The 365825-nt window shown below is 71.9% G+C and carries 321 protein-coding genes, 1 tRNA gene, 5 pseudogenes and 2 riboswitches; of the genes and pseudogenes, 146 read left to right on the forward strand and 181 right to left on the reverse strand.

The window, feature by feature from the left end:
- Nucleotides 1-147: 147 nt before the first annotated feature.
- The 8 genes from IE239_RS03470 to IE239_RS03505 are packed head-to-tail and all read right to left on the reverse strand — an operon-like array spanning nucleotide 148 to nucleotide 6777.
- Nucleotides 148-480, reverse strand: a complete 333-nt coding sequence (locus tag IE239_RS03470; RefSeq protein WP_190147747.1) for a metal-sulfur cluster assembly factor — start codon at nucleotides 478-480, stop codon at nucleotides 148-150.
- Nucleotides 477-944, reverse strand: a complete 468-nt coding sequence (gene sufU / locus IE239_RS03475; protein ID WP_190148032.1) for a Fe-S cluster assembly sulfur transfer protein SufU — start codon at nucleotides 942-944, stop codon at nucleotides 477-479. The genes IE239_RS03470 and sufU overlap by 4 nt, the downstream gene beginning before the upstream one ends.
- 19 nt (nucleotides 945-963) lie before the next feature.
- Entirely contained in the window at nucleotides 964-2220 is a 1257-nt protein-coding gene (locus IE239_RS03480) for a cysteine desulfurase (protein ID WP_190147748.1), read from the reverse strand.
- The gene (sufC, locus tag IE239_RS03485; protein ID WP_190147749.1) at nucleotides 2217-3002 is read right to left on the reverse strand and encodes a Fe-S cluster assembly ATPase SufC; all 786 of its coding nucleotides are present in this window, start codon (nucleotides 3000-3002) and stop codon (nucleotides 2217-2219) included. Before sufC ends, IE239_RS03480 begins: the two co-directional genes overlap by 4 nt.
- A gap of 7 nt (nucleotides 3003-3009) precedes the next feature.
- Complete coding sequence (locus IE239_RS03490; RefSeq protein ID WP_190147750.1) at nucleotides 3010-3342, reverse strand: non-heme iron oxygenase ferredoxin subunit; 333 nt, start codon at nucleotides 3340-3342, stop codon at nucleotides 3010-3012.
- Nucleotides 3342-4559 (reverse strand): Fe-S cluster assembly protein SufD, encoded by a 1218-nt coding sequence (gene sufD / locus IE239_RS03495; protein WP_190147751.1) that lies wholly within the window; start codon nucleotides 4557-4559, stop codon nucleotides 3342-3344. Before sufD ends, IE239_RS03490 begins: the two co-directional genes overlap by 1 nt.
- 56 nt (nucleotides 4560-4615) lie before the next feature.
- Nucleotides 4616-6037 carry a Fe-S cluster assembly protein SufB gene (gene sufB / locus IE239_RS03500; RefSeq protein WP_190147752.1) on the reverse strand — a complete coding sequence of 474 codons (1422 nt, stop codon included), beginning with the start codon at nucleotides 6035-6037 and terminating at the stop codon, nucleotides 4616-4618.
- Complete coding sequence (locus IE239_RS03505) at nucleotides 6034-6777, reverse strand: helix-turn-helix transcriptional regulator (RefSeq protein ID WP_190147753.1); 744 nt, start codon at nucleotides 6775-6777, stop codon at nucleotides 6034-6036. The genes sufB and IE239_RS03505 overlap by 4 nt, the downstream gene beginning before the upstream one ends.
- A gap of 654 nt (nucleotides 6778-7431) precedes the next feature.
- Here IE239_RS03505 and IE239_RS03510 point away from each other — a divergent pair.
- From IE239_RS03510 to IE239_RS03530, 5 genes are read left to right on the forward strand one after another with little or no spacing between them, the layout of a single operon-like run.
- Nucleotides 7432-7569: a hypothetical protein gene (locus tag IE239_RS03510; RefSeq protein ID WP_190147754.1), complete on the forward strand. Its 138-nt coding sequence runs from the start codon at nucleotides 7432-7434 to the stop codon at nucleotides 7567-7569.
- Nucleotides 7554-7928 carry a response regulator transcription factor gene (locus IE239_RS03515; protein WP_190147755.1) on the forward strand — a complete coding sequence of 125 codons (375 nt, stop codon included), beginning with the start codon at nucleotides 7554-7556 and terminating at the stop codon, nucleotides 7926-7928. Before IE239_RS03510 ends, IE239_RS03515 begins: the two co-directional genes overlap by 16 nt.
- Entirely contained in the window at nucleotides 7925-9031 is a 1107-nt protein-coding gene (locus IE239_RS03520; protein WP_190147756.1) for a HEAT repeat domain-containing protein, read from the forward strand. The genes IE239_RS03515 and IE239_RS03520 overlap by 4 nt, the downstream gene beginning before the upstream one ends.
- Complete coding sequence (locus IE239_RS03525) at nucleotides 9028-10521, forward strand: glycosyltransferase family 2 protein (protein WP_229877764.1); 1494 nt, start codon at nucleotides 9028-9030, stop codon at nucleotides 10519-10521. Before IE239_RS03520 ends, IE239_RS03525 begins: the two co-directional genes overlap by 4 nt.
- Complete coding sequence (locus IE239_RS03530) at nucleotides 10518-12614, forward strand: sensor histidine kinase (RefSeq protein WP_190147757.1); 2097 nt, start codon at nucleotides 10518-10520, stop codon at nucleotides 12612-12614. Before IE239_RS03525 ends, IE239_RS03530 begins: the two co-directional genes overlap by 4 nt.
- A 37-nt stretch (nucleotides 12615-12651) precedes the next feature.
- Here the strand turns inward: IE239_RS03530 and IE239_RS03535 are convergent, their stop codons facing one another.
- The gene (locus IE239_RS03535) at nucleotides 12652-13593 is read right to left on the reverse strand and encodes a glycoside hydrolase family 16 protein (RefSeq protein ID WP_229877766.1); all 942 of its coding nucleotides are present in this window, start codon (nucleotides 13591-13593) and stop codon (nucleotides 12652-12654) included.
- A gap of 232 nt (nucleotides 13594-13825) precedes the next feature.
- On the opposite strand from IE239_RS03535, the gene IE239_RS03540 reads away from it, so the two are divergent.
- The 3 genes from IE239_RS03540 to IE239_RS03550 all read left to right on the forward strand — a co-directional run bounded on the left by IE239_RS03540 (nucleotide 13826) and on the right by IE239_RS03550 (nucleotide 16581).
- On the forward strand, nucleotides 13826-14749 hold the full coding sequence (locus IE239_RS03540; protein ID WP_190147759.1) for an ABC transporter ATP-binding protein: 924 nt from the start codon (nucleotides 13826-13828) through the stop codon (nucleotides 14747-14749).
- A complete protein-coding gene (locus IE239_RS03545; protein ID WP_190147760.1) occupies nucleotides 14746-15516 on the forward strand; it encodes an ABC transporter permease in 771 nt (256 codons plus the stop codon). The genes IE239_RS03540 and IE239_RS03545 overlap by 4 nt, the downstream gene beginning before the upstream one ends.
- 72 nt (nucleotides 15517-15588) lie before the next feature.
- Entirely contained in the window at nucleotides 15589-16581 is a 993-nt protein-coding gene (locus IE239_RS03550) for a COX15/CtaA family protein (RefSeq protein WP_190148034.1), read from the forward strand.
- Between the two features lie 69 nt (nucleotides 16582-16650).
- Here IE239_RS03550 and IE239_RS03555 read toward each other — a convergent pair whose 3' ends face one another.
- The 4 genes from IE239_RS03555 to IE239_RS03570 form a co-directional block, all read right to left on the reverse strand.
- The gene (locus IE239_RS03555) at nucleotides 16651-17406 is read right to left on the reverse strand and encodes a nucleotidyltransferase domain-containing protein (RefSeq protein ID WP_190147761.1); all 756 of its coding nucleotides are present in this window, start codon (nucleotides 17404-17406) and stop codon (nucleotides 16651-16653) included.
- Nucleotides 17407-17424: 18 nt separating this feature from the next.
- Entirely contained in the window at nucleotides 17425-18531 is a 1107-nt protein-coding gene (locus IE239_RS03560) for an amidohydrolase family protein (protein WP_190147762.1), read from the reverse strand.
- Between the two features lie 82 nt (nucleotides 18532-18613).
- Complete coding sequence (locus IE239_RS03565; RefSeq protein WP_190147763.1) at nucleotides 18614-18970, reverse strand: hypothetical protein; 357 nt, start codon at nucleotides 18968-18970, stop codon at nucleotides 18614-18616.
- Nucleotides 18971-19063: 93 nt separating this feature from the next.
- A complete protein-coding gene (locus IE239_RS03570; RefSeq protein ID WP_190147764.1) occupies nucleotides 19064-20017 on the reverse strand; it encodes a heme o synthase in 954 nt (317 codons plus the stop codon).
- A gap of 355 nt (nucleotides 20018-20372) precedes the next feature.
- On the opposite strand from IE239_RS03570, the gene tkt reads away from it, so the two are divergent.
- The 5 genes from tkt to pgl are packed head-to-tail and all read left to right on the forward strand — an operon-like array spanning nucleotide 20373 to nucleotide 27070.
- Nucleotides 20373-22460, forward strand: coding sequence for a transketolase (gene tkt / locus IE239_RS03575; RefSeq protein WP_190147765.1), 2088 nt, complete (start codon nucleotides 20373-20375; stop codon nucleotides 22458-22460).
- A 33-nt stretch (nucleotides 22461-22493) separates the two neighbouring features.
- Nucleotides 22494-23612 (forward strand): transaldolase, encoded by a 1119-nt coding sequence (gene tal / locus IE239_RS03580; protein WP_190147766.1) that lies wholly within the window; start codon nucleotides 22494-22496, stop codon nucleotides 23610-23612.
- 4 nt (nucleotides 23613-23616) lie between these two features.
- Nucleotides 23617-25164 (forward strand): glucose-6-phosphate dehydrogenase, encoded by a 1548-nt coding sequence (gene zwf, locus IE239_RS03585; protein ID WP_190147767.1) that lies wholly within the window; start codon nucleotides 23617-23619, stop codon nucleotides 25162-25164.
- Entirely contained in the window at nucleotides 25161-26291 is a 1131-nt protein-coding gene (opcA, locus tag IE239_RS03590; protein WP_190147768.1) for a glucose-6-phosphate dehydrogenase assembly protein OpcA, read from the forward strand. The genes zwf and opcA overlap by 4 nt, the downstream gene beginning before the upstream one ends.
- Nucleotides 26288-27070, forward strand: a complete 783-nt coding sequence (pgl, locus tag IE239_RS03595) for a 6-phosphogluconolactonase (RefSeq protein WP_190147769.1) — start codon at nucleotides 26288-26290, stop codon at nucleotides 27068-27070. Before opcA ends, pgl begins: the two co-directional genes overlap by 4 nt.
- A 241-nt stretch (nucleotides 27071-27311) precedes the next feature.
- Here pgl and pgi read toward each other — a convergent pair whose 3' ends face one another.
- From pgi to uvrC, 12 genes are all read right to left on the reverse strand, one after another.
- Nucleotides 27312-28997: a glucose-6-phosphate isomerase gene (gene pgi / locus IE239_RS03600; RefSeq protein ID WP_190147770.1), complete on the reverse strand. Its 1686-nt coding sequence runs from the start codon at nucleotides 28995-28997 to the stop codon at nucleotides 27312-27314.
- Nucleotides 28998-29070: 73 nt separating this feature from the next.
- Nucleotides 29071-30264 carry an MFS transporter gene (locus IE239_RS03605; RefSeq protein WP_229877795.1) on the reverse strand — a complete coding sequence of 398 codons (1194 nt, stop codon included), beginning with the start codon at nucleotides 30262-30264 and terminating at the stop codon, nucleotides 29071-29073.
- Between the two features lie 230 nt (nucleotides 30265-30494).
- A complete protein-coding gene (locus tag IE239_RS03610; protein WP_003957010.1) occupies nucleotides 30495-30830 on the reverse strand; it encodes an RNA polymerase-binding protein RbpA in 336 nt (111 codons plus the stop codon).
- A gap of 211 nt (nucleotides 30831-31041) precedes the next feature.
- On the reverse strand, nucleotides 31042-31278 hold the full coding sequence (gene secG, locus IE239_RS03615) for a preprotein translocase subunit SecG (protein ID WP_174855593.1): 237 nt from the start codon (nucleotides 31276-31278) through the stop codon (nucleotides 31042-31044).
- A gap of 177 nt (nucleotides 31279-31455) precedes the next feature.
- Nucleotides 31456-32232, reverse strand: a complete 777-nt coding sequence (gene tpiA / locus IE239_RS41790; protein WP_229877769.1) for a triose-phosphate isomerase — start codon at nucleotides 32230-32232, stop codon at nucleotides 31456-31458.
- Between the two features lie 6 nt (nucleotides 32233-32238).
- A complete protein-coding gene (locus IE239_RS41795; RefSeq protein ID WP_229877771.1) occupies nucleotides 32239-33462 on the reverse strand; it encodes a phosphoglycerate kinase in 1224 nt (407 codons plus the stop codon).
- A gap of 134 nt (nucleotides 33463-33596) precedes the next feature.
- Nucleotides 33597-34607, reverse strand: a complete 1011-nt coding sequence (gene gap, locus IE239_RS03625) for a type I glyceraldehyde-3-phosphate dehydrogenase (protein WP_190147772.1) — start codon at nucleotides 34605-34607, stop codon at nucleotides 33597-33599.
- Nucleotides 34608-34838: 231 nt separating this feature from the next.
- Nucleotides 34839-37793 carry a M14 family metallopeptidase gene (locus IE239_RS03630; RefSeq protein WP_190147773.1) on the reverse strand — a complete coding sequence of 985 codons (2955 nt, stop codon included), beginning with the start codon at nucleotides 37791-37793 and terminating at the stop codon, nucleotides 34839-34841.
- Between the two features lie 145 nt (nucleotides 37794-37938).
- A complete protein-coding gene (gene whiA / locus IE239_RS03635; RefSeq protein WP_109000029.1) occupies nucleotides 37939-38928 on the reverse strand; it encodes a DNA-binding protein WhiA in 990 nt (329 codons plus the stop codon).
- On the reverse strand, nucleotides 38919-39986 hold the full coding sequence (locus tag IE239_RS03640) for a gluconeogenesis factor YvcK family protein (protein WP_190147774.1): 1068 nt from the start codon (nucleotides 39984-39986) through the stop codon (nucleotides 38919-38921). Before IE239_RS03640 ends, whiA begins: the two co-directional genes overlap by 10 nt.
- A complete protein-coding gene (gene rapZ / locus IE239_RS03645) occupies nucleotides 39983-41050 on the reverse strand; it encodes an RNase adapter RapZ (protein ID WP_190147775.1) in 1068 nt (355 codons plus the stop codon). The genes IE239_RS03640 and rapZ overlap by 4 nt, the downstream gene beginning before the upstream one ends.
- Nucleotides 41047-43209 carry an excinuclease ABC subunit UvrC gene (uvrC, locus tag IE239_RS03650; protein WP_190147776.1) on the reverse strand — a complete coding sequence of 721 codons (2163 nt, stop codon included), beginning with the start codon at nucleotides 43207-43209 and terminating at the stop codon, nucleotides 41047-41049. The genes rapZ and uvrC overlap by 4 nt, the downstream gene beginning before the upstream one ends.
- Nucleotides 43210-43518: 309 nt before the next feature.
- On the opposite strand from uvrC, the gene IE239_RS03655 reads away from it, so the two are divergent.
- Together IE239_RS03655 and IE239_RS03660 are read left to right on the forward strand one after the other, a co-directional pair.
- The gene (locus IE239_RS03655; protein WP_190147777.1) at nucleotides 43519-44538 is read left to right on the forward strand and encodes a hypothetical protein; all 1020 of its coding nucleotides are present in this window, start codon (nucleotides 43519-43521) and stop codon (nucleotides 44536-44538) included.
- Between the two features lie 452 nt (nucleotides 44539-44990).
- Nucleotides 44991-45911 carry a carbohydrate kinase family protein gene (locus IE239_RS03660; protein WP_190147778.1) on the forward strand — a complete coding sequence of 307 codons (921 nt, stop codon included), beginning with the start codon at nucleotides 44991-44993 and terminating at the stop codon, nucleotides 45909-45911.
- 98 nt (nucleotides 45912-46009) lie between these two features.
- Here IE239_RS03660 and uvrA read toward each other — a convergent pair whose 3' ends face one another.
- Complete coding sequence (gene uvrA, locus IE239_RS03665; protein ID WP_190147779.1) at nucleotides 46010-49093, reverse strand: excinuclease ABC subunit UvrA; 3084 nt, start codon at nucleotides 49091-49093, stop codon at nucleotides 46010-46012.
- Between the two features lie 234 nt (nucleotides 49094-49327).
- Between uvrA and IE239_RS03670 the strand changes: the two genes are divergently transcribed.
- Both IE239_RS03670 and IE239_RS03675 read left to right on the forward strand, forming a co-directional pair.
- Nucleotides 49328-50014, forward strand: a complete 687-nt coding sequence (locus IE239_RS03670; protein WP_190147780.1) for a maleylpyruvate isomerase family mycothiol-dependent enzyme — start codon at nucleotides 49328-49330, stop codon at nucleotides 50012-50014.
- Nucleotides 50015-50023: 9 nt separating this feature from the next.
- Complete coding sequence (locus IE239_RS03675) at nucleotides 50024-50680, forward strand: MBL fold metallo-hydrolase (RefSeq protein WP_190147781.1); 657 nt, start codon at nucleotides 50024-50026, stop codon at nucleotides 50678-50680.
- A gap of 224 nt (nucleotides 50681-50904) precedes the next feature.
- On the opposite strand, the gene IE239_RS03680 is transcribed toward IE239_RS03675, so the two are convergent.
- Nucleotides 50905-51045, reverse strand: a complete 141-nt coding sequence (locus tag IE239_RS03680; protein ID WP_190147782.1) for a hypothetical protein — start codon at nucleotides 51043-51045, stop codon at nucleotides 50905-50907.
- Nucleotides 51046-51248: 203 nt separating this feature from the next.
- On the opposite strand from IE239_RS03680, the gene IE239_RS03685 reads away from it, so the two are divergent.
- Nucleotides 51249-51770 (forward strand): putative universal stress family protein, encoded by a 522-nt coding sequence (locus IE239_RS03685; RefSeq protein ID WP_190147783.1) that lies wholly within the window; start codon nucleotides 51249-51251, stop codon nucleotides 51768-51770.
- Nucleotides 51771-51870: 100 nt separating this feature from the next.
- Here the strand turns inward: IE239_RS03685 and IE239_RS03690 are convergent, their stop codons facing one another.
- Nucleotides 51871-52209, reverse strand: coding sequence for a helix-turn-helix transcriptional regulator (locus tag IE239_RS03690; protein WP_229877773.1), 339 nt, complete (start codon nucleotides 52207-52209; stop codon nucleotides 51871-51873).
- A 158-nt stretch (nucleotides 52210-52367) separates the two neighbouring features.
- On the opposite strand from IE239_RS03690, the gene IE239_RS41800 reads away from it, so the two are divergent.
- The 5 genes and pseudogenes from IE239_RS41800 to IE239_RS03710 form a co-directional block, all read left to right on the forward strand.
- A complete protein-coding gene (locus IE239_RS41800) occupies nucleotides 52368-52988 on the forward strand; it encodes a universal stress protein (protein WP_229877775.1) in 621 nt (206 codons plus the stop codon).
- Nucleotides 52985-53113 (forward strand): hypothetical protein, encoded by a 129-nt coding sequence (locus IE239_RS42900; RefSeq protein ID WP_268254487.1) that lies wholly within the window; start codon nucleotides 52985-52987, stop codon nucleotides 53111-53113. Before IE239_RS41800 ends, IE239_RS42900 begins: the two co-directional genes overlap by 4 nt.
- A 141-nt stretch (nucleotides 53114-53254) precedes the next feature.
- Nucleotides 53255-54313, forward strand: coding sequence for a TerC family protein (locus IE239_RS03700; protein WP_190147784.1), 1059 nt, complete (start codon nucleotides 53255-53257; stop codon nucleotides 54311-54313).
- A gap of 616 nt (nucleotides 54314-54929) precedes the next feature.
- Nucleotides 54930-55712, forward strand: a complete 783-nt coding sequence (gene heR / locus IE239_RS03705; protein ID WP_229877777.1) for a heliorhodopsin HeR — start codon at nucleotides 54930-54932, stop codon at nucleotides 55710-55712.
- Nucleotides 55713-56013: 301 nt separating this feature from the next.
- Nucleotides 56014-56199: pseudogene (locus IE239_RS03710) on the forward strand (MBL fold metallo-hydrolase); the annotation flags it as partial.
- A gap of 327 nt (nucleotides 56200-56526) precedes the next feature.
- On the opposite strand, the gene IE239_RS03715 reads toward IE239_RS03710, so the two are convergent.
- Together IE239_RS03715 and IE239_RS03720 are read right to left on the reverse strand one after the other, a co-directional pair.
- On the reverse strand, nucleotides 56527-60672 hold the full coding sequence (locus IE239_RS03715) for an nSTAND1 domain-containing NTPase (protein WP_190147786.1): 4146 nt from the start codon (nucleotides 60670-60672) through the stop codon (nucleotides 56527-56529).
- Between the two features lie 22 nt (nucleotides 60673-60694).
- Nucleotides 60695-60988, reverse strand: coding sequence for a CU044_2847 family protein (locus IE239_RS03720; protein WP_268254488.1), 294 nt, complete (start codon nucleotides 60986-60988; stop codon nucleotides 60695-60697).
- A 769-nt stretch (nucleotides 60989-61757) separates the two neighbouring features.
- On the opposite strand from IE239_RS03720, the gene IE239_RS03725 reads away from it, so the two are divergent.
- The 3 genes from IE239_RS03725 to IE239_RS03735 are packed head-to-tail and all read left to right on the forward strand — an operon-like array spanning nucleotide 61758 to nucleotide 64308.
- On the forward strand, nucleotides 61758-62642 hold the full coding sequence (locus IE239_RS03725; RefSeq protein ID WP_190147787.1) for an ABC transporter substrate-binding protein: 885 nt from the start codon (nucleotides 61758-61760) through the stop codon (nucleotides 62640-62642).
- A complete protein-coding gene (locus IE239_RS03730) occupies nucleotides 62639-63559 on the forward strand; it encodes an amino acid ABC transporter permease (RefSeq protein ID WP_190147788.1) in 921 nt (306 codons plus the stop codon). The genes IE239_RS03725 and IE239_RS03730 overlap by 4 nt, the downstream gene beginning before the upstream one ends.
- Entirely contained in the window at nucleotides 63556-64308 is a 753-nt protein-coding gene (locus IE239_RS03735; protein WP_229877782.1) for an amino acid ABC transporter ATP-binding protein, read from the forward strand. The genes IE239_RS03730 and IE239_RS03735 overlap by 4 nt, the downstream gene beginning before the upstream one ends.
- A gap of 155 nt (nucleotides 64309-64463) precedes the next feature.
- On the opposite strand, the gene aroQ is transcribed toward IE239_RS03735, so the two are convergent.
- Nucleotides 64464-64937 (reverse strand): type II 3-dehydroquinate dehydratase, encoded by a 474-nt coding sequence (aroQ, locus tag IE239_RS03740; RefSeq protein WP_190147789.1) that lies wholly within the window; start codon nucleotides 64935-64937, stop codon nucleotides 64464-64466.
- Between the two features lie 98 nt (nucleotides 64938-65035).
- Between aroQ and IE239_RS03745 the strand changes: the two genes are divergently transcribed.
- On the forward strand, nucleotides 65036-66082 hold the full coding sequence (locus IE239_RS03745) for a S66 family peptidase (protein ID WP_190147790.1): 1047 nt from the start codon (nucleotides 65036-65038) through the stop codon (nucleotides 66080-66082).
- A 151-nt stretch (nucleotides 66083-66233) separates the two neighbouring features.
- Here the strand turns inward: IE239_RS03745 and IE239_RS03750 are convergent, their stop codons facing one another.
- From IE239_RS03750 to IE239_RS03770, 5 genes are all read right to left on the reverse strand, one after another.
- Nucleotides 66234-67235, reverse strand: a complete 1002-nt coding sequence (locus IE239_RS03750) for a TerC/Alx family metal homeostasis membrane protein (protein WP_190147791.1) — start codon at nucleotides 67233-67235, stop codon at nucleotides 66234-66236.
- A 233-nt stretch (nucleotides 67236-67468) separates the two neighbouring features.
- Nucleotides 67469-69475, reverse strand: coding sequence for a TerD family protein (locus tag IE239_RS03755; RefSeq protein ID WP_190147792.1), 2007 nt, complete (start codon nucleotides 69473-69475; stop codon nucleotides 67469-67471).
- Between the two features lie 58 nt (nucleotides 69476-69533).
- Complete coding sequence (locus IE239_RS03760; protein ID WP_190147793.1) at nucleotides 69534-70112, reverse strand: TerD family protein; 579 nt, start codon at nucleotides 70110-70112, stop codon at nucleotides 69534-69536.
- A 181-nt stretch (nucleotides 70113-70293) separates the two neighbouring features.
- Nucleotides 70294-72438 carry an excinuclease ABC subunit UvrB gene (gene uvrB / locus IE239_RS03765; protein WP_190147794.1) on the reverse strand — a complete coding sequence of 715 codons (2145 nt, stop codon included), beginning with the start codon at nucleotides 72436-72438 and terminating at the stop codon, nucleotides 70294-70296.
- A gap of 83 nt (nucleotides 72439-72521) precedes the next feature.
- Entirely contained in the window at nucleotides 72522-73388 is an 867-nt protein-coding gene (locus IE239_RS03770) for an MHYT domain-containing protein (RefSeq protein ID WP_190147795.1), read from the reverse strand.
- A 273-nt stretch (nucleotides 73389-73661) separates the two neighbouring features.
- Between IE239_RS03770 and IE239_RS03775 the strand changes: the two genes are divergently transcribed.
- The 4 genes from IE239_RS03775 (at nucleotide 73662) to IE239_RS03790 (ending at nucleotide 77346) form a co-directional block, all read left to right on the forward strand.
- On the forward strand, nucleotides 73662-74534 hold the full coding sequence (locus IE239_RS03775; RefSeq protein WP_190147796.1) for a glycerophosphodiester phosphodiesterase: 873 nt from the start codon (nucleotides 73662-73664) through the stop codon (nucleotides 74532-74534).
- A gap of 56 nt (nucleotides 74535-74590) precedes the next feature.
- The gene (locus tag IE239_RS03780) at nucleotides 74591-75145 is read left to right on the forward strand and encodes a methylated-DNA--[protein]-cysteine S-methyltransferase (protein ID WP_190147797.1); all 555 of its coding nucleotides are present in this window, start codon (nucleotides 74591-74593) and stop codon (nucleotides 75143-75145) included.
- Nucleotides 75146-75265: 120 nt separating this feature from the next.
- Nucleotides 75266-76174: a pseudouridine-5'-phosphate glycosidase gene (locus IE239_RS03785; RefSeq protein ID WP_190147798.1), complete on the forward strand. Its 909-nt coding sequence runs from the start codon at nucleotides 75266-75268 to the stop codon at nucleotides 76172-76174.
- Complete coding sequence (locus tag IE239_RS03790) at nucleotides 76171-77346, forward strand: carbohydrate kinase family protein (protein ID WP_229877784.1); 1176 nt, start codon at nucleotides 76171-76173, stop codon at nucleotides 77344-77346. The genes IE239_RS03785 and IE239_RS03790 overlap by 4 nt, the downstream gene beginning before the upstream one ends.
- Nucleotides 77347-77472: 126 nt before the next feature.
- Here IE239_RS03790 and IE239_RS03795 read toward each other — a convergent pair whose 3' ends face one another.
- Nucleotides 77473-78267 (reverse strand): class I SAM-dependent methyltransferase, encoded by a 795-nt coding sequence (locus IE239_RS03795; protein ID WP_190147799.1) that lies wholly within the window; start codon nucleotides 78265-78267, stop codon nucleotides 77473-77475.
- A 268-nt stretch (nucleotides 78268-78535) separates the two neighbouring features.
- Here IE239_RS03795 and IE239_RS03800 point away from each other — a divergent pair, with 268 nt between their 5' ends.
- Complete coding sequence (locus tag IE239_RS03800; protein ID WP_190147800.1) at nucleotides 78536-79663, forward strand: magnesium and cobalt transport protein CorA; 1128 nt, start codon at nucleotides 78536-78538, stop codon at nucleotides 79661-79663.
- A 151-nt stretch (nucleotides 79664-79814) separates the two neighbouring features.
- Here IE239_RS03800 and IE239_RS03805 read toward each other — a convergent pair whose 3' ends face one another.
- Nucleotides 79815-80456, reverse strand: a complete 642-nt coding sequence (locus tag IE239_RS03805) for a nucleoside/nucleotide kinase family protein (RefSeq protein ID WP_190147801.1) — start codon at nucleotides 80454-80456, stop codon at nucleotides 79815-79817.
- Nucleotides 80457-80613: 157 nt separating this feature from the next.
- Here IE239_RS03805 and IE239_RS03810 point away from each other — a divergent pair, with 157 nt between their 5' ends.
- The 4 genes from IE239_RS03810 to pdxR all read left to right on the forward strand — a co-directional run bounded on the left by IE239_RS03810 (nucleotide 80614) and on the right by pdxR (nucleotide 85485).
- The gene (locus IE239_RS03810; RefSeq protein ID WP_190147802.1) at nucleotides 80614-81333 is read left to right on the forward strand and encodes a DUF2293 domain-containing protein; all 720 of its coding nucleotides are present in this window, start codon (nucleotides 80614-80616) and stop codon (nucleotides 81331-81333) included.
- Nucleotides 81334-81508: 175 nt separating this feature from the next.
- Nucleotides 81509-81988: an anthrone oxygenase family protein gene (locus IE239_RS03815; protein WP_190147803.1), complete on the forward strand. Its 480-nt coding sequence runs from the start codon at nucleotides 81509-81511 to the stop codon at nucleotides 81986-81988.
- Nucleotides 81989-82367: 379 nt separating this feature from the next.
- Nucleotides 82368-83855 carry a glutamate synthase subunit beta gene (locus IE239_RS03820; RefSeq protein WP_190147804.1) on the forward strand — a complete coding sequence of 496 codons (1488 nt, stop codon included), beginning with the start codon at nucleotides 82368-82370 and terminating at the stop codon, nucleotides 83853-83855.
- A gap of 187 nt (nucleotides 83856-84042) precedes the next feature.
- The gene (gene pdxR, locus IE239_RS03825; protein WP_190147805.1) at nucleotides 84043-85485 is read left to right on the forward strand and encodes a MocR-like pyridoxine biosynthesis transcription factor PdxR; all 1443 of its coding nucleotides are present in this window, start codon (nucleotides 84043-84045) and stop codon (nucleotides 85483-85485) included.
- A 37-nt stretch (nucleotides 85486-85522) separates the two neighbouring features.
- Here pdxR and IE239_RS03830 read toward each other — a convergent pair whose 3' ends face one another.
- The 3 genes from IE239_RS03830 to IE239_RS03840 all read right to left on the reverse strand — a co-directional run bounded on the left by IE239_RS03830 (nucleotide 85523) and on the right by IE239_RS03840 (nucleotide 87631).
- Entirely contained in the window at nucleotides 85523-86335 is an 813-nt protein-coding gene (locus tag IE239_RS03830) for an SAM-dependent methyltransferase (RefSeq protein WP_190147806.1), read from the reverse strand.
- Between the two features lie 159 nt (nucleotides 86336-86494).
- The gene (locus IE239_RS03835) at nucleotides 86495-86770 is read right to left on the reverse strand and encodes a DUF397 domain-containing protein (RefSeq protein WP_190147807.1); all 276 of its coding nucleotides are present in this window, start codon (nucleotides 86768-86770) and stop codon (nucleotides 86495-86497) included.
- Nucleotides 86771-87631, reverse strand: a complete 861-nt coding sequence (locus IE239_RS03840) for a Sco1979 family transcriptional regulator (RefSeq protein WP_190147808.1) — start codon at nucleotides 87629-87631, stop codon at nucleotides 86771-86773.
- Between the two features lie 267 nt (nucleotides 87632-87898).
- On the opposite strand from IE239_RS03840, the pseudogene IE239_RS41805 reads away from it, so the two are divergent.
- The 3 genes and pseudogenes from IE239_RS41805 to IE239_RS03855 form a co-directional block, all read left to right on the forward strand.
- A pseudogene (locus IE239_RS41805) lies at nucleotides 87899-88402 on the forward strand (ATP-binding protein); the annotation flags it as partial.
- A 428-nt stretch (nucleotides 88403-88830) separates the two neighbouring features.
- Nucleotides 88831-89274: a hypothetical protein gene (locus IE239_RS03850; RefSeq protein WP_190147809.1), complete on the forward strand. Its 444-nt coding sequence runs from the start codon at nucleotides 88831-88833 to the stop codon at nucleotides 89272-89274.
- Between the two features lie 287 nt (nucleotides 89275-89561).
- Nucleotides 89562-91427, forward strand: coding sequence for an ABC transporter ATP-binding protein (locus IE239_RS03855; protein WP_229877797.1), 1866 nt, complete (start codon nucleotides 89562-89564; stop codon nucleotides 91425-91427).
- Nucleotides 91428-91432: 5 nt separating this feature from the next.
- Here the strand turns inward: IE239_RS03855 and IE239_RS03860 are convergent, their stop codons facing one another.
- From IE239_RS03860 to IE239_RS03885, 6 genes are all read right to left on the reverse strand, one after another.
- Nucleotides 91433-91606 (reverse strand): DUF8839 family protein, encoded by a 174-nt coding sequence (locus IE239_RS03860; protein ID WP_190147810.1) that lies wholly within the window; start codon nucleotides 91604-91606, stop codon nucleotides 91433-91435.
- Between the two features lie 243 nt (nucleotides 91607-91849).
- On the reverse strand, nucleotides 91850-93793 hold the full coding sequence (locus IE239_RS03865; protein ID WP_190147811.1) for an FUSC family protein: 1944 nt from the start codon (nucleotides 93791-93793) through the stop codon (nucleotides 91850-91852).
- A 541-nt stretch (nucleotides 93794-94334) separates the two neighbouring features.
- Nucleotides 94335-95066: a DUF7873 family protein gene (locus IE239_RS03870; RefSeq protein ID WP_190147812.1), complete on the reverse strand. Its 732-nt coding sequence runs from the start codon at nucleotides 95064-95066 to the stop codon at nucleotides 94335-94337.
- Between the two features lie 126 nt (nucleotides 95067-95192).
- On the reverse strand, nucleotides 95193-96149 hold the full coding sequence (gene pip / locus IE239_RS03875; RefSeq protein ID WP_190147813.1) for a prolyl aminopeptidase: 957 nt from the start codon (nucleotides 96147-96149) through the stop codon (nucleotides 95193-95195).
- A gap of 42 nt (nucleotides 96150-96191) precedes the next feature.
- Nucleotides 96192-96947 (reverse strand): uracil-DNA glycosylase, encoded by a 756-nt coding sequence (locus IE239_RS03880; RefSeq protein WP_190147814.1) that lies wholly within the window; start codon nucleotides 96945-96947, stop codon nucleotides 96192-96194.
- A 58-nt stretch (nucleotides 96948-97005) separates the two neighbouring features.
- Nucleotides 97006-97935, reverse strand: coding sequence for an acyltransferase domain-containing protein (locus tag IE239_RS03885; protein WP_190147815.1), 930 nt, complete (start codon nucleotides 97933-97935; stop codon nucleotides 97006-97008).
- 97 nt (nucleotides 97936-98032) lie between these two features.
- Here IE239_RS03885 and IE239_RS03890 point away from each other — a divergent pair, with 97 nt between their 5' ends.
- Nucleotides 98033-98299 carry a DUF6343 family protein gene (locus IE239_RS03890; RefSeq protein WP_190147816.1) on the forward strand — a complete coding sequence of 89 codons (267 nt, stop codon included), beginning with the start codon at nucleotides 98033-98035 and terminating at the stop codon, nucleotides 98297-98299.
- Nucleotides 98300-98417: 118 nt separating this feature from the next.
- Here the strand turns inward: IE239_RS03890 and IE239_RS03895 are convergent, their stop codons facing one another.
- The 4 genes from IE239_RS03895 to rpsA all read right to left on the reverse strand — a co-directional run bounded on the left by IE239_RS03895 (nucleotide 98418) and on the right by rpsA (nucleotide 102488).
- A complete protein-coding gene (locus tag IE239_RS03895; RefSeq protein WP_190147817.1) occupies nucleotides 98418-98798 on the reverse strand; it encodes a tetratricopeptide repeat protein in 381 nt (126 codons plus the stop codon).
- A 50-nt stretch (nucleotides 98799-98848) separates the two neighbouring features.
- On the reverse strand, nucleotides 98849-99469 hold the full coding sequence (gene coaE / locus IE239_RS03900; protein WP_190147818.1) for a dephospho-CoA kinase: 621 nt from the start codon (nucleotides 99467-99469) through the stop codon (nucleotides 98849-98851).
- 99 nt (nucleotides 99470-99568) lie between these two features.
- The gene (locus IE239_RS03905; RefSeq protein WP_190147819.1) at nucleotides 99569-100507 is read right to left on the reverse strand and encodes a PAC2 family protein; all 939 of its coding nucleotides are present in this window, start codon (nucleotides 100505-100507) and stop codon (nucleotides 99569-99571) included.
- A 478-nt stretch (nucleotides 100508-100985) separates the two neighbouring features.
- On the reverse strand, nucleotides 100986-102488 hold the full coding sequence (gene rpsA, locus IE239_RS03910; RefSeq protein ID WP_190147820.1) for a 30S ribosomal protein S1: 1503 nt from the start codon (nucleotides 102486-102488) through the stop codon (nucleotides 100986-100988).
- 378 nt (nucleotides 102489-102866) lie between these two features.
- On the opposite strand from rpsA, the gene IE239_RS03915 reads away from it, so the two are divergent.
- Both IE239_RS03915 and hrpB read left to right on the forward strand, forming a co-directional pair.
- Entirely contained in the window at nucleotides 102867-103691 is an 825-nt protein-coding gene (locus IE239_RS03915; protein ID WP_373308055.1) for a class I SAM-dependent methyltransferase, read from the forward strand.
- Nucleotides 103692-103784: 93 nt separating this feature from the next.
- Nucleotides 103785-106310 carry an ATP-dependent helicase HrpB gene (gene hrpB, locus IE239_RS03920; protein WP_190148043.1) on the forward strand — a complete coding sequence of 842 codons (2526 nt, stop codon included), beginning with the start codon at nucleotides 103785-103787 and terminating at the stop codon, nucleotides 106308-106310.
- Between the two features lie 100 nt (nucleotides 106311-106410).
- Here the strand turns inward: hrpB and pgfA are convergent, their stop codons facing one another.
- The 3 genes from pgfA to IE239_RS03935 all read right to left on the reverse strand — a co-directional run bounded on the left by pgfA (nucleotide 106411) and on the right by IE239_RS03935 (nucleotide 109574).
- Complete coding sequence (gene pgfA, locus IE239_RS03925; protein WP_190147821.1) at nucleotides 106411-107412, reverse strand: cell envelope lipid trafficking protein PgfA; 1002 nt, start codon at nucleotides 107410-107412, stop codon at nucleotides 106411-106413.
- A gap of 95 nt (nucleotides 107413-107507) precedes the next feature.
- Nucleotides 107508-107642, reverse strand: a complete 135-nt coding sequence (locus tag IE239_RS03930) for an SPW_0924 family protein (protein ID WP_107472664.1) — start codon at nucleotides 107640-107642, stop codon at nucleotides 107508-107510.
- Nucleotides 107643-107849: 207 nt separating this feature from the next.
- Nucleotides 107850-109574: a lytic transglycosylase domain-containing protein gene (locus IE239_RS03935; protein WP_190147822.1), complete on the reverse strand. Its 1725-nt coding sequence runs from the start codon at nucleotides 109572-109574 to the stop codon at nucleotides 107850-107852.
- A 384-nt stretch (nucleotides 109575-109958) separates the two neighbouring features.
- Here IE239_RS03935 and IE239_RS03940 point away from each other — a divergent pair, with 384 nt between their 5' ends.
- The gene (locus tag IE239_RS03940) at nucleotides 109959-110891 is read left to right on the forward strand and encodes a DUF4184 family protein (RefSeq protein ID WP_190147823.1); all 933 of its coding nucleotides are present in this window, start codon (nucleotides 109959-109961) and stop codon (nucleotides 110889-110891) included.
- On the opposite strand, the gene IE239_RS03945 is transcribed toward IE239_RS03940, so the two are convergent.
- On the reverse strand, nucleotides 110857-111345 hold the full coding sequence (locus IE239_RS03945; RefSeq protein WP_190147824.1) for a hypothetical protein: 489 nt from the start codon (nucleotides 111343-111345) through the stop codon (nucleotides 110857-110859). The two genes, IE239_RS03940 and IE239_RS03945, sit on opposite strands and share 35 nt — an antisense overlap.
- A gap of 341 nt (nucleotides 111346-111686) precedes the next feature.
- Entirely contained in the window at nucleotides 111687-114413 is a 2727-nt protein-coding gene (polA, locus tag IE239_RS03950; protein WP_190147825.1) for a DNA polymerase I, read from the reverse strand.
- Between the two features lie 392 nt (nucleotides 114414-114805).
- Between polA and IE239_RS03955 the strand changes: the two genes are divergently transcribed.
- The 9 genes from IE239_RS03955 (at nucleotide 114806) to IE239_RS03995 (ending at nucleotide 124747) form a co-directional block, all read left to right on the forward strand.
- Nucleotides 114806-117097 carry an FdhF/YdeP family oxidoreductase gene (locus tag IE239_RS03955; RefSeq protein WP_190147826.1) on the forward strand — a complete coding sequence of 764 codons (2292 nt, stop codon included), beginning with the start codon at nucleotides 114806-114808 and terminating at the stop codon, nucleotides 117095-117097.
- A gap of 49 nt (nucleotides 117098-117146) precedes the next feature.
- Nucleotides 117147-117614 (forward strand): PaaI family thioesterase, encoded by a 468-nt coding sequence (locus IE239_RS03960; protein WP_190147827.1) that lies wholly within the window; start codon nucleotides 117147-117149, stop codon nucleotides 117612-117614.
- 65 nt (nucleotides 117615-117679) lie between these two features.
- On the forward strand, nucleotides 117680-118108 hold the full coding sequence (locus IE239_RS03965; protein ID WP_229877785.1) for a hypothetical protein: 429 nt from the start codon (nucleotides 117680-117682) through the stop codon (nucleotides 118106-118108).
- On the forward strand, nucleotides 118105-118734 hold the full coding sequence (locus IE239_RS03970; protein ID WP_190147828.1) for a Tat pathway signal sequence domain protein: 630 nt from the start codon (nucleotides 118105-118107) through the stop codon (nucleotides 118732-118734). The genes IE239_RS03965 and IE239_RS03970 overlap by 4 nt, the downstream gene beginning before the upstream one ends.
- A 287-nt stretch (nucleotides 118735-119021) precedes the next feature.
- Complete coding sequence (locus IE239_RS03975; protein WP_190147829.1) at nucleotides 119022-120251, forward strand: branched-chain amino acid ABC transporter substrate-binding protein; 1230 nt, start codon at nucleotides 119022-119024, stop codon at nucleotides 120249-120251.
- A gap of 107 nt (nucleotides 120252-120358) precedes the next feature.
- Nucleotides 120359-121291 carry a branched-chain amino acid ABC transporter permease gene (locus IE239_RS03980; RefSeq protein ID WP_190147830.1) on the forward strand — a complete coding sequence of 311 codons (933 nt, stop codon included), beginning with the start codon at nucleotides 120359-120361 and terminating at the stop codon, nucleotides 121289-121291.
- 5 nt (nucleotides 121292-121296) lie between these two features.
- A complete protein-coding gene (locus IE239_RS03985; protein ID WP_190147831.1) occupies nucleotides 121297-123123 on the forward strand; it encodes a branched-chain amino acid ABC transporter permease in 1827 nt (608 codons plus the stop codon).
- A 5-nt stretch (nucleotides 123124-123128) separates the two neighbouring features.
- Entirely contained in the window at nucleotides 123129-124034 is a 906-nt protein-coding gene (locus IE239_RS03990; protein ID WP_190147832.1) for an ABC transporter ATP-binding protein, read from the forward strand.
- Nucleotides 124031-124747: an ABC transporter ATP-binding protein gene (locus IE239_RS03995; protein ID WP_190147833.1), complete on the forward strand. Its 717-nt coding sequence runs from the start codon at nucleotides 124031-124033 to the stop codon at nucleotides 124745-124747. Before IE239_RS03990 ends, IE239_RS03995 begins: the two co-directional genes overlap by 4 nt.
- 74 nt (nucleotides 124748-124821) lie before the next feature.
- Here IE239_RS03995 and IE239_RS04000 read toward each other — a convergent pair whose 3' ends face one another.
- Nucleotides 124822-125478 (reverse strand): ANTAR domain-containing response regulator, encoded by a 657-nt coding sequence (locus IE239_RS04000; RefSeq protein ID WP_108999975.1) that lies wholly within the window; start codon nucleotides 125476-125478, stop codon nucleotides 124822-124824.
- Between the two features lie 99 nt (nucleotides 125479-125577).
- Between IE239_RS04000 and IE239_RS04005 the strand changes: the two genes are divergently transcribed.
- Nucleotides 125578-125652 (forward strand) — tRNA-Leu (locus IE239_RS04005).
- Nucleotides 125653-125758: 106 nt separating this feature from the next.
- The gene (locus IE239_RS04010) at nucleotides 125759-126544 is read left to right on the forward strand and encodes a helix-turn-helix domain-containing protein (RefSeq protein WP_190147834.1); all 786 of its coding nucleotides are present in this window, start codon (nucleotides 125759-125761) and stop codon (nucleotides 126542-126544) included.
- A 3-nt stretch (nucleotides 126545-126547) separates the two neighbouring features.
- Here the strand turns inward: IE239_RS04010 and pyk are convergent, their stop codons facing one another.
- The gene (gene pyk, locus IE239_RS04015) at nucleotides 126548-127984 is read right to left on the reverse strand and encodes a pyruvate kinase (protein WP_190147835.1); all 1437 of its coding nucleotides are present in this window, start codon (nucleotides 127982-127984) and stop codon (nucleotides 126548-126550) included.
- Between the two features lie 473 nt (nucleotides 127985-128457).
- Between pyk and IE239_RS04020 the strand changes: the two genes are divergently transcribed.
- Nucleotides 128458-130269, forward strand: a complete 1812-nt coding sequence (locus tag IE239_RS04020) for a bifunctional metallophosphatase/5'-nucleotidase (protein ID WP_190147836.1) — start codon at nucleotides 128458-128460, stop codon at nucleotides 130267-130269.
- Between the two features lie 124 nt (nucleotides 130270-130393).
- On the opposite strand, the gene IE239_RS04025 is transcribed toward IE239_RS04020, so the two are convergent.
- The 4 genes from IE239_RS04025 to IE239_RS04040 form a co-directional block, all read right to left on the reverse strand.
- Nucleotides 130394-131815, reverse strand: coding sequence for a lysine N(6)-hydroxylase/L-ornithine N(5)-oxygenase family protein (locus tag IE239_RS04025; protein ID WP_190147837.1), 1422 nt, complete (start codon nucleotides 131813-131815; stop codon nucleotides 130394-130396).
- Nucleotides 131812-133179, reverse strand: coding sequence for a pyridoxal phosphate-dependent decarboxylase family protein (locus IE239_RS04030; RefSeq protein WP_190147838.1), 1368 nt, complete (start codon nucleotides 133177-133179; stop codon nucleotides 131812-131814). Before IE239_RS04030 ends, IE239_RS04025 begins: the two co-directional genes overlap by 4 nt.
- Before the next feature lie 388 nt (nucleotides 133180-133567).
- On the reverse strand, nucleotides 133568-136069 hold the full coding sequence (gene pepN, locus IE239_RS04035) for an aminopeptidase N (RefSeq protein ID WP_190147839.1): 2502 nt from the start codon (nucleotides 136067-136069) through the stop codon (nucleotides 133568-133570).
- A gap of 90 nt (nucleotides 136070-136159) precedes the next feature.
- Nucleotides 136160-136531: a chorismate mutase gene (locus IE239_RS04040; protein WP_190147840.1), complete on the reverse strand. Its 372-nt coding sequence runs from the start codon at nucleotides 136529-136531 to the stop codon at nucleotides 136160-136162.
- Between the two features lie 85 nt (nucleotides 136532-136616).
- On the opposite strand from IE239_RS04040, the gene IE239_RS04045 reads away from it, so the two are divergent.
- On the forward strand, nucleotides 136617-137543 hold the full coding sequence (locus IE239_RS04045; RefSeq protein ID WP_190147841.1) for a hypothetical protein: 927 nt from the start codon (nucleotides 136617-136619) through the stop codon (nucleotides 137541-137543).
- Nucleotides 137544-137663: 120 nt separating this feature from the next.
- On the opposite strand, the gene IE239_RS04050 is transcribed toward IE239_RS04045, so the two are convergent.
- Both IE239_RS04050 and IE239_RS04055 read right to left on the reverse strand, forming a co-directional pair.
- Complete coding sequence (locus IE239_RS04050) at nucleotides 137664-138632, reverse strand: SDR family oxidoreductase (protein ID WP_190147842.1); 969 nt, start codon at nucleotides 138630-138632, stop codon at nucleotides 137664-137666.
- A gap of 1 nt (nucleotide 138633) precedes the next feature.
- Entirely contained in the window at nucleotides 138634-139374 is a 741-nt protein-coding gene (locus tag IE239_RS04055; protein WP_190147843.1) for an SDR family oxidoreductase, read from the reverse strand.
- 54 nt (nucleotides 139375-139428) lie between these two features.
- On the opposite strand from IE239_RS04055, the gene IE239_RS04060 reads away from it, so the two are divergent.
- From IE239_RS04060 to IE239_RS04075, 4 genes are read left to right on the forward strand one after another with little or no spacing between them, the layout of a single operon-like run.
- Nucleotides 139429-140190: an enoyl-CoA hydratase family protein gene (locus tag IE239_RS04060; RefSeq protein WP_190147844.1), complete on the forward strand. Its 762-nt coding sequence runs from the start codon at nucleotides 139429-139431 to the stop codon at nucleotides 140188-140190.
- Nucleotides 140183-141019, forward strand: coding sequence for a CoA transferase subunit A (locus tag IE239_RS04065; RefSeq protein WP_190147845.1), 837 nt, complete (start codon nucleotides 140183-140185; stop codon nucleotides 141017-141019). Before IE239_RS04060 ends, IE239_RS04065 begins: the two co-directional genes overlap by 8 nt.
- Nucleotides 141016-141735: a CoA-transferase subunit beta gene (locus tag IE239_RS04070; protein WP_190147846.1), complete on the forward strand. Its 720-nt coding sequence runs from the start codon at nucleotides 141016-141018 to the stop codon at nucleotides 141733-141735. The genes IE239_RS04065 and IE239_RS04070 overlap by 4 nt, the downstream gene beginning before the upstream one ends.
- Nucleotides 141735-142793, forward strand: coding sequence for an NAD(P)H-dependent flavin oxidoreductase (locus IE239_RS04075; RefSeq protein WP_190147847.1), 1059 nt, complete (start codon nucleotides 141735-141737; stop codon nucleotides 142791-142793). The genes IE239_RS04070 and IE239_RS04075 overlap by 1 nt, the downstream gene beginning before the upstream one ends.
- Before the next feature lie 27 nt (nucleotides 142794-142820).
- On the opposite strand, the gene IE239_RS04080 is transcribed toward IE239_RS04075, so the two are convergent.
- The 3 genes from IE239_RS04080 to IE239_RS04090 form a co-directional block, all read right to left on the reverse strand.
- Nucleotides 142821-143978, reverse strand: coding sequence for an acetyl-CoA C-acetyltransferase (locus IE239_RS04080; protein WP_190147848.1), 1158 nt, complete (start codon nucleotides 143976-143978; stop codon nucleotides 142821-142823).
- A 154-nt stretch (nucleotides 143979-144132) separates the two neighbouring features.
- A complete protein-coding gene (locus IE239_RS04085; protein ID WP_190147849.1) occupies nucleotides 144133-144750 on the reverse strand; it encodes a TetR/AcrR family transcriptional regulator in 618 nt (205 codons plus the stop codon).
- A 26-nt stretch (nucleotides 144751-144776) separates the two neighbouring features.
- A complete protein-coding gene (locus tag IE239_RS04090) occupies nucleotides 144777-145565 on the reverse strand; it encodes an SDR family oxidoreductase (protein ID WP_190147850.1) in 789 nt (262 codons plus the stop codon).
- 60 nt (nucleotides 145566-145625) lie between these two features.
- Between IE239_RS04090 and IE239_RS04095 the strand changes: the two genes are divergently transcribed.
- Both IE239_RS04095 and IE239_RS04100 read left to right on the forward strand, forming a co-directional pair.
- The gene (locus tag IE239_RS04095) at nucleotides 145626-146768 is read left to right on the forward strand and encodes an acyl-CoA dehydrogenase family protein (RefSeq protein ID WP_190147851.1); all 1143 of its coding nucleotides are present in this window, start codon (nucleotides 145626-145628) and stop codon (nucleotides 146766-146768) included.
- A 23-nt stretch (nucleotides 146769-146791) separates the two neighbouring features.
- The gene (locus IE239_RS04100) at nucleotides 146792-147742 is read left to right on the forward strand and encodes an acyl-CoA dehydrogenase family protein (protein WP_190148045.1); all 951 of its coding nucleotides are present in this window, start codon (nucleotides 146792-146794) and stop codon (nucleotides 147740-147742) included.
- A gap of 2 nt (nucleotides 147743-147744) precedes the next feature.
- Here IE239_RS04100 and IE239_RS04105 read toward each other — a convergent pair whose 3' ends face one another.
- Nucleotides 147745-148236 (reverse strand): FBP domain-containing protein, encoded by a 492-nt coding sequence (locus IE239_RS04105; RefSeq protein ID WP_190147852.1) that lies wholly within the window; start codon nucleotides 148234-148236, stop codon nucleotides 147745-147747.
- A 121-nt stretch (nucleotides 148237-148357) separates the two neighbouring features.
- On the opposite strand from IE239_RS04105, the gene IE239_RS04110 reads away from it, so the two are divergent.
- Entirely contained in the window at nucleotides 148358-148930 is a 573-nt protein-coding gene (locus tag IE239_RS04110) for a TetR/AcrR family transcriptional regulator (protein WP_190147853.1), read from the forward strand.
- Between the two features lie 24 nt (nucleotides 148931-148954).
- Here the strand turns inward: IE239_RS04110 and IE239_RS04115 are convergent, their stop codons facing one another.
- Entirely contained in the window at nucleotides 148955-149677 is a 723-nt protein-coding gene (locus IE239_RS04115; protein ID WP_190147854.1) for a vWA domain-containing protein, read from the reverse strand.
- A gap of 106 nt (nucleotides 149678-149783) precedes the next feature.
- On the opposite strand from IE239_RS04115, the gene IE239_RS04120 reads away from it, so the two are divergent.
- Complete coding sequence (locus tag IE239_RS04120) at nucleotides 149784-150740, forward strand: chitosanase (protein WP_229877787.1); 957 nt, start codon at nucleotides 149784-149786, stop codon at nucleotides 150738-150740.
- Between the two features lie 165 nt (nucleotides 150741-150905).
- On the opposite strand, the gene IE239_RS04125 is transcribed toward IE239_RS04120, so the two are convergent.
- The 3 genes from IE239_RS04125 to IE239_RS04135 form a co-directional block, all read right to left on the reverse strand.
- Nucleotides 150906-152369: a glutamate synthase subunit beta gene (locus tag IE239_RS04125; protein WP_190147855.1), complete on the reverse strand. Its 1464-nt coding sequence runs from the start codon at nucleotides 152367-152369 to the stop codon at nucleotides 150906-150908.
- Nucleotides 152362-156984 carry a glutamate synthase large subunit gene (gene gltB, locus IE239_RS04130; RefSeq protein WP_190147856.1) on the reverse strand — a complete coding sequence of 1541 codons (4623 nt, stop codon included), beginning with the start codon at nucleotides 156982-156984 and terminating at the stop codon, nucleotides 152362-152364. Before gltB ends, IE239_RS04125 begins: the two co-directional genes overlap by 8 nt.
- Nucleotides 156985-157368: 384 nt before the next feature.
- On the reverse strand, nucleotides 157369-158100 hold the full coding sequence (locus IE239_RS04135) for a VIT1/CCC1 transporter family protein (RefSeq protein ID WP_190147857.1): 732 nt from the start codon (nucleotides 158098-158100) through the stop codon (nucleotides 157369-157371).
- 281 nt (nucleotides 158101-158381) lie between these two features.
- On the opposite strand from IE239_RS04135, the gene IE239_RS04140 reads away from it, so the two are divergent.
- Genes IE239_RS04140 through IE239_RS04170 form a run of 7 tightly spaced genes read left to right on the forward strand, consistent with a single transcriptional unit; the run spans nucleotide 158382 to nucleotide 166166 of the window.
- The gene (locus IE239_RS04140; RefSeq protein WP_190147858.1) at nucleotides 158382-159464 is read left to right on the forward strand and encodes an ADP-ribosylglycohydrolase family protein; all 1083 of its coding nucleotides are present in this window, start codon (nucleotides 158382-158384) and stop codon (nucleotides 159462-159464) included.
- Nucleotides 159461-160651: an ADP-ribosylglycohydrolase family protein gene (locus IE239_RS04145; protein ID WP_229877789.1), complete on the forward strand. Its 1191-nt coding sequence runs from the start codon at nucleotides 159461-159463 to the stop codon at nucleotides 160649-160651. Before IE239_RS04140 ends, IE239_RS04145 begins: the two co-directional genes overlap by 4 nt.
- An 8-nt stretch (nucleotides 160652-160659) precedes the next feature.
- A complete protein-coding gene (locus IE239_RS04150; RefSeq protein WP_190147859.1) occupies nucleotides 160660-161835 on the forward strand; it encodes an ADP-ribosylglycohydrolase family protein in 1176 nt (391 codons plus the stop codon).
- A complete protein-coding gene (locus IE239_RS04155) occupies nucleotides 161823-163253 on the forward strand; it encodes an ADP-ribosylglycohydrolase family protein (protein ID WP_190147860.1) in 1431 nt (476 codons plus the stop codon). Before IE239_RS04150 ends, IE239_RS04155 begins: the two co-directional genes overlap by 13 nt.
- On the forward strand, nucleotides 163250-164143 hold the full coding sequence (gene rbsK / locus IE239_RS04160; protein ID WP_190147861.1) for a ribokinase: 894 nt from the start codon (nucleotides 163250-163252) through the stop codon (nucleotides 164141-164143). The genes IE239_RS04155 and rbsK overlap by 4 nt, the downstream gene beginning before the upstream one ends.
- A complete protein-coding gene (locus tag IE239_RS04165; protein WP_190147862.1) occupies nucleotides 164140-165336 on the forward strand; it encodes a CaiB/BaiF CoA transferase family protein in 1197 nt (398 codons plus the stop codon). The genes rbsK and IE239_RS04165 overlap by 4 nt, the downstream gene beginning before the upstream one ends.
- Entirely contained in the window at nucleotides 165333-166166 is an 834-nt protein-coding gene (locus IE239_RS04170) for an HpcH/HpaI aldolase/citrate lyase family protein (protein ID WP_190147863.1), read from the forward strand. Before IE239_RS04165 ends, IE239_RS04170 begins: the two co-directional genes overlap by 4 nt.
- Before the next feature lie 67 nt (nucleotides 166167-166233).
- Here IE239_RS04170 and lgt read toward each other — a convergent pair whose 3' ends face one another.
- The 11 genes from lgt to hisI form a co-directional block, all read right to left on the reverse strand.
- Nucleotides 166234-167361, reverse strand: coding sequence for a prolipoprotein diacylglyceryl transferase (lgt, locus tag IE239_RS04175; RefSeq protein WP_190147864.1), 1128 nt, complete (start codon nucleotides 167359-167361; stop codon nucleotides 166234-166236).
- 96 nt (nucleotides 167362-167457) lie between these two features.
- Entirely contained in the window at nucleotides 167458-168234 is a 777-nt protein-coding gene (locus tag IE239_RS04180; RefSeq protein WP_190147865.1) for a thioredoxin domain-containing protein, read from the reverse strand.
- Between the two features lie 132 nt (nucleotides 168235-168366).
- Nucleotides 168367-169185: a tryptophan synthase subunit alpha gene (trpA, locus tag IE239_RS04185; protein WP_190147866.1), complete on the reverse strand. Its 819-nt coding sequence runs from the start codon at nucleotides 169183-169185 to the stop codon at nucleotides 168367-168369.
- On the reverse strand, nucleotides 169182-170465 hold the full coding sequence (trpB, locus tag IE239_RS04190) for a tryptophan synthase subunit beta (RefSeq protein ID WP_190147867.1): 1284 nt from the start codon (nucleotides 170463-170465) through the stop codon (nucleotides 169182-169184). The genes trpA and trpB overlap by 4 nt, the downstream gene beginning before the upstream one ends.
- Before the next feature lie 66 nt (nucleotides 170466-170531).
- A complete protein-coding gene (gene trpM, locus IE239_RS04195) occupies nucleotides 170532-170771 on the reverse strand; it encodes a tryptophan biosynthesis modulator TrpM (RefSeq protein WP_190147868.1) in 240 nt (79 codons plus the stop codon).
- Nucleotides 170772-170792: 21 nt separating this feature from the next.
- Entirely contained in the window at nucleotides 170793-171602 is an 810-nt protein-coding gene (trpC, locus tag IE239_RS04200) for an indole-3-glycerol phosphate synthase TrpC (RefSeq protein ID WP_190147869.1), read from the reverse strand.
- A gap of 198 nt (nucleotides 171603-171800) precedes the next feature.
- Entirely contained in the window at nucleotides 171801-172235 is a 435-nt protein-coding gene (locus IE239_RS04205; RefSeq protein ID WP_190147870.1) for a DUF2752 domain-containing protein, read from the reverse strand.
- A gap of 75 nt (nucleotides 172236-172310) precedes the next feature.
- Nucleotides 172311-172562 (reverse strand): HGxxPAAW family protein, encoded by a 252-nt coding sequence (locus IE239_RS04210; protein ID WP_190147871.1) that lies wholly within the window; start codon nucleotides 172560-172562, stop codon nucleotides 172311-172313.
- Between the two features lie 146 nt (nucleotides 172563-172708).
- Nucleotides 172709-173350, reverse strand: a complete 642-nt coding sequence (locus IE239_RS04215; protein ID WP_190147872.1) for a TIGR02234 family membrane protein — start codon at nucleotides 173348-173350, stop codon at nucleotides 172709-172711.
- A gap of 94 nt (nucleotides 173351-173444) precedes the next feature.
- Nucleotides 173445-174929 (reverse strand): anthranilate synthase component I, encoded by a 1485-nt coding sequence (locus IE239_RS04220; protein WP_190147873.1) that lies wholly within the window; start codon nucleotides 174927-174929, stop codon nucleotides 173445-173447.
- Nucleotides 174930-174940: 11 nt separating this feature from the next.
- On the reverse strand, nucleotides 174941-175384 hold the full coding sequence (hisI, locus tag IE239_RS04225) for a phosphoribosyl-AMP cyclohydrolase (protein ID WP_190147874.1): 444 nt from the start codon (nucleotides 175382-175384) through the stop codon (nucleotides 174941-174943).
- A gap of 126 nt (nucleotides 175385-175510) precedes the next feature.
- Between hisI and IE239_RS04230 the strand changes: the two genes are divergently transcribed.
- Nucleotides 175511-176146, forward strand: a complete 636-nt coding sequence (locus IE239_RS04230; RefSeq protein ID WP_190147875.1) for a TIGR03085 family metal-binding protein — start codon at nucleotides 175511-175513, stop codon at nucleotides 176144-176146.
- 16 nt (nucleotides 176147-176162) lie between these two features.
- Here IE239_RS04230 and IE239_RS04235 read toward each other — a convergent pair whose 3' ends face one another.
- From IE239_RS04235 to hisD, 10 genes are all read right to left on the reverse strand, one after another.
- On the reverse strand, nucleotides 176163-177419 hold the full coding sequence (locus IE239_RS04235; protein ID WP_190147876.1) for an MFS transporter: 1257 nt from the start codon (nucleotides 177417-177419) through the stop codon (nucleotides 176163-176165).
- An 11-nt stretch (nucleotides 177420-177430) separates the two neighbouring features.
- A complete protein-coding gene (locus IE239_RS04240; RefSeq protein WP_190147877.1) occupies nucleotides 177431-178018 on the reverse strand; it encodes an ArsR/SmtB family transcription factor in 588 nt (195 codons plus the stop codon).
- A gap of 134 nt (nucleotides 178019-178152) precedes the next feature.
- On the reverse strand, nucleotides 178153-178908 hold the full coding sequence (gene hisF / locus IE239_RS04245; RefSeq protein WP_190147878.1) for an imidazole glycerol phosphate synthase subunit HisF: 756 nt from the start codon (nucleotides 178906-178908) through the stop codon (nucleotides 178153-178155).
- Nucleotides 178905-179303, reverse strand: coding sequence for a RidA family protein (locus tag IE239_RS04250; RefSeq protein WP_190147879.1), 399 nt, complete (start codon nucleotides 179301-179303; stop codon nucleotides 178905-178907). The genes hisF and IE239_RS04250 overlap by 4 nt, the downstream gene beginning before the upstream one ends.
- Nucleotides 179300-180025, reverse strand: coding sequence for a bifunctional 1-(5-phosphoribosyl)-5-((5-phosphoribosylamino)methylideneamino)imidazole-4-carboxamide isomerase/phosphoribosylanthranilate isomerase PriA (priA, locus tag IE239_RS04255; protein ID WP_190147880.1), 726 nt, complete (start codon nucleotides 180023-180025; stop codon nucleotides 179300-179302). The genes IE239_RS04250 and priA overlap by 4 nt, the downstream gene beginning before the upstream one ends.
- Nucleotides 180022-180681 (reverse strand): imidazole glycerol phosphate synthase subunit HisH, encoded by a 660-nt coding sequence (gene hisH, locus IE239_RS04260; protein ID WP_190148048.1) that lies wholly within the window; start codon nucleotides 180679-180681, stop codon nucleotides 180022-180024. The genes priA and hisH overlap by 4 nt, the downstream gene beginning before the upstream one ends.
- A complete protein-coding gene (locus IE239_RS04265) occupies nucleotides 180672-180836 on the reverse strand; it encodes a CG2302 family histidine operon protein (RefSeq protein ID WP_190147881.1) in 165 nt (54 codons plus the stop codon). The genes hisH and IE239_RS04265 overlap by 10 nt, the downstream gene beginning before the upstream one ends.
- A gap of 4 nt (nucleotides 180837-180840) precedes the next feature.
- Entirely contained in the window at nucleotides 180841-181443 is a 603-nt protein-coding gene (gene hisB, locus IE239_RS04270; protein WP_190147882.1) for an imidazoleglycerol-phosphate dehydratase HisB, read from the reverse strand.
- Nucleotides 181440-182549 (reverse strand): histidinol-phosphate transaminase, encoded by a 1110-nt coding sequence (locus IE239_RS04275; protein WP_190147883.1) that lies wholly within the window; start codon nucleotides 182547-182549, stop codon nucleotides 181440-181442. Before IE239_RS04275 ends, hisB begins: the two co-directional genes overlap by 4 nt.
- Nucleotides 182546-183871 (reverse strand): histidinol dehydrogenase, encoded by a 1326-nt coding sequence (gene hisD, locus IE239_RS04280; protein WP_190147884.1) that lies wholly within the window; start codon nucleotides 183869-183871, stop codon nucleotides 182546-182548. The genes IE239_RS04275 and hisD overlap by 4 nt, the downstream gene beginning before the upstream one ends.
- A 176-nt stretch (nucleotides 183872-184047) precedes the next feature.
- On the opposite strand from hisD, the gene IE239_RS04285 reads away from it, so the two are divergent.
- The 4 genes from IE239_RS04285 (at nucleotide 184048) to ybaK (ending at nucleotide 188163) form a co-directional block, all read left to right on the forward strand.
- The gene (locus IE239_RS04285) at nucleotides 184048-185637 is read left to right on the forward strand and encodes an oxidoreductase (RefSeq protein ID WP_190147885.1); all 1590 of its coding nucleotides are present in this window, start codon (nucleotides 184048-184050) and stop codon (nucleotides 185635-185637) included.
- A gap of 204 nt (nucleotides 185638-185841) precedes the next feature.
- A complete protein-coding gene (locus IE239_RS04290) occupies nucleotides 185842-186885 on the forward strand; it encodes a hypothetical protein (RefSeq protein ID WP_190147886.1) in 1044 nt (347 codons plus the stop codon).
- An 11-nt stretch (nucleotides 186886-186896) separates the two neighbouring features.
- The gene (locus IE239_RS04295) at nucleotides 186897-187637 is read left to right on the forward strand and encodes an LON peptidase substrate-binding domain-containing protein (RefSeq protein ID WP_190147887.1); all 741 of its coding nucleotides are present in this window, start codon (nucleotides 186897-186899) and stop codon (nucleotides 187635-187637) included.
- A 19-nt stretch (nucleotides 187638-187656) separates the two neighbouring features.
- Nucleotides 187657-188163 carry a Cys-tRNA(Pro) deacylase gene (ybaK, locus tag IE239_RS04300; RefSeq protein ID WP_190147888.1) on the forward strand — a complete coding sequence of 169 codons (507 nt, stop codon included), beginning with the start codon at nucleotides 187657-187659 and terminating at the stop codon, nucleotides 188161-188163.
- A gap of 306 nt (nucleotides 188164-188469) precedes the next feature.
- Here ybaK and IE239_RS04305 read toward each other — a convergent pair whose 3' ends face one another.
- The 4 genes from IE239_RS04305 to IE239_RS04320 form a co-directional block, all read right to left on the reverse strand.
- Nucleotides 188470-189159, reverse strand: a complete 690-nt coding sequence (locus IE239_RS04305) for a DUF2567 domain-containing protein (RefSeq protein WP_190147889.1) — start codon at nucleotides 189157-189159, stop codon at nucleotides 188470-188472.
- A 34-nt stretch (nucleotides 189160-189193) separates the two neighbouring features.
- On the reverse strand, nucleotides 189194-190018 hold the full coding sequence (locus tag IE239_RS04310; RefSeq protein WP_190147890.1) for an ABC transporter permease: 825 nt from the start codon (nucleotides 190016-190018) through the stop codon (nucleotides 189194-189196).
- 103 nt (nucleotides 190019-190121) lie between these two features.
- Nucleotides 190122-191141: an ABC transporter ATP-binding protein gene (locus IE239_RS04315; protein WP_190147891.1), complete on the reverse strand. Its 1020-nt coding sequence runs from the start codon at nucleotides 191139-191141 to the stop codon at nucleotides 190122-190124.
- Nucleotides 191142-191204: 63 nt separating this feature from the next.
- Nucleotides 191205-192425, reverse strand: a complete 1221-nt coding sequence (locus tag IE239_RS04320) for an NYN domain-containing protein (RefSeq protein WP_190147892.1) — start codon at nucleotides 192423-192425, stop codon at nucleotides 191205-191207.
- 223 nt (nucleotides 192426-192648) lie between these two features.
- Here IE239_RS04320 and IE239_RS04325 point away from each other — a divergent pair, with 223 nt between their 5' ends.
- Nucleotides 192649-192813 carry a hypothetical protein gene (locus IE239_RS04325; RefSeq protein WP_190147893.1) on the forward strand — a complete coding sequence of 55 codons (165 nt, stop codon included), beginning with the start codon at nucleotides 192649-192651 and terminating at the stop codon, nucleotides 192811-192813.
- A gap of 86 nt (nucleotides 192814-192899) precedes the next feature.
- Here IE239_RS04325 and dnaE read toward each other — a convergent pair whose 3' ends face one another.
- Nucleotides 192900-196439 (reverse strand): DNA polymerase III subunit alpha, encoded by a 3540-nt coding sequence (dnaE, locus tag IE239_RS04330; protein WP_190147894.1) that lies wholly within the window; start codon nucleotides 196437-196439, stop codon nucleotides 192900-192902.
- 214 nt (nucleotides 196440-196653) lie between these two features.
- Between dnaE and IE239_RS04335 the strand changes: the two genes are divergently transcribed.
- The 4 genes from IE239_RS04335 to IE239_RS04350 all read left to right on the forward strand — a co-directional run bounded on the left by IE239_RS04335 (nucleotide 196654) and on the right by IE239_RS04350 (nucleotide 201446).
- The gene (locus IE239_RS04335) at nucleotides 196654-197994 is read left to right on the forward strand and encodes a DUF2252 domain-containing protein (protein WP_190147895.1); all 1341 of its coding nucleotides are present in this window, start codon (nucleotides 196654-196656) and stop codon (nucleotides 197992-197994) included.
- A gap of 67 nt (nucleotides 197995-198061) precedes the next feature.
- The gene (locus IE239_RS04340; protein WP_190147896.1) at nucleotides 198062-198754 is read left to right on the forward strand and encodes a hypothetical protein; all 693 of its coding nucleotides are present in this window, start codon (nucleotides 198062-198064) and stop codon (nucleotides 198752-198754) included.
- 97 nt (nucleotides 198755-198851) lie between these two features.
- Nucleotides 198852-199664 carry a thioredoxin domain-containing protein gene (locus tag IE239_RS04345; protein WP_190147897.1) on the forward strand — a complete coding sequence of 271 codons (813 nt, stop codon included), beginning with the start codon at nucleotides 198852-198854 and terminating at the stop codon, nucleotides 199662-199664.
- A gap of 102 nt (nucleotides 199665-199766) precedes the next feature.
- A complete protein-coding gene (locus IE239_RS04350) occupies nucleotides 199767-201446 on the forward strand; it encodes an alkaline phosphatase D family protein (protein ID WP_190147898.1) in 1680 nt (559 codons plus the stop codon).
- Nucleotides 201447-201563: 117 nt separating this feature from the next.
- On the opposite strand, the gene IE239_RS04355 is transcribed toward IE239_RS04350, so the two are convergent.
- Nucleotides 201564-202133, reverse strand: coding sequence for a dienelactone hydrolase family protein (locus IE239_RS04355; RefSeq protein WP_190147899.1), 570 nt, complete (start codon nucleotides 202131-202133; stop codon nucleotides 201564-201566).
- Between the two features lie 98 nt (nucleotides 202134-202231).
- On the opposite strand from IE239_RS04355, the gene IE239_RS04360 reads away from it, so the two are divergent.
- Nucleotides 202232-203344, forward strand: a complete 1113-nt coding sequence (locus IE239_RS04360; RefSeq protein ID WP_190147900.1) for a mechanosensitive ion channel family protein — start codon at nucleotides 202232-202234, stop codon at nucleotides 203342-203344.
- Nucleotides 203345-203508: 164 nt separating this feature from the next.
- Here the strand turns inward: IE239_RS04360 and IE239_RS04365 are convergent, their stop codons facing one another.
- From IE239_RS04365 to IE239_RS04385, 5 genes are all read right to left on the reverse strand, one after another.
- The gene (locus IE239_RS04365; protein ID WP_190147901.1) at nucleotides 203509-205095 is read right to left on the reverse strand and encodes a Na+/H+ antiporter; all 1587 of its coding nucleotides are present in this window, start codon (nucleotides 205093-205095) and stop codon (nucleotides 203509-203511) included.
- A 66-nt stretch (nucleotides 205096-205161) separates the two neighbouring features.
- A complete protein-coding gene (locus tag IE239_RS04370) occupies nucleotides 205162-205650 on the reverse strand; it encodes a GNAT family N-acetyltransferase (protein ID WP_190147902.1) in 489 nt (162 codons plus the stop codon).
- Nucleotides 205647-206591: an RluA family pseudouridine synthase gene (locus IE239_RS04375; RefSeq protein WP_190147903.1), complete on the reverse strand. Its 945-nt coding sequence runs from the start codon at nucleotides 206589-206591 to the stop codon at nucleotides 205647-205649. The genes IE239_RS04370 and IE239_RS04375 overlap by 4 nt, the downstream gene beginning before the upstream one ends.
- 75 nt (nucleotides 206592-206666) lie before the next feature.
- Complete coding sequence (lspA, locus tag IE239_RS04380; RefSeq protein WP_190147904.1) at nucleotides 206667-207263, reverse strand: signal peptidase II; 597 nt, start codon at nucleotides 207261-207263, stop codon at nucleotides 206667-206669.
- Between the two features lie 65 nt (nucleotides 207264-207328).
- Nucleotides 207329-208243, reverse strand: coding sequence for a TraR/DksA family transcriptional regulator (locus tag IE239_RS04385; RefSeq protein WP_190147905.1), 915 nt, complete (start codon nucleotides 208241-208243; stop codon nucleotides 207329-207331).
- Nucleotides 208244-208849: 606 nt separating this feature from the next.
- Between IE239_RS04385 and ileS the strand changes: the two genes are divergently transcribed.
- Nucleotides 208850-211993 carry an isoleucine--tRNA ligase gene (gene ileS / locus IE239_RS04390; protein WP_190147906.1) on the forward strand — a complete coding sequence of 1048 codons (3144 nt, stop codon included), beginning with the start codon at nucleotides 208850-208852 and terminating at the stop codon, nucleotides 211991-211993.
- A 190-nt stretch (nucleotides 211994-212183) separates the two neighbouring features.
- On the opposite strand, the gene IE239_RS04395 is transcribed toward ileS, so the two are convergent.
- The 16 genes from IE239_RS04395 to rsmH form a co-directional block, all read right to left on the reverse strand.
- Complete coding sequence (locus IE239_RS04395) at nucleotides 212184-213476, reverse strand: DivIVA domain-containing protein (protein ID WP_190147907.1); 1293 nt, start codon at nucleotides 213474-213476, stop codon at nucleotides 212184-212186.
- A 52-nt stretch (nucleotides 213477-213528) separates the two neighbouring features.
- Nucleotides 213529-213813: a YggT family protein gene (locus tag IE239_RS04400; protein ID WP_190147908.1), complete on the reverse strand. Its 285-nt coding sequence runs from the start codon at nucleotides 213811-213813 to the stop codon at nucleotides 213529-213531.
- Between the two features lie 61 nt (nucleotides 213814-213874).
- Nucleotides 213875-214516 carry a cell division protein SepF gene (locus IE239_RS04405; RefSeq protein WP_190147909.1) on the reverse strand — a complete coding sequence of 214 codons (642 nt, stop codon included), beginning with the start codon at nucleotides 214514-214516 and terminating at the stop codon, nucleotides 213875-213877.
- Between the two features lie 127 nt (nucleotides 214517-214643).
- Entirely contained in the window at nucleotides 214644-215363 is a 720-nt protein-coding gene (locus tag IE239_RS04410; RefSeq protein ID WP_190147910.1) for a YggS family pyridoxal phosphate-dependent enzyme, read from the reverse strand.
- Between the two features lie 5 nt (nucleotides 215364-215368).
- Entirely contained in the window at nucleotides 215369-216097 is a 729-nt protein-coding gene (gene pgeF, locus IE239_RS04415; RefSeq protein WP_190147911.1) for a peptidoglycan editing factor PgeF, read from the reverse strand.
- Nucleotides 216094-217296, reverse strand: a complete 1203-nt coding sequence (gene ftsZ, locus IE239_RS04420) for a cell division protein FtsZ (RefSeq protein ID WP_190147912.1) — start codon at nucleotides 217294-217296, stop codon at nucleotides 216094-216096. The genes pgeF and ftsZ overlap by 4 nt, the downstream gene beginning before the upstream one ends.
- A 277-nt stretch (nucleotides 217297-217573) precedes the next feature.
- Complete coding sequence (locus IE239_RS04425) at nucleotides 217574-218368, reverse strand: cell division protein FtsQ/DivIB (RefSeq protein ID WP_190147913.1); 795 nt, start codon at nucleotides 218366-218368, stop codon at nucleotides 217574-217576.
- A gap of 26 nt (nucleotides 218369-218394) precedes the next feature.
- On the reverse strand, nucleotides 218395-219492 hold the full coding sequence (gene murG, locus IE239_RS04430) for an undecaprenyldiphospho-muramoylpentapeptide beta-N-acetylglucosaminyltransferase (protein WP_190147914.1): 1098 nt from the start codon (nucleotides 219490-219492) through the stop codon (nucleotides 218395-218397).
- 6 nt (nucleotides 219493-219498) lie between these two features.
- A complete protein-coding gene (ftsW, locus tag IE239_RS04435; RefSeq protein ID WP_190147915.1) occupies nucleotides 219499-220863 on the reverse strand; it encodes a putative lipid II flippase FtsW in 1365 nt (454 codons plus the stop codon).
- Between the two features lie 87 nt (nucleotides 220864-220950).
- A complete protein-coding gene (murD, locus tag IE239_RS04440; protein WP_190147916.1) occupies nucleotides 220951-222369 on the reverse strand; it encodes a UDP-N-acetylmuramoyl-L-alanine--D-glutamate ligase in 1419 nt (472 codons plus the stop codon).
- On the reverse strand, nucleotides 222351-223424 hold the full coding sequence (mraY, locus tag IE239_RS04445; RefSeq protein ID WP_079662913.1) for a phospho-N-acetylmuramoyl-pentapeptide-transferase: 1074 nt from the start codon (nucleotides 223422-223424) through the stop codon (nucleotides 222351-222353). Before mraY ends, murD begins: the two co-directional genes overlap by 19 nt.
- A complete protein-coding gene (locus IE239_RS04450) occupies nucleotides 223421-224851 on the reverse strand; it encodes a UDP-N-acetylmuramoyl-tripeptide--D-alanyl-D-alanine ligase (RefSeq protein ID WP_190147917.1) in 1431 nt (476 codons plus the stop codon). Before IE239_RS04450 ends, mraY begins: the two co-directional genes overlap by 4 nt.
- A 4-nt stretch (nucleotides 224852-224855) precedes the next feature.
- The gene (locus IE239_RS04455) at nucleotides 224856-226526 is read right to left on the reverse strand and encodes a UDP-N-acetylmuramoyl-L-alanyl-D-glutamate--2,6-diaminopimelate ligase (RefSeq protein WP_373308051.1); all 1671 of its coding nucleotides are present in this window, start codon (nucleotides 226524-226526) and stop codon (nucleotides 224856-224858) included.
- Between the two features lie 111 nt (nucleotides 226527-226637).
- The gene (locus IE239_RS04460) at nucleotides 226638-228602 is read right to left on the reverse strand and encodes a peptidoglycan D,D-transpeptidase FtsI family protein (RefSeq protein ID WP_373308052.1); all 1965 of its coding nucleotides are present in this window, start codon (nucleotides 228600-228602) and stop codon (nucleotides 226638-226640) included.
- A 5-nt stretch (nucleotides 228603-228607) separates the two neighbouring features.
- On the reverse strand, nucleotides 228608-229138 hold the full coding sequence (gene ftsL / locus IE239_RS04465) for a cell division protein FtsL (RefSeq protein ID WP_190147920.1): 531 nt from the start codon (nucleotides 229136-229138) through the stop codon (nucleotides 228608-228610).
- Between the two features lie 44 nt (nucleotides 229139-229182).
- On the reverse strand, nucleotides 229183-230139 hold the full coding sequence (gene rsmH / locus IE239_RS04470; RefSeq protein WP_190147921.1) for a 16S rRNA (cytosine(1402)-N(4))-methyltransferase RsmH: 957 nt from the start codon (nucleotides 230137-230139) through the stop codon (nucleotides 229183-229185).
- Between the two features lie 325 nt (nucleotides 230140-230464).
- Here rsmH and IE239_RS04475 point away from each other — a divergent pair, with 325 nt between their 5' ends.
- The 4 genes from IE239_RS04475 (at nucleotide 230465) to IE239_RS04490 (ending at nucleotide 236232) form a co-directional block, all read left to right on the forward strand.
- Nucleotides 230465-231010, forward strand: coding sequence for a beta-class carbonic anhydrase (locus tag IE239_RS04475; protein ID WP_229877792.1), 546 nt, complete (start codon nucleotides 230465-230467; stop codon nucleotides 231008-231010).
- 316 nt (nucleotides 231011-231326) lie between these two features.
- Nucleotides 231327-232358 carry an AAA family ATPase gene (locus tag IE239_RS04480; RefSeq protein WP_190147923.1) on the forward strand — a complete coding sequence of 344 codons (1032 nt, stop codon included), beginning with the start codon at nucleotides 231327-231329 and terminating at the stop codon, nucleotides 232356-232358.
- Nucleotides 232358-233740 carry a DUF58 domain-containing protein gene (locus IE239_RS04485; RefSeq protein ID WP_190147924.1) on the forward strand — a complete coding sequence of 461 codons (1383 nt, stop codon included), beginning with the start codon at nucleotides 232358-232360 and terminating at the stop codon, nucleotides 233738-233740. Before IE239_RS04480 ends, IE239_RS04485 begins: the two co-directional genes overlap by 1 nt.
- Nucleotides 233737-236232, forward strand: a complete 2496-nt coding sequence (locus IE239_RS04490) for a transglutaminase TgpA family protein (protein ID WP_190147925.1) — start codon at nucleotides 233737-233739, stop codon at nucleotides 236230-236232. Before IE239_RS04485 ends, IE239_RS04490 begins: the two co-directional genes overlap by 4 nt.
- A 196-nt stretch (nucleotides 236233-236428) precedes the next feature.
- Here IE239_RS04490 and IE239_RS04495 read toward each other — a convergent pair whose 3' ends face one another.
- From IE239_RS04495 to IE239_RS04510, 4 genes and pseudogenes are all read right to left on the reverse strand, one after another.
- Nucleotides 236429-236833 carry an SCO2097 family morphological protein gene (locus tag IE239_RS04495; protein WP_190147926.1) on the reverse strand — a complete coding sequence of 135 codons (405 nt, stop codon included), beginning with the start codon at nucleotides 236831-236833 and terminating at the stop codon, nucleotides 236429-236431.
- 276 nt (nucleotides 236834-237109) lie between these two features.
- Entirely contained in the window at nucleotides 237110-237937 is an 828-nt protein-coding gene (locus IE239_RS04500) for a methyltransferase (protein ID WP_190147927.1), read from the reverse strand.
- Between the two features lie 364 nt (nucleotides 237938-238301).
- A complete protein-coding gene (locus tag IE239_RS04505; RefSeq protein WP_190147928.1) occupies nucleotides 238302-238865 on the reverse strand; it encodes an SAV_6107 family HEPN domain-containing protein in 564 nt (187 codons plus the stop codon).
- Between the two features lie 286 nt (nucleotides 238866-239151).
- Nucleotides 239152-239526 (reverse strand): annotated as a pseudogene (locus tag IE239_RS04510) (dihydrofolate reductase family protein); the annotation flags it as partial.
- Between the two features lie 335 nt (nucleotides 239527-239861).
- Here IE239_RS04510 and IE239_RS04515 point away from each other — a divergent pair.
- The 5 genes from IE239_RS04515 (at nucleotide 239862) to IE239_RS04535 (ending at nucleotide 246111) form a co-directional block, all read left to right on the forward strand.
- A complete protein-coding gene (locus tag IE239_RS04515; RefSeq protein ID WP_190147929.1) occupies nucleotides 239862-240791 on the forward strand; it encodes an ATP-binding cassette domain-containing protein in 930 nt (309 codons plus the stop codon).
- A complete protein-coding gene (locus IE239_RS04520) occupies nucleotides 240763-242847 on the forward strand; it encodes a YhgE/Pip domain-containing protein (RefSeq protein WP_190147930.1) in 2085 nt (694 codons plus the stop codon). Before IE239_RS04515 ends, IE239_RS04520 begins: the two co-directional genes overlap by 29 nt.
- 44 nt (nucleotides 242848-242891) lie before the next feature.
- Entirely contained in the window at nucleotides 242892-243518 is a 627-nt protein-coding gene (locus IE239_RS04525) for a TetR/AcrR family transcriptional regulator (protein WP_190147931.1), read from the forward strand.
- A 464-nt stretch (nucleotides 243519-243982) separates the two neighbouring features.
- A complete protein-coding gene (locus IE239_RS04530; RefSeq protein WP_190147932.1) occupies nucleotides 243983-244600 on the forward strand; it encodes a DUF4126 domain-containing protein in 618 nt (205 codons plus the stop codon).
- A gap of 38 nt (nucleotides 244601-244638) precedes the next feature.
- Nucleotides 244639-246111 carry a phytoene desaturase family protein gene (locus tag IE239_RS04535; protein ID WP_190147933.1) on the forward strand — a complete coding sequence of 491 codons (1473 nt, stop codon included), beginning with the start codon at nucleotides 244639-244641 and terminating at the stop codon, nucleotides 246109-246111.
- A gap of 57 nt (nucleotides 246112-246168) precedes the next feature.
- Here the strand turns inward: IE239_RS04535 and IE239_RS04540 are convergent, their stop codons facing one another.
- The 6 genes and pseudogenes from IE239_RS04540 to IE239_RS04565 all read right to left on the reverse strand — a co-directional run.
- Nucleotides 246169-247176: an SCO2102 family sporulation regulator gene (locus tag IE239_RS04540; RefSeq protein ID WP_190147934.1), complete on the reverse strand. Its 1008-nt coding sequence runs from the start codon at nucleotides 247174-247176 to the stop codon at nucleotides 246169-246171.
- Nucleotides 247177-247232: 56 nt separating this feature from the next.
- A complete protein-coding gene (metF, locus tag IE239_RS04545) occupies nucleotides 247233-248156 on the reverse strand; it encodes a methylenetetrahydrofolate reductase [NAD(P)H] (protein WP_190147935.1) in 924 nt (307 codons plus the stop codon).
- A 216-nt stretch (nucleotides 248157-248372) separates the two neighbouring features.
- Nucleotides 248373-249020 carry a thiamine phosphate synthase gene (thiE, locus tag IE239_RS04550; RefSeq protein WP_190147936.1) on the reverse strand — a complete coding sequence of 216 codons (648 nt, stop codon included), beginning with the start codon at nucleotides 249018-249020 and terminating at the stop codon, nucleotides 248373-248375.
- 73 nt (nucleotides 249021-249093) lie between these two features.
- The gene (locus IE239_RS04555) at nucleotides 249094-249459 is read right to left on the reverse strand and encodes an Rv2175c family DNA-binding protein (RefSeq protein WP_190147937.1); all 366 of its coding nucleotides are present in this window, start codon (nucleotides 249457-249459) and stop codon (nucleotides 249094-249096) included.
- A 66-nt stretch (nucleotides 249460-249525) separates the two neighbouring features.
- Nucleotides 249526-250767 (reverse strand): NAD(P)/FAD-dependent oxidoreductase, encoded by a 1242-nt coding sequence (locus IE239_RS04560; RefSeq protein ID WP_373308053.1) that lies wholly within the window; start codon nucleotides 250765-250767, stop codon nucleotides 249526-249528.
- Nucleotides 250768-250886: 119 nt separating this feature from the next.
- Nucleotides 250887-251225, reverse strand: a pseudogene (locus tag IE239_RS04565) (avidin-fold protein); the annotation flags it as partial.
- Between the two features lie 52 nt (nucleotides 251226-251277).
- A riboswitch (TPP riboswitch) is annotated at nucleotides 251278-251389 on the forward strand.
- On the opposite strand from IE239_RS04565, the gene thiO reads away from it, so the two are divergent.
- The 5 genes from thiO (at nucleotide 251387) to IE239_RS04590 (ending at nucleotide 256522) form a co-directional block, all read left to right on the forward strand.
- The gene (gene thiO / locus IE239_RS04570; RefSeq protein ID WP_190147938.1) at nucleotides 251387-252553 is read left to right on the forward strand and encodes a glycine oxidase ThiO; all 1167 of its coding nucleotides are present in this window, start codon (nucleotides 251387-251389) and stop codon (nucleotides 252551-252553) included. Its footprint overlaps the riboswitch before it by 3 nt.
- 17 nt (nucleotides 252554-252570) lie before the next feature.
- Complete coding sequence (gene thiS, locus IE239_RS04575) at nucleotides 252571-252771, forward strand: sulfur carrier protein ThiS (protein WP_190148050.1); 201 nt, start codon at nucleotides 252571-252573, stop codon at nucleotides 252769-252771.
- A 3-nt stretch (nucleotides 252772-252774) separates the two neighbouring features.
- Complete coding sequence (locus IE239_RS04580) at nucleotides 252775-253569, forward strand: thiazole synthase (protein ID WP_190147939.1); 795 nt, start codon at nucleotides 252775-252777, stop codon at nucleotides 253567-253569.
- 102 nt (nucleotides 253570-253671) lie between these two features.
- A complete protein-coding gene (gene pknB, locus IE239_RS04585; protein ID WP_190147940.1) occupies nucleotides 253672-255606 on the forward strand; it encodes a Stk1 family PASTA domain-containing Ser/Thr kinase in 1935 nt (644 codons plus the stop codon).
- A 34-nt stretch (nucleotides 255607-255640) separates the two neighbouring features.
- Nucleotides 255641-256522, forward strand: coding sequence for a deoxyribonuclease IV (locus IE239_RS04590; protein WP_190147941.1), 882 nt, complete (start codon nucleotides 255641-255643; stop codon nucleotides 256520-256522).
- A gap of 33 nt (nucleotides 256523-256555) precedes the next feature.
- Here IE239_RS04590 and IE239_RS04595 read toward each other — a convergent pair whose 3' ends face one another.
- Complete coding sequence (locus IE239_RS04595) at nucleotides 256556-257188, reverse strand: sulfite oxidase-like oxidoreductase (RefSeq protein ID WP_190147942.1); 633 nt, start codon at nucleotides 257186-257188, stop codon at nucleotides 256556-256558.
- A gap of 186 nt (nucleotides 257189-257374) precedes the next feature.
- Between IE239_RS04595 and bfr the strand changes: the two genes are divergently transcribed.
- The gene (gene bfr, locus IE239_RS04600; protein ID WP_190147943.1) at nucleotides 257375-257854 is read left to right on the forward strand and encodes a bacterioferritin; all 480 of its coding nucleotides are present in this window, start codon (nucleotides 257375-257377) and stop codon (nucleotides 257852-257854) included.
- 16 nt (nucleotides 257855-257870) lie between these two features.
- Here bfr and IE239_RS04605 read toward each other — a convergent pair whose 3' ends face one another.
- On the reverse strand, nucleotides 257871-258125 hold the full coding sequence (locus IE239_RS04605) for a (2Fe-2S)-binding protein (RefSeq protein WP_190147944.1): 255 nt from the start codon (nucleotides 258123-258125) through the stop codon (nucleotides 257871-257873).
- Nucleotides 258126-258280: 155 nt separating this feature from the next.
- The gene (locus tag IE239_RS04610; protein WP_190147945.1) at nucleotides 258281-259633 is read right to left on the reverse strand and encodes a class II 3-deoxy-7-phosphoheptulonate synthase; all 1353 of its coding nucleotides are present in this window, start codon (nucleotides 259631-259633) and stop codon (nucleotides 258281-258283) included.
- Between the two features lie 107 nt (nucleotides 259634-259740).
- Between IE239_RS04610 and IE239_RS43235 the strand changes: the two genes are divergently transcribed.
- Nucleotides 259741-259797 carry a trp operon leader peptide gene (locus tag IE239_RS43235; RefSeq protein WP_350818382.1) on the forward strand — a complete coding sequence of 19 codons (57 nt, stop codon included), beginning with the start codon at nucleotides 259741-259743 and terminating at the stop codon, nucleotides 259795-259797.
- 106 nt (nucleotides 259798-259903) lie between these two features.
- The gene (locus IE239_RS04620; RefSeq protein ID WP_190147947.1) at nucleotides 259904-261781 is read left to right on the forward strand and encodes an anthranilate synthase family protein; all 1878 of its coding nucleotides are present in this window, start codon (nucleotides 259904-259906) and stop codon (nucleotides 261779-261781) included.
- Between the two features lie 4 nt (nucleotides 261782-261785).
- On the opposite strand, the gene IE239_RS04625 is transcribed toward IE239_RS04620, so the two are convergent.
- The 4 genes from IE239_RS04625 to IE239_RS04640 are packed head-to-tail and all read right to left on the reverse strand — an operon-like array spanning nucleotide 261786 to nucleotide 265589.
- Nucleotides 261786-262814 carry a 6-phosphofructokinase gene (locus IE239_RS04625; protein WP_190147948.1) on the reverse strand — a complete coding sequence of 343 codons (1029 nt, stop codon included), beginning with the start codon at nucleotides 262812-262814 and terminating at the stop codon, nucleotides 261786-261788.
- Between the two features lie 53 nt (nucleotides 262815-262867).
- Nucleotides 262868-263548, reverse strand: coding sequence for a response regulator (locus IE239_RS04630; RefSeq protein WP_190147949.1), 681 nt, complete (start codon nucleotides 263546-263548; stop codon nucleotides 262868-262870).
- A 29-nt stretch (nucleotides 263549-263577) separates the two neighbouring features.
- Nucleotides 263578-264792, reverse strand: a complete 1215-nt coding sequence (gene macS / locus IE239_RS04635) for a MacS family sensor histidine kinase (protein ID WP_190147950.1) — start codon at nucleotides 264790-264792, stop codon at nucleotides 263578-263580.
- A gap of 23 nt (nucleotides 264793-264815) precedes the next feature.
- Nucleotides 264816-265589 (reverse strand): lysophospholipid acyltransferase family protein, encoded by a 774-nt coding sequence (locus tag IE239_RS04640; protein ID WP_190147951.1) that lies wholly within the window; start codon nucleotides 265587-265589, stop codon nucleotides 264816-264818.
- Between the two features lie 159 nt (nucleotides 265590-265748).
- Here IE239_RS04640 and IE239_RS04645 point away from each other — a divergent pair, with 159 nt between their 5' ends.
- Together IE239_RS04645 and IE239_RS04650 are read left to right on the forward strand one after the other, a co-directional pair.
- Nucleotides 265749-266528, forward strand: coding sequence for an alpha/beta hydrolase (locus tag IE239_RS04645; RefSeq protein ID WP_190148051.1), 780 nt, complete (start codon nucleotides 265749-265751; stop codon nucleotides 266526-266528).
- Nucleotides 266521-267165, forward strand: coding sequence for a hypothetical protein (locus IE239_RS04650; protein ID WP_190147952.1), 645 nt, complete (start codon nucleotides 266521-266523; stop codon nucleotides 267163-267165). Before IE239_RS04645 ends, IE239_RS04650 begins: the two co-directional genes overlap by 8 nt.
- Here the strand turns inward: IE239_RS04650 and IE239_RS04655 are convergent.
- The 6 genes from IE239_RS04655 to IE239_RS04680 all read right to left on the reverse strand — a co-directional run bounded on the left by IE239_RS04655 (nucleotide 267162) and on the right by IE239_RS04680 (nucleotide 272322).
- Complete coding sequence (locus IE239_RS04655) at nucleotides 267162-267974, reverse strand: endonuclease/exonuclease/phosphatase family protein (RefSeq protein WP_190147953.1); 813 nt, start codon at nucleotides 267972-267974, stop codon at nucleotides 267162-267164. The genes IE239_RS04650 and IE239_RS04655 overlap by 4 nt on opposite strands.
- Nucleotides 267975-268204: 230 nt before the next feature.
- The gene (locus tag IE239_RS04660) at nucleotides 268205-269158 is read right to left on the reverse strand and encodes an ROK family glucokinase (protein ID WP_190147954.1); all 954 of its coding nucleotides are present in this window, start codon (nucleotides 269156-269158) and stop codon (nucleotides 268205-268207) included.
- Nucleotides 269159-269225: 67 nt separating this feature from the next.
- Nucleotides 269226-269729 carry a DUF5304 domain-containing protein gene (locus tag IE239_RS04665; protein ID WP_190147955.1) on the reverse strand — a complete coding sequence of 168 codons (504 nt, stop codon included), beginning with the start codon at nucleotides 269727-269729 and terminating at the stop codon, nucleotides 269226-269228.
- Nucleotides 269730-269810: 81 nt separating this feature from the next.
- The gene (locus IE239_RS04670; protein ID WP_190147956.1) at nucleotides 269811-270986 is read right to left on the reverse strand and encodes an ArsA family ATPase; all 1176 of its coding nucleotides are present in this window, start codon (nucleotides 270984-270986) and stop codon (nucleotides 269811-269813) included.
- 56 nt (nucleotides 270987-271042) lie between these two features.
- Nucleotides 271043-271486 carry an SRPBCC family protein gene (locus tag IE239_RS04675; protein WP_190147957.1) on the reverse strand — a complete coding sequence of 148 codons (444 nt, stop codon included), beginning with the start codon at nucleotides 271484-271486 and terminating at the stop codon, nucleotides 271043-271045.
- An 80-nt stretch (nucleotides 271487-271566) separates the two neighbouring features.
- Nucleotides 271567-272322 carry a metallophosphoesterase family protein gene (locus IE239_RS04680; RefSeq protein WP_190148052.1) on the reverse strand — a complete coding sequence of 252 codons (756 nt, stop codon included), beginning with the start codon at nucleotides 272320-272322 and terminating at the stop codon, nucleotides 271567-271569.
- Nucleotides 272323-272687: 365 nt separating this feature from the next.
- Between IE239_RS04680 and IE239_RS04685 the strand changes: the two genes are divergently transcribed.
- Complete coding sequence (locus IE239_RS04685; protein WP_190147958.1) at nucleotides 272688-274484, forward strand: AMP-dependent synthetase/ligase; 1797 nt, start codon at nucleotides 272688-272690, stop codon at nucleotides 274482-274484.
- Between the two features lie 28 nt (nucleotides 274485-274512).
- Here IE239_RS04685 and IE239_RS04690 read toward each other — a convergent pair whose 3' ends face one another.
- The 7 genes from IE239_RS04690 to IE239_RS04720 form a co-directional block, all read right to left on the reverse strand.
- Nucleotides 274513-276135: a GMC oxidoreductase gene (locus IE239_RS04690; protein ID WP_450289917.1), complete on the reverse strand. Its 1623-nt coding sequence runs from the start codon at nucleotides 276133-276135 to the stop codon at nucleotides 274513-274515.
- Between the two features lie 170 nt (nucleotides 276136-276305).
- Nucleotides 276306-277448 carry a glycosyltransferase family 4 protein gene (locus tag IE239_RS04695; RefSeq protein WP_190147960.1) on the reverse strand — a complete coding sequence of 381 codons (1143 nt, stop codon included), beginning with the start codon at nucleotides 277446-277448 and terminating at the stop codon, nucleotides 276306-276308.
- 115 nt (nucleotides 277449-277563) lie between these two features.
- On the reverse strand, nucleotides 277564-278766 hold the full coding sequence (locus IE239_RS04700) for a hypothetical protein (protein ID WP_190147961.1): 1203 nt from the start codon (nucleotides 278764-278766) through the stop codon (nucleotides 277564-277566).
- A gap of 40 nt (nucleotides 278767-278806) precedes the next feature.
- Nucleotides 278807-279829: a C40 family peptidase gene (locus IE239_RS04705; RefSeq protein ID WP_190147962.1), complete on the reverse strand. Its 1023-nt coding sequence runs from the start codon at nucleotides 279827-279829 to the stop codon at nucleotides 278807-278809.
- Nucleotides 279830-280050: 221 nt separating this feature from the next.
- Complete coding sequence (locus IE239_RS04710; RefSeq protein ID WP_190147963.1) at nucleotides 280051-281091, reverse strand: C40 family peptidase; 1041 nt, start codon at nucleotides 281089-281091, stop codon at nucleotides 280051-280053.
- 211 nt (nucleotides 281092-281302) lie between these two features.
- Nucleotides 281303-282646, reverse strand: coding sequence for an NYN domain-containing protein (locus IE239_RS04715; protein WP_190147964.1), 1344 nt, complete (start codon nucleotides 282644-282646; stop codon nucleotides 281303-281305).
- 70 nt (nucleotides 282647-282716) lie between these two features.
- A complete protein-coding gene (locus tag IE239_RS04720) occupies nucleotides 282717-282956 on the reverse strand; it encodes a hypothetical protein (protein WP_095756136.1) in 240 nt (79 codons plus the stop codon).
- A 183-nt stretch (nucleotides 282957-283139) separates the two neighbouring features.
- Between IE239_RS04720 and IE239_RS04725 the strand changes: the two genes are divergently transcribed.
- Nucleotides 283140-283925 (forward strand): rhomboid family intramembrane serine protease, encoded by a 786-nt coding sequence (locus tag IE239_RS04725; protein WP_190147965.1) that lies wholly within the window; start codon nucleotides 283140-283142, stop codon nucleotides 283923-283925.
- The gene (locus IE239_RS04730) at nucleotides 283922-284203 is read left to right on the forward strand and encodes an Lrp/AsnC family transcriptional regulator (RefSeq protein ID WP_069771225.1); all 282 of its coding nucleotides are present in this window, start codon (nucleotides 283922-283924) and stop codon (nucleotides 284201-284203) included. Before IE239_RS04725 ends, IE239_RS04730 begins: the two co-directional genes overlap by 4 nt.
- Before the next feature lie 228 nt (nucleotides 284204-284431).
- Here the strand turns inward: IE239_RS04730 and IE239_RS04735 are convergent, their stop codons facing one another.
- The 6 genes from IE239_RS04735 to ctaE all read right to left on the reverse strand — a co-directional run bounded on the left by IE239_RS04735 (nucleotide 284432) and on the right by ctaE (nucleotide 291613).
- Nucleotides 284432-285796 (reverse strand): aminotransferase class V-fold PLP-dependent enzyme, encoded by a 1365-nt coding sequence (locus IE239_RS04735; protein WP_190147966.1) that lies wholly within the window; start codon nucleotides 285794-285796, stop codon nucleotides 284432-284434.
- A 165-nt stretch (nucleotides 285797-285961) separates the two neighbouring features.
- Nucleotides 285962-286078: riboswitch (SAM riboswitch) on the reverse strand.
- 76 nt (nucleotides 286079-286154) lie between these two features.
- The gene (gene trpD / locus IE239_RS04740; RefSeq protein WP_190147967.1) at nucleotides 286155-287219 is read right to left on the reverse strand and encodes an anthranilate phosphoribosyltransferase; all 1065 of its coding nucleotides are present in this window, start codon (nucleotides 287217-287219) and stop codon (nucleotides 286155-286157) included.
- A 199-nt stretch (nucleotides 287220-287418) separates the two neighbouring features.
- The gene (gene qcrB, locus IE239_RS04745; RefSeq protein WP_190147968.1) at nucleotides 287419-289065 is read right to left on the reverse strand and encodes a cytochrome bc1 complex cytochrome b subunit; all 1647 of its coding nucleotides are present in this window, start codon (nucleotides 289063-289065) and stop codon (nucleotides 287419-287421) included.
- Nucleotides 289062-290120 carry a cytochrome bc1 complex Rieske iron-sulfur subunit gene (qcrA, locus tag IE239_RS04750; RefSeq protein WP_190147969.1) on the reverse strand — a complete coding sequence of 353 codons (1059 nt, stop codon included), beginning with the start codon at nucleotides 290118-290120 and terminating at the stop codon, nucleotides 289062-289064. Before qcrA ends, qcrB begins: the two co-directional genes overlap by 4 nt.
- The gene (gene qcrC / locus IE239_RS04755; protein ID WP_190147970.1) at nucleotides 290117-290929 is read right to left on the reverse strand and encodes a cytochrome bc1 complex diheme cytochrome c subunit; all 813 of its coding nucleotides are present in this window, start codon (nucleotides 290927-290929) and stop codon (nucleotides 290117-290119) included. Before qcrC ends, qcrA begins: the two co-directional genes overlap by 4 nt.
- Nucleotides 290930-290992: 63 nt before the next feature.
- The gene (gene ctaE, locus IE239_RS04760) at nucleotides 290993-291613 is read right to left on the reverse strand and encodes an aa3-type cytochrome oxidase subunit III (RefSeq protein WP_190147971.1); all 621 of its coding nucleotides are present in this window, start codon (nucleotides 291611-291613) and stop codon (nucleotides 290993-290995) included.
- Between the two features lie 178 nt (nucleotides 291614-291791).
- Between ctaE and IE239_RS04765 the strand changes: the two genes are divergently transcribed.
- Nucleotides 291792-292196 (forward strand): response regulator, encoded by a 405-nt coding sequence (locus IE239_RS04765; protein ID WP_069771219.1) that lies wholly within the window; start codon nucleotides 291792-291794, stop codon nucleotides 292194-292196.
- 142 nt (nucleotides 292197-292338) lie between these two features.
- Here IE239_RS04765 and IE239_RS04770 read toward each other — a convergent pair whose 3' ends face one another.
- The 4 genes from IE239_RS04770 to ctaC form a co-directional block, all read right to left on the reverse strand.
- Complete coding sequence (locus IE239_RS04770) at nucleotides 292339-293592, reverse strand: L,D-transpeptidase (RefSeq protein WP_190147972.1); 1254 nt, start codon at nucleotides 293590-293592, stop codon at nucleotides 292339-292341.
- Between the two features lie 131 nt (nucleotides 293593-293723).
- Nucleotides 293724-294122: a cytochrome c oxidase subunit 4 gene (locus IE239_RS04775; protein ID WP_190147973.1), complete on the reverse strand. Its 399-nt coding sequence runs from the start codon at nucleotides 294120-294122 to the stop codon at nucleotides 293724-293726.
- Entirely contained in the window at nucleotides 294119-295855 is a 1737-nt protein-coding gene (gene ctaD / locus IE239_RS04780; RefSeq protein WP_190147974.1) for an aa3-type cytochrome oxidase subunit I, read from the reverse strand. Before ctaD ends, IE239_RS04775 begins: the two co-directional genes overlap by 4 nt.
- The gene (gene ctaC / locus IE239_RS04785) at nucleotides 295852-296811 is read right to left on the reverse strand and encodes an aa3-type cytochrome oxidase subunit II (protein ID WP_190147975.1); all 960 of its coding nucleotides are present in this window, start codon (nucleotides 296809-296811) and stop codon (nucleotides 295852-295854) included. The genes ctaD and ctaC overlap by 4 nt, the downstream gene beginning before the upstream one ends.
- 321 nt (nucleotides 296812-297132) lie before the next feature.
- Here ctaC and IE239_RS04790 point away from each other — a divergent pair, with 321 nt between their 5' ends.
- Nucleotides 297133-298524 (forward strand): cysteine desulfurase/sulfurtransferase TusA family protein, encoded by a 1392-nt coding sequence (locus tag IE239_RS04790; RefSeq protein ID WP_190147976.1) that lies wholly within the window; start codon nucleotides 297133-297135, stop codon nucleotides 298522-298524.
- A gap of 9 nt (nucleotides 298525-298533) precedes the next feature.
- Here the strand turns inward: IE239_RS04790 and IE239_RS04795 are convergent, their stop codons facing one another.
- Nucleotides 298534-299508, reverse strand: coding sequence for a carbohydrate kinase family protein (locus IE239_RS04795; protein ID WP_190147977.1), 975 nt, complete (start codon nucleotides 299506-299508; stop codon nucleotides 298534-298536).
- A 129-nt stretch (nucleotides 299509-299637) separates the two neighbouring features.
- On the opposite strand from IE239_RS04795, the gene IE239_RS04800 reads away from it, so the two are divergent.
- Both IE239_RS04800 and IE239_RS04805 read left to right on the forward strand, forming a co-directional pair.
- Nucleotides 299638-299847: a hypothetical protein gene (locus tag IE239_RS04800; RefSeq protein WP_190147978.1), complete on the forward strand. Its 210-nt coding sequence runs from the start codon at nucleotides 299638-299640 to the stop codon at nucleotides 299845-299847.
- 140 nt (nucleotides 299848-299987) lie between these two features.
- The gene (locus tag IE239_RS04805; protein ID WP_190147979.1) at nucleotides 299988-301967 is read left to right on the forward strand and encodes a hypothetical protein; all 1980 of its coding nucleotides are present in this window, start codon (nucleotides 299988-299990) and stop codon (nucleotides 301965-301967) included.
- Between the two features lie 106 nt (nucleotides 301968-302073).
- Here IE239_RS04805 and IE239_RS04810 read toward each other — a convergent pair whose 3' ends face one another.
- Nucleotides 302074-302430 carry a HesB/IscA family protein gene (locus IE239_RS04810; protein ID WP_190147980.1) on the reverse strand — a complete coding sequence of 119 codons (357 nt, stop codon included), beginning with the start codon at nucleotides 302428-302430 and terminating at the stop codon, nucleotides 302074-302076.
- Nucleotides 302431-302721: 291 nt separating this feature from the next.
- Between IE239_RS04810 and nadA the strand changes: the two genes are divergently transcribed.
- On the forward strand, nucleotides 302722-303906 hold the full coding sequence (gene nadA / locus IE239_RS04815; protein ID WP_190147981.1) for a quinolinate synthase NadA: 1185 nt from the start codon (nucleotides 302722-302724) through the stop codon (nucleotides 303904-303906).
- Nucleotides 303907-304036: 130 nt separating this feature from the next.
- Here nadA and IE239_RS04820 read toward each other — a convergent pair whose 3' ends face one another.
- From IE239_RS04820 to IE239_RS04835, 4 genes are all read right to left on the reverse strand, one after another.
- Entirely contained in the window at nucleotides 304037-304720 is a 684-nt protein-coding gene (locus IE239_RS04820; protein ID WP_190147982.1) for a response regulator, read from the reverse strand.
- On the reverse strand, nucleotides 304717-305955 hold the full coding sequence (locus tag IE239_RS04825) for a sensor histidine kinase (protein WP_190147983.1): 1239 nt from the start codon (nucleotides 305953-305955) through the stop codon (nucleotides 304717-304719). The genes IE239_RS04820 and IE239_RS04825 overlap by 4 nt, the downstream gene beginning before the upstream one ends.
- A 106-nt stretch (nucleotides 305956-306061) precedes the next feature.
- Nucleotides 306062-306340: a PspA-associated protein PspAA gene (pspAA, locus tag IE239_RS04830; protein WP_190147984.1), complete on the reverse strand. Its 279-nt coding sequence runs from the start codon at nucleotides 306338-306340 to the stop codon at nucleotides 306062-306064.
- A 34-nt stretch (nucleotides 306341-306374) separates the two neighbouring features.
- On the reverse strand, nucleotides 306375-307172 hold the full coding sequence (locus IE239_RS04835; RefSeq protein WP_190147985.1) for a PspA/IM30 family protein: 798 nt from the start codon (nucleotides 307170-307172) through the stop codon (nucleotides 306375-306377).
- Nucleotides 307173-307474: 302 nt separating this feature from the next.
- Between IE239_RS04835 and IE239_RS04840 the strand changes: the two genes are divergently transcribed.
- Both IE239_RS04840 and IE239_RS04845 read left to right on the forward strand, forming a co-directional pair.
- Nucleotides 307475-308068 carry a DUF3043 domain-containing protein gene (locus IE239_RS04840; RefSeq protein WP_190147986.1) on the forward strand — a complete coding sequence of 198 codons (594 nt, stop codon included), beginning with the start codon at nucleotides 307475-307477 and terminating at the stop codon, nucleotides 308066-308068.
- An 83-nt stretch (nucleotides 308069-308151) separates the two neighbouring features.
- Complete coding sequence (locus tag IE239_RS04845; RefSeq protein ID WP_190147987.1) at nucleotides 308152-308853, forward strand: methyltransferase domain-containing protein; 702 nt, start codon at nucleotides 308152-308154, stop codon at nucleotides 308851-308853.
- 194 nt (nucleotides 308854-309047) lie between these two features.
- Here the strand turns inward: IE239_RS04845 and IE239_RS04850 are convergent, their stop codons facing one another.
- Complete coding sequence (locus tag IE239_RS04850) at nucleotides 309048-309260, reverse strand: hypothetical protein (RefSeq protein ID WP_190147988.1); 213 nt, start codon at nucleotides 309258-309260, stop codon at nucleotides 309048-309050.
- A 114-nt stretch (nucleotides 309261-309374) separates the two neighbouring features.
- Between IE239_RS04850 and IE239_RS04855 the strand changes: the two genes are divergently transcribed.
- Nucleotides 309375-310592 (forward strand): bifunctional adenosylcobinamide kinase/adenosylcobinamide-phosphate guanylyltransferase, encoded by a 1218-nt coding sequence (locus IE239_RS04855; protein WP_190147989.1) that lies wholly within the window; start codon nucleotides 309375-309377, stop codon nucleotides 310590-310592.
- A gap of 18 nt (nucleotides 310593-310610) precedes the next feature.
- Here the strand turns inward: IE239_RS04855 and IE239_RS04860 are convergent, their stop codons facing one another.
- The gene (locus IE239_RS04860; protein ID WP_190147990.1) at nucleotides 310611-311510 is read right to left on the reverse strand and encodes a class I SAM-dependent methyltransferase; all 900 of its coding nucleotides are present in this window, start codon (nucleotides 311508-311510) and stop codon (nucleotides 310611-310613) included.
- Between the two features lie 204 nt (nucleotides 311511-311714).
- Here IE239_RS04860 and cobT point away from each other — a divergent pair, with 204 nt between their 5' ends.
- The 3 genes from cobT to IE239_RS04875 all read left to right on the forward strand — a co-directional run bounded on the left by cobT (nucleotide 311715) and on the right by IE239_RS04875 (nucleotide 315491).
- A complete protein-coding gene (cobT, locus tag IE239_RS04865) occupies nucleotides 311715-312866 on the forward strand; it encodes a nicotinate-nucleotide--dimethylbenzimidazole phosphoribosyltransferase (RefSeq protein WP_190147991.1) in 1152 nt (383 codons plus the stop codon).
- 82 nt (nucleotides 312867-312948) lie between these two features.
- Nucleotides 312949-314748 (forward strand): phosphatidylglycerol lysyltransferase domain-containing protein, encoded by a 1800-nt coding sequence (locus tag IE239_RS04870; protein WP_190147992.1) that lies wholly within the window; start codon nucleotides 312949-312951, stop codon nucleotides 314746-314748.
- The gene (locus IE239_RS04875; protein WP_373308054.1) at nucleotides 314712-315491 is read left to right on the forward strand and encodes a hypothetical protein; all 780 of its coding nucleotides are present in this window, start codon (nucleotides 314712-314714) and stop codon (nucleotides 315489-315491) included. Before IE239_RS04870 ends, IE239_RS04875 begins: the two co-directional genes overlap by 37 nt.
- Here the strand turns inward: IE239_RS04875 and IE239_RS04880 are convergent.
- Nucleotides 315389-316153 (reverse strand): hypothetical protein, encoded by a 765-nt coding sequence (locus IE239_RS04880; RefSeq protein WP_190147994.1) that lies wholly within the window; start codon nucleotides 316151-316153, stop codon nucleotides 315389-315391. The genes IE239_RS04875 and IE239_RS04880 overlap by 103 nt on opposite strands.
- Before the next feature lie 67 nt (nucleotides 316154-316220).
- Here IE239_RS04880 and IE239_RS04885 point away from each other — a divergent pair, with 67 nt between their 5' ends.
- The gene (locus IE239_RS04885; RefSeq protein ID WP_190147995.1) at nucleotides 316221-317081 is read left to right on the forward strand and encodes an adenosylcobinamide-GDP ribazoletransferase; all 861 of its coding nucleotides are present in this window, start codon (nucleotides 316221-316223) and stop codon (nucleotides 317079-317081) included.
- A gap of 39 nt (nucleotides 317082-317120) precedes the next feature.
- On the opposite strand, the gene IE239_RS04890 is transcribed toward IE239_RS04885, so the two are convergent.
- On the reverse strand, nucleotides 317121-317963 hold the full coding sequence (locus tag IE239_RS04890) for an endo alpha-1,4 polygalactosaminidase (protein WP_190147996.1): 843 nt from the start codon (nucleotides 317961-317963) through the stop codon (nucleotides 317121-317123).
- Nucleotides 317964-318347: 384 nt separating this feature from the next.
- On the opposite strand from IE239_RS04890, the gene IE239_RS04895 reads away from it, so the two are divergent.
- From IE239_RS04895 to IE239_RS04925, 7 genes are all read left to right on the forward strand, one after another.
- On the forward strand, nucleotides 318348-319892 hold the full coding sequence (locus IE239_RS04895) for a leucyl aminopeptidase (RefSeq protein WP_190147997.1): 1545 nt from the start codon (nucleotides 318348-318350) through the stop codon (nucleotides 319890-319892).
- A gap of 290 nt (nucleotides 319893-320182) precedes the next feature.
- Nucleotides 320183-321571 carry a dihydrolipoyl dehydrogenase gene (lpdA, locus tag IE239_RS04900; protein ID WP_190147998.1) on the forward strand — a complete coding sequence of 463 codons (1389 nt, stop codon included), beginning with the start codon at nucleotides 320183-320185 and terminating at the stop codon, nucleotides 321569-321571.
- Between the two features lie 66 nt (nucleotides 321572-321637).
- Nucleotides 321638-323446 carry a 2-oxoglutarate dehydrogenase, E2 component, dihydrolipoamide succinyltransferase gene (gene sucB, locus IE239_RS04905; protein WP_190147999.1) on the forward strand — a complete coding sequence of 603 codons (1809 nt, stop codon included), beginning with the start codon at nucleotides 321638-321640 and terminating at the stop codon, nucleotides 323444-323446.
- A gap of 435 nt (nucleotides 323447-323881) precedes the next feature.
- On the forward strand, nucleotides 323882-324505 hold the full coding sequence (locus tag IE239_RS04910) for a GntR family transcriptional regulator (RefSeq protein WP_190148000.1): 624 nt from the start codon (nucleotides 323882-323884) through the stop codon (nucleotides 324503-324505).
- A 292-nt stretch (nucleotides 324506-324797) separates the two neighbouring features.
- Entirely contained in the window at nucleotides 324798-327503 is a 2706-nt protein-coding gene (gene aceE, locus IE239_RS04915) for a pyruvate dehydrogenase (acetyl-transferring), homodimeric type (RefSeq protein ID WP_190148001.1), read from the forward strand.
- Nucleotides 327504-327706: 203 nt separating this feature from the next.
- Nucleotides 327707-328690 carry a helix-turn-helix transcriptional regulator gene (locus tag IE239_RS04920; RefSeq protein WP_190148002.1) on the forward strand — a complete coding sequence of 328 codons (984 nt, stop codon included), beginning with the start codon at nucleotides 327707-327709 and terminating at the stop codon, nucleotides 328688-328690.
- A gap of 56 nt (nucleotides 328691-328746) precedes the next feature.
- Entirely contained in the window at nucleotides 328747-329268 is a 522-nt protein-coding gene (locus IE239_RS04925) for a DUF4240 domain-containing protein (protein WP_190148053.1), read from the forward strand.
- Here IE239_RS04925 and IE239_RS04930 read toward each other — a convergent pair.
- Nucleotides 329258-330082: a peptidoglycan recognition protein family protein gene (locus IE239_RS04930; protein ID WP_229877803.1), complete on the reverse strand. Its 825-nt coding sequence runs from the start codon at nucleotides 330080-330082 to the stop codon at nucleotides 329258-329260. The two genes, IE239_RS04925 and IE239_RS04930, sit on opposite strands and share 11 nt — an antisense overlap.
- A gap of 277 nt (nucleotides 330083-330359) precedes the next feature.
- Between IE239_RS04930 and IE239_RS04935 the strand changes: the two genes are divergently transcribed.
- Nucleotides 330360-331544 (forward strand): MarP family serine protease, encoded by a 1185-nt coding sequence (locus IE239_RS04935; RefSeq protein WP_190148004.1) that lies wholly within the window; start codon nucleotides 330360-330362, stop codon nucleotides 331542-331544.
- An 18-nt stretch (nucleotides 331545-331562) separates the two neighbouring features.
- Here the strand turns inward: IE239_RS04935 and IE239_RS04940 are convergent, their stop codons facing one another.
- The gene (locus tag IE239_RS04940; protein WP_190148005.1) at nucleotides 331563-332132 is read right to left on the reverse strand and encodes a GNAT family N-acetyltransferase; all 570 of its coding nucleotides are present in this window, start codon (nucleotides 332130-332132) and stop codon (nucleotides 331563-331565) included.
- 71 nt (nucleotides 332133-332203) lie between these two features.
- Here IE239_RS04940 and IE239_RS04945 point away from each other — a divergent pair, with 71 nt between their 5' ends.
- Together IE239_RS04945 and IE239_RS04950 are read left to right on the forward strand one after the other, a co-directional pair.
- A complete protein-coding gene (locus IE239_RS04945) occupies nucleotides 332204-333097 on the forward strand; it encodes a TIGR01777 family oxidoreductase (RefSeq protein WP_190148006.1) in 894 nt (297 codons plus the stop codon).
- 161 nt (nucleotides 333098-333258) lie between these two features.
- Nucleotides 333259-334677, forward strand: coding sequence for an NAD(P)/FAD-dependent oxidoreductase (locus tag IE239_RS04950; protein WP_190148007.1), 1419 nt, complete (start codon nucleotides 333259-333261; stop codon nucleotides 334675-334677).
- Between the two features lie 64 nt (nucleotides 334678-334741).
- Here IE239_RS04950 and IE239_RS04955 read toward each other — a convergent pair whose 3' ends face one another.
- Nucleotides 334742-336262, reverse strand: coding sequence for an NsdA family TPR-like regulatory protein (locus tag IE239_RS04955; protein WP_190148008.1), 1521 nt, complete (start codon nucleotides 336260-336262; stop codon nucleotides 334742-334744).
- Nucleotides 336263-336506: 244 nt separating this feature from the next.
- On the opposite strand from IE239_RS04955, the gene lipB reads away from it, so the two are divergent.
- The 4 genes from lipB to IE239_RS04975 all read left to right on the forward strand — a co-directional run bounded on the left by lipB (nucleotide 336507) and on the right by IE239_RS04975 (nucleotide 339660).
- Complete coding sequence (gene lipB / locus IE239_RS04960) at nucleotides 336507-337304, forward strand: lipoyl(octanoyl) transferase LipB (protein ID WP_190148009.1); 798 nt, start codon at nucleotides 336507-336509, stop codon at nucleotides 337302-337304.
- Nucleotides 337305-337390: 86 nt separating this feature from the next.
- Complete coding sequence (gene lipA, locus IE239_RS04965; RefSeq protein WP_190148010.1) at nucleotides 337391-338356, forward strand: lipoyl synthase; 966 nt, start codon at nucleotides 337391-337393, stop codon at nucleotides 338354-338356.
- Between the two features lie 301 nt (nucleotides 338357-338657).
- Nucleotides 338658-338858, forward strand: coding sequence for an SCO2195 family GlnR-regulated protein (locus IE239_RS04970; protein ID WP_171396819.1), 201 nt, complete (start codon nucleotides 338658-338660; stop codon nucleotides 338856-338858).
- A 97-nt stretch (nucleotides 338859-338955) separates the two neighbouring features.
- A complete protein-coding gene (locus IE239_RS04975) occupies nucleotides 338956-339660 on the forward strand; it encodes a DUF4191 domain-containing protein (protein WP_190148011.1) in 705 nt (234 codons plus the stop codon).
- Nucleotides 339661-339766: 106 nt separating this feature from the next.
- Here the strand turns inward: IE239_RS04975 and IE239_RS04980 are convergent, their stop codons facing one another.
- Nucleotides 339767-340234 carry an RDD family protein gene (locus IE239_RS04980; RefSeq protein ID WP_190148012.1) on the reverse strand — a complete coding sequence of 156 codons (468 nt, stop codon included), beginning with the start codon at nucleotides 340232-340234 and terminating at the stop codon, nucleotides 339767-339769.
- 197 nt (nucleotides 340235-340431) lie between these two features.
- Here IE239_RS04980 and glnA point away from each other — a divergent pair, with 197 nt between their 5' ends.
- The 3 genes from glnA to pspAB all read left to right on the forward strand — a co-directional run bounded on the left by glnA (nucleotide 340432) and on the right by pspAB (nucleotide 343662).
- Nucleotides 340432-341841, forward strand: coding sequence for a type I glutamate--ammonia ligase (gene glnA / locus IE239_RS04985; RefSeq protein ID WP_190148013.1), 1410 nt, complete (start codon nucleotides 340432-340434; stop codon nucleotides 341839-341841).
- A gap of 235 nt (nucleotides 341842-342076) precedes the next feature.
- Entirely contained in the window at nucleotides 342077-342997 is a 921-nt protein-coding gene (htpX, locus tag IE239_RS04990; RefSeq protein ID WP_190148014.1) for a zinc metalloprotease HtpX, read from the forward strand.
- A gap of 5 nt (nucleotides 342998-343002) precedes the next feature.
- Complete coding sequence (gene pspAB / locus IE239_RS04995) at nucleotides 343003-343662, forward strand: PspA-associated protein PspAB (RefSeq protein WP_190148015.1); 660 nt, start codon at nucleotides 343003-343005, stop codon at nucleotides 343660-343662.
- A gap of 54 nt (nucleotides 343663-343716) precedes the next feature.
- Here pspAB and IE239_RS05000 read toward each other — a convergent pair whose 3' ends face one another.
- Nucleotides 343717-344004, reverse strand: a complete 288-nt coding sequence (locus IE239_RS05000; protein ID WP_190148016.1) for a hypothetical protein — start codon at nucleotides 344002-344004, stop codon at nucleotides 343717-343719.
- 363 nt (nucleotides 344005-344367) lie between these two features.
- A complete protein-coding gene (locus IE239_RS05005) occupies nucleotides 344368-344682 on the reverse strand; it encodes a hypothetical protein (RefSeq protein WP_190148017.1) in 315 nt (104 codons plus the stop codon).
- A gap of 141 nt (nucleotides 344683-344823) precedes the next feature.
- On the opposite strand from IE239_RS05005, the gene IE239_RS05010 reads away from it, so the two are divergent.
- The 9 genes from IE239_RS05010 (at nucleotide 344824) to IE239_RS05045 (ending at nucleotide 353432) form a co-directional block, all read left to right on the forward strand.
- On the forward strand, nucleotides 344824-345183 hold the full coding sequence (locus IE239_RS05010) for an ArsC/Spx/MgsR family protein (RefSeq protein WP_190148018.1): 360 nt from the start codon (nucleotides 344824-344826) through the stop codon (nucleotides 345181-345183).
- 240 nt (nucleotides 345184-345423) lie between these two features.
- Nucleotides 345424-346137, forward strand: coding sequence for an SCO2207 family protein (locus IE239_RS05015; RefSeq protein WP_190148019.1), 714 nt, complete (start codon nucleotides 345424-345426; stop codon nucleotides 346135-346137).
- A gap of 410 nt (nucleotides 346138-346547) precedes the next feature.
- Complete coding sequence (gene glnII, locus IE239_RS05020; protein WP_190148020.1) at nucleotides 346548-347579, forward strand: glutamine synthetase; 1032 nt, start codon at nucleotides 346548-346550, stop codon at nucleotides 347577-347579.
- Nucleotides 347580-347731: 152 nt separating this feature from the next.
- Nucleotides 347732-347854, forward strand: coding sequence for a hypothetical protein (locus tag IE239_RS42905; protein WP_268254489.1), 123 nt, complete (start codon nucleotides 347732-347734; stop codon nucleotides 347852-347854).
- A gap of 116 nt (nucleotides 347855-347970) precedes the next feature.
- Nucleotides 347971-348624 carry a winged helix-turn-helix domain-containing protein gene (locus tag IE239_RS05025; RefSeq protein WP_190148021.1) on the forward strand — a complete coding sequence of 218 codons (654 nt, stop codon included), beginning with the start codon at nucleotides 347971-347973 and terminating at the stop codon, nucleotides 348622-348624.
- Nucleotides 348625-348691: 67 nt separating this feature from the next.
- A complete protein-coding gene (locus IE239_RS05030) occupies nucleotides 348692-349729 on the forward strand; it encodes an NAD-dependent epimerase/dehydratase family protein (protein ID WP_190148022.1) in 1038 nt (345 codons plus the stop codon).
- Between the two features lie 53 nt (nucleotides 349730-349782).
- Entirely contained in the window at nucleotides 349783-351069 is a 1287-nt protein-coding gene (locus IE239_RS05035) for a sensor histidine kinase (RefSeq protein WP_190148023.1), read from the forward strand.
- Nucleotides 351054-351710, forward strand: a complete 657-nt coding sequence (locus IE239_RS05040; protein WP_190148024.1) for a LuxR C-terminal-related transcriptional regulator — start codon at nucleotides 351054-351056, stop codon at nucleotides 351708-351710. The genes IE239_RS05035 and IE239_RS05040 overlap by 16 nt, the downstream gene beginning before the upstream one ends.
- Nucleotides 351711-351887: 177 nt before the next feature.
- Entirely contained in the window at nucleotides 351888-353432 is a 1545-nt protein-coding gene (locus IE239_RS05045; protein WP_190148025.1) for a DUF1996 domain-containing protein, read from the forward strand.
- A 79-nt stretch (nucleotides 353433-353511) separates the two neighbouring features.
- Here the strand turns inward: IE239_RS05045 and IE239_RS05050 are convergent, their stop codons facing one another.
- Nucleotides 353512-353925, reverse strand: coding sequence for a hypothetical protein (locus IE239_RS05050; protein WP_190148026.1), 414 nt, complete (start codon nucleotides 353923-353925; stop codon nucleotides 353512-353514).
- A gap of 100 nt (nucleotides 353926-354025) precedes the next feature.
- On the opposite strand from IE239_RS05050, the gene IE239_RS05055 reads away from it, so the two are divergent.
- The 3 genes from IE239_RS05055 (at nucleotide 354026) to IE239_RS05065 (ending at nucleotide 357628) form a co-directional block, all read left to right on the forward strand.
- On the forward strand, nucleotides 354026-354529 hold the full coding sequence (locus IE239_RS05055; RefSeq protein ID WP_190148027.1) for a tetratricopeptide repeat protein: 504 nt from the start codon (nucleotides 354026-354028) through the stop codon (nucleotides 354527-354529).
- Nucleotides 354530-354704: 175 nt separating this feature from the next.
- Nucleotides 354705-356633: a hypothetical protein gene (locus tag IE239_RS05060; RefSeq protein WP_190148028.1), complete on the forward strand. Its 1929-nt coding sequence runs from the start codon at nucleotides 354705-354707 to the stop codon at nucleotides 356631-356633.
- Between the two features lie 305 nt (nucleotides 356634-356938).
- Nucleotides 356939-357628, forward strand: coding sequence for a TetR/AcrR family transcriptional regulator (locus IE239_RS05065; protein WP_190148029.1), 690 nt, complete (start codon nucleotides 356939-356941; stop codon nucleotides 357626-357628).
- A gap of 4 nt (nucleotides 357629-357632) precedes the next feature.
- Here IE239_RS05065 and IE239_RS05070 read toward each other — a convergent pair whose 3' ends face one another.
- The 4 genes and pseudogenes from IE239_RS05070 to IE239_RS41810 form a co-directional block, all read right to left on the reverse strand.
- Nucleotides 357633-357998, reverse strand: coding sequence for a 5-carboxymethyl-2-hydroxymuconate Delta-isomerase (locus IE239_RS05070; protein WP_190148030.1), 366 nt, complete (start codon nucleotides 357996-357998; stop codon nucleotides 357633-357635).
- A 41-nt stretch (nucleotides 357999-358039) separates the two neighbouring features.
- Nucleotides 358040-359683 (reverse strand): fused response regulator/phosphatase, encoded by a 1644-nt coding sequence (locus IE239_RS05075; protein ID WP_190148054.1) that lies wholly within the window; start codon nucleotides 359681-359683, stop codon nucleotides 358040-358042.
- Between the two features lie 85 nt (nucleotides 359684-359768).
- Entirely contained in the window at nucleotides 359769-365183 is a 5415-nt protein-coding gene (pulA, locus tag IE239_RS05080) for a pullulanase-type alpha-1,6-glucosidase (RefSeq protein ID WP_190148031.1), read from the reverse strand.
- A gap of 490 nt (nucleotides 365184-365673) precedes the next feature.
- Nucleotides 365674-365825, reverse strand: a pseudogene (locus IE239_RS41810) (RNA-guided endonuclease TnpB family protein); the annotation flags it as partial.

The following is a 365825-nucleotide window of genomic DNA, read 5'->3' on the forward strand; positions in this document are numbered from 1 at the left end:
GCGACCAACCTGCGGGGCCCCTGAGGCTTCCGCTCATCCCGAATCTCGAAGTCCATCGCATCCCCTGAGCTGGGGTGTTGCGACGACCACTAGAACGGAAGCTCTGCCGGGGGCCCACATCTGTCGGTCCGTCAGACCGTCAGGCCGTCAGACGTTGAACCCGAGCGCGCGCAGCTGATCGCGGCCGTCGTCCGTGATCTTGTCCGGGCCCCACGGCGGCATCCAGACCCAGTTGATGCGCAGCTCGTTGACCAGACCGTCCGTGGCGGACTTCGCCTGGTCCTCGATGACGTCCGTCAGCGGACAGGCCGCCGACGTCAGGGTCATGTCGATCGTCGCGATGTTCGCGTCGTCGATGTGGATGCCGTAGATCAGGCCGAGGTTGACCACGTCGATGCCCAGCTCGGGGTCGACGACGTCGTACAGCGCCTCGCGGACTTCCTCCTCCGAGGCGGGCTTCATCTCAAGGGTCTCGCTCATGCCGTGTTCCTTTCGGCGTCGGCTCCGCCCAGGGCCTGGGCCGTCGCGTCCTTCCACGCCATCCAGCTGAGGAGGGCGCACTTGACCCGTGCCGGGTACTTGGAGACGCCGGCGAACGCGACCGCGTCCTCCAGCACCTCCTCCATCGCGTCGTCGGGCTCGATCCGGCCCTTGGACTGCATCAGCTCCAGAAAGGTCTCCTGGATCCTCTGCGCGTCCGCCACGTCCTTGCCGACCAGCAGGTCGTTCAGGACGGAGGCGCTGGCCTGGCTGATGGAACAGCCCTGCCCCTCGTAACTGACGTCCTCGATCTTCGTGCCGTCGTACTTGACCCGCAGGGTGATCTCGTCGCCGCACGTCGGATTGACGTGGTGCACCTCGGCGTCGCCATCGCGCAGACCACGCCCGTGCGGGTGCTTGTAGTGGTCCAGGATGACTTCCTGGTACATCGAGTCCAGCTTCATCCGCTCGCTCGCCAACCCCTCAGCCGAAGAAGTTCCGTACGTGCTCCAGACCGTCGACCAGAGCGTCGATCTCGGCCGGCGTGGAGTACAGATAGAACGACGCTCGTGTGGTCGCGGGAATTCCGTAGCGCAGGCAGACGGGGCGGGCGCAGTGGTGGCCCACCCGGACCGCGATGCCCTCCTCGTCCAGCACCTGGCCCACGTCGTGCGGGTGGATGTCGCCGAGCGTGAAGGAGATCGCCGCGCCCCGGTCCTCGGCCGTGGTCGGGCCGATGATGCGCAGGTCGGGGACCTCGCCGAGCCTCTTCACCGCGTACTCGGTGAGTGCGTGCTCGTGGGCGAGGATCTTGTCCATGCCGATCGAGGAGAGGTAGTCGATCGCCGCGCCGAGTCCCACCGCCTGGGCGATCGGCGGGGTACCCGCCTCGAACTTGTGCGGGGCCGGAGCATACGTCGAGGAGTGCATCGACACGGTCTCGATCATCTCGCCGCCGCCCAGGAACGGCGGCAGGTCCTCGAGCAGCTCCTGGCGGCCCCACAGGACGCCGATGCCGGTCGGGCCGCACATCTTGTGGCCGGTGAAGGCCACGAAGTCGGCCTGCAGCGCCTGCACGTCCAGCGGCATGTGCGGCGCGGCCTGCGAGGCGTCGATGCAGACGAGCGCACCGACCTCCTGCGCGCGGCGCACTATCGCCTCGACCGGGTTCAGGGTGCCGAGGATGTTCGACACCAGCACGAAGGAGACGATCTTCGTCTTCTCCGTGATGATCTCGTCGATGTTCGACAGGTCGAGCCGGCCGTCGTCGGTGAGGCCGAACCACTTCAGCTTCGCACCCGTGCGCTGCGCGAGCAGCTGCCACGGCACGATGTTGGAGTGGTGCTCCATCTCCGTGATGACGATCTCGGTCTCGTGGTCCACGCGGTAGGGCTCGTCGGCCCAGCCCAGCATGTTCGCCACGAGGTTGAGCGACTCCGAGGCGTTCTTGGTGAAGATCACCTCGTCGCGGCTCGGCGCGTTGACGAACGCGGCGACCTTGTCGCGCGCGCCCTCGTACAGCGCCGTGGCCTCCTCGGCGAGCACATGCACACCGCGGTGGACGTTGGCGTTGTAGCGCTCGTAGTACTCGCTGAGGGCGTCCAGCACCTGGCGCGGCTTCTGCGACGTCGCCGCGTTGTCCAGGTACACGAGCTTCTTACCGTCGTGGACCTGACGGTCCAGGATGGGGAAGTCCTTGCGGATCGCCTCGACGTCGAGGAGGCCCGGCAGCTGTGTCACGCGGATACGCCACCCTTCGTGTCGGCTCCGTCGAGCTTCGCGTACGCCTCGTAGCCCTCGTTCTCCAGCTTGTCGGCGAGCTCGGCGCCGCCGGACTCGACGATGCGGCCGCCCGAGAAGACGTGGACGAAGTCGGGCTTGATGTAGCGCAGGATGCGCGTGTAGTGCGTGATCAGCAGGGTGCCGACCTCGCCGGTCTCCCGGACGCGGTTGACGCCCTCGGAGACGATGCGCAGGGCGTCGACGTCGAGGCCGGAGTCGGTCTCGTCGAGGATCGCGACCTTCGGCCGCAGCAGCTCCAACTGGAGGATCTCGTGGCGCTTCTTCTCGCCGCCGGAGAAGCCCTCGTTGACGTTGCGCTCGGCGAAGGAGGCGTCCATGTTGAGGCGCTCCATGGCCTCCTTGACCTCCTTCACCCAGGTGCGCAGCTTGGGGGCCTCGCCGCGGACGGCGGTGGCGGAGGTGCGCAGGAAGTTCGACACGGAGACGCCGGGGACCTCGACCGGGTACTGCATCGCGAGGAAGAGGCCGGCGCGGGCGCGCTCGTCGACGGACATCTCCAGGACGTCCTCGCCGTCGAGGGTGACGGTGCCGCCGGTGACCGTGTACTTCGGGTGACCCGCGAGCGAGTAGGCGAGCGTCGACTTGCCGGAGCCGTTGGGGCCCATGATGGCGTGCGTCTCGCCCTGCTTCACGGTGAGGTCGACGCCCTTGAGGATCTCCTTCGTGGCGTTGTCAGCCTCGACGGTGACGTGCAGGTCTCGGATTTCAAGCGTTGCCATGGGTGTCTCAGGACTCCTGGGAGAGGGAGACGAGCACATCGTCCCCTTCGATCTTTACGGGGTATACGGGGACGGGGCGCGTCGCGGGAAGGCCGGACGGCTTGCCGGTGCGCAGGTCGAACGAGGAGCCGTGCAGCCAGCACTCGATCTGGCAGTCCTCCACCTCGCCCTCCGAGAGCGAGACGTTCGCGTGCGAGCAGATGTCGTTGATGGCGAACACCTCCCCAACGGTGCGGACGAGCGAGACCGGCGTGCCGTCGAGCTCCACCCGCTTGGGGGTGTCCTCCTCCAGCTCGCTCAGCGCGCAGACCCGGACGAATCGAGCACGGTCGTCGGCCATCAGACGGTGGCCTTCAGCTCGGTCTCGATCCTGGCGAGCAGGCGCTCCTCGATGTCGTCGACGCCGATCTGCTGGACCAGCTCGGCGAAGAAGCCGCGGACCACCAGGCGACGGGCCTCGTCGGCCGGGATGCCGCGGGCCATGAGGTAGAAGAGCTGCTCGTCGTCGAAGCGGCCCGTGGCCGAGGCGTGGCCGGCGCCGACGATCTCGCCGGTCTCGATCTCCAGGTTCGGCACCGAGTCGACCCGCGCGCCGTCGGTGAGGACGAGGTTGCGGTTCATCTCGTAGGTGTCCGTGCCCTCGGCCTTGGCCTCGATGAGCACGTCGCCGATCCAGACGGCGTGGGCGGCCTCGCCCTGCAGTGCGCCCTTGTAGACGACGTTGGACTTGCAGTGCGGGACGTTGTGGTCGACCAGCAGGCGGTGCTCCTGGTGCTGACCGGCGTCCGTGAAGTACAGGCCGAACAGCTCGGCCTCGGCGCCGGGGCCGGCGTACGTGACGCGCGGGTGCAGACGGACGAGGTCGCCGCCGAAGGTCACCACGACCGACTTGAAGGTCGCGTCACGCCCGACGAGGGCGTTGTGCTGCGCCACGTGCACGGCCTTGTCGTCCCAGTCCTGGACGGAGACGACGGTCAGCTTCGCGCCGTCCCCGAGGACGTAGTCGACGTTGGCGGCGAGCACGGCGTCACCGGTGTGGTCGATGACGACGACGGCCTCGGCGAAGGCGCCCAGCTCGACGACCTGGTGGCCGTAGGAGACCCCGCCCTCGCCGTGCACCGTGATGCGGATCGGCTCGGTGAGCACCGTCTCCTTGGGGACGGTGACCACGCCGGCCTTCTCGAACGCGGAGTACGCCTGGGCGGCGACCCGGTCCACCGGGGCGCCCGCCCTGCCGAGGCGGGCGTCGTCGCGGTCCACGAGTTCGACGAGGACGCCCTCGGGGGCCTCGACGGCGACCTTGACGCCCTCGCCGGTGGCGACGGCCGTGCCGTCGTGCAGGCCGCGCAGCCGCTCCAGCGGCGTGAACCGCCACTCCTCCTCGCGGCCGTGCGGGACGGGGAAGTCCGCGACGTCGAAGGACGGGGGCGCGCTCATGCGCGTGGCGACGGTCGACTCGGCGGCCACCGCGATCTGGCCGGCGGTCGTGCTGCCCACCGGTGGGCGTCCACCCGCCGGAGCGATGCCGGAGGTGGGGGAGTTCTGAGCCTCAGCCATGGCTGTCGGTCTGCTCGCTTTCTTGCGTGAGTGGCTTGACGGGGGACGGCGGTCGCTTAGCCGACCGCGCCTTCCATCTGGAGCTCGATCAGCCGGTTGAGTTCGAGGGCGTACTCCATGGGCAGCTCCTTCGCGATGGGCTCGACGAAGCCGCGCACGATCATCGCCATCGCCTCGAACTCGGTCATGCCACGGCTCATGAGGTAGAAGAGCTGGTCGTCGCTGACCTTGGAGACGGTCGCCTCGTGGCCCATGGACACGTCGTCCTCGCGGACGTCCACGTAGGGGTACGTGTCGGAGCGGGAGATGGTGTCGACGAGCAGCGCGTCGCACAGCACGTTGGACTTCGAGCCGTGTGCGCCCTCGCCGATCTCGACGAGGCCGCGGTAGGACGTACGGCCGCCACCGCGCGCGACGGACTTCGACACGATGTTCGACGACGTGTTCGGCGCCATGTGGACCATCTTGGAGCCGGCGTCCTGGTGCTGGCCCTCGCCCGCGAAGGCGATGGAGAGCGTCTCGCCCTTGGCGTGCTCGCCCATCAGGTAGACGGCCGGGTACTTCATCGTCACCTTGGAGCCGATGTTGCCGTCGATCCACTCCATGGTCGCGCCCTCGTACGCCACGGCGCGCTTGGTGACCAGGTTGTAGACGTTGTTCGACCAGTTCTGGATGGTCGTGTAACGGCAGCGGGCGTTCTTCTTGACGATGATCTCGACCACGGCGCTGTGCAGCGAGTCCGACTTGTAGATCGGGGCCGTACAGCCTTCGACGTAGTGCACGTAGGCGCCCTCGTCGACGATGATCAGGGTCCGCTCGAACTGGCCCATGTTCTCCGTGTTGATGCGGAAGTAGGCCTGGAGCGGGATCTCGACGTGCACGCCCTTCGGCACGTAGATGAAGGAACCGCCGGACCACACCGCGGTGTTCAGCGACGCGAACTTGTTGTCGCCGACCGGGATGACCGTGCCGAAGTACTCCTTGAAGAGCTCCGGGTGCTCCTTCAGCGCGGTGTCGGTGTCGAGGAAGATGACGCCCTGCTCCTCCAGGTCCTCACGGATCTGGTGGTAGACGACCTCGGACTCGTACTGGGCCGCGACACCGGCCACGAGGCGCTGCTTCTCCGCCTCGGGGATGCCGAGCTTGTCGTACGTGTTCTTGATGTCCTCGGGCAGGTCCTCCCAGGACTCCGCCTGCTTCTCGGTGGAGCGCACGAAGTACTTGATGTTGTCGAAGTCGATGCCCGACAGGTCCGAGCCCCAGTTCGGCATGGGCTTCTTCTCGAAGAGCCGCAGGCCCTTGAGACGGAGCTTCGTCATCCACTCCGGCTCGGACTTCTTCTGGGAGATGTCCCGGACGACGTCCTCGTTGATACCGCGCTTCGCAGAGGCGCCGGCGGTGTCGGAGTCGGCCCAGCCGTATTCGTACTTACCCAGGCCCTCGAGTTCGGGGTGGGCAGTCTCCGTGGGGAGAGTCATGCGGGGTTCCTCCCGGCCGTGCTTGCGGATGCGTTGTGGGTGGCTGTGGAAACTCTGGGGATGAACGTCGTGCAGACGCCGTCGCCGTGCGCGATGGTCGCCAGCCGCTGGACGTGCGTTCCGAGCAGCTGGGAGAAGAACTCGGTCTCCGCCTCGCAGAGCTGCGGGAACTTCTCCGCGACATGGGCGACGGGACAGTGGTGCTGGCACAGCTGCTCGCCGACCGGTGCGCTGCGCGCCGTAGCAGCGTACCCGTCCGCGCTCAGGGCCCTGGCGAGGGCTTCGGTGCGCTCCTCGGGGGCGGCGGCCTCGACGGCCTCGCGGTACGCGGTGGCCTGCTCGGCGATCCTGGCGCGCGCGAAGGCGACGACCGCCTCGTCCCCGCCGAACCGCTCCTGGATGAAGCGCAGGGCGTCCGCGGCGAGCTTGTCGTAGGACTGGTCGAACGCGTCGCGGCCGCAGTCGGTGAGCGCGAAGACCTTGGCGGGGCGCCCGCGCGTGCGCGCGCCGTACACGCGCTGCTCGCGGGCCTGCACGACGTCGTCGGCGACCAGGGCGTCGAGGTGGCGGCGCACGGCGGCGGGGGTCAGCCCCAGCCGTCCGGCCAGCTGGGTGACGGTCGACGGCCCGTGGTCCAGGATGGACCGCGCGACCCGGTTGCGGGTGGACCGCTCACCGGTCGCGAGTTCCTCCTGGTGGGTCCCCGTGGGGGGCTCCCGAACCTCGCCGACGTTTTTCACAACGCCATTGTTGCGTAATTCCTCGGAAGCAGGCAAGCCGCGCCCGATCGGCGGCACGGTGCCCTGCGTCACTTAGGCATACCTAATCCGACCTGGGGAAACGACCTCCGCCCGACCGGAGCGAACCCGCCTGCCGGATGAACCCCTGCCCTGTGCAGCCCCCGTCCGGGACACCGCGGCACCTTGCCCGCACCTCCTCCCACCGGCCCACCTGCCATGGCGGCGCCCTCGCGGCGGACCGGACGCACCCGGCGCCGGATCCGGAGAGATCCCTCCTCGTCCGGTCACGCGAGAACGAGAGGTACGGGGGCTCCCGAGGAGCATGAGCCCCATGTGGCAGAAGACGACAAACACTCCTATTTTGTAAGAACTGCCGCACTCGGTCGGGAAGGCGATGATCGCTCGGCGCGCACTCGTACGCGTTCTGCTCATCGAGGACGAGCACGACGTCCGTGCCCGGCCGGAGCGGCGTCTCAGCGGTCCGGGCTGCCGGGTGACCGCGGACCCGGGCGGGAAGGGGCTGGACAGAGCGTTCGCCGACCCCCCGGACATGGCGATCGTCGACGTACTGCTGCCGGGATCGACGGACGCGAGGTCATCCGCAGACTGCGAGCGGACGAGCGGACCCCGCGATGCCACGTCGCCGGGCCGTCCGTGCTCGATCCCGAGGACCTGTCCGAGCCCGCCACGGACGAGCAGCCGGCCGAGCCGTTCCGGCACGCGGCGGCGGCACGGCTCATCGACTCCCACCGGGGCTCCGTATCGCAGGAGGAGCAATGGCTCGTGTCCTGATCGCCGACGACGACGCCGACATCCGGGACCTCGTGGCGTTCAAGCTGAACCAGGGCGGCCACCAGGTCACCGCCGTGGAGGACGGCGTGGCCGCACTGCGCGCGGTGCGCGAGCAGCCGCTGGATCTCGTACTCCTCGACATACGGATGCCGGGGCTGTCCGGGCTCGACGTGTGCCGCCGGCTCCGCTCGTGCGACGAGACAGCGTCGCTGCCCGTCATCCTCATCACCGCGCGGTCCCAGGAAGGAGACGTCGAACTCGGCTTCGCCGCGGGCGCCGACGACTACATCGTCAAGCCCTTCAGCCCGCGCGAGCTGTCCAGCCGGGTCACCGCGTTGCTCACCCGGGTCGAGCGGTGATACCCCTCCCCGTCGGCCTCGTCACCGGCGCGCTGCTGGACCTGCTGGCCGCCGGGCTGGCGCTGAGCCTGCTGATCGTGGGAATCAGGGTGGTCCGTACGCACCGCAGACGCAGACACGAGCGGATCGCGGCGCCGGTACGCGTGCTGCTGCTGGAACTGCTGTGCGCCCCGGACGACGAGCAGAGCGAACTGCTGGACCGCATCGCGCGGATCGACCGGCGGACCTGGGTCGCGCTCGAGCCGACGGTGACGTCGATGCTGGGCAAGGTCACCGGACGGGCGCGCACGGCACTGGTCCTGCTGTGCGAGCGGCGCGGGTCCGCCGCGGCCGCCCTCGCCGACCTCGGCAGCCGCACAGCGCCCCGGCGGGGCCGCGCCGCACAGCTGCTGGGGCAGCTCGGTCACCGCCCGGCGGTCCCGGCACTGTGCCGTCTGCTCGGCGACCGCGACCGGGAGGTGCGGCTCGCGGCGGCGCGCGCACTGGGCCGCATCGGTGACCCGGTGGCCGCACCGCGGCTGCTGAGGAGCCTGCACGGACCGCGCACCGTGCCGCCCAGGGTGGTCACCGCGGCGCTGACCTCGCTCGGCCCCGAGGCTCTGCCGGGTGTCGTGGCGGGGCTGCGGGACCCGTCTCCTCTCGTCAGGGCCGTGGCCGTCGAGGTGCTCGGGACGACCGGCGCCATCGCGCGGACCCCCGAGATCGTCCGGGCGCTGCGCGAGGATCCCGATACCGAGGTCCGCATCCGCGCGGCCCGCGCGCTGGGCAGGCTGGGCATGCCCGAGGGCCTCGCACCGCTCGTGGCGGCCCTCGGGCCCGACCGCCCGGCCGCTCTGCGCATGGTGGCCGCCGGGGCCCTGGGCGGTCTGGGCGCCGTCGCCGCGACGGTCCCGCTGACGCGGCTGCTCGGCGACGTCGACGCCCATGTGGCGGGCGCCGCGGCGCGGGCGCTGCTGCGGCTCGGCCCCCAGGGTGAGGCGGCGCTGCGCCAGGCCGCGGACGGCCGCCCCGGCACACGGGCCGCCGCCCAGGCCAGGGCCGCGCTGGCGGAGCGGGCCGTCGGAGGCACCCGCCACGACGTCCTCGTCGAGGTGACCCTGTGAGCGTGGCGGGAGCGCAGACGTGGGACGGACCGCTGGGCGCGCTGCACGACGTGATCACGGTGTGCGACGCCGCCGTCATCCTCTACTTCCTGGCTGTCAACACCGGCTATCTGGTGTTGATCCTTCTCGCCCTCGCGGAACTCGTCCGCAGGACACGCCGCGCCCCCTTCGCCGGTCACGAGGACGCGGCCGGCAGTGCGTTCACTCCGCCGATCTCCGTGATCATGCCCGCCTACAACGAAGCCGCGGGCATCACGGAGGCCGTACGGGCCATGCTCCTGCTGCACTACCCGGTCTTCGAGGTCGTCGTCGTCGACGACGGCTCCACCGACGGCACGCTGGACGCCCTCACCGACGCGTTCGACCTCGCCGAGGTGGAGCACGTCGTACCGGAGGACGTCCCCGTGCGGGGCGCTGTCAGCTCGCTGCACCTGCCCGCGGGAGGCCCGGTGCCGCTGGTGGTGGCCCGCAAGGCCAACGGGGGCAAGGCCGACGCGCTCAACGTCGGGATCAACCTGGCCCGCTACCCGCTGCTGTGCATGGTGGACGCCGACTCCATCCTCGACTCCCAGGCCCTGCTCGCCGTGGCCAAGCCGTTCAGCGACGACCCCCTGCGGGTGGTGGCCAGCGGTGGTGTGGTCGGCATCGCCAACGGCTGCACCGTCGAGGCCGGACGCGTCGTCGAGGCTCACGTCCCCACGGACCTGCTCGGACGTACGCAGGTCGTCGAGTATCTGCGTGGATTCTTCCTCGGCCGTACCGGATGGTCCAAGGCCGGCGGACTGCTCATCATCGCCGGCGCCTTCGGCCTGTTCCGGCGGGACGTCGTGGTGGCGGTGGGCGGCATGGACCCGGACTGCGTCGGCGAGGACGCCGAACTCGTCGTCCGCCTCCACCGGCACCTGCGTGCGCAGGGCCACCGTCACGGCGACTACCGCATCGTGTTCGTCACCGAGCCGATCTCCTGGAGCGAGGCGCCCTCGAGTCTGCGCGTCCTGGGGCGCCAGCGGCGGCGGTGGCAACGCGGCCTGACGGAGATCCTGCTCAAGCACCGCCGGATGATCGGCAACCCGCGCTACGGGCGTGTCGGCCTCATGGCCCTGCCGTTCTACCTGCTCTTCGAGCTGATGGCTCCGCTGGTGGAACTCGCCGGCCTCGTGCTGGTGCCCCTGGGCGTGCTGATCGGCGCGGTCGACACGGAGTTCCTGTGGCTCTTCCTGCTCGCCGCCTATGCCTACGCGATGGTCGTCAGCCTGGTGTCGGTCGCCGTCGAGGAGTACGCCTACCACCGTTTCTCACGGTGGCGGGACGTATGGGGCGCGTTCGTCGGCGCGGCCGTCGAGAACGTCGGCTACCGCCAGTTCACTGCGTGGTGGCGACTGCGTGGCATGTGGGACGCGCTGCACCGGGCGCCGCAGGTGTGGGGTGCGATGACACGCAGCGGATTCGGCCCGCGCGAGCGGGTCCGAGAGGGGGACCGCCGCCCATGAGGCTCACCGCAGGACGGCGCGGCGAAACCGTGGCAGGCAGGCTGACCATGGCCTTCGGCCTGTTGATCTCTCTGCTGGTGCTCCTGGGGGTCGGGTCTCTGACCGCGGCCCTCGTGGTGGACCGCATGCACAACAGGGTCATCACGCAACTGGACCCGGTCGCCCGGGAGAACCTGCGCGCGCGCGAGCAGGCCACCCGCATGCACCGTGCCGTGCGCACCTATCTGCTGACCGGCCACGAGGCGGAGCTGGCCGCCTACCGCCAGGCGCGCGACGAGCCTTTCACCACCCTCGCGGCGGCCGGCCGGCACGCCACCGCCGGGATCCGGCGGAACCTGGCGGCGCAGGACCGGCAGCTCCGCGCCTATGTGGCGGTCGCCGACCAGCAGGCGAGGGCCGCACCCGGCAGCAGTCGGGTGACCGAGCTGACAGAGGAGGCCGCCCGCCGGTTCGGGGTCTTCCACACCACCAACAGCCGCCTCGAGAAGCATCTCGCCGATGACATCGCGCGTGAGGAGAACCGGGCCGAGACGATCCTCGAGGGCGGCATCGTGGCCATCGGCCTCCTGCTGACCGCGGGCGGGACCGTGGGCGTCGTCGCGGCGGTGCGCACCACGCGTGCCCTGACCCGGCCGCTGCAGGGCACCGTCCGGGCCCTCGACCGGCTCGCCTCGGGCGACCACTCGGCGCGGGCGCAGGAGAAGGGACCGCAGGAGATCAGAGCCGTGGCACGGTCGGTGAACGCGCTCGCCGACGAGGGCGACCGGCTGCGGACGATCGAACACGAGCGCACCGCACTGGCGCGGACCGCACGGGCCGTCGGCGTCCGCATCCGGGAGCATCTGAGCGTCGAGCAGATCCTCGACACGGCCTGCGCAGGCATCGGCGAGGGACTGGACGCCGAACACGCCTTCGTCCTCCGCGCCGAGGACGACAGCCCGGTCGTGCGCACGGCACGGGCCTGGAGCGCCGAGGCGGGTCTGCTTCCCCCCGGGGAGCAGCCGATCCCGCCCGTTCCCCTCGAAGTGCTGCGCGACCACTACCGGCGCGGAACGGCCTGGTGCCACAACGATCTGCCTGCCGTGCTGGCCAGGGGCTCACCACTGCCTGGGGGGCCCGGTTCCTTCGGCGAGGGCGGCCTGCCGCAGGACGCACGGGCCGCGGCCGAGAGGCTGGGCCTGGTGGGCGTGCTCGTCGTCCCGATCGGCGTCGGTGACGAACTGTTCGGCGCCCTCTTCCTCGCACGCGGCCGGCGGCAGCGCCCGTGGCTCCCGGCAGAGATCGAGATCGCCGAGTCCATGACCGCCGGAGTCGGCCGCGCTTTGCACAACGCGCTGTTGTACGAGAGGGAAACACGCCTGGTCGAGAAGTTGCGCGCCCTGGACAAGGCCAAGAGCGACTTCCTGTCCGCCGTCTCTCATGAGCTGCGCACCCCGCTGACCAGCATCGTGGGCTACATCGAGCTGCTGAAGGAGGAGACCGGGCCGCTCTCCCCTGCTCAGCGGCACATGCTGGACGTCGTCGACCGCAACGCCAACCGCCTGCGGGCACTCATCGAGGACCTGCTGACCCTCTCGCGCATCGAGTCGGGGGCGTTCCGCTCCAGGAAGGAGCCGGTGGACCTGGTCCGGCTGATGGCGTCGGCGGCCGACGCCATCAGGCCGGCGGCCGACGCCGCCTCCGTCACCCTGGAGACACACAGCCCGCCCCGGCCCCTGGTACTGATGGCGGACGGCGACCAGTTGGACCGGGTCCTGATGAACCTGCTGTCCAATGCGGTGAAGTTCACCCCGAAGGGGGGCAAGGTCACCTTCACCGCCGACAGCCGGGACGGCGAGGCGGTCGTGACCGTCAGCGACACCGGTATCGGCATCCCCGCGGAGGAGCAGGAGAAGCTGTTCCGGCGGTTCTTCCGTGCCTCGAACGCCACAGAGGCGGCCATCCCGGGCACCGGTCTGGGGTTGACCATCGTGCGCAACATCATCGCGAACCACGGGGGCGAGGTGGAGGTGGAGTCCGAGGAGGGCCGCGGCACCACCTTCACCGCCCGGCTGCCGATCGCCGCCGCGGGCGGGACGCCCCTCTCGCCCTGAGCCTCCCGGCCCCGCCCCGCCTCGCCGCGCGGGCGGCTCAGACGGTGTCCTCGAAGGTCACCCCCCGCGACCGGTAGTCGGCGACGGCGGCCTGCACGGCGGCGGGGGTGAGCACCTGGTCCTGGACGAAGTACACGTAGTCCACCTTCTCCTCGTAGGCGCGCTTCTTACGGCCGGTGATCCCCCGCAGGTCGGTCAGCCAGTGGTTGAAGCGGATGCTCATGGCGGACTCGGGTACATAAGGCTCGCCGTGCGTGGCGAAGAGCCGGCCGTCGACGAAGTAGGTGATCGTGCCGCTGTCGACGGTGATCACCAGGTCGTGCCAGTCGTTGAAGCTCGCGCGTTCCTGGGTGGAGACGTTCTCCTCCTGGGGCGGGTCCTCCGCGTACGTCTCCCAGGAGGTGGCGAGCAGCGCGCTGGAGGGAATGCCCCATCCGCCGTTGGGCACGTACTCGAAGTCGAGTTCGCTGTAGGCGGGGTCCAGCGGACGGTCGAGCGGCGAGACGGTGAAGAACGCCTGCACCATGTGGTCCCCGTCCGGCCCGATGATCGGGACGTCGCCGAAGCGGACGCGCGCCGCGTAGGTGCCGTACAGGAACTTGCGCTGCTGCAGGATCTCGGTGTGCTCGGTGCCTGCCGCCGTGCCGTCGGTGCCGGAGCGCATCGTCATGACGGAGTTGCCGGAGGCGGTGGCGAAGGTGATGTTCTGCGGCTTCCACGTGGCGCCGGACACACCCGGGCCGCCCTGGCCCGAGCGCAGGGTCCAGCCGTGCTGGGCGAGCCGCTGGTCGACGGAGGAGAGGTAGTCGAAGTCGTCGAACAGCGCGGGACCGACGACAGCACGCGTCGACGGGATCCGCCGGTGGTCGGCGGCGGCACGCGCCGGGCCGGGGAGAGCCGCGAGGGCCGCACACGTCATCACGGAGGCGACGAGTGCGACGGCGGCCCTCGTCCGGGAGGGCAGGGCGGGTCCGACCATGACTCGACTTCCTTTCCGCGGAAGGGAGAGGCATCCGCTGCCCGCTTCGGACGGGCCGTCGCAAGTGAAGCACCGGCCACGGAGCGGTATGGGGCGAATGCGACCGGTTCGCCCGAACAGGGCACCCTGCGCGAGGGACGGCAGCCCGGGACCGCAGGAGCGGTGAGCCCCGCACACGGGGACGGCGCACCCGCCGGTCACCGGTGGCGCGCGCGTACCTAGACTCGGGGCCATGCGAAGTGAGCCCGTAGTCCAGGTCCAGGCCTTGGTGATGCGGTACGGCACGAAGACCGCGGTGGACGGCCTCGACCTGACGGCCCGGGCGGGCGTCACCGCCGTACTCGGTCCCAACGGGGCCGGGAAGACGACCACGATCGAGACCTGTGAGGGGTACCGCAGGCCGGACTCCGGCACGGTCCGCGTCCTCGGCCTGGACCCGGTCGCACAGGCCGCCGGGCTGCGCCCCCGGATCGGCGTCATGCTGCAGTCGGGCGGTGTGTACTCCGGAGCGCGGGCCGAGGAGATGCTCCGGCACGTCGCCGGACTGCACGCGCATCCGCTGGACGTCGACGCGCTCGTCGAGCGCCTCGGGCTCGGCTCCTGCGGCCGCACGCCCTACCGCCGGCTCTCCGGCGGCCAGCAGCAGCGCCTCGCGCTCGCGATGGCCGTCGTCGGCCGCCCCGAACTGGTGTTCCTGGACGAGCCGACGGCCGGCCTCGACCCGCAGGCCCGCCGCGCCGCCTGGGACCTCGTGCGCGATCTGCGCGCGGACGGCGTGTCGGTCATCCTCACCACCCATTACATGGACGAGGCCGAACAGCTCGCCGACGACGTCGCGATCATCGACGCGGGCGGGGTCATCGCCCAGGGCTCGCCCGAGGAGCTGTGCCGGGGCGGGGCCGAGAACACCCTGCGCTTCACCGGCCGTCCCGGCCTCGACGTCGGCTCGCTGCTCAAGGCGCTGCCCGCAGACAGCTCCGCCGCCGAGCTGACCCCGGGCTCCTACCGGGTGACGGGCAAAATCGACCCGCAACTGCTGGCGACGGTCACCTCCTGGTGCGCCCAGCACGGGGTGATGCCGGACCGCATCTCGGTCGAGAGGCACACCCTGGAGGACGTCTTCCTGGAACTGACCGGCAAGGAGCTGCGCTCATGACCGCCACCGGCACCTACACGCCGAACCCCGGGGCCGCCCCCCTCCCCCGCATGATCGGGGCCCAGGCCGCGCTGGAGACCAGGATGCTGCTGCGCAACGGCGAGCAGCTGCTGCTCACCGTCGTGATCCCGGCCCTCCTGCTGGTCCTGTTCAGCGGCGTGGACATCGTCGACACGGGCGCGGGGAAGGCGGTGGACTTCCTCGCCCCCGGCATCCTCGCGCTCGCCGTGATGTCGACGGCGTTCACGGGTCAGGCCATCGCGACCGGCTTCGAACGGCGCTACGGCGTGCTCAAGCGCCTGGCCTCCTCGCCGCTGCCGCGCTGGGGCCTGATGACGGCGAAGACGCTGTCGGTGCTGGTCACGGAGGTCCTCCAGGTGGCCTTGCTGACGGCGATCGCCTTCGCCCTGGGCTGGAGCCCGCACGGCAACCCCGCTGCCGTCCTGCTGCTGCTGGTCCTCGGCACGGCCGCCTTCTCCGGCCTCGGTCTGCTGATGGCGGGCACGCTGAAGGCGGAGGCGACGCTGGCCGCGGCCAACCTGGTCTTCCTGCTGCTGCTCGTGGGCGGCGGCGTGATCGTGCCGCTCGACAAGTTCCCGCCCGTCGCGCAGGACGTGCTCGCGCTGCTGCCCGTCACGGCGCTCTCCGACGGCCTGCGGGACGTGCTCCAGCACGGCGCCGGCCTGCCCTGGGGCGACCTGGGGATCCTCACGGTGTGGGCGGTCGTCGGGCTCGCCGCGGCCGGCCGGTTCTTCCGCTGGGAGTAGCGGGGACCCGGCTCGGGGGACCCTCGTGAAAGCGTGCACAAGCGGCGCGCTTACGATGGGTGCGTGTTGAACGTGACCCGTGCCGACGCCGTAGCCGCCGTGCGCAACCCCCTCGCCTTCGTCGCCGCACGCTGGACCCCGGCCCCCCGGACGGTGCGGCGGGCGGCCCTGTCCGCGCTCGTGATGTCGGTGGTCATCGTCGTCACCGGCGGAGCCGTCCGGCTCACGGGCTCCGGCCTGGGCTGCCCGACCTGGCCCAAGTGCACCGACGACTCGCTCACCGCGACCAGCGCGATGGGCTTCCACGGCGCCATCGAGTTCGGCAACCGCATGCTGACGTACGTGCTCTGCGCGGCCGTCGGCTGGGCGATCGTCGCCGCCCGCTCGGAGAAGCCCCGCCGCCGGAGCCTGACCCGGCTGGGCTGGGCGCAGTTCTGGCTGGTGATGAGCAACGCCGTGCTGGGCGGGATCGTCGTGCTCGTCGGCCTGAACCCCTACACGGTCGCGGCGCACTTCCTGGCCGCCTCGGCGTTGATCGCGGTCGCCGCGGTGATGTGGCAGCGCTCCCGGGAGGGCGACGGGGAGCCCCGTCCGCTGGTCGGCAAGCCCGTGCGCCAGCTGGTGTGGTTCCTGGTGCTCGCCTCCGGGCTGCTGATCGCCGTCGGCACGGTGGTCACCGGCGCGGGCCCGCACGCCGGCGACTCCAGCGAGGTCGACCGCATGCCGCTGGACTGGGAGACGGTCGCCAAGCTGCACGCCGTCCTCGCCTGGATCGTCGTGACCCTGACGTTCGCCCTGTGGTTCATCCTCAAGGCGGTCGACGCCCCGAAGAGCCCGCTGGACCGCACCCGGGACCTGTTCCTGGTGCTGCTCGCCCAGGGCGTCATCGGCTACGTCCAGTACTTCACCGACCTCCCCGAGCTCCTCGTCGGTCTGCACATGCTCGGCTCGGCCCTGGTGTGGATCGCGGTCCTGCGCGTGCCGCTGGCGCTGCGCGAACGGGCCGGGACGACGGTCGACCTGCCGGGCCCCGCCGCGGAGGCGACGGCCGGCACCCGCGCGTGAGTCACCGCGCGCGACCCACGCGCGTACCGCACCCGTACGAGCGACCCGTCGTGCGCCGGAGGCGGCGCGTCACGTGTACGCGGTGACCAGCGCGTCGATCGCGGGCGCCAGGTAGGCCCGGGTCAGCTCGGCACGACGGGCCGGCCAGTCCGCGTCGGCCGGGCGGTCCGCTTCTCCCCCGTACCGGCGCCGGGCGATGTCCGCCACGACCTCGGCCGGCGCGCCCAGCGCCGGCAGTTCGTCGAGGGCACCGCGCTTGGTGATCAGCCGGCCGTCCCGCACGGTCACCGTCGCCCGGGCGAAGGTCAGCAGCCCCAGGTCGACCCAGACGTCCCTGCGCCAGAGGCGGGCCATGTCGACCGCGGGCCGCCAGTTGTCGCGCTGGTCGCGGACGACGAAGGCGCGAAGCTCGCTGTCCGGCACCGGCGGCACCAGCGCGCGGGGCGGTTCCCCGTGCAGCACCCTGCCGAAGTCGAGCAGCTCGCGCCGGGTCACCGGGGTGACCGGCCGCCGGAACAGCTCACCGTGCGCCCAGGTGAGGTGCCGCCGCTCTGGACCGGCCGCGTTCTCGGGGGTGAGATAGCTGCAGTGCAGCTGCGGGGCGAGCGGCTCGCCCCGCAGCCGGGCGTGCAGCCGGGCCAGGGCCCACACCGTGCGCGGGGCGAGAGGGCCCGCGAGGACCGCGATGAGGTCCAGGTCGCTGCGGCCCTCCTGGTAGTCGCCCCCGGCGAGCGAGCCGTGGGCCCAGACGGCGACCGGCTCCGCCACCGTCGCCGCCAGTCCGGTGAGGAATCGGTCCAGTAAGGCGTCCGTGGGGTTGGTCATGCGCCCAGTCTCCCCGCCTCAGCCCAGCCGGTACACCCGGTGCGCGGTGCCCGCCGCGATCAGGCCCGCGACCCGTCGCGCGTCCCCCGGCGACCACGCGCCCTCCGCGACCCAGGCCCCCAGCACCCGGTCCAGGGCCTCGCGGAACAGCATCGCCCCCACCACGTGCAACTCGGGCAGGCCCTGGGCTCCGCTGGAGAAGAGGATCTTCCCGAAGGGGGCCAGTTCCAGGATCTCCGCGAGGACCGCCGCGGCGCGGGCGCCGGTCCGCACGAGCGCGGCGCCGGAGTCGGCGTACACGTGCGGGAAGACCCCGGCGAGATGGGCGGCGTGGCGGTGGTAGGGGTAGCCGTGCAGCAGGACGAGGTCGGTGCCCAGGCCCGCGGTCGCCCGGACGAAGTCGGTGAGCAGAGCGGGGTCGGTGCGGTCGATGCGCGCCCCGGGCGCCCCGGGTCCGGCGTGCAGCTGCAGGGGCAGCTCCGAGGCGACGGCGCTCCACAGCACGTGGCGCAGCAGCACCGGGTCGCTCAGTTCGCCGCCGGCCCCGCGGGCGGCCAGCCAGCGGCCGGCGGCGGCCCGCACCTCGCCCGGGCCGGGAGGCTCGGGCGCGAGGGCCAGTCCGTGCCGGACGCCCGCGACGGAGGTGAAGGCCACGGCGGTCGCGGCCGCCGCGCGGACCGCCTCGGCGAGGTTGGCGAGAAAGGACTCGACGGTGCCGGAGGTGTCGGCGACCTGCTCGGCGAGGAGCTCCAGCCGCACGATCTCGCGGGCCTCGGCCGCTGCCGCGCAGGCCAGCTCGCCGGGCCCGGTGAGGTCCCCCGGCAGGCCCGTGTCGACCAGGTAGGTGGTGATGCCGCTGCCCCGCAGCAGCCGGCGGCCCGCTTCCAGTACGCCGAGTTCACGACGCCGGGCGAGATAACGGGCGGGCGTGGCGTGCGGTTCCAGGCCGAGGAGCGGGGGGCACCAGCGGCGTACCGCGAACCCGGTCTGCGTGTCGAAGAGCGTCGTGCCCGGCGCGGGCGGCCCCTCGGTACACGCCAGCCGGGCCTCGAAGGTGCCGAGGCCCAGCTCCGTTCTCAGGACGCCGTGGCAGTACTGGTCCACCAAGGACGGCGTTTCGAACATCCGGACTCCCGGGAGATGGACCACGTCGCTTCCACGGGTCCTAACGGGTGAACCGGGCGTCAGGTGTTGCGTGTGCGAGGGATCAGCGGTTCTTCGGTCCGCCGACCTGGATGCCCGCCATCCGCGTCCACTCGTACGGCCCCGTGCGCACCTTCGCCGCGAACTCTCCGTCGAAGGACTCATGGGCGGTGACCCCGGCCTTGCGCACGGCCTGCTCGGCCACCGCGACGGAGGGCGCCACCAGGTCGCCCCAGCCGCCGTCCTCGCCGACGAGCACGATGCGGGCGCCGCGCTCGCCGATGTAGGCGATCTGACTCTCGGCGCCGCCGTGCGCCTTGGAGAAAGCGCTGATCCGCTTGGCGAGCCGCGCCGCCCTGCGCTCGGCCCTGGCGGCCCGCTTGGCGTCGGCCGCCTCGTCAACCTGCTTGGTGTCTGCCATGGTCAGGATGCTACCGACGGGTAGTGGCAACGGCGACGGCCGGGGTGCGTGGCCTTGACCACGCACCCCGCCCGTCGGGCCGTACGGGAGACGTCAGCGCAGGAAGGGGTCCACCGCGACCGCCACGAACAGCAGCGACACATAGGTGATGGACCAGTGGAACAGCCGCATCTCCTTGAGCTTGCCGCCCGTGACCTCGGCCTTCGCCCGGTTCTGCAGCCCGTGCGCCTCCCACAGCCACCAGCCGCCCGCCGCCAGCGCCACCGCGGTGTAGAACCAGCCGGTGTAGCCGAGAGGCTGCAGGAGCAGCGAGACGCCGACCATCACCCAGCTGTAGAGGACGATCTGCCGGGCGACGGTCTTGTTGGAGGCGACGACCGGCAGCATCGGCACGCCCACGCGCGCGTAGTCGTCCTTGACCTTCATCGACAGCGGCCAGTAGTGCGGCGGCGTCCAGAAGAACATCACCAGGAACAGGACGACCGGGGCCCAGGAGAGGGAGTCCGTGACCGAGGACCAGCCGATCAGCACGGGCATGCAGCCGGCGATGCCGCCCCACACGATGTTCTGCGAGGTGCGGCGCTTGAGGATCATCGTGTAGACGACGACGTAGAAGAGGAGCGCGCCGAGGGCGAGCCAGGCCGACAGCCAGTTCACGGTCAGCCCGAACAGCAGTGTCGAGCCCACCGCGAGGGTGATGCCGAAGGCGAGGCATTCACGCGGGCTGACCATCCCGGTGACCAGCGGCCGCTGCGAGGTGCGGTCCATCAGCGCGTCGATGTCGCGGTCGATGTACATGTTCAGGGCGTTCGCGCCGCCCGCGGAGAGGTAGCCGCCGAGGCAGGTCAGGAGCACGAGCCCGAGGTCCGGGACGCCCTGCTGCGCCAGGAACATCACCGGGACGGTGGTGATCAGCAGCAGTTCGATGATCCGCGGCTTGGTCAGCGCCACGAACGCCTTGACCCGGGCCCCGGCCGGCCGCCGGCTCGGGCTCTGGCTCGCCCCGACGATCCCTACTGGACGGGATTCAACGGCCGTCACGCACACCCCTGACAGAGACTCCCAGCAAGCCCGCGGGTGTGAACTCACCGTAAAGGCTCGCGCGTACCACGCCACTGTAGACGTTGCCCATACCCCGGTATTCGCGGGGGTGGGGTCGTGTTGGACGACGCCCGCGGAAGAGCCGGTGGGCACTCCGTTGAGCACTCGTACGAGCGGCTCCGTATTCACTTGCCGAACAGGGAACACACCGGTCGGGAGGCGAGTCACGAAGCTACCCGGCAGTCTGTGATGACTCGAAAAAATGCACGTTCTCACGGGGGTAGGCTCGACAAAGGCCGGTGGGCGCCGCGTGCACCGGCATTCGACATGCGTGACATGTGGAGAGGAGCCCTGACCCAGGGTGAGCACCAAGCCGACCACCACAGACCTCGAGTGGACCGAACTGGACCAGCGGGCCGTGGACACCGCCCGCGTCCTGGCCGCCGACGCCGTACAGAAGGTCGGCAACGGCCATCCCGGTACGGCGATGAGCCTCGCGCCTGCCGCGTACACCCTCTTCCAGAAGGTGATGCGGCACGACCCGGCGGACGCCGACTGGGTCGGCCGCGACCGCTTCGTGCTGTCCGCGGGACACTCGTCGCTGACCCTCTACACCCAGCTGTACCTGGCCGGCTTCGGCCTGGAGCTGGACGACCTGAAGGCGTTCCGCACCTGGGGCTCGAAGACCCCGGGGCACCCGGAGTACGGCCACACCACGGGCGTCGAGACGACCACCGGCCCGCTGGGCCAGGGCGTCGCCAACGCCGTGGGCATGGCCATGGCCGCCCGCTACGAGCGCGGTCTGTTCGACCCCGAGGCCCCGCAGGGCGAGTCGCCCTTCGACCACTTCGTCTTCGCGATCGCCGGCGACGGCTGCCTTCAGGAGGGCATCTCCGCGGAGGCGTCCTCGATGGCCGGCCACCAGAAGCTCGGCAACCTGGTCCTGCTGTGGGACGACAACCACATCTCGATCGAGGGCGACACCGAGACGGCCGTCTCCGAGGACACCGTCAAGCGCTACGAGGCGTACGGCTGGCATGTGCAGCGCGTCGCCCCGAAGCCGGACGGGGACCTGGACCCGCACGCCCTCTACGACGCCATCGAGGCGGCGAAGGCGGTGACGGACAAGCCGTCCTTCATCGCGATGCGCTCGATCATCGCCTGGCCCGCGCCGAACGCGCAGAACACCGAGGCCGCCCACGGCTCGGCTCTCGGCGACGACGAGGTCGCGGCCACCAAGCGCGTCCTGGGCTTCGACCCGGACAAGTCGTTCGACGTCGGGGGCGACGTCATCGCCCACACCCGGGGCGCCCTGGAGCGCGGCCAGGCGGCCCGCGCCGTGTGGGAGAAGTCCTTCCAGCAGTGGCGGGACAACAACCCCGACCGCGCCGCCGAGTACGACCGCATCGCCGCGGGCGAGCTGCCGGCCGGCTGGGAGGAGAAGCTCCCGGTCTTCGAGCCCGGCAAGGGCGTCGCCACGCGTGCCGCGTCCGGCAAGGTGCTCCAGGCGCTCGGCGCGGTCATCCCCGAGCTGTGGGGCGGCTCCGCCGACCTCGCCGGCTCCAACAACACGACGATCGACAAGACGTCGTCGTTCCTCCCCGAGGGCAACCCGCTGCCGGAGGCGAGCCCGTACGGCCGCACCGTGCACTTCGGCATCCGCGAGCACTCCATGGCCGCGGAGATGAACGGCATCGCCCTGCACGGCAACACCCGTATCTACGGCGGCACCTTCCTGGTGTTCTCCGACTACATGCGCAACGCCGTCCGGCTGTCCGCCCTCATGCACGTGCCGGTCACCTACGTGTGGACGCACGACTCCATCGGCCTCGGCGAGGACGGCCCCACCCACCAGCCCGTCGAGCACCTCGCCTCGCTGCGCGCCATCCCGGGCCTGAACGTGGTCCGCCCGGCCGACGCCAACGAGACCGCGATCGCCTGGCGCGAGATCCTCAAGCGCTGGACGAAGGTCTTCGGCAAGGGCGCCCCGCACGGCCTGGTCCTCACCCGCCAGGGCGTGCCGACCTACGAGCCGAACGAGGACGCCGCCAAGGGCGGGTACGTGCTGCTCGAGGCCTCCACGGGGACGCCCGAGGCGATCCTCCTCGCGACGGGCTCCGAGGTGCACGTCGCCGTCGAGGCGCGCGAGCGGCTGGAGGCCGACGGCGTGCCCACGCGCGTCGTGTCCATGCCGTCCGTGGAGTGGTTCGAGGAGCAGGACCAGGGGTACCGGGACAGCGTCCTGCCCCCGTCCGTCAGGGCCCGCGTCGCGGTGGAGGCAGGCATCGGTCTGACCTGGCACAAGTACGTCGGTGACGCCGGTCGCATCGTTTCCCTGGAGCACTTCGGTGCTTCCGCCGACGGCAAGGTCCTTTTCCAGGAGTACGGCTTCACTGCCGAGAACGTGGCCGCGAAGGCCCGGGAATCCCTCGCCGCCGTCCAGCGCTGACGCTCACATACGACCCGTAGGAGATGTAATTCCATGACAGACGCACTCAAGCGCCTCTCCGAAGAAGGCGTCGCGATCTGGCTGGACGACCTGTCGCGCAAGCGGATCACGTCCGGCAACCTCGCCGAGCTGATCGACCAGCAGCACGTCGTGGGCGTCACCACCAACCCGTCCATCTTCCAGAAGGCGATCTCGCAGGGCGACGGCTACGACCAGCAGCTCTCGGACCTCGCCTCCCGCAAGGTGACCGTCGAAGAGGCCATCCGCATGATCACGACGGCGGACGTCCGTGACGCCGCCGACATCCTGCGCCCGGTCTTCGACGCCACCGGCGGCCAGGACGGCCGGGTGTCCATCGAGGTCGACCCGCGCCTGGCGCACCACACCAAGCCGACCGTCGCCGAGGCCAAGCAGCTCGCCTGGCTGGTCGACCGCCCCAACACGCTCATCAAGATCCCGGCCACGATGGGCGGCCTGCCGGCCATCACCGAGGTCATCGGCCTGGGCATCAGCGTCAACGTCACGCTGATCTTCTCGCTGGAGCGCTACCGCCAGGTCATGGACGCCTACCTCTCCGGCCTGGAGCAGGCCAAGGAGCGCGGCCTGGACCTGTCGAAGATCCACTCCGTGGCGTCCTTCTTCGTGTCCCGGGTGGACACCGAGATCGACAAGCGGCTCGACGCGCTCGGCACCGACGAGGCCAAGGCCGCCCGCGGCAAGGCCGGTCTCGCCAACGCCCGGCTCGCCTACCAGGCGTACGAGGAGGTCTTCGCCGGCGAGCGCTGGGCCGCGCTGGAGAAGGCGGGCGCCAACAAGCAGCGTCCGCTGTGGGCCTCCACCGGGGTGAAGGACCCCGCGTACAAGGACACCCTGTACGTGGACGACCTGGTGGCGCCGAACACGGTGAACACCATGCCGGAGGCCACCCTGTTCGCCGCCGAGTCCCACGGGCAGATCACCGGCAACACCGTCGCGGGCACCTACGAGCAGGCGCGCGCCGAGATCGACGCCCTCGAGAAGCTCGGCATCTCCTACGACGAGGTGGTCCAGCTCCTCGAGGACGAGGGCGTCGAGAAGTTCGAGGCGTCCTGGAACGACCTGCTCAAGTCCACCGAGGCGGAGCTGGAACGCCTCGCCCCGTCGGAGGGCTGAGAACTTGTCCCCCCTTTCCGGCCTTTCCGGTTCCGGAGCGAACCCGCTTCGTGACCCCGCCGACCGACGGCTCCCGCGTATCGCGGGGCCGTCGGGGCTGGTCATCTTCGGCGTCACGGGCGATTTGTCCCGGAAGAAGCTCATGCCCGCCGTGTACGACCTCGCCAACCGGGGTCTGCTGCCGCCGGGCTTCTCGCTGGTGGGCTTCGCCCGCCGCGAGTGGGAACACGAGGACTTCGCGCAGGAGGTCCACGACGCCGTCAAGGAGCACGCCCGCACGCCCTTCCGCGAGGAGGTCTGGCAACAGCTCGTCCAGGGCATGCGCTTCGTCCAGGGCACCTTCGACGACGACGACGCCTTCGAGCGGCTGCGCGCCACCATCGACGAACTCGACAAGGCGCAGGGAACCGGCGGCAACTTCGCCTTCTACCTCTCCGTGCCGCCGCGCTCCTTCCCCGTGGTCATCCAGCAGCTGAAGAAGCACGGGCTGGCCGACCAGAAGAGCGGCTCCTGGCGACGGGCGGTCATCGAGAAGCCCTTCGGCCACGACCTCGCCTCGGCCGAGGAGCTCAACAAGGTCGTCCACGAGGTCTTCGGCTCGGACCAGGTCTTCCGCATCGACCACTACCTCGGCAAGGAGACCGTCCAGAACATCCTGGCGCTCCGCTTCGCCAACACCATGTTCGAGCCGATCTGGAACCGGTCCTTCGTGGACCATGTGCAGATCACCATGGCCGAGGACATCGGCATCGGCGGCCGGGCCGGCTACTACGACGGCATCGGCGCCGCCCGGGACGTCATCCAGAACCACCTGCTCCAGCTCATGGCCCTGACGGCCATGGAGGAGCCGGCCTCCTTCGACGCGGACGCGCTGGCCGCCGAGAAGACCAAGGTGCTCGGCGCCGTCCGGCTGCCGAAGGACCTGGGCCGCGACACCGTGCGCGGTCAGTACGCGGCCGGCTGGCAGGGCGGCGAGAAGGCCGTCGGCTACCTCGAAGAGGACGGCATCGACCCCAAGTCGAAGACCGACACCTACGCGGCGATCAAGGTGGGCGTGGACAACCGCCGCTGGGCGGGCGTCCCCTTCTATCTGCGCACCGGCAAGCGGCTCGGCCGCCGGGTCACCGAGATCGCCGTGGTCTTCCAGCGGGCCCCGCACTCCCCCTTCGACTCCACCGCCACCGAGGAGCTCGGGGCGAACGCGATCGTCATCCGCGTCCAGCCTGACGAGGGCATCACGGTCCGCTTCGGCTCCAAGGTCCCCGGCACCTCCATGGAGATCAGGGACGTGTCGATGGACTTCGCCTACGGCGAGTCCTTCACGGAGTCCTCGCCCGAGGCCTACGAGCGGCTGATCCTCGACGTGCTGCTGGGCGACTCGAACCTCTTCCCCCGCACGGAAGAGGTGGAGCTGTCCTGGAAGATCCTCGACCCGATCGAGCAGTACTGGGACAAGAACGGCAAGCCCGCGCAGTACCCGTCGGGCACCTGGGGTCCCGTCGAGGCCGACCAGATGCTCGAGCGAGACGGACGGAGCTGGCGCCGGCCATGAAGACAGATCTCACGGACACCACTGCCAGCAAGATCAACAAGGCGCTGGTGCAGGGCCGCCGCGCAATCGGCACCCCTGCCGTCGGCATGGTGCTCACCCTCGTCGTCGTCACGGACGAGGAGAACGCCTACGACGCTCTGAAGGCGGCCAACGACGCCTCGCACGAGCACCCCTCGCGCACTCTCGTGGTCATCAAGCGCGTCTCGCGCTCCCCCCGCGGCCGCACCCGGTCCCGCCTCGACGCCGAGGTACGGCTGGGCGCGGACGCCGGCAGCGGCGAGACGGTCATCCTCCGGCTGTACGGCGAGGTGTCCGACCACGCGCAGTCGGTCGTCCTCCCGCTGCTGCTGCCGGACGCGCCGGTGGTGGTCTGGTGGTCGGTGGACGCCCCCCAGGACCCGGCGGGCGACCCGCTGGGCGCCCTGGGCCAGCGCCGGGTCACCGACAGCTACGCGGCCGAGAAGCCCATCGGGGAACTGCGGGCCCGTGCCGAGAGCTACGAGCCGGGAGACACCGACCTGGCGTGGGCCCGGATCACCCCGTGGCGCTCGATGCTGGCCGCGGCCCTGGACCAGGTCAGCTGCGAGATCGTGTCCGCCGAAGTGGCGGGCGAGGAGTCCAACCCGAGCGTCGAGCTGCTCGCCATGTGGCTCGCCGACCGGCTCCACGTCCACGTGCGGCGCGCGGTCTCGGCCGGTCCCGGTCTGACCCAGGTCCGGATGGAGACCACCGGCGGCCCGATCACGCTGCACCGGTCGGACGGAGCGATGGCCACCCTGGCACTGCCGGGCCAGCCGGACCGCGCGGTGGCGCTCAAGCGCCGCGAGACGTCCGAGCTGCTCGCCGAGGAGCTGCGCAGGCTCGACCCCGACGACACCTACGCGTCCGCGCTGCGGTTCGGCGTGGACCGGCTCGGCGGCCAGTCGGCCGCGGAGCGCGAGGCGGAGCGGGCCGCGGCCGCCGCCCAGCCCACGCCGGCTCTCCCGGTGCGCGCGGTGCCGGACCCGGCGGCCGCACGCCCCGGCTCCGAACCGGCCCGCCCGGCCGCCGTCACCCCGGTCCAGGGCGACGCGGACCGGCCCACGCCGGCGCAGATGCCTGCGGTCAGGAAAGCGGATCCGCAGTGAGCACCCCCCAGCTGGTCGTGCATCACGACAAGGAGTTGATGGCGCAGGCCGCGGCGGCCCGTCTGATCACCAGGATCGTGGACGCCCAGGCCTCCCGGGGCCTGGCGTCCGTGGTCCTGACGGGCGGCCGCAACGGCAACGGCCTGCTCGCCGCGCTGGCGGCCGCGCCGGCCCGTGACGCCGTCGACTGGAGCCGTCTCGACCTGTGGTGGGGCGACGAGCGGTTCCTGCCCGAGGGCGACCCGGAGCGCAACGTCACGCAGGCCCGCGAGGCCCTGCTGGACTCCGTCCCCGTGGATCCGGAGCGCGTGCACGCCATGCCCGCGTCGGACGGTCCGTACGGCGCCGACGTGGAGGCGGCCGCGGCCGCCTACGCCGAGGAGCTGGCTCGCGCGGCAGGACCCGAGAACCACGGCGCCGTGCCCACGTTCGACGTCCTGATGCTGGGCGTCGGCCCGGACACCCATGTGGCCTCGCTCTTCCCTGAGCTGCCGGCCGTGCGGGAGACCGAGCGCACGGTGGTCGGCGTCCGGGGCGCGCCCAAGCCGCCGCCGACCCGGGTCACCCTCACCCTCCCGGCGATCCGGGCGGCCCGTGAGGTGTGGCTGCTCGCGGCCGGCGAGGACAAGGCACAGGCAGCGGCGATCGCCCTGTCCGGCGCGGGCGAGATCCAGGCCCCGGCGGCGGGCGCCCGCGGCAGATCCCGCACCCTGTGGCTGCTGGACTCGGCGGCGGCCTCGCAGCTCCCGAGGTCGCTGTACCCCCCGGCGTTGTCGTAACCGCCCGCAGGCGAGAAGGCAGTCGACGCCGGGCCCTTCCAGGGCCCGGCGTCGGCGCTTTCACCGCACCGTCGGGGGAAGACGTTCCCGTCCCGGGCGTCGGGCGCCTCGCGGATCTCCTTCACCGCCATGGGCGGGCCGGGCCCCTGTGTGCCTCTCGTCTCCAGGTCCGGCGTGACCTCGGAGGACGGGCGCCCGGAGGCGCACAGCGGTTCCGGGCCGGGGCCCCGGAGACCCTTTTCTACCTGCCGCGCAGCTCGCGGTACTTGGCGACGAGGGCCTTGGTGGACGCGTCCAGGCCTGGGACCTCGGCGCCCTCGGTGAGGGCGGGTTCGACACGCTTGGCGAGGACCTTGCCGAGCTCCACGCCCCACTGGTCGAAGGAGTCGATGTTCCACACCGCGCCCTGCACGAACACCTTGTGCTCGTAGAGCGCGACGAGCTGGCCGAGGACCGAGGGGGTCAGCCGGCGGGCGAGGATCGTGGTCGTGGGGTGGTCGCCCTTGAACGTCTTGTGGGCCACCAGTTCCTCCGGCACGCCTTCCGCGCGCACCTCCTGCGGCGTCTTGCCGAAGGCCAGCGCCTGCGTCTGGGCGAAGAAGTTGGCCATCAGCAGGTCGTGCTGCGCCTGGAGTTCGCCGCCCAGCTCGGGGAGCGGCTCGGCGAAGCCGATGAAGTCGGCCGGGATGAGCTTCGTGCCCTGGTGGATCAACTGGTAGTAGGCGTGCTGCCCGTTGGTGCCCGGCGTGCCCCAGACGACGGGGCCGGTCTGCCACCGCACCTCCTCGCCGTCACGGCCGACGGACTTGCCGTTGGACTCCATGTCCAGCTGCTGAAGGTAGGCGGCGAACTTGGACAGGTAGTGGCTGTAGGGCAGCACGGCGTGGGACTGGGCGTCGTGGAAGTTGCCGTACCAGATGCCGAGCAGGCCCAGCAGCAGCGGGACGTTGGACTCGGGGGGCGCGGTCCTGAAGTGCTCGTCGACCAGGTGGAAGCCGTCGAGCATCTCGCGGAAGCGGTCCGGCCCGACGGCGATCATCAGGGAGAGGCCGATCGCCGAGTCGAAGGAGTAGCGGCCGCCGACCCAGTCCCAGAACTCGAACATGTTGGCCGTGTCGATGCCGAACTCGGCGACCTTCCCGGCGTTGGTCGACAGGGCGACGAAGTGCCGTGCGACGGCCGCCTGTCCCGCGCTCTCGGCTTCGCCCGAGCGGGAGGCGCCCCCGTTCAGCCCGTCCAACAGCCAGGAGCGGGCCGAGGTGGCGTTGGTGATCGTCTCGATGGTGGTGAACGTCTTGGAGGCGATGATGAACAGCGTCTCGGCCGGGTCCAGATCCCGGGTGGCCTCGTGCAGGTCGGCGCCGTCCACATTGGACACGAAGCGGACCGTGAGGTCGCGGTCGGTGTAGCCGCGCAGTGCCTCGTAGGCCATGGCCGGCCCCAGGTCGGAGCCGCCGATGCCGATGTTGACGACATTGCGGATGCGCCGCCCGGTGTGGCCGGTCCACGCGCCGGAGCGGACGCGCTCGGCGAAGTCGGCCATCTTGTCCAGGACGGCGTGCACCGCGGGGACGACGTTCTCCCCGTCGACCTCGATCACCGCGTCACGCGGCGCGCGCAGGGCGGTGTGCAGGACCGCGCGGTCCTCGGTGGTGTTGATCTTGTCGCCCCGGAACATGGCGTCCCTGAGGCCGAAGACGTCGGCGGCGGCGGCCAGTTCCCGCAGGAGCCGGAGCGTCTCGCCGGTGACGAGGTGTTTGGAGTAGTCGATGTGCAGGTCGCCGACCCGCATCGTGTGTCCGGCGGCTCGCCCGGGGTCGGCGTCGAACAGCTCGCGCAGCCGCACCTCTCCGAGTTTCGCGCGGTGTTCGGCCAGAGCGGTCCACTCGGGCGTCTGGTCGAGCCTCGTACGGCCGTCTGCGTTCATGTCGGACTTCAACCCTTCCTCACCTGTCCGTGCTGCCTCGCACGGCTTGCCCCGCCGGTCCCAACCTAGTTGATCAGGGGGCGGCGCGAACGGTCGCGGCGCCGTCCCGCGGCACACCGACAGGTACGTCCGCGCGGCCCGCGGGTATCAACGCGGCGACAGCGAGCGCGAAGAGCACGGCGGCGAGCAGCGCGGGCGCGTTCAGGCCGAAGGCCTGGGCCGCCGCTCCGCCGAGCAGGGCTCCCGCCGGGGCGCCGGAGACGGAGGCCGTCCGGAACGCTGAGGAGATGCGGCCCACCATGGGAGCCGGGCTGCGCTGCTGCCTCAGCGTGATCTGGTTGACGTTCCACACCATGTTCATGGAGCCGAGCAGCAGCATGCCCGCGAACAGGGCGGCCAGGTTCTGGACCGCGCCCATGAGCAGCAGGGACGCCGCCTGGACCGTCCCGCCGAGCAGCAGGGCCCGTACCCGGCCGACGCGGCGTGCGATCCGCTGGGCGAGGAAGCCGCCGGCGAGGCTGCCCAGCGCGTACACCGTCATGGCGGCGGCGAAGGCGGTGTCGCCCGCGTGCAGCCAGCGCGTCACGTGCAGCACCAGTGTGGCGATCAGGATGCCCATCCCGATGTTGCACATGAGGGTGGCAAGACAGATCGGCCGCAGGGCGCGGTCGCGCCACAGATGCCGCAGGCCTTCGCCGATCTCGGCGCGCAGCGTGCTGCCCGCCGGACGCGACTCCCGCTCGGGCGGCCCCACCCGCAGGGACGCCACCAGTGCCGCGGCCAGCAGATACGTGCCCGCGTCGGCCGCGAACGGCACGGACGCGCCGACGCCCAGCAGCAGCGGCACTACGGGGCCGGCCAGCAGTCCGCCCGCGAGCTGCTGGCCGGTCATCAGACGGGCGTTGGCCCCGCCGAGGGCCTCCGTGTCCACCAGGGAGGGCAGCAGCGCCGTGGACGCGTTGTCGAAGAGGGTCTGCAGAGCGGTCAGCAGGAAGGCGAGGGCGAGCAGCAGGGGAACGGAGGCGTGGCCCAGGCCCACCGCGAGCGCGAAGGCGGCGACGAGCACACCGCGCGCGGTGTCCACGGCCCACATCGCGCGGCGTTGGTCGACCCGGTCGGCGACGGCTCCGCCGAGCAGCCCGAACAGCAGCCAGGGGAGATAGCCGCAGGCGGTGACGGAGGCGATGACCACGGGGTCGTCCGTGAGCCGGACGGCGAGCAGGGGCAACGCGGTCGTGCGCAGCGCGTCCCCGAAACGGGAGATCACCGCGGCGCTCCACAGTCGCCCGAACCCCCCGCGCCACGCGGGCGCGCTCACTCCCGCGGTGCCGACCGCCACCACAACTCCCCCTCACGGCTGACCGGTTCACCGCAGACACGGGAACCGCTACGAAAACCGTAGAGGGTGCCACTGACAATCGGCCCGCGGGCGAACAGCCGTCCGCCCCGGAACGCGTACGGCCAGGCTCCTCGAAGGCGCCCGGCCGGTCCCGATTTCTAGATCTCGCCCCGCAGTTTGGCGAGCGCCTCGGCGAGGATCGCCTCGCCGTCGGCGTCGCTGCGCCGCTCCCGCACGTAGGCGAGGTGCGTCTTGTAGGGCTCGGTGCGCGGCGGGTCCGGGGGGTTGTCCCGGTCCTGTCCGGCCGGGAACCCGCAGCGGGGGCAGTCCCAGGTGTCGGGGACCTGCGCGTCGCTGGCGAAGCTGGGCTGCGTCTCGTGTCCGTTGGAGCACCAGAAGGAGATGCGCAGACGGGGCGCGGACTCGCCCCGCTCGGCCTCGCCCATCGGCCCCGCCCCGACCCGGCTTCCTCGGATCGCGTTGCCACTTGCCACGGTCGTAACTCCCTGCGTGATGGTGCCGCGAAGCGAGTCGGCGTTTCGCTTCGCTGCGAGCGCCTCAGTCTACGTAAGGCCCAACGCGCGTCCAGTGATTGGAGTTACAGCTCCCACACCTGGACGCAAGCCCCATGATAGGCCGCGCTCAGCTGCGCGTACCGAACATGGGGCCTTACGTACCGGAATGTGTGTGCCTGGGAAAAGCTGATCAGTTGTTCGTCTTCATCACGATGCAGAGGACGATGATGCAGGTGAACCACAGCAGGCCGATGACCACGGTGATGCGGTCGAGGTTGCGCTCGGCGACCGAGGAGCCGCCGACGGAGGACTGCATGCCGCCACCGAACATGTCGGAGAGGCCGCCGCCCTTCCCCTTGTGCATCAGCACCAGCAGCATCAGCAGCAGGCTGAAGACGATCAGGGCGATCGAGAACCCCAAAACCACGGCTGGACCAACTTCCTCGGATTCGGATGACGACTCGGACGGACGGTGCGGACAACGGGGGCACAGTGTCGTTGTCCGGGTGCGGCTCCGCCGCATGGCGCTGTGCCCCCGCAAGGGTACGACGGATCGCCGCTACCGCATACTCACAGCTCGGATCAGCGCGGGATCACCGCCGGATCACTGATCGCGGAAACGCACGATCTTGACGAACTCGTCGGCGTCCAGCGACGCGCCGCCGACCAGGGCGCCGTCGATGTCGGGCTGCGCCATGATCTCGGCGACGTTGCCGGACTTCACGGACCCGCCGTACTGGATGCGGACCCCGTCGGCGAGCTCCTGGGTGTACAGCTCGGCGATCTTGGCGCGGATGCCGGCGCAGACCTCCTGCGCGTCCTCGGCGCCGCAGACCTTGCCGGTCCCGATGGCCCACACGGGCTCATAGGCGATCACGACGGACTCGGCCTGCTCGGCCGGCAGGTCCTTCAGACCGCCTTCGACCTGGGCGAGGGTGTGGGAGACGTGGTTGCCCGCCTCGCGCACGTCCAGCTCCTCGCCCACACACAGGATCGGGGTCAGACCGTGCTTGTAGGCGGCCTTGACCTTGGCGTTCACCAGCTCGTCGGTCTCGTTGTGGTACTGACGGCGCTCGGAGTGGCCGACGGCCACGAACGTGCACTTCAGCTTGGCGAGCATGGCGCCGGAGATCTCGCCGGTGTAGGCGCCGGAGTCCTGCGCCGAGATGTCCTGGGCACCGTACTTGATCTTGAGCTTGTCGCCGTCGACCAGGGTCTGCACGGAGCGCAGGTCGGTGAACGGGGGAAGGACGGCGACCTCGACGGCCTCATAGTCCTTGTCGGCCAGGGCGAAGGCGAGCTTCTGGACGTGGGCGATGGCCTCGAGGTGGTTGAGGTTCATCTTCCAGTTGCCCGCCATCAGCGGCGTGCGAGTGGTCATGCGGGGTCAGCCCTCCAGTGCGGCGAGGCCGGGGAGCGTCTTGCCCTCGAGGTATTCGAGGGAGGCGCCGCCACCGGTCGAGATGTGTCCGAACGCGTTCTCGTCGAAGCCCAGGAGGCGGACGGCCGCGGCGGAGTCGCCGCCGCCGACGACCGTGAAGGCCGGGGAGTCGACGAGGGCCTGGGCGACCGCCTTGGTGCCCTCGGCGTAGTCGGGGTGCTCGAAGACGCCCATGGGGCCGTTCCAGAAGACGGTGGCGGCGTCGGCGAGCTTCGAGGCGTACAGCTTGCGGGTCTCGGGACCGATGTCCAGGCCCAGCTCGTCGCCGGGGATGGCGTCGGCCGCGACGGTGTTCGGGTGGGCCGGCGCCTTGGTCTTCAGATCCGGGAACCCGGTGGAGGTCAGCACGTCGACGGGCAGGACCAGCTCGACGCCGGTCTTCTCCGCGCGCTCGATGTACTCCTGGACGACCGGGATCTGGTCCTCCTGGAGGAGCGAGGCGCCCACCTCGTATCCCTTGGCCTTGAGGAAGGTGAACACCATGCCGCCGCCGATGAGGAGGCGGTCGGCCTTGCCCAGCAGCTGGTCGATGACGGCGAGCTTGTCGGAGACCTTGGAACCGCCGAGGGCGACCACGTAGGGCCGCTCGACGTCCTCGGTGAGCTTCTTCAGGACGCCGACCTCGGTGGCGATGAGGTAGCCGGCGGCGTGCGGCAGACGGGCCGGGAGGTCGAAGACGGACGCGTGCTTGCGGTGCACCGCGCCGAAGCCGTCGCCGACGTAGACGTCCGCGAGTTCGGCGAGCCGGTCGGCGAACTCGCCGCGCTCGGCGTCGTCCTTGCTGGTCTCGCCCGCGTTGAAGCGCAGGTTCTCGACGACGGCGACCCCGCCGTCGGCCAGACCCGCCACCGCCGACTTCGCGGACTCGCCGACCGTGTCGGTCGCGAAGGCCACGGGGGCGCCGAGCAGCTCGCCCAGCCGGGAGGCGGCGGGGGCGAGGGAGAAGGCCGGGTCCGGGGCGCCCTTGGGGCGGCCCAGGTGCGAGGCGACGACCACCTTGGCGCCCGCGTCCGCGAGGGCCTTGACGGTCGGCAGGACGGCGCGGATACGGCCGTCGTCGGCGATTTTCACGGTGTCGCCGCCGTTTTCGAGCGGAACGTTGAGGTCGGCGCGGACGAAGACCCGCTTGCCTGCGACGCCTTCGGCGAGAAGTTCGTCGATCGTCTTCATTACGGGGGCTCCTGAGGAGGGCTCGTGGTGCTCGTGATCGTGAGAGGGCTGGTCGGCACGTGCCGCAGGGCTCGGGCGGCGCGTCCCTGCGCCGCCCGAGCCCTGCGCTCACATCGAGGTGCCTGATCCGTGGATCAGAGCCGGCCGCCGACGAAGACCGTCAGGTCCACGAGGCGGTTGGAGTAGCCCCACTCGTTGTCGTACCAGCCGAGGATCTTCACCGAGTTGCCCTCCTGGACCATGGTCAGGGAGGAGTCGAAGGTGCAGGAGGCCGGGTCGCTCACGATGTCCGAGGACACGATCGGGTCCTCGGTGTAGGCCAGGTAACCCTTGAGGTCACCGTCCTCGGAGGCCTTCTTGAACGCGGCGTTGACCTCGTCCTTGGTGACCTCGCGCTGGAGGGTCACGACCAGGTCGGTGGCCGAGCCGGTGGGAACCGGGACGCGCATCGCGATGCCGTCGAGCTTGCCCTTGAGCTGCGGCAGGACCAGCGCGGTGGCCTTCGCGGCGCCCGTCGTGGTCGGGATGATGTTCTCGGCGGCGGCGCGGGCGCGGCGCAGGTCGGAGTGCGGGAAGTCAAGGATGCGCTGGTCGTTGGTGTACGCGTGGACCGTCGTCATCAGACCCTTGACGATGCCGAAGTTCTCGTCGAGGACCTTGGCCATCGGCGCCACACAGTTGGTGGTGCAGGAGGCGTTGGAGATGACGTGGTGGTTCGCCGGGTCGTACTTGTCCTGGTTGACGCCCATCACGATGGTGATGTCCTCGTCCTTGGCCGGAGCCGAGATCAGGACCTTCTTGGCGCCGCCCGCGAGGTGCTTCTCGGCGTCGGCCTTCTTGGTGAAGATGCCGGTCGACTCGATCACGATGTCGACGCCGAGGTCGCCCCACGGGATGTCGGCGGGGTTGCGCTCGGACAGCACCTTGATGGTGTGGCCGTCCACGGTGATCGTGTCCGCCGTGTGCGACACCTCGGCCTTGAGACGGCCCAGGATGGTGTCGTACTTCAGCAGGTGGGCGGTGGTCGCGGTGTCACCAAGGTCGTTGACAGCCACGATCTCGATGTCAGCACCCTGCTCCAGCAGCGCGCGGAAGTAGTTACGACCGATGCGGCCAAAGCCGTTGATGCCTACGCGGATCGTCACGAACCGATCTCCTCGTTGGTACGCCGGCCCATGCAGTGCCGGCGAGCTGTATTTGGGATGTCCCCGACCACCACCGACCCTACCTCTCCGAGGCCGCCGGAGTGACATCGAGTCGGCCCATACACGGCACGGCGGTCCGTACCCGCCAGTAGGGGTACGGACCGCCCGGGCCGGACGGGGCCGGTCACTCGATTCGGTCACGAACCTTCACACCGGGTTGACTTCGGCGTGTCAGCTCTCAAGTGAGTCGAGCGCCTTGCCGATGAGCGCCTTGCGGTCGGCCGCCGAGGTGAGGTGCTCCAGGCCGAAGCCCAGCAGCACCGTGTCGTCGGTGGTGACCGCGCCGTAGGTCTGGAAGAGCACGCCCGTGCGCGTCCAGTCCTTCAGCACGGCCGGGCTGCCCGCCGGCGGGCCGCTCGCCTTCCACGCCCCCAGGGACGTCTCGAAGCCCTCGGTCTCGGCGGCGCTGCCGCCGACGACCAGCGAGGCGTCGTCCGCGAGGACGCCGTGGCCGCCGCTGCCGGGGTCGGTGACGTAGGCGATCGAGACCTCGACCTTCTTGCCCGCGTACGCGCTCAGGTCGAAGTTCACCTGCTGCCAGCCGCTGGACGCGCCGGTGAGCGCGTTCCAGGAACCGGTGGAGCCGGTCGCGGTGCAGTCGCCGGAGGCGAGGGTGAGGTAGTGCCGCAGCCACGGGTGCTCGCCGACGTAGAAGCCGCCCCCGCACTCCGCGGGCACAGCGGTGCCGGTGGCGCCCCCCGCCTCGGGAAGCGTGGTCCAGTCGTCGCCCCCGACCGTGTGGATCTCGACGATCGCGTTGTCGTAGCCGGGCTCGGTGTCCCAGAACAGCCGGGTGCGCAGCGCCGGCTTGCTCGCCGCGCCGACGGCGCTGAGGTCGATGGTGCGGGTGAGGCGCTTGTAGGCGTCGTCGGTGTGCACGGCAGCGGCCATGTACGAGCCGGCGTAAGGCCCGTACGGGTTGACCGCCCCGGCGAACCGGCCGGCCCCGGAGCTCGCGAACTGCGGGTACGCGGCGGCCGGCAGCTCGTCCGAGGTGACCCCGTAGGTGCCGGCCTTGTCCAGCGGGTTGCCGACGGCGGCCCCGAGGGCCCCGCCGAACCCGCCGAGCTCACCCGAGCCGGTGAAGCCGGTGGCGCCAGGGGTCGACGTACGGGAGTAGGCGCCCAGGTAGTACTGGCTGAAGTCGTTCGACGGGGTGCCGTCGGCGAGGGAGACGCTGCCGCCGGCCAGCTCGCCCGCCTCGATCAGCTTGCCGCCCTCGTTGAGGAAGGCGCGCAGTTCGAGCTGGGTGGGATTGCCGGGGGCGCTCGCGCCCGTGTAGTGGACGACCGTGCCGAAGTGGCTCAGCACGCCGAGCGCGTCGGGCGCGCCCTGGGAGGCGACGTCCCAGACGACCGCCTTGCGGCCGTTGGCCTTCAGCGCGTCGACGTAGGTCTGCGCCTGCGTGGCGGCCGCGCCCTCCTCGGCCACGACGAGCGTGTCGGCCCGGTTCCGCTGGGCGATCGTGTAGGTGAAGTGCGAGCTGGAGACCTTCTTGCCGGCCCCGGTCTCGCCGGTGAACCACACCTCGACCTTGTCGCCCGGCCTGCCGTCCCGCACGGTGGCCCGGTATTCGTCGTAGAAGAGGTTGTCGTCCCCGCCGTAGGTCTCGCCGCCCTTCCACGCCTTGAGCGCCCGGTCCCGCGTACGGCCGCCGTTGACGCGGTACTTGAGTTCCTTGTGCCGGATCGCCTTACGTACGACGACGGAGACCTCCTGGCCCGTGCCGCGCGCGTACGAGGTGGTGAACGGCGCCGGGGTGAAGTCGGCCGCGGACAGTCCGACCGAGGACTTCGGCCGGTCGGGGCGGGCGACGGACTCGGCGACGGAGAGCGCGAACGGGACGTTCTTGGCGAACTCGCTCCCGATCAGTTTCTCGTCGTCCGGGAAGTTGAAGACCGACTGGCAGTCGGCCGCGTTCCACCGGTCGTTCGGGTCGACGTCCGACGCGGTCTGGCAGGTGGACATCTCGGGGGTGAACATCCCCATGCCGTTGACGTTCGCCGCGTGGCCGTCGGCCTCGCCGTTGGTGGTGTACAGCTCCGAGGAGACCTGCGGGTGGTAGCCCGGGACCGCGGAGTGGTCGGGGGTGCCGGCGAGCGCCTTGTAGGCGACGTCGTCCGGGGTGTCGGTGGCGACCTGCCAGCCGACGCCGTAGAGCAGCAGCTCGGCCGCGGAGTGGTAGTTGATGCCGTACGTGAAGCCGATCCGCTTCTCGAAGGCGTCGAGCGCCTTGGTCTCGGGCTCGGAGGCGGGGCTCGCGCCGCGGTAGGTCTCGCTGGTGGGGTTGGGCGACGAACCCTCGTTGTCGTAGCCCCACTTGTAGGCGAAGTTGCGGTTCAGGTCGACGCCGTCGCCGGTGGAGATCGCGCCGTCGCCGTTGACGTCCCGCAGGTTCTTGCGCCAGAGCCGGTGGGCGGGGTCCTGGAAGGTGTAGTCGTAGCCGTCGGGGTTGGCCGACAGGACGAACCACAGCTCGCTGGAGTCGACGATCTTCCGGACCCGCCGGTCGGTCCGGTAGTTGTCCAGGTAGTAGTGCATCAGCCGGCGGGTCATCTCCGGGGTGATCCACTCGCGCGCGTGCTGGTTGGACATGTACAGCACCGACGGCTTCGAGCCGTCCTTCGACTTCTTCGCGTTCGTGGTCAGCTTGAGCGCGAGGATGTCCTGGCCGCGGACGGTCCTGCCGATGGAGACGACCTTGGTGAGGCCCGGGTTCTCCCGGGCGGTGCGGAGGATCTCCTCCTTGAGGCCGCCGCTGCCGCTGTAGGGGCGGAACACCCCGTCGGCGGCCGCGCCGAGGCGCTTCTCCGCCTTGTCCGAAAGGGTGTGCTCGGTCAGCTCGACGCCCTGCTTGCCGAGCTTCTCCGCCTGCTTGCCGGTGAGGTAGACCTCGACCGTCGCGGTGCCCTTGCGGGGCACCTGCTCGCTGAGTTCCCGGCCGTCCTGGCCGGCCGCCAGCAGCAGGGGTACCTGCTGCTGGGTGACGTCGGCGCGGAAGACCCTGACCTCGTCGGCGTCGGGCTTCGGTGTGGCGCCGGGCTGTGCCTGGGCGACGGGTGCGAGTGCCGCTCCACCGAGCAGCAGCGCGCCGACAGCGAGGATCGATCTCGCTCTTCGTCTCATGAACCCCCCTAGCCTGAGTCCGCCCCAGCAGCGAACCCTGCCAGGCTCATGACAGTTCATGATCGAGTCAAGAGCGCCTCGACGTCACGGAAAACGCCGGTGGTGTCGCCCGATCGGACGACACCACCGGCGTTCTGAAGGAGTGTCAGCCGACCAGGTTGTCGGCGAGTTCGTCGCTGAGATTGGCGTCCGTGCCCGGGATGCCGAGGTCGGAGGCGCGCTTGTCGGCCATCGCCAGCAGCCGGCGGATCCGGCCGGCGACGGCGTCCTTCGTCAGCGGCGGGTCGGCGAGCGCGCCCAGCTCCTCCAGGGATGCCTGCTTGTGGTCCATGCGCAGCCGGCCGGCAGCCGCGAGGTGCTCGGGCACCTCGTCCGCGAGGATCTCCAGGGCGCGCTGGACACGGGCCCCGGCGGCGACGGCCGCCCGGGCCGAGCGGCGCAGGTTGGCGTCGTCGAAGTTCGCGAGCCGGTTCGCCGTGGCACGCACCTCGCGGCGCATCCGGCGCTCCTCCCACGCCAGCACCGACTCGTGCGCGCCCAGCCGGGTGAGCAGCGCGCCGATCGCGTCGCCGTCGCGGACCACGACCCGGTCGACCCCGCGCACCTCGCGGGCCTTCGCCGCGATGGACAGCCGACGGGCGGCGCCGACCAGCGCGAGCGCGGCCTCCGGGCCCGGGCAGGTCACCTCCAGGGAGGACGAGCGGCCGGGCTCGGTGAGCGAGCCGTGCGCCAGGAAGGCGCCGCGCCAGGCGGCCTCCGCGTCACAGGTCGCACCGGAGACCACCTGCGGGGGCAGGCCCCGGATCGGGCGGCCCCGGCCGTCCACGAGTCCCGTCTGCCGGGCCAACTGGTCGCCGCCCGCGACCACGCGCACGACGTAGCGCGAGCCTCGGCGGATGCCGCTGGGGGCCATCACGATCAGCTCCGAGCCGTGGCCGAAGATCTCCAGGATGTCCCGCTTGAGCCGACGGGCCGCCATCGCGGTGTCCAGCTCCGCCTCGATCACGATGCGCCCGCTCACCAGGTGGAGGCCGCCGGCGAACCGCAGAAGGGCGGAGACCTCCGCCTTTCTGCAGCAGGTCCGGGTGACGGGGAGCCGGGAGATCTCGTCCTTCACCGCTGCCGTCATCGCCATGGGCCGATCCTTCCATGCATCCGAAAAATACGGTCGTACGCGGCGGCCAACAGCTCCGGGTCGTGCCTCGGGGTTCCGTCGGGCCGGGCCACCGGCGCCAGTTCGACCGCCGCCCCGAACCGTTCGGCGGCTTCGGCCAGCGAGTCGCGGTCGGGCACGGCGGCCTCGTCGGCCAGCACCACGTCCAGGGCGAGTTTAGGGGCGTGTCGTCCCAAAACCTCCAAATGACGCTGCGGGGAGAAGCCATCGGTTTCTCCCGGCTGCGGCGCGAGGTTCAGCGAGAGCACCCGGCGCGCCTTCGTCGCCATGAGGGCGTCCAGCAGCTCGGGCACCAGCAGATGCGGCATGACCGAGGAGAACCAGGAGCCTGGCCCGAGCACCACCCAGTCGGCGTCCAGCACGGCGTCGACGGCCTCCGGGACGGCCGGCGGGTCGTGCGGGACCAGGTGCACGGACTGCACCTCGCCGCGCGTCAGCGCCACGGTCGCCTGCCCGCGGACGGTCTCCACGTCGTCCGGCCGCAGCGGATCATGGCCCTTGACCAGTGCCTGGAGCTCCAGCGGCACGGCGGACATGGGCAGCACCCGTCCCTGCGCGCCGAGCAGCTTGCCGACCAGGTCCAGCGCCTGCACGTGGTCCCCGAGCTGCTCCCACAGGGCGACGATCAGCAGGTTGCCGACGGCGTGCCCGTTGATCTCGCCCTGCGACTGGAAACGGTGCTGGATGACCCGGGCCCAGGTCTGGCCCCAGTCGTCGTCGCCGCACAGCGCGGCCAGGGCCTTGCGCAGGTCGCCCGGCGGCAGCACGCCCAGCTCGGCGCGCAGGCGGCCGCTGGAGCCGCCGTCGTCGGCCACCGTGACGACTCCGGTGAGGTCGCCGGTGATCCGGCGCAGCGCGGTGAGCGAGGCGGACAGCCCCATGCCGCCGCCGAGGGCCACGACCTTGGGCTGGGTGCCGCGGCGGCGCGGTTTGCCGCCGCGGGCCTCGATCGGCCGGCTCACGCGCCCGTCGGACGCGGTCCTGCGCAGACGGCCGAGCCGTGGAGAGCGTCCTGTCATTCCCGTCCCATGTCCCGGTGCACGACCACCGTCTCCACGCCCTCGGCGGCGAGGCGCGCGGCGAGCTTCTCCGACATGGCCACCGAGCGGTGCTTGCCGCCGGTGCAGCCCACCGCGATGGTCACGTAGCGCTTGCCCTCGCGGCGGTAGCCCGCGGCGACCAGCTGGAGGAGCTCCGCGTACCGGTCGAGGAACTCCTTCGCGCCGGGCTGGTTGAGGACGTACGCGGAGACCTCCTCGTTGAGGCCGGTGTAGGGGCGCAGCTCCGGGACCCAGTGCGGGTTGGGCAGGAAGCGCATGTCCACCACGAGGTCGGCGTCGACCGGCAGGCCGTACTTGAAGCCGAAGGACATGACGGTGGCCCTCAGCTCGGGCTCCTCCTCGCCGGCGAACCGGGCGTCCATCTTGGCCCGCAGCTCGTGCACGTTGAGGCTGGAGGTGTCGATCACCAGGTCCGCGTCGCCGCGCAGCTCGCGCAGGAGTTCGCGCTCGGCGGCGATGCCGTCGACGATGCGGCCGTCGCCCTGGAGGGGGTGCGGCCGGCGCACGGACTCGAAGCGACGCACCAGCGCGTCGTCGGAGGACTCCAGGAAGACGATGCGCCGGGTGACGTTCCTCGACTCCAGGTCGGCGAGGGACTCGCGGAGGTTGTCGAAGAAGCGCCGGCCGCGGACGTCGACGACGACCGCGATGCGGGCCACGTTGCCCTGGGATCGGGCGCCCAGCTCCACCATGGTGGGGATCAGGGCGGGCGGGAGGTTGTCGACCACGAACCAGCCGAGGTCCTCCAGACACTTGGCCGCCGTCGAGCGGCCGGCTCCGGACATGCCGGAGATGATCACCAGCTCGGGGATGGCCGCGTCGGGGATCCCCGGCGGCGTGACGTCCGTACTCACCTGTGCTCCGTCTTCGTGGCGTGCTTCCTGCCCCGGGCTGCCGGCGACCGCGGGAGGCGGAGCGGCAGCCTCGCCGGACCCTTGGGGGCCGGGCCGGGGATCGGCTGTGGGCACAGTAGTGGGCGTCTGTTCCGGCTGGGCCGTGGGGTGTGCGTCGTGCTCGTTCATGTCTCCTGCCCCCGTCGTTCCTCCGGGGCCCCCGACGTCACGGGCGCTCCGGGGGAACCCGTCGTGGTGTCGGGTTCCTCATCATCAATGATCTCTCCGGTCGCCGTGTTCACGGCGGGGGCGGGCGGCGCCGCCTCGGCGAGGGCCGCGGCGATGGTCTCCGCCGTCTTGCGGCCTATGCCCGGGACCTCGCAGATCTGGTCGAGGGTCGCGGCGCGCAGCCTCTTCACCGAGCCGAAATGCTTGATCAGCGCCTGCTTGCGCGTCTCGCCGAGGCCGGGCACCTCGTCCAGCGGGCCGGCGCGGAAGCGCTTGGCCCGCTTGGTGCGCTGGTAGGTGATCGCGAAACGGTGGGCCTCGTCGCGCACGCGCTGGAGCAGATAGAGGCCCTCGCTGCTGCGGGGCAGGACGACCGGATCGTCGTCGTCCGGCAGCCAGACCTCCTCCAGGCGCTTGGCCAGACCGCACACGGCGATGTCGTCGATGCCCAGCTCGTCCAGCGCTCTCCTGGCCGCCGCGACCTGTGGCAGTCCGCCGTCGACGACGACGAGCTGGGGCGGGTAGGCGAAGCGCCTGGGACGGCCGTCGTCGCCCTTGAGGCCGCTGGTGAGGGGCGCTTCGCCGGCCACGGCCGCCGCGGCCGCGCCGTCGAGGACGGCCGGCGTGCCGTCGGCGAGGGCCGTACCGGTCCCGGCGGCGAAGGCCGTCCCGGTCCCGTCGGCCGACGGCTCGGCGCCGTCGGTCCACTCGCCCGTCCGCTCCTTCTCGGCGAGGTAGCGCCGGAAGCGGCGGGTGATCACCTCGTGCATGGAGCGGACGTCGTCCTGGCCCTCGAAGCCCTTGATCTGGAAGCGGCGGTACTCGCTCTTGCGCTGCAGACCGTCCTCGAAGACGACCATGGAGGCCACGACGTCGTCGCCCTGGAGGTGGGAGATGTCGTAGCACTCGATCCGCAGCGGGGCGCTCTCCAGGTCGAGGGCCTCCGCGATCTCCTCCAGGGCGCGCGAGCGCGTGGTCAGGTCGGAGGCGCGCTTGGTCTTGTGCAGGACGAGCGCCTGCTGCGCGTTGCGTGCGACGGTCGCCATCAGGTCCTTCTTGTCGCCCCGCTGCGGGATGCGCAGCGACACGTTGGACCCGCGGCGTTCGGTGAGCCACTCCTGCACGGGCTCGACCGGGTCGGGCAGGGCGGGGACCAGGACCTCCTTGGGGACGGAGTCGCCGCGCTCCTCGCCGTAGAGCTGCTGCAGAGCGTGTTCGACGAGAGCGCCGGTCGTGACGTCCTCGACCTTGTCGGTCACCCAGCCGCGCTGACCGCGCACGCGTCCGCCGCGGACGTGGAAGATCTGGACCGCCGCCTCCAGTTCGTCCTCGGCGACCGCGATCAGGTCGGCGTCGGTCGCGTCGGCGAGCACGACCGCGTTCTTCTCCATGGCCTTCTTCAGCGCCTCGATGTCGTCGCGCAGGCGGGCGGCCCGCTCGTACTCCATCTCCTCGGCCGCCTCCGTCATCCGCTTCTCCAGGCGGCGGAGGTAGGTGCCGGTGCGGCCGGCCATGAAGTCACAGAACTCGTCGGCCAGTTCCCGGTGGTCGTCCGGTGAGATCCGGCTCACGCAGGGCGCTGAGCACTTGCCGATGTAGCCGAGCAGACAGGGCCGGCCGGTGCGGGCGGCGTTCTTGAACACGCCGGCGGAGCAGGTGCGCACGGGGAAGACGCGCAGGAGCAGGTCGACGGTGTCCCGGATCGCCCACGCGTGCGCGTACGGACCGAAATACCTGACGCCCTTCTTCTTGTGGCCGCGCATCACCTGCACACGCGGGTACTCCTCGTTCATCGTCACCGCGAGGTAGGGGTAGCTCTTGTCGTCGCGGTACTTGACGTTGAACCGGGGGTCGTACTCCTTGATCCAGGAGTACTCCAGCTGCAGCGCCTCGACCTCCGTGGACACCACCGTCCACTCCACCGACGCGGCCGTGGTGACCATCGTGCGGGTGCGCGGGTGCAGGCCCGCCAGGTCCTGGAAGTAGTTCGCCAGGCGCTGGCGCAGGCTCTTCGCCTTTCCGACGTAGATCACCCTGCGGTGCTCGTCGCGGAACCGGTACACCCCGGGAGAGTCCGGGATCTGTCCCGGCTTGGGGCGGTAGCTGGAGGGGTCGGCCATGTCTCACACCCTACTGGCGCGGGGTGACACTCCGGCGGGGCTGTGGACAACGTCCGGCGTCCGCGACGGGACGTGGTACCTGCGGAATCCGGAAGGCCGTGGTCCGCAGGAGTGGACTCGGCCACCCGCATGTGCCACTCGGGCATCAGGTGTTGTCGGGACCAGGTCAACACGCTTCAATGCGGGGGAACTCGGGGCCCTGAAGGCCGCATCACGGATGTGAAGGAGTTCCGGCGGCGCGGTCAAGGCCCCGACCACCCCACGCACGGTCCGACCAGCCGTCGTGAGCATTCACAGAGAGGCTCCTGCATGCCGCACGCCACACAGCACGCGGACGCCGCCGGCGCCGTCACCGCGGAACTGGACACGGCCCTGCGAGGAGGGCCCTTCCACGTGGCGCTGCGGGCCGCGATCGCGGCCCGCGGACTGCCGTTGCAGCGTGTCCAGCACCACCTGTCGCGCCACGGGGTGAAGGTCGGCGTGACCAGCCTGAGCTACTGGCAGCAGGGCGCCCGGCGCCCGCAGCGGCCCGAGTCGCTGCGGGCCGTACGCGCGCTGGAGGAGATCCTGCGGCTGCCGGACGAGTCCCTGATCCGGCTGCTCGCCGCGTCGCACGACGAACCGGGCGGACCGGGCGGGCCGGGCGGACCGGGCGGGCAGGGCGGACCGGGCGGGCAGGGCGGCGGGACGGGCGGGCGGTCCGCGGGACGTTCCTACCGCTCGCTGCTGCAGGCCTCCGGCATCCTCGAACAGCTTCTCGGTGAACTCGCGTGCCCGCTGGACGGCGGACTGCACACGCTGGGCCACCACGAGCGGGTCCGCATCGGGGCCCGCCGCGAGCTGCTGGGACGGGAGTCGCAGCACATCGTGCGCGCCCATCGCGACGGCGTCGACCGGTTCGTGGCCGTCCACCACGGCGACCCGGGGTGCGCACCGGAGGGGATGACGGTGCACGCCCTGGAGAACTGCCGGGCCGGGCGCATCCGGCGCCACCACGGCACCGGCGTGCTCGTCGCCGAGCTCCTCTTCGACACCCGCCTGCGGGCCGGCGACACCTTCCTCTTCCGTTACGGCGTGGAGGACGGCACCGGCGAAGCGTCCACCGAGTACGTCCGCGGCTTCGGCGCGGCAGGAGGCCAGTACGCCCTGCAGGTCCGCTTCGACGAGCTCGCCGTGCCCGTGCGCTGCCACCGGTTCACCCAGCACTCGGCCGCGGCGCCGCGCGGCGGTCGCCAGGAACTGCCGCTGAGCGGCCGGCACCGTTCGGTGCACCTGGTCGAGCCGAGGGTGCGGTCGGGCATGGTGGGCATCGGGTGGGACTGGGAGTGACCGACGGCCACGGGTGGGTCAGGCCGCACCACGCAGACCGACCACGCGTCCCGGCCGCACTTCCTGGGCCGGCCAAGCGTCTCGGCCGCACTTCCTGGGCCGACGACGCGTCTGGGCCGCACCTCGCAGACCGACGACGTGTCTGGGCCGCAGACGGGCGAGACGTCTGGGCCGCACCCGCAGAGCGTCCACTCGCCGGTCGACGTTCAACCGCCTCGGCCGCATTTTGCAGACCCTCCGCAGGCCCTCCGCAGACCGTCTGCGCCGCGCGGCCCGACTCGACGACCGTACGCGCCCCTCGGGAGCGCTCGGCGCCGGTTTTGGGGCGCGACTGTGAAATGCGGTAGCTTCCCGGCCGGCGGCTCACCTGCTCCTTCGTCCGCCGTACCTCGTGCGGCCGCCCCGCGAGCAGCGGTCCGAGCGGTCGCAGACAGCCAGAGAGGAACCGCCCCGTGATCGTCGTCGCCGGTGAGGCCCTGATCGACCTGGTGCCGCAGGGGACGGGCGCCCTCGCGGGTCTGCAGCCGGCGCTCGGCGGCGGCCCGTACAACACGGCGGTCGCTCTGGCCCGCCTAGGCTCCCCCACCGCCTTCGCCTCCCGCGTGTCACGGGACGCCTTCGGCGAGGCGCTGCTGGACAGACTGCGGGACACGGGCGTGGACCTGTCCGCTGTGCAGCGCGGCGCGGAGCCGACCACGCTCGCGGTCGCCTCCCTCGACGCGAACGGTTCGGCCGCCTATTCCTTCTACGTCGACGGCACCGCGGACCGGCTGTTCACGGCCCCCGACGCGCTGCCCGCGGGTACCCGCGCGGTGTCCTTCGGCACCTGCTCGCTCGTGCTGGAGCCTGGTGCGAGCGCGTACGAGGAGCTGATGCGCGCCGCCGCGTCGCGGGGCCTGTTCACCGCACTCGACCCGAACATCCGATCAGGGCTGATACCGGACGCCGACGCGTACCGTGCCCGCTTCAAGGGCTGGCTGCCCTCGGTGTCGCTGCTGAAACTCTCCGAGGAGGACGCCGCGTGGCTGGGCGGCACCCCGCACGAGTGGCTGTCCGCGGGCCCCTCGGCCGTCGTGATCACCCAGGGCGGCGCCGGACTGACCGCGTTCACCCGGGACGGGTCCGTCTACTCGGTGCCGGGTGAGCGGGTGGACGTCGTGGACACCATCGGCGCCGGGGACACGGTGAACGCGGCTCTGTTGCACGGGCTTTCGGTGCGGGACGCGCTGTCCCCGGCCGCGTCGGCGGCTCTGGGCGCCGCCGGATGGCAGGAACTGCTGCGGTTCGCCGCGCGCGCGGCGGCGATCACCTGCTCCCGGGCGGGCGCGGAACCGCCGTACGCCGCCGAGCTGGGGGCGCTCGGGGACTTCTAGCGGCCTCGCGGGAAGCGGCTGCCGGACGAACGGGCGGCGCTCCACGGTGAGTTCCGTGGAGCGCCGCCCGTCGCGACCGTTGCCCGTCGCCACCGCTCTCAGGCGTTGCGGGCCCGCGTCGTCTTCTTCGCGGGAGCCGCCTTGGCCGGCCCGGCGGCCTTCTCGGCCGTCGTGTCCTTCGCCGCGCCCGCCTTCCTGGCGCTCGCGGTCTTGGCGGTCGCGGTCTTGGCGGTGGCCGGCTTGCGCGCGGTCGTCTTCGCCGCGACGGTCTTCCCGGCGGCAGCCGTCTTCTTCGCCGCCGCCCGGCGCGGGGCCTGTGCGGGCGCCGCGTCGCTGATCCGGTCGGCGTCGAGGATCTCGCGCAGGAACTTGCCGGTGTGGCTGGTCGACACCCCGGCGACCTCCTCCGGCGTTCCCTCGGCGATGACGAGACCGCCGCCGGCGCCGCCCTCGGGACCCATGTCGACGACCCAGTCGGCCGTCTTGATCACGTCGAGGTTGTGCTCGATGACGATGACCGTGTTGCCCTTGTCGACGAGGCCGGAGAGGACCTTGAGGAGCTTGCTGATGTCCTCGAAGTGCAGGCCCGTGGTCGGCTCGTCCAGGACGTAGACCGTGCGGCCGGTGGAGCGCTTCTGCAGCTCGCTGGCGAGCTTCACACGCTGGGCCTCGCCGCCGGACAGGGTGGTCGCGGCCTGGCCGAGCCGGACGTAGCCGAGGCCGACGTCCTTCAAGGTGTTGAGGTGCCGGGCGATCGACGGTACGGCCTCGAAGAAGCCCGTCGCCTCCTCGATCGGCATGTTCAGGACTTCGGCGATGGACTTGCCCTTGTAGTGGACCTCCAGGGTCTCCCGGTTGTAGCGGGCGCCGTGGCAGACCTCGCACGGGACGTAGACGTCCGGGAGGAAGTTCATCTCGATCTTGATCGTGCCGTCGCCCGCGCAGTTCTCGCAGCGGCCGCCCTTGACGTTGAAGGAGAAGCGGCCGGGCAGATAGCCGCGGACCTTCGCCTCGGTCGTCTCCGCGAACAGCTTGCGGACGTGGTCGAAGACGCCGGTGTACGTGGCCGGATTGGAGCGCGGGGTGCGGCCGATGGGCGACTGGTCGACGTGGACGACCTTGTCGACGAGGTCGTCGCCCTCCACGCGCGTGTGCCGCCCCGGGACGTTCCTCGCGCCGTTCAGCTCGCGGGCCAGGTGTGTGTACAGGATGTCGTTGACCAGCGTGGACTTGCCGGAGCCGGACACGCCGGTGACCGCCGTGAACACGCCCAGCGGGAACGACACGTCGATGTCCTGCAGGTTGTTCTCGCGTGCGCCGTGGACGGTGAGCCGGCGGGTGGGGTCCTGCGGGCGCCGGACGTCGGGCAGCGGGATCGCCTTCTTGCCGGACAGGTACTGCCCGGTCTGCGACTCCTCGTTGGTGAGCAGCTCCTTCAGGGAGCCGCTGTGCACGACCTTGCCCCCGTGCTCGCCCGCGCCGGGGCCGATGTCGACGATCCAGTCGGCGACCTTGATGGTGTCCTCGTCGTGCTCGACGACGATGAGCGTGTTGCCCATGTCGCGCAGCCGGACGAGGGTCTCGATCAGCCGGTGGTTGTCGCGCTGGTGCAGGCCGATGGACGGCTCGTCGAGGACGTACAGGACGCCGACCAGGCCGGAGCCGATCTGGGTGGCCAGCCGGATGCGCTGGGCCTCGCCGCCGGAGAGCGTGCCGGCCGCGCGGTTGAGCGAGAGGTAGTCCAGACCTACGTCGACCAGGAACCGCAGCCGCTCGTTGACCTCCTTCAGGACCCGCTCGGCGATCTTCTTGTCGCGGGCGCTGAGCTTGAGCTCGCCCAGGAAGTCCGCGCAGTCGCTGATGGACATGCCGGAGACCTCGGCGATGGACCTGCCCATGACGGTGACCGCGAGGACGAGCGGCTTCAGCCGGGTGCCCTCACAGGTGGGACACGGCACCTCGCGCATGTAGCCCTCGAAGCGCTCCCGGCCGGCATCGCTCTCGGCCTCGCCGTGCCGGCGCTTCACGAACGGGACGGCGCCCTCGAAGGGGGTCGTGTAGACCCGCTCGCGGCCGTACCGGTTGCGGTAGCGGACTTCGATCTGCGTCTTGTGGCCGTACAGCAGCGCCTTGCGGGCGCGCTGCGGCAGGCCCGCGAAGGGAATGTCCGTGCGGAACCCGAGGGCGTCGGCGAGCGCGCCGGTCAGACGGCCGAAGTACTCCTTGGTGTGGCCGTGCGACCAGGGGTGGATGGCGCCCTCGTCCAGGGACTTGTCCTCGTCCGGGACGATCAGCTCGGGATCGACCTCCATGCGCGTGCCGATGCCGGTGCATTCGGGGCAGGCGCCGAAGGGCGAGTTGAAGGAGAAGGAGCGGGGCTCCAGCTCCTCGAAGGACAGGTCGTCGTACGGGCAGTACAGGTGCTCCGAGTACATGCGTTCGCGCTCGGGGTCGTCCTCGGGGAGGTCGACGAAGTCGAGGACGACCATGCCGCCGGAGAGCCCGAGGGCGGTCTCCACGGAGTCGGTGAGACGACGCTTGGCGGTGTCCTTCACGGTGAGGCGGTCGATGACCACCTCGATGGTGTGCTTCTCCTGCTTCTTCAGGGCGGGCGCGCTGGACAGCTGCACTGTCTCGCCGTCCACCCGCGCGCGGCTGTAGCCCTTGGTCTGGAGGTCGGCGAACAGGTCGACGAACTCCCCCTTGCGCTCGCGCACCAGCGGCGACAGCACCTGGAAGCGGCTGCCCTCGGGCAGTTCCAGCACCTTGTCCACGATGGCCTGCGGCGACTGGCGGGAGATCGGCCGGCCGCACTCGGGGCAGTGCGGCTTGCCGATGCGCGCGAAGAGCAGACGCAGGTAGTCGTAGACCTCGGTGATGGTGCCGACCGTGGAGCGCGGGTTGCGCGAGGTCGACTTCTGGTCGATCGAGACGGCCGGCGAGAGGCCCTCGATGAAGTCGACGTCCGGCTTGTCCATCTGTCCGAGGAACTGGCGGGCGTACGAGGAGAGCGACTCGACGTAGCGCCGCTGGCCCTCGGCGAAGATGGTGTCGAAGGCCAGCGAGGACTTGCCCGACCCCGACAGGCCCGTGAAGACGATGAGCGAGTCGCGTGGCAGGTCGAGCGAGACATTCTTGAGGTTGTGCTCGCGCGCGCCACGGACGATGAGACGGTCGGCCACGCCGGTCCGCACCTTTCTTGAGAGGAGTGACAGGGGCGAGGCCCCCGTCTTTCCCAGACTAGGGGGAGCCACTGACAACGCCGGTCGGGACGGATCCCGGATTCACCGGTTGACAACAATCCCCGGCCTTCCAGCATGCCCGACGCCGCAACCGACCATATAGCACGTGCATTCGATTTACGTGCTCCGTCGGCCACCTTCACCCGAAGGGGTGGCGGGGCTAGGGTCATGACCATGATTGATCACGCTCATGACCTGGAGTCTGTACGTGAGGCGACGGAGCGGCTCCTCAGCGCAGTCGCCGCGCTGGACGACGCGTCCGTGACCGAGCCGTCCCGCCTGCCCGGCTGGAGCCGTGGCCATGTCCTGGCTCATATCGCCCGCAACGCCGACGCGCTCGTGAACGTCCTCGAAGGGCGGCCCATGTACGCCGACGCACACGTCCGCGACGCGGACATCGAGCGCGACGCCCCACGCCCCCTGGACGTCCAGCTCGCGGACGTGCGGGAGAGCGCGGCCCGCTTCCGGGCGGCGGGCGCGGCGCCCGCGGACTGGTCGCGCACCGTGGAGCTGCGCAACGGGGTCGTCGACGCGGCGGCCCGGGTGCCCTTCCGCCGGTGGGTGGAGGTCGAGCTGCACCACGTGGACCTCGGCATCGGCCAGGAGCTGGAAGACCTGCCCGAGGAGTTCACCGCGCGGGAGATCGCGTTCCTCGCGGAGCGGTTCACGGGGCATCCCGAGGTACCGCCGACCCGTTTGACGGACGGCACGCGCGCGTGGCACACCGGCCTGGAGGCCGAGGCGCCCGAGGTGACCGTCACGGGCGCTCCCGCCGAACTTCTGGGCTGGCTCTCGGGGCGCCGCGACGGATCCGGGCTGACGGTCGACGGCGGGCCCCTGCCGGCGCTCCCCCCGCTATAGGCTGCCGTCATGACGTACAGCGGACAGGTGACGGTCGGCGGCCCGGCGGACGTGCACGAGCTCAAGGACCTGATGATCACCAAGATCGCGGTCGGCCCGATGAACAACAACGCCTATCTGCTGCGCTGCCGGGCCACGGACGAGCAGCTGTTGATCGACGCGGCGAACGACGCGCCCGCCCTGCTCGGCACGATCGGCGACGACGGCATCGCGTCCGTCGTCACCACCCATCGGCACGGCGACCACTGGCAGGCGCTCGCCGAGGTCGTGGCGGCCACGCACGCGCGTACCCACGCCGGACGCGAGGACGTCGAGGGCATCCCGGTGCCGACCGACGTTCCGGTCGACGACGGCGACGTGATCCGGGTGGGGAACGTCGAGCTCACCGCGCGCCATCTGGTCGGGCACACGCCCGGCTCGATCGCCCTGGTCTACGACGATCCGCACGGCCACCCCCACGTCTTCACCGGCGACTGCCTCTTCCCCGGCGGCGTGGGCAACACCCGTAAGGACCCTGAGGCGTTCGCCCGTCTGATCCACGATGTCGAGACGAAGATCTTCTACGTCCTGCCGGACGAGACCTGGGTCTACCCGGGACACGGCGACGACACCACGCTGGGCACCGAGCGCCCGCACCTTCCGGAGTGGCGCGCACGAGGCTGGTAACCGTCCGACGACGACCGCCCCTGTTGCGAAACCGAAGAGGGGCGGTCGCGCGTTCAGGCCCGTAGCCGGGTGCTCTGATCGCCGGTTGCCGGCCGGATGTTTCCTCGTCGGGCTCGTCCACCTCCTCCCCCCGCGGCCGAGCCAGCGGCCGAACGGCCCGGCCCGGCCCGGACCTTCAACTCCAAGCACACCGGGCCCTTTCGTACGGTGCGGCGGCAGCGGGATCACGCACCCTCCCCTTCCTGTCGGGCCTGCGCCAGCAGCGCCGCCACGACGTCGTCCGCCTGGTCCTCGGGCTGCACGACGCGCGTGTCCGCCATGTCGGTGGTGGCGGAGCCGAGTACCTGCCCTTGACGGCGTTCCATCAACTCGGGATCGGCGGTGCCGCCGGGCCCGGTGAGGTCGACCCGGGTCGGCCGGCGCGGGACGGCGATCTCCGGCCCGGCCGGAGCCTCGGACAGACGTCAATAGTTACGCGAAAAATATTTCGCGTAACTGTTGACGTACTTTCGGGATGGAGGGGACGCTGGAAGTGCCCCCTTCGGTTCTCCCGGAAAGCGCGACCGCCATGAACACCACTCGCCCGAGCTTCCCACCCGCGTCGGATGCCACCGCCCCGGTCGCCCGCCGGCGGTTCCCGGTGGCCGCGGTGCTGGCCGACCGTCTCGATGACACCGCCGTGGTGGACGCGGCCGCCCGGCTCGCCGCCTCGCGCGGTGCACCGCTGCTGCTGATCGCGGTGCTGCCTCCACCGCCACCCAGGACCAAGACCGTCCGCCCGGACTCGATGGCGGTCCGTGCGGTGGTCGGGCGGGCCCTGCCGCGGCTGGCCCGCGCGGGGATCGCACATCGGTCGGCCGTCTATCACCGTCCCGCTGCGCGCGGCGGCGGGCGGCTGCATGCGGCGAAGGCGCTGCTGGACACGGCGGCCCTTCACGGCTGCTCGCTGCTGGTGGCATCGCGCAGCGGGCCGGCGGGGCTGGACGCGTGCACGGTCATGGAGGCCGCCGCCATCCGTGGCGGCCCGTTCGTGCACGCGGCCTCGCCGGCGCCGTGGGCGCCGCCGGCCACGCCCCGCACGCCCCGCTGAGCCCCGGGCAGAAAGGAATCGGTCCCGGCCGCCCCGCGGGGAGAGGAGCGGCCGGGACCGGCTGCCGCACACCCTCATGCCGCCTACCGCTGAGCGCCGGTTACAAGGCGGTGCGTTCGGGGCCGACGACGGGGGCGTCCTCACGGTGCAGGAAGGTGACCAGGAGGTCACCGACGGGGTGGTCGGCCTCGCTGGGGTGGCGCAGGGCGACGGTGGGATCGATGGTGTAGCGGTTTCGGCGGCCGACGCGCTCGCGGGTGAGGTATCCGGCCGCTTCGAGGTCGGAGACGATCAGTTGGACGGCGCGTTCGGTGATGCCGATGGCGTCGGCGACGTCGCGTCCGCGCGCCCCGGGGTCGCGGGCGAGGGCGATCAGGACCCGGGCGTGGTTGGTCAGGAAGGTCCACTGGTCGCCGCGCGGGCTGGAGGGATGGCTCATGGCCTTCATCATACGAAGCCGGCTTCGCATGATCAACATCATTTCGCGAAAAATAATTGACGAAAAAGTTTTCGCGTAACCGGGGACGGGAATCAGAGGGACAGGTGACGCCGGACGCACCCCACCACCCTCTTCGACCCTGCTGAAAGGGGGTCCCGATGTCCTGCAAGACCTCCGTCCCGACCCCGACCCGCCCGGCGGACACCGGCTCCCCGGTGCTGCCGCTGTCCCTGCCGCACCCGGTCACCGCGCTGGTGACCGACCGTCCCGACGACCTGGCCGTGGTGGACGCGGCCGTGCGGCTGGCCGCTCCCCGCAAGGCTCCGGTGCTGCTGGTCGCCGTCCTGCCCGCGCCGTCACAGATCCCGGACCACGCCCGTGTGGACGCGCAGGCGGCGCGGGTGTGCCTGGCCCGGGTGCTGCCCCGGCTGCGGGTGGCCGGGGTCGGCTACATCCCGGTCGCTCACCGCGTCCCGGCCGAGAGCGGCGGGCAGCCCAGGCTGCGGGCCGCGGGCGGTGTGCTGGCGCTGGCCGGACGCCACCATTCACCGCTGGTGGTGGCCTCCAGCCGGGGACCGGCCGGCCTGGACGCGCACAGCCTGATCGAAGCCTCGGCCGTACGCGGCGGCCCCTTCGTCCACGCCGTCGCACCCACCCGCGAGGCCGTGCCTGTCGCCGACGTGGGACTGGATCCGGCGGACCTGTCGCCCGCGGAGGTGCGCGATGTGTGGACGCTCGCCCAGCGCCGCCTGCCCACGGCCCGACGGATCGAGGCGTGATGAACGGCCTGTACGCGCTCGCACCCTGGTGGCTGCCGGCGCTCGTGGACCTGGTCGTCGGCGGCCTGTGCCTCGCCCTCGCCAAGCGGCCGCGCCGCCGCACCGCTGTCCGCCGGCCCGCCTGAACCGGGGAGGTGAACGCCTGGACGAACTGAATCAGCGCCCGGGCCCGGCAGCCCTCCGAAGCCCCCCGGGCCCGGGGCACCACTCCCCACCTTCTTGTCCGCCCTTGCCACTACGGCCCGCACGAGGAAGCCCGATCCACCATGAATGAACTGTCGTTCGCCGTCCCGCTGTGGGTATGGGCCGCTGTCACGCTCGGCATCGGCGTGATGCTCGCCGTCGATCTGATCGCCCATCGCGACAACCACGTCATCGGCTTCCGCGAGGCCGCGCTGTGGAGCGGCCTGTGGATCGCCATCGGCCTCGGCTTCGGCCTGATCCTGTGGGCGTGGCAGGGCGGCGAGGCATCGTCCACGTACTACGCCGGCTACCTGATCGAAAAGGCCCTGTCGATCGACAACGTCTTCGTCTTCGCGCTGGTCTTCTCGTTCTTCGCCGTGCCCGACGCCTACCAGCACAAGGTCCTGTTCTGGGGCGTCATCGGCGCGCTCGCGGCCCGGCTGGTGTTCATCTTCATCGGCGCCGAACTGCTCCAGGTCTTCTTCTGGACCGCCTACCTCTTCGGGGCATTCCTGATCTGGACCGGCTACAAGATGGCCGTCTCCAAGGACGAGGAGGTCCACCCCGACCGCAACCCCGTCGTCCGACTCGTCAAGAAGATCATCCCCACCGATCCGCGATTCCACGGCGACAAGTTCTTCATCCGCGTCAGCGGCAAGCGCATCGCCACGCTGCTGTTCGTGGTCCTGGTCGCGGTCGAGGCCACCGACCTCGTCTTCGCGGTCGACTCCGTCGCCGCCGTCCTGGCCATCACCACCAACACCTTCATCGTCTGGACCGCCAACGCCTTCGCCGTCCTCGGCCTGCGCAGCCTGTACTTCTGCCTCGCCGGGCTGCTGCGCCGCTTCCAATACCTGCACTACGGACTCGCGGTGCTGCTCGCGTTCGCCGGCGTCAAGCTCATCCTCTCGGAGACGCCCGTCGGCAAGCTGCCCATTCCCCTCACCCTCGGCGTCATCGCCGTCACCATCACCGTCTCCATCGCCTGGTCCCTTATCGCCACCCGCGGCGAGGACAGCGACAGCGGCGAAACCGCATCTCAGACGGACCCCATGGCCGACACGCAGCCACACCCGGCCACCGGCGCCCACGCCTCGACCCCCTCCGCCGGCCCGCACCATCCGGAAGGACGGCCGTCATGACCACCCTCAGCCCCCACCGCCGCAGCACACCCGCCCCGCCCCGCACCTCCCCCGTCCACCCCCACACCGTCGCCGGCGCTCCGGAAGGCGATGGCGTCCTGGCCATCCTGACCGGCGCCCGCGCCGATGCAGACGTGGCCGCCCGCGCGGGCCGGCCCCAGAGCGCAGCCGCCCTGCCCAGTTCAGCCGGGCCGGTGGCTGCGCGCCGTTGTACGCGGCTCGCGCACCCAACCGTCATGCCGGCAGCCGGACACGGTGCGGCACGAAGGGCTCGTCGTCCCCGGCACCCGCACTCGACATCGGGGCCCGCCGCCGGCCTGTGCTCCGGTCACCGTCCAAGAACAGACGCCGGGTGCCGGAAGCCTCCGGATCAGCGCCCTGGGAGGACTGTTCGGCGGGCGGTACCCCAGCACAGCGAGCTGCTGTGGTCGTTGCGCAGCCCCAGCCATACCGTCCCGGGGAGAGATCTCCGGGGGCCCGGAGACCAGCGGGTACGGCGGATTCCCGGGAGCCACTCGGGCGACTTTCCGACGGGGCGGTGACGTGACTGCCGTGATTCCCGGCCGACCGGTACGACCATGCTGACGTACCGCGGCACCAGCCACTGGGAGGACCTGTGGAGCGAGAGGACGGCACATCGGTGGCCACCGGTGTCACCACCGAGCGTCTCACCGGGCTCCGCAGGTGGAACCTGGGGCTCACGCTGCTGCACCTGATCCAAGCCGTGGCCATCGTCCTGCTCGCCGGAAGCTTCTCGATCACCGTGACCTCCTCCGTCCCCGAGGGGCCACCGGGAACGGCAGCGCCCGCCCCGGAAGCGTTGTTCGACGTGCCGATCGGCTGGGCGGTCGCCGTCTTCCTCGCCCTCGCGGCAGCAGACCACCTGCTGACGGCGACAGTGTGCCGCGGCACCTACGAACGCGACCTCAGACGCGGCATCAACCGTTTCCGGTGGCTGGAGTACGCGCTGAGCGCAACCCTGATGGTGCTCCTCATCGGCTTCTACGCGGGCATTACCGGCCTCAATGCCGTCATCGCCGTCGTCGGCGCCAACGTCGGGATGATCCTCTTCGGCTGGCTCGAGGAGGTGATGAACCCGCCGGGACGGGCGAGGAGCAGGATGCTGCCGTTCTGGTTCGGGACGCTGGTCGGCGTCACGCCGTGGGTCTCGATCGCGTACAACACCGTCGCGGCCGAGACCGTCCCCGGCTTCGTGTACGGAATCGTTCTCGTCCAGGCCGCCCTCTTCTTCAGCTTCGGTCTCAACCAGTGGCTCCAGTACCGCGGAGTCGGCCGGTGGTCCGACTACGCATATGGCGAAAAGGCCTACCTGGTCCTCAGCCTCGTGGCGAAGTCACTCCTGGCGTGGCAGATCTTCGCCGGCTCGCTGGCTGACTGAACCTCTTCTGTCCGAAACCCCCATCGGCAAGACCCGAACACCCGGTTCGCGGGCGGCCTCGATGGCATCGGCCGTCAGCCGGTCATGAGCGGGGGCGTTCCTCACCCGAGTGCGCGCTCACACCGTTCTCGACGTACTCACCGCCGACCTCCCGGCCGTTCTCCTCGGAGAACGGCCGGGAGGTCGATCATCTGCCGGTTGACGCCCCGTCGACGGTACGCGCGGGTCCCCGGAGATCCGCGCGTAGAGGAAGACGAGGGTACGGCGCGGGAGCATCCTGGCGTTCAGAGGAACCTAGGACTACTCCGGGGGCGTGGGCAACACCCGTAAGGACCCTGAGGCGTTCGCCCGTCTGATCCACGATGTCGAGACGAAGATCTTCGACGTCCTGCCCGACGAGACCTGGGTCTACCCGGGACACGGCGACGACACCACCGTCGGCACGGAGCGGCCCCACCTCGCGGAGTGGCGCGCACGAGGCTGGTAACCGTCCGACGGCGACCGCCCCGCTTCGAACCGTAAACGGGGGCGGTCGCGAGTTCAGGCCCGCAAGTGGCACCAGTGCCTCGTGCGGCGGTGAGCGCGGCCACGGTGATGAGCCGGGATGGCGCGGCGCCCGTCAGAGCCACGTCGGACGGGGAGCGGCCGCCGACTTCCTCCGCCTGCCGGGCGAGCGCGGCGCCCTTCCCGGGCCGAAGATCTGAAACCGGCTCCGCAGCCGGACGGGCCACAGACGGAACCGCGTCCACCACTTGGGGTCAGGGCCCCGATCCCGCAAGCGCCCACCCACTGCCACCCCACCGCCCGATCACAGTCAGGCACACGCTGGGCTGAGTTCCCGGCCTGGCAGATACAGCGACCACTCTTCAGCGGTGAAGTCTCGGTGAACGGCCCGGCAGATGTGGCGGATGGTTTCGGATGGCGTAGAGAGGTTCACGTCCCACAGTCGCACCGTTTTGTCCCAGCCGGCGGTGGCGAGGGTGCGGCCGTCCGGGCTGAACGCCACCGTGAACACATACCCGGTATGGCCGGTCAGGGTCCGGCGAACTTCACCGGTGGCCACGTCCCACAACCGCGCCGTCTGATCACGACCGCCTGTGGCGAGGGTACGGCCGTCCGGGCTGAACGCCACCGCGTACACGGGGCCGGTGTGGCCGGTGAAAGTGCGGCGAACTTCACCGGTGGCGGCATCCCACAACCGCACCGGATCGTCGTCACTGCCGGTGGCGAAGGCGCGGCCGTCGGGACTGAACGCCATCGCTTCCGCGAAGTCGGTGTGGCCGGTGAAGGTGCGACGGGGTTCGCCGGTGGCCACGTCCCACAACTGCACCGTTTGGTCTGCGCCCCCGATGGCGAGAGTGCGGCCGTCGGGACTGAACGCCACCGCATCCACGGAACCGGTGTGGCCGGTGAAGGTGCGACGGGGTTCGCCGGTGGCCACGTCCCACAACCGCGCCGAGTGGTCGCCGCCGCTGGCAAGAGTGCGCCCGTCCGGGCTGAACACCACCGCGCCCACACCCTCAGTGTGGCCAGTGAGGGTGTGGCGGGTTCTGCCGGTGGCCACATCCCACAACCGCACCGTTCCATCGCCGCTGCCGGTGGCGAGAGTGCGGCCGTCCGGGCTGAACGCCACCGCAGCCACGTCCTTGGTGTGGCCGGTAAGGGTGCGGCGAACCTCACCAATGGCCACATCCCACAACCGCACCGTATGGTCTGCGCCCCCGATGGCGAGAGTGCGGCCGTCGGGACTGAACGCCACCGCATCCACGGAACCGGTGTGGCCGGTGAAGGTGCGGCGGGCTCCGCTCCTCGTCACGTCCCACAACCGCGCCGTATCGTCAAAGCTGCCGGTGGCGAGAGTGCGGCCGTCAGGGCTGAAGGCCACCGCAGCCACATCCTGAGTGTGGCCGGTGAGGGTGCGGCGAACCTCACCGGTAGCCACATCCCACAACCGCACCGTCTTGTCGCGACCGCCGGTGGCGACGGTATGGCCGTCGGGACTGAACGCCACCGCAGCCACGGAGCCGGTGTGGCCGGTGAGGGTACGGCGGGTTCTGCCGGTGGTCACGTCCCACAACCGCGCCGTATCGTCGCCACCGCCGGTGGCAAGGGTGCGGCCGTCCGGGCTGAACGCCACCGCATCCACGAAGTCGGTGTGGCCGGTGAGGATGCGGCGGGTTTCGCCACTGGCTACGTCCCACAACCGCACGGTCTTGTCGCGACCGCCGGTGGCGAGGATGCGGCCGTCGGGGCTGAACGCCACCGCAGCCACGTCCTGAGTGTGGCCGGTAAGGGTGCGGCGAACCTCACCGGTGGCCACGTCCCGCAACCGCACGGTCTCGTCGCTGCCGCCGGTGGCGAGGATACGGCCGTCGGGACTGAACGCCACCGCATCCACGGAACCGGTGTGGCCGGTGAGGATGCGGCGGGTTTCGCCACTTGCTACGTCCCACAGCCGCACCGTCCCGGCTTGGCTGCCGGCGGCAAGGGTACGGCCGTCGGGACTGAACGCCACCGTGTAGACGAGGCCGGTGGTACTGATGAGGGTGCGGCGGGTTCTGCCGGTGGTCACATCCCACAACCGCGCCGAATGGTCGCCGCTGCCGGTGGCAAGGGTGCGGCCGTCGGGACTGAACGCCACCGCGTCCACCAAGCCGGCATGGCCGGTGAGTGTGGTCTGCAAGGGGCGGGAGGCGGCTGTGTCGAGGCTGGTGACGGCTTCGGTCGTGGGACTGGTGCGGTAGGCCTGGACGGCCAGCAGTGACGCCAGATCCGGGTTGGTATCCATCAGAGTGGCGGACTGCGCGGCCAACTGCCGGGACTGAGCCGTCTTTTGTGCGGTGATGGCGGTTTGGCGTTGCAGGAAGGCCAGGCCGGCGGCAATGAGGGCTAGAGCGAGCAGGCCGGTCAGGGCGATGTTGATGCGGCGGGTGCGGCGGAGCGCGGCGTGCTGTCGTTGCCGGCTGTCGTTGAGGAAATCGGTGATGTGTGGGGGCAGGCCGCGCTGCTGGGCCAAGGTGGTGCCTTCGGCTAGATCGGTGCCGTCCAGCAGGTCGCCGGGATGACCGGTCTCGGCGTGGCGGGCCTGCTGTTCGCCGACGCGTTGGAGCCAAGTGTGGAAGTGGTGATCGGCGGCGACCCAGTCGCGTAGGTCGGTCCAGTCGCGGACGAGTGCGTCGTGGATGAGTTCGGCGGTCGCGGCATCGGGGGTGCCGTCAGGGCGGGGCATGGTGCGGGTGGCGATGATCCTGTGGCCGGTCAAGGCGGCCATGACTGTCTCGAAGGTCTGGTCGTCCTGCGGGGTGGCGGTGTAGGGGTCGATGGCCAGGGCGCGCAGGTCGGTCAGGGGCACTTGGCGGCGGGTGGCCGGGATGGCGTGGGCGTCGTCGGCCGGCCGTACCAGGGCGGTCAGGATCCGCCGTGCGGTGGAGCGGTGGTCGGCGGGCATGTCGGCGAGGACTGTGTTGCACCAGGTGGTCAGCGCTCCGCTGACCTCGCCGATCCGGTCGTAGGCGCGATGGGTAAGCCTGCCGTCCTCACGGCGCTCCCACAGCTGGCTCAAGGCCAGTTGGAGGGGCGGCAGCAGGGTGACCGGTGCCTGCCGGGTGGACAAGGCGGTGGGATCGGCGGCCAGGACATCGGTGATGATGCGTTCTGCCAGGCCGCTTTCCGCGCTGGCGCCCGCGGTGTGGGCGGGCCTGGTGATGATGGCGTGCAGATCCTGGATGCTCAAGGTGGCAGGAATGTTGAGCAGTCCAGGGGACGCGGCGTCCAGCAGATCTGGGGCCCATGCGGCCAGGCGCGAGTAGAAGTCGTCGCGCATGACCAGGATCATGGTAACCGCCACCGATGAGCGGAGCAGCGCCACGAGTTGTTCGGCCGCGGCGTGCTGCCGGGCCGGCTGCCGGCCGGCGGCGGGCTCGGTGAGCAGTTCCTCGAACTGGTCGATGACCAGCACCAGGCGCCGGTCGCCCGGCTCCGCCGCGAGTCTGCGTTCGGCCGCTGTGACGATCCCGTCGCTCGTGGCGTCGGGCAGGCCGGCACGCTCCAGTTCGGCTAGCAGGTCCTGCCCGGGGCGGGCGATCACGTGCAGCCAACGGTCGCTGCCGGGCAGTATGCCCTCGGCCAGCGCCGGCAGCACTCCCGCCTGCACCAGCGACGACTTGCCCGCGCCGGAGGGGCCGAGGAGCAGCAGTCCCCGACGCTGCCTGGTGAGAGCCGCCACGACGCGTTCGACCGCGGTCTTCCGGCCGTGGAACCATCCTGCGTGCTCGGCGGTGAACGGTTCAAGGCCACGGTAGGGGTGCACCTGCTGCTCGGCCAGGCCGGGCCATACCTCACGCAGTACCTGGGTGGGGGTGGCGTAGGCGACTGCGACGCCGCGGGCGTGGGAGTCGGGGGCGGTGATAGCGGTGACCATGCCGATCACCAGGCCGGTGACCTCATCGAGCACCGGTCCCCCGCTGAATCCCGTGGTCAGGTCGTTGGCGTCGGCCAGTTGCAGAAGGGGGCCCGCACTGCCGGGGAGCAGGTCACCGGCTGTGCCGTAGCCGAAGTGGCCGCCGGCAGGTGCCTGGGAGGGGAATCCGTAGGACCGGATGCGGTGTCCGCGGCAGCCTGCCGCGGACCCCATCCGCACCGGTCGGGCACCCGTCGGGGCGCTGTCCAGGCGCAGGACCGCGAGGTCCTCGGCCTGCGGTCCGCGCCACGACTCGGACAGCACATGCCCGGTCAGGCATGGGCTGCCGGGCAGGTGCGGGAAAGTCAGTCGCACACGCCCGCCGGGTTCCTCGCCGGCAGTCTGTACTACGTGTGCGCAGGTGACGACGGTCTCCTCGGCAACGAGGAATCCCGTCCCGGCGGTCCGGCCGTCCTCGGCGAGGACTCGGACAATCGCGCCGAGCACCGCTGGCCGGTCCTGCCCGGCCGCCTCCCCGTCCGTGTCGTCGGTGGCAGTCATGCCTCCTGCCTCCCGGCTGCCGTCATAGCGCGCCGTCAGGGGATTCCTGGCGGTTCCACACCACTCTGACTTGCAGATGCACCGCCGATTCACTCTTGGCGATCACTGCTCCGGCCTGAGCCGACAGGTCCACCCCGAACTCCACCTCGATCTCATCGGGACCGGCCTGCCGTAACTGCTCCAGTACAGCCCGCGCGGTCTCCCGCACGGGGACCAGCGCCTGCTGCACAGTGTGCGGCAGCTCCCGCATCGCATCCGCGACGCGCCCGGCCTTCACCGGCCCATCCACCTCCGGCGCGGCCTCGACCAGCACCACACCCCCGCCCTCCAATGGAAGTCGCGCAAAACTCTGCACCTGCACCCCCGTACGTCGTATCCGAACCCCCCGCGCCGGACGCGGACGGACGAAGACACTACCCCGCCCAACCCCCGCGCAGACCAGGCAGACGGCAACTTGGCCGTTACAGCCAGATCAAGGGCGAAGGGCTGGTCGCGGTGCTCCGGGCAGGCTGGGGAGTGACCTCGACCAGGTGCTGTGCAGTGGCCTCGTTGACGATGCGCTGCACGAAGTGCCGGCCAAGTCGATGACCGAGTAGGCCCGGTCGCCTGTCTGGTCTGGCGGCGGTGGCCAGGTGAGGCCGGCGGTGGCGTTGTCCTCCCAATCGTCCACCCGCTGGAAGCAGCCGTTCATGGGACGGGAATGCCGGGCCCGTCCGCCTTGGCCGACGATCGCCGGTTCCCCGGAGGCGTGGGCAACACCCGTAAGGACCTGAGGGGTTCGCCCGTCTCATCCACGTTCACGGGGCACATGTGGCCCGACGTGCGCGCCCCGTGTGAAACGCGCGCACACGCCGGCCCCTTCCGCGCGCTCCCCGCGCACGTGGTGGCGCGGTCGACTGGTGGCAGCCCCGCGCGGGATGACGGCTCCGGCGCGGAACGGGCCGCCGGTCTACGTTCCCCGCCCTCGGCCGGCGGCCCAGGCCCTCTCCCCCGCGTGTTCACGAGAACGCAACACCCGTTCCCAGAATGCGGACAGATGATGGTGTGACCTCGACAAACAGGCGTTTCGCTGCCAGTCTCCCGCCATGTATCTCGCCCCTCGTGTCCTGCGCCGCACCGTCGCCGGCGCCACCGTGGCCCTCCTCGCGACCGCCGTGGGCTGCGCTCCGCAGCCGGAGGAGAAGGCGGCCTCCACGCCTTCGGGTTCGAGCGCGAGCGCCTGCGCCAAGGGCGAACTGGCCACCCGGACCTCGGGAAAGCTGACGATAGCCACCGACGAGCCCGCGTACGAGCCGTGGTTCAAGGACGGCAAGCCGTCCAACGGCAAGGGCTTCGAGTCCGCGGTGGCGTACGCGGTCGCACAGCAACTCGGTTACGAAAAGAGCGCGGTGGTCTGGCAGAGCGTTCCGTTCAACAAGGCTTTCGCGCCCGGCGCGAAGACCTTCGACTTCGACGTCAACCAGGTCTCGATCAGCGACGAACGCAGGAAGGCCGTGGACTTCTCCTCCGGCTACTACGACGTGCGTCAGGCTGTCATCGCCCTGAAGGGCTCCAAGGCCGCCGAGGCGACGACCGTCGCCGACCTCAAGGGGCTGAAGCTCGGCGCCCAGGTCGGCACGACAAGCCTCGACTACATCGACGACGTGGTGAAGCCGACCCGGGACGCCGCCGTGTACGCCAAGAACGACCAGGCCAAGTCGGCCCTGAAGAACGGGCAGGTCGACGCCATCGTGGTCGACCTGCCGACCGCCTTCTACATCACCGCCGCCGAGGTCACCGACGCCGAGATCGTCGGCCAGTTCGAGAACCAGGGGGCCGCGCCCGAGCAGTTCGGGCTGGTCCTCGACAAGGGCAGCGCCCTCACCCCCTGTGTGACCGCCGCCGTGGACACGCTCCGCCGGAACGGCGCCCTGGCGAGGATCGAACAGCAGTGGCTCTCCGAGGCCGTCGACGCCCCGGTGCTCAAGTGACGGTCACGAAGCAGGAGTCCGGACCGGAGGGCTCGGACGACGAGGACGACATGCCGGGTGCCGGCGCTGCGGCCTACACCCCGTCGCCGCGGCGGCTGGAGCGCGAGCGCCACCGGCGCGCGCGGGCCCGCCGCGCCACGGCGATCGCCGCGCTGTCGACCCTGGTCACGGGCGTGGTCCTCTACTTCGTCGTCGTCAGCGCGCCCGGCTGGCCGCGCACCAAGGAGACCTTCTTCAACGGGGAGTACGCGCGCGAGGCTCTCCCGAAGGTCCTCGAGGGGCTGTGGCTGAACGTCCGGCTCCTGCTGGTGTGCGGCGTCGCCGTGCTGGTGCTCGGCATGCTCATCGCCGTGGCCCGCACGCTGCGCGGCCCCGTGTTCTTCCCGCTGCGGGCGCTGGCGGCGGCGTACACGGACTTCTTCCGCGGTCTGCCGCTGATCATCAACCTGATGATCGTGGTGCTGGGCGTCCCGGCGCTGCGTCTGCAGGGCGTGACGGTCGACCCGGTGTGGCTCGGCGGCACCGCGCTGACGCTGACGTACTCGGCGTACGTCGCCGAGGTGTTCCGCGCCGGCATCGAGTCCGTGCACCCCTCGCAGCGCGCGGCGGCGCGCTCGCTGGGCCTGTCCAACCGGCAGGCGCTGCGATACGTGGTGCTCCCCCAGGCGGTGCGCCGCCAGGTGCCGCCGCTGCTCAACGACCTGGTGTCGCTGCAGAAGGACACCGGTCTCGTCTCGATCGGCGGCGCGGTCGACGCCGTCCGCGCGGCGGACATCATCGTCGGCCGCAGTCTCAACTACACGCCCTACATCGTGGCGGGGCTGGTCTTCGTCGCCCTCACCATTCCGATGACCCGCTTCACGGACTGGGTGACGGCGCGGATGGACCGCCGGCGGGCACAGGGAGGAACGACATGAGCGACGCCCCGCTGCTGCGGATGGAGTCCGTCCGCAAGACCTTCGGCGACTCCGTCGTCCTGCGCGACGTCGATCTGGACGTCGCCCCGCACACGGTGACCGCGCTGATCGGCGCCTCCGGATCCGGCAAGTCCACCCTGCTGCGCTGCGCCAACCTGCTGGAGGACGTCGATGACGGCGCGATCTGGCTGGACGGCGAGGAGATCACCGACCCGCGCGTGGACCAGGATGCGGTCCGGCGGAGGATCGGCGTCGTCTTCCAGGCGTACAACCTGTTCCCGCACATGACCGTGCTGGAGAACGTCACGCTCGCCCCGCGTCGGGTGCACGGCCTCCCGCGCGCGGAGGCCGAGGAACACGCCAGGGAGCTTCTGGAGCGGCTCGGGCTGGGCGGCAGGGCGGGCGAGTACCCCGACCGGCTCAGCGGCGGCCAGCAGCAGCGCGTGGCCATCGTGCGGGCTCTCGCCGTGCGCCCCAGGCTGCTGCTGCTCGACGAGATCACCGCGGCCCTCGACCCGGAGCTGGTGGGCGAGGTCCTCGACGTCGTCCGCGATCTGAAGGGCGACGGCATGACCATGGTGCTGGCCACCCACGAGATGGGCTTCGCGCGCGAGGTGGCCGACCAGGTGTGCTTCCTGGACGCGGGCGTCGTGCTGGAGCGCGGCACCGCCGAGCAGGTCTTCGCCGACCCGCAGCAGGAGCGCACACAGCGGTTCCTGCGGCGGATCGTGAAGGCCGGACGTCTGTGACCAGGGGTGGCGTCCGGCGGGGCGGCCACGGATGGCCGGGGACAGAGACCATGGACAGAGGCCAGGAACAGGGCCCAGGGGTGGGGGCCCGGGGGTGAGAGCCCAGAGGTGGGGGCCCAGGGGTGGGTAAGGCCCGTCGGCCTGGACGCCGGTCCTTACGCGTCGGCCTCAGCCGCGCCGGCCAGCGCGGCGACGCGCTCCACGCCGAACACGTAGCCCTGCACCCCGCAGCCGGCGATGACGCCGTCGGCGCGCAGCGACACGTACGAGTGGTGCCGGAACGACTCGCGCTGATGGATGTTGGAGATGTGGACCTCCAGCACCGGGAGGCCGTCGCAGGCGTTGAGCGCGTCCAGGATCGCCACCGAGGTGTGCGAGTACGCGCCCGGGTTGATCACGACGCCGCAGTGGTTCAGCCGTGCCTCGTGGATCCAGTCGACCAGTTCGCCCTCGTGGTTGGACTGGCGGAAGTCCACCGTGCCGCCGTGCGCGGCCGCCGCCTTGACGCACTTCGCCTCGACGTCGGCGAGCGTGTCGTTGCCGTAGATCTCCGGCTGGCGCCGGCCCAGAAGGTTCAGGTTGGGGCCGTTGAGGATCATGATCGGGGCGTTGGCCAGGGTGCGGGGCACGGTTTCTCCGGTCCGTTCGGGAGCGGCCCGCCGAGGACCGCCGCTCGGACCGGTTTATCACGGTGAATCCGCCCGGCAGCAGCCCGTATCCTCCCGGCATGCCGACGCCGTCGTACCCTCCCAAACCCTCGCCCGGCGACCGCATAGCCGTCGTCTCGCCCTCCTCGGGTCTGCCCGGGCTCTTCCCCCGCCCCTACGAGCTCGGCCTGGCAAGACTGCGCGAGGAGTTCGGGCTGGAGCCGGTCGAGTACCCGGCGACGCGCAGGATGGGCGCGACGCCGCAGGAGCGCGCGGACGACCTTCACGCCGCGTTCGCCGACCCCGAGGTGAAGGCGGTCGTCGCGTCGATCGGAGGCGACGACCAGATCACCGTGCTTCCGTTGCTGGACCGGGAGTTGCTGCGCTCCTGTCCCAAGCCGTTCTTCGGATGGAGCGACAACACCAACCTGCTGGCCTTCCTGTACGACTGCGGCGTGGTCGGCTACCACGGCGGAAGCGTGATGTGCGAGTTAGGGCGGCCCGGCGCCATGCATCCGATGACCGCCGAGTCGCTGCGGGCCGCGCTGTTCACCTCGGGCCCTTACGAGCTGCGGCCCGCCGAGCGCTGGAACGACGTCGACCGTGACTGGGCCGACCCGGCGACCTTCGAGTCGGAGCCGCGGTCCCGGCCCGGCGGCGGGTGGAGCTGGATCAACGCCGACCGCGTGGTGGAGGGCCGCAGTTGGGGCGGGAACCTGGAGATCCTCTCCTGGCTGCTGATGGCCGACCGTGCGATCGCGCGCGACGAGTCGGCGTACGACGGCGGCGTGCTGATCCTGGAGACCTCGGAGGAGTTGCCCGGCGCCACCGAGGTCTTCCGCATCCTGCGCTGTATGGGCGAGCGCGGTCTGCTGCGGCGCTTTCCCGCGCTGTTGACGGCCCGCGCCAAGAGCTGGTCCTTCGAGCGCCCCAACAACCCGCAGCAAGCGGCGCGTTACGCCGCCGACCAGCGCGCGGCGGTGGAGCGCGCACTGCGGGCGTACGCACCCGACACCATGGCCGTCTTCGACGTGGACTTCGGCCACACCGACCCGCAACTCGTCATCCCCTACGGCGGAACGGTCCGGGTCGACGGCCCCGCGCGGCGGATCACCGTGACCTACTGAGTCCGCGGGCCGCGGCGGGCTGTGTGCCGGCGTACGACACGATCGTCAGCCGAACCCGGCTGCGCCCACCACGGCGCAGCCGGTGGAGGACAGGGAATTCACGCGCATCGCTCCCGGGGGGCGGTCGGCTGCGTTCCCATGTCGTCCGTGGTCAGGCTTCGATGCTGTCCTTCGGAGCACCTTCGTCCGCGGTCCGCGCCGCCTCCTCCGCCGCCTTCTTCTTCGAGGCTCGCAGGCTGGTCAGCGTGGTGACGATCAGGACGGAGCAGATCACGCCGAGCGACACCGGGATGCTGATCTCCGGCACGTGCACGCCGGACTCGTGGAGTGCGTGCAGCACCAGTTTCACGCCGATGAAGCCGAGGATCACCGACAGGCCGTAGCTGAGGTGGACGAGCTTCTTCAGCAGGCCGCCGATCAGGAAGTACAGCTGCCTCAGACCCATCAGCGCGAACGCGTTGGCCGTGAAGACGATGTACGGGTCCTGCGTCAGGCCGAAGATCGCGGGGATCGAGTCGAGGGCGAAGAGCACGTCGGTCGTGCCGATCGCGAGCATGACGACCAGCATCGGGGTCATGACCCGCTTGCCGTTCTGCTCGATCCACAGCTTCGTGCCGTGATAGCGGTCGGCCACGCCGAAGCGCTTCTCCACAGCCTTCAGCAGCTTGTTCTCCTCGAACTCCTCGTCCTCCTCGTCGGCCCGGGCCTCCTGGATGAGTTTCCAGGCCGTCCAGATCAGGAAGGCGCCGAAAAGGTAGAACACCCAGGCGAAGCTGGCGAGGATCGCGGCGCCCGCGGCGATGAAGATCGCCCGCAGGACCAGCGCTATGAGGACGCCGACGAGCAGGACCCGCTGCTGATACTGCGACGGGACGGCGAACTTCGCCATGATCAGGACGAAGACGAAGAGGTTGTCGACGCTGAGCGACTTCTCGGTGATGAAGCCGGCGAAGAACTCCCCGGCGGGCTGACCGCCGCCGAAGAGGAGCAGCCCCACACCGAAGAGCCCGGCCAGGGCGATCCAGACGACGGTCCAGATCCCGGCTTCCTTGATGGACACGTCGTGCGGCTTGCGACCGATGAAGAAGTCGACCGCGATGAGGGCGGCAAGGCCCACGATGGTGAGGACCCATAGGGCCACGGAAACATCCACTGCGCCTCCGGCAGTACGTAACGGCAGGTAATCAGCGTCGTTGCGCTGCCGGAGGTCTCCTCCACCCGTCCGCTCGGGAACGGGCCGACGCCCCGGGATCATCGGTGATCCGTATTGACGGGTGCGCCGCAGCGGGAGTACTCCCCTCCGTGAGGAAAACAGTACCCCAACCACCAAGAAAAGGTAAAGCGATTGGCAAAAGAAAGGCCAAGTTACCTGCTCAGAGGCCTTTACTAGTACTTGGTGCGTGCGTTCGCCACCTGCGCGAGAACCTGCTGAAGCACCTGACTGCCGGACGGCACGAGTGCCGGTTCGTACGTCCAGGCATGACCGACCCAGGGGTCGGCGAGATGATCCTCGGCCACCGGCGTCAGCCGCAGCAGCCCACGCCACAACGGATCCAGCAACGGACCGTAACCATCGGCGTCCTCCCGGTCGGCGACGAGCATCAGGTGCACACCGACGGCGGGGCCCTCGTCCGCGAGGTAGCGCAGCTGGGTCACGGCCCGGTCGTCGAACCCGTGCGGGAAGTCGTTGACGACCAGGAGCTGCTGGGAGATGTCGAAGCCGGGCGGCAACGAGTCGGCCGCGCCCCCGCGCATCGCCATCTGCACCAGATCGACCCGCTCGGTGAGCCGCCCGAGGACCGCCGCGACGCCTGCCGCGCCCTGTGCGGGCGGGGCCGCCAGCACCCCGCTCTGCACCAGCGGTGCCAGCTCCCCGGCTCCCGAACCGGCAGGATCGACGACGTGCACGGTGAACTCGTCCGCCGGATGCACCGCCAGCAGACGCGCGACGTGCGCCACCGCGGACTCCATCGCGAGGCGGCGCAACTCGTGCGAGTCGATGAACGCACCGTCGAACGAGCCCGGCCGGCCGCTGTCGATCCACAGGCCGCGTTCGAGCGGGAGCCGAACCAGCATCGGGATGCGCAGCGGATCGCTCTCGGGCAGGTGGAGATCGCCCAGTCGCAGGGCCATGGGCATCTCCATGGGCACCCGGTAGGCATGCCACACGGGGTTGTCCCAGCGCGCGAAGGACACCGGCAATGCCGGTTCGACCACGTCGGCCTCGGCGCCGAGCTGGACGAGATCGCGCTCCAGTGCCTCGCGGGCCTGGTCGACGAGCTGGACGCGCCTGGTCTGCGCCGCCTCCCGGGCCGCGTCGCCCTGCCCGCCGATCCTGCTGCGTGGATCGGACAGGACCTGGTCGAGCTCCCGCTCCATGCGTGTGTCGGCGAAGTCGACGGCGCTGCGATACGCGGCCGTTGTGCGGGCCAGGTCCTCGAACATGCCCCAGACCTGGTTGTACAGCCGCTCCTCCATCGACCAGCCGGTCGCGTCGCCCGCGACGGGCGGTGCGGGCCGGCCGGGCTGCGCCGGGGGCGCGGCCGGCGGGGGCGGGGGCGGAGCCCCGTTCCGCCGACGCGGGTGGCTGTAGTCGATCGGTCCCCCGGGGGACGCCGTCGGCGGCGGCTGGGTGGCGTCCGGGTCCGCCGGGACGCCCTGTGGGTTCTGCACCGCCCCGTAAGGGCCGCCCGCGCTGTGACCGCCCTGGTGCGGCTGTGCGCCGCCCTGCTGGGCGCCGTACGGTGAGCCGCTCTGGTCCGCGCCGAGCGCGGACGCGGCCGCCTGACGGGAGCGGTCCCCGTCGGCCGTGCGCGACGGCGGTGCCGGAACCGAGCGTGCCACGCCGTGGGCGACGGCCTCGTCGACGGCGGCCGCGACTTGGTGCGCCTGCGGCAGCCCCTGGTCGGTGAGGAGTTCGGCCAGGCCGCCCGCGTAGCCCTGGCCGACGGCGCGCACCTTCCAGGCGCCCTGCCGCCGGTACAGCTCCAGTGCGACGACCGCCGACTCCGCGTCCAGGCCGGTGATGGTGTACGAGGCGACCTCGGAACCGTCGAGCCCGGTGACCGCGACGAAGGGGGCCGAGAGCGACCCGAAGCTGACCGGCCCGCCGGTGCCGGGGGGCAGCGCGAGCAGGACGTCGACCCGGTGCACGGCCGCCGGCATGGCGTCCAGGTCCACCGCGAGACGGTGGTCGGCGGCCGCCTGACGGGAGACCTCCAGGCCGGGCAGTGTGGGCGCCCCCGGGTGGGCCACCCACTCGACGCCGTGGATCCTGCCGCTCTCGTCCCCGAGCGTGGCAGCCGCCACGACAGGCCGGCCGGCCGAGACCCGGATCTCGAGCCGGACCTGGGAGAGCGGGTGGTTCTGCCCCCGCACCAGCTCGGCCACCATCGCCTGTCGTCCCCCCTGCGTCGCGTGTGGTGTCGTCCTCTGCCGCTTGCCGAGGCTGCTACAGCGCCGGCACGATCGCGGGCATCAGGTCCTGGAAGGTGCGGCCGTTGGCGGGCGTGCCGAGGGCCGTCATGTTCCAGCCGCCGCCCACGCGGTGCACCTTCGCCATGATCTGGGCCGTGTAGGCGCCGCCGCCCGCGAGCGTGTAGCGCGCGAGTTCCTGGCCGTTGGTCTCGTCGACCAGACGGCAGAAGGCGTTCTGCACTTCCTGGAACGTCTGGCCGGTGAAGGAGTTCACGGTGAAGACGATCTGGTCGATGTGGACCGGCACCCGCGCGAGGTCCACGAGGATCGCCTCGTCGTCGCCGCCCTGACCGACACCGCCGACGAGGTTGTCGCCGGTGTGACGGACGGAGCCGTCGTCGCTCACCAGGTGGCGGAAGAAGACGACGTCGACCGGCTGCTTGTCCGCGAACAGAACGGCGGAGGCGTCGAGGTCGATCTCCCGGGTCCGGGAGCCGAACAGGCCGCGCCGCGGGGCCGCCTGCCAGCCGAGACCCATGCGTACCGCGGTCAGGCTGCCCCCGTCGTTCTTCTGCAGACTGATGGCCTGACCCTTGGTCATGTTGACGGTCACGCGCTGATTCCCCTCTCGGACTGTCCCCTGTTGCCGCGGCCCCCGCGGTTGACCGAAACACTACGCAAAGGCACTGACACCGCCGTAGCCAGGCCCACGGTTTGTGTCGGTCTTGCAACACAGCGCGTGCCCGGCCCGGCCTGACGGCCGCACCCGCCCCGTCAGGCCGGTCCGGCCTCCGTCAGGCCAGTCCCGCCTCTCTCATCTGGCGCAGTTCCTTCTTCATCTCGGAGACCTCGTCGCGGATCCGGGCGGCGACCTCGAAGTGGAGGTCCGCCGCGGCTGCCCGCATCCGCTCGGTCATCTCCTCGATCTGCCCGGCGAGTTCGGCCGCGGGCCGGGCGGTCGGGACCGTCTCCTTGGCCTTGCCCCGGGCCGCCTTGGACTTCGCGCCCCTGACCGCTTTGTCGCCGAGGGAGGGAACCGGGGCCTTCGTGCCGCCGCCGTCCTTCTTCGCCCGGTAGCCGGAGCCCAGCAGCTGCTCGGTGTCGACCTCCTCGCGGGCGATCTGGGCGACGATGTCATTGATCTTCTTGCGGAGCGGCTGCGGGTCGATGCCGCGCGCCGTGTTGTAGGCGACCTGCTTCTCCCGGCGGCGGTTGGTCTCCTCGATGGCCCGTTCCATACCCGGGGTGATCTTGTCGGCGTACATGTGGACCTGACCGGAGACGTTGCGCGCCGCGCGGCCGATGGTCTGGATCAGCGAGGTGCCCGAGCGCAGGAAGCCCTCCTTGTCCGCGTCGAGGATCGCCACCAGGGACACCTCGGGCAGGTCCAGGCCCTCACGCAGCAGGTTGATGCCGACCAGGACGTCGAACTCGCCCGCGCGCAGCTCGCGCAGCAGCTCGATACGGCGCAGCGTGTCGACGTCACTGTGCAGGTAGCGCACCTGGATGCCGAGTTCCAGGAAGTAGTCCGTGAGGTCCTCGGCCATCTTCTTGGTGAGCGTGGTGACCAGGATGCGTTCGTCCTTCTCCACGCGCATGCGGATCTCGTGCACCAGGTCGTCGATCTGGCCCTCGGTCGGCTTGACGACGACTTCCGGGTCGATGAGGCCGGTGGGACGGATGATCTGCTCCACGACGCCGTCCCCGCGGGAGAGCTCGTACTTGCCGGGTGTCGCCGACAGGTAGACGGTCTGCCCGATGCGCTCCTGGAACTCCTCCCATTTCAGGGGACGGTTGTCGAGAGCGGAGGGCAGCCGGAAGCCGTGGTCGACGAGGGTGCGCTTACGGGAGGCGTCGCCCTCGTACATGGCGCCGATCTGGGGGACGGTGACATGGGACTCGTCGATGACGAGCAGGAAGTCGTCCGGGAAGTAGTCGAGCAGGGTGTTCGGCGGAGAGCCCGGCAGACGGCCGTCGAAGTGCATCGAGTAGTTCTCGACTCCGGAACAGGAGCCGATCTGGCGGAGCATCTCCAGGTCGTACGTGGTGCGCATCCGCAGCCGCTGGGCTTCCAGCAGTTTGCCCTGCTTCTCCAGTTCGGCCAGACGCTCGCCCAGTTCCTTCTCGATGTCGTTCGCGGCCCGCTCCAGGCGCTCGGGGCCCGCGACGTAGTGGGTGGCCGGGAAGATGTACAGCTGCCGGTCGTCGCTGATGATCTCGCCGGTGAGCGGGTGAAGGGTGGACAGGGCCTCGATCTCGTCGCCGAACATCTCGATGCGGACGGCGAGCTCCTCGTAGACCGGGAAGATCTCGATGGTGTCGCCGCGTACCCGGAAGGTGCCGCGGGTGAAAGCCAGGTCGTTGCGCGTGTACTGGATGTCGACGAAGCGTCGCAGCAGCTCGTCGCGGTCGAGCTCGTCGCCCACCCTGAGGGGGACCATCCGGTCCACGTACTCCTGCGGGGTGCCCAGGCCGTAGATGCAGGAGACCGAGGCGACCACCACGACGTCGCGCCGGGTGAGAAGCGAGTTGGTCGCGGAGTGCCGCAGGCGTTCGACCTCCTCGTTGATCGAGGAGTCCTTCTCGATGTAGGTGTCCGACTGCGGTACGTACGCCTCGGGCTGGTAGTAGTCGTAGTACGAGACGAAGTATTCGACCGCGTTGTTCGGGAGCAGTTCGCGGAACTCGTTCGCCAGCTGGGCGGCCAGGGTCTTGTTCGGCGCCATCACCAGGGTGGGGCGCTGAAGCTTCTCGATCATCCACGCGGTGGTCGCGGACTTTCCGGTGCCGGTCGCGCCGAGCAGGACGACGTCCTTCTCACCTGCTTCGATGCGCTTGGCCAGCTCGGCGATGGCCGCCGGCTGGTCGCCGCTGGGCTGATAGGGACTGACGACCTCGAAAGGCGCCACCGTGCGTTCGATCTGGGAAACGGGCCGCATGCCATCCACCGTACGACTCCCCACTGACAACGGGGCCGGATCAGGGCTTCCGCGGACTTGGACCGATCCGGGCGGGTCCGGGCTCAGCGGTTCTGCGGCGCGCGGGAGTCGACGTACGCCACCCTGCGGCGGCCGCGGAGCCGGGAGCGGCGCGAGCGAAGCGGGGCCGCCGGGTGCGCGGGCACGCCGGGCTTGTGCTCGGCGGGGGTCCAGTCGGGCCTGCCCATGACCATCAGCGGGTCGAACATCACGACGGCCCCGGCGAGGCAGAGGAACGCCAGGGGGCCGATCAGCATCGGCGCGAGGAGGGCCGCCGGCGAATCGCCCGCGGTCGGGGTGTCGGTGGTGTGCAGGTGGACGCTGAGGGCGGCCATGCCGGTGTAGTGCATGCCGGTGACGGCCAGCCCCATGACCAGGCCGGCGCCCACGCTCCACATGGAGCCCCTGACCTGCCCCGCGGCCCACAGTGCGGCGGTGGCGGCGGCCATCGCTATGGCGACGGAGACGCCCACGGTGAACGTGTCGTATTCGAGCTCGCCGTCGAAACGTATCCCTGCCATGCCCAGGTAGTGCATCGAGGCGATGCCCAGGCCGGTGATCGTGCCGCCGGTGAAGAGCGCGGTCCCCGTCGCTCCCTTGTAGCCGACGATGAAGATCCCGACGCCCACCATGAGGATGGCGACGCCCAGGCTGGCGTAGGTCGTCGGTTTGTCGTAATGGATCGGGGCGTCTTCGACCGTGAAGCCGATCATCGCGATGAAGTGCATGGTCCATATGCCGGAGCCGATGGCCGCAGAGCCGAGGGCGAGCCACCCCGGACGCCAGGAGTGGGCGACGAGCATGGCTCTGGTGGTGCAGCGCAGACCGAGAGCACCGCCGAGGCAGGCCATGACGTAGGCCACCAGCGGTGTGACGAGTCCGTAGCTGAAACCGTCGACCGTGCCTTGCATGCGCGGTTGCCCTTCGCCCTGTTGCTGGATCTTCGAAAACGCGCCCGCCCCCGACCGCTGTACGCGGTCAAGGCTGAGAGAGAGTATGACTCCCACCTGAATGGTCGAACGATTTTGCGGCAAAGAAACACGGCCTTGCCGCACATGTGCGGCAGCGGTGAGGGGCCTGGAACGTCCCCCCCTTGCCTCCTGTGGCCGTCCTGCGCTCCCCCGCCGTCGGCCCTGTGCTGTCACAGTGTTGCTGTAGGTGATCGCTCGACGCGAGGAGCACGGATGCACGCGCAGGCAGTTGTCGCCACGACCGCCGCGGTCCTGGGCTGCGTCGCCCTGCTGCCTCCCGTTCACGAGGCCAGGGCGGGCATAGCCGTCCGGCCCTCGGTGATCGCCCACCGGGGCGCGTCCGCCTACGCCCCGGAGAACACCCTCGACGCCGTCGACAAGGCCGCCTCGATGGACGTCCTCTGGGTGGAGAACGACGTCCAGCGCACCAAGGACGGCGAACTCGTGGTGATCCACGACGACACGCTCCGCCGCACGACCGACGCCGAAACGGTCTATCCCGGCCGTGCTCCGTGGAAGGTGAAGGACTTCACCGCGGCCGAGACAGCGCGGCTCGACGCGGGCAGCTGGTTCGGTCCCGCGTACGCGGGCGCGCGCGTGCCGACGCTCAAGGCGTATCTCGACCGGGTCGAGCACCACCACCAGAAGCTGCTCCTGGAGGTCAAGAACCCCGAGCTGTATCCGGGCATCGAGCAGCAGATCCTCAAAGTGCTGAGCAACGAGGGCTGGCTGGACCGGCGGCATCTCGACGGCCGGCTCGTCGTGCAGAGCTTCAGCGCCGCCAGCCTGCAGACCGTGCACCGGCTGAAGCCGGGAGTGCGTACCGGGCTGCTCGGCGCGCCGGCCGTGGGGGATCTGCGCCGGTACGCCGGCTACACCGATCTGATCAACCCGTCGCACACCGCTCTGTCCTCGGCGTACGTCGACGCCGTGCACGCGCTGACCGGGCCGCACGGCACGCCGATGAGGGTCTTCGCCTGGACCGTCGACGACGCCGTGACCGCCCGGACCGTCGCCGGGTACGGCGTCGACGGCGTCATCACCGACAAGGCGGACGTGGTGCGCCGCGCCCTGTACCGGTATTAGCGGGGCGCCCGCAGCGACGTCCGGGCGTTGTCAGTGGCGGGTCGTACGGTGGGCGCATGAACAGCCATGGGCAGGACGGACAGCAGGTGGTGTGGACCGTCGTCGGCACCGACATCGGTCCGCTGTTGCTGGCCGCGACCGGCGAGGGCCTGCTCACCGTGGTGTTCCACGCCACCGACGCGGTGCGCGACAGGGTGCTCGACCGGCTGGCGGGCCGCATGGGCGCGGAGCCCGTCGAGGCGCCCGGCTCCCCGCTGCTGGCCGAGGCGGTTCGGCAGGTCGAGGCGTACTTCGCCGGCGAGCGGCGCGATTTCGAGCTGCCGTTGGACTGGTCGCTTGTCTCGGGCTTCAACCGGCAGGTGCTGCGCGAACTCGCCTCCGGCGTTCCGTACGGGGCGGTCGTCGGCTACGGCGACCTGGCCGGACGGGTGGGGCAGCCGGGCGCGGCGCAGGCGGTGGGGGCGGCGATGGGCTCCAATCCCCTGCCGGTCTTCGTGCCCTGCCACCGGGTGGTCGAGAGCGACGGCGGCATAGGCGGGTTCGGCGGAGGCCTCGAGACCAAGCGGAAGCTGCTCGCTCTGGAGGGGGTCCTGCCCGAGCCGTTGTTCTGAGACGGGCCAGAGGGATCTCGGACGCGGCAGGGGGTGTTCTCGCCCACAGGTCCGAGGGGTTTGACCGGTCGTGCCGCTCGCCAGGGATGAGGAGGAGACCGACAGACAGGAGGCGGGCGCGTGGTGCTGGTGGTGTCGGAAGAGGTGCGGGATGCGGTCGACGCGCGTCGACCAGTGGTGGCCCTGGAGTCCACGATCATTTCGCACGGGCTGCCCCGCCCGCGCAACCTTCAGGTGGCGCTGGAGCTGGAGGCGGCCGTACGCGCGGAGGGCGCCGTGCCCGCGACGATCGCGGTGCTGGACGGGCGACCCTGTGTGGGCCTGGAAAAAGGGCAGTTGGAGCGGGTCGCCAACGAGGACGGATTCCGCAAGCTGGGCCATCGCGACCTGCCGCTCGCGGTGGCCTCCGGGGCGAGCGGAGCGACCACGGTGTCGGCGACGGCCCTGCTGGCCGCGTCGGCGGGGGTGCGGGTGTTCGCGACGGGCGGTCTCGGCGGGGTGCACCGGGAATGGACGCTCACCCAGGACGAGTCAGCCGACCTGGGGCTGCTGGCGAGGACCCGGATCACGGTGGTGTGCGCGGGCGTCAAGTCGATCCTGGACGTGCCGGCGACCCTGCAGCGGCTGGAGACCCTGGGCATCGCCGTGGCCGGGTACGGCACCGACCGATTTCCGGGGTTCTATCTCTCCGACTCGGGTCATCCCGTCGACTGGACGCTGGAGACCCCGCAGCAGGCGGCCGAGGTCATGCGCGCTCAGGATGCCCTGGGGGCACCGGAGTCGGCGCTGATCGTCGCCAACCCGGTGCCCGAGGCGGAGCAGCTCGATCCCGAGCTGCACACGCGTGTGCTCGCCGACGCGCTGCACGCGTGCGAGAAGGCGGGCGTGACCGGTCAGGGCGTCACGCCGTTCCTGCTCGACTATCTGGTCCGGCACACCGACGGCGCGTCGCTGAGCGCCAACCTGGCGGCGGTGCGCGGCAATGTGCGGCTGGCCGCACGGATCGCGACGGCGTGGACCGAGGCATGACCACCGTGCCCGGCTGGTCGGACGGGCCGGACGGGCCGGACGTCGGTCACGCCCGGCGGGCGGCGGCGAGGCTTTCGGGCGAGCCGTCGAGGCCCACGGGAGGCGGCTCGGTCCGGGACACGGGTGGGGGCACGGGAAACCGGCCGGAAGAGGGCCGAGGGCGGGCCCCGGGAGAGGGCACGGGGACGAGGTCCGTCACCGGGACGGGTTCCGCTTCGGGGGCGGGAGGCGGCGAGGCGCTGCTGGTCGTCGGGGACGTCGTGACAGACGTGGTCGCACGGCACCGGGGGCCGCTGGCCCCGGGCACGGACACGGCCTCGGTGATCAGGACGCTGCCGGGCGGCGCGGGCGCCAACGTGGCGTGCTGGGCGGCACACCGGGGCTGTCCGGACGTACGGCTGCTCGGACGGGTGGGCGCGGAGTCCGCCGGCTGGCACGAGCGGGAACTGATCGCCTGCGGTGTGCGGCCCCACCTCGTCGTCGATCCGCACGCGGCCACCGGGACGGTGATCTGCCTGGTCGACGCTGACGCCGCCGCCGAGCGGACGTTCCTCACCGACAGCGGGGCATCCCTGCGGCTCGACCCCGACGACTGGTCGGAGGCCCTTCTCGACGGTGTGGGCCGGCTGCACCTGTCGGGCTATCTGCTGTTCTCGCGGACCGGGCGGGCGCTGGTGCGCACGGCGGCGGCTTCGGCACGCGCGCGCGGAGTGCCGGTGAGCCTCGATCCCGCGTCGGCGGGCTTCCTGACGGAACTGGGCGTCGACCGCTTCCTGACCCTCGTCGAGGGGACGGACGTGCTGCTGCCCAGCCGGGACGAGGCCTGCCTTCTGACCGGGCTGCCCGATCCGGCGGAGGCCGCGGCCCAGCTGAGCCGCCATGTCCCGTTGGTCGTGGCCAAGCAAGGCTCCGACGGTGCGCTGGTGGCCCGCGACGGTGCCGTCCTGGCCCGCGTCCCCGCCGTCGCGGCGGCCCCGAAGGACACCACGGGCGCCGGCGACGCGTTCACCGGAGCGTTCCTCGCCGCGCTGCTCACAGGCGCCGACGCGGCGGCGGCCGCGGCGGAGGGCTGCCGGGCCGGTGCCGTGGCGGTGGAACGCGTCGGCGGCAGACCGCCCGCCCCGGGCGGGACAACAGGGCAGACGACGACTCGGACGGCACACGCCCGCTGAAGGGGTGAGCGACCGGCGACCGAAGGAGCGGCCGAGCCGATCCGTCCGCGCCGATCCCACGAGCGCAGCCAGCCGCGAGGCGGCCAGGCGAACGCCGGACGGCTACCGGGCCGGCGGGGCCGAACGCTATCCCTTCCGGCCCCACGCCGAGATCATCGGTGCGGTCGTCAGGTCCATGCTGCCGGACGCGACGCTCGCCAGGTGCCGGTCGATCTCCTCGTCGGTCGCGAGGCCCGCCTTGACGAGCTCGTCGCGGATCTGGCGGACCGTCGCGGACTCCAGGGCGGTGCAGGCCTCAGAGGTGAGGGGGAAGTAGGCGTCGGCCTCGACCCGCACCATTCCGGCCTCGCGAAGCAGACGCGGGAGCTTGCGGCCGTAGGAGAGGTCGGCTCCGCGGCCGGCGAGGAGCTGACGGAAGCCCTGTCGCAGACGGTTCGCCAACTGCTGTTCGGGGCCGTGCTCGTCGGGGCAGAGCAAGGGCTGCAGGGCGGGGTCGGCGTCCTCGATCAGGAGCCGTCCGCCGGGGCGAAGGGCCCTGACCATCGACCGCAGAGCGCGGTCCCGGTCGGGCACATGGACCAGGACGAGCCGGGCGTGCACCAGGTCGAGCCCTTCCATCGGCGGCTCGTCGAGGCCGAGGTCGTGGACGCGGACCTCCACCGGCGGGCGCGCGACGGACCGCAGCCGGGAGGTGTCGATGTCCGTAGCGAGGACCTTGCCCGTCGGACCGACCTTCTTCGCCAGCCAGGACACCACGGAGGCGCCGCCGGCGCCCGCCTCCCAGCAGCGCCAGCCAGGGCCGATCCCGAGTCCCTCGAGATGGCGGAACGTCGTGGGATCGAAGATCGTGGCGAAGGCGTCGAAGCGTTCCCCCGCCTCCGGCTGCTGGTTGTCGAGGAGGTATCCGTCGGATCGCGTCATGCGACGATCATCCCAGTTGTCCGGCGTGCTGAACCTGGTCGACGCGGCCGTGCGCCCTGCCCCGGAAGGCCCTCCGCGGCCTGGGGGAGGCGTCCGAAATCTCGTCGCCGGGCGGGTCCCGGCTGTCCCGAAGTCCCCTCGTCCACAGGCGGGAACAAAGCGGAACCTCCCCTTTCCACAGGCTTACGCACGACCTGCCCGGGCCTGGCAGACTGGCGCGCCAGGGCGCAGGAATGCGGCACAGGGAGTTTCACGCGAGGAGACCCGGATGACCATGGCGGGGAATCTGCGGAAGGTCGCCGACTTCGGGAAGGTCGGCGGCCTGCGCAGGGTGGCACGGCTGGCCCGACGGCGCCCGCTGGTCGACCTGAGTCACCATGCCCGCTCGCCGTTGGGGTCGTCCGTGGTGAACTGCGTGACGTATCGGGACGGCGTCCGGGCTCCGCACGGCGGAGATCTGGTGGACACGGTGGAGCGTGTGCGCAAGAGCGGTCATGGTTTCGTGTGGCTCGGCCTGCACGAGCCGACCAACGACGAGTTCGCGGGCATCGCCGAGCTCTTCGACCTGCACCCGCTGGCGGTCGAGGACGCCGTCGAGGCCCATCAGCGGCCGAAGGTCGAGCGCTATGGCGAGACCTTGTTCGCGGTGTTCAAGACGGTCTGCTACGTCGAGCACGAGGAGCTCACCGCGACGAGCGAGGTGGTCGACACCGGGGAGATCATGGTGTTCGTCGGCCAGGACTTCGTGATCACGGTGCGCCACGGCCGGCACGGCTCGCTGGGCCCGCTGCGCGAGGCGCTCGAGTCCGACACGGCCCAGTTGACGAAAGGCCCGTCGGCGGTGCTGCACGCCATCGCGGACCATGTGGTGGACGACTACCTCAACGTCACCGACGCGGTGCAGGCGGACATCGACCAGGTCGAGACGGATGTGTTCGCGGAGAACGGCGCACGGGCTGATCCCGGGCGCATCTACCAGCTCAAGCGTGAACTTCTGCAGCTGAAGCGGGCGGTGGTGCCGCTCGGCCGGCCCCTGCTGGACCTGGCGGACCGGCCGGTCCAGGTGGTCGATCCGGAGATACAGGCGTACTTCCGGGACGTCTCCGACCACCTGTTGCGGGCCACGGAACAGATCGCCGCCTTCGACGAACTGCTGAACTCGATCCTTCAGGCGCACCTGGCGCAGGTCACGGTCGCGCAGAACGAGGACATGCGCAAGATCACGGCATGGGCGGCGGTCATCGCGGTGCCGACGATGGTCTGCGGGGTGTATGGCATGAACTTCGACCACATGCCGGAACTGCACTGGAGGTTCGGTTACCCCCTGGTCATCGGCGTGATATCCCTCGCCTGCTGGGTCCTGCACCGCGGCTTCCGGCGCAACGGCTGGCTCTGAGCGGCCCTCCCGTCGTCGCTCGCGTCAGCCGTCGTTCCACAGCCTCCGACGCTCGGCCCTCAGCTCGTGGGCTCTCCGACGTCAGCTCTCAGCCACCACGCGGACCTCGTCGTCCTTCTCCGCCTGTGACAGCGGTCGGACGGTGCGGGCATCAGCCACTCCAGGCCGGATGACGAGGGTCGTCCGCGCGGACGAGGACGTCGGCCGTCGCCGCCGGATCGGTCTCCTGGTCGTAGCGCTCGAAGGCGGGCAGCGTCCAGTGATCGGTTTCGGCGGTGCGCCGGCGCAGAGCGCCCGGGGACAGCAGCACATGGACGCTCAGGTCGAGGGGGAACCAGTGTCTCAACAGGAACGGTCCGTGCAGCAGCAGGAAGCCGCCGGGCGGCAGCGGGATGTAGGAGCTACGGGTGGCACGATCGGTGACCGGGTCCCGGAGGTCGGGCAGGATGCGTCCGTCGCCGTCCGCTTGGAGGGGATCGAAGACCTCGCGCCACAGTGCGCCGGTGTCGAACCAGCCGTCGTAGTAGGCCTCGACGTCTTGACGGCCGTACTCCAGCCGGAGGGAGGCGGGGCGCAGAAAGCCGTGCGTGTCCACCACCTGGGAGGGACGGCCGCGGGTGCGCAGTGCCTCGGCGACGCGCGACGCGAGATCTCCGGGACGGGCCGCCGGCGCGCCGTCGAAGGCGATGCGCGGCCAGGGACTCCCGTCGTCCGGTTTCAGGTCGAGCAGCCGGTCGGCGAGAAGGTCGCCGAGCCGTTCCCAGGTGATCGCTTCGAGTCGCACACGACCCATGATGCGTCAGGCGTCGGCGAGCGTGCGTCGCAGCCGGACGTCATCGGGTTCGGGGCCGGCGTGCCCGGTCGGTGTGCGGCGGGCAGGCGGCGGCAGCCGGACGGGGCGAGGTCGCCGACCGGGTGCCGGCACGTCCATCAGCGGGAAGAAAGTCCTTATGGCACCCGCAGCCCTCCCTGTCTCCGCGGCGCCGCACAGCCGGTTCGTCGTCGTCCAACCGATCCGGCCGAAACTCTGCGCCGGGTGTCGTCGCGGGCCGCTGGCGATGCTGATCCTGGAGGACGCCGCACCCCGCTGCCTCGACTGCGCGGATCTCGGCCACCTGGTGTTCCTGGCGCGCGGTGACACGGCGCTGACCCGCAGAGCGCGTGAGGAGAGCGGACTGTCGGCGGTGGTGGTCCGGTTCAACCGCCGCAAGGGGCGCTACGAGCGGCAGGGCGTCCTCGTCGAGGAGCCGGCGCTCGCGCAGGCGGAGGAGCGGTGTCTGGCGGACGCCGAGTCACGACGGCGTCGTCGGATCCGGGACGCCCGACGACGGGCCGCACAGGACGCGCGGTTCGCGGAGGCGTTCGCGGCGGAGATCCTGCGGTTGTTCCCCGGTTGCCCGCAGGACCGGGCGCAGGAGATCTCCGCGCACGCCTCGCTGCGGGGCAGCGGCCGGGTCGGGCGCAGTGCCGCCGGCCGGGCACTGTCCGAGGGTGCCGTCGTCTGCGCGGTCGTGGCGTCGGTGCGTCATCTCGACACGCCGTACGACCGGCTGCTGATGAACGGACTGCCGCGGTACGCGGCACGTCGGCAGATCGCGGCTGCCGTGGAGGCACGGTTACGGGCGTGGCGGGACACCGGCGTGGGGGAAGAGGACACAGGCACGCGCTGAGGAGGGCGACGCGTGGCTCGGGCGGCATCCCGTCGAGGTCGCCCGGGCCGGCTCGACGGATGCGTGTGCCGGCGCGCATTTCGGCCATGGTCACCGATCACGGGCAGGATTTCACTTGAGGTGACGGAGAGTACCGGGCAAGATCTCCGCTCGACGGGTGGGAGTTGACGTTGTCATGATCGATGGACCGTATCCGGTGCTCGCGATGCTGGGCGCGCTGGCGACGGGGTTGATGGCCGGGGTCTTCTGCGCCTTCTCGGTCCTGGTGATGCGCGGGCTCGCCGCGTTGCCGGCCGCGCAGGGCGTGGCCGCGATGAACGCGATCAACTCCTCGGCGATGGCGCCTGCCTTCATGGTTCCTTTCCTGGGCGTGGCCGTCCTGTGCGCGATGATCGCCGTCGTGACGTTCGTGCTGTGGCCGGACCACGGAACGGTGCACCTCTTGCTGGGCAGCGCGCTGTATCTGTGCGGCGCGTTCGGCGTGACCGTGATGGCGAACGTGCCGCGCAACGAGGCCCTGGCGAAGCGCGACCCGGCCTCCTCGGAGGCCGTCGCCTACTGGCCGACCTATCTGCGCGAGTGGACGAGATGGAACCATGTGCGCGCGGTGGCCTCCGCGGTGGCCGCGCTGGTCTACGCCCTCGCCCTGATCTGATCTGATCTGACCTGAGCCGACCTGATCCGACCTGATCCGACCTGAGCCGACGCCCTGGATCCGATCGAAACCGGTCAGAATCGCCTGCCCCCCTCGCCGACCCACCCCTGAGCTGATCGACTCCGACCGGACCTGACCTGATCTGACCGGTGATCGTCCCATCAGATGGTGATCGTCTCTTCGTAGGGAGCTCGTCTCTTCGGTCGGTACTCGTCCCCTCGGACCGTGATCGTCCCGTCGGACCGGTGCCGCCCGGGAAAAGCCCGGCGAAAGCGCTGTCCCGCCACTCTGCGTGGGCCGTCGGCGGCACGTATCGTGGCCGGAAGAGTGCCGCCCGATGACGCTCGGCCTGTCGTACGCGTACGCGAGGAACACTCCCATGGCCGATCCCAAGGGATTCATGACCGCACCCCGCCAGGACTGGCCCCGCCGGCCGGTCGAGGAGCGGGTCCGCGACTGGGACGAGGTGTACGTCCCCGGAGCGCTGCTGCCCCTGATCGGCAAGCAGGCCGACCGTTGCATGGACTGCGGCGTTCCGTTCTGCCACGAGGCCTGTCCGCTCGGCAACCTGATCCCCGAGTGGAACGACCTGGTCTCGCGGGACGACTGGCGGGCGGCGAGCGACCGGTTGCACGCGACGAACAACTTCCCCGAGTTCACGGGGAGGTTGTGTCCGGCGCCGTGCGAGGCGGGGTGTGTGCTCGCCATCAACCAGCCGGCCGTCACCATCAAGAACGTCGAGGCGGCCATAGCCGACCGGGCGTGGGCCGACGGGTTCACACCGCCGCGGCCGCCGGACCGGCTGTCGGGGAAGACGGTCGCCGTGATCGGTTCCGGGCCCACGGGACTGGCCGCGGCACAGCAGTTGACCCGGGCCGGGCACACGGTCGCCGTCTACGAGAAGGACGACCGGATCGGCGGGCTGATGCGGTACGGCATTCCCGCGTTCAAGATGGAGAAGCGTCATCTGGAGCGGCGGATCGAGCAGATGCGGGCGGAGGGCACGAAGTTCCGTACGTCGACCACGGTGGGACGGGACGTGATGGCCGGGGATCTGCGGGCGCGCTACGACGCCGTCGTCATCGCCACCGGGGCGACCGAGTGGCGGGAACTGCACGTCCCGGGACGTGAGTTGACCGGCATCCAGCAGGCGATGGAGTATCTGCCGCTGGCCAACCGGGTGGGCGAGGGCGACCTGGAGGCGTCTCCGATGTCCGCCGCGGGCAAACATGTCGTCATCGTCGGCGGCGGCGACACCGGGGCCGACTGTCTGGGCACGGCGGTGCGCGAGGGCGCCGCGTCCGTCACCCAGCTGGACATCTACGCGCAGCCCGGCGCCGAACGCGACGAGGACGCCGATCCCTGGCCGACGTACCCGAAGATCTACCGGCTCTCGGCAGCGCACGAGGAGGCGCGCGACCTGGAGTCCGCGCCGGCGGCGGACGCTGACGCGCGGTTGTTCGCGGCGTCCACGCTCCGCTTCACCGGCGACGCTGCCGGGCACGTACGGTCGCTGCACCTCGTCGAGGTGGACGCGCGGCGACGGCCGGTGGAAGGCACCGCTCGGGCGCTTCCCGCGGATCTCGTGCTGCTCGCCCTCGGCTTCTCCGGACCCGACCGGGAGGACGGGCTCGTCGAACAGCTCGGACTGGCGCTGGAGCCGCGCGGCACCATCGCGCGGGGAGGCGACTTCGGGACGAACGTCCCCGGGGTGTTCGCCGCGGGGGACGCGGCACGCGGGCAGTCGCTGATCGTGTGGGCGATCGCGGAGGGGCGGGCGGTGGCGGCCGCCGTCGACCGTCATCTGACGGGGAGTTCACGGTTGCCGGCGCCGATCGGGCCGTACGACCGGCCGATGAGCGTCTAGGGAGCCGTCCCGGTGACCTGCCGGCTTTCAGGGTCTGCGGATCGGGGCGTCGTCGCAGGTCATCGACCGGCGAGCCCTGTTGCGCAGTGGCAGCCCGTCCGGGGCCCCGGGGCGGGTCCTCCGTGGCGGCACTCGCTCGCCCGGCTCACCCCATGGAGCTGAGAGACCGCCGGTAGGGTGCGGTTCCATGGTGGATTCGTGGGTCGATTCCGCGGAGCGGATCGGTGCCGACCTGCACCTGGAGCCGGCCGGGCCGGGCGGGCGGCGTGCCGCGCTGATCCGGGCGCTGCGCGAGGCGGTGCGCAGCGGGCGGCTCGCTCCGGGGACCCGGTTGCCGCCGTACCGTTCGCTCGCCGCCGATCTCGGCCTGGCCCGCAACACGGTGGCCGACGCGTACGCCGAACTGGTCGCGGAGGGCTGGCTGACCGCCCGACAGGGATCCGGCACCCGGGTCGCCGACCGCGACGCCGCCTCGCGCCCCGCCGAGCGCCCGCCCGTCAGGGCGCCGGCACCCGCGCGTGGTCCCCGGCACGACCTGCTGCAGGGGACCCCGGACGCGTCGTCGTTCCCGCGCGCGGCCTGGCTCGCCTCCTACCGGCGGGCCCTGCGGCAGGCGCCCAACGAGGTGTTCGGCCCCGGTGATCCGGCCGGCCGCCCGGAGCTTCGCGTGGCCCTGACGGAGTACCTCGCCCGCGCGCGGGGTGTGCGCACCGAACCCGGACGCGTCGTGATCTGCTCGGGCTTCGCCCATGCGCTGCGGCTGCTGTTCGCCCCGGGCGGTGCGGTGCTGCGCGGTCCGCTGGCCGTGGAGGCGTACGGGTTGAGGTTCCACCGCGACCTGCTGGCGGCGGCGGGCGTGCGCACGACGCCGCTGCCGCTGGACGAGGACGGGGCACGCGTCGACCGCCTGGGGCGCGAGCGGGCCGTCCTCCTCACCCCCGCCCACCAGTTCCCGACCGGCGGCCCCCTGCATGCGAGCCGCCGGACCGCCGTCGTCGACTGGGCACGCGCGCGTGGCGGGGTGCTCCTCGAGGACGACTACGACGGGGAGTTCCGTTACGACCGCAGGCCCGTCGGGTCGGTCCAGGGGCTCGATCCGGAGCGGGTGATCTACATCGGCTCGGTGAGCAAGAGTCTGTCGCCCGCGGTCCGCCTGGGCTGGATGGTGCTGCCCGAGCGATACGTCGACGGCGTGCTCGCCGCCAAGGGCGAACGGGAGGCCTGGGCGAGCGTCCTGGACCAGCTGAGTCTGGCCGACCTTCTCGCGTCCGGGGCGTACGACCGTCACGTGCGGCGCATGCGGCAGCGCTACCGCGGACGCCGGGACCGGTTGGTCGAGGTGCTCGCCGCCCGGGCGCCTCACGTCGAGGTCACCGGTGTCGCGGCCGGACTGCACGCGGTGCTGCGGCTGCCGGCCGGCACCGAGCGGTCCGTGCTCAGGGCGGCCGCCGGGGAGGGGGTCGCGCTGGACGGCCTGGCCGCCTTCCGGCATCCGGCGACGGACATGGCGGCCTGGGACGGTCTGGTCGTGGGGTACGCGACGCCGTCGGAGCACGCGTACGGCGCGGCGCTGGACGCCCTGTGCCGGGTACTGCCGCCCGCCCCGCGGCCCGGTCCCGCCTCCGGGTGAGACGGAACCGGCCCCGGACCGGAGAGCGCGGTGGCCGTCAGCGCTTGCGGCCCACCGCGCCATAGCCCGGGATCACGCCGTCGTCCTGTCCCGGCACCGGGTCGCCGAGCTCGGGGTGCCACTCGGGCACCACCGCGACGCCGGGTTCGACCAGGTCGAGTCCGTCGAAGAAGCGGGCGAACTCCTCGCGGGAACGCAGGGCGAGGGTGACGCCCGCCGCCTTGAGCTTCTCGGTGGCCGCGGCGGACTCCTCCGGGGAGAAGTCCGCGGTGGCGTGGGTCATCATCAGATAGCTGCCGGGGCAGAGTTCGGCGAGCAGCCGGTCGACGAGTTCGTGCGCGCCGTCCTCGTCGGAGACGAAGTGCAGCAGGGCGACCAGCGACAGGGCCACCGGCCGGCTGAAGTCCAGAATCTTCCGGGCTCCCTCGACGATGCCGGCCGGGTCGCGGACGTCCGCCTGAAGGTACTCCGTGACGCCCTGGGGCGTGCTGCGCAGCAGGGCGGCCGCGTGGGCGAGGACGATGGGGTCGTTGTCGCAGTAGACGACACGGGCGTCCGGTGCGATCTCCTGGGCCACCTGGTGCAGGTTGGGTTCGGTGGGAATGCCCGTGCCGACGTCCAGGAACTGCCGTACGCCGTTCCCGGCCAGCCAGCGGGTGGAGCGGTGCATGAAGGCACGGTTGACCCGGGCCATCACCGGCACCCGCGGGTCGAGGGCGAGCATCTGCCGCCCCATCGCCTCGTCGACCGGGTAGTTGTCCTTGCCGCCGAGGTACCAGTCGTACATCCGTGCGGGGTGGGGCTTGCTCGTGTCGATCTCGACGGCGCCGGTGGGGTCCTGCCCGGTCATGAGGCACTCCGTAAACATGTGATGCGAAAAGTGGTCAAGTCAGTACCAGATCAAAGGAATTCAGCGGAATCAGCGTGGAGGGAAGCGGAGGGAAAGCAGGGGGCACGCGAAGGGAAGCAGAAAAAGGGGGCCGTACGCCGGCGGGGCCGCACGGTGCGTTCAGGAGAGCAGGAAGTCCGCCTCCCCCGCCTTGGCCCCCTCGATGAAGGCCGTCATCTCGTCGGTGGTGTAGATCAGGGCCGGTCCGTCGGGGTCGGTGGACTGGCGGACGGCGATGCGGCCGTCGGAGAGCTTCATGGCCTCCAGGCAGTTGCCCCCGTTACCGCCGCTCCACGGCTTGTGCCAGCCCTCGCTGCCCAGGTCCCGGGCGGGCATGCCGTTGTAGATCCGCTGAGCGCGGATCCGCGGCCTGGACTGGGTCTTGATGCGGTCCATTCACAACTCCTTGCGGAGATCCCGGAGGAACTCCTTCGTGCGATGTGCTGTAGCGGCCTGCGCCGCCATGCGGTCCATGACCTCGAGGTGGGTCGCCACCTCGGTGCGGGCGTCGAGGTACACGGCGCCGGTCAGGTACTCGCTGTAGACCATGTCCGGAAGCTCCGGCATGGCGAATCGGAACAGCACGAAGGGCCCGTACGTGCCCGGATGCGGCCCGTTGGCGAACGGGGCGATCTGCAGCGTGACATTGGGCAGCTTCGCGGCCTCGAGCAGTCTGTCGATCTGCGCGCGCATCACCTCCGGGGGGCCGACCGGGCGGCGCAGCACCGTCTCGTCCATCACCACCCACAGTCTGGGCGCATCCTCGCGGGTGAGCAGATCCTGGCGCTGTATGCGCAGGTCGACCAGCCGCTCGATGTCCTCCGGCCGGGTCTGGCCGATCGCGCCGGACGTGAGCACCCCGCGCGCGTAGTCCTCGGTCTGCAGCAGGCCGGGGACGAAGTGGGGCTCGTACTGACGGATGAGGGCGGCGGCGCCCTCGAGGCTGACGTGCATGGAGAACCAGCCGGGCAGGACGTCGTGGAACCGCTGCCACCAGCCGGGCCTGTTCGCCTCCTCGGCGAGCTGGACGAAGCCGCCGGCCTCCTCGTCGGTGACCCCGTAGGCCTTCAGCAGCAGCTGCAGGTAGGGGATCTTGAGGCTGACCTCGGCCATCTCCATACGGCGGACCGTGGCGGGCGCGACACGCAGGATGCGGGCGGCTTCCTCGCGCTTGAGCCCGGCGCGTTCCCGCAGGTCCAGCAGACGCCGACCGAGGACGACCTGTCCGACCGTCGGCGCGGACCGCGGTTCGCTCACGCCCTACCTCCACGAAAGCCCGGCCGGCCGCGCGCGGGGTCTGCACGAGCCCCGATACGGCCGGTCACGAAAAGAATCCCGACAGCCCTACGGCGCCCGTCGAGGACCGGTCGGCCGATCCGTGCGCATGCGTACGGAACTCCGTTGATCCCGACTGGCGCCGCTCAACGTGCTGTTGCGAGCAGTGTGCCACGGCCCTCCACCGCGTCACACCGCACTCTGCATTTTTCAGAGTGACACTTGCCAAGTGTTCACGGCGGGGCGATAGTGGCAAGCGTGATTCCGTCCGCGCCCTTAGGAACAGACGCCGCCGCAGGCCACCCCCAGGGTCTCGGTGCCAGCGCGGGAGCAGGCCCTGACCAGGCCGCTGCCGAGCGCCGGTTCCGATTCGAGCTGGCCGCCCATCCCGGTTCCCCCGCCCAGGCCAGACGCCTGACGAGAGCCCGGTTGACCGGCTGGTCGGTGTGCGAGGACACCTGTGACACCGCCGCCCTGGTCGTCTCCGAGCTGGTCACCAACGCGATCGTGCACACCGCGAGCGACATCGTCGTCTGCGAGCTGCGCGACGGCGACGACCTGATCCGCATAGCCGTGCGGGACCAGGGCTGCTCGCCGGACGAGCCCCACCCCTCCCCGCAGCGTCCCGAGGAGGAGCACGGGAGGGGCCTGCTGCTCGTCGAGGCGCTCTGCCAGGCCTGGGGCGCCCAGGAGCACGGACTCGGCCTGCTGGTCTGGGCCGACCTGCCCCGCAAGGCCGACGCCCCACAGCAAGCCGCCGCATTCTGCGACGACCCCGGCCCCGACTTCGGTCTCGGCCCCGTCGTCGAGCCGCATCACGCCGGCCTCGGCGAGCTCCTCGACACCCTGGACGAGTTCCCTGACGGCACGGGCGAGCAGCACGACGGCCCGCCCCGGCCTCACAACGACCTCGGCTGGGGCGCCCGCCCGAAGCCCGGTCCCGCCGACGGCCCGGACGACGAGGACGACCGCCCCCAGCAGCTGCGCCAGGAGGTGAGCGGCGCCGCCGTGCCCCGGCCGCGCCCCGCCGCCCCGGCGCCCACGGCCGGGCCGCTCCCGCGCATCGCACCGCAGTGGCACCGCACCGCCGATCACGGTGGAGACGACGGCCGGGACGGATGTACGCCCGGCCACCCCGCCCGCGCCCTCCCTCTCGGGTACGGCCGCGAGCGGGGACGCATATGAACACCGTGCCCGGCCGGGCGCCCCGTCTCACTCTCGACACGCTCGTACGCCTGAGGCGCGAGCTGGGCGGCGACGCCGCCGGCCCCCCGCGGCGGCTGGCCGTGCCCGACGGCATGACCGCCCCCCTGGGGTGCGACGCCGTCTCGGTCCCCGCCCGCCTCGGCCGGCTGCTCATGCCGCGGCTGCCGCGCATGGGCTGCGTCTACGCCGACGGGACGCACTGGTGGTGGCTGGTCCCGTCCGACTCCGACTACGCCCTGGAATGGCCCGCCCCCGCGCAGTACGCCACCGGCGCGATCCTCCCGGGCGCCTCGCGCGCCCCCGAGCTGATCCACCGGCCGGACGGCACCCTTCCGTACACCCCGCCGATCCCCCTCTACCTGACCCTGTGCCGCCTCACCGGCGCGACGCCCACCTGGTCACGCCCGATCAGCGCCTGACCCGCACCGCCTCCTCGGGGTGACCGGCGACCGGCCCGGCGCACGCCCGCGCGTCCCGGCTCTCCCCTCCTGCGCCCTGCCCTCACCCGCCTCGTCCCGCGATAGTGGCCGCGTCCGGCTCGCACGATCGGGGGAGGCCGACGGTGGGACAGGCACGGCAGCAGGCACAGGCGGACCCGACCCGGCAGCGGGGGCAGGCGGGGAAAGCACGCAAGCCGGACGACGGCGACGAGCGTGACGTCTCCGAGTCCGAGCACCTGCTGTTCGGCGGCCCGCTGCGCTACGACATGGGCTGGAACCAGCACAAGGACGCGTTCCTGGAGCTGAACTTCCGCTCCATGGTGACCCGGCTGCCCTCCCTGCTCACCGCCAGCCTGCGCCTGGCCCGGCAGGCCGACCCGGTGGCCGCCCGGATCGTCCTGTCCGCCGAGATCGCCCGCGGCGTGACCCAGGCCGTCAGCCTGCTCGCGATGAACACCGTGCTGGGCCGGCTCATCACCGGCGGCCCGATCGAGGAACGGCTGCGCGGCGCCGTCCCCGCCCTGGCCGTGATGGCCGCCGTGCTCCTGGCCGGGACGCTGCTGCGGGCCGCGTCGACATACGCCACCGGCCGGCTGGAGCCCAAGGTGGAGCGGGTGGCGACCGAGCTGTACCTGGAGCGGGCGGCCGCGGTGGAGCTCGCCGCGATCGAGGACCACGCCTTCCACAAGCTGCTGGACACCGCGCAGTACGGGGCCCGCTCCAGCCGCTACATGATCAGCCACGGCACGCGCGTGGTGAACGCGATGATCTCGCTGGCCGCGTCGGCCGGCGTCCTCACCGTGCTGCACCCGCTGTTGCTGCCCCTGCTGGTGACCATGACGCTGCCGAGCGCCTGGAGCGCCCTGACGAACGCCCGGCGCCGCTACGAGTCCTTCCACACCTGGGTGCAGCACGCGCGCGCGGGGCACCTGATCGCCGGCCTGCTCACCGAGCCGGCGGCCGCGCCCGAGATCCGGGTGCACGGGGTCGGGCCGTTCCTGCTGCGGCACTTTCGCGCGATGTCGGAGACCGCGGAGGCGGAGCAGGCCAGGCTGGCCCGGCTCGCCGCCCGCACCGGCCTGATCGCGGCCACCTGGACGGGACTGGCGACGCTGGCGACCTACGCAACGCTCGGCGCGCTGCTGCTCACCGGGACGATGGCGCTGGCTGTGGCGGGCACGGCCGTGATCGCGATCCGAGGCGGCTCGGCGAGCCTGAACACCCTCGTCCTGGAGGTCAACCAGCTGCACGAGGAGGCGCTGTTCGTGGGCGATCTGCAACGGCTCTACGTGGAGGCGGCCGAACGGGCGATCCCGGTCGGCGGCGCGGCCCTGCCCGACGACCCGCGCGAGATCCGCTTCGAGCACGTCACCTTCGGCTACCCGGGCGAGTCGGCACGCCCCGCCCTCGACGACGTCACGCTCTCCCTGCCGCTGGGCCGCATCATCGCGCTCGTCGGCGAGAACGGGTCCGGCAAGACGACCCTGGTGAAGCTGCTGGCCGGGCTGTACAAGCCGGACCGGGGGCGCATCCTGTGGGACGACGTGGACGCGGCGGGCGCGGACAGGCACGCGTTGGCCGAGCGCATCGCGATGGTGGCGCAGGACTTCAAGCGATGGCCGTTCACCGCCCGGGTCAACGTGGCCGTGGGCCGTTCCGCCGCACCGCTCACCGAGGAGCGGATGGCCGCCTCGATCGCCGAGGCGGGCGCCGAGGAGGTGGTCGCGGAGCTGCCGCGCGGCCTGGACACCCTGCTGGCCCGGCATTTCAGCGGCGGTCACGAGCTGTCCGGCGGCCAGTGGCAGCGCCTGGGCATCGCCCGGGCGGCGTACCGGCGCGGACGCATCCTCATCGTCGACGAACCGACGGCGGCCCTGGACGCACGGGCCGAGCTGGAGGTGTTCGAGAAGATCCGCGCGCTGGCCGACAGCGGCCAGACGGTCGTTCTGATCACCCACCGGCTGGCGTCGGTCCGGCACGCGGACCTGGTGCACGTCCTCGATCAGGGGCGGCTGGTGGAGTCCGGAACCCCACAGGAGCTGCTGGCGGACGGTGGCGTCTACGCCGAGCTGTACGCACTGCAGGCCGAGCAGTTCACGGTGCAGACGCCCGCCCCGTCACAGGCGGGCTGACCGCTTCACCGCGGGGCGTCGCCCGGCACGACCACCAGGAACGTGTCCGTGTCGAGGTCCATGACGACCTCGGCGGGCAGCCCTTCCATGCGCCGGGCGTGCGCGAACTCCTCCGCCGGCCACGAGCCGCGCGGCCCGCCCGCGGGAAAGCGTTCGAGCACCGTTCGCCCGTTCACCATCTCGCCACCTACCTCCGATAAGCATGGTGCTGGTAGGAGTTAACGCTCTTGGAAGGTGGAACGCCTCGGCCGGTTGCGGGACTGAGACGTAGGTGACACGGACTCGCCGCTGAGTGTGAGAATCCGGTCACGTTGCGAACATCCCGGGCACTCTTCGTGTCGCTTTCCGTACGTGACGTGACATCGGGCCGGACGCCGGATCCGGCCCGGGCATCGCGGCGTCGCCGACGGCCGGACCGGGCGTCACCCCGTCGGAACCGGCTGCGGTGCGGACGGGGGCAGTCCCACCCGTTCCCGGCCCTCGGCGAGTTCGCCGAGGAGTTCGGCGAGCCGCTCCCGGTGCCGGTCGGTGAGCCGCCCGGTGTCGTCGAGGTGGACGGCGCAGGCGGTGGTCGTGTCGACGAGCCGCTCGAGGACGGCGGCGACCTCGTCGGTGCCCTCCGTGTGCCGGGCCAGGGCTGGCAGTTCGTGGGCGGCGAGGGCGCTGGCGCTACGGGCCTCGGCGAGCGTGCGGTAGGCCTCGCGGCGCAGAGTCCAGCGAGTGGCCCGGTCGCCGGAGCCGCCGGAGGTCCCCGAAGCGCCGGAGCCGCCGGGGGCGCCCGAGCCGGCGAAGTCGGCGGAATCGGCGAGGACGTGCGCGAGGTAGGCGTGCGCGGCGTCGGCGGCCGCGGCGAGACGGGCGCGCACCTGCCCACCCCTCTCCCCCGGCATCGGCAGATGTCCGACGATCAGAACGATCGCGCACGCCAGCAGGGTTTCGGCGATCCGCGCGGCGGAGGCCTGCGGCTCCCCGCCGACCATCACCAGCGACAGCACGAGCACGGTGGCGACGGCAGTCTGCGCGGCGAAGTGCCGGGTCGAGACGGGGATGAGCGCCCCGCACAGCGCCACCAGCGCCACCAGGCCCTCGGGCCGGGGCAGCACGGCGGCGAAACCGGCGAAGAGCAGCGCCCCCAGCACGGTCCCCGCGGCCCGGCACAGCACACGCGACACCAGCGGCCCGAGATCGGGCTTGACCAGGAAGACGGCGGTGGCGGGCAGCCAGTACCAGTGGGTGTGCCGGCCGTACCACTGGGAGTGGTACAGAGCCTGCGCGACGGCGGCGCCGGCTCCGAAGGAGAGCGCGACCCGCAGTCCGTACTCGCGCCCGCCCGCCCCGAAGGCGGCGCGCAGCAGGGCGCGCGCGCCGCGCCGACGGGTGTGCAGGTCGCCTCCGCCGCCCTGGTCGAAGGCGTCGGCGGCGCGCAGCAGGGCGTCGTCGAGGGCGCGCAGTGCGGGCCCGGACCGTGACGGCGCGGGCAGCGGCCCGGTGTGGGTGTTCTCGCGCACGGCGGCGGCGAGCCGCCGGGGGCCGACGGAGGACCGCTCGGAGAGGGGCTCCCCGGCCCAGGCGAGCGCGGTCGCCGCCTCGGCCAGCGGCAGCGCGGCGGCGTACTGGGCGTGCAGTCGGCGTTCGGCCGAGGAGCTGGCGTAGCGCCGCAGCCGGGGCCCGGCCAGGGCGTCCTGGGCATGGTCGAGGGCGGCGGTGAGCGCGGCGCGGCGGGCGATCGCGTCCTCGGCGCCGGCCGCGTCGAGGAGCTCCGCGACGGCGTCGTACACGCGGGCCACCGCGTCCCGTTCCCCGTCGAACCGGAAGTCCCCGGTCATCGCGCCGGGCGTGGGCAGGGCCAGCCGTAGCGCGAGCAGCCAGCCCGCCCCGGCGAGGAAGGCGAGGGCGCGGGCCCAGCCGGACTCGGGGACCGGCATCCCCGCGCCGATCGCGGCGCCCACGAGCAGTTGCGTGCCCGCCCCGGAGGCGACCGGTCCGACCGCGCTCATCGTGCCGGCGAGGAGCCCGAGACCGGTGAGGACGACGGTCAGCGCGACGGCTCCGACCAGGTCCCCGGCATACGTCCCGACCAGCAGGCCTGCCGCTCCGGCGAGCGCGGGCGCCCCGAGCCGCTTGACGGAGGCCCGCCGGCTGCCGGGCCGGTCGTTGATTCCGGCCAGCATGGCGGCGACCGCGGCGACCACCCCGAGCCCGGTGCGGTCGACGAGCACGGCGACCAGCAACAGGGGCCCCGCCGCCAGCGCTCCGCGGGTGACCGCGTTCCAGGGGACGGGCCCGCGTTGGGCGCGCAGGGCGTGCGCGAGCCAGGGCGGCAGAACGGAGCGTGCGCGGGCGGGAAGAGGCGGGCGCGGGGACACGTGGCTCCTGTCGTGACGAGGGCGGGGGCGCCTTCGGGCGACGGTGGCCGGGGCGGTCAGCTGCGGGCTGAGGTGTCCACGGTAGGCGGTGGGCCCGCACGGAACGCGCCGGTTTGCGTTTCGGCGAGGTGACGAGTGCGCCGGATCCCGCGTTCTTTATGCACGCAATCCGTGGGCGCGGTCCCGGAGACGGGAGCGGGGCCGGGAGCGTAGCCTGCCCCCGGCCCCTGTCGAGCCACCATGTCGCACGCCGGCGCACTTGAGGACCCAGGTCAGTCGTGATGTCGTCGCGTCCTGCCTTTGGACCACCGCGCATCGAGCTGCGCGGGCCGGACTTGAACCGGCAATTCGACGTCGGGCGCCTGGGCCCGGTCGCTCCGGCGATCGGCGGCGAATGCTGAGTCTGGAGCGAGAGTCTGAGATTCATCGCGATCCGTCCCTGGATTCCTCGGCGGGTACGGTTCGCTCGTCACGACAAGCTTCAGCTTCAGCTTGCGCTCCTCGCGCACCCCGGTCACGAAGGACCGGGGAGTCTCGAAGGCTACCCGAACAGGTAGCCGAACACGGCGTCACCGACGCGCTGGTCGACGACGTCGGCGCCGTTCGCCTCCTCCCGGGCGAACTTCACCGCCTGCTGGACCTTCTCGAGGCGGGACAGCAGTTCGTTGACGCGGCGGGCGGGGAGGGCGCCGGAGAACTTCACGGTCGTCCAGTAACCGACCGGGACGTCCTCGTAGTAGACCTCGACCTGCGCCGGGTGCTTGTCGGTCGCCTCCGCCTTCACATGGTTGCGGGGCACCTTCTTGGTGCGCAGCGTCCGTACCGGCTCGGTCTTCCACGCGTCGGTGGAGGGGTCCTGCACCCAGGACTCGGAGGCGTCCAGCACGGGCAGCCTGCGCACGAAGGCGCCGAGGTCGACGAGTTGCTTCTCCAGGAAGAGCAGGTAGGACACGGGCACGTCGGCGACGAGGACCCGCCCGTCCACCTTCACGTCCGCGCGGGCCGTGCAGTTGGCCCAGTCCTTCGTGGCGGTCACGTCGAACAGCCGGGTCAGCGTGGCCGCGGTCTCCCGCAGCACGTCCTCCGCCTTCACCTGCACCCGGGTCGACTCGGGCGGCAGTTGCTCGCCCTCCTCGTCCTTGGGCTGGTAGGTACGCGAGATCCCGGCCAGCAGCGCGGGCTTCTGCAGTCCGTGCTGGGCGGCGGTCAGGTCCTGGTGAGCCTTGGACTTGATGCCCTTCTCGACTGCGATGATCTGATTGAGTTTCGCCACGGAAGGACCGTAACAACGGCGGCTCCGTTCGAGCCAATGGTTATCGGCCGCCCACTGACGAACCGTCTCCGCCGGCCTCGTGTCTCCGACGGGATCCGCCCTGCGCCGCCCGCTCCTCGGCCGGTCTCACCGCGCGGCGTAACCGTCGGTGGCCGCCACCAGCGCCTCCGCCACGCCCCGCGCCCCCGCGCCGTGTCCGGCGTGGTCGACGACGACCAACTCGCTGCCGGGCCAGGCGTGATGCAGCCGCCAGACGACGCCCAGGAGGTTCCCGAAGTCCAGGCTGCCCTGCACGAGGGTGCCGGGCACACCGTCGAGGAGGCGGGCGTCACGCAGAACGGCCTCCTCCCCGTCCAGGAAGTGACCGTTGCCCCAGTAGTGGGTGACCGTGCGGGCGAACCCCGCCCGGAACACCGGGTCCTCGAACCGCTCGACGGACCGCGGCGGCGCCGGGATCGTCGCCGTCTCCCAGTCCGTCCACGCCCGCGCGGCCCGCTCCCGCACACCGGGATCGGGCGACTCGAGCAGCCTGTTGTAGGCGGCGGCGAGATTGCCGTCCCGTGCCACGCCCTCCGGCAGCCCCGCCAGGAACCGCTCGAACGCCTCCGGGAACACCTTCCCCAACCCGCGCGTCAGCAAGTCCACTTCGGCATCGGAGCCGGTGGCGACGCCGGTCAGCACCAGCTCGCTCACCGCCGCGGTACACGTCTGCGCGTAACGCAACGCCAGCACCGACCCCCATGACACCCCCCACACCAGCCACCGCTCGACGCCCAGACTCCGCCGCAGCAGTTCGAGATCGGCCATCAGGTGCGCCGTCGTGTTGACGCTCATGTCGGTGTCGTACCGGCTCGCGTGCGGGGTGGACCGACCGCAGCCGCGCTGGTCGAGCAGAACGATCCGGTAAGCGGCGGGGTCGAACAGCCGCCGCAGGTACGGGGTCGCCCCGGATCCCGGCCCGCCGTGCAGCACCAGCGCGGGCTTGCCCCCCGGATTCCCGCAGGTCTCCCAGTACACGCGGTTGCCGTCACCGACGTCCAGCATGCCGTGCTCGTACGGTTCGGTCTCCGGATACAGGCCCATCGCGCCACCGTACGATCTCCGCGGCGCCGCCGTCGCACGGATTCACCTACCGGTCCCGGCGGTCCCGGCCGCCGTCCGCAGCACATCCCGCAGCATCTGCGGGGTGAGCCGGCCGGTGAAGGTGTTGCGCTGGCTGACGTGGAAGCAGCCGAAGACGTCCACGCCGTCGCCGCCGGGGTCGTCGAGCGGCAACCGTGCCCCGTGCGCGAAGGGCGGCCGTGGCCGTGGCACGCTCCAGCCCGCCTCGGCGAACGCGGGCAGCGCGGCCTGCCAGCCGAAGGCGCCCAGCACGACCACCGACCGCAGCGTCGGCCGCAGCAGCCGAAGCTCCCGCACCAGCCAGGGCCGGCACGTGTCCCGCTCCCCAGGGGTGGGCTTGTTGTCCGGCGGCGCACAGTGCACGGGCGACGTGACGCGCACCCCGTACAGCTCCAGGCCGTCGTCGGCGGCGACGGACGTGGGCTGTGAGGCGAGCCCCAGGTCGTACAACGCCTGGTACAGCACGTCTCCGGAACGGTCACCCGTGAACATACGGCCCGTACGGTTCCCGCCGTGCGCCGCCGGAGCGAGCCCGACGATCAGCAGGCGGGCGTCCGGCGGACCGAATCCGGGCACGGGCCGTCCCCAGTACGTCCGGTCCGCGAAGGCCGCCCGCTTCGTGCGGGCCACCTCCTCACGCCACTCCACCAGCCGAGGACACGCCCTGCACCCCGTGATCCGCCCGTCGAGCAGGTTCAGAGCGGACGAGGTGGCGGCGGGCTCGGAAGGGGAGGCGGAAGCGGAGGAGGAAGCGTCCATGGCTCCACCGTAAGACCAGGTCGGACTGTGTCGGGGGGGGCCGGAACGTCAGCGGCCGCTACAGCTCGAACCACCCGCGTCCGACGTACCAGTGGCCGCCCTCGCGCAGGTGGTCGAGGACGGCTCGTTCGAGAACGGTCCGGCGGGGCAGCTGGTCCAGGGGCACGTCGGTGGTGCCGAAGACGAACCGGACGGGTTCCATGTCCTCGGGGGCCTCAGGGGCCTCACGGGCCTCGGAGGCCGTCGGCGGGTGGGCGAGGTGGAACCGCTCCTGGAAGCGGACGATGTTGGAGTCCTTCGGCAGGCGGCGCTTGAGCTGGGGGTCCAGCAGCCACGACTCGCAGGTGGCCACCGAATAGGTCTCTTCGGGGTAGTGGCGGGCGAAGAACGTCCGGGCGAGTGCGAGGGATCGCTCGACGGCCTGCGGGGTCAGGGGCCCCATGAAGTCGGGCACATGGACGGCGAGGCCCAGTTCCTGGGGCCGCTGGGGCAGTCCCGCCGCCGCGATCGAGGCTCCGGTCCGCTCGTCGACGCGGCTGCGCTGGAACTGCAGGCGTCCCAGTTGGTACAGCTCGCCGTGGAAGTGCAGGGTGAGCCATTGCGGGATGAGCAGCCCGCCCGTGCCGTGCCATCGCCGGTACCAGGCGACGCATCGGCCGACGTCGGCGAGGGTGCGCCGGCCGACCTCGTCGGGGATGCCCCGCTCCCGGTGGTGGGCCCGGATGTGGGGCAGCGCGGCGACGAAGACGTACAGCGGGAAGAACCGTGCCGTCGCGGTGGAGGCGTCGGGGAGGGCCGGTATGTCGACGGTCGTCCCCCGGATCCGCCCCATGTCCTGGACGACGTCCGCCACGGCCTTCTCCAGGATCCGCAGAACGTCCGTGTCGCTCGTGACGCGCCTGCTCAGGCGGACGGCCTCGTCGATGTCCTGGTGCGGGACCGCGAGGTCGAGGAGCACATCGGTCAGCTCGTCGGTGTTCGGCAGCATGGAAGCGCGGCCCCCCTCTTGGTCGTCGGACGTCGGATCCCTGTGGAGAACGTCCGGGGCGGAGAGTACGTTGCAAGGGAGGAGTGGTGTTTTCGCGATGCGTACCGGAAGTGAGCCGACGACCGCGCGCAGTGCGCTGCGGCTGCGTCTCGGGCTGGCCCTGTGGGGCGTGGTCTGGACGGTCTTCGGGACGGCCGTGTTCGCGCTGGTGGGGCGTCCGGGATGGGCGGCGGCATGCGGGGCGCTGTGGGTGGTGACCACCGTCGACCTGGCGTTGGTGGTCCGGCACATCCGGCAGGGCCCTCACTACCAGCCGGGCCGCGACATTCCGCCGTACCGGCCGCCCGAACGGCGGCACCCCTGAGACGGGCGGCCTCGCCCGGGAGGCGGCACCGCGGCACGCGTGCGGTGGGGCGGCGCGGCGACCCGGGACGGATGATGCGTGTACGGCGCCGGGCGGAGCGCGACGGCGGGCCGTCCTTTCAGCTCTCGAAGCGGGCTGCCTTCAGGTACTGCGGGTTGGGGTCGAGTGCCGCGGCCAGTCGGAAGTGGCGCTTGGCCTGGTCGCCGCGTCCTTGTCGTTCGTAGGTGCGGGCGAGCGCGAAGTGGGCGAACGCGTTGTCGGGTTCGCGCTCCAGCACCACGGTGAACTCGAGTTCGGCGGGACGTAGTTGCGCGGCGGCGAAGAAGGCGCGGGCACGCAACAGGCGGGCGGCGGTGTTCTCGGGGTGCGCGGCGATGACTTGGTCGAGCAGCTTCACCGCGCCCCGCGGGTCCCGTGCGGCGAGCAGTTGCTCGGCGGCGCGGAAGTCGATGACGTGTGTCTCCGGAGTGCGTCCGGTAGAACCTGCGGTATCGGGCACGGAAAAATCCTTCCCTGGCTGGGAGGGTTCAACGCGCGGACCCGGGGGGCCTATTCCGGGGAGGCCTCGCGGGCGGTGTGCGCTCTGCGCACGAGGTCGTTCCACACGTCCTTGACGCGGTGCCGCAGTTCGGGGAGGGGTACGTCGTTGTCGATCACGATGTCGGCGATCTCGCGGCGTTGTTCGCGCGTCGCCTGGGCGGCCATGCGGGCGCGGGCGTCCTGCTCCGTCATGCCACGCAGGCGTACGAGGCGGTCGAGCTGGGTGTCGGGGCGGACGTCCACGACGACGACGAGGTCGTAGAGGGGGGCGAGGCCGTTCTCGGTGAGGAGGGGGACGTCGTGGACGACGACGGCGTCCTGCGGGGCGGAGGTCTCCAGTGCGCGCGACCGAGCGCCGACCAGAGGGTGGACGATCGAGTTGAGGAGGGCGAGTTTCTCGGGGTCGGCGAAGACCACGGAGCCGAGCCGGGGGCGGTCGAGGCTGCCGTCCGCGGTGAGGACGTCCTCCCCGAAGGCGTCGACGACGGCTGCGAGGCCCGGGGTGCCGGGCGCGACGACTTCGCGGGCGATGCGGTCCGCGTCGATCAGCACGGCTCCGCATTCGACGAGCAGTCGGGACACTTCGCTCTTGCCGGCGCCGATCCCGCCGGTCAGGCCCACCTTCAGCATGACGGGAAGCTTAGGGCCTGCCGGTGACACGCACACGGCAGGCCCCCGAAGGCGCCCGTCGAGGCGCCGGCAGGCCCCGACGGGGCTGCGCGGCGGCGGTCAGCCCTCCCCTTCGCGTTCGGCGAGGAACCGCTCGAATTCCTGCCCGATCTCGTCCGCGGACGGGATGTCGACCGGCTCGGCGAGCATGTTGCCGCGGCTTTCGGCGCCGGCCGCCGCGTCGTACTGGTGTTCCAGGCCTTGGACGAGGCTGGTGAGTTCCTCGTCGCCCTCCTGGATCTGACGGTCGATCTCGGTCTGCGTGCGGTGGGCGTCGGTGCGCAGGGAGTGGGCGATGCCCGGCAGCACGAGTCCGGTCGCCGCGGTGATCGCTTCCAGCACCGTCAGGGCCGCGTCCGGGTAGGTGGAGCGGGCGATGTAGTGCGGGACGTGCGCGGCGACGCCGAGGATGTCGTGACCGGCGTCCATGAGGCGGTACTCGATGAGGGCCTCGGCGCTGCCGGGGACCTGAGCCTCGTCGAAGGGGCTGCGATGGCCGGGCGTGAGGTCGGTGCGGTTGCCGTGCGGGGTGATGCCCACGGGGCGGGTGTGCGGGACGCCCATGGGGATGCCGTGGAAGTTCACCGACAGGCGGACCCCGAGCCGTTCGACGATCTGCTTCACGGCGACGGCGAAGCGCTCCCACTCGACGTCCGGTTCGGGGCCCGAGAGCAGCAGGAAGGGGGCTCCGGTGGCGTCCTGCACGAGGCGCACCTCGATGGTCGGCTCTTCGTAGTCGGTCCACCGGTCGCGCTTGAAGGTGAGCAGCGGGCGGCGGGCGCGGTAGTCGACGAGCCGGTCGTGGTCGAAGCGGGCTACGAGTTGGTTGGGCAGCGAGTCGAGCAGCCGGTCGACGATCTGGTCGCCGGTCTCGCCCGCGTCGATGTATCCGTCGAAGTGGTAGAGCATGACAAGTCCGGCCGATTCCTGGGCCAACGCCATGTCGACGACTGCCAGGCCCTTCGGCTCCCATGCGTACAAACCCTGCGGATCAAGCACTTGGACCGCTCCTCCTCGTGTTCTCAGAGGACAACGCGCTCGGCGGCGTGGGCATTCCCGTCGGGCCGCCAAGATCGGCGGACTCCGGTGGATCCCCCGGGAGGCTCGCCGGGCTGCCTCTCCCGGGAGCGCTCGGCCGCGCCGCCCGGCTGCTCTTCGGCCGCGCCGCCCGGCTGCTGTTCGGCTGTGCAACTGCTGCCCGGGTGTGCGACCGGCGGTCGTGAGCACGGTCGGCGGAGGCCGGTGGCGCGGCGCCCGGCGCCCGGCGGGCAGGGCGGTCCGGGCGGCAGCCGGACAGCGCGGCCGTCAGCTGCTCCACCGGACCGCCGGTGCGCACGGACCGGCCGTCGGTTGCGGGAGCGGGGGCGGCTCCGCGGCACGCCGAAGGCCCGCACCTAGAGAGGTGCGGGCCTTCGACTACTGCCTGGCTACTGTCTGCCGAGCCTCACCAGCCGGGGTGTCCCCCGGCTGAGGGAGGTCAGCTCTGGCCGCCGGCCAGCTTCTCGCGCAGCGCGGCGAGCGCCTCGTCCGACGCCAGCGCGCCGGAGGTGTCGGCGCCCTCGGAGGAGTACGAACCGCCACCACCGCTCGCGGCCGGAGCCGCACCGGCGGCTTCGCCGCCCTCGGCGGCAGCGGCCTCGTCGGCCTCGCGGGACTTGATGACCTGGGCCTGGTGCTGCTCGAAGCGCTGCTGCGCCTCGGCGTACTGGCCCTCCCACGCCTCGCGCTGGGTCTCGTAGCCCTCGAGCCAGTCGTTGGTCTCGGGGTCGAAGCCCTCGGGGTAGATGTAGTTGCCCTGGTCGTCGTACGACGCGGCCATGCCGTACAGCGTCGGGTCGAACTCGACCGAGGCCGGGTCGGAGCCGAAGGACTCGTTGGCCTGCTTGAGGGACAGCGAGATCCGGCGACGCTCGAGGTCGATGTCGATGACCTTGACGAAGATCTCGTCGTTGACCTGGACGACCTGCTCCGGAATCTCCACGTGGCGCTCGGCCAGCTCGGAGATGTGGACCAGACCCTCGATGCCCTCGTCGACGCGGACGAACGCACCGAACGGAACCAGCTTCGTGACCTTGCCGGGGACGACCTGGCCGATCTGGTGGGTGCGGGCGAACTGCTGCCACGGGTCTTCCTGGGTCGCCTTCAGCGACAGGGAGACACGCTCGCGGTCCATGTCGACGTCCAGGACCTCGACCGTGACCTCCTGGCCGACCTCGACGACCTCGGAGGGGTGGTCGATGTGCTTCCAGGACAGCTCGGAGACGTGGACGAGACCGTCGACGCCGCCCAGGTCCACGAACGCACCGAAGTTGACGATCGAGGAGACGACGCCGGAGCGGACCTGGCCCTTCTGCAGGGTCGTGAGGAACGTCTGGCGGACCTCGGACTGGGTCTGCTCCAGCCAGGCGCGACGGGACAGGACCACGTTGTTGCGGTTCTTGTCCAGCTCGATGATCTTCGCCTCGAGCTCCTTGCCCACGTAGGGCTGGAGGTCGCGGACGCGGCGCATCTCGACGAGGGAGGCCGGCAGGAAGCCACGGAGGCCGATGTCGAGGATGAGACCACCCTTGACGACCTCGATGACGGTACCGGTGACGATGCCGTCTTCTTCCTTGATCTTCTCGATCGTGCCCCAGGCACGCTCGTACTGAGCGCGCTTCTTGGACAGGATGAGACGGCCTTCCTTGTCCTCCTTCTGGAGGACGAGGGCCTCGATCTCATCGCCCACGGCGACGACCTCGTTGGGGTCGACGTCGTGCTTGATGGAGAGTTCGCGGCTCGGGATAACGCCTTCGGTCTTGTAACCGATGTCGAGCAGGACCTCGTCCCGGTCGACCTTCACGATGACGCCGTCGACGATGTCGCCGTCGTTGAAGTACTTGATCGTTTCGTCGATCGCGGCGAGGAAGGCTTCCTCGTTACCGATGTCGTTGACCGCAACCTGCGGGGTGGTGGCGGTGGTCTCGGTGCTGCTCGTCATGTGGGAAAGGGCTCCGGTTACGGACAGAAAGTCGTAGGTACTGCTACGCCGGGAGCCCGTGATCGCTCTGAAGAAGCCGGACAGCTTAGGAAGCGCCCCACCAGGAAACCGGTGAAGGCACCTCGAGAACCGAGGGGACATCCAACAGATGCGAGCGCAGCCTGCTACGTCTGAGGTGCGCAGGCCCGCAGCGCAACTTGTAGCATACGGGGGCAGCCGGGCAGGGTCAATGCGCGAAGGCGCACACCCGGGGCGGATCACCGCATACCCGGCACACAACCTTTCTTCCGAGGCCACGCAGGCCGCAGGAAGCCCCTCCGGTGACACCTGGGTGCCGCCGTCGGGCGGGTTGCACGGAAGAGTACGACGAGGGAGCCGATCATCCAAGAGCCCGCATCGTCCGAGACGGCCTTCGAGCCGGAAGCCACCCGACGTGACGCCGACGTCGCCGAGAGCACCCGGGCCAACCGGGGCTGGTGGGACCGCAACGCGGACGAATACCAGATCGAGCACGGCACGTTCCTGGGCGACGACCGATTCGTGTGGGGTCCGGAGGGCCTCGACGAGGTGGAGGCGGAGCTGCTCGGCCCGCCGGAGGAACTGAAGGGCAGGGCGGTCCTGGAGATCGGCGCCGGAGCGGCCCAGTGCGCGCGCTGGCTCACCGCGCAGGGCGCGCTGCCGGTGGCCCTGGACATCTCCCACCGCCAGCTCCAGCACGCGCTGCGCATCGGCGGCCCGTTCCCGCTGGTGTGCGCCGACGCGGGCGCGCTGCCGTTCGCGGACGCCTCCTTCGACCTGGCGTGCTCGGCGTACGGGGCGCTGCCCTTCGTCGCCGATCCGGTGCTCGTGCTGAAGGAGGTGCGGCGAGTGCTGCGGCCGGGCGGCCGTTTCGTGTTCTCGGTGACGCATCCGATCCGGTGGGCGTTCCCGGACGAGCCCGGCCCGGAGGGGCTGACGGTGTCGTCGTCCTACTTCGACCGCACGCCGTACGTGGAGCAGGACGAACAGGGCCGGGCGGTGTACGTGGAGCACCACCGCACGCTCGGCGACCGGGTCCGCGACGTCGTGGCGGGCGGTTTCCGGCTGGTGGACCTGGTCGAGCCGGAGTGGCCGTCCTGGAACTCGTCGGAGTGGGGCGGCTGGTCGCCGCTGCGCGGCAACCTGATCCCCGGAACGGCCGTCTTCGTGTGCGAGCGGGACTGAACGGGACCGGGCGGGACCGGTAGCGGTCCGGCCGCTCCCGGCGGTGCACGCGCGTGGGGCGCGTGGCCGGCCGCGTACGACACTGGGGGCGTGATCCTCCGTGACGACGCCCTGGACGCGCTGCCCGTGCGGGCGGCCCTGCCCGCACTGAACGACGCCCTGGACGGGCACGGGGCCGCCGTGCTCGCGGCGCCGCCCGGCACGGGCAAGACGACGCTGGTGCCGCTCGCGCTGGCCGGGCTGCTGGGCGAGGGCCCGGCGCGGCGGGTGGTGGTGGCCGAGCCGCGGCGGATCGCGGCACGGGCGGCCGCCCGGCGGATGGCGTGGCTGCTGGGCGAGCGGACCGGGGAGGCCATCGGGTACACGGTCCGCGGGGAGCGGGTCGTGGGGCGGCGCACGCGCGTGGAGGTCGTCACGACCGGTGTGCTGCTGCAGCGTCTCCAGCGGGACCAGGAGCTGACGGGCGTCGACGTCGTGCTCCTGGACGAGTGCCACGAACGGCATCTGGACGCGGACACGTCGGCCGCGTTCCTGTGGGACGTGCGCGAGACGCTGCGGCCCGACCTGCGGCTGGTGGCGGCCTCGGCGACGACCGACACGTCCGGGTGGGCGGGGCTGCTGGGCGGGGCGCCGGTGGTGGAGGCCCGGGGTGCCGCCTTCGGCGTCGAGGTGGTCTGGGCGCCGCCGGCGGGCGCCGTGCGGCCGCCGCACGGGATGCGGGTGGATCCGGCCTTGCTGTCGCATGTGGCCTCGGTGGTGCGGCGGGCGCTGACAGAGCGGTCGGGGGACGTGCTGTGCTTCCTGCCGGGTGTCGGGGAGATCGCGCGCGTCGCGGGGCTGCTCGGGGCGCCGGACGGGGTGGACGTGCTCCAGGTGCACGGGCGGGCGCCGGCGGCCGTGCAGGACGCGGTGCTGGCGCCGGGAGCGCGGCGGCGGGTGGTGCTCGCGACGTCCGTGGCGGAGTCGTCGTTGACGGTGCCCGGCGTACGGGTGGTCGTGGACTCGGGGCTGGCGCGGGAGCCGCGCGTGGATCACGCGCGTGGGCTGAGCGCGCTCGCGACCGTGCGCGCCTCGCGGGCGGCGGGCCGTCAGCGGGCCGGGCGGGCCGGGCGGGAGGCGCCGGGGACGGTGTACCGGTGCTGGGCGGAGGCGGAGGACGCGCGGCTGCCGCTGTTTCCGGCGCCGGAGATCAAGGTGGCCGATCTCGCCTCGTTCGCCCTTCAGGCGGCCTGCTGGGGCGATCCGCAGGCGTCCGGGCTGGCGTTGCTGGATCGGCCGCCGGCGGGGGCGATGGCGGCGGCCCGGGAGTTGCTGACGGCGATCGGCGCGGTGGACACGGCCGGCCGGGCCACCGAGCGCGGGGGGCGGCTGGCCCGGCTGGGGCTGCACCCGCGGCTGGGACGGGCGCTGCTGGACGGAGCGGCCTCCGTCGGTGTGGAGCGGGCCGCCGAGGTGGTGGCGCTGCTGAGCGAGGAGGCTCCGCGGGAGTACGGGGACGATCTGGCGGCCGCGTTGCGCGCCGCCCGGCGCGGCGGCGACGCGTATTCCGGGCGGTGGCGGGCCGAGGTGCGACGGCTGCGGGCCGTCGCCGCCCAGGACGTCTCCCGGCCTCCCGGCCCGCTTTCCCCGGCGGCGGAGGAGGGCGACGTGGAAGGGCTCGTGGGGCTCGTGGTCGCCCTCGCGTTCCCGGAGCGGCTCGCGAAGGCCGACGGCGGCTCGTATCTCATGGTGTCGGGAACCCGGGCCGAGACCGGCCGGGGCACCGGGCTTCGGGGGGCGCCCTGGCTGGCGGTGGCGGTCGCCGACCGGCCCGTCGGTCAGGTGCACGCGCGTGTGCAGCTCGCGGCGGTCGTGGACGAGGACGTGGCCCGTCTCGCGGCCGGTGTGCTGCTCCGGGAGCGGGACGAGGTCCGCTGGGCCGACGGGGACGTGGTCGCGCGGCGGGTCGAGCGGCTGGGGGCGGTGGAGCTGGCGGTGCGTCCGTTGCGGAACGCCGACGCCTCGCTCGTGCGGGGTGCGCTCGTGGAGGGGCTTCGGCAGGAGGGGCTGCGGTTGCTGCGGTGGTCGCCGGAGACGGACGCCTTGCGGCAGCGGCTCGCTTTCGTGCGGCTGCGCGTGGGGGATCCGTGGCCGGACGTGGACGACGCGTCGCTGCACGCGCGCGTGGACGAATGGCTGGAGCCGGAGTTGAGCCGGGCCCGGCGGCGGGCCGATCTGGGGCGGATCGACGCCGGGCAGGCACTGGGGCGGTTGTTGCCGTGGGCGTCCGGCGAGGCGGGCAGGCTGGACGAGCTGGCGCCCGAGCGGATCACCGTGCCGAGCGGGTCCAGGATCCGGATCGACTACGCCGATCCGCAGCGGCCGGTGCTGGCGGTGAAGCTGCAGGAGATGTTCGGGCTGCAGGAGTCGCCGCGGGTGGCGGGGGCGCCGCTGGTCGTGCATCTGCTGTCCCCCGCCGGGCGGCCGGCGGCCGTCACGTCCGATCTCGCGTCGTTCTGGCGGGACGGCTACCGGGCGGTGCGGTCGGAGCTGCGGGGCCGGTATCCCAAGCATCCGTGGCCGGAGGATCCGGCGGGCGCCGAGGCGACGCGACACACGAACGCACGGCTCAGTCGGTGACGGGCCACGCTCCAGGCGGTGACGGGCCACGCTCCAGGCGGTGACGGGCCACGCTCCAGGCGGTGAAGGGCGGCGGCTCGGTCGGTGACGGGCACACGCCTCAGGCGGTGACCGACCGTGGTTCCGCGGGTTCTGCGGGTTCGGCGGCCGCCGGGCGGTGCGGGCGGCGGGAGCGCGCCTCCAGGAGGAGCGAGAGGGACATCAGCACCAGGCCGAGCAGGAGGAAGCCCCAGGGCAGGTACGCGGTCAGGAGCAGAACCAGGGTGCGGTTGGACTTGACCATGGCCACGGTGTGCTCGATGTAGTCCTCACGCATCTTCACGTGTCCGGCGAACGCCGTGACCTTTGCGCGGCCGCCGAGGAGGGTGCCGCCGCGCAGCTCCTCCCGGTGGATCTCCTCGCCGTAGACGGGCGCTCCCGTGACGGGCTCGACCCAGAATCTGCGGACCGTGGTGTACCAGCGGGTGGTGCCGGTCCTGGCCACGGTCTGGGGGGTGATGCCCTGGACGGGCATCGTCTTGGGCATGGGCACTTCGGTCCACGGGACGGTCTGTTCGAAGTAGTAGACCTTCAGGCCACGGAAGTCGCGGGTGTCCCGGTAGTGGATGGGGGCGGTGGTGCGGGTCTGGGCGTCGAAGTACTCGTAGTCCCGCTTCTGGGTGAGGAAGGGCCACTTGAACTCGATGCCCGTGCGGCGGACCGGGTCGCCGTCGACCATCTCGCCGGTGGCGTGGACGGGTTCCTGTGTGTGGGCGTCGAAGATGTAGCGCTCGGGGACCTTGGACACCATCTTGCCGTCTGGTCCCTGGACGTAGGACAGGCCGTCCCAGACGACGACGTCCCGGCCCGCGGTCCTCTCGATCCGCTCGGAGGCCTGCACATCGCCCTTGAGGGTCTGCACGATGGTGACCTGCGGGACCGTGCGGGCGGTCATCGTGCCGTAGTCGAGGAGGGTGGCGTTCTTCGCCTGCAGGACCATCGTCTGGTACTCGCCGGCCGGGATCTTGGCCAGGCGCGGGTAGGCGTACCAGCGCAGCAGCGGGGCGAGCGCCGCGAAGAACACGGCGAGGGCGAGCAGGACCAGGCCGGCTGTGCGGCGCATCTCGGCCTCCTTCGCGGACGGTGCCGGCGGGCGGGGCGGTCACGGGACGCGTCGGTCGTCGGAGGGTGACGCGTCGGTGGGGGGCGGGTGGGCGGTCAGGGGTGGGCGGGGACCGTCGTCAGCAGGGGTTTCGGCGAGGTCTTGCCGGTCGGCGTGCCCAGTGCGGTGAGCGTGAGGACGAGGGCGAGCGCGACGGCGAGACCGGTCGCGGCGGCGATGAGGGCGCGCATCGGGCCTCCCTGCGCAACGGCCACGGGGTCGGCTGCCGGAACCGGCCATGGGATCCGGCAGCATGGCTGACAGGTCGTCAGGTCCGGCACCGTAGCAACGGGCGCGCGAGATGAGAACACGTCGCACACGACGACGGCGCCCCCGCGTTCACGGGGGCGCCGTCGTCGTGGTGCGGACGGAGGCCGTCGTCGTGTGCGGACGGAGGCTTACGAGCCGGAGGCCGTGGACGGCGACTCGCTGGGCGCGGGGCTCGGGGAGGTGGTCGCGGCGGCCGTGACGGTCAGTTCGACGGTGAGGGTCGCGCCGCCCGTGGTGGTGATGCGCAGCAGGTACGTTCCGGCGGTGTCGTCCGCGTACAGCTTGGGCAGTTGCAGCAGGCCCTTCGCGTCCGTCTGGAGGTCCAGGGTGCGCACGGCGTCGCCGGCGGCGTCCTTGAAGTAGGGGCCCCTGTCGTTCGCGGTCGGGTCGTCGGCCGACTTGACCAGGGTGGCGGTGGCCGCGACCTTGTCCGCGACGGCGCCCTGGTAGGTGGCCTTGACCTCGACCTGGTCGGCGAACTCGCCGCCGGCGACGCAGGTGAGCGCGGTGTCGCCGGTGCGGGCGAGGGCGTCGGCGGCGCGGGCGGTGACGGTGGCCCGGTAGTCGAGGGCGGAGAGCGTACGGCCGGCGAGCGTGGCGCGGACGGTGAAGTCGCCGGTCTTCTCTCCCACCGTGAGGGCGGGCGCGAGGGCGACGCCCCTGCCGTCCGTGGCGACCACGGCGACGCTCTCGCCGCCGGCGAAGACGGTGTCGGTGTCGCCGACGATGGTGAAGCGGATCCGGACCTTGGCGACGGCCTTGCCGGCCGCGGTCTCCGCCCGGGTGCCGATCCGGGCGGGAAAGGCGTGGCCCGCCATGGCGGTGAGGTTCGCCGTGCCCGCGTCCTCGAGGTGGTCGACCGTGTCGGTCGGCGTGGGCGGCGGCGGGGTGGGCTTGCCGGGCGTGGGGGGCGCGGGGGTCGGCGGCTTGGGCGGCGTCGGCTTGGCGGGCGTCGACGGGCGGCCGGGCGTGGCGGGCGTCGACGGGACGGACGGCGAGACGGGCGTGCTCGGGTAGTCGTCGCTGCGGTTCGCGGGCACGCTGCCGGTGCCGTTCGGGATCTCGTGCGTGCCCTTGCGGTAGTACTCCAGCCACGACAGGACGGTGTTGAGGTAGTCCGTCGAGTTGTTGTAGCTGAGGATCGCGCTGCGCATGCCGGCCGGGGTGGCCATGTTCCAGTCGTAGCGGCACAGGTAGTGGCCGGCGGCGAGCGCGGCGTCGTAGACGTTGTTGGGGTCCTTCTTGCCGTCGCCGTTGCCGTCGCGGCCCGCCCACGCCCAGGTGGAGGGGATGAACTGCATGGGGCCCACGGCGCGGTCGTGGGTGCTGTCGCCGTCGTAGGAGCCGTTGTCGGTGTCCTTGATGTCGGCGAAGCCCACGCCGTTGAGGACCGGGCCGAGGATCGGCGTGAGGGTCGTGCCGTCGGCGGTGACGTTGCCGCCGCCCGCCTGGCCCGACTCGACCTTGCCGATGGCGGCGAGGAGTTGCCAGGGCATGTTGCAGCCCGGCTTGGCCTGCGCGAGCGCCGCCTCGGCCTTCTTGTAGGCGTCGAGCACGGTCGTGGGAATGCCGGCCTCGGCGGTGCCGGCGGCGGCCGGGGCGGTGGGCGAGCCGCCGGTCGGGGCCGGGGCGGGGCTCTTCAGCGGCGGCAGATCCGTGTAGTACGGCGAGTTGCCGGTGGCGCTGTCGGCGGTGCCGGCGTCGGCGGACGGGGTGTCGGCGGCGGTCTGTCTGCCCTGGCCGTCGGCCGTGACGTCAGGTGCCTGGGACGCGGCCAGAGCCGCGACGGCCAGTGCGGCCACGGTCGTGTTGACCGCTCCCTTGCGCAGTCTCGTGCCGAAATGCGCCGACATGAAGTGAAACCCTCCCGTGGACGCCGAACGCCCGTCTTCGCCTGCCCTGCTGTGCCGTTGTGTTGTCGCCGTGTCGCCGGTGTCGTGCCGCTCGTGCCGTGTCGCTGGTGGTGATTGTCGGTTGCCGTTGCCACTGGTGGGACGGTCAACCTGCCGCGAGGGTTGCACTCGCAAGCGGTTTGCCCTGTTTCTGTTCCTTTGTTCGACGCGCCCGGGGCGCGAGGCCCAGGCGACCCTACGACAACTTCTTTGCCACCGGCACCCGTTCGAGTGGCGTTTTCACCGGCCCGCCGTGCCTCGTCCACCGGGAACCGTGCCCCGCATACTGGACGTCGTCGACCGTCGGGCCGCTCGGGTCCTCGACGTCCGCCCCCGGGAGCACCGTTGCCGTTCACGCTGAGTCATGCCGCAGCCGTGCTGCCCGCCGTGCGCGCCGACGGATCCGGCCGGGGGCGGCTGGTGCCGGCCGCCCTCGTGGCCGGGTCGTTCGCTCCGGACATGACCTACTACGCGGCGAGCGTCCGGCCCGAGGCCATGGAGTTCGGGGACGTCACGCACTCCTTCGCCGGTGTGTTCACGGTCGACGTGGTGACCGCCTGGGCGCTGGTGGGACTCTGGCTGCTGGTGCGCGAGCCGCTGGTCGCGCTGCTGCCACGCGGCCGGCAGGGCCCGTTGGCCGCCCTGACGCGTTGTGGGGCGCCACGCGCGCGGGTGCGGCCCCCGCTCCTCCTGCGGTGGTACCTCTCCGCGGCGCTGGGCTCGCTGACGCACGTGGTGTGGGACGCGTTCACGCACCTCGACCGCTGGGGCATGCGTCTCTTCCCCGTCCTGGGCGAGCAGATCGCCGGCTCGCCGCTGTACTGGTATCTGCAGTACGGGGGTTCGGCCGTGGCCGCGGTCGTGATCGCGGTGTTCGTCGCCCACGCGCTGCGCCGGACGCCAGGCGGCGAACCGGAGGGGGTGGCGGTGCTCTCGGCAGGGGACCGGTGGCGGGCGGGCGCCCTGATCGGCGGATGTGCGCTGGTCGCCGCGGCGCGGCGGGCGACGCGGTGGTGGGAGTACTGGGGCGCGCGCGACGCGAAGCCGTGGGAGCTCGTACCGACGCTGTGCTTCGGTGCGGGCGCGGGGCTGGTGCTGGGCGTGCTGCTGTACGCCGTCGGCGTGCGGCTGTGGCGGCCGGCCGCCCGGAGCGGGTATGAGGAACGGCCGGACGCGGGGACGGCTGCGGGGACGGCGATGAGGACGACGACGGGTGCGCAGGCGGACGCGGGGGCGGGCGCGGTCAGTGTGCGACGGGGCCGTCCGGACGTGCGGTGAGCGACTGCGCGGTCGCGACGCGCACCACCGGAACGCGGCGGATCCCGCGGGACCCGAGAAGCCGGCCCAGGACGCCCAGGACGCCCAGGACGCCGAGTGCTCCCAGGGCTCCCAGTGCTCCGAAGCCGAGCGTCGGCCGGCGGCGCACCGCCTCGGCCCACGGATGCCGGACGGCGCCCCGCGGCACGGTCCGCCGGACGAGCGGGAGCAGTCGCGCGGGGACGAGCCGGGCCGGGGCCGTGCGGCGCAGGCGCCCGGCGGTGCGCAGGACCCTCGCGGCTGTGCGCAGGCCCGTGGCGGGCGCTCTGGGGATCTGAGGGGTGGCGGCGCGGGGCGCGAGAGCGGGGCGTGGACGCCTCCAGGGCGCCGCGCCGGGTTCGGCCCGGGTGCCGGCGGCGGCCGTGGCGTGAACGCGTGCGTGGGCCTTGCGGCGGTGAAGCATGCGTATACCCATGGCCGCATCCTGGTGGGCGGCGACGGCCGGGGGCCTGTTCTCGGCGGCCACGCGGGTGAGGGCCCTTCGGGGGATGACCGGCGGTGACGGATGGAGCGGCGGGCCGCGCCCACCGCCCTCACCCGCAAGTACGGGCCGGGCTGCGGGCCGGGGTGGAGCGGACCGGGATGCGGTCGCCGCGGGCGGCGGCTGCGCCGGAGGGACGGGAAGGGGCAGGGATCCTGCCCGCGCGCGGACCGGACCCCTCACCTGTGCGAGACCCTCAGCCGAGATCCGGCTCGCCCGTCCGCAACCGCCCCCGACAGCACAGCCGTCCGCAACCGCCCCGGACAGCACGGCCACTAGTGCGCGGCCGACTCCCAGTCCGCTCCGGCGCCCACCGAGACGTCCAGCGGGGCCCTGAGGTGGACGGCGCCGGCCATCTCGCGGCGGACCAGCTCCTCCACGGCCGCCCGCTCGCCGGGGGCGATCTCCAGGACGATTTCGTCGTGGACCTGGAGCAGCATGCGGGAGGTGAGGTCCGCCGCGCGCAGTGCGCCGTCCACCTTGAGCATGGCGATCTTGACGATGTCGGCGGCGGTGCCCTGGATCGGCGCGTTGAGAGCCATGCGCTCGGCCGCCTCACGGCGCTGGCGGTTGTCGCTGTTGAGGTCGGGCAGATAGCGGCGGCGGCCGAACAGCGTCGCCGTGTAGCCCGTCGCCCGTGCCTCGTCGACGGCGCGGCGCAGATAGTCCCGCACGCCGCCGAAGCGCTCGAAATAGGCGTCCATCAGGGCACGGGCCTCGCCCGCGTCGATGTTCAGCTGCTGGGACAGGCCGAACGCCGACAGCCCGTACGCCAGTCCGTAGGACATGGCCTTGATCTTGCGGCGCATCTCCGCGTCCACCGCGCCGGGCTCGACGCCGAACACCTGGGAGGCGGCCGTGGTGTGCAGGTCCTCGCCGGAGGTGAACGCCTCGATGAGGCCGGCGTCCTCCGAGAGGTGGGCCATGACGCGCAGTTCGATCTGGCTGTAGTCGGCCGTCATCAGCGATTCGAAGCCCTCGCCGACGACGAAGCCGCGGCGGATGGCCCGGCCCTCGTCCGTGCGGACGGGGATGTTCTGCAGGTTGGGATCCGTGGAGGACAGCCGGCCGGTCGCGGCGACCGTCTGGTTGAAGGTGGTGTGGATGCGGCCGTCGGCGGCGATCGCCTTGATCAGGCCTTCGACGGTGACGCGCAGCTTCGCCTGCTCGCGGTGGCGGAGCATGACGACCGGCAGCTCGTTCTCCGTCTGCCCCGCGAGCCAGGCCAGGGCGTCGGCGTCGGTGGTGTAGCCGGTCTTGGTCTTCTTCGTCTTCGGCAGGCCCAGCTCGCCGAAGAGGACTTCCTGGAGCTGCTTGGGCGAGCCCAGGTTGAACTCGTGCCCGGCCGCGGCGTGCGCCTCCTTCACGGCCTGCTGGACGGCGCCGGCGAACATCTGCTCCATGGCCTCCAGGTGGGCGCGGTCGGCCGCGATGCCATGGCGCTCCATGCGGGCCAGGAGGGTGGAGGTGGGCAGTTCCATGTCGCGCAGCAGGTCGGCCGCTCCGACCTCCTCCAGCCGGCCGCCGAAAGCCTCCCCGAGGTCGACGATCGTGCGGGCCTGCACCATGAGCGCCTCGGCTTCCGCGCCGTCGTCCGCGCCGAAGGCGAGCTGGCCGTCGGCCGTGGCGGCGGGGGCCAGCTCGCGGCCCAGGTACTCCAGGGACAGCGCGTCCAGGTCGAAGGAGCGACGGCCGGGCTTGACCAGGTAGGCGGCGAGCGCGGTGTCCATGAGGATGCCGCCGACCGACCAGCCGTGCTCGGCGAAGACGCGCATGGCGCCCTTGGCGTCGTGCAGCACCTTGGGGCGTTCCCCGGCGGCGAGCCAGGCCGCCCACGCGCTGTCGTCGCTCTCGTCCAGCTCCGCCGGGTCGAACCAGGCGGCGGCTCCACCGGCCGCGGCGAGCGCCACCTCGGCGACCGAGCCCGTGCCCAGCGCCCAGGTGTCGACGGTGGCCACACCCAGGGTCTGCGTGCCGTGCTCGGCGAGCCAGCCGGCCAGCTCGCCGGTGCCCAGCACCGTGCCGTCCAGCTCCACGCCGGCGGTGAGCACCGGGGTCGCCTCGGCCTCCTCGCCGCCGGGGTCGACGGCGAACAGCCGCTCGCGCAGCGAGGGGTTCCTGATCTCCAGGGTGTCCAGGACCATCGCGACGGCCGTGCGGTCGTAGGGGGCGCGCTCCAGTTCGGCCACCGCCTTGGGCAGCTCGACGTCCCGGACCATCTCGGTGAGGCGACGGTTCAGCTTGACGGCCTCCAGGTGGTCCCGCAGGTTCTGCCCGGCCTTGCCCTTGACCTCCTCGACGCGCTCGACGAGCTCCGCGAACGAACCGAACTGGTTGATCCACTTCGCGGCGGTCTTCTCGCCGACGCCCGGGATGCCGGGCAGGTTGTCGGACGGGTCGCCGCGCAGCGCCGCGAAGTCGGGATACTGCGCGGGCGTCAACGCGTACTTCTCGAAGACCTTCTCCGGGGTGAACCGCGTCAGCTCCGAGACGCCCTTCGTCGGATACAGGACCGTGGTGTGCTCGGACACCAGCTGGAAGGAGTCGCGGTCGCCGGTGACGATCAGGACCTCGAAGCCGGCGGCCTCGGCCTGGGTGGCGAGCGTGGCGATGACGTCGTCGGCCTCGAAGCCGTCCACCGCGAACCGCGAGACGTGCATCGCGTCGAGCAGCTCGCCGATCAGCTCGACCTGCCCCTTGAACTCGTCGGGCGTCTTGGAGCGGTTGGCCTTGTACTCGGTGAACTCCTCCGAGCGCCACGTCTTGCGGGAGACGTCGAAGGCGACCGCGAAGTGCGTGGGCGACTCGTCACGCAACGTGTTGGCGAGCATCGACGCGAAACCGTAGATCGCGTTCGTCGGCTGACCCGTCGCGGTGGTGAAGTTCTCCGCGGGCAGCGCGAAGAACGCGCGGTACGCCAGCGAGTGCCCGTCCATGAGCATCAGGCGCGGGCGGTTTGCGCCGGTGGGGGTGTCGGTCTTCTTCGCTGCTGTCTCTGCCACGCCCCCGATCCTGCCACGCCCCACTGACACTCGACTCCGGCCGCCGCCACCGCCGGACCCGCGAAGGGACCCCCGGCCCCGTGCGCGCCCCGGCCCGAACCCCCGCCCCCGCCCCAGCCCCCGCACCCCCCGGCTCTCCGCCCCCGCCACAGCCCCGCACCCCCGGCTCCCCGGCTCCCCACGCCCCGCGCACGCCTCCCCCGGCCCCGCATCCCCCGCCCGTGGACCCCGCCCGCGTCCGTGAGCAGCACCACACGGGGTCGTTGTCGGGCCGCGTGGGACAATCCCCCCGGGCGGCGCGCCCGGGGGACGCGCGCCAAGCCCACCGGACGACACACAGGCACCAGGCACACGGGGCACGGGCCACACGGCAGGTCGAAGGAGAGCGCGCGATGGCATCGAAGCCGCCCACAGCTGATCCGATCCAGGACGCCCCGCGGGTCGCCCAGCCCCAGCACGCGGCAGCGGGCCTGCCGGCCGTCGGGCACTCCCTGCGCATCGCCACGCAGCAGATGGGCGTGAAGCGCACCGCGCTGACTCTGCTGCGCGTCAACCAGAAGGACGGCTTCGACTGCCCGGGCTGCGCGTGGCCCGAGCCCGAGCACCGGCACACCGCGGAATTCTGTGAGAACGGCGCGAAGGCGGTCGCCGAGGAAGCGACGCTACGACGGGTCACCCCCGAGTTCTTCGCCGCGCACACCGTCGCCGACCTCGCCGGCCGCAGCGGCTACTGGCTGGGCCAGCAGGGCCGGCTCACCCACCCCATGTACCTGCCCGAAGGAGCCGAGCGCTACGAGCCGGTCAGCTGGGAGCGCGCCTTCGACATCATCGCCGAGGAGACGGCCGCCCTCGCCTCCCCCGACGAGGCCGTCTTCTACACCTCGGGCCGCACCAGCAACGAGGCCGCGTTCCTCTACCAGCTGTTCGCCCGCGAACTCGGCACGAACAACCTGCCGGACTGCTCCAACATGTGCCACGAGTCCTCCGGCTCGGCCCTGTCCGAGACCATCGGCATCGGCAAGGGCAGCGTCCTGCTGGAGGACCTCTACAGGGCCGACCTCATCATCGTCGCCGGACAGAACCCGGGCACCAACCACCCCCGCATGCTCTCCGCCCTGGAGAAGGCCAAGGCGGGCGGCGCGAAGATCATCAGCGTCAATCCGCTGCCCGAGGCGGGCCTGGAACGCTTCAAGAACCCGCAGACCCCGCAGGGCATGGTCAAGGGCGCCGCACTCACCGACCTGTTCCTGCAGATCCGCATCGGCGGCGACCAGGCGCTCTTCCGCCTCCTCAACAAGCTCGTCCTGGACACCGAAGGCGCGCTCGACGAGGCGTTCATCGCCGAACACACCCACGGCTTCGAGGAGTTCGCCGAAGCCGCGCGCGCCGCCGACTGGGACGAGACGCTCACCGCGACCGGCCTCACCCGCGCGCAGATCGAGGAAACCCTGCGCATGGTGCTCGCCTCACGGCGCACCATCGTCTGCTGGGCCATGGGCCTCACCCAGCACAAGCACTCCGTGCCCACCATCCGCGAAGTCGTCAACTTCCTCCTGCTGCGCGGGAACATCGGCCGCCCGGGCGCGGGCGTGTGCCCGGTGCGCGGCCACTCCAACGTCCAGGGCGACCGCACCATGGGCATCTTCGAACGGCCCGCACCGGCCTTCCTGGACGCCCTGGAGAAGGAGTTCGGCTTCGCGCCGCCACGCGCCCACGGCTACGACGTGGTGCGCGCCATCCGCGCGCTGCGCGACGGCGAGGCGAAGCTGTTCTTCGCCATGGGCGGCAACTTCGTCTCGGCCTCCCCCGACACCGACGTCACCGAGGCCGCCATGCGGCGCGCCCGCCTGACCGTGCACGTGTCGACCAAGCTGAACCGCTCGCACGTCGTCACCGGCGCGCGCGCCCTCATCCTGCCCACCCTCGGACGCACCGAGCGAGACGTGCAGGGCGGCGGCGAGCAGTTCGTGACCGTGGAGGACTCCATGGGCATGGTGCACGCCTCCCGGGGCCGGCTCGCGCCCGCGAGCACGCACCTGCTGTCCGAGCCGGCCATCGTGTGCCGGCTCGCCCGCCGGGTGCTGGGCGAGAACAGCGCGACACCCTGGGAGGAGTTCGAGAAGGACTACGCGACGATCCGCGACCGCATCGCCCGCGTGATCCCCGGCTTCGAGGACTTCAACGCGCGCGTGACGGACTCCGACGGCCGCCCCGGCGGCTTCACCCTCCCGCACGCCCCACGCGACGAGCGCCGCTTCCCCACGGCCACCGGCAAGGCCAACTTCACCGCCGCTCCGGTCGAGTACCCGAAGCTGCCCGAGGGCCGCCTGCTGCTGCAGACTCTGCGCTCGCACGACCAGTACAACACCACCATCTACGGCCTCGACGACCGCTACCGCGGCATCAGGAACGGCCGCCGGGTCGTCCTGGTCAACGCCGAGGACGCGCACGCCCTCGGGCTCGCCGAGGGCTCCTACGTGGACCTGGTGAGCGAGTGGGAGGACGGCGTGGAGCGGCGGGCGCCCGGCTTCCGGGTCGTGCTGTACCCGACCACGCGCGGCTGCGCCGCCGCCTACTACCCGGAGACCAACGTCCTGGTACCGCTGGACGCCACCGCCGACGTCAGCAACACCCCGGCCAGCAAGTCCGTCGTGGTCCGTCTGGAACAATCGGCCACCGACTGAGCGTTTGCTCAGCGATGCCGGATGTGATCGACGAACGGAGCAGGACCCCATGGGCGAGCAGCAGTACGTGAAGTTCCCGCAAGAGGTCATCGACGAGTACGCCGCCCTCGGCATCGACATCGCAGCCCTGTTCTCCGCCGGGCACCTCGGCACCCGCATGGGCGTGCAGATCGTCGAGGCCTCCGCGGACCGCGTCGTGGGCACCATGCCCGTCGAAGGCAACACCCAGCCCTACGGACTGCTCCACGGCGGCGCCTCCGCGGTCCTCGCCGAGACCCTCGGCTCGGTCGGCTCGATGCTGCACGGCGGCAGCACCAAGATCGCCGTCGGCGTCGACCTGAACTGCACCCACCACCGCGGCGCCCGCTCCGGCCTGGTGACCGGCGTCGCCACGCCCGTGCACCGAGGACGCTCCACCGCCACGTACGAGATCGTGATCAGCGACGAGGAGGGCCGGCGCGTGTGCACCGCCCGGCTCACCTGCCTGCTGCGCGACGCCCCCGCCGCCCAGGGCTGAGGTTCAACACCGTTTGTGGCAGGCCCCGTTGCCCACCACCGCCCCGACGCCCTAGCGTCACGGGCATGACGACGGCACGCGCCCCGGGGGTGAGAGCGACGGCACGACTGCTCGGACCGGCCCTGCTCGCGGCGGCCCTCGCGGGGGCGACGGCGACCGCCTGCGACCGGGCCCCCCGGCACACGGACACCGCGCCCCCCACCGCCCCTGAGGCGGCCGCCTCCACCGCGGCCACCGCCCCCGAGGAGCTGTGCACCCAGATCATCGCCCGCTGGTCGCGCGCAATGCTCGACAGCGACACCTACGGCGACTACCAGTCCATGGGGCTCTCCAACGGCCAGTACGACATCCTGCGAGCCGTCCTGGACGCAGCGCGCACCGCCAAGAGACAGCAAGGAGCGGCAGCCGCAGAGAAGCTGATCGACCGTGAGGCCCGCCAGGGCTGCGCCGACCGGTACCGCTCCGGCGACCCCGGCAAAGGCCCCTGGCGGTGAACGCCATAGGCCCGGTCGAGCCCGGCGAAGGCACCCAGGACCATCCCCTCACCAACCCCGGGACCCCTGGGATTCTCGCCACCACCGCAGCCGCCCGGCCGCTCACCCGCCTCTACGCCGCCCATCGCCGCGCCGTACACACCCTCCTCGCCGCGGTCCTCCTCCTCGCCGGCGGCGGCTACCTGTACGCGACCCGTCCGCCCGCCACCCCGCCCACGACCGCCGAACTGCCTTACCCCGCCCAGACGGTCGACGTCAGTTACCTCGGCGAGGTCAACGTGCCGCCCGGCACCCGCCCGCGCACCTTCGCCTTCGAAGTGCTGCTCGGCGTCCAGTCCGGGCCCGCGGTCACCGTGACCAGGGTGACCCAGCCGTACGACGGCCTCTCGCTGACCTCGGCCCCGCGGGCCCCGTTCCGGACCGAGTCGGGTGCGGCCCGCAAGATCGTGGTCACCATGCACGTGACGGAATGCGGAAAAGTTCCGAGGGACGCCGGGCTTCCTTTCATGGATGTAACTCTACGTAATGCGCGCGCAATACAGGTGCAGAGTTTCATCCTGGGTCCGCGCTATGCCCACGACCTCTCCCACGCCCTACAGGTCGCCTGCAGCAACGATTTCCCGTAATCACCAAAACACCTGAGACACCTGACCACCACCAGGGTCGTCCTGCACATTCTCACCATGCGGACAGGGCGAATCAGCCCGAATTCCACTGTTCCACCCACCAAGTACCGCTCTGCATTACCTCGTGTCATAACAAGAGCGTCACAGCCTTCGTCAGACCCTCCTCCACGTTCCCTCCACCCGCTTAGAGTCACGCCCAGTCACCGCGCTGCTGGAATACCCCTCCACCCCAGCGCTCGACTCGGCCTCTTCCAGCGGGGAGAGCCGCCCAGGGAAAGGACTGGAACGTGCGTCAACGTTCACTCATCGCCATTACCGCCGCGCTGTCCGCGGGAGCTCTCACCCTCACCGCCTGCGGTTCGCGTAACAGCGACGACAAGGGTTCCGACTCCGGCGGCGGCACCACCGTCACCATCGGCGTCGACGCCCCGCTGACCGGTGACCTGTCCGCGCTGGGCCTCGGCATCAAGAACTCCGTCGACCTCGCCGCCAAGACGGCCAACAAGCAGAAGCTCGTCGACGGCGTCACGTTCAAGATCCAGGCGCTCGACGACCAGGCGCAGCCCTCCTCGGGCCAGCAGAACGCCACCAAGCTCGTCGCCGACAAAACCGTCCTCGGCGTCGTCGGCCCGCTGAACTCCTCCGTCGCCGAGTCGATGCAGAAGGTCTTCGACGACGCCAAGCTGGTCGAGGTCTCCCCGGCCAACACCAACCCGGCACTCACCCAGGGCACCGACTGGGCGACCTCCAAGAAGCGCGTCTACAAGTCGTACTTCCGCACCGCCACCACGGACGCCATCCAGGGCCCCTTCGCCGCCCAGTACCTCATCAACGACGCCAAGAAGAAGAAGGTCTTCGTCATCGACGACAAGAAGACCTACGGCGCCGGCCTGGCCGGAACCTTCACCGCGGAGTTCAAGAAGCTCGGCGGCGCGGTGGCGGGCACCGAGCACATCAACCCGGACAGCAAGGACTTCTCGGCCATCGCCACCAAGGTCAAGAACTCCGGCGCCGACGTCGTCTACTACGGCGGCGAATACCCGCAGGCCGGCCCCCTCAGCAAGCAGATCAAGGCCGCCGGCGCCAAGATCCCCGTCGTCGGCGGCGACGGCATCTACAGCGCCGACTTCATCAAGCTGGCCGGCGCCTCCGCCACCGGCGACCTCGCCACCTCGGTCGGCGCACCGGTCGAGCAGCTCCCCTCCGCCAAGGAGTTCGTGGCCAACTACAAGAACGGCGGCTACAAGGAGGCCTACGAGGCCTACGGCGGCTACTCCTACGACTCGGCCTGGGCGATCATCGAAGCCGTCAAGAAGGTCGTCGACGACAACGGCGGCAAGCTTCCCGACGACGCCCGCGCCAAGGTCACCGCCGCCATGCAGAACGTCTCCTTCGACGGCGTGACCGGCAAGGTTTCCTTCGACGAGTTCGGTGACGCCACCAACAAGCAGCTCACCGTGTACGCCGTCGAGAACGGCACCTGGAAGCCGGTCAAGTCCGGCACCTACTCCGGCTGACCCACCCGCGTCACGAGCCGCGCGGGGCGCTGTTCCACTGGCGCCCCGCGCGGACCCACATCCGGACACATCCGTCGAAATCATCCGAACGTCTCGGAGGACATGCGGTGAACGAACTGCCGCAGCAGCTGGTCAACGGCCTGCTACTGGGATCCATGTACGGGCTCGTCGCCATTGGCTACACAATGGTCTACGGCATCGTCCAGCTCATCAACTTCGCCCACGGCGAGATCTTCATGACGGGCGCCTTCGGGGCACTCTCCGTCTACCTCTGGGTGGTCCCCAGCGGCACCACCATGTGGATAGCCCTGCCACTCATGCTCATCGGCGCCATCCTCGTCGCCGTCCTCGTCGCCATCGGAGCGGAACGGTTCGCCTACCGCCCCCTGCGCGGCGCACCCCGCCTCGCCCCCCTCATCACCGCCATCGGCCTCTCCCTCGCCCTCCAGCAAGCGGTCTGGGCCTGGTACCCCGAAGCGAAGTCGGCCCGCACCTTCCCCCAGATCGACGGCGGCCCCTTCCACATCGGCGACGTCACCATCCAGACCGGCGACGTGTTCCTCCTCGTCGCCGCCCCCATCAGCATGGCCGTCCTCGCCTACTTCGTCATGAAGACCCGCACCGGACGCGGCATGCAGGCCACCGCCCAAGACCCCGACACCGCCAAGCTCATGGGTGTCAACACCGACCGCATCATCGTGATCGCCTTCGCCCTCGGCGCCGCCTTCGCCGCCATCGGCGGCGTCGCCTACGGCCTGAAGTACGGCCAGATCGACTACCGCATGGGCTTCATCCTCGGACTCAAGGCCTTCACCGCGGCAGTCCTCGGCGGCATCGGCAACATCTACGGCGCCATGATCGGCGGCGTCGTCCTCGGCATCGCCGAAACACTCGCCACCGCCTACATCGCCGACATCCCCGGCATGGACAAGTTCGGCAGCCAGTCCTGGGCCGACGTCTGGGCCTTCGTACTTCTCATCCTCGTACTGCTGTTCAGGCCACAAGGCCTGCTCGGCGAACGCGTCGCGGACAGGGCGTGACACCGATGACCACACAGACCACCACAGCCGACACCCCCAGCACCCCCACCACCGGCGCACCCACCGGCCTCATCGGCATCCCCGCCCAGGCCGGCCGCGCCCTCGCCACCGGCGGCGGCGCCCTCACCATCATCTCCACCTTCCTCGCCTGGACCTGGACAGCCGCCTTCCCCGGCGACCTCACCGTCTACGGCTACCCCGGCGGCCTCCAGGTCCTCGCCCTCATCGGCGGCGCCCTCACCACCCTCTTCGGCCTCTCCTCCTACGGAGTCAAGGGCCTCGGCTGGCTCACCCCCGCCGGCGCCGACGGCGCACTCAAGTTCGCCGCCCTCGCCGCCTTCGCCACCGTCTGGTACACGATCATCGCGATCACCGTCGACCTCGGCGGCATCGTCAACCTCGAGCCCGGCGGCTTCATCGCCGCCCTCGCCGCACTCGCCGCACTCCTCGGCGCCCTCGCCCTCCCCTTCGAACGCCCCGAACCCGAACCCCACGACCCGGACGACACCGGCTGGGAACTGGCCCGCCACCGCCTGCGCACCCTCCGCGACACCGGCAAGGCAGCCTTCTCCAGCGGCACCGCCCGCCCCATCGGCACCCTCCCCTCCTACGCCGAGATCCTCATCATCGTCGCCATCCTCGGCCTCGGCCTCACCGTCTTCACCTACGGCATCGGCACCGAGTACGACGAACTCTTCATCGGCTTCCTCATCACAGCAGGCTTCGGCTTCGCCGCGCTCAACAAGTCCGGCCTCGTCAACCAAGCCAGCCAGATCACCGCACGCCACCAGAACATCACCATCTGCGGCGCCTTCGTCGCAGCCGCGATGTTCCCCTTCACCCAGACCGACGACCAGTACGCCACCGTCGGCGTCTACATCCTCATCTTCGGCACCGTCGCCCTCGGCCTCAACATCGTCGTCGGCCTCGCAGGCCTCCTCGACCTCGGCTACGTCGCCTTCCTCGGCGTCGGCGCCTACGCCGCCGCCATGGTCTCCGGCTCCCCCAGCTCCCCCTTCCACGTGCACTTCCCCTTCTGGGCCGCCGTCCTCGTCGGCGCCGCAGCCTCCCTCGTCTTCGGCGTCCTCATCGGCGCCCCCACCCTGCGACTGCGCGGCGACTACCTCGCCATCGTCACCCTCGGCTTCGGAGAGATCTTCCGCATCACCGCCAACAACCTCGACGGCACCTCCGGACCCGACATCACCAACGGCTCCAACGGCATCTCCTCCATCCCGAACCTCAACATCCTCGGGTTCGACTTCGGAGCCGAACACGCCATCGCCGGATTCACCATCGGCCGATTCGCCAACTACTTCTTCCTGATGCTCATCATCACGGCCATCGTCGTCCTCGTCTTCCGACGCAGCGGCGACTCCCGCATCGGCCGCGCATGGGTCGCCATCCGCGAAGACGAGACCGCCGCCCTCGCCATGGGCATCAACGGCTTCCGCGTCAAACTCATCGCCTTCGCCGTCGGCGCCTCCCTCGCCGGACTCGCCGGCACCGTCCAGGCCCACGTCACCTACACCGTGACCCCCGAGCAATACCTCTTCGCCGGCCCCATCCCGCCCAACTCCGCCTTCCTCCTCGCCGCAGTCGTCCTCGGCGGCATGGGCACCATCAGCGGCCCCCTCATCGGCGCCGCACTCCTCTTCCTCATCCCCAACAAGCTCCAGTTCCTCGGCGACTACCAGCTCTTCGCCTTCGGCCTCGCCCTCATCCTGCTGATGCGCTTCCGCCCGGAGGGCCTCATCCCCAACCGGCGACGTCAGCTCGAGTTCCACGAGGACGCGGAAGCTCCCACCGTCCTGACGAAGGCAGGGGCCTGACCACCATGACCACCGACACCACCACCACGGTCGCCCCCACCGGCGAAAGGGTCCTCGACGCCCGCGGCGTCACCATGCGCTTCGGCGGCCTCACCGCCGTCCGCGACGTCGACCTCCACGTCAACGCCGGAGAAATCGTCGGCCTCATCGGCCCCAACGGCGCCGGCAAAACCACCTTCTTCAACTGCCTCACCGGCCTCTACATCCCCACCGAAGGCGAAGTCCGCTACAAGGACAAAGTCCTCCCGCCCAAATCCTTCAAGGTCACGGCCGCCGGCATCGCCCGCACCTTCCAGAACATCCGCCTCTTCGGCAACATGACAGTCCTGGAAAACGTCCTCGTCGGCCGCCACACCCGCACCAAAGAAGGCTTCTGGTCAGCCGTCCTGCGCCTCCCCGCCTTCCACAAGGCCGAAGCCGCCTCCCGCGAACGCGCCATGGAACTCCTGGAGTTCATCGGACTGGAGCAGAAGGCCGACCACCTCGCCCGCAACCTCCCCTACGGCGAACAGCGCAAGCTGGAGATCGCCCGCGCCCTCGCCAGCGAACCCGGCCTCCTCCTCCTCGACGAGCCCACCGCCGGCATGAACCCCCAGGAAACCCGCGCCACCGAAGAACTCGTCTTCGCCATCCGCGACAAGGGCATCGCCGTCCTCGTCATCGAGCACGACATGCGCTTCATCTTCAACCTCTGCGACCGCGTCGCCGTCCTCGTCCAAGGCGAAAAACTCGTCGAAGGCGACAGCGCCACCGTCCAGGGCGACGAACGCGTCGTCGCCGCCTACCTCGGCGAACCCTTCGAGAACGCCCCCGGCGACGAAGAACTCGCCGAGGTCGAGGCCGCCGAAGCACACGCCGACAGCGCCGACACCACGACGGACGCCGCGCCCGGCAAGGAGAACGACCGATGACCGCACTGCTCGAAGTCGAGGACCTCCGGGTCGCCTACGGCAAGATCGAAGCCGTCAAAGGCATCTCGTTCAAGGTCGAAGCCGGCGAAGTCGTCACCCTCATCGGCACCAACGGCGCCGGCAAGACGACCACCCTGCGCACCCTCTCCGGACTCCTCAAGCCCGTCGGCGGCCAGATCAAATTCAACGGCAAATCGCTGAAGAAGATCCCCGCCCACAACATCGTCTCGCAAGGCCTCGCCCACTCCCCCGAGGGCCGGCACATCTTCCCCCGCATGACGATCGAGGACAACCTCCGCCTCGGAGCCTTCCTCCGCAGCGACAAGGCAGGCATCGAGAAGGACATCCAGCGCGCCTACGACCTCTTCCCCATCCTCGGAGAGCGCCGCAAGCAGGCCGCAGGCACCCTCTCCGGCGGCGAACAGCAGATGCTCGCCATGGGCCGCGCCCTCATGTCCCAGCCCAAACTGCTCATGCTGGACGAGCCCTCCATGGGCCTCTCCCCCATCATGATGCAGAAGATCATGGCCACCATCGCCGAACTGAAGTCCCAGGGCATGACCATCCTGCTCATCGAGCAGAACGCCCAGGCCGCCCTCTCGCTCGCCGACCACGGCCACGTCATGGAGATCGGCAAGATCGTCCTGTCCGGCACCGGCCAGGACCTCCTCCACGACGAGTCCGTCCGCAAGGCCTACCTCGGCGAGGACTGACCCACCCCCCTCACACGACGAGGCCCGCGCCCCTTCTCCGGGCGCGGGCCTCGTCGTACGTGGAGAATCCGCGGTCAGCCCTTGTTCGCCTTCTTCTCCTCGGCATCCTGAATGACCGCCTCCGCCACCTGCTGCATCGACATCCGCCGATCCATCGACGTCTTCTGAATCCACCGGAACGCCGCCGGCTCCGTCAGCCCGTACTCCGTCTGGAGAATCGACTTCGCCCGGTCCACCAGCTTGCGGGTCTCCAGCCGCAACGTCAGATCCGCGACCTCGTTCTCCAGCTCCCGCAGCTCCGTGAAACGCGAGACCGCCATCTCGATCGCCGGGACGACGTCACTCTTGCTGAACGGCTTCACCAGGTACGCCATCGCGCCCGCGTCCCGCGCCCGCTCGACGAGGTCGCGCTGCGAGAACGCGGTCAGCATCAGGACGGGCGCGATGCGCTCCTCGGCGATCTTCTCGGCGGCGGAGATGCCATCGAGCTTCGGCATCTTCACGTCCAGGATCACCAGGTCCGGCTTGTGCTCCCGGGCGAGCTCGACGGCCTGCTCACCGTCACCGGCCTCGCCGACGACGCTGTAGCCCTCCTCCTCCAGCATCTCCTTGAGGTCGAGGCGGATCAGCGCCTCGTCCTCGGCGATGACGACACGGGTCGTCAGCGGAGGCACGTGCGACTTGTCGTCGTCGGGCGCGTCTACGGGCTGGGGCGACTCGGGGGCGGTCACGGGGGCTCCTCGTTCAGGGGCGGGTACTGCTGACAAGAGCCTACCTAGCTGCGGTAAGGTGGGTGCGCGGAGGGTCGGGGGAAACCTTTGATTCTGCGAGCCCCGGTAGCCCAATTGGCAGCAGGCAATGGATTCAAAACCCATACAGTGTCGGTTCGAGTCCGACCCGGGGCACTTTTCCTTCAGTTCCAAGTTCGATCTTGGCAAGCGGAGGATCACGTTCGCGTGATCCTCCGCTTTTTGCTGTACACAGTGATCGCTGGTCACTCAACGTGTTCGTATGCACTTTCATGGAACCGAGGTTCGACAGAAGGCCGTCACGCTGCTTCGTAACGGAGCCCGAAACGCTGACGTAGCTCGCCAGTTGAGCATCCCTCTTGGAACAGTCAGCTATTGGAAGCACATGGATCGCGCCAAGCGCGGCGAGTGTCCCGGACGCGTCCCACCGCCGTGCCCCAGGTGCGAAGGGCAGCTGGACAACCTCGCCTACTCCTATCTCCTGGGCCTTTATCTCGGCGACGGCCACATCGTCCAGAACCGCAGTATGCGAGTACCCAGCCTGTCCGTTTTCTGTGCCGATGCGCATCCAGGGTTGATGGACCAGTGTGAGCAAGCCATGCGATCGGTCTTCCCGGGCAACTCCGTATGCCGAGTCCGCAGGAAGGGTTGCCACGAGGTAAAGCTCTCCTCCAGGCATCTCTGGTGCCTATTCCCCCAGCATGGTTCCGGCAAGAAGCACGAGCGCCCCATCGTCCTCGAGCCCTGGCAGGAGGCCATCGTCCACGCTCACCCCTGGGAGTTCGTTCGGGGCCTCATCCACTCCGACGGGTGCCGTATCACCAACTGGACCACCCGTGTCATCGCCGGTGAGCGCAAGCGCTACGAGTACCCGCGCTACTTCTTCACCAACGCCTCCGACGACATCAGGAAGCTCTTCACCGACACCTGCGACGCGCTGGGCATCGAGTGGACGCACTGCACCCGCAACGGAAACCCCTACAACATTTCCGTCGCCAAGAAAACACACGTCGCCCTCCTCGACGCCCACATCGGCCCCAAGTACTGAGCCCTACTCAGGGCCGTCGTCCTCGCCCACGTGGTGGACGCGGACCAGGTTCGTCGAGCCCGCGACGCCGGGCGGGGAGCCCGCGGTGATCACGACGACGTCGCCCTTCTCGCAGCGGCCGTACCGCAGCAGCAGCTCGTCCACCTGGCCGACCATCGCGTCCGTGGAGGCCGCCGCCGGGCCGAGGAACGTCTCGACGCCCCAGGTCAGGTTCAGCTGGGAGCGGGTCGCGGGTTCGGGGGTGAAGGCGAGGAGGGGGATCGGGGAGCGGTAGCGGGAGAGGCGGCGGACGGTGTCGCCGCTCTGGGTGAAGGCGACGAGGAACTTCGCGTCGAGGAAGTCGCCGATCTCTGCGGCGGCGCGGGCTACGGCGCCGCCCTGGGTGCGGGGCTTGTTGGTTTCCGTCAGTGGGGGGAGGCCTTTGGCGAGGAGGTCTTCCTCGGCGGCTTCGACGATTTTCGCCATGGTGCGGACGGTCTGGACGGCGTGTGCGCCGACGCTGGTCTCGCCGGAGAGCATGACGGCGTCGGTGCCGTCGATGACGGCGTTGGCGACGTCGCTGGCCTCGGCCCTGGTGGGGCGGGAGTTCTCGATCATGGAGTCGAGCATCTGGGTGGCGACGATCACGGGTTTGGCGTTGCGTTTGGCGAGCTTGATGGCGCGTTTCTGGACGATGGGGACCTGTTCGAGGGGCATCTCGACGCCGAGGTCTCCGCGGGCGACCATGATGCCGTCGAAGGCGGCGACGATGTCGTCGATGTTCTCGACGGCCTGTGGCTTCTCGATCTTGGCGATGACGGGGAGGCGGCGGCCTTCCTCGTCCATGATGCGGTGGACGTCGAGGATGTCGCGGCCGGTGCGGACGAAGGAGAGGGCGATGACGTCGAACCCGGTGCGCAGCGCCCAGCGGAGGTCTTCTTCGTCTTTTTTGGAGAGGGCGGGGACGGAGACGGCGACGCCCGGGAGGTTGAGTCCCTTGTGGTCGGAGACGACGCCTCCTTCGATGACGCGGGTGTGGACGCGTGGGCCGTCGACGCCGGTGACTTCCAGGCAGACCTTGCCGTCGTCGACGAGGATGCGTTCGCCGGGGGTGACGTCCTGGGCGAGGCCGGCGTGAGTGGTGCCGCAGCGTGTGCCGTCGCCTGCGATGCCTTCTTCGACGGTGATGGTGAAGGGGTCGTCGCGTTCGAGGAGTACAGGGCCCTGGGCGAAGTGACCGAGGCGGATCTTCGGGCCTTGAAGGTCGGCGAGGACGCCGACGCTGCGGCCGGTTTCGTCGGAGGCCTTGCGTACGCGGTGGTAGCGCTCCTCGTGTTCGGCGTGGGTGCCGTGGCTGAGGTTGAAGCGGGCTACGTCCATTCCGGCGTCGACCAGTGCTTTGAGCTGGTCGTATGTGTCGGTGGCGGGGCCCAGGGTGCAGACGATTTTCGCTCGGCGCATGTTTCGAGCTTATGTCTTACCGGTGGGTAGGGATTTGGCGGCACATGGCCGCTCAACAACCTTTTGGTGAAAGGTTGTTGACAACTTATACGTTGTGCGGCGGGCCGCTCTGATGAGCACTTTCTCGAACGGGTGAATTTGAGAGGCCGCTCGGAGGTGCGGGCGTGGCCGTCGGGGGTCGTGCGGGGTTGCGGCGGCGGACCGGTGAGGGTGATGCGGGGCGATGCCGGGGTGGGTGTCGAGTTCGGCTTCGTTGTGGACGGCGAGGACGGCGAGGACGGGGGCGTGGGGGCCGTACGGGGGGTTGCGGGCGGGGTGGTCATACGTCCCGCCTTGTCACGGCTTTCCCTTTTCCCTGGGCGGAGTTGACCGTGCCGGTCACCAGATCGCAACCTCTTGGACCTGTTGCGGTCGGTGGTGTCCGCGTCAGAATCTACGCGCGTCATTGACCCTTCCCCCGAGGAGTACGAGACATGCCGTTGAACCGCCGGAAGTTCCTGAAGAAGTCCGCTGTGACCGGGGCGGGGGTGGCGATCGCGGGTGCGGTGGCGGCTCCGTCGGCGCAGGCCGCGGCCGGGCAGGGGGCGAGGCCGGGCCGGGGGGCGAAGCGGTACGCGCTGACGGTGATGGGGACGACGGACCTGCATGGTCATGTCTTCAACTGGGATTATTTCAAGGACGCGGAGTACAAGGACGCGGCGGGCAACGCGCAGGGTCTGGCGCGTATCTCGACGCTGGTGAACCGGATCCGGGCGGAGAAGGGGCGCGAGAACACGCTGCTGCTGGATGCGGGTGACACGATCCAGGGGACTCCGCTGACGTATTACTACGCGAAGGTGGATCCGATCACCGCTGTGGGCGGTCCGGTGCATCCGATGGCGCAGGCGATGAACGCGATCGGGTATGACGCGGCGGCGCTGGGCAATCACGAGTTCAACTACGGGATCGAGACGCTGCGTAAGTTCGAGTCGCAGTTGCGGTTCCCGTTGCTCGGGGCGAACGCGGTGGACGCGAAGACGTTGCGGCCGGCGTTCGCGCCGTATGTGATGAAGACGTTCTGTGTGAAGGGCGCGCCGCCGGTGAAGGTGGCGGTTCTCGGGTTGACGAATCCGGGTATCGCGATCTGGGACAAGGCGTACGTGCAGGGGAAGCTGGCGTTCCCGGGTCTTGAGGAGCAGGCGGCGAAGTGGGTGCCGAGGTTGAAGTCGCTGGGTGCGGATGTGGTGATCGTGTCGGCGCATTCGGGGTCGTCGGGTACGTCGTCGTACGGTGATCAGTTGCCGTATGTGGAGAATTCGGCGGCTCTGGTGGCGCAGCAGGTGCCGGACATCGATGCGATTCTGGTTGGGCATGCGCATGTGGAGATTCCGGAGCTGAGGGTCGTCAACGCGAAGTCGGGGAAGACGGTGGTGCTGTCGGAGCCGTTGGCTTATGCGGAGCGGTTGTCGGTGTTCGATGTGGAGCTGGTGTTCGGGAAGGGGCGGTGGTCGGTCGAGTCGGTGTCGTCGAGGGTTCTTAACTCGAACACCGTTGCGGATGATCCGAAGATCACGAAGTTGTTGAGTGACGAGCATGCGAAGGTCGTCGGTTACGTCAACCAGGTGGTGGGTACGGCGACGGAGACGTTGACGACGGTGGAGGCGCGGTACAAGGACGCGCCGATCATCGATCTGATCACGAAGGTGCAGGAGGACGTCGTCAAGGCGGCGTTGGCGGGTACGTCGTATGCGTCGTTGCCGGTGATCGCGCAGGCGTCGCCGTTCTCGCGGACGTCGGAGATTCCGGCGGGTCAGGTGACGATCCGGGATCTGTCGGGTCTGTATGTGTATGACAACACGCTGGTGGCGAAGTTGCTGACGGGTGCGCAGGTGCGGGCGTATCTGGAGTATTCGGCGGAGTATTTCGTGCAGACGGCGGTGGGTGCGGTGGTGGACGTGGAGAAGCTGACGAACGCGAACAACCGGCCGGATTACAACTACGACTATGTGTCGGGGTTGTCGTACGACATCGACATCGCGCGGGCGGCGGGTTCGCGGATCAGGAATCTGACGTTCGGCGGGGTGGCGTTGGATGACGCGCAGCAGTTCGTGCTGGCGGTGAACAATTATCGGGCCAATGGTGGTGGGGCGTTCCCGTATGTGGCGTCGGCGCAGGAGTTGTGGTCGGAGTCGACGGAGATCCGTACGCGGATTTCGGAGTGGGTGACGGCGAAGGGTGTGCTGGATCCGAAGGATTTCGCCTCGGTGGACTGGAAGTTGACGCGTGACGGTACGCCGGTTTTCTAGGGGTTGCGCGGTGGCGTAGCACGGTGGGCGGTGGGCGGTGTTTCGTGCGGTGGTCGGGGCGGCCGCCGTGTGGGCACCGCCTTTTCGCGTCGGTCGGCGGTCGGCTGGGTCTGTGGGCCGGTGTCTAGCGGCGGTCGACGAGTGGGGTGAGGGTGGGGGCCTGTCGGGCCGGTGGGACGCGGTGGTGTGGTTGTTGGAGGCCGAAGGTGGTGAAGGCGGTGCGGGTGGGGAGGGGGTAGGGCTCTTCGGCGGTGAGGGTGTTGAGGATGGTGGCGCTGCGCCAGGCGGTGAGGCCGAGGTCGGGGGCGCCTACGCCGTGGGTGTGGCGTTCGGCGTTCTGGACGTAGACGTGGCAGCCGGTGGCGGTGACGGCCGGGTCGAGGAGGAGGCGGAAGTGTGTGTCGATGCGGGGGCGTTCGCTGTTGTCGCGGCGGATGTAGGGGTCGAGGCCGGCGAGGATGCGGTCGAGGGGTCGTTCGCGGTGGCCGGTGGCGAGGACGACGGCGTCGGTGGTGAGGCGGGTGCGGGTGTTCTGCTGGATGTGTTCGAGATGGAGTTCGATTCTGGTGGTGGCGATGCGTCCCGCGGTGCGGACGCGGACGCCGGGGGTGAGGACGGTGTCGGGCCAGTCGCCGTCGAGGGTGCGGCGGTAGAGCTCGTCGTGGATGGCGGCGAGGGTGCCTGCGTCGATGCCTTTGTGGAGTTGCCACTGGGCGTCGGTGAGCAGGTCTCGGACGTTTTCGGGGAGGGCGTGGAAGTAGCGGGTGTAGTCGGGGGTGAAGTGTTCGAGGCCGAGTTTGGAGTACTCCATGGGGGCGAACGCGTGGGTGCGGCCGATCCAGTGGAGTCGTTCGCGGCCGGTGGGGCGGTGGCGGAGGAGGTCGAGGAAGATCTCGGCGCCGGACTGTCCTGAGCCGACGACGGTGATGTGGCCGGCGGCGAGGAGGGTGTCGCGGTGGGTGAGGTAGTCGGCGGCGTGGACGACGGGGACGCCGGGTGCGTCGACGAGGGGGCGCAGGGGATCGGGGACGTGGGGCTCGGTGCCGATGCCGAGGACGACGTTGCGGGTGTGGGTGCGGCCCAGGGCTTCGGCTTCGCCGTCGGCGTCGAGTTGGGTGTGGTCGACCTCGAAGACCTCGCGTTCGGGGTTCCAGCGGACGGCGTCGACCTGGTGGCGGAAGTGGAGTCCGGGGAGGTTGTCGGCGACCCAGCGGCAGTAGGCGTCGTATTCGGCGCGGTGGGTGTGGAAGCGCTCGGCGAAGTAGAAGGGGTAGAGGCGGTGGTGGGTTCTGAGGTAGTTGAGGAAGGTCCAGGGGCTGGTGGGGTCGGCGAGGGTGACGAGGTCGGCGAGGAAGGGGACCTGGACGCGGGCGCCGTCGATGAGGAGGCCGGGGTGCCAGTCGAAGCGGGGGCGTTGTTCGTAGAAGACGGCGTCGAGTCGGGCGAGGGGGTGGGCGAGGGCGGCGAGGGAGAGGTTGCTGGGGCCGACGCCGATGCCGACGAGGTCGCGGGGGGTGTCGGTGTCGTGGGGTGGGGGCGTGCTCATGTGGGGGTGTTTCCTTCCACCAGGTGCAGCAGGGCGGTCAGGTCTGCGGGGCGGGTGTGGGGGTTGAGGAGGGTGGCTTTGAGCCAGAGGCGGCCGTCGAGGCGGGCGCGGCCGAGGACGGCCCGGCCGTCGGTGAGGAGGCGGCGGCGGGTTTCGGCGACGGCCGCGTCGGTGGCGTGGGCGGGGCGGAAGAGGACGGTGCTGATGGTGGGCGGGGCGCGGAGTTCGAGGCGGGGGTGGGCGGCGATGAGGTCGGCGAAGTCGCCGGCGAGGTCGCAGACCTGGTCGACGAGGGCGCCGAGGCCGGTGCGGCCGAGGGTCTTGAGGGTGGCGGCGATCTTGAGGATGTCCGGGCGGCGGGTGGTGCGCAGGGAGCGGCCGAGGAGGTCGGGGAGGCCGGCGTCGGTGTCGTCGTCGGCGTTGAGGTAGTCGGCGCGGTGGTGCAGGGCGGTGAGGTCGTGGGGGTCGCGGACGGCGAGGAGGCCGGCGGCGGCGGGTTGCCAGCCGAGTTTGTGCAGGTCGAGGGTGACGGTGTGGGCGGTGTCGAGGCCGGTGAGTCTGGGGCGGTGGCGGTCGCTGAAGAGGAGTCCGCCTCCGTAGGCGGCGTCGATGTGGAGGCGGGCGCCGTGGGTGCGGCACAGGGCGCTGATGGCGGGGAGAGGGTCGATGAGGCCGGCGTCGGTGGTGCCTGCGGTGGCTGCCACGACGACGGGCGGGTGGGGGTCGGGTCGGGTGGTGAGGGCGTGGTGGAGGGCGGTGGGGTCGAGGGTGCCGGTGGGGGTGGGGAGGATGAGGGGTTCGGGGAGGCCGAGGAGCCAGGCGGCGCGGGGCAGGGAGTGGTGGGCGTTGGCTCCGCAGACGAGGGTCAGGGTGGGGCCGTGGGTTTCGCGGGCGAGGAGGAGGGCGAGTTGGTTGGCTTCGGTGCCGCCGGTGGTGACGAGGGCGTCGGTGAGGCCGGCGTGGGCGGCGAGGGCCCGGGTGACGAGCGTTTCGAGCGCGGAGGCGGCGGGGGCCTGGTCCCAGGAGTCGAGGGAGGGGTTGAGGGCGGACGCGGCGAGGTCGGCGGCGGTGGCGACGGCGAGAGGTGGGCAGTGCAGGTGGGCGGTGCAGTGGGGGTGGGCGGGGTCGGCGGAGCCTTCGGTGAGGGCGCGGACGAGAGTGTGGAGGGCGTCGGGGTCGCCGTCGGTGGGCAGGATGTCGCCCACGGTGTCTTCGAGTCGGGCGGTCACGGCGCGGGGTCCGCCGGCGGGGAGGGGGCCGCCGCGTGAGCGGGCGCCTGCCGCGAGGGCGTCGAGGACGGTCGCGAGCAGCGGCCTGAGGGCTTCGGGTCCTTGGGGGCCCGAGGCGAGGGGCGGCGTGCTCATGGGGCTTCTCCGGGCTGGTGCGGGGCAGCGGGATTCCAGCTTGTACGGGGTCGGCGCGGGCGCGCCCGGAAGCCCGGGGATCGGTACTCGAAAGGGGGTACTCCCGTAGGGGGAACCCGGTGGGGGCGTGCGCCGGGCCGAGCTGCGCCGGGCCCGGTTGCGGGGCCCGGCTGTGAGGGGCCCGGGTGCGGAGGGCCCGGCTGCAGGGGTCCGGTCGGCGTCTCGGCCCGCCGCGCGGAACGGGCACGGGGTCCCTGGTTCAAGCGCGGATCAGTGGTGACCGGCGGTCCGCAGGCCGGTCACGCACGGTCCGGCGGACGGCCACGGGCGGTCCGCCGGTCGGTCAAGGATGACGCGACAGCCGGTCACGGGCGGAGCTGCCGACCGGTCACGGGCGGAGCTGCCGGTCGGGGTTGCGGACTCGCAGGGCCCTGGTGAGGTCGTCGAGTTGGTCGATGAGTTTGCGGCGCAGGGCCGGGGTGGGTCCGGCGGTCGCGAGGCACCGTTCGCCCAGGCTCAGGGTCTCGGGGTCGACGGCGTGGGCGGGGAACGCCCAGCGTCCTATGGCCTCGGCGATGGCGGGGCCGCGACGGGCCGCGACGGTGACGGCGTCCTCGAAGAAGCGGGGGACGTAGTCGCTGACGAGGTCGGCCTGTTCGGGCTGCCAGAAGCCCTGGGCGGTGGCGTTGAAGAGGTAGTTGGAGAGGCCGTCGGAGGAGAACATGGCCGCCCAGGCCTGTTCCTTGGCGTCCGCGTCGGGGAGGGAGGCGCGGCAGCGGGCTGCGCCTTCCCGGCCGGTGGCGGAGGGGTCGTCGGCGAGTTCGGCGGCGATGGCGTCGGCGTCGGTGGCGCCGAGGACAGCGAGCCGGGCGAGGACGCGCCAGCGCAGGTCGGGGTCGAGTTCGGGGCCTCCGGGGACGGTGCCGTCGGCGAGCCAGGCGGCGATGGTGTCGGGGTGGGCGGCGACGGCGATGAAGTGGCGTACGGCGATGAGGCGCAGGCCGGGGTGGTCGCCGTCCTCGGTGCGGCGGATGAGGTCGCGGCAGAGGGTGGCGAGGGTGGCGAGGGCGGCGGGGCGCTGCTCGGGAGTGACGTAGCGGTCGGCGATCTGGCCGGCGGCGAAGGCGAGGACGCCTTGGGTGACGGCGAGGTCGGTTTCCTGTGGGAGGTGGGCGCGGGCTGTGTCGAGGTAGGCGCCGGGGGCGAGTTCGCCGTCGCGGACGGCGTCGCGCAGTGCGTTCCAGACGACGGCGCGGGTGAGGGGGTCGGGCAGGCCGGAGAGGTTGCTGCGGACGGTGGCGAAGGACTCGGGGTCGAAGCGGATCTTGGTGTAGGTGAGGTCGCCGTCGTTGAGCAGGAGGAGGGCGGGGAGTTTGCCGATGGGCTGGGGGTCGCTCTGCGGGACGTCGACTTCGAGGCGTCGGCGCAGGGTGAGGTGGCGGCCTTCGTCGGCGAGGTCGAGGTCGTAGAGGCCGACGGCGACGCGGTGGGGGCGGCTGCCGTGGTGGGCGACGGTCAGGGTGCGGTCGCCGTTGGCGCCGCTGACGGTGGGGGTGAGGGTGTCGACGCCGGTGGTGCGCAGCCAGGCGTCGGCCCAGGCGTGGACGTCGCGGTCGGTGTGGGCGGCGAGGGAGTCGATGAAGTCGGCGAGGGTGGCGTTGGCGAACCGGTGCCGGGCGATGTGGGTGTTGATGCCGGCGAGGAACTGTTTCTCGCCGAGCCAGGTGACGAGCTGGCGCAGGGCGGAGGCGCCCTTGGCGTAGGAGATGCCGTCGAAGTTGAGCAGGGCGGAGGCGGTGTCGTCGACGTTCTCGGGGGCGACGGGGTGGGTGGAGGGGCGTTGGTCGGCGTCGTAGCCCCAGGCCTTGCGGACGACGCCGAAGTCGGTCCAGGTGTCGGTGAAGCGGGTGGCCTCGGTGAGGGTCTGGTAGCCCATGTACTCGGCGAAGGACTCGTTGAGCCAGATGTCGTCCCACCACTGGAGGGTGACGAGGTCGCCGAACCACATGTGGGCCATCTCGTGGGCGATGACCATGGCGCGGGTCTGGCGTTCGGTGTCGGTGACGGCGGAGCGGTAGACGAAGTCGTCGCGGAAGGTGACGAGGCCGGGGTTCTCCATGGCGCCGGCGTTGAACTCGGGGACGAAGGCCTGGTCGTAGGAGTCGAAGGGGTAGGGCTCTTCGAACTTCTCGTGGTAGCGGTCGTAGCAGGCGCGGGTGATGTCGAGGAGTTCGTCGGCGTCGGCGTCGAGGTAGGGGGCCAGGGAGCGGCGGCAGTGCAGGGCGAAGGGCAGTCCGCGGTGTTCGGTGCGCACGGTGTGCCAGGGGCCGGCGGCCACGGCGACGAGGTAGGTGGAGACGAGGGGGGTGGGGGCGGCCTGCCAGCGGCCTCGGCCGAGGTGTTCGGTGATGCCGTTGGCGAGGACGGTCCAGTTCTCGGGGGCTTTCACCGTCACGTCGAAGACGGCTTTGAGGTCGGGCTGGTCGAAGGCGGCGAAGACGCGCTGGACGTCGTTCATGAACAGCTGGGTGTAGACGTAGGTCTCGCCGTCGGTGGGGTCGGTGAAGCGGTGCATGCCCTCGCCGGTGCGGGAGTAGCGCATGTCCGCCCGGACGCGCAGTTCGTGCTCTCCGGCGGTGAGGCCGTCGAGGGCGATGCGTCCGTCGTCGAGCGTCCCGGGGCGGAGGGGCTCGCCGTCGAGGGTGACGGAGTGCAGGGTGTCGGGCCTGACCTCGACGAAGGTGTCCCCGTTGGCGCGCGCGGCGAACCGGATGACGGTGACGGACTCGAAGGTCTCGTCGCCGGTCGTCAGGTCGAGCTCGATGGTGTAGCGGTGGACGTCGAGGAGCTTGGCACGGCTTAGCGCTTCGTCGCGCGTCAGTACGGACATGCACGACATGCTGCCTGATACCGCAGGCCGGGCACAGGGGCGGATCGGTACGCGCGTTATGTCGCTTCTCGCGCCGGAGCGTCCGGCCGGTCAGCCGCTCGCGGGGGCGGCGGTGTCGTCGGCGATGCGCTCGTGGTGGCGGATGACCTCGGCGATGATGAAGTTCAGGAACTTCTCGGCGAACGCGGGGTCGAGTTTGGCGTTCTCGGCGAGGGCGCGCAGCCGTTCGATCTGGCGGGCTTCGCGGGTGGGGTCGGCGGGGGGCAGCTGGTGGCGTGCCTTGAGGTGGCCGACCTGCTGGGTGGCCTTGAAGCGTTCGGCGAGCATGTGGACGACGGCGGCGTCGATGTTGTCGATGCTGTCGCGGAGCCGGGCGAGCTCTTCGCGTACGGCGGGGTCGACGGCGGTCGCGGTGGCGTCGCCGGTCGGGGTGTTGCTGGTGGGGGTGTTGCTGGTGGTCATGGGCGATCACCCTAGGGCATGCCTTCGCGGGGGGACGCGCGGCCCGTACAGTGGAATCGGGTGCACGCGTCCTGGGGGTGTTGGCGTGGCCGACGGCGGACCGGTCGAGCACGGTTTTCCGCATCTGGAGACGGTGCGGGCGGCTGTCACGGCCTTGTACCGGCGGTTGTCGTACGACACCGTCCAGCAGTTCGCGACGAGTGTGCCGCCGGCCGACGTGGCGTTCTGCGACACGGATGACCTGCATCTGGGGGCGCAGCGGGTGGCGCGTGAGCTGGTGCGGCATTTCCGGTTGCCGGACGCGCGGATGATCGTGGCGTTCCGCGAGATGCAGCATGCGGCGAACGTGGAGCTGACGGCGGGCCCGGAGTACTTCGTGGAGTTGAACGACCGCTTCCGGGGGCATCGGCGGGACATCGGGGCGGCTCTGGCGCACGAGATCATGCATGTGTATCTGCACCGGGTGGATCTGTCGTTCCCGGGGACGCGGGACAACGAGATCCTCACGGACACGGCGACGACGTATCTGGGGGCGGGCTGGCTGCTGCTGGACGCGTACCGGGAGGACGGGGCGTCGTCGCAGAAGCTGGGGTATCTCACGCCGGAGGAGTTCGGGTACGTGCTGGCGAAGCGGTCGCTGGCGTTCGGTGAGGATCCGTCGGTGTGGTTCACCAGTGCGCAGGCGTACACGGCGTACGAGCGGGGGCTGGAGCGGGCCCGTCGTGACGAGCGGCAGCCTCCGCTGACGGCGGCGGGCTGGTCGGGCCGGCGGCGGTACGCCCGTGACCGTCGTCAGGCTCAGGGCCACGGGCAGGGGCAGGGGTATGGGCGGGGGTACGGGTCCGGGGAGGCTGTGGGGGATGTGCCGTACGCGTTCGCGGCGGATCCGGCCGGGCCGTTGCGGGTGACGTTCCCGTGTCCCACCTGCCATCAGCGGATCCGGGTGCCGGTGCGGGGCCGGGTGCGGGCCCGGTGCGGGCTGTGCCGCACGGTGCTGGAGTGCGACACGTAGGCGGACGCGCGCGGGGCGGTCGGGCGTGGGGGTAGACGACGGTCGGTTGTGGTGGGCGGTCGGGGCCGGTGGTGATCAGTGGCCGTCGGCGGTGGGTGGGCGTCGGCGGTGGTCCGGGGTTCAGGTTCCGTAGACGGCTCCCGGGGGTGGCGCCAGGGCCAGCAGTTCCTGTACGGCCTCCCCCAGCTCGGCCGGGTCCCACCGCGCTCCCTTGTCGAGGGCGGGGCCGGGCCGCCAGCCCTCCATGACGGTGATCCGTCCGCCCTCGGTCTCGAAGACGCGCCCGGTGACGCCTTCGCTCGCGGCCGAGCCGAGCCAGACGACGAGCGGGGAGACGTTCTCGGGGGCCATGGCGTCGAATCCGGTGGCAGGGGCGGCCATGGTCTCGGCGAAGGCGCGCTGCGTCATGCGGGTGCGGGCGGCGGGGGCGATCGCGTTGACCTGGACGCCGTAGCGGGCGAGTTCGGCGGCGGCGACGAGGGTCAGGGCGACGATGCCGGCCTTGGCGGCGCTGTAGTTGCCCTGTCCGACGGAGCCGAGGAGCCCGGCGCCGCTGGAGGTGTTGACGATCCGGGCGTGGGGTGTGCGGCCGGCCTTGTGCTCGGCGCGCCAGTGTGCGGCGGCGTGTTTCAGGGGGAGGAAGTGGCCTTTGAGGTGGACGCGCAGGACGGCGTCCCAGTCGTCCTCGTCGAGGTTGACGAGCATGCGGTCGCGCAGGAACCCGGCGTTGTTGACGAGGGTGTCGAGGCGGCCGTAGGCCTCCAGGGCGGTCGTGACGAGGGATGCGGCGCCCTCGGGGGTGGCGATGTCGCCGCCGTGGGCGATCGCCTCTCCGCCGGCCGCGCGGATCTCGGCGACCACGGCGGCGGCCGGGCCGTCCGAGCGGAGGACGCCGGGGGTGCCGGTGGAGCCCGGGGTGTGGCGGGTGCCGGTGGGGCCCGGGGTGTGGGGGGTGCCGTCCAGGGTGACGCCGAGGTCGTTGACGACGACGCGGGCTCCCTGTGCGGCGAAGGCGAGGGCGTGGGCGCGTCCGAGGCCGCGCCCGGCTCCGGTGACGACGACGACCCTTCCGTCGCAGATTGCGCTCATCTCAGGTCTCCTTGTTGGCCGTTGCGGCGTCGAGGAAGGCGGGCCGTTCGCCGCCTCCATGGATGAGCAGGCTCGCTCCGCTGATGTAGCGGGCCGCGTCGGAGGCGAGGAAGACGGCCGCGGCGCCGACGTCGGCGGGCTCGGCGAGCCGGCCGAGGGGGACGGTGCGGGCGACGGCCCGCAGACCGTCGTCGCCGCCGTAGTGGAGATGGCTCCGTTCGGTGCGGACCATGCCGACGACCAGGGTGTTCACCCGCACCCGGGGGGCCCATTCCACGGCCATGGAGCGGGCGAGGCTCTCCAGGCCGGCCTTGGCCGCGCCGTATGCGGCGGTCCCGGGTGAGGGGCGGGCGCCGCTGACGCTGCCGATCATCAGGACGGATCCCCGGGTGTGGGCGAGGTGGTCGTGGGCGGCCAGGGAGACGGTCAGGGGGGCGAGGAGGTTGAGTTCGATGACGCGTGCGTGCCGTCGGGCGTCGGCGTGGGCGAGGGGGCGGTAGGGGGCGCCGCCGGCGTTGTTGACGAGGACGTCCAGTCGGGGCAGGTCGGCGAAGAAGGCCCGCACGGCGTCGGCGTCGCACACGTCGAGCGGGATGAACCGGGCCTGGTCGAGGGGGGTCCGCGGCGGGCGTCGGGCGCAGACGACGACGTCGGCGCCCGCGTGGGCGAGGGCGTGCGCGATCCCGGCGCCCACGCCTCGGGTGCCTCCGGTGACGACGGCGACCTTCCCGTTCAGCTCCATTCGCTGCTACCTTCCACCTAACAAACGTTTGGTGGAAAGGTAGCTGATGCTTCCATGGGTGTCTCCACCTCGTCCCCGGAAAAGGGGATTTCGCTGGTCCTCGTGGACTTCCCGCCGGTGAACGCGCTGCCGGTGACCGGCTGGTTCGCCCTGGCGGACGCGGTGCGCGCGGCCGGCCGTGATCCGGCGACGCGGTGCGTGGTGCTCGCTGCCCGAGGGCGGGGGTTCAACGCGGGCGTCGACATCAAGGAGATCCAGGCGCGGGGCGGGGAGGCGCTCGTCGGAGCCAACCGCGGCTGCTTCGAGGCTTTCGCGGCGGTGTACGAGTGCGAGGTCCCGGTGGTGGCGGCGGTGCGGGGCTTCTGTCTGGGCGGCGGGGTCGGCCTGGTGGGCAATGCGGACGTGATCGTGGCGAGCGAGGACGCCGTGTTCGGGCTGCCCGAGCTGGACCGGGGCGCGCTGGGCGCGGCCACGCATCTGGCCCGGCTGGTGCCCCAGCATCTGCTGCGGGCGCTGTACTACACCGCGCGCACGGTCTCGGCGGCCGAGTTGCACGCGCACGGCTCGGTGTGGCGGGTGACGCCCCCGGACGAACTGGAGTCGGCCGCGCTGGAGCTGGCGCGGGAGATCGCCGCGAAGGACGGTGAGCTGCTGCGGCTGGCGAAGGCGGCTCTCAACGGCATCGACCCGGTGGACGTGCGCCGCAGCTACCGCTTCGAGCAGGGCTTCACCTACGAGGCGAGCGTCGGCGGGGTCGCCGACCGGGTTCGCGACACCTTCGGCTCGGGAGCCGGCGAGAGGGGTTCGGGTGAGTGACAAGACGATGAGCGCCGACGAGGCCGTCTCCCGTCTGGAGAGCGGCATGACCGTCGGCATCGGCGGGTGGGGCTCGCGCCGCAAGCCTATGGCCCTGGTGCGGGCGCTGCTGCGTTCGCCGGTCACCGACCTCACGGTGGTCTCGTACGGCGGTCCGGACGTCGGCATGCTCGCGGCGGCCGGACGCATCCGCAGGCTGGTCGCCGCGTTCGCCACGCTCGACTCGATCCCTCTCGAACCGCACTACCGCGCGGCCCGTGAGCGGGGCGCCTTCGAGCTGACGGAGGTCGACGAGGCGATGTTCATGTGGGGGCTGCGCGCGGCCGCGCACCGGCTGCCGTTCCTGCCGGTGCGTGCGGGCCTGGGCTCGGACGTGATGCGGGTCAACCCCGGGCTGCGGACGGTGACGTCGCCTTACGAGGACGCGGAGACGTTCGTGGCCATGCCGGCCCTGCGGCTGGACGCGGCCCTGGTGCACGTCAACCGGGCCGACCGGCGGGGCAACGGCCAGTATCTGGGCCCGGACCCGTACTTCGACGACCTCTTCTGCGAGGCCGCCGACGCGGCGTACGTCAGCTGCGAACGGATCGTCGACACCGCGGAGTTGACGAAGGAGGCGGCGCCGCAGTCGCTGCTGATCAGGCGGCACTCGGTGACGGGCGTCGTCGAGGCGCCCCACGGGGCGCACTTCACGTCCTGCGCTCCCGACTACGGCCGGGACGAGGCCTTCCAGAGGCGGTACGCGACCACGCCGTGGCCGGAGTTCTCGGCCCGGTTCCTCGCCGGGGACGAACAGGCTTACCGTGCGGCGGCCGGGGAGGCGACGTGAGCGCGGTGACTCGGGCGGAGTACTGCGTCGTCGCCTGCGCGGAGGCGTGGCGGGGGGCGGGTGAGATCCTGGCGAGCCCGATGGGCGTGATCCCGTCGGTCGGCGCGAGGCTCGCCCGGCGCACGTTCTCGCCGGAGCTGTTGCTGACGGACGGTGAGGCTCTGCTCGTCGACCCCGACGGCACAGTGGAGGGCTGGCTGCCGTACCGCCTGCATCTGGCGCTGGTCACCGGGGGCCGGCGGCACGTGATGATGGGCGCGAGCCAGATCGACCGGTACGGCAACCAGAACATCTCCTGCATCGGCGACTGGGCGAAGCCGGTGCGCCAGCTCCTCGGTGTGCGGGGTGCGCCGGTCAACACCTTGAACAATCCGACCAGTTACTGGGTTCCCCGGCATTCGCGGCGGGTGTTCGTCGAGAAGGTGGACATGGTGTGCGGGGTCGGCTACGACCGTGCGGCCGGTGCGCGTCATCACCGTATCCCGCGGGTCGTCTCCGACCTCGGCGTCTTCGACTTCGCCACCCCCGACCGGTCGATGCGGCTGGCCTCGCTGCATCCGGGGGTGAGCGTCGAGCAGGTCCGTGAGGCGACGGCCTTCGAGCTCGTGGTCCCGCCCGAGGTGCCGTACACGCGCGAGCCGACGGCTGCGGAGCTGCGGTTGATCCGCGAGGTGATCGACCCGGACGGAGCCCGCGCGCGGGAGGTCGCCGGGTGATGGAGACGGCACTGACCCGGCTGGTCGGGGTGCGCCATCCGATCGTGCAGACCGGCATGGGATGGGTGGCGGGTCCGCGCCTGGTGTCGGCGACGGCGAACGCGGGGGCGCTGGGCGTCCTGGCCTCCGCCACGATGACCCTGGACCAGCTGCGGGCGGCGGTGCGGGAGGTGAAGGCGCGTACGGACGCGCCGTTCGGCGTCAATCTGCGGGCCGACGCGGCGGACGCGGGCGAGCGGGTGCGGATCGTCGTCGACGAGGGGGTGCGGGTGGCGTCCTTCGCGCTCGCGCCGTCCCGCGAGCTGATCGCCGAGCTCAAGGCGGCGGGCGTCGTCGTCATCCCGTCGGTCGGGGCCCGTCGGCACGCCGAGAAGGTCGTCGCGTGGGGGGCGGACGCGGTGATCGTGCAGGGCGGCGAGGGCGGCGGCCACACCGGCGAGGTGGCCACGACGGTGCTGCTGCCGCAGGTGGTGGACGCCGTGGACGTCCCGGTCGTGGCGGCCGGCGGGTTCTTCGACGGGCGGGGGCTGGTGGCGGCGCTGGCGTACGGGGCGGCGGGCGTGGCGATGGGCACCCGGTTCCTGCTGACGTCGGACTCGCCGGTCCCGGACGCGGTGAAGGCCCGGTATCTGGCGGCGGCGGTGCGGGACGTCGTCGTCACCCGGGCGGTGGACGGCCTTCCGCACCGCATGCTGCGCTCGGAGCTGGTCGGCGCCCTGGAGGACGCGGGGCGGGCCAGGGCCCTGCTGCGGGCGGTGCGGCACGCGGCCGCGTTCCGCAGGCTGTCGGGTCTGACCTGGGGGCAGATGGTCCGCGACGGGCTGGCGCTGCGTCACGGCAAGGATCTCTCCTTCAGTCAGGTGCTGCTGGCCGCGAACACGCCGATGCTGCTGCGGTCAGCGATGGTGGAGGGGCGCACGGATGCGGGAGTGATGGCCTCCGGGCAGGCCGCCGGGGTGATCGGCGACCTGCCGTCGTGCGCGGAGCTGGTCGAGCGTGTCATGCGGGAGGCGGCGGACCGGCTGACGGCCCTGAGCACCGTGCGGCCCGCCCGCTGACGGGCCCGCCGCCGCACCGCGCCCCTCTCACAGCCGCTCGATGATGGTCACGTTGGCCTGGCCGCCGCCCTCGCACATCGTCTGGAGGCCGTAGCGGCCGCCGGTGCGTTCCAGTTCGTGCAGGAGGGTCGTCATCAGCTTCGCGCCGGTCGCGCCGAGGGGGTGGCCGAGGGCGATCGCGCCGCCGTTGACGTTGACCCTCTCCGGGTCCGCGCCGGTCTCCTTCAGCCAGGCCAGGACGACGGGCGCGAAGGCCTCGTTGATCTCGACGAGGTCGATGTCGTCGATCGTGAGGCCGGTCTTCTTCAGGGCGTGCGCGGTGGCCGGTATCGGGGCGGTGAGCATGCGGATGGGGTCCTCGCCGCGCACGGAGAGGTGGTGGACGCGGGCCCGGGGCCGCAGCCCGTGTGCGCGGACGGCGTCCTCGGAGGCCAGCAGCAGGGCGGCCGCCCCGTCGGAGACCTGCGAGGAGCAGGCAGCGGTGACGGTGCCGCCGTCGATGACGGGCTTGAGCGCGGCCATCTTCTCCAGGGAGGTGTCCCGGCGGGGGCCCTCGTCGGCGGTGACCTGCCCGTGGGCGACGGTCTCGCGCGTGAAGCGGCCCTCGTCGAGGGCGCGGACGGCGCGCCGGTGCGAGCGCAGCGCGAACTCCTCCTGGTCCTGGCGGGTGATGCCCCACTTGGCGGCGATCATCTCCGCGCCGGCGAACTGGTTGACGGGCCGGTTCCCGTACCGGGCGCGCCATCCCTCGCTGCCCGCGAAGGGGCCCTGGGTGAAGCCGAGCGGTTCGGCGGCCTGGCGGGTGGCGAAGGCGATCGGGATCTGCGACATGTTCTGCACGCCGCCCGCGACCACCAGGTCCTGTGTTCCGGACAGCACGCCCTGCGCGGCGAAGTGCACGGCCTGCTGCGAGGAGCCGCACTGGCGGTCCACGGTCACGCCCGGCACCTCCTCGGGCAGTCCCGCGGCCAGCCAGCAGGTCCGCGCGATGTCCCCGGCCTGCGGTCCGACGGCGTCCAGGCAGCCGAAGACGACGTCCTCGACGGCCGCGGGGTCGACGCCCGCGCGCGAGACGAGTTCCTTGAGCACGTGCGCCCCGAGATCGGCCGGGTGCACCCCGGACAGACCTCCTGCGCGCCGCCCCACGGGCGTACGGACCGCTTCGACGATGTAGGCCTCGGCCATGGCAACTCCCTCAGGGAAAGGGGCACTTGCTGGGACTGTTCACCTGCGGCTGTTCACTGCGGTTGTGCGCGTGCGGCTGTTCGCGTGCGGTTCTTCGCGTGCGGTTCTTCGCGTGCGGTGCTTCGCGTGCGGTTCTTCGCGTGCGGCTGTTCGCTCACGGCTCCTTGCTCACGGCGATCCCGTCGAGCACCATCGACAGGTACTGCCGGGCGATCTCGTCCGGGCTGTGCTGCCCGCCGGGCCGGTACCAGGACGCGGCGACCCAGACGGTGTCGCGGACGAAGCGGTAGGTGAGCCGCACGTCGAGGTCGGCGCGGAAGACCTGCTCCGCGACGCCGCGTTCCAGCGTGGACAGCCACGCCTTCTCGAACCTGCGCTGCGACTCGGCGAGGAACGCGAACCGTTCGTGCGCGACGAGCTGACGGCTCTCCTTCTGGTAGATCGCCACGGCGGCGCGGTGCCGGTCGATCTCCCGGAACGACTCGGTGACCAGCGCCTCGAGCGTCTCGCGGGGGCCCTCGCCGGCGGCCAGGACGGCGTCGTAGCCGTCCCACAGCTCGTCGAGGAAGGTGCGCAGGATCTCTTCGAGCATCGACTCCTTGGAGTCGAAGTGGTAGTAGAGGCTGCCCGCGAGCATGCCCGCGTGGTCGGCGATCTTGCGCACGGTGGTGGCGTTGTAACCCTGCTCGGCGAAGACCTCGGCGGCCGTCTCGAGCAGTTCGCCGCGGCGCGCGGGCGCGGCGGTCACCTGGGGCTTCTTCTTGGTCGGCACGGGTCCATTGTGGGCTGCTCCGGTCGTCAGGCGTGCTGGCTGCTGACGGCGACGACCTCGCCCGTCATGTACGAGGAGTAGTCCGAGGCCAGGAAGACGATCACGTTGGCCACCTCCCAGGGCTGCGCGTACCGCCCGAAGGCCTCGCGTTCGGTGAGCTCCGCGAGCAGTTCGGGCGTGGTGACCTTCACCAGGTGCGGGTGCATGGCCAGGCTCGGCGAGACGGCGTTGACCCGTACCCCGTAGGCGGCCGCCTCGACGGCCGCGCAGCGGGTCAGGGCCATCACGCCCGCCTTCGCGGCGGCGTAGTGCGCCTGTCCGGCCTGGGCGCGCCAGCCGACGACGGAGGCGTTGTTGACGATGACGCCGCCGCCGCTCGTCCGCATCAGCCGCAGGGCGGCCCTGGTGCACCGGAAGGTGCCGTTCAGCGTGACGTCCAGGACCCGTGTCCACTGTTCGTCGCTCATGTCGGCCAGGGGTGCGGTTCCGCCCAGTCCGGCGTTGTTGACGACGACGTCGAGGCGGCCGTGTGCCGCGACGGCGGCGTCGAACAGGGCTCGCACCTGGCGCTCGTCGGTGACGTCGCAGGGCAGGGCCGTCACCGCCGCCGGGCCGAACTCCTCGGCGAGCTCGGCCTCGTGGGCCTTGAGCCGGCGCGGGTGGGCGTCGCTGATCAGGACGCGGGCGCCTTCTTCGAGGAAGCGGCGCGCGGTGGCTCCGCCGATGCCCGCGCCGGCCGCCGCGGTGATCACCGCGGTGCGTCCGTCGAGCAGCGCGTGCCCGGGAACGTACGGCGGACCCTCGACGTTCGTCATGACAGCACGCTAACCTACCAAACACTTGTTAGGGAAGAACGTTCGGGAAAGAGGGTGGCCGTGGACCTCGCACACTCCCCCGCCGACGAGGCGTTCCGCGCCGAGGCCCGGGCCTGGCTGCACGCGCACGTGCCGGCGCGGCCGCTGCCGTCCCTGGAGACCGCCGAGGGCTTCGCCGCGCACCGCGCGTGGGAGGCGGAGCTGGCCGCGGACGGCTGGTCGGCGGTGAACTGGCCGACCCGCTACGGCGGCCGGGACTGCGGGCTGACGCGCTGGCTGCTGTTCGAGGAGGAGTACTGGGCGGCGGGCGCCCCCGGCCGGGTCGGCCAGAACGGCGTGAGCCTGCTCGCGCCCACCCTGTTCGACCACGGCACCGAGGAGCAGCGTTCCCGCGTGCTGCCCGCGATGGCCGCCGGCGAGGTCGTCTGGGCGCAGGCCTGGTCGGAGCCCGAGGCCGGCTCGGACCTGGCGGCGCTGCGCGCCAGGGCGGTCCGCGCGGACGGCGGCTGGCTGCTGAGCGGCCAGAAGGCGTGGTCCTCGCGCGCGGCCTTCGCCGACCGTGCCTTCGGCCTGTTCCGTACCGATCCCGACGCCGGCGCACCGCACCGGGGCCTCGGTTACTTCATGTTCGACCTGCGGGCCCCCGGCGTCACCGTCCGCCCCGTCGGCCGCCTCGACGGGAAACCGGCCTTCGCCGAGCTGTTCCTGGACGAGGTGTTCGTGCCGGACGAGGACGTGATCGGGCGGCCGGGCGAGGGCTGGCGCATCGCGATGTCGACGGCGGCCAACGAGCGCGGGCTCACCCTGCGCTCCCCCGGCCGCTTCCTCGCGTCGGCCGAGCGGCTGCATGCCCTGTGGCAGGACCGGGGCAGTCCGCCCGGTGCGGCGAACCGGGTGGCCGACGCCCTGATCGGCGCCCGGGCGTACCAGTTGTTCACCTGGGCGGCCGCGTCCCGCTTCCTGGCCGGCGAGCGGCTCGGCCCGGAGTCGAGCCTGAACAAGGTGTTCTGGTCGGAGTACGACATTGCGCTGCACGAGACGGCGCTGGACCTGCTGGGCGAGGACGGGGAGCGTGGCGACACGGACTGGTCCGAGCGGTACGTCTTCTCCCTCGCCGGGCCGATCTACGCGGGCGCCAACGAGGTCCAGCGCGACATCGTCGCCGAGCGCCTGCTCGGCCTGCCGAAGGGACGGCGGACATGACCGCGTCGCGGGCGCCCGCGCCGATGAGGTTCCTGCTCGACGCCGAACAGCGGGCGTTCGCGCGGTCGCTGGACGCGATGCTGGGCGCGGCGGGCACCGCGGCGGCGGTCCGTGACTGGAGCCGCGGGGACCACGGGCGCGGGCGCGCGCTGTGGTCCCGGATCGCCGACGCGGGGGTCTTCGCCCTGGCGGTCCCCGAGAAGCACGACGGGTTCGGGCCCCGGCCGGTGGAGCTGGCGGTGGCCTTCGTGGAGCTGGGGCGGCACGCCGTTCCGGGCCCGCTGGTGGAGACGGTCGCCGCGGCGGCCCTGCTGCGCGACCCGGGGCCCGCCGGGCGGTTCCTCGCGGCGCTGGCCTCGGGCCGGTCGACGGCGACGGTGGCCCGCGAGGGTTCCTACGCCCTGGACGGCGACGCGGCCACGCTCCGGCTGGCCCTGGGCGCCGACGGCCTGCGGCTCGCCCCCGGGCACGGCCCGGTGCGGCCGTCCCTGGACCCCGCCCGTCGTCTCACCCGGCTGCTGCCGGGCGGCGAACTCCTGACTCCGGCCCCGGCCGTGGACGACGCGCTGCTGTGGGCCCGGCTCGCCACCGCCGCCCAGGCCCTCGGCGTCGGTCTGGCGCTGCTGGAGCGGACGGTGGCCCATGTCGGCCGGCGCGTCCAGTTCGGGGTGCCCATAGGCTCGTTCCAGGCAGTCAAGCACCGGCTGGCCGATGTGAAGATCGCCCTGGAGTTCGCCCGTCCCCTGGTGCTGGGGGCCGCCGTGACGATGTCGGCCGCGGACGTCGCGGCGGCGAAGGCGAGCGCGGGCGAGGCGGCGTACGCGAGCGCGCGCGCCGCGCTCCAGCTGCACGGCGCGATCGGCTACACGGCGGAGTACGACCTGTCGCTCTGGCTCACCAAGGCCCGCGCCCTGCGCACGGCCTGGGGCACGCCGGACGAGTGCCGGGCGGAGGTGCTGCGCGCCCACGGATAGCCTCAGGCGGTCACCTTGGCGAGGAACGCGGCGAGGTTGGCCACGGTGCGTTCGATCTTCTCCTCCAGTGTGATCGTCTCGTGCAGGCGGGCCCCGGCGCCCGCGTCCCGCTTGCCCCGCACGTACAGGGAGCAGGCGAGGTCGCTGCAGATGTAGGCGCCCACGGAGTTGCCCTGCTGGCCGGCTCTGCCCGCCTTGGGCGCGACCATCAGGGAGACGCCGCCGGAGTGGGTGGTCAGGCACATCGTGCACATGCTGCGCCGGGCCTGCCCGGAGCCGGAGTGGGTCGAGCGCAGCTGGAGGGCTCTGGGCCGGCCGTCCAGTTCCATGACGAGGTAGGCGCGGTCGGGGGCCTGGGGGTCCCGCCAGCCGAGGTAGTCGAGGTCGTCCCAGGGCCGGTCGGCCAGGTCGCGCGGCACGGACAGGCGCTTCGCCTCGCCCTTGGTGCAGTTGACGAATGCGGCGCGGATCTCTTGTTCGGTCAGCGGCTTCATGTCAGGCAGGCTAATTTGCCTAAATGCTTTAGGCAAATACTTATTCTGCTACGGGTGGCGCATAATGGCCATCGGCAGGAGGCTCGCTGCGTCGAGCGACGGATCCAGGCGGGAGACGAGCATGGGGCGCGTGGGGCTGAGCACGGAACGCCTGGTCCGGGCGGGCGCGGAACTCGCCGACGAGGTCGGCTTCGACCAGGTGACCGTGTCGGCGCTGGCCAGGCGCTTCGACGTCAAGGTCGCGAGCCTGTACTCGCATGTGAGGAACTCCGACGACCTGCGGACCCGGATCGCCCTGCTGGCGCTGGCCGAGCTCGCCGACCGGGGCGACGTCGCGCTGGCCGGGCGGGCGGGCAAGGACGCCCTGACCGCGCTGGCCGACGTCTACCGCGACTACGCCCGTGAGCACCCCGGCCGCTATGCCGCGGCCCAGCTGCGGCTGGACCCCGAGGCGGCGGCCGCGAGCGCGGGCGGCCGGCACGCCCGTATGACCCGCGCGATCCTGCGCGGCTACGACCTCGCCGAGCCGGACCAGACGCACGCCGTCCGCCTGCTGGGCAGCGTCTTCCACGGCTACGTCAGCCTGGAGCTGGGCGGCGGGTTCAGCCACAGCGCCCCCGACACCGAGGAGACCTGGACGCGGATCCTGGACGCCCTCGACGTGCTGCTGCGCAACTGGCCGCCCGAGCGGTGAGGGGCCGGGACGGGGCGGACCCGGCTACGCCGTGACGATCCCCCGGGCCCGCGCGGCCGTCAGCCACTTCGGGAACTCGCTCACCAGCCGGTCGTACAGCTCCGCGTCCGAGACCGTGCGCGGATCCGAACCGGCGTGGAAGAAGCCGGCGTTGTCGACGGCCCGCTTCGCCGGGACGGGCAGGTCGTCGAGCCTGCGCAGGAAGTCGAACTGCTTGCTGCCCCGGTCGCCGAAGCCGATGAACTGCCAGAACAGCGGCAGCTTCGAGGCCTTGCACAGATAGCGTTCGGCGGCGAGCTTGTTGATCGGGCCGCCGTCGGTCTGGAAGACGACGAGCGCGGGGTCCTTCGAGCCGCTGTCGAGGTAGTGGTCGATGACGGCGTCCATGGCCAGGTGGTAGCTGGTCCTGCCCATGTGTCCGAGCCCGGCCACGATCCGGTCCACCCGCCCCCGGTGGTCGGCGAGTTCGACGTCGGTGACGGCGTCGACGTCGGTGGAGAAGAAGACGACCGGCACCCGCCCGTCGTCGTCGAGATGGGCCGACAGCCCCAGCACCCGGTCGGCGAGGGCCTGCACGCTGCCGTCCTGGTAGTACGGCTTCATCGACCCCGAGTAGTCGACGACGAGATAGACGGCGGCCCGCTGCCCGGCGAGACCGTGCGCGGCGAGGGACACCCCGGCCTTCTTGTAGAGGTCGACCAGCGCGGGCGCGGTCTGCTGGACCTTGGTGAGACTGATCGCGGGCATGGCGCACAGCCTCCCACAACCGCCAGGGCTCGCCCATCTGTTCGCACATCGACCGATGATGATGAAATGACAAGGAACGCGACATTCCCGCTCTAGGGTGTGCGGCATGAAACGTGCCGCCGCCCTGGTCTGCGCCGCAGTGGCGTCGACGGTGTACCTGCTCACCCCCTCGCAGACCGCCCGACCCGCCCAGGACGCAGGCCCGGTGCAGCGCGAACGCCCCGCACAGGCCGACCGCCGTGCGCAGCCCGGACACCCCTCCCAGCCCGGACGACCCTCCCAGGCCGAACGGTCCGCGCCGGCCCGCCCCTCCGCACCGCCCGCCCGTCCGGCGGCCGGGGCGCCGGCGACCGCGCCCGGTCTGGCCGCCCCGGCGCAGAAGGAACTGGCCCAGCAGATCGTGGCCAGCGCGGAGAACGGCACCCTGAACTGGCGCAGCGCGTACGGCTATGTCGAGGACATCGGGGACGGCCAGGGCTACACGGCGGGCCTGATCGGCTTCTGCACCGGCACCCACGATCTGCTCGCCCTCGTCGAGGGCTACACCCGCGCCCGTCCGGACAACGCGCTCGCCCCCTACCTGCCCGCCCTGCGCCGCGTCGACGGCACCGACTCGCACGAGGGTCTCGACCCCGGCTTCCCCGACGCCTGGCGCGCCGAGTCGCGGGTCCCGGCCTTCCGGGCCGCGCAGGACGCCGAGCGCGACCGCGTCTACTTCGATCCGGCGGTCCGTCGGGGCCGGGCCGACGGGCTGGGCGCGCTGGGCCAGTTCATCTACTACGACGCGCTGGTCTTCCACGGCCCCGGCACGGGCGCGACCAGCTTCGACGGCATCCGGGCCCGTGCGACGCGCCAGGCCCGCACCCCGGCCCAGGGCGGCGACGAGGCCGCCTACCTCGGCGCGTTCCTCGACGCCCGCCGCCGCGCGATGCTGATCCGGCACCCCGGCATCGACACCTCACGCGTCGACACCGCCCAGCGCCGCTTCCTGCGGGAGGGCAACCTCGACCTGCGTCCGCCACTGCGCTGGCAGGTGTACGGGGAGACGTTCCATGCGCCGTAGCGGACGCCTCCGTCCCTGCGGACGCCTCCGTCCGCAGGGTGCGCCCGGCCGGGGTGCGCCGGACATGCCGCGGCGCCTGCCGGTCCGGTCGGGGACATGGCAGGCGCCGCGTGGTGTTCCGCACGCCTTTGTACGGGACGCTCCGGGTTCCCCCGGGAGGGGGGATCAGACCGTCAGCGAACGGTCCGTCGGGCGGATCGGGGCCGGCAGCTCGCTCGCGCCGGTCAGGAAGCGGTCGACTCCTCGGGCGGCCGAGCGGCCCTCCGCGATCGCCCACACGATGAGCGACTGGCCGCGGCCCGCGTCACCGGCGACGTACACGCCCGGCACGTTGGTCGCGAAGTCGGCGTCGCGGGCGACGTTCCCGCGCTCGTCGAGCTCCAGGCCGAACTGCTCGACGAGACCGTTCTCGCGGTCCGTGCCGGTGAAGCCCATCGCCAGCGTCACCAGCTGGGCGGGGATCTTGCGCTCCGTGCCCGGCTTCTGGGTCAACCTGCCCTCGACGAACTCGACCTCGGTGAGGTGCAGCCACTGGACGTTGCCGTCCTCGTCGCCCTCGAAGTGGGTGGTGGAGACGGAGTAGACCCGCTCGCCGCCCTCCTCGTGCGCGCTGGTGACCTTGTAGAGCATCGGGAAGGTCGGCCACGGCTGGGAGACCGCGTCCCGCTCGTCGCCCGGACGGGGCATGATCTCCAGCTGGGTGACCGAGGCCGCGCCCTGACGGTGGGCGGTGCCCACGCAGTCCGCGCCGGTGTCGCCGCCGCCGATGACGACGACGTGCTTGCCCTCGGCCGAGACCGGGGGCGCCACGAAGTCGCCCTCCTGCACCTTGTTGGCCAGCGGCAGGTACTCCATCGCCTGGTACACGCCCTTGAGCTCACGGCCGGGGACCGGCAGGTCGCGGGCGGTCGTGGCGCCGGCGGCGATGACGACGGCGTCGTAACGCTTCTTGAGGTCGGTCGCCTTGAGGTCGCGGCCGATCTCGATGCCGGTGCGGAAGCGGGTGCCCTCCGCGCGCATCTGCTCGATACGGCGGTTGATGTGCCGCTTCTCCATCTTGAACTCGGGGATGCCGTAACGGAGGAGGCCTCCGATGCGGTCCGCGCGCTCGTACACGGCGACGGTGTGACCGGCCCGGGTCAGCTGCTGGGCGGCGGCCAGGCCCGCCGGGCCCGAGCCGATGACCGCGACGGTCTTGCCGGACAGACGCTCGGGGGCCTGCGGGGCGACGTCACCGGTCTCCCACGCCTTGTCGATGATCGAGACCTCGACGTTCTTGATGGTGACCGGCGGCTGGTTGATGCCGAGCACGCACGCCGACTCGCAGGGGGCCGGACACAGCCGCCCGGTGAACTCCGGGAAGTTGTTCGTGGCGTGCAGCCGCTCCGACGCCGCCGACCAGTCCTCACGGTAGGCGTAGTCGTTCCACTCGGGGATGAGGTTCCCCAGCGGACAGCCGTTGTGGCAGAACGGGATGCCGCAGTCCATGCACCGGCCGGCCTGCTTGCCGATGATCGGCAGCAGCGAACCGGGGACGTAGACCTCGTTCCAGTCCTTCAGACGCACGTCGACGGGACGGGACCTGGCGACCTCGCGGCCGTGGTTCAGAAAGCCCTTCGGGTCAGCCATTGGTCGCCGCCTCCATCATCTTCTCGGTGATCTCGGACTCGGAGAGTCCCGCCTGCTCGGCGGCGTCCTTGGCGGCGAGCACTGCCTTGTAAGCACTAGGGATGATCTTGCTGAAGCGCTCTGCCGCCACGTCCCAGTCGGCCAGCAGCTTCTCGGCGACCGTGGAACCGGTCTCCTCGGCATGGCGGCGCACCACGTCGTGCAGCCACTGCTTGTCCGCGTCGTCCGGCGTCTCGACGGCGGCGAGGTTGCCCGCGTTGACGTTGTCGCGGTTCAGGTCGATCACGTAGGCGATGCCGCCGGACATGCCGGCCGCGAAGTTGCGGCCCGTCTCACCGAGGACCACCGCGCGGCCGCCGGTCATGTACTCGCAGCCGTGGTCGCCCACGCCCTCGGAGACGACCGTCGCGCCGGAGTTGCGGACGCAGAACCGCTCGCCGGTGCGGCCGCGCAGGAACAGCTCGCCGCCGGTCGCGCCGTAGGCGATGGTGTTGCCGGCGATCGTGGAGTACTCGGCGAGGTGGTCGGCGCCCCGGTCGGGACGGACGATCACCCGGCCGCCGGAGAGGCCCTTGCCGACGTAGTCGTTGGCGTCGCCCTCCAGGCGCAGCGTGACGCCGCGCGGGAGGAAGGCTCCGAAGGACTGGCCGGCGGAGCCGGTGAAGGTGATGTCGATGGTGTCGTCGGGCAGGCCCGCGCCGCCGAACCGCTTGGTCACCTCGTGGCCGAGCATGGTGCCGACCGTGCGGTTGATGTTGCGGATGGAGACCTGGGCGCGCACCGGCTGGGCGCCGTTGGCGGAGTCCGCGGCGAGGGCGTCGGCGGCGAGCTTGATCAGCTCGTTGTCGAGCGCCTTCTCCAGGCCGTGGTCCTGGGCGACGACCTGGTGCAGGGCGGCGCCCTCGGGCAGGGCGGGCACGTGGAACAGCGGGGCCAGGTTCAGGCCCTGTGCCTTCCAGTGGTCGACGGCGCGCTCGACGTCGAGGACCTCGGCGTGGCCGACGGCCTCCTCGATCGAGCGGAAGCCCAGCTCGGCCAGCAGCTCGCGGACCTCTTCGGCGATGAAGCGGAAGAAGTTGACGACGTACTCGGCCTTGCCGGCGAAGCGGTCGCGCAGCACCGGGTTCTGGGTGGCGATGCCGACAGGACAGGTGTCCAGGTGGCAGACGCGCATCATGACGCAGCCGGAGACGACGAGGGGGGCGGTCGCGAAACCGAACTCCTCGGCTCCGAGCAGCGCGGCGATGATCACGTCACGGCCGGTCTTGAGCTGGCCGTCGGTCTGGACCACGATCCGGTCGCGCAGGCCGTTGAGCAGCAGGGTCTGCTGGGTCTCGGCGAGGCCGAGCTCCCAGGGGCCGCCCGCGTGCTTGAGCGAGGTGAGCGGGGAGGCGCCGGTGCCGCCGTCGTGGCCGGAGATGAGCACGACGTCCGCGTGCGCCTTGGACACGCCCGCGGCGACCGTGCCGACGCCGACCTCCGAGACCAGCTTCACGTGGATCCGCGCCCGCGGATTCGCGTTCTTCAGGTCGTGGATCAGCTGGGCCAGGTCCTCGATGGAGTAGATGTCGTGGTGCGGCGGCGGGGAGATCAGGCCGACGCCCGGGGTCGAGTGCCGGGTCTTGGCGACCCACGGGTAGACCTTGTGGCCGGGCAGCTGGCCGCCCTCGCCGGGCTTGGCGCCCTGGGCCATCTTGATCTGGATGTCGTCGGCGTTGACCAGGTACTCGGAGGTCACGCCGAAGCGGCCGGAGGCGACCTGCTTGATGCTGGAGCGGCGCGCCGGGTCGTACAGGCGCTCCGGGTCCTCGCCGCCCTCACCGGTGTTGGACTTGCCGCCCAGCTGGTTCATGGCGATGGCGAGGGTCTCGTGCGCCTCCTGGGAGATGGAGCCGTACGACATGGCGCCGGTGGAGAAGCGCTTGACGATCTCGGAGACCGGCTCGACCTCGTCGAGGGGGATCGACGGGCGGTCGGACTTGAGGCCGAAGAGGCCGCGCAGCGTCATGAGGCGCTCGGACTGCTCGTTCACGCGGTCCGTGTACTTCTTGAAGATGTCGTAGCGGGCCGTGCGCGTGGAGTGCTGGAGGCGGAAGACCGTCTCGGGGTCGAACAGGTGCGGCTCGCCCTCGCGGCGCCACTGGTACTCGCCGCCTATGTCCAGCGCGCGGTGCGCCGGCGCGATGCCGGAGGCCGGGTAGGCCTTGGCGTGGCGGGCGGCGACCTCCTTGGCGACGACGTCGATGCCGACGCCGCCGATCTTGGTGGCGGTGCCGCTGAAGTACCGGTCGACGAAGGCGTCGTCGAGACCGACGGCCTCGAAGACCTGGGCGCCGCGGTAGGAGGCGACGGTCGAGATGCCCATCTTGGACATGACCTTCAGGACGCCCTTGCCGAGCGCGTAGATCAGGTTGCGGATCGCCTGCTCGGGCTCCATGCCGTCGAGGAAGGTGCCCGCGCGCAGCAGGTCCTCGACCGACTCCATGGCGAGGTAGGGGTTGACGGCGGCGGCGCCGAACCCGATCAGCAGGGCGACGTGGTGGACCTCGCGGACGTCGCCGGCCTCGACCAGCAGGCCCACCTGGGTGCGCTGCTTGGTGCGGATGAGGTGGTGGTGGACGGCCGAGGTGAGCAGCAGCGAGGGGATCGGCGCGTGCTCGGCGTCGGAGTGGCGGTCGGACAGGACGATGAGCCGGGCGCCGTTGTCGATGGCGGCGTCGGCCTCGGCGCAGATCTCGTCGATCCGCGCGGCCAGCGCCTCGCCGCCGCCGTGCACCCGGTACAGGCCGGAGAGCGTGGTGGCCTTGAAGCCGGGCATGTCGCCGTCGGCGTTGATGTGGATGAGCTTGGCGAGCTCGTCGTTGTCGATCACCGGGAACGGCAGGGTGACCGAGCGACAGGACGCGGCGGTGGGTTCCAGCAGGTTGCCCTCGGGGCCCAGGGAGGAGCGCAGCGAGGTGACGAGCTCCTCGCGGATGGCGTCCAGCGGCGGGTTGGTGACCTGCGCGAACAGCTGCGTGAAGTAGTCGAACAGCAGGCGGGGGCGGGCGGAGAGCGCGGCGATCGGCGAGTCCGTGCCCATGGAGCCGAGGGGCTCGCCGGCGGTCTTGGCCATCGGCGCGAGGATGATGCGCAGCTCTTCCTCGGTGTAGCCGAAGGTCTGCTGGCGGCGGGTGACCGAGGCGTGGGTGTGCACGATGTGCTCGCGCTCGGGCAGGTCGACCAGCTCGATCTCGCCGGCTTCCAGCCACTCGGCGTAGGGGTTCTCGGCGGCGAGCTGCGCCTTGATCTCGTCGTCCTCGATGATGCGGTGCTCGGCGGTGTCGACGAGGAACATGCGGCCGGGCTGCAGGCGTCCCTTGCGGACGACCTTGGCCGGGTCGATGTCGAGGACGCCGACCTCGGAGCCGAGGACGACGAGGCCGTCGTCGGTGACCCAGTAGCGGCCGGGGCGCAGACCGTTGCGGTCGAGCACGGCGCCGACCTGGACGCCGTCGGTGAAGGTGACGCAGGCCGGGCCGTCCCAGGGCTCCATGAGCGTGGAGTGGAACTGGTAGAAGGCGCGCCGGGCCGGGTCCATGGAGTCGTGGTTCTCCCACGCCTCCGGGATCATCATCAGCACGGAGTGCGGCAGCGAGCGGCCGCCGAGGTGGAGCAGCTCGAGCACCTCGTCGAAGGACGCCGAGTCGGAGGCGTCCGGCGTGCACACCGGGAAGATCCGCTCGATGGCCGTCTTGTCGGAGCCGTCGTGTCCGGCGCCGGCGGGGCCGAACAGGTCCGAGCCCAGCTGGGACTCGCGGGCGCGCATCCAGTTGCGGTTGCCCTTGACGGTGTTGATCTCGCCGTTGTGCGCGACGAAGCGGTAGGGGTGCGCGAGCGGCCACGAGGGGAAGGTGTTCGTGGAGAAGCGCGAGTGGACGAGCGACACGGCCGAGGCGAAGCGGCGGTCGGACAGGTCCGGGAAGAAGGGCTCCAGCTGGCCGGTGGTCAGCATGCCCTTGTAGACGATGGTCCGCGCGGAGAGCGACGGGAAGTACACGCCGGCCTCGCGCTCGGCGCGCTTGCGCAGCACGAACGCCTTGCGGTCGAGGTCGATGCCCTGCGACCGGCCGTCGGTGACGAAGACCTGGCGGAACGCGGGCATCGTCGAGCGGGCGGTGGCGCCCAGCAGTTCGGGGGCGACCGGCACCTCGCGCCAGCCGAGGACGGTGAGGCCCTCCTCGCCGGCGATCGTGTCGATCTGCGCGACCGTGTCCGCCATGCCTTCCTCGGGGAGGAAGGCGATGCCGACGGCGTAGTGGCCGGCCTCGGGGAGCTCGAATCCGGCGACCTCGCGGAAGAAGGCGTCCGGGACCTGGGTCAGGATGCCCGCGCCGTCGCCGGAGTCCGGCTCGGAGCCGGTGGCGCCGCGGTGTTCGAGGTTGCGCAGAACGGTGAGCGCCTGCTCGACCAGCGCATGGCTCGCCTCGCCGGTGAGGGTGGCCACGAATCCGACGCCACAGGCGTCGTGCTCGTTGCGGGGGTCGTACATACCCTGCGCGGCAGGGCGAGCATCCATGAAGGACCAGTTCTGGCCATTCGCGGAATGCTGGGACGGCTGGCGCGGCGTACGCATCGGCTCTCCCGTCGTCGTCTCAAGTGGCATGTCTGCTGGCGAAGGGACGACGTTGGCCCTCTGCGTAACGCAAAATTTCGTGCAGGTTACATGATGGAGCGGTTCTCGGGAACCGGATACTCCGTTCCAGCATGCGGACGCCACGGGCCGGCGGCGGGATACCCCGGACGTGGCTGAAAAGTATGTGGGGACCGGACGGGAGGAGATCGATCAGATCGCGGCCCGCCGGGCCGGAAGGGGGCGGAGGGAGCGGCGTCACCCACCCCGCGAGTGCGCCGCAGGCGTCATTGCCCACAGCGCTTACGGCTCTTGCCCGCTGTCCGTGCAGCCGAAACCAGTCGGTAACAACTATTTATACGGCCTGTCGCATACATGCGATCCGATCTATCCTACGGCCGTTCCGAACAAGCCGCCCAGGGCGTACGTCACACCGGCCGCCGCGCCGCCGAGGACGAGCTGCCGCAGCCCGCTGAACCACCAGGTCCGCGCGGTCACCCGGGCCACCACGGCGCCGCAGCCGAACAGCCCGGCGAGCGCGAGCAGGACGGCCGGCCACAGCGAGGCGGCCCCCAGCAGATAGGGCAGCACGGGCAGCAGCGCACCGAGGGCGAACGCCCCGAAGCTGGACACGGCCGCGATCAGCGGCGAGGGCAGGTCGGAGGGGTCGATGCCCAGTTCCTCGCGGGCGTGTATCTCCAGCGCCTGCTCCGGGTCGCGGGAGAGCTGCTGCGCGACCTGCCGCGCCAGCGCGGGCTCGACGCCCCGCGACTCGTACAGCGCGGCGAGCTCGGCCTCCTCGTCCTGCGGGTGCTTCCTCAGCTCCCGCCGCTCCACGTCCAGCTCGGCCTCGACGAGTTCACGCTGCGAGGCGACGGAGGTGTACTCGCCGGCGGCCATGGAGAAGGCGCCGGCGGCCAGCCCCGCGAGACCGGTGATGACGATGGTCTGCTGGCCGACCGATCCGCCGGCGACGCCGGTCATCAGGGCGAGGTTCGAGACCAGACCGTCCATCGCGCCGAACACCGCGGGGCGCAGCCAGCCACCGTTGACGTCCCGATGGGTGTGGTTGTCGCGGTGCGCCTCGTGCAGCGACGCCTCGGTCTCGATGATGGCCATGAAGATCCCCCTGGGACGGAAAAGATAGCTAAGCCAAAGCTAACTTTGGACACGTTCTAATTTGTGACAACCCAAAAGTACGCGGAAGGATTCCCGGTCGCCAGCAAGGAAAGGCTCGGCTAACCTGCGGCTTTACCCTCGTTCGCTCATCCGAGAAGCACTCCGCACAGATGTCGACCGGGTGACATGAGCGCATTTCAGGCTCAGGTCAACCGCCGACGGTGGGACACATCCGCAGACGGCTCCGCGCCCGTGCGGACCCCCCGGAGGAGAGGCCGCCCATGCCGACGATCCGTGACAGAGCCCGCGGCGCCCTGCTCGGCCTGGCCGTGGGGGACGCTCTGGGCGCACCCGCGGAGAACATGAAGCCCTCCGAGATCCGCGCCCGCTGGGGCCGCATCACCGGGTACGTCACCGACAGGCCGGCCGGCACCGACGACACCGAGTACGCGATCTTCTCCGGGCTGCTGCTGGCCCGCCATGGCTCGGCGCTCACCGCGGCGCATGTCGAGTCGGCCTGGCACCAGTGGATCGCCGACCTCGACGAGGGACCCTTCCGCGGCGCCGGCTTCAGCGAACGCGGCACCCTGGAGAACCTCCGCCGGGGCCTGGCGGCGCCGATCTCCGCCCAGCACCGGCACGCCTGGAGCGACGGCCTGGCCATGCGCGCGGCGCCCTTCGGCGTCTTCGCCGCGGGCCGCCCGGCCGAAGCGGCCCGGCTGGTCGCCGTCGACGGCTCGGTGAGCCACGACGGCGAGGGCATCCACGGCGGGCAGGCGGTCGCGGCGGGGGTGGCGGCGGCCATGGCCGGTGCGCCGACGGCCGCCGTGGTGGCCTCGGCCCTGGCGGTCGTCCCCGAGGACTCCTGGACGGCGCGCTCCCTGCGCCGGGCGGTGGCGGTGGCCCACCGCGGCGAACGGGCGGTCCGCCGCGCGGTCGTCATCGGCGGCTACCCGTGGACCGACCTCGCCCCCGAGGCGGTCGCCCTCGCCTTCGGCGCGTACGCGGCGGCCGACGGCGACTTCCGCGAAGCCGTCCTCACGGCGGTGAACATGGGCCGCGACGCGGACACCACGGCGGCGGTGGCGGGCGCCCTGGCCGGCGCGGCGAGAGGAATCGAGGCGATCCCGCCGGACTGGGCGGCGGCGATCGGCCCGGCCCGGGGAAGCTGCCTGCCCTCCATGGCAGGGCACCACGTCCTGGACGTGGCGGAACTGCTGGTGCCCGAAGAAGGCGGCAAGTGGGGCGAGGGAGTGGTCGTGGAGGAGCTCGTGCCGAGCCTGATGGGCCTCGGCCGGCCCCCCGCCCCCGACCCGGCCGCCTTCGCCCTGGCGGCCAACGACACCGCGGAGGCGGCCGAATGACGGCCGCCGGGCGGTCGCCGGGCGCGCACGCCGCGCCGCACCCCCACCCGCATCGGCATCCGCACCCGCGCCCCGCGCGTCGCGTCGTCGGCCTTCTGCTCGGCCTCGCCGCGGGCGACGCCGCCGGCTGGCCCGCCGCCCGGCACCGCGCGGCCCGGATGCCCGAATGGACCCGCCGTCTCACCCGCGAGCTCGACACCTTCGCCGAGCAGAACGCGACGACGACCCTCCCCGTCCCCATCGCCCTGAACCAGCCCCCCGAGCCCCTGCGCCTCGGTCCCTCCGACGACGCCGAATGGGCGGCGTTCGCGGCCGAGGCGGTGCTGCGGGCCGGCGACGACGACGCCCTCGGCGACCTGAGCCGCGAACGCCGCACACGCGCCGCGATCGACCTCGCCTGGAACGCCATCGCCTGCGAGGTGGCGGCCGCCGCCGACCGCGCCCCCGAGATCGAGTCCGCCGTCCTGCCGTTGCGCGCCCGCATCTCCGTCCGGGCGGGCCTGGGCAACCTCGCCGCCGGTCTGCGCCCCCCTGCCACCGGCCACGACAACCCCCACTACTTCGACGACGCGGCCTGCGTACGCGCCTGCGTCCTGGCGGTGGCGCACCCCGGAGACCCCCGACTCGCCGCCGCACTGGCCGAGTTCGACGCCCGCTACACCCAGGACGGCGACGGCGTGCACGGTGCGCGCGCGATGGCGGCGGCCCTCGCGCTGGCCCTCGTGGGCGCGGACCCCCGGGACTGTGTGGCGGCGGCGCTCACCGAGCTCCCCGAGCACACGGAGATCGGCCGCAACGCCCGTCACGCGCTCCGGCTGGCCCACGAGGCCGACAGCGCCTTCGCGCTGGTCCCCCTGCTGGAACACCAGATCGTCGACCACGTCTACAGCTACGGCATCGCGGCGGCCGAGACGGTCCCCGTGGCGCTCGCGCTGACGGCGGCGTCGGGCGGCCGCGTCGGCGAGGCCGTCCCGGCGGCGGCCTGTCTGTCCCGGGTCGCCGACTCGGCCCCGGCGCTGGCCGGCGCGCTGACGGGCGCGCTGGGCGGCGGCGACGCGATCCCCGCCGCGTGGCGCGCCAGCTGCCGCACCCTCTCCGGCTGTGTGCTCCCCCGCCTCACCGGCACCGACCTGGTGGAACTCGCCGAACTCCTGGAAGCCGCGCAACCGGCCACACCAGGAGGATGATTCGGGGCATGACGCCCAAAGCATCGGAAAGCCACGGCGGAACCCTGGAAGAACGCATCACCGGCGCCCTCGTGGGGGCCGCCGTGGGCGACGCCCTCGGCGGCCCCGTCGAGGGCTACTCCCCCGAGCAGATCCTCCAGCGGCACGGCGGCCGGGTCCACGGCGTGGTCGGCCCCTGGAACGGCGAGGAGTGGCGCACCGCCCGCCCCATTGCCCCTTACCACAAGGGCGACGGCCACGTCACCGACGACACCTTGATGACCCATGCCCTGATCCGGGTCTACGCCGTCGTCCGCGACCACCTGGACGCCTACGCCATCGCCGAGCACCTGGTGACGGACCTGATGACGACACCCCGCTGGATCCCGGAGCTGGAGGCGGAGACGCTCCCCCTGCACCGGATCTTCCTCGCGGAGAAATGGCTGGTGGCCAGAGTCCACTACGGCCATGCCGACCCCCGCGAAGCCGGCGTCGGCAACATCGTCAACTGCGGGGCCGCGATGTACATGGCCCCCGTCGGGCTGGTCAACGCGGCCGACCCGGCGCGCGCTTACACCGAGGCCCTGGACGTCGCGGGCGCCCACCAGTCGTCGTACGGACGTGAGGCGGCCGGGGTCTTCGCGGCGGCGGTCGCGGCGGCCTGCGCGCCGCGGGCGACGCCGGAATCGGTGGTCGCGAGCTGTCTGTCCCTGGCGAAGGACGGCACGCGCGCGGCGATCGAGGCGGTCTGCGAGACGGCGGCCCGCCACACCGACTTCGAGTCCGCGCTCGTCCCGCTCCGTGAGGCGGTGGCGCCCTTCGACACGGTCGGTCCCGACTACCGTCGGCCCTCGCTGGCCGCCCGCCGCCCCTCCCGGGTGCACGCGATCGAGGAACTCCCCGTCGCGCTCGGCATGTTGCTGGTGGCCGGCGGCGACTACCGGCAGGCGGTGCTCGGCTCCGTGAACTACGGCCGCGACTGCGACTCCATCGCCACGATGGCGGGAGCGCTGGCCGGCGCACTGGGCTCGCCCGTCCCGGACGACTGGTCCAAGCAGGTCGCCGAGGCCAGCCGGCTCGACCTCCGGCAGCCCGCGGCGACCCTCCTCGAGGTCGCCCGGGAGATCTTCGCGCGCGACGTCCGCCGCCGCCGCGCCCACGAGCAGGCGTTCCACGCCCTGGAAGGCACGCGATGCTCCGACTGACCTGGGTCCAGCCGGAGGACCTCCTGGGCCACGAGCTGCGCCAGGCCGCCGAGGACGGCCGGGAGGCGGGGGCGGTCGCCGCCCGCTGGAAGGCCGCGGGCGGGGGCGGGGCGCCGGCCCGGGCGGGCGCCTCGCCGCAGCGGGCCTCCCGTTACCTGCGCCTCCTCGCCGAAGACCTCCTGGACGAACTCGCCGACCTGCCCAGCAGATCGGCGCAGGACGAGCCGACGGAGCTGGAGAAGATCAAGGCCCTGTGCCCGCACTGGCCGGACCGGCCGGCCGGCGACCGTCCCCCGGCCACCCGCCGGACCCGGACCCTGACCCTGACCCGGCCCCCGGCTGCCGCACCGGCCTGGCTGGAGGCGGCCTGGCTGGGCCGGGCCGTCGGCTGCCTCCTCGGCAAGCCCGTCGAGAAGCTTCCCCTGGACGCCGTCCGCGCCCTCGCCCGCTCCACCGGGAACTGGCCCCTCACCGGGTACTTCACCGCCCGGGGAGTACCCGGTCCCCTCCTCGCCGCCCACCCCTGGAACCGCCGCTCGGCGGGCACCTCGCTCGCCGAGAACATCGACGGCATGCCCGAGGACGACGACCTCAACTACCCGCTGCTCAACCTGCTCCTGCTGCAACGTCACGGAAAGGACTTCACCACCGCCGACGTCGCCCGGCTCTGGCTCGACGAACTCCCTCCCGGCCGCGCCTTCACCGCCGAGCGCGTCGCCCTGCGCAACCTGCTCTGCGGCGTCGAACCCCCGCACACCGCCCGCCACCGCAACCCCTTCCGCGAATGGATCGGCGCCCTGATCCGCGCCGACGTCCACGGCTGGACCAACCCCGGCGACCCGGCAGGCGCCGCGGAACAGGCCCACCGCGACGCCTGCCTCACCCACACCGCCAACGGCGTCTACGCGGCGATGTTCACCGCGGCCGTGATCGCCGCGGCCGCGGCCGGCGACAGGGACGTCCACGCCTGTCTGCGCACCGGACTGACCGTCGTCCCCCCGCGCTCCCGTCTCTCCCGGGCCGTCGCGCACGCCGTCCGGCTGGCCGGGGAACACCCCGGCCCCGACGGGTTCGACACCGTCGTGGACGAACTCCACGCCGCCCACCGCGCGTCCCACTGGGTCCACGCCGTCCCCAACACGGCCCTGATCGCCGCTGCCCTCACCCACGCGGACGGCGACTTCACCCGCTCCGTCCGCGGCGCCGTGGCCGGCGGCCTGGACACCGATTCGGCCGGCGCGACGGCCGGCGGCGTCGCCGCCCTCCTCGCCGGCGCCCCGGCCGCCCTCCCCGACCACTGGACGGCCCCCCTCAAGAACCGACTGGCCACCTCCGTCGCCGACTTCAACGGCGTCGGCTTCGACACCCTGGCCCACCTGACCTGGTCCCTCACCCACCGGGAGGCTTCCCGCCCATGACCGACATCGTCGTGCTCGGCAGCACGAACATGGACCTCGTCGCCTACGTCGAGAAACCCCCGGAGCGCGGAGAGACCGTGACGGGACGGGAGTTCCGCACGATCCCCGGCGGCAAGGGCGCCAACCAGGCGATCGCCGCCGCCCACGCGGGCGGCACGGTCTCGATGATCGGCGCGGTCGGCAACGACGCCTTCGGCGCCCGCCTGCGCTCCACGCTCGACCGGTCGGGCGTCGACACCGACCACCTGCGCACCGTCGAAGCCCCCTCGGGGACCGCGCACATCGTCGTGGACGACGAGGGCGGCAACGCCATCGTCGTCGTCCCCGGCGCCAACGGCACCGTCGACCACCTCGCCCCCGGCGACGAAGGCCTCATCGCCTCCGCCGACACCCTCCTGCTGCAGCTCGAGATCCCGACGGCCGCGGTCGTCGCGGGCGCCCGGGCGGCCCGCGCGCACGGCGTCCGGACGATCCTCACCCCGGCCCCCGCCCGGCCGCTGCCGCCCGAACTCCTCGCCGCCACCGACCTGTTGATCCCCAACGAGCACGAGGCGGCCGTGCTCACCGGGCGCACCGACCCGCGCGAGGCGGCCCGCGTCCTGCTGGACAGCGTGCCGGAGGTGGTCATCACACTGGGAGCGGCAGGCAGCCTGTACGCGGCCCGTGACGCCCAGCCCCTCACCGTCCCCGCCCCACGCGTCACCCCCGTCGACTCGACCGGCGCGGGCGACACCTTCGTCGGCGCCCTCGCCGTGGCCCTCGGCGAGCACCGACCGATGCGGGAGGCCCTCGCCTGGGCGGCCGCCGCGGCCGCGCTGTCGGTCCGACGCACCGGCGCGTCCGCCTCGATGCCGTGCCGCTCCGAGATCGAGACGCAGTACGCCTCATGACCGCGACGACTCCCGCACTGCACGGTGTGCGCGTCCTCGACCTGGCCACCCTCTTCGCCGGCCCCCTCGCCGCGACCATGCTCGGCGACTTCGGCGCGGAGGTCGTCAAGGTCGAGCACCCCGCCCAGCCCGACCCCTCCCGAGGTCACGGCCCGGCCAAGGACGGCGTGGGCCTGTGGTGGAAACTCCTCGGCCGCAACAAGCGCGCCATCACCCTGAACCTCTCCAAGCCGGGCGGCCGCGCCACCCTGCTGCGGCTGGCCGCCACCGCCGACGTGATCATCGAGAACTTCCGTCCCGGCACGCTGGAGAAGTGGGACCTCGGCTGGGAGGAGCTGTCGGCGGCCAACCCCCGGCTCGTTCTCGCCCGGGTCACCGCCTTCGGCCAGTTCGGCCCCTACGCGCACCGCCCCGGCTTCGGCACCCTCGCCGAGGCGATGAGCGGGTTCGCCGCCATCACGGGAGAGCCGGACGCCTCGCCGACCCTCCCGCCGTTCGGTCTGGCCGACTCGATCGCGGGCCTGGCCACCGCCTACGCCGTCATGACGGCCCTCGCCGCCCGCGACCGCACCGGCGAGGGCCAGGTCGTCGACATGGCGATCATCGAGCCCATCCTCACCGTGCTCGGCCCCCAGCCCCTCTGGTACGACCAGCTCGGCTACGTCCAGGCCCGCACCGGCAACCGGTCCGCGAACAACGCCCCCCGCAACACCTACCGCACGGCCGACGGAGGCTGGGTCGCCGTGTCGACCTCGGCGCAGTCCGTCGCGGAACGGGTGATGCGCCTGGTCGGCCGCCCCGATCTGATCGACGAACCCTGGTTCGCCACGGGCGTGGGGCGGGCCGCCCACGCCGACGTCCTCGACGAGGCGGTCGGCGCCTGGATCGCCGCCCGCACCCGCACCGACGTCCTCGCCGCCTTCGAGAAGGCGGAGGCGGCCGTCGCCCCGGTCCAGGACGTGCGGGACGTGATGACCGACCCCCAGTACCAGGCCCTCGACACGGTCACCGCGGTCGACGACCCGGAGCTGGGCCGCATCCGCATGCAGAACGTCCTGTTCCGCCTCTCGGCGACCCCCGGCGCGATCCGCTGGGCAGGCCGCCCGCACGGCGCCGACACGGAGTCCGTCCTGACCGAGCTGGGCCTGACGCCGGCCGAGCTGAGCGCCCTGCGCACGGAGGGCGCCCTATGACGGCACCCCCTCTGACCTGGCTCTATGTTCCGGGCGACCGCCCGCAGACCGTCACCAAGGCCCTCGCCTGCGGTGCCGACGTCGTCATCGTCGACCTGGAGGACGCGGTCGCCCCGGACCGCAAGGAGTACGCCCGCACGGCCACCGCCGAGCGCCTGCGCGAGCCCCAGCCGGTCCCCGTCCACGTCCGGGTCAACGCCCTGGACACCCCGTTCGCCGCGGCGGACCTGCGCACGCTGGCCGCCCTGCCCGGCGTCCGCGGCCTGCGCCTGCCCAAGGTGACGTCCCCGCACCAGATCACCCGCGTCGCCCGGTCCACACCCCGGGCCGAAGGCGGGGCCACCCCTCTCCACGCCCTCCTGGAGACGGCCCTCGGCGTCGAACACGCCTACGCCATCGCCTCCGCCCACCCCGCTCTGCGCGGCATCGCCCTGGGCGAGGCCGACCTCCGCGCCGATCTGGGCGTCCGTGCGGACGCCGGCCTCGACTGGTCCCGCTCGCGCGTGGTGGTCGCCGCCCGGGCCGCGGGCCTGGCGCCGCCGCCCCAGTCGGTCCACCCCGACATCCGGGACCTGGACGGCCTCGCCGTCAGCTGCGCCCACGGCCGCACCCTCGGCTTCCTGGGCCGCGCCGCCGTCCACCCCCGCCAGCTCCCGATCATCGAACAGGCCTACCTGCCCACCCAGCAGGAACTGGAGGACGCCGAGACGATCGTGAAGGCGGCGGCCACCGAGGAAGGCGCCCAGGCCCTCCCGGACGGCCGTTTCATCGACGCGGCCGTGGTGGCGGCCGCCCGGCGCACCCTGTCGCTGGCGGCCCGCGGCGACTGAACCCGCCCGGACACGACCGAGGGCGCCCGGCAGACCCCGGGCGCCCTCGTCGTCGTACTGCCGGCCGTCAGCCCTTCTTGCCGGCCGACTCCGCTTCGTCCTTCTTCAGGACGCCCCCGGCGGGCCCTGCCTTCGCGTCCTGCGCGACATCCGCCTGCGCGTCGGCCTCGGCGTCGGGCTCCGGCTCGGTCTCGGCCTTCGCGCCCGAGGGCTTCGCGGCAGCGGCGGACTCGTCCCCGGAGCCGACCTTCGCCCGGTCCTTCTCGGCGTCCTTCGCCGGGTCCTTCTCTGCGCTCGCGCTCTCCTCGGCGTCCCCTGCCTCGGCGTCGTCCTTCGGCTTGTCCTCGCCGTCGGCCGAGGCCGTGTCGTCGGAGGCGTCCGCGCCCGGTTCGACGACCGCCTCGCGCCCGGGTCGCTTCTTGGCCGAGACGACGATGTACGTCACCGCGAGCAGGAAGACGATCAGCGCGGTCCAGTCGTTGAGCCGCAGGCCCAGGATGTGGTGGGCGTCGTCGACCCGCATGTACTCGATCCACGCGCGGCCCACGCAGTACGCCGCGACGTACAGGGCGAACGCCCGGCCGTGGCCGAGCTTGAAGCGGCGGTCGGCCCAGATGACGAGAAGGGCGACACCGACGCACCACAGCGACTCGTACAGGAACGTCGGGTGGTAGTAGCCGGGCACCCGGCCGTCCGCCGAGGACGTGATGTGCAGGGCCCAGGGGAGGTCGGTCTCCTTGCCGTACAGCTCCTGGTTGAACCAGTTGCCCCAGCGGCCGATCGCCTGCGCGAGGGCGATCCCGGGCGCGATGGCGTCGGCGTACGCGGGCAGCGGGATGCCCCGGCGACGGCAGCCGATCCAGGCTCCCACCGCACCCAGGGCGATCGCGCCCCAGATGCCGAGGCCGCCCTCCCAGACCTTGAAGGCGTCCACCCAGTCACGGCCCGCGCTGAAGTACAGCTCGTAGTCCGTGATCACGTGGTAGAGCCGGCCGCCGACCAGCCCGAAGGGCACCGCCCAGACGGCGATGTCGGCCACCGTCCCGGCCCGCCCGCCCCGGGCGACCCAGCGCCGGTTGCCGAGCCAGACCGCGACGAAGACGCCGATGATGATGCAGAACGCGTAGCCGCGCAGCGGTACGGGGCCGAGGTACAGCACCCCGTGCGACGGGCTGGGAATGTAGGCAAGTTCCATGGCAGGGTCGACGCTACCGTGCCGGGCCGCACCGACGACGGGCGGCCCGGCTACGGCTCCATAACGGGCGGGTGTGAAGAGGCCTTACCCTTCTCGTCATCCGCGGTCGGCCTCCTCCACCATGCGCTTCAGCTTCGCCGGTGTCATCGACTGGTCCTGGTAGATGTTCTTGCCGTTGAGCAACACGGTCGGGGTGCCGCCGAAGTGGCCGTTCTGGAAGGCCTGGTTGGATTTCTCGACCCAGCTGTCGTGCGTGCCGTCCTGGACGCAGGTGCGGAAGGCGGGCGTGTCGAGCCCGTCGACCTTGCCCGCGAGCTCGATCAGCCTGCTGTTCTCGGCATAGGAGTCCTTCGTCTCCTCCGGCTGGTTCTCGTACAGCACGTCGTGGTACGCGGAGAACTTCCCGGCGTCCTGGGCGCAGGCCGCCGCGTTGGCGGCCCGGCGGGAGCCGCTGCCGCCCATGTTCCCGTCGATGAGGGTGGCCAGGTGGTACTCGACCTTGAGCTTTCCGGCGCCGGTCAGTCCGTGGATCGTGGGGCGGTACGTCGTCTCGAAGCCCTTGCAGGCCGGGCAGCGGAAGTCCTCCCACACCGTGAGCGTGGATCTGGCGCCCTCCTTGCCCACGGGGATCGCCAGCGCGTCCTGGCCCTGGGCCCCGGACGGCGCCACGACCGGGCCCGCCTTCTTGGGGCCGGCGTCCTTCCCCGAGTTCGCGGCGACGACGCCGATCACCGCGGCCAGCCCGAGCACACAGACCACGCTCGCGCCGACGATCAGTGTGCGCCGCCGCCGCTCGGCGGCCTTCTGCTTCTCGCGCTCCGCGGCCAGCCGTTCGCGGGCGTTGCGCTTTCCGTCACGATTCTTCTCGCTCACACCCCCAGAACGAACCGGGGAGGCGCAATGCGCCTCCCCGACCCCAGGTCCACCCCTTCGGGTGACCGAACCTCTTGTCACGCCTGACAGCTCACGCCTGACAGGCATGCCTCACAGCTCACGCCTGACAGCTCATACCTGACGGCGGACGCCCTTCGCCAGCTCGCCCGCGAGCGCGCGGACCGCCTCGACGCCGGCCGCCTCGTCCGGCGCGTCCAGCATGCGCTTGACGAAGGCCGAGCCGACGATCACGCCGTCGGCGAAGCCGGCCACCTCGGCGGCCTGCCGGGCGTCGGAGACGCCGAGGCCGACGCAGACCGGCAGGCCGGCGCCGGTGGCCCGGGTCCGCTCCACCAGGTCGTGGGCCTGGGCGCCCACCGACTCACGGGTGCCGGTGACGCCCATCAGCGAGGCGGCGTAGACGAAGCCGCTGCCCGCCGCGGTGATCTGCGCCAGGCGCGCCTCCCGGCTGCTCGGCGCCACGACGAAGACCGTCGCCAGGCCGTGCTTGTCGGCATGCTCCCTCCACAGCGCGGACTCCTGCACCGGCAGGTCGGGCAGGATGCAGCCCGCGCCGCCCGCCTCGGCCAGCTCGGCGGTGAACCGCTCGACGCCGTAGCGGTCGATGGGGTTCCAGTACGTCATGACCAGGATCGGCTTGCCGGTGGCCTCGAACGCCTCCCGGACGGTGCGCATGACGTCCGCGATGCGCACCCCGCCGCGCAGGGCGATGTCGTCGGCGGTCTGGATGACCGGGCCGTCGAGGACGGGGTCGCTGTGCGGCAGACCGACCTCGACCACGTCCGCGCCGCCGTCCAGGACGGCCTTGATCGCCTCGATGCCGCCGTCCACGGTCGGGAAGCCGGCCGGGAGGTAGGCGATGAGCGCGGCCCGGTCCTCGGCCCTGGCGCCCGCGAGGGTGTCCGACAGCAGGTGGATGTTCCCGCTCACTTGGCGTCCCCCTCGATCTCGGCGGTGTCGGCCGCGTCGGCGGCCACCTCGGCGTCGGTGTCGTACAGGCCGAAGTAACGGGCGGCCGTGTCCATGTCCTTGTCGCCGCGGCCGGACAGGTTGACGACGATCAGCCCGTCCTCGCCCAGCTCCCTGCCGACCTCCAGGGCGCCGGCCAGGGCGTGCGCGCTCTCGATCGCCGGGATGATGCCCTCGGTGCGCGACAGCAGACGCAGCGCCTGCATGGCCGCGTCGTCGGTGACCGCGCGGTACTCGCCGCGGCCGGTGTCCTTGAGGTAGGAGTGCTCGGGGCCGATGCCCGGGTAGTCCAGGCCCGCCGAGATGGAGTAGGGCTCGGTGATCTGGCCCTCGTCGTCCTGCAGGACGTAGGAGCGCGAGCCGTGCAGGATGCCGGGCTCGCCCGCGGTGAGGGTCGCGGCGTGCTCGCCGGTCTCCACGCCGTGTCCGGCCGGCTCGCAGCCGATCAGACGCACGCCGGCGTCCGGGATGAAGGCGTGGAAGAGGCCGATGGCGTTGGAGCCGCCGCCGACGCAGGCGACGGCCGCGTCGGGCAGCCGGCCGGCGCGCTCCAGGATCTGGCGGCGGGCCTCGACGCCGATGACCCGGTGGAAGTCGCGGACCATCGCGGGGAAGGGGTGGGGTCCGGCGACCGTGCCGAACAGGTAGTGCGTGCGGTCGACGTTGGCGACCCAGTCGCGGAACGCCTCGTTGATGGCGTCCTTCAGCGTGCGGCTGCCGGACTTCACGGCCACGACCTCGGCGCCGAGCATGCGCATGCGTGCCACGTTGAGTGCCTGGCGCCGGGTGTCGATCTCGCCCATGTAGATGGTGCACTCGAGGCCGAAGAGGGCGCAGGCGGTGGCCGTGGCCACGCCGTGCTGGCCCGCGCCGGTCTCGGCGATGACGCGCGTCTTGCCCATGCGCCGGGTGAGCAGCGCCTGGCCCAGCACGTTGTTGATCTTGTGGGAGCCGGTGTGGTTGAGGTCCTCGCGCTTGAGGAACACCCGGGCGCGGCCGGCGTGCTCGGCGAACCTCGGCACCTCGGTGAGGGAGCTGGGGCGGCCGGTGTAGTGGACGAGCAGGTCGTCGAGCTCGCGGGCGAACTCGGGGTCGTGCTTGGCCTTGTCGTACTCGACGGCGACCTCGTCCACGGCGGCGACGAGGGCCTCCGGGATGAACTTGCCGCCGAACGCGCCGAAGTAGCCCTCGGCGGTGGGCACCTGACCCTCGGGGTCGGGAATGAAGAACTCGCTGGGCATGCGGAAACCTCACGGTGAGTTGGTGGAGAACCGATCGCCGTGGGGGCGGGACTGTGTCGTGCGACCTCAGGCCGTGTGCGGCGGGTGGATCCCGCACGACGGAGCCGTGCCTTCGGACGGCGCCCCGCGCCCCTGAAGGGCGCGCTGCCATCGCATGCCGTTCACCTGGCCCGGCTCGTCGCCGATGACGTAACGGACCCGCCGGCCGTGCACCCTGCGGGCGGGCGCGCGGCAGCCACGCGGGCGGCAGCCGCGCGCCAGGCGCGCGTACCGGTCCGTGGCCGTCTCGGGGGTCGTGGGAGTCATCGGGGCCAGCCTAGCGGGATCTCAGCTGCGGCCGTGGCGCAGTGCGGGGTGCTCGCCCGCCGCCACCAGGTCGGCGACCGCGGTCCTGGGGTCGCGGCCGGTCACCAGGGACTCGCCGACGAGGACCGCGTCGGCCCCGGCGTTGGCGTAGGCGATGAGGTCGTGCGGGCCTCGCACCCCGGACTCGGCGATCTTGACGATGTTCGCCGGGATCTCGGGAGCCACCCGCTCGAAGGTGCCCCGGTCGACCTCCAGGGTCTTCAGGTTGCGCGCGTTGACGCCGATCACCTTGGCGCCCGCGTCGACCGCGCGGTCCACCTCGTCCTCATCGTGGACCTCGACGAGCGGGGTGAGGCCGATGGACACGGCACGCTCGATCAGCGACTCCAGGGCCGACTGCTCCAGGGCGGCGACGATCAGCAGGGCGAGGTCGGCGCCGTACGCGCGGGCCTCCCACAGCTGGTAGGAGGTGACGATGAAGTCCTTGCGCAGCACGGGGATGTCGACCCGCGCGCGGACGGCTTCGAGGTCGGCGAGCGAGCCGCCGAAGCGGCGCTGTTCGGTGAGGACGGAGATGACGGCCGCGCCGCCCGCCTCGTAGTCGGCGGCCAGTCCGGCCGGGTCGGCGATCGCGGCCAGCGCGCCCTTGGACGGGCTGGAGCGCTTGACCTCGCAGATCACCTTGACGCCGTCGCCCCTGAGCGCGGCCACTCCGTCCTTGGCGGCGGGGGCCTTCGCCGCGCGCTCCTTGAGCTCGTCGAGGCTGACGCGCGCCTGCCGCTCCGCGAGGTCGGCACGGACTCCGTCGATGATCTCGTCGAGCACACTCACGCGAGCGGCCCCCTTCCGGATGCCTGAGAGACGGTGGACAGTTCCAGCGACCCGTGGAGAAAAAGGTGGTCACTGCGATGGTATCCGGAGGAAGGCGCAGGCCTCACATCCGGTTGACGGCGGCGCCTCCCCGGCCGTCGGACCAGCTTCGCACGACTCGGGCGCGAGGCGACCTTGTACGAGACGTCCACCGGTTGATCAAGGATGCAGCCAGCCACCGAACGGCAGGTTCCGGACGACGGTGAAGACCAGCAGCGTGGCGCCCAGCGCCCACAGCTGCGCCGAGGTGAGGTCGACGCGCACGGTCCGTCCGCGTGCCGCGCGGACCACCCAGACGGTCCACACCACCGCGAAGCCCAGAAAGGCGACGACGGCCATCGCGTTGTCGTGGAGGGCGGCCTGGAGGTGTCCGTGCGCGAAGGCGTGCGCGCTGCGCAGTCCGCCGCAGCCCGGGCAGTACAGGCCGGTGACGCTCAGCAGGGGGCAGGCCGGGTAGTGGCCCGGCTCGTTGGGGTCGACGGCTGCCACGTACGCGAAGGCCGCGACGACGGCCGCGAGGATCCCCGCGGGCACGGCCAGCCTGCCCATGGTGGCCGGCGTCACGCGCCGGGTGTCGGCGTTCACGTCTCGCATTGTGCCCCTCGGGGGCGCCGCGCGCGCGTGAGGGGCGGCCGGGGGCACCGGCCGCCCCTCACACTTCTGCGGGACTCAGCCCTGCGCACCGGCCGGCTTGGCGGTCGCCGAGACCTGGTGCACGGGGTGGGCCTCCTTCGGCTGACCCAGACCCGCGGCGCGCATGGCCGCGCCGACGACGCCGCCGAGGGCCACGATCACCATGCCCGCCCAGAAGCCGATCGGCTCGGCCATCACCATGAACACGCCCGCGACGGCGAAACCGATGAAGGCGATGGTGACACCGGTCCAGGCGGCCGGGGTGTGTCCGTGGCTGCTGCCCGCCATGACTTGCTCCTCATTGCTGTCTCTGTGTCCGTCCGAGCCGGACGCTCGTCGTCCATTGTCCCGTACGCGCGGGCGCGTCGGAGGCGGGGGTGGGGATCCCGTCGAGTCTGATTCACCACATCGGCGAGCGGGGACGGCGGCCCTGGTCAGGCCGGGTCCATCCCGGTCGGGTCCTCGCCCCGGTCCAGGGCCTTCCACATCTCCTCGGGCCGCTCGGGGTCGGCGGGGCGGGCCGCGCGCCGGGGGCGCGGGGCGCCGTCGCGTTCGTAGCGGCCGGACATGGCGGGCCACCGGCCGCCGTAGCGCAGGGCGAGCAGACCGGCGAGGAGGATCAGGGCGCCGCCCACGGTCGCGGCGTAGGGCCATGCGGTGTGGCTGAACGAGGCGACGGCGGCGGAGGTGTCGCCGGTGGCCTTGGCGGCCTGCTCATCGAGCGCGGAGCTGTCGCCGGCGCCGAGCAGGGCCGCGGCCATGATCCCGGCGCCGGCGAGCGCGAGCACGGCGGAGACGGCGAGACGGCCGGCCCTGCGCACGGCGAAGACGGCGACGAGCGCGGCCAGGCCCACTATGGCGAGCGCCGCGGGCACGCCCGTGACGTCGCTGCCCCGGGCGGTCAGGGAGAAGGGGCCGGCGGCGACCGTCGCCGTGCCCTCGGACCAGCGCTGGCGGGTGGCCAGCAGGGTCACGGCCGAGCCCAGCGCACCGCTCAGCAGGGCGACGGCGAGACTTCGGCGGCTCGACCGGGCGGCGGCGGTCTCGGAACGGGGGGGAGGAACGGCAGCAGTCACGTGTCCACTATCGCCTGAACCCCGGGCGAACCGGCACCCGGGGTTCACGTGAGACGCGTCCTTTCCGCGCCGGACCCGTCCGCGCGGCGCTCTGTCAGCCGAGCCGGTTGGCGGTGTGGACCGCGCGCAGAACGGCCGCCGCCTTGTTGCGGCACTCCTGGTCCTCCGCGACCGGGTCGGAGTCGGCGACGATGCCCGCGCCGGCCTGGACGTAGGCGGTGCCGTCGCGCAGCAGGGCGGTGCGGATGGCGATGGCGGTGTCGGAGTCGCCCGCGAAGTCCAGGTAGCCGACGCAGCCGCCGTACAGGCCGCGCCGGGAGGGCTCCAGTTCGTCGATGATCTGCAGGGCGCGCGGCTTGGGGGCGCCGGAGAGGGTGCCGGCGGGGAAGCAGGCGGTGAGGACGTCGAAGGCGGTGCGGCCCGTCGCGATCTTGCCGGTGACGGTGGAGACGATGTGCATCACGTGCGAGTACCGCTCGACGGACATGAAGTCGACGACCTCGACGGAGCCCGGCTCGCAGACCCGGCCCAGGTCGTTGCGGCCCAGGTCGACGAGCATGAGGTGCTCGGCGCGCTCCTTGGGGTCGGCGAGCAGTTCCTCGGCGAGGGCCTGGTCCTCCTGCGGGGTGGCCCCGCGGTGCCGGGTGCCGGCGATGGGGTGGACCATGGCGCGGCCGTCCTCGACCTTGACCAGGGCCTCCGGGGAGGATCCCACGACGTCGAAGCCGTCGAAGCGGAACAGGTACATGTACGGCGAGGGGTTCGTGGCCCGCAGGACCCGGTAGACGTCCAGCGCGCTGGCCGTGCACGGCGTCTCGAAACGCTGGGAGGGCACGACCTGGAAGGCCTCGCCCGCGCGGATGCGCTCCTTGATGTCCTCGACGGCCGCCCGGAAGTCGGAGCCGCCCCACAGGGCCGTGTACTCGGGGAGTTCGGAGGGCGGCAGCACGGCCGGGGGCTGGGCGACCGCGCGGGAGAGGTCGGCCTCCATGGCGTCGAGACGGGCCATGGCGTCGGCGTAGGCCTCGTCGACGCCCGTGTCGAGGTCGTTGTGGTTGATCGCGTTGGCGATCAGCAGGACGGAGCCCTCCCAGTGGTCCATGACGGCGAGGTCGCTGGTCAGGAGCATGGTCAGCTCGGGGAGCTTCAGGTCGTCCCGCTCGCCGGGGCCGATCTTCTCCAGGCGGCGCACGATGTCGTAGCCGAGGTAGCCGACCATGCCGCCGGTGAAGGGCGGCATGCCTTCGTGGTGCGGGGTGTGGAGGGTCTCGACGGTGGCGCGCAGCGCGGCGAGCGGGTCGCCGTCGACGGGGACCCCGGCGGGCGGGGTGCCGAGCCAGTGCGTCCGGCCCTCGCGCGCGGTGAGCGTGGCGGCGCTGCGAACGCCCACGAAGGAGTACCGGGACCATCGGAACGCCGTGCGGCCGTTCTCCGCGGACTCCAGCAGGAAGGTGCCGGGGCGCTCGGCGGCGAGCTTGCGGTACAGCGCGACCGGGGTGTCGCCGTCGGCGAGGAGCTTGCGGGTGACCGGAATGACGCGGCGGTCGGTGGCCAGCTTGCGGAAGGTCTCGAGGTCCATGGCGGCTGACCCTACTGATCCGAGGACGGGAGGCCGGAATCGGCGGCCGCGACGGCGTCGACGGCGGCGGGTGCCTCCGGTTCCGTGAAGAGCACGTCGGCGTCGAAGCAGGTGCGGGCGCCGGTGTGGCAGGCGGCGCCGACCTGGTCGACCTTGACGAGCACGGTGTCCGCGTCGCAGTCGAGGGCGACGGACTTGACCCATTGGAAGTGGCCGGAGGTGTCGCCCTTGACCCAGTACTCGCCGCGGCTGCGCGACCAGTAGGTGCAGCGGCCGGTGGTGAGCGTGCGGTGCAGCGCCTCGTCGTCCATCCAGCCGAGCATGAGGACCTCGCCGGTGTCGTACTGCTGGGCGATGGCGGGGACGAGTCCGTCGGCGCTGCGCTTGAGGCGTGCGGCGATCTCGGGGGCGAGACGACCGGCCGGGTGACGGGCGGGCTGGGGCGTGCTGGTCATGGATGCCATTGTGCCGCGCGCCACTGACGGTGACGGAGCGGTGTCCGGTCCGTGGGCAGCGGGCGGGCGGCGCCGGCGTGTTCCCGACGGGTGGGCGCGGCGGCGGCGTCGCCGTAGGCTGGCCGCATGTCGACTTTCGCCAAGCGTGAACGGCTCCTGCTCGCCGACCTCTTGGAAACGGCGGGCCCCGAGGCGCCGACCCTCTGCGAGGGCTGGCTGACCCGGGACCTGGCGGCGCACGTGGTGGTGCGCGAGCGCCGTCCGGACGCCGCCGGGGGCCTTCTGCTCAAACAGCTCGAGTCCCGTCTGGACCGCGCGATGGAGGAGTTCGCCGCCAAGCCGTACGAGGAGCTCCTGCAGCTGATCCGCACCGGTCCGCCGCGCTTCTCGCCGTTCCGGCTCAAGCAGCTGGACGAGGCGTCGAACACGATCGAGTTCTACGTCCACACCGAGGACGTCCGCCGCGCCCGGCCCGACTGGACGCCGCGCGCCGTCGATCCGGTGTTCCAGGACGCCCTGTGGTCCCGGCTGGAGCGCACCGCCCGGCTGATGGGCCGCGGCGCGGCCACGGGGCTGGTGCTGCGCCGCCCGGACGGCCGTACGGCGGTCGCCAACCGGGGCACACCGGTGGTGACGGCGACCGGGGAGCCGTCGGAGCTGCTGCTGTTCCTCTACGGCCGGCAGAGCGCCGCCGCGGTGGAGCTGGACGGCGAGAAGGAGGCGATCGAGCGGCTGCACGGCGGCAAGCAGCTCGGCATCTGAGCCCCCTGGCACGGCGTCACCATGGCAGCTCCGCACGGCGCAACGCGGGAACACCCAGCGCAACGACCCCGCCGAGCCCGCAGACCCCGGCGCTGACGACGAACACCGGGCCGGTGCCCCAGACGCCGACGGCGGCAGCGGTCAGCGGCATGCTCAGCGGGGTGAGGCCCAGGCTGACGAGGCCGGCGACGGCGGTCACCCGGCCCAGGTAGGCGGGGTCGGCCTGGGTCTGCAGCAAGGCCGCGCACACGGCGCCGCTGAGCCCGGCGAGCAGGCCGATCAGCAGGGCGGTGCCGACGGCCGCGGCGAGGGTCGGCGCGTAGGCGAGGGCGCCGATGGCCGGCGCGCCCGCCAGGATCGACCAGCCGGCCACCCGGCCGGCGTGCGGGAGCCGCCCTCGCAGGGTCAGCAACAGCGAAGCGGCGCCCGCGCCGACGCCGAATCCGGACAGCACCCAGCCCATTCCGGAGGCGCCCCATCCGCGCTCGTCGGCGAGCAGGGTCAGGCCCACGTTGAGCGGCCCGACGAAGCCGAGGTCGCCGAGGGCGATGGCCGCCGTGAGCGGGGCGAGGACGCGGTGACGGCGGATGTGGCGCAGGCCGGCCACCAGATCGGCCCAGGCGGTCCGGCCGCGGGTGTCCGCGGTGTCGTCGGGCGGCAGCTCCCGTACGCGTACGCGGACCAGCAGCGGCAGGGACAGGGCTGTCAGCAGCCCGGCGAGCCCGAACGCGGCGGACGCGCCGCCCACGGCGACCCCGAGCCCGCCGAGCGGGGCGCCCACGATGACGGCGAACCGGTAGGCGAGGCCGCGCATGCCCTGGACCCGGCCGAGCTCGCCGCGGTCGGTGATCCGGGCGGGCAGCGCGCCCACGGCGGGGACGAACACGGCGTCCACCGTGCCGAACACCAGGGCGAGCGCGGTGAGGGGCCACAGCCGGGGCCCGGTGAGGAGCAGCAGCCCCGCCACCGCGAGCACGGCCGCGCAGCGCACCGCGTCGCTGCCGATCACGACCCGGCGCGGCCCGAACCGGTCGGCGATCACTCCCCCGCCCAGCATGAGGACCGCGCGCGGCAGTGCGCTCACGGACAGCACCAGTCCGGCCTGCGCGGGGGTGCCGGCCTGGACGGCGGCCCAGGACAGGGCGACGTAGTAGACGCCGTCGCCGGCCATCGAGGAGGCGTACGCGCCCAGCCAGCGCAGGACGTTGCCGTCGCGGTGGGCGGGGCGCTCGGCTGTGGCGCGGGCGGCGGGCGTCCGGGGCACGGTGGTCATGGCCAGGCCTCTCAGGGGCGGAACGGGAAGCCGTACAGGTGAAGGGCGACGTTCTCGCGTCCCTCGGTGTCGCCGTCGGCCTCGGCCGCGCGCCCCTTGTCGACGTACCTGGTCATCAGGGCGTGCACCTCCCGGCCCAGCTCGGCCAGTTCGGCGGAGGTCAGCCGTGAGAGGTACTCGGAGTCGAACGAGGCGCTGTTCCACTCGGGGCCCCAGTAGGCCCGTTCGTCGAGGTGGCGGTGGTACAGCTCGCTGCGGTGGGCGAAGAAGAGCCGGGAGGCCGACCGGTGCGCAGCCGCCTTCTCCGGTGCGTCGCGGAAGTCCTCGTCGTGGATGCTGATGCCGTCCGACGCGGGCCGCCACCAGCGCTCGCGCCCGTCCGCGCTCTGCGGTTCGGCCTCCTCGATCAGCCCGTGTTCGGCGAGTTTGCGCAGGTGGTAGCTGACCAGCGACACGGCCTCGTCGACCAGTTCGGCCAGCCGTGAGGCCGTGGCCACACGCTCCAGGTACAGCGCCCGGTACAGGTTCAGCCGCAACGGGTGGGCGAGCGCCTTCAGCGTGCCCATGTCGGTGATCCGCCGGTTCTCCCCGCTTGTCATGACCTCACGGTAGAAACGAAAGAGAAGTTGCGCAATAAGTTTTGCGCAACTTTCCTTTCGCATCGGGCCATGAGTATGCCCCGACCACCGAAGGCGGTCGGGGCTCGCCTGACGTCAACGTGCCCGCGCGGGGGTCACCGCACCGGGTGGCCCGCTGCCCGCAGCGCGTCCTTCACCTCGCCGATCCTCAGGTCGCCGAAGTGGAACACCGACGCGGCCAGCACCGCGTCCGCGCCCGCCTCGACGGCCGGCGCGAAGTCCGCGAGCCGCCCGGCGCCGCCGGAGGCGATCACCGGGACCCTGACGTGCTTGCGGACGGCGGCGATCATCTCCAGGTCGTAGCCGTCCTTCGTGCCGTCCGCGTCCATCGAGTTGAGCAGGATCTCGCCCGCGCCCAGCTCGGCCGCCCGGTGCGCCCACTCGACGGCGTCGATGCCGGTGCCCTTGCGGCCGCCGTGCGTGGTCACCTCGAAGGACCCCGACTCCGTCCGCCGGGCGTCGACCGACAGCACCAGCACCTGGCTGCCGAACCGCTCGGCGATCTCCCTGATCAGTTCCGGGCGGGCGATCGCGGCGGTGTTCACGCCCACCTTGTCGGCGCCGGCCCGCAGCAGCTTGTCGACGTCCTCCGGGGTGCGCACCCCGCCGCCGACGGTCAACGGGATGAACACCTGCTCGGCGGTGCGGCGCACCACGTCGTAGGTGGTCTCGCGGTTGCCCGAGGAGGCGGTGATGTCCAGGAACGTCAGCTCGTCGGCGCCCTCGGCGTCGTACACCTTGGCCATCTCGACGGGGTCGCCCGCGTCGCGCAGGTTCTGGAAGTTGACGCCCTTGACGACCCGGCCGGCGTCCACGTCCAGGCAGGGGATCACCCGTACGGCGAGCGTCATGCCGCAGTCCCCCTTCGGAACGCCTCGACCTCGACCTCGACGACCAGACCGGGGTCCACCAGGCCGGCCACGATCAGCATGGACGCGGCGGGCCGGACGGTCTCGAACAGCTCCTTGTGAGCGCGTCCGACGTCGTCGACGTCCCGCGCGTGGGTGAGGTACATGCGGGTGCGCACGACGTCCTCACGCCCGAGGCCCAGCTCGGCCAGAGCCGTGAAGGCGACGTCGAAGGCGTTGAGCGCCTGCTCGTAGGGGCCGCCGCCGGCGATCTCGCCGTCCACGATCGAGGTGCAGCCGGAGACCAGCACCAGACCGTTCGGCAGCTCCACCGCGCGGGAGTACGCGAAGACGTCCTCCCAGGGAGCGCCGGTCCTGACGCGTCGCAGCTCGCTCACCGGGCCACCGCCTCCAGGGCCTCTTCCAGGGTGAACGCCTCGGCGTACAGGGCCTTGCCGACGATCGAGCCCTCGACTCCGAGCGGCACCAGCTCGGCGATGGCGCGCAGGTCGTCCAGGGAGGAGACGCCGCCGGACGCCACGACGGGACGGTCGGTCACGGCGCACACGTTGCGCAGCAGCTCCAGGTTCGGGCCCTGGAGGGTGCCGTCCTTGGCGATGTCGGTGACGACGTAGCGTGCGCAGCCCTCCTTGTCGAGGCGGGCCAGCGTCTCGTAGAGGTCGCCTCCGTCGCGGGTCCAGCCGCGGCCGCGCAGGGTCGTGCCCCGGACGTCCAGGCCGACCGCGATCTTGTCGCCGTGCTCGGAGATGACTTTGGCGACCCACTCGGGCGTCTCCAGGGCGGCGGTGCCCAGGTTCACGCGCGTGCAGCCGGTGGCGAGGGCCGCGGCGAGGGTGTCGTCGTCGCGGATGCCGCCGGAGAGCTCCACCTTGATGTCCATGGCGCCCGCGACCTCGGCGATCAGCGCGCGGTTGTCGCCGGTGCCGAACGCGGCGTCCAGGTCGACCAGGTGCAGCCACTCGGCTCCGGAGCGCTGCCAGGCGAGGGCGGCCTCCAGCGGGGAGCCGTAGGACGTCTCGGTGCCCGACTCGCCGTGCACGAGACGGACGGCCTGGCCGTCGCGGACGTCGACGGCGGGGAGGAGTTCGAGCTTGCTCACAGTGTTCCGATCCAGTTGGTGAGGAGCTGGGCTCCGGCGTCGCCGGACTTCTCGGGGTGGAACTGCGTGGCCCACAGGGCGCCGTTCTCCACGGCGGCCACGAACGGCTTGCCGTGCGTCGACCAGGCCACCTTGGGAGCGCGCATCGTCGGGTTCAGGACTTCCAGGGACCAGTCCTGGACGGCGTAGGAGTGCACGAAGTAGAAGCGCGCGTCCGCGTCCAGGCCGGCGAACAGCTCGGAGCCGGCCGGGGCGTCGACGGTGTTCCAGCCCATGTGGGGCACGATCTCGGCCTGCAGCGGCTCGACCGCGCCGGGCCATTCGTCGAGGCCCTCGGTCTCCACGCCGTGCTCGATGCCGCGGGCGAACAGGATCTGCATGCCGACGCAGATGCCCATCACCGGCCGCCCGCCGGACAGCCGGCGGCCGATGATCCAGTCGCCGCGGGCCTCCTTCAGGCCCCGCATGCAGGCGGCGAAGGCGCCGACTCCCGGCACCAGCAGCCCGTCGGCGTTCATGGCCGTGTCGAAGTCACGGGTGATCTCGACGTCGGCGCCGGTGCGCGCGAGGGCGCGCTCGGCGGAACGGACGTTGCCGAAGCCGTAGTCGAAGACGACGACCTTCTTCGCGCTCCTGGAGGCGCCGCTCAATTCCAGACCTCCAGCCTCACGACACCCGCCACGAGGCACATCGCGGCGCCGATCGACAGCAGCACGATCAGGTTCTTGGGCATCTTCTGCTTGACGAAGGAGTAGACGCCGCCCGCGAGGAAGAGGCCGACGACGATCAGGAGGGTGGACAGTCCGCTCATGGGGTTACAGCGCGCCCTTCGTGGAGGGGAGGATGCCGGCCGCGCGCGGGTCGCGCTCGGAGGCGTAGCGCAGCGCCCGGGCCAGCGCCTTGAACTGGCACTCCACGATGTGGTGCGCGTTGCGCCCGTAGGGCACGTGCACGTGCAGGGCGATCTGCGCCTGCGCGACGAAGGACTCCAGGATGTGGCGGGTCATCGTCGTGTCGTACTCGCCGATCATCGGCGCCATGTTCTCGGGCTCGGTGTGCACGAGGTAGGGGCGGCCGGACAGGTCGACGGTGACCTGGGCGAGCGATTCGTCCAGCGGGACCGTGCAGTTGCCGAAGCGGTAGATGCCCACCTTGTCGCCGAGGGCCTGCCTGAAGGCGGCGCCGAGCGCGAGGGCGGTGTCCTCGATGGTGTGGTGGGAGTCGATGTGGAGGTCGCCGTCGGTCTTCACGGTGAGGTCGAACAGACCGTGCCGGCCGAGCTGGTCGAGCATGTGGTCGTAGAAGCCGACGCCGGTCGCCACCTCGACCTTGCCGGTGCCGTCGAGGTCGATCTCGACGAGAACCGACGTCTCCTTCGTGGTGCGCTCGATTCTTCCGACACGTCCTTCGCGAGTCATGCGCTCTGCTCCTTCTTCACTTCACGGACCGCGTCGAGGAACGCGTCGTTCTCTTCGGGGGTTCCGGCGGTGACCCGCAGCCGGCCGGGCACGCCGTTGTCCCGGACCAGGACGCCCCGGTCGAGGATCTGCCGCCACACGGCGTGGGCGTCGTCGAACCGCCCGAACTGCACGAAGTTGGCGTCGGACGCCGTGACCTCGTACCCGGCGGCGAGCAGCTCGCTCACCAGCCGGTCGCGCTCCGACTTCAGCTGCTCGACGTACTTCAGCAGCGTGCCGGTGTGCTCCAGCGCGGCCAGCGCGGTCGCCTGGGTGACGGCCGAGAGGTGGTAGGGCAGCCGCACGAGCTGCACGGCGTCCACGACCGCCGGGTGCGCGGCGAGGTAGCCGAGGCGCAGGCCGGCCGCGCCGAAGGCCTTCGACATCGTCCGCGAGACGACGAGATTCGGCCGTCCTTCGATCAGCGGCAGCAGTGACGCGCTGTGGCTGAACTCGACGTAGGCCTCGTCGACGACGACCATCGACGGCTTGGCGGCCTGGGCGGCCTCGTACAGGGCGAGGACCGTCTCGGCGGGGACGGCGGTGCCGGTGGGGTTGTTGGGGGTCGTGATGAACACGACGTCCGGGCGGTGCTCGGCGATGGCCTTCTCGGCCGCGGCGAGGTCGACGGTGAAGTCCTCGTTGCGGGGGCCGGAGATCCAGCCGGTCCCGGTGCCGCGCGCGATGAGCGCGTGCATCGAGTAGGACGGCTCGAAGCCGATCGCCGTGCGGCCCGGCCCGCCGAAGGCCTGCAGCAGCTGCTGGAGGACCTCGTTGGAGCCGTTGGCGGCCCACACCTCGGCCGGGCCGACCGTGTGCCCCGTCGTGTCGGTGAGGTACTTCGCGAGCCGGGTGCGCAGCTCGACGGCGTCCCGGTCGGGGTAGCGGTTGAGGTGGCGGGCCGCCTCGCGCACCCGCTCGGCGATCCGCTCGACCAGCGCGTCGGGCAGCGGGTAGGGGTTCTCGTTGGTGTTCAGCCGTACGGGGACGTCCAGCTGGGGCGCGCCGTAGGGGGACTTGCCGCGCAGCTCGTCGCGTACGGGGAGATCGTCGATTCCGATGTTCACTGGGTCGTCGGCACCTTCCACCCGAACCTCGCCTTGATCGCCGCGCCGTGCGCCGGCAGATCCTCCGCCTCCGCCAGCGTCACCACGTGGTGGGCGACGTCGGCCAGCGCCTCGCGCGTGTAGTCGACGATGTGGATGCCCCGCAGGAAGGACTGCACGGACAGCCCGGAGGAGTGGCAGGCGCAGCCGCCCGTGGGCAGGACGTGATTGGATCCGGCGGCGTAGTCGCCGAGGGACACCGGCGCCCAGGGGCCGACGAAGATCGCGCCCGCGTTCCTGACCCGGTCGGCGACCGCCGCGGCGTCGGCGGTCTGGATCTCCAGGTGCTCGGCGCCGTACGCGTCGACGACCCGCAGGCCCTCCTCGACGCCGTCGACGAGCACGATCGCCGACTGCCGGCCGCCGAGCGCCGGGACGATCCGGTCGTCGACGTGCCGGGTGGCCGCGACCTGCGGCGCCAGCTCCTTCTCGACGGCGTCCGCCAGTTCCACGGAGTCGGTGACCAGGACGGCGGCGGCCAGCGGGTCGTGCTCGGCCTGGCTGATCAGGTCGGACGCGACGTGCACCGGGTCGGCGGTGGAGTCCGCGAGGACCGCGATCTCGGTGGGGCCGGCTTCGGCGTCGATGCCGATCCTGCCCGCGTAGAACCGCTTGGCGGCGGCGACCCAGATGTTGCCCGGCCCGGTGACCATGTTGGCGGGCGGGCAGGACTCCGTGCCGTGGGCGAACATCGCGACCGCGGTCGCGCCGCCCGCCGCGTACACCTCGTCGACGCCGAGCAGCGCGCAGGCCGCCAGGATCGTCGGGTGCGGCAGGCCGCCGAACTCCGCCTGCGCGGGGGACGCGAGCGCGATCGACCCGACGCCCGCCTCCTGGGCCGGGACCACGTTCATGATCACGGAAGAGGGGTAGACGGACCGGCCGCCGGGCGCGTACAGCCCGACCCGGTCGACCGGCACCCACTTCTCGGTGACCGAGCCGCCGGGGACGACCTGGACGGTGTGCGTGCCGCGGCGCTGCTCGCGGTGGACGGCTCGGGCGCGGCGGATGGACTCCTCCAGGGCCGCGCGCACGGCCGGGTCGAGCCCCTCCAGCGCGTCGGCGATGGCCCCGGCCGGGACCCGCACGGATTCCAGCCGCACCCCGTCGAACCGCTCGGCGAAGTCGATCAGTGCCGCGTCGCCCCGATGATGCACGGCCTCGCAGATCGGACGCACCTTCTCCAGGGCGGCCGAGACGTCGAAGTCGGCTCGGGGCAGCAGGTCGCGCAGGGCGGGTCCCTCGGGGAGGGCGTCGCCGCGCAGATCGATTCGGGAGATCACGTGGTCAATTCTCTCAGACCGGGATCGGGGGTCGTCCGCGCGTATCAATGGCTGATACAGACCGTGGCCGGAATCCGGAAGATCCTCTTCGGGGCCGGCGTCCGGGGGCCGCTCACCGGGCATGAACAGCCGTGCGAAGGCCGTGAGCGCGGCGAGTGAGGAAAGGGGCACGTCAGGTGACCGAGGGGGCGGGCATCCGAACGGGGGGCGACGCCGGAGATCTGCCGGACGATCTGACCGCCGCCGAGGCCGGCATGTGGCAGGCCTTCCGCAACGGCAGCGTGTACGACCTGAGCAGCGGGGACACGGTCGTCGACGATCCGCACGGCGGGCATCCGTGGGGTGGCTCGCGCACCGTGCGGGCGCGGATCGTGGCGTGGCTGCTGCTGGCCGGGCCGCCCGCGCTGGCCGGCCGGGTGGCCTCGCTGAAGCTCGCCGGCGTGCAGATCAGCGGCTCGCTGGACCTCGCGGGCGGCACGGTGGTGCCGTACGTGGAGATGAAGCGCTGCCGCTTCGAGCGCGAGGTGCGGATGCCGGAGGCGCGGTTCACGACCCTGCGGATGGTGGACTGCTCGGTGCCGCGGCTGGAGGCCGCCCGGCTGCACACCGAGGGCGACCTGCACCTGCCCCGCTGCCGCTTCCACAACGGGGTACGGCTCACCGACGCGCAGATCGGCACGGACCTGCTGATGAACCAGGCGATCGTCTACCGCGACCGCACCGGCCGCTCGATCGCCGCGGACGGCATGACGGTCGGCCAGGACCTGCAGGCCGAGCTCCTGGAATCGCACGGCGAGATGAGTCTGCGCAGCGCCAAGATCGGGGTGTCGCTGAGCCTGCGGGGGGCGCGGCTGGCCAACCCCTACACGCGGCTGGCGCTGAACGCGCCCCAGCTCACCGTGGAGCGCTCGCTGTACCTGACCCCGGCCGGCGTCGGGGGCCAGGCCCTCAGCGGCACGACCCCCGCGCGTGGGACGCGCGTACAGCGCTTCGAGTGCCGGGGCGGCGTGCGTCTGGACGACGGCCGGTTCGGGGACGCCGTGGACCTGGAGCAGGCCCGGTTCGGCTTCACGGACGACCAGGAGCTGTCGCTGCGCCGGGTACAGACGTCCGAGCTGCGCTTCCTCGGGGAACAGCCGAGGCGCGGCAAGGTCGTGCTGTCCGGGGCGCGGGTGGTCAACCTGGTGGACCGGGCGAGCGCGTGGCCGGGCCCCGGGTGTCTGCACATGGGCGGCTTCGCATACGAGAACCTGGTGCCGCAGGGCCCGTTCTCGCTGGCGGAGCGGCTGCGCTGGGTGGCCGCCGCGACCGCCGAGTACGCACCGGAGCCGTACGAGCGGCTGGCGGCCGTGCTGCGCGCCGGCGGGGAGGACGAGGACGCCCGGGAGGTCCTGCTGGCCAAGCAGCGCCGCCGGCGCGAGACCCTGCCGCCGGCCGCGAAGCTCTGGGGCTACGCGCAGGACTGGACGGTCGCCTACGGGTACCGGCCGGGCAGGGCGGCGGTGTGGATGGCGGTGCTGTGGGCCGCGAGCTCGCTGGCCTTCGCGCACGCCGCGCATCCGGCCGTCGATCCAGGAAGGCATGCGCCGTGGAGCCCGGCCCTGTTCGCCCTGGACCTGCTGCTGCCGGTCATCGACCTGGGGCAGGTCGGCCAGTGGCAGCTGCACGGGGGCTGGCAGTGGCTGTCGACCGCGCTGATCCTGCTGGGCTGGATCCTGGCGACGGCGGTGGCGGCGGGAGCGACGCGTCTGCTGCGCCGGAGCTGACCGCCGCGCGCGGGGGCGCGCCACCACCCCCGCGCCGTCCGGCCCCACGTCCACCGGGCCCCACGTCCACCGGGCCCCACGTCCGCCGGCCCCAGCCCAGACCCCGCGGGCGATCCCGCCTTTTACCTTCCCTTGACCCGGCGCCGTACAACTTTCCGCAGGTTGCCCGCACCCTCTGGCGCGATCTGAACCTGCGGCTTTTCAATGGTCGGCACCATGGCTCTGCTGCCCCCGTTCATCCGCGCCTCCCGGACGTCCCGGTCGGCACGGTACGCCGCCGCTCACAGCGCCGCCGGTCTCCCCGCCGACGACGAGGTGCTCCTCGACGTGCCCGACGACCGGCTCGGCCCCGCGCTGGTCGCGGCCGGCCTGGGCGCGTACGCCCCCGCCGCCGAACTGCTGGTTCGCACCCGCGAACGCGCCGAGTGGGAGTACCGCGACCGGTACGCCACCCGGCTGGCGTCCTTCGCCCTCTCCCGCCCCGAGTGGTTCGAGGACTGGCGTGCCGCCGCCCCGCGCGACCCCGACGTCCTGCTCGTCTCCGCGCAACTCGCCGTGGCCCGCGCCTGGGGCTCGCCGGCCCGGGCCGAACTGCTGCGCGAGGTGAGTCCGCTGATCACGGCGGCCGCGCAGAGCGACGTCCGCGACCCGGTGCCGTGGCGGATCGCCCTGGACCACGCCCGCGGCACGCGTGCCGGGCACAAGTACTTCGGGGAGCTGTGGGAGGCCGCGGTGCGCCGCGCCCCGCACCACTACGGCTGTCATGTAGCCGCCAAGCGCTATCTGGCCGAATCCTGGCACGGTTCCCACCGCGAGTGCTTCGACTTCGCCGACCGGGCGGCGCAGGACGCACCGGCCGGTTCCCTCGTCCAGGCGCTGCCGGCCCGCGCGGCACTCGCCTACCTGACCGACGGCTGCGGCCCCGAGGTGCCGCGCGAACGGCTGGACGCGGCCGCCGACCGGGCCGTCGACCTGTCGGCCCGTTTCCCGGGCGCCGACCCGTGGCCGGCCGAGATCCGCAACGTCCTGACGTACGTCCTGGTCCGCCTGGACCGCCACGACGAGGCCCTCGCCCAACTGCGTCTGATCGGCCCGTACGCCACGTCCTTCCCCTGGGACCGGCTGTCCGACGACCCCCTCGGCCACTTCCTGGCGGTCCGCGAGGAAGTGCGCTCGGGGCCGTCGGAGCGGCCCCCCTGGCATCCAGGGAACGGGCACGGCGGACGAGCCCGCCCGGCGGACCACTAGGCTTCTGCGTCGTGACCACCGTCCGTCTGCCGCTCTTCCCCCTGAACTCGGTGTTGTTCCCGGGACTCGTGCTCCCGCTCAACGTCTTCGAGGAGCGTTATCGCGCCATGATGCGCGATCTGCTGAAGACCCCCGAGGACGAATCGCGCCGGTTCGCCGTCGTCGCCATCCGTGACGGCCACGAGGTGGCGCCCAGCTCCCCCGGACTGCCCGACCGGACGGCGCTGCCGGAACGCGGCCCCGCGGCCGGTTTCGGCGACGACCCGGTCAAGGCGTTCCACGGCGTCGGCTGCGTGGCCGACGCGGCGACAGTCCGCGAGCGGGCCGACGGCACCTTCGAGGTGCTGGCGACGGGCACGACCCGCGTGAAGCTGCTGTCGGTGGACGCCTCCGGCCCGTTCCTGACGGCGGAGCTGCAGGAGCTGCCCGAGGAACCGGGCGACGAGGCGGGCGCGCTCGCGGAGGGTGTGCTGCGCTCCTTCCGTCAGTACCAGAAGCGCCTGGCGGGCGCCCGCGAACGCTCCCTGACCACGGGCGCGGAACTCCCCGACGACCCGTCGGTGGTGTCGTATCTGGTGGCGGCCGCGATGATGCTGGACACGCCCACCAAGCAGCGACTGCTGCAGGCCCCGGACACGGCCTCCCGGCTGCGGGACGAACTGACGCTGCTGCGCGCGGAGACGGCGATCATCCGCAACCTGCCCTCCCTGCCGGCGGCGGACCTGACCCGCGGCCCGACGAGTCTCAACTGACGTCACCGAGAAGGCCCGAATGGCGAAGAAGTCGAAGAAGCAACAGCAGCAGGCCGGGGGCACTCCCGCGACGGTGGCCCTGACAGCGGCCGGCGTGGACTTCACGCTCCACGCCTACGACCACGATCCGAGCCACCCGTCGTACGGCGAGGAGGCGGCCGAGGCGATGGGCGTCTCCCCCGACCGGGTCTTCAAGACCCTGGTCGCGGACGTGGACGGGGCCCTGACGGTGGCGGTGGTCCCGGTCGCCGGCTCCCTGGACCTGAAGGCCCTGGCGGCGGCGGTGGGCGGCAAACGAGCGGCGATGGCCGACCCCGCCCTGGCCGAACGCACCACCGGCTACGTCCGGGGCGGCATCTCCCCGCTGGGCCAGCGCAAGAGGCTCCCCACGGTCCTGGACGACTCGGCGAAGGCCCACACCACGATCTGCGTCTCGGCGGGCCGCCGGGGCCTGGAGGTGGAGCTCTCCCCGACGGACCTCGCCGAGCTCACCGGGGCGGTGTCGGCCAGGATCGGCCGGGGCTGAGGGCTCTTCGACGCGTAGGGCCGCCCCCGGACCGCCCGCGGCCGTGTCCGCGCGACACCGCCGCTCCGCCCGCGCGGGGGACGGGCTGTCGACGTCCGGCGCGTGCGACGGCGGAGCGGAGGCGGCGCCGCTCGGTCCCGGGTCCGGGCGGGCGCCCCCGACGACACGGGCACGGTCCCGCAGGGCTCGCGCCGCCCGGCACGCAGTTCTCGGCACGCGCCTCCCGGCACCGGGTCATCGGCGCCTGCCAGTGCCGCGGCAGGCAATGTTTGCGTCGTGACGGGGCGAACATCGCCTGCTGCGGCACTAGGCCATGGGGGTCCCGTACCCGTCCTTGGGGGCCGTCCCGTACGGCTCGAACGGATCGGGGTCCCGGGGCCCGAACAGCGCCGTGAGCCCCAGATGCACCAGTGAGGCGGCGAGCGGCCACGCGAGGAGCGCGCCCTTCGCGCCGAGCTTCAGCGGCGCGGAGAACGTCACCCCCTTGCCGGCCGACCGCGCATGCGCGATCACGTCGGACCCGGGCCCGAGCCACACCCCCAGCCGCCAGGCCAGCAGCGACCCGAGGAAACCGCCGACCGCGAGCGCGACGACCAGCGGCACTCCGCCACGCCGCCGCCACAGGAACACCGCGACCGCGCTCACCGCTCCGCACGCGAGGGCCAGCAGCGTGAACGTCCCGTCCACGCCGACGGCCTGCTCCCCCTCGGTGTCCTTGAAGTAGACGACCCACTGCCCGTCAGCCAGATCCCCGACGAGCGGCACGCTCGGGGCCAGCCACATCCACAGCAGCCCGAGCAGCGCCCCGGCCGCGGCGACCGCGACCGTGATCACGGCGGCCTCGCGCAGTTCGGTCTTCATCCCGGGCCCGTCCTGTCCGTACGCGACGTCATGGGGCGCGGCGGCCACTCCCGCGTGCCCCGCGGTCGGCGGCGGCCAGGCCTCGTGCGAGGACGGTTCGTGCGGCGGCGGAGGCGGAGTCAGCGGTGCGGTCACCCTGACATCGTGCCAGGCCCGCCCCGGCCGCGCGTCACCGGACGGCGGCCCGGCGGTACGCCCAGGTGGCGACGGCGAGCGAGACCACGCCCACGCCCGCGCACACGGCGAGGTCGCCGAACACGTACGCCCAGTCGGGACGCGCCCCGAAGGTCCGGGCGAACGCCTCGACGCCGTACGTCGACGGCAGCAGGTCACGGGCGAGGCGCACCGCCTCCGGCATCCGGTCCGGCGGCAGCACGCCCAGCAGCAGCGCGGCCGACATGCCGAGCTGACCGAGCACCGTGGCCAGCTCCGGCCGCGGCGCGAGCAGCCCGAAGGCCGCGCCGAGCCCCGACAGCGCGGCCCCGGCCAGCGGGATCACGGCCGCGAGGATCCACAGATGCGTCAGGGGCAGCCCGAACAGCACGCACCCGAACACGGCGGTCACCAGCGTCCCGGGCACCGTGAAGGAGGCGTAGGCGCCCGCCGCCCCCAGCACCACGGCGGCGGGCGGCACGGGCAGCGTCGCATAGTGGTCCAGGCCCCCGCTCGCCCGCAGCTGCCCGAAGTACTGGGCGAGGAGGTTCAGCGCGACGAAGGCGACGACCAGCACCGCGGACCCCGCCACCACGGACTCCGCCTCGTGCCCGCCGTCCACCACGCCCCGCATCATGATCAGGATGCCGACCGACTGGAAGGTCGCCACGAACAGCAGCGGGATGCGCGCCACCCGGGCCCGGGACAGCTGGGCCCGGTACACGGCCGCGAGCGACGGCCACAGCCGGGCGCGCGGCGCGAGCTCGGCGGCGCCGGTGCGGGCGGTCTCCGTGACGGCCCGGGCGTCGCCCGGCAGAACCTCGGCGGGTACGACACTCACGTGGCGCTGCTCCTCTTCCCTACGGTTCTCATACCGTCCCATACGGCCCCGCCGGCCCGCCCGCTCACCCCGACGGGCCTCGCGCCCGGCGTCGTCCACGCGCTCACGCCCGTACCAGTCCCTGCCGTGCCGCCCCGCCCAGCGCGAGGTACACGTCCTCCAGGCTGGGGGCGGCCAGGGTGAAGTCGTCCAGCGCGGCGAAGGCGGCCCCGCCGGTGACGGTGGCGACGACGGCCCGCGCCTCGTCGGGGGCCAGGCGCAGCGTCCAGCGGCGTCCGGACTCCACGGCCCGTTCCCGCAGCGCGGCGACCTCGGGCACGTCCAGCGGCGCCCGCTCGCGCCACACCAGCTCCACCCGCACCTCGTCGGCGACCTGCTCCTTGAGTCCGGAGGGGGTGTCGCACGCGATGACGCGGCCCTGGTCGAGGACGGCGACCCGGTCGAGGACGGTCTCGGCCTCGATGACGTTGTGGGTGACGAGCAGCACGGTCGTCCCGCGTTCGGCGCGTCGGCGGTCGACGGCGGCCCAGACGGCCCGGCGGGCGACCGGGTCCATCCCGGTGGTCGGCTCGTCGAGCACCAGCAGGGGCCGCTCGCCCACCAGCGCGGCGGCGAAGCAGGCGAGGCGGCGCTGTCCGCCGGACAGCTTGCGCAGCGGCCGCCCGGCGAGCGCGGTGAGGCCCAGCTCGTCGAGGACGGCGTCGCGCTCCCGGCGGGCCGTGCGCAGGTCGAGGCCGCGCAGCCGGCCGGTGGTCTCGGCGGCCAGCGAGACGGTGAGTTCGTCGAGGGCGGTGGACTCCTGGCCGAGGTAGGCGAGGATCCGCGCGGCCCGGTCGGGGTGGCGCACGATGTCGTGGCCGAGGATCTCCACACTGCCCGCGTCGGGCCGCATCAGCCCGGTCATCTGCCGCACGAGGGTGGTCTTGCCGGCGCCGTTCGGACCGAGCAGCCCGAAGATCTCACCGCGCCTGATGTCCAGCCGCACGCCGTCGGTGGCCCGGACCTCGGGGGTCGCGGGAGTGCCGCGCCGGCCCCGGACCGCCGGATAGGACTTCGTCAGCCCACGCACGGCGCACACGACCTCGGCCCCGTGCCGAACTGCCGATGCCGCGCGCGTACTCACAAGGCACGAGGGTACGGGGTCGGAGACCTCCGTTCGCCGTCGGGGGCGTCCGGGAGTACCGGCTCAGTCCCCCGCCGGAGCGTGCTCGGCGGCCGTGCGCACGTCGATCTCGCGCCAGAAACCCGCCCGGATGGCGTACCGGTCGTGTTCGTCGATCTGGTCGTCCTTGTGGGCGAGCAGTCCGAAGCGGGCCGCGTACCTCAGCAGCTCGCCGTCGATGCGGTGCGGGATGCGCGGGTACATGCCCGACAGCTTCTGCAGATGGCCCTGGTCGCCGAGGCGTCCCATCCAGCGGCGCGCGAAGACCTGGCCCACCTCGAAGGGATCGCCGCCGACGGTGGTGATGTCCTCCTCGCGGTCGGCCCACCGCTGCTCGGCCGTGGTGACCTGCGCGAGCGTCGGCATCGAGGCGACCTCGGAGGGTTCGGGGGCGGCTCCGGGCCGGTCGACCCAGCCCTTGTCGGAGGACCAGCGCAGGGTCGCGGTGGCGGGGTGCTGGACGGCCTGGGCGCCGGGTGCGCGCAGGGCGGCCAGGTCCTTGGGGGTCGGGACGCCCTTGGGGGCGGGGACGCGCTCCTGCGTGCCGTTGTCGGAACCGCCGCCTCCGGAGGGGTGCTCGGTCTCCTCGGGGGTGCGCTCGGCGGCCGGTGCGAGCCCGGATTCGGGCAGCGGGGCGGAGAGGATGGCGGCGATCTCGGGCCGGGGCGCCGGCGGCGGCGCGCAGATCCCGCCGAGCTCCTTGGCGCGGACGGCCTTGGTGATCCAGGTGCGGTCCAGGACGCGCCGCTCGTCCGCCTCGGCGACCAGGTCCTCGGACTGGTTGTAGTCGCCGTCGGCGGCCTGCACGGCCCACAGGTGGACGGCGACGCCGTGCTCCTTGGCGGCCATCATCCCGGGCAGCAGATCGCCGTCGCCGGTGACGAGGACGACGTCGGAGCAGGCGCGGTTACGGGCCAGCTCGGTCAGCTCGGCGTGCATGGCGGCGTCGACGCCCTTCTGGGCCCACCGTCCGTCGCTGCGGGTCAGGGCGCCCAGCCGGACGGTCACCCGGGGCATCACCCGCAGCCTGCGGTGCTCGGGCTGCGGAACGCGGTCGGGAGCGCCGTCGAACCAGTAGATGCGCAGCAGCGGGCGCTCGGTCTCGGACTCGGCCTGTTCGCGCAGGCCCTGGACGAGGGCGGCGTGGTCGACGGTGATGCGGGATCGCGAGGGCTCTCCGGCGAGGAGACTCGCGGCGGCCCCCAGCAGATACCCGGCGTCCACCAGGACGATGCAGCGGTCCACACGACTCACCCTCTTTCCGGGAGGTTTGCTTCGGGCTTCCTTCGAGTCTGCCCGACGGCGCGGAGGTTAACGGCCCGAACTCGATCTTCGGCGTGGCGTTTCGCGTGCGTGCATGGCGACAACCCCTGTTACACACGGTAATTATCCGAAATGCGTCGTAAGTCAGCCTATGTGAATCTGGTCCCGGCCCTGGCCCCTAGATCCCCCCAGGAGGCAGAGCACCATGGCCAAGAACAAGAAGCAGGAACGTAAGCAGCCGCAGTCCGAGCGTGGTCAGCAGGCGGCACGGCCGTCCACGATGGAGTCGCAGGCCGAGCAGCACATCGCCCAGGTGACACCCGCCGACATGGCCCGCAAGGGCCGGCAGAAGCGCTTCGGCCACAACTGACCCCGGAGCGGCGTGCTGTTGCAGCCCGAGCACAGCGAGGGGCGCATCCGATGCCGGATGCGCCCCTCGTCTGCGTCGTCCCGCGATCAGCCGGCCAGGCAGGACGGGCCGAGCAGCACCTTCAGATCGCCGAACAGCGCGGGATCGGGCTTGACCCGGTGCCGGTCCAGACGCAGCACGGTCGTCTTCGTCGGGCCCTGGAGCCTGATCCGGACCTCGCTGTCGCCCCGGTGGTGGGTGAGGATCTCGCCGAGGCGGTTGATCATCGGCGGGGTGACGCGGGTGGCGGGGATGGTGAGGATCACGGGCGCGTTGGTGCCCGCGTTGGACAGGTCGGGGACCTGCAGCTCCATCGCGACGAGCCGCGGCACGTCCTCGCGCTTGTCGAGGCGGCCCTTGACGAAGACGACGGCGTCCTCGACGAGTTGGGTCGACACGAGCTGGTACGTCGCCGGGAAGAACATGCACTCGATGGAGCCCGCGAGGTCCTCGACGGTGGCGATCGCCCAGGCGTTGCCCTGCTTGGTCATCTTGCGCTGCAGGCCGGAGATGATGCCGCCGATGGTCACCACCGCGCCGTCCCCGTGCTCGCCGCCGGTGAGCTGGGCGATGCCCGCGTCGGCCTTGTCGGACAGCACGTGCTCCAGGCCGAAGAGCGGATGGTCGGAGACGTACAGACCGAGCATCTCCCGCTCCTGGGCGAGCAGATACGTCTTCTCCCACTCGTCGGTCGTGAACTCGACGTCGAGACCGAAGCCGGGCTCGCTGGTCTCCTCCTCGCCCATGCCGCCGAAGAGGTCGAACTGGCCCTCGGCCTCCTTGCGCTTGACCGCGACCACGTTGTCGATCATCGGCTCGAAGTGCGCGGTGAGGCCCTTGCGGGTGTGCCCCAGGGTGTCGAACGCGCCCGCCTTGATCAGCGACTCCGTGGTGCGCTTGTTGCAGGCGACCGCCTCGACCTTGTCGAGGTAGTCGGGGAAGGAGGCGTACTTCCCCTTGGCCTTGCGGCTCCTGATGATCGACTCGACCACGTTGGTGCCGACGTTGCGCACGGCTTCGAGGCCGAAGAGGATCACGTCGTCGCCCTGCGCGGCGAAGTTGTGCACCGACTCGTTGACGTTCGGCGGGAGCACCTTGATGCCCATGCGCCGGCACTCGTTGAGGTAGACGGCCGACTTGTCCTTGTCGTCCTTGACCGAGGTGAGCAGTCCGGCCATGTACTCGGCCGGGTGGTTCGCCTTCAGGTAGGCGGTCCAGTACGAGACCAGGCCGTACGCGGCGGAGTGCGCCTTGTTGAACGCGTAGCCGGCGAAGGGGACCAGGACGTCCCACAGGGCCTTGATCGCCTCGTCGCTGTAGCCGTTCTTCTTCGCGCCGGCCTGGAAGATGGTGAAGTTCTTCGCCAGTTCGTCGGGCTTCTTCTTGCCCATCACGCGGCGCAGGATGTCGGCCTCGCCGAGCGAGTACCCGGCGATGATCTGGGCGGCCTTCTGCACCTGCTCCTGGTAGACGATCAGACCGTAGGTGACGGCCAGGACCTCTTCGAGGGGCTCCTCCAGCTCCGGGTGGATCGGGGTGATCTCCTGGAGCTTGTTCTTGCGCAGCGCGTAGTTGGTGTGCGAGTCCATGCCCATCGGGCCCGGACGGTAGAGCGCGGAGACGGCGGAGATGTCCTCGAAGTTGTCGGGCTTCATCAGGCGCAGCAGCGAGCGCATGGGGCCGCCGTCGAACTGGAAGACGCCGAGGGTGTCACCGCGCTGGAGCAGTTCGAAGGTCTTCGGGTCGTCGAGCGGCAGGGCCAGCAGGTCGAGGTCGATGCCCTTGTTGGACTTCACCATCTTGACGGCGTCGTCCATGATCGTCAGGTTGCGCAGCCCCAGGAAGTCCATCTTGAGCAGGCCGAGCGACTCGCACTGCGGGTAGTCCCACTGGGTGATGGTCACGCCGTCCGTGTGCCGCACCCAGATGGGGGCGTGGTCGACGATGGGCTCGCTGGACATGATCACGCCCGCCGCGTGCACACCCATCTGCCGGACCAGGCCCTCGACGCCCTTGGCGGTGTCGATGACCTTCTTGACGTCCGGCTCGTTCTCGTACATCGCGCGGATCTCGCCGGCCTCGCTGTAGCGCGGGTGCGAGGGGTCGGTGATGCCGTTGAGGTCGATGCCCTTGCCCAGGACGTCGGCGGGCATGGCCTTGGTGAGGCGGTCGCCCATCGCGTACGGGTAGCCCAGCACGCGCGCGGAGTCCTTGATGGCGTTCTTCGCCTTGATCTTGCCGTAGGTGCCGATCATGGCGACCTTGTCGGCGCCGTACTTCTCGGTCACGTAGCGGATCACCTCGACACGCCTGCGCTCGTCGAAGTCGATGTCGACGTCGGGCATGGAGACGCGCTCGGGGTTGAGGAACCGCTCGAAGATCAGACCGTGCGGGATCGGGTCGAGGTCGGTGATGCCCATGGCGTAGGCGACGATCGAGCCGGCCGCGGAACCACGGCCGGGACCGACGGCGATGCCGTTCTTCTTCGCCCACATGATGAAGTCGGCGACGACGAGGAAGTAGCCCGGGAACCCCATCTGGATGATGACGTCCATCTCGTACTCGACCTGCTTCTGCCGGTCCTCGGGGACGCCGCCCGGGAAGCGGCGGTCCATCCCGCGGCGGACCTCCTCCTTGAACCAGGTGACCTCGGTGAAGCCGTCGGGGATGTCGAACTTCGGCATGAGGTTCTTCGCCTCGAACATGCCGGTGGTGTCGATCTGCTCGGCCACCAGGAGGGTGTTGGCGCAGCCCTCCTGCCAGGCGTCCGAGGAGTCGATGGCGTACATCTCGTCGGTGGACTTCAGGTAGTAGCCGGTGCCGTCGAAGCGGAAGCGGTCCGGGTCCGAGAGGTTCTTGCCGGTCTGGATGCACAGGAGCGCGTCGTGCGCGGTCGCCTCGTGCGCGTACGTGTAGTGCGAGTCGTTGGTGACCAGCGGCGGGATGCCGAGCTTCTTGCCGATCTCCAGGAGGCCGTCGCGGACCCGGCTCTCGATCTCGATGCCGTGGTCCATCAGCTCCAGGAAGTACCGGTCCTTGCCGAAGATGTCCTGGTAGTCGGCGGCCGCCTTGAGCGCCTCCTCCTTCTGGCCGAGGCGCAGCCGGGTCTGGAGCTCTCCGGAGGGGCAGCCGGTGGAGGCGATGAGCCCCTCGGACCACTGGGCGATGGTCTCCTTGTCCATCCGGGGCCACTTCTGGAGCCAGCCCTCGGCGTACGCGTCCGAGGAGAGCCGGAAGAGGTTGTGCAGGCCCGTCGCGTTCGCCGCCCAGATCGTCTTGTGGGTGTAGCCGCCGGAACCGGAGACGTCGTCGCGCTTCTGGTGCGGCTGGCCCCACTGGATCTTGCGCTTGTTGCGCCGCGACTCGGGAGCGACGTACGCCTCGATCCCGATGATCGGGGTGACTCCGGCCTTCTTCGCGGTGTGGAAGAAGTCGTACGCCCCGTGCAGGTTTCCGTGGTCCGACATGGCGATGTGGGTCATGCCCATCTCGTTGCACGCGTCGAACATGTCCTTCAGCCGCGCGGCACCGTCCAGCAGGGAGTACTGGGTGTGGACGTGCAGGTGCGTGAACGGCGGCTTTGACACGGCTGCGGCCTCCAGGGAAACAAGGGTCGACGGGCGCCCCACGGGTTGCGGACGGTCCGGGGGACAGCGTCGAAGTCTATGCCTCGCCACTGACACTCCGGGGTCTCCCACGCGTACCTTCACAGCGAGGGGCACGGGCACTTTCGCACGGCTCCGCCCGTTGGAGACGACAGAAACGCTGTCGTACACGTCATGCACCAGGAGGCACCCAGCGATGTCGGTTCCGCAGCTCGACGACGAGCACCGCGGCGAGCAGATCCTCGCCGTCTTCGACACCGCGTTCGGCGAGCTCCTGGCCGCCGACCCGGCCGCGTTCCGCGTGAAGTTCCGGAAGATGGCGGCCTCGGCGTTCGCGTTCTACCGGGGCACGGCGGGCCTCTTCTACCACGATCTCACCGCGAACGACGGCTTCGGCTCGAGGCGGGGCGGCCCGTTCCTGGACGACCGCACCTCGCGCGTGTGGATCCACGGCGACCTGCACGCGGAGAACTTCGGCACGTACATGGACGCCACGGGCCGGCTGATCTTCAACGTCAACGACTTCGACGAGGCCTACGTCGGCCCCTTCACCTGGGACCTCAAGCGGCTGTCCGCCTCGCTCGCCCTGATCGGGTACGCGAAGGCGCTCTCCGACGACCAGATCACCGAGCTGGTGGAGGTCTACGCGGGCGCCTACCGCGAGCGCGTCCACGCGCTGGCGACGGGCGCCAAGAGCGACGAGGTGCCGCCCTTCACCCTGGACACCGCCCAGGGCCCCCTGCTGGACGCGCTGCGCGACGCCCGCTCGCTGACCCGCTTCGGGCTGCTGGACTCGATGACGGAGATCCGTGACTTCGAGCGCCGCTTCGCGCCGGGCGGCGGCTCCGTCGAGCTGGACGCGGCGACCCGCTACAAGGTCCTGGCCGCCTTCGACGGCTATCTGGAGACGCTGCCGGAGTCCTCGCTGACCCGCCCGGACTCCTACCGCGTCAAGGACGTCGTCGGCCGCCGCGGCATCGGCATCGGGTCGGCGGGCCTGCCGTCGTACAACATCCTCCTGGAGGGCAACAGCGACGCCCTGGAGAACGACGTGGTGATCTACATCAAGCAGGCCCAGACCCCGGCCGTCTCCCGGCACGTCACCGACCCCGCGATCCGCGACTACTTCCAGCACGAGGGCCATCGCACGGTGATCTCCCAGCGTGCCCTGCAGGCCCACGCCGACCCGTGGCTGGGCTGGACCGAGCTGGACGGCGCGGGGCAGCTGGTCGCCGAGGTCTCGCCCTACGCGGTCGACCTGGACTGGGGCGACATCGACGATCCGGAGGAGATCGCGGGCGTCGTCGCCGACCTGGGCCGGGCCACGGCCACCATGCACGCGGCCGCGGACGACCAGTCCGGCGAGTCGCTGGTGCCGTTCTCCACGGAGCGGGCCATCGACGCGGCCATCGCGGCCGACGAGGACGGCTTCGCGCCGCTGCTCGTCGACTTCGCGCACGCCTACGGCGCACGCGCGCGTGCCGACCACCAGATCTTCGTCGACCTGTTCCGCAACGGCCGGATTCCAGGTCTCTAACGGTCCGCCGCTCACAGGGACCCTTTAGCGGCCTCCTACAGCGGTACGTGGCACACTCTCCTGCGCAATGGACATATCCGGGACCCGCCTCAGAGCCGTACGCGCGGCGCTGTTCACGGCCTTCGTCGTGACGCTCAGCAGCGCGTCGCACGTGCTGCTGTCGCGGGTCCCGCTGCCGCTCAGCACGGTGGCCGTCGTCGCGGCCGCCGTGTTCGGCCTCGCATACGCCCTCGCCGGCCGCGAGCGCGGCTTCGGGCGGATCGCGGCCCTGCTGATCCCGCTGGAGCTGGCCGCCGACACCGTCTTCACCACCGGGCAGCACGTCTGCTACGGCCGGGCGGGCGGCCCGGTCGCCGGGCCGCTGGCCTCGGTCGGCTGGGACGTGCTGTGCGGCGACGGCACGCCCTTCGGCACCCCGCTGGCCCAGGTCACGGGCACCGACCCCGACCGGCTCGGCGGTCTGCTCGCCCACGCCGACCCGGCCACCGCCTGGCTGCTGCTCGCCGCGCACGTCGGCGTCGGCCTGCTCGCCGCCGCCTGGCTGCGCAGGGGCGAGCGGGCGCTGGCCCAGGTGCTGCGGGCGGCCACCGCGAACACCTTCCGGCCGCTGTTGCTGGCCGTCGCCGCCGTGACCGTACGACGCGCCCCGGCGGTCCGCCGCCTGCCGCGCCCCGCGCCCCGTACGGCCACCGTCCGCGAGCGGATCCTCGTGCACTCCCTGGGACGGCGCGGCCCGCCGTGCCCGGCCGCCGCCGTCTGACCGGACCGGCGGCCGCCGAGCACGGCTCGGCACGAGTCCCCGCACGTCCCCACAAGACTTCCGCGTACCCACGGGTGCGCGTCCCTTTGGAGAAACCATGAGCAAGAGGAACAGCGCGGCGTCGAAGACGGCGGCCCGGGAGCGGCTGCGCATCGAGCGCGAGCGCGAGGCCAAGCGGGCCAAGGCCAAGCGGCAGATCATCGTCGCGTGCTCGGCCGTCGCCGTGCTGGCCGTGGCCGGCGGCATAGGCTACGCCGTCGTCCAGGCCAACAAGCCGGGCTACTGGGAGGACGCCGCGAAGGCCAAGCTGGTCGCGCCGGCCAACACCAGCGGCAAGGACGGCACGACCGTCGTCATGGGCAAGGCGAGCGCCAAGAAGACCCTCGTGATGTACGAGGACCCGCGCTGCCCCGTCTGCGCCGAGTTCGAGCAGACCGTCGGCTCCACGGTGAAGAGCGACTTCGACGCCGGCAAGTTCAAGCTCCAGTTCGTCGGCGCGACGTTCCTCGACAGGAACCTGACCGGCGAGGGCTCCAAGAACGGTCTCAGCGCCCTGGGCGCGGCGCTGAACGTCAGCCCGGAGGCGTTCCTCGAGTACAAGACCGCGCTGTACTCGGTGAAGTACCACCCCAAGGAGACCGAGGACAAGTTCAAGGACGACTCCTACCTGATCAAGGTGGCCGACACGGTCCCGGCCCTGAAGGGCAACGCAAAGTTCCAGAAGGCGGTCAAGGACGGCACCTACGACCGCTGGGCGCTGGAGATGGCCAAGACCTTCGACAGCAGCGGCGTCTCGGGAACCCCGACGCTGAAGATGGACGGCAAGACACTGACTGGCCCCGGCGGCAAGAACGCCCCGATGACGGTCGCCGACTTCAACACGGCGCTCACCGCGGCCCTCAAGGGCTGACCGGCTCCTGAGCGACGGTTCAGCCGCCGTTCCGCGAAGAGCGGGCGAACTCTTGGGAGTTCGCCCGCTCTTTTGTCATACCGGTCAGTAATCTGATCGGCCGTGACCAGTAGACACGGAACATCCGAGAGCGCCGCCACCCCGTCGCAGCGCCCCGACTCGCTTCTGCCGCGCCGCCGCACGGTCGTCAAGGCGGCCGCCGCCACCGCCGTGCTGGCCGGCCCGCTCGTCGCCGCGCTGCCCGCCCGCGCCGCCGAGGCCCCCGTCTTCCTGCACGGCCTCGCCTCCGGGGACCCGCTGCCCGACGGCGTCCTGCTGTGGACCCGGGTGACGCCCACCGCCGAGGCGGCACCGGGTTCCGGGCTCGGCCCGGACACCGAGGTGAGCTGGGTCGTCGCCCGGGACAAGGCGCTGACCGACGTCGTCTCCCGGGGGACGACCACCGCGACCGCCGCGAGCGACCACACCGTCAAGGCCGACGTCCGCGGCCTCGCGCCCGCCACCGACTACTGGTTCCGCTTCTCGGCCGGCGGCGTCGACTCCCCCGTGGCGCGTACCCGCACCGCGCCGGCGGCCGACGCGGCGGTGACCGGGCTGCGCTTCGGCGTGGTCTCCTGCGCCAACTGGGAGGCCGGCTACTTCTCCTCGTACCGCCACCTCGCGGCCCGCGGCGACCTCGACGCCTGGCTGCACCTCGGCGACTACATCTACGAGTACGGCACCGGCCAGTACGGCACGCGCGGCGCCGTCGTACGGCAGACGGCGCCCGCCCACGAGATCCTCACGCTCGCCGACTACCGCACCCGGCACGGCAAGTACAAGACCGACCCGGACCTCCAGGCGCTGCACAGCAAGGCGCCGGTCATCGCGATCTGGGACGACCACGAGTTCGCGAACGACACCTGGTCGGGCGGCGCGGAGAACCACACCGAGGGCGCCGAGGGCGCCTGGTCGGCGCGTCAGGCGGCCGCCAAGCAGGCCTACTTCGAGTGGATGCCGGTCCGCCCGGCGATCGCCGGCACCACCTACCGGCGGCTGCGGTTCGGCAAGCTCGCCGACCTCTCGCTGCTGGACCTGCGGTCCTTCCGCTCCCAGCAGGTCGGCGTGGGCAAGGGCGCCGTGGACGACCCGGACCGCACGATCACCGGCCGCGCCCAACTGGACTGGCTCAAGGCCGGGCTGAAGGCTTCCGACACCGCGTGGCGGCTGGTCGGCAACTCGGTGATGATCTCGCCGTTCGTGATCGGCTCGCTCTCCGCGGACCTGTTCAAGCCGCTGGCCAAGCTGCTCGGCCTGCCCCAGGACGGCCTCGGCCTCAACACCGACCAGTGGGACGGCTACACCGACGACCGCCGTGAACTCCTCGCCCACCTGCGCGCGAACGCCATCCGCAACACGGTCTTCCTGACCGGCGACATCCACATGGCGTGGGCCAACGACGTGCCGGTGGACGCCGGGACCTATCCCCTGTCGGCCTCGGCCGCCACGGAGTTCGTGGTCACCTCGGTGACCTCCGACAACCTCGACGACATCGTGAAGGTCCCCGAGGGCACCCTCACCGCGGTCGCCTCCCCGGTCATCCGGGCCGCCAACCGGCATGTGCACTTCGTGGACACCGACCGGCACGGCTACGGCGTCCTGGACCTCACCGCCGACCGCGCGCAGATGGACTACTACGTCGTCTCCGACCGGACGAACCCCGCCGCGACCTCGTCGTGGTGGCGCTCGTACCGCACGCGCACCGGCACGCAGAAGGTGGAGCGCACGTACGACCCGGTGTAGCGGCCGGCCCGCCCGCTGAGGGGATCCGGCCGCCCGGCCCGGTCACGGCCCCCGGTCAAGGGGCACGGCGCCACAGAGCCGCAAGGCCCCGAGGGTCACGGGTTCACGGCCACGGGGTCACAAGGTCTCGAGGAAGCCGAGCGCCACCCGCCAGGTGGCCTCGGCCGCCTCCTCGTCGTAGTCGGGCAGGCCGGGGTCGGTGTACAGGTGCCCGGCTCCCGCGTACCGGTAGATCTCCACGTCGGCGCCCGCTCTGCCCATCTGGAGATACCAGGCGCTCAGCCAGTCGTCGGTCTCGAACGGGTCCGGCCCGGCCACATGAAGCTGCACCGGCAGATCGTCCACCGTGACGTTCGGCGCGAGGTCCGAGGTGCCGTGCAGGAGCAGCAGGCCGCGCGCCTTGTCGTCGCCGAGGGCGAGCGTCTGCGCGATGGACGCGCCCAGCGAGAACCCGGCGTACACCAGCCCTCGCTCCGAGTAGGGGGCGGCGGCCAGGACCGCTCTCCTGAGCAGCTCCTCCTTGCCGATCTCCTCCTTGTACGCCATGCCCTCCTCGACCGTGTCGAACGTGCGCCCGTCGAAGAGGTCCGGCGTGCGGACCTCGTGTCCGGCGGCGCTCAGCCGGTCCGCCGCGGCGCGCACCGCGGGCCGCGGACCGTAGGTCGAATGGAAGAGCATGATGTTCATGCGCCCATGGTGCCAGCCGGCACCGACAGCCCCGTGCGTGCGCCTCCTCACAGAAGTCACAGGTTCAAGGCCTCGCGGACCCGGTTACGTTCGAAGTCATGGAGAACCTGCTCCGCCCCGTGATCGTGGTGGGCGGATCGGTGGTGCTGACCTTCCTCATCGGCTGGGCCACCGACCGTCTGCTGTGCAAGGCCGACCGACGGCACCCCGAGACCTCTCTCTGGGGCCTGCTGCGCCGTGCTCGCATCCCGTATCAGCTGGTGCTGTGCGCGGCGATGCTGAGAGGCTCCTACGACCAGGCGCAGCTGTCGCAGGACCACAAGGTCGGCATCGGCCGCACCCTCACCCTGGTGCTGATCGGCTCGGCGGCCTGGCTGGTGATCCGGATCGCCGGGGCGGTCGTCGAGACGTCGTACTCGCACTACGCGCGGATGCACCGCGACGCGGCCCGGGTCCGCAGGGTGCGCACCCAGGTGTCGCTGATCATGCGGGTGGTCTCGGCCGTCGTCGGCGTCGTCGCGGCCGCCGCGATGCTGCTGACGTTCCCCGCGATGCGCGCGGCGGGCGCCTCCCTGCTGGCCTCCGCCGGGATCCTCGGCATCGTCGCCGGTGTGGCCGCCCAGTCCACGCTGAGCAACCTGTTCGCCGGGCTGCAGATCGCGTTCGGCGACATGGTGCGCATCGGCGACACGGTGGTGGTGGACGGCGAGTGGGGCACGGTCGAGGAGATCACCCTGACCTTCCTGACCGTGCGCACCTGGGACGAGCGCCGCATCACGATGCCGGTGTCGTACTTCACCTCCAAGCCGTTCGAGAACTGGTCGCGCGGCACGCCGCAGATGACCGGCATCGTCTACTGGCATGTCGACCACGCGGCGCCGGTGGAGGCGATGCGGGAGAAGCTGCGCGACATCCTGCGCGAGTGCCCGGCCTGGGACGGCCGTGCCTGCGGCCTGGACGTCACGGACACCACGCCCAACACCATGCAGGTGCGGGCGCTGGTCACGGCCAAGGACTCCGACGACATCTGGACGGTGCGGGTCAGGGTCCGCGAGGAGATGATCCGCTGGCTGTGGAAGGAGCACCCGTACGCGCTGCCGCGGGTCAACACCGCGAACGCGGCGCTGCCTCCGGGCCGTCTGCCCGCCCAGAGCTCCTCCCCCGACGGTGCTGCCCGCCACGCCGCCGAGTCGCCGCGCACGGGCCGCTGAACGTCGGACGCCCGCTCGGCGACCCCGTCGGCCCGGACGACCGGCACGACCTGAGGGTGAGGGGCGGCGGGGCCGGGGGCGCGACGGTTCACGCGACCGTCGCGCCCCCGGCCGCCGGCCACCGGCGGTCGGAACCCCCCGGCCGCCGCCCCAGGCCGTCCGCCTCAGCGCAGGCTGCGCACGTCCAGATGCCGCAGCACCCGGTCGACGATCTCGGGGTCGGCGCCGGCCTCGCTGCGCGCCGCCACCACCTCGTGCCGCGCCGCGCTCAGCATCTCGTTCTGGATCCGCCGCACCCGCTTGAGCCGGCGCACCCGCTGGTCGTGCCCCTCGCGCCGCTCGTCCTCCCCGACGTCCGGGCTGATCCGCAGCCCGATGTCGAAGGCCCGCCGCAGCATCTGCTCGGACAGCTCCTCGGAGAGGTCCTCCTCGGACTCGATCTCGCGCAGCCGCTGCTTCGCCGCCTTCGCCGCCCGCACCGCCAGTTCCTTCTCGAACGCCTTCTCGCGGCCGGTGTCGGACCGCACGCCGAGCCGCTTCACCAGCCAGGGCAGCGTGAGCCCCTGCAGCACCAGCGTTGCCATGATCACGCCGAACGCGATGAAGACGATCTCGTTGCGATCGGGGAAGGGCCCCCCGTCGTCGGTCTCCAGCGGGACGGCCAGCGCCAACGCCACCGAGGCCACCCCGCGCATCCCCGCCCACCACATGACGACGGTCTCCCGCCAGTTCGTCGGGATGTCCTCCAGATGGTCCTTGCGGGCGTGCAGCCGCTGCGTCAGCCAGGTCGCCGGCATCAGCCAGAGCAGCCGCACGACGACGACCACGGCCACGATCACGCCCGCCCACCCGAGCATCTCCGCCCAGCGTCCCGAGGCCGTGCGGATCGCGTTGTGCAGCTCCAGGCCGATCAGCCCGAACGCGACGCCCGTGACGAGGGTGTCGATGATGTCCCAGAAGGTGTGGCCGGCCAGCCGGGTCAGCACGTCGTCGGGGTCGGTGGCGTACTCGGCGAGGAAGAGCGCGGTGGTCAGCACGGCCAGCACCCCGGAGCCGTGGAACTCCTCCGCCAGCACGTACGAGGCGTACGGCACCAGCAGCGTCAGCCCGATCTGCAGCGTGGTGTCGCCGAGGACGTCCAGCAGCCGGTTCGCGCCCCACCCGAGCGCCACGCCCACGGCCACCGCCACCACGGCGGACAGCACCAGGTCGAGACCGGCACGCCACGGCGAGAACGTCCCGCTCACGGCTGCCGCGATCGCGACGTGGTAGAGCACGATGGCCGTGACGTCGTTGAACAGCCCCTCGCCCTCCAGGATGGACACCAGCCGGCGGGGCAGGCCCAGCTGCCCGGCGACGGCGGTCGCCGCCACGGGGTCAGGGGGCGCGACGAGCGCGCCCAGCGCGACGGCGGCGGCGACCGGCAGACCCGGCACGACCGCGTGGGCCACGGCGGCCACACAGACGGTCGTGACGAAGACCAGCGCCACGGCCAGCAGGAAGATCGGCCGCACGTTCGCCGCGAACTGCCGCCAAGAGGTCCGCCGCACCGCCGCGTACAGCAGCGGAGGCAGCAGCAGGGGCAGGATCAGGTCGGGCGGGATCTCCACGTTGGGCACGAAGTCGAGCACCGCGAGGACGATGCCGAGCAAGGTCATCAGCACCGGCGCGGGCAACCCGAACCGGTCCCCCACGGGGACGCTCACCACGGCCCCGAGCAGCAGAACGAACAACAGGGCCAACTGGTCCACGGTCAGCGCTCCGGGTCTGGACGATCAAGAACATCCGGACCTCAAGCGTCGCACGCCCGCCGTCCGCTACAGCGAACGGCGCATGGACCGGTGCGGAATGCCCGCCTCCAGGTCCTCCGGCCCGTAGGCCGTGTACCCCAGGCGTTCGTAGAATCCCAGCGCGTGCGTCTGTGCGTGCAGGTCCACCGCCGTGAGTCCCCGCGCGCGTGCCGCCTCCTCGATGCCTTTCACCAGAGCGACGCCGACACCCAGCCCGCGCACCTCGCGTGTCACGGCGAGCCGCCCCAGCGAGCCCACCGACGGATCGCCGGTCCCGGCCGCGGCCGCCTCGCCGTACAGCAGCCGCCCGGCGCCGAGCGGCCGCCCGTCCTGCCCGACCGCCAGCACGTGCACGGCGCCGGCGTCGTGCTCGTCGTACTCCAGGTCCTCGGGCACGCCCTGCTCGGCGACGAAGACCTCCTTGCGGACGGCGAAGCAGGCCTCCCGGTCGGCGAGGTCCTCGGCGACGCGCACCACGTACGCACGCGTGCCGCTCGGCCGGAGGTCTTCACTCATCCGTAGGTCTCCTCGCGGACCTGGTCGAGGGCCTTGGCCAGGTCCGCGGGGTAGTCGCTGGCGAACTCCGCCCACTGGCCGTCCCCGGGGTGCTCGAAGCCCAGCCGCACGGCGTGCAGCCACTGCCGGGTCAGCCCCAGCCGCTTGGCGAGGGTGGGGTCGGCGCCGTACGTCAGGTCGCCCACGCAGGGGTGGCGGTGGGCGGCCATGTGCACGCGGATCTGGTGCGTGCGGCCCGTCTCCAGCTTCACGTCCAGCAGGGAGGCCGCCCGGAAGGCCTCGATCAGGTCGTAGTGCGTGACGGACGGCTTGCCCTCGGCGGTGACCGCCCACTTGTAGTCGTGCTGGGGGTGGCGGCCGATGGGCGCGTCGATGGTGCCGCTGGTCGGGTCGGGGTGGCCCTGGACGAGCGTGTGGTAGCGCTTGTCGACCGTGCGCTCCTTGAACTGGCGCTTCAGCGACGTGTACGCCCGCTCCGACTTGGCGACGACCATCAGACCGGACGTGCCGACGTCGAGCCGGTGCACGATGCCCTGGCGCTCGGCCGCGCCGGAGGTGGAGATCCGGTAGCCGGCGGCGGCCAGCCCGCCGATCACCGTCGGCCCGCTCCAGCCGGGCGACGGGTGCGCGGCCACGCCGACCGGCTTGACGATGACGACCACGTCGTCGTCGTCATGGACGATCTCCATGCCCTCCACCGGCTCGGCGACGATCTGCACCGGCGCCGGGGCCTGGGGCATCTCGACCTCCAGCCAGGCGCCGCCGCTGACCCGCTCGGACTTGCCGACCACCGAGCCGTCGACCATGACCTTCCCCGCCGCGGCCAGCTCGGCGGCCTTCGTACGGGAGAAGCCGAACATGCGGGAGATGGCGGCGTCGACGCGCTCGCCCTCCAGGCCGTCCGGCACGGGCAGGGTACGGATCTCGGGAATCGTGCTCACCCGTCGAGTATGCCGGACGGGCACGGCCCCGCCGTACGGGCCTGTGGACGGCCGCCCGCGGAGACCCGGCGGATCTCAGTCCCTGTGGACGGTCCCGTCCGGGTCCAGACCCCGGAAGGACAGCAGCACGATCAGGATGCCGCCGCACACGATCGCCGAGTCGGCGAGGTTGAAGACCGCGAAGTGCTTGGGTGCGATGAAGTCCACGACCGCGCCCTCGAAGACCCCCGGGGCGCGGAAGATCCGGTCGGTGAGGTTGCCCAGCGCACCGCCCAGCAGCAGTCCCAGCGCGATCGCCCAGGGCAGGCTGTGAAGCTTGCGGGCGAGCCGGGCGATCACCACGATCACGGCGGCGGCGATCACCGTGAAGATCACGGTGAAGGCCTCGCCGAAACCGAAGGCCGCGCCCGCGTTGCGGATGGCCTCGAGCCGCAGCCACTCCCCGACGATCTCGATCGGCGCGTGATGCTCCAGCTTGGCGACCACGAGCATCTTGCTCACCAGGTCGAGCGCGTACACGAACGCGGCCACGGCGAAGAGCACGGCGATACGGCGCTTGCCCCTGGGCCGCGCCCCGGCGCTCTCCTGCTCACCAGGGCCGGACGACTGCTCCGGCTCGGATCCCGTCTCTGGGGTGTCCGGCGTACCGATGACGCGCTCCGCCTCTGCCACGTGAGTCCCTCAACCTAGGTGCCTGACTGAGGACGAGGGTACGGCAACCCCCGGCCGTCGGACGATCAGTAGCGGCGCTCCTGCTTCTGCTTGCACTCGACGCACAGCGTGGCCCGCGGGAAGGCCTGCATCCGGGCCTTGCCGATGGCGTTCCCGCAGGCCTCGCACAGTCCGTAGGTGCCGGCGTCGAGGCGCTCCAGGGCGTGCTCGGTCTGGATCAGCATCTCGCGCGCGTTGGCGGCCAGCGCCAGTTCGTGCTCGCGCGTGATGTTCTTGGTGCCGGTGTCGGCCTGGTCGTCGCCGGCGCCGTCCCCCGAGTCGCGCATGAGGCCCATCAGCGCCGCCTCGGACGAGGCCAGTTCCGCGCGCAGCCGCTCCATCTCGGACTGCAGCTCCGCGCGCGCCTCCTCCACCTCCTCGGGCGTCCAGGGCTCCTCGCCCGGGCGCACCGCGAGCTCGCCCGGCTCCGCCGCGACCAGACGTGCCTTGGGAACGGCGGTCTTCGCCGCCATGGCCGTACCCGGAGTCTTCTTCGCAACCACAGTCGTGGCTCCCGTCTGCTCCGCGGCCGAGGCCGCGCCCACCTTCTTGGCCGTGTTCTTCCTGCCCGCGCTCGTCGCGGCCACGCCCTTGGCACCGGCGACCTTCCTGGCCGCCGCCTTCTTGACGGCAGTCCTCCCGGCTACCGCCTTCTTCACGGCCCCCTTCCCGGCGGCCCCCTTCCCTGCGGTCTTCTTGGCGAGGGTCTTCTTGGCGACCGCCTTCTTCCCGGCGGGCTCCCCCGGGGCGGTCCCCGTCACGGCGCTCTTCTTCGCCGCGGTCCTCTTGGCGGCCGCCGCCTTCCCGGTCCCGCCCGCGGCGGGCGACCGCACCGTCTTCACGGCCCGCCCGGCCTTCGAGTCCTCGGCCGCGTCAGGGGCGTCCGTGTCCCTGGCAGAGGCGGACACCGACTGCTGTACGGCGGTCTTCTTCGCCACCATGGCCGCGGCCCCTTCACATATTGTGATCTTGCACGCGAATCGTGCTGGGACGATAAATCGACTTGGAGCCCGCGGCAACGGGGCACACCGCCCGATTCGCCTGCCTCGCGCGCGCCGCGCGGCAGGCCTGCATGCGTTGTGCCCAGCTCCCCGCCGGGTAATCCGCCGAGCCGGACGTCCCGCGATCCCTGTCAGGACACTGGGACATTCCGCCACCATTCGGGGCATCCAGGAGCCCCTCGTCCGTGGCGTCCACGGCCCCCGTAAACCGGTCGGCCGCTGTCGTCGTCGAGCCGTACACTGGGCGGAGCGAAAAGCGTGGATGGGGACGAGTAGCGGCGTACGCAGCCCAGAGCGACCCGGGGACGGTGGAAGCCCGGGGGCGAGCGCGACGTGAAGATCACCCCGGAGCCGCCGGAAGAAGACCCCGCAGGGGTTGGTAGACCCGGCATCGCGACCCCAATGAGGGGGCTCACCGGAGCGCAGGACGCCTCGGGGGGCCAAGGAGGGTGGTACCGCGGGAGCGCGCCGCACACGGCGTAGACAGGCAAGAAGGCTCTCGTCCCTCCGACGGAAGGCAGCACGTCCGCCGGAGGAAGCTCGCAGATGACAACGCCGCAGTACCGCCAGGTGCCCGCCCAGGTCGACCTGCCCGCCCTCGAGCACGCGGTGCTCGACTTCTGGCGCGAGCAGAAGATCTTCACCAAGAGCCTGGAGCAGTCCGAGGGGCGCCCCGAGTGGGTGTTCTACGAGGGCCCGCCCACCGCGAACGGCATGCCGGGCGCCCACCACATCGAGGCGCGCGTCTTCAAGGACGTCTTCCCCCGCTTCCGCACCATGCGCGGCTACCACGTGGCCCGCAAGGCCGGCTGGGACTGCCACGGCCTCCCGGTGGAACTGGCGGTCGAGAAGGAACTCGGCTTCAGCGGCAAGAAGGACATCGAGGCCTACGGCATCGCCGACTTCAACGCCCGGTGCCGTGAGTCCGTGCTCCGGCACACCGACGCCTTCGCCGAGCTGACGACCCGCATGGGCTACTGGGTCGACCTCGACGACGCCTACGTCACCATGGACCCCGAGTACATCGAGTCGGTCTGGTGGTCGCTGAAGCAGATCTTCGACAAGGGCCTGCTCGTCCAGGACCACCGCGTAGCCCCCTGGTGCCCCCGCTGCGGCACCGGCCTGTCCGACCACGAGCTGGCCCAGGGCTACGAGACGGTCGTCGACCCGTCCGTGTACGTCCGTTTCCCGCTCACCTCCGGTCCGCTCGCCGGCCAGGCAGCGCTCCTGGTGTGGACGACGACCCCGTGGACCCTGGTGTCCAACACGGCCGTGGCCGCGCACCCCGAGGTCTCCTATGTCGTCGCCACCGACGGCGAGGAGAAGCTCGTCGTCGCCGAGCCGCTGCTCGCCAAGGCGCTCGGCGAGGGCTGGGAGACCACCGGCCAGACCTTCACCGGCGCCGAAATGGAGCGCTGGACCTATCAACGCCCGTTCGAGCTCGTGGAGTTCCCGGCCGAGGCGCACTTCGTCGTCAACGCCGAGTACGTCACCACCGAGGACGGCACCGGTCTGGTCCACCAGTCCCCCGCCTTCGGCGAGGACGACCTCAAGGTCTGCCGCTCCTACGGGCTGCCCGTGGTGAACCCGGTCCGCCCGGACGGCACCTTCGAGGAGTCCGTCCCGATGGTCGGCGGCGTCTTCTTCAAGAAGGCGGACGAACAGCTCACCGAGGACCTCCAGCAGCGCGGCCTGCTGTTCAGGCACATCCCGTACGAGCACAGCTACCCGCACTGCTGGCGCTGCCACACCGCGCTCCTGTACTACGCGCAGCCGTCCTGGTACATCCGCACGACGGCCGTCAAGGACCGCCTCCTCCAGGAGAACGAGAAGACCAACTGGTTCCCCGACACGGTCAAGCACGGCCGGTTCGGCGACTGGCTGAACAACAACATCGACTGGGCGCTGTCGCGCAGCCGCTACTGGGGCACCCCGCTGCCCATCTGGCGCTGCGAGGACGACCACCTCACCGTCGTCGGCTCGCGCGCGGAGCTCACCGAGCTCACCGGGACGGACCAGTCCGAGCTCGACCCGCACCGCCCGTTCATCGACGCGGTCACCTTCGCCTGCCCGCACGACGGCTGCGGACACACGTCCACGCGCGTGCCGGAGGTCATCGACGCCTGGTACGACTCGGGTTCGATGCCGTTCGCGCAGTGGGGCTACCCGTACAAGAACAAAGACCTGTTCGAGTCCCGCTACCCGGCCCAGTTCATCTCCGAGGCCATCGACCAGACCCGCGGCTGGTTCTACACGCTGATGGCGGTCGGCACGCTGGTCTTCGACAAGTCGTCGTACGAGAACGTCGTCTGCCTCGGTCACATCCTCGCCGAGGACGGCCGCAAGATGTCCAAGCACCTGGGCAACATCCTGCAGCCGATCCCGCTGATGGACCAGCACGGCGCGGACGCGGTCCGCTGGTTCATGGCGGCCGGCGGCTCCCCGTGGGCGGCCCGCCGGGTGGGCCACGGCACCATCCAGGAGGTCGTGCGCAAGACCCTCCTGACGTACTGGAACACGGTCGCCTTCCAGGCCCTGTACGCCCGTACGTCCGGGTGGGCGCCCAGCGAGGCCGACCCGGCCCCCGCCGACCGCCCGCTGCTCGACCGCTGGCTGCTGTCGGAGCTCCACGCCCTCACCGACCAGGTGACCCAGGGGCTGGAGGCCTACGACACCCAGCGCGCCGGCAAGCTGCTCTCCGCGTTCGTGGACGACCTGTCCAACTGGTACGTCCGCCGCTCCCGCCGCCGCTTCTGGCAGGGCGACAAGGCGGCGCTGCGCACGCTGCACGAGGTCGTGGAGACGGTCACCAAGCTGATGGCCCCGCTGACCCCGTTCATCACCGAGCGGGTCTGGCAGGACCTGATCGCGCCGGTCACGCCCGGCGCCCCGGAGTCCGTGCACCTGTCGTCGTGGCCGGAGGCGGACCTCTCGGCGATCGACCCGGAACTGTCGAAGCAGATGGTCCTGGTCCGCCGCCTGGTGGAACTGGGCCGCGCCACACGCGCGGAGTCGGGCGTCAAGACCCGCCAGCCGCTGCGCCGCGCGCTGGTCGCCGTCGCCGGGTTCGACGCCCTCTCCCCCGAACTGCACGCGCAGATCACGGAGGAGCTGAACGTCGAGTCGCTGGCCTCGCTCTCCGAGGTGGGAGGGTCGCTGGTCGACACGACCGCCAAAGCCAACTTCCGCGCTCTGGGCAAGCGGTTCGGCAAGCGCGTCCAGGACGTGGCCAAGGCGGTCGCGAACGCCGACGCGGCCGCGCTCTCCCTCGCCCTGCGCGAGGGCACGGCGTCGGTGGAGGTCGACGGCGAGACGGTCGCTCTGGCTCCCGACGAGGTGATCATCACCGAGACCCCCCGCGAGGGCTGGTCGGTCGCCTCCGACTCCGGCGCCACGGTCGCCCTCGACCTGGAGATCACCGAGGAGTTGCGCCGCGCGGGCCTGGCCCGCGACGCGATCCGCCTGATCCAGGAGGCGCGCAAGAACAGCGGCCTCGACGTCGCCGACCGCATCGCGCTGCGCTGGAGCGCGACCGACCCGGGAGCCGTCGACGCCCTGTCCGGGCACGCCGGCCTCATCGCCGACGAGGTCCTCGCCACGGACTTCGCCCAGGGCGAGGCGGACGACTCCTACGGCGCCCCGTTCACCGACGAGGCCCTGACGCTGACGTTCCGCCTCCGCAAGGCCTGAGCCCGACGCGAAGGGCCCGGCTCCCGGAGAACCGGGGGGCCGGGCCCTTCGTCGTGCGGGCGGCGTACCGCGTGGCGGCGCACCCGGCGGTCATGCTCGTCAACACGCGTAAAAGGGGCGGGACCCCGGATCGTGATCCGGGGTCCCGCCCCTTTGAACGCTGCCGACGCCCAAGGCGTACTACTGGCCGTCAGTTGTCGTCCTCGTCGATGAGGAAACCACGCATCGGCGAAGGAGCCTGGCCCATCGGGGAGGGACCCTGCGGACGTACCGGAGCCATCGGCTGAGTCATCGCCGGGGACATCTGCTGCTGGCCGCCGTAGGACGGAGCGGCCGGGCTGGGACCGCCCATGCCCGGGTTGCCTCCGTAGGACGGAGCGCTGGCGCCGGCCGGAGCCATCGAGGGCGCCGGGGACGGCGGCAGGGAGGCCGTGGCCGGAGTGCGCGGCGGAGCGAGGGAGTCGTCGGCCTGGGTCTCCAGCTGACGCAGCTGGGACTCGAGGTACGACTTCAGGCGCGTGCGGTACTCGCGCTCGAAGCCGCGCAGGTCCTCGACCTTGCGCTCCAGCGTGGCGCGGGCGGACTCCAGGGAGCCCATCGCGACGCGATGCTTCTCCTGCGCGTCCCGCTCCAGGGCGTCGGCCTTGGCACGCGCGTCGCGCTCGAGACCCTCGGCACGCGAACGCGCCTCGCCGACGATCTTGTTGGCCTCGGAACGGGCCTCGGCGATCGCCTGGTCGGCGGTCTGCTGAGCCAGCGAGAGGACACGCGCGGCGCTGTCGCCACCGGGGCCCTGACCGGGGCCGCCCATCGGACCGCCCATGGGGCCGCCCATCGGACCGCCCATCTGCTGCTGCATGGGGGGCTGGCCGCCCATCGGGCCCTGACCCATGGGGCCTTGACCCATCGGACCCTGACCCATCGGGCCCTGACCCATGGGGCCCTGGCCCATCGGACCCTGACCCATCGGGCCGGGCCCCTGCGGGCCGCCCTGTCCGCCGGGACCGGCGGGCAGCTGCGGCGCACCGCTCGGCAGCTGGGGCGGGCCACCCATGGGGCCACCCATCTGCTGCTGCGGCGGGCCCGATATGCCGGCGGGAACCGGAGCGCCGGGACCTCGCATGCCCTGCTGCGGCATTCCCTGCGGAGGCATCCCCTGCTGCGGCATACCGCCTTGCTGCATACCGCCCTGCTGCATGCCCCCTTGCTGCATGCCGCCCTGCTGCTGCATACCGCCCTGCGGGGGCATGCCACCCTGCTGCTGGTCCTGCTCGGGAGGCTTGCGCATGTTCTGCTGGTTCTGGGCAGCAGCACGCGTGGCCGCGGCCAGTTTGGCGCGCAGGTCCTCGTTCTCGCGAAGCAGACGCGTCAGTTCGGCTTCGACCTCATCGAGGAAGGCATCGACCTCGTCCTCGTCATAGCCTTCTCGGAGGCGGACGGTCGTGAACTGCTTGTTCCGCACGTCCTCGGGGGTCAACGGCATCTCTTCACCTCAACGTAGTCGTCGGCATCGGCAAGACGGTAGTTCACATCGCTCACAGCCCTCTCACGATCGTGATCAGGATGTAGACGATGATCATCAGTACGAAGAAGGACAGGTCGAGCGCCACGCCCCCGAGACGCAACGGCGGGATGACCCGCCGCAGAAGCTTGAGCGGTGGATCGGTGACAGTGTAAGTGGCCTCCAGAACGACCACCATCGCCTTGCCGGGCTGCCATGAGCGGGCGAACTGGAAGACGTAGTCCATGACCAACCGGAAGATGAGCACGATGAGGAAGACCATCAGCGCGATGTAGACGACATCCAGGACCACGCTCATGTTCGGTGCTTCCCTCTCCCCTGCTCTGTACTGCTCTGTACTGCTTGTCCGGTCGTACGTCTCAGCTCTGGTTGAAGAACCCGCCCTCTGCGATGCGGGCCTTGTCCTCCGCCGTGACATCGACGTTAGCAGGCGACAACAGGAACACCTTCTGCGTCACCCGCTCGATGCTGCCGTGAAGACCAAACACCAGACCGGCCGCAAAGTCGACAAGTCGCTTCGCGTCCGTGTCGTCCATCTCAGTCAGATTCATGATCACCGGGGTGCCCTCACGGAAGTGTTCCCCGATGGTACGGGCCTCGTTGTAGGTCCGGGGGTGAAGCGTGGTGATCCGGTACGGCTCTCGTTCCGACACGACCTTGGGCATGATCACCGGTGCGTTCTTCTCCAGGGACTGACGTTCTTGTGTGATGGACGCCACGGGCGCGATACGCGCCGGACGTCCCGATTCCGCGGCGAGCGAAGCGGATCGGGCCACCGGCTCACGCGGTGCGGGCGGCTGCACGATTCGCACCTCTTCATCCCGTTGGGACTGATGTGCGCCGTGTGATTGACGGGACGGCTCGTGCCGCCGGTGATCCCGCTCGGGTTCCGGGTCGAGCTCGGGTTCGAAGTCGTCATCGGGGTCGAAACCCCGGCCGTCGTACCCATCGTCCTCCACGAGGCCGAGGTAGACCGCCATCTTGCGCATCGCGCCGGCCATGCTCTGAGTCCTCCGCTCTGTGGTGGATCGACTTCCGACTGCCAAGTCCCGCGATCCACGTGGCCCTTATGTCCGCCTTCGGCGGTAATGACCATATTTTCTGCTGTGGTCCGACTTCCTGGCGACGTTACCCGAGCCTGGCGCGGACTCCGAGTACCGCGGTGCCGACGCGTACATGTGTCGCTCCGGCCGCCACGGCGTCCTCGAGGTCCGCACTCATCCCTGCCGACACCATGGTGGCAGCAGGATGGTCTCGGCGCAGGTCAGTCGACAAATCCATCAACCGCCCGAACGCCGCCCGCCTGCGCCCCTCGTACTCCCCGCTCAGAGGTGCGACGGTCATCAGTCCGTCGATCCGCAGCCCCGGGGAGCCGGCGATCAGGCCGGCCAACTCCTCGACGCCGCCCGGGGCCACGCCACCGCGTTCGCCCCGCTCGCCGGACCCGGCGTCCAGGGCGACCTGGACGAGACAGCCCACCTCGCGGCCGGCCCGCACGGCCTCCTTCGACAGGGCCGTCACCAGCCGGGCGCGGTCAACGGACTGCACCACGTCCGCGTAACCCACCACGGAGCGGACCTTGTTGGTCTGCAGCTGCCCCACGAAGTGCCAACTGAGCGGCAGGTCGGAACACTCGGCCGCCTTGGGCGCCGCGTCCTGGTCCTTGTTCTCGGCGACGTGCCGCACACCGAGCCCCGACAGGATCCGCACGTCGCTCGCCGGGTAGGTCTTGGTGACCACGATCAGGGTCACGTCTTCCCGGGCGCGCCCGGCCGCCGCGCACGCGGCGTCGATGCGCTCGCGCACCTTCGCCAGATTCGCGGCGAGTTCGTTCTCACGGTCCGTCATGTGCATCAGTCCAGCCAGACATATCCCGCGAGTCGCCCCGTGGTGCGATCGCGGCGGTACGAGAAGTGATCGTCCGACTCCCGTGTGCAGACGGGCGAGGCCTCCCGGTCGCGCACCCCGAGCCGGCCGAGCTGCGCGTGCACCCCGGCGGTCACGTCGACCGCGGGAGTGCCCCAGCTCGTCTCGGCGTGCGCGGCCGGCTCGACGGCGGCCACCTCGGCACGCATCGCCTCCGGGACCTCGTAGCACCGGCCGCACACGGCAGGGCCGGTGCGGGCCACGATCCGGGCGGGGTCGGCGCCGAGCGACTCCATCGCGTCGACCGCCGCGGGCACGATGCCCTCGACCATGCCGGGCCGCCCGGCGTGCGCGGCCGCGACCACCCCGGCCACGGGGTCGGCGAGCAGCACCGGCACGCAGTCCGCGGTCAGCACGGCGAGGGCGAGGCCACGGGTCGTGGTCACCACGCCGTCGACCGGCGGGGTGATCCTGGTGGTCCAGGGCCCGTCGACCTCGGCGACGTCGCTGCCGTGCACCTGGTTCATCCAGACCACCCGGCCGGGCTCCAGGCCCAGCGACCGGGCGGCCAGCTCGCGGTTGGCCCGCACGGCGCCGGGGTCGTCGCCGACGGCTCCGCCGAGGTTGAGCTGCTCATACGGAGCGGCGCTCACCCCGCCCCACCGGTCGGTGAAGGCGAAGTGCGCGCCGCTCACGCTCTCGCGCTGTCCTATCACTTCAGGAAGTCCGGCACGTCCAGTTCCTCGGCCGCGCTGTCCGTGTAGGTCCGCGACGGCGGCACCGGCGGCGAGGCCGAGAGGTCGGCCACCGGCTCGGGGGCCGGCTCCGGCTCCTCCTTCGGCGTGACGCTGCCGAGCGAGCCGAACGACGGACGGCTTTCGGGCTGCCGTACCGGAGTGGGCTCCTCCCGGCGGGACGAGGACGAGGACGAGGACGACCCCATGACGGTCTCCCGGCGGGCCGGGGGCTGCCCCCCGTCGAAGCCGGCCGCGATGACCGTGACCCGGACCTCGTCGCCCAGCGCGTCGTCGATGACCGCGCCGAAGATGATGTTGGCCTCGGGGTGGGCCGCCTCGCTCACCAGTTGGGCGGCCTCGTTGATCTCGAACAGGCCGAGGTCGGATCCGCCGGAGATGGAGAGCAGCACGCCGCGGGCGCCGTCGATGGAGGCCTCGAGGAGCGGCGAGGAGATCGCCATCTCGGCGGCCGCCACCGCGCGGTCGTCCCCGCGGGCCGAGCCGATGCCCATGAGGGCCGAACCGGCCTCGGACATGACCGACTTCACGTCGGCGAAGTCCAGGTTGATCAGACCGGGGGTGGTGATCAGGTCGGTGATGCCCTGGACGCCGGAGAGCAGGACCTGGTCGGCCGACTTGAAGGCGTCCAGGACCGAGACCTGGCGGTCCGAGATGGACAGCAGCCGGTCGTTGGGGATCACGATGAGGGTGTCGACCTCTTCGCGGAGTTCGGCGATGCCGTCCTCGGCCTGGTTGGCGCGGCGCCGGCCCTCGAAGGTGAAGGGGCGGGTGACCACGCCGATGGTGAGGGCGCCGAGGTTGCGTGCGATGTTGGCCACGACGGGTGCGCCGCCGGTGCCGGTGCCGCCGCCCTCGCCGGCCGTCACGAAGACCATGTCGGCCCCCTTGAGGACCTCCTCGATCTCCTCGCGGTGATCCTCGGCGGCCTTGCGGCCGACGGCCGGGTTGGCGCCGGCGCCGAGTCCGCGGGTGAGTTCGCGGCCGACGTCGAGCTTGACGTCGGCGTCGCTCATCAACAGCGCCTGCGCGTCGGTGTTGATGGCGATGAACTCGACGCCCTTGAGACCGACCTCGATCATCCGGTTGATGGCATTGACACCACCGCCGCCGACACCGATGACTTTGATGACTGCGAGGTAGTTCTGCGGTGCTGCCACGTCGAAGGCCTCTCGCCTCGAGTTACGTGTCGTCGCCTCACAGGTGATGCGATCCGACGACTGATGCCGAATGGGGCGGTCCGTTTCGCCGACCCGAACCCTAACGCTGAAGTTTAGGGTTACCAGTGTGTCCGTTCCTTGAAGTCTTCGGAACAGGACACTAAGTCGACAAGTGGCGCCCGTTCAACGAACACGCCGAACCTCCCGTTTTTCTTTTCACCCTATGTGATCAGCCGTGTCGCTGCCCAACCAGGGTCCTGGCCTGCGCGGATGTTCGTCAACTGCCCGATGACGCAGGGGCGGTGGGGGCGCTGACGTCGAAGTGCCGCGCGGTCGGGGCCGCTTTCATGAGTGCGGTCAGTGCACGGCCCTTCGCCGCGCCCTTCTCGGCGCTCCCCCAGGCGACCGTGCGGCCGCGCACCAGCTCCAGCGAGATGTCGTCGTAGGAGCGGATCTTGACGAGCCGGGTCTCCCGCGCGACGGCGGCCGGAAGGGAGCCGGCGGCCTCGACGGCCTTCCGCACCAGTCGCTCCTCGCCGAAGCGGCGCAGGCTGGCGGCGGCGGAACGCGAGGAGGTCACGGCCGTTTCGAGGAGCGGCACGCCGGCGGGGGCTTCGGACACCGTGGCGAAACGGACGCCTTGGTCGTCCACCTCCACGAACGCCGAGCCTTTGCGCATCAGCAGGACCGGCGTACGTTCGGTCACTTTCAGGTCGATTCCGTCCGGCCAGGCACGGGTCACGTCCACCGAGTCGATCCGGGGAAGCCCCTTGCGCAGCCGCGCCGCGATCGCGCCGGTGTCGACGGAGGCCAACGGCGCTCCGACGGGTACGCCGGCGGCCTCGCGAACCTGCTGCGGCGTCAGCACCGCGGTGCCCGAGACGGCGACGCTCCGCAGCCGCAGCCACTGCGAGCCGTACAACGCCCAGACGGAGCCGCCGCCCAGGAGCACGACGACACACACCAGAATGATGATCACACGAAGCCGACGCGGCCCCCACCGCCGGACGAGGGGCGGGCCGGACGACTCCTGCTGGCGTGCACCGCGCTCGGCGGTGTCTGATCCGGCCACGCTCCCTGCCCTTTCGTCAGACGTGCCTAACGGTGCGCACGAGAGGCGGCGATCGCCTCGTACACCATGCCGACGAGCAGGTCGTCGGCGTCCCGGCGGCCGAACTCGGCTGCCGCGCGGGACATCTCGTAGAGCCGGTGCGGGTCGGCGAGGACGGGCAGGACGGTCTCCCGGACCCACTCGGGGGTCAGTTCCGCGTCGTCGACCAGCAGTCCGCCGCCCGCCTTGACCACCGGCTGGGCGTTCAGCCGCTGTTCGCCGTTGCCGATGGGCAGCGGGACGTAGGCGGCCGGGAGTCCGACGGCGGAGAGTTCGGCGACGGTCATCGCGCCCGCACGGCACAGCATCATGTCGGCGGCGGCGTACGCGAGGTCCATCCGCTCCAGGTACGGTACCGGGACGTACGGGGGCATCCCCGGCATCTGCTGCACCTGCGGCAGTTCGTTCTTCGGCCCGACCGCGTGCAGGATCTGGATACCGGCCTGCTGCAGCCAGGGCGCGACCTGCTGGACGACCTCGTTGAGACGGCGCGCGCCCTGCGACCCGCCGGAGACCAGCAGGGTCGGCAGGTTGGGGTCGAGGCCGAACATGTGCCGGGCCTCGGGGCGGGCCGCGGCGCGGTCCAGGGTGGCGATGGAGCGGCGCAGCGGGATGCCGATGTAGCGGGCGTCGCGCAGCTTGCTGTCGGGCGTGGAGACGGCGACCCGGGCCGCGTAGCGTGAACCGATCTTGTTGGCCAGGCCGGGGCGGGCGTTGGCCTCGTGGACCACGATCGGCACCCCGAGGCGCTTGGCCGCGAGGTAGCCGGGCAGGGCCACGTAACCGCCGAAGCCGACGACGGCGTCCGCCCTGGTGCGCTCCAGGATCTGCTCGGCGGCCTTGATCGTGCCGCGCAGCCGGCCCGGGACGGTGATCAGCTCAGGGGTGGGCTTGCGCGGCAGCGGCACGGCGGGGATCAGCGCGAGGTCGTAGCCCCGCTGTGGAACGAGCGTGGTCTCCAGGCCGCGCTCCGTGCCGAGGGCCGTGATCCCCACACCGGGGTCCTGCCTGCGCAGGGCGTCCGCGAGGGCGAGCGCGGGCTCGATGTGGCCGGCGGTCCCCCCACCAGCGAGTACGACATGCACCGAAATTCACCGCTCTCCGGACGGGCGCGCCGCCGAGGCGCGCCGTCGCATCGTGTTCCATCTCCGGGGACTCCGGTCGAACGCGGAGCCCCCCGACCCCCGCTTTCTACCAAAACGGGAGTGCCGCATCGCAAGCGCCGCCCGCGCAGCGGGCTCGTCGCGTGCGAAGGCGATCAGCAGCCCGATGGCGAACATGGTCGGCAGCAGGGCGGAGCCCCCGTAGGAGAACAGCGGGAGGGGGACGCCGGCGATCGGCAGCAGGCCGAGCACCGCACCGATGTTGATCACCGCCTGAGCGGTGATCCAGGTGGTCACACCTCCCGCGGCGTACCTCACGAAGGGGTCCTCCGTGCGTCCGGCCACGCGGATACCCGCATAGCCTAGAGCCGCGAACAGGGCGAGCACCGACAGCGTCCCCGCCAGGCCCAGTTCCTCACCGGTGACGGCGAAGATGAAGTCGGTGTGCGCTTCGGGGAGTTGCCCCCATTTCTCCACACTCGCACCGAGCCCGGAGCCGAAGATCCCGCCGGAGGCCAGGGCGTAGATCCCGTGCACGGCCTGCCAGCAGGCGTCACCCGGGCCCGGGTCGGTGGCGCCGATGCACTGCAGGCGTGCCATGCGGTTCTGGCTGGTCTTGATGAGGATCACACCGAGGGTGGCGGCGATCGACAGCACCCCGGCGAAGAGCCGGGTGGGCGCTCCCGCCAGCCACAGCAGGCCGAACAGGATCGCCGTGAGGATGATCGCCGTGCCCATGTCGCCGCCCAGCATGATCAGCCCGAGCAGCATGAACGCCACCGGCACCAGCGGCACCAGCATGTGCTTCCACTGCGCGAGCAGATTCTTTTCCTGTTTGCGGGCGAGCAGATCGGCGCTCCACAGCACCAGGGCGAGCTTGCCGAACTCGCTGGGCTGGATCTGGAAGGAGCCGCCGAGCGAGATCCAGTTCTGGTTGCCGTTGACCGACATCCCTATGCCCGGCACCTGCACCAGGGCCATGAGGAAGACGGCGCCCGCGAGGATCGGATAGGCGAGCCCCCGGTGCAGCTTCACCGGCATCCGCGACGCGGCGAGCAGCAGCACCCCGCCGATGGAGGCGGCCAGGAACTGTTTGCGGAAGAAGAACGAACCCGGCAGCGACATCTGCAGCGCGGTGATCTGGGAGGCCGAGTAGACCATCACGAGGCCCAGCACGGTGATCAGCAGGCTGCCGCCGAAGATCAGGTAGTAGGCCGTCAGCGGGCGGTCCCAGGCCTTCCTGGCGCGCGTGTGGAGCCGTCGCACGGGGTTGTCGCGGCGCGGCCTGGAAGGGGTCGAGGGTCGGCGGACGGTCCGCTGGACGGGCGGACGCCCGGTACGGCTACCGGGCATCTGCCGCTCCGTACCCGCGGTGTCCGCTGTACGTCGGCCGTGACGGTCCCACGCGTCCCTCCCAAGGTCGCCCGGCAGGCGGCCGGGTCAGGCGCCGAGTTCGCGAACGGCCTGTGCGAACGCGTCACCGCGCTGGTTGTAGTTGACGAACATGTCCATGGAGGCGCAGGCCGGGGCGAGGAGCACCGTGTCGCCTGCGACGGCCAGGCGCCGGGCCTCCCGGACAGCCGCGAGCATCGCCCCAGTGTCGGTCCGGTCGAGGTCGACGACGGGTACTTCCGGGGCGTGTCGCGCCAGGGCTTCCCGGATCAGGGCGCGGTCGGCGCCGATGAGCACCACGGCGCGAAGGCGCGCGGCCGACTCGGCCACGAGCTCGTCGAAGGTGGCGCCCTTGGCGAGTCCGCCCGCGATCCAGACGATCGACTCGTAGGCGGCCAACGAGGCTTGCGCCGCATGCGTGTTGGTGGCCTTGGAGTCGTCGACGAAGGCGACGCCGTCCACGTCCGCGACGTGGGAGATGCGGTGGGCGTCCGGGGTGAAGGCCCGCAGACCGTCCCGGACGGCCTGGGGAGGCACCCCGAAGGCGCGCGCGAGGGCCGCCGCGGCAAGGGCGTTGGCGATGTTGTGCGGGGCCGGCGGGTTCACGTCGGCGACCTCGGCGAGCTCCTGGGCGTTCTGCTGCCGGTTCTCGACGAAGGCGCGGTCGACCAGGATGCCGTCCACCACGCCGAGTTGGGACGGGGCCGGGGCGCCGAGGGTGAAGCCGACGGCCCGGCAGCCCTCCTCGACGTCCGCCTCGCGCACCAGGTCCTCGGTGGCCTTGTCGGCCACGTTGTAGACGCAGGCGACTCGGTTGCCCTCGTAGACGCGCCCCTTGTCCTTGGCGTAGGCCTCCATGGAGCCGTGCCAGTCGAGGTGGTCGGGGGCGAGGTTGAGGACGGCGGCGGAGTGGGCGCGCAGCGAGGGCGCCCAGTGCAGCTGATAGCTGGAGAGTTCGACGGCGAGGACGTCGTACCCCTCGTCCCCGGCCACCGCGTCCAGCAGCGAGACGCCGATATTGCCGACGGCGGCCGTGCGCAGGCCGGCGGCCTGGAGGATCGAGGCCAGCATCCGGGTGGTGGTCGTCTTGCCGTTGGTGCCGGTGACGCACAGCCAGGGAGCCGCATCGGGCCCCCTGAGCCGCCAGGCGAGTTCGACGTCGCCCCAGACCGGCACCCCGGCCTCGTGCGCCGCCGTGAACAGCGGCTTGTCCGGCTTCCAGCCGGGTGCGGTGACGACGAGTTCGGCGCCTTCGGGCAGGGTCTCCCCGTCGCCGAGGCGCACGGTCACGCCCAGCGCCTCCAGCTCGGCGGCCTGCTCCCGCGCGCGGGCGTCATCGCCGTCGTTGACGACGGTGACGTGTGCGCCGAGCCCGTGCAGCACCTTGGCCGCCGGGACGCCGGAGACGCCGAGTCCGGCGACGGTGACGTTCTTCCCCTGCCAGTCGGTCACTTGTCCGCTGCCCATCCCGCGTAGAAGAGACCCAGTCCGACGATCACGCAGATGCCCTGGATGATCCAGAAGCGGACCACGACCAGGACCTCGGACCAGCCTTTGAGTTCGAAGTGGTGCTGCAGTGGCGCCATCCGGAAGACGCGCTTGCCGGTGAGCTTGAAGGAACCGACCTGGATGACCACCGACATGGTGATCAGCACGAACAGGCCGCCCAGGAGGGCGATCAGCAGCTCGGTGCGGGAGCAGATCGCCAGACCGGCGAGCACGCCGCCGAGCGCCAGCGATCCGGTGTCCCCCATGAAGATCTTGGCCGGGGACGTGTTCCACCACAGGAAGCCGAGGCAGGCGCCCATCAGCGCGGAGGCGATGACCGCGAGGTCCAGCGGATCGCGCACCTCGTAACAGGCGCTGGGGTTGGTCAGCGTCTCGCCGTTGGCACAGGACTCCTGGAACTGCCAGACGCCGATGAACGTGTAGGCGCCGAAGACGAGGACGGAGGCGCCGGTGGCGAGGCCGTCCAGACCGTCCGTCAGGTTCACGCCGTTGGACATCGCCAGGATCATGAACAGCGCCCAGACCACGAACAGCACGGGGCCGATCGTCCAGCCGAAGTCCGTGATGAACGACAGCTTGGTGGAGGCGGGCGTGTTGCCCCGGTTGTCGGAGAACTGCAGCGACAGGACGGCGAAGGCGATGCCGACGATCAGCTGGCCGGCCATCTTCGCCTTGGCCCGCAGGCCCAGCGAACGACGCTTGACGATCTTGATGTAGTCGTCGAGGAAGCCGACCAGGCCCATGCCGCACATCAGGCCCAGCACCAGCAGACCGGAGTAGGTCGGCGGCTTGCCGGTGATCACCTTGGACAGGAAGTACGCGGCGACCGTGGCCAGGATGAACGCGATGCCGCCCATCGTCGGCGTACCGCGCTTGCTGGCGTGCTCGCGCGGGCCGTCGTCGCGGATGTACTGGCCGTAGCCCTTGCGCGCCAGCAGCTTGATCAGCAGCGGCGTGCCGACCAGCGTCAGGAAGAGGCCGATCACACCCGCGAACAAGATCTGATTCATCATCGGGCGGCGACCTCACCCTCGGCGCCGGTCGCGAGCAGCGCCTGCGCGACGCTCTCGAGGCCGACCGAACGGGACGCCTTCACGAGCACCACGTCCCCCGGGCGCAACTCGCTGCGCAACAGGTCGACAGCCGCCTGTGCGTCGGACACGTGCACCGACTCCTCACCCCACGAACCCTCGTTATATGCGCCCAGTTGCAGCCAGGCGGCTTCCCTGCCCCCGACCGCGACGAGCTTGCCGACATTGAGCCGGACGGCGAGCCGTCCGACCGCGTCGTGCTCGGCGAGCGCCTCGTCCCCGAGCTCGGCCATCTTGCCGAGCACCGCCCAGGTCCGGCCCCCCTTCGCCTGTGAGGCTCTGCCCATTGCAGCGAGCGCGCGCAGAGCGGCTCGCATGGACTCGGGGTTCGCGTTGTAGGCGTCGTTGACGATCGTCACGCCGTCCGGGCGCTCGGTGACCTCCATCCGCCAGCGGGAGAGGGAGCCCGCCTCGGAGAGCGCGGTGGCGATCTCTTCCGCGGACATGCCCAGCTCATGGGCGACGGCGGCCGCGGCGAGCGCGTTCGACACGTGATGCTCACCGTACAGGCGCATGGTCACATCGCTGCACCCGGAGGGTGTGTGAAGCCTGAATGCGGGCTGTCCGCTGTCCATGAGTCGCACGTTCTCGGCCCGAACGTCCGCTTCGTCGGACTCGCCGAAAAGGACCACCTTCGCCTGTGTACGGGAGGCCATGGCGCGGACCGAGGGGTCGTCGGCGTTGAGGATCGCGATGCCGCCCTCGCTCGCCGGCGGCAGCGCCTCGACCAACTCGCCCTTTGCCTGTGCGATCTGTTCGCGGCCGCCGAACTCGCCGATGTGGGCGGTGCCGACGTTCAGCACGAGACCGATCCGCGGGGGCGTCAGACCGGTGAGGTAGCGGATGTGTCCGATCCCGCGGGCCCCCATCTCCAGCACGAGGAACCGGGTCTCCTCGGTGGCCGACAGCGCCGTCAGCGGCAGCCCGATCTCGTTGTTGAGCGAGCCGGGCGTGAACACGGTCGGCGCCTTGCGCCGGAGCACCTGGGCGACGAGGTCCTTGGTGCTGGTCTTGCCGGCCGAGCCGGTGAGAGCGACGAGGGTCGCGCCGAGCGCTTGCACGACGTGCCGGGCGAGGGCGCCGAGCGCCGCCTGGACGTCGTCCACGACGATCGCGGGGACGCCCACGGGCCGTGAGGCCAGCACGGCCGCCGCGCCCGCCTCGACGACCTGGGCCGCGTAGTCGTGGCCGTCCACGCGTTCGCCGACGAAGGCGACGAAGAGGCTGCCGGGCTCCACCTCGCGGGAGTCCCGGACGACCGGTCCGGTGACCCGCGCGGACGGATCCGGTATGTCGTGCGTCTGTCCGCCGACGACTGCTGCGATCTCGGCGAGGGAGAGGGCGATCACAAGTTCATCCCTGGGTCTGCTGGATAGCTTCGCGAAGCACCTGGCGGTCGTCGAACGGACGGACGACGCCGGCGATGTCCTGGCCCTGCTCATGGCCCTTGCCCGCGACCAGCACGGTGTCCCCCGCATGCGCCCGGGCCACGACCGCGCCGATGGCGGCGGCCCGGTCCTCGAACAGCAGGACCTCGCCGCGCTCGTGCGCGGGCACGGACGCCGCGCCTTCGAGCATGGTCGCGAGGATCGCGAGCGGATCCTCGGAGCGGGGGTTGTCGGAGGTCAGCACGGCGGTGTCGGCGAGCCGGGCGACGGCGGCGCCCATCGGGGCCCGCTTGGTGCGGTCCCGGTCGCCGCCGCAGCCGAGGACGACGTGCAGGCGCCCCTTGGTGACCTTGCGCAGCGCCCGCAGGACCGACTCGACCGCATCCGTCTTGTGGGCGTAGTCGACGACCGCGAGATAGGGCTGCCCGGCGTCCACCCGCTCCAGTCGGCCCGGGACGCCCGGCACGGCGGCGACGCCGTCGGCGGCGGTCTGCGGGTCGATGCCGGCGGCGGCGAGGGCGACGATCGCGGCGAGGGTGTTCGCCACGTTGAAGGAGCCGGGCAGCGGAGACCGGGCGGCCGCCCGCACCCCTCCCGGGCCCACCACGGCGAACGTCGCGTCCATCGGGCCGATCTCGACGTCGACCGCTCGCCAGTCGGCGTCCGGGTGGCCCTCGGCGGAGAAGGTGACGACCGGGACCTCCGCCTCCTCGACCAGCCGGCGGCCGTACTCGTCGTCGAAGTTGACCACGCCGAGTTTGCTGCGTTTCCGGGTGAACAGCCGCGCCTTGGCCTGGAAGTAGTCCTCCATGCCGGAGTGGAACTCCATGTGCTCCGGGCTGAGGTTGTTGAACACCGCGATGTCGAAGACGCAGCCGTCGACCCGGCCGAGGACCAGGGCGTGGCTGGAGACCTCCATGGCGACCGCCTCGACGCCGCGCTCGCGCATGACGGCGAACAGGGCCTGCAGATCGGTGGCTTCGGGGGTGGTGCGCTCGGACTTGATGCGCTCGTCGCCGATGCGCGTCTCCACGGTGCCGATGAGTCCGGTGGACCTGACCGACTTCAGGCCGCCCTCGACGAGGTAGGCGGTGGTCGTCTTGCCCGAGGTGCCGGTGATGCCGATCTGGAGCAGGTCGCGGCCGGGGCGCCCGTAGATCGTGGCCGCCAGCTCGCCCATCCGCCCGCGCGGGTCGTCGACGACCAGGGCCGGCAGGCCGGCCGCGGCGACGCGCTCGGCGCCCGCCGGATCGGTCAGCACGGCGACGGCGCCCAGGCTCGCGGCCTGGGTGACGAAGTCGGCGCCGTGCAGGCGGGCGCCCGGAAGGGCGGCGTACAGGTCGCCGGGGCGGACCGCGCGTGAGTCGTGGGTGATGCCCGTGACCTCGGCGGCGGCGCTGTCCGGCTTCGCGGCGCCCAGCTGATCGGCGAGGTCCGCGAGGGGTGTGGCGCAGACCTGGGCCGGTCGCGGCGGTCCCGGATATGTCACGGAAGCGCCCTTCTGGGTGGTTCGGGACTGATCAGCGTGTGGCACGGCGGTGAGCGTACCGGGCGCACCCGCCCGGGGGCGAAGCGAGGGCGCGGCGGCGGACGCGGGCGGTGCGGGGTTCCCGGGGTCGGGAGTGATCATGGTCACGGGCTCGGTTCCTGGCTTGTTCGGCGCTGAACAGTGGCGGGCGGGGGTCGTGGGCGGACGGGGGAGGGCTGGTCCGGGCGGCCCGGTCGGGGCCCGGCGGGGCGCTTGCGGTCAGGGCGTGAAGGAGACCGGGAGGCTGGCGGCCTTCGCCCCGGTCGGCGGGACCTGCAGGGTCTTCAGGGCGAACTCCATGACCTGTTTGAAGACGGGACCGCAGATCTGGCCGCCGAAGTAACTGCCCTCGGTGGCGTTCTGGATCGCGCAGTAGACGGTGATGCGGGGATTGTCGGCGGGCGCGAACCCGGCGAACGACGAGGTGTACCCCTTGTAGCTGCCGGTGGCCGGATCCACGCGGTTGGCGGTACCCGTCTTGCCCGCGACGCGGTAGCCGGGGATGCGCGCCTTGGCGCCCGTTCCCTGCTCGTCGTCCACGACCGACTCCAGCATCTGGGCGACGGTCTTCGCCGTCTTCTGGCTCACTACCCGCGACCTGGAGGGCGCCTGGGCCGCGGTGAAGCGGCCGTCCGGCCCCCTGACACCGCGCACCAGGGTGGGCTCGACGCGGACGCCGCCGTTGGCGATCGTGGAGTACACCGAGGCCGCCTGCAGCGCGTTGAGGGACATGCCCTGGCCGAAAGGGATCGTGTACTGCTGCGAGGTCGACCACTTGGCGGGCGCGGCGAGGATGCCCCTGGTCTCGCCGGGGAAGCCGAGTCCGGTGTGGCTGCCGATGCCGAACTTGCGCAGGTACGAGTACAGGACCCGGTTGGCCTCCGCCTGCGTCCTGCCGAGCTGGCCGGTGGCCAGGATGGTGCCGATGTTGCTGGACTTGGCGAGCACGCCGTTGAGCGTGAGGTACCAGGTGGCGTGGTCGACGTCGTCCTGGAACAGCCGGTCGCCGCGGTGCAGCCGGTTGGGCACGGTGACACGGGTCAGCGGGGTGGCGGCGTTCTCCTCCAGCACGGCGGCCATCGACATGACCTTGGCGGTGGAGCCGGGCTCGTAGGCGTCCTGCACGGCCGGGTTGCCGAGGTCCGCGGGGCGGGCCTTGGAGAGGTCGTTGGGGTCGAAGCCGGGCGAGTTGGCCATCGCGAGGATCTCGCCGGTGCGGGTGTCCTGCACGATGACGTAGCCGCGGTCCGCCCGGGACTGCGCGACCTGGTCGGTGATGGCGTTCTGCGCGGCCCACTGGATGTCGCGGTCGATCGTGAGCTCGACGTCGGAGCCCGGCACCGCCGGGGTCTCGGTGGAGCCCGCGGTGGGCACCTGACGGCCGCCGGACTGGGCGTAGCGGATCTTGCCGTCCTTGCCGGTCAGGGTGGCGTTCAGCTGCTGCTCGACACCGCCGCCGCCCTTGCCGTCGGCGTTGACCCAGCCCAGTATCCCGGCGGCGAGGTCGCCGTTGGGGTACACCCGCTTGCTGCTGGGCACGGAGAAGACCCCGGCGAGGACGTTGACCGTGGTCCGGTCCGTCTCCGACTTGGCGGAGAGCGCGGACCGCAGGTCCCTGATCTGCTTCCAGACCTGGGGGGTCTGCCGGCCGGCGAGCTTGACGTAGCGCAGCTGACGGTCCTTGGGCCGCAGCTTCCTGGCGAGCGCGGCCTGGTCCTGGCCGAGGATGGGCGCGAGCAGGGCGGCGGCCTGCTCGGGACCGTCGTCGATCTTGAGCTGGGGGCGGGCGAACATCGTGGGGTCGGCCGTGATGTCGTAGGCGTCCTCGCTGGTCGCGAAGGCCACGCCGGTGCGGTCGGTGATCTCGCCGCGCTCGGCGGCCAGCACCTGGCCGACGTACCGGTTCTGCTCGGCCTTGGCGGCGTAGCTGCTCGCGTCGACGGCCTGCACCTGCAGGAGGCGGACCACGAAGGCGAGGAGGACCAGCGTCAGCGCGAGGCCGACCATGCGCAGCCGGGGGCGGGGACTGCCGAGCCGGATGACGCGCGGGGCCGGGGGGCGGGGGGCGGCGGCCGGGCGGCGGGCCGGGCGGCCGCCGGGGCCCGGGCGCCGCTGGGCGGACGCGGGGCGCGAGGGCCGGGCGGGGCCGGGCACCCGCCGGCGCGGCGGTTCCCTGGTGGACACTTCCGTCACCTGCCGGGGGTCTCGGGGGTGGTTGCGGTCGGGTCGGGGGCCGCGCTCCGCGCCGGAGAGCCGAGCGGGGTGTCGCTCGGGACCGGCTCCGGGGACGGTCCGGCCGTCGGGGAGAGCAGCAGGGCCTCGGGCGGCCGGACGACGGGAGCCTCCTGCACGGACTGCGCCGCGGCCGAGGGGACGCCCCTCACGGTGCCGTCGGGGTTCAGGAAGGCCGGGTCACCGCCCGGGACCATGCCCAGTTCGCGCGCGCGCCGCTGGAGGGCGTCCGGGGCGGAGTAGGAGTCGATGTCGCGCTGGAGCGCCTGCTCCTCGTCGGTGAGGCTCTTGGTGTCCTTGCGCAGGTCGTCCATCTTGAACGAGCCCTCGCTGAGCGCGGAGTTCAGCACCAGCAGCCCGATGAGGCCGCCGCCGAGGAGAAGGACGACGAGGAGGACGAACGGGGTGCGGGCCGCCTGGCGCGGGCCGGCCGGGAAGAGCCGCGCGAGCCGGGCGGCCCTCCCCTTCAGTTCGGGTTTCCCGCTCACTCGGCCTCCCCCGGATGGAACTCGCCACCCTCGGCTCACGCCCGTCATTCGATGGACTCCCTGATCCGCTCGGCCCCGCGCAGTCGCGCGGGTGCGGCGCGCCGGTTCTCGGCGATCTCTTCCTCGGTGGGAAGTTCGGCACCACGGGTGAGCAGCTTGAGCCGCGGCTGGTAGCGCTCGGGGACGACGGGCAGTCCGGGCGGGGCGGTGTTGGCGGCGCCGGCCGCGAACACCTGCTTGACCAGACGGTCTTCGAGCGAGTGATACGACAGAACGGCGATCCGGCCGCCCACGGCCAGCGTCTCGACGGCCGCCGGGATCGCCCTTTCCAGGACGGAGAGTTCGCCGTTGACCTCGATGCGCAGCGCCTGGAAGGTGCGCTTGGCCGGGTTGCCGCCGGTGCGCTTGGCGGCCTGCGGAAGCGCGGCCCGGATCAGCTCGACCAGCCGGGCGCTGTTGGTGAACGGCTCCTTGTCGCGCTCCCGCACGACGGCGGAGACGATCCGCTTGGCCTGCTTCTCCTCGCCGTACGCCCGCAGGATCCGTACGAGTTCGCCGGGCGGGTAGGTGTTGAGGACCTCGGCGGCGCTGACGCCGGTCGTCTGGTCCATCCGCATGTCGAGCGGGGCGTCCTGGGCGTAGGCGAAGCCGCGGTCGGCCTCGTCCAGTTGCATGGAGGAGACGCCGAGGTCGAACAGGACGCCCTGCACGCGCGCGTGCCCGAGCCGGTCGAGCACCTCGGGGAGTTCGTCGTAGACGGCGTGCACGAGGGTGGCGCGGTCGCCGAAGGGGGCGAGGCGCTCGCCGGACAGGCGCAGGGCCTCCTTGTCGCGGTCGAGGGCGACGAGCCGGGCCTCGGGGAACTGCGTCAGCAGGGCCTCGCTGTGGCCGCCGAGGCCGAGCGTGCAGTCGACGACCACCGCTCCGGGTTCCTGGAGGGCGGGGGCCAACAGGTCCAGGCACCGCTGGAGCATCACCGGGACATGTCGACTGTGACTCAAGGGGGCCTCTCAGATCCGGCGGGTGGTACGCACCGCCGGGTCCCCGCCCCTCGTGAAGGGAAGGCCTGCCGGCGCCGCGGGGAGATCTCCGGCGGCCGGGCCGGGGTCTCTCGGGATTCAGTCCAGCAGGGAGATCGTCGCCTCCCGCTTCGCGTCACTTTAGTCCACGGTGTCGCGCGGTCAATCAACCGGCCTGCACGGCGCGGCCCAGGGGTGCGCGCTCCCTCCGAGCGGCTGTGTCATACCTCACAAAGAGGGCGTGATGACGCTCTTTTTCCCTACGCACGGCGAGACCGGAACGCCCGTGACCAGTACCGTCATGGGTATGACGACTTCCGCATCCGTACCCGTCGAATCCGAAGGCGCCATACACGGTGGCGCTGTGACCGACCGCCTGGTGGAGGCGAACGAGCGGTACGCCGCGGCGTTCGCCGACCCCGGCATGGACGCCCGCCCGGTTCTGGAGGTCGCTGTCGTGGCCTGCATGGACGCCCGTCTCGACCTGCACGCGGCGCTCGGCCTGAAACTCGGCGACTGTCACACGATCCGCAACGCGGGCGGTGTGGTCACCGACGACGTGATCCGCTCGCTCACCATCAGCCAGCGGAAGCTGGGGACGCGCAGCATCGTCCTGATCCATCACACGGGCTGCGGTCTGGAGGCGATCACCGAGGACTTCCGCACCGAGCTGGAGATGGAGGTCGGCCAGCGCCCGGCCTGGGCGGTGGAGGCCTTCCGCGACGTCGACCAGGACGTCCGCCAGTCGATGCAGCGGGTGCGCACCTCGCCGTTCCTGCTGCACACCGACGACGTGCGCGGGTTCGTGTTCGACGTGCGGACGGGTTCGCTGCGCGAGATCGCCCCCGCGTGACCGCTTCCGGCCCCGCGTGACCTCCCCGGGGCCCGCCCAGTCCGCTGTCGCCGCCGCTGCCCGTACGACCGTTCACGGGGGCGGTCGCCGCCTGTCGTTCCGCTGTTGATTCGGGCCCCTCGGGAACCCGAATCCCCATAACACCGGCATATCGCGGACGGTTGTCCACGGGCGAGTGACACGAATCGGTAACGGCAGCAAGAATGCGAAGGTGACGCCACGCTGAGCAGTTCGGGAGCGGCGTCCGTGATTCGGGGTGGGCCGGTTTGCCGCACAGAGCGTCGGCCCGGAGAAAGTTTGGGCCGAGGAGGGCCGGGTGACGACCTATGACGAGCGAGCGAGCCTCACAGATCTGACCGCCACTGTGGAGCGTGTCCGCAGTTCGGTGGAGGGAGTGATCGAGGGCAAGCCCGAGGTCGTACGGCTTTCGCTGACCGTGCTCCTCGCCGAGGGGCATCTGCTGATCGAGGACGTGCCGGGCGTCGGCAAGACGATGCTGGCGAAGGCCCTGGCGAAGTCCATCGACTGCTCGGTGCGCCGGATCCAGTTCACGCCCGACCTGCTGCCCTCGGACATCACGGGCGTGTCCATCTGGGACCAGCAGCGCCGGGAGTTCGAGTTCAAGCCGGGCGCGATCTTCTCGCAGATCGTGATCGGCGACGAGATCAACCGGGCCTCGCCCAAGACCCAGTCGGCGCTGCTGGAGTCGCTGGAGGAGCGCCAGGTCACCATCGACGGACAGACCTACGAGCTGCCCAGTCCCTTCATGGTGGTCGCCACGCAGAACCCGGTCGAGATGGAGGGCACCTACCCGCTGCCCGAGGCGCAGCGCGACCGCTTCATGGCCCGGGTCTCGATCGGCTATCCGAGCCCGGAGGCCGAGCTGCAGATGCTCGACGTGCACGGCGGGGTCAACCCCCTGGACGACCTCCAGCCGGTCGCCCACGCCCACGAGATCGTGAAGCTCATCGACGCCGTGCGCGGTGTCCACGTCGCCGACGCGGTGCGCCGCTACGCGGTCGACCTGGTCACCGCCACGCGCACCCACCCGGACCTCAGACTCGGGGCCTCTCCGCGCGCGACGCTGCACCTGGTGCGCGCGGCCAGGGCGACCGCCGCCCTGGCCGGCCGGGACTACGCCCTGCCGGACGACGTGCAGAACCTCGCCGTGGCCGTCCTGGCCCACCGCCTGCTGCCCACCGCGCAGGCCCAGCTCAACCGCCGCACGGCGGAGCAGGTCGTCGAGGAGATCATCCAGCGCACCCCGGTGCCCGCCACCCCGCAGCAGCACGGGTACGGGCTGGGGCACGGTCCGCAGGCGTACGGCCAGCAGTCGCGGAGGCTGTGATGTCAGCCGGGGGATCCGATCAGCCGCCGACCGGCCAGGGGAGGAAGGGCGACAAGGGCAGCGTGCGCACGGCGCTGGCCGGTCTGACCACCCGGGGCCGCTCCTTCCTGGCCGCCGGCGTCGCGGCCGCCGTGTGCGCCTACGTGCTCGGACAGCCCGACCTGCTCCGGGTCGGGCTGCTGCTGGCCGCACTGCCGCTGATCTGCGCGGCCGTCGTCTACCGGACCCGCTACCGGGTCGCCGGCAGCCGCAGGCTCTCCCCCGCGCGCGTGCCCGCCGGCAGCGAGGCCCGCGTCCATCTGCGGATGGACAACGTCTCGCGGCTGCCCACCGGTCTGCTGATGCTCCAGGACCGGGTGCCCTACGTGCTCGGACCGCGCCCCCGCTTCGTCCTGGACCGGGTCGAGGCGGGCGGCCGCCGCGAGGTGTCCTACCGGGTCCGCTCCGACCTGCGCGGCCGCTACCCGCTGGGCCCGCTCCAGCTGCGGCTGAACGACCCGTTCGGGATGTGCGAACTCACCCGGTCCTTCTCCACTCACGACACGCTGACGGTCGTACCGCGCGTGGAGCCGCTGCCCGCGGTCCGCCTGAGCGGCGAGGCCAAGGGGTACGGCGAGGGCCGGCAGCGCTCGCTGGCGCTGGCAGGCGAGGACGACGTGATCCCGCGCGGCTACCGCTACGGCGACGACCTGCGCCGCGTGCACTGGCGCCTGACCGCCCGCTACGGCGAGCTGATGGTGCGCCGCGAGGAGCAGCCACAGCGCTCGCGCTGCACGGTGCTGCTCGACACCCGGGGCCTCGCCTACCAGGGCGCGGGCCCGGACTCTGCCTTCGAGTGGGCGGTCTCCGGCGCCGCCTCCGTGCTGGTGCACATGCTGGAGCGGGGCTTCTCCGTGCGGCTGCTGACCGACACCGGGAACTCGGTGCCCGGCGAGGGCGCCGACGGGTTCGCCGGAGCGAACCAGGAGTCGGCCGACGCGGCCGGACTGATGATGGACACCCTCGCCGTGGTGGACCACTCCGACGGCACGAGCCTGTCCCGGGCGTACGACGTGCTGCGCGGCGGCAACGAGGGCCTGCTGGTGGCGTTCCTCGGCGATCTCGACGAGGAAGAGGCGGCGGTGGCCGCGAAGATGCGCCAGCGCAGCGGGGGCGCGGTCGCCTTCCTGCTGGACGGCGACCGGTGGGTGCGTGAACCGAACGGCGCCCCCGGTCCGATGAACGGGCAGGAGGAGCGGCTGCGGATGCTGCGCGAGGCGGGCTGGACGGCCGTGAGCGTGCCGCGGGGCGCTTCGCTGAACGAGCTGTGGCGCCAGGCGGACCGCGACCGGGCGGGCGTGATGACGGCGAGCGCGGCAAGCTACGGGGAGGGGCGTTCATGAGCGGGCGTGCTCGGCTGACGCTGTGCGCGGCGGCGGCCACCCTGATGGCGTCGTGCGCCCTGCTGCCCCTGGTGGAGCCGGCGACCTGGCTGGTGCAGGCGGCGTTCATGCTGGCGGTCCAGTCGGGCGCGGGCGCCGCGGCCCGCCGGGTCCCGCTGGCCCGGCCGCTGACCGTGGCGGTGCAGGCGCTGGTCACGCTGGTGATGCTGACCCTGGTCTTCGCCCGCGAGCACGCGTTCGTCGGCGTGATCCCCGGCCCCGAGGCCGTCCGCCACTTCGGCGACCTGCTGCAGGCGGGCGCCGACGACGTGGGCCGGTACGCGATCCCGGCCCCGCTGTCCGACGGCATCCGGCTGATGGTGATCGGCGCGGTGCTGCTGATCGGCCTGGCGGTGGACACCCTCGCGGTGACGTTCCGCAACGCCGCTCCGGCCGGTCTGCCGCTGCTGGCGCTGTACTCGGTCGCCGCGGGCCTGTCCGACGGGGCGGCCGACTGGCTCTGGTTCCTGGTCGCCGCCGCCGGTTATCTGGTGCTGCTGCTCGCCGAGGGCCGGGAGCGGCTCTCGCAGTGGGGCCGCGTCTTCGGCGGATCCGGTCGCGGCCCGGGCGGGCAGCCCGGTCCGGTCGCCCCCGTGCGCACCGGCCGGCGCATCGGGATGGCCGCGCTGGGCGTCGCCCTGGTGGTGCCGCTGCTGCCGCTGCCGGCGATACAGGGCGGCCTGCTCGGCGCGACGGGCGCCGGCGTGGGCGTGGGCAACGGCGGCGGGGGCACGATCTCCGCGGTGAACCCGCTGGTGTCGCTGCGTGACAGCCTGAACGTGGACGAGGACCAGACGGTCCTGACGTTGCGCACCAACGCCGGCGACATCTCCGACATGTACCTGCGGATCGTGTCGCTGGACGACTTCGACGGCACGACATGGAGGCCGGCCAAGCGCCATATCGTCGCTGTGCCCGACGACTTCCCCGCGCCCACGGGGCTGGCCCCCGACGTCAAGCGCACGGAGATCACCACCCGGATCGCGGCCGCCGACGGTTACGCCCAGGACTGGCTGCCGATGCCCTACCCGCCCAGCGGGGTGCAGATCAAGGGCAACTGGCGGTACGAGCCGGTCGGCATGACCCTCGTCGGCGACCACGGCCAGAACACCAGCGGCAAGACGTACCAGGTGACGAGCCTGGAGGTGCGGCCGACGGCGGAGCAGCTGGCGGCGGCGCCGGACGCCCCCGACTCGGTCCGCCGCGACTACACCAGGGTGCCGGACTCCCTGCCTTCGGTGGTGGCCCAGCAGGCCCGGCAGATCACCAAGGGCGCCGCGAACGGCTACGAGAAGGCGGTCAAGCTCCAGGACTACTTCGCGGTGACGGGCGGCTTCGAGTACGACACCCAGGTCGAGGTCGGCAGCGGCCCGAACGCGATCGCCCGCTTCCTGCAGGACAAGCAGGGCTTCTGCGTGCACTTCTCGTTCGCGATGGCGGCGATGGCCCGCACCCTGGGCATACCGGCGCGGGTGGCAGTGGGCTTCGCGCCGGGCTCCCGGCAGGCGGACGGTTCGGTGGCGGTGGGCCTGAAGGACGCGCACGCCTGGCCGGAGCTGTACTTCGAGGGCGTGGGCTGGACCCGCTTCGAGCCGACCCCGACGCGCGGCACCACGCCCACGTACACCGTCCCGGAGTCCCCGGGCGCGGCGCTCCCCGAGCTGCCGCAGGCCTCGCGCTCGGCGGACGCCGCGCCGTCGGACGCGCCCTCGGCGAGCTCCGGCTGCTCGGCCCGGGAGAAGAAGCTCGACAACTGCGCGAGCGCGCTGCCGGTGGGCCGGTCGGGACAGGGCGGCGGCGGTGTCCCCTGGTACAAGATCGCCTCCTGGACGCTGCTGGGAGGCGCGGCACTCGCCCTGCCGATGCTGCCGATGCTGTGGCGGCTGAGACGGCGTTCGGCGCGGCTGGCGTCCGCCCAGCACTCCGCGGCCGCCGGGGCTCTCCCGGGCAGGCGCGGCAAGGCGGGCGCGGGCGACGGGGCGGCGGACGAGGCCGCGACCGCGGTGCTGCTGGACGAGCCCGAGGAGGGGGCCGGAGCCGCCGCCGGGCATGTCCTGGCGGTGTGGCGCGAGCTCACCGACACGGCCTGGGACTTCGGCATCGAGCCGGACGAGGCGCTGACCCCGCGGCGGGCGGCGGCGCGGATCGTGCGGACCGGAGGGCTGGACGAGGCGGCGGGCCGTTCGGTGCACCGGGTCGCGGGCGCGGTGGAGCAGGTGCTGTACGCCCCGGAGCCGAGGGCGGACGCGGGCCTGGCCGACGAGGTCCGCACGGTGCGGGCGGCACTGCAGGAGAAGGCCGACTGGACCGCGCGGGTGCGGGCCGTCGTGGCGCCGCGCTCGGCCGTCCGCGCGCTCTGGGACCTCGCGGACCGCTGGACGGCCCTGAAAACGTCCTGGACGTCCCGGCTGACGGCGCTGGCGCGCCGGCCGTCCGGCCAGCAGGGCGGCTGAGCCACGGGCTGCCCTTGCTGGTCAAGGGCAGCCCCTGCTCATCAGCTGCTGGCCACGGGCAGCCCTTGCTCATCAGCGGGGCAGCCCGTGGTACGAGAACGCCGGACACGGTTGGCTGCGGTTGGCCGGACATGGTTGAGGGGGTGACCACCCGACTAGGTGGTCACCCCCTCAACCATGTCCGTGTAAGGCGGTGTCAGTGGCCGCCCTGCTCATCGCGGCGGCGCTGCCAGCGCTGCTCGATCCGGTCCATCATCGAGCGCTTCTGCCTGACCTGACCGCGTGCGGGCCTGGCGCCCGCGACTCCCGCAGCGGGCTGCTCACCCGGTTTGGGGGCCTTGCGCCAGCCGGTGACGGCGAGCACTGCGCAGCCCAGCATCACGAGGAAGCCGACCACGCTCAGCCACACCTGCTTGGCGACCATACCGGCCATGAGGAGCGCGATTCCCACGAGGAAGCCAGCGACCGCCTGGTAGACCCGCCGCCGGGTGTACGTACGCAGCCCGCTTCCCTCGAGCGCTGACGCGAACTTGGGATCTTCGGCGTACAGCGCTCGCTCCATCTGCTCGAGCATGCGCTGCTCGTGCTCCGAGAGCGGCACGGAGTCCTCCTCATCGTGCAGTCGCCGGGGCGACCCGGGGGGTCCCTTCAGGATAGGCGGGGAATCGCCCCCGTGAAACCCGCCCCTCTACGCCAATTGGCCAACCGAAGCCCGTCATGGACGTCCCGGCTCGCTGAGGTTTCCATTCCCCGGCGGCCGACCCGTCATGCCGGGCGGTCTCCCTCGATCATACGGCGCACAGCGGCCGAACGGGGGGCCTGTGGCGTACTGCATGCGCAGCCGAGCCCCTGATCAGCGGTGCGTCCCGGGAGGCGCTCAGCTCCCTTCGGTCCCCCGTGCCTCACCCAGCACATGCAGCTGGGTGGCGACGGAGTGGAAGGCGGGGAGTTCGGCGGCCGCCTCCTCCAGCTTCAGCAGCGCTTCCAGCGCTCCGGGCTCGGTGTCCACGAGCACGCCGGGCACGAGATCGGCGAAGACCCGCACCCCGTGCACGGCCCCCACGGTGAGGCCCGCGCCTTCGACGAGTTGGGTGAGCTGCTCGGCGGTGAAGCGGCGCGGGACGGGGTCGCCCTCGCCCCAGCGGCCGTCCGGCGAGGTGAGCGCCTGCCGGGCCTCCTTGAAGTGGCCCGCCAGGGCGCGCGCGAGCACGGCGCCGCCGAGGCCGGCGGCGAGAAGGCTGAGGACGCCCTCGGCCCGCAGCGCGGCCACCGCGTTACGGACGCCTTCGGCCGGATCGTCGACGTACTCCAGGACGCCGTGGCACAGGACGGCGTCGTAGCCTCCGCGCTCGACCACGTCGAACAGCCCGTGGACATCGCCCTGGACGCCCCGCACCCGGTCGGCCACGCCGGCCTCGGCGGTGCGTCGCTCCAGGGCGAACAGCGCGTTGGGGCTGGGGTCGACGACCGTGACCCGGTGCCCGAGGAGAGCCACGGGCACCGCGAAGTTGCCGCTGCCGCCTCCGGTGTCGAGGACGTCCAGCGACTCGCGGCCGGTCGCCTTGACCCGGTCTTCGAGGACGTCGCGCAGGACCTCCCAGACCACGGCGGTGCGGAGCGAGGCACGGGACCGGGACGGGCCGGAGCGTGACGGCGCCGGCTGGGGGCCGGGGTGGGAGACGGGCGGGCGCATCGGGTCCGACACGGCAGTTGACTCCTCGGCGCGGCACCGCCTCTTGCGCGGCGGAGCGAACGGGCTGCCTTCCCGAGCTGGTCCGGGCCGGCACGCGGGCGGACGGAGGGAAGGCTTCAGGCGTCTTCCACCCTATTGCCTCCGGCTTCCCGCCCGGTCACCCGACCGGCCTGCGGCTTCCTGCCCGATCACCCGACCGGCCTGCCCTCTTGCCTCCGGCTCCCGTCCGGTCATCCCACCGGCCTGCGCTCCCCCGGCCGGTCAGACACGCGTACGCCGGCGGCAGACCGCGTCGGCGCGCCGCACCGGCGGACCGCGTCGCCAGGCCGCGTCGACGGGCCGGGCCGACGGACGCGAGCAGGGCCGCGGGGCCACGTCAACCCGCGTCCGGGAGGTCGCGGCCCGCTCCCGGGCCGCCCGGATCGCCCTCCTCCTGGCGCGGCTGCGGCAGAACCGGCTGGAGCACCAGCATCCGCTCGACGAGACGAAGGAACATCGCGACGTCGCGTATCAGATCGTCGGCGTCCCGCCGGTTGGCCGCGCCCTGGATGCCTGCCTCGGCCCGGGCGCGGCGCCGGGCCCCGGAGGCGAAGAGCGCGCTCCACTCGGTCAGTTCGGGCGCTATCTCGGGGAGCACTTCCCAGGCGCTGCGGATGGGGGCCCGGCGGCGGGTCGAGGGTTCCGGGCGGGCACGGGCGGCGAGCACGGCCGCCGCGGTGCGCAGAGCCGCCAGATGGGCTGTGGCGTAGCGCTCGTTGGGGGTTTCGAGGACGGCCGCCTCGTCCAGCCCGGCACGGGCCTGGGCGAGCAGGTCGAGAGCGGCGGGCGGGGCCGTGGTGCGGCGCAGCACGGGGTGCACGTCGCTCGCGGGGCCGTTCAGTGAGGGGGCAGGGCCGGTGGCGCGGCGCCGGCGTGCGGCGGCTGCGTGGTAGGCGGCCATGACGAACCTCCTGTCGTCTGTGTGACGGCTCGTCCGATACGGGCTGCCGTATGTCCCCATCGTGCGGTATGCCACTGACAATCCGTGCCGACCTGCTGTTCTTCTCAGCGAGGGTGACGAGAGGGGCTTCGCCCGAGCTGCCCTTCACCATGATCGATGAGCGGTTCGCGGTGTCGCTGTCCCGGTGATCGGGGCCAGGTGTCCCGGGATCGTCTGCCGTGACGCGTTGCCGGGCTCGCGAGATGGCCTGTCCACCGGGACGACGGACAGGCCACGTCGGCGTCGTGAACTGCCGGATCGTGATGACGCCTCCGCCGAGCCGGCCGTCCTTGCCCTGCACCCCCTCCCGTGCCTGCTCGAGGATCGCGGCGGGGTCGCCCTCGACGAAGTGGAAGGTGGTGTCGGAGAGGGTGAACGAAGGACGTCCGTGGCGGGTCATGACGAACACCGAGGTGCGGAACGGGGGCTCGTCACCCCACCAGCCGCGCCACTCATGGTCGTTCCAGGGCCCGCGCTGGGGCCCGAACTTGTTGCGGCCTGTGATCTCGGCGCCGATGTCGCGTGCGTAGTCGCGCGTGACGTGGTCGTCGAGGCCCCGGCTCCCGCCAGGGTCGGTGCGCATGGGCCGGCTCGCCGTGGCGCCTGCCCAGGAGAACAGCCTGGCGGACGCCCCTTCCACGACGGGACCGACCTCACGGGAGGCCGGTCCTCGAACCGCACGAGTGGCGCGTCACGCAGCGCTGTGCGGCGCCCGCCGCCTTCCCCGTCCACAAGTCCATATACGCGACCTCACAGCCGGCACTCGCTCTACTCGCCGTCGGCCAGGACGAGGGCACGACCTGCGCGACTCGCCAGGTTCAGTGCGCATTCGCCAGGTTCAGCGCACATCCGCCGGGTTCATACGGGCCGGACACCTGCGCTTTTGCTTCGAGCGGAGGTTCGGGCTATTTTTTGCACTGACCAGTCAGTTCAAAAATTGCTCCCAGGGGGGAACGAATGGACGGAGTCGGCGTCACAGCCGACGGCTTCGGGCTCCGAGGTCCTCGCGGCTGGGCGTTCCGGGACGTCGCCGTCGACGCGGAGCCCGGCTCGCTGATCGCGATCGAAGGGCCCTCGGGCTCCGGCCGCACGAGCCTGCTGCTCGCCCTCACCGGGCGGATGAAGGCCGGCGAGGGGACGGCGACCGTGGGAGGGGCACGGCTGCCCAAGCAGCTGACGGCCGTGCGCCGCATCGCCGCGCTCGCGCACGTACCCGGTGTCACGGATCTCGAACCGGCTCTGACCGTGGGGGAGCATCTGCGCGAACGGGCGCTGCTGCAGCGGCGGTTCGGTGGCTCCCTGCGCGATCTGCTGCGGCCGCGCGCGGTCCGGACGGCCGAGGCGGAGCTGCGGATCGGCGCCGCGCTCGATGCGGCCGGACTCGATCGCGAGGCGCTGCCCAAGGGCTCACGGACGGCCGTGCGCGACCTGGAACGCGTCGAGGCGCTGCGGCTGTCGGTGGCGCTGGCGCTGGTCGGACGGCCCCGGCTGCTCGGCGTCGACGACGTGGACCTGAAACTGACGCAGGCCGAGCAGGCGGAGGTCTGGGCACTGCTCGGGTCCCTCGCCGAGGCGGGGACGACGGTCCTGGCGGTGTGCGCCGAGGCGCCCGAGGGCGCCGTCACGGTGACGACCGGCGCGGACGCCGTCCCGTCCGGCGAGCGGCCGGCCGGACCGGGAGACGACCGGCGGGCCGGCCCGCGAGTCGAGCAGCGCCCCGGCCCGCAGGACGACCGCCGAGCCGGACCTGAAGACGAACAGCGAGCCGGACCGCACGGCGGACAGGAAGCCGGAGCGGCGGCGGAAGCGGGACCTGACGCCGCGCCGGAAGTCCGCCCGGAGAAGGAGGAGGAGTCCGATGCGCTCACCGAGACTCGCCGCGCTTGAGCTCAGGCGCTTCGGCCGGGGCCGGCTGCCCCGGGCGGCCCTCGTCGCGCTCCTGCTGCTGCCCCTGCTGTACGGCGCGCTCTACCTGTGGTCCTTCTGGGACCCCTACAGCCGGCTCGACCGCATCCCGGTGGCGCTGGTCAACGAGGACCGGGGGGCGACCGCCGGGGGCGAGAAGATCACCGCCGGGGACGACATCACCGAGAGTCTGCGTGACAGCAAGGTCTTCGACTGGCACGAGGTGAGCTCCGCCGAGGCACGCGCGGGCGTGGAGGACGGCAGGTACTACCTGTCGCTCACCATGCCGGCCGACTTCAGCCGGCGGATCGCCTCCAGTTCGGGCGACTCCCCCGAGACGAGCGCCCTCCAGGTGCGCACCGACGACGCGAACAACTACATCGTCGGGCAGATCTCGCGCACGGTGTTCGGCGAGGTACGCAGGGCTGCGTCCACGAAGGCCTCGCGGTCCTTCCTGGACAAGATCTTCGTGTCGTTCTCCGACATCCACGGCGCGACCGCGAAGGCCGCCGACGGGGCCGACGACCTCAACGGGGGCATCGGGAAGGCGGAACAGGGCTCCAAGGACCTCGCGGACGGCCTCGGCGACGCCAAGGACGGCAGCGGCAAGCTGGCGAAGGGGCTGAAGAAGCTCGACAAGGGCGCCGACAGCCTCCAGGACGGGTCCCGGAAGGTCGCGGACGGCACCCAGAAGCTCGCCGACAAGGTCAACGGGGTCGCCGACGCCCTGGGCCCCTTCGTCAAGGACAACGAGAAGACCATCGGCGACACCGCCCAACTGGTCGCGGACTCCTCGAAGGTGATCCACGACAACCTGGAAACCCTCGTGAAGGCCGCCCCGGTGGCCGCCACGGGCGCTCACACGGCCTCGGACACGCTCCACGCGGTGTACAAGGCGCGCTGTGAGACGCCGGTGCTCCCCGACCCCGCGTGCCCCGACCTGAAGAAGGCCGAAGACGCAGCCGCCGACGTGGCGAAGGTCGCCGACGACGTCGACACCCTGGTCGCCGACCAGGGCGGCGATCTGAAGACGCTCCGCACGAACCTCACCGCGCTGCAGAAGCAGGCGCAGTCGCTCGCCGACGACGCCCCGCATCTCTCCGAGGACCTCGACGACGCCGTGTCCCGGGTCAACGCGCTGAACACCGGGGCCGCGAAGGTCGCCGAGGGCGCCAAGAAGATCAACACCGCTCTCGGCAAGGCCAAGACGGGATCCGTGAACCTGGACGAGGGCGTCGGCAAGCTGGAGACGGGCGCCCAGGACCTCAACGGCGGCATGTTCAAGCTCTCCGACGGTTCCGGCAAGCTCGCCGACGGTCTGCACGAAGGCGTCGGCCGGATCCCCGACTACGACGCCCGGCAGCGCGACGCGCGCACCGCCGTCATGGCCGACCCGGTCCAGCTCGCCTCCCACGACCAGCACAAGGCGCCCAACTACGGCACCGGTTTCGCCCCGTACTTCATTCCCCTGTCGCTGTGGGTGGGCGCGATGGTGGCGTACATGCTGATCGCGCCGATGAACCGGCGCGCGCTCGCCGCGGGCGCCCCGGCCTGGCGGATCGCGCTGGCGGGCTGGCTGCCGGTGGTCGCGGTCGGGGTGCTGCAGACGACGGCGCTGATGGCCGTGCTGCACTGGGCGATCGGCCTGGAGATGGCCCGGGCGGCCGGCACCGTGGGATTCCTGTTCCTGGTGGCGGCGTGCTTCGCGGCTCTCGTGCAGTGGCTGAACGCGCGCTTCGGAGCGGCGGGGCGGATCCTCGTCCTGGCGCTGCTGATGCTGCAGTTGACGTCCGCGGGCGGCACCTATCCGGTGCAGACCAGCCCGGGCTTCTTCAACGCCGTCCACCCCTGGCTGCCGATGAGTTACGTCGTCGAGGCGCTCAGAAGGCTCATCAGCGGCGGCGGCCTGGGACCGGTGTGGCAGGCGTGCGCGGTGCTCGTCGCGTTCACCGCCGGCGCCCTGGTGCTGACCGCCCTGTCGGCGCGCCGCCGCCAGGTGTGGACGCTGGACCGGCTGCACCCGGAACTGAGCCTGTGACGATCGGGCGTACCGGAGGCCGCGTTCCTGTGACAATCAGGACCATGGAAAGCAGCACCACCTCGGGCGGCCGCACCCGCCGCGAGGCCACTCGGCAGAAACTCTACGAGGCGGCCGTCACCCTCATCGCCGAACAGGGCTTCTCCGCCACCACGGTGGACGAGATCGCCGAACGCGCCGGCGTGGCGAAGGGCACGGTCTACTACAACTTCGCGAGCAAGTCGGTCCTCTTCGAGGAGCTGCTGAGGCACGGCGTGGGCCTGCTCACCGCCTCGCTGCGCGAGGCCGCCGAGGACACGGCGCGAGGCGGCGGGAACAGGGTCGACGCCCTGGACGCGATGATCCGCGCCGGTCTGGTCTTCATCGACCGCTACCCGTCCTTCACCCAGCTGTACGTGGCCGAGCTGTGGCGCACCAACCGGGCGTGGCAGTCCACGCTGATGGTCGTGCGGCAGGAGGCGGTGGCCGTCGTCGAGGGAGTGCTGCGCGAGGGCGTCGACAACGGCGAGTTCAGCCCCGAGATCGACGTGCAGCTGACAGCGGCCGCGCTGGTCGGCATGGTGCTGGTGGCCGCCCTGGACTGGCAGGCCTTCCAGCCCGAGCGGTCCCTGGACGACGTCCATTCGGCGCTCTCCCGGCTGCTGCAGGGGCGGGTGAGCGGCCGCCGCTAGCCCACCGCCACGCGCGGGTGCTCACGTGGTCGGCACGCGTGGGCCACGCGCGGGTCACGCGGAAGCGCCGGTCCGTGACGGCCACGTCCCCCGTGGGCCGCCTCGGACCGGCGCTTGTGCGTACTCCCCCGTTCCCCCGTTCCCCCCGTTTTCTCCCCTGTGCTTCCCCTGCAGCCCCGTGGTCCCCCGCAGTTCCCCGTACGGTCGTTCCCCCGAGGGCTCCCCCGTGTCTCGCTCCCGCCGAGCCGGTCGGCCGGCGGAAGGAGCGGATCGAGGGCCGCTCCGTTCCGGCGCCCCGTGTCGCCGGTACCGGAGCCGCGCCCCTTCTCCGTGCCTCCACTCTCCCGTCCGCGCAGGTCGCGCCCCATCCGCGCGCGTACTCAAATTCTCCCCTGGGTACGCGTACTCAGGTCTGCGTGCTCGTCCCCAGGACGCCGGGCGGCCCACTGGCTACGATCGCGTCCGTGTCCGTACTCCCCCTTGTGTTCACCAGCGGCTGGGCCAGCGGCGTCAACGCCTACGCGGTGGTGCTCCTGCTCGGCGTCTTCGGCGCGACCGGCGTGAGCGACGACGTCCCGCAGACGTTGCAGCGCCCCGAGGTGCTCGCCGTCGCGGCCGTCCTGTTCCTGTGCGAGGCGGTGGCCGACAAGATCCCGTACGTGGACTCGGCGTGGGACGCGGCCCACACGGTGGTGCGGCCGCTGGCGGGCGCCTGGGTGGGCGCGCTGCTCGCCGGGCAGAGCGGTTCGCTCCCCGACGCGGCCGCGGCAGCGCTCGGCGGTTCGACGGCCCTGGCCAGCCACGCCGTGAAGGCGGGCACGCGGATGGCGGTCAACACCTCCCCGGAGCCCTTCAGCAACATCGTCGTGAGCCTGGCGGAGGATCTCGGGGTCGCCGGGATCGTCACGTTCGCGATCTTCCACCCGGTGGCGGCCTCGTTCGTCGCGGGGGCGCTGCTGCTGACCGGGCTGCTGGTCCTGTACTTCCTCGTCTCACGGATCCGCCGGTTCCTGCGGCGCAGGGCGCAACGGCGCGAGGAACGCCGGCTCGGCGCGTCCCCGTGGCCGCCGCCGCCGGGCTGATCACGTCACTGTCGGTGGCGGCCGATACAGTCACGGGCATGGCAGGGATTGCGGTGATCGGCGCCGGGATGGGCGCGCTGACGGCGGCCGCCCGGCTGGCCGTGGCGGGCCACCGGGTGACGGTGTACGAGCGGACGCAGACATACGGCGGAGCGGTGCGCCGCTTCGAGCGGGACGGCTTCGTGTTCGACACCGGCCCGACGCTGCTCCCCCTGCCCGCCGTCTACCGCGACCTGTTCGTCAAGACCGGCAAGGAACCGCTGGAGTCCTGTGTCGAGCTGGTCCAGGTCGACCCGTCCGCACGGCACGTCTTCGCGGACGGCTCGGAGGTGTCCCTGCCCAACGCCTCGCGCGCGGGGGTCGTCTCCGCGCTGGACGAAGCGCTCGGCGCGGGAGCCGGGCAGCGCTGGGGCGACTTCCTGGTGCGCGCCCGCGAGGCCTGGGACCGCACCCGGCGCCCGCTCCTGGAGGAGCCGCTGTGGCCGAACTGGTCGGTCCTCGCCGACCGCGAGCCCTACCCGGCGGTCCCCCACAAGCGTCTGCTGCGCACCCGTCGGGCGGCCACCCTGGCCGAGGTCGGGGCCTGGGAGCTGCGCGATCCCCGGCTCGCCGCGATGCTGGAGGGCCACGCGCTGGCGTACGGTCTCGACCCCCGGATCACTCCGGCGAGCGCGGCCGTCCTGCCCTACATGGAGCACGCCTTCGGCACCTGGTACGTGCGCGGGGGGATGCGGGAACTGGCCCGCGCGGTGTACGAGCGCTGTCTGGCCCGCCGGGTCGAGTTCGTCTTCGGCGCCGAGGTCGCGCGGATCCTGGACAAGGACGGCCGGACGGCGGGCGTGGAACTCGCCGACGGCACGGTGGCGGAGGCGGACTTCGTTCTGGCGCCGGGCGGCTTCGCCGGCCTCCCCGCCCGAGGCGAGGGCGAGGTCGCGCCCCAGCGGGGGCTGCCGAGCCGGCTGACCGTGCTGCTGGCGCTGCGCGGCCCCCGGCCGGAGGGAACAGCGCACCGCACGGTCGTGCACGCGCCGGACCGGGAGGCGGAGCGGGAGAGCCTGTTCGGTCCGGCGCCGTCCGTGCCCGCTCGGCCGACGGTCACGGTGCTGCGGCCCGACGACGCCCGGCTGGCGCCCGACGGCGACCATGAGCCGGTCACGCTCAGTGCCGTGGTCCCCGCCGGCGCGCAGACGTCCGACGCGAGCGTGGAGGCGCTGCTCGACGCCGCCGGGCGCGTCGTGCCCGGGCTGCGCGAGCGCCTGCTGTGGCGCGAGGTGCGCACTCCCGCCGACATCGCGCGCGAGACCGGCGCGGCGGGCGGCGCCGTCCCCGCGCCCGCGCTGGCCGCGGCCGGAGGGCGGCTGCTGCATCCCGCCAACTCCACCGGCCTGCAGGGCCTGTTCACCGTCGGCGGCTGGTCGCACCCGGGCGGCGGGCTGGCTCACGCCGGCATGTCGGGCACGCTGGTGTCCGGACTGATCGTGGAGGGGCCGGAGTTCCGCGGTTCGCGGTGAGGCCGTGAACGGCGGGGCGCACGGCCGGGCGAACCGGCGTCGGGGCGAACGCGGTCGTCAGAACCGGTACTGCTCGTCGTAACCGTTGCCCTGGCCGGGCTGCCGCCCGTCGCCCTGGTACGGGTACTGCTGCTCGGGCGGGAGTTCGCCGCCGAGCGGGTCGTCGGCGTTGCGCTGCTGCGGGACCCAGACCCCGCCGGGCGGGGTCTCCCCGTAGCCGCCGGCGCCGTACTGGTCCTGACCGTAGCCCTGTTGCCCGTACTGCTGCTGGCCGTACCCGGCGTCGTAGGAGCCGCCGCCGTAGGTCTGGGTGCCGATGTACGGGTCGGAGTAGGCGGCGTACTGCTGCTCGCCCGTCGCGTCGTAGCCGTACTGCTGCTGGTGGTACCCGGCGTAGGTGTCGTAGCCGTAGTTCTGGTCCGCTCCCTGGGCGGCCGTGGCGTACTGGTCCTGGGGCTGGCCCTGGCCGGTCGCTGCCGCGTGCGCGGCGTCGCTGTATATGCCGTAGGAGCCGGTGTCGTCGGGCAGGGGCTGCGGCTCGTAGACGGAGGTGGTCGCGGCGGCCGGGTCGAGGGAGCGTGACGCGGGGGTGAAGACGTCGTCGCGGTCGAAGTCGTCGTCACCGTAGGCGCTCTTGCCGCCGAAGCCGTTCTTGTCGTGGCCGCCGAACGCCACGTCGTCGCCGTGGGGCGCGCCGTCGTCGTAGCCGGCCTCGGCCGACTCCAGGCCGGAGACCTCCAGCGTGGGGTCCTGCCGTTCGGCCCTGCCGCGGCGGCGCTTGGGGACGGCCGCGCCGTCGCCCTCCGTGTCCGCGCGGCGGAAGGCCCAGCCCTCCGCGAAGCCGCGGCGGAACGACAGGGTGACGTAGGTCTGGCCGACCGCGAAGGCGGCCGCGCCCAGCGCGATGACGACAACCGACGGGATCAGGACACCGAGGACGACGCCGAGGAAGCCGACGAAGGCCAGCAAACGCCAGCGCAGCCGGGCCTTGTACTGCAGCAGAACCTCGCCGAGCAGCCACAGCGCGACGACGCCGAACGCGATGTAGAGGACCGTCCAGCCCATGTACGCCCCTCTCCCAGTGGCCGCTACGCAGTGTGTCGTATGTGGGTGCGACCGGTCTAGGCCTGCGGCGGATGGTGCAGGCCCAGGTTCTCGTAGATTTCCAGCGTCGCCGTGGAGTTGTTGAGCGTGATGAAGTGCAGTCCGGGCACTCCCTCGGCCAGCAGCCGTGCGCAGAACTCCGTGGCGAAGTCGATGCCAATGGAGCGTACAGCGGCCGGATCGTCTTTGGCTGTGAGGATCCGCTCTTTCAGGGCGGCCGGGAAGCGGGCGTTGCTGAGCTGGGGCAGGCGTTCCAGCATCTTCACGCTCGTCACCGGAAGGACCTCCGGGATGACCGGAGTCACACATCCGGCCGCCTCGACCCGGTCGCGCAGGCGCAGATAGGACTCGGGGTCGAAGAACATCTGCGTGATGGCGTAGTCGGCGCCGGCCCGGCACTTGTCGACGAAGTGCGACACGTCCGTGTCCCACTCGCCGGAGCGCGGGTGCATCTCGGGGAAGGCGGCGACGCCCACGCAGAAGTCGCCGGACTCCTTGATGAGCCGGACGAGTTCGGCGGCGTACGTCAGGCCCTGCGGGTGCGGCACCCAGGGCCCCATCGGGTCGCCGGGCGGGTCACCGCGCACGGCCAGCATGTTGCGGATGCCGGCGTCCGCGTACTGGCCGATGATGTTGCGCAGCTCGGCGACGGAGTGGTCCACGGCGGTGAGGTGCGCGACCGGCGTCAGGGTGGTGTCGACGACGATCTGCTGGGTCTCCTTGACCGTGGTGGCACGGGTGGACCCGCCGGCGCCGTAGGTCACCGAGACGAAGTCGGGGGCGACCGCCTCGACCCTGCGCAGGGCGTCCCACAGGCTCCGCTCACCCTTCGGCGTCTTCGGCGCGTAGAACTCGAACGAGTACGTCGTCTTGCCGGTCGCCAGGATGTCGCGCACGGTGCGCGCGCGGTCCGTCCTGGTGGATGCGGTTCCTAGGGCCATACCGGCAGGTTAGCCAGGGGCGGGCCGTCCCCCAACCGGATGCGGGAAAATTGCCCGGATTGTCGAGTTGTTGTCCACCCCTTGGACAATCGTACGAGGACGGCACAGGCGGCGAGACCGCAGGCCCCGCGGCGTGGGAGCGGGCGGTACGAGTGCCGGCGGCACGAGAGCGGCGTGAGGCCGGGCGGCCGGGCGCCGCGAGCTGGAACCGACGGGCTACCCCTGGCTCAGGCGCACGGCGAACTCCGCCGCCGCGGCGCCCGGATCGTCCGCCTGCGTGATCGCCCGGACCACGACGACCCGGCGGGCGCCCGCCGCGAGCACCTCGTCGAGGTTGCCGAGGTCGATGCCGCCGATCGCGAACCAGGGGCGATCGGCGCCGAGGGAGGCCGTGTGCCGCACCAGGTCCAGGCCGGGCGCATGACGGCCCGGCTTGGTGGGAGTGGGCCAGCACGGACCGGTGCAGAAGTAGTCCACGCCCTCCTCGGCCGCGGCGGCCTCCGCCTCCGCTGCCGAGTGCGTGGAGCGGCCCACCAGGACGCCGCCGCCGAGGATCGCGCGGGCGGCGGGGACGGGCAGATCACCCTGCCCGAGGTGGAGCACGTCGGCGCCGGCGGCGTGAGCCACGTCCGCGCGGTCGTTGACCGCCAGCAGCTTGCCGTGCCGGGCACAGGCGTCCGCGAACACCCGCAGGTGCTCCAGTTCCTCGGCCGCCTCCATGCCCTTGTCCCGCAGCTGGACGATGTCGACGCCGCCCGCGAGGACGGCGTCGAGGAACTCCGGGAGGTCGCCCTGGCGGGTACGGGCGTCCGTGCACAGGTACAGCCGGGCGGCGGACAGCCGGGTACGGGCGGTGTCGGGCATGCGAAGTCCCCCAGGATGGTGGCGTACGGGGCCGGGTGCGCCCCCGTACGCCGGTGTCGATGCGAATCGCAGGTCAGACGGCGAGCGCCTGGGCGCGGCGCTTCACCTCCGTGCCGCGATTCTCGCTCAGGGCCTGCGCGGGCGTGCCGGGCAGGCTCGGGTCGGGGGTGAAGAGCCACTCGAGCATCTCTTCGTCGGTGAAGCCGTCGTCCCGCAGCAGGGTGAGGGTCCCGACCAGGCCCTTCACCACCTTGTCCCCGTCGATGAAGGCGGCGGGGACGTGCAGCGCACGGTTCTCCCCCCGGCGTACGGCGATGAGCTGGCCGTCCTTGATCAGCTGCCGGACGCGGATCACGTCGACATCGAGCATCTCCGCGATGTCGGGCACGGTGAGCCAGGCGGGGACGAGAGCATCGGTCTTTGCGTCAATCTCGGTCACGGGAACAAGCCTGCCATCTGCCACCGACAGTCGGAAGCCGGGCCGGTCCGACCGGGCCGTCCGAGGTCAGGCGGTCGCGGCCTTCAGCGGCCTCGCCGGGTCACCGAGGAGCCGGGGATTCATGGGGGTACCCGCCTCGATCAGCCGTCTGCCCTGGGCGAGATCGCGGGGGCGCCCCACGGCCAGCAGGGCGATCAGACGGTCCTCGCGCAGCCAGCAGACCGTCCACGCCGGCCCGGAGGGGTCGCCGCGCCACACCGTGCCGTCGGCGTCGGCGTGGTGTCCGGCGTACTGGACGAAGCGGCCGAACTGCTCGGACCAGAAGTACGGGACCGGGTCGTAGACGGCGGCGGGCTCGTCGGTGGCCGCGCCGACGATGTTCGCCGCGACCGTGCGCGGCCCCTGGAGCGCGTTGTCCCAGTGATGGACGAGCAGCCTCTCGCCGTACCGTCCGGACGGGAAGGAGGCGCAGTCGCCGACCGCGTACACGTCCGGCAGCGAGGTGCGCAGTGCGGCGTCGGCCACGATCTCGCGGTGCGCGCCGAGCTCGATGCCGGAGCCGGCCAGCCAGGCGGTGGCGGGGCGGGCGCCGATGCCGACCACGACGGCGTCGGCGGGCACACGCGAGCCGTCGTCGAGGACCACCGCGCCGGGCTCGACGTGCTCCACCCGCGCGCGGGTGCGCAGCGCGATGCCGCTGTCGGCGTACCAGGCGGCCATCGGGGCGGCGGCCTCGGCGGGCAGGGCCCCGGCCAGCGGCCGGTCGGCGGCCTCGACGACGGTGACCTCGCAGCCGGCCTCGCGCGCGGCCGTGGCGAACTCCGCGCCGATCCAGCCCGCGCCGACGACCACGACGTCGTGCCGGCCCGCGAGGACGGGCCGCAGGCGTTCGGCGTCGTCCAGGGTGCGCAGCAGGTGCACGCCGGGCACTCCCTCGGCGCCGGGCAGCCGGATCGGCTCGGCGCCGGTGGCGAGGACGAGGACGTCGTACGGGACGGGCCCGCGCCCGGTGTCCAGCTCGTGGTCGGCCGGGCGCAGGCCGAGGACCTCGCGGCCGAGTTCCAGCTCGATGCCGAGGCTGTCGAAGTCGACGTCCAGGGCGGACCCCTCGGCCTTGCCGAGCAGTACGGCCTTGGACAGCGGCGGGCGGTCGTAGGGCTGATGGGGTTCGGCGCCCAGCAGCGTCACCCGGCCGTCGAAGCCCTGTTCGCGCAGGGCGACCGCGGTCTGCACCCCGGCCATGCCCGCGCCGACGACCACCACGCGGCGCCCGCCCGGCCTGTCCTCTTCCTGCCTCTGCTCGCTCACCTGATCACCTTAGACAACTGACGATCAGTCAGTCAGCCGTCGTGCTCCGTGACCTGCTCCACACCGTCCGCACCGTCCGTAGCTTCTGCACCGTCTGCACCGCCCGTAGCGTCCGAGTCGTCTGTGAGCTGCTCCACGACGCTCGTGCCGCTGCCGGGCTGCGACTCCCACTCCCAGCTCTCGTCGAGGCGCACCCGGCCGTCGGGGAGCTCGACGACCGTGGAGACGCAGTGCCCCGAGGACGTCGTCCCGTCGTGCTTGAGCTGGACGTACCGGAAGTCGAGACGGTCTCCCTCCCGAGTACCCACCAGATGCCCGCGTACGACCTCGCCGCCCGCGTAATCCGCCCAGACCGCCCCGTCCCGCTCGTGGTAGGCGAAGCGGGTGCGGGCGCCGACCTGTCCGGGCCCCTGGTCGGCGACGGGGGCGAGGAAGAGGCCGTCCAGTGACCGGGCCATGTGCGGAGGCTCCCTTACTGCGGTGTGCGGCGGCGGGCTAGGGTGGCCACGGTAGAGCACTCGCGGGAGCCCGGACGCACCGGGCTGAGAGGGAGGCTGGCGGCCTCCGACCGTACGAACCTGATCCGGGTCATGCCGGCGAAGGGAGGGGCTGGACGCCCATGTCGTCTCCGCGTACGTCAGACGTCCTCGTCATCGGGGGCGGGATCATCGGGCTGGTCACGGCCTGGCGGGCCGCGCAGCGCGGTCTGGCCACGGCGGTGGTGGACCCGGACCCGGGCGGCGGGGCCGCCCGGGTGGCCGCCGGGATGCTGGCCGCCGTCACGGAACTGCATTACGGCGAGCAGACGCTGCTCGGCCTCAATCTGGCGTCGGCCCGGCGCTATCCGGACTTCGCGGCCGAGCTCACCGAGCTGACCGGACAGGATCTCGGCTACCGGCGCTGCGGCACGCTGGCCGTCGCGCTGGACGCCGACGACCGGGCTCACCTGCGTGAACTGCACGCGCTGCAGCGGCAGTCGGGACTGGAGTCGGAGTGGCTGTCCGGGCGGGAGTGCCGGCGTCTGGAGCCGATGCTCGCGCCGGGGGTGCGCGGCGGGCTGCGAGTGGACGGCGACCACCAGGTCGACCCGCGGCGGCTGGCGCGGGCCCTGGTGAGCGCGTGCCAGCGGGCGGGCGTGGTCTTCCGCCGGGCCTGGGCGGAGGGGCTGACCGTGGTGGGCGAGCGGGCCGCGGGGGTCGTCACCCGCGACGGCACCACGCTGGCGGCGGGGCAGGTGGTGCTCGCCGGCGGCAGCCTGAGCGGGCGGCTCGCGGGACTCCCGCAGGACGTCGTGCCGCCGGTGCGGCCCGTGAAGGGGCAGGTGCTGCGGCTGACCGTGCCACGGCGGTACGCGCCGTTCCTGAGCCGGACCGTACGGGCCGTGGTGCGCGGCAGCCAGGTCTATCTGGTGCCGCGCGAGAACGGCGAGCTGGTGGTGGGCGCGACCAGCGAGGAGCTGGGCTGGGACACGACCGTCACGGCGGGGGGCGTGTACGAGCTGCTGCGCGACGCCCACGAGCTGATCCCGGGGATCACCGAGCTGCCGCTCACCGAGACCTGCGCGGGGCTGCGTCCCGCGTCCCCGGACAACGCGCCGCTGCTCGGGCCGACCCGGCTGGCGGGACTGTCCCTGGCGACCGGGCACTACCGCAACGGCGTGCTGCTGGCGCCGGTGACCGGCGACGCGCTGGCGCAGGTCCTGGCCACCGGGGAGCTCCCGGACGAGGCCCGTCCCTTCACACCCCGGCGCTTCGGCGTCGCCGCACTCTCGGAGCAGCCCGCATGAGCACCCTGAGCACCCGTCTGAACGTCTCCGTCAACGGTGAGCGGCGGAAGTTCGCTCCCGGCACCGTCCTCGACAGCGTCGTACGGTCCCTGACGCCGGCGCCCTGCGGGGTGGCCGCCGCGCTCAACGAGACCGTCGTCCCGCGCGCGCAGTGGCCGTCCACGGCTCTGCGCGACGGCGACCGCGTCGAGGTCCTCACCGCGGTCCAGGGGGGCTGAGCCATGGCCGACGACTCCTTCGTCCTCGGGGGCACGACGTTCTCCTCGCGGCTCATCATGGGCACGGGCGGCGCCACCGGCCTGGACGTGCTGGAACGGGCGCTGGTGGCGTCCGGGACCGAGCTGACGACGGTCGCGATGCGCCGGGTGGACCCCTCGGTGCACGGCTCGGTGCTGTCCGTGCTGGAGCGGCTGGGCATCCGGGTGCTGCCGAACACGGCGGGGTGCTTCACGGCCGGCGAGGCCGTGCTGACGGCGCGGCTGGCCAGGGAGGCGCTCGGGACGGATCTCGTCAAACTGGAGGTCATCGCCGACGAGCGGACGCTGCTGCCGGACCCGGTCGAGCTGCTGGACGCGGCGGAGACGCTGGTCGACGACGGGTTCACGGTGCTGCCGTACACGAACGACGATCCGGTGCTGGCGCGGAAGCTGGAGGACGTCGGGTGTGCGGCGGTGATGCCGCTGGGGTCCCCGATCGGCTCCGGCCTGGGCATCCGCAACCCGCACAACTTCCAGCTGATCGTGGAGCACGCGCGCGTGCCGGTGATCCTGGACGCGGGCGCGGGCACGGCGTCGGACGTGGCGCTGGCGATGGAGCTGGGGTGTGCGGGGGTGATGCTGGCGTCGGCGGTGACCCGGGCACAGGACCCCGAACGGATGGCGTCCGCCATGCGGGCCGGCGTCGAGGCGGGCCGGCTGGCCCGGCTGGCGGGCCGTATCCCGCGCCGCTGGTTCGCGCAGGCGTCGTCGCCCGCCGCGGGCCTGGCGGCGCTGGACCCGGAGCGCCCCGCGTTCTGACCCGTGCGACGGCGTCCGCGTCCCGCCACGCGCGTCACAGGTCGGCTGCAGTCGGCCGGCTGGAACGGCGGGGTGTCGGCGGCGGCTCGTACACTCACCTGCGTGGACACGACCCTTCAGGACCCTCTGGTCGGGCAGGTGCTCGACGGCCGGTACCGCGTCGAGGCGCGGATCGCGGTCGGCGGGATGGCCACGGTCTACCGGGCCGTGGACACCCGCCTCGACCGCGTGCTCGCCCTCAAGGTGATGCATCCGGCCCTCGCCGCCGACGACGCGTTCGTCGAGCGGTTCATCCGGGAGGCGAAGTCCGTCGCCCGTCTCGCCCACCCCAATGTCGTCCAGGTGTTCGACCAGGGGGCGGACGGGTCGTACGTCTATCTCGCCATGGAGTACATCGCCGGCTGCACCCTGCGGGACGTGCTGCGTGAGCGCGGGGCGCTGCAGCCGAGGGCCGCGCTCGACATCCTGGAGCCCGTGCTCGCGGCCCTGGGCGCCGCGCACCGGGCCGGGTTCGTGCACCGGGACATGAAGCCCGAGAACGTGCTGATAGGGGACGACGGGCGGGTCAAGGTCGCCGACTTCGGGCTCGTGCGGTCCGTGGACACCGTCACCAGCACGACCGGCGCGGTGCTCGGCACCGTCGCCTATCTCGCCCCCGAGCAGATCGAGCAGCCCGGCGCGGCCGACCCCCGGGTCGACGTCTACGCGTGCGGGGTCGTGCTCTACGAGATGCTCACCGGCGAGAAGCCGCACGACGGGGACTCCCCCGCGATCGTGCTCTACAAGCATCTCCACGACGACGTCCCGCCGCCGTCGGCCGTCGTGCCGGGCCTGCCGCCCGCGCTGGACACCCTGGTCGCCGCCGCCACCGCCCGCAGGCCCGACGTCCGGCCGCCCGACGCCGTCGCACTGCTGGGCGAGGCGCGGGAGGCGCACGGCGCGCTCAGCGAGGAGCAGCTGGACGCGCTGCCCCCGCTGGCCGTCTCCGCCGCGCACGACATCGCCGAGGACCGCACCAGCGTGATCCCGCGCTCGCTCACCGTGCCCCGGCCGCTGCCCGTCGACGGGGACGGCGACGACGAGGCCGCGGTCCACCGCACCTCCCGGTTCCAGAGCCCGCCGCCCCTGCCGCCCCGGCGGCGTTTCGCGCGGCCCCGGCGCGGGGTGCTCGCGGTCGTGACCGTCGTGCTGCTGGTGCTCGGCGTGGGCGCGGGCGTCTGGTACATCAACTCCGGCCAGTTCACCAAGGTCCCGGCGGTGCTGACGCAGAAGGAGGCCGAGGCCAGGCAGCGGCTGGAGGCGGCCGGGCTGAAGGTGGGCAAGGTCGAGCACCGGCACAGCGACACCGTCGAGCGCGGCACGGTCCTGGACACCGACCCCGAGCCGGGCGCCCGGATCCGCAAGCACGACGCGGTGACGCTGACCGTCTCCGACGGCCCCGAGATGGTGAAGGTGCCGGACGTGCGGGGCCTGCGGCTGAAGAAGGCCGAGACGACCCTCAAGGAGGAGGGCCTGGAACCGGGCCTGGTCACCGAGGAGTTCAGCGAGGACGTCGACCAGGGCGCGGTGATCAGCACCGATCCCGAGGCGGGCGCGCAGCGGCATGCGGACACCGCGGTCTCGATCGTCGTGAGCAAGGGCAGCCCGGTCGACGTCCCCGACGTCACCGGCGACGACCTGGCCGACGCCCGGACCGAGCTGCAGGAGGCCGGCCTGAAGGTGAAGATCGCCCCACAGCAGGTCACCTCCGAGTTCGACAAGGGGAAGATCGCGGCGCAGACGCCGGAGGAGGGCGGCCGGCTCGCCGCCGGCGGCACCGTGACGCTGACGCTGTCCAAGGGCCCGGAGATGGTCGAGGTCCCCGACGTGGTGGGCTCGAGTGTCGACGACGCCACATCGCTCCTCGAGCAGTCCGGGTTCGAGGTCAAGGAGGACCGTGGACTGCTCGGCCTGTTCGGCGACACCGTGAAGAAGCAGTCCGTGAAGGCCGGCGACACCGCGCCCAAGGGGTCGACGATCACGATCACCATCCGGTGACCGGCGGGGACCCCGGACATGACACCCTGAACGGGTGAGTTCCGCAGCCCCTTTCCCCTCCCGTAATCCCGTCGGCAGCCATGTCCCCGTGGCCGGCGGTCTGCACGACGTGGGCATGTCGTACGCCCACGACCTGAAGGCCGAGTCGGTCCAGGTGTTCGCGGCCAACCCGCGCGGCTGGGCCACGCCCGTGGGGAACCCACGCCAGGACGAGGCCTTCCGGGAGCGGTGCGCGGCGGAGTCGGTCCCGGCCTACGTGCACGCGCCGTACCTCATCAACTTCGGCTCGCACACCGAGGCGACCGTGGAGAGGTCGGTGGAGTCGATGCGGCACTCGCTGCGCCGCGGGCGGGCGATCGGGGCGCTGGGCGTGGTCGTGCACACGGGCAGCGCGACCGGCGGACGCGACCGGTCGGTGGCGCTGAAGCAGGTCCGCGAGCATCTGCTGCCGCTGCTGGACGAGCTCACCCACGACGACGACCCGTTCCTGCTGCTGGAGTCCACCGCCGGCCAGGGCTCGTCGCTCTGCTCCCGGACCTGGGACTTCGGGCCGTACTTCGAGGCGCTGGACGCCCATCCCAGGCTGGGCGTCTGTCTCGACACCTGCCATGTCTTCGCGGCCGGGCACGACCTGACCGGTCCGGCCGGCATGCACCAGACGCTCGACCTGCTGGTGGACACGGTGGGCGAGGGCCGGCTGAAGCTGATCCACGCCAACGACTCCAAGGACGTGGTCGGCGCCCACAAGGACCGGCACGAGAACATCGGCTCGGGTCACATCGGCGAGGACCCGTTCCGGGCGCTGATGACCCACCCGGCCACCGCGGGCGTCCCGCTGATCATCGAGACGCCCGGCGGCAAGGAGGGCCATGCGGCCGACGTGGAGAGACTGAAGAAGCTCCGGGACGGCGACTGAAGAAGCTCCGGGACGGCTGAGGCGCCGGCCGGTTCAGAGCTCGGGCCCGTCCCCCGGCTCCTCCTGGTACGAGTAGCGCTGCTCCCTCCAGGGGTCGCCGACGTTGTGGTAGCCGCGCTCCTCCCAGAAGCCGCGCCGGTCGGCCGTCATGTACTCGACGCCCCGGACCCACTTGGGGCCCTTCCAGGCATAGAGGTGCGGGACGACGAGCCGGACGGGGAAGCCGTGTTCCGCCGTGAGCAGCTCGCCGTCCTTGTGGGTGGCGAAGATCGTGCGCTCCGCGACGAAGTCGGCCAGGCGCAGGTTCGAGCTGAAGCCGTACTCGGCCCACACCATCACATGGGTGACGTTCGGCGCGGGCGGCGCGATGTCGAGGATCGTGCGGGCCGGGATCCCGCCCCATTCGGCGCCGAGCATGCTGAACTTCGTCACGCAGTGCAGATCGGCCATGACGGAGGCGTACGGAAGAGCCGTGAACTCCTCGTGGTTCCAGGAGCGCTTCTCGCTGTCGGCCGTGGCGCCGAAGACACGGAAGTCCCAGCGTTCGGGCCGGAACTTGGGCACCGGACCGTAGTGGGTGACGGGCCAGCCACGCTGCAGTCGCTGCCCCGGCGGGAGCTCGGACACCGCTTCTTCTCCAGATTCGCGCTCCACCGGGTGACCCATGACTCCATCCTGACAGACCCGGGACGGTGCACATGACCAGCCATGACCGCACACATCCCGGATCGGGCACCCGAGGGCAATACCGGATCAACCAACTGAGTATGCACTTACTGGACGATCTTCGGCGCCGGTGAAATCATGCGGCGGCAACCTCCCCGCAGTCCCGACGTGGAAGGAGCCTCTGCGATGCAGGGCGACCCCGAGGTCATCGAGTTCCTCAACGAGCAGCTCACCGGCGAGCTCACGGCCATCAACCAGTACTTCCTCCACGCCAAGATGCAGGAGAACTTCGGCTGGACGAAGCTCGCGAAGTACACCCGGCACGAGTCGTTCGACGAGATGAAGCACGCCGAGGTGCTCACCGACCGGCTCCTCTTCCTGGAGGCCCTGCCGAACTACCAGCGGCTGTTCCATGTGCGGGTCGGGCAGACGGTCAAGGAGATGTTCGAGGCCGACCGGCAGGTGGAGGTCGAGGCGATCGACCGCCTCAAGCGCGGCATCAAGGTGATGCGCGAGAAGGGCGACATCACCTCCGCGAACATCTTCGAGTCGATCCTGGCGGACGAGGAACACCACATCGACTACCTCGACACCCAGCTGGAGCTGGTGGACAAGCTCGGCGAGGCCCTGTACATCGCACAGCTGATCGAACAGCCGGAGAGCTGACCCGGCCGGGCCGGAGTCAGGCCGCGGCCGCGTCCTCGAGTCCGGCGAGGGCCGGCGCGCCGCGGTCGGCGACGGCCGCTGTCGCGAGGTCCCGGCGCGAACAGGCGCCCCTGCCGAGGATGGCCTGGATACGGCGGACGCACGAGCCGCAGTCGGTGCCGGCCTTGCATGCGGAGGCGACCTGGCGGGGGGTGCACGCTCCGTCGTCCACGTGCCGCTGGACCTGTGCCTCGGTCACGCCGAAGCAGCTGCAGACGTACACGCGGTTCACCTCCTCGCCGGGTCCCTGAGTCGTGCCGTACCGGATCTCGGAGTCCCCTTGATCGGTGAGGCAAACCTAACCTTACCCGGCGTCCCGCGGGCGCAAAAGGGCGGTGGGGCGCGGATCGTATGTGATCCGCGCCCCACCGCCCTCGCGCGTCGTGCCTACTGGTCGCGGTACATCTCCGCCACCAGGAACGCCAGGTCCAGGGACTGGCTGCGGTTCAGTCGCGGGTCGCACGCGGTCTCGTAGCGCTGGTGGAGGTCGTCGACGAAGATCTCGTCGCCGCCGCCCACGCACTCGGTGACGTCGTCGCCGGTCAGCTCGACATGGATGCCGCCCGGGTGGGTGCCGAGGCCCTTGTGGACCTCGAAGAAGCCCTTGACCTCGTCGAGCACGTCGTCGAAGCGGCGGGTCTTGTGGCCCGAGGCCGCCTCGTAGGTGTTGCCGTGCATCGGGTCGGTGATCCAGGCCACGGTCGCGCCCGAGGCGGTGACCTTCTCGACCAGCTCGGGCAGCTTGTCACGGACCTTGTCGGCGCCCATGCGGACGATGAAGGTCAGCCGGCCGGGCTCGCGGTCGGGGTCGAGACGCTCGATGTACTGCAGCGCCTCCTCGGCCGTGGTCGTCGGGCCGAGCTTGACGCCGATCGGGTTGCGGATCTTCGAGGCGAACTCGATGTGCGCGTGGTCCAGCTGCCGGGTGCGCTCGCCGACCCACACCATGTGCGCCGAGACGTCGTACAGCTGCCCGGTGCGGGAGTCGACGCGGGTGAGCGCGGACTCGTAGTCGAGCAGCAGCGCCTCGTGCGAGGCGTAGAACTCGACCGTCCTGAACTCCTCCGGGTCGGCCCCGCAGGCGTGCATGAAGTTCAGCGCCTGGTCGATCTCACGGGCGAGCTGCTCGTAGCGCTGACCGGAGGGCGAGGACTTCACGAAGTCCTGGTTCCACGCGTGCACCTGGCGCAGGTCGGCGTAACCGCCGGTGGTGAACGCGCGCACCAGGTTGAGCGTGGAGGCGGACGCGTTGTACATCCGCTTCAGCCGCTCGGGGTCCGGGATGCGGGACTTCTCGTCGAAGTCGAACCCGTTGACCGAGTCGCCGCGGTACGTCGGCAGCGTCACCCCGTCACGCGTCTCCGTGCTCTTGGAGCGCGGCTTGGAGTACTGGCCGGCGATGCGGCCGACCTTGACGACCGGCACGGAGGCCGCGTACGTCAGCACGGCGCCCATCTGGAGCAGGGTCTTGAGCTTGTTGCGGATGTGCTCGGCGGACACCGCGTCGAAGGCCTCGGCGCAGTCGCCGCCCTGGAGGAGGAACGCCTCTCCCTTGGCGACGGCCGCCAACCGGGCGCGCAGCTGGTCGCACTCGCCCGCGAAGACGAGCGGCGGATACGACTCGAGGTCCGCGATCACTGCGCGCAGAGCCTCGGTGTCGGGGTACTCGGGCTGCTGCGCCGCGGGCAGGTCTCGCCAGGTGTTGCCAGCGCTGGCGCTGGTCTTAGCGTTCACGGTCACGACCTCCACATTACGGGGTCGTGTCGAGTCGTTTTCGCCCGGCTCGACAGGTGAGACACCGCACCGCTCACCTGTGGACCCGGGGCGCATGGGATATGGTGCGGCGCATGTTCGCGCTTTCGACCCAGAACTGGTGGTGGACCGCTCATCCGGCGGCCCGCTGACTGCGCGTACCCAAGACGTCGCGAAGGCCGCCCGAGGGGCGGCCTTCGGTGTTTCCGGGCCCGGCCGTCCCTCTCCTGACAGCTCCCAGCGAGAAGGACACGCCCCATGCATCTGCTCGACCTGCTGACCGACACCCGCCCGTTCGCCCTGCTGCGCCGCCGCACGCCGGGCCGCGACGAGAACGTCGTGGAACTGCTCCTCGGCCCGGTCGCCGACCACGACCGGCTGGCCGACCTCCCCGACGAGGGGCTCGCGCTCGTCCCCTTCCGGCAGATCCGCGAGCGCGGCTTCCAGGTGCGCGACGACGGGACCCCGCTGACCGTGCTGATCCCCGAGGAGCGGCACGAGATCCCGCTCTCCACGGCGCTCGACCAGCTTCCCGCACACCGGGTGAGCGTCGAGGGCGGCGGCTTCGACGTCGGCGACGAGGAGTACGCGCGGATCGTCGGCCAGGTGCTGCGGGACGAGATCGGCCGGGGCGAGGGCGCGAACTTCGTGATCCGGCGGACGTACCGGGGCGAGATCCCCGGCTTCTGCCGGGCCGACGCCCTGGCCCTGTTCCGGCGGCTCCTGGAGGGCGAGCGCGGCGCGTACTGGACCTTCGTCGTGCACACCGGGGACAGAACGCTGGTGGGGGCCAGCCCCGAGGTGCACGTGCGGATGTCCGGCGGCACGGTCGTCATGAACCCGATCAGCGGGACGTACCGGTATCCCGACGAGGGGCCGACGGCCGGGCACCTGCTGGACTTCCTCGCCGACGGCAAGGAGATCGAGGAGCTGTCGATGGTCGTCGACGAGGAGCTCAAGATGATGTGCACCGTCGGCGACATGGGCGGGGTGGTGGTCGGGCCGCGGCTGAAGGAGATGTCACACCTCGCGCACACCGAGTACGAACTGCGCGGGAAGTCCTCGCTGGACGTGCGCGAGGTGCTGAAGGAGACCATGTTCGCGGCGACCGTGACCGGCTCGCCGGTGCAGAACGCCTGCCGGGTCATCGAGCGCTACGAGCCCGTCGGACGGGACGGTGCGGGCCGCGCCTACTACGCGGGAGCGCTGGCCCTGCTGGGGCGGGACCCGGGCGGGGCGCAGACCCTCGACTCCCCCATCATCATCCGCACCGCCGACATCGACGCGGCCGGAGGGCTCCGGGTCCCGGTCGGGGCCACGCTGGTGCGGGGGTCGGACCCGGCGGGCGAGGTGGCGGAGACGCACGCCAAGGCCGCGGGGGTGCTGGCCGCGCTGGGGGTGCGCGCGCGGCCGCCGCACGAGGGGGACGTGCGGCCGCGGCTCGCCGACGACCCCCGGGTGCGGGCCGCGCTCGACGGGCGGCGGTCCTCGCTGGCGCCGTTCTGGCTGCGGATGCAGGAGCGGACCGGGGAGCTGACCGGGCACGCGCTCGTCGTCGACGCCGAGGACACCTTCACGGCGATGCTCAAGCACATGCTGCGCTCCGGCGGTCTCGAGGTGAGCGTCCGGCGCTACGACGAGGACGGGCTGCGGGAGACGGTGCGCGCGCACGCCGGGCCGGTGGTGCTGGGGCCCGGCCCCGGCGACCCGTCCGACCCGGACGACCCGAAGATGCGGTTCCTGCGGGAGCTGACCGCCCAGTTGCTGCGGGAGCACCGGCACGGGGTGCTCGGCGTCTGCCTCGGACACGAGCTGATCGCGGCCGGGCTGGGGCTGGACATCGTCCGCAAGGAGGTGCCCTGCCAGGGGGCGCAGACGGTGATCGACCTGTTCGGCCGGGCCGAGACCGTCGGCTTCTACAACAGTTTCGTGGCGCGGTGCGACGACGGGGCCGCGCGGGAGCTGGCGGTGCGGGGGGTGGAGGTGAGCCGGGCCCCGAACGGGGAGGTGCACGCCGTGCGGGGGCCCGGGTTCGGCGGGGTGCAGTTCCATCCGGAGTCGGTGCTGACGCTGAACGGCGCGGCCGTGGTGCGGGAGGCGGTCGCCCGCCTCCGCGCGACGGATCTGCGCTCGTAGCGGCTCAGCCGAAGAACACGCCCGCCTCCGCGTAGAGCGCGGGGTCGACGGTCTTCAGCCGGGCCGTCGCCTCCGCGATCGGCACGCGGACGATGTCCGTGCCGCGCAGGGCGACCATCTTGCCGAAGTCGCCCTCGTGGACGGCGTCGACGGCGTGCAGGCCGAAGCGGGTGGCGAGCCAGCGGTCGAAGGCGCTCGGGGTGCCGCCGCGCTGGACGTGGCCGAGGACCGTCGTGCGGGCCTCGTTCCCCGTCCGGCGCTCGATCTCCTTGGCGAGCCACTCGCCGACGCCGGAGAGCCGCACATGCCCGAAGGCGTCCAGCGAACCGTCCTTCAGCACCGCGTCGCCGTCCCGGGGCATCGCGCCCTCGGCGACGACCACGATCGGGGCGTACGAGGACCGGAAGCGGGAGGCCACCCAGGCGCACACCTGCTCGACGTCGAAGCGCTGTTCGGGGATGAGGACGACGTTGGCGCCGCCCGCCAGGCCGGAGTGCAGGGCGATCCAGCCCGCGTGCCGGCCCATCACCTCGACCACCAGGACCCGCATATGGGACTCGGCGGTGGTGTGCAGCCGGTCGATGGCCTCGGTCGCGATGCCGACGGCGGTGTCGAAGCCGAAGGTGTAGTCGGTGGCGGACAGGTCGTTGTCGATGGTCTTCGGGACGCCGACGCAGGGCACCTGGAACTCGTCGGACAGCCGGGCGGCGACGCCCAGGGTGTCCTCGCCGCCGATGGTGACGAGCGCGTCCACCCGCTGCCGGGCGAGGGTGTCCCTGATGCGGCGGACGCCGTCCTCCTCCTTGAGGGGATTGGTCCGCGAGGATCCCAGGATCGTGCCGCCGCGAGGCAGGATGCCGCGCACGGCGGGAATGCCGAGGGGGACGGACCTCCCTTCCAGGGGACCGCGCCAGCCGTCCCGGAATCCGATGAACTCGTGGCCGTACTCCTGGACGCCCTTGCGGACGACCGCCCTGATGACGGCGTTGAGGCCGGGGCAGTCCCCGCCTCCGGTCAGTACTCCGACGCGCATGGACGAGTCCCTTCGCCGTTACTGCCTGACGAGGGGTCAGTGTCGCTCGTCCCTCACTCGTCGTCGAGACCTCGCTCAATGGCGTATCGCACCAGTTCGACCCTGTTGTGCAGCTGGAGCTTGCCGAGGGTGTTCTGGACGTGGTTCTGCACCGTGCGGTGGGAGATGACGAGGCGTTCGGCGATCTGCTTGTAGCTCAGGCCCTTGGCGACCAGGCGCAGCACCTCGGTCTCCCGCTCCGTCAGCCGGGGCGCGTTCGGCTCGTCGCCCCGGGCGTCGGCGGGACCCGGGTCGGAGGCCAGCCGGCGGTACTCGCCGAGGACCAGGCCGGCCAGGCCGGGCGTGAACACCGGGTCGCCGGCGGCCGTACGGCGCACCGCGTCCAGGAGTTCCTCCGTGGACGCCGACTTCAGCAGGTAGCCGGTCGCGCCGGACTTCACCGCCTCCAGCACGTCGGCGTGCTCGCCGCTCGCCGACAGCACGAGCACCCGCAGGGTGGGGTCGGCGGCGACGACCTCCCTGCACACCTGGACGCCCGGCTTCGCGGGCAGGTTCAGGTCCAGCACGAGCACCTCGGGCGTGGTGGCCCTGGCGCGGCGCACGGCCTGTTCGCCGTCGCCGGCGGTGGCCACGACGTCGAGGCCCGCCTCCGCCAGATCCCGGGCGACCGCGTCGCGCCACATGGGGTGGTCGTCGACCACCATGACCCTGATCGGATCCTGTCGCCCGCTCATCGCCGTCCCGCCTTCCCCCGCTGCACGTTCTATTCCTTCTGCGTCTTCGGCACCGTCAGTTCGACCTCGGTGCCCTGCCCCGGCGTCGAGATCAGCTCGGCGCCGCCGCCGATGTCGCGCAGCCGGCCGCGGATCGACTGGGCCACGCCGAGCCGCCCCTCGCCCTCGGCCTGCGCGAGCCGTCCCTGCGGGATGCCCGGCCCGTCGTCCCGCACGGTGACGATCACCGCATCGGGCTCGTCCTCGACGAGGATCCAGGCGCGGGCGTCGTCGCCGGCGTGTCTGCGGACGTTGTCCAGGGCGGCCCCGACCGCCGCCGCCAGCTCCCTCGCGGCGGGCGCCGGCAGCATCACCGGAGCGCCGGGCTCGGCGAGGTTGACGCGGGCGGCGGCGAAGGGGGCGAGCAGCGCGCGCAGGTCGAGAGGGCCGGCCGGCTCGGACGGCTCCGGCGAGGGTTCGTCGACGGCCTGGACGACGGCGCCGTCGGCCGCGTCCCGGGAGACCCGGGAGACCGGCACGAGGCCGCCGGAGACCAGCGTGCGCAGCGCGACCTCCTGTTCGCCGGCCATCCGGCCCAGCTCGGCCGCCTCGCCGCCGATGACCGCGCCGCGCCGCTGCACCATGGCCAGCACCTGCAGCACGCTGTCGTGGATGTCCCGGGCGAGGCGCTCCCGCTCCCGGGTCGCCGCCTCGATCTCCAGGGCGCGGGCGAGGGTGCGCTCGGAGGCGCGGGCGACCTCCACGACGTAGCCGATGGCGATGGAGGCGACCCACACGAGGAGGACGTTGTGCACGGTGTCGCGGGCCGGGGTGCCGCGCTCGACCAGGTTGGTCACCGCGACGGCCGTGGACGCGAACGCCGCCCAGCGCCAGCCCCCCTTGATGGCGAACGCCAGGACCGAGCCGGCGGTCCATATCGACGGCAGTGTCGGGCCGCCCGACTGGATGCGCGCGGGGCTGTCCGCGACGGCCGTGAGCATGATGCCGGTCAGTGCGACGGTCAGGTCGGCGGCGAGGAAGCGCTTGGTGCAGCTCGCCGCGTTCGCGACCTTGGGCAGGGTGGCCAACGTCCACACGAACAGGACGCAGTAGTAGACGACGGCGACCCAGGGGCGCTCGAACCCGTCGTAGGCGGTGGCGAAGAAGCCCACCGCGTACAGCATGGTGAGTACCCGGTAGCCGGCGAGCGCACGCCACAGCGGCAGCTCGACCGACATCCTCAACACTCTCTCGCGCTTGGCCATCCGCCCGCCCCCCGGACTCCTGACTACTGCTCTTCGTCCTTCGTCGTCTGTTCCTCGTCCGCCTGTTCCTCGTCCGCCTGCGCGAGAGCCGCCTTCGCGGCCTTCTCCGCTTCCTTCACGGCCTTCGCCGCCTCGGCTATCTGCCGCTTGGCGGCGGTCGCGTACATGTCGACGTACTCCTGGCCGGAGAGCTTCATGATCTCGTACATGACCTCGTCGGTCACGGCGCGCAGCACGAAGCGGTCGTGGTCCATGCCCTGATAGCGGCTGAAGTCCAGCGGCCTGCCGATGCGGATGCCGGGCCGCATGATCTTCGGGAGGACCTTCCCGGGCGGCTGGATCTTCTCCGTGTCGATCATGGCGACCGGGATCACGGGCGCGCCGGTGGCGAGCGCCACGCGCGCGAGGCCGCCCGGCTTGCCGCGGTAGAGCCGGCCGTCGGGCGAGCGCGTGCCCTCTGGGTAGATGCCGAACAGCTCCCCGCGCTCCAGCACGTCCATGCCGCTCCTGATCGCGGCCTCCCCGGCGCCGCGCCCCCCGGAGCGGTCCACCGGGAGCTGGCCGACGCCCTTGAAGAAGGCCGCCGTCAGCCGGCCCTTCACCCCGGGCGTGGTGAAGTACTCGGCCTTCGCGATGAAGGTGACCTTGCGGTCGAGGACCGCGGGCAGGAAGAACGAGTCCGAGAAGGACAGGTGGTTGCTCGCCAGGATCGCGGGGCCTTCGTCGGGGATGTTCTCGAGGCCTTCCACCCAGGGCCTGAAGGCGACCTTCAGCGGTCCCCCGATTGCGACCTTCATCGCGCCGTACAACAAGCGAGTGCCTCCTGTTTGTGTCGCACAGACCTTAACCCGGAGTGGCGGCAAAGGATCCGACGACCCTGGTCGGTGTCAGTGGGGTCGCGTACGGTGAAGCACACATCCCTCCCATGAAGAACAGACGAAGACAGGAGACCGATGGTGCCGGTCCTTCCTGGAGCCGAGCCGTACCGCCATGAGGGCGGGGAGGCCGGAGTGCTCCTCTGTCACGGCTTCACCGGATCCCCGCAGTCGCTGCGCCCCTGGGCGCGGTACCTGGCCGGGCAGGGCCTGACCGTGTCGCTGCCGCTGCTGCCGGGTCACGGCACGCGCTGGGAGGACATGGCGCTCACCGGCTGGCAGGACTGGTACGCGGAGGTGGACCGCGAGCTGCGCGCGCTGCGCCGCCGTTGCGAGCGGGTGTTCGTGATGGGCCTGTCCATGGGCGGCGCCCTGGCGCTGCGGCTGGCCGCCCGGCACGGGGAAGGGGTGGCCGGCGTCGTCGTCGTCAATCCCGCGAACAAGGTCCACGGTCTGTCCGCGTACGCCCTTCCGGTGGCCCGCCACCTCGTCCGCACGACGAAGGGGATCACCAGCGACATCGCCAGACAGGGCGTCCTGGAGAGCGGCTACGACCGGGTGCCGCTGCACTCGGCGCACTCCCTGCGGACCTTCCTGCGGCTGGTCGACGGCGAGCTGCCGCAGGTCACCCAGCCGCTGCTTCTTCTGCACAGCGTCCACGACCACGTGGTGCCGCCGGCCGACTCGGCCCGGGTGCTCAGCCGGGTGTCCTCGACGGACGTGACCGAGATCCTGCTGGAACAGAGTTACCACGTGGCAACGTTGGACCACGATGCGGACCGGATCTTCGAGGAGAGCTACGCGTTCATCGCCCGGATCGCGCCCAGTGTCGGCAAGGAAGGGACGGCCGCAGGTGGCTGAGCACGACTCCGACCGCGAGGACCGGGAGAACCGGGACGAGCGGGAAGGCCCGGACGCCCGCCGGGGCCACGAGCCGGAGGAGCGGAGCGCGCCGTTCGACGAGGCCGCCGCGTGGGCGGCGATCGTCGCCGGGTACGGCGAGGAGCCGCCGGACCCGCCGGGCGCCAAGCCGTTCAAGTCGGTCGAGGACCTGGCGCTCCTGGAGGTCGAGGCGAACGACGAGGAGCCGGGGACGAAAGCGGGCGAAGAGCCCGCGAAGGAGCCCGGCGAGGAGCAGAAACCGGCCAAGCCGCTGGGCAGTTCGGTCGCCTTCGCGCCCGGTGTCGGGCCGCGCGACCACCCGGCCCCCGAGCCGGCCGAGGGGACTTTCGACGACGACGAGGACGACGAGGGGCACTTCGTCCCGCCGGAGCCGCCGCCGCTGCCCGCAGCCGACGCCACGGCCAAGTTCGCCTGGCTCGGGGTGATCGGCGGACCGGTGCTGCTTCTGCTGGCGGTGCTGCTGGGCTGGGAGATGACGTGGTGGCTGACGACCCTCTCGGTCGGCGGCTTCCTCGGCGGCTTCGCCACGCTGGTGATGCGGATGCGGCCGGACGACGAGGACGAGGGCGATCCGGGACGGGGAGCGGTGGTCTAGGACCTCGTCCGGCGCCTGCCGTCGGCGGGGGCCCCGGGAGTCGCGGGGAGTCCGGGGGCGGCGGGGACTCTGAGGGCGGCGAGGACCGGCAGATGGTCGGTGGCCGCCCGCAGATCCGTCTCGGTGACTCCGGGCAGCCCGCGGGGCACCCCGCAGCCCAGCGCCTCCACGCCCTTGGTGGCGAAGATCCCGTCGATACGGCGGTCGGGCCCGGAGGCGGGGAACGTGTGCTCGCTCCCCCAGGGCGCTACGGTGCGGCAGTCCTGGAGAGCCGCGGCCAGTCGGCCGAAGGTGCGTCCGTCGGGCCGTTCGTTGACGTCGCCGCCCGCGATCGCGTGTTCCACGCCCATGCCGGCCAGTCGGTCGAGGAGCATGCCGCCCTGCTCGTGGCGCTCGGCCGCCGTCAGTCCGAGATGACAGCTGACGACGCCCACGCGGGCGCCCCCGAAGCGGACCACCGCGGTGGCCAGGCCGCGCCGGAACTCCCCCGGGGTGAGCGGCAACAGCACGTCCTCGGTGCGTTCGACGGTGGCGCGCAGCGAGCAGAGGATCGCCGGCCCGGCGGCCGTGCCGCCGCCGGTGAGGATCACCTGGCCCGTGGCGGCGGCGAGCCGGGCCAGTTTCTTGCGCCAGCGGAAGAAGATCGGCGCCTCCTGGAGGAGGACCAGGTCGGGGGCGCAGGCGGTGACGACACGGGCGAGGGCGTCGGTGTCGTCGCGCAGGGAGCGGACGTTGTAGCTGAGGACCCGGATGACGGCCGAACCGTCGGGCTCGGTACGGGAGTTCGCAAGGGGCGAGGTCGTCGGCATAGCGATCAAGATACGCCGCCCCGTCCCGTACGTCCGGAAAAGCGAACGGGGGTCGCGAGCGACCCCCGTGTTGCCGCTGTCACGTCGAGCGACGGCGGGTACGCGCCGAGCGACGGCCGGTACGCGCCGAGCGGCCACCGGTTGCACGCCGAGCGACCACCGGCAAGCGTCGTGCCACGACCGGTGCGCGCCGCGCCGAGAACGATGCGGCCGTACCACGACCGGTGTGACTACATGATCGGGTCGGGCTCTCTCGCCAGGTCCGCCGCGCCGACCAGGCCCGCCTTGTTGCCCAGCTGGGCCGCGATGACGTCGGCCACCGGACGCCAGTTGCCGCCGACCAGCCACCGCTTGTAGGACTTGCGGATCGGGTCGAGGACCAGTTCGCCCTCGTCGGAGAGGCCGCCGCCGACGATGAAGGCGGACGGGTCGAAGAGGGACGCGAGGTCGGCGAGACCTGCGCCGGCCCAGCGGGCGAGCTCGCGATAGGAGTCGACGGCGACCGGGTCGCCCTGACGGGCGGCCATGGAGATGTGCTTGCCCTCGATGCCGTCCGGGCTGCCGTCGCCGAGGCCGAGCAGGACCTCGGCGTTCTCCGGGGTGGCGTTCGCGCGCTGCTTGGCGTAGCGCACCAGCGCACGGCCGGAGGCGTACTGCTCCCAGCAGCCCTGCGAGCCGCAGCCGCACAGCAGGCCGTCCGGCACCATCCTGATGTGGCCGAACTCGGCGGCGACGCCGAAGTGGCCGCGGCGCAGCTTGTTGCCGATGATGATGCCGCCGCCGAGGCCGGTGCCGAGGGTGATGCAGATGACGTTGCGATGGCCCTTGCCCGCGCCGAACTTGTACTCGCCCCACGCGGCGGCGTTGGCGTCGTTCTCCACGACGACGGGCAGGCCCACGCGGGCCTCGACCTCGTCCTTGAGCGGCTCCTGGCGCCAGTCGATGTTGGGCGCGAAGTAGACCGTCGAGCGCTGTCGGTTGACGTAGCCGGCGGCGCCGATGCCCACACCGACGATGTCGTGCCCGACGCGCGCGCCGTCGACGGCGGCGGCGATGGCGTCCACGATGCCCTCGGGCGTGCCCGGGGTCGGCACCTGGTGGGTCGACAGAATGCTGCCTTCCTCATCGACCACGCCGGCCGCGATCTTGGTGCCGCCGATGTCGACGCCGATGGTGAGTCCCATGAATCCCTCAGTTTCGGTCGAGCCCCGCTACGGCCAACCGTACCCGAGGCCCTGCCCCGGGAGGGCTTCAGTCCAAGTCGATGCGCTGGCCGGGACCCGTGTCGTCGCCGCCGTCGCGGCCGGTGTCGCGCAGGTCGCCGGCTCCGGCGGTCCAGCGCCGCTCCTGGGTCTGGACCGCCGAGCGGTAGGCCGCGAGAAGCTCGCTGCCCGCCGCCGCGAGGTGGTCGAAGACGTCGGGGTTGCGCTCGATGACGGGCTCCACGGCGGCCTTGGCCTGCCGGACGGCCTGGCGGACCGCCTGCTGGGCGGCGGGCCCGGCGACGGCCCCGAGCAGCGGGGACTGGATCGACGACAGCTTGTCGCTGACGGCGTCGACGAGCTTGCGCAGTTCGTCAGCGGCCGAGCCCGGCTGCGGGCCGTGCTCGGCGCGGCGGCGGGCCTTCTCGGCCGCCAGGTCCTCGGCGGCCGCGGTGGCCCAGGCGTCGGCGTCGCTCACACGCGGTTTCTCGTCGGCGGACTCTGCGCCGGCGGGCTCCCCGGCGGCGTCGGGCGTGGGACGCTCTTCGCTCATGGCGGACTCCTGACGACTGCGGGTTGACGAGGCCTGACCACGGCTCGTCCTTACGACGTTACCCGAACGGCCGTATGACGTTCACCGGGTCCGGGGCCACAGGGCGGGATCCGGTGCGAAGCGCACGCACAGCTCGCCGTCGCGCAGGGCGGCGCCGTCGACGGTGCAGCGGCGCAGCACGGAGGGCAGCGGGAGGATGCGGCGGAACGGCCCGGCGGTGACGACGAGTTCGTCGCCGCGCCGGATCAGGTCGAGTTCGTCGCGCACGGCGCCGGGCAGCGGAATGCGCCAGACGAGCACGCCGTCCTGCTCGAGCCGGTCGGCCACGGGCCACTCGACCGGGGAGGCCGCCGGGTTGACGAGGGGGACCGCGAGCGCGGCGAGGTCGTCGGAGCCGCGGGGGTCGTGGCCGAGGTGGGCGACGGGACGGGCCGTCCCGCCCCACTCCTGAAGGGTCTTGCGCTGCTGGGTGACGAGCCTGCCGAGGGGACCGTCGTCGTCGGCGTCCTCGGGCAGGACCCGGTTGGCGACGAGCGACTCGACGGGCAGGGCGCGCAGGGCCAGGCCGAGCCGGGCGTCGCGGATCGCGTCGGCGCCGGCCGGTCCGGGCTCGGCGACGAGCCGTACGGCGGTCCCCCGGTCGGCGAGGACGGCCTCGACCGCGGCCAGCTCCACGTCCCATCGGGCCGTCGTGTCGTAGAGCCACTCGGCGGGCATGGGCACGCCGGCGAGCCGGCCCAGCATGGGGCGCAGGGCACGGGCCGCCTGGCGTTCGGGCGGGAGCAGGCGGCGCAGGTAGCGGCGCAGTTCCTCCGGGAGAGCCAGCAGGGCGAGGGCCTGGGGGGTGGGCGGGAGGTCGACGACGAGAAGGTCGTGACGGTCCCCGCCGTCGGCGAGCGCGGCGTCGCGCAGGGCGCGCAGCAGGGTCAGCTCCTCGGCGCCCGGGAGGGGGGTGACCTCCTCCGGGTCGAGCCGGGAGGCGCCGAGCAGGTCGAGGACGGTGGCGGCCCGGTCCTGGAAGCCGGCGAGGTCGTCGCGGAAGCCTGCGGCGGCGTCGGGACGCCAGGCGGTGAGGCGCGGGGCGACGCTCACGGGCACGGGCCCGGTGCGGACCCCGAGCGCCGCGCCGAGGGTGTCGGTGCGGTCGGCGCTGAGGACGAGGGTGCGGGCGCCCTCCGCTGCCGCGCGCTGAGCCGTGGCGGCCGCGACTGTCGTACGGCCGCTGCCGCCGGGGCCGGTGATCAGGAGGGTGCGCATGAGGGGGAACGGTACCGGTCGGGGCGGCCCGGGGGTCGCGCCCGCGGGCCCCTGTCCTACTTCTCGCCCGACTCCACGCGCTTCTTCAGACCCGCCAGCGCCCGGTCGATGATGACCTTCTCGGCCTTGCGCTTGATCATGCCCAGCATGGGGATCTTGACGTCCACGGTCAGCCGGTAGGTGACCTGGGTGCCGCCCGCGCCGGCCGGCTCGAGGAGGTAGGAGCCGTCGAGCTGGCGCAGCATCTGGGACTTCACCAGCGTCCAGGAGACCTCGTTGCGGCCGCTCCAGGTGTAGCCGAGGACCTGGTCGTCCTTGATCGCGCCGGCGTCCATGACCAGGCGTACCTGTTCGGCGCGGCCCTGCTCGTCCTTCTTGAGGACCTCTGCCTGCTTCACCTCTCCGGTCCAGTCCGGATAACGGGCGAAGTCGGCGATCACCGCCATGACGTCGGCCGGTGCCGCCTCGATCGTGATGCTCGAGCTGGTGTGTTCCGCCATCGCCGTGGCTCCTCCGGATGCGGGCCCGTAAGGGTACGTGTGTGCAGCGTGAAGGCTACCGCGCGGCCGGTCGGGCGATTTCACCACTCCAGGGCATAAGGCCTGCCGCTGCCCGCGAAGTGCCCGACGTTCACGCACTCGGTCGCCCCGATCCGCATCCGGCGGGCGAGCGGCTGGTGGACGTGGCCGAACAGGGAGTAGCGGGGCCGGGTGCGGCGGATCGCGTCCAGCAGGGCGCGGCTGCCGCGTTCGAAGCGGCGGGCCACGGTGTCGTAGACGAGCTCCGGCACCTCCGGCGGGATGTGGGTGCACAGCACGTCCACCTCGCCGACGGCCTCGATCTTGGCCGCGTACTCCTCGTCGTCGATCTCGTAGGGGGTGCGCATGGGGGTCCGCAGGCCGCCGCCCACGAAGCCGAAGACGCGGCCGCCGATCTCCGCCCGCTCCCCGTCGAGGACGGTCGTGCCCGGTCCGGCGAACTCAGGCCACAGCCGCGGCATGTCGACGTTGCCGTAGGTGGCGTAGGTCGGCGTCGGGAAGGCGGGGAACATCTCGGCGTACTGCTTGCGGACCGCCTGCTCGATCAGTGCCGCCCGGTCGCCGCCGACGCCGCCCCACAGCCGGGCGCCGAGTTCGCGGGCCTCCTCGAAGCGGCGGGCGGTGCGCAGTTCGACGATGCGGTCGGCGTTCTCCACGCCGAAGAGGTCGGGGAAGATGCCGCGGGAGTGGTCGGCGTAGTCCAGGAAGAGGACGAGGTCGCCCAGGCAGATCAGCGCGTCGGCGCCGTCTCCGGCGCGGGCCAGGTCGCGCGCGTTGCCGTGCACGTCGCTGACCACGTGGATGCGTGTCCCTCGGTTTCCGGGCGGTGTGGATGCCATGTCGATCAAGGGTAGGCGTGTGCGGCACACGTGAACAGTGACGGCGCGGATACCGGTTACTGGCCAGTCAGTAAAGCGGTGGACTAGGGTCGGCCGGAAGACACCAATCTGTGTGACGCAGCGAACATCTCGCCCGGCCCCCCTGTCGAAGAGGCCATACCGGCGGGTAACGTCCGGGCAGTCCAGTCGTGCTCAGGGTTTCGACCACCGAGATTCACCGGGTCCACGGATCCGCCGAGTTTCCTGAGCACAGCCCGAGCCTTGGACCGCATCGTCGCATCGCACAACGTCGTGGCGCCGGCGCCCTATGAGGAGCAGCAGTCTTGCGCGAGTTCAGCCTTCCGGCTTTGTACGAGGTCCCTGCGGACGGCAACCTGACCGACATCGTCCGCAGAAACGCCGCGCAGCATCCCGATGTCGCCGTCATCGCCCGCAAGGTGGGGGGCGCCTGGCAGGACGTGACGGCCACGGCGTTCCTCGCCGAGGTGCACGCGGCCGCCAAGGGCCTCATCGCCTCCGGCGTCCAGCCCGGCGACCGGGTGGGCCTCATGTCGCGCACCCGCTACGAGTGGACGCTGCTCGACTTCGCGATCTGGTGCGCGGGCGCGGTCACCGTGCCCGTCTACGAGACCAGTTCGGCGGAGCAGGTGCAGTGGATCCTCTCGGACTCCGGTGCGACGGCCGTCGTCGTCGAGCTGGAGGCCCACGCGGCGGCCGTGGAGTCGGTGCGCGAGTCGCTGCCCGCGCTCAAGCACGTGTGGCAGATCGAGGCGGGTGGCGTCGAGGAGCTCGGGCGGCTCGGCCGGGACGTCTCCGACCGGGTCGTCGAGGAGCGCAGCTCGCAGGCCAGGGCGGACGACCCGGCGACCATCGTGTACACCTCCGGCACGACCGGCCGGCCGAAGGGCTGTGTGCTCACCCACCGCAGCTTCTTCGCCGAGTGCGGGAACGTCGTGGAGCGGCTGCGGCCGTTGTTCCGCACGGGCGAGTGCAGCGTCCTGCTGTTCCTGCCGCTCGCGCACGTCTTCGGCCGGCTGGTGCAGATCGCCCCGATGATGGCGCCGATCAAGCTCGGCACGGTCCCGGACATCAAGAACCTCACCGACGAGCTGGCGTCCTTCCGCCCGACGCTGATCCTGGGCGTGCCGCGGGTCTTCGAGAAGGTCTACAACTCGGCGCGCGCCAAGGCGCAGGCGGACGGCAAGGGCGCGGTCTTCGACAAGGCCGCGGACACCGCCATCGCGTACAGCAAGGCGCTGGAGCTGCCCGGGGGCCCGCCCCTGGGCCTGAAGATCAAGCACAAGGTGTTCGACAAGCTGGTCTACGGCAAGCTGCGGGCGGTGCTCGGCGGCAGGGGCGAGTACGCGATCTCCGGCGGCGCCCCGCTGGGCGAGCGTCTCGGCCACTTCTTCCGGGGCATCGGGTTCACCGTCCTGGAGGGGTACGGCCTGACGGAGTCCTGCGCCGCGACCGCGTTCAACCCGTGGGACCGGCAGAAGATCGGCACGGTCGGTCAGCCGCTGCCCGGCTCGGTGGTGCGGATCGCGGACGACGGCGAGGTGCTGCTCCACGGTGAGCACCTGTTCAAGGAGTACTGGAACAACCCGGGCGCGACGGCGGAGGCGCTGGCCGACGGCTGGTTCCACACCGGCGACATCGGCACGCTCGACGAGGACGGCTACCTCAGGATCACCGGCCGCAAGAAGGAGATCATCGTCACCGCGGGCGGCAAGAACGTCGCCCCGGCCGTGATCGAGGACCGCATCCGCGCGCACGCGCTGGTCGCGGAGTGCATGGTGGTGGGCGACGGGCGGCCGTTCGTGGGCGCGCTGGTCACCATCGACGAGGAGTTCCTGGGCCGCTGGGCTTCCGAGCACGGCAAGCCGGCGGGTTCGACCGCGGCGTCGCTGCGCGAGGACGCCGACCTGAAGGCTGCCATCCAGTCGGCGATCGACGACGGCAACGCCGCGGTCTCGAAGGCGGAATCGGTGCGGAAGTTCCGCATTCTCTCCTCCCAGTTCACGGAGGACTCGGGCCACCTCACGCCCTCGCTGAAGCTCAAGCGCAACGTGGTGGCGAAGGACTACGCGGGCGAGATCGAGGCGATCTACGCCAAGTAGCGGCTTCTCAAGGTCTGCTGACGGCACGTCATGGCGCGATGTCCTCCGCGAGGACCCGCGCCATCGTGCGTTCGGCGAGCGCGGTGATGGTGACGAACGGGTTCACCCCGATGTTGCCGGGCACCAGCGAGCCGTCGGTGACGTAGAGCCTCGGACAGCCCTTCACCCGGCCGTAGTCGTCGGTGGCCTTCCCCAGCACGCAGCCGCCCAGCGGGTGGTAGGTGAAGTCGTCGGCGAAGACCTTGCTGCCGGAGCCGAACAGGTCGTAGCGGTAGATGGTGGCGTTCGCCGCGTTGATGCGGTCGAACAGTTTCTTCGCCATGCCGACCGAGACGGCGCTCTGCGCGGCGCTCCAGCCGAGCTTCACCCCGCCCGAGGCGGCGTCGTAGGTGAACGTGGCGCGCTGCGGGTTCTTGGTGATCGCCAGGTAGAGGCTGACCCAGTGCTCGAGGCCAGTGGGCAGCGGGGCGATCTCCGCGAAGACGGGGTTGGCGGTGTTCGCCCAGTCGTCGATGCCCATGACCGGCATGGTCGACTGGTTGGCGCCGACGGTGTCCCACAGGTGGTTGGCCCGCCCCAGCATCACGTTGCCGTTGGTCCCCCAGCCCGCCCCCACGTCGGCGTTCAGCGCGGGCAGTGTGCCGGTCTCCCGGGCCCGGACGAGGAGTTCGCTGGTCCCGAGGCTGCCGGCGCCGAGGAACAGGTAGGTGCAGCCGTACTGCTTGGTCTCCACGACCCTGCCCGTGTCGTCGATGCGGTCGGCGGTCAGGACGTACGTCCCGTCGGCGGCCCGGCTGACGCCGCGCACCTTCTCCATGGTGTGGATCGTGACGTTGCCGGTGCCGAGCGCCGCCGCCAGATAGGTCTTGTCGAGGCTCTTCTTGCCGTGGTTGTTGCCGTAGATGACCTCCTGCCCGAGGGCCGACCTGACGGCGGTGCCGGCCTCCTCGCGCTGCATGTAGCCGAAGTCGTAGACGCTCGGCACGAAGGTGGTCTTCAGGCCGGTGTTCTGCGCGTGCTTGCGGGAGACGCGGGTGAACCGGTACCACTCGGTCGACTCGAACCAGGCGGGGTCGACGCTGTTGACGCCGAGCATGGCGCGGGCGCGCGGGTAGTACGTCGCGTACATCTCCGCCGCGTCGACGGTGGGGAACTGCTCGGCGAAGTACGACGGGAGCGGGGTGACCGCCATGGAGCCGTTGACCAGGGAGCCGCCGCCGACCCCGCGGCCCACGAAGACCGACATGTGGTCGAAGTGCACACGGTCCAGGACGCCCGGGTACAGGCCGATGTCCTTGTTGACGAGGTCCAGCCACAGGAAGGTGGCCAGCGGCGCCTCGGTGCGGGTGCGGAACCACATGGACCGCTGGTCGGGGGCGGCGGTGTTGCAGAACACCTTTCCGTCGGCGCCGGCCGTGTTCCACAGCCGGCCCATCTCCAGGACGAGGGTGCGGACGCCGGCCTGGCCGAGGCGCAGTGCGGCGACGGCTGCGCCGTAGCCGGAGCCGACCACGATCGCGGGGGCGGACTCGACCGCGGCGGGCTCGGCCTCCCGGGCCGACTGCAGACCCACGCGGGTGAAGCCGAGGGAGGCCGCCGTCTGGAGGGCGGCCATACCAAGTATGTGACGTCTCGTCAGCTGATGCTGCATCAGTTTCGCTGTCATGTGCGCAGCATCAGCGGATTTTCGCCCTCCGCCTAGAGGAAAAGGGAGAAAAGTCCAGGGCCTGTCGTTCGGATCGGCTCGCACGGCACCGACGACGACGCCGCAGACGCGCGTGCCGGCCCCCGCGTTCTGCGGGGTGATCCGAACGGCGGGCTCTAGAGCAGGGTCTTCAGCTGCTCCGCGAGCAGGTCCCAGCGCCACTTCTCCTCGACCCAGAGCCGGCCCCGCTCCCCCATCCGGCGGCGCAGCCCGGCGTCCCCGAGGAGGGCGACGATCCGCTCGGCGGCGTCCGCCGGGGAGCCGCCCCGCACGACCCACCCCGTCTCGCCGTCCAGCACGGCGTCGGGCGCGCCCCCGGAGTCCCCGGCGACCACCGGCAGTCCGGTCGCCGACGCCTCCAGGTAGACGATGCCCAGCCCCTCGACGTCGAGTCCGCCCCGCCGTGTCCGGCACGGCATCGCGAAGACGTCACCGGCGCCGTAGTGGGCGGGCAGCTCCGACCAGGGCACCGACCCCGTGAAGCGCACGGAGGCGGCCACCCCGCTCTCCCGCGCGAGCCTGCGCAGGTCCTTCTCGTACGGCCCGCCCCCGACGATCAGCAGCACGGCGTCCGGCTCGGCCGCGAGGATCCGGGGCATGGCCAGGATCAGGGTGTCCTGCCCCTTGCGGGGGACCAGCCGCGAGACGCACACGACCACCGGCCGGTCGGTCAGCCCGAGCCGCGCCCGCACCTCGTCGCCGCCCGAGCCCGGATGGAAGGTCTTCTCGTCGACGCCCGGCGGCAGCTGCACCATCCGGCCCGCGGCCTCGGCGCTCAGCGCGGTCGCGATCCGCGCGCGGGTGTACTCGCCGAGGTAGGTGATCGTGTCCGTGTGCTCACCGATCCGGCCGAGCAGCTGCCGGGCGGCGGGCAGCTGCGCCCACCCTGCCTCGTGCCCGTGCGTGGTGGCCACCAGCCGCTCGGCGCCCGCCCTGCGCAGCGCCGGCGCCATCAGCCCGAGCGGCGCGGCCGCCCCGAACCACACCGACGTGCATCCGTGCTCGCGCAGCAGCGCGGTCGCCCGCCCGGTCGCCGCGGGCGTCGGCAGCAGCATCGTCGTGGCGGCCCGGACGACGGGGAAGGGCTGCTCCGCGTCGAATGCGGCGGTCGCCTCGACGCCCTCACGGGAGCGCTTCCAGGTGGACGCGTGGACGACGAGCCGGTCGGGGTCGAGCCGGAGCGCCATGTTGTGCAGGAACGCCTGGATCCCGCCCGGACGGGGCGGGAAGTCGTTCGTCACGATCAGGGTCTTGTGCATCGCGACCGACCCTATCCAAACGCTCCGCACCGCCGCGCACGGCAGCGGTGCACAGCGCTGGAGGATCACGAGCGCCATGGGGACGACGGCCGCGGGAACGCCGCCGCCGGGAACCTCAGCCGAGCTGGGCCTTCAGGTAGTCCTGCCAGTCGCTCGTGAACTCGGGGAGGGACGTGCCCAGGACGTCCTTCAGCGCGCCCTCCACCGCCCCCGGCCGCTCCTCGTGCTCCCCGACGGCCCGGTAGAACGCGTCGAGCCGCGTCTCGCCCCACCGTCCGGCGATCATCCGGCAGGCCAGCCAGCCGCCCTCGTACGCCTCGGCCAGCCGGCCCGCGTCCCCGGAGAACGCGAAGTCGCCGTCCGGGGGCAGCGCCGCCGGGACGCTCCCGGTCCTGACGGAGTGCTGCAGTTCCGGCGCGACCTCGGGCGGGGTGCGCCCGGTGCCGCGGTAGCCGACCCAGTCGGCGTACCCCTCGGACAGCCACAGCGGGGTGGCGGCGCCGGTGTGGGCGCGGGTGGCGACATGCGTCGTCTCATGGGTGAGGACCACCTGCCGGCCCATCCGGCCGAGCATGCCGTAGGCGTCGGGATTGACGATGACCCGGTCCGCGGGCGCCTTCGCCCGGCCGCCCGTCTCGCCCGTCGTCACCGCGGCGATCCCCCGGTAGGCGGCCGCGGGCGAGCCGAGCAGCCCCGCCATCCCCGCCAGCGACTTCGGCACCAGGACGACGACGCGGCCCGCCCAGGCGGTGCCCCAGGCCGCCGACACCGCGGGGACGGCGTCGTCGGCCAGTTCCGCGAAGGACCGCAGCCGCTCGCCGGACTGCCCGGTCCCCAGCACCAGACTGTGCGCCCCCCGCACCACGTTCACCGTGCCCTGGTCCCACAACTGCTGGCCGGTCTCCTCGGCGGGCTTCTCCGACGTCACCGACCACCGTCCGCCCGCGTTCAGAGCCAGGCGCACGGTGCGCTTCACCACCACCGGGGCCCGGTCGTAACCCTCGACCCGGTAACTCAGCTCGGCGTCCGCGGTGGCGGCGTCCCCGCCGCGCCGCAGCGCCGTCACCCGGTAGGACCAGGCCGCCAGCGGAACGGCGCGCACGGCGGCGAACCCGGCGGCGCTGCCGGTGGCCGCGTAGGCGCGCGCGTCGTGGTGGAGGACCGCGGCGGCCCGCCGGTCCAGGAGCCTCTGCACATCGGCCCGCGCGCCGCCGGTGGCGGGGCGGCCGCCACAGGCGACCAGGGAGGCGAGGAGCGTGACGACCACCGGCCAGGGCCCCGCGACCCGTGATCCGCGCATCCGCCGTCGACCAGTCATCCACCCGATCGTACGGCGGCCGTGCCGGACCGGCCGGGGGTCAGGGCCTGGTGACGGACGAGACCGGCATCATCCCGACCGGGTCGTAGCGCACGGGCGCGCCCGGATAGGGGGCGTGGATGACCTGGCCGTTGCCGACGTACATGCCGACATGACTGGCGTCGGAGCGGTAGGTGACGATGTCGCCGGGCCGGACCTGGGAGAGCGGGACCCGCCGGCCGGCGTGCGCCTGGGCCTGCGAGGTGCGCGGCAGCGAGACGCCGGCCTGCGCGTACGACCACTGCACGAGGCCCGAACAGTCGAAGCCGGCAGGCCCGTTGGCGCCCCACACGTACGGCTTGCCCAGCGCGGAGCGGACGGCGGCCAGCGCGGCGGCCGCCCGGCCGGACGCCGGGACCGGGCCGGAGAGGCCGGGCAGGTACGCGCGGCCGGAACGGGAGGCGCGGTCGTAGGCGGCGCGTTCCCCGGACGGCAGGGAGGCGAGCAGTTCCCTCGCCTCGGCGAGCTTCCGCTCGATGGTCCGCTTGTGGCCGACCACGGCCTTGCGGCTCCTCTCCAGTTCGGCGAGCTTGCGGGCGGCGTCGGAGTGTTCCTGGGCGAGCTCGCGCAGGGCGCCCTGCAGCTCCTGGAGTTCACCGGCCTGGCGGGCGGTGATCCGGTCCAGGACGGACGCCTTGGCGAGGTACTCCTCCGGGTCGTCGGAGAACAGCAGCGCCAGGGAGGGGTCGAGACCGCCGGAGCGGTACTGGGCGCCGGCCAGCGAACCGAGCCGATCGCGCAGGCCGTTGACGCGCGCCTGCTGCCGGGCGATGTGGTCCTGGGCGTCACCGATCTGCCTGCGCAGGGCGTCGGCGCGTTCGCCGGCCTCGTCGTAGGCCTCGGTGGCCTTCTCGGCCTCCTCGTAGAGACGGTCCACCTCGGCACTGGCCCCGTCGTGCGGTGCGGCCGTGGCCGGTACGGCGGACACGGCGCCGAGGGCGGCGGCCGCGACGGACAGCACGCTCAGGGCGCTGCGGGCGCCCCGGTCGGACCCGGACTGTGCAAGGCGGCGATGGGACCCCACGGGAAGCCGCGCTCCTTCCACCGGTGAACAGGGAAACGCGGCAGACAGTAGCCCCGCGACCGGGGGTCGGCCAAAGACCCCGGCGGGCACGCACAGTGACGCCCCGCCGCTGACGCAGGTCACCGGCGGGGCGTGGGGTCACTCCTCGTCGTCATGATTCGCCCGTTCGGGCGGGGTGGTGTCCTGATCCCGAAGCGGATCGGACCCCGGTCCGGCGTGGATCAGACCCGGACGCCGAACATGAACGGGCCGCCGATCGTGCCCATCGACTCGTAGCGCACGACGGTTCCGGTGCGCGGGGCGTGGATGATCTGGCCGTTGCCCGCGTACAGACCGACGTGGTGCAGGTCGTTGAAGAAGAACACCAGGTCGCCGACCTTGAGGTCGCTCTGCGAGTAGATGCGCGTCCCGATGTTGGCCTGCGACTCCGAGGTCCGCGGGATGCCGACGCCGGCCTGTCCGTAGGCCCAGGAGGTGAGGCCCGAGCAGTCGTACATGGCGGTGCCGGTGGAGCCGTAGTGGTAGGGCTTGCCGAGCTGGCTCTGCGCGGCCTGGAAAGCGGCCATGGCGCGGCCGGAGCCGGTGGGGGCGTCGCCGAGGTCGACCCGCTGACCGGCGTCCCGGCTGGCGCGGGTGTCGGCGGCGGCGAGGGCGGCCTTCTCCTTGGCCGTCAGCGTGTTGAGGAGCTTGCGCGCCTCCGCGAGCTTGGCCTGGACTTCCTTCTTCTTCTTGCCCAGTTCGGTGCGGGTGGTGGCGAGGTCCTTGAGCTTGCCGGAGGCCTCGGCGCGCTGCTGGGCGAGCTCGCGCTGTTTCTCCTGGATCTTCTTGAGCGCCTCGACCTGCTGGGCGCTCAACTGGTCGGCGGCCGAGGCCTTGTCCAGGAAGTCGTCCGGGTTCGAGGAGAGAAGGAGCTGCAGGGAGGAGTCTATGGACCCGGTGCGGTACTGGGCGGCGGCCGCGAGACCCATGGAGTCGCGCAGCTCGTTGAGGTCAGCCTGCCCGCGGGCCACGTTGTCCTGGATGGTGGAGATCTCCTTCTGGAGCTTCTCCTGCTTCTCCTGGGCCCCGTTGTACGTCTCGGTGGCCTGCTCCGCCTCTTCGTAGAGCTTGTCGACCTTGCTCTTGACCTCGTCCTTGTTGAGCTTCTCGCTGGGCGCCGCGTTGGCGGCCTGGGAGCTCAGCACGACGGCAGCGGCGGCTGCGGTGGTCAGCACGGTCACGCGTGCGCGACTCGGCTGCTTGGGTCGACGGTGGGACGCCACGGAGACGGGCTCCTTCTTTTGAGTGATCACCCGTGTGGAGGTTCGAGGCCTGACCTTAGTGACCTCGCCGTGATCAGTTCAAATCCCCAGAGGAAAAAAACCCTCACGCACCGCAGTTTTTTCACACAACTCACGAGCAGTGATGCGCGATTGACGCTACGTTGCGTGATGATTGCGTCAATTCGGTCATTAAACCTGCGAACTTCGACCTTCAGGACAGGCGCTTCAGAAGCACCGCGGAAGCCACCGGCCGGGCGCCCGCCTCGGCCACGCCGTCGGCCACCTCGCGGTCGGTCGAGGCGACGATGACCGGACGGCCGGCCGGCTCGGCACGCACCAGCTGACGGATCAGCTCGTCGGCCGTCACGCCCGGCTTGGAGAACAGCACCCGCACCCCACGCGGCGGCGCGAGCAGCACGGGAGCGACCAGTTCGGCCCCGTCGAAGACACAGGTGACCTCGGCGCCGGTCTGCGCGGCGAGCTGCGAGAGCTGCCCCAGCAGCCGCAGCCGCTGCTTCTCCAACGGCATCTGCGGATAACCGGTCTTGGTGACGTTGTAGCCGTCGACGACGAGATGCGCCTGCGGCAGCGCGAGCAACTGGTCGAGAATGGCCGGATCGTGCTCCGACAGGGCCCGGGCGGCGATGTCCTTCGGGGTCATCCGGCCCGGCTCGACGGCGTCGACCGTCTCCGCCGGTCGCACCGACACCGGCGGCAGCGCCAGTTCCCGGCGCAGCCCCTGGGCCGCGTCGAGCACGGTGTCCAGCAGCAGCCGCACCCGCATGTCCTCCACGCTGCGGCCCTCGCGCGCCGCCCGCCGGGCGGCCTCCAGCGCGGCCTCCGCCTCACCCAGCCGCGCCTTCAGACGCCGGGACTCGCTCTCGGCGGCCGACACCTGGGCATGGCCCTCGGCGCGCACGGTCTCCATCTCGCCCTGCGCCTTGCGCAGCGCCGCCTCACCCCGCTTGACGTCGCTGAGCGCCGAACGCAGCTTGCGGTGCAGCGAGTCGGTCTCCTTCTTCGCCGCGTCCAGCTCGGCGCGCAGCCGCTCGGTGTCCGTCCGGGTCTGCTCCCGGGCCCGGTCGAGCTCCTCGCGCAACCGCCGCAGTTCGGCCCGGCTCTCCTCGTCGGCCCGCTCCGCGTCCGCCCGCTGGGCCTCCTCGCCGGCCGCGGTGACCAGCTTCACCCAGCCGGCGGGTCGCAGCACGTAGGCCGCGGCCGCCACGTCGAGCGGGTCCACGGCCGGGGTCGGCGAGCCGGAGTCGAGGGCGCCGGACAGTTCCGGCTGGACCTCTCGGAACTTCTCGGCGATCCGCTGCCTGAACAGGGGATCGGTCTCCAGCGCGGCCGCCATCGCGTTCCCCGCGAACTTGGCCCGCCGATTAGGGGCGAACCGGGCGTACTGGCGAAGCTGGGCGGGCAGTTCGCCGACAGTCAGCCCGCCGAAGCCGTCGGAGACGATCGTGACGACCCTGCGCCGCACGCCGTCCGGCAGCGGACGGTCGAGCATCTCGGCGGCGCCGTCGCCCGGCCCCCCGCCTGCGCTCTCCACCATCCGTCACACCCCAATACTGTGCGGGGCCGCCACCGCCCTCGACGTCGCTCGAGCGGGCGGACCGCCTCCGTCAGGAACCGGCGCCCGGCCGGTCCACGAGTTCCACCTGGTCCACGGCGTTGCACCAGCGGCACCGCACCGACTCGATGGTCTCACTGACCACGTCACGCTCCTCGACCTTCGGCTCGCCGGCGAGGTCGAGGTGCACGTACTCGACGACCTTCGACGAGCGCGTCACGTCGAACCGCGTGAGGTTGCCGCAGAGCGTGCAGCGCCACCGCGTGGTGGCGGTCGGCAGGGGAACCGTCATCGTGACTTTCCGCTTCCTTCTAGTGTCCCGCTTCTGGTGCCGGGGTCGGGCCGGAGGCTCCCCCGTGCGTGTGGCTCGTAACCCTACGGCCTGGCGGGTACTCGCCGCCCGTCCGTCCACGGGGGCCGTCCGGCGGCGAGGCGGTCGAGTCGAGTGTGTCCCGTTAAGTCATGATTTGCAGTCATGATCAGCAACTGCTACGGGACGGTCCGCAGAGCGTTCCGCACTTCCCCGGCGCCGGTCACCCATGGCTTGATCGCCCTGTGCTGCCTGATCTTCGTGATCGGCCCCGCCTCGGGCCTCAATCCGGCGTACGGCGCCGGCGGCGGGCTGACGGTCGCGCAGCGCTCCTACTTCCGGCGCTGGGGCGTGGTGCCCGCCGAGCTCTTCGAGGGCGCTCCAGGGGCCGTCCTGAGCCCGGTCACCGCTCTCTTCGTCCACGGCAGCTGGGTGCATCTGCTGGGCAACATGCTCTTCCTCCACGTCTTCGGGGCGATGGCCGAGCGCCGGATGGGCCGCATGGAGTTCACGCTCTTCTACACCGGCTGCGGCTACCTGGCCCTGCTGGGCTACGCGGCGGCCAACGCCGGGTCGGCGCAGTCCCTGGTCGGCGCCTCGGGCGCGATCTCCGCCGTGCTCGGCGCGTTCCTGTACCTGTTCCCCCGGGCGCGGGTGACCAGCCTCCTGCCTTTCCTGTTCTTCCTGCCGCTGCGCTTCCCCGCGTGGGTCGTGCTGCCCTTCTGGGCGGCCCTGCAGTGGGTGGGGGCGGGGCGGGCGTCCCAGGGGCCGGGGGTGGCGTATCTGGCGCACCTGGTCGGCTTCGGCCTCGGGCTCCTCTACGCGTGGGCCCGCTTCGGCGGGCGGAAGGGCGCCGGGGGCGGCCCCGGCAGGGCGGCGGGGGGAGACGGGCGGGCGACTAGAGTGAAGGCCGCCCCAGCCCCGGCCCCCGAGGGAGAGAACCAGCCGTGATCACCGCGATCGTCCTCATCAAGACCAGCGTGGACCGGATCCCCGAGATCGCCGAGCGGATCGCCTCGCTGGACAGCGTCAGCGAGGTCTTCTCCGTGACGGGGACCTACGACCTCATCGCGATGGTCCGGGTCAAGCAGCACGAGGACCTCGCCGAGGTGATCCCCGGCAGCATCAGCAAGATCCCGGGGGTCGAGGGAACGGACACCCACGTGGCGTTCCGCACGTACTCGCAGCACGACCTGGAAGCGGCCTTCGCCATCGGTCTGGACTCGTAGACGTTCCGCCCCGCACCCCGCGGGGGCCGGCCCCCGCGCCGGTCACAGGCCCGCCCCCGGGGACGACGCCCCCGCACCGAGCCGCCGCCCCCGAGCGGCGGCGGCCCTCCGCCCCGGCACGGCCCGCCACGGCCGCGTCCGCCTCTGTCTCGCGCGGTGTCGCCGAGCGAGCGCGGCCGCGGGACCCGCAGGGCCGGCCCCCGCGCGCAGGGGCGCCGGGGCCACCGGTCAGTTCACGGACGGGACGCAGCGGCCGTTCTCCGTGTGGTACTTCCACTTCGCGCCCTGCGTGACCAGTTCACGGACCGCCGTGACGAAGCGGTCGACGTGCTCGTCGGGTGTGCCCGCGCCGAAGCTCACCCGGATGGCGTTGAGGGACTTCTCCCCCGGTGCCGCCTCGGGCGCGCCGCACTCGCCCTGGGTCTGCGGGTCGCCGCCCAGAAGGGTGCGGACCAGGGGGTGGGCGCAGAAGAGGCCGTCGCGGACGCCGATGCCGTACTCGGCGGACAGGGCGGCGGCGAAGTGGGAGCTGTTCCAGCCCTCGACGACGAAGGAGATCACGCCGACCCGGGGGGCGTCGTCGCCGAAGAGGGACAGGATCCGCACCTCGGGGACGTCGGCCAGCCCCGCCCGCACCTTCGCGATCAGGTGCTCCTCACGGGCGACCAGACCGTCGAAGCCCGCCTCCGTCAGCGCCTTGCAGGCCGAGGCGATGGAGTAGGCGCCGATCACGTTCGGGGAGCCGGCTTCGTGGCGGGCGGCGCTCTCGTGCCACTCCACGTCCACTCCCCCGTCCTCGCGCCGGGTGACCTTGCGGCTCGCGCCGCCGCCCGCGAGGTAGGGGTCGGCCTCGACCAGCCAGTCGGCACGGCCGGCCAGCACGCCGCAGCCGAAGGGCGCGTACAGCTTGTGGCCGGAGAAGGCGATCCAGTCCACGTCGAGGTCGCGGACCGACACCGGGTGGTGGGGGGCCAGCTGGGCCGCGTCCAGGACGATCCGGGCGCCGTGGGCGTGCGCGGCCGCCGCCAGCTCGCGCACCGGCCACAGCTCGCCGGTGACGTTCGAGGCGCCGGTCACGCAGACCAGGGCCGGCCCGTGCGGATCGCGCTCGGCGAGGGCCCGCTCCAGCGTCTCGACGGCCTGACGCGGGCTGCGCGGGGCGTCCAGGAAGGTGACGCGGGCGTCCTTCCAGGGCAGCAGGGAGGCGTGGTGCTCGGTCTCGAAGACGAAGACCTGGCAGCCGGCGGGGAGCGCGGCGGCGAGCAGGTTGAGGGAGTCCGTCGTCGACCGGGTGAAGATCAGCTGGTCGTCGGGGCGGCAGTCCAGGAACTCGGTCACCGTGCGGCGGGCGTTCTCGAACAGGTCCGTGGAGAGCTGCGAGAGGTACCCGGCGCCGCGGTGCACGCTGCCGTAGTAGGGGGCGTAGGCCGCCACGTCGTCCCAGACGCGCTGCAGGGCGGGCGCGCTGGCCGCGTAGTCGAGGGCCGCGTAGGCGACCTCGCCGCCGGTCACGAGCGGGACGGTGACATCCCGCCCCAGAACGGGCAGCGGTGCACAAAGAGTACGGGCGGTGGCAAGGGTGGAGACGGACATGGCGGACTCCCGTGAGAGGCATGGCGGAGCCACCGTGCGGGCGGACATGGCTCCGGCACGGAGGAAGGCTGAAAGGGGATGCGGAGGCGGGGCTCTACGCCCTAGCGCATTCGCTTGCTCACGGGAGACTCCCTCGAACGACCCAGGACCCCTGGTCTCGCGAGGGGTCCGCGCTTGCCGTGGACCTTGCTGTCCACGGCCTGGTCTTCACCCGGGGCACCCCGCCACGGACGGAGGGTTGCCGGACAGTCGGCCGGGGCCTCATGACTGTCACTCATGACCTGGTACAGGAAACTACGTCAGGTGATCGTCGCCCCGCAACCCGTGTCCGGATCGCGGGACGACCGCCGTCGGGGCGTCACGCGTTGCTGGCCGCCACCCAGCGCTCCAGCGCCCGCTTGGCCGCGCCGGAGTCGATCGACTCGGCCGCCCGGTCCATGCCGGCCCGCAGCTGCTCGGCCAGCGGTCCGGCGCCCGGTTCGAGCGCCACCAGCGCCGCCGCCGAGTTCAGCAGGACGGCGTCGCGCACCGGGCCCGTCTCGCCCTCCAGCAGACGGCGGGCGACCTCCGCGTTGTAGGACGGGTCGCCGCCGCGCAGGGCCTCCACCGGGACGAGTCCGAGGCCGACGTCCCGCGGGTCGAAGCTCTCCTCGACGACCTTGCCGTCGCGCACGACCCACACGCGCGAGGTGGCCGTGGTGGTCAGCTCGTCGAGGCCGTCGTCGCCCCGGAAGACCAGGGACGAGTTGCCGCGCTCGGCGAAGACGCCGGCGACGACCGGCGCCATGCGGGGATCGGCGACCCCGACGGCCTGCGCCGCCACCCTGGCCGGGTTGGTCAGCGGACCGAGCACGTTGAAGACCGTGCGGATGCCCAACTGCCCGCGCGCCGCGCCCACATGACGCAGCGCCGGATGGAACTTGACCGCGAAGCAGAAGGTGATCCCGGCCTCCCCGGCGACCTCCGCCACCCGCTTCGGGGTCAGCTCCAGGTTGACGCCGAGCTTCTCCAGGACGTCCGAGGCGCCGGACGCGGAGGACGCGGCCCGGTTGCCGTGCTTGACCACCGTGGCGCCCGCGCCGGCCACCACGATCGCCGACATCGTGGAGATGTTCACCGTCTTCGCGCCGTCGCCGCCCGTGCCGACGATGTCGACGGTCGGTCCCGGCACCTCGATCAGGTTGGCGTGCTCGTACATCGCCCGGACCAGCCCGTTGATCTCCGCGACGGTCTCGCCCTTGGCCCGCAGCGCCACCACGAACCCGGCGATCTGCGCGTCGGTCGCCTCCCCGCGCATGATCCGGTCCAGTGCCCAGAACGTGGCGTCCGCGTCCTGGTCGCGGCCGTACAGCAGACCGTTCAGCACCTCGGGCCAGGAACGGCCCGCCGCGGTGTCGCCTCCAGCGGGGGTCACAGCGCTCATAGCCGCTCCTGCATGTGTCGTCGTGAGTCGAGTGGTGTGTGGTCTGTGGTGCGCGGTGTGTGGTCCGTCCCCGCACGCCGCGCGTCGCGCGTCGTTGAACCGGGTGGACCCCACCACCCTATCCAGCCGCGGGCACGGCGAAGGGCCCCGTCCGAAGACCGGACGGGACCCTTCCTGTGGCGTGGCGACGCCTCAGCGATCAGTGGTGGCCGTGGCCGCTCGTGATCTCCTTGTACTCCTCGACAGTGGGCTTCGGGATCTGCTGGTCCTCACCGAAGTACGCTTCGGTGATCTTGGCGCGGAGCTTCTCCTTGCCCGTGACCTTGCGCTCGACGCCGTTCTCGTCGACGGTGGCGCCGATCGCGGCCGGCGCGTACTGCTCGTGCGCCGTGAGGGTGTGCAGCTGCTCCTGGCTGAGCGGCTCGTGGATCTCGATGAACTCACCGTGCGGCAGGCGCTTGATGGTGCCGGTCTCGCGACCGTGCAGCACCTTGTCCTTGTCGCGTCGCTGCAGGCCGAGGCAGATCCGCTTGGTGGCGATGTACGCGATGACCGGTCCGACGAAGAAGAAGATCCGGACGAACCAGGTGATCGAGTTGATCGACAGGTGGAAGTGGGTGGCCCACAGGTCGTTGCCACCGCCGACCAGCGTGATCATGTACATCGTGACCCAGGCGACGCCGAGCGCCGTGCGGGTCGGCGCGTTGCGCGGGCGGTCCAGGATGTGGTGCTCGCGCTTGTCGCCGGTGATCCACGCCTCGATGAAGGGGTAGAGCGCCAGCGCCGCGAGGACCACGCCGAACAGGACCAGCGGGATGAACACGCCCAGGACCAGCGTGTGGCCCCAGAGGTTGATCTCCCAGCCCGGCATGAAGCGGATCAGGCCCTCGGCGAAGCCCATGTACCAGTCGGGCTGGGCGCCGGTCGACACCTGGTCCGGGCGGTAGGGGCCCATGGCCCAGATCGGGTTGATCTGAGCGACGGCGGCGATGGCCGCGATCACGCCGAAGACCAGGAAGAAGAAGCCTCCGGCCTTGGCCATGTACACCGGCAGCAGCGGCATGCCCACGACGTTCTTGTTGCTCTTGCCGGGGCCCGCGAACTGCGTGTGCTTGTGGTAGAAGACCAGGATCAGGTGGCCCACCATCAGGCCCAGCATGATGCCCGGCAGCAGCAGGATGTGGATCGAGTAGAACCGCGCCACGAAGTCGTGGCCGGGGAACTCTCCGCCGAACAGGAACATCGAGATGTACGTGCCGACGATCGGCATCGACAGGATCGCGCCCTGGGTGAAGCGCACACCGGTGCCGGAGAGCAGGTCGTCCGGGAGCGAGTAACCGGTGAAGCCGGTGAACATGCCCAGGACGAACAGCAGGAAGCCGAACAGCCAGTTGACCTCACGCGGCTTGCGGAACGCACCCGTGAAGAACACGCGCATCATGTGCACGAACATGCCGGCGAGGAAGATCAGCGCCGCCCAGTGGTGGATCTGCCGGATGAGCAGACCGCCGCGCACGTCGAAGGAGATGTGCAGGGTCGAGCTGAACGCCTCGGACATCAGCTGTCCCTGGAGCGGGACGTAGCTGCCGTGGTACTCCACCTCGTTCATCGACGGGTGGAAGAACAGCGTCAGATACACACCCGTCAGGATGATGATGATGAAGCTGTACATGCACACTTCGCCCAGCATGAACGACCAGTGGTCGGGGAAGATCTTGCGCATGTTGGACTTGGCGAGGGAGTAGATCCCCAGCCGGCCGTCGGCCCAGTCGGCGATCCGCTCGCCGGCCGGCGCCTTCCCGCGCTCGCGGGCCCCGGCGCTCTCGTGGTTCTCTGTCGTGCTCATCCGCGCTCCCAGAAGGCAGGACCGACGGGCTCTTCGAAGTCGCCGAGCGCCTGAAGGTAGCCCTCGTCGTTCACGCCGATGCGCAGCTGCGGCAGGGCGTGACCGGCGGGGCCGAAGATCACTCGGGCACCGTCGGAGAGGTCGAAGGTGGACTGGTGGCAGGGGCACAGCACGTGGTGCGTCTGCTGCTCGTACAGGGAGATCGGGCAACCGACGTGGGTGCAGATCTTCGAGTACGCGACGATGCCCTCGTGCGACCACTCGAGCTCGCGCTTGTCCTTGATGTTGTCCGGCTGCAGCCGGACGATCATCAGGGCCGCCTTGGCGATCTCGTTCTGGAAGTCCTCGTCGTGCTCCTCCAGGCCCTCGGGCTTGGCGAAGGTGAGAGAACCGACGGCCACGTCCGACGGACGCAGCGGCTCGTTCGTGTTCATGTTGACGAGCAGCTTGCCCTTGGCCCACAGCGTGTGCCGCAGCTTGTCCTCGGGCAGCGGGCCGAGGTCGCGCAGGAGCACGACACCGGACAGCGGCACCAGGGCGACCGCGCCGAACAGCGTGTTGCGGATCAGCTTGCGCCGGCCCATCGCCGATTCCTTGGCGCCCTGCCTGAAGTCCGCGTGGACCTTCGCGCGGACCTCGGGGCTCGCGGCGATCGGGTGCCGCTCGTCGGCGACCTCGACGTCCGACATCAGCGTGCGGGCCCAGTGGACCGCGCCGGCGCCGATGGTGAACAGCGCCGTGCCCAGGGTCAGACCCAGCGCGAAGTTCAGCGCGCTGAGGTGGCCGATCGGGAACACGAAGATCGACTTGTCGGCGGGGATCGCCACGTACGAGGCGATGAAGCCGACCGTGGCCAGCATCGACAGCGTGAACAGGAAGGCGACCGCACGCTCGGACCGCTTGGCGGCCCGCTCGTCGATGTCCTGGACGCGGTGCTCGTGGGGCGGCAGGCCGGGGTCGGCGAACGGGTTCTTCTCGTCCGCCACGCCCACCGCGCCGTGCGCGTGGTCCTGCTCTGCGGGCAGGTTCTCTTCTGGAATGTCTTGGCTACTCATGACTTCTTGGCCTTTGCGGTCCGAGCGGCGACCCAGACGGCGACCGCGATCAGGGCCCCGAGACCGAAGATCCAGGAGAACAGGCCCTCACTGACCGGCCCGAGGCCGCCCAGCTCCAGACCACCGGGGTTGTCGGTCTCGCTGCTGTTGACCGCGTGCAGGTACGCGATGATGTCCTTCTTGTTCTGCTCCGACAGGGTGGTGTCGGGGAAGGAGGGCATGTTCTGCGGGCCGGTCTGCATGGCCTCGTAGAGGTGCTTCGGGTCCACGTCCTCCAGGGTGGGAGCGAACTTGCCCTTGGTGAGGGCGCCGCCCTTGCCGGTGAAGTTGTGGCACTGCGCGCAGTTGGTGCGGAACAGGTCGCCGCCCTTGGCAATGTCCGCGCCCTCCGGGCCGTACTCGGCCTTGGTGGGGACGGCCGGTCCGGCGCCGAGGGAGGAGATGTACGCGGCGAGCTGGTCGATCTCGGCCTGCGTGTAGATGTTCTTCTTCTTCACCACCTGCGGGCCCTGGGAGGTCGCCGCCGGCATGCGGCCGGTGCCGACCTGGAAGTCGACGGCCGCGGCGCCCACGCCGACCAGGCTCGGACCGTCGGAGGTTCCCTGACCGCCGGTGCCGTGGCAGCTGGCGCAGCCGACGGCGTAGAGCTTCTTGCCCTCGTCGATGGTGAGGGACTGGGCGCTGTCGTCTGCCTGCGCCTTGCTCGCGGGCGCGAACGCGGCGTACAGCCCCCCTGTGCATGCCAGCGCGAGGAGTAGGACGACGAGCGCCGCCAGCGGATGGCGTCGTCGTGCGGAGAGCTTTTTCACGGATTACCCCGGTGTCAGGATCTTCTGCGTCGATGCTTGTGGAAGTGCGGGAGCGGGCCCCGGCTACTTGATCAGGTAGATCGTGGCGAAGAGGCCGATCCAGACGACATCGACGAAGTGCCAGTAGTAGGACACGACGATGGCCGCGGTCGCCTGTTCGTGGGTGAACCTCTTGGCCGCGTAGGTGCGCCCGAGGACGAACAGGAAGGCGATGAGGCCGCCCGTCACGTGCAGGCCGTGGAAGCCGGTGGTCAGGTAGAACACCGAGCCGTACGGGTCGGAGGAGAGCGAGAGCCCGTCCTTCTTCACCAGCTCCGTGTACTCGTAGATCTGACCGCCGATGAAGATCGCACCCATGATGAAGGTGACGATGAACCACATCCGCAGCTTCTTCACGTCACCGCGCTCGGCGGCGAAGACGCCGAGCTGGCAGGTGAGGGAGGAGAGCACCAGGATCGTGGTGTTGGTGGCCGAGAACGGAAGGTTCAGGGCCTCGGCCATTGCCTTCCAGTGATCAGGACCCGTCACCGATCGCAGGGTGAAGTACATCGCGAAGAGGGCCGCGAAGAACATCAGCTCGGAACTCAGCCAGATGATGGTTCCGACGCTGGTGAGGTTCGGTCGATTGACCGACGGGTGCGCGTGCCCGGTGTCTACTGTCGTTGCTGTCGCCACGACCGACATTATGTCGGTCCCTTATCCCGCCCTCACTCCGGGGGGTGCCGTTCGGAGTGTCCGTACCGTGTGTACTGCCCGGATGGCCCATCGAAGCCGTGTTCCAAGCGGTGTTGAGGGGGTGGGCGAGGGAGTAGCATCCGCGGCATCGGTTCTGTCCGTACGACACTGATGTCACGGAGGAAGCATGCAGGCGACCGCCACCGTGCTGGTCTACAGCGACGACTCCAACACGCGGGAGCAGGTACGGCTCGCGACCGGCCGCAGGCCCGCCCCGGACGTTCCCGTGGTGGAGTTCCTGGAGTGCGCGACGCCTGCGGCGGTGCAGCGGGAGCTGGACCGGGGCGGCATCGACGTCGTCGTCCTGGACGGGGAGGCCGCGCCCATGGGGGGCATGGGGCTGTGCCGTCAGCTCAAGGACGAGGTGTTCCGGTGCCCGCCGGTGCTGCTGCTCATCGGACGGCCCCAGGACGCGTGGCTCGCCACCTGGAGCCGGGCTGACGCGGCTGTGACGCTGCCTGTGGAGCCCGTGGAGTTCGCGGGGGCCCTGGCGTCCCTGTTGCGGACGAAGAGGCTCCAGCAGAGCGCGTAGCGCCTGCCGGGGGGCGGGGTGCGGCGGTGCCGCGGACACGGGTCCGCGGCGGTCTGCCGTGCCCGCCCGCGGAGCCGTGCCGGTCACGGCCCCGCACCTCCGACGGCCCCGCACTCCCGACGGCGCCTGCGCGTGACCGCGCTTACACGGCTGCCGGGCTCAGTCGTGCCGTCTGCCGGTTCGTCTCCTGCTTGCCGCCGGTCAGCGCGCTGCCCGTCGTCCACTTCGTCCAGTCCACGTTCCAGTCTCCGAAGCCGTTGCCGAACGTCTCCATCGTGTTGCCGTTGCTGTTGACGACCTGGACGACGTCGCCCGGGCGGATGTTGTCGAAGAACCACTCCGCGTTGGACGTGCTCATGCCCGTGCAGCCGTGGCTGACGTTCTCGTAGCCCTGGGAGCCCACCGACCAGGGGGCGGCGTGGACGTACTCGCCGCTCCAGGTGACGCGTGTGGCGTAGTAGACGGGCAGGTCGTAGGAGTCCGAGGAGCCCTCCGCGATGCCCACGGTGGTCCCGCGCATCCGCACGAAGTACTCCTTGCCCAGGACGACCTTGACGCCGTTGCGGGTCTCGAAGCCGGGCTTCCCGGTGGTGACGGGGATCTGCTTGATCTCCTCGTTGTTCTTGAAGACCGTCAGGGAGTGCGACGCGGCGTCCGTCACGGCGATGACCCGGTCGCCGATGGTGAGCTTGAGCTCCTTGGCCGGGCCTCCCCACAGCCGGTCGCTGATCTTGATGCCGTCCAGGTTGCTGCGCACGCGGACGGTGGCGTGGGCGGGCCAGTAGTCCTTGGGGCGGTAGTGGAGTTCCTTGTCGTCCACCCAGTGCCAGCCGCCCTCCACGGACGGTGAGGAGGTGACCTTGAGGCCGCGCTCGACGACGGCCCGCTGGGCAGGGTCCTTGACGGGCTGGTCCAGTTTGGCGGTGACGGGCTGGCCGACGCCGTACTCGCCGGCGTCGGGGCCGAACTCGACCGCCAGCCGCTTCTTGGTGGTGGGCTTGCCGGTGTCGAAGGCGAGGACGCGGCGGCCGGGCGCGCCGTCGTCGTCCTCGGTGCTCACGCGGACGGTGTAGTGGGCGCCTGCGGCCAGCGGCTCGGTGCTGTGCCAGCGACTGCCGTCGGCGGCGAGTTCGCCCGCGAGGTAGCGGCCCGTGCCGTCCATGGCGGTGACGTCCGTGATGCGGTCGCCGTCCTCCGCGGTGACCTGCAGGGGCTTGTCCGGGTCGGCCTTGCGGCCGTCGCCGTCGGGGGCGTTGAAGGAGATCTGGTCCGTCGCGTCGTAGGGGCGTGCGGAGAGCGGATCGTCGTCCGAGCTGCAGGCGCTTGCGACCGCGCCCAGGGCGATCACCAGCAGGGTGCAGCCGACGACGGTGCGAGGGCGGGGTTCGTGGCTCATGGCTTCACGCTAGGGAGCGGGGTCGGCCGCGGCGCGCTGGGTGACACGGACGGAGGACGCCCGGTACGGCAAAAGCGTGAGCCCGGACCCTCCTGACGGAGTGTCCGGGCTCTCGCCGCGTGTCACGCGTGCTACTGGGTGCGGTTCTCACCGCGGTAGTACTCGAAGACCCAGCCCCACAGGCCGATCACGATCAGCGGGGCGGAGAAGTAGAGCAGCCACCAGCCGACCGCGACACCGAGGAAGGCCATGGCGCCGCCGATGGCGAGCGACAGCGGCTGCCAGCTGTGCGGGCTGAAGAAGCCCACCTCGCCGGCGTCGTCCGCGACGTCCGCCTCCTTGTTGTCCTGCGCGCCCGCGTCGACCCGCCGGGCGGTGAAGCCCAGGTAGAAGCCGATCATGATGGCAAGGGCGAAGGACAGGAAGAGGGCCGTGGTACCGGCCGGCTCCTTCGACCACACGCCGTAGACGATCGCCATGACGAGCAGGAAGACGCTCAGCCAGACGAACATCTTGCCCTGGATCTTCACTTGCCGGCCTCCTTGCTGCCCGCGACGGCGCTGACGCCGTGGCCGCTGTGCTCCAGCTGCTCGAGCGCGGCGATCTCCGGGTGGTGCAGGTCGAACGCCGGGGATTCACTGCGGATCCGCGGCAGGGTGAGGAAGTTGTGGCGCGGCGGCGGGCAGGAGGTGGCCCACTCCAGGGAGCGGCCGTAGCCCCACGGGTCGTCGACGCCGACCGGCTTGCCGTACTTGGCGGTCTTCCACACGTTGTAGAAGAACGGCAGGACGGACAGACCGAGGACGAACGAGCTGATCGTCGAGATCGTGTTCAGGGCGGTGAACCCGTCCGCGGCCAGGTAGTCCGCGTAACGGCGCGGCATGCCCTCGGCGCCCAGCCAGTGCTGGACCAGGAAGGTGCCGTGGAAGCCGATGAACAGCGTCCAGAAGGTGATCTTGCCGAGGCGCTCGTCGAGCATCTTGCCGGTCATCTTCGGCCACCAGAAGTGGAAGCCGGAGAACATCGCGAAGACGACGGTGCCGAAGACGACGTAGTGGAAGTGCGCCACCACGAAGTACGAGTCCGACACATGGAAGTCCATCGGCGGCGAGGCCAGGATGACGCCGGTCAGACCGCCGAAGGTGAAGGTGACGAGGAAGCCGGTCGCCCACAGCATCGGCGTCTCGAAGGACAGGGAGCCCTTCCACATCGTGCCGATCCAGTTGAAGAACTTCACGCCGGTCGGAACGGCGATGAGGAACGTCATGAAGGAGAAGAACGGCAGCAGCACGCCTCCGGTGACGTACATGTGGTGCGCCCACACCGTCACGGACAGACCCGCGATCGAGATCGTCGCCGCGATCAGTCCCATGTAGCCGAACATCGGCTTGCGGGAGAAGACCGGGATGACTTCGGAGATGATGCCGAAGAACGGCAGGGCGATGATGTACACCTCTGGATGGCCGAAGAACCAGAAGAGGTGCTGCCAGAGCAACGCCCCTCCGTTCGCGGCATCGAAGACATGCGCCCCGAACTTCCGATCCGCCTCCAGCGCGAACAGCGCGGCGGCGAGGACGGGGAAGGCCAGCAGGACCAGGACGGCCGTCAGCAGCACGTTCCACACGAAGATCGGCATGCGGAACATCGTCATGCCCGGAGCGCGCATGCAGATGATCGTGGTGATGAAGTTGACCGCGCCGAGGATGGTGCCGAAGCCGGAGAAGGCCAGACCCATGATCCACAGGTCGGCGCCGATGCCCGGGGAGCGGACCGCGTCCGAGAGCGGGCTGTAGGCGAACCAGCCGAAGTCGGCGGCGCCCTGCGGGGTGAGGAAGCCGCCCACCGCGATGGTCGAGCCGAACAGGTAGAGCCAGTAGGCGAACATGTTCAGCCGCGGGAACGCCACATCGGGCGCGCCGATCTGCAGCGGCATGATCCAGTTCGTGAAACCGGCGAACAGCGGCGTCGCGAACATCAGCAGCATGATCGTGCCGTGCATCGTGAACGCCTGGTTGAACTGCTCGTTCGACATGATCTGCAGGCCCGGACGGGCCAGCTCGGCGCGCATGAGGAGCGCCATGACTCCGCCGACGCAGAAGAACGCGAACGACGTGACCAGGTACAACGTACCGATGGTCTTGTGGTCGGTGGTCGTCAGCCACTTCACCACGACGTTGCCGGGCTGCTTGCGCCTGACCGGCAGCTCGTTCTCGTACGAGTCCTCAGCTGCGGAGGCACCCTGGGGTTCGTTGAGGATGCTCACAGGACGTTCGACTCCCGGTTCTTCTCGGGGCTCGTTTGCTCGATGCCGGCCGGAACGTAACCGGTCTGCCCGTTCTTCGCGAGGTCCTTCAGGTGCTGCTGGTAGCGCTCCGGAGAGACGACCTTCACGTTGAAGAGCATCCGGGAGTGGTCCACGCCGCAGAGCTCGGCGCACTTGCCCATGAAGGTGCCCTCGCGGTTGGGGGTCACCTGGAAGGAGTTGGTGTGGCCCGGGATGACGTCCTGCTTCATCAGGAACGGCACCACCCAGAAGGAGTGGATGACGTCACGCGAAGTGAGGACGAAGCGGACCGTCTTGCCCTTGGGGAGCCAGAGGGTCGGACCCGGGTTGTTCGTCTGCGGGTTCCGCTCACCGGGGGTGCCGCAGGTGTAGACGCCGCCCGCGTCGGACGGGAAGTCCTTCTTGAACCGGTTCGGGATCGCGGCCAGGTTCGCGTCGGTCTTCGCGTCCCCGTCGGAGCCGTCGACCTTCTCGATGTAGTTGAAGCACCAGCTCCACTGGAAGCCGACCACGTTGACCGTGACGTCGGGCTTCTTGTCGAGGCTCAGCAGCTTCGACTCGTCGCGGGCGGTGAAGTAGAACAGCACCGAGACGATGATGATCGGCACGACCGTGTACAGCGCCTCGATGGGCATGTTGTACCGGGTCTGCGGAGGGATTTCGACCTTTGTGCGGCTGCGCCGGTGGAAGAAAGCACTCCACAGGATCAGGCCCCACACCAGCACGCCGGTGGCCAGCGCGGCGGCCCACGATCCCTGCCACAGGGAGAGGATCCGCGGAGCCTCTTCTGTGACCGGGGTGGGCATGCCAAGGCGGGGGAAGTCCTTGTATGTGCAACCGGTGGCGGTCGCCAGGACCAGGCCCGCGGTCATTGCCTGCAGCAGCTTCCGCCGCATCGGGCGCCGCGGCGAGCGGTCGGAGCCGTTGGGACTCACGTAGCGCCTTCCCGAGAGTCTCGCCCGCGCGGTTGGCTGCGGCCTGCCTTCTCGCTGGTCGGTCGCCGCCCTGCGTCGGGCAGGGGTTTGGATGTTTATGCGGACCAAACCCTAGCCGACGCCCTTCGGGGGGTCGCGGGGAGGGTGGCATACGCGCCGCGGGTCACCCCGAAGGGGTGGGCGGAGCGCCCGCCGTCGCCTAATAGCTCGTCAATGCGGCTTGTGCGACCGCCGCCGGGTCGCGCGGCGGCCGCGCGACGGAACCGCGGATCGAAGCCGCCCGCGCCTCTGTCCGGCCGCCGTACGTTCTACGGTTGCCGTGTGTCCTACTTCGACGCCGCATCCGCCGCTCCCCTGCATCCCGTCGCCCGTCAGGCCCTGTTGGCCTCGCTCGACGAGGGGTGGGCAGACCCTTCACGGCTGTACAGAGAGGGGCGGCGGGCGCGGATGCTGCTGGACGCGGCGCGTGAGGCGACCGCCGAGGCGGTGGGCTGCCGGCCGGACGAACTGACCTTCACCTCGTCCGGAACCCGTGCGGTGCACACCGGGATCGCGGGCGCGTCGGCCGGACGGCGACGGATCGGACGTCACCTGATCGTGTCAGCCGTCGAACACTCCTCGGTGCTGCATTCGGCCGAGGCGTTCGAGGCGGCGGGCGGCGCCGTGACCCGGGCGCCGGTGACCAGGACCGGCGCGGTCTGCGTCGAGTCGTACGTCGACGCCCTGCGGTCCGACACCGCGCTGGCCTGTCTGCAGTCGGCCAACCACGAGGTGGGCACCGAGCAGCCGGTGGCGGCGGTGGCCGAGGCGTGCCGGGAGGCGGGGACGCCGCTGCTGGTGGACGCGGCCCAGTCGCTGGCGTGGGGGGCGGTGGAGGGGCCCTGGTCCCTGCTGACGGGCAGCGCTCACAAATGGGGCGGGCCGTCGGGGGTGGGGCTGCTCGCGGTGCGCAAGGGCGTGCGGTTCGCGCCTCAGGGGCCGGTGGACGAACGGGAGTCGGGGCGGGCGGCCGGGTTCGAGAACCTTCCGGCGATCGTGGCCGCGGCGGCCTCGCTGCGGGCGGTGCGGGCGGAGGCTGCGGCCGAGGCGGCGCGGCTGCGGGACCTGACGGCACGGATCCGGGCGCGGGTGGCGGACGTCGTCCCGGACGTGGAGGTGGTCGGGGACCCGCATCGGCGGCTGCCCGGGATCGTCACGTTCTCCTGTCTGTACGTCGACGGGGAGGCTCTGCTGCACGAGCTGGACCGGGCGGGCTTCTCCGTCTCGTCCGGGTCGTCCTGCACCAGCAGCACGCTGACGCCCAGCCATGTGCTCAGGGCGATGGGCGTGCTGAGTGAGGGGAACGTGCGGGTTTCGCTGCCGTGGGGAGCCGCCGAGGAGGATGTGGAGAGGTTCCTCGCCGTGCTGCCGGAGGCGGTGGCGGGGGTGCGGGACAAGCTCGGGGCGCCCGGGTCCCCGGCCACGCCGACGGCGGCGGACGCACGGGGCACGGGGCTCGTCGTGGACGCGCTGGGCAGGCGGTGCCCGATTCCCGTCATCGAGCTGGCGAAGGTCATCGGAGACGTGCCGGTCGGCGGCACGGTGCGGGTGCTGTCCGACGACGAGGCGGCCCGGCTCGACATCCCCGCGTGGTGCGAGATGCGGGGACAGGAGTATCTCGGCGAGGAGCCGGCGGACCGCGGCGCTGTCTACGCGGTCCGCCGGACGTCCTGAGTCAGGTCGTCAGGCCAGGTGCTTGCGGACCTCGGCGGCGGCCTCGTCGCCGTACGCGGTGGCGAAGCGGTCCATGAAGTGGGCGCGGCGCAGCTGGTACTCCTGCGTGCCGACGGTCTCGATGACGAGGGTGGCGAGCATGCAGCCGATCTGGGCGGCGCGCTCCAGGGAGACGTCCCAGGCCAGCCCGGAGAGGAAGCCGGCGCGGAAGGCGTCGCCGACGCCGGTGGGATCGGCCTTGCGCTCCTCCTGCGGGCAGCCGACCTCGATCGGTTCCTCGCCGGCGCGCTCGACACGGACGCCGCGCGCGCCGAGGGTGGTGACGCGGTGGCCGACCTTGGCGAGGATCTCGGCGTCCGACCAGCCCGTCTTGGACTCGATGAGGCCCTTCTCGTACTCGTTGGAGAACAGGTACGTCGCGCCCTCCAGCAGTATGCGGATCTCCTCGCCGCCCATCCGGGCGATCTGCTGCGAGAAGTCGGCGGCGAAGGGGATCGAGCGGGAGCGGCACTCCTCGGTGTGGCGGAGCATCGCCTCCGGGTCGTCGGCGCCGATCAGGACCAGGTCCAGGCCGCCCACGCGGTCGGCCACGGTCTTCAGCTCGATGAGACGGGCCTCGCTCATCGCGCCGGTGTAGAAGGAGCCGATCTGGTTGTGGTCGGCGTCGGTGGTGCACACGAAACGGGCCGTGTGCAGGGTCTCGGAGATGCGGACGGACTCGGTGTCGACGCCGTGCCGGTCCAGCCAGGCCCGGTACTCGTCGAAGTCGGCGCCCGCGGCGCCGACCAGGATGGGCCGGGTGTCCAGCTGCCCCATGCCGAAGGCGACGTTCGCTCCCACGCCGCCCCGGCGCACGTCGAGGTTGTCGACGAGGAAGGAGAGCGAGACCGTGTGCAACTGGTCCGCGACGAGCTGGTCGGCGAAGCGGCCGGGGAACGTCATGAGGTGGTCGGTCGCGATGGAGCCGGTGACTGCGATGCGCACGGCGTGGACTCTCCTGTGGGGAGGGGGATTGACAGTTCACGCTACCCGGTCCGTCCGCGGCACTGAAGCAGACGAAACTACCCGATAGTAGATCTTTCTTCGCAGGCGGGGCGTGCATACGGTTCGGGTATGACGAACCTCGAGTTCCACGCCCCCCGGTCGGCCGAGTTCGACGGCGGCCTGGCGTCGCTGCGCGGCGACTGCGCCCGAATGGCTCCGCACTGGGCGGCCCCGGAGAAGATCCTTTCCCGTCCGGTCTCCCCGTCACTCATCCACGGCGTGAACGTCCCCGAGAGGTCCGCACGGCTGCTGGAGGCCATGCCCGAGTACGGCAACTAGGAGCGGCGGGCGGCCCCGCTCGCGCATTTCTCCGGCACGGCGCTCGGAAGGGAACCGTGCGCTCCCTCGCCGCGTCCCATCGGCGTCCCTCGTCAAGGGGATGCGGGGTACGACAGCAGGGCAGCCGAAGGAGCGATGCGGTGAACACCGAGCGACCCGAGACCGACGACGCCGCGCGCGAGCCGGAGAAGACGGGTTCCGAGGAGACGACGGCCGAACAGGCCGAGGCCGAGGAGGCCACGGCCGAACGGGCGGAGGCCGAGGAGACGACGGCTGAGCAGGCGGCGGCCGAGGAGACGACGGCTGAGCAGGCGGCGGAAGAAGAGAAGGAGTCCGCAGCGGCTTCGGCCGAAAGGGTGACGTCCGGGGAGGCTTCGGCAGAGACGGACGGGGCCGGAGAGGCTTCGGCCGACCGGACGGCGGCCGGGTCCGCGACGGCCGCGGTTTCACAGGAGCGGGACGCCGCCGACGGGGAATCCCGTCACGGATCCGGCGACGAGCCGTCCGCCGCAGGGGCCGGGACCGCACCGGAGACCGCCCGCGTGACCGCACCCGAGGCCGCTTCCGGCGCCCCCGTCCACGGGCACGAGGGCGAGGACGAGGGCAGGGACGGGGGCAGGCACGACGACGAACCCGTCGTCGCTCACTCGGGCGGCGGCGAGGTCTCCGCCGGCTCCCGGCGTCGCTCCCCCGTGCTCATCGCCACCGTCGCGGCCGCCGTGCTGCTGGTGGGCGGCGGCGGGGCCGCTCTCACGTCCGGCGCCCTCAGCGGTTCCGGCGGCGGCCCCGGAGCCGGAGCCCCCTCCGGTGACGGCACACCCGCCGGCCTCGCCCTGGACGACTACCCGGCGGGCACGGGTGCACCCGAGGGCGCCGGCCACGGCATCGCACCCGGTGAGCCGAACCCTTACGGGGTGACGTACAAGGCCGCCGGCACGCTGCCCGCCGGTCCCGGGTCCGCGCCCGTGTACTGGGCGCGGGGCGAGGTCGCCGCGCGGGACGTGGCCGGGCTGGCGAAAGCGCTGGGCGTCCAGGGGACGCCGGTGGCCGACGGGGATGCCTGGAAGGTCGGCGTCGGCAACGACGGCTCGGGTCCTGTGCTGCGGGTGAACCGGCAGGCGCCGGGCATGTGGACGTTCACCCGGTACGCGCCCGGCACCGACGACTGCACGGGCGGCGCCGTCAAGTGCACCGGGGAGTCCGCGACCCCGGGTGGCGCCCCGGTGAGCGAGGCGGCCGCGAAGAAGGCCGCGGCGCCGGTCCTCGAGGCGGTGGGCCAGGACGACGCCAAGATCGACGCGAGCCAGGTCATGGGCGCCCAGCGGGTGGTGAACGCCGATCCGGTGATCGGCGGTCTGCCCTCCCACGGCTGGACGACCGGGATCCGCGTCAGCGCGCAGGGCGAGGTCGTCGGCGCGGACGGGCAGCTGGCGACGCCGGTGAAGGGTGCCACGTACCCCCTGCTGAGCGCCCGGGAGGCGCTGGACGCGCTGAACGCGGCGCCCGGCGGCGGCCACCGGATGGGCATCGGCGGATGCGCCGCTCCGGTGCCGCTGAAGGACCGGCTGGAGAGCCCGTGCGGGACGTCGACGGGCGCGGCACGGCAGACGGCGACGGTGGAGGACGCGGTGCTCGGCCTGGCCCCGCACTCTTCGGGCGGCCGGCAGGTGCTCGTGCCGTCCTGGCTGTTCGAGGTGCGGGCGGCGGGCTCGACGGCCGGTCACACGGTGACGCAGCCGGCCGTCGAGCCCGCGTATCTGAAGCCCGCGACCACGCCCGCGCCCACTCCGACCCCGCCCGGCACGTCCGGCACGTCCGGCACGTCCGGCGAGCGGAACGTGCACGTGGAGGGCTACACCGTCGAGGGCGGGGAGCTGACCGTCGGCTTCACCGGCGGGGTGTGCGCCGACTACAAGGCGACGGCGGTGGAGACCGGGAGCGAGGTGAAGGTCACCGTGACGCAGACACCGTGGCCCGACAAGGTCTGCATCACGCTCGCCAAGCAGTACCACCAGGTCGTGCGACTGGACGAGGCGCTGGGCAGCCGCAAGGTGGTCGGCTCGGACGGCAGGGCCGTCCCGCTGGAGAAGGCGGGGGCCAGGCTGCCGCAGACCCGGTAGCGCCTGCCCGCCGCCGGCGGCTCGGCCGCGGTGGCGAACGCGAAAGGCGGCGGCCCCCTTCGGAGGGGGCCGCCGCCTTTCGCGTCGTCCGGCGGGTGCGGCGGACCTAGTTGAAGGAGTCGCCGCAGGCGCAGGAGCCCGTCGCGTTCGGGTTGTCGATCGTGAAGCCCTGCTTCTCGATCGTGTCGACGAAGTCGATCGACGCGCCGCCCAGGTACGGGGCGCTCATGCGGTCGGTGACGACCTTGACGCCGTCGAAGTCCTTGACGACGTCGCCGTCGAGGGAACGCTCGTCGAAGAAGAGCTGGTAGCGCAGGCCGGAGCAGCCGCCGGGCTGAACGGCGACACGCAGGGCCAGGTCGTCACGGCCTTCCTGGTCGAGCAGGGCCTTGACCTTCGCCGCGGCGGCGTCGGACAGGATGATGCCGTCGGTGACGGTGCTGGTCTCGTCCGATACGGACATCTACATCTCTCCCGGGTTGTACGGAGACTGCTTGCCGACGGTTCCAACCGACGGGGCCGCGGATTCATTCCGGGCCGGGCTGTCGTCTTCGTCGTCAGCTGCCGTCTTCCTGGTCAGCTGTCGCCCTCGTCGGCTCGGTCGTTCCCTTCTCATGCTCGCACACCCGGATGCGGGGCGAAAACGCCTCACGGGGATTCATGTCACACCGACGCTATGACCATCGTCAAAGTGACGTGAAGCAGGTTATGATAGATAACGTCAATTCGACGAAAAGTAGAAAGGGTGCGTGTCGTGACCACCGCCCAGACCACGGAACTCGACGTACAGCCGACTCCGCTCGCCCTGTTGCTGCTCGGCCGCGAGGCCGACCCGAGGAGCGAGCGGGGCGTCGAGTGCCCCGGCGACCTGCCCTCGCCCTCCGACCCGGATCTGGTCGAGCGTGCCCGCGCCGCGAAGGCGAAGCTCGGCGACAAGGTCTTCGTGCTCGGCCACCACTACCAGCGCGACGAGGTCATCCAGTTCGCCGACGTCACGGGCGACTCCTTCAAGCTGGCCAGGGACGCGGCCGCCCGCCCGGAGGCCGAGTACATCGTCTTCTGCGGTGTGCACTTCATGGCCGAGTCCGCCGACATCCTGACGTCGGACGACCAGAAGGTGGTCCTGCCCGACCTCGCCGCGGGCTGCTCGATGGCCGACATGGCCACCGCCGAGCAGGTCGCCGAGTGCTGGGACGTGCTGACCGAGGCGGGCGTGGCCGAGCAGGTCGTCCCCGTCTCGTACATGAACTCGTCCGCGGACATCAAGGCGTTCACGGGCAGGCACGGCGGCACGATCTGCACCTCGTCCAACGCCCGGCGGGCCCTGGAATGGGCCTTCGAGCAGGGCGAGAAGGTGCTCTTCCTGCCGGACCAGCACCTCGGCCGCAACACCGCCGTCCGCGACATGGGCATGTCCCTGGAGGACTGCGTCCTCTACAACCCGCACAAGCCGAACGGCGGGCTGACCGCCGAGCAGCTGCGCGACGCCAAGATGATCCTGTGGCGCGGCCACTGCTCGGTGCACGGCCGCTTCAGCCTGGAGTCGGTCGAGGACGTCCGCGCCCGGATCCCCGGCGTGAACGTGCTCGTGCACCCGGAGTGCCGGCACGAGGTCGTGGCCGCGGCGGACCACGTCGGCTCGACCGAGTACATCATCAAGGCGCTGGAGGCGGCCCCGGCCGGCTCCAAGTGGGCCATCGGGACCGAGCTGAACCTGGTGCGCCGGCTGGCGAACCGTTTCGCGCCCGAGGGCAAGGAGATCGTCTTCCTCGACAAGACGGTCTGCTTCTGCTCGACCATGAACCGCATCGACCTCCCCCACCTGGTGTGGACCCTGGAGTCCCTCGCCGAGGGCAAGCTGGTCAACCGGATCGAGGTCGACGAGGAGACCGAGGCGTACGCCAAGCTGGCGCTGGAGCGCATGCTGGCGCTGCCGTAGGACCGGCCCGGCCACAGGAGCCCCCTTCCGCCCGGACGCGACCGGCCTGACAGCGTCCGTCCGCCCGGAAGGGGCTCCCGGGTCACGGCGCAGCACTCCGGGCCGGGCAGCGGGTTCCTCGCCCGGGGTGTCAGTCCGTCCTCGGGCGCACCAGGCCCGACTCGTAGGCGATCACCACGAGCTGGGCCCGGTCGCGGGCGCCCAGCTTGGCCATGGCCCGGTTGACGTGCGTCTTCACGGTGAGCGGGCTGACTTCCAGACGCTCGGCGATCTCGTCGTTGGAGTGGCCGCCGGCTACCTGCACGAGAACTTCGCGCTCGCGCACGGTCAGCGCGCCCAGCCGGGCGTGGCGGGCGGGGCCGTGGTCGTCGTCCGCCGCGCCGCCCTGGGCGAGGAAGCGGGCGATGAGGCCCTTGGTGGCGGTGGGCGAGAGCAGCGCCTCGCCGCCCGCCGCGATCCTTATCGCGCTGAGCATCTCCTCCGGCTCGCTGCCCTTGCCGAGGAAGCCGGAGGCGCCGGCCCGCAGCGACCGCACGACGTAGTCGTCCACCTCGAAGGTCGTCAGGATGACCACCCGCACATGGGCGAGGGAGGGGTCGGCGCTGATCAGGCGGGTCGCGGCGAGTCCGTCCGTGCCGGGCATGCGGATGTCCATCAGGACGACGTCGGCGCGTTCCCGCCTCGCCAGTGCGACCGCCTCCGCGCCGTCGGACGCCTCGCCGACCACCTGCATGTCGGGCTCGGAGTCGACGAGCACCCGGAACGCGCTGCGCAAGAGCGCCTGGTCGTCGGCGAGCAGGACGCGGATGGTCATACGAGATCCTCTGCGGTGCGGGGCGCGGCGGTACGGGCGCGGGTCCTGACCGGCAGGATCGCGTGGACGCGGAAGCCGCCCCCGTGGCGCGGGCCGGTGGTGAGGGTGCCGCGCAGGGCGGTGACGCGTTCGCGCATGCCGAGCAGGCCGTGGCCGCCGCCGGCCGGCGGGCTCTCCTCGTCGGCCGGCCGGCCGTCGTCGAGAACCGTGACCTCGATGTTCGGCCCCACGCGCACGACGCTGACCTCGGCCTTCGCCGCGGGCCCCGCATGTTTTTGGATGTTGGTGAGAGCCTCCTGGACGACCCGGTAGGCGGCCAGTCCGACGGCGGCGGGGAGTTCGGCGCCGTGGTCGGGGCGGGCCACCTCGACCTGGAGGCCGGCGCTGCGGAAGGTGCCGACGAGTTCGTCGAGCCGGTCCAGTCCGGGGGCGGGCTCGGTGGGGGCCTCGGGGTCGCCGGACTGGCGCAGCAGGCCGACGGTGGCGCGCAGTTCGTTGAGCGCGGAGCGGCTGGCCTCGCGGACGTGCGCGAGGGCCTCCTTGGCCTGGTCGGGCCGCTTGTCCATGACGTGTGCGGCGACTCCCGCCTGGACGTTGACCAGGGCGATGTGGTGGGCGACGACGTCGTGGAGATCGCGGGCGATGCGCAGGCGCTCCTCGGCGACCCTGCGGCGGGCCTCCTCCTCGCGGGTGCGCTCCGCGCGCTCGGCGCGGTCCCGGATGGCCTGGACGGCGGCCCGACGGCTGCGGACGGCGTCCCCGGCGGTGGCGCCGATGCCGGTCCAGGCGAGGATGCCCAGGTTTTCCTGGGCGTACCAGGGCAGCGGTCCGGCGAGCATGGCCGCGCCGGTGAGCACCGTCATGGTGAGCAGGCCGGCGCGCACGGTGGTGGGGCGGTCGGTGGCGGCCGCGACGGTGAACAGGGCGACGACGGCGGACATGGCGACGGGGGCGCGGGGGTCGCCGGTCACGGACTCGACCACGGAGGCGGCCCCGGTGAGGGCGAGGACCGTCATGGAGGCGCTGCGGCGGAAGACGAGGGCGACGGCACTGAAGGTCATCAGCAGCAGGCTGAGCGGGTCCGGACTGCGGATGCTCCAGCTGACGCTCTGTTCTCCGTGCGGGTCGACGAAGGAGCCCGCGAGCATGCAGAGCAGCACGCCTGCCGCGAGGGAGGCGTCGAGTGCCAGCGGATGGGCCTTCAGCTGGTGCCGGGCCCGGGCGAGGGGGGTCACCGAGGGGTCACTTCTCAGTTGCCGTCGCTTTCCTTGCCGTGGCCGGGGGCGGTGGTTCCCGAGCCTGCCCTCGCGCCGCCTCGGGGAGCCGCCCCGGGCGGCCTGCTCACCCGGGGATCAGGCCGTTGCCGCTCAGCATCTCCCGGACTTCCGCCAGGCTCGCGTCCGGGGACGGGAGGATGAGCTCGGAGGGTTCCAGGGCGTCGTCCGCAAGGGGCTCGCCGAGACGGCGGACGGCGTCCAGGAGGCCGCCGAGGGTGCGCTGGAAGCCCTCCTCGTCGCCGCTCTCCATCTCCGCGAGCAGCTCGTCGTCGAGCTTGTTCAGTTCGACGAAGTGGGAGTCGGCCAGCTTCCACTGGCCCTCCCCCATGATCCGTACGATCACGTCGCCCTCCTCGGCTCGGGGCCCCGGCCCAGGGCTACTGCTTGTCGAAGCGCGGGGTGTCCTGCGGCTGCTGCTGGGACTGCGACGGGCTCGTGCCGCCCTCGATGGCCTGCTGTCCGGAGGACGAGCCCCCGGCGAGCTCCGCCTTCATGCGCTGCAGTTCCAGCTCCACATCCGTACCACCTGACAGCCGGTCCAGCTCGGCCTGGAGGTCGTCCTTGGCGATGCCGGTCGGGTCGTCGAGGGCGCCGGAGGCCATGAGCTCGTCGAGGGCGCCGGCCCGGGCCTGGAGCTGGGCGGTCTTGTCCTCGGCGCGCTGGATGGCCAGCCCGACGTCGCCCATCTCCTCGGAGATGCCGGAGAAGGCCTCGCCGATGCGGGTCTGGGCCTGGGCGGCGGTGTACGTGGCCTTGATGGTCTCCTTCTTCGTACGGAAGGCGTCCACCTTCGCCTGGAGGCGCTGCGCCGCGAGCGTGAGCTTCTCCTCCTCGCCCTGGAGCGTGGAGTGCTGCGTCTCGAGGTCGGTGACCTGCTGCTGGAGCGCGGCCCGGCGGGAGAGCGCCTCACGGGCGAGGTCCTCGCGGCCGAGGGCGAGGGCCTTGCGGCCCTGGTCCTCCAGCTTGGTGGACTGCGACTGCAACTGGTTGAGCTGCAGCTCCAGGCGCTTGCGCGAGGTCGCGACGTCGGCGACGCCCCGGCGGACCTTCTGCAGGAGCTCCAGTTGTTTCTGATACGAGTAGTCGAGGGTTTCGCGCGGGTCCTCGGCCCGGTCAAGGGCCTTGTTCGCCTTCGCGCGGAAGATCATCCCCATACGCTTCATGACACCGCTCATGGGCTTCGCGCGCCCCCTTCTGACGGACTCCGGCTCTCAGGTCTGCGACAGAACCCACAGTACGGGCCCTGCATCCATTGACGCACTGTTCGGGGGCGGATGCGCTCCTCCCCAAGGACGACTGGCCGGGCCCCCTGCTCCGGCGTGAGGAGTAGGTGACTCTCAGGGTGAGCAGTAGGTCACGCTGTGCCCCCGCTTCCTCGTTTCTCGACCGGTCTGTCCCTTGTCCAGACGACCGGTGTTGCCGGATCGTTCCCGTCCGGGCTGGGGTCCATGCCCGGGAGCGCTTACCCTTGGGTTTTGTGTTCCGTAGCCGTGCCAAGGAAGAGAAGGCCCCCGCCGACGCGGTGGTGACCGACTCCAAGCAGCCCCGCGACCCCCAGGCGAAGAAGGGTCGGCCCACGCCCAAGCGCAGTGAGGCCCAGTCCCAGCGCCGCAGCGTCGCCAACACGTCGATGTCGCGCAAGGACGCGGCCAAGCGCCAGCGCGACGAGCGCCGCGCCCAGATGGACCGGCAGCGTCAGGCGCTCGCCGGCGGGGACGAGCGGTATCTGCCGGCCCGTGACAAGGGGCCGGTCCGCAAGTTCGCGCGCGACTTCATCGACGCGCGGTTCAACGTGGCGGAGTTCTTCCTGCCGATGGCCGTGGTCATCCTCGTGCTGAGCGTGGTGCGGGTGGGCTCGCTGCAGACCATCGCGCTGCTGCTGTGGCTGGTCGTGATCGTGCTGATCGTGCTGGACTCGCTCGTCACCGGCTTCCGGCTGCGCAAGCGGCTGGCCGAGCGCTTCGAGGGGCAGAACCGCCGGGGCGCGGTGGCGTACGCGCTCATGCGCTCGCTGCAGATGCGCCGCCTCCGGCTGCCGAAGCCCCAGGTCAAGCGTGGAGCGCAGCTCTGAGCACTGCGGCTTTCTCCGGGGGTGCGGCCAAGGCGTGGCTCAGCAGGCTGGGCGGGCTGCGTGACGTCGTACGTCAGGAGCTGGTGGCCCGGCAGCTCGACGAGCAGATAGCGGGGCGTTACCCGGTCGGTCAGCGGCTGCGGGTGCTCGACGTGGGCATGGGCCAGGGCACGCAGGCGCTGCGGCTGGCCCGGCTCGGGCATCAGGTGACCGGTCTCGAACAGGACGCGACGATGATCGCCGCGGCCCGGGAGGCGCTGTCCGGGGAGCCCGAGGGCATCCGGGACCGGATGCGGATCATCGAGGGCGACGGCCGCGACACCGGGGTGCACTTCCTGCCCGGCAGCTTCGACGTGGTGCTGTGCCACGGCGTGCTCATGTACGTCGAGGAGCCGGACGCCCTGCTCGCGGGGCTCGCCAGGATGCTGGCCCCCGGCGGACTGCTGTCGCTGCTGGTGCGCAACGCGGACGCGCTGGCCATGCGGCCGGGCGTCTCCGGGGACTGGCAGGGCGCGCTGGGCGCGTTCGACACCGTCTCCTATCGCAACCGGCTCGGTCTGGACGTACGGGCGGACCGGCTGGCGACGCTGACGGACGCCCTCGCCGGGATCGGGGCGCCGCTGCAGGCCTGGTACGGCGTAAGGGTCTTCACGGATACGGCCCCGGACACGGCGGAGATCCCCGACGACGTCGAGGACCTGCTGGCCGCCGAGGAGCGGGCCGGGCGCACCGATCCCTACCGTCAGGTGGCGGCACTGCTGCATCTGTGCGGCGTGCGCGGCTGAGCGCACGCCCTGGGCGCGCTGCGCGCGTCGGCGTGCGCCGCGCCCGTCCGGGTGAACGGCGGGCGGGGTGACCGGCGTCCGGCCGGGCCTGTGCCTGGCCACGAGCGTTCGTCAGAGGCCGTTCGTCGAAGGGCCGTTCGTCCGGACCGGGCGAGGTGGGCGAGCCTGTTCCGGCCCGGTCCGGACGGGAAGTCCTACGCCTCGTTGGCCTGCAGGCTCATCGGACCGTAGATCTCGGTGGAGTCCTCGAAGAGCCGGACCTGGTCGGCGCCGCCTTCGAGAAGGTCCTTCCAGACTTCCCCGATCCAGGACTCGGCGTCTCCCTGCGTGGTGAACTCCTCGGGCTGTACCGCGGGTTGGACCTCCGTCCCGTCGGCCTTCTCGAACCGCCACGCCCATGCCGCCATGTACGCCTCCCAGCTGTGACCACGTGCAGAGCAGAAGCCGGATCGAGGTCCGGCTTCTGCTCCGCAGCCTAGCCGGATGCGCAAGACCTGGTCGGACGCGCGAAAATCAGGTTCGTGGAAGTCACTCTGCTCGGTACCGGCGCCCCGGCGGGCCTGCCCCGCCCCGACTGCTCCTGCGCGGTGTGCGCGACCTCGCTCGGCGCGCACGCGCGCGCGGCGACCGCGTTGCTCCTGGACGGGGCCCTGTTGCTCGATCTGACTCCGGGGGCTGCGTTCGCGGCCGCACGGGCGGGGCGTTCGCTGGGCGGGGTGGGTCGGGTCCTGCTGACGCACCCGCACGACGGGCCACTGGTGGAGGTGCCGCCCGGGCTGCCGCAGCCCGCCCGGGCGTCGGACGGAGGGCACGTGTCGCTGCCGACGGGGCACCGGGTGCGGGCGGTGGCGATGGACGCGCCGGGCACGGGGTACGCGGTGACGGGCCCCGACGGGCAGCGGCTGCTGTATCTGCCGCCCGGCGGCGCGCCGGCCGGCCTGGAGGAGGGCTCGGAGCCGGCCGAGCGCTACGACATGGTCCTCCTGGACGTGGTGGGACGGCCGGACGGGCTGGCGAGGCTGCGTGCGGTGGGCGCGGTGGGAACGGCCACGGACGTGGTCGCCGTGCATCTGGACCACGACGTGGCGCCGGGCGCGGAGTTGCGGCGGCGCCTCGCGGCGGCGGGCGCGCGGGCGGTGCCGGACGGGTCGACGCTGACGATGGGGGCGTCCGACGAGGCGGCGGACGTGCCGGACGTGCCACGGCGGACGATGGTGCTGGGCGGGGCCCGGTCGGGGAAGTCGGTGGAGGCCGAGCGGCGGTTGGAGTCCTTCCCCGGCGTGCTGTACGTCGCCACCGGAGGCGCCCGGGGCGGCGACGCCGAGTGGGCCTCGCGGGTGGCCGCGCACCGGGAGCGGCGGCCGGGGTCGTGGCGGACGACGGAGACCTGCGACCTGGCGCCGCTGCTGGCCCAGGAGGGGGCGCCGCTGCTGATCGACTGTCTGTCGCTGTGGCTGGCGGACGTCATGGACCGGGTCGGGGCGTGGGACGACGCGGTGTGGGCGGACGGCGGCGAGCGCGCACTGCGTTCGCACGTGGCGGAGTTGGCGGGGGCGGTGCGCTCGGCCCGGCGGACGGTGGTGCTGGTGTCCAACGAGGTGGGTTCGGGGATCGTGCCGGCGACGGCGTCGGGGCGGCGTTACCGGGACGAGCTGGGGCGGTTGAACGCGGCGGTCGCGGACGAGTGCGAGCAGGTCGTGCTGGTGGTCGCGGGGCAGGCGCTGGTGCTCCGCGGGTGAGGACGGGGCCCGGCCGGCTCAGGCGCGGCGCGCGACGATCCGGTAGGCGTTGGAGAAGCGGGTGCGGCGCAGGGCCGGGGCCAGGAGGTGGTCGAGGGCCGCGGCCGGGGCGGTCAGGGATCCGGCCGCCCGGGGCAGGCGGGTGCGCCGGGCGAAGAGCGCGGCGGCGGCCGCCAGGTCCCGCGGGGCGTGCGCGGCCCTGCGGTCCGTGACGACGATCTCGCAGCCCCGCGCCACCAGTTCGGCCCGGAGGTTGGCCAGGGGGATCAGATGGAGGTGGCGGGGCTGGTCGTAGGAGTGCCACCACTTGCCGAGGACGCGCGCGGACGCGCTGGCGGGGTCCGGGAGTTCGAGCAGCAGGTGGCCGCCGGGACGCAGGGCCGTCAGCGCCGCCGCGAGCTCCTCTCGGGGATCCCGGGTGTGCTCCAGGTGGTGGAGCATGCTGACCACGTCGTAACGGCCCCGCAGCCCGGCCAGGATCCGAGGGGACGTCAACGGCCCCACGTGGGCCTCGTCGAGCCGGCCCGCGGCCCTCGCCCGCTCCGCCCTCGGGGTCGGGTCGACCCCGTCGAACGCCGTGTAGGCGAACAGTCGCCGGGCCGCCGCGGGGAAGAGCGCGTCCCCCGTCCCGACGTCCAGCCAGCTCTCCGGCTCGGGAAAGCGCAGCATGGTCCGGGCGGTGGACTCCAGGCGTCTGCGGTCGGCGGGCCGGTTCTCCTCGGCGGCGTAGAGCTCCAGACCCTCGGGGGTCAGACACGGGTTCTGGAAGGAGTGCGCGCAGTCCCGGCACTCGTCGACGACGAACGTGCCGGGTCGGCGCAGGCGCAGATCCGGTGCGCGCAGCCGGGTGCGCAGGCGCTTGGAGCCGCACCAGGGGCAGTCGTCGCGGCGCGGCTCGTGGACGGGCCTGAGAGGCATGAGCGGCTCCGGGGCGCGGGGGCGGGGGCGGGGGGACGGGACGGGACGGGAGAGGGGTGGAGCAGGCGCGTGGGCGCGCGACGAGCGTCGATATACGGCAAAAAGCGAACGTATGGGATACCGGTGCGGGGTGCAACGACGTCGCGCCGGTGTGGTGGCGACGGGGCGCGGAACCGTTCGATCGGTGCCGGTACTGTTCGGCGAATGAGCTCGCTTAATCTCGACGACTTCACCGATCTGATCGAGCGCCCCGACGGCGGGACACGCCGTGACGCAGAGGCGCGCCGGGAGCGTCAGATCGTGCCGCCCGGCTCGCTGGGGCGCCTGGACGACCTGGGTGAGTGGCTGGCGGCGGCGCAGGGCTCGTCGCCGGTGCGGCCGATCGATCGGCCGCGGGTGGTGCTGTTCGCCGGCGACCACGGCGTCGCCGGGCTCGGCGTCTCCGCCCGGCCCGCGGGCAGCGCCGCGGAGTCGGTGCGGGAGGTCCTGGAGGGCGGCCGTCCGGTGTCCGTGCTCGCCCGTCGGCTCGGCGTGCCGGTGCGGGTGGTGGACATGGCGCTGGACTGCGAACCGGACGCGTTCCCGCCGGACGTCGTGCGGCACCGGGTGCGGCGTGGCAGCGGTCGTATCGACGTCGAGGACGCGCTGACGCTCCCGGAGGCCGAGGCCGCCTTCCTGGCGGGCGTGGCCGTCGCGGACGAGGAGGCGGACTCCGGCACGGATCTGGTCGTGCTCGGCGACGTCAGCGTGGGCGGGACGACGGCCGCGGGCGTGCTGGTCGCCGCGCTGTGCGGGACCGACGCGTCCGTGGTGACCGGGCGTGGCGGCGAGGCGATCGACGACCTGGCGTGGATGCGCAAGTGCGCCGCGATCCGGGACGCGCTCAGGCGGGCGCGGCCGGTGCTCGGGGACCAGCTGCAACTGCTGGCGACGGTGGGCGGCGCCGACCTCGCGGCCATGACGGGTTTTCTGCTCCAGTGCGCGGTGCGGAAGTTGCCGGTGGTCCTGGACGGGGTCGTGGCGGCCGCGTGCGCGCTCGTCGGGCAGCGGGTCGCCTTCCGGGCGCCCGACTGGTGGCTGGCCGGCCACAAGAGCGGTGAACCGGGGCAGGCGAAGGCACTCGATCGGATGGCTCTGGAACCGCTGCTGGACCAGGGCGTGACGCTCGGGGAGGGCGCGGGGGCGCTGCTCGCGCTGCCGTTGGTGCAGGCCGCGGCCGCGCTGGCCGCGGAGCTGCCGGAGAAGCCCGAGGCGGCCGACGAGAAGGCCGGCGAGGACCACGCGGGCGACGAGGGCGCCGACGGCGGGGCCGACGGCGGGGCCGACGCTACCGTGGAGGGATCCGCGGCCGAGTAGGACAGCGCACCAAAAGGGACAGGCAGGACAGGCAGCTACAAAAGAGCTGTTTCCCGGAAGTGCACCCATATGATCACCGATCATGGGCAACTCCCGGGGCGCCGCCGCCTTCGCCGTCTGGTACCTGCGGGCCGTCGCGTTCGTCAACTTCCTCAGTGCGGTGTGGGTCTCCCTGGGGCAGGACGTGCGGCGGCACAACCAGGAGGACCTCTTCACGCCGTACCTGCTCACCGCCGGGTTCGCGTCGGGGGCCTTCACCGCGTTCCTGGCCGTCACCATGCGGCGGCGCAAACGGGCCGCATGGATCCTGAACCTCTGTCTGAGCGGGGCGTTCCTCGGCCTGTTCGCCCTGGCCATGGCGTTCCCGGAGATCCGGCGCCGTCCCCAGAACTGGGTCTCGCTCGCGCTGACCGCCGCCTTCGTGGCCGCGCTGGTCGCCGGGCGGCGGGAGTTCTACGCGAAGGGCGACCGGTCCAACCCGAAGCTCGCCGCGGCCGTCGGGGCAGGCGGGCTGCTGGCCGCGTCGCTGCTGGCCGCGCTGCTGGTGACGGCGACCGACCGGTCGTCCGCGCCGTCCACCTTCCTCGAGCGCTGGCGCTACGGCGCGCTGCGGCTCGTCTCCGTCACCGCGGACGACTACCGCGTCGCCGGGATCGCCCCTCCCACCTGGGTGGACGTCGGCGTCAACGTGCTGAGCACCGTGCTCGTCCTCGCGGTCCTGTACGCCGCCTTCCGCTCCCGGCGGGCCGTCGACCCGCTCACCGAGGACGACGAGAAGCGGTTGCGGGAGCTTCTCGACCGGCACGGCGAGCGGGACTCGCTCGGATACTTCGCGCTGCGCCGGGAGAAGAGCGTGCGCTGGTCGCCGACCGGGAAGGCGGCCGTCGCCTACCGCGTGCTGGGCGGGGTGTCGCTGGCCTCCGGGGATCCGCTCGGCGATCCGGAGGCCTGGCCCGGGGCCATCGAGCCGTGGCTCGCCGAGGCGCGGGCGCACGGCTGGATCCCGGCGGTGATGGGGGCGAGCGAGGAGGCCGGGACGGTGTACGCCCGGCACGGGCTGGACGCGCTGGAACTCGGCGACGAGGCGATCGTCGACGTCGCCGAGTTCACCCTGGAGGGGCGCGCCATGCGGACCGTCCGGCAGGCCTGCAACCGGGTGCGGCGGGCCGGGTACACCGTGCGCGTCCGCCGGCACGAGGACATCCCGGCCGACGAGATGGCCTCCCTGGTGCGACGCGCCGACGACTGGCGGGACGGAGCCGCCGAGCGCGGGTTCAGCATGGCGCTGGGCCGGCTCGGGGACCCGCGCGACGGGCGCTGCGTGATGCTGGAGTGCGCCGACGCCGGGGGCGAGCCGCGGGCGCTGCTCTCGTTCGTGCCGTGGGGGCCGCACGGGCTGTCCCTCGACCTGATGCGCCGGGACCGCGCCTGCGACAACGGACTGATCGAGTTCATGATCATCGAGTTGCTCCGGCTGGCCCGGAACGGCGAGGAGAGCCGGAAGGACGGCGAGGGCCGGTGGGACGGCGAGGACCGGGGGGCCGGCGAGGACCGGGGGGCCGAGGGGATCCGGGTCACGCAGGTCTCGCTGAACTTCGCGGTGTTCCGCTCCGTGTTCGAGCGGGGCGGGCGGCTCGGCGCCGGGCCGGTGCTGAGGCTGTGGCGGTCCCTGCTCGGCTTCTTCTCACGCTGGTGGCAGATCGAGTCGCTGTACCGCGCGAACGCCAAGTACCGGCCCATCTGGGAACCGAGGTTCCTGCTCTTCGAGAAGAGCGCGGACCTGCCCCGGATCGGTGTGGCGGCCGCGCGGGCGGAGGGGTTCCTGGAGACGCCGGGGCTGCCGCAATGGCTGCGCCGCAGGCGTCCGGGGAACCGTCGGTGAGTCGGATCGTCCGCTGGGCCCGGGCCGAGTGGGGGCCGTTGTACACGGCCGCGCGCGAGCCGCTGAAGGCGCGGCGGTGGCGGGCGGCCCCGATGACCCTGGCGGCGGTGTGCCTGACGTCGGCGACCCAGATCGTGCAGAACCAGCCGTGGGGTTACCAGCCGGTCCAGGACCTCGGGGCGGTGCGGGCCGAGGACCCCCTGGGGGTCGCCCTGCTGCGGACCCCGTTGTCGCTGTTCGTCCCCGCGCTGGACCTGCCGGTGTGGGGCGCCCTGGCGCAGATCCTGGTGGTGTTCGGGATCGCGGAGCTGTGTCTGGGCTGGTGGCGGACCCTCGTCATCGCCTACGCCGCCACCCTCGCCGGGACGCTGTACGCGCGCGTGGGCATCGCCCTCGGTCCGCACGGCCCCTTCGGGCTGCCCCCTTCCGACGCCCTGGTGGTGGACACCGGCCCGTCGGCGGCGGTGGTCGGCCTCGCGGTGTTCCTGGGCTGGCGCCATCGCGCGTACGCGACGGCGGCCGCGGTGATCGTCGTGATGGCCGTCGAGGTCGCCCTGAAGGGCAATCTGGCGGGCAAGGAGCATCTGGCGGCCATCGTCGCGGTCCTGGCGCTGTGCGGGGCCGCGCAGGCGCGCCGGCGTCAGCGCCGCCCGGCGGAGGCGGTGAGTTCCGCGTCCGTCTTGCCGCCCAGCCAGTCCCCCACCAGCCGGCGCGGGCGGGCCCAGCGCCGGTCGTGCCGGTAGGCGCGCAGCGTCGCCCTCGCCCGCGCGCGGGGGCGGCGCCGGTAGAACCGGCGGGCCCACGGCGAGCCGGGCCGGGCCAGCCGGACGAGGCCGATCAGGCCCAGGAAGGGCACGAAGACGCTGAAGACGGCCGTCGTGAGCTTGCCCTTGGTCAGCACGGCCACCGAGAAGAGGAGGTTGACCGCGACGGTCGCGAGGACGCTTCCGCGGTTGTCGAGTTCCTCCTGGCTCATGTTGTTGACGCCGAAGGGCGCGAAGCCCACCAGGAGCAGTCCGCCCAGCGCAGCCGTCAGGACCACGGCTTCCACGCTCTTGCGGCCCGCCTCCGTCCAGTACACGTCGTCCAGGTGCAGGATCAGCGCGAACTCGTCGAGGACGAGCCCCGTCCCGATGCCGAAGACCACCGCGCAGGCGCTCGAGCCGAAGCCGTACTGCCCGCTGGCCACCGCGCCGAAGCCGCCCGCGACGGTCAGGACGACGCCCGGCACCACGTGGTGGATGTGCACGCCGCCGGAGCTGATGTTGCCGAAGGGGCCCTTGCCGGCCCGGATCAGCCGGGTGATGACCCGGGTGATCAGGAAGGTGAGCACGAACGCCGTCAGCGCGAGGAGCAGGGGCAGCTTGCCCGGTTCGACGACGTTGCGCTGCAGCCAGTGCCCCATGCCGTCAGTCTCGCGGGCGCCGGGGCGGGCTGCCTCACGGCTGCGGCGTCCGGGCTAGTCTGCCGCCGTGTCCACGACCTCGCCCCTCGACGGCCTCCGCTTCGCGTTCGGGACCCTGACCGCGCTCCCGGTCAGGGTGACCCGCTGGGACCGTGCGGCCGCGCGGGGGGGCATGCTGAGCGCGCCCCTGGTCGGGCTGGTGGTCGGCGGCTGCGCGGCCGGGCTCGGGCTGCTGCTGCTCCGGCTGGGCGCGAGCCCGCTGCTGGCCGCCGTCGCCTCCGCCGCCGTGCCCGCCGTCCTCACCCGCGGGCTGCACCTGGACGGGCTGGCCGACACCGCGGACGGCCTGGGCAGCGGGAAGCCCGCCGAGGACGCGCTGCGGATCATGAAGCAGTCGGACATCGGCCCCTTCGGCGTGCTCACCCTCGTTCTGGTGCTGCTGGCCCAGGTGGCCGCGCTGTCGCAGCTCTACGACAGTTCGTGGGCCCTGGGCGCGCTGGCCGCCGTGGTCTCGGCCGTCGCCGCCCGTCTGGCGTTGACCCTGGCCGCCCGCGACGGGGTGCCGCCCGCACGGCCGGAGGGGCTGGGCGCCGCGGTGGCGGGGGTGGTGCCGGTGCGCGGCGCGGTCCTCGCCGCCGGCCTGGTCGCGCTGGCCGCGGCGGGCGCCGGGGGCTGGTGGGGGCCGTACGGGAGCGGGGCCGTCGTCCTGATCGGACCGGGAACGGCCGGGGCGGGGGCCGCGGGGGCCCCTTTCGAACCGTACGACGCCGTGGGGCCGGTGCTGGCGGTCCTCGCCGCCGTCGTCGCCGCCGAACTCCTCCTGCGGCACTGCACGCGCCGGTTCGGCGGGGTCACCGGGGACGTCTTCGGCGGCCTGGCGGAGACGGCGGCGACGACCGCTCTGATCGTGCTCTGCCTGGGGCGCTAGGGCCTTTCCCCCGGAGCCGGTTGGGGGCCTGACCGCCCGTCAGCAGGCTTCGCGCCACGCTCCCAGTTCGTACTTCTTCAGCAGCGAACTCAGCTTCAGGCGGCGGGAGTCGGCGCAGAAGGCCTTCGTGGGCAGTTCGTACTCGACGTGGAAGACGGCCTTGCCCGCGTCGATGAAGGGGGTCAGTTCCGCGCACTCGCCGTACTGGGCGCACTGTTCGTTCACCGCGAAGTCGAAGTCGCCGACGAGGGCGGGGATCTGGTCGAGGTCGTTCTTCAGGCCGACGGACATGCCGCGCTCATGGGCGAGGCGGGCGACCAGGCGGTTGTAGCGCAGCTGGTCGGCGGCCTCGAGCGGGAAGCCCGTGGTGTTCCGGTAGCCGTCCATGTTGTCCGGCTCGACGGCGTCGAAACCCTTGTCGCGGCACATGTCGAGGCGGGCCGCCAGCAGCGGTTCCAGGACGTCGACCCTGCGGATGTCGAGCCAGCGCTCGCCCTTCCAGCCGTTGCCCTCGCCGATCACCGACGCGGGGAACTTCTTCGCGTCGGGCCGCCAGTCCTCCCAGGCACCGGTGGAGAGGTAGCAGACGACCTTGCGGCCGTCGTCGTGCAGGCCGGCCACCGTGGCCGCGTCGTGGTCGAAGCCGTCGATGTCGTAGACCGGCGCGTCGACGGAGGTGTCCAGCCGGCCGCTGAGCTGCCACTGCCAGCCGACGCCGGGGGCCGGTCGCCACCACGCGCCGCCCGACGAACCGCCGCCCGACGGACCGCCCGCCGCCGGGTGCGTGGCTGCCGGGCCCTTGCGCGGTCCGTCGTCGGGGGCGGCGGAGCAGCCCGCGAGCAGCAGGACGAGAAGGGGCAGCAGGACGGTCGGGCGTCTCACCGGACGGACTCCAGGTTGGGCGGCGGCGTACCCGGACGATGATCGCTCATCCCCGCGCCGAACGGCGCGGCGGCGGTCACCCCGGCGGTACCGCGACGCCGGCAGCCCGGAACGGCACGAGAACGACTACTACACGCCGTTTCACCGCGGGCTCGGGCCGGCAAGTGGCCACGACGCCGCCGACGGGTGAACACTCGCGTGCATGAGCGAACGCACCCGCACGCGTACGCTCGTTCCGGGTTCGCTCCGCCGGTCCGCCGCGCCGGTGAGGCACACCCCGGATGCGACCGCGCCCACGACCCGGATCTAGGGTCGGCCCTGGGCCCGGTCGACCCACACCCTCCGACCACAGCAACTCCACATCGGAAGCGAGATTTCACCACCGTGACTGCTCTCACTCTCAGCACCGCCGCGGCGCCCGGCCTGCGGGCCGACGCGATCGTGATCGGTGTCGCCAAGGGCACAGCCCCCAGGTCCGGGGACCTGATCGTCGCCCCGGGCGCCGAAGCCGTCGACAAGGCGTTCGACGGCCGGCTCGCCGGCGTTCTGGAAACCCTCGGGGCTTCGGGCGCCGAGGGCGAGGTGACGAAGCTGCCCGCCCCGGCCGGCTTCAAGACGCCGCTCGTGCTCGCGGTGGGGCTGGGCTCCGAGCCCGAGAAGGACGCCGCTTTCGACGCCGAGGCGCTGCGCAGGGCGGCGGGCTCGGCAGCCCGCGCCCTCACCGGCGCCAAGAAGGCCGCCTTCGCCCTGCCGGTGACCGACGCCGCCGACATCGGCGCGGTCGGCGAGGGCGTGGTGCTCGGCGCGTACTCCTTCGACGCGTACAAGCAGACCGCGCGCGACGGCGACGCCAAGGCCAAGAACGACAAGGCGCCGCTCGCCGAGGCCGTCCTCCTCGGCGGGAAGCCGCGCGACGCCGCGCACAAGGCCGCGCTCGCCCGCGCCGCCACCGTGGGCGAGGAGCTCAACCGCGCCCGCGACCTGATCAACATGCCGCCCAACGACCTCGACCCCGAGGCGTTCGCCGCTCTCGCCCAGACGGCGGCCAAGGAGCACGGCATCAAGATCCAGGTGCTCGACGAGAAGGCCCTCGTCAAGGGCGGCTACGGCGGCATCCTCGGCGTCGGCGCCGGCTCGGCCTCCGCCCCGCGCCTGGTGAAGCTGTCGTACACCTCCTCGAAGGCGAAGAAGCACCTCGCCTTCGTCGGCAAGGGCATCACCTACGACTCGGGCGGCATCTCGCTGAAGCCGGCCGGGCACAACGAGACGATGAAGTGCGACATGAGCGGGGCGGCGGCGGTCTTCGCCGCGGTCGTCGCGGCCGCGCGGCTCGGCCTGGAGGTGAACGTCACCGGATGGCTGGCGCTCGCCGAGAACATGCCGTCGGGCTCCGCCACGCGCCCGGGCGACGTGCTGCGCATGTACAGCGGCAAGACCGTCGAGGTCCTCAACACGGACGCCGAGGGCAGGCTGGTCCTCGCGGACGCGCTGTGGGCGGCCTCCGCGGAGAAGCCGGACGCGATCGTCGACGTCGCGACCCTGACCGGCGCGATGATGCTGGCGCTGGGCAGCCGCACCTTCGGCATCATGGCCAACGACGACGCGTTCCGCTCGGCGGTGCACGAGGCCGCCGAGGAGGTCGGTGAGCCGGCGTGGCCGATGCCGCTGCCGGAGCACCTGCGCAAGGGCATGGACTCCACCGTCGCCGACATCGCCAACATGGGCGAGCGGATGGGCGGCGGGCTGGTGGCCGGTCTCTTCCTGCGCGAGTTCGTGGGCGAGGGCGTCACCTGGGCCCACCTGGACATCGCCGGGCCGGCGTTCAACGAGGGCGGCCCCTTCGGGTACACCCCCAAGGGCGGCACCGGCACCGCGGTGCGGACGCTCGTGCGGCTGGCCGAGCTGACGGCCTCCGGCGATCTCGGATGACGTTCGCCTGACGATCGGCGTCGCGTCGTACGTGCGGCTCCGCCGCGTGGGAGCCGGTCGCGCCCACGCGGCGGAGCCGCATACCGGGACAGCCCCCCGCCCGCTCGGGACGCTCGTCCGAACGTGGGACGTCTCACACCCCGGCCCCGTGTCTCGTCGGGCTCCGACAAGTGCGAGGATGGGGCTCGGCAGGACAGGGCCCCCACCACAGGGCCGTACAGAGCGGCCGGACACCAGCCGCCGACCGGTCACTGGAGACCGGCGTGGCGCACATGCATGGAGGACGTGACGTGGCGAACGACGCCAGCACCGTTTTCGACCTAGTGATCCTCGGCGGTGGTAGTGGCGGTTACGCCGCGGCCCTGCGCGGGGCGCAGCTGGGCCTGGACGTCGCCCTGATCGAGAAGGACAAGGTCGGCGGCACCTGCCTGCACCGGGGTTGCATCCCCACCAAGGCCCTGCTGCACGCGGGCGAGATCGCCGACCAGGCCCGCGAGAGCGAGCAGTTCGGCGTCAAGGCCACCTTCGAGGGCATCGACGTCCCCGCGGTCCACAAGTACAAGGACGGCGTCGTCTCCGGCCTGTACAAGGGCCTGCAGGGGCTGATCGCCTCCCGCAAGGTGACGTACATCGAGGGTGAGGGCCGGCTGTCCTCCCCGACCTCCGTCGACGTGAACGGACAGCGCGTCCAGGGCCGTCACGTGCTGCTGGCGACCGGCTCCGTGCCGAAGTCGCTGCCGGGCCTGGAGATCGACGGCGACCGGATCATCTCCTCGGACCACGCCCTCGTCCTGGACCGCGTGCCGAAGTCGGCGATCATCCTGGGCGGCGGCGTCATCGGCGTCGAGTTCGCCTCGGCGTGGAAGTCCTTCGGCGCCGACGTGACGGTCGTCGAGGGCCTCAAGCACCTCGTCCCGGTCGAGGACGAGAACTCCTCCAAGCTTCTCGAGCGCGCGTTCCGCAAGCGCGGCATCAAGTTCAACCTGGGCACCTTCTTCTCGAAGGCCGAGTACACCGCCGACGGCGTCAAGGTCGTCCTGGCCGACGGCAAGGAGTTCGAGGCCGAGGTCCTGCTGGTCGCGGTCGGCCGCGGGCCCGTCTCCGCGGGTCTGGGCTACGAGGAGCAGGGCGTCGCCATGGACCGCGGCTACGTCCTGGTCGACGAGTACATGCGCACCAACGTCCCGACGATCTCCGCGGTCGGCGACCTGGTGCCGACGCTCCAGCTCGCGCACGTCGGCTTCGCCGAGGGCATGCTGGTGGCGGAGCGTCTGGCCGGCCTGAAGACCGTCCCGATCGACTACGACGGCGTTCCGCGGGTGACGTACTGCCACCCCGAGGTCGCCTCCGTGGGCATCACCGAGGCCAAGGCCAAGGAGATCTACGGCGCGGACAAGGTCGTCGCTCTGAAGTACAACCTCGCGGGCAACGGCAAGAGCAAGATCCTCAACACCTCGGGCGAGATCAAGCTCGTCCAGGTGAAGGACGGCGCGGTGGTCGGCGTCCACATGGTCGGCGACCGCATGGGCGAGCAGGTCGGCGAGGCCCAGCTGATCTACAACTGGGAGGCGCTGCCCGCCGAGGTCGCGCAGCTCGTCCACGCCCACCCGACGCAGAACGAGGCGCTCGGCGAGGCCCACCTGGCCCTGGCGGGCAAGCCGCTGCACTCGCACGACTGACCCTCGGTCGAGACACGTCGAAGCGACGACCCAGACTTCCGCAACTCGTAAGGAGCAACCGAAACCATGGCGGTTTCCGTAACCCTTCCGGCGCTCGGCGAGAGCGTCACCGAGGGCACCGTCACCCGCTGGCTGAAGGCCGAGGGTGAGCGCGTCGAGGCCGACGAGCCCCTGCTCGAGGTGTCGACCGACAAGGTCGACACCGAGATCCCCTCCCCCGCAGCCGGCATCCTGGCCTCCATCAAGGTCGCCGAGGACGAGACGGTCGAGGTCGGCGCCGAGCTGGCCGTGATCGACGACGGCACCGGTGCGGCTGACGCCCCCCCGCCTGTGGCTGAGGCCACAGAGCCGGCCCCCGAGCCGGCCCCGGCCGCCCAGCCGTCCACCGAGCAGGCGGCCCCGGCCCCGGCGCCCACTCCCGAGGCCGCCGCCGGCGGCGGCTCCGCCGAGGGCACGGACGTGGTCCTGCCCGCGCTCGGCGAGTCCGTCACCGAGGGCACCGTCACCCGCTGGCTGAAGTCGGTCGGCGACTCGGTCGAGGCCGACGAGCCGCTGCTCGAGGTCTCCACCGACAAGGTCGACACCGAGATCCCGGCGCCCACCTCGGGCGTGCTGCTGGAGATCACCGTCGGCGAGGACGAGACCGCCGAGGTCGGCGCCAAGCTGGCCGTCATCGGCGCCCCGGGCGCCGCTCCGGCCGCTGCCCCGGCCCCCGCCGCTCCGGCCCCGGCGCCCGCCGCCGAGGCCCCGGCGCCCGCTCCGGCAGCTCCGGCTCCCGCCGCCCCGGCTCCGGCCCCGGCTGCTCCGGCGCCCGCCCCGGTCGCCGCCGCCCCTGCCGCGCCCGCCCCGGTCGCCGCCGCCCCTGCCGCGCCCGCGCCGGCTGCTCCGGCTCCGGTCACCCCGGCTCCCGCCGCCGCCCCTGCCGCGGCCGCGCAGGCGAGCGACGAGGGTGCGTACGTGACCCCGCTGGTGCGCAAGCTCGCCGCCGAGAACGGCGTCGACCTGGGCTCCGTCAAGGGCTCCGGCGTCGGCGGCCGCATCCGCAAGCAGGACGTCCTCGCCGCCGCCGAGGCCGCGAAGGCCGCCGCGGCCGCTCCGGCTCCCGCCGCCGCCCCGGCCGCCGCGAAGAAGGCCCCCACGCTGGAGGCCTCCCCGCTGCGCGGTCAGACCGTCAAGATGCCCCGCATCCGCAAGGTCATCGGCGACAACATGGTCAAGGCGCTGCACGAGCAGGCGCAGCTGTCCTCGGTCGTCGAGGTCGACATCACCCGCCTGATGAGGCTCCGCGCGCAGGCGAAGGACTCCTTCGCCGCCCGTGAGGGCGTCAAGCTGTCCCCGATGCCGTTCTTCGTGAAGGCGGCGGCCCAGGCGCTGAAGGCCCACCCGGCCGTCAACGCCCGGATCAACGTGGACGAGGGCACGATCACCTACTTCGACACCGAGAGCATCGGTATCGCGGTGGACTCCGAGAAGGGCCTGATGACCCCGGTCATCAAGCACGCGGGCGACCTGAACATCGCCGGCATCGCGAAGGCCACGGCCGACCTGGCGGGCAAGGTCCGGGCCAACAAGATCACCCCGGACGAGCTGTCCGGCGCGACCTTCACCATCAGCAACACCGGCTCGCGCGGCGCGCTGTTCGACACGATCATCGTGCCGCCGAACCAGGTCGCGATCCTCGGCATCGGCGCCACGGTCAAGCGTCCGGCCGTCATCGAGACGGAGGAGGGCACGGTCATCGGCGTCCGCGACATGACGTACCTGACCCTGTCCTACGACCACCGTCTGGTGGACGGCGCCGACGCGGCCCGTTACCTGACCGCGGTCAAGGCGATCCTGGAAGCCGGCGAGTTCGAGGTCGAGCTCGGCCTGTGATCCAGGGGTCGTACACGGGGCGCCCCCGTCCGGAACTCTCCGGGCGGGGGCGCTCCGCTGTCCGTTCCGGCGCCCGCTCCCCCGACGGCGGACGGGCCGCCTTCGAGCCGTCGACCGTCGCCGTCGGCCGACGCCCTCCCACCGCGGCGCGCCTGGACACGGGCCCCGCACGGCGGCATCGGCCCCGAGGAGCCGGCCCTCGTCGGCCACGCACCGCGCGCGGTTCCTCGGCCGTCGGACCGCGTCCGCGCCGTCCGGCGTCGCACGGCTGGGCCTCGCCCCGCAGTCGACGGGCTCTCGCCGCAGGGGTGTGTAAGGCTCGTCTCACCTGCGTAAAAGCGCCCCCGCGCGCCTCTCCTCCACGGGTCCTCGGCCGTATTGTCTAAGCGTCAACGCCTCGGGGCCGATGGGCGGCCCCTGCTCGAAGGAGCTCTCATGACCGCGCCCGTCGTCCACTCGCTGCGCGAACAGATCCGCGAGCACATCGTGGAGGGGATCGTCAGCGGGCGCTGGCAGCCGGGCGAGCGGATCGTGGAGCGGCGGATCGCCACCGAGCTGGAAGTGAGCCAGACACCGGTGCGGGAGGCGCTGCGCGAGCTGGAGTCGCTGCGGCTGATCGAGTCCGCCCCGAACAAGGGCGTGCGGGTGCGCAATCTGACGGCGGCCGATCTGGAGGAGAGCTATCCGGTGCGGGCCGGTCTGGAGGCGATCGCCGCGGAGCTGGCGGCCCCGGCGCTGGCCGAGGACTGCTCCGCGCTCGAGCCGCACGTCGCCGCCCTCTACGAGGCCGACCGCGTCTCCGACGGCACGGCCCAGGTGCGGCACACCGTCGGCTTCCACCGGGAGCTGGTGCGCGCGGCCGGGAACTCCGTGCTGCTGCACACCTGGGAGGGCCTCGGCATCGAGGTCTTCACGGCGCTGTCCATCCGGTGGCTCGGAACCGTGCAGCAGTCGTACGCGGAGGAGCACGACGAGCTGGTGCAGGCGTTCCGGCGGCGGGATCCGCGCATCGCGGACCTGGTGAAGGCGCACGTGCTGGGCTGCGCGCCGCGCCCCTGAGCGCCGCTGCCACAGTCGAGCGTAATGACGCTCACCTGCGGAAACAGCCCAAAACGGCGGCACGGGGTGCCTGACCGTAAGGCACCCCGTGCCGACTTTCCCGTAATCGCGAGGTTTTGCCCTTCGACCCTTTGATCGATCATCGATCAGGGGGTTACAGTCACCGACGGGCCGCTGGCGGAGCCGCACACCGGCGTCGCACCAGCGCCCCACGCCCTGTCCTGCCAAAGACCAAGGGCACCCCCCCGAAACACCTCACAGGGAACCCCCTTCGACTGAGGAAGGCGGCGACATGACCGACCCCCAGGCCATCCAGCCGAGCGCGCTCGACCAGCTCCCCGACCGGGATCCGGAGGAGACCGCCGAATGGCAGGCCTCCCTGGACGCGGTCGCCAAGGCGGCCGGGCCGCACCGTGCCGCGTACCTGATGCGCCGCACGCTGGAGCGGGCCGAGGGCAACGGCATCGCGCTGCCCAAGCTGCTCGAGACGGACTACGTCAACACCATCCCCACCGCCGCCGAGCCGTCCGCGCCCGGCGACCCGGAGATGGAGCGCAGGATCACCGCGTGGAACCGCTGGAACGCGGCCGCGATGGTCACCCGCGGCAGCAAACACGGCGTCGGCGGCCACATCGCCACCTTCGCCTCCGCGGCCTGGCTCTACGAGACCGGCTTCAACCACTTCTTCCGGGGCAAGGAGGCCGACGGCTCGGGCGACCAGCTCTACATCCAGGGCCACGCCTCCCCCGGCATCTACGCCCGCGCCTTCCTCGACGGCCGGCTGACCGAGCAGCACCTGGACAACTTCCGCCAGGAGGCGGGCGGCGCGGGCCTCCCGTCCTACCCGCACCCGCGGCGGCTGCCCTGGCTGTGGGAGTTCCCGACGGTGTCGATGGGTCTCGGCCCGCTCTCCGCCATCTACCAGGCGCGCTTCAACCGCTATCTCACCAACCGTGCCGTCAAGGACGTCTCCGCCTCCCACGTGTGGGCGTTCCTCGGCGACGGCGAGATGGACGAGCCCGAGTCGACGGCGGCCCTCGCGCTCGCCGCCCGCGAGGGTCTCGACAACCTGACGTTCGTCATCAACTGCAACCTCCAGCGCCTCGACGGCCCGGTCCGCGCCAACTTCAAGATCGTGCAGGAGCTGGAGGCCCAGTTCCGCGGCGCCGGCTGGAACGTGATCAAGTCGCTGTGGGGCTCCGCCTGGGACGAGCTGTTCCAGCTCGACACCACGGGCGCGCTGGTGCGCCGGCTGCGCGAGGTGCCGGACGCGCAGGTGCAGACGTACCAGACGCGCGACGCGGCCTACATCCGCCAGGACTTCTTCGGCAAGGACCCGGCGCTCGCCGAGATGGCGAAGCTGCTGAGCGACGACAAGATCCTGGAGTGCTTCCACCTTTCGCGCGGCGGTCACGAGGCCGGCAAGGTCTACGCGGCCTACAAGGCGGCCGTGGAGTTCAAGGGCGCTCCGACGGTCATCCTGGCCCAGACGGTCAAGGGTCACACCCTCGGCGAGGGCTTCGCGTCGAAGAACGCCAACCACCAGATGAAGAAGCTCTCGGTGGACGAGTTCAAGGCGATGCGCGACCTGCTCGAGCTGCCGATCTCCGACGCGCAGTTCATCGACGGCGTCGTCCCCTACGGCCACCCGGGCGCGGACGCCCCCGAGGTCCGCTACCTCCAGGAGCGCCGCGCGGCCCTCGGCGGTCCCGCGCCGGCCCGCCGCACGCACGCCCTCGCACCGCTGCCGGCCCCGGCCGACAAGACGTTCGCGTCGTTCGACAAGGGCTCCGGCTCGCAGAGCGTTGCGACCACCATGGCCTTCGTCCGCCTGATCAAGGACCTGGTCCGCGACAAGGAGACCGGGAAGCGCTGGGTGCCCATCGTCCCCGACGAGGCGCGCACCTTCGGCATGGAGAGCCTGTTCCCGTCGCTCGGGATCTACTCCCCCAAGGGCCAGACGTACGAGCCGGTCGACCGCGACCAGCTGATGTACTACAAGGAGGCCGAGAACGGCCAGATCCTCAACGAGGGGATCACCGAGGCCGGTTCGATGGCCGACTTCATCGCCGCATCGACGTCGTACGCGACGCACGGCGAGGCGATGATCCCGTTCTACATCTTCTACTCGATGTTCGGCTGGCAGCGCACGGCCGACCAGATGTGGCAGCTCGGCGACCAGCTCGGCCGCGGCTTCCTCGTCGGCGCGACGGCCGGCCGGACGACCCTGACGGGCGAGGGCCTCCAGCACGCCGACGGCCACTCGCCGGTCATCGCCGCGACCAACCCGGCCGCTCTCAGCTACGACCCGGCGTTCGCGTACGAGATCGCGGCGATCGTCAAGGACGGTCTGCGCCGCATGTACGGCGAGGCGGCCCCGGGTGAGGACCAGAACGTCTTCTACTACCTCACCGTCTACAACGAGCCGATGCCGCAGCCGGCCAAGCCCGCCGCGCCCGGCGTGGACGAGGGCATCCTCAAGGGCCTGTACCGCTTCAACACGGCGGAGTCGGCCGGCGTGGAAATCGCGGCGGCCAACGCCCCGCGCATCCAGCTGCTGGCCTCGGGCACGGCGATCCACTGGACGCTGAAGGCGCAGAAGCTGCTCGCCGAGGAGTGGGGCGTGGCCGCCGACGTGTGGTCCGCGACCTCCTGGACCGAGCTGCGCCGCGACGCGCTGGAGGCCGACGCGGCCCTCCTGCGCGGCGAGGAGCGGACGCCGTACGTCCGCCGGGCGCTGCAGGGCGCCGAGGGCCCGGTGCTCGCGGTCTCCGACTACATGCGCCAGGTGCCGGACCAGATCGCGCAGTGGGTCGAGCAGGACTGGTCCTCGCTGGGCGCGGACGGCTTCGGTCTGTCCGACACCCGCGAGGCGGCCCGCCGTCACTTCGGCGTGGACGCGGAGTCGGTCGTCGTGGCGGCACTGGCGCAGCTCGCCCGCCGCGGCGAGGTCAAGGCGTCGGCGGTGAAGGAGGCCCGCGAGCGGTACGGCCTGTAGGCGGCCGGCCGATCGCGGCGTCACGGGGGGGTACGGCTTCGGCCCGTACCCGCTTCGCCGTCACGGGCCCGCGGCGAGCGGCGCACCCGCCCCTCGACCGCCTCACGGCCGTGAGCTTCGGGGCGCGGCCCGGCGCCGGCCCCGCGCGCGGGCCGGAGGGGGCGTCGCGCCCCGTTGTCGGCGGGGCCCGGCATCATGGGCGCATGCGTGCTGCCCGCCTCATCAAGATGGTGCTCCTCCTGCAGTCCCGGCCCGCCATGACCGCCGCCGAGCTGGCCCGGGAGCTGGAGGTGTCGGAGCGTACGGTCACGCGGGACGCGCAGGCGCTGTCGGAGGCCGGCGTGCCGGTCTACGCGGAGCGGGGCCGGGCCGGCGGGTACCGGCTCGTCGGCGGGTACCGGACCCGGTTGACGGGGCTGGGGCGCGGTGAGGCCGAGGCGCTGTTCCTCAGCGGGGTGCCGGGGGCGCTGCGCGAGATGGGGCTGGCGGACCTCGCCTCGGCCGCGCGGCTGAAGGTCTCGGCGGCGCTGCTGCCGTCCCTCCAGGACGCCCCGCGGGCGGCGGCGCAGCGGTTCCATCTCGACGCGCCCGCGTGGTTCCGGGAGCCGAAGGCGCCGGCGCTGCTGCCGCTGATCGCGGACGCGGTGTGGGACGACCGGTGCGTCCGGGCCCGCTACCGGCGCGGCGACCGGGAGGCGGATCGGGAGCTGGAGCCTTACGGGCTCGTGCTCAAGGCGGGGGTCTGGTATCTGTGCGCCCGGGTGCGGGGCGACGGCGGCGGTGCGTTCCGGACGTACCGGATCGACCGGTTCGTCGACGCCGAGGCCCTGAAGGATCGTTTCAGCCGGGACGAAGAGTTCGACCTCCCCGCGTTCTGGGCCGAGCAGGCCGAGCGCTTCGCGCGGTCGATCCTGCGGACCGAGGTGGTCGTGCGGCTGTCGGAGGCGGGGATGCGCGCGCTGCCGCACACCGTGGACCCGGTGGCCGCCAGGGACGCGCTGGCCGCCGCCGGGGAGGCGGACGCCCGGGGGTGGGTGACGGTCACGCTGGGCGTGGAGTCGCAGGACGTGGCGCACGCCCAGCTCACGGCGCTGGGGGCGGAGGCCGAGGTGATCTCCCCGGCGCCCCTGCGTGAACGGTTCGCCGAGGACGCGGCAAGACTGGCGGAGTTGTACCGGCCGGCGTGAGAATCCCCGGCACTCCGGGTGCGTCCCGCACGGTCAGGCACGATGCTGGACGCGTGATGGACGAGACGGAGTTCTGGGAGCTGGTGGACGCCTCCCGCGAGGCCGCCGAGGGCGATCCCGAGGAGCAGGCCGACCTGCTCGTGGAGCGGCTGCTGGGGCTGGACCCGGAGTCCGTGCTCGACTTCGCCCGGCACTTCGAGTCCCGCTACAACCGCGCCTACCGCTGGGATCTGTGGGGCGCCGCGTGGCTGCTGCTGGACGGGGCGAGCGACGACGCCTTCGACTTCTTCCGGTGCTGGCTCATCGGGCAGGGCCGCGAGGTCTTCGAGGGCGCCCTGCACGGCGACCCCGACTCGCTCGCCGATCTGCTGGACGACTTCGACGAGGAGATCGACGGGGACGGCGAGGAACTGGGATACGCGGCCGACGAGGCCTACGAGCGGCTCACCGGCGACGTCGCCCCGGACCTCGGCATCCCGCCCCCGCCCGCCGAACCCGAGGGCACGCCCGTCGACTTCGAGAACGAGGCGGCGCTGGCGGAGCGGTATCCCCGCCTGTGGCAGCGCTTCAAGGAGTGACCTGCGGGGAGTGCGCGCCGGGGAGTGCGCGGCTGCTGTTCGTCTCGGGGGCTCCTGTGGGCGCCGGTGCCGCCGTTCTGCCCTGGAGGCGAGCCGCAGCCCGGCGGATCTCGGGGAGGCGCGCGGCGAGCGCGGCGCCGGGGCAGCTGGTCATGTAGGCGTCCCGGTGCCCGGCCAGGGCGGGGAAGGCGGCCGTGGTCCCGGCGGCGTACCGGCTGCGGCTGTTGCTGGAGGTGAGCCGGGCGTCCGCCCGTGGGTCGACGCCGGACAGGCCGAGCTTCCAGGCGGTCAGGGCGGCGATCGCGTCGACCATCGCCCGCGGGACCGGGACGCCGGAGGTGAACGTGCCGAGGGCGGCGATGCCGGCCGTGCGGTGGTTGAAGCCCTGGGTGTGGGCGCCGGTGACGGGACGGTCCGTACCGCCCGCGCGGCCTTCGTAGATGGTGCCGCAGCGGTCGACGAGGAAGTTGTAGCCGATGTCGTCCCAGTCCCTGGCACCGGTCTGGCCTGCGTACAGATAGCGGATGATGCGGGGCGCGTCGGCGCAGTCGTAGCCGTTGGGCGAGTCGGTGTGGTGGACGAAGACGGCGACGACCTTGTCGTCGTAGCGCGGGGGCGGCTGCGCGTGGCGGGTCAGGTCGTCCAGCCAGGCGGCGCGGGGCACGATGGGCGGCCGGGCCGCCCGGTGGGCGGTGGCGGCGCGCGCGTCGGCCGTCCGGGCGGGCGGCGCGGCGCGGGCGGCGTGCTCGACGCCGCCCGCGCACAGGCCCAGCGCGGCGACGGCGGCGAGGCCGGGCAGACAGCCCAGGAGCACGAGGAAGGGGCCCGGTATCCGCGCCGGGAACCGTCCGCGTCCGCCGCGCGCGGCGCGGGTTGCCGGTCGGAGGGCACACATGACTCCACTGTCGGCCGGTTCCGGTCCGTGCGCGATGTGTGCTGTGCCACCTGGTGGAACCATCCTCCTGGTCCACGCCGTTCACGAGGTGCGCGCGCAGGTGGCGGGTGTCCGCCGTCACGCGCGCGTGAGCGACGGGTACTGATCACTGGGCCCGTCCCGCACGTACTAGGGGATCTGAGAGAAAGGGGGCCGCGTGGACCTGCTCGACATCCTGCTGGCGCTGGTCGTCCTGGCCTACGCCGCTTCCGGCTACCGGCGCGGGCTGGTGGCCGGATGCGTCTCGCTGGCCGGGTTCGTCGGCGGCGCGGTGATCGGCGTGTGGGTCCTGCCGTGGCTGATGGACCTGGTGACGCCGGGAACCACGGCGGCGACGGTGACGGCGGTGTTCGCGGTCCTGGTCCCGGCGGTGGTGGGACACGAGCTGGCGGGCCGGCTGGGACTGCGGCTGCGCCGCGAGCTGGACCGGGGGCCGCTGCGGGTGGCCGACGGGGTCGGCGGGGCGGCGGCGAACACGGTGGCGGTGCTGGTCGTGGCGTGGGTGGCGGCGAGCGTGCTGGGCGCGTCCTCGTCGCCGTTGGTCACGTCGTCGATACGGGACTCGCGGCTGCTGGGGGCCGTGCAGGACGCCATGCCGGACACCACGCCGACCTGGTTCTCGCGGGCCACGTCGGCGCTGACCGAGGCGGGGTTCCCGCAGGTCTTCAACCCCTTCGAGAACGAGTCGACGGCCGAGGTCGCCAGGCCCACCGGCGACAGCGTCACGGCGCGCGCGACCGAGGCTGCCAGACGGAGCACGGTGAAGATCGAGGGCGCCTCGGGCGACCAGGGCCGCGAGGGCAGCGGCTTCGTCTACGCGAGCGAGCACGTGATGACCAACGCGCACGTGGTGGCGGGCATCGACCGCCCGACGGTGCGGATCGGCGGCGTGGGCCGGTCGTTCACCGCGCGCGTGGTGCTCTTCGACCCGGACAGGGACGTGGCCGTGCTGTATGTGCCGCAGCTGCGGGCCCCCGTCCTGAGCTTCGACGACGCCGCCTCGCGCGGCGACTCGGCGGTGGTCGCCGGCTATCCGCAGGACGGCGATCTGAACCTGCAGGCGGCCACGGTCGCGGGCCGGGTGAAGGCCACCGGCCGGAACATCTACAACGACGACGTCGTGACCCGCGAGATCTACTCGATCCGCTCAACGGTGCGCCCGGGCAACTCCGGCGGTCCGCTGCTGACCACGACGGGCCGGGTCTACGGCGTGGTCTTCGCGCGCTCCACCTCCGACGACGAGACGGGGTACGTGCTGACGGCGGCCGAGGTCGCCGACGACGCCGAGCGTGCGGCGACGGCCACGCGCGCGGTGGACACGGGCGAGCTGACGACCTCGTGAGCACCGCGCCCGGCGACGTCAGACCGGCCGGCCCATGAACACGTCGTCCACGTACGTCCCGTCCAGCAGGAACTCCTCCAGGAGCACCCCCTCCACCACGAACCCCTCGGACTCGTAGAGCCTGCGCGCGGGGGCGTTGTGGCCGAGGACGCGCAGGGTGAGCCGGCGGGCGCCCTGCCGGCGGGTCTCCTCGACCGCGGAGCGGAGCAGCGCCCTGGCGACGCCCCGGCCGCGAGCCTCGTCCAGGACCGCGAGGCCCTGGATCTGCCGGACGTGCGCGTTGCAGGCCAGCGAGGTGGGCAGGACCAGGCGGAGGTATCCCACGACGCGGCCGTCCAGTTCGGCGACCAGATGGTCCTCGGGGACGTGCCGCTCGTCGAAGAAGGGCGCGTACGGCGGCTGCGGCCTCGGCATCACCGCGTGCAGCGGGGACCAGGTGACCCGGTCGACGGCGGCCAGCGCGTCCTCGTCGGCGGACAGCGCGGGGCGTATGCGGAGTACGGGCTTCCCGGCCGGCGCGGGCGACTCGGAGGGCGCGGCCGGCCGGGGTGAATCGGACGGCGCGGAGGGCACGGGTGACTCGGGCATGGCGGTCACCCTAATGCGGGCAGGCCGCGCCCGGACGGAGGTTTTACCCGGTCCGCGGGCAGGATGAGCGCATGGAACGTATGCGAATCGCGGTGGCCGGCGCGTCCGGCCTGATCGGCAGCGCCCTGGTGCGCTCCCTGACCTCGGACGGCCACGAGGTGCGCCGGCTGGTGCGTCATGAGCCCCGGAGCGCGGACGAAGTGCGCTGGGACCCGGAGAAGGGGCGGCTGGACCCGGCCGGGCTCGCCGGATGCGAGGTCGTGGTCAACCTGGCGGGCGCGGGCGTCGGCGACCGGCGCTGGACCGACGAGTACAAGCGGCGGATCCACGACAGCCGGGTGCACGGCACGGCCGCGCTGGCGACGGCGCTCGCCTCGCTCGACCCCGCGCCGCGGGTGTTCGTCAACGGCAGCGCGATGGGTCTCTACGGCGAGACGGGCGACCGGATCGTGGACGAGGACTCGCCTGCCGGGACCGGCTTCCTGCCGGAGCTGTGCGTGGAGTGGGAGGCGGCCGCGGCACCGGCGCGGGACGCGGGCGTGCGGACGGTCCTCACCCGCACCGGGCTGGTGGTGGCCCGCGGCGGCGGGGCCTGGGGCAAGCTGTTCCCGCTGTTCAGCGCCGGGCTCGGCGGGCGGATGGGCGACGGCCGGCAGTACTGGTCGTACATCGCCCTGCACGACGAGGTGGCGGCGATCCGGCACCTCATCGACCGCGACGACCTGTCGGGGCCCTTCAACCTGACCGCGCCCGAGCCGCTGACCAACCGGGAGATCACCGCGGCGATGGGGCGGGTGCTGCACCGGCCGACGCTCTTCCCGGTGCCGGCGCCGGTGCTGCGCACGGTGCTGGGCGAGATGGCCGGGGACGTGCTGGGCAGTGCGCGGGTGGTGCCCAGGAGACTGCTGGAGTCAGGGTTCGTGTTCGCGTTTCCCGGGATCGAGGACGCCATCCGGGCCGCCTGATTCTCCTCGCGACCGCATGCGACCGCCGTGCGACCGTGCCCTGCCCATGCGCGACTGTTCCTGACCGTTCGCGGCCCTAACCTCGATCCGAACTCGGGTATCCGGGACGGCTGTTGGGGGCATGACGTTTCCAGCGGCCGCGCAACCTCGAGGAGGGGCACGTGCTTGAGCCCGCGTACCAGGCAGACGTCGTCGTGGTGGGAGCCGGGATCGCCGGCCTCTCCGCCGCGCACCGCCTGACCAGAGCAGGAGTGACGACCGCGGTCCTGGAGGCAGCCCCTTGCGTGGGCGGCCGCATGTCGACGGAGAAGGTCGACGGGTTCCGGCTCGACCGCATCGGGCAGCTGCTGTCCACGGCGTATCCCGAACTGGCCTCCGCACCGGGGCTGGACGCGCTCGTGCTGCGTCCGTTCGCGCCGGGGGTGCTGCTGCACAGCCACGGGCGTCATCACCGCGCCGGCGCGCAGGTGGGCACGGGGAGCGCGAGGGGCGCACTCCACGCCGTACGCGCCCTGGCGAGCGCTCCGCGGCCGGGCGCCCTGCCCAGGCCGCGCGCCGGCGGCTCCCTGCCCGCGCAGGGCCGTCCGGCGGCTCCGCCCAGGGTCCGGGCGGGCGCGCCGCTGGGCACCGCCGTGGACCAGGCCCGGCTGGGCGCCGCGCTCACCCGGCTCGCCGTCACCCCGGTCGAACGGCTGCTGCGCCGCCCCGAGTCGGCGGCCGCGCACGCCCTCGCGGCCCGCGGTCTGCCCGCCCGCACCGTCGACGGCTTTCTGCGTCCGCTGCTCGCCGCGCTGCTGTGCGACCCGGACCTGACCACCTCCAGCCGCTGTGCGGATCTCGCGCTGCGCGCCTTCGCGGCCGGCCGGCTGGCGCTGCCGGAGGGCGGGGCCGAGGTGCTGCCGGAACTGCTCGCCCGGGCGCTGCCGACGGGGGCCGTGCACACCGGGGTGCGGGTCACCGCGGTCTCCACGACCTCGGTGACCACCGCCGAGCACGGCGAGTTCCGCTGCCGCGCCGTCCTGGTGGCCACCGACGCGCGCACCGCGGCCGAGCTGCTGCCCGGGCTGCGGGTGCCCGGCTTCCACCCGGTGACGGTCGTCCACCACACGACGGACGAGCCGCCGCCGACCGGCGCCGCACTGCTCCTCGACGCCGACCGGGGCGGCCCGGTCGCGCACACGGCGGTGGTCAGCCGGGTCGACCCCAGCCGCGCGCCCGAGGGGCGCACGCTGATCTCGTCCACCGTCCTCGGCACACCGCCGCCGGGCGTCGACACCGCCGTCCGCATGCATCTGTCACGGCTGTACGGCGTCTCGACCGCGCGGTGGGAGACGCTGGCGGTGCACCACACCGCCGAGGCCGTGCCGACGATGCGGGCGCCGCACGACCTGCGCCGCGCGGTGCGGCTGCTGGCGGGCCTGTACGTGTGCGGCGACCACCGGGACACCAGCACCGTGCAGGGGGCGCTGCACTCGGCGCGCCGGGCCGCGTCGGCGATCGTCTCGGACCTCGGCGCCGCCGGTTCCCTGAACACGGCCGACCCGCGCCCGACATCGCGCGCGGAGCGGGCGGCGGCGTGAGCGGGGGCACGTCCTCGCGGACCCCGGGGTCCGCGAGGACGTGCCCGCCCACCGCCAGGACGCGTCAGCCCAGCGCGGCCACCCTGTCCCGGTAGGTGCGGACCGGCGCCGCGTCCTTGTACGGCTCCAGCCTGCGTTCGAAGTCCCTGACGTACTCCAGGGCCCGCACGGACCGCATCTCCGCCGCCTGCCCGGCGGCCTCCGCGGCGAGCTGGCACGCCTGGTCGAGTTCGCCGAGGCCGAGCCGTGCGGAGGCGAGGACGACCCGGCAGAACACCCTGCTGCGGGCATGGGCGGCGGGACGCAGCTGCAGCGCGCGCTCCGCGTGCTGCGCCGCCGCCCGGAACTGCTGGAGGTCACGGTGGCAGTGCCCGAACTCGTCGGCCAGCTGCGCCTCGTCGAAGAAGCGGGCCCAGTAGGGCGTCTCGTCGCCGGACTTGGCCGTCTCCAGCGCCCGTTCGGCGCGCACGAGGGCCGCGGTGGAGGCGCGCACCTCGCCGAGCACCCCGTGCCCGCGCGCCTCCGCCGAGTGCAGCAGGGCCTGCACGACGGGCGGGGCGCCCGAACCGACGCCCTGCTGGGCCACCCGCGCGAGCTGCACCGCCTCGCGCCCGTGGCCCAGGTAGACCGCCTGGCGGCTCATGGTGACGAGCACGAAGGACCCGTACGCCCGGTCCCCGGCCACCTGGGACAGCCGCAGAGCCTGGACGAAGTAGCGCTGGGCCAGGCCGTGCGCGGCGATGTCGAAGGAGGTCCAGCCCGCGAGGCGGGTCAGGTCGGCGGCCGCGCCGAAGAGGCGGCGGCCGGTCTGCTCCCCGTACGTTCCGCGCAGCATCGGCTCGCACTCGTGCTCCAGATACCGCACGAGGGCCTGGCGTGCGTGGCCGCCGCCGTATCTGTCGTCGAGGGTGCGGAAGAGCTCGCCGACCGAGCGCAGCGCGGCGATGTCACCGCCGGTGACCCGCTGGCCGGGGCCGCGTTCGCTGCCCTGGCCGCGCGGCCGGGGCACGGCGGCCGGTCCGGACCCCGCCCGCGCGGGGGGCGCCGCGGGCGGCGGGGCGGCGAGGCGCCGGGGCGCGGCGGGCCGGCCGCCCGGACCGCTCTGGAGGGGCACCCGGGCAGGCGCCTCGCTGCGGGCGACCTTGTCGTCGGGCCGCCCGATCAGCCAGTCCCGGCTGGGCACGACGAGCCCCGCCGGGGTGAAGGCGATCTTGCGCAGCTCTGCGTGGCTGCCGGAGTCCTTGCGCCAGAGTCCGCCGACGATGTCGATGGCCTCCTCGGGGGTGCCGGCGAACTCCAGACCGGCGTAGACGGGGGCGCACGCGTCCAGGCCGAGGTCCTGGGCGGTCAGACGGCGGCCCAGCCGCCGGGTGAAGACCTCGGCGATCAGGGCGGGGGTGGTGCCGCGGGGCTGCTGTCCGCGCAGCCACCGGGTGACGGACGTCTTGTCGTATCTGAGGTCCAGCCCGTGTTCGAGGCCGAGCTGATCGACGCGACGGGCCAGTCCCGCGTTGGAGAAGCCCGCTTCGGCGATGAGCGCGGCGAGCTGGCGGTTGGGAGTGCGCTGCGCGGGTCGGTCCGTCATCTGCGGTGCGATCTCCTGCCTCCCGGGCCGGTGACGTGCCCGGATGAAGTGCGCTGATGCGGCGATCAGCCCTTTTGGCCTCGTGAACGGCGCGAATGTAGCGGAGAGTAAGCACCCGGTCGCAAATCTCCGCTTTCATTCATCCGATCGTGTGAGGATTGACCATGGAGCTGACGCGGAGCGCACGGACGTACAGTGGCTTGGGCGCGGGATGCGCCTGACGACTTCCAGGGAGGCGCTTGCCGTGAGCGAGTTGCGGTTCGTCCGGATGGGGTTCGGGGAGAACGCCGTCGACTACCAGCAGGCGTGGGACGAACAACGCCGTGTGCACGCGGCGCGCTTCGCCGACGAGGTCCCGGACACCGTGCTGCTCCTGGAACATCCCCCCGTCTACACGGCCGGCCGGCGCACGGCGGCCGACGAGCGGCCCCTGGACGGCACCCCGGTCGTCGACGTGGACCGCGGCGGCAAGATCACCTGGCACGGTCCCGGACAGCTGGTGGGCTACCCGATCCTGAAGCTGCCGCGTCCGGTGGACGTCGTCGCCCATGTGCGACGCCTGGAGGACGCCCTGATCCGGACGTGCGCGGAGTTCGGCCTGGAGACCACCCGGGTCGAGGGCCGCAGCGGGGTGTGGGTGCTCGGCGATCCGGTGGAGCGGCGTCCCCCGCTCGGCGGTCTGTCGCTGGACTTCGACCCCCGGCTCACCGACGAGGAGTTCGATCCCCGGCTGAACGGTCCGGAGTACGCCCCCTCCAACGCCGGCCAGCGGCGCGAGGACCGGAAGATCGCCGCGATCGGCATCCGGGTCGCCAAGGGCGTCACCATGCACGGCTTCGCGCTCAACGTGAACCCGGACAACAAGTGGTTCGACCGGATCATCCCGTGCGGGATCCGGGACGCGGGCGTCGCCTCGCTGGCGAACGAGCTGGGCCGGGACGTCACGATCGCGGAGGTGCTGCCCGTCGTGGAGCGGCACCTCACGGACGTCCTGGAGAACGCGGACCCCAAGCCGCGCGAGATCGAGCGGGCCTCGGCCTGACCCGGGGGCCGGCACCACCGCCGGACTTTCAAATCCACGGGCGTACGCTTGAGGACGCCGAAGAATCAATCGCTAGGGAGCCGGTCGTGTCCGCAGTCGCACCCGACGGACGCAAGATGCTGCGCCTGGAGGTCCGCAACAGCCAGACCCCCATCGAGCGCAAGCCCGAGTGGATCAAGACCCGGGCGAAAATGGGTCCCGAGTACACGAAGATGCAGAACCTCGTGAAGAGCGAGGGGCTGCACACCGTCTGCCAGGAAGCCGGCTGTCCCAACATCTACGAGTGCTGGGAGGACCGCGAGGCCACCTTCCTCATCGGCGGCGACCAGTGCACCCGGCGGTGCGACTTCTGCCAGATCGACACCGGCAAGCCCGAGGCGCTGGACCGTGACGAGCCCCGGCGCGTCGGCGAGTCCGTCGTCACGATGGACCTGAACTACGCCACCATCACCGGCGTCGCCCGCGACGACCTGGCGGACGGCGGGGCGTGGCTGTACGCCGAGACCGTGCGCCAGATCCACGCGCAGACCGCCGAGCGGGAGGCCGGGCGCACCAAGGTGGAGCTGCTGGCCCCCGACTTCAACGCCGTCCCCGAGCAGCTCGCGGAGGTCTTCTCCGCACGGCCCGAGGTCTTCGCGCACAACGTCGAGACCGTGCCGCGGATCTTCAAGCGGATCCGTCCCGGCTTCCGTTACGAGCGTTCGCTGGGCGTCATCACGGCGGCCCGCGACTACGGGCTGGTCACCAAGTCGAACCTGATCCTCGGCATGGGCGAGACCCGCGAGGAGGTGAGCGAGGCGCTGCGCCAGCTGCATGACGCGGGCTGCGAGCTGGTCACCATCACGCAGTACCTGCGGCCCTCCGTGCGCCATCACCCGGTGGAGCGCTGGGTGAAGCCGCACGAGTTCGTGGAGCTGAAGGAGGAGGCCGAGCAGATCGGCTTCTCCGGCGTGATGTCGGGCCCGCTGGTACGGTCCTCCTACCGCGCCGGACGCCTTTACCGGATGGCCGTCGAGAAGCGCGGTTCCTTCATCGCCACCCAGGCTGTCTGACGCGACGTCACCTCTCTTGCGCCGTACGGCCGCAAGCCAAGTGTGTGAACTCGCGCACAAGTCACTACTCGCCAGTAGTGGCCGATTGGACGCGGTCCCGACCGTCCCCGCAGATGAGGACGTACGTCGGGGCCGCGTCAGCTTTCCGGCCCCCCGCATCAAGGTTTCATTCGCGTTTGACCGGTCGGTCACGCCCTGGTAACACCGAACAGTGACGCTGGTATCACGTCACGTGGAACACACCCCGCACCACCCTCGTACCGCCCCGTGCCCGAACCCTGTTCCGAGGGGGACACCCGCCATGCAGGCCGCGCCCGTTCGCGCCACCGCGATCCCGACCTTCAGCACCGCACTGCGCGCCGTCGAATCGCTGCTCATGAGCAGCGGTCAGCGCACCGCCCGCCGCAACGCCTGGACCTCCGTGCTGGAGGACCGCCGTCGCGCCAAGGACCGGGTCGAGGCGCAGCGCGTCCTCGAAGCGGTCACCTCCGCCCGTCCCTGACCGGCCCCCTCCCCACACTCCCCACACCTCCCCGCACCGTCCCGCACCTCCCCTCCTGCCGTCGTAGGCGCTTCCGGGGCCACGTAGACTTCGTGGCATGGCGAGAAGTGACAGCGCGGCGGACGCCGCTAACCCCGGGCGACTGAAGCAGATCGCCCTGACGTTCAAGATGACCCGCAAGGCCGACAAGACGATCGGTTTCGTGCTCGCGGGTGTCTTCCTCCTCACGTTCGGCGTCTTTCTCGCGATCGGCTTCCTGATCGACCACCCGGTCTACCTGGGTATCTTCGGCTTCCTGCTCGCCTTCCTGGCGACGGCGATCGTGTTCGGACGCCGGGCCGAGCGGGCCGCCTTCGGCCAGATGGAGGGCCAGCCGGGCGCGGCGGCGGCCGTCCTCGACAACGTCGGCCGGGGCTGGACGACCACCCCCGCGGTGGCGATGAACCGCAGCCAGGACGTGGTGCACCGGGCCGTCGGCAAGGCCGGCATCGTCCTGGTCGCCGAGGGCAACCCGAACCGGGTCAAGAGCCTGCTGGCCGCCGAGAAGAAGAAGATGAACCGCATCGTCGCGGACGTTCCCGTGCACGACGTGATCGTCGGCACCGGCGAGGGCCAGGTCGAGCTGAAGAAGCTGCGCACCACCCTGCTGAAGTACCCGCGCGTCCTGACCGGCCCGCAGGTCACCGCCACCAACGACCGGCTGCGCGCCCTGGGCGACCTGATGAGCAACATGCCGCTGCCGAAGGGCCCGATGCCCAAGGGCATGCGGCTGCCGAAGGGCGGCGGCGGCAAGGCCCGCTGAGTCCCGGCTTTCGCACGCGATACGCGGAAGGGGCGCCCGGATCACTCCCGGGCGCCCCTTCCGCGTGCGTGGGCGCCGTCGTGCAGGGGCGCCACGGTGCGACGGCTCAGGCGCGCACCTCGACCGTGCGGGCCAGCCGGTCGTGCAGTCCGCGGCCGTCACGGTCCCAGACGAGGGCCGGCACCGCCAGGCAGAGCAGCACCGTGCGCACCGCGGAGCGCAGAGGGCTGACGGCGCCGGTGTCGACGGAGACCACCCGCAGGCGGAAGAGGCGCTTGCCCGGTGTGAAGCCGATGGTGCCGACGGTCAGGAGACTCATCACGAGGAAGACCAGCAGCGCCCAGTTGCCGGTCGCGGGCCGGTAGCCGTCGGTGATCAAGCTGTATGCGATCAAGACGCTGAGGCCCCAGTCCACCGCGAGCGCGCCCAGCCGCCGTCCCGGACGGGCGATCGAGCCCGGCCCCTCCTGCGGCAGGCCGAGCTGCTCGCCCCGGTATCCGAAGTCGACGCCGGCGTCCTCGGCGGCCGCGCGGGGCCCCGAGAGCCATGAGCCGATTGCATCCCTGTTGTCCACGCGTCCACGGTACTGCGCCCGTTTCGCGATACGGGCAGGTGGGGTACACCGGACGGGGTCCGGTTAACTTGTGCGAAACAAATGGGTCACGCCCGAGAAATCACCGGTCCCTAGGGTCGACGACAGCGTGTGCCACCGCACTGGCCGCACGAACGAACTACCACCCCGGCTCGACGGCCGGGAGTAGGAGGAGCTGGATGTTCCAGAACGCCGACGAGGCCAAGAAGTTCATCGCGGACGAGGACGTCAAGTTCGTCGACGTCCGCTTCTGCGACCTGCCGGGCGTCATGCAGCACTTCACGCTGCCCGTCGAGGCGTTCGACCCGGACGAGGAGCTCGCCTTCGACGGCTCGTCGATCCGCGGCTTCCAGGCCATCCACGAGTCCGACATGGCGCTGCGCGCCGACCTGTCGACCTCGCGCGTGGACCCGTTCCGCCGCGACAAGACGCTGAACATCAACTTCTTCATCCACGACCCGATCACGGGCGAGCAGTACTCCCGTGACCCGCGCAACGTGGCGAAGAAGGCGGAGGCATACCTGGCGTCGACCGGTATCGCCGACACCGCGTACTTCGGCCCCGAGGCCGAGTTCTACGTCTTCGACAGCGTGCGCTTCCAGACCTCCGCGAACGAGTCCTTCTACCACATCGACTCCGAGGCCGGCGCCTGGAACACCGGTGCGCTCGAGGACAACCGCGGTTACAAGGTCCGCTACAAGGGCGGCTACTTCCCGACCCCGCCGGTCGACCACTTCGCCGACCTGCGTGCGGAGATCTCCCTGGAGCTGGCCGCGTCCGGCCTCCAGGTCGAGCGCCAGCACCACGAGGTGGGCACCGCCGGCCAGGCCGAGATCAACTACAAGTTCAACACGCTGCTCGCCGCCGCCGACGACCTCCAGCTCTTCAAGTACATCGTGAAGAACGTCGCCTGGCGCAACGGCAAGACCGCGACCTTCATGCCGAAGCCGATCTTCGGCGACAACGGCTCGGGCATGCACGTCCACCAGTCGCTGTGGACCGGCGGCTCCCCGCTGTTCTACGACGAGGCCGGCTACGCGGGCCTGTCGGACATGGCGCGCTACTACATCGGCGGCATCCTCAAGCACGCCCCGTCGCTGCTGGCCTTCACCAACCCCACGGTGAACTCCTACCACCGCCTGGTCCCGGGCTTCGAGGCGCCGGTCAACCTGGTGTACTCGCAGCGCAACCGCTCCGCTGCCATGCGCATCCCGATCACGGGCTCCAACCCGAAGGCCAAGCGCGTCGAGTTCCGCGCGCCCGACGCCTCCGGCAACCCGTACCTGGCGTTCTCCGCCCTGCTGCTCGCGGGCCTGGACGGCATCAAGAACAAGATCGAGCCGGCCGAGCCGATCGACAAGGACCTCTACGAGCTGGCCCCCGAGGAGCACGCGGGCGTCGCGCAGGTCCCGACCTCGCTGCCGGCCGTCCTGGACCGTCTCGAGTCCGACCACGAGTTCCTGCTGGCCGGTGACGTCTTCACGCCCGACCTGATCGAGACGTGGATCGACTACAAGCGCACGCACGAGATCGCGCCGCTCCAGCTGCGTCCGCACCCGCACGAGTTCGAGCTGTACTTCGACGTGTGATATCGCCCCAGGTCAGAGCGGGTTTCCGCTCCCCTGGGCCGTCTGTGGGCCGTCGGCTGTGCCCTTCCTCACCGGAAGGGCACAGCCGACGGCCCGTTTCGGGCCCCGCGGGCCCGCCTCCTCCTGAGGAACAGGACGATTCCTTTGCTCTCCACAGGGCCTTTCCGGATCCGTCCGTGGAAGGGCCGGGTGCACACTGGCATGGGGGCGAGTGCCCGACTGCGGGGTGGTGCAGATGCAGAGCCGTTTCCGGAGCGACCGGGGGCTGACCGTGCGGATGACGGTCACCCTGTTCCTGCTCGGACTGCTGTACGTGGCGTTCGTCGCCGCGTTGATCGTGTTGCTGAAATCCTGGCTGCTGGTCGTGGTGCTGATCGCCGCCATGTTCGTCGCGCAGTTCTGGTTCTCCGACCGGATCGCCCTGTTCGCGATGCGCGGGCGGGTCGTGGAGCGGGAGGAGTATCCCGAGCTGCACGCCGTCGTCGACCGGCTGTGCGCCCTGTCGGACATGCCCAAGCCGGTCGTCGCCGTCTCGGACATGGACATGCCCAACGCGTTCGCCACCGGACGCAATCCCCAGAACGCGGTGGTGTGCGTGACGACGGGGCTGCTGCGCCGGCTGGAGCCGGCAGAGCTGGAAGGCGTGCTGGCACACGAGCTGTCGCACGTGGCGCACAAGGACGTGGCCGTGATCACGGTCGCCTCGTTCCTGGGCGTGATCGCGGGGCTGATCGTGCGGTTCGCGTTCTACTCCCAGGTGTTCGGCGGGGGCCGCCGGGACCAGAACACCGCCGCCGTCTTCGCCGCCGTGATGGGGGTGTCGGCGGCCGTGTACGCGCTCAGCTTCCTGCTGATCAGGGCTCTGTCGCGGTACCGCGAGCTGGCCGCCGACCGGGCCGCCGCGCTGCTCACCGGACGGCCCTCGGCGCTGGCCTCCGCGCTGGCCAAGGTCTCCGGAGACATCGCCCGCATCCCCACCAAGGACCTGCGCACCGCCCAGGCCTTCAACGCGTTCTACTTCACCCCGGCCATCGGCAGGGAACCCGGCATCGAGCGCTTCTTCTCGACCCACCCGAGCCTGGCCCAGCGCCTCGACCAGCTGGGGCGGATCTCCGACGAGCTGGGCGAGGCCGCCACGCCCGGGAAGGCCGGCTGAACGGCATGGGTCTGCTGGACATCCTGCTCGGCCGGACCAAGCCGGCCGCACCGGACCTCGATCAGCTGTTCGCGCTGCCTTCGGCGGCGGTGACGCTGGAGGCGGCGTCCGGGTTCACCCCGACCGGACGGGGCGCGGTGTGTTTCGCCACCGTCGAGGGCTCGGCGTTCGAGCAGACGCACCGCGAGGTCCAGGCCCTCCTCGACGCGGACACCGAGCGCACCGGCCCTCCGGTACAGCTCGTGCGGGACGACTACGGCTACTCCTGGCTCGTCTCGCACCGTACGCCCGGCGAGCTGTCGGCGCTGGTCAACGATCTGCACGCGGTGAACAGCGCGATGGAGGTCAACGGTTTTGGGCCGCAACTGCTGTGCTCCCTGGCCGGGTTCGAGGAACGGGCCGCGGGAAGTGCGGGAGGCGGCGCCGTCGGCGATGCGGGGGACGACGCCGTCGGCGATGCGGGAGGCGGTGCCGCGGGGCGGCGGCTGGGGCTCGTGTATCTGTACAAGCGCGGTTCGTTCTACCCGTTCGCGCCGCTGCCCGGCGCGGGTCAGCGGCGCGACAACGCGCTGGAGTTGCAGGTGAAGGCCGTTCTCGCGAACGACCTGAAGATCGAGCAGGACCTGAGCCGCTGGTTCCCGGTGTGGGGCGCCCCGGGCCTGTAGGGCGCCCCGGGACCGGCGGCCGGTTCCGGGGCGCCGGTCAGTTCCGCGTCGGCGTCACCTGCCGCGCTCGCGCTCCTGGCGGCGGGACTCCAGGGGGCGTTCGCGACGGTAGCGGCGTTCCCACTTGGCCTGCGTGTCACGGCGCTCACGGTAGGCCTTGTACGAGGTGGGCGCGGGTGCCGCGCTCGGGGCGGACCCGGCGGGCCCGGCGGACGGCGACGACGTCCCGAGCCCGAAGCGCACGTACAGGAAGAGCACCGCGACGGCGGCGAGCCAGTACAGCGGGTTTCCGAATCCCAGGACCACCAGGACGACGGCCCCGGAGAGAACGACGGTGCCCATGGCGTGCCTCCTTCCCGGGCAGGGCGGACGGTGACCGAGCGTTGCGACAGGGGCGGTTCGGTCTCTCCAGAGTAGGGAAACGGTCACTCACCGTGCATCTCGTTTTCCCCGCCGCCCCGGAGGGGAGGGGGTCGGCTTATGCGGCCCGACGGCGGGCGGGAAGGCTCAGCCTGGCGGCGGGCGGGGTGCGGCCCCGTGGGAGCGTGGATCACCCGCCCGGTGCGGCCGTCACCGCGACCGCCGTGCCCGGGGCCGTGCGGCCGGCGTCGGCACTCCGGCGTGAGCGCGGTGCCGGGCGCCGTCCTCGCGACGGCACCCGGCACCCGGCTCAGTGACTCAGTGACTCACCGGCTCAGCGCGGACTCACCGGCTGTAGCGCATCAGTGCCCGCACCATGTGGCACGTCGTGTCCGACGGCGGGTGGACGCCGATCAGCTGTGCCGTGCTGCGGATCTTCTCGTTGCGGGCCTGGTTCGGCATGTAGACGCCGAGGTCGAGCAGCGCGATGGCAAGACGCATCGCCTTGAGACGACGGTTGTGCGTGACGTACCACTCGCGAGGCCGCCCGGGCGGCAACTGCCGCTTCTCGACGGGTGCGCAGGGCAGGTCGAGTGGGACGGAACGCTTCGCGGTGGACTGGGTCGCGGACGGCTTCGGCTTCAGTGCGGCAGCGGGCACAGGCATCCTCCTGTCGCGGTCAGGGTCCGACCCGGCACCTCCGGCGGACCCTCGAACACTGCTTCCATTCTACTGTCCCCCACTGACAAAAGCCCCTGATCACATGGGCTTTGGGGCCGTATTCGGGCTACCGTGACAGGCATGGAGATCTGGATCAACCCCGCCTGTTCCAAGTGCCGCAGCGCCCTCACGCTCCTCGACGCAGAGGGCGCCGACTACACCGTCCGCCGCTATCTGGAGGACGTGCCGAGCGAGGACGAGATCGAGGAGGTGCTCGACCGTCTCGGACTGGAGCCCTGGGACATCGCCCGCACCCAGGAGGCCGCCGCCGGGGAACTCGGACTGAAGGACTGGGCGCGGGACGCGAGCACACGCGGACGCTGGATCGGCGCCCTGGCCGCCCACCCCGCGCTCATCCAGCGCCCGATCATCACCGCGGACGACGGCACCGCGCTCGTGGCCCGCACGGACGAGGCCGTACGGGACGCCCTGTCCCGCTGAGCCTGTCCCACTGAGCCCTGCCCCGTGAGCCCTGCCCGGCGGCCGACCGTCCTTCGCGCGACGGCCGGCTGTCCCTCGCCCGACGGCCGACGGCGGCCTCCGCCCGACAACAGCCCTGCGCGCGAGGGGAGTCGGCGCCGTGACGGACGTCACCTCGAATGACCTCCGGCACAACTGAGCAGCCTCGTTCGGTATCTCGTACATAGCGGCGTACGCTCCCCTATCTCTCAGGAGGCGCGCATGTCGCGCAGGAGAACTGTCGGCACGAACAAGAAGATCGCGCTGCTCGTCAGCGCGGCAGCGGTCGCGGGCGCCGGGGCCTTCGTGATGGCCAACACCTCGAACGCCGCCCAGACACCGCAGAACGCGACGCCGCTGTCGGCGGCGAACTCGACGGTCTGTCAGGGACTCGCCACCGCTCTCGGCAACAACCAGAAGTTCATCGACGGCCAGCGGGCCGCTCCGGACGCGCAGTCCGAGGCCCGCATCGCCAACCGCGAGGCCGTCATCGCTCAGATCAAGGTCCAGCAGAAGGCGTCCGGGTGCGCCGTCGGGGAGTCGGCTCAGGACTCCCAGACGGGCGGCTCCCAGGCGCCCCAGCCCTCGCAGGCGGCCTCGGCCCCCGCGGGAAACGCCGGAAACAACGGAAACAACGGAAACAACGGCAGCGGTGGCAACGCGGGAAACGGCGGTGCCGCCGCCTCCGGCCGCCAGGTCTGCAACGGTTCGACGGTCACCCTGTCCGGCGAGGCCGGTGCCCCGGCCGCGTCGAGCAACCAGTTCCCGGCGGGGACCAAGCTGAAGGTCACCAACCTGGACAACAACAAGTCCACGACCGTCGAGGTGACTTCGGTCTCCGGCAGTTGCGCCCTGCTCAACAACGCGGCCTTCGAACAGGTCCGTGAGCCCGGCAAGTTCCTCATCCGGCGCGCCCTGATCGAGAAGGTGGGGTGAGACCGGGCCGTCGCGAAACCCCATGAAAGAGGTCCTGCTGTTCGCGGCCACGAACAGCAGGACCCGCGGCCGGGTCGAGGAGGAACAGGCGGACGGCGCCGGGGATGCCCCTTTCCCGGCCGTCCACTCCCCTCGCATACGAGCCGCCGCCCGTCCCCCGACTGTCGTCCCGTGTGCCGCGCGCCCCCGCCCGACTCCCGGCGGCCCTCCGCCGGACTCCCGCCCGGCTCCCGGCCGGGGCCCTCACCGCGTGAGGCGCACCACAGGACCGCCAGGTAACACGGGGTTCACATTCGAGCAATGACCGGGAAATCGCCTGTTGACAAGCTCGGGGCATACAGGCGGCGCCCCAGTGCCGCAGCGCCGCAGCACCCGCAAGTGCGTCAGACACACCCCGAAGGAAGTGGCCCGTGACCTTCAAGGCTGAGTACATCTGGATCGACGGCACCCAGCCGACGGCGAAGCTCCGTTCCAAGACGAAGATCATCGAGGGCGCTCCCGCCGGTCTCGACGCGCTGCCGATCTGGGGCTTCGACGGGTCGTCCACGAACCAGGCCGAGGGCCACGCCTCGGACCGTGTCCTCAAGCCGGTCTTCACCTGCCCCGACCCGGTCCGCGGCGGCGACGACATCCTCGTCCTGTGCGAGGTCCTCAACATCGACATGACGCCCCACGAGTCCAACACCCGGGCCGCGCTCGCCGAGGTCGCGGAGAAGTTCGGCGCCCAGGAGCCGATCTTCGGCATCGAGCAGGAGTACACGTTCTTCCAGGACGGTTACCCGCTCGGCTTCCCCAAGGGCGGCTTCCCGGCCCCGCAGGGCGGCTACTACTGCGGTGTGGGCGCGGACGAGATCTTCGGCCGTGAGGTCGTCGAGGCGCACCTCGACAACTGTCTCGCCGCCGGTCTCGGCATCTCCGGCATCAACGCCGAGGTCATGCCCGGCCAGTGGGAGTTCCAGGTCGGCCCGCTGGCCCCGCTGGAGGTCTCCGACCAGCTGTGGGTGGCCCGCTGGCTGCTCTACCGCACCGCCGAGGACTTCGGCATCGCCGCCACCCTCGACCCCAAGCCGGTCAAGGGCGACTGGAACGGCGCCGGCGCGCACACCAACTTCTCCACCAAGGCGATGCGCGAGGGCTACGACGCGATCATCACCGCGTGCGAGTCGCTCGGCGAGGGCTCCAAGCCGCTCGACCACGTCAAGAACTACGGCGCCGGCATCGACGACCGGCTGACCGGTCTGCACGAGACGGCCCCGTGGAACGAGTACTCCTACGGCGTCTCCGACCGCGGCGCCTCGGTCCGCATCCCGTGGCAGGTCGAGAAGGACGGCAAGGGCTACATCGAGGACCGCCGCCCGAACGCCAACGTCGACCCGTACCTGGTGACCCGTCTGATCGTGGACACCTGCTGCTCGGCGCTGGAGAAGGCCGGCCAGGTCTGATCCCCGCTCTTCCCGGAAGGGGCGCCCGCTGACGCGGGCGCCCCTTCCGGCTGTCCCCGTGGGAGCGGCAAAGGGCCCGCTTCGCGCCAGGGTTGCGTCCAAGCCGTGAGAGGAGCCTGCTGCGACGGGCGGGTGTCTGCTTCAATGGGACCATGGCCGGCTTGCAGAAGAACACCGTGACGGGTCGCCATGACCTCGAGCCCTTCTGGCCCTCCCGTCAGCACCACGACTTCGACCGGGTGTGTTGCCGCGCGACGAACGCGCCGGCCCTCTGAAGCCGTACACCCCGGCCTTCGGCCAGCGCGCACGACGTACGTCCCCGACGAGCCCGACCACGCATCGCGGCCGTCGTTCTCCCGACGAACTCCTCGCGCGAAAGAGCTGACCTCTCATGGCGATCACTCGTTCCCTCTCCACCGCCCCCTCCCTCACCACCGGCGCCTCCGACGCCTCCGCCTCCTCCATGGCCTCCCCCGCTTCCGCCTCCCCCGCCGCCTCCCCCTCCACCGCTCCCGACGGCGCCGCCCGTCACCGGCTGCGGGCCGTCGACCGGGACGAGGTGGTCGACGTCGCGGACTTCCTGCCGCCGGGCGCGACCTGGCTTCCCGCACCCCAGTACACCCTGCCCGCCCTGCCGGGCAGGCCGCCGATGATCGGCTACCTGGTGCTCGTCCCGGCCGACCAGCAGCCGCCGTTCCCGCCTGTGGCAGTGCCCGGCCGGTCCGCGCCCGTCCCGGCCGGGGACGCCGTCGACCCGCTCGTGCGGATCGACCCCGTGCAGCGCACCGCCGAGGTCGGCGGACGTCGACTCGACCTCACCTACCTGGAGTTCGAGCTGCTCGCGCACCTCGTGGCGCACCCCCACCGGGTGCACACCCGCGACCAGCTCGTCACCACGGTGTGGGGGTACGGCCATGTCGGCGACGGCCGTACGGTCGACGTCCACATCGCCCGGCTGCGCCGCAAACTGGGCGCACAGCACCGCCAGTCGATCCGGACGGTGCGCCGCGTCGGCTACAAGTACACCCCGCCGACGGCCCACTGAGCCGGTTCCTCTGCCGACGGCAGAGCGCGGTTCCCTCCGCCCGTGCGCACCGGGCACAGTCACCAGCATGAGACTTCTGGTGCTGGGCGGAACGGAGTTCGCGGGACGGGCCGTCGTGGAGGCGGCTCTCGGGCGCGGCTGGGACGTGACGGTCCTCAACCGGGGGCGGCAGTCGCCCGTCCCCGGGGTCCGCTCGCTGAGGGGCGACCGCACCGCGCCCGGGGGCCTCGCCGCGCTCGCCCGCCCCGGCGAAGGCGACTGGGACGCCGTCGTGGACACCTGGTCGGCCGCGCCGCGCGCGGTGCGCGAGGCGGCGCGGCTGCTGCGGGACCGCGCCCGCCGCTACGTGTACGTGTCGAGCTGCTCGGTGTACGCATGGGCCCCGCCCGCCGGGTACGCCGAGGACGCGCCGGTCGTCGAGGGCGCCGGACCCGACGCCGGACAGATCGACTACGCCCGGGACAAGCGCGGCGGCGAACTGGCCGTCCTCGACGCCTTCGGCGAGCGGGACAGCGTCCTCGTACGGTCCGGACTGATCCTCGGCCCGTACGAGAATGTCGGCCGGCTGCCCTGGTGGCTGACCCGGATCGCGCGCGGCGGCCCGGTCCTCGCCCCCGGCCCGCGCGGTCTGCCCCTGCAGTACGTCGACGTCCGCGACCTCGCCGAATGGATCCTCGGGGCGGTCGGGAACGGGCTCGGCGGGCCGTACAACCTGATGAGCCGGCAGGGCCACACGACGATGGGCGAACTGCTGGAGGCGTGCGTGCGCGCCACCGGCTCGGACGCCGAACTGCGCTGGACGGCACCGGAGATCGTCCTCGACGCGGGCATCGAGCCGTGGACCGAGCTGCCCGTGTGGGTGCCGCCGGGTACCGACCTGCACGACGCGCTGCACGCGGCCGACGTCTCGCGGGCGCTGGCGGCGGGCCTCGTCTGCCGCCCGGTCGAGGAGACCGTCGCCGACACCTGGAGCTGGCTGACGTCGATCGGCGGCACGGCCCCGGTCCGCCCGGACCGCACCCGCAAGGGCCTGGACCCGGAGGTGGAGGCGAGGGTGCTGGCGGCCGCACCGGACCCGGGGGGTGTATCTGGCACCACCCCCTGACCGGGGGCTTCGAGCCAGTGACCGGCGGCCGGCGGCTCGGCCAGACTGACGGCATGAACACCAAAACGAAGAGGCGCGACGGCGGTTCGCGGACGCGGGAGATGGTGCTCGCCGCCGTGCAGGGGCTCGTCCTGGCCGTCGCGGTCTGGCCCTGGACGGTGGCGTGCTACGTCCTGGCCCTGGTCTCCCTCGCGCTGATTCCGCTCGGCATCGGTGTCTTCACCACCCCGTGGATCCTGACCTGGGCACGGGCCCTCGCGGACAACCGCCGCGAGCTGGCGCGGAGATGGTGCGGGATGAGCATCCCCTCGGCGTACCGGCCGCTGCCCAGGACCGCCAACCCGTGGAAGCGCACGTACGCGCTGCTCCAGGACCCGGCGACCTGGCGGGACCTGCGCTGGCTCCAGGTGGACATGGTGGCGGGGCTGGTGACCGCGCTGCTCCCCGTCGTCCTCGTCCTCTACCCGCTGGAAGGGTTCGCCCTGGCGGCGGGGCTGTGGCGGACCATGACGGCCGGGCCCTACGGCGCGTACGGACCGTACTGGTACGGCTTCGTGCCGGTGAGCGACCAGGCGACCGCGTTCGCCGCCGCCGGTCTGGGCGTGCTCCTGCTGGTCGTCGCCGACCGGTTCGCCGTGCGCGCGCTGGGCCTCCACTTCCGGATGACCCGCGGTCTGCTCACCCCCGGCCAGGCCGAACTGGCCGAGCGGGTCAAGGTGCTGACCGACACCCGGCGGGACGCCGTGGACACCTCGGCCGCCGAACTGCGGCGCATCGAGCGGGATCTGCACGACGGGGCGCAGGCCCGGCTGGTGGCCATGGGCATGGACCTGGGCACGATCGAGCTGCTCCTCGACAAGGACCCCGAGAAGGCCAGGCAACTGCTCGCGCAGGCCCGGCAGTCGTCGGCGGAGGCCCTCGCCGAACTGCGCGACCTGGTGCGCGGGATCCATCCGCCGGTCCTCGCCGAGCGCGGACTGGGCGACGCCGTGAGGGCGTTGGCGCTCCGGCTGCCGGTGCCGACGGAGGTGGCGGTGGAGCTGCCCGGGCGGGTCGAGGCTCCGGTCGAGTCGGCCGCGTACTTCGCGGTCAGCGAGATCCTCACCAACGCGGTCAAGCACTCCGGCGCCGCCCGGATCTGGGCCGACCTGCACCACGCGGAGGGCCATCTGCGGATCTCCGTCACCGACAACGGCCGCGGCGGCGCGACGATCGGGGAGGGGTCGGGCCTGGCCGGGGTGGAGCGCCGGCTGGGTACATTCGACGGCGTCCTGGCCGTCAGCTCGCCCGCCGGCGGTCCCACCATGGTGACCATGGAGATCCCTTGCGTGTTGTCCTAGCCGAAGACCTCTTCCTGCTGCGGGACGGTCTCGTCCGGCTGCTGGAGGCCTACGACTTCGAGATCGCCGCCGCCGTCGAGACCGGGCCGGAACTGCAGCGGGCCCTCGCCGACCTGGAGCCGGACGTCGCGGTGGTCGACGTCCGGCTCCCGCCCACGCACACGGACGAGGGTCTGCAGTGCGCGCTGGAGGCCCGCCGCAGGAAGCCGGGGCTGCCGGTGCTCGTCCTCTCCCAGCACGTCGAGCAGTTGTACGCGCGAGAGCTGCTCGCCGACGGCAGCGGCGGGGTCGGGTATCTGCTGAAGGACCGGGTGTTCGACGCGGAGCAGTTCGTGGACGCCGTGCGGCGGGTCGCCGCGGGCGGCACGGCGATGGACCCGCAGGTGATCCAGCAGCTGCTGGCCCGGCGGGCGAACGACGGCCGGGGGCCGGTGGACCGGCTCACCCCGCGCGAACGGGAGGTGATGGAGCTGATGGCGCAGGGCCGGTCGAACGCGGCGATCGCGGGCAGTCTGGTCGTCACCGAGCGGGCCGTCGCCAAACACACCGCGAACATCTTCGTGAAGCTGGGTCTGGAGGTCTCGGACGACGACAACCGCAGGGTGCTGGCGGTGCTCGCCTATCTGGACCGGGATCACTGAGCCGCCGACTGCGTTGTGGTGTGCGGGTCTTGAGGTCGTTTTGTCGCCGGGAGCTCTCAGGAATTTCCGAGCGGGGCTGAACACCTGTGAGGCGTGATGCGTAAGGGAGGAAGCAGCTTCAGCTTCACTCCTGTCGGGCGCCTCGATGCTGCCCCGCAAGGAAGTCAGAGGAGTTCCATGGGACGCAACATACGTAAACGCCGTTCGTCGATGGCCACGAAGGCCGTGGCAGCATCGGCGGCCCTAGCGCTCGGCGGGGGCGGGCTGATCTGGGCGAACTTCTACGCTTCGGCGCACGAGTCGAACAGCTACGGCCAGAACCAGACCAAGGCCGCCAACGCGGCCGCGCAGGTCGCCACCATCTCCTGCCCGGACGTGGGGCAGAAGCTGACCAACGTGCCCAACGGGGCCAAGCAGGGCGTCGCGAACGAGCTGGCCAACCTCGACAAGCAGATCACCGAGGCCTACGCCCGGCTCGCCTCCACACGCCAGGCACAGGCCGGTGACCCCGGTTTCGTGCAGAACGCGATCGTCGGCCCCCTCAAGGAGAAGCGCGCCGCCACGATCGACCGGATCCGCATCAACATCCAGCGCTCGGGCGGCCAGTTCGACAACTCGCTGAGCCAGCTCGCGGCCTGCACCACGCAGGCGGCGAACAACACCAACGCCGGGCAGAACAACGGCGGCCAGCAGAACAACGGCGGCCAGCAGCAGAACGGCGGTCAGCAGCAGGGCGGCCAGCAGCAGAACGGTGGCCAGCAGAACAACGGCGGCCAGCAGCAGGGCGGCAACGGCGGTCAGGCCGGCAACGGTCCCGTCGCGTCGGACTTCGTCGACATCACGAAGGTCCAGGCGAACGTCAAGGCCAAGCCCGGCAAGAACGGACAGGCCTCCAACGGCACGTTCAGCGTGTCCTGCGGCGTGAACGCGAACAAGAACTTCAACACCGACAACGTGATCGTGGCGCCGGGCGTGACCAACGGCGCGCACCACACGCACGACTACGTCGGCAACCAGAAGATCAACGCGTTCTCCAGCAACAACAACTTCCTGCAGGGCGGGACCAGCTGCTCGAACAAGAGCGACCTGTCGTCCTACTACTGGCCGGTGCTGCGTCTGCAGAACGGCACCCAGGAGTTCGACCAGAACCGGGACGGCGGTGGCAAGGAAGGCAACGTCGGCAAGATCCTGACCGCCCAGCAGGCCGAGATCAAGTACGTCGGCAGCCCGAAGAGCAAGGTCGTCGCGATGCCGCAGTTCCTGCGGATCATCACGGGTGACGCCAAGACCACCACCAACGGTCTGGCGAACGCCAACGCGCACTGGAGCTGCACCGGCTTCGAGAACAAGGTGCAGCTGACCGAGCAGTACCCGATCTGCCCCCAGGGCAGCAAGGTGGTCCGCTCGTTCGCCTTCCAGAGCTGCTGGGACGGCAAGAACATCGACAGCGCCAACCACCGTTCGCACGTGGCCTTCGCCGACGGCAACGGCAACTGCCAGAACGGCTTCAAGGCGATCCCGCAGCTGACGATGCGTCTCATCTACAACGTTCCGGCGCCGGTGATCCAGAACGGCCAGGTGAAGAACGCCTACGCGGTCGACGGCTTCCCGGAGCAGCTCCACAAGCCGTCCACCGACCACGACGACTTCATCAGCATCACGAAGAACAACCTGGCGAACAAGATCGCCAACTGCGTCAACAACGGCCAGCGCTGCCAGTGACACAGTGACCGCATGAAGGAGCCGGCGGTGGGATCTCCCACCGCCGGCTCTCTGCTGTCCGGAGAAGAAGGACCGGAGTTCAGTGACCCTGGTGCGCGGAGTGGTCGGTCCCCTCCTCGATGTCCCCGCCGAGCGTGGTGCGCAGCGCGGCGACCGTGGCGTCCTCGCCGACGGCCACCCACTTGCGCCCGACGAGGTAGTGACCGCCGTAGTCCTTGGCCGTGTTCATCCACTCGCGCAGGCCGCGGTCCGTGGCGAACGTCGCGAGGATGAACCTGCCGTCGGTGTTCTTGCAGATGGCCTGGCGGATCTCGTCCGTGTCGGTCTGCATGTCGGGTGTGCACTTCACCTCGGCTGCGAGGTGCTCCAGGCTTCCGGTCGCCACCTCGGGGATGGACGTCTCGGCCTTCCCCGAGCCGCCGGAAGAGCATCCCGCCAGCAGCAGCGCCGCGGCGGCGGCCGCCGCCGCGAGCATCGGTCGGGTCATCTTCATCTGTTCCTCCAAGCGAGAGCCTCGTCCTGGATACGGCTCCCGCGCGCGGTGCGCTCAAAATACCGGCGCCCGGCGGGGACACGCGTGCGAAAGTGGGCCGGTGAACCAAGACTGGGACGATCGCGTGACCGCCGCCTGGGCCTCTTTCGACGACTACCCGCAGGAGAGGGCGGCGGAGTTCCGGGCCGTGATCGACGCGCTCGTCGACGAACTGCCCGAGGGCAGTCCGCTGGGCCTCTTCGAGCAGGCCTGCTCCTGGGACTCGACCGGCCACTCGGACCGGGCGGTCCCGCTGTACCGGGAGGCGCTCGCCCGCGGCCTGAGCGACGTCAGCGGCTACCGGGGCAGGCGCGCCAAGATCCAGCTCTCCAGCTCGCTGCGCAACATCGGCCGTGCGCAGGAGGGCGTCGAGCTGCTGACCCCGGAACTGAACGCCCCGTCCGACGAGTTGGACGACGCCGTACGCGCCACGCTGGCCCTGTGCCTGTCGAGTCTCGGCCGGGACCGCGAGGGCCTGTCCCTGGTCCTCGGCGCCCTGGCCCCTCATCTGCCGCGCTACCAGCGGTCGATGGCCGCCTACGCACGGGCACTCGTGACCGACTGAACGGCCACGCGAGCGCGCCGCGGGCGGGCCCACCCGCGTGCCGAAGACGTGCCGGCCCGTGCGACGCCCCGGGAACGGCACGCAGCACGGCAGGCGGTACGCCCGGCGGGCCGGGCTGCGAGCAGGTCCGGGCCGGGCGTTGTGACCATCGCACGTCTCGCTCGTTCTGCTGAACGTGCAGCCACAGGATGTCGCCCCACGCCCCGCAGCCGGATCCGGCTCAGACCGGACCGTCGACGTCGAGGAGGCCGAAGCCGCTCTCGTCGAGCACTACCCGCGTCTCGTCCGGCTCGCCTATCTCGTGCTGCCGCCCCGCCTCGGCCACGGCCGGCGCGTCCTGACCGCGCACGCCCTCGTCCAGCGCGCCCTGCCGCGCGGCCGGTCCGCCGCTCCCGTCATCCCGGCCCAGTCCACCGGCCGCGACGGCGACCCCGGATACGCCTACGTGCGTCTCCAGGTGGTCCGCGCGGCGCTGGAGGCGGGGCTGCCGCTGACGTTGCGGGCCCGGCCCAAGCGGGCGCAGTTGCCGCCGCTGTTCCCCCTGGTGTGGGGGCTGCGCCTGTTCCCCCGCCCCGGCGGCGCCGACGAACTCGCCCTCGACCAGCGGCTCGCCGCCCTGTCCGGGCCGGCCCGGGCCGCCTACGTCCTGCGCGGCCTGGAGCGGCTCCCCGACGGCGATGTGCGCGAGGTGCTGACCGAAGCCGGCGTCAAGCGGGTCGAGTCCGCGCTCCGGGAGGCCGCCGGGGTCCCGGCGGCGCAGTACGCGCTGCTCGCCGAATCCACCGAGTTCGACCCCTGCGTGCTGCAGGCACGGCCCACCGATCTGATGCGCCGCCGCCGGCACACCAGGGCCGCGCTCGCCGCGGCGGCCGCGCTGGCGGTGTGCGGCGCGCTGGTCGCGCTGCCCGGCGACGGCTGGGGACCGGACGGCGCGGCCGCCCCGGTGTACGCGCGGAACCCGGCCGCCGAGGCCGCCCTCGACCCCGGGCGGCTGGTGAAGATCTCCCCAGCCGTCTGGAAGACCTCCGCCCGCACCGACTTCTCGGTGTGGCCCGCGCGCGGCGCACTGACTCGTGACACCACGCTGCTGCGCCGCGCGCTCGCCGTCTGGGCCCGCCCGGGGGAGGCCGTCCAGGTGTCCGCCACTCCGGAGACGCCCGCGGGCGGCCCCGCCGGCCCGCCGCAGCTCCTCTACGCGGGCGAGATCGGCAACGCGCGTGTGGTGATCCTCTACGACGGACTGCGCATCGCCCGCTACGCGGAGCCCAAGGACAGCACGGCCGGGGCGGCTCTCGACCTCGCGCGGGCCGACGGCGCGACCGGGGCCGAGGCGGGCGCGCTGGTGCTCGACCGGGCCGACGGCAACGTCCGCTATCTCACGGCCCCCTGGGTGACCAAGGCCGTCGAGCGGGATCTGTCGAAGCCGGGCGCCGGGTCGATGGACCTGACGCTGACCGACGGGATCACCTCGCCGCTGGCCAGCCCGGCCACCCGGACCGGCGCGTGCACGACGTGGAACGTGCTCGAGCTGACGGACGCCTCGGGCGGTCACCTCCTCAGCGACCTGGGCGAACTCGTCCCGGCCCGCCTCACCGCGGGGCCTCCGGGCTCGGCACGGGAGGCGTCCGGCGCGCAGGCGCTGCGGACCTGGGCCCCGTTCGCGTGCTCGCTGGCCGACGTGCGCGCGCAGGGCGTGCGGACGGTCAACGCGTGGGGTTACGCGCGCCAGCCGCTGCCCGACGGGAGCGGCTCGGCGGCCTGGGTGTGCACCAGGGCCGAGACCTGGCGGGGCGACGGGAACCGGGTGCTGGCCCAGTTCCACACGCCGGGCGGGCTGTTCGGCACGGCCGTGGCGAAGGCCGGCGACGTGCCCGCCTGCGGTCCGCGCGATCCGCATGTGCTGGCCGGGGTGCTGTGGAAGTCCAAGGGCGGCCACTGGTACCTCCTCGCGGCCGGCGACGAGGCGACGGCATCCGTGCGGGCGACGGGCGGGGTGCGCGGCTCCGGGCAGGGGAACCTGCTGACGGTGGCCGCGAAGCAGGGCGCGCAGGCGGGCCTGGAGGGCGAGTTGAAGAACGGACGGCCGATCATCGGGCTGCGCTGACAGCTCGCCGGCGCGCGTTCCCGCACACGGTTCGGCCGGCGGGCGCTCCCGGCAGCCGTACCGCGATGCCGGTGCGAGCGGGGTTTCCGCGGGATCCGGCGGCAGAGGGTGCCGGCGGGCGGGGCGGGGCGCCGTGACGGGCTGCTCACCGACGCCGTGTGCGGCGACCCGACGCCGATCTGCGGCTCGCGGGCGCGGAGTGAGCGACTCACGCCGGGCAGGTGATCGCGGAGGCGACGGATCAAGGGGAACAGCTGAACCGATCCGGCCCGTTCGAGTCCGGATTCGATCGGTAAGGTGTTCGTATGACTACCGGGGTCCGTCGCAGAATGGGAGTCGAGGAGCGTCGGCAGCAATTGATCGGCGTCGCCCTCGACCTGTTCGCCCAGCGTTCGCCGGACGAGGTCTCCATCGACGAGATAGCCGCCGCGGCGGGCATCTCGCGCCCCCTCGTCTACCACTACTTCCCCGGCAAACTCAGCCTGTACGAGGCCGCGTTGAAGCGGGCGTCGGAGGATCTGGCGAGCCGTTTCACCGAGCCGCACGAGGGGCCGCTGGGCTCCCGGCTGCTGCGCGTGATGAACCGGTTCTTCGACTTCGTCGACGCGCACGGCCCCGGTTTCTCCGCCCTCATGCGCGGCGGCCCAGCCGTCGGCTCGTCGACCACCAACGCGCTCGTCGACTCCGTGCGCCAGATCGCCTACGAACAGATCCTGTCGCACCTGGGCGTCACCGATCCGCCGCCGCGGCTGGAACTGGTCGTCCGTTCCTGGATCTCGCTCGCCGAATCGACCGCGCTGATCTGGCTGGACGGGCGGCGCATCCCGCGCGAGGAGCTGGAACGGCAGCTCGTGCACGACTTCGCCGCGCTGACCGCCGTCAGCGCGGCCTACGACGACGAGCTGCGCACGCTGCTGCGGCCCGTGCTGGGCGGCGAGCCGGCGGACGGGCCCTTCGCCGACCTGGCCACCCGGCTGATCGCCCTCGCGTCCTGAGCGGTCAGGCCTCGTACTTGCGGTACGAGGGGTCGAGGTCGCGGACCTCGGCGGACACGTGCAGGCTCACGCCGTCGACCGGCGCGATGTGCTTGCGCAGCAGTTCCAGAGCGGCCTCGGTGAGCCGGGCCTTCGTCTCGTCGGTCCGGCCGGCCAGCAGGGCGATCGTGAGGTTGACGATCGCCGGGCCCCCGTCGCCGTCCGCCGCGACGGCCCCGACCACGTCCGCCTCGGTGCGCAGGACCCGCGTCTTGCACGCCTCCAGCCGCGCGGCCGCCGTCTCCACGACGAGGGGGTGCAGTTCGAGCGCGAATCCGCGCCAGTCGACGTGGCCGAGCCCGGAGGAGACTTCGACGGTGATCTGCGGCATGGGCGCTCCTGTTCCAGTTCGAGAGGGCTCAGTTTAGGACCTCAGGAAAGGTCCTGGTCCGTCAGCCGCAGGGCCAGCATCGCGACGTCGTCCTCGCGGTCGTGGCCGAAGCAGCTCAGGAGCGTGTCGCACAGGGCGTCCAGGCCCGGCATGGCGCCGGTGGCCGCCGCGCGCAGCTGCTCCATCGACACCGCGAGGTCGGTGCCACGGGTCTCGATCAGTCCGTCGGTGACCATGAGGAGCCGGTCGGCGGGCTCCAGGAACAGCTCGGTGGGCGGCGGATGGGGCAGGCCGAGGCCGAGCAGCGGACCGGCCGCCTTCACGTAGTCGGCGCTGCGGCCGTCCCGGACGATCAGCGGCGGTATGTGGCCCGCGTTGGCGACGCGGGCGCGTCCCGTGCCGGGGTCGAGCAGGACCAGACAGACGGTCGCGGAGACACCGCGGTGGTAGAGCTGGAGCATCCGGTCGAGCCGTTCGGCGAGCACGGCCGGATCGCTCTCGTCGACGCAGTAGGCGCGGAGCGCGTGGCGGATCTCGACCATCACGGTGGCCGCCTCCAGGGAGTGCCCGACGACGTCGCCGACCGCGACCAGCACCCCCTCACCGGCGCGCAGGGCGGCGCAGAAGTCGCCGCCGATCTCCGTCTCGTGGGACGCGGGCACATACCGTACGACGACGTCGACGCCCGGCAGCTCGGGCAGCCGGTGCGGCTGGGGCAGGAAGCTGTGCTGCAGGGTGAGGGCGACGTGCCGCTCCGCCCAGTACATCAGCAGCGGCTCCGCGGCGAGCGCGGTGGCCTGGGCGAGCCGGGCCAGCAGGGACTCGCGCTCGGGGTCCACGCGGCGCACCCCGCGGGTCGGGGTGGCCACGCAGACCGCGCCCCGGCCGTCCTGGGTCGGGATCAGCACCAGACGGGCGTCGTGCTGCATCCCCGGCCGGAAGAACCCGGCCGGCCACAGCGGCGCGGACGCCGTGGTGATCCGCACCCCCGCCTGCCCGTGGGTGAGCCGCCGCAGCAGCGTGACCACGGCCCGGTGGGCGTCCGCGTCCGGCAGCGCGAGCGAGGTGCGGCTGCGGGGGGCGCCGCGGTAGAGCTCGTCGTCCGGCCCGAGGACGAACACCGCGGCGGGTGCGCCGGTCAGCCGGGCCGCGCCCTCGGCCGCCGCGTCGGCGAGTTCCTGCGGGGAGCGGGCCGACTGGATGGCCACGATCGCCTCGGACAGCAGGGTCAGCCGCCGGGCCGCCGCCTGGTCGTCGGCCCGCAGCCGCGCGGCGCGCACCGCCGCGCGGACCACCGCGTCGATCTCCCCCGGCGAGGCGGGCAGCGTCAGTCGGGCGTCGCCGCCCGCGTCCGGCGCCTCCGCCGGGTCGCCCGGGTCGCCGGGCTCCGCCCCGACCGCCGAGAAGTGCACGACGGGCACACCGGCCATGTGCGGCCTGGCCTTGAGCCGGCGGCGCAGTTCGAAGCCGCTCATGTCGGGCAGCTCCACGTCGACGAGGGCCACGTCGGGCAGGCCGCCCTTGCGCAGCCTCACGTCCAGTTCGGCGAGTGCCTCGTGGCCGGTGCCGACCGCGACGACCTGGTGACCGGCGCGGCGCAGCACGGTCCCCAGGGCGAACCGGCCGGCGGCCGTGTGGTCCACGACGAGGACCGTCGTGTCTGTCGGTCTGGCGTCGACGCTCATCAGGTCAGCCTCGGACTCGCCGGTGGAGCAGACCGGGTTCGAGGCCTGCTCCACCAAGGTAGTGCCGCTGTCCAGTGCGTCGTCGCTAATGCGTCGTCCGGGAGAACACCGCCACGGTGCGGGCCGGAACGGCGAAGGTGCCCGATTCCCTCGTGTACGAGGAGGAGCGCACCGTCGGGTCCGCGCCGGCCGCCTGCACCGGGTGCAGCCGGTAGCCGGTCCCGGCGAGCGCGGTGACCGTCTGTTCCTGCGCGTCGGGCGTCGCGTTGAACACGACGACCAGGTCGCCCAGCCGCATGGTGATCACCCCGGGCGTCTCCTCCTTGCCGGACAGCGGGAAGGACAGCGCCGACTGCACCTGCGCGGCCGTCGCGAGAGAGAACGCCTTCTCCGTCGTCCGGATCCGCAGCAGGTCGCGGTAGGCGGCGGAGGCCGCGGTGATCTGCGGGCAGCCCACCCTGACGGTGCCCAACAAGGGTTTGGCGTATGGCCACTTGGACGCGTTGTCGGCGGCCGGGGGCAGTCCGCGGCCGAAGCCGTTGCCGTCGGCGCAGTTCCAGTGGATCGCGTTGAACCAGTCGCCGCTGTCGAAGGAGTTGCGGTCGAGGGACTTCGAGCGCAGCAGGTCGGTGCCGGCCTGGGACAGCGCCGGCCCCTGGGAGAGCGCGGCGGTGGCCATGGCCAGGACCTGCATCCGGGAGCGGTCGTCGGCGGTGGCGCCGGCCGGCAGTTTGTAGGCAAGGGCGTCGAACAGCGACTCGTTGTCGTGCGCGTCGACGTAGGCGAGGGCGTCGCCGGGCGCGGCCGCGTAGCCGGCCGGGGCGCCGTTGTAGTCGACGTCGGCGCCGGTCACCTCCTTGCCGTCGTCGCCGGTGAAACGGTAGGCGGCGAGGTTTCCGGACAGGCCGACCTTGATGAGGTCCTGGTAGTGCAGCAGCCGGGCCTTCTGCTGTGCCGAAGTTCCGTTGCTCGAAGAGGAGTTGGGGTCGGTGTACAGCCCGGAGGCGAAGCCCTGCGCTCCCGGGTCCTCGTCGAACGGGCCGCCGCCGCGGACGGCGTCGCGTGCCCGGTCGGAGAACGTCGCGACACCGGTTCCCGCCATGTTCCGCTGGGTGGCCTGCACGAAGCGGGCGTCGTCGGCGACCTCGCCGAAGTTCCAGCCCTCCCCGTAGAGAATGATCTTCCTGCCGTCGACGCCGTCCCGGTCGGGGGTCAGCGCGTCCAGCGCCCTGCGCACCGCGAGTATGTCGGCCCTCGGGTGGTGTCCCATGAGGTCGAAGCGGAAACCGTCGACCTTGTACTCCTTGGCCCAGGTGACGACCGAGTCGACGACCAGCTTGCCCATCATGGCGTTCTCGGTGGCCGTGTTCGCGCAGCAGGTGCTGGTGGCGACGGAGCCGTCGGCGAGGAGCCGCTGGTAGTAGCCGGGGACGATCCGGTCCAGGACGCTGGTCGGCGCCTGGCCGCTCGCCGCGGTGTGGTTGTAGACGACGTCCATGACGACCCTGAGGCCGTCGCCGTTCAGCGCCTGGACCATCCTGCGGAACTCGAGGGTGCGAGCCGTCCCGTCCGGGTCGGTGGCGTAGGAGCCCTCGGGGACCGTGTAGTGGTAGGGGTCGTACCCCCAGTTGTAGGCGTCCTTCGCGGCGATCGCGGAAACGCATTCCTGCTGTTTCTCGGAGTCCGCCGGGTAGGAGGCGAGGTCGCAGCCGACGGTCGCCTGGTCGGCCCTGCGTTCGGGGATGGTGGCGATGTCGAACACGGGGAGCAGGTGGACGTAGGACGTGCCCGCGGCCGCCAGCGCCCGCAGGTGTCTCGAACCGTCGCTCCCGCGGTTCGTGAAGGCCAGGTAGGTGCCCCGGTCCTTCGCCGGGACGGTCGGGTCCGCGACGGAGAAGTCACGGACGTGCAGCTCCTGGATGCGGGCGTCCCGCAGCGGGACCGCCTTCGGCTTGGCCTGCTTCGACCAGCCGGCGGGGGCGAGGGAGCGGTCGTGGAGGTCGACGACGAGGCTGCGCGCGGAGTCGGCGGTCAGGGCCACGGAGTACGGGTCGGTCACCTTGTTGACGACGACCTCGCGCACGCTGGGCGCCCACACCGTCACGACGTAGCGGTAGGGCTTGTTCTTCCAGGATCGGGGGCCGGTCACGGACCAGACGCCGGTGGCGTCGTCGCGCCGCATGGCGACCGTGGAGCCGTCGAGTTCCAGGGCGACCTTGCGCGCCGTCGGCGCCCAGACGGACAGCGTGGGACGGCCGTCGTGGAAGACCGGGCCGAGCCGTGCGGCGGTCGCGCCCGCGTACAGGTCGTCCAGCGCCCCCGCGATCTGGACGCCGGTCGCCGCCAGGACGCCCCCGTCGACGGTGCGCTGGGAGGCGACGACCTGACCGGTCAGCGCCTCGCGCACCCGGTCCCGGTCGCGCGGGTCGACGGACCAGGCGGTGTGGCCCTTCAGATGCGGGTACTTCGCCTTCTGGGCGTCGGTGAGCGCGGTCCTCGTCAGCCGCAGCCACTTGGCGTCGCCGGTGAGCCTGCCGTCCTCGACCGCGATCGCGCCCTCACCGCTGTAGAGCAGCTGCGTGGAGGCGGCGGCCTCCGAGCCGTTCCAGGCGACGGTGTCCCGGTCGATCCAGACCGCCTTGGAGGTGGTGAGGTCCAGGGCGGCGGCGGAGCCGGCCGGCTGCGGGAGCAGGTGCTTCTCCTGTCCGTTCAGCAGCCACACCTCGTGCCCGTCCGCGGTGAGGTCCAGCGACCGGTCGGAGGCGAGGTCCTTGTCGTCGCCCTTGTGGACGATGTAGCTCAGGCTGGTGGCGCCTGCGGCCAGCGGCACCTCGAAGACCGCGCCGTAGGCGTCGGTCCGGGCCGGCGGGAGGGGCTCGGACCACTCGGTGGGGTTCGCGGCGCCCGTCCAGACGTGCAGACCCCAGCCGTCGTAGTCCCCGTCGGCGCGGTGGTAGTGCAGGACGGCCTTCGCGGTGTCCTGGGCGGGGTAGCCGGGCCTTTCCGTGACGACCGCCTCCTTGCCCTGTTCGATCCAGATCTCGCCGGTCTTCGTGACGTCGATCGTGCGGTCGGCGGAGACGTCCTTGTCGCCAGTCTTGTCGATGACGAGGAAGCCCACACTCGACGCGCCCGGCTTCAGCCTGACGTAGGCGAAGGCGCCGTAGGCGTCCCGGCCGGCGAAGGGGTGGCTCGCGGGCCAGGTGGTCGCCTCGCCGTCGGCGAGGTCGCCCCAGGCGTACAGGCCCCAGTCGGCGTAGTCCCCGTCGGTGCGCTTGTAGTGGACGATCGCGTAGTCGCGCGACGAGGCGGTGGGGACCTCCTCGGCTGGCGGCGTCCCGGTGGTGGAGGCGGCGGTGGCGCTGTCGGTGCGGCCCGCCCGGTCCACGACGACGGCCTTGTAGCGCAGGGGCGTGCCGGGGGGCACATCGGCGCCGATGGTCTGGGTGACCTTGTAGGGGGCGTGGTCGGCGGAGCCGAGCGTCCGCCACCTGCCGTTGCCGGTCTGGGCGGCGAAGACGACCCGGTCGAGCTGTCCGCCGGTGACGTCCGCGGCGAGTTCGACGGTGCCGGTGGCGCCCGCGGCGGGGGCGTGGAGCGTGACCGTCGGCCCGGTGGCGGGGGCGGCCGGCCTGCGGTCCGCCTTGAGGACGACGGCCGAACCCGCGGGAACGGTTACCGTGATCTTCCTGTCGGCGCCCGCGGTGACGGTGGCCCGGGTGCCGTGGATCCCGCGGAACGCGGTGTTCGCGGAACCGGTTTCGAACGTCGCGTCCTTCGACGTGCCGGCGTTGTTGAAGGCGACGACGTACTCGGTGGTGTCCTTGCCGACGCCGTTGCGGGAGAAGGCGTACACGCCGGGCCCGTCGGCCGCGTAGCGCTCGGTCTGGACGCCGTCGGTGAGGGCGGGGTTGGCCCTGCGGAGCGCGGCGAGGGACGCGATCTGCCGGTACAGCGGGGCGGAGGTGTCGTAGGCGTCGCTCGCGTGGGTGCGGGAGGTGCCGATCTCGTCGTCGTCGAGGTAGTCGGCGACCTTGGAGGCGAACATCGTCTGGCGGGCGTCCTTGTCGCCGCCGGAGCCGGTGAAGCCCTGCTCGTCGCCGTAGTAGACGACCGGGTTGCCGCGGCTGAGGAACATCAGCTCGTTGGCGAATTCGTCCTTGGCGAGGAGCTCTGCGTCGGTGGCCCTCGGGTTGTCCTGGCGCAGGAAGTGCCCGAGGCGGCCCATGTCGTGGTTGCCGAGGAAGGTGACCTGCTCGTAGGCGTTGGCCTTGTCGGTCGTGTACTTGTAGTCGTCGGCGAAGACGGAGGCGAGCTTCTTCGCGCTGCCGCCTTGGGAGGCGTACTGGCGGGCCGCGTCCTGGAAGGGGAAGTCGAGCGTGGCGTCGAGACGGCCCCGGGTGACGTAGGGGGCCGTGACCGACGTGTCGGCGGAGTAGACCTCGCCGAACATGAAGAAGTGGTCGCGGCCCCGTTCGGCCGCGTAGGCGTCCAGGGCCGTCGCCCACTGGGTCCAGAACTCCGTGTTCACGTGCTTGACGGTGTCGATCCGGAAGCCGTCGATGTCGAAGTCGCGCACCCAGCGCCGGTAGATCCTCTCCATGCCGCGGACGACCTCGGGACGCTCGGTCCACAGGTCGTCGAGCCCGGAGAAGTCGCCGTACGTCGTGGACTCGCCGGCATAGGTCGAGTCACCGCGGTTGTGGTACATCGTGGGGTCGTTGAGCCAGGAGGGGACCTTCGCGTTCCTCTTCGCGGCGGGGACCGTCGGGGTGCGCGGGAAGGAGTCCGCGTCCACGGCCGGGAACGTCGTCCTGCCGTCCGCGTGGTCGGCGTCGTCGAAGGGCTCGCCGTCCTTCGTCAGATAGGGGAACGCGCCCTTGGACAGGTAGTCGTGGGACTTCTCCGCGTAGCCGACGACATCGGCGGTGTGGTTGGTGATGACGTCGAAGAAGACCTTCATGCCCTTGGCGTGCGCCTTGGCGATGAGGCTCTCCAGGTCCTTGTTCGTGCCGAAGTGCGGGTCGACCTGGGTGAAGTCGGTGATCCAGTAACCGTGGTAGCCGGCCGAGGCGTTGCTCCCCGTGCCCTGGACCGGCTGGTTCTTGAAGATGGGGGCCATCCAGATGGCGGTGGTGCCGAGGCCCTTGATGTAGTCGAGCCTGCTCGTCAGGCCCTTGAGGTCGCCGCCCTGGTAGAAGCCCTTGTCGGTGGGGTCGTATCCGGTGGACAGCCGCGAGCCGGTGAGACCGCCCCGGTCGTTGGAGGGGTCTGCGTCGGCGAAGCGGTCCGGCATGACGAAGTAGAACTGCTCACGGGTGTCGTCGTGCCGGGCGGGCGCGGCGGCGAGCTTCGCGTCGGAGGGCGGCGGGGGCGGTCCGTCGGCCCGCGCGGCGAGCGGCTGGACCAGGGCGGCGGTCAGGGCGGCCACGGTGACGGCGGCCACTCGTCCGGCGTGGGCGGTTCGGCGCGTCCCGGGCGCCGGCCTTCTCGGTATCACAGGTGGGAACTCCTTGCGGCTGCGGCTCAGTTGGGTCCGACCCCTGCGCCCGGGGCGACTGCGTCGCCGGGCGCCCGCGCGACGGTATCGCCGACGCAAGCTTTACAGCAAGGGTCATGAAAGAACGGGAAAGAATTTTCATGACCCTTGCTCACCGGCAGCTTCAGCAGCTGGACTTGCCCAGAGCCGAAGCCGTGTCGGCGGCCGGGGCGGCGGCCGGGGCGAGGGCGCTCGAGCAGGGTCTGCTGCGTGCCCTGCGGGGTTCCTTCGCCCTCGAAGGCTCTTGCTGCAATTCCTCAGAAACCTTGCAGTGGCGCGATGTCAAGGGGTCGTCGGCCGAAAAGGGCGGAGGGCGGCGCGAAGGAACTGCGGGAAAGGGCGGGCGGACGGCAGACAGGACTTCGGCGGGGACGATCGTCGGGTCGGAAGATCCCGCCGTGCCCTGCTTGAATCCCACGTTGACGCTCTCCTCCCTGAAGGAAGGAGATTCTTACGGCTCGCGCCGTGAGACTTCCTGTTTCATCGCCGACCGCCCGCCCGGAGTTCTCCGTTGAGGTCTTACACCAGCTCCACAGGCCGATACCGCCCGTCCGGCGGCCAGCAGGTTCTTCGCCGCGTTCACGTCCCGGTCATGGGTCGTGC

This window comes from Streptomyces humidus, assembly GCF_014649655.1.
GTDB lineage: Bacteria > Actinomycetota > Actinomycetes > Streptomycetales > Streptomycetaceae > Streptomyces > Streptomyces humidus.

Bases quoted from the DNA above. Each gene is read 5' to 3' on its own strand.
- IE239_RS03470 (WP_190147747.1), bottom strand. From the start codon at position 480: ATGAGCGAGACCCTTGAGATGAAGCCCGCCTCGGAGGAGGAAGTCCGC.
- sufU (WP_190148032.1), bottom strand. From the start codon at position 944: ATGAAGCTGGACTCGATGTACCAGGAAGTCATCCTGGACCACTACAAG.
- sufC (WP_190147749.1), bottom strand. From the start codon at position 3,002: ATGGCAACGCTTGAAATCCGAGACCTGCACGTCACCGTCGAGGCTGAC.
- IE239_RS03490 (WP_190147750.1), bottom strand. From the start codon at position 3,342: ATGGCCGACGACCGTGCTCGATTCGTCCGGGTCTGCGCGCTGAGCGAG.
- sufD (WP_190147751.1), bottom strand. From the start codon at position 4,559: ATGGCTGAGGCTCAGAACTCCCCCACCTCCGGCATCGCTCCGGCGGGT.
- sufB (WP_190147752.1), bottom strand. From the start codon at position 6,037: ATGACTCTCCCCACGGAGACTGCCCACCCCGAACTCGAGGGCCTGGGT.
- IE239_RS03515 (WP_190147755.1), top strand. From the start codon at position 7,554: ATGGCTCGTGTCCTGATCGCCGACGACGACGCCGACATCCGGGACCTC.
- IE239_RS03530 (WP_190147757.1), top strand. From the start codon at position 10,518: ATGAGGCTCACCGCAGGACGGCGCGGCGAAACCGTGGCAGGCAGGCTG.
- IE239_RS03535 (WP_229877766.1), bottom strand. From the start codon at position 13,593: ATGGTCGGACCCGCCCTGCCCTCCCGGACGAGGGCCGCCGTCGCACTC.
- IE239_RS03540 (WP_190147759.1), top strand. From the start codon at position 13,826: ATGCGAAGTGAGCCCGTAGTCCAGGTCCAGGCCTTGGTGATGCGGTAC.
- IE239_RS03545 (WP_190147760.1), top strand. From the start codon at position 14,746: ATGACCGCCACCGGCACCTACACGCCGAACCCCGGGGCCGCCCCCCTC.
- IE239_RS03555 (WP_190147761.1), bottom strand. From the start codon at position 17,406: ATGACCAACCCCACGGACGCCTTACTGGACCGATTCCTCACCGGACTG.
- IE239_RS03560 (WP_190147762.1), bottom strand. From the start codon at position 18,531: ATGTTCGAAACGCCGTCCTTGGTGGACCAGTACTGCCACGGCGTCCTG.
- IE239_RS03565 (WP_190147763.1), bottom strand. From the start codon at position 18,970: ATGGCAGACACCAAGCAGGTTGACGAGGCGGCCGACGCCAAGCGGGCC.
- tal (WP_190147766.1), top strand. From the start codon at position 22,494: ATGACAGACGCACTCAAGCGCCTCTCCGAAGAAGGCGTCGCGATCTGG.
- opcA (WP_190147768.1), top strand. From the start codon at position 25,161: ATGAAGACAGATCTCACGGACACCACTGCCAGCAAGATCAACAAGGCG.
- pgi (WP_190147770.1), bottom strand. From the start codon at position 28,997: ATGAACGCAGACGGCCGTACGAGGCTCGACCAGACGCCCGAGTGGACC.
- tpiA (WP_229877769.1), bottom strand. From the start codon at position 32,232: ATGACCACTCGCACGCCGCTGATGGCGGGCAACTGGAAGATGAACCTC.
- IE239_RS41795 (WP_229877771.1), bottom strand. From the start codon at position 33,462: ATGAAGACGATCGACGAACTTCTCGCCGAAGGCGTCGCAGGCAAGCGG.
- IE239_RS03630 (WP_190147773.1), bottom strand. From the start codon at position 37,793: ATGAGACGAAGAGCGAGATCGATCCTCGCTGTCGGCGCGCTGCTGCTC.
- whiA (WP_109000029.1), bottom strand. From the start codon at position 38,928: ATGGCGATGACGGCAGCGGTGAAGGACGAGATCTCCCGGCTCCCCGTC.
- IE239_RS03640 (WP_190147774.1), bottom strand. From the start codon at position 39,986: ATGACAGGACGCTCTCCACGGCTCGGCCGTCTGCGCAGGACCGCGTCC.
- rapZ (WP_190147775.1), bottom strand. From the start codon at position 41,050: ATGAACGAGCACGACGCACACCCCACGGCCCAGCCGGAACAGACGCCC.
- uvrC (WP_190147776.1), bottom strand. From the start codon at position 43,209: ATGGCCGACCCCTCCAGCTACCGCCCCAAGCCGGGACAGATCCCGGAC.
- IE239_RS03655 (WP_190147777.1), top strand. From the start codon at position 43,519: ATGCCGCACGCCACACAGCACGCGGACGCCGCCGGCGCCGTCACCGCG.
- IE239_RS03670 (WP_190147780.1), top strand. From the start codon at position 49,328: ATGATTGATCACGCTCATGACCTGGAGTCTGTACGTGAGGCGACGGAG.
- IE239_RS03675 (WP_190147781.1), top strand. From the start codon at position 50,024: ATGACGTACAGCGGACAGGTGACGGTCGGCGGCCCGGCGGACGTGCAC.
- IE239_RS03680 (WP_190147782.1), bottom strand. From the start codon at position 51,045: ATGGAACGCCGTCAAGGGCAGGTACTCGGCTCCGCCACCACCGACATG.
- IE239_RS03685 (WP_190147783.1), top strand. From the start codon at position 51,249: ATGAACACCACTCGCCCGAGCTTCCCACCCGCGTCGGATGCCACCGCC.
- IE239_RS03690 (WP_229877773.1), bottom strand. From the start codon at position 52,209: ATGAGCCATCCCTCCAGCCCGCGCGGCGACCAGTGGACCTTCCTGACC.
- IE239_RS41800 (WP_229877775.1), top strand. From the start codon at position 52,368: ATGTCCTGCAAGACCTCCGTCCCGACCCCGACCCGCCCGGCGGACACC.
- IE239_RS03700 (WP_190147784.1), top strand. From the start codon at position 53,255: ATGAATGAACTGTCGTTCGCCGTCCCGCTGTGGGTATGGGCCGCTGTC.
- IE239_RS03715 (WP_190147786.1), bottom strand. From the start codon at position 60,672: ATGACTGCCACCGACGACACGGACGGGGAGGCGGCCGGGCAGGACCGG.
- IE239_RS03725 (WP_190147787.1), top strand. From the start codon at position 61,758: ATGTATCTCGCCCCTCGTGTCCTGCGCCGCACCGTCGCCGGCGCCACC.
- IE239_RS03735 (WP_229877782.1), top strand. From the start codon at position 63,556: ATGAGCGACGCCCCGCTGCTGCGGATGGAGTCCGTCCGCAAGACCTTC.
- IE239_RS03745 (WP_190147790.1), top strand. From the start codon at position 65,036: ATGCCGACGCCGTCGTACCCTCCCAAACCCTCGCCCGGCGACCGCATA.
- IE239_RS03755 (WP_190147792.1), bottom strand. From the start codon at position 69,475: ATGGTGGCCGAGCTGGTGCGGGGGCAGAACCACCCGCTCTCCCAGGTC.
- uvrB (WP_190147794.1), bottom strand. From the start codon at position 72,438: ATGCGGCCCGTTTCCCAGATCGAACGCACGGTGGCGCCTTTCGAGGTC.
- IE239_RS03770 (WP_190147795.1), bottom strand. From the start codon at position 73,388: ATGCAAGGCACGGTCGACGGTTTCAGCTACGGACTCGTCACACCGCTG.
- IE239_RS03775 (WP_190147796.1), top strand. From the start codon at position 73,662: ATGCACGCGCAGGCAGTTGTCGCCACGACCGCCGCGGTCCTGGGCTGC.
- IE239_RS03780 (WP_190147797.1), top strand. From the start codon at position 74,591: ATGAACAGCCATGGGCAGGACGGACAGCAGGTGGTGTGGACCGTCGTC.
- IE239_RS03790 (WP_229877784.1), top strand. From the start codon at position 76,171: ATGACCACCGTGCCCGGCTGGTCGGACGGGCCGGACGGGCCGGACGTC.
- IE239_RS03795 (WP_190147799.1), bottom strand. From the start codon at position 78,267: ATGACGCGATCCGACGGATACCTCCTCGACAACCAGCAGCCGGAGGCG.
- IE239_RS03800 (WP_190147800.1), top strand. From the start codon at position 78,536: ATGACCATGGCGGGGAATCTGCGGAAGGTCGCCGACTTCGGGAAGGTC.
- IE239_RS03805 (WP_190147801.1), bottom strand. From the start codon at position 80,456: ATGGGTCGTGTGCGACTCGAAGCGATCACCTGGGAACGGCTCGGCGAC.
- IE239_RS03810 (WP_190147802.1), top strand. From the start codon at position 80,614: ATGGCACCCGCAGCCCTCCCTGTCTCCGCGGCGCCGCACAGCCGGTTC.
- IE239_RS03815 (WP_190147803.1), top strand. From the start codon at position 81,509: ATGATCGATGGACCGTATCCGGTGCTCGCGATGCTGGGCGCGCTGGCG.
- IE239_RS03820 (WP_190147804.1), top strand. From the start codon at position 82,368: ATGGCCGATCCCAAGGGATTCATGACCGCACCCCGCCAGGACTGGCCC.
- pdxR (WP_190147805.1), top strand. From the start codon at position 84,043: ATGGTGGATTCGTGGGTCGATTCCGCGGAGCGGATCGGTGCCGACCTG.
- IE239_RS03830 (WP_190147806.1), bottom strand. From the start codon at position 86,335: ATGACCGGGCAGGACCCCACCGGCGCCGTCGAGATCGACACGAGCAAG.
- IE239_RS03835 (WP_190147807.1), bottom strand. From the start codon at position 86,770: ATGGACCGCATCAAGACCCAGTCCAGGCCGCGGATCCGCGCTCAGCGG.
- IE239_RS03850 (WP_190147809.1), top strand. From the start codon at position 88,831: ATGAACACCGTGCCCGGCCGGGCGCCCCGTCTCACTCTCGACACGCTC.
- IE239_RS03855 (WP_229877797.1), top strand. From the start codon at position 89,562: ATGGGCTGGAACCAGCACAAGGACGCGTTCCTGGAGCTGAACTTCCGC.
- IE239_RS03860 (WP_190147810.1), bottom strand. From the start codon at position 91,606: ATGGTGAACGGGCGAACGGTGCTCGAACGCTTTCCCGCGGGCGGGCCG.
- pip (WP_190147813.1), bottom strand. From the start codon at position 96,149: ATGGGCCTGTATCCGGAGACCGAACCGTACGAGCACGGCATGCTGGAC.
- IE239_RS03880 (WP_190147814.1), bottom strand. From the start codon at position 96,947: ATGGACGCTTCCTCCTCCGCTTCCGCCTCCCCTTCCGAGCCCGCCGCC.
- IE239_RS03885 (WP_190147815.1), bottom strand. From the start codon at position 97,935: ATGCTGCCGAACACCGACGAGCTGACCGATGTGCTCCTCGACCTCGCG.
- IE239_RS03890 (WP_190147816.1), top strand. From the start codon at position 98,033: ATGCGTACCGGAAGTGAGCCGACGACCGCGCGCAGTGCGCTGCGGCTG.
- coaE (WP_190147818.1), bottom strand. From the start codon at position 99,469: ATGCTGAAGGTGGGCCTGACCGGCGGGATCGGCGCCGGCAAGAGCGAA.
- rpsA (WP_190147820.1), bottom strand. From the start codon at position 102,488: ATGACGAGCAGCACCGAGACCACCGCCACCACCCCGCAGGTTGCGGTC.
- pgfA (WP_190147821.1), bottom strand. From the start codon at position 107,412: ATGCGCCGCACAGCCGGCCTGGTCCTGCTCGCCCTCGCCGTGTTCTTC.
- IE239_RS03930 (WP_107472664.1), bottom strand. From the start codon at position 107,642: ATGCGCGCCCTCATCGCCGCCGCGACCGGTCTCGCCGTCGCGCTCGCC.
- IE239_RS03935 (WP_190147822.1), bottom strand. From the start codon at position 109,574: ATGTCGGCGCATTTCGGCACGAGACTGCGCAAGGGAGCGGTCAACACG.
- IE239_RS03945 (WP_190147824.1), bottom strand. From the start codon at position 111,345: ATGGGTATACGCATGCTTCACCGCCGCAAGGCCCACGCACGCGTTCAC.
- IE239_RS03955 (WP_190147826.1), top strand. From the start codon at position 114,806: ATGGCATCGAAGCCGCCCACAGCTGATCCGATCCAGGACGCCCCGCGG.
- IE239_RS03960 (WP_190147827.1), top strand. From the start codon at position 117,147: ATGGGCGAGCAGCAGTACGTGAAGTTCCCGCAAGAGGTCATCGACGAG.
- IE239_RS03965 (WP_229877785.1), top strand. From the start codon at position 117,680: ATGACGACGGCACGCGCCCCGGGGGTGAGAGCGACGGCACGACTGCTC.
- IE239_RS03985 (WP_190147831.1), top strand. From the start codon at position 121,297: ATGACCACACAGACCACCACAGCCGACACCCCCAGCACCCCCACCACC.
- IE239_RS03990 (WP_190147832.1), top strand. From the start codon at position 123,129: ATGACCACCGACACCACCACCACGGTCGCCCCCACCGGCGAAAGGGTC.
- IE239_RS03995 (WP_190147833.1), top strand. From the start codon at position 124,031: ATGACCGCACTGCTCGAAGTCGAGGACCTCCGGGTCGCCTACGGCAAG.
- IE239_RS04010 (WP_190147834.1), top strand. From the start codon at position 125,759: ATGCACTTTCATGGAACCGAGGTTCGACAGAAGGCCGTCACGCTGCTT.
- pyk (WP_190147835.1), bottom strand. From the start codon at position 127,984: ATGCGCCGAGCGAAAATCGTCTGCACCCTGGGCCCCGCCACCGACACA.
- IE239_RS04020 (WP_190147836.1), top strand. From the start codon at position 128,458: ATGCCGTTGAACCGCCGGAAGTTCCTGAAGAAGTCCGCTGTGACCGGG.
- IE239_RS04025 (WP_190147837.1), bottom strand. From the start codon at position 131,815: ATGAGCACGCCCCCACCCCACGACACCGACACCCCCCGCGACCTCGTC.
- IE239_RS04030 (WP_190147838.1), bottom strand. From the start codon at position 133,179: ATGAGCACGCCGCCCCTCGCCTCGGGCCCCCAAGGACCCGAAGCCCTC.
- pepN (WP_190147839.1), bottom strand. From the start codon at position 136,069: ATGTCCGTACTGACGCGCGACGAAGCGCTAAGCCGTGCCAAGCTCCTC.
- IE239_RS04040 (WP_190147840.1), bottom strand. From the start codon at position 136,531: ATGACCACCAGCAACACCCCCACCAGCAACACCCCGACCGGCGACGCC.
- IE239_RS04050 (WP_190147842.1), bottom strand. From the start codon at position 138,632: ATGAGCGCAATCTGCGACGGAAGGGTCGTCGTCGTCACCGGAGCCGGG.
- IE239_RS04055 (WP_190147843.1), bottom strand. From the start codon at position 139,374: ATGGAGCTGAACGGGAAGGTCGCCGTCGTCACCGGAGGCACCCGAGGC.
- IE239_RS04060 (WP_190147844.1), top strand. From the start codon at position 139,429: ATGGGTGTCTCCACCTCGTCCCCGGAAAAGGGGATTTCGCTGGTCCTC.
- IE239_RS04075 (WP_190147847.1), top strand. From the start codon at position 141,735: ATGGAGACGGCACTGACCCGGCTGGTCGGGGTGCGCCATCCGATCGTG.
- IE239_RS04080 (WP_190147848.1), bottom strand. From the start codon at position 143,978: ATGGCCGAGGCCTACATCGTCGAAGCGGTCCGTACGCCCGTGGGGCGG.
- IE239_RS04090 (WP_190147850.1), bottom strand. From the start codon at position 145,565: ATGACGAACGTCGAGGGTCCGCCGTACGTTCCCGGGCACGCGCTGCTC.
- IE239_RS04100 (WP_190148045.1), top strand. From the start codon at position 146,792: ATGAGGTTCCTGCTCGACGCCGAACAGCGGGCGTTCGCGCGGTCGCTG.
- IE239_RS04105 (WP_190147852.1), bottom strand. From the start codon at position 148,236: ATGAAGCCGCTGACCGAACAAGAGATCCGCGCCGCATTCGTCAACTGC.
- IE239_RS04110 (WP_190147853.1), top strand. From the start codon at position 148,358: ATGGGGCGCGTGGGGCTGAGCACGGAACGCCTGGTCCGGGCGGGCGCG.
- IE239_RS04115 (WP_190147854.1), bottom strand. From the start codon at position 149,677: ATGCCCGCGATCAGTCTCACCAAGGTCCAGCAGACCGCGCCCGCGCTG.
- IE239_RS04120 (WP_229877787.1), top strand. From the start codon at position 149,784: ATGAAACGTGCCGCCGCCCTGGTCTGCGCCGCAGTGGCGTCGACGGTG.
- IE239_RS04125 (WP_190147855.1), bottom strand. From the start codon at position 152,369: ATGGCTGACCCGAAGGGCTTTCTGAACCACGGCCGCGAGGTCGCCAGG.
- gltB (WP_190147856.1), bottom strand. From the start codon at position 156,984: ATGCGTACGCCGCGCCAGCCGTCCCAGCATTCCGCGAATGGCCAGAAC.
- IE239_RS04135 (WP_190147857.1), bottom strand. From the start codon at position 158,100: ATGGCCATCATCGAGACCGAGGCGTCGCTGCACGAGGCGCACCGCGAC.
- IE239_RS04140 (WP_190147858.1), top strand. From the start codon at position 158,382: ATGCCGACGATCCGTGACAGAGCCCGCGGCGCCCTGCTCGGCCTGGCC.
- IE239_RS04145 (WP_229877789.1), top strand. From the start codon at position 159,461: ATGACGGCCGCCGGGCGGTCGCCGGGCGCGCACGCCGCGCCGCACCCC.
- IE239_RS04150 (WP_190147859.1), top strand. From the start codon at position 160,660: ATGACGCCCAAAGCATCGGAAAGCCACGGCGGAACCCTGGAAGAACGC.
- IE239_RS04155 (WP_190147860.1), top strand. From the start codon at position 161,823: ATGCTCCGACTGACCTGGGTCCAGCCGGAGGACCTCCTGGGCCACGAG.
- rbsK (WP_190147861.1), top strand. From the start codon at position 163,250: ATGACCGACATCGTCGTGCTCGGCAGCACGAACATGGACCTCGTCGCC.
- IE239_RS04165 (WP_190147862.1), top strand. From the start codon at position 164,140: ATGACCGCGACGACTCCCGCACTGCACGGTGTGCGCGTCCTCGACCTG.
- IE239_RS04170 (WP_190147863.1), top strand. From the start codon at position 165,333: ATGACGGCACCCCCTCTGACCTGGCTCTATGTTCCGGGCGACCGCCCG.
- lgt (WP_190147864.1), bottom strand. From the start codon at position 167,361: ATGGAACTTGCCTACATTCCCAGCCCGTCGCACGGGGTGCTGTACCTC.
- trpB (WP_190147867.1), bottom strand. From the start codon at position 170,465: ATGCCCAGCGAGTTCTTCATTCCCGACCCCGAGGGTCAGGTGCCCACC.
- trpM (WP_190147868.1), bottom strand. From the start codon at position 170,771: ATGACTCCCACGACCCCCGAGACGGCCACGGACCGGTACGCGCGCCTG.
- IE239_RS04205 (WP_190147870.1), bottom strand. From the start codon at position 172,235: ATGCGAGACGTGAACGCCGACACCCGGCGCGTGACGCCGGCCACCATG.
- IE239_RS04210 (WP_190147871.1), bottom strand. From the start codon at position 172,562: ATGGCGGGCAGCAGCCACGGACACACCCCGGCCGCCTGGACCGGTGTC.
- IE239_RS04220 (WP_190147873.1), bottom strand. From the start codon at position 174,929: ATGGACCTCGAGACCTTCCGCAAGCTGGCCACCGACCGCCGCGTCATT.
- hisI (WP_190147874.1), bottom strand. From the start codon at position 175,384: ATGACCAGCACGCCCCAGCCCGCCCGTCACCCGGCCGGTCGTCTCGCC.
- IE239_RS04230 (WP_190147875.1), top strand. From the start codon at position 175,511: ATGTCGACTTTCGCCAAGCGTGAACGGCTCCTGCTCGCCGACCTCTTG.
- IE239_RS04235 (WP_190147876.1), bottom strand. From the start codon at position 177,419: ATGACCACCGTGCCCCGGACGCCCGCCGCCCGCGCCACAGCCGAGCGC.
- IE239_RS04240 (WP_190147877.1), bottom strand. From the start codon at position 178,018: ATGACAAGCGGGGAGAACCGGCGGATCACCGACATGGGCACGCTGAAG.
- hisF (WP_190147878.1), bottom strand. From the start codon at position 178,908: ATGACGCTCGCCGTACGGGTGATCCCCTGCCTGGACGTGGACGCCGGC.
- IE239_RS04265 (WP_190147881.1), bottom strand. From the start codon at position 180,836: ATGAGCGGACTGTCCACCCTCCTGATCGTCGTCGGCCTCTTCCTCGCG.
- hisB (WP_190147882.1), bottom strand. From the start codon at position 181,443: ATGACTCGCGAAGGACGTGTCGGAAGAATCGAGCGCACCACGAAGGAG.
- IE239_RS04290 (WP_190147886.1), top strand. From the start codon at position 185,842: ATGGTCGGCACCATGGCTCTGCTGCCCCCGTTCATCCGCGCCTCCCGG.
- ybaK (WP_190147888.1), top strand. From the start codon at position 187,657: ATGGCGAAGAAGTCGAAGAAGCAACAGCAGCAGGCCGGGGGCACTCCC.
- IE239_RS04325 (WP_190147893.1), top strand. From the start codon at position 192,649: ATGGCCAAGAACAAGAAGCAGGAACGTAAGCAGCCGCAGTCCGAGCGT.
- IE239_RS04335 (WP_190147895.1), top strand. From the start codon at position 196,654: ATGTCGGTTCCGCAGCTCGACGACGAGCACCGCGGCGAGCAGATCCTC.
- IE239_RS04340 (WP_190147896.1), top strand. From the start codon at position 198,062: ATGGACATATCCGGGACCCGCCTCAGAGCCGTACGCGCGGCGCTGTTC.
- IE239_RS04345 (WP_190147897.1), top strand. From the start codon at position 198,852: ATGAGCAAGAGGAACAGCGCGGCGTCGAAGACGGCGGCCCGGGAGCGG.
- IE239_RS04355 (WP_190147899.1), bottom strand. From the start codon at position 202,133: ATGAACATCATGCTCTTCCATTCGACCTACGGTCCGCGGCCCGCGGTG.
- IE239_RS04360 (WP_190147900.1), top strand. From the start codon at position 202,232: ATGGAGAACCTGCTCCGCCCCGTGATCGTGGTGGGCGGATCGGTGGTG.
- IE239_RS04370 (WP_190147902.1), bottom strand. From the start codon at position 205,650: ATGAGTGAAGACCTCCGGCCGAGCGGCACGCGTGCGTACGTGGTGCGC.
- IE239_RS04385 (WP_190147905.1), bottom strand. From the start codon at position 208,243: ATGGTGGCGAAGAAGACCGCCGTACAGCAGTCGGTGTCCGCCTCTGCC.
- ileS (WP_190147906.1), top strand. From the start codon at position 208,850: ATGACAACGCCGCAGTACCGCCAGGTGCCCGCCCAGGTCGACCTGCCC.
- IE239_RS04395 (WP_190147907.1), bottom strand. From the start codon at position 213,476: ATGCCGTTGACCCCCGAGGACGTGCGGAACAAGCAGTTCACGACCGTC.
- IE239_RS04400 (WP_190147908.1), bottom strand. From the start codon at position 213,813: ATGAGCGTGGTCCTGGATGTCGTCTACATCGCGCTGATGGTCTTCCTC.
- IE239_RS04405 (WP_190147909.1), bottom strand. From the start codon at position 214,516: ATGGCCGGCGCGATGCGCAAGATGGCGGTCTACCTCGGCCTCGTGGAG.
- IE239_RS04410 (WP_190147910.1), bottom strand. From the start codon at position 215,363: ATGACGGACCGTGAGAACGAACTCGCCGCGAATCTGGCGAAGGTGCGC.
- ftsW (WP_190147915.1), bottom strand. From the start codon at position 220,863: ATGCCCGGTAGCCGTACCGGGCGTCCGCCCGTCCAGCGGACCGTCCGC.
- murD (WP_190147916.1), bottom strand. From the start codon at position 222,369: ATGGGCAGCGGACAAGTGACCGACTGGCAGGGGAAGAACGTCACCGTC.
- mraY (WP_079662913.1), bottom strand. From the start codon at position 223,424: ATGATGAATCAGATCTTGTTCGCGGGTGTGATCGGCCTCTTCCTGACG.
- IE239_RS04475 (WP_229877792.1), top strand. From the start codon at position 230,465: ATGACGACTTCCGCATCCGTACCCGTCGAATCCGAAGGCGCCATACAC.
- IE239_RS04485 (WP_190147924.1), top strand. From the start codon at position 232,358: ATGTCAGCCGGGGGATCCGATCAGCCGCCGACCGGCCAGGGGAGGAAG.
- IE239_RS04490 (WP_190147925.1), top strand. From the start codon at position 233,737: ATGAGCGGGCGTGCTCGGCTGACGCTGTGCGCGGCGGCGGCCACCCTG.
- IE239_RS04505 (WP_190147928.1), bottom strand. From the start codon at position 238,865: ATGGCCGCCTACCACGCAGCCGCCGCACGCCGGCGCCGCGCCACCGGC.
- IE239_RS04515 (WP_190147929.1), top strand. From the start codon at position 239,862: ATGGACGGAGTCGGCGTCACAGCCGACGGCTTCGGGCTCCGAGGTCCT.
- IE239_RS04520 (WP_190147930.1), top strand. From the start codon at position 240,763: ATGCGCTCACCGAGACTCGCCGCGCTTGAGCTCAGGCGCTTCGGCCGG.
- IE239_RS04525 (WP_190147931.1), top strand. From the start codon at position 242,892: ATGGAAAGCAGCACCACCTCGGGCGGCCGCACCCGCCGCGAGGCCACT.
- IE239_RS04535 (WP_190147933.1), top strand. From the start codon at position 244,639: ATGGCAGGGATTGCGGTGATCGGCGCCGGGATGGGCGCGCTGACGGCG.
- IE239_RS04540 (WP_190147934.1), bottom strand. From the start codon at position 247,176: ATGGGCTGGACGGTCCTCTACATCGCGTTCGGCGTCGTCGCGCTGTGG.
- metF (WP_190147935.1), bottom strand. From the start codon at position 248,156: ATGGCCCTAGGAACCGCATCCACCAGGACGGACCGCGCGCGCACCGTG.
- thiE (WP_190147936.1), bottom strand. From the start codon at position 249,020: ATGCCCGACACCGCCCGTACCCGGCTGTCCGCCGCCCGGCTGTACCTG.
- thiO (WP_190147938.1), top strand. From the start codon at position 251,387: ATGTCGTCTCCGCGTACGTCAGACGTCCTCGTCATCGGGGGCGGGATC.
- IE239_RS04580 (WP_190147939.1), top strand. From the start codon at position 252,775: ATGGCCGACGACTCCTTCGTCCTCGGGGGCACGACGTTCTCCTCGCGG.
- IE239_RS04595 (WP_190147942.1), bottom strand. From the start codon at position 257,188: ATGGGTCACCCGGTGGAGCGCGAATCTGGAGAAGAAGCGGTGTCCGAG.
- bfr (WP_190147943.1), top strand. From the start codon at position 257,375: ATGCAGGGCGACCCCGAGGTCATCGAGTTCCTCAACGAGCAGCTCACC.
- IE239_RS04620 (WP_190147947.1), top strand. From the start codon at position 259,904: ATGCATCTGCTCGACCTGCTGACCGACACCCGCCCGTTCGCCCTGCTG.
- IE239_RS04625 (WP_190147948.1), bottom strand. From the start codon at position 262,814: ATGCGCGTCGGAGTACTGACCGGAGGCGGGGACTGCCCCGGCCTCAAC.
- IE239_RS04630 (WP_190147949.1), bottom strand. From the start codon at position 263,548: ATGAGCGGGCGACAGGATCCGATCAGGGTCATGGTGGTCGACGACCAC.
- macS (WP_190147950.1), bottom strand. From the start codon at position 264,792: ATGGCCAAGCGCGAGAGAGTGTTGAGGATGTCGGTCGAGCTGCCGCTG.
- IE239_RS04640 (WP_190147951.1), bottom strand. From the start codon at position 265,589: ATGAAGGTCGCAATCGGGGGACCGCTGAAGGTCGCCTTCAGGCCCTGG.
- IE239_RS04655 (WP_190147953.1), bottom strand. From the start codon at position 267,974: ATGCCGACGACCTCGCCCCTTGCGAACTCCCGTACCGAGCCCGACGGT.
- IE239_RS04660 (WP_190147954.1), bottom strand. From the start codon at position 269,158: ATGGGACTCACCATCGGCGTCGACATCGGCGGCACCAAGATCGCGGCC.
- IE239_RS04665 (WP_190147955.1), bottom strand. From the start codon at position 269,729: ATGAGCGAAGAGCGTCCCACGCCCGACGCCGCCGGGGAGCCCGCCGGC.
- IE239_RS04670 (WP_190147956.1), bottom strand. From the start codon at position 270,986: ATGCGCACCCTCCTGATCACCGGCCCCGGCGGCAGCGGCCGTACGACA.
- IE239_RS04675 (WP_190147957.1), bottom strand. From the start codon at position 271,486: ATGGCGGAACACACCAGCTCGAGCATCACGATCGAGGCGGCACCGGCC.
- IE239_RS04690 (WP_450289917.1), bottom strand. From the start codon at position 276,135: ATGCAGCATCAGCTGACGAGACGTCACATACTTGGTATGGCCGCCCTC.
- IE239_RS04695 (WP_190147960.1), bottom strand. From the start codon at position 277,448: ATGCACAAGACCCTGATCGTGACGAACGACTTCCCGCCCCGTCCGGGC.
- IE239_RS04700 (WP_190147961.1), bottom strand. From the start codon at position 278,766: ATGACTGGTCGACGGCGGATGCGCGGATCACGGGTCGCGGGGCCCTGG.
- IE239_RS04715 (WP_190147964.1), bottom strand. From the start codon at position 282,646: ATGGTGGAGAGCGCAGGCGGGGGGCCGGGCGACGGCGCCGCCGAGATG.
- IE239_RS04720 (WP_095756136.1), bottom strand. From the start codon at position 282,956: ATGACGGTTCCCCTGCCGACCGCCACCACGCGGTGGCGCTGCACGCTC.
- IE239_RS04725 (WP_190147965.1), top strand. From the start codon at position 283,140: ATGATCAGCAACTGCTACGGGACGGTCCGCAGAGCGTTCCGCACTTCC.
- IE239_RS04735 (WP_190147966.1), bottom strand. From the start codon at position 285,796: ATGTCCGTCTCCACCCTTGCCACCGCCCGTACTCTTTGTGCACCGCTG.
- trpD (WP_190147967.1), bottom strand. From the start codon at position 287,219: ATGAGCGCTGTGACCCCCGCTGGAGGCGACACCGCGGCGGGCCGTTCC.
- qcrB (WP_190147968.1), bottom strand. From the start codon at position 289,065: ATGAGCACGACAGAGAACCACGAGAGCGCCGGGGCCCGCGAGCGCGGG.
- qcrA (WP_190147969.1), bottom strand. From the start codon at position 290,120: ATGAGTAGCCAAGACATTCCAGAAGAGAACCTGCCCGCAGAGCAGGAC.
- ctaE (WP_190147971.1), bottom strand. From the start codon at position 291,613: ATGTCGGTCGTGGCGACAGCAACGACAGTAGACACCGGGCACGCGCAC.
- IE239_RS04765 (WP_069771219.1), top strand. From the start codon at position 291,792: ATGCAGGCGACCGCCACCGTGCTGGTCTACAGCGACGACTCCAACACG.
- IE239_RS04770 (WP_190147972.1), bottom strand. From the start codon at position 293,592: ATGAGCCACGAACCCCGCCCTCGCACCGTCGTCGGCTGCACCCTGCTG.
- IE239_RS04800 (WP_190147978.1), top strand. From the start codon at position 299,638: ATGACGAACCTCGAGTTCCACGCCCCCCGGTCGGCCGAGTTCGACGGC.
- IE239_RS04810 (WP_190147980.1), bottom strand. From the start codon at position 302,430: ATGTCCGTATCGGACGAGACCAGCACCGTCACCGACGGCATCATCCTG.
- IE239_RS04820 (WP_190147982.1), bottom strand. From the start codon at position 304,720: ATGACCATCCGCGTCCTGCTCGCCGACGACCAGGCGCTCTTGCGCAGC.
- IE239_RS04835 (WP_190147985.1), bottom strand. From the start codon at position 307,172: ATGAGCGGTGTCATGAAGCGTATGGGGATGATCTTCCGCGCGAAGGCG.
- IE239_RS04850 (WP_190147988.1), bottom strand. From the start codon at position 309,260: ATGGCGGCATGGGCGTGGCGGTTCGAGAAGGCCGACGGGACGGAGGTC.
- IE239_RS04860 (WP_190147990.1), bottom strand. From the start codon at position 311,510: ATGCCTCTCAGGCCCGTCCACGAGCCGCGCCGCGACGACTGCCCCTGG.
- cobT (WP_190147991.1), top strand. From the start codon at position 311,715: ATGAGCTCGCTTAATCTCGACGACTTCACCGATCTGATCGAGCGCCCC.
- IE239_RS04870 (WP_190147992.1), top strand. From the start codon at position 312,949: ATGGGCAACTCCCGGGGCGCCGCCGCCTTCGCCGTCTGGTACCTGCGG.
- IE239_RS04875 (WP_373308054.1), top strand. From the start codon at position 314,712: ATGGCTGCGCCGCAGGCGTCCGGGGAACCGTCGGTGAGTCGGATCGTC.
- IE239_RS04880 (WP_190147994.1), bottom strand. From the start codon at position 316,153: ATGGGGCACTGGCTGCAGCGCAACGTCGTCGAACCGGGCAAGCTGCCC.
- sucB (WP_190147999.1), top strand. From the start codon at position 321,638: ATGGCGGTTTCCGTAACCCTTCCGGCGCTCGGCGAGAGCGTCACCGAG.
- IE239_RS04910 (WP_190148000.1), top strand. From the start codon at position 323,882: ATGACCGCGCCCGTCGTCCACTCGCTGCGCGAACAGATCCGCGAGCAC.
- aceE (WP_190148001.1), top strand. From the start codon at position 324,798: ATGACCGACCCCCAGGCCATCCAGCCGAGCGCGCTCGACCAGCTCCCC.
- IE239_RS04920 (WP_190148002.1), top strand. From the start codon at position 327,707: ATGCGTGCTGCCCGCCTCATCAAGATGGTGCTCCTCCTGCAGTCCCGG.
- IE239_RS04925 (WP_190148053.1), top strand. From the start codon at position 328,747: ATGGACGAGACGGAGTTCTGGGAGCTGGTGGACGCCTCCCGCGAGGCC.
- IE239_RS04940 (WP_190148005.1), bottom strand. From the start codon at position 332,132: ATGCCCGAGTCACCCGTGCCCTCCGCGCCGTCCGATTCACCCCGGCCG.
- IE239_RS04945 (WP_190148006.1), top strand. From the start codon at position 332,204: ATGGAACGTATGCGAATCGCGGTGGCCGGCGCGTCCGGCCTGATCGGC.
- IE239_RS04955 (WP_190148008.1), bottom strand. From the start codon at position 336,262: ATGACGGACCGACCCGCGCAGCGCACTCCCAACCGCCAGCTCGCCGCG.
- IE239_RS04970 (WP_171396819.1), top strand. From the start codon at position 338,658: ATGCAGGCCGCGCCCGTTCGCGCCACCGCGATCCCGACCTTCAGCACC.
- IE239_RS04975 (WP_190148011.1), top strand. From the start codon at position 338,956: ATGGCGAGAAGTGACAGCGCGGCGGACGCCGCTAACCCCGGGCGACTG.
- glnA (WP_190148013.1), top strand. From the start codon at position 340,432: ATGTTCCAGAACGCCGACGAGGCCAAGAAGTTCATCGCGGACGAGGAC.
- htpX (WP_190148014.1), top strand. From the start codon at position 342,077: ATGCAGAGCCGTTTCCGGAGCGACCGGGGGCTGACCGTGCGGATGACG.
- pspAB (WP_190148015.1), top strand. From the start codon at position 343,003: ATGGGTCTGCTGGACATCCTGCTCGGCCGGACCAAGCCGGCCGCACCG.
- IE239_RS05000 (WP_190148016.1), bottom strand. From the start codon at position 344,004: ATGGGCACCGTCGTTCTCTCCGGGGCCGTCGTCCTGGTGGTCCTGGGA.
- IE239_RS05010 (WP_190148018.1), top strand. From the start codon at position 344,824: ATGGAGATCTGGATCAACCCCGCCTGTTCCAAGTGCCGCAGCGCCCTC.
- IE239_RS05015 (WP_190148019.1), top strand. From the start codon at position 345,424: ATGTCGCGCAGGAGAACTGTCGGCACGAACAAGAAGATCGCGCTGCTC.
- IE239_RS42905 (WP_268254489.1), top strand. From the start codon at position 347,732: ATGGCCGGCTTGCAGAAGAACACCGTGACGGGTCGCCATGACCTCGAG.
- IE239_RS05025 (WP_190148021.1), top strand. From the start codon at position 347,971: ATGGCGATCACTCGTTCCCTCTCCACCGCCCCCTCCCTCACCACCGGC.
- IE239_RS05030 (WP_190148022.1), top strand. From the start codon at position 348,692: ATGAGACTTCTGGTGCTGGGCGGAACGGAGTTCGCGGGACGGGCCGTC.
- IE239_RS05035 (WP_190148023.1), top strand. From the start codon at position 349,783: ATGAACACCAAAACGAAGAGGCGCGACGGCGGTTCGCGGACGCGGGAG.
- IE239_RS05045 (WP_190148025.1), top strand. From the start codon at position 351,888: ATGGGACGCAACATACGTAAACGCCGTTCGTCGATGGCCACGAAGGCC.
- IE239_RS05050 (WP_190148026.1), bottom strand. From the start codon at position 353,925: ATGAAGATGACCCGACCGATGCTCGCGGCGGCGGCCGCCGCCGCGGCG.
- IE239_RS05065 (WP_190148029.1), top strand. From the start codon at position 356,939: ATGACTACCGGGGTCCGTCGCAGAATGGGAGTCGAGGAGCGTCGGCAG.
- IE239_RS05070 (WP_190148030.1), bottom strand. From the start codon at position 357,998: ATGCCGCAGATCACCGTCGAAGTCTCCTCCGGGCTCGGCCACGTCGAC.
- IE239_RS05075 (WP_190148054.1), bottom strand. From the start codon at position 359,683: ATGAGCGTCGACGCCAGACCGACAGACACGACGGTCCTCGTCGTGGAC.